This window comes from Burkholderia sp. AU17457, assembly GCF_002223255.1.
Taxonomy (GTDB): Bacteria; Pseudomonadota; Gammaproteobacteria; order Burkholderiales; family Burkholderiaceae; genus Burkholderia; species Burkholderia sola.
This window is the reverse complement of sequence record NZ_NKFB01000005.1, coordinates 1,034,031-1,492,763: the sequence shown is the minus strand read 5'-3', so window position 1 is coordinate 1,492,763 and position 458,733 is coordinate 1,034,031. Positions and strand designations below refer to the sequence as shown.

General features: G+C 67.5%; 388 protein-coding genes, 8 pseudogenes and 1 riboswitch (2 of these 397 running past the window's edge). Of the genes and pseudogenes, 178 read left to right on the top strand and 218 right to left on the bottom strand.

Annotated elements, in window-relative coordinates; genetic code table 11:
* The 4 genes from CFB49_RS23930 to CFB49_RS23915 all read right to left on the bottom strand — a co-directional run.
* Positions 1 to 4,585: the 5' portion of an NAD-glutamate dehydrogenase gene (locus CFB49_RS23930; protein ID WP_089492497.1), read on the bottom strand. It extends 257 nt beyond the left edge of the window; the window shows 4,585 of its 4,842 coding nt (coding positions 1-4,585); it begins with the start codon at positions 4,583 to 4,585; its stop codon lies beyond the left edge, outside the window.
* Positions 4,586 to 4,774: 189 nt separating this feature from the next.
* The gene (locus CFB49_RS23925; RefSeq protein ID WP_069616855.1) at positions 4,775 to 4,963 is read right to left on the bottom strand and encodes a 4-oxalocrotonate tautomerase; all 189 of its coding nucleotides are present in this window, start codon (positions 4,961 to 4,963) and stop codon (positions 4,775 to 4,777) included.
* A 51-nt stretch (positions 4,964 to 5,014) separates the two neighbouring features.
* Positions 5,015 to 5,788 (bottom strand): class II aldolase/adducin family protein, encoded by a 774-nt coding sequence (locus tag CFB49_RS23920; protein ID WP_089492496.1) that lies wholly within the window; start codon positions 5,786 to 5,788, stop codon positions 5,015 to 5,017.
* A complete protein-coding gene (locus CFB49_RS23915; protein WP_089492833.1) occupies positions 5,766 to 6,656 on the bottom strand; it encodes an urea transporter in 891 nt (296 codons plus the stop codon). Before CFB49_RS23915 ends, CFB49_RS23920 begins: the two co-directional genes overlap by 23 nt.
* A 125-nt stretch (positions 6,657 to 6,781) precedes the next feature.
* Here CFB49_RS23915 and CFB49_RS23910 point away from each other — a divergent pair, with 125 nt between their 5' ends.
* Entirely contained in the window at positions 6,782 to 7,336 is a 555-nt protein-coding gene (locus CFB49_RS23910; protein WP_089492832.1) for a putative glycolipid-binding domain-containing protein, read from the top strand.
* Here the strand turns inward: CFB49_RS23910 and CFB49_RS23905 are convergent.
* The 5 genes from CFB49_RS23905 to CFB49_RS23885 form a co-directional block, all read right to left on the bottom strand.
* Positions 7,297 to 8,232 carry an alpha/beta fold hydrolase gene (locus CFB49_RS23905; protein WP_089492495.1) on the bottom strand — a complete coding sequence of 312 codons (936 nt, stop codon included), beginning with the start codon at positions 8,230 to 8,232 and terminating at the stop codon, positions 7,297 to 7,299. The two genes, CFB49_RS23910 and CFB49_RS23905, sit on opposite strands and share 40 nt — an antisense overlap.
* A 4-nt stretch (positions 8,233 to 8,236) precedes the next feature.
* Positions 8,237 to 9,142, bottom strand: coding sequence for a metal-dependent hydrolase (locus CFB49_RS23900; protein ID WP_089492494.1), 906 nt, complete (start codon positions 9,140 to 9,142; stop codon positions 8,237 to 8,239).
* The gene (locus CFB49_RS23895; protein ID WP_089492493.1) at positions 9,139 to 10,068 is read right to left on the bottom strand and encodes an SDR family NAD(P)-dependent oxidoreductase; all 930 of its coding nucleotides are present in this window, start codon (positions 10,066 to 10,068) and stop codon (positions 9,139 to 9,141) included. The genes CFB49_RS23900 and CFB49_RS23895 overlap by 4 nt, the downstream gene beginning before the upstream one ends.
* 21 nt (positions 10,069 to 10,089) lie before the next feature.
* Positions 10,090 to 11,670 (bottom strand): flavin-containing monooxygenase, encoded by a 1,581-nt coding sequence (locus CFB49_RS23890; protein WP_089492492.1) that lies wholly within the window; start codon positions 11,668 to 11,670, stop codon positions 10,090 to 10,092.
* 246 nt (positions 11,671 to 11,916) lie between these two features.
* Positions 11,917 to 12,588 (bottom strand): lysoplasmalogenase, encoded by a 672-nt coding sequence (locus tag CFB49_RS23885; protein ID WP_089492831.1) that lies wholly within the window; start codon positions 12,586 to 12,588, stop codon positions 11,917 to 11,919.
* A 357-nt stretch (positions 12,589 to 12,945) separates the two neighbouring features.
* Here CFB49_RS23885 and speB point away from each other — a divergent pair, with 357 nt between their 5' ends.
* Positions 12,946 to 13,914 (top strand): agmatinase, encoded by a 969-nt coding sequence (gene speB, locus CFB49_RS23880; RefSeq protein ID WP_089492491.1) that lies wholly within the window; start codon positions 12,946 to 12,948, stop codon positions 13,912 to 13,914.
* A 78-nt stretch (positions 13,915 to 13,992) separates the two neighbouring features.
* Here speB and CFB49_RS23875 read toward each other — a convergent pair whose 3' ends face one another.
* From CFB49_RS23875 to CFB49_RS23850, 6 genes are all read right to left on the bottom strand, one after another.
* On the bottom strand, positions 13,993 to 14,973 hold the full coding sequence (locus CFB49_RS23875) for a sulfonate ABC transporter substrate-binding protein (protein WP_069616864.1): 981 nt from the start codon (positions 14,971 to 14,973) through the stop codon (positions 13,993 to 13,995).
* A 208-nt stretch (positions 14,974 to 15,181) separates the two neighbouring features.
* A complete protein-coding gene (locus CFB49_RS23870; protein WP_069616865.1) occupies positions 15,182 to 15,406 on the bottom strand; it encodes a hypothetical protein in 225 nt (74 codons plus the stop codon).
* A 277-nt stretch (positions 15,407 to 15,683) separates the two neighbouring features.
* Complete coding sequence (locus CFB49_RS23865) at positions 15,684 to 15,887, bottom strand: cold-shock protein (RefSeq protein ID WP_006485974.1); 204 nt, start codon at positions 15,885 to 15,887, stop codon at positions 15,684 to 15,686.
* Between the two features lie 380 nt (positions 15,888 to 16,267).
* A complete protein-coding gene (locus tag CFB49_RS23860) occupies positions 16,268 to 17,107 on the bottom strand; it encodes a MerR family transcriptional regulator (protein WP_069616866.1) in 840 nt (279 codons plus the stop codon).
* 9 nt (positions 17,108 to 17,116) lie between these two features.
* Positions 17,117 to 17,680 carry a GNAT family N-acetyltransferase gene (locus CFB49_RS23855; protein WP_089492490.1) on the bottom strand — a complete coding sequence of 188 codons (564 nt, stop codon included), beginning with the start codon at positions 17,678 to 17,680 and terminating at the stop codon, positions 17,117 to 17,119.
* A gap of 95 nt (positions 17,681 to 17,775) precedes the next feature.
* Positions 17,776 to 18,795: an AraC family transcriptional regulator gene (locus CFB49_RS23850; protein WP_089492489.1), complete on the bottom strand. Its 1,020-nt coding sequence runs from the start codon at positions 18,793 to 18,795 to the stop codon at positions 17,776 to 17,778.
* A gap of 397 nt (positions 18,796 to 19,192) precedes the next feature.
* On the opposite strand from CFB49_RS23850, the gene CFB49_RS23845 reads away from it, so the two are divergent.
* Positions 19,193 to 20,557: an MFS transporter gene (locus CFB49_RS23845; RefSeq protein ID WP_089436707.1), complete on the top strand. Its 1,365-nt coding sequence runs from the start codon at positions 19,193 to 19,195 to the stop codon at positions 20,555 to 20,557.
* Positions 20,558 to 20,581: 24 nt separating this feature from the next.
* Here the strand turns inward: CFB49_RS23845 and CFB49_RS23840 are convergent, their stop codons facing one another.
* A complete protein-coding gene (locus CFB49_RS23840) occupies positions 20,582 to 21,544 on the bottom strand; it encodes a LysR family transcriptional regulator (RefSeq protein ID WP_089436706.1) in 963 nt (320 codons plus the stop codon).
* 131 nt (positions 21,545 to 21,675) lie between these two features.
* On the opposite strand from CFB49_RS23840, the gene CFB49_RS23835 reads away from it, so the two are divergent.
* Positions 21,676 to 22,674 (top strand): quinone oxidoreductase family protein, encoded by a 999-nt coding sequence (locus CFB49_RS23835; RefSeq protein WP_089436705.1) that lies wholly within the window; start codon positions 21,676 to 21,678, stop codon positions 22,672 to 22,674.
* A gap of 62 nt (positions 22,675 to 22,736) precedes the next feature.
* Here the strand turns inward: CFB49_RS23835 and CFB49_RS36885 are convergent.
* Positions 22,737 to 23,037, bottom strand: a pseudogene (locus CFB49_RS36885) (EmrB/QacA family drug resistance transporter); the annotation flags it as partial.
* A 135-nt stretch (positions 23,038 to 23,172) separates the two neighbouring features.
* Here CFB49_RS36885 and CFB49_RS23825 point away from each other — a divergent pair.
* The gene (locus CFB49_RS23825) at positions 23,173 to 24,732 is read left to right on the top strand and encodes a methyl-accepting chemotaxis protein (RefSeq protein WP_069616871.1); all 1,560 of its coding nucleotides are present in this window, start codon (positions 23,173 to 23,175) and stop codon (positions 24,730 to 24,732) included.
* Between the two features lie 158 nt (positions 24,733 to 24,890).
* On the opposite strand, the gene CFB49_RS23820 is transcribed toward CFB49_RS23825, so the two are convergent.
* The 3 genes from CFB49_RS23820 to CFB49_RS23810 form a co-directional block, all read right to left on the bottom strand.
* Positions 24,891 to 25,262 carry a hypothetical protein gene (locus CFB49_RS23820; RefSeq protein ID WP_249190198.1) on the bottom strand — a complete coding sequence of 124 codons (372 nt, stop codon included), beginning with the start codon at positions 25,260 to 25,262 and terminating at the stop codon, positions 24,891 to 24,893.
* 257 nt (positions 25,263 to 25,519) lie between these two features.
* Entirely contained in the window at positions 25,520 to 27,193 is a 1,674-nt protein-coding gene (locus tag CFB49_RS23815) for an ATP-binding domain-containing protein (protein WP_089492488.1), read from the bottom strand.
* A 123-nt stretch (positions 27,194 to 27,316) separates the two neighbouring features.
* A complete protein-coding gene (locus tag CFB49_RS23810) occupies positions 27,317 to 28,171 on the bottom strand; it encodes a helix-turn-helix domain-containing protein (RefSeq protein WP_069616873.1) in 855 nt (284 codons plus the stop codon).
* A 486-nt stretch (positions 28,172 to 28,657) separates the two neighbouring features.
* Here CFB49_RS23810 and CFB49_RS23805 point away from each other — a divergent pair, with 486 nt between their 5' ends.
* The gene (locus tag CFB49_RS23805) at positions 28,658 to 28,867 is read left to right on the top strand and encodes a hypothetical protein (RefSeq protein WP_027780901.1); all 210 of its coding nucleotides are present in this window, start codon (positions 28,658 to 28,660) and stop codon (positions 28,865 to 28,867) included.
* Between the two features lie 123 nt (positions 28,868 to 28,990).
* Positions 28,991 to 29,266 (top strand): hypothetical protein, encoded by a 276-nt coding sequence (locus CFB49_RS23800; RefSeq protein WP_069616874.1) that lies wholly within the window; start codon positions 28,991 to 28,993, stop codon positions 29,264 to 29,266.
* 119 nt (positions 29,267 to 29,385) lie between these two features.
* Here the strand turns inward: CFB49_RS23800 and CFB49_RS23795 are convergent, their stop codons facing one another.
* Positions 29,386 to 30,033, bottom strand: a complete 648-nt coding sequence (locus CFB49_RS23795; protein ID WP_089492487.1) for a hypothetical protein — start codon at positions 30,031 to 30,033, stop codon at positions 29,386 to 29,388.
* A 348-nt stretch (positions 30,034 to 30,381) separates the two neighbouring features.
* On the opposite strand from CFB49_RS23795, the gene CFB49_RS36435 reads away from it, so the two are divergent.
* The 5 genes from CFB49_RS36435 (at position 30,382) to CFB49_RS23770 (ending at position 34,830) form a co-directional block, all read left to right on the top strand.
* Complete coding sequence (locus CFB49_RS36435) at positions 30,382 to 30,624, top strand: hypothetical protein (RefSeq protein WP_179234939.1); 243 nt, start codon at positions 30,382 to 30,384, stop codon at positions 30,622 to 30,624.
* An 84-nt stretch (positions 30,625 to 30,708) separates the two neighbouring features.
* A complete protein-coding gene (locus CFB49_RS23785; protein ID WP_089492485.1) occupies positions 30,709 to 32,043 on the top strand; it encodes an NAD(P)/FAD-dependent oxidoreductase in 1,335 nt (444 codons plus the stop codon).
* 60 nt (positions 32,044 to 32,103) lie between these two features.
* Entirely contained in the window at positions 32,104 to 33,198 is a 1,095-nt protein-coding gene (locus tag CFB49_RS23780) for a potassium channel family protein (RefSeq protein ID WP_069616877.1), read from the top strand.
* 70 nt (positions 33,199 to 33,268) lie between these two features.
* Complete coding sequence (locus tag CFB49_RS23775; protein WP_089492484.1) at positions 33,269 to 34,390, top strand: DUF1963 domain-containing protein; 1,122 nt, start codon at positions 33,269 to 33,271, stop codon at positions 34,388 to 34,390.
* Between the two features lie 65 nt (positions 34,391 to 34,455).
* Positions 34,456 to 34,830 carry a Rap1a/Tai family immunity protein gene (locus CFB49_RS23770; protein ID WP_089492483.1) on the top strand — a complete coding sequence of 125 codons (375 nt, stop codon included), beginning with the start codon at positions 34,456 to 34,458 and terminating at the stop codon, positions 34,828 to 34,830.
* Positions 34,831 to 34,981: 151 nt separating this feature from the next.
* On the opposite strand, the gene CFB49_RS23765 is transcribed toward CFB49_RS23770, so the two are convergent.
* The gene (locus CFB49_RS23765; RefSeq protein WP_089492482.1) at positions 34,982 to 35,890 is read right to left on the bottom strand and encodes a LysR family transcriptional regulator; all 909 of its coding nucleotides are present in this window, start codon (positions 35,888 to 35,890) and stop codon (positions 34,982 to 34,984) included.
* A gap of 143 nt (positions 35,891 to 36,033) precedes the next feature.
* On the opposite strand from CFB49_RS23765, the gene CFB49_RS23760 reads away from it, so the two are divergent.
* From CFB49_RS23760 to CFB49_RS23720, 9 genes are all read left to right on the top strand, one after another.
* On the top strand, positions 36,034 to 36,906 hold the full coding sequence (locus tag CFB49_RS23760) for an NAD(P)-dependent oxidoreductase (RefSeq protein ID WP_089492481.1): 873 nt from the start codon (positions 36,034 to 36,036) through the stop codon (positions 36,904 to 36,906).
* A gap of 53 nt (positions 36,907 to 36,959) precedes the next feature.
* Positions 36,960 to 38,474 carry an aldehyde dehydrogenase family protein gene (locus CFB49_RS23755; RefSeq protein ID WP_089492480.1) on the top strand — a complete coding sequence of 505 codons (1,515 nt, stop codon included), beginning with the start codon at positions 36,960 to 36,962 and terminating at the stop codon, positions 38,472 to 38,474.
* Between the two features lie 48 nt (positions 38,475 to 38,522).
* Positions 38,523 to 39,857, top strand: a complete 1,335-nt coding sequence (locus CFB49_RS23750) for a DUF3100 domain-containing protein (protein WP_050011874.1) — start codon at positions 38,523 to 38,525, stop codon at positions 39,855 to 39,857.
* A gap of 83 nt (positions 39,858 to 39,940) precedes the next feature.
* Entirely contained in the window at positions 39,941 to 41,131 is a 1,191-nt protein-coding gene (locus CFB49_RS23745) for a M20 aminoacylase family protein (protein WP_069616883.1), read from the top strand.
* Between the two features lie 424 nt (positions 41,132 to 41,555).
* Positions 41,556 to 45,944 (top strand): beta strand repeat-containing protein, encoded by a 4,389-nt coding sequence (locus CFB49_RS23740; RefSeq protein WP_089492829.1) that lies wholly within the window; start codon positions 41,556 to 41,558, stop codon positions 45,942 to 45,944.
* A 128-nt stretch (positions 45,945 to 46,072) separates the two neighbouring features.
* Entirely contained in the window at positions 46,073 to 46,720 is a 648-nt protein-coding gene (locus CFB49_RS23735; RefSeq protein ID WP_089492479.1) for a hypothetical protein, read from the top strand.
* A gap of 628 nt (positions 46,721 to 47,348) precedes the next feature.
* Complete coding sequence (locus CFB49_RS23730) at positions 47,349 to 49,481, top strand: polysaccharide deacetylase family protein (protein ID WP_069618037.1); 2,133 nt, start codon at positions 47,349 to 47,351, stop codon at positions 49,479 to 49,481.
* A 33-nt stretch (positions 49,482 to 49,514) separates the two neighbouring features.
* Positions 49,515 to 50,750: a S53 family peptidase gene (locus CFB49_RS23725; protein WP_089492478.1), complete on the top strand. Its 1,236-nt coding sequence runs from the start codon at positions 49,515 to 49,517 to the stop codon at positions 50,748 to 50,750.
* A gap of 561 nt (positions 50,751 to 51,311) precedes the next feature.
* Positions 51,312 to 52,460: a porin gene (locus tag CFB49_RS23720; protein ID WP_089492477.1), complete on the top strand. Its 1,149-nt coding sequence runs from the start codon at positions 51,312 to 51,314 to the stop codon at positions 52,458 to 52,460.
* 150 nt (positions 52,461 to 52,610) lie between these two features.
* On the opposite strand, the gene CFB49_RS23715 is transcribed toward CFB49_RS23720, so the two are convergent.
* Positions 52,611 to 53,069, bottom strand: coding sequence for an Lrp/AsnC family transcriptional regulator (locus CFB49_RS23715; protein ID WP_069618052.1), 459 nt, complete (start codon positions 53,067 to 53,069; stop codon positions 52,611 to 52,613).
* A 183-nt stretch (positions 53,070 to 53,252) separates the two neighbouring features.
* Here CFB49_RS23715 and CFB49_RS23710 point away from each other — a divergent pair, with 183 nt between their 5' ends.
* Positions 53,253 to 54,350, top strand: coding sequence for a branched-chain amino acid aminotransferase (locus tag CFB49_RS23710; protein ID WP_089492476.1), 1,098 nt, complete (start codon positions 53,253 to 53,255; stop codon positions 54,348 to 54,350).
* A 91-nt stretch (positions 54,351 to 54,441) separates the two neighbouring features.
* Entirely contained in the window at positions 54,442 to 56,394 is a 1,953-nt protein-coding gene (locus tag CFB49_RS23705) for an FUSC family protein (RefSeq protein ID WP_089492475.1), read from the top strand.
* On the opposite strand, the gene CFB49_RS23700 is transcribed toward CFB49_RS23705, so the two are convergent.
* The 5 genes from CFB49_RS23700 to CFB49_RS23680 all read right to left on the bottom strand — a co-directional run bounded on the left by CFB49_RS23700 (position 56,383) and on the right by CFB49_RS23680 (position 65,216).
* On the bottom strand, positions 56,383 to 57,912 hold the full coding sequence (locus CFB49_RS23700) for a mannitol dehydrogenase family protein (RefSeq protein WP_089492474.1): 1,530 nt from the start codon (positions 57,910 to 57,912) through the stop codon (positions 56,383 to 56,385). The genes CFB49_RS23705 and CFB49_RS23700 overlap by 12 nt on opposite strands.
* Before the next feature lie 30 nt (positions 57,913 to 57,942).
* A complete protein-coding gene (locus tag CFB49_RS23695; protein ID WP_089492473.1) occupies positions 57,943 to 58,671 on the bottom strand; it encodes an HAD family hydrolase in 729 nt (242 codons plus the stop codon).
* Positions 58,672 to 58,728: 57 nt separating this feature from the next.
* The gene (locus CFB49_RS23690; RefSeq protein ID WP_069618030.1) at positions 58,729 to 60,144 is read right to left on the bottom strand and encodes a sugar porter family MFS transporter; all 1,416 of its coding nucleotides are present in this window, start codon (positions 60,142 to 60,144) and stop codon (positions 58,729 to 58,731) included.
* Positions 60,145 to 60,793: 649 nt separating this feature from the next.
* The gene (locus CFB49_RS23685; protein WP_089492828.1) at positions 60,794 to 61,729 is read right to left on the bottom strand and encodes a response regulator; all 936 of its coding nucleotides are present in this window, start codon (positions 61,727 to 61,729) and stop codon (positions 60,794 to 60,796) included.
* A 67-nt stretch (positions 61,730 to 61,796) separates the two neighbouring features.
* The gene (locus tag CFB49_RS23680) at positions 61,797 to 65,216 is read right to left on the bottom strand and encodes a hybrid sensor histidine kinase/response regulator (RefSeq protein WP_089492472.1); all 3,420 of its coding nucleotides are present in this window, start codon (positions 65,214 to 65,216) and stop codon (positions 61,797 to 61,799) included.
* Positions 65,217 to 65,440: 224 nt separating this feature from the next.
* Between CFB49_RS23680 and urtA the strand changes: the two genes are divergently transcribed.
* From urtA to CFB49_RS36880, 9 genes and pseudogenes are all read left to right on the top strand, one after another.
* Entirely contained in the window at positions 65,441 to 66,715 is a 1,275-nt protein-coding gene (gene urtA / locus CFB49_RS23675; protein ID WP_069618028.1) for an urea ABC transporter substrate-binding protein, read from the top strand.
* A 55-nt stretch (positions 66,716 to 66,770) separates the two neighbouring features.
* Positions 66,771 to 67,688, top strand: a complete 918-nt coding sequence (gene urtB, locus CFB49_RS23670; protein ID WP_069618050.1) for an urea ABC transporter permease subunit UrtB — start codon at positions 66,771 to 66,773, stop codon at positions 67,686 to 67,688.
* A 55-nt stretch (positions 67,689 to 67,743) separates the two neighbouring features.
* Positions 67,744 to 68,913: an urea ABC transporter permease subunit UrtC gene (urtC, locus tag CFB49_RS23665; protein WP_069618027.1), complete on the top strand. Its 1,170-nt coding sequence runs from the start codon at positions 67,744 to 67,746 to the stop codon at positions 68,911 to 68,913.
* A 3-nt stretch (positions 68,914 to 68,916) separates the two neighbouring features.
* The gene (urtD, locus tag CFB49_RS23660; protein ID WP_069618026.1) at positions 68,917 to 69,660 is read left to right on the top strand and encodes an urea ABC transporter ATP-binding protein UrtD; all 744 of its coding nucleotides are present in this window, start codon (positions 68,917 to 68,919) and stop codon (positions 69,658 to 69,660) included.
* Between the two features lie 34 nt (positions 69,661 to 69,694).
* Positions 69,695 to 70,384: an urea ABC transporter ATP-binding subunit UrtE gene (gene urtE / locus CFB49_RS23655; protein WP_069618025.1), complete on the top strand. Its 690-nt coding sequence runs from the start codon at positions 69,695 to 69,697 to the stop codon at positions 70,382 to 70,384.
* Positions 70,385 to 70,444: 60 nt separating this feature from the next.
* Positions 70,445 to 71,683 carry a formamidase gene (gene fmdA / locus CFB49_RS23650; RefSeq protein ID WP_069618024.1) on the top strand — a complete coding sequence of 413 codons (1,239 nt, stop codon included), beginning with the start codon at positions 70,445 to 70,447 and terminating at the stop codon, positions 71,681 to 71,683.
* Positions 71,684 to 71,720: 37 nt separating this feature from the next.
* Entirely contained in the window at positions 71,721 to 72,056 is a 336-nt protein-coding gene (locus CFB49_RS23645) for an FmdB family zinc ribbon protein (protein WP_069618023.1), read from the top strand.
* A 77-nt stretch (positions 72,057 to 72,133) separates the two neighbouring features.
* Positions 72,134 to 73,159 carry an aliphatic amidase gene (locus tag CFB49_RS23640; protein ID WP_089492471.1) on the top strand — a complete coding sequence of 342 codons (1,026 nt, stop codon included), beginning with the start codon at positions 72,134 to 72,136 and terminating at the stop codon, positions 73,157 to 73,159.
* Positions 73,160 to 73,218: 59 nt separating this feature from the next.
* Positions 73,219 to 73,390 (top strand): annotated as a pseudogene (locus CFB49_RS36880) (LysR family transcriptional regulator); the annotation flags it as partial.
* Positions 73,391 to 73,429: 39 nt separating this feature from the next.
* On the opposite strand, the gene CFB49_RS23630 reads toward CFB49_RS36880, so the two are convergent.
* Complete coding sequence (locus CFB49_RS23630; protein ID WP_089492470.1) at positions 73,430 to 74,323, bottom strand: LysR family transcriptional regulator; 894 nt, start codon at positions 74,321 to 74,323, stop codon at positions 73,430 to 73,432.
* Between the two features lie 135 nt (positions 74,324 to 74,458).
* Between CFB49_RS23630 and CFB49_RS23625 the strand changes: the two genes are divergently transcribed.
* The gene (locus CFB49_RS23625; RefSeq protein WP_089492469.1) at positions 74,459 to 75,460 is read left to right on the top strand and encodes a zinc-binding dehydrogenase; all 1,002 of its coding nucleotides are present in this window, start codon (positions 74,459 to 74,461) and stop codon (positions 75,458 to 75,460) included.
* A gap of 73 nt (positions 75,461 to 75,533) precedes the next feature.
* On the opposite strand, the gene CFB49_RS23620 is transcribed toward CFB49_RS23625, so the two are convergent.
* A complete protein-coding gene (locus CFB49_RS23620; protein ID WP_089436682.1) occupies positions 75,534 to 75,839 on the bottom strand; it encodes a DUF4148 domain-containing protein in 306 nt (101 codons plus the stop codon).
* Between the two features lie 279 nt (positions 75,840 to 76,118).
* Between CFB49_RS23620 and CFB49_RS23615 the strand changes: the two genes are divergently transcribed.
* Positions 76,119 to 76,328 carry a hypothetical protein gene (locus tag CFB49_RS23615; RefSeq protein ID WP_089436681.1) on the top strand — a complete coding sequence of 70 codons (210 nt, stop codon included), beginning with the start codon at positions 76,119 to 76,121 and terminating at the stop codon, positions 76,326 to 76,328.
* 63 nt (positions 76,329 to 76,391) lie between these two features.
* A complete protein-coding gene (locus CFB49_RS36430) occupies positions 76,392 to 76,667 on the top strand; it encodes a hypothetical protein (RefSeq protein ID WP_176730190.1) in 276 nt (91 codons plus the stop codon).
* A gap of 35 nt (positions 76,668 to 76,702) precedes the next feature.
* Here CFB49_RS36430 and CFB49_RS23610 read toward each other — a convergent pair whose 3' ends face one another.
* From CFB49_RS23610 to CFB49_RS35915, 6 genes are all read right to left on the bottom strand, one after another.
* Positions 76,703 to 76,975 (bottom strand): DUF4148 domain-containing protein, encoded by a 273-nt coding sequence (locus CFB49_RS23610; RefSeq protein WP_089492468.1) that lies wholly within the window; start codon positions 76,973 to 76,975, stop codon positions 76,703 to 76,705.
* Between the two features lie 92 nt (positions 76,976 to 77,067).
* Positions 77,068 to 77,271, bottom strand: a complete 204-nt coding sequence (locus CFB49_RS36425) for a hypothetical protein (RefSeq protein WP_089492467.1) — start codon at positions 77,269 to 77,271, stop codon at positions 77,068 to 77,070.
* Between the two features lie 23 nt (positions 77,272 to 77,294).
* Positions 77,295 to 78,761, bottom strand: coding sequence for an efflux transporter outer membrane subunit (locus CFB49_RS23600; RefSeq protein WP_089492466.1), 1,467 nt, complete (start codon positions 78,759 to 78,761; stop codon positions 77,295 to 77,297).
* Positions 78,754 to 79,959, bottom strand: coding sequence for an efflux RND transporter periplasmic adaptor subunit (locus CFB49_RS23595; RefSeq protein ID WP_089492465.1), 1,206 nt, complete (start codon positions 79,957 to 79,959; stop codon positions 78,754 to 78,756). The genes CFB49_RS23600 and CFB49_RS23595 overlap by 8 nt, the downstream gene beginning before the upstream one ends.
* A complete protein-coding gene (locus CFB49_RS23590; protein WP_069618013.1) occupies positions 79,949 to 83,203 on the bottom strand; it encodes an efflux RND transporter permease subunit in 3,255 nt (1,084 codons plus the stop codon). Before CFB49_RS23590 ends, CFB49_RS23595 begins: the two co-directional genes overlap by 11 nt.
* 103 nt (positions 83,204 to 83,306) lie before the next feature.
* Entirely contained in the window at positions 83,307 to 83,495 is a 189-nt protein-coding gene (locus tag CFB49_RS35915) for a hypothetical protein (RefSeq protein ID WP_143329313.1), read from the bottom strand.
* Between the two features lie 51 nt (positions 83,496 to 83,546).
* On the opposite strand from CFB49_RS35915, the gene CFB49_RS23585 reads away from it, so the two are divergent.
* Positions 83,547 to 83,921, top strand: a complete 375-nt coding sequence (locus tag CFB49_RS23585) for a hypothetical protein (RefSeq protein ID WP_089492464.1) — start codon at positions 83,547 to 83,549, stop codon at positions 83,919 to 83,921.
* Between the two features lie 102 nt (positions 83,922 to 84,023).
* On the opposite strand, the gene CFB49_RS23580 is transcribed toward CFB49_RS23585, so the two are convergent.
* Positions 84,024 to 84,782 carry an SDR family oxidoreductase gene (locus tag CFB49_RS23580; RefSeq protein WP_089492463.1) on the bottom strand — a complete coding sequence of 253 codons (759 nt, stop codon included), beginning with the start codon at positions 84,780 to 84,782 and terminating at the stop codon, positions 84,024 to 84,026.
* A gap of 140 nt (positions 84,783 to 84,922) precedes the next feature.
* Positions 84,923 to 85,867 carry a LysR family transcriptional regulator gene (locus CFB49_RS23575; protein ID WP_089436675.1) on the bottom strand — a complete coding sequence of 315 codons (945 nt, stop codon included), beginning with the start codon at positions 85,865 to 85,867 and terminating at the stop codon, positions 84,923 to 84,925.
* A 166-nt stretch (positions 85,868 to 86,033) separates the two neighbouring features.
* Here CFB49_RS23575 and CFB49_RS23570 point away from each other — a divergent pair, with 166 nt between their 5' ends.
* Positions 86,034 to 87,248: an FAD-dependent monooxygenase gene (locus CFB49_RS23570; RefSeq protein ID WP_089492462.1), complete on the top strand. Its 1,215-nt coding sequence runs from the start codon at positions 86,034 to 86,036 to the stop codon at positions 87,246 to 87,248.
* An 84-nt stretch (positions 87,249 to 87,332) separates the two neighbouring features.
* Here CFB49_RS23570 and CFB49_RS23565 read toward each other — a convergent pair whose 3' ends face one another.
* Positions 87,333 to 88,280, bottom strand: a complete 948-nt coding sequence (locus CFB49_RS23565; protein WP_069618008.1) for an alpha/beta hydrolase — start codon at positions 88,278 to 88,280, stop codon at positions 87,333 to 87,335.
* 61 nt (positions 88,281 to 88,341) lie between these two features.
* Positions 88,342 to 89,439, bottom strand: coding sequence for an OpgC domain-containing protein (locus CFB49_RS23560; protein ID WP_069618007.1), 1,098 nt, complete (start codon positions 89,437 to 89,439; stop codon positions 88,342 to 88,344).
* A 379-nt stretch (positions 89,440 to 89,818) separates the two neighbouring features.
* Here CFB49_RS23560 and CFB49_RS23550 point away from each other — a divergent pair, with 379 nt between their 5' ends.
* Positions 89,819 to 90,973, top strand: a complete 1,155-nt coding sequence (locus CFB49_RS23550) for a porin (RefSeq protein WP_069618006.1) — start codon at positions 89,819 to 89,821, stop codon at positions 90,971 to 90,973.
* A gap of 43 nt (positions 90,974 to 91,016) precedes the next feature.
* Here CFB49_RS23550 and CFB49_RS23545 read toward each other — a convergent pair whose 3' ends face one another.
* Positions 91,017 to 91,928 (bottom strand): LysR family transcriptional regulator, encoded by a 912-nt coding sequence (locus tag CFB49_RS23545; protein ID WP_069618005.1) that lies wholly within the window; start codon positions 91,926 to 91,928, stop codon positions 91,017 to 91,019.
* 142 nt (positions 91,929 to 92,070) lie between these two features.
* On the opposite strand from CFB49_RS23545, the gene CFB49_RS23540 reads away from it, so the two are divergent.
* A complete protein-coding gene (locus CFB49_RS23540; protein WP_089492461.1) occupies positions 92,071 to 93,072 on the top strand; it encodes an aldo/keto reductase in 1,002 nt (333 codons plus the stop codon).
* A 128-nt stretch (positions 93,073 to 93,200) separates the two neighbouring features.
* Positions 93,201 to 93,941 carry a sulfite exporter TauE/SafE family protein gene (locus tag CFB49_RS23535; RefSeq protein WP_089492460.1) on the top strand — a complete coding sequence of 247 codons (741 nt, stop codon included), beginning with the start codon at positions 93,201 to 93,203 and terminating at the stop codon, positions 93,939 to 93,941.
* Between the two features lie 84 nt (positions 93,942 to 94,025).
* Here CFB49_RS23535 and CFB49_RS23530 read toward each other — a convergent pair whose 3' ends face one another.
* The 3 genes from CFB49_RS23530 to CFB49_RS23520 all read right to left on the bottom strand — a co-directional run bounded on the left by CFB49_RS23530 (position 94,026) and on the right by CFB49_RS23520 (position 98,018).
* Positions 94,026 to 96,188, bottom strand: a complete 2,163-nt coding sequence (locus CFB49_RS23530; protein ID WP_089492459.1) for a hypothetical protein — start codon at positions 96,186 to 96,188, stop codon at positions 94,026 to 94,028.
* Positions 96,189 to 96,688: 500 nt separating this feature from the next.
* Complete coding sequence (locus tag CFB49_RS23525; protein ID WP_089492458.1) at positions 96,689 to 97,075, bottom strand: ester cyclase; 387 nt, start codon at positions 97,073 to 97,075, stop codon at positions 96,689 to 96,691.
* Between the two features lie 46 nt (positions 97,076 to 97,121).
* Positions 97,122 to 98,018, bottom strand: coding sequence for a LysR substrate-binding domain-containing protein (locus CFB49_RS23520; protein ID WP_069618000.1), 897 nt, complete (start codon positions 98,016 to 98,018; stop codon positions 97,122 to 97,124).
* A 501-nt stretch (positions 98,019 to 98,519) separates the two neighbouring features.
* Here CFB49_RS23520 and CFB49_RS23515 point away from each other — a divergent pair.
* From CFB49_RS23515 to CFB49_RS23505, 3 genes are all read left to right on the top strand, one after another.
* On the top strand, positions 98,520 to 99,404 hold the full coding sequence (locus CFB49_RS23515) for a peptidoglycan DD-metalloendopeptidase family protein (protein ID WP_089492457.1): 885 nt from the start codon (positions 98,520 to 98,522) through the stop codon (positions 99,402 to 99,404).
* A 208-nt stretch (positions 99,405 to 99,612) separates the two neighbouring features.
* Positions 99,613 to 100,512, top strand: a complete 900-nt coding sequence (bla, locus tag CFB49_RS23510; protein ID WP_089492456.1) for a class A beta-lactamase — start codon at positions 99,613 to 99,615, stop codon at positions 100,510 to 100,512.
* Between the two features lie 112 nt (positions 100,513 to 100,624).
* Positions 100,625 to 101,497, top strand: a complete 873-nt coding sequence (locus CFB49_RS23505; protein WP_089437114.1) for a LysR substrate-binding domain-containing protein — start codon at positions 100,625 to 100,627, stop codon at positions 101,495 to 101,497.
* A gap of 26 nt (positions 101,498 to 101,523) precedes the next feature.
* On the opposite strand, the gene CFB49_RS23500 is transcribed toward CFB49_RS23505, so the two are convergent.
* The 6 genes from CFB49_RS23500 to CFB49_RS23475 form a co-directional block, all read right to left on the bottom strand.
* On the bottom strand, positions 101,524 to 101,859 hold the full coding sequence (locus CFB49_RS23500) for a hypothetical protein (protein WP_069617997.1): 336 nt from the start codon (positions 101,857 to 101,859) through the stop codon (positions 101,524 to 101,526).
* A gap of 363 nt (positions 101,860 to 102,222) precedes the next feature.
* Positions 102,223 to 102,477, bottom strand: a complete 255-nt coding sequence (locus tag CFB49_RS23495; protein ID WP_069617996.1) for a GlsB/YeaQ/YmgE family stress response membrane protein — start codon at positions 102,475 to 102,477, stop codon at positions 102,223 to 102,225.
* A 129-nt stretch (positions 102,478 to 102,606) separates the two neighbouring features.
* Positions 102,607 to 103,383, bottom strand: a complete 777-nt coding sequence (locus tag CFB49_RS23490; protein ID WP_069617995.1) for an ABC transporter ATP-binding protein — start codon at positions 103,381 to 103,383, stop codon at positions 102,607 to 102,609.
* Positions 103,380 to 104,294 carry an ABC transporter ATP-binding protein gene (locus CFB49_RS23485; protein ID WP_089492455.1) on the bottom strand — a complete coding sequence of 305 codons (915 nt, stop codon included), beginning with the start codon at positions 104,292 to 104,294 and terminating at the stop codon, positions 103,380 to 103,382. The genes CFB49_RS23490 and CFB49_RS23485 overlap by 4 nt, the downstream gene beginning before the upstream one ends.
* Before the next feature lies 1 nt (position 104,295).
* On the bottom strand, positions 104,296 to 105,210 hold the full coding sequence (gene nikC / locus CFB49_RS23480; protein ID WP_069617993.1) for a nickel transporter permease: 915 nt from the start codon (positions 105,208 to 105,210) through the stop codon (positions 104,296 to 104,298).
* Between the two features lie 66 nt (positions 105,211 to 105,276).
* Entirely contained in the window at positions 105,277 to 106,347 is a 1,071-nt protein-coding gene (locus CFB49_RS23475) for an ABC transporter permease (RefSeq protein WP_089492454.1), read from the bottom strand.
* A 333-nt stretch (positions 106,348 to 106,680) separates the two neighbouring features.
* Between CFB49_RS23475 and CFB49_RS23470 the strand changes: the two genes are divergently transcribed.
* The 6 genes from CFB49_RS23470 to CFB49_RS23450 all read left to right on the top strand — a co-directional run bounded on the left by CFB49_RS23470 (position 106,681) and on the right by CFB49_RS23450 (position 117,656).
* On the top strand, positions 106,681 to 109,053 hold the full coding sequence (locus CFB49_RS23470) for a type VI secretion system Vgr family protein (RefSeq protein WP_089436664.1): 2,373 nt from the start codon (positions 106,681 to 106,683) through the stop codon (positions 109,051 to 109,053).
* 4 nt (positions 109,054 to 109,057) lie between these two features.
* Positions 109,058 to 111,550 carry a M23 family metallopeptidase gene (locus CFB49_RS23465; RefSeq protein ID WP_089492453.1) on the top strand — a complete coding sequence of 831 codons (2,493 nt, stop codon included), beginning with the start codon at positions 109,058 to 109,060 and terminating at the stop codon, positions 111,548 to 111,550.
* A 2-nt stretch (positions 111,551 to 111,552) separates the two neighbouring features.
* Positions 111,553 to 112,206 (top strand): hypothetical protein, encoded by a 654-nt coding sequence (locus tag CFB49_RS35910; protein WP_143329312.1) that lies wholly within the window; start codon positions 111,553 to 111,555, stop codon positions 112,204 to 112,206.
* Between the two features lie 353 nt (positions 112,207 to 112,559).
* Positions 112,560 to 112,820 carry a PAAR domain-containing protein gene (locus CFB49_RS23460; protein ID WP_089492452.1) on the top strand — a complete coding sequence of 87 codons (261 nt, stop codon included), beginning with the start codon at positions 112,560 to 112,562 and terminating at the stop codon, positions 112,818 to 112,820.
* Positions 112,820 to 114,097 (top strand): hypothetical protein, encoded by a 1,278-nt coding sequence (locus CFB49_RS23455; protein ID WP_089492451.1) that lies wholly within the window; start codon positions 112,820 to 112,822, stop codon positions 114,095 to 114,097. Before CFB49_RS23460 ends, CFB49_RS23455 begins: the two co-directional genes overlap by 1 nt.
* Positions 114,078 to 117,656 carry an ImcF-related family protein gene (locus CFB49_RS23450; protein WP_089492450.1) on the top strand — a complete coding sequence of 1,193 codons (3,579 nt, stop codon included), beginning with the start codon at positions 114,078 to 114,080 and terminating at the stop codon, positions 117,654 to 117,656. Before CFB49_RS23455 ends, CFB49_RS23450 begins: the two co-directional genes overlap by 20 nt.
* Before the next feature lie 159 nt (positions 117,657 to 117,815).
* On the opposite strand, the gene CFB49_RS23445 is transcribed toward CFB49_RS23450, so the two are convergent.
* The 3 genes from CFB49_RS23445 to sapR form a co-directional block, all read right to left on the bottom strand.
* On the bottom strand, positions 117,816 to 119,417 hold the full coding sequence (locus CFB49_RS23445) for an ABC transporter substrate-binding protein (RefSeq protein ID WP_089436659.1): 1,602 nt from the start codon (positions 119,415 to 119,417) through the stop codon (positions 117,816 to 117,818).
* Positions 119,418 to 119,487: 70 nt separating this feature from the next.
* A complete protein-coding gene (ddpX, locus tag CFB49_RS23440; protein ID WP_089492449.1) occupies positions 119,488 to 120,051 on the bottom strand; it encodes a D-alanyl-D-alanine dipeptidase in 564 nt (187 codons plus the stop codon).
* Positions 120,052 to 120,067: 16 nt separating this feature from the next.
* Positions 120,068 to 120,955 (bottom strand): sap1 transcriptional regulator SapR, encoded by an 888-nt coding sequence (sapR, locus tag CFB49_RS23435; RefSeq protein ID WP_089436657.1) that lies wholly within the window; start codon positions 120,953 to 120,955, stop codon positions 120,068 to 120,070.
* A gap of 258 nt (positions 120,956 to 121,213) precedes the next feature.
* Here sapR and CFB49_RS23430 point away from each other — a divergent pair, with 258 nt between their 5' ends.
* From CFB49_RS23430 to CFB49_RS23415, 4 genes are all read left to right on the top strand, one after another.
* Positions 121,214 to 121,462 (top strand): helix-turn-helix domain-containing protein, encoded by a 249-nt coding sequence (locus CFB49_RS23430; RefSeq protein ID WP_011882387.1) that lies wholly within the window; start codon positions 121,214 to 121,216, stop codon positions 121,460 to 121,462.
* Between the two features lie 3 nt (positions 121,463 to 121,465).
* Positions 121,466 to 122,800 (top strand): type II toxin-antitoxin system HipA family toxin, encoded by a 1,335-nt coding sequence (locus CFB49_RS23425; RefSeq protein WP_089492448.1) that lies wholly within the window; start codon positions 121,466 to 121,468, stop codon positions 122,798 to 122,800.
* 315 nt (positions 122,801 to 123,115) lie between these two features.
* On the top strand, positions 123,116 to 124,372 hold the full coding sequence (locus CFB49_RS23420; protein ID WP_069617984.1) for an oxalate decarboxylase family bicupin: 1,257 nt from the start codon (positions 123,116 to 123,118) through the stop codon (positions 124,370 to 124,372).
* 93 nt (positions 124,373 to 124,465) lie between these two features.
* Complete coding sequence (locus tag CFB49_RS23415) at positions 124,466 to 125,773, top strand: Nramp family divalent metal transporter (protein WP_089492447.1); 1,308 nt, start codon at positions 124,466 to 124,468, stop codon at positions 125,771 to 125,773.
* Between the two features lie 204 nt (positions 125,774 to 125,977).
* On the opposite strand, the gene CFB49_RS23410 is transcribed toward CFB49_RS23415, so the two are convergent.
* The 4 genes from CFB49_RS23410 to CFB49_RS23395 form a co-directional block, all read right to left on the bottom strand.
* Positions 125,978 to 127,567 (bottom strand): ABC transporter substrate-binding protein, encoded by a 1,590-nt coding sequence (locus CFB49_RS23410; protein ID WP_089492446.1) that lies wholly within the window; start codon positions 127,565 to 127,567, stop codon positions 125,978 to 125,980.
* A 124-nt stretch (positions 127,568 to 127,691) separates the two neighbouring features.
* On the bottom strand, positions 127,692 to 128,024 hold the full coding sequence (locus CFB49_RS23405) for a sugar ABC transporter ATPase (protein ID WP_050012816.1): 333 nt from the start codon (positions 128,022 to 128,024) through the stop codon (positions 127,692 to 127,694).
* Between the two features lie 405 nt (positions 128,025 to 128,429).
* Positions 128,430 to 129,350, bottom strand: coding sequence for a bestrophin family protein (locus CFB49_RS23400; RefSeq protein ID WP_069617981.1), 921 nt, complete (start codon positions 129,348 to 129,350; stop codon positions 128,430 to 128,432).
* A 12-nt stretch (positions 129,351 to 129,362) separates the two neighbouring features.
* Positions 129,363 to 131,687 carry an FdhF/YdeP family oxidoreductase gene (locus CFB49_RS23395; protein ID WP_089492445.1) on the bottom strand — a complete coding sequence of 775 codons (2,325 nt, stop codon included), beginning with the start codon at positions 131,685 to 131,687 and terminating at the stop codon, positions 129,363 to 129,365.
* A 152-nt stretch (positions 131,688 to 131,839) separates the two neighbouring features.
* On the opposite strand from CFB49_RS23395, the gene CFB49_RS23385 reads away from it, so the two are divergent.
* On the top strand, positions 131,840 to 133,261 hold the full coding sequence (locus tag CFB49_RS23385) for an aminotransferase-like domain-containing protein (protein WP_069617979.1): 1,422 nt from the start codon (positions 131,840 to 131,842) through the stop codon (positions 133,259 to 133,261).
* A 58-nt stretch (positions 133,262 to 133,319) separates the two neighbouring features.
* Here the strand turns inward: CFB49_RS23385 and CFB49_RS23380 are convergent, their stop codons facing one another.
* A complete protein-coding gene (locus tag CFB49_RS23380; RefSeq protein ID WP_089492444.1) occupies positions 133,320 to 134,561 on the bottom strand; it encodes a mechanosensitive ion channel family protein in 1,242 nt (413 codons plus the stop codon).
* A gap of 104 nt (positions 134,562 to 134,665) precedes the next feature.
* Between CFB49_RS23380 and CFB49_RS23375 the strand changes: the two genes are divergently transcribed.
* A complete protein-coding gene (locus CFB49_RS23375) occupies positions 134,666 to 136,732 on the top strand; it encodes a SulP family inorganic anion transporter (RefSeq protein WP_373453189.1) in 2,067 nt (688 codons plus the stop codon).
* Positions 136,733 to 136,875: 143 nt separating this feature from the next.
* Here CFB49_RS23375 and CFB49_RS23370 read toward each other — a convergent pair whose 3' ends face one another.
* The 6 genes from CFB49_RS23370 to CFB49_RS23345 form a co-directional block, all read right to left on the bottom strand.
* A complete protein-coding gene (locus tag CFB49_RS23370; protein ID WP_089492442.1) occupies positions 136,876 to 138,333 on the bottom strand; it encodes a DHA2 family efflux MFS transporter permease subunit in 1,458 nt (485 codons plus the stop codon).
* Positions 138,330 to 138,893: an isochorismatase family protein gene (locus CFB49_RS23365; protein WP_089492441.1), complete on the bottom strand. Its 564-nt coding sequence runs from the start codon at positions 138,891 to 138,893 to the stop codon at positions 138,330 to 138,332. The genes CFB49_RS23370 and CFB49_RS23365 overlap by 4 nt, the downstream gene beginning before the upstream one ends.
* 67 nt (positions 138,894 to 138,960) lie before the next feature.
* Positions 138,961 to 139,404: a MarR family winged helix-turn-helix transcriptional regulator gene (locus tag CFB49_RS23360; protein WP_069617974.1), complete on the bottom strand. Its 444-nt coding sequence runs from the start codon at positions 139,402 to 139,404 to the stop codon at positions 138,961 to 138,963.
* Positions 139,405 to 139,490: 86 nt separating this feature from the next.
* On the bottom strand, positions 139,491 to 139,724 hold the full coding sequence (locus CFB49_RS23355; RefSeq protein WP_089492440.1) for a DUF7661 family protein: 234 nt from the start codon (positions 139,722 to 139,724) through the stop codon (positions 139,491 to 139,493).
* 44 nt (positions 139,725 to 139,768) lie between these two features.
* Positions 139,769 to 140,851: a serine hydrolase gene (locus CFB49_RS23350; protein ID WP_089492439.1), complete on the bottom strand. Its 1,083-nt coding sequence runs from the start codon at positions 140,849 to 140,851 to the stop codon at positions 139,769 to 139,771.
* A gap of 188 nt (positions 140,852 to 141,039) precedes the next feature.
* Entirely contained in the window at positions 141,040 to 141,318 is a 279-nt protein-coding gene (locus CFB49_RS23345) for a hypothetical protein (protein WP_089492438.1), read from the bottom strand.
* A gap of 51 nt (positions 141,319 to 141,369) precedes the next feature.
* On the opposite strand from CFB49_RS23345, the gene CFB49_RS23340 reads away from it, so the two are divergent.
* On the top strand, positions 141,370 to 142,245 hold the full coding sequence (locus CFB49_RS23340; protein WP_069617970.1) for a LysR family transcriptional regulator: 876 nt from the start codon (positions 141,370 to 141,372) through the stop codon (positions 142,243 to 142,245).
* A gap of 71 nt (positions 142,246 to 142,316) precedes the next feature.
* Complete coding sequence (locus tag CFB49_RS23335; protein WP_089492827.1) at positions 142,317 to 142,601, top strand: transcriptional regulator; 285 nt, start codon at positions 142,317 to 142,319, stop codon at positions 142,599 to 142,601.
* Positions 142,602 to 142,715: 114 nt separating this feature from the next.
* Here CFB49_RS23335 and mgtA read toward each other — a convergent pair whose 3' ends face one another.
* Both mgtA and CFB49_RS23315 read right to left on the bottom strand, forming a co-directional pair.
* Positions 142,716 to 145,481, bottom strand: a complete 2,766-nt coding sequence (mgtA, locus tag CFB49_RS23330) for a magnesium-translocating P-type ATPase (protein ID WP_089492437.1) — start codon at positions 145,479 to 145,481, stop codon at positions 142,716 to 142,718.
* A gap of 715 nt (positions 145,482 to 146,196) precedes the next feature.
* Positions 146,197 to 147,861 carry a S8 family peptidase gene (locus CFB49_RS23315; RefSeq protein WP_089492434.1) on the bottom strand — a complete coding sequence of 555 codons (1,665 nt, stop codon included), beginning with the start codon at positions 147,859 to 147,861 and terminating at the stop codon, positions 146,197 to 146,199.
* Positions 147,862 to 148,279: 418 nt separating this feature from the next.
* Between CFB49_RS23315 and CFB49_RS23310 the strand changes: the two genes are divergently transcribed.
* Positions 148,280 to 149,176: a glutamate/aspartate ABC transporter substrate-binding protein gene (locus tag CFB49_RS23310; RefSeq protein ID WP_069617968.1), complete on the top strand. Its 897-nt coding sequence runs from the start codon at positions 148,280 to 148,282 to the stop codon at positions 149,174 to 149,176.
* Positions 149,177 to 149,251: 75 nt separating this feature from the next.
* Here CFB49_RS23310 and CFB49_RS23305 read toward each other — a convergent pair whose 3' ends face one another.
* The gene (locus CFB49_RS23305; protein ID WP_089492433.1) at positions 149,252 to 149,794 is read right to left on the bottom strand and encodes a hypothetical protein; all 543 of its coding nucleotides are present in this window, start codon (positions 149,792 to 149,794) and stop codon (positions 149,252 to 149,254) included.
* Between the two features lie 296 nt (positions 149,795 to 150,090).
* Between CFB49_RS23305 and CFB49_RS23300 the strand changes: the two genes are divergently transcribed.
* Both CFB49_RS23300 and CFB49_RS23295 read left to right on the top strand, forming a co-directional pair.
* Positions 150,091 to 151,338, top strand: a complete 1,248-nt coding sequence (locus tag CFB49_RS23300; protein WP_069617966.1) for a multidrug effflux MFS transporter — start codon at positions 150,091 to 150,093, stop codon at positions 151,336 to 151,338.
* 21 nt (positions 151,339 to 151,359) lie between these two features.
* On the top strand, positions 151,360 to 151,881 hold the full coding sequence (locus tag CFB49_RS23295; RefSeq protein WP_089492432.1) for a GNAT family N-acetyltransferase: 522 nt from the start codon (positions 151,360 to 151,362) through the stop codon (positions 151,879 to 151,881).
* A gap of 29 nt (positions 151,882 to 151,910) precedes the next feature.
* Here the strand turns inward: CFB49_RS23295 and CFB49_RS23290 are convergent, their stop codons facing one another.
* The 3 genes from CFB49_RS23290 to CFB49_RS23280 all read right to left on the bottom strand — a co-directional run bounded on the left by CFB49_RS23290 (position 151,911) and on the right by CFB49_RS23280 (position 161,018).
* Entirely contained in the window at positions 151,911 to 152,600 is a 690-nt protein-coding gene (locus CFB49_RS23290; RefSeq protein ID WP_089492431.1) for a hypothetical protein, read from the bottom strand.
* A 122-nt stretch (positions 152,601 to 152,722) separates the two neighbouring features.
* Positions 152,723 to 154,966 (bottom strand): penicillin-binding protein 1C, encoded by a 2,244-nt coding sequence (pbpC, locus tag CFB49_RS23285; protein WP_089492430.1) that lies wholly within the window; start codon positions 154,964 to 154,966, stop codon positions 152,723 to 152,725.
* A gap of 10 nt (positions 154,967 to 154,976) precedes the next feature.
* Entirely contained in the window at positions 154,977 to 161,018 is a 6,042-nt protein-coding gene (locus CFB49_RS23280) for an MG2 domain-containing protein (protein WP_089492429.1), read from the bottom strand.
* 310 nt (positions 161,019 to 161,328) lie between these two features.
* Between CFB49_RS23280 and CFB49_RS23270 the strand changes: the two genes are divergently transcribed.
* The 8 genes from CFB49_RS23270 (at position 161,329) to CFB49_RS23235 (ending at position 168,811) form a co-directional block, all read left to right on the top strand.
* Positions 161,329 to 161,835: a sugar dehydrogenase complex small subunit gene (locus tag CFB49_RS23270; protein WP_089492428.1), complete on the top strand. Its 507-nt coding sequence runs from the start codon at positions 161,329 to 161,331 to the stop codon at positions 161,833 to 161,835.
* Complete coding sequence (locus CFB49_RS23265; RefSeq protein WP_069617960.1) at positions 161,835 to 163,454, top strand: GMC family oxidoreductase; 1,620 nt, start codon at positions 161,835 to 161,837, stop codon at positions 163,452 to 163,454. The genes CFB49_RS23270 and CFB49_RS23265 overlap by 1 nt, the downstream gene beginning before the upstream one ends.
* A 2-nt stretch (positions 163,455 to 163,456) precedes the next feature.
* Positions 163,457 to 164,734: a cytochrome c gene (locus CFB49_RS23260; protein ID WP_089492427.1), complete on the top strand. Its 1,278-nt coding sequence runs from the start codon at positions 163,457 to 163,459 to the stop codon at positions 164,732 to 164,734.
* Positions 164,735 to 164,909: 175 nt separating this feature from the next.
* Positions 164,910 to 165,329 (top strand): DoxX family protein, encoded by a 420-nt coding sequence (locus CFB49_RS23255; protein WP_069617958.1) that lies wholly within the window; start codon positions 164,910 to 164,912, stop codon positions 165,327 to 165,329.
* 62 nt (positions 165,330 to 165,391) lie between these two features.
* A complete protein-coding gene (locus tag CFB49_RS23250) occupies positions 165,392 to 166,498 on the top strand; it encodes a porin (protein WP_069617957.1) in 1,107 nt (368 codons plus the stop codon).
* 363 nt (positions 166,499 to 166,861) lie between these two features.
* The gene (locus CFB49_RS23245; RefSeq protein ID WP_089492426.1) at positions 166,862 to 167,791 is read left to right on the top strand and encodes an aminoglycoside phosphotransferase family protein; all 930 of its coding nucleotides are present in this window, start codon (positions 166,862 to 166,864) and stop codon (positions 167,789 to 167,791) included.
* 42 nt (positions 167,792 to 167,833) lie between these two features.
* Positions 167,834 to 168,292, top strand: coding sequence for an NUDIX hydrolase (locus CFB49_RS23240; protein ID WP_179234938.1), 459 nt, complete (start codon positions 167,834 to 167,836; stop codon positions 168,290 to 168,292).
* 18 nt (positions 168,293 to 168,310) lie between these two features.
* A complete protein-coding gene (locus CFB49_RS23235) occupies positions 168,311 to 168,811 on the top strand; it encodes an AAA family ATPase (RefSeq protein ID WP_089436634.1) in 501 nt (166 codons plus the stop codon).
* Between the two features lie 51 nt (positions 168,812 to 168,862).
* Here the strand turns inward: CFB49_RS23235 and CFB49_RS23230 are convergent, their stop codons facing one another.
* The 3 genes from CFB49_RS23230 to CFB49_RS23220 all read right to left on the bottom strand — a co-directional run bounded on the left by CFB49_RS23230 (position 168,863) and on the right by CFB49_RS23220 (position 172,199).
* Positions 168,863 to 169,405 carry a cysteine hydrolase family protein gene (locus tag CFB49_RS23230; RefSeq protein WP_089492425.1) on the bottom strand — a complete coding sequence of 181 codons (543 nt, stop codon included), beginning with the start codon at positions 169,403 to 169,405 and terminating at the stop codon, positions 168,863 to 168,865.
* 240 nt (positions 169,406 to 169,645) lie between these two features.
* Complete coding sequence (locus CFB49_RS23225; RefSeq protein WP_089492424.1) at positions 169,646 to 170,971, bottom strand: MFS transporter; 1,326 nt, start codon at positions 170,969 to 170,971, stop codon at positions 169,646 to 169,648.
* A 43-nt stretch (positions 170,972 to 171,014) separates the two neighbouring features.
* On the bottom strand, positions 171,015 to 172,199 hold the full coding sequence (locus tag CFB49_RS23220) for a M20 aminoacylase family protein (protein WP_089492423.1): 1,185 nt from the start codon (positions 172,197 to 172,199) through the stop codon (positions 171,015 to 171,017).
* A 182-nt stretch (positions 172,200 to 172,381) separates the two neighbouring features.
* Here CFB49_RS23220 and CFB49_RS23215 point away from each other — a divergent pair, with 182 nt between their 5' ends.
* Together CFB49_RS23215 and ppnP are read left to right on the top strand one after the other, a co-directional pair.
* On the top strand, positions 172,382 to 173,284 hold the full coding sequence (locus CFB49_RS23215; protein ID WP_050012778.1) for a LysR substrate-binding domain-containing protein: 903 nt from the start codon (positions 172,382 to 172,384) through the stop codon (positions 173,282 to 173,284).
* A gap of 173 nt (positions 173,285 to 173,457) precedes the next feature.
* The gene (gene ppnP / locus CFB49_RS23210; RefSeq protein WP_069617951.1) at positions 173,458 to 173,778 is read left to right on the top strand and encodes a pyrimidine/purine nucleoside phosphorylase; all 321 of its coding nucleotides are present in this window, start codon (positions 173,458 to 173,460) and stop codon (positions 173,776 to 173,778) included.
* A gap of 96 nt (positions 173,779 to 173,874) precedes the next feature.
* Here ppnP and CFB49_RS23205 read toward each other — a convergent pair whose 3' ends face one another.
* From CFB49_RS23205 to CFB49_RS23190, 4 genes are all read right to left on the bottom strand, one after another.
* A complete protein-coding gene (locus CFB49_RS23205) occupies positions 173,875 to 174,207 on the bottom strand; it encodes a hypothetical protein (protein ID WP_006482964.1) in 333 nt (110 codons plus the stop codon).
* A 431-nt stretch (positions 174,208 to 174,638) separates the two neighbouring features.
* Positions 174,639 to 176,426 (bottom strand): chloride channel protein, encoded by a 1,788-nt coding sequence (locus CFB49_RS23200; protein WP_089492422.1) that lies wholly within the window; start codon positions 176,424 to 176,426, stop codon positions 174,639 to 174,641.
* 14 nt (positions 176,427 to 176,440) lie between these two features.
* Positions 176,441 to 176,854, bottom strand: coding sequence for a MarR family winged helix-turn-helix transcriptional regulator (locus CFB49_RS23195; protein ID WP_069618045.1), 414 nt, complete (start codon positions 176,852 to 176,854; stop codon positions 176,441 to 176,443).
* Positions 176,855 to 176,977: 123 nt separating this feature from the next.
* Positions 176,978 to 178,150, bottom strand: a complete 1,173-nt coding sequence (locus tag CFB49_RS23190; protein ID WP_089436629.1) for an HPP family protein — start codon at positions 178,148 to 178,150, stop codon at positions 176,978 to 176,980.
* A 362-nt stretch (positions 178,151 to 178,512) separates the two neighbouring features.
* On the opposite strand from CFB49_RS23190, the gene CFB49_RS23185 reads away from it, so the two are divergent.
* On the top strand, positions 178,513 to 179,481 hold the full coding sequence (locus CFB49_RS23185; protein WP_089492421.1) for a LysR family transcriptional regulator: 969 nt from the start codon (positions 178,513 to 178,515) through the stop codon (positions 179,479 to 179,481).
* Between the two features lie 27 nt (positions 179,482 to 179,508).
* Here the strand turns inward: CFB49_RS23185 and CFB49_RS23180 are convergent, their stop codons facing one another.
* Positions 179,509 to 180,873: an MFS transporter gene (locus tag CFB49_RS23180; protein WP_069617948.1), complete on the bottom strand. Its 1,365-nt coding sequence runs from the start codon at positions 180,871 to 180,873 to the stop codon at positions 179,509 to 179,511.
* Between the two features lie 64 nt (positions 180,874 to 180,937).
* Complete coding sequence (locus tag CFB49_RS23175) at positions 180,938 to 181,876, bottom strand: 2-hydroxyacid dehydrogenase (RefSeq protein ID WP_089492420.1); 939 nt, start codon at positions 181,874 to 181,876, stop codon at positions 180,938 to 180,940.
* Positions 181,877 to 181,989: 113 nt separating this feature from the next.
* Between CFB49_RS23175 and CFB49_RS23170 the strand changes: the two genes are divergently transcribed.
* From CFB49_RS23170 to CFB49_RS23145, 6 genes are all read left to right on the top strand, one after another.
* Positions 181,990 to 182,916 (top strand): LysR substrate-binding domain-containing protein, encoded by a 927-nt coding sequence (locus tag CFB49_RS23170; RefSeq protein ID WP_089492419.1) that lies wholly within the window; start codon positions 181,990 to 181,992, stop codon positions 182,914 to 182,916.
* 261 nt (positions 182,917 to 183,177) lie between these two features.
* Positions 183,178 to 184,209 (top strand): TRAP transporter substrate-binding protein, encoded by a 1,032-nt coding sequence (locus CFB49_RS23165; protein WP_089492418.1) that lies wholly within the window; start codon positions 183,178 to 183,180, stop codon positions 184,207 to 184,209.
* 3 nt (positions 184,210 to 184,212) lie between these two features.
* A complete protein-coding gene (locus CFB49_RS23160) occupies positions 184,213 to 186,099 on the top strand; it encodes a TRAP transporter large permease (RefSeq protein ID WP_089492417.1) in 1,887 nt (628 codons plus the stop codon).
* Between the two features lie 8 nt (positions 186,100 to 186,107).
* Positions 186,108 to 187,190 carry a LacI family DNA-binding transcriptional regulator gene (locus CFB49_RS23155; protein ID WP_089492416.1) on the top strand — a complete coding sequence of 361 codons (1,083 nt, stop codon included), beginning with the start codon at positions 186,108 to 186,110 and terminating at the stop codon, positions 187,188 to 187,190.
* Entirely contained in the window at positions 187,187 to 188,209 is a 1,023-nt protein-coding gene (locus CFB49_RS23150) for a hydroxyacid dehydrogenase (RefSeq protein ID WP_089492415.1), read from the top strand. The genes CFB49_RS23155 and CFB49_RS23150 overlap by 4 nt, the downstream gene beginning before the upstream one ends.
* Positions 188,206 to 189,063, top strand: a complete 858-nt coding sequence (locus CFB49_RS23145; RefSeq protein WP_089492414.1) for an amidohydrolase family protein — start codon at positions 188,206 to 188,208, stop codon at positions 189,061 to 189,063. The genes CFB49_RS23150 and CFB49_RS23145 overlap by 4 nt, the downstream gene beginning before the upstream one ends.
* Positions 189,064 to 189,194: 131 nt before the next feature.
* Here CFB49_RS23145 and CFB49_RS23140 read toward each other — a convergent pair whose 3' ends face one another.
* Positions 189,195 to 190,283, bottom strand: a complete 1,089-nt coding sequence (locus CFB49_RS23140; RefSeq protein WP_069617941.1) for a calcium:proton antiporter — start codon at positions 190,281 to 190,283, stop codon at positions 189,195 to 189,197.
* A gap of 540 nt (positions 190,284 to 190,823) precedes the next feature.
* Between CFB49_RS23140 and CFB49_RS23135 the strand changes: the two genes are divergently transcribed.
* From CFB49_RS23135 to CFB49_RS23115, 5 genes are all read left to right on the top strand, one after another.
* Positions 190,824 to 192,380, top strand: a complete 1,557-nt coding sequence (locus CFB49_RS23135) for a 3-hydroxyacyl-CoA dehydrogenase (RefSeq protein WP_089492413.1) — start codon at positions 190,824 to 190,826, stop codon at positions 192,378 to 192,380.
* A 55-nt stretch (positions 192,381 to 192,435) separates the two neighbouring features.
* Positions 192,436 to 193,758: a phenylacetate--CoA ligase PaaK gene (gene paaK, locus CFB49_RS23130; protein WP_089492412.1), complete on the top strand. Its 1,323-nt coding sequence runs from the start codon at positions 192,436 to 192,438 to the stop codon at positions 193,756 to 193,758.
* A 38-nt stretch (positions 193,759 to 193,796) separates the two neighbouring features.
* Entirely contained in the window at positions 193,797 to 194,597 is an 801-nt protein-coding gene (locus CFB49_RS23125; protein ID WP_069617938.1) for an enoyl-CoA hydratase-related protein, read from the top strand.
* Between the two features lie 137 nt (positions 194,598 to 194,734).
* Positions 194,735 to 195,406 carry a MarC family protein gene (locus CFB49_RS23120; RefSeq protein WP_027780810.1) on the top strand — a complete coding sequence of 224 codons (672 nt, stop codon included), beginning with the start codon at positions 194,735 to 194,737 and terminating at the stop codon, positions 195,404 to 195,406.
* Between the two features lie 160 nt (positions 195,407 to 195,566).
* The gene (locus CFB49_RS23115) at positions 195,567 to 196,547 is read left to right on the top strand and encodes an aldo/keto reductase (protein ID WP_089436618.1); all 981 of its coding nucleotides are present in this window, start codon (positions 195,567 to 195,569) and stop codon (positions 196,545 to 196,547) included.
* Positions 196,548 to 196,583: 36 nt separating this feature from the next.
* Here the strand turns inward: CFB49_RS23115 and CFB49_RS23110 are convergent, their stop codons facing one another.
* From CFB49_RS23110 to CFB49_RS23090, 4 genes are all read right to left on the bottom strand, one after another.
* Complete coding sequence (locus CFB49_RS23110; protein WP_089492826.1) at positions 196,584 to 197,450, bottom strand: CPBP family intramembrane glutamic endopeptidase; 867 nt, start codon at positions 197,448 to 197,450, stop codon at positions 196,584 to 196,586.
* 85 nt (positions 197,451 to 197,535) lie between these two features.
* Positions 197,536 to 198,192: a VC0807 family protein gene (locus CFB49_RS23105; protein ID WP_069617935.1), complete on the bottom strand. Its 657-nt coding sequence runs from the start codon at positions 198,190 to 198,192 to the stop codon at positions 197,536 to 197,538.
* A 311-nt stretch (positions 198,193 to 198,503) separates the two neighbouring features.
* The gene (locus tag CFB49_RS23100) at positions 198,504 to 199,568 is read right to left on the bottom strand and encodes a 2,3-butanediol dehydrogenase (RefSeq protein ID WP_069617934.1); all 1,065 of its coding nucleotides are present in this window, start codon (positions 199,566 to 199,568) and stop codon (positions 198,504 to 198,506) included.
* A gap of 347 nt (positions 199,569 to 199,915) precedes the next feature.
* Complete coding sequence (locus tag CFB49_RS23090) at positions 199,916 to 200,656, bottom strand: GNAT family N-acetyltransferase (protein ID WP_089492411.1); 741 nt, start codon at positions 200,654 to 200,656, stop codon at positions 199,916 to 199,918.
* Positions 200,657 to 200,711: 55 nt separating this feature from the next.
* On the opposite strand from CFB49_RS23090, the gene CFB49_RS35895 reads away from it, so the two are divergent.
* The gene (locus CFB49_RS35895; protein ID WP_143329310.1) at positions 200,712 to 200,984 is read left to right on the top strand and encodes a hypothetical protein; all 273 of its coding nucleotides are present in this window, start codon (positions 200,712 to 200,714) and stop codon (positions 200,982 to 200,984) included.
* A gap of 44 nt (positions 200,985 to 201,028) precedes the next feature.
* The gene (locus CFB49_RS23085) at positions 201,029 to 201,517 is read left to right on the top strand and encodes a DUF3331 domain-containing protein (RefSeq protein ID WP_089436616.1); all 489 of its coding nucleotides are present in this window, start codon (positions 201,029 to 201,031) and stop codon (positions 201,515 to 201,517) included.
* 23 nt (positions 201,518 to 201,540) lie between these two features.
* On the opposite strand, the gene CFB49_RS23080 is transcribed toward CFB49_RS23085, so the two are convergent.
* A complete protein-coding gene (locus tag CFB49_RS23080; protein WP_089436615.1) occupies positions 201,541 to 202,743 on the bottom strand; it encodes a GNAT family N-acetyltransferase in 1,203 nt (400 codons plus the stop codon).
* Between the two features lie 194 nt (positions 202,744 to 202,937).
* On the opposite strand from CFB49_RS23080, the gene pdxR reads away from it, so the two are divergent.
* The 4 genes from pdxR (at position 202,938) to CFB49_RS23060 (ending at position 208,650) form a co-directional block, all read left to right on the top strand.
* A complete protein-coding gene (gene pdxR / locus CFB49_RS23075; protein ID WP_089492410.1) occupies positions 202,938 to 204,416 on the top strand; it encodes a MocR-like pyridoxine biosynthesis transcription factor PdxR in 1,479 nt (492 codons plus the stop codon).
* 517 nt (positions 204,417 to 204,933) lie between these two features.
* Positions 204,934 to 206,547: a trypsin-like peptidase domain-containing protein gene (locus CFB49_RS23070; RefSeq protein ID WP_179234937.1), complete on the top strand. Its 1,614-nt coding sequence runs from the start codon at positions 204,934 to 204,936 to the stop codon at positions 206,545 to 206,547.
* Between the two features lie 228 nt (positions 206,548 to 206,775).
* Positions 206,776 to 207,984, top strand: a complete 1,209-nt coding sequence (locus CFB49_RS23065; RefSeq protein ID WP_089492408.1) for an MFS transporter — start codon at positions 206,776 to 206,778, stop codon at positions 207,982 to 207,984.
* A gap of 126 nt (positions 207,985 to 208,110) precedes the next feature.
* The gene (locus CFB49_RS23060; RefSeq protein ID WP_069617927.1) at positions 208,111 to 208,650 is read left to right on the top strand and encodes a DUF4303 domain-containing protein; all 540 of its coding nucleotides are present in this window, start codon (positions 208,111 to 208,113) and stop codon (positions 208,648 to 208,650) included.
* A gap of 58 nt (positions 208,651 to 208,708) precedes the next feature.
* Here the strand turns inward: CFB49_RS23060 and CFB49_RS23055 are convergent, their stop codons facing one another.
* From CFB49_RS23055 to cobA, 6 genes are all read right to left on the bottom strand, one after another.
* Positions 208,709 to 209,407: a fumarylacetoacetate hydrolase family protein gene (locus CFB49_RS23055; protein WP_089436609.1), complete on the bottom strand. Its 699-nt coding sequence runs from the start codon at positions 209,405 to 209,407 to the stop codon at positions 208,709 to 208,711.
* A 117-nt stretch (positions 209,408 to 209,524) separates the two neighbouring features.
* Positions 209,525 to 210,466, bottom strand: a complete 942-nt coding sequence (locus CFB49_RS23050) for a helix-turn-helix transcriptional regulator (protein ID WP_089492407.1) — start codon at positions 210,464 to 210,466, stop codon at positions 209,525 to 209,527.
* A gap of 90 nt (positions 210,467 to 210,556) precedes the next feature.
* Positions 210,557 to 211,132 carry a uracil-DNA glycosylase family protein gene (locus CFB49_RS23045; protein WP_089492406.1) on the bottom strand — a complete coding sequence of 192 codons (576 nt, stop codon included), beginning with the start codon at positions 211,130 to 211,132 and terminating at the stop codon, positions 210,557 to 210,559.
* Positions 211,133 to 211,256: 124 nt separating this feature from the next.
* Complete coding sequence (locus CFB49_RS23040) at positions 211,257 to 212,309, bottom strand: CmpA/NrtA family ABC transporter substrate-binding protein (RefSeq protein WP_089492405.1); 1,053 nt, start codon at positions 212,307 to 212,309, stop codon at positions 211,257 to 211,259.
* 5 nt (positions 212,310 to 212,314) lie between these two features.
* Positions 212,315 to 212,908, bottom strand: a complete 594-nt coding sequence (locus CFB49_RS23035) for an ANTAR domain-containing response regulator (RefSeq protein WP_069617922.1) — start codon at positions 212,906 to 212,908, stop codon at positions 212,315 to 212,317.
* A gap of 120 nt (positions 212,909 to 213,028) precedes the next feature.
* Positions 213,029 to 213,790: a uroporphyrinogen-III C-methyltransferase gene (cobA, locus tag CFB49_RS23030; protein WP_089492404.1), complete on the bottom strand. Its 762-nt coding sequence runs from the start codon at positions 213,788 to 213,790 to the stop codon at positions 213,029 to 213,031.
* A 654-nt stretch (positions 213,791 to 214,444) separates the two neighbouring features.
* Between cobA and CFB49_RS23020 the strand changes: the two genes are divergently transcribed.
* The 7 genes from CFB49_RS23020 to CFB49_RS22985 all read left to right on the top strand — a co-directional run bounded on the left by CFB49_RS23020 (position 214,445) and on the right by CFB49_RS22985 (position 227,894).
* Positions 214,445 to 215,770 (top strand): MFS transporter, encoded by a 1,326-nt coding sequence (locus CFB49_RS23020; RefSeq protein ID WP_069617920.1) that lies wholly within the window; start codon positions 214,445 to 214,447, stop codon positions 215,768 to 215,770.
* Positions 215,771 to 215,791: 21 nt separating this feature from the next.
* Complete coding sequence (gene nirB, locus CFB49_RS23015) at positions 215,792 to 218,365, top strand: nitrite reductase large subunit NirB (RefSeq protein WP_089492403.1); 2,574 nt, start codon at positions 215,792 to 215,794, stop codon at positions 218,363 to 218,365.
* A gap of 37 nt (positions 218,366 to 218,402) precedes the next feature.
* A complete protein-coding gene (gene nirD / locus CFB49_RS23010) occupies positions 218,403 to 218,750 on the top strand; it encodes a nitrite reductase small subunit NirD (protein WP_069617918.1) in 348 nt (115 codons plus the stop codon).
* Between the two features lie 16 nt (positions 218,751 to 218,766).
* Positions 218,767 to 222,954 (top strand): bifunctional nitrate reductase/sulfite reductase flavoprotein subunit alpha, encoded by a 4,188-nt coding sequence (locus CFB49_RS23005; protein WP_089492402.1) that lies wholly within the window; start codon positions 218,767 to 218,769, stop codon positions 222,952 to 222,954.
* Positions 222,955 to 223,161: 207 nt separating this feature from the next.
* A complete protein-coding gene (locus CFB49_RS23000; RefSeq protein WP_089436601.1) occupies positions 223,162 to 223,596 on the top strand; it encodes a hypothetical protein in 435 nt (144 codons plus the stop codon).
* A gap of 426 nt (positions 223,597 to 224,022) precedes the next feature.
* Entirely contained in the window at positions 224,023 to 226,617 is a 2,595-nt protein-coding gene (gene mprF, locus CFB49_RS22990; RefSeq protein ID WP_089492401.1) for a bifunctional lysylphosphatidylglycerol flippase/synthetase MprF, read from the top strand.
* The gene (locus CFB49_RS22985) at positions 226,614 to 227,894 is read left to right on the top strand and encodes a virulence factor family protein (RefSeq protein WP_089492400.1); all 1,281 of its coding nucleotides are present in this window, start codon (positions 226,614 to 226,616) and stop codon (positions 227,892 to 227,894) included. Before mprF ends, CFB49_RS22985 begins: the two co-directional genes overlap by 4 nt.
* Before the next feature lie 84 nt (positions 227,895 to 227,978).
* Here CFB49_RS22985 and CFB49_RS22980 read toward each other — a convergent pair whose 3' ends face one another.
* The 5 genes from CFB49_RS22980 to CFB49_RS37170 all read right to left on the bottom strand — a co-directional run bounded on the left by CFB49_RS22980 (position 227,979) and on the right by CFB49_RS37170 (position 232,839).
* Positions 227,979 to 228,416, bottom strand: a complete 438-nt coding sequence (locus tag CFB49_RS22980) for a DUF934 domain-containing protein (RefSeq protein ID WP_089492399.1) — start codon at positions 228,414 to 228,416, stop codon at positions 227,979 to 227,981.
* Entirely contained in the window at positions 228,413 to 230,197 is a 1,785-nt protein-coding gene (locus CFB49_RS22975) for a nitrite/sulfite reductase (RefSeq protein WP_089492398.1), read from the bottom strand. The genes CFB49_RS22980 and CFB49_RS22975 overlap by 4 nt, the downstream gene beginning before the upstream one ends.
* Positions 230,198 to 230,391: 194 nt before the next feature.
* The gene (locus tag CFB49_RS22970; protein WP_089492397.1) at positions 230,392 to 230,781 is read right to left on the bottom strand and encodes a hypothetical protein; all 390 of its coding nucleotides are present in this window, start codon (positions 230,779 to 230,781) and stop codon (positions 230,392 to 230,394) included.
* 93 nt (positions 230,782 to 230,874) lie between these two features.
* A complete protein-coding gene (locus tag CFB49_RS22965; RefSeq protein ID WP_069617910.1) occupies positions 230,875 to 232,308 on the bottom strand; it encodes an aminotransferase-like domain-containing protein in 1,434 nt (477 codons plus the stop codon).
* Positions 232,309 to 232,437: 129 nt separating this feature from the next.
* Positions 232,438 to 232,839, bottom strand: a complete 402-nt coding sequence (locus tag CFB49_RS37170; protein WP_373453188.1) for a hypothetical protein — start codon at positions 232,837 to 232,839, stop codon at positions 232,438 to 232,440.
* Here CFB49_RS37170 and CFB49_RS22955 point away from each other — a divergent pair.
* Together CFB49_RS22955 and CFB49_RS22950 are read left to right on the top strand one after the other, a co-directional pair.
* Positions 232,821 to 233,948 carry an ABC transporter substrate-binding protein gene (locus CFB49_RS22955; protein ID WP_089492396.1) on the top strand — a complete coding sequence of 376 codons (1,128 nt, stop codon included), beginning with the start codon at positions 232,821 to 232,823 and terminating at the stop codon, positions 233,946 to 233,948. The two genes, CFB49_RS37170 and CFB49_RS22955, sit on opposite strands and share 19 nt — an antisense overlap.
* Positions 233,945 to 235,717 carry a GGDEF domain-containing protein gene (locus CFB49_RS22950; RefSeq protein ID WP_089492395.1) on the top strand — a complete coding sequence of 591 codons (1,773 nt, stop codon included), beginning with the start codon at positions 233,945 to 233,947 and terminating at the stop codon, positions 235,715 to 235,717. The genes CFB49_RS22955 and CFB49_RS22950 overlap by 4 nt, the downstream gene beginning before the upstream one ends.
* An 84-nt stretch (positions 235,718 to 235,801) precedes the next feature.
* Here CFB49_RS22950 and CFB49_RS22945 read toward each other — a convergent pair whose 3' ends face one another.
* Together CFB49_RS22945 and CFB49_RS22940 are read right to left on the bottom strand one after the other, a co-directional pair.
* Complete coding sequence (locus CFB49_RS22945) at positions 235,802 to 236,101, bottom strand: DUF4148 domain-containing protein (RefSeq protein WP_069617907.1); 300 nt, start codon at positions 236,099 to 236,101, stop codon at positions 235,802 to 235,804.
* A gap of 291 nt (positions 236,102 to 236,392) precedes the next feature.
* Entirely contained in the window at positions 236,393 to 236,650 is a 258-nt protein-coding gene (locus CFB49_RS22940) for a hypothetical protein (protein ID WP_069617906.1), read from the bottom strand.
* A gap of 411 nt (positions 236,651 to 237,061) precedes the next feature.
* Here CFB49_RS22940 and CFB49_RS22935 point away from each other — a divergent pair, with 411 nt between their 5' ends.
* The gene (locus CFB49_RS22935; protein WP_089492394.1) at positions 237,062 to 237,958 is read left to right on the top strand and encodes a LysR family transcriptional regulator; all 897 of its coding nucleotides are present in this window, start codon (positions 237,062 to 237,064) and stop codon (positions 237,956 to 237,958) included.
* A 118-nt stretch (positions 237,959 to 238,076) separates the two neighbouring features.
* Positions 238,077 to 238,709 carry a LysE family translocator gene (locus tag CFB49_RS22930; RefSeq protein ID WP_089492393.1) on the top strand — a complete coding sequence of 211 codons (633 nt, stop codon included), beginning with the start codon at positions 238,077 to 238,079 and terminating at the stop codon, positions 238,707 to 238,709.
* A 70-nt stretch (positions 238,710 to 238,779) separates the two neighbouring features.
* On the opposite strand, the gene yddG is transcribed toward CFB49_RS22930, so the two are convergent.
* Positions 238,780 to 239,745, bottom strand: a complete 966-nt coding sequence (yddG, locus tag CFB49_RS22925; RefSeq protein ID WP_089492392.1) for an aromatic amino acid DMT transporter YddG — start codon at positions 239,743 to 239,745, stop codon at positions 238,780 to 238,782.
* 421 nt (positions 239,746 to 240,166) lie between these two features.
* Positions 240,167 to 241,852 carry a purple acid phosphatase family protein gene (locus CFB49_RS22920; RefSeq protein WP_089492391.1) on the bottom strand — a complete coding sequence of 562 codons (1,686 nt, stop codon included), beginning with the start codon at positions 241,850 to 241,852 and terminating at the stop codon, positions 240,167 to 240,169.
* A 308-nt stretch (positions 241,853 to 242,160) separates the two neighbouring features.
* Between CFB49_RS22920 and CFB49_RS22910 the strand changes: the two genes are divergently transcribed.
* The 7 genes from CFB49_RS22910 (at position 242,161) to CFB49_RS22880 (ending at position 247,468) form a co-directional block, all read left to right on the top strand.
* Positions 242,161 to 242,460 (top strand): YXWGXW repeat-containing protein, encoded by a 300-nt coding sequence (locus CFB49_RS22910; protein WP_089492390.1) that lies wholly within the window; start codon positions 242,161 to 242,163, stop codon positions 242,458 to 242,460.
* A 227-nt stretch (positions 242,461 to 242,687) separates the two neighbouring features.
* Positions 242,688 to 243,482: an RNA polymerase sigma factor gene (locus CFB49_RS22905; protein ID WP_089437107.1), complete on the top strand. Its 795-nt coding sequence runs from the start codon at positions 242,688 to 242,690 to the stop codon at positions 243,480 to 243,482.
* Positions 243,479 to 243,910: a hypothetical protein gene (locus CFB49_RS22900; protein ID WP_069617900.1), complete on the top strand. Its 432-nt coding sequence runs from the start codon at positions 243,479 to 243,481 to the stop codon at positions 243,908 to 243,910. Before CFB49_RS22905 ends, CFB49_RS22900 begins: the two co-directional genes overlap by 4 nt.
* Positions 243,907 to 244,410 carry a periplasmic heavy metal sensor gene (locus CFB49_RS22895; RefSeq protein ID WP_089492389.1) on the top strand — a complete coding sequence of 168 codons (504 nt, stop codon included), beginning with the start codon at positions 243,907 to 243,909 and terminating at the stop codon, positions 244,408 to 244,410. Before CFB49_RS22900 ends, CFB49_RS22895 begins: the two co-directional genes overlap by 4 nt.
* A 227-nt stretch (positions 244,411 to 244,637) precedes the next feature.
* The gene (locus CFB49_RS22890) at positions 244,638 to 246,032 is read left to right on the top strand and encodes a DUF1800 domain-containing protein (protein WP_089492388.1); all 1,395 of its coding nucleotides are present in this window, start codon (positions 244,638 to 244,640) and stop codon (positions 246,030 to 246,032) included.
* A gap of 2 nt (positions 246,033 to 246,034) precedes the next feature.
* Positions 246,035 to 247,192 carry a DUF1501 domain-containing protein gene (locus CFB49_RS22885; protein WP_089492387.1) on the top strand — a complete coding sequence of 386 codons (1,158 nt, stop codon included), beginning with the start codon at positions 246,035 to 246,037 and terminating at the stop codon, positions 247,190 to 247,192.
* A gap of 57 nt (positions 247,193 to 247,249) precedes the next feature.
* Positions 247,250 to 247,468, top strand: coding sequence for a YXWGXW repeat-containing protein (locus CFB49_RS22880; protein WP_089492386.1), 219 nt, complete (start codon positions 247,250 to 247,252; stop codon positions 247,466 to 247,468).
* Between the two features lie 83 nt (positions 247,469 to 247,551).
* Here the strand turns inward: CFB49_RS22880 and CFB49_RS22875 are convergent, their stop codons facing one another.
* Positions 247,552 to 248,748, bottom strand: coding sequence for a tyrosine-type recombinase/integrase (locus tag CFB49_RS22875; protein WP_089492385.1), 1,197 nt, complete (start codon positions 248,746 to 248,748; stop codon positions 247,552 to 247,554).
* Between the two features lie 296 nt (positions 248,749 to 249,044).
* Between CFB49_RS22875 and CFB49_RS22870 the strand changes: the two genes are divergently transcribed.
* The gene (locus CFB49_RS22870; RefSeq protein ID WP_089492384.1) at positions 249,045 to 249,425 is read left to right on the top strand and encodes a DUF4377 domain-containing protein; all 381 of its coding nucleotides are present in this window, start codon (positions 249,045 to 249,047) and stop codon (positions 249,423 to 249,425) included.
* 9 nt (positions 249,426 to 249,434) lie between these two features.
* On the opposite strand, the gene CFB49_RS22865 is transcribed toward CFB49_RS22870, so the two are convergent.
* Together CFB49_RS22865 and CFB49_RS22860 are read right to left on the bottom strand one after the other, a co-directional pair.
* A complete protein-coding gene (locus CFB49_RS22865) occupies positions 249,435 to 250,823 on the bottom strand; it encodes an MFS transporter (protein ID WP_089492383.1) in 1,389 nt (462 codons plus the stop codon).
* A 90-nt stretch (positions 250,824 to 250,913) separates the two neighbouring features.
* On the bottom strand, positions 250,914 to 252,191 hold the full coding sequence (locus CFB49_RS22860; protein ID WP_256979913.1) for an acyltransferase family protein: 1,278 nt from the start codon (positions 252,189 to 252,191) through the stop codon (positions 250,914 to 250,916).
* 513 nt (positions 252,192 to 252,704) lie between these two features.
* Between CFB49_RS22860 and CFB49_RS22855 the strand changes: the two genes are divergently transcribed.
* The 4 genes from CFB49_RS22855 to infA all read left to right on the top strand — a co-directional run bounded on the left by CFB49_RS22855 (position 252,705) and on the right by infA (position 254,812).
* Positions 252,705 to 252,941, top strand: coding sequence for a FitA-like ribbon-helix-helix domain-containing protein (locus CFB49_RS22855; RefSeq protein ID WP_069618041.1), 237 nt, complete (start codon positions 252,705 to 252,707; stop codon positions 252,939 to 252,941).
* The gene (locus CFB49_RS22850; protein ID WP_176730186.1) at positions 252,928 to 253,344 is read left to right on the top strand and encodes a type II toxin-antitoxin system VapC family toxin; all 417 of its coding nucleotides are present in this window, start codon (positions 252,928 to 252,930) and stop codon (positions 253,342 to 253,344) included. The genes CFB49_RS22855 and CFB49_RS22850 overlap by 14 nt, the downstream gene beginning before the upstream one ends.
* Positions 253,345 to 253,879: 535 nt before the next feature.
* Positions 253,880 to 254,083 carry a cold-shock protein gene (locus tag CFB49_RS22845; RefSeq protein ID WP_006483056.1) on the top strand — a complete coding sequence of 68 codons (204 nt, stop codon included), beginning with the start codon at positions 253,880 to 253,882 and terminating at the stop codon, positions 254,081 to 254,083.
* Between the two features lie 465 nt (positions 254,084 to 254,548).
* Complete coding sequence (gene infA / locus CFB49_RS22835) at positions 254,549 to 254,812, top strand: translation initiation factor IF-1 (protein WP_006483034.1); 264 nt, start codon at positions 254,549 to 254,551, stop codon at positions 254,810 to 254,812.
* 361 nt (positions 254,813 to 255,173) lie between these two features.
* Here infA and CFB49_RS37165 read toward each other — a convergent pair whose 3' ends face one another.
* Positions 255,174 to 255,356 carry a hypothetical protein gene (locus CFB49_RS37165; protein WP_069617890.1) on the bottom strand — a complete coding sequence of 61 codons (183 nt, stop codon included), beginning with the start codon at positions 255,354 to 255,356 and terminating at the stop codon, positions 255,174 to 255,176.
* A gap of 7 nt (positions 255,357 to 255,363) precedes the next feature.
* Positions 255,364 to 255,571, bottom strand: a pseudogene (locus tag CFB49_RS36870) (hypothetical protein); the annotation flags it as partial.
* Here CFB49_RS36870 and CFB49_RS37160 point away from each other — a divergent pair.
* The 6 genes from CFB49_RS37160 (at position 255,480) to CFB49_RS22795 (ending at position 259,804) form a co-directional block, all read left to right on the top strand.
* Positions 255,480 to 255,908 (top strand): hypothetical protein, encoded by a 429-nt coding sequence (locus CFB49_RS37160; protein ID WP_373453192.1) that lies wholly within the window; start codon positions 255,480 to 255,482, stop codon positions 255,906 to 255,908. The pseudogene CFB49_RS36870 and the gene CFB49_RS37160 sit on opposite strands and share 92 nt — an antisense overlap.
* A 220-nt stretch (positions 255,909 to 256,128) precedes the next feature.
* Positions 256,129 to 256,428, top strand: coding sequence for a hypothetical protein (locus CFB49_RS22815; RefSeq protein ID WP_089436519.1), 300 nt, complete (start codon positions 256,129 to 256,131; stop codon positions 256,426 to 256,428).
* A gap of 167 nt (positions 256,429 to 256,595) precedes the next feature.
* On the top strand, positions 256,596 to 257,240 hold the full coding sequence (locus CFB49_RS22810; protein ID WP_069617887.1) for a DUF1326 domain-containing protein: 645 nt from the start codon (positions 256,596 to 256,598) through the stop codon (positions 257,238 to 257,240).
* A complete protein-coding gene (locus CFB49_RS22805) occupies positions 257,237 to 258,028 on the top strand; it encodes a DUF2182 domain-containing protein (RefSeq protein ID WP_069617886.1) in 792 nt (263 codons plus the stop codon). Before CFB49_RS22810 ends, CFB49_RS22805 begins: the two co-directional genes overlap by 4 nt.
* 53 nt (positions 258,029 to 258,081) lie before the next feature.
* On the top strand, positions 258,082 to 258,429 hold the full coding sequence (locus CFB49_RS22800; RefSeq protein ID WP_089492825.1) for a copper-binding protein: 348 nt from the start codon (positions 258,082 to 258,084) through the stop codon (positions 258,427 to 258,429).
* A 265-nt stretch (positions 258,430 to 258,694) separates the two neighbouring features.
* Positions 258,695 to 259,804, top strand: a complete 1,110-nt coding sequence (locus tag CFB49_RS22795; protein ID WP_179234935.1) for a collagen-like triple helix repeat-containing protein — start codon at positions 258,695 to 258,697, stop codon at positions 259,802 to 259,804.
* A 112-nt stretch (positions 259,805 to 259,916) separates the two neighbouring features.
* On the opposite strand, the gene CFB49_RS22790 is transcribed toward CFB49_RS22795, so the two are convergent.
* Positions 259,917 to 260,378, bottom strand: a complete 462-nt coding sequence (locus tag CFB49_RS22790; protein ID WP_069617885.1) for an Lrp/AsnC family transcriptional regulator — start codon at positions 260,376 to 260,378, stop codon at positions 259,917 to 259,919.
* A gap of 116 nt (positions 260,379 to 260,494) precedes the next feature.
* Between CFB49_RS22790 and CFB49_RS22785 the strand changes: the two genes are divergently transcribed.
* The gene (locus tag CFB49_RS22785; RefSeq protein WP_089436515.1) at positions 260,495 to 261,127 is read left to right on the top strand and encodes a LysE family translocator; all 633 of its coding nucleotides are present in this window, start codon (positions 260,495 to 260,497) and stop codon (positions 261,125 to 261,127) included.
* Here CFB49_RS22785 and CFB49_RS22780 read toward each other — a convergent pair.
* The 5 genes and pseudogenes from CFB49_RS22780 to CFB49_RS22760 form a co-directional block, all read right to left on the bottom strand.
* Positions 261,124 to 261,447, bottom strand: a pseudogene (locus CFB49_RS22780) (TetR-like C-terminal domain-containing protein); the annotation flags it as partial. The gene CFB49_RS22785 and the pseudogene CFB49_RS22780 overlap by 4 nt on opposite strands.
* A gap of 87 nt (positions 261,448 to 261,534) precedes the next feature.
* The gene (locus tag CFB49_RS22775; protein WP_089492380.1) at positions 261,535 to 263,463 is read right to left on the bottom strand and encodes a TonB-dependent receptor domain-containing protein; all 1,929 of its coding nucleotides are present in this window, start codon (positions 263,461 to 263,463) and stop codon (positions 261,535 to 261,537) included.
* A 217-nt stretch (positions 263,464 to 263,680) separates the two neighbouring features.
* A riboswitch (cobalamin riboswitch) is annotated at positions 263,681 to 263,873 on the bottom strand.
* A 249-nt stretch (positions 263,874 to 264,122) separates the two neighbouring features.
* Complete coding sequence (locus tag CFB49_RS22770) at positions 264,123 to 265,097, bottom strand: threo-3-hydroxy-L-aspartate ammonia-lyase (protein WP_089492379.1); 975 nt, start codon at positions 265,095 to 265,097, stop codon at positions 264,123 to 264,125.
* Between the two features lie 52 nt (positions 265,098 to 265,149).
* Positions 265,150 to 265,788 carry a helix-turn-helix transcriptional regulator gene (locus CFB49_RS22765; protein ID WP_069617881.1) on the bottom strand — a complete coding sequence of 213 codons (639 nt, stop codon included), beginning with the start codon at positions 265,786 to 265,788 and terminating at the stop codon, positions 265,150 to 265,152.
* The gene (locus CFB49_RS22760; protein WP_069617880.1) at positions 265,785 to 266,306 is read right to left on the bottom strand and encodes a YbaK/prolyl-tRNA synthetase associated domain-containing protein; all 522 of its coding nucleotides are present in this window, start codon (positions 266,304 to 266,306) and stop codon (positions 265,785 to 265,787) included. Before CFB49_RS22760 ends, CFB49_RS22765 begins: the two co-directional genes overlap by 4 nt.
* Before the next feature lie 404 nt (positions 266,307 to 266,710).
* Here CFB49_RS22760 and CFB49_RS22755 point away from each other — a divergent pair, with 404 nt between their 5' ends.
* Both CFB49_RS22755 and CFB49_RS22745 read left to right on the top strand, forming a co-directional pair.
* Positions 266,711 to 268,297, top strand: a complete 1,587-nt coding sequence (locus CFB49_RS22755; RefSeq protein WP_069617879.1) for an isocitrate lyase — start codon at positions 266,711 to 266,713, stop codon at positions 268,295 to 268,297.
* Positions 268,298 to 269,036: 739 nt separating this feature from the next.
* Positions 269,037 to 270,902 carry a phosphoenolpyruvate carboxykinase (GTP) gene (locus CFB49_RS22745; protein ID WP_089492378.1) on the top strand — a complete coding sequence of 622 codons (1,866 nt, stop codon included), beginning with the start codon at positions 269,037 to 269,039 and terminating at the stop codon, positions 270,900 to 270,902.
* A 97-nt stretch (positions 270,903 to 270,999) separates the two neighbouring features.
* Here CFB49_RS22745 and CFB49_RS22740 read toward each other — a convergent pair whose 3' ends face one another.
* Positions 271,000 to 272,664 carry an acid phosphatase gene (locus CFB49_RS22740; RefSeq protein WP_089492377.1) on the bottom strand — a complete coding sequence of 555 codons (1,665 nt, stop codon included), beginning with the start codon at positions 272,662 to 272,664 and terminating at the stop codon, positions 271,000 to 271,002.
* Between the two features lie 469 nt (positions 272,665 to 273,133).
* Here CFB49_RS22740 and ftsH point away from each other — a divergent pair, with 469 nt between their 5' ends.
* Positions 273,134 to 275,110, top strand: coding sequence for an ATP-dependent zinc metalloprotease FtsH (gene ftsH / locus CFB49_RS22730; RefSeq protein WP_089492376.1), 1,977 nt, complete (start codon positions 273,134 to 273,136; stop codon positions 275,108 to 275,110).
* Positions 275,111 to 275,273: 163 nt separating this feature from the next.
* Here the strand turns inward: ftsH and otsA are convergent, their stop codons facing one another.
* Positions 275,274 to 276,680, bottom strand: coding sequence for an alpha,alpha-trehalose-phosphate synthase (UDP-forming) (otsA, locus tag CFB49_RS22725; protein ID WP_089436508.1), 1,407 nt, complete (start codon positions 276,678 to 276,680; stop codon positions 275,274 to 275,276).
* 512 nt (positions 276,681 to 277,192) lie between these two features.
* Entirely contained in the window at positions 277,193 to 279,277 is a 2,085-nt protein-coding gene (locus tag CFB49_RS22715; RefSeq protein WP_089492374.1) for a TonB-dependent receptor, read from the bottom strand.
* Positions 279,278 to 279,691: 414 nt separating this feature from the next.
* On the opposite strand from CFB49_RS22715, the gene adhP reads away from it, so the two are divergent.
* A complete protein-coding gene (gene adhP, locus CFB49_RS22710; RefSeq protein ID WP_089492373.1) occupies positions 279,692 to 280,720 on the top strand; it encodes an alcohol dehydrogenase AdhP in 1,029 nt (342 codons plus the stop codon).
* A gap of 67 nt (positions 280,721 to 280,787) precedes the next feature.
* On the opposite strand, the gene CFB49_RS22705 is transcribed toward adhP, so the two are convergent.
* The 3 genes from CFB49_RS22705 to CFB49_RS22690 all read right to left on the bottom strand — a co-directional run bounded on the left by CFB49_RS22705 (position 280,788) and on the right by CFB49_RS22690 (position 284,033).
* Positions 280,788 to 282,233, bottom strand: coding sequence for a sialidase family protein (locus CFB49_RS22705; RefSeq protein ID WP_089436504.1), 1,446 nt, complete (start codon positions 282,231 to 282,233; stop codon positions 280,788 to 280,790).
* A 454-nt stretch (positions 282,234 to 282,687) separates the two neighbouring features.
* On the bottom strand, positions 282,688 to 283,119 hold the full coding sequence (locus tag CFB49_RS22695; RefSeq protein ID WP_089492371.1) for a MarR family winged helix-turn-helix transcriptional regulator: 432 nt from the start codon (positions 283,117 to 283,119) through the stop codon (positions 282,688 to 282,690).
* On the bottom strand, positions 283,116 to 284,033 hold the full coding sequence (locus CFB49_RS22690; protein ID WP_089492370.1) for an alpha/beta hydrolase family protein: 918 nt from the start codon (positions 284,031 to 284,033) through the stop codon (positions 283,116 to 283,118). The genes CFB49_RS22695 and CFB49_RS22690 overlap by 4 nt, the downstream gene beginning before the upstream one ends.
* Positions 284,034 to 284,300: 267 nt before the next feature.
* On the opposite strand from CFB49_RS22690, the gene CFB49_RS22685 reads away from it, so the two are divergent.
* Together CFB49_RS22685 and CFB49_RS22680 are read left to right on the top strand one after the other, a co-directional pair.
* On the top strand, positions 284,301 to 285,269 hold the full coding sequence (locus CFB49_RS22685) for an ABC transporter substrate-binding protein (RefSeq protein ID WP_089492369.1): 969 nt from the start codon (positions 284,301 to 284,303) through the stop codon (positions 285,267 to 285,269).
* Between the two features lie 70 nt (positions 285,270 to 285,339).
* Positions 285,340 to 286,434 carry an LLM class flavin-dependent oxidoreductase gene (locus CFB49_RS22680; protein WP_089492368.1) on the top strand — a complete coding sequence of 365 codons (1,095 nt, stop codon included), beginning with the start codon at positions 285,340 to 285,342 and terminating at the stop codon, positions 286,432 to 286,434.
* Positions 286,435 to 286,509: 75 nt separating this feature from the next.
* Here CFB49_RS22680 and CFB49_RS22675 read toward each other — a convergent pair whose 3' ends face one another.
* From CFB49_RS22675 to CFB49_RS22625, 11 genes and pseudogenes are all read right to left on the bottom strand, one after another.
* Entirely contained in the window at positions 286,510 to 287,442 is a 933-nt protein-coding gene (locus CFB49_RS22675; protein ID WP_089492367.1) for an ABC transporter substrate-binding protein, read from the bottom strand.
* Between the two features lie 34 nt (positions 287,443 to 287,476).
* Complete coding sequence (locus CFB49_RS22670; protein WP_089492366.1) at positions 287,477 to 289,270, bottom strand: amino acid ABC transporter permease/ATP-binding protein; 1,794 nt, start codon at positions 289,268 to 289,270, stop codon at positions 287,477 to 287,479.
* 60 nt (positions 289,271 to 289,330) lie between these two features.
* A complete protein-coding gene (locus CFB49_RS22665; protein WP_089492365.1) occupies positions 289,331 to 290,683 on the bottom strand; it encodes an LLM class flavin-dependent oxidoreductase in 1,353 nt (450 codons plus the stop codon).
* A gap of 10 nt (positions 290,684 to 290,693) precedes the next feature.
* Positions 290,694 to 291,743, bottom strand: a complete 1,050-nt coding sequence (locus CFB49_RS22660; protein WP_089436495.1) for an LLM class flavin-dependent oxidoreductase — start codon at positions 291,741 to 291,743, stop codon at positions 290,694 to 290,696.
* Positions 291,744 to 291,789: 46 nt separating this feature from the next.
* Entirely contained in the window at positions 291,790 to 292,740 is a 951-nt protein-coding gene (locus CFB49_RS22655; protein WP_089492364.1) for an ABC transporter substrate-binding protein, read from the bottom strand.
* Between the two features lie 74 nt (positions 292,741 to 292,814).
* Entirely contained in the window at positions 292,815 to 293,375 is a 561-nt protein-coding gene (locus CFB49_RS22650; protein WP_089492363.1) for a GNAT family N-acetyltransferase, read from the bottom strand.
* 472 nt (positions 293,376 to 293,847) lie between these two features.
* Complete coding sequence (locus CFB49_RS22645; RefSeq protein ID WP_089492362.1) at positions 293,848 to 294,771, bottom strand: recombination-associated protein RdgC; 924 nt, start codon at positions 294,769 to 294,771, stop codon at positions 293,848 to 293,850.
* Positions 294,772 to 295,034: 263 nt separating this feature from the next.
* Positions 295,035 to 296,069 carry a succinylglutamate desuccinylase/aspartoacylase family protein gene (locus tag CFB49_RS22640; protein ID WP_089492361.1) on the bottom strand — a complete coding sequence of 345 codons (1,035 nt, stop codon included), beginning with the start codon at positions 296,067 to 296,069 and terminating at the stop codon, positions 295,035 to 295,037.
* Between the two features lie 248 nt (positions 296,070 to 296,317).
* Entirely contained in the window at positions 296,318 to 296,593 is a 276-nt protein-coding gene (locus CFB49_RS22635; RefSeq protein ID WP_069619252.1) for a hypothetical protein, read from the bottom strand.
* A gap of 253 nt (positions 296,594 to 296,846) precedes the next feature.
* Positions 296,847 to 298,403: a sensor domain-containing diguanylate cyclase gene (locus CFB49_RS22630; protein WP_089436490.1), complete on the bottom strand. Its 1,557-nt coding sequence runs from the start codon at positions 298,401 to 298,403 to the stop codon at positions 296,847 to 296,849.
* Positions 298,379 to 298,744, bottom strand: a pseudogene (locus CFB49_RS22625) (zinc ribbon domain-containing protein); the annotation flags it as partial. The gene CFB49_RS22630 and the pseudogene CFB49_RS22625, both read right to left, overlap by 25 nt.
* Positions 298,745 to 299,026: 282 nt before the next feature.
* Between CFB49_RS22625 and CFB49_RS22615 the strand changes: the two are divergent.
* The 3 genes from CFB49_RS22615 to CFB49_RS22605 are packed head-to-tail and all read left to right on the top strand — an operon-like array spanning position 299,027 to position 303,848.
* Positions 299,027 to 301,903, top strand: coding sequence for a xanthine dehydrogenase family protein molybdopterin-binding subunit (locus CFB49_RS22615; RefSeq protein WP_089492360.1), 2,877 nt, complete (start codon positions 299,027 to 299,029; stop codon positions 301,901 to 301,903).
* Positions 301,900 to 302,589 (top strand): (2Fe-2S)-binding protein, encoded by a 690-nt coding sequence (locus CFB49_RS22610; protein ID WP_089492359.1) that lies wholly within the window; start codon positions 301,900 to 301,902, stop codon positions 302,587 to 302,589. The genes CFB49_RS22615 and CFB49_RS22610 overlap by 4 nt, the downstream gene beginning before the upstream one ends.
* Positions 302,586 to 303,848 carry a cytochrome c gene (locus tag CFB49_RS22605; protein ID WP_089492358.1) on the top strand — a complete coding sequence of 421 codons (1,263 nt, stop codon included), beginning with the start codon at positions 302,586 to 302,588 and terminating at the stop codon, positions 303,846 to 303,848. The genes CFB49_RS22610 and CFB49_RS22605 overlap by 4 nt, the downstream gene beginning before the upstream one ends.
* A 91-nt stretch (positions 303,849 to 303,939) precedes the next feature.
* Here CFB49_RS22605 and CFB49_RS36415 read toward each other — a convergent pair whose 3' ends face one another.
* From CFB49_RS36415 to CFB49_RS22540, 13 genes and pseudogenes are all read right to left on the bottom strand, one after another.
* Complete coding sequence (locus tag CFB49_RS36415) at positions 303,940 to 304,092, bottom strand: hypothetical protein (protein ID WP_179234933.1); 153 nt, start codon at positions 304,090 to 304,092, stop codon at positions 303,940 to 303,942.
* A gap of 131 nt (positions 304,093 to 304,223) precedes the next feature.
* Positions 304,224 to 304,715 (bottom strand): peptidoglycan-associated lipoprotein Pal, encoded by a 492-nt coding sequence (gene pal, locus CFB49_RS22600; protein ID WP_089436486.1) that lies wholly within the window; start codon positions 304,713 to 304,715, stop codon positions 304,224 to 304,226.
* Positions 304,716 to 305,040: 325 nt separating this feature from the next.
* Positions 305,041 to 306,252, bottom strand: coding sequence for a porin (locus CFB49_RS22590; RefSeq protein ID WP_089492357.1), 1,212 nt, complete (start codon positions 306,250 to 306,252; stop codon positions 305,041 to 305,043).
* A 184-nt stretch (positions 306,253 to 306,436) separates the two neighbouring features.
* Positions 306,437 to 306,755 (bottom strand): annotated as a pseudogene (locus CFB49_RS22585) (helix-turn-helix domain-containing protein); the annotation flags it as partial.
* Between the two features lie 368 nt (positions 306,756 to 307,123).
* Positions 307,124 to 308,569, bottom strand: coding sequence for an NAD-dependent succinate-semialdehyde dehydrogenase (locus CFB49_RS22580; protein WP_089492356.1), 1,446 nt, complete (start codon positions 308,567 to 308,569; stop codon positions 307,124 to 307,126).
* 153 nt (positions 308,570 to 308,722) lie between these two features.
* Positions 308,723 to 310,027, bottom strand: a complete 1,305-nt coding sequence (locus CFB49_RS22575; protein WP_089492355.1) for a c-type cytochrome — start codon at positions 310,025 to 310,027, stop codon at positions 308,723 to 308,725.
* Between the two features lie 15 nt (positions 310,028 to 310,042).
* Positions 310,043 to 312,262, bottom strand: a complete 2,220-nt coding sequence (locus CFB49_RS22570) for a xanthine dehydrogenase family protein molybdopterin-binding subunit (RefSeq protein WP_089492354.1) — start codon at positions 312,260 to 312,262, stop codon at positions 310,043 to 310,045.
* 1 nt (position 312,263) lies between these two features.
* Entirely contained in the window at positions 312,264 to 312,719 is a 456-nt protein-coding gene (locus tag CFB49_RS22565; RefSeq protein ID WP_006479019.1) for a (2Fe-2S)-binding protein, read from the bottom strand.
* 144 nt (positions 312,720 to 312,863) lie between these two features.
* Positions 312,864 to 313,163: a putative quinol monooxygenase gene (locus CFB49_RS22560; protein ID WP_069616576.1), complete on the bottom strand. Its 300-nt coding sequence runs from the start codon at positions 313,161 to 313,163 to the stop codon at positions 312,864 to 312,866.
* A 92-nt stretch (positions 313,164 to 313,255) separates the two neighbouring features.
* On the bottom strand, positions 313,256 to 314,314 hold the full coding sequence (locus CFB49_RS22555) for an NADP-dependent oxidoreductase (protein ID WP_069616575.1): 1,059 nt from the start codon (positions 314,312 to 314,314) through the stop codon (positions 313,256 to 313,258).
* A gap of 233 nt (positions 314,315 to 314,547) precedes the next feature.
* The gene (locus CFB49_RS22550) at positions 314,548 to 315,168 is read right to left on the bottom strand and encodes a TetR/AcrR family transcriptional regulator (RefSeq protein ID WP_069616574.1); all 621 of its coding nucleotides are present in this window, start codon (positions 315,166 to 315,168) and stop codon (positions 314,548 to 314,550) included.
* Positions 315,169 to 315,337: 169 nt separating this feature from the next.
* Positions 315,338 to 316,357 (bottom strand): DNA-binding protein, encoded by a 1,020-nt coding sequence (locus CFB49_RS22545; protein ID WP_089492353.1) that lies wholly within the window; start codon positions 316,355 to 316,357, stop codon positions 315,338 to 315,340.
* 356 nt (positions 316,358 to 316,713) lie between these two features.
* The gene (locus CFB49_RS22540; protein WP_256979917.1) at positions 316,714 to 317,496 is read right to left on the bottom strand and encodes an alpha/beta fold hydrolase; all 783 of its coding nucleotides are present in this window, start codon (positions 317,494 to 317,496) and stop codon (positions 316,714 to 316,716) included.
* 577 nt (positions 317,497 to 318,073) lie between these two features.
* On the opposite strand from CFB49_RS22540, the gene CFB49_RS22535 reads away from it, so the two are divergent.
* From CFB49_RS22535 to CFB49_RS22525, 3 genes are all read left to right on the top strand, one after another.
* Positions 318,074 to 318,739, top strand: coding sequence for a cation diffusion facilitator family transporter (locus CFB49_RS22535; protein ID WP_089492351.1), 666 nt, complete (start codon positions 318,074 to 318,076; stop codon positions 318,737 to 318,739).
* Between the two features lie 177 nt (positions 318,740 to 318,916).
* A complete protein-coding gene (locus CFB49_RS22530) occupies positions 318,917 to 319,312 on the top strand; it encodes a helix-turn-helix domain-containing protein (RefSeq protein ID WP_089492350.1) in 396 nt (131 codons plus the stop codon).
* 2 nt (positions 319,313 to 319,314) lie between these two features.
* A complete protein-coding gene (locus tag CFB49_RS22525; protein WP_089492349.1) occupies positions 319,315 to 320,679 on the top strand; it encodes a type II toxin-antitoxin system HipA family toxin in 1,365 nt (454 codons plus the stop codon).
* A 21-nt stretch (positions 320,680 to 320,700) separates the two neighbouring features.
* Here CFB49_RS22525 and CFB49_RS22520 read toward each other — a convergent pair whose 3' ends face one another.
* Entirely contained in the window at positions 320,701 to 321,828 is a 1,128-nt protein-coding gene (locus tag CFB49_RS22520; protein WP_069616568.1) for a 4-hydroxyphenylpyruvate dioxygenase family protein, read from the bottom strand.
* Between the two features lie 359 nt (positions 321,829 to 322,187).
* On the opposite strand from CFB49_RS22520, the gene shiA reads away from it, so the two are divergent.
* The 3 genes from shiA to CFB49_RS22500 all read left to right on the top strand — a co-directional run bounded on the left by shiA (position 322,188) and on the right by CFB49_RS22500 (position 325,739).
* Positions 322,188 to 323,495 (top strand): shikimate transporter, encoded by a 1,308-nt coding sequence (gene shiA / locus CFB49_RS22510; protein WP_089492348.1) that lies wholly within the window; start codon positions 322,188 to 322,190, stop codon positions 323,493 to 323,495.
* 216 nt (positions 323,496 to 323,711) lie between these two features.
* Positions 323,712 to 325,013 (top strand): UDP-N-acetylglucosamine 1-carboxyvinyltransferase, encoded by a 1,302-nt coding sequence (locus CFB49_RS22505; protein WP_012340028.1) that lies wholly within the window; start codon positions 323,712 to 323,714, stop codon positions 325,011 to 325,013.
* A gap of 354 nt (positions 325,014 to 325,367) precedes the next feature.
* A complete protein-coding gene (locus CFB49_RS22500; RefSeq protein WP_069616566.1) occupies positions 325,368 to 325,739 on the top strand; it encodes a DUF4440 domain-containing protein in 372 nt (123 codons plus the stop codon).
* A 203-nt stretch (positions 325,740 to 325,942) separates the two neighbouring features.
* Here the strand turns inward: CFB49_RS22500 and CFB49_RS37155 are convergent.
* Positions 325,943 to 326,017, bottom strand: a pseudogene (locus CFB49_RS37155) (AbrB/MazE/SpoVT family DNA-binding domain-containing protein); the annotation flags it as partial.
* A gap of 150 nt (positions 326,018 to 326,167) precedes the next feature.
* Here CFB49_RS37155 and CFB49_RS22490 point away from each other — a divergent pair.
* Positions 326,168 to 326,941 (top strand): IclR family transcriptional regulator domain-containing protein, encoded by a 774-nt coding sequence (locus CFB49_RS22490; RefSeq protein WP_089436474.1) that lies wholly within the window; start codon positions 326,168 to 326,170, stop codon positions 326,939 to 326,941.
* An 18-nt stretch (positions 326,942 to 326,959) separates the two neighbouring features.
* Here CFB49_RS22490 and CFB49_RS22485 read toward each other — a convergent pair whose 3' ends face one another.
* The 5 genes from CFB49_RS22485 to CFB49_RS22465 all read right to left on the bottom strand — a co-directional run bounded on the left by CFB49_RS22485 (position 326,960) and on the right by CFB49_RS22465 (position 333,049).
* On the bottom strand, positions 326,960 to 329,260 hold the full coding sequence (locus CFB49_RS22485) for an ATP-dependent DNA helicase (protein ID WP_089492347.1): 2,301 nt from the start codon (positions 329,258 to 329,260) through the stop codon (positions 326,960 to 326,962).
* On the bottom strand, positions 329,257 to 330,951 hold the full coding sequence (locus CFB49_RS22480; RefSeq protein ID WP_089492346.1) for a VRR-NUC domain-containing protein: 1,695 nt from the start codon (positions 330,949 to 330,951) through the stop codon (positions 329,257 to 329,259). Before CFB49_RS22480 ends, CFB49_RS22485 begins: the two co-directional genes overlap by 4 nt.
* 96 nt (positions 330,952 to 331,047) lie before the next feature.
* On the bottom strand, positions 331,048 to 331,926 hold the full coding sequence (locus tag CFB49_RS22475; protein ID WP_069616562.1) for a MipA/OmpV family protein: 879 nt from the start codon (positions 331,924 to 331,926) through the stop codon (positions 331,048 to 331,050).
* A gap of 203 nt (positions 331,927 to 332,129) precedes the next feature.
* Positions 332,130 to 332,441, bottom strand: a complete 312-nt coding sequence (locus CFB49_RS22470; protein ID WP_089492824.1) for a hypothetical protein — start codon at positions 332,439 to 332,441, stop codon at positions 332,130 to 332,132.
* A gap of 308 nt (positions 332,442 to 332,749) precedes the next feature.
* Positions 332,750 to 333,049, bottom strand: coding sequence for a hypothetical protein (locus tag CFB49_RS22465; RefSeq protein WP_069616561.1), 300 nt, complete (start codon positions 333,047 to 333,049; stop codon positions 332,750 to 332,752).
* Positions 333,050 to 333,171: 122 nt separating this feature from the next.
* On the opposite strand from CFB49_RS22465, the gene CFB49_RS22460 reads away from it, so the two are divergent.
* From CFB49_RS22460 to CFB49_RS22450, 3 genes are all read left to right on the top strand, one after another.
* Positions 333,172 to 333,420 (top strand): hypothetical protein, encoded by a 249-nt coding sequence (locus CFB49_RS22460; RefSeq protein ID WP_089436470.1) that lies wholly within the window; start codon positions 333,172 to 333,174, stop codon positions 333,418 to 333,420.
* A 367-nt stretch (positions 333,421 to 333,787) separates the two neighbouring features.
* Complete coding sequence (locus CFB49_RS22455) at positions 333,788 to 334,219, top strand: CBS domain-containing protein (protein WP_069616559.1); 432 nt, start codon at positions 333,788 to 333,790, stop codon at positions 334,217 to 334,219.
* A gap of 103 nt (positions 334,220 to 334,322) precedes the next feature.
* Positions 334,323 to 334,826 (top strand): PRC-barrel domain-containing protein, encoded by a 504-nt coding sequence (locus CFB49_RS22450; protein ID WP_089492345.1) that lies wholly within the window; start codon positions 334,323 to 334,325, stop codon positions 334,824 to 334,826.
* A gap of 34 nt (positions 334,827 to 334,860) precedes the next feature.
* On the opposite strand, the gene CFB49_RS22445 is transcribed toward CFB49_RS22450, so the two are convergent.
* The 4 genes from CFB49_RS22445 to CFB49_RS22430 form a co-directional block, all read right to left on the bottom strand.
* Complete coding sequence (locus CFB49_RS22445; RefSeq protein ID WP_089436469.1) at positions 334,861 to 335,481, bottom strand: DUF4142 domain-containing protein; 621 nt, start codon at positions 335,479 to 335,481, stop codon at positions 334,861 to 334,863.
* A 50-nt stretch (positions 335,482 to 335,531) separates the two neighbouring features.
* Positions 335,532 to 336,077, bottom strand: coding sequence for a hypothetical protein (locus CFB49_RS22440; RefSeq protein WP_069616556.1), 546 nt, complete (start codon positions 336,075 to 336,077; stop codon positions 335,532 to 335,534).
* A 78-nt stretch (positions 336,078 to 336,155) separates the two neighbouring features.
* Positions 336,156 to 336,566 (bottom strand): BON domain-containing protein, encoded by a 411-nt coding sequence (locus CFB49_RS22435; protein WP_089492344.1) that lies wholly within the window; start codon positions 336,564 to 336,566, stop codon positions 336,156 to 336,158.
* A gap of 68 nt (positions 336,567 to 336,634) precedes the next feature.
* A complete protein-coding gene (locus tag CFB49_RS22430) occupies positions 336,635 to 338,629 on the bottom strand; it encodes a hybrid sensor histidine kinase/response regulator (RefSeq protein ID WP_089436468.1) in 1,995 nt (664 codons plus the stop codon).
* 392 nt (positions 338,630 to 339,021) lie between these two features.
* Between CFB49_RS22430 and CFB49_RS22425 the strand changes: the two genes are divergently transcribed.
* Positions 339,022 to 340,062: a sigma-54 interaction domain-containing protein gene (locus tag CFB49_RS22425; protein WP_089492343.1), complete on the top strand. Its 1,041-nt coding sequence runs from the start codon at positions 339,022 to 339,024 to the stop codon at positions 340,060 to 340,062.
* 28 nt (positions 340,063 to 340,090) lie between these two features.
* Here CFB49_RS22425 and CFB49_RS22420 read toward each other — a convergent pair whose 3' ends face one another.
* Both CFB49_RS22420 and CFB49_RS22415 read right to left on the bottom strand, forming a co-directional pair.
* Positions 340,091 to 341,890 carry a methyl-accepting chemotaxis protein gene (locus CFB49_RS22420; RefSeq protein WP_089492342.1) on the bottom strand — a complete coding sequence of 600 codons (1,800 nt, stop codon included), beginning with the start codon at positions 341,888 to 341,890 and terminating at the stop codon, positions 340,091 to 340,093.
* Positions 341,891 to 342,093: 203 nt separating this feature from the next.
* Positions 342,094 to 342,348 carry a DUF3562 domain-containing protein gene (locus tag CFB49_RS22415; protein WP_089492341.1) on the bottom strand — a complete coding sequence of 85 codons (255 nt, stop codon included), beginning with the start codon at positions 342,346 to 342,348 and terminating at the stop codon, positions 342,094 to 342,096.
* 537 nt (positions 342,349 to 342,885) lie between these two features.
* Here CFB49_RS22415 and CFB49_RS22410 point away from each other — a divergent pair.
* Positions 342,886 to 343,320, top strand: coding sequence for a hypothetical protein (locus CFB49_RS22410; RefSeq protein ID WP_089492340.1), 435 nt, complete (start codon positions 342,886 to 342,888; stop codon positions 343,318 to 343,320).
* A gap of 494 nt (positions 343,321 to 343,814) precedes the next feature.
* Here the strand turns inward: CFB49_RS22410 and CFB49_RS22405 are convergent, their stop codons facing one another.
* From CFB49_RS22405 to CFB49_RS22380, 5 genes are all read right to left on the bottom strand, one after another.
* Positions 343,815 to 344,750, bottom strand: coding sequence for a universal stress protein (locus tag CFB49_RS22405; protein WP_069616549.1), 936 nt, complete (start codon positions 344,748 to 344,750; stop codon positions 343,815 to 343,817).
* Between the two features lie 208 nt (positions 344,751 to 344,958).
* A complete protein-coding gene (locus CFB49_RS22400; protein WP_089492339.1) occupies positions 344,959 to 346,341 on the bottom strand; it encodes an amino acid permease in 1,383 nt (460 codons plus the stop codon).
* A 458-nt stretch (positions 346,342 to 346,799) separates the two neighbouring features.
* A complete protein-coding gene (locus CFB49_RS22390) occupies positions 346,800 to 347,825 on the bottom strand; it encodes a DedA family protein/thiosulfate sulfurtransferase GlpE (RefSeq protein WP_069616547.1) in 1,026 nt (341 codons plus the stop codon).
* A 185-nt stretch (positions 347,826 to 348,010) separates the two neighbouring features.
* Positions 348,011 to 348,517, bottom strand: a complete 507-nt coding sequence (locus CFB49_RS22385) for a cupin domain-containing protein (protein WP_069616546.1) — start codon at positions 348,515 to 348,517, stop codon at positions 348,011 to 348,013.
* 305 nt (positions 348,518 to 348,822) lie between these two features.
* Positions 348,823 to 349,293 carry a universal stress protein gene (locus CFB49_RS22380; protein ID WP_069616545.1) on the bottom strand — a complete coding sequence of 157 codons (471 nt, stop codon included), beginning with the start codon at positions 349,291 to 349,293 and terminating at the stop codon, positions 348,823 to 348,825.
* A gap of 320 nt (positions 349,294 to 349,613) precedes the next feature.
* On the opposite strand from CFB49_RS22380, the gene CFB49_RS22375 reads away from it, so the two are divergent.
* Together CFB49_RS22375 and CFB49_RS22370 are read left to right on the top strand one after the other, a co-directional pair.
* Complete coding sequence (locus tag CFB49_RS22375; protein WP_089492337.1) at positions 349,614 to 351,716, top strand: PAS domain S-box protein; 2,103 nt, start codon at positions 349,614 to 349,616, stop codon at positions 351,714 to 351,716.
* The gene (locus CFB49_RS22370) at positions 351,713 to 352,360 is read left to right on the top strand and encodes a response regulator (RefSeq protein ID WP_006483707.1); all 648 of its coding nucleotides are present in this window, start codon (positions 351,713 to 351,715) and stop codon (positions 352,358 to 352,360) included. The genes CFB49_RS22375 and CFB49_RS22370 overlap by 4 nt, the downstream gene beginning before the upstream one ends.
* Before the next feature lie 54 nt (positions 352,361 to 352,414).
* On the opposite strand, the gene CFB49_RS22365 is transcribed toward CFB49_RS22370, so the two are convergent.
* The 7 genes from CFB49_RS22365 to CFB49_RS22335 all read right to left on the bottom strand — a co-directional run bounded on the left by CFB49_RS22365 (position 352,415) and on the right by CFB49_RS22335 (position 360,466).
* Positions 352,415 to 352,819 (bottom strand): lysozyme inhibitor LprI family protein, encoded by a 405-nt coding sequence (locus CFB49_RS22365; RefSeq protein WP_069616543.1) that lies wholly within the window; start codon positions 352,817 to 352,819, stop codon positions 352,415 to 352,417.
* A gap of 300 nt (positions 352,820 to 353,119) precedes the next feature.
* Positions 353,120 to 353,449, bottom strand: coding sequence for a DUF4148 domain-containing protein (locus CFB49_RS22360; RefSeq protein ID WP_069616542.1), 330 nt, complete (start codon positions 353,447 to 353,449; stop codon positions 353,120 to 353,122).
* A gap of 223 nt (positions 353,450 to 353,672) precedes the next feature.
* Positions 353,673 to 354,551, bottom strand: coding sequence for a flagellar brake protein (locus CFB49_RS22355; RefSeq protein ID WP_089492336.1), 879 nt, complete (start codon positions 354,549 to 354,551; stop codon positions 353,673 to 353,675).
* A 78-nt stretch (positions 354,552 to 354,629) separates the two neighbouring features.
* On the bottom strand, positions 354,630 to 357,221 hold the full coding sequence (locus CFB49_RS22350) for a penicillin-binding protein 1A (RefSeq protein ID WP_089492335.1): 2,592 nt from the start codon (positions 357,219 to 357,221) through the stop codon (positions 354,630 to 354,632).
* Between the two features lie 184 nt (positions 357,222 to 357,405).
* Complete coding sequence (gene lhpH, locus CFB49_RS22345) at positions 357,406 to 358,413, bottom strand: trans-3-hydroxy-L-proline dehydratase (protein ID WP_089492334.1); 1,008 nt, start codon at positions 358,411 to 358,413, stop codon at positions 357,406 to 357,408.
* Positions 358,414 to 358,480: 67 nt separating this feature from the next.
* Positions 358,481 to 359,602, bottom strand: a complete 1,122-nt coding sequence (locus tag CFB49_RS22340; RefSeq protein WP_089492333.1) for a branched-chain amino acid ABC transporter substrate-binding protein — start codon at positions 359,600 to 359,602, stop codon at positions 358,481 to 358,483.
* Between the two features lie 126 nt (positions 359,603 to 359,728).
* Complete coding sequence (locus CFB49_RS22335; protein WP_089492332.1) at positions 359,729 to 360,466, bottom strand: FadR/GntR family transcriptional regulator; 738 nt, start codon at positions 360,464 to 360,466, stop codon at positions 359,729 to 359,731.
* Between the two features lie 263 nt (positions 360,467 to 360,729).
* Between CFB49_RS22335 and lhpI the strand changes: the two genes are divergently transcribed.
* The 3 genes from lhpI (at position 360,730) to CFB49_RS22320 (ending at position 363,032) form a co-directional block, all read left to right on the top strand.
* Positions 360,730 to 361,665: a bifunctional Delta(1)-pyrroline-2-carboxylate/Delta(1)-piperideine-2-carboxylate reductase gene (lhpI, locus tag CFB49_RS22330; protein ID WP_089492823.1), complete on the top strand. Its 936-nt coding sequence runs from the start codon at positions 360,730 to 360,732 to the stop codon at positions 361,663 to 361,665.
* 169 nt (positions 361,666 to 361,834) lie between these two features.
* Entirely contained in the window at positions 361,835 to 362,239 is a 405-nt protein-coding gene (locus CFB49_RS22325; RefSeq protein WP_069616536.1) for a response regulator transcription factor, read from the top strand.
* 16 nt (positions 362,240 to 362,255) lie between these two features.
* Entirely contained in the window at positions 362,256 to 363,032 is a 777-nt protein-coding gene (locus CFB49_RS22320) for a helix-turn-helix domain-containing protein (protein WP_069616535.1), read from the top strand.
* A gap of 28 nt (positions 363,033 to 363,060) precedes the next feature.
* Here the strand turns inward: CFB49_RS22320 and CFB49_RS22315 are convergent, their stop codons facing one another.
* The 6 genes from CFB49_RS22315 to CFB49_RS22290 form a co-directional block, all read right to left on the bottom strand.
* Entirely contained in the window at positions 363,061 to 363,411 is a 351-nt protein-coding gene (locus CFB49_RS22315; RefSeq protein WP_089436457.1) for a metal ABC transporter ATPase, read from the bottom strand.
* 153 nt (positions 363,412 to 363,564) lie between these two features.
* Positions 363,565 to 363,804 (bottom strand): hypothetical protein, encoded by a 240-nt coding sequence (locus tag CFB49_RS22310; RefSeq protein ID WP_006479066.1) that lies wholly within the window; start codon positions 363,802 to 363,804, stop codon positions 363,565 to 363,567.
* Between the two features lie 16 nt (positions 363,805 to 363,820).
* Positions 363,821 to 364,111, bottom strand: a complete 291-nt coding sequence (locus CFB49_RS22305; protein ID WP_089492822.1) for a DUF1488 domain-containing protein — start codon at positions 364,109 to 364,111, stop codon at positions 363,821 to 363,823.
* A 110-nt stretch (positions 364,112 to 364,221) separates the two neighbouring features.
* Positions 364,222 to 364,620 (bottom strand): DUF488 domain-containing protein, encoded by a 399-nt coding sequence (locus tag CFB49_RS22300; RefSeq protein ID WP_089492331.1) that lies wholly within the window; start codon positions 364,618 to 364,620, stop codon positions 364,222 to 364,224.
* Between the two features lie 159 nt (positions 364,621 to 364,779).
* Positions 364,780 to 365,982 (bottom strand): amino acid aminotransferase, encoded by a 1,203-nt coding sequence (locus CFB49_RS22295; protein WP_069616531.1) that lies wholly within the window; start codon positions 365,980 to 365,982, stop codon positions 364,780 to 364,782.
* A 45-nt stretch (positions 365,983 to 366,027) separates the two neighbouring features.
* Complete coding sequence (locus CFB49_RS22290; protein ID WP_069616530.1) at positions 366,028 to 367,413, bottom strand: amino acid permease; 1,386 nt, start codon at positions 367,411 to 367,413, stop codon at positions 366,028 to 366,030.
* 320 nt (positions 367,414 to 367,733) lie between these two features.
* On the opposite strand from CFB49_RS22290, the gene CFB49_RS22285 reads away from it, so the two are divergent.
* Complete coding sequence (locus tag CFB49_RS22285; protein ID WP_069616529.1) at positions 367,734 to 368,207, top strand: Lrp/AsnC family transcriptional regulator; 474 nt, start codon at positions 367,734 to 367,736, stop codon at positions 368,205 to 368,207.
* 29 nt (positions 368,208 to 368,236) lie between these two features.
* On the opposite strand, the gene CFB49_RS22280 is transcribed toward CFB49_RS22285, so the two are convergent.
* The gene (locus CFB49_RS22280) at positions 368,237 to 369,094 is read right to left on the bottom strand and encodes an EamA family transporter (RefSeq protein ID WP_089436455.1); all 858 of its coding nucleotides are present in this window, start codon (positions 369,092 to 369,094) and stop codon (positions 368,237 to 368,239) included.
* 403 nt (positions 369,095 to 369,497) lie between these two features.
* Here CFB49_RS22280 and CFB49_RS22275 point away from each other — a divergent pair, with 403 nt between their 5' ends.
* Positions 369,498 to 371,171 carry a phospholipase C gene (locus CFB49_RS22275; protein ID WP_089492330.1) on the top strand — a complete coding sequence of 558 codons (1,674 nt, stop codon included), beginning with the start codon at positions 369,498 to 369,500 and terminating at the stop codon, positions 371,169 to 371,171.
* A gap of 95 nt (positions 371,172 to 371,266) precedes the next feature.
* Complete coding sequence (locus tag CFB49_RS22270; protein WP_089492329.1) at positions 371,267 to 372,688, top strand: cytochrome-c peroxidase; 1,422 nt, start codon at positions 371,267 to 371,269, stop codon at positions 372,686 to 372,688.
* A gap of 24 nt (positions 372,689 to 372,712) precedes the next feature.
* Here the strand turns inward: CFB49_RS22270 and CFB49_RS22265 are convergent, their stop codons facing one another.
* The 5 genes from CFB49_RS22265 to CFB49_RS22245 all read right to left on the bottom strand — a co-directional run bounded on the left by CFB49_RS22265 (position 372,713) and on the right by CFB49_RS22245 (position 377,103).
* A complete protein-coding gene (locus tag CFB49_RS22265; RefSeq protein ID WP_089492328.1) occupies positions 372,713 to 373,444 on the bottom strand; it encodes a class I SAM-dependent methyltransferase in 732 nt (243 codons plus the stop codon).
* Between the two features lie 78 nt (positions 373,445 to 373,522).
* Positions 373,523 to 374,833, bottom strand: a complete 1,311-nt coding sequence (locus tag CFB49_RS22260) for an NAD(P)/FAD-dependent oxidoreductase (RefSeq protein ID WP_089492327.1) — start codon at positions 374,831 to 374,833, stop codon at positions 373,523 to 373,525.
* Entirely contained in the window at positions 374,830 to 375,585 is a 756-nt protein-coding gene (locus CFB49_RS22255) for an amino acid ABC transporter ATP-binding protein (RefSeq protein ID WP_089492326.1), read from the bottom strand. The genes CFB49_RS22260 and CFB49_RS22255 overlap by 4 nt, the downstream gene beginning before the upstream one ends.
* Complete coding sequence (locus tag CFB49_RS22250) at positions 375,582 to 376,238, bottom strand: amino acid ABC transporter permease (RefSeq protein ID WP_006482843.1); 657 nt, start codon at positions 376,236 to 376,238, stop codon at positions 375,582 to 375,584. Before CFB49_RS22250 ends, CFB49_RS22255 begins: the two co-directional genes overlap by 4 nt.
* Positions 376,239 to 376,326: 88 nt before the next feature.
* The gene (locus tag CFB49_RS22245; protein ID WP_069616522.1) at positions 376,327 to 377,103 is read right to left on the bottom strand and encodes an ABC transporter substrate-binding protein; all 777 of its coding nucleotides are present in this window, start codon (positions 377,101 to 377,103) and stop codon (positions 376,327 to 376,329) included.
* A 159-nt stretch (positions 377,104 to 377,262) separates the two neighbouring features.
* Between CFB49_RS22245 and CFB49_RS22240 the strand changes: the two genes are divergently transcribed.
* On the top strand, positions 377,263 to 378,054 hold the full coding sequence (locus CFB49_RS22240; RefSeq protein WP_069616521.1) for an IclR family transcriptional regulator: 792 nt from the start codon (positions 377,263 to 377,265) through the stop codon (positions 378,052 to 378,054).
* Between the two features lie 47 nt (positions 378,055 to 378,101).
* On the opposite strand, the gene CFB49_RS22235 is transcribed toward CFB49_RS22240, so the two are convergent.
* On the bottom strand, positions 378,102 to 378,554 hold the full coding sequence (locus CFB49_RS22235; protein WP_089492325.1) for a type VI secretion system amidase immunity protein Tai4: 453 nt from the start codon (positions 378,552 to 378,554) through the stop codon (positions 378,102 to 378,104).
* A gap of 291 nt (positions 378,555 to 378,845) precedes the next feature.
* Between CFB49_RS22235 and CFB49_RS22230 the strand changes: the two genes are divergently transcribed.
* The 4 genes from CFB49_RS22230 (at position 378,846) to CFB49_RS22215 (ending at position 382,956) form a co-directional block, all read left to right on the top strand.
* A complete protein-coding gene (locus CFB49_RS22230; RefSeq protein ID WP_069616519.1) occupies positions 378,846 to 379,556 on the top strand; it encodes a GntR family transcriptional regulator in 711 nt (236 codons plus the stop codon).
* 73 nt (positions 379,557 to 379,629) lie between these two features.
* Complete coding sequence (locus tag CFB49_RS22225) at positions 379,630 to 380,436, top strand: SDR family oxidoreductase (protein ID WP_089492324.1); 807 nt, start codon at positions 379,630 to 379,632, stop codon at positions 380,434 to 380,436.
* Between the two features lie 35 nt (positions 380,437 to 380,471).
* A complete protein-coding gene (locus CFB49_RS22220; protein WP_006482842.1) occupies positions 380,472 to 381,404 on the top strand; it encodes a 3-keto-5-aminohexanoate cleavage protein in 933 nt (310 codons plus the stop codon).
* A gap of 223 nt (positions 381,405 to 381,627) precedes the next feature.
* Positions 381,628 to 382,956 carry an MFS transporter gene (locus CFB49_RS22215; RefSeq protein WP_069616517.1) on the top strand — a complete coding sequence of 443 codons (1,329 nt, stop codon included), beginning with the start codon at positions 381,628 to 381,630 and terminating at the stop codon, positions 382,954 to 382,956.
* 67 nt (positions 382,957 to 383,023) lie between these two features.
* On the opposite strand, the pseudogene CFB49_RS35875 reads toward CFB49_RS22215, so the two are convergent.
* The 3 genes and pseudogenes from CFB49_RS35875 to codA all read right to left on the bottom strand — a co-directional run.
* Positions 383,024 to 383,119, bottom strand: a pseudogene (locus CFB49_RS35875) (TIGR00366 family protein); the annotation flags it as partial.
* Positions 383,120 to 383,421: 302 nt separating this feature from the next.
* Entirely contained in the window at positions 383,422 to 384,756 is a 1,335-nt protein-coding gene (locus tag CFB49_RS22210; protein ID WP_089492323.1) for a chloride channel protein, read from the bottom strand.
* A 163-nt stretch (positions 384,757 to 384,919) separates the two neighbouring features.
* Positions 384,920 to 386,161, bottom strand: a complete 1,242-nt coding sequence (gene codA, locus CFB49_RS22205) for a cytosine deaminase (RefSeq protein ID WP_089436441.1) — start codon at positions 386,159 to 386,161, stop codon at positions 384,920 to 384,922.
* Positions 386,162 to 386,497: 336 nt separating this feature from the next.
* Between codA and CFB49_RS22195 the strand changes: the two genes are divergently transcribed.
* Complete coding sequence (locus CFB49_RS22195; protein ID WP_089492322.1) at positions 386,498 to 387,640, top strand: porin; 1,143 nt, start codon at positions 386,498 to 386,500, stop codon at positions 387,638 to 387,640.
* Positions 387,641 to 387,886: 246 nt separating this feature from the next.
* Positions 387,887 to 388,189, top strand: a complete 303-nt coding sequence (locus CFB49_RS22190; protein WP_069616513.1) for a DUF4148 domain-containing protein — start codon at positions 387,887 to 387,889, stop codon at positions 388,187 to 388,189.
* A gap of 110 nt (positions 388,190 to 388,299) precedes the next feature.
* Here CFB49_RS22190 and CFB49_RS22185 read toward each other — a convergent pair whose 3' ends face one another.
* Positions 388,300 to 389,247, bottom strand: a complete 948-nt coding sequence (locus CFB49_RS22185) for a LysR family transcriptional regulator (RefSeq protein ID WP_089492321.1) — start codon at positions 389,245 to 389,247, stop codon at positions 388,300 to 388,302.
* 199 nt (positions 389,248 to 389,446) lie between these two features.
* Here CFB49_RS22185 and CFB49_RS22180 point away from each other — a divergent pair, with 199 nt between their 5' ends.
* Positions 389,447 to 391,630: an FUSC family protein gene (locus CFB49_RS22180; RefSeq protein WP_089492320.1), complete on the top strand. Its 2,184-nt coding sequence runs from the start codon at positions 389,447 to 389,449 to the stop codon at positions 391,628 to 391,630.
* A gap of 136 nt (positions 391,631 to 391,766) precedes the next feature.
* Entirely contained in the window at positions 391,767 to 391,979 is a 213-nt protein-coding gene (locus CFB49_RS22175) for a hypothetical protein (RefSeq protein WP_069616510.1), read from the top strand.
* A 138-nt stretch (positions 391,980 to 392,117) separates the two neighbouring features.
* On the opposite strand, the gene CFB49_RS22170 is transcribed toward CFB49_RS22175, so the two are convergent.
* Positions 392,118 to 393,227, bottom strand: a complete 1,110-nt coding sequence (locus CFB49_RS22170) for a P1 family peptidase (protein WP_089492319.1) — start codon at positions 393,225 to 393,227, stop codon at positions 392,118 to 392,120.
* A 64-nt stretch (positions 393,228 to 393,291) separates the two neighbouring features.
* Positions 393,292 to 394,698 (bottom strand): APC family permease, encoded by a 1,407-nt coding sequence (locus CFB49_RS22165; protein WP_089492318.1) that lies wholly within the window; start codon positions 394,696 to 394,698, stop codon positions 393,292 to 393,294.
* A 132-nt stretch (positions 394,699 to 394,830) separates the two neighbouring features.
* On the opposite strand from CFB49_RS22165, the gene CFB49_RS22160 reads away from it, so the two are divergent.
* Complete coding sequence (locus CFB49_RS22160; RefSeq protein WP_069616507.1) at positions 394,831 to 395,634, top strand: helix-turn-helix transcriptional regulator; 804 nt, start codon at positions 394,831 to 394,833, stop codon at positions 395,632 to 395,634.
* A 97-nt stretch (positions 395,635 to 395,731) separates the two neighbouring features.
* Here CFB49_RS22160 and CFB49_RS22155 read toward each other — a convergent pair whose 3' ends face one another.
* Positions 395,732 to 396,109 carry a nuclear transport factor 2 family protein gene (locus tag CFB49_RS22155; protein WP_089492821.1) on the bottom strand — a complete coding sequence of 126 codons (378 nt, stop codon included), beginning with the start codon at positions 396,107 to 396,109 and terminating at the stop codon, positions 395,732 to 395,734.
* 76 nt (positions 396,110 to 396,185) lie between these two features.
* Complete coding sequence (locus CFB49_RS35870; protein WP_143329307.1) at positions 396,186 to 396,443, bottom strand: hypothetical protein; 258 nt, start codon at positions 396,441 to 396,443, stop codon at positions 396,186 to 396,188.
* 72 nt (positions 396,444 to 396,515) lie between these two features.
* Here CFB49_RS35870 and CFB49_RS22150 point away from each other — a divergent pair, with 72 nt between their 5' ends.
* Complete coding sequence (locus tag CFB49_RS22150; RefSeq protein WP_069616506.1) at positions 396,516 to 396,890, top strand: COG4315 family predicted lipoprotein; 375 nt, start codon at positions 396,516 to 396,518, stop codon at positions 396,888 to 396,890.
* Between the two features lie 128 nt (positions 396,891 to 397,018).
* Here CFB49_RS22150 and CFB49_RS22145 read toward each other — a convergent pair whose 3' ends face one another.
* Both CFB49_RS22145 and CFB49_RS22140 read right to left on the bottom strand, forming a co-directional pair.
* Positions 397,019 to 398,536, bottom strand: a complete 1,518-nt coding sequence (locus CFB49_RS22145) for a CoA-acylating methylmalonate-semialdehyde dehydrogenase (RefSeq protein ID WP_089492317.1) — start codon at positions 398,534 to 398,536, stop codon at positions 397,019 to 397,021.
* Between the two features lie 49 nt (positions 398,537 to 398,585).
* Complete coding sequence (locus CFB49_RS22140) at positions 398,586 to 399,941, bottom strand: aspartate aminotransferase family protein (RefSeq protein ID WP_069616504.1); 1,356 nt, start codon at positions 399,939 to 399,941, stop codon at positions 398,586 to 398,588.
* A gap of 105 nt (positions 399,942 to 400,046) precedes the next feature.
* Between CFB49_RS22140 and CFB49_RS22135 the strand changes: the two genes are divergently transcribed.
* Positions 400,047 to 400,997, top strand: coding sequence for a LysR family transcriptional regulator (locus CFB49_RS22135; RefSeq protein ID WP_089492316.1), 951 nt, complete (start codon positions 400,047 to 400,049; stop codon positions 400,995 to 400,997).
* A gap of 24 nt (positions 400,998 to 401,021) precedes the next feature.
* On the opposite strand, the gene CFB49_RS22130 is transcribed toward CFB49_RS22135, so the two are convergent.
* From CFB49_RS22130 to CFB49_RS22120, 3 genes are read right to left on the bottom strand one after another with little or no spacing between them, the layout of a single operon-like run.
* Complete coding sequence (locus tag CFB49_RS22130) at positions 401,022 to 402,263, bottom strand: MFS transporter (RefSeq protein WP_089492315.1); 1,242 nt, start codon at positions 402,261 to 402,263, stop codon at positions 401,022 to 401,024.
* Complete coding sequence (locus tag CFB49_RS22125) at positions 402,260 to 402,595, bottom strand: hypothetical protein (protein ID WP_089492314.1); 336 nt, start codon at positions 402,593 to 402,595, stop codon at positions 402,260 to 402,262. The genes CFB49_RS22130 and CFB49_RS22125 overlap by 4 nt, the downstream gene beginning before the upstream one ends.
* 37 nt (positions 402,596 to 402,632) lie before the next feature.
* Entirely contained in the window at positions 402,633 to 403,121 is a 489-nt protein-coding gene (locus CFB49_RS22120; protein ID WP_371090545.1) for a MarR family winged helix-turn-helix transcriptional regulator, read from the bottom strand.
* 149 nt (positions 403,122 to 403,270) lie between these two features.
* Here CFB49_RS22120 and CFB49_RS22115 point away from each other — a divergent pair, with 149 nt between their 5' ends.
* Positions 403,271 to 403,762, top strand: coding sequence for a 2,4'-dihydroxyacetophenone dioxygenase family protein (locus CFB49_RS22115; protein ID WP_089436432.1), 492 nt, complete (start codon positions 403,271 to 403,273; stop codon positions 403,760 to 403,762).
* A gap of 105 nt (positions 403,763 to 403,867) precedes the next feature.
* On the opposite strand, the gene CFB49_RS22110 is transcribed toward CFB49_RS22115, so the two are convergent.
* On the bottom strand, positions 403,868 to 405,016 hold the full coding sequence (locus CFB49_RS22110; RefSeq protein ID WP_089492313.1) for an epoxide hydrolase family protein: 1,149 nt from the start codon (positions 405,014 to 405,016) through the stop codon (positions 403,868 to 403,870).
* Between the two features lie 73 nt (positions 405,017 to 405,089).
* Complete coding sequence (locus CFB49_RS22105) at positions 405,090 to 406,049, bottom strand: GlxA family transcriptional regulator (protein WP_089492312.1); 960 nt, start codon at positions 406,047 to 406,049, stop codon at positions 405,090 to 405,092.
* Positions 406,050 to 406,181: 132 nt separating this feature from the next.
* Between CFB49_RS22105 and CFB49_RS22100 the strand changes: the two genes are divergently transcribed.
* Positions 406,182 to 406,982: an SDR family NAD(P)-dependent oxidoreductase gene (locus tag CFB49_RS22100; protein WP_069616497.1), complete on the top strand. Its 801-nt coding sequence runs from the start codon at positions 406,182 to 406,184 to the stop codon at positions 406,980 to 406,982.
* Here CFB49_RS22100 and CFB49_RS22095 read toward each other — a convergent pair.
* The 3 genes from CFB49_RS22095 to CFB49_RS22085 form a co-directional block, all read right to left on the bottom strand.
* The gene (locus tag CFB49_RS22095) at positions 406,979 to 408,328 is read right to left on the bottom strand and encodes an MFS transporter (protein WP_089492311.1); all 1,350 of its coding nucleotides are present in this window, start codon (positions 408,326 to 408,328) and stop codon (positions 406,979 to 406,981) included. The two genes, CFB49_RS22100 and CFB49_RS22095, sit on opposite strands and share 4 nt — an antisense overlap.
* Before the next feature lie 57 nt (positions 408,329 to 408,385).
* On the bottom strand, positions 408,386 to 409,732 hold the full coding sequence (locus tag CFB49_RS22090; RefSeq protein WP_089492310.1) for an MFS transporter: 1,347 nt from the start codon (positions 409,730 to 409,732) through the stop codon (positions 408,386 to 408,388).
* 186 nt (positions 409,733 to 409,918) lie between these two features.
* Positions 409,919 to 410,878 (bottom strand): MBL fold metallo-hydrolase, encoded by a 960-nt coding sequence (locus CFB49_RS22085; RefSeq protein ID WP_069616494.1) that lies wholly within the window; start codon positions 410,876 to 410,878, stop codon positions 409,919 to 409,921.
* Between the two features lie 178 nt (positions 410,879 to 411,056).
* Here CFB49_RS22085 and CFB49_RS22080 point away from each other — a divergent pair, with 178 nt between their 5' ends.
* Entirely contained in the window at positions 411,057 to 412,706 is a 1,650-nt protein-coding gene (locus CFB49_RS22080) for an IclR family transcriptional regulator (protein ID WP_089492820.1), read from the top strand.
* Positions 412,707 to 413,506: 800 nt separating this feature from the next.
* On the opposite strand, the gene CFB49_RS22070 is transcribed toward CFB49_RS22080, so the two are convergent.
* Positions 413,507 to 413,989 carry an Lrp/AsnC family transcriptional regulator gene (locus CFB49_RS22070; protein WP_006479115.1) on the bottom strand — a complete coding sequence of 161 codons (483 nt, stop codon included), beginning with the start codon at positions 413,987 to 413,989 and terminating at the stop codon, positions 413,507 to 413,509.
* 284 nt (positions 413,990 to 414,273) lie between these two features.
* On the opposite strand from CFB49_RS22070, the gene CFB49_RS22065 reads away from it, so the two are divergent.
* The 3 genes from CFB49_RS22065 to CFB49_RS22055 all read left to right on the top strand — a co-directional run bounded on the left by CFB49_RS22065 (position 414,274) and on the right by CFB49_RS22055 (position 417,552).
* Positions 414,274 to 414,933, top strand: coding sequence for a LysE family translocator (locus CFB49_RS22065; protein WP_069616493.1), 660 nt, complete (start codon positions 414,274 to 414,276; stop codon positions 414,931 to 414,933).
* A 65-nt stretch (positions 414,934 to 414,998) separates the two neighbouring features.
* Positions 414,999 to 415,430 carry a YqaA family protein gene (locus CFB49_RS22060; protein ID WP_089436426.1) on the top strand — a complete coding sequence of 144 codons (432 nt, stop codon included), beginning with the start codon at positions 414,999 to 415,001 and terminating at the stop codon, positions 415,428 to 415,430.
* 139 nt (positions 415,431 to 415,569) lie between these two features.
* Complete coding sequence (locus tag CFB49_RS22055) at positions 415,570 to 417,552, top strand: methyl-accepting chemotaxis protein (protein WP_069616492.1); 1,983 nt, start codon at positions 415,570 to 415,572, stop codon at positions 417,550 to 417,552.
* Between the two features lie 37 nt (positions 417,553 to 417,589).
* Here CFB49_RS22055 and CFB49_RS22050 read toward each other — a convergent pair whose 3' ends face one another.
* Complete coding sequence (locus tag CFB49_RS22050) at positions 417,590 to 419,242, bottom strand: acyl-CoA synthetase (RefSeq protein ID WP_069616491.1); 1,653 nt, start codon at positions 419,240 to 419,242, stop codon at positions 417,590 to 417,592.
* A gap of 168 nt (positions 419,243 to 419,410) precedes the next feature.
* Here CFB49_RS22050 and CFB49_RS22045 point away from each other — a divergent pair, with 168 nt between their 5' ends.
* The 6 genes from CFB49_RS22045 to CFB49_RS22020 all read left to right on the top strand — a co-directional run bounded on the left by CFB49_RS22045 (position 419,411) and on the right by CFB49_RS22020 (position 428,485).
* A complete protein-coding gene (locus tag CFB49_RS22045; RefSeq protein ID WP_179234931.1) occupies positions 419,411 to 420,154 on the top strand; it encodes a Crp/Fnr family transcriptional regulator in 744 nt (247 codons plus the stop codon).
* A 185-nt stretch (positions 420,155 to 420,339) separates the two neighbouring features.
* Positions 420,340 to 423,507 (top strand): efflux RND transporter permease subunit, encoded by a 3,168-nt coding sequence (locus CFB49_RS22040; RefSeq protein ID WP_089492309.1) that lies wholly within the window; start codon positions 420,340 to 420,342, stop codon positions 423,505 to 423,507.
* 36 nt (positions 423,508 to 423,543) lie between these two features.
* Positions 423,544 to 424,773, top strand: coding sequence for an efflux RND transporter periplasmic adaptor subunit (locus CFB49_RS22035; RefSeq protein WP_069616488.1), 1,230 nt, complete (start codon positions 423,544 to 423,546; stop codon positions 424,771 to 424,773).
* Between the two features lie 5 nt (positions 424,774 to 424,778).
* Entirely contained in the window at positions 424,779 to 426,290 is a 1,512-nt protein-coding gene (locus CFB49_RS22030) for an efflux transporter outer membrane subunit (protein WP_089492818.1), read from the top strand.
* A gap of 33 nt (positions 426,291 to 426,323) precedes the next feature.
* Entirely contained in the window at positions 426,324 to 427,019 is a 696-nt protein-coding gene (locus CFB49_RS22025; RefSeq protein WP_089492308.1) for a heavy metal response regulator transcription factor, read from the top strand.
* Positions 427,016 to 428,485, top strand: coding sequence for a heavy metal sensor histidine kinase (locus CFB49_RS22020; RefSeq protein WP_069616486.1), 1,470 nt, complete (start codon positions 427,016 to 427,018; stop codon positions 428,483 to 428,485). The genes CFB49_RS22025 and CFB49_RS22020 overlap by 4 nt, the downstream gene beginning before the upstream one ends.
* 85 nt (positions 428,486 to 428,570) lie before the next feature.
* Here CFB49_RS22020 and CFB49_RS22015 read toward each other — a convergent pair whose 3' ends face one another.
* The 4 genes from CFB49_RS22015 to CFB49_RS22000 form a co-directional block, all read right to left on the bottom strand.
* On the bottom strand, positions 428,571 to 429,614 hold the full coding sequence (locus CFB49_RS22015; RefSeq protein ID WP_089492817.1) for a helix-turn-helix domain-containing protein: 1,044 nt from the start codon (positions 429,612 to 429,614) through the stop codon (positions 428,571 to 428,573).
* 142 nt (positions 429,615 to 429,756) lie between these two features.
* Positions 429,757 to 431,283 carry an amidase gene (locus CFB49_RS22010; RefSeq protein ID WP_069616484.1) on the bottom strand — a complete coding sequence of 509 codons (1,527 nt, stop codon included), beginning with the start codon at positions 431,281 to 431,283 and terminating at the stop codon, positions 429,757 to 429,759.
* A gap of 55 nt (positions 431,284 to 431,338) precedes the next feature.
* Positions 431,339 to 432,397 (bottom strand): aliphatic aldoxime dehydratase, encoded by a 1,059-nt coding sequence (gene oxdA / locus CFB49_RS22005; protein WP_089492307.1) that lies wholly within the window; start codon positions 432,395 to 432,397, stop codon positions 431,339 to 431,341.
* 94 nt (positions 432,398 to 432,491) lie between these two features.
* On the bottom strand, positions 432,492 to 433,388 hold the full coding sequence (locus CFB49_RS22000; RefSeq protein WP_089492306.1) for a transporter: 897 nt from the start codon (positions 433,386 to 433,388) through the stop codon (positions 432,492 to 432,494).
* A 522-nt stretch (positions 433,389 to 433,910) separates the two neighbouring features.
* On the opposite strand from CFB49_RS22000, the gene nthA reads away from it, so the two are divergent.
* From nthA to CFB49_RS21980, 4 genes are all read left to right on the top strand, one after another.
* Entirely contained in the window at positions 433,911 to 434,510 is a 600-nt protein-coding gene (nthA, locus tag CFB49_RS21995; RefSeq protein WP_069616481.1) for a nitrile hydratase subunit alpha, read from the top strand.
* Positions 434,511 to 434,554: 44 nt separating this feature from the next.
* Entirely contained in the window at positions 434,555 to 435,208 is a 654-nt protein-coding gene (gene nthB, locus CFB49_RS21990; protein ID WP_089436420.1) for a nitrile hydratase subunit beta, read from the top strand.
* Positions 435,205 to 436,467: a GTP-binding protein gene (locus CFB49_RS21985; protein WP_089492305.1), complete on the top strand. Its 1,263-nt coding sequence runs from the start codon at positions 435,205 to 435,207 to the stop codon at positions 436,465 to 436,467. The genes nthB and CFB49_RS21985 overlap by 4 nt, the downstream gene beginning before the upstream one ends.
* 186 nt (positions 436,468 to 436,653) lie before the next feature.
* On the top strand, positions 436,654 to 437,241 hold the full coding sequence (locus CFB49_RS21980) for a LysE family translocator (RefSeq protein ID WP_089492304.1): 588 nt from the start codon (positions 436,654 to 436,656) through the stop codon (positions 437,239 to 437,241).
* Between the two features lie 12 nt (positions 437,242 to 437,253).
* Here the strand turns inward: CFB49_RS21980 and CFB49_RS21975 are convergent, their stop codons facing one another.
* On the bottom strand, positions 437,254 to 438,099 hold the full coding sequence (locus CFB49_RS21975) for a helix-turn-helix domain-containing protein (RefSeq protein ID WP_069616477.1): 846 nt from the start codon (positions 438,097 to 438,099) through the stop codon (positions 437,254 to 437,256).
* 160 nt (positions 438,100 to 438,259) lie between these two features.
* Here CFB49_RS21975 and CFB49_RS21970 point away from each other — a divergent pair, with 160 nt between their 5' ends.
* The gene (locus tag CFB49_RS21970; protein WP_089492303.1) at positions 438,260 to 439,054 is read left to right on the top strand and encodes an SDR family NAD(P)-dependent oxidoreductase; all 795 of its coding nucleotides are present in this window, start codon (positions 438,260 to 438,262) and stop codon (positions 439,052 to 439,054) included.
* A gap of 39 nt (positions 439,055 to 439,093) precedes the next feature.
* On the opposite strand, the gene CFB49_RS21965 is transcribed toward CFB49_RS21970, so the two are convergent.
* From CFB49_RS21965 to CFB49_RS21945, 6 genes are all read right to left on the bottom strand, one after another.
* Positions 439,094 to 439,468 (bottom strand): hypothetical protein, encoded by a 375-nt coding sequence (locus tag CFB49_RS21965; RefSeq protein ID WP_069616475.1) that lies wholly within the window; start codon positions 439,466 to 439,468, stop codon positions 439,094 to 439,096.
* A 47-nt stretch (positions 439,469 to 439,515) separates the two neighbouring features.
* A complete protein-coding gene (locus CFB49_RS36615) occupies positions 439,516 to 439,701 on the bottom strand; it encodes a hypothetical protein (RefSeq protein ID WP_124547204.1) in 186 nt (61 codons plus the stop codon).
* Positions 439,689 to 440,759, bottom strand: coding sequence for an AI-2E family transporter (locus CFB49_RS21960; protein WP_089436415.1), 1,071 nt, complete (start codon positions 440,757 to 440,759; stop codon positions 439,689 to 439,691). Before CFB49_RS21960 ends, CFB49_RS36615 begins: the two co-directional genes overlap by 13 nt.
* A 140-nt stretch (positions 440,760 to 440,899) precedes the next feature.
* A complete protein-coding gene (locus CFB49_RS21955; protein ID WP_089492302.1) occupies positions 440,900 to 442,009 on the bottom strand; it encodes an NADH:flavin oxidoreductase/NADH oxidase in 1,110 nt (369 codons plus the stop codon).
* A gap of 139 nt (positions 442,010 to 442,148) precedes the next feature.
* Entirely contained in the window at positions 442,149 to 442,835 is a 687-nt protein-coding gene (locus CFB49_RS21950; RefSeq protein ID WP_089436413.1) for a type 1 glutamine amidotransferase domain-containing protein, read from the bottom strand.
* Between the two features lie 371 nt (positions 442,836 to 443,206).
* A complete protein-coding gene (locus tag CFB49_RS21945) occupies positions 443,207 to 444,235 on the bottom strand; it encodes a substrate-binding domain-containing protein (protein WP_089492301.1) in 1,029 nt (342 codons plus the stop codon).
* Positions 444,236 to 444,422: 187 nt separating this feature from the next.
* Here CFB49_RS21945 and CFB49_RS21940 point away from each other — a divergent pair, with 187 nt between their 5' ends.
* Both CFB49_RS21940 and CFB49_RS21935 read left to right on the top strand, forming a co-directional pair.
* On the top strand, positions 444,423 to 446,006 hold the full coding sequence (locus CFB49_RS21940; protein ID WP_069616470.1) for a glycoside hydrolase family 68 protein: 1,584 nt from the start codon (positions 444,423 to 444,425) through the stop codon (positions 446,004 to 446,006).
* A 180-nt stretch (positions 446,007 to 446,186) separates the two neighbouring features.
* Positions 446,187 to 447,812, top strand: a complete 1,626-nt coding sequence (locus CFB49_RS21935) for a glycoside hydrolase family 32 protein (protein WP_089492300.1) — start codon at positions 446,187 to 446,189, stop codon at positions 447,810 to 447,812.
* Positions 447,813 to 447,967: 155 nt separating this feature from the next.
* Here the strand turns inward: CFB49_RS21935 and tssJ are convergent, their stop codons facing one another.
* The 8 genes from tssJ to CFB49_RS21895 form a co-directional block, all read right to left on the bottom strand.
* Positions 447,968 to 448,705: a type VI secretion system lipoprotein TssJ gene (tssJ, locus tag CFB49_RS21930; RefSeq protein WP_089492299.1), complete on the bottom strand. Its 738-nt coding sequence runs from the start codon at positions 448,703 to 448,705 to the stop codon at positions 447,968 to 447,970.
* A gap of 31 nt (positions 448,706 to 448,736) precedes the next feature.
* A complete protein-coding gene (tssG, locus tag CFB49_RS21925) occupies positions 448,737 to 449,780 on the bottom strand; it encodes a type VI secretion system baseplate subunit TssG (RefSeq protein ID WP_089492816.1) in 1,044 nt (347 codons plus the stop codon).
* 35 nt (positions 449,781 to 449,815) lie between these two features.
* Complete coding sequence (gene tssF, locus CFB49_RS21920) at positions 449,816 to 451,630, bottom strand: type VI secretion system baseplate subunit TssF (protein ID WP_089492298.1); 1,815 nt, start codon at positions 451,628 to 451,630, stop codon at positions 449,816 to 449,818.
* Positions 451,631 to 451,646: 16 nt separating this feature from the next.
* Positions 451,647 to 455,180, bottom strand: a complete 3,534-nt coding sequence (locus CFB49_RS21915) for an ImcF-related family protein (RefSeq protein ID WP_089492297.1) — start codon at positions 455,178 to 455,180, stop codon at positions 451,647 to 451,649.
* Positions 455,177 to 456,445 (bottom strand): hypothetical protein, encoded by a 1,269-nt coding sequence (locus CFB49_RS21910; RefSeq protein WP_249190207.1) that lies wholly within the window; start codon positions 456,443 to 456,445, stop codon positions 455,177 to 455,179. The genes CFB49_RS21915 and CFB49_RS21910 overlap by 4 nt, the downstream gene beginning before the upstream one ends.
* A 10-nt stretch (positions 456,446 to 456,455) precedes the next feature.
* Positions 456,456 to 456,707: a PAAR domain-containing protein gene (locus CFB49_RS21905; RefSeq protein WP_089492296.1), complete on the bottom strand. Its 252-nt coding sequence runs from the start codon at positions 456,705 to 456,707 to the stop codon at positions 456,456 to 456,458.
* 68 nt (positions 456,708 to 456,775) lie between these two features.
* Positions 456,776 to 457,843 carry a DUF6708 domain-containing protein gene (locus CFB49_RS36860; RefSeq protein WP_249190208.1) on the bottom strand — a complete coding sequence of 356 codons (1,068 nt, stop codon included), beginning with the start codon at positions 457,841 to 457,843 and terminating at the stop codon, positions 456,776 to 456,778.
* Positions 457,840 to 458,733, bottom strand: partial view of a hypothetical protein gene (locus CFB49_RS21895; RefSeq protein WP_179234930.1) — the 3' portion only. It continues 117 nt past the right edge of the window; only the last 894 of its 1,011 coding nucleotides appear in the window; its start codon lies off the right edge, out of view — the gene reads right to left on this strand; the stop codon is at positions 457,840 to 457,842. The genes CFB49_RS36860 and CFB49_RS21895 overlap by 4 nt, the downstream gene beginning before the upstream one ends.

Here is a 458,733-nt window from a genome sequence, read left to right as displayed (position 1 = left end):
TCGGCGTCGGCAGGTTCGCCGCGCGTTCGCCGATCCACCCGTAATTGAGCAACGTGCCGAGCGAGAAATAGACCCCCGCGACGAGTTCGAGGCTGCGGTTGCAGGTCGCCGCCACTTCGGCGATGTCGAGCAGCGCGGCCGAGATGTCGCCGCTCGCGACGCGTACCGCGAGCGCGCTGTCGACGCCGGCATCGACCAGCACGCGCTGCCGCTCGGACAGCGCTTCCAGATCGTCGGCCGGCAGCAGCGACGGCAGTTGCGGCGCGATGCGCTGCACCGCGTCGCGGCAGCGCGCGATCAATCCGGCGACGCCGCCGTCGGCCACCGCGCCGGACTGCAGATGCCGCAGGAACCACAGCGCCGCGCGCTCCAGCAGCCGCGCGACGTCGACGAACATGCGCGCCTGCACGTCGTCGGCGACGCGGTTGTCGAGCGCGTCGATATCGCGCCACACCGCATCGAGGTCGAACACGTCGCGCGCCATGATGCACGCACGCACGATGTCGCCGGGCTTCGCGTCGGTTTCCTCCATCAGCCGGTGCACGAACGCGCAGCCGACGCGGTTCACGAGCGCGTTCGTCAGATGCGTCGCGAGAATCTCGCGGCGCAGCGGATGGCGGCGCATCGGCTCGCTGAAGCGCTGTTGCAGCGGCTTCGGGAAGTAGTCGACGAGCATCGCGGCCACCAGCGGATCCTCGGGCACGTCGGATTCGAGCAGCGCGTCGTAGAGCCACATCTTGCTGTACGCGAGCAGCACGGCGCGCTCCGGCGACGTGAGGCCGAGCTTCGCGGCCTGCCGCTCGGCGACTTCGTCGTCGGTCGGCAGGAATTCGATCACGCGGTTCAGGCGGCCCGCGCGCTCGAGCCAGCGCATCAGGCGTGCCTCGGCGTCGAGCAATTCGACCGCATGGCGGCCGGCGATCGACAGCGCCTGCGTCTGGTAGTAGTTGTCGCGCAGCACGAGCAGCCCGACTTCGTCGGTCATTTCGGCGAGCAGCGCGTTGCGCTGCTTCTCGGTCATCTCGCCGTCGGATACGACGAGCCCGAGCAGGATCTTGATGTTGACTTCGTGATCCGAACAATCGACGCCGGCCGAGTTGTCGATCGCGTCGGTGTTGATGCGCCCGCCGCGCTGCGCGAATTCGATGCGGCCGAACTGCGTGCAGCCGAGATTGCCGCCTTCGCCGACGACCTTGCAGCGCAGGTCCGCGCCGTTCACGCGCACCGCGTCGTTCGCGCGGTCGCCGACTTGCGCGTGCGTTTCGCGCGCGGCCTTCACGTAGGTGCCGATGCCGCCGTTGTACAGCAGGTCGACCGGCGCCTGCAGGATCGCGCGGATCAGCTCGGTGGGCGGCAGCGCGTGCGCGTCGACGCCGAGCGCGGACTGCACGGCCGGCGACAGCGGGATCGTCTTCGCGGTGCGCGGATACACGCCGCCGCCGGGCGAGATCACCGACGTGTCGTAGTCGGCCCAGCTCGAGCGTTCGAGCGCGAACATGCGCTGGCGCTCCGCGAAGCTCGTCGCCGGGTCGGGGTTCGGGTCGAGGAACACGTGCCGATGATCGAACGCGGCGACGAGCCGGATATGCGGCGACAGCAGCATCCCGTTGCCGAACACGTCGCCCGACATGTCGCCGACGCCGACCACGGTGAAATCGGTGGCCTGCGTGTCGACGCCCATCTCGCGGAAGTGCCGCTTCACCGATTCCCACGCGCCGCGCGCGGTGATCGCCATTTTCTTGTGGTCGTAGCCGACCGAGCCGCCGGACGCGAACGCGTCGTCGAGCCAGAAGCCGTATTCGTGCGAGATCGCGTTCGCATAGTCGGAGAAGGTCGCCGTGCCCTTGTCGGCGGCGACGACCAGGTACGGATCGTCGGGGTCGTGGCGCACCACGTCGGGCGGCGGCACGATCGCGTTGCCGGCGAGATTGTCGGTGAGGTCGAGCAGCCCGCGCAGGAACGTCTGGTAGCATGCGATGCCTTCGCGCATCCAGGCTTCGCGATCGCTCTGCGGCGGCGGGTTCTTCACGACGAAGCCGCCTTTCGAGCCGACCGGCACGATCACGACGTTCTTCACCATCTGCGCCTTCATCAGCCCGAGCACCTCGGTGCGGAAATCCTCGCGGCGATCCGACCAGCGCAGGCCGCCGCGCGCGACGCGCCCGCCGCGCAGGTGCACGCCCTCGACGCGGGGCGAATACACCCAGATCTCGAACATCGGTTTCGGTTCGGGCAGGCCCGGTACCTTCGCCGGGTTGAACTTGAACGACAGGTACGGCTTCGATTCGCCGTTCGCGTCGGCGAGGAAGTAGTTCGTGCGCTCGGTCGCGTTGATCACGCCGAGGAACTGGCGCAGGATGCGGTCCTCGTCGAGGTTCGGCACCTGGTCGAGCGCGCCTTCGATCGCCTTCAGCAGCCGTTCGGCCTGCACGTCGCGCGTGTCGCCGATGCGCGGGTCGAAGCGCAGCAGGAACAGCTCGACGAGTTGCCGCGCGATCGCCGGATTGCCGGTCAGCGCGCGTTCGATATACGCGTCGCTGAAGGTCGAACCGACCTGCCGCAGATATTTCGCATACGCGCGCAGGATCGTCACCTCGCGCGCGCTCAGGTGCGCGCGCAGCACGAGGCGGTTGAAGTCGTCGTTCTCGATCCGGCCGCTCCAGATCCGGTCGAACGCATCCTCGAACAGGCCTTTCACGCGCTCGATGTCGAACTCGGTATCGTCGGCGAGTTCCAGGCCGAAATCGTGTACCCACGCGTGCGCGGCATCCTGCGTCTGGATCCGGTACGGCCGCTCCTCGTCGACGCGCACGCCGAGATGTTCGAGCATCGGCAGGCTGCGCGACAGCGCGATCGGGTCGCCCGCGCGGTACACCTTGAAGCGGAACGCGCGCGGCTCGGCCTCGATCGGCCGGTACAGGTTCATCGCGAGTTGGCCCGGGTCCTTCACGCGCTCGATCAGCTCGATGTCGCGCACGGCCGTGCGCGCCGGATAGTCGTCGCGATAGCCGGCCGGGAACGACTCGGCATAGCGCTGCAGCAGGCGGTTGCCTTGTTCTTCGCCGAATGCGTCGAGCAGCGCGTCCGCGAGATCGTCCTGCCAGCGGCGCGTGACCTGCACGAGCCGTGTTTCGAGTTCGCGCGTGTCGACGTCGGGCATCGTGCCCGGTTCCGCATGCACGACGAAGTGAATGCGGGCGAGCGCCGATTCCGACAGCAGCGGCGTGAATTCGACGGTTACGCCGTTATAAGCGTCGACCAGCAGCTTCGCGATGCGGCGGCGCAGGTCGGTGTTGTACTTGTCGCGCGGCACGAACACGAGGCACGACACGAAGCGGTCGAACCGGTCGCGCCGCACGAACAGCCGCGTGCGCTGGTGTTCCTGCAGGCGCAGGATGCCGAGCGCGATGTCGTAGAGCTGGTCTTCGTCGGCCTGGAACAGTTCGTCGCGCGGATAGGTTTCGAGCACCGTCACGAGCGACTTGCCGAGATGCCCTTTCGGCAAAAAGCCCGCGCGCCGCACGATGTTCGCGCACTTGCGGCGCACGATCGGAATCTCGGTGTACGAACCGAAATAGGCGGTCGACGTGTAGAGCCCGATGAAGCGGCGCTCGCCGGTGACCTTGCCGTCGGCGCCGACGAGTTTCACGCCGACGTAGTCCAGGTAGCCGGGCCGGTGCACCGTCGCGCGCGAATTCGCCTTGGTCACGAAGATCGGCCATGCGCCGGTGATGATGTCGGCGGCGGCCGGCGGCAGCGGCGTCACGTCGGCGGCGCCGGACGTGCGCAGCGATTCGCGCAGGATGCCGAAGCCCGAGCCCTCGATGCCGCGCAGCCCGAAGCCCGTGCCGTCCGATACGAGCGCGTAGTCGCGCTGACCGAGGAACGTGAAGTGATCGGCGGCCATCCATTCGAGGAACGCGCGCGCCTCGATGTCCTCCGCGGTCGATTCGCGTGCCTTCATCTCCTTGATCGTCGCGCGAGCGATGTCGACGATTTTCGGCCAGTCCTCGACCGACGCGCGCACGTCGCCCAGCACGCGCGCGATGTCCTCGCGCAGCGTGTCGAGCAGCGCGGCGTCGCCGCAGCGGTCGACTTCGAAATGGATGAACGACGCGAGTTGCGACTGGCCGTCGCCGGACGTCGCACCGCCCGCGTCGACGCGCTCGATGCCGCCGCCGGCGCCGCGCCAGATGCGGAACACCGGATGCAGCGCCGAATGCAGCGCGAGCCCGAGACGGTTGATGGCCATCGTCACCGAGTCGACCAGGAACGGCATGTCGTCGTTGACGATCTCGATCACCGTGTGGTCGGAATGCCAGCCGTGCTGCTCGAGGATCGGGTTGTACACGCGCAGGCGTTCGCTGCCGGGCACGAATTTCTGGGCGGTCTGCCAGTGCGCCATCGCGGCGCCGTACAGGTCGGCGATGCTGCGGCTCTGCAGATCGTCGGCATCGACGAAATCGTAGTAATGACGCAGGAAGGGTTCGACGATCCGGAACGTGGCGTCGGGCAGGCGAGCGCGCGCGAATTCGACGACATCGGAGAGCAGGTGTGCGACGACTTCCTCGTTCTTCGCTTCCATGGCGGTCTCCGTCGGGTGGCCATTGGCTGCTGCGTCTGTCCGGCATTATGCGCCGATTGCGTGACAAAGCGATGTGCGGGCGCACAAGGGCGGCGGGCGGAGAAACCCGCATGCAGCGTCTCGTGCGCGCGCCGCGGTGCAGGGTTCAGCGCAGGGCGGGCGGCGCCGACGCGACGCCGCCGTCGGCGTTCAGCGCTCGTCGCTCCACAGCCTCCCGGCCGTCGCCCAGTTCTCCTTCTTCACGTCGGCGAGGATGATGTCGACCGAGCCCGGGTCGCAGCCGAGCGTCTCGCACGTGACACGCGTGATTGCTTCGACGAATGCGCGCTTCTGCTCGAGGGTGCGGCCTTCGAACAGCTGGATATTGAAAGTCGGCATGACACAGGCTCCGGTTGGGATTGAACGATTCGGTCGAGTGCGGATGCGCCGTCAGTCGCGATACGACGGATCGATCCGGTCGAGCCGGCGCAGCAGCGCCGGCCATTCCAGTTCGCCTTCGATCGCGCCGCCGTCGCGCAACTGTTCGGCGGTGCGCTCGGCGACGGCCGGCTCCGGCAGCACGAGCGGCCCGCCGCCCGCCTGCGCGCGCACCTGGATGTCGCATGCCTTGATCAGCGTATCCATCAGCACGTAGGCTTCGGCGACGGTCCGGCCGACCGTGAGCGTGCCGTGATTGCGCAGCAGCATCGCGGATTTCGCGCCGAGGCTCGCGGTCAGCCGCGCGCCTTCGGCCGGCGAGAACGCGAGTGCTTCGTAGTCGTGGTACGCGAGATCGCCATGAAAACGCAGCGCGTGCTGCGACGCCGGCAACAGCCCGTCGCGCTGGATCGACACGGCGATGCCGGCCGTATTGTGCAGGTGCATCACGCAGACGGCATCGGCGCGCGCGGCGTGCACGGCCGCATGCAGTGCGAAGCCGGTCGTGCTGACCGCGTGCTCGCTGTCGCCGATCCGGTTGCCGGCCACGTCGATCTTCACGAGGTTCGATGCGCGAACCTCGTCGAACGTGAGGCCGAACGGGTTGATCAGGAAGTGGCCGGGCTCGCCGGGCACGGTCGCGGACAAATGCGTGTAGATCAGGTCGTCCCAGCCGTTCAGCGCGACGAGCCGGTATGCGGCGGCGAGGTCGACGCGCAGCCGGCGTTCGGCGTCGGAGACCGGACCGCCGGGCTTCACGGCATCAGGACGGTGTGCGAATGACATCGGGTGCTCCGAGCGTGAGGCGGCGCGCGACGGCTACGGTCGCCCATGCCGCGAGCGCGAACGGGGCCGTGAACGTGGGGATGCCCGCGCGCATCGCGAGCCACTGGATCAACGCGGCGAGCGCGGCAGCCGCGAGCGCCGCATGCGGGCCGCGCGACATCAGCGCGAGCGCGGCGAGCGTGCCGTTGAAGCCGAGCAGGCCGTCGGCGAACGACGCGGCGCTTGCGCCGAGCGCGGTCAGCAACACGGTCGACACAATCGCGCCGCCAAGTGCGAATGCGGCCGCGCGGCGCGACGCGACGGCGACGCCGGCGACGACCAGCGCGCCGGCCCAGGCGCCTTGCGCGAAGGTGGCCTGAGCAACGCCCGACAGCAGCGCGTCGGTCGCGGAAGCGAACGTCGGCACCGGGGCGGCGGTCGCGCCGTCCGCATGCTGCACCGCGACAGACGGCAGCCACAGCGCGGTGACGACCAGGCACGGGCTCGAATACGGGCACTGGCGCCAGCGGGCGAGCGACGCGCGCATCGCGCGTTGCACGAGCGCCGCGCCGATCGCGACCAGCGGCACCAGTGCGACGGCGGCGAGTTGATGGGGCGCGAACGAGACGGCGATCAGCGCCGCGAGCGCGCCGTTGAAGCCGTGCAGCCCCTGTTCGACGTCGCGGCGTTCGGCGCCGGTCAGCACGGCCGTCATGCTGGCGGCGGCCGAGCCGACCAGCGCCGCGCATGCGAGCCGCAGGTCGTTCAGCGCGAGCGCGGCGAGCAGCAGCGCGCCGGTGAGCGCATTTGCCTGCAGCACGATCTGCCCGATGCCGCGCAGCAGCATGCGCAGGTCGATCGATGGCGAGGCGGGGCGGGCAATAGGCATGATCGCGGCGGAACAGGATGAGCCGCGAGCATAGAACACGCTGCGATGCACCGGAATAGGGAATTCTGGATAGTCAGGATTTGTGCGACGATGCTCCGCAGGGCGAAAACCGGGAGGGCGGAAAGATGCGTGAGGTGCGCTGGGCGTCGCTCGAGGGCGACGGAATCGAACATCTGACGTTCGATCGGAGTGAATCCGGCATCGTCGTCGAAAGCGCGGTGGTCGGCCAGCGGTACGGCCGTGCGTACGGGCTCGCGTATCGCGTCGAGTGCGATCCGCAGTGGCGGGTGAAGTACGCGGTGCTCAAGGTGATGGGCGGCGGCACGCTCGAACTGCGCGGCGACGGGGCCGGGCACTGGCGCGACGGTTCAGGCCGCGAACTGCGCGAGCTGGACGGCTGCATCGATATCGACATCGCCGCGACGCCGTTCACGAATTCGCTGCCGATCGGCCGCCTGGGGCTCGCGCGCGGCGAGCGGCGGCCGATCGACGTCGCATACATCTCGACGCCGGATCTGAAAGTCACGCCGGTCAAGCAGGCTTATGCGTGCATCGTACCGGGCCGCCGCTACCGCTACGAAGGGATCTTCCGGAATTTCACCGCGGAGATGGACATCGACGACGATGGGCTCGTGATCGACTACGAAACGCTGTTCAAGCGTCTGCCGCCGCTGCGCTGAACTGCGGCTTCCGTTCGCGTGGCCGGCGCCGCCGGCGCCGCGGCGACCGCGGGCCGTTCATGCGCGGCCGCGAACCGGTCGATCCGCGACGCGATCAGGTCCGGATGACGCAGCACGATCCAGTGCGTGCCGTCGATTTCCTCGCGCACGTGCTCGCCGAGCCAGCGGTCGAGGTCGACCGACATTTCGGGCGTCACGTAGCGGTCGCGCACCGGCACCAGGATCTGCACCGGCGCCTGCGCGTACCGCTCACGCGGCTTGCGGGCCCGTGCAAGGAAGTTCGCGCGGTACATCCGCATCCCGTTCAGCGCGTTCTTCAGTTGCGCGGGATCGCGCTCGGCGCGCACGCGTTCGGTGAGCTGCAGCCAGCGCGGCCACAGCGCGGCACCGCCGAGCCGCCATGCCAGCGACGGCACGAGCGGCAGATGGAAGAACGCGATGTACCAGGATTTCAGGCTCTGCCTGAGCCGCATCTTCGCGCGGAACACGTGATCGAGGCACGGCCCGGAGATCGACGTGTACGACGCGATGCGGCCGCGGAACGCGGGGTCGGTCACGGCCTCCCAGCACTGGATCGAGCCCCAGTCGTGGCCGACCAGGTGGAACGGCCGGCCGCCGCAGGTTGCGTCGGCGACCGCCTTCAGGTCGCCGGCGAGCCGTTCGAGCGTGTAGTCGGCGCGGCGGCGCGGCGCATCGGATGCGCCGGCGCCGCGCACGTCGTACGCGATCACGCGGTAGCGCTTCGCGAGCCGCGCGCGGATCGGCGCCCACACGGCCGCCGAGTCCGGGTAGCCATGCACGAGGATCAGCGGCGGCGCGCGACGCGACCCGCTGACGTAGACGGCGAGTTTCACGTCGCCGGACCGGACGGTCAGCATCTCGTGAGCGCGCGCCATCGCGTCATGCCTGCGCAACCGAATGCAGCGGCACGCGGCGCGGGGCGGCTTGCGCCGCATAGCGCGCGTTGGTCGCGTCGATGTTATCGAGCAGCGTGTCGAGCTCCTGCAGATACTGATGGTTGTCGTGATCCCACGGGTGGAAGCCCGGGCGGAAGTAGTCGAGCCATTCGCGCGCGATGCTCGGGAACACGCCGTTCTTCGGGCTGTACAGGTACTTCACGAGGCGCCACATGCCGCCGAACTTGCCGTGTTCGCGACGGTGCGCGCGCATCAGTCGCACGTGGAAGTCGAACACGATGGCCCAGAAGAATACCGTCGTCGTCAGCATCGTGCCGGTGCGCAGCAGGTAGCTGCCGACGCCCGGCTTCATCACGGTGCGCCACACGTCGTAGGACACCGCCTTGTGCTCGGTTTCCTCCATCGCGTGCCACATCCACATCTGCTGGTAGCCCTCGACCGAGCCGTCGATCCGGTGCTCGTGGCCCGACAGCAACTGGTTCGCGAGGATCGCCGTGTAGTGTTCGAGCGCGATCGTGATCGCCAGCTGCATCGAGTGCGGCAGCACCTTCTTGAACCAGCCGAGGATCGTCCACAGGCGCTTGTCGAGCTTGTGCGCGGGCAGGCCGGCGGCCTGCAGCAGGTCGTTGTATTCGATGTGCTCGCGCGTGTGCATCGCTTCCTGACCGATGAAGCCGATCACCTGCTTCTTCAGCTCGGGATCCTCGATCCGGTCACGGTAGTTGCGCACCGAATCCATGAAGAAGCGCTCGCCGGCCGGGAACAGCAGCGACAGCGCATTCATGAAGTGCGTGACCGGCACGCCCTGCACATGCCAGTCCTTCGCGCGTTCGGGTGGCAGCGCGAATCGGATGTCGCGCCGCACGGGCATCATGTTCGGTGTCGTCATGATTGTTCTCCCTGATTGCCTGCATTGTTGTAGGTGGCGTGCGCCGGCGCCGGCGCCGGCGTGCCGCGTGCGGCACGGCGGGCTTTCGCGGCCTCGCGGCGCGTGGCGAGCACGACGAGCGCCTGGTACGCGGCCGGCAGGATGCGCGCCATCCAGTCCGCGCCTTTCGCGTCGCGGCCGATCAGCACGCGGCGCTTGTTCTTGCGCACGCCGGCGAGGATCGTGCGCGCGGCGTCATCGGCGGTCGTGATGAAGAACTTCTCGAAGCTGTCCTTGCCTTGCTGTTCGCTCTCGACGATGAAGCCGACCATGTTCTTCGCGACGCGGCTCGACTGCGCGATGTTGGTGCGGATGCCGCCCGGATGCACACAGGTGGCCGACACGCCGCACTTCATCATGTCGAGTTCCTGGCGCAGCGATTCGGTGAAGCCGCGCACCGCGAACTTGGTCGCGTTGTAGCCGCTCATGCCCGGCTGCGCGAAGATCCCGAAGATGCTCGACGTGTTGATCACGTGGCCGTCGCCCGATGCCTTCAGGTGCGGCAGAAACGCCTTCGTGCCGTGCACGACGCCCCAGAAGTTGATGTTGACGATCCACTCGAGATCGCCGTAGTCCATGCCTTCGATCGTGCTCGACAGCGCGACGCCCGCGTTGTTGAAGATCAGGTTTACCTTGCCGTGCTCTTTCGCGGTGTCGTCGGCCCACGCGAACATCGCGTCGCGATCGCCGACGTCGAGCACGCGTGTCGATACGCGCACGTTCGGCGCGATCGCGCGGACGATCCGTTCGGTTTCGGCGAGGCCGACGCCGTTCTTGTCGGCGAGCGACACGTGGCAGCCGGCCTGCGCGAGCTGGATCGCCAGCGCGCGGCCCATGCCCGAGCCGGCACCCGTGATCGCGGCGACCTTGTTGGCGAAATCTCTCATGTCGATGGCTCCTTGTCTGGCTCAGGCCGCTTCGGCGGACGTGGAAGCGGAAGCGGCCGGCGCGGCGGCGGGCCGCGCGGTCGTGTCGTGCGGCGCGCGATACGCGTGGTAATCGGCGATCGAGAACTGCGCTGTGGCCTGACGGAAGCGCCACGTGAAGCCCGGCCACAGCGTCGTGTTCTTGCCGGTGCGCGGGTCGAGGTACCAGCTCTTGCAGCCGCCCGTCGACCAAATCGCCTTCTTGAGCTTGCCCTGCAGGTCGTCGTTGTACTGCGCCTCGACGAGCGGTCGCACCTCGATCGCCTCCGCGCGTTCGCGGCGCATCGCCTGCAGCGCGCCGAGGATGTATTCGATCTGCGACTCGATCATGAACACCATCGAGTTGTGGCCGAGGCCCGTGTTCGGGCCGACGATCATGAAGAAGTTCGGGTAGCCGGGCAGCGTCGTGCCGAGATACGCGTGCGCGCCGTCGCGCCACGCATCGACGATGTCGAGGCCGCCGCGGCCGATGATCGCGCCGCGCGGATACGGGTCGGCCACCTGGAAGCCGGTGCCGTAGATCAGGCAGTCGACTTCATGACGCTTGCCGTCGGTCGTCACGACCGCGTCGGCTTCGATGCGATCGATGCCGGTCGTGATCACGTCGACGTTCTTGCGCGACAGCGCCGGGTAGTAGTCGTTCGAGATCAGCACGCGCTTGCAGCCGAGCGTGTAGTTCGGTGTGACGGCCTTGCGCAGTTCCGGATCGGGAATCTGCTTGCGGATGTGACGCAGCGCGAGCTTCTGCACGTTCTTCATCAGCGACGGATGGATCGCGAAGCCGAGCACGCGCGATTCGAGCATCCAGTAGATACCGCCGCGCACGGCCTTCTGCGTGACCGGCAGCGTGCGGAACAGCCACTTCTCGAAACGCGTCAGGTTGCGGTCGGGTTTCGGCATGATCCACGGCGGCGTGCGCTGGAACAGCGCGAGCGACTTCACGCGCGGCGCGATCTGCGGCACGAACTGGATCGCGCTCGCGCCGGTGCCGATCACCGCGACGCGCTTGCCGTCGAGCGGGTAGTCGTGATCCCACTGCTGCGAATGGAACGCGCGGCCCTTGAAGGTTTCGACACCGGGAATCGCCGGCAGCGCGGCGCGCGACAGCCCACCCATCCCCGACACCAGCACGCGCGCCGACAGCCGCTTGCCGTTCGCGAACGTGAGGCGCCAGCGTTGCGCGGCTTCGTCGTACTCGGCGCGCTGCAACTCGTGATTCAGTCGCAGGTGCGGGCCGACGTCGAAGCGCTGCACGCAGTCTTCCAGATACGCGCGGATCTCCGGCTGCGGCGCGAACATGCGCGTCCAGCGCGGGTTCGGCGCGAACGAGAACGAATAGACGTGCGATTGCACGTCGCATGCACACCCGGGGTAATGATTGTCGCGCCACGTGCCGCCGACCGACGCCGCCTTCTCGAGGACGACGAAGTCGGTCACGCCGGTTTGTTTCAGGCGGATCGCCATCCCGAGGCCGGCGAAGCCGGTGCCGATGATGGCGATGTCGATGGCTTCGTCCAGGCCGTCATGGCCGGGCGGGCCGAAAGGCAACGTGCGAGCATTCATCCGGGTGTCTCCGATCTGGCTCATTTTTTAATGTTACATTGATTGATGTAACGATAGTGGGTGAACCCGGAAACCGCAAGAGGCTAGAAGCGACGCTCTAAGGGCCGGAAACCAAGCGGGGAAAGGCCGAGCGGGGTTTCGAACGGTCCCGTCTCCGCCATGCGGGATGCGCGGAAAGGGCCGTCGGCACGGCGGGAGAGGGAAGAGGCGGGACCGCCGGCGCGCGACGGCCTGTTTGAAACGGTATCAGGGACGGATCGACCGGGCGGACATCTCATGGAAAACCCCGGCCACGATCGTGACCTGCGCGAGCGCATAGAGGCCCCAGATCAGATAGTCAATGCCCGGAAAACCGCCGAGGAACCGGCCGACGCCGATCAGCGTGTCCGAGCCGACGAAGATCAGGCTGCCGATCGCGACCAGCGGGCCGCGCGTGCGTGCGGCAAGCGCGAAGCTCGCCATCGCGCACAGCACGAGCATGTAGACGGCGACCGGCGCCAGCAGCTCGCCGAGGTGCGGGAAGAACGCGACGTAGAACGCCGGCGCGGCGATCCATAGCACGACGAGCGCAACGATGCGCCAGCCATGCGGCCGCGCGCGCCACCGGAAGAAGATCGCGCAATAACACAGGTGCGTGAGCAGGAACGCGCCGAGGCCGAGCACGAACGACGGCGGCCAGTCGGGCAGCGCGAGCAGCACGTCGCCGAGCACAGCCGTCGCGAGTGCCGCGCACAGCCACGTGCGTTCGCGCGGCGCGCCGCAGGTGCTGCCCGCCGCGAGCAGCAGGATGCCCATCGCGGCCTTCGCGGCGGCCTGGCCCGGATAGGGCGCGGCGGCGAGCGACAGCCCGTACAGCAGCGCCGCGGCGATGGCGAGCGGCCAGAGCCGGCGGTACGTGGCGGGAAGCGTGGCGATCAAGGCGGGTGTCTCCGGTTTGTTGTTGTCTGCGGTGGACGGCGCGCCGTCGACAGCGCGGCTGCCGGCCATTATCCGGAAGAACGGGGGCGCGAAAACCGGCGAATCCTTCTAGGAAACGATCGCGACCGGCGTCGCCGCCGCCGGACTTTTTTCGCGCGTTGCCCCGGCTGAACCGGGGCAACGGTTCCGATTCGGCTTGCTACGATCGCCGCGGTATTAGCGTTGTCGTTGTCGATGTCCCGCCTCGCTTCGCGAACGGATGCGCGAGCCGGTACATGCCCGATGAATCCCGCCGTGCCCGGCCCGCGCGCTCAGTCGAAGCGGGACGGCCCGGCCACCACGAAAACAGGTCCGACCATGACCGAACTTCTCCACGGCGACGGCGCGATCCGTCGCGCGACGCCGTACGGCTCCTCGATCGAAAACACCTATGCGGGCGTGCTGTCGTTCATGCGCCGCAACTACTCGCGCGCACTCGACGGCGTCGACGTCGCGATCTCCGGCGTGCCGCTCGATCTCGCGACGACCTATCGTTCCGGTGCGCGGCTCGGGCCGGCCGCGATCCGCGCGGCGAGCGTGCAGCTCGCGGAGCTCAATCCGTATCCGTGGGGCTTCGATCCGTTCGACGATCTCGCGGCCGTCGACTACGGCGATTGCTGGTTCGATGCGCACAACCCGCTGTCGATCAAGCCGGCGATCGTCGAGCATGCGCGCACGATCCTGCGCTCGGGCGCGAAGATGCTGACGCTCGGCGGCGACCACTACATCACGTATCCGCTGCTGGTCGCGCACGTGGAGCGCTACGGCAAGCCGCTGTCGCTGATCCATTTCGACGCGCACTGCGATACGTGGGCCGACGACGATCCGGACAGCCTCAATCACGGGACGATGTTCTACAAGGCGGTGAAGGAAGGGCTGATCGATCCCGCGACGTCGGTGCAGGTCGGCATCCGCACGTGGAACGACGACTTTCTCGGGATCGAGCGGCTCGATGCCGCGTGGGTGCATGACCATGGTCCGCGGGCGGCGGTCGCGCGGATCGTCGAGATCGTCGGCGCGCGGCCTGCGTATCTGACGTTCGATATCGATTGCCTCGATCCGGCGTTCGCGCCGGGGACGGGGACGCCGGTCGCCGGCGGGTTGTCGTCAGCACAGGCGCTGGCGATCGTGCGGGCGCTCGGAGCGGTGAATCTGGTCGGGGCGGATGTGGTGGAGGTCGCGCCCGCGTACGATCACGCGGACATCACGGCGATCGCGGCCGCACATGTGGCTTGCGATCTGCTGTGCCTGTGGCGGCAGAAGAAGATGGCGGAAGCGTTGCGTTGAGCGCGTGCCGAGCGGGACACGAAAGCGGCCGGTGGGGCAGCGCGCCCGCCGGCCTGCTGACGGATGGGGCCGCGAGCGTTACTTCGCCGCCAGCGCACTCGCCACGCTTTTGTCGACCCAGGCGTTCCCGGCCACGCTCAGCTTCTGCGGAATCAGCTTCGCCGCGTAGAACGCATCGGCAACACCTTGCTGCGCGGCGACGATGCGCTCGTCGATCGGCACCGCACCGAACGGCACCCGCTTGATCCACGTCTCGACGAGCGCCTCGGGCAACCCGACCTTCGGCGCCAGCAGCGCGGCCGTGTCGGCCGGATGCCCGTTGACCCACTGGCCCGTTTCGCGCGCCTGTTTCAGGATCGCGCCGACCACGTCGGGATGCCGTTGCGCGAAACTCCGCGTCGCCTCGTAGAAGTTGTTGGTCGCCGCGAGCCCCGTGTAGTCGGACAGCGTGCGCACCTTCAGCGCGTTTTGCGCGGCCGCGTAGTACGGATCCCACACGGCCCACGCATCGACATTGCCGCTTTCGAACGCGGCGCGCGCATCTGCCGGAGCGAGATACACCGGATGGATTTCGTCGTAGCGCACGCCGGCTTTCTTCAGCGCCTCGAGCAGCAGGTAGTTCGCGCTCGAGCCTTTCTGCAGCGCGACCTTCTTGCCGCGCAGGCCGGCCACCGTCCGGATCGGCGAATCGCTCTTCACGAACACCGCTTCGTTGTGCGGCGCAGGCGGTTCCGCGCCGACATAGACGAACTGCACGCCTGCCGCCTGCGCGAACACGGGCGGCGGCGCACCCGTGTAGCCGAAGTCGATGCTGTTCGCGTTCAGCGCTTCGAGCAGTTGCGGGCCGGCCGGGAATTCGAACCATTGAACGTCATAGCCGAGCGGCTTGAGCCGCGCTTCGAGCGCGCCCTGCGCCTTGACGATCGACAGCAGGCCGGCCTTTTGATAACCGATGCGCACGATCTTGTCGGCGCCGCCTTGCGCGAATGCCGACGCGGCGGACAGGGCAACGAGCGAGACCGCGGTGGCGCGGGTGATCCAGCGGGTGAAACGAATCATCTAATGAACTCCATGCGAGGCATCTTCGGAAAGCGGCCGGCGCCGCTCGGTTGGAAGAATCGTCGCATGGGCGATTGCGCCCGCAAACGAAGCATTGCCGATATGGATATGACGGCGGCGGCCCTATGCTTTGGCGTCGTGGCCTGCCGGGGCGGCCACCCGCCGGTTTTGATGACCGTCTGCGCTGATATCGACAGTAGCGCGGCCTTTAACCGCGCGTATCGACCCAGTTGCGTGCCCAGCGTGCCGAATGCGCGAGCGCTTGCGCTTCGCTCGCGAAGTAGTCGAGCGAATAGAACTGGTAGCGGCCTTCGTCGTGCGCGCTATCGGTGCGTTCGAGCAGCAGGTTGGATGAAAAACTCCCGTCGGGCAGGCGATGCGCCGAGGGGTGGACGGCATAGCCGTTGTACTGTTGAATTCGTTGGTTGTGCATTTTAATTTTAATGATGATCGAGTGCGCGCGTGCCGTGCTGAATGCGCACGGGTATGCCGATTCAACGCCCTTGCGAGCGGAATCTGACGCAGTCGGAAAGCGAAAATAAGGCGTTGCGGCCGGAGGGGGGATGAAGTGCAACGAGACGTGTGGCGCCTGGCAAGCTGCTCATTGAACAGAGGCAGCTCAAGCCGATCGCGCCAACTTTGGGAGACGAAGCTCCGTGGGGATGTCGCTGCGACCCGGCGTCCGTCGCGGACGCCGGGCCCTTCAAACGTTACAGCGGCTTGATGTTGGCCGCTTGCAGACCCTTCGGGCCCTGCTTCGTTTCGAAGCTCACTTTTTGGTTTTCAGCCAGCGTCTTGAAGCCGTCGGCACGAATTTCGGAGAAGTGAGCGAACAGGTCGTCGCCGCCGTTGTCCGGCGTGATGAAGCCAAAGCCTTTGCTGTCGTTGAACCACTTGACGATACCGGTATCCATGAAGATTCCTTGAGAAAAAAATAGAGATTTGCTCTGTTGAAGAGCGCGTGAAGCGTCAAGGAGGGAGAGGACAACGAATACCGCTGGGGAGGAGCGAGCAATTGATGAACAGCAATCGGACTTCTTGGACTTCGACGCATACACTAACCGTCGGACGGGCTCGCGTCAACCGATAACTTGTAACTGTGCCGCGGCCGCGTGGTTGCCGTGCGTGGGGCGATGTGGCGCCGCCTGGCTGAAACGGGGGCCGAGCGGCGCTCCTGGCCATTCGCCGACCCATGCGAGCCGCGGTTGCCGCCGGCAATGGCCGTCGGCGTTGCCGCGAACCGGCTACGCGCGCGTCGTGGCGACATGCCGGCGCATGCATGATGGCCGCGCGCCTATGCGTTGTCGCCGTCGCCTTGCGTATCGCTCGTACCGGACTGCCGCGCTGCTTCGTCGCTGAGCTTCTTGTCGAGAATCGTCGCGACCCGGCCGCCGAGATACGCGCCCGCCGCGGTTTCGAGCGCGCGGTTCGTCTCGCCTTCGACGAACACGGCCGCGAGCGGGCGCAGCCGCCAGATCGCGTCGACCAGTTCGGGGACGTCGGTGGCCGGCGGCAACGTGCCGGCGTCGTAGCGGTCGAGCCGCTTCACGACGAGATCGACGAGCAGCCGCGCGATCGCGTCGAAATGCGGCCGCGCGAGGCTGATCACGTCGAGCAGCTCGCGCGGCGGAATGCCTTCCTTCGTCATCGCGGCCGCCGCCTCGAGCAGCGCGGGGCTTTTCGCGACGAACGACAGGCCGCGCCGTTCGAGCAGCCCGAGCTCGGTCACGCGCGACAGTTGCGTGGTCGCCTGCGGGCCGAACATCTGCGCGAGTTGCGCGAGCGAATAGGTTTTCGGCAGCTCGTGCGACCAGCGGCCGCCGATCGCGTTTTCGAGACCGAGGATCGAGCGCAGGTCGTGGCCTTCGTCGATCGCCTTGATCAGGTCCTGGATGTTCGACAGCGTATAGCCGCGCGCGAGCAGATGGTTGATCAGCTTCAGGCGCGCGACGTGCGTGTCGTCGTAGATGCCGACGCGCCCGCGTTTCTCCGGCGGCGCGAGCAGCCCGCGATCCTGGTACGCGCGGACGTTGCGCACGGTGGTGTCGGACACGCGCGCGAGTTCGTCGACCGTGTACTCGTTGCGGGAATCCGGCGCGGCCTCGTCGGGCGTGGAAGAAGTCTGTTTTGACATGCGGCCATTTTAGCGCGCCGCGGCAGGCTCGGGCGAGGCGGGGCGCGTGTTCGCGCCGTCGCCGAGCGGGCGCTGCATCAGCGCGGTGTCGATCCAGCGGCCGTGCTTGAAACCGACCGCTTTCAGCTGGCCGGCCGGTTCGAAGCCGAATGCGCGATGCAGCGACGTCGAGCCGCCGGTGCCGCCGTCGGCGATTACCGCGATCATCTGCCGCCATGGGCCGCCTTCGCAGCGCGCGATCAGCGCCGCCAGCAACGCGCGGCCGATGCCTCGCCCGCGTTGCGCGTCGTCGATGTAGATCGAATCCTCGATCGTGAAGCGGTACGCGCTGCGCGTGCGATAGGGCGTCGCATACGCGTAGCCGGCGATGCGGCCGTCGCATTGTGCGACGAGATAGGGCAGCCCGTGACGCAGCACCGCGTCGCGGCGGCCGCGCAGTTCGTCGACGTCGGGTGGCGTCTCCTCGAACGACGCGACGCTGTGGCGCACATGGTGTGCGTAGATCGCGTGAATGGCGGCGAGATCGGCATCGGTCGCGTCGCGGACGACGCAGGCGGCTGGCGTGGCGGACATGGCAAGGGGCGTGGATGCGGGCAAACCCTGACTATGCGGGCAATTGCGCGGCGCGTAAAGCGGCGGTGGAGGCCGGGCGTCGCGCATCGTCGCGTTCAGTTCGGCAGCCGCTTGCGCTGCGTGTCGCGCGGCAGCTCGTTGAAGCGGGCGAAGTAGTAGCCCGAAAAACGGCCGAGATGGCCGAAACCGAACGTCAGCGCCGTATCGGTAATGCTGGCCATCGGGTCGGTCAGCAACTGCGCGCGGGCGGCGTCGAGCCGGATGTTGCGCAGCAGTTCCATCGGGGTTGCGCCGTGGTAGCGGCGGCACAGCACGTTCAGCGTCCGGAAGCTGACGCCGGCCGCCCTGGCGAGATCCTTGAGCGAGATGGGCGCGCAGAGTCGCGCATGGATGAATTCGAGGAGCGCGTCCATTTGCCGGATGCCGCCCCCGGATCCGGATGGCCCCGGAAGATCGCACGCTTCCGGGGAAGCGAGGGCATGCGCGGTTGTCGGCGATGGCGGGCAATGTACGAGCAGGAATAGCGCGAGGCTGCGTTCGAAGTGGTCGCGCCACTCGGCCCGGATGCCGCCGTCGCCGGCCACCGCGAGGACGTTGAGCAGCGACTGTGCGATCAGGTCCCATTGCGAGGCCAGTGCGGGCGGCAACAGAAATCCCGGCACGAGGCCGGGCCTTCCGTCGTCGGGCGGGCAGCCGGAAACCGCGTGCAGCAGCGCGTCGGGGACCTTGACGATCAGTTGCAGGGTGCCGGGCCGCCAGCGCAGATGGACGCGCGTCCTGGGCGCGAGCACGGCGGTGCGTCCTTCGAGCACGTCCATCACATGCCCGTCGCACTCGATTTCGGCGCCTCCCGCGAGCGACGTGTGGACGAGCGAAAAACCGTCGAACGGGCGCGGCGCGACCTCGACTTCGGCGCCGTACTGCAGCGCGTAGACGCTCAAACGATTCAGTCGCCCCTTGAAAAGGGCGGCGTCGGCGACGCCGTGCTTCCAGTGCAGCACATGCTCGGCCAGCTCCGCCGAGACCTGCTCGTGCGCATCCGTGCGGGATCCGGATCGGAACAGGCAATTCCGGTACAACGCGGACAGCACGTCCGCATTCGGCGTGAGGGGCATGGGGCGTCTCCTGTGCGGCATTTCCGTACAGCGCATCCGGCTGGCCGCGGATGCGCGTCGTGCCGCATCGGTTTCTCTTGCGTGCGCGAAATCTCCTGGACGGATGATATTGACCTTCGTCAGGCTTGTCCAAAGTATCGCGAGGGTTTGCAAGAATCGGATAGTCCTGTTCCCGCCCAGGAAAAATCCGGATAGCGCGCGGCACGAGAAAAAAACGGATTGAATTCGTGCGCGGCCTGCAAATTCCGGATAGTGGGAATCATTGTGGCTTCCTACACTGCGCCGACGCGTGCTGGAGGGCCGTGCATCTCGCCACGTAACTTCGGACAACTACTAAATATGCAGGCCGAGAGATCGTACTGATTCGAAGCCTCCCCCTGAAAAAAGAAGGAATTCCATGCGTCAAATCAACCTGCAGGCGCTCTCGGACGATGCGCGGCTGGGTCCGCTGCACGGCGTCGTGCTGTTCTGGTGCGCGCTGATCATCGTGTTCGACGGCTACGATCTCGCGGTGGCAGGCATCGCGCTGCCGGCGATCATGAAGGACATGGGCGTCAGCCCCGCGCATGCCGGCTTCATGGTGAGTTCGGCGCTGTTCGGCATGATGTTCGGCAACATCGTGTTCGGAACCGTCGCCGAGCGGATCGGGCGCCGCCGCGCCATCGCGGCCTGCCTGACGCTGTTCAGCGTCTTTACCGCGGCGGCCGGGCTGGCGCCGACGCCCGCGCTGTTCGGCGCCGCCCGCTTCGTGGCGGGCATCGGCATCGGCGGCGTGATGCCGAACGTGATTGCCCACATGACCGAGTACGCGCCGCGCCGCGTGCGCAGCACGCTGGTGACGCTGATGTTCAGCGGCTATTCGGTGGGCGGCATGCTGGCGGCCGTGATGGGCAAGGGAATGATCGAGGCGTACGGATGGCGGTCGGTGTTCGTCGCCGCGGGCGCGCCGGTGCTGCTCGTCCCGCTGTTCGTGAAATGGATGCCGGAATCGATGTCGTTCCTGGTACGGCGCGGCAGGACGGGCGAACTCGCGCGCATCGCGAGCCGGCTCGATCCCGCGTACCGGCCTCTGCCGGACGACCGCCATGTGTTCCCGCGCGAGGACCAGGCTGGCAACGCGCCGGTTCGCCGTCTGTTCGACGACGGTCGCGGGTTCAGCACGATCATGTTCTGGATCGCCTGCTTCATGTGCCTGTTCATGGTGTACGCGCTCAGTTCGTGGCTGACCCGGCTGATGGCGGGGGCGGGCTACAGCCTCGGTTCCGCGTTGACGTTCGTGCTGGTGCTGAACGCCGGCGCGATGGTCGGCGCGATCGGCGGCGGCTGGCTGGCCGATCGCTTTCCGATCAAGACGGTGCTCGTTTCGATGTATCTGCTCGCCGCGGTGTCGATCACGCTGCTCGGCTACAGGATGCCGACCGCGCTGCTGTTCGTGCTGGTCGGGCTGGCTGGCGCGTCGACCATCGGCACGCAGATCGTCAACTGCGCGTATGCGGGGCAGTTCTATCCGGTCGCGATCCGCTCGACCGGCATCGGCTGGACGCTGGGCATCGGCCGCGGCGGCGCGATCCTCGCGCCGATCGTGATCGGCGTGCTGGTGGGCATCGATCTGCCGCTGGAGCAGAACTTCATGGCGATCGGGTTGCCAGCGCTGGCGGCGGCGCTCGCGGTCGGCCTGATCGATCATCGACGCTCGGCTTCGCATCGCGACCGTGCGGGCGGTGCCGGCGAACCGCAGCAGGCACCTGCCCGGCAATCCTGAGCAGCGGTTACGACGGCCGGGGCGTCAGAGCCGCCCGTCGGCCGCGTGCACCGCATCGGCGATCGCATCCGCGACACGCTGCACGCGCGGCGACCGGCGCACGTCCGGGTGGACGACGAGCCAGATTTCGCGCTCGATGTCGCAGCGCGGCGCGGCCGTGAGCTCGACGAGCGCCGTGGCGGCGCGGGCGGTTTTGTCGACGTGGGTGTCGGCCGCGTCTTGCGGTCCGCCGGTGTCGGGTTCGCCGGGCGACCGGGGCGCCGCCGGCAAGGCGTCGAACGCCGGATCGTCGAGCAGGAAGCGCGGCAACAACGCGATGCCCGCGCCGGCGAGGCACGCGCGGTGCAGTGCGGCCAGATCGTTGGCGATAAACGCGAAGCGGCGTCCGGCCGCGAAGCGTTCGAGCCATTGTTGCTGCGGCATCTGCGCGAGCGCGTCGTCGTAGCCGAGAAACGTCCACGTGTCGGGCGGCGCGGCGGCCCAGTCCGGCGCCGAGCACAGCGCGAAGCGCATCGTGCCGAGCCGGCGCGCGGCGAGCCCCGGTTCGCTCGGCCGCGACAGCCGCACCGCGAGATCGGCTTCGCGCGCATACAGGTTCGCTGCGTGCATCTCGCCCATCAGGTCGATCCGCAATGTGGGCCACGCACGTTGCGCGCGGGCCAGGCGTGGCGCGAGGAAGTGGCTCGCGAATACCGGCGACGCCGACACGCGCACCACGCCGTCGAGCGCCGCGGCCCCCTGCGCCGCGCGCGCGAACGCGTGCGCGTCGGCTTCGAGGCGCGCGGCGTGCTCGGCCAAGTGCAGCCCTTCGTCGGTGGGCGGCCAGCCGCGCGGCAGCCGGTCGAACAGCCGGATCCCGAGCGCCCACTCGAGCGCGTCGATGCGCCGCGCGACCGTCGAATGCTGGACCTGCAGCGCTCGCGCCGCGGCTGACAGGCTGCCGCCGCGCAGCACCGCAAGGAAGTAGCGGATATCGTCCCAGCTCATCGGCGGCGCAGGCGGGGCGGCGGAATCGTGATCGGTCGAATTTTGCACAGTAAATGGGCGTTCAGTGTGAATTCCGTTCGATTATGCACAATGGGATGATCGTGTCACTTCATTCGACAGCGAGGAACGTCATGACCCAAACAGCCAACGCCATCCGGATCGGCATCGACCGTTACGGCGACGCCGGCGTGCTACGCCGCGTCGATGCGCCTGTCGCGCCGCCCGGCGCCGGCGAAGTGCGGATTCGACAGACCGCGATCGGCGTGAACTTCGTCGACATCTATTTCAGGACGGGCGCGCACGCGTTGCCCGCGCTGCCGGAGGCGCTCGGCGTCGAGGCAGCCGGCGTGATCGATGCGGTTGGCCCGGGTGTGACGGAGCTCGTGCCCGGCCAGCGCGTCGCGTATGCCGGCATGCCGACCGGCAGCTATGCGAGCCTGCGCACGATGCCGGCCGGGCGCGTGCTGCCGATTCCCGCCGGGCTGAGCGACGAAGCCGCCGCCGCCGGGCTGCTGAAGGGCATCACCGTCTACATGCTGATGCATCGCGTCCGGCAGGTCGGCGCCGGCGATACGGTGCTCGTGCATGCGGCGGCCGGCGGCGTCGGGCTGCTGGCGACGCAATGGGCGCATGCGCTCGGCGCGCGCGTGATCGGCACGGTCGGATCGGCCGCGAAAGCCGCGCTCGTGCGCACGCACGGCGCCGAAGCGGTGATCGATTATCGCGAGGAAGACTTTGTCGCGGCCGCGCGTGCGTTCGGCGGCGGTGCGGGCGTCGACTACGCGATCGACGGGATCGGCGGCGACGTGCTGACCCGCACGCTGGGGGCGATTCGTCCGTTCGGCATGGTCGCGAGTATCGGGCAGGTGGCGGCGGTGGGCGCGCGGCAGACGTTCGACCTCGACGAACTCGGGCCGGCCCGTTCGATCGCGCTGGCGCGGCCGAGCGTGCTCGGTTTCATCGCGCGCGACGTCGGCGCGTATCGGGACGCCGCACGTGCGACGCTCGACCGGCTGGCGGGCGGGATGCACGTCGAGATCGGCGCGCGGCTGCCGCTCGAGCAGGCGGCCGACGCGCACCGGTTGCTGGAGTCGCGCGCGACGACGGGCGGTGTCGTGCTGCTGGCGTGACGGCGGGCGCGGACGGGGCGAGTCGCGGTTCGACGGTCGCACCGCGAGGAGCCGACCGCTCGGTGGTGCTGGCGCTGCGGCGCATCCTCGACGAACCATGCGAGCACGAGCACGAGCACGATCGCGCCCGACCGCCGCGGCCGCCGGATACACGACGTGCGGCGAGCCGGCGAATGCGTCGACGTGCGCGTCGCGCACCGGGTCCGGTAACCGGTGCACGGCGGCCAGGCCGAGCGCAGGGGGCCGCGCCGTGCCGGCCGGCAGCGCGTGCATCATCCGCGACTGCAGCCGGTGCGAGAACAGCGCGCCGAACCCGGCGACGCCGAGCAAGCCGCCGATCGAACGGAACAGCGTCGCGCCCGACGGAGATTGCCGGCCCGAAAAATTGACGACGATCAGCCGCGAGGCAGGAGCGGACTCAAGTTTTTTGCAGGCACACCGTAATACAGAGGGCCGCGGACCGATTGCCGCGGCATTTTTTCTCGCTCACGTGCCGTCATGAACCTGAACGCCCTGTTTTCCCGTTTCTCGATCCGTACGCGGATTTTCTCCACGCTCGGTCTCGTCGCCGCGCTGCTCGTCGTGTCGGGGCTGATCGGCCTTGCGGGCATGCAGAGCTCGAATCGCGCCCTCGACGAGGCCTATACGCGGCAACTGGCGGCGAAGACCGCGCTGTCCGCGGCGAGCCTGAACCTGACGATCGTGCGCACGACGCTCGACCGTGCGCTGCTGCATCCGGAAGCGACGGAGGTGCCCGATCTCGTCAAGAAGGCCGAAGGTTATTTGGCGAAGGCCGACACGGCGTGGCGCAGCTACGCGGCGATGCCGCACGGCGACGACGAAGGCCCGCTCGCGAGCCGCCTCGATGCCGCGCGTCAGGCGCTGATCGGACAGGCACTGAAGCCGATGATCGATGCGATCCGCGACGGGCGGCGCGACGAAGCCGACCGGTTGCTGATGACGGTCGCACCGCCGCTGTCGGTCGCGCTCACGCAGGCGACCGACGCGCTCGATGCGTACCAGGCCGCGCGCGGCAAGGACGTGTACGACACCGCGCAGACCTATTACGGCTGGATGCGCATGGGCGCGCTCGCGGGCATCGCATTTGGGCTGGCCGCGTGTCTTGGTTGCGCGATCGGCCTGCATTTCGCGATCACGCAACCGGTGAATCGCCTGCTGTCGCATTTCCGCCGGCTGTCGGACGGCGATCTCACGTCGGAATTGCACTGGTCGTCGCGCGACGAGATGGCCGAACTGGTCAACGGCGTGACCGGCATGCAGCGCAGCCTCGCGGATACGGTGCGTCAGGTGAGCCAGGGTTCCGAAGCGATCTCGACGGCGACGCACCAGATCGCGGCCGGCAACACCGACCTGTCGCAGCGCACCGAGGAACAGGCGTCGGCGCTGCAGGAGACGGCCGCGAGCATGGAGCAGCTGACGGCAACCGTGAAGCAGAACGCGGACCACGCGCTCGAGGCACAGGCCTGCGCGGACAGCGCGAGCGAGATCGCGACGCGCGGCGCGACGGTCGTCGGCGAGGTGATCGGCACGATGAACGAGATCGACCGGAGCTCGCAGAAGGTCGCCGACATCATCGGCACGATCGAAGGCATCGCGTTCCAGACCAACATCCTCGCGCTGAATGCGGCAGTCGAAGCCGCACGCGCGGGCGAGCAGGGCCGCGGCTTCGCGGTGGTCGCGGGCGAGGTGCGCACGCTGGCACAACGCTCGGCGTCCGCGGCAAAGGAAATCCGCACGCTGATCGGCGAATCGGTCGAACGTGTCGCGACCGGCTCGCGGCTCGTCGGTACGGCCGGCGCGACGATGCAGGACATCCAGCAGGCGATCGGGCGCGTGACGGGCATCATGACGGAGATTGCGGCCGCCTCGAGCGAGCAGCGCGACGGGATCGAGCAGGTGAACCGCGCGGTGTCGCAGATGGATCAGGTGTCGCAGCAGAACGCGGCGCTCGTCGAGCAGGCGGCCGCGGCTGCCGCGTCGCTCGAGGAGCAGGCGGATGGGCTGCGTCGCGCGGTGGGGGCGTTTCGGGTGGGTTGAGCGTGACGAGGTGAATTGCCGCGGATCAGTGGGCCGATGCGACCTGTTTCGTGGTTGGTCGATGCTCTCGTCGGTGATCCGAGCGCGCAGTCTGTCGAGAAACAAAGCCCCGCTGGCGGGGCTTTGTTTCTTATAACTCAAAACTTAGGTTGTAACCCTTAAAACAAAGGCAATCTGGCGCGAAGCCAATCCCACTTGGAGGGGGGGATCATCAGATGTTTTTTTATATTCGATTCATCGGTCAAGTCGATATAGCGAACCAGGTTGCCCTCGTAACGCAGGGGTGGGTGAGAGCTATCTCCGTGATACCAGTTGACGGAGAAATATCGTCTCGCAAGAAGTTCGCCATTTTCACTAAACACGCTTAGTTCGATGTTGTCGTCGGTCGCGTCCTGATCATTCCCGCCAGTGCCACACAGCTTGAATCGATACCAAACGCCATTCATGTTTTTTATGCCGCCATCTAATGTATCCGGGCGATCATAGAAGTCACATCGTCCGTAGGCGGGGCGACTGAAATGAATGATCAAACCTGCGCATATGTAGATGGCAATGGTTAGGCCAATGTATCTGATGGCTCTATTCGGCATATTTCACCAACTATTCCGTTTGCAACGAATGGCCTGGCATCGTAAAAGCCGTCTGCAAACGGACAAACCGTCAGGTATGGCCTAAACTGGTCGAACGAGCGTGGACAAGGGGCCCGGGCATTGAGAAATGTGCCCGATTGTGTCGACAACCGCGATGTCGCGTTCGTCCCCGGGCGGGCAGGCGTCCGCCCGCCGCGTCAACCCGCCGCGTCCGCCAGCTGCGCTGCCGCGCGCGACGACGCGACGATCAGCAGCTTCATCGTCGCGCGCGTCGCGCCGACGAACAGCTTGCGCGCGGCACGCGCGTCAAGCGTGTCGAAGTCGACTTCGGTGAGGATCACGCACGGCGCCGACTGGCCCTTGAAGCGGTAGATCGAATCGAGCAGCACGTCGCCTTCGCGATATTCCGGGTTGCCGAACAGATCGTACTTGCCGGTGAAGCGCTTGATCCGGTGCGGGCCGAGCTGGTCGAGCGGCGCGAGCACCGAACCTTCGCGGCCGCGGTACGACAGCACCGCGATGTCCTGCTTGCGGAAGCCGAGCGACAGCGCCTGCGTGATCGCGCGCTTGGTCGCGTCGATGCAGGCTTGCGCCAGTGCGTCGCCCGACGTGCCGTCTTCCCCGTATGCCGACACCGACGGATCGGAGCCGTCGAACGGGCTGCCCGAGCGCAGTTCGGCCGCGAGCGGCTCGACCCGACCGACGATGTCGCGCACGAATTCGAGCAGGTCGCGCGGGCTGCGGTAATTCGTGAGCGCCTTCAGCGCGACCCAGCCGGGCAGCGCGACGGGTTCGCGCATGTACAGATTCTGCAGCGGATCTTCCAGCCACCACCATGCGGCGTCCGGCGCGAGCAGGCGCTCCAGTGCGGCCGCCCACGGCGCATGGAAATCCTGCCCTTCGTCGACGATCAGTACATCGAAGCGCCAGCGCTCCGGAATCGGCGCCTCGGCGAAGCGCGCCTCGAGCCGTTCGAATTCGCCGGGCGTCTGGAAGTCGGGCGTATAGCCGCCGTCGCGCGCGACCCAGTCGCACAGCTGGTGGTAGTTCGCGATCTTCGCGCCGGGCGGCGCGATGCGCGCGATGTAGTCGGCGAGCGGCCGGTTGAAGCATACGTAGAGCACGCGCTGGCCGGCCGCGACGGCGTCGCGCATCACCTGCACCGCGAGCTGTGTCTTGCCCGACCCGGCGGTGCCGGTCACGCGCAGCCGGAACGGCGTGAAGTCGAGCTGGCGCGCCCATGCGGCGAGCCCCCCCGACAGCCGGGTGACGAGCGTGCCGGCTTGCCCGACGAGCGCACTCGTGTCGGGCGTGAGCGCGAGCTCGTCCGCGAGGAAATGGTGGAGCTTCGGCGCGTTCGGAAAGTGTTCGTCGTCCTCGGGCAGGATCTGCAGGATCACCTGCGCGAGCTGCGCCTTGCGCGACGCATCGACGATGCGGTCGGGCGCGACGCCGGCGATCGATGCGTCGCGGATCGCGTAGTCGGGGCAGTACAGCAGCGCCTCGACGCCGTAGACGCCCGCGCCGAGCGCGGCCGTCAGGCGCCGGTGCAGCGTTTCCTGCGTGCGCGCGAGCTGGATCGGGACATTGCGCTCCTTCTGCAGGTAGACCTTCACGAGCCCTTTCGCGGTTTCGCGCAGGAAGCCGGCCTTCTGCTCGATCAGCAGCACGCGGCCGGCCGGGCTCACGACGACGAACGCGGCTTCGCCGAACACCGAGAACGCCTGGTCGGCGCGCGTCCAGTGGACGCCGTGATACACGGTGTAGCTGTCGGGCAGCGCGTGTTCGAGCGCGGCGAGCGTTTCGCGCTCGCGTTCGGCCGCGCCGGTCGCGGCGAGGCTTTTCCAGTCGTCGGGGATGAGGCGGGCCATGGAGTCGGGCGGCGGATGCCGGCGTGAGCGTGAACGGGTGGGGCTATTGTACTGAGGAACCCGTTCATGCCCGCGGCGCCGCGCGTGCGTGGGCCATTCGACGGGCGGCCGGCCCGGCGGACGTCAGCCGCGCGCGAGCCGCTTCGCGAGATCGGCGCTGAGGATCGCCATGCGCGCGGGTTTTTCGTAGCACACCACGTCGAACGCGCGGATCACTTCGCTGATGTCGGCTTCGCTCGCGCGGCCGGTGAGCAGGTCGCCCGTCAGCACGAAAATCGGCGCGCCCGGGTTGTCGGACGTGCGCACGGCCTTGATTGCGGTGGCGGCCGTGCCGTCGTCGAACAGCCATTCGGTCAGGACTGCGTCGAAGGCCTGACCCTGCAGCGCATCGACGAACGCCGCGAGGCCGTCGAACGCGGCCGTCGCGAAACTTTGCCGTTCGAGATAGCGGCACAGCTCGGTCGCGCTGACGCGATCGGGATCGATCACCGCGATGACGAGCTTGTCGCTCTCCGCGCGGCGCGGGTAGATCTCGATCTTGTGCACGTCGTACGCGTTCTGGTACAGCACGCCGGTATGGCGCAGCACGCGCCAGCGGCCATTCTGTTCGTACGCGACGAACTCGGGGCGCGCGCCGGCTTCGAGCGGCGCGCCGATCCAGGCGGTGCACGGAATCTCGGCGACGCCCGCATACAGGACCGCTTCCTGCGAATAGGCGCCGACCATGCCGGGGTCGAGCGTTTGCGCGCCGAACAACTGGGCGGCGGGCTCGCCGTACGCTTCGGCGACTTTCTTGATCTGCGCGAGCGTCCAGGGGCTGCTGCCGCGCAGTTTGCGGTGGCCTTGCGAGAAACTCAGATCGAGGATGCGGCACAGCTCGGTGGTCTGCTGGCGCTTGCCGATGCCGTTGCGGGTCATCAGCTCGCGCACGCGCTCGGCAACCGCGAGGGAATCCGTGGTGATTGCTTCAGTGGTCATGCTACGGGAACGGATTGTGACGTTCAGAACGACGCCTTGCGGCAGTCTCGGCGGACAGTCTTCATGACGTCCAATGGCGAGCCGACCGGCCACGCACGGAAAAGATAACTTTACCGCAAAATGGTCGGCATTCAGTGTGGTGAAAGGTGCGTTTGTGTGAAAGGTGTGTCATGAAGTTACGTCCGGCCTGTCGCGGCGGGCGTGCGCGAAGGCGCGTTCGCGCCGTCACGGCAGGATTTCACCGGCCCGGACGCGATTCCGCACGAAGCGGTGGGTAATCCCGCGACATGCACCAGCGCGGGGCACGTACGCGCCCGGAACAAGCTATCCGCCCGAGTTTCGGAGGATATCGCGCGAGGGCCGGCGGAAGCCCTGCAAAAGGGGGCGCTCGATGGTTTCCTCTAGTGAAACCAACACGGATACATTTACGGACGCCAGTGCAACTGCGTGCTACGATTTTCGCCGTCTCAAAAAAGTGTTGAACCGATGCAGAAGAAATTCTTGATGCGCGGATACGAAATGAACTGCGAGCCGCGCGTGACGGAGGCCGGCAAATACGCCGCGCAGGTCGAGGTCACGAAGGTGGGCTTCAGCCGTGAGGCTGCGTTCCGCAAGCTGGGTGAATTCGAGACCGAAGCCGAGGCGGTCGCGTACGCGAGACAATTCTCCGAAGAGTGGCTGAGCCGCTATGCGTAGGGCGGCGCCCCGAACGGCCGGAATTCGTGCCTGAATATTGCGAATGCGTTCGGAAATTTGTAGATTGATGACTCCTGTTGTGAGGTATCGATCGTCCGAAGGCAACGCAATTGGAGACTGCGAATGTCCACTTTGTGCATGCAGACCGTCGTTCACGGCAAAACTGTCCAGGTCGTGCTGTCGCCCGAGCGGCGTACCGCCAGGATCGACATCGTCGATGACGAAGCCGGCGGCTATCCGCCCCGCACGATGAGCATCGAGCGATACGTCAATGCCGGCATGGCCGCCGACGAAATCGCGCGGCATGTTCTCGAGGTCGTCGCGATGTCGATCGAGCAGCTTGCGAGGCTGCAGCCGTTCGAACGCACGGCAGGCACCCAAGCGCGCTATTCGCACTGAGGGCGCTTGCGTAGCGGCGGCGCCCGTGCAGACCGCGAAGTCCGGCCTGAATGGCCGCATGGTTGATCGAGCGTCCGCCATGTCGCCGTGGCGCCGATACGAATGGATGCGCGTTCTCGCTACGCCGGCATATACATGAACGGCTCGCCATCTTCCCGCTCGACGGACAGCAGCCGCTGGAGCTGATCCAGCGCGAACAGCCGTTTTCCATCCGCCGCGGCTTCGGCGATCGCCGCGTCGACCAGCTTGCGCGCCCGCGCAAGGATCACGGACCGCTGACGGGCGATCTCGAGCACCATGCGTTGTTCGACGTTCTGCCGATTCGATTTCTTGTCGCTCAGGTGGCGCCAGCGATCGCGAAGCTCGGCCCAGGTGATGCGCTGAAATTCCGGAATCGTGCTCGGCAGCGTGCCTGCCTCGGCCGGCTCGGGTTGGCCGCGCAATGCGCAGCGCAGCGACGCGCGGGCACGCCATTCGTCCGAAAACGGCGCATACACGTCGCGCGTGCGCCCGATCGGGTTGGCACGCTCGATTTCCTTGTCGAGCAGGTAGCCGAGCCGCCGAAGCGCGGACCCATGCGCGAGCATGTCCGGATCGAGCACGCGGATGCGGCGCGAGGCATCCGCGACGTGGGCTTTCAACTCCCACAGTGTCAGACGGAGGTGCTGCACTTCGAGGATCAGGCGCTGTACGTCCGCGTAGGTGCACTTCGTCCACCATTCGGTGAGATCGTTCAGCTTCGGGGGATCGAATGGGGGGAGGATCATTTTTACTGCGGCGATACTGTATAGATATACAGTTTATCTCGCGACGGTCCGGGGGCGTCAAGCCGAAAAAACGGGGCCGGTCGACGTGCGTTTTGTGCAGACGATTGCCCCCTCGTTGTGGGCAAGAGCACGAGCATGAACAGGGTCGATCGCGCCGGATCGATCGCTGTTTCGGCAGCAGGAAGCGATTGGCGCGATCGTTTGTTGACCCGCGCCGGCTGCACACGAAAATCGCCAGATGCCCGGCATGGATCGGGCATGGTCTGTCATTGTATTTGTAGTCCTGATTAAATTAAAAAGTCCGGATGCGTGAGCGGACAACCTGCATCGAGTGTGAAGTTTATTTCGATGCAGCAGCTCGCGTTGCGCTCCGCGATCTCGCATCGTCGAGTATCGTCGAATGGACTTTCCGAGACGGCGTTGGATGTCGGAGAACCGGCGCCGGTCGACGATTTCATCGCTGCCGGTATCGACGCGCAAGCGCCGGCAACCGTCAATGCAACACGCGACTCCGGCGCCGTGGCTTCGGCAGGCCACGTGACTGCGGTCGGCGTCAATGCGATGGTGGGCCTCGACGGGATCGCCGAATGACGGTTTCCCGCAATTTATCGCTTCATGCGACGACGTTGCCGCGATAAGCTTTGCCGGCCATGCATTGACACTCGACAGCAAACGATGACCACCACCTATCCGCTGCACGACGCATTGAGTCATGCCGATACGGCGTTTCCGCCCGAGGCCGACGTCGTGATCGCCGGCGCCGGCATCATGGGCTGCGCGGCGGCTTACTACCTCGGCCTGCGCGGCCTGAAAGCCGTCGTGCTCGACAAGTCGCGCATCGCCGGCCAGCAATCGACGCGCGCGTGGGGCTTCGTGCGACAGCAGGGACGCGAATCCGCCGAAGTGCCGCTGATGATGGCCGGCATGCGGATATGGGAAGGCCTGGAGCACGCGCTCGGTTTCGATCTCGAATGGCGGCAGGGCGGCTGCCTCTACATCGCGGACAACGAAGACGACTGGGCGTCGTTCCAGGCGTGGCTCGCCGTCGCGCGCGAGCACGGGCTCGACACGCGCACGCTGACGCGCTCGCAGATCGACGAACGCGTGAGCGGGCTGTCGACGCACGCGCGTACCCTCGGCGGCTTGTACACGGCGACCGACGGGCAGGCCGAGCCGCGTCGCGTGGCCGCCGCATTCGCGGCGCGCGCGATCGAGGCCGGCGCGCGTTTCTTCGAAGGCTGCGGCGTGACCGCGATCGAGACGGCCGGCGGTGCGGTCGTCGGCGTCGAGACCGAACGCGGCACGATCCGCACGCAGCGCGTGATCTGCGCGGCCGGCGCGACCAGCTTCCGGCTGCTCGACAGCGTCGGCATCCGGCTGCCGCAGCAGGCCGTGCGGGGCACCTGCATGCGCACCAACGTGGTCCCGCCGGTGACGGCGGCGACGGTGTGGGGCCATGGCCTCGGCATCCGGCAGCGCAAGAACGGCGCGATCAATCTCGCCGACGACATGCAGGTCGACGTCGATCTGACGCTCGGCCACTTGCGCGGCTTGAGCCTCTTCTGGCCGCAATTCTGGTCGCAGCGCGACAAATTCCGGCTGCAACTGGGTGCGTCCGCGTGGCGCGACGTGCTCGCCCGCATCAACGGCTCGACCGGGCCGATCGAGCCGCGCGATCCGCAGCCGCAGCCGAATCGCACGCATGCGCCGCGCGCGCTCGCGAAGCTCAAGGCGATCTTTCCCGCGCTGAAGGATGCGCAGGTCGTCGAGGCATGGGCCGGCCTGATCGACGTGTTGCCGGACGGCATCCCGGTGATCGATGCACCCGGCACGCCATCGGGGCTCGCGATCGCGACGGGGTTCTGCGGGCACGGTTTCGCGATGGGGCCGATCGTCGGCCGGCTGCTCGCCGAATGGATCGACACGGGCGCGCCGTCGCTCGACCTGTCGGCGTTTCGCGCTCGGCGTTTCGTCGACGGAACGATGGTGCGGCCGCGCAGCATGCTGTGACGGCCGGGCGCACGCGTTCCCGTCGTAGAATCGAGCCCGCATCCTTCAGGAGATTCCCCGTTGGCCACGCCATCCGATCAGCGCCGCTCGTTGCGCATGCGCCTGCGCCGCGCCCGCAATCCGTGGCAGGCGCCGCGTGCGCGCACGCTGTTCACACGCCCCGCGACGTCGCCGCGGCGCACGCTGCTGTTCCGTCTCGGCGCGGTCGTGCTGTTGTGCACGCTTGCGTTCCTCGTGCTGTATCTCGATCGCGACGGCCTGCGCGATTCGACCAAGAGCACGCCGATGACGGTCGCCGATCTCGTGTACTTCACGATGGTCACGGTCGCGACGGTCGGCTACGGCGATATCGTGCCCGTCACGGCGCGGGCGCGCCTGCTCGATGCGTTCTTCATCGTGCCGATCCGCATCGGCATCTGGTTCATTTTCCTGGGCACGGCGTATCAGTTCGTGATCCAGCGCGTCATCGAGGAATTCCGCATGAAACGCCTGCAGAAGCAACTGTCCGATCATATCGTCGTGTGCGGTTATGGCCTGTCGGGGTCGATCGCGGTGCGCGAGTTGCTGGAAAGCGGCGTCGATCCGGCGACGATCATCGTGATCGATTCGCAGCAGCAGGCCCTCGAGGCGGCGACGTCGCTCGGCGTGACCGGATTGCTCGGCGATCCGGCGCACGAGGATCTGCTGCAGCAGGCGCAGGTGCGCGCGGCGAAGGCCGTGATCATTTCGGTGACCGACGATCCGACCGCGATTCTGCTCACCCTGTCGGTGCGCAGCATCGCGCCCGATACGAAGATCGTCGTGCGGATCCAGGAGAACCTGTACCAGCGGCAACTGCGGCAGGCCGGCGCGGATGTGATCGTGTCGTCGACGAAGATCGGCGCGCTGCTGCTGGCGGATGCTGTCCATAGCCGCTACATCGTGCCGTTCGTGAACGACATGCTGTCGACGCGCGGGCGCGCGACGCTGGTGGAGCGCGAGGCGTTGCCGCATGAGATCGGCTGCCTGACGAACGTCGTGCCGGGCGCGATCGTGGTCGGGCTCGATCGTTGCGGGAAGATCCATTCGTTTTACGAGGATCCGCCGTGCAGGATCGAGGCGGGCGATACGCTGGTGGTGATTCAGTCGGCGCGGATTCCGGATCCGGATGTTTGAGGGCGTTTGGCTTTGGTTAGATTCAAATTGTTCAATTCAACTTCTGGCCGGCTATCGAAAGGATTTTCGGATGAGCACGTTCCGCACCGAACAAGATCTTCGGCACGCATTGAGCGAGGCCGGATTGGACTCGTTGGCGGACCGGATCGTGGCGACGATGCGTCCCGCCATTCAGTTCGTCCGCCGACAGCAGCCCGACGACGCACTGCCGCCTGGCACGAGCAAGATCGGCGGCCTTCCCGATCTGCCTCCGGGCTTCGCTTGGCCACACCGGCGATCGCCCGCGGATGCCGATACGCAGATTCGCGCATTGCGCGAACAGCGCATTCGCGACCGGGAGCGCTCGGCCTCGTCCAGATCGCAACGGCCCAGTGACGATATCCTGGCTTTGCTGTCTGAACATGAGCGGGACGCGTGGCTTCGCTCGATAGAAGCCAGCCGCCCAGACCCGGACACGCTCAGGGCCATCCAGGCTCAAGAGGATCGTTACGACGACCTGATGGCAGTTGCTTTGGGCCGCGAATTTCCGCTGGCTTTTCTTGCACAGATCAACCTCGGCGCTTTGTCGAATGAACCGGGCTTCGACCGTGATTTACCCCGGCGCGGCGTGCTCAGCGTGTTCGAGGATCTGACGGCGCGCGATGGCGACGGCTCGTTCCAGTTGCATTGGTTCGACGTCGCCGCCGAGACACTTGAACGCCAAGCGCCCCCCGCGGCGTTGATCGAATTGTCCGACGCCAGGCAACCGGATTTTCCGTGGCACGAACAGACGATGGCGGAAGTATTGCAGCCACACTCCACGTTGGTGGTGCCTTTTCACTGGATCGAGGCCGTTGGCCCTCAGCGAAACGCGGTATTCGATTTATTGCACAGGCCTGTCGGCGGCTATTCCCCCCAGCCGGATGCCGTCGAAGGCGAGCAGGCCGGCAATTTCGGCGACTTCCTCGGCGGCTGGCCGAAGCCGATCCAGGCAGATCCGGAACGCATGTTCATCGGCGAGGCGCGCAGTTTCCTCGACCCCGGGGACGATCGGATTCGTCACCTCTTTTCGTGGGGTGGCGAATACTACGCAGGCACTCGGCGGATGCACGCGCCCTCCGGTGGAGACGGTACGACCTACCTCATGATTCAACGCGACGATCTGCTGAGTCATCGCTTCGACAAGACCCAATCGCTCTATCAGTGCGACTGACCTCCAATCCGCCTGCTCACCCATAGGGAGATCCAATGCGTTGGTGCACTCGACTATCTGTAGCCATGGTGGCCGCAACGACGTTCAACGGATTCGTTCCGCTTACGCAGGCAAGGGCAGCCACGCCATCCGCAGACGTTTATCGTCCGTTAACGGCAGAGGCTCTGCTCTCCGGAATCGACAATGGCACGCTGGCCGGCCTCGAAGAAGGAGAGGTGAGGCAACGAACGATCTCGACGAACCGGGCCACGAGTTTTATCTACGGCGTGGCCGACACGACTGCCGGAAAGGCGTGGTGCCCGCCGTCCAGGATGGCAACGACCGAGTTGGTTGTCGCGACCTATGGGTATCTGACCAAGCTTTCGTCGCGCGACCTGGACGCCCCGGCCGCGACCATGATTACCCGGGCATTGAAGGCTGCTTACCCCTGCACGCGATAAGAAGCGTGGCCGGTACTCGCCCGGTCACGGGGGCGGCCATCACTTGGATGTCGGGGCCACGAATCCTTAGCAAAATGACGCGTGGGGTTGTTTACTTTCGATCGGTCCTGTTGACCTTCTCGTGCATCGGCACGAGCCAGGCCAGCCCCCGCTAACGAAACGCCCGCATCTGCCCCGTCATCATCTGCAGCATCTTGTTGGCGGCCACCGACAGCTTGCGGCCCACACGCGTGACCATGTGCGCCTCGGCGTTCTCGAGAATCGGATGCGCGATGTCGATCGCGAACAGCTCCCTGGCCTGTAGTTCGGCCGTTACCGCGAAGGCCGGCATCACCGCGACGCCGAGTCCCGATTTCACGAACTCCTTGAGGATCGCGAACGAATTGGTGGTGACGACCGGCGTGAGCCGTACGCGCTCGGCGTATTCCACGGCCTCCATCATCTGCCGCGTGCCGTAGGACGGATGGGTGGCCGCCAGCGGGTAGGTGGCGAGCTGCTGCACCGTCAGCACCTTGTGGCTGCGGCGCGGGAAGTCGGGGCCGACGATCGCCATCATCGGCTGCCGCTTCGACGCGCGCGACACCAGCTTGGGCTCGGCGGGCGGGTTGTACACCAGGCCGATCTCGCCCTCGTCGTTCGAGATTTTGCGGATCACGTCGTTGGTGCTGCCCACGTCGAGGTTGACATGGATCCCGGGGAACTGCCGGCAGAACTGCTGCATGGGTCCGGCCAGCAGGTCCGACACGAAGCCCTCGCCGAGTACCAGGCTGACCTGGCCGGTCTTGAGCCCGCGCAACTCCTGCAGGCGCGAGATCAGGTCGTCGCGGTGCGCGAGCTGCTCGCGGAAATACTCGATCACGCAGTGTCCGGCCTCGGTGGGCGTCACGCCGCGCGCGTGGCGCTCCACCAGGGTGGCGTCGAGCTCCTTCTCCAGCAGCCCGATCTGGCGGCTCACGGCCGAGGGCGCCACGTCGAGCCAGTCGGCCGCGGCGCGGATCGTGCCGCAGCGCACGGCCTCGTAGAAATAGACGATCCGGCTGTCGGTAAGGGTATCGCTCATGATCCGTGTGTTCTAAAAAAGAGAACAATATCAATATTGGCGTTGATTGATTATACGGGTCGCCGGACCGAACATCGTTGCTATGCAAGGCGGGCGCAAGCTGGTGCGCCGGCCTCGAACCAACAGCTATCGGGAGTCGTCGGATGAAAACGGTGGGCGTGATCGGTCTGGGCAACATGGGGCGCGGCATGGCGGGTTCGCTGCGGCGTGGCGGCTACACGGTGCTCGGCTACGACGCGGCGCCCGGCGTGGCGCTCACGCTAGCCGGGCAGGCGGTGCTGTCGGCGCGCGATTCGGTGGCCGAGATCGCGCGCGACGCCGACGTGCTGTTGCTGTCGCTGCCGACCTCGGCGGTGGTCGAAGCGGTGGTGCTGGGCGCGGGCGGCGTGCTCGAGAACGCCAAGCCGGGCAGCATCGTGATCGACACCACCACGGCCGATCCGGACAGCACGCGGCGCGTGGCGGCGGCCCTGGCCGAGCGCGGCATCGGCTTTGTCGACGGCCCGGTGAGCGGCGGCCCGAAGGGCGCGGCCACCGCCACCATGACCATGGTGCTGGGCGGCTCGGACAGCGATATCGCGGCCATCGAGCCGATCCTCGCGGTGATCAGCGCCAAGCGCGTGCATGTGGGCCCCGTGGGCGCCGGCCACGTCACCAAGCTGCTCAACAACCTGCTGACCGGCGTGCATCTGCTGGTCGCCAGCGAGGCGGTGCGCACCGCGCGCGCGGCCGGCGTCGACCCGGAAAAGCTGGTCGACGCGCTCAACGGCGGCTCCGGCCGCAACAGCGCGACGCTGACCAACTACCCGACCTGGATCTTCAACGGCAAGTTCGATTCCGGTTTCACCATGAAGCTGATGCGCAAGGACGTGCGGCTCGCGCTGGGCTTGCTCGACCAGTTCGGCAGCGTCGCGCCGGTGGCGCGCGAGGCCGCGCGCGTGTGGGCCGCCAGCGAGGGTTCCGTCGCCGACGGCGAGGACTTCAACCGCATCGTCGACTTCGTCGACCCTGCATGAGGCCGGCAGCCCGCGCCACGATCCCGCTCGACCCACCTATACGGAAACCTGACATGACCCAGCACGCAGACCAGTTGCTCGCCGCCTTCGCGCATTTCTTCCCCGGCGCCGCCACGATCGGCTCGTATATCGACGGCGAGCTCGTCGCCGGCCAGGGCGACACGATTCAGCTTGACGATGCGGCGACGGGCGAGGCCACGCTCGCCTATCGCGACGCCGGCGCGGCCGTTGTCGACCATGCCGCCGAAAGCGCACGCCGCGCGCAGCGCGAATGGTGGGCGCTCACGCATGCCGCGCGCGGCCGCGTGATGCAGGACGTGGCGCGCGCGATCCGCGCCGAGGCCGAGGCGATCGCGCGGCTGGAGGCGCTGGGCTCGGGCAAGCCGATCCGCGACTGCCGGGGCGAGGTGGCGAAGGTCGCCGAGATGTTCGAGTACTACGCGGGCTGGACCGACAAGTTCTACGGCAGCGTGATCCCGGTGCCGACCTCGCACCTCAACTACACGCGCCGCGAGCCGGCCGGCGTGGTGCTGCAGATCACGCCGTGGAACGCGCCGGTGTTCACCTGCGGCTGGCAGGTGGCGCCCGCGGTAGCGATGGGCAACGGCGTGCTGCTCAAGCCTTCGGAGTTGACGCCCTTCACGTCGCTGGCGGTCGCGAGGCTCGGCGAGCGGGCGGGGCTGCCGCGCGGCCTGGTCAACGTGCTGGCCGGCTTTGGTCACACCGCCGGGCAGGCCGCGATCGCGCATCGCGTGGTGAGCAAGGTGGTGTTCGTCGGCTCGCCGGCCACCGGCGCGCGCATCGCCGAGGCCGCCGCGCGCCGCGTGCTGCCCTGTGTGCTGGAGCTGGGTGGCAAGTCCGCCAATATCGTGTTCGCCGATGCCGACCTGAAGCGCGCCGCGCTGACCGCCCAGGCGGCGATCTTCGCCGGCGCGGGCCAGAGCTGCGTGGCCGGCTCGCGTCTGCTGGTGCAGCGCGCCGTCTACGACGAATTCGTCGCGATGGTGGCGGCCGGCGCGAAGAAGATCCGTGTCGGCGCGCCGCTCGACGAGGCGACCGAGGTGGGCCCGATCAACAATCGCAAGCAGTACGACCACGTGATGTCGATGATCGCGCGCGGCGTGGCGGCAGGCGCCACGCTTGCCAGCGGCTCGGCCGAGCGCGTCGGGGAGGGCGGCGGCTACTTCGTGGCGCCCACCGTGCTGGCCGGCGTGTCGAACGCGATGGACGTGGCGCGCACCGAGATCTTCGGGCCGGTGGTGGCGGCCATCCCGTTCGACACCGAGGAGGAGGCGATCGCGATCGCCAACGACACCGACTTCGGCCTGGCCGGCGCGGCCTGGACCACCGACGTGGCGCGCGCGCATCGCGTGGCCGCGCAGGTGAATGCCGGCACCTTCTGGGTCAACGGCTACAAGACCATCAACGTGGCTTCCCCGTTCGGCGGCTACGGCATGAGCGGCTACGGCCGCTCGAGCGGGGTCGAGGCGCTGTACGAATACACGCAGACCAAAAGTGTGTGGGTCGAGACGGCCGAAGCGCCGCCCACCGCGTTCGGTTATCTGTAATCACCGGCCCGCATTCGTCGGCAGCCGGGCTTCAAGGGGAGACTCGTCATGGAACACGCACTGGGTATCGAGCGCCGCGAGCTGGGCGGCGCGGCCACCGCCAAGGTGCTGCTTTACGCGGCCGGCATCCTGCTGGTGGCGGAATGGATCGGCTCGTTCACGTTCAAGCTTGGACCGGGCAAGGTCGTGCTGCTGCCAATGATCTGGGCGCTGCTGCTCGGCGCCGCGGTGGGGCTGGCCAGCGCGCGCTGGAACAGCAGCGCGCGCCTGAGCGTGCCCGACCAGTTCTTCGCGGCCGCGATCCTGCAGCCGGCGCTGCTGCTGTTCGTCTCCAAGCTCGGGCTGATGGTGGGCAGCGCGCTGCCCAAGCTGGCGTCGGCGGGCTGGGCGCTGGCCTTCCAGGAATTCGGCCACTTCGTCGGCACCATCCTGCTCGGCCTGCCGCTTGCGTTGCTGCTCGGCATCAAGCGCGAGGCGATTGGCGCGACCTTCTCGGTGGGCCGCGAGCCGAGCCTCGCGATCATCGGCGAGAAGTACGGGATGGATTCGGCCGAGGGCCGCGGCGTGCTGGCCGAGTATCTGACCGGCACAGTGTTCGGCGCGGTGTTCATCGCCGTATTCGCGGGTTTCGTGAGCAGCCTCGGCATCTTCGATCCGCTCGCGCTGGCGATGGGCTCGGGCGTCGGCTCGGGCAGCATGATGGCGGCCGCCTCGGGTGCGATCGCCGCGCAGCAGGACCCCGAGACGGCGAAATCGGTGCTCGCGTTCGCCGCGGCCAGCAACCTGATCACCACCACCATCGGCACCTACTTCACGCTGTTCATCTCGCTGCCGCTCGCGGTCTGGGGCTATCGCGTGCTGGAGCCGCTGATCGGCCGCACCACCAAGGCGTCGGCGCAGCCGGAGGCGGCCAGCCCGTCGCTGGGCGACGTGCGGACCGAGGCGCCCGCGCTCGGCTACGGCGGCAAGCTGCTGGCCTGGATCGTGACGGCCGCGATGGCGCTGGTGTGCGACTGGATCGCCCACGGCACCACCCCGCTGGCGGGACTGCCGGGAATCGCGATCATGGTGTGCGCGACGATCGTCGGCGATGCGCTGGCGCGTGTGACGGGGCGGCGGATTCCGGCAGTCTGCTGGGTATCGGTGGTGGCGATGTTCCTGACCTCGCCGTGGTCGCCGTGGGCTTCGCAAATCGCCGCGCTCAGCTCGCACAACGATTTCCTCGGCGTGACCACGCCGATGCTGGTGTTCGCGGGGCTGTCGATCGCCAAGGACATCCCGGCCTTCCGCCGGCTCGGCTGGCGCATCGTGCTGGTGTCTTTCGTGGCCAATGCCGGCACCTTCATCGGCGCGACCCTGGTGGCGCAGCTGTTCCATATCTGATCCGATGCCTCGCGGCGCGGCGGCGGGCGGCATGGCCGGCCCGCCGCCGCGCCGCGACGACCGACAAAAACGCTTCCTTCCGCATGAAACTGATCGACTCCATCGTCGCACACGCCGACGAACTGACGGCGATACGCCGCGACATCCATGCCCATCCCGAGGTGGGCTACGACGTGTTCCGCACCGCCGAACTCGTCGCCGAGCGGCTCGAGCAATGGGGTTACGCCGTCACGCGCGGCGTCGGCCGTACCGGCGTGGTCGGCACCTTGAAGCGCGGCGGCAGCGCGCGTGCGATCGGCCTGCGCGCCGACATGGATGCGCTGCCCGTGCACGAGGCCAACACGTTCGCGCATCGTTCGACGGTGCCCGGCGCGATGCATGCGTGCGGCCACGACGGGCACACCGCGATGCTGCTGGGGGCCGCGCGCCATCTGGCGCGGCATGGCGAGTTCGACGGCACCGTGCAGTTGTTCTTCCAGCCGGCCGAGGAAGCGGGCGGCGGCGCGCGCGCGATGATCGAGGACGGCCTGTTCGAGCGCTTCCCGGTGGATGCCGTGTTCGGGCTGCACAACTGGCCCGGCATCGCGGCCGGCGATTTCGCGGTGAGGCCGGGGGCGCTGATGGCGTCGACCAGCCTGTTCCGGATCGACTTGCGCGGCGCCGGCTGCCACGCGGCCATGCCGCACCTGGGCCGCGATCCGGTGTTCGCGGCGGGACAGGTGCTGAGCGCGCTGCAGGGCATCGTCACGCGCAACCGCAATCCGATCGACGGCGCGGTGCTGTCGGTCACGCAGGTGCATGCGGGCGAGGCGATGAACGTGGTGCCGACCGATGCGTGGCTCGGCGGCACGGTGCGGACCTTCTCCGAGGCGACGCTCGATCTGATCGAGACGCGCATGCGCGCCGTGGCGGCCGCAACGGCCGCGGCCTTCGATTGCGAGAGCGAGGTGGATTTCCAGCGCCAGTATCCGGCCACCGTGAACGACGCCGGGCAGACGGCGGTGGCGGTGGCGGTGATGCGCGAGCTGGTGGGCGACGCGCATGTGAACGCCGCCGTCGATCCGACCATGGCGGCGGAGGATTTCTCGTTCATGCTGCGCGAGAAGCCGGGTTGCTATGCATTCCTCGGGAACGGGGCGGGCGATCATCGCGTGCATGGGCATGGCGGCGGGCCTTGCCTGCTGCATAACGCCAGCTATGACTTCAACGATGCGTTGCTGCCGGTGGGGGCGAGTTATTTCGTGAGGTTGGTGGAGCGGGTTCTGGCGCGCTAAGGAGGCAGTGCCGACTTTTCCGGGCGATCGTGATGAACGAGCGCATTCAGTCATGCGTTCAAGGGCATGTCCGGACATGTGTCGACGACATATCGGCGTGGGTGGCGAGCGCGACGCGAAGGCTGCGACGAAGCGACGATGTAAGTCGAGCATTTGTTGCCAGGCTCGATCGCGAGAGGTAGTCGGCCGTGCCGTATCTTCCCCTCGCACCCGGAAAAGTGGCGGCCCCGCGACAGCCCTGGATGTGTGTTCGGGGCAGGTGTTATATTGCGCGCGCATGCGCCCCGACCGATAAGCCAACACAATCAGTATTCGCGGACCGGCGCGGCATAGAAAGACAACAACGACGGGTCCGTCGCGCCATCGGTACAGCCTCTCCGTGACCAGCGCCAGGCCCATGGGTCTATGCACCGAGGGGATCGACATGAACCGGGTCTATCGGCTGGTCTGGAGCCGTAGCTTGCGTGCTCCGCAAGTGGTATCCGAACGCACGAGGGCGTCACACGGTGGAGTCGACGCCGGCCATGGCGCCACGCCCGCGCGCCGCTGCGCTTCCATCGCTTCCATCGTTTCAATTGGCGTGTCGCTCGGCCTGGCCGGTGCGGCCGTCCCCGGTTGGGCCGTCACGTGCTCTGCCGGCACCATCGCGAATTGCAGCGCCCGCGGCGGCGATGGCATCCCGGACCGAAGCGGCAACGGCGGCAGCGGTAACGGCGGTGGCGGTGGTTCCTCCACGTTGGGCGGAGGCTCCGCCACGGTCCAGGTTCCCGGCGGCGCCACGTCAGGCGGGACAGGCGGCACCGGCGCGACGAACGACAGCGGCCAGGGCGGCCCCGGCGGCGCGCCCGCGGTGGTGCTCGCCGGCGATGTGGTGGTCAACGTGAACGTGCAAGGCGGCGCAGGTCAGGCCTTCGATGGATTCAATTTTGCCGGTGGCGCCGGCGGCGGCGGCGCGGGCGTGTATTCGACCGGCACCAGCGTGACCGTCAACAACGGCGTGACCGTGCAGGGCGGCGCCGGCGGGAACGGCGGGGCCGGCACATCGGGGTTTGCCTCGAACGGCGGCGGTGGCGGAGGCGGTGGCGGTGGGCTGGTCATGGTGATACCGGTGGCCCAGGTGACGAACCAGGGGACGCTCATCGGCGGAAACGGCGGCAACGGGGGCGGCGGCGGAAACCCGGGTGGCGGCGGCGGGGGCGGCGACGGGCTGCTGACCTTGGGGGCCAGTTCGCAGGTGACCAATCTCGGGACCATCGTCGGTGGCGTGGGCGGCGTCAGCGGCGGCGGCGCAAGCACGGCCGGCGCCAGCGGCGCGGGCGTCAACCTGGCTGGCGGCTTCACCGTGCTGAGCAACCTCGGCACGATCACCGGCGGCGCCGGCAACGGCGGGGCCGCCGGAGCCGGCGTCATCGCCAATGGCGGCGATGTCGTCATCAACGGCGGCACGATCGCCGGCGGCTTGTACGCGGACGGCGTGACGCGCGCGGCCGCCATCCGGTTCAACGGCGCGAACAATACGCTGCAGTTGCTCACCGGGTCCGACATCGTCGGTAACCTCGAGGTGACGGCCGGGGCGACGACCACCATCACCGCGGCCTCCGCAGGGCTCTCGCTGTCCAACCAGGTCACGCTCGGCGATGCCGCGTCCCGCGTGACCTTCGATTCCCGCTCGACCGGTCTCGTGGTTTCAGGCGTGGTATCCGGGGCGGGCAACGTGGCCGTGCGCGGCGGCCGAACGGTCACGCTGACGGGAGACAACACCTATACCGGCGACACGACGATCAGCGCCGGCACGCTGCAGATCGGCAGCGGCGGGACCACGGGCTCCGTCGCCGGCAACATCGTCAACAACGGCACGTTGGCGTTCAACCGCAGCGACACGGTGTCGTATGGCGGTACCATCAGCGGGACGGGCAGCCTCGTGCAGGCGGGAAGCGGCACGCTCGCCATATCCGGCGCCGCCGGCTATGCGGGGAGCACCGTCATCAACGCCGGCACGCTCGCGCTGATCGGCGCGGGCAGCATGGCTACATCCAGCGGCGTCGTCGACAACGGCACGTTCGACATCTCGGGGACGACCGCCGGGGCGACGATCAATGCGCTGACCGGCACGGGCACGGTCGTGCTGGGCGGCCGGACGCTGACGCTGGCCAATGCGGCCGGCACGTTCAGCGGCGCGATTGGCGGCAGCGGCGGGCTTACCGTGGCGGGCGGCACGCAGGTCCTTTCGGGCGCCAACGGCTTTACCGGTGCAACGTCGATCAACGCCGGCACGCTGGCATTAAGCGGCTCGGGTAGCGTCGCCGCTTCCAGCGGAATCGCCAACAACGGCACGTTCGACATCTCGGGGACCGCCGCCGGGGCCACGATCAGCTCGCTCACCGGTACGGGCGCCGTTGCGCTCGGCGGCCGCACGCTGACGCTGGCCAATGCGGCCGGTACGTTCGCCGGGACCGTCCATGGCGGCGGCGGGCTGACGGTGGCGGGCGGTACGCAAACGCTGTCGGGGGCGAATGCCTACACGGGCACCACCACGGTCAATGCCGGCACGCTTGCGCTGACCGGGGCGGGCAGCATCGCCGCGTCCAGCAGCGTCGTCGACAACGGTACCTTCGACATCTCAGGGACGACCGCCGGGGCGACGATCAATGCGCTGACCGGCACGGGCACGGTCGCGCTGGGCAGCCGCACGCTGACGCTCGCCGATGCGGCCGGCACGTTCGCCGGGACCATCAATGGCAGTGGCGGGCTGACGGTGGCGGGCGGTACGCAAACGCTGTCGGCGGCGAATGCCTATACGGGCACCACCACGCTCAATGCCGGCACGCTGGCGCTGACCGGCGCCGGCAGCATTTCCGCCTCGAGCGGCGTCGTCAACAACGGCACGCTGGACATCTCGGCAACCCCCTCCGGCGCCACGATCAACGCGCTCACCGGCAGCGGCACGGTCGCGCTGGGCAGCCGCACGCTGACGCTCGCCAATGCGGCCGGCACGTTTGGCGGAACCGTCAGCGGCAGCGGCGGGCTGACGGTTGCGGGCGGTACACAGACGCTGTCCGGCGTGAACACCTATACAGGGGCGACGACGGTCAACGCGGGCACGCTCGCGTTGTCGGGCGCCGGTCGGCTGGCGTCGTCCACGTCGGTCACGCTCGCCGGCCCCGTGGCCGCGCTCGACCTGTCCGCGGCCGGTAGCCAGACGGTCGCGCATCTGTCCGGCGTGGCAGGCAGCCGCGTGGTGCTGGGCGGCGGCGCGCTTACGCTGTCCGACGACTCGTCGCAAACATTCGGCGGCAGTCTCGTCGGCACCGGCGGCCTGGTCAAACAGGGCACGGGCATGCTGACGCTCAACGGTGTCAGCAACGCGTTTTCCGGAACGACGACGGTTGCGGGCGGCACGTTGGCCGTCGGCGACGCGGCGAATGCCGCTGCGGTGCTGGGTGGCAATGTCGTGGTGAATCCGCTCGGCGCGTTGCGCGGCCACGGCACGATATCGGGCGACGTCAGCAGCAGCGGCGTGGTCGCGCCGGGCGGCTCGATCGGAACGCTGTCGGTGGGCGGCAACTATACGCAGACGGCCGGCGGCACGCTGTCGATCGAGGTCAGCCCGACCGAAGCATCGCAACTGCGCGTAGGCGGCGCCGCGACGCTCGGCGGCGCGTTGGCCGTCCTGTTCGATCCCGGCACCTATACCGCCCGCCGCTACACCGTGCTGAGCGCGGCCAACGGCGTGACCGGCCATTTCGCGAACGTCGGCACCACCACGGCCGGCGCGAATCTCGGCGCGTTGCAATCGTCGGTGGACTACGGCGCCAACGCGGTCGACCTGCTGCTCGCCGAGCCGACCGGGCCCAGTACGCCGGCCGGCCCGACGATCATCGCGCCGACCAGGACGTCGATCTACACGGCGCTCGGCACGACAGCCTTGCTGCAGGCGCAGAGCGCCAGTTCGACGCTGCTCGGGCGTCTGGCGGGCCCGGACGATAACGCGGCCGGCTCCGGCAACGTATGGGCCGTTGCCAGCGGTTCCAGCACCAAGGTGGGCGGCACGCGCGGCGCGCCGGGCTTCCTCACGCATGCGTACGGGTTTCTGGCGGGCGCGCAGGGACGGCTCGGCGACGCCACGGTCGGTGCGGCCGGCGGCTACACGCATACCGCGCTGTCCGAAGACACGACAGGCGCATCGGGCGCCATCGATACGCTGCGCGTCGCGCTGTACGGCGCGCAGCCGATCGGCGCGGTCAACCTGTCGGCCGCGCTCGGCTACGGTCTCGATTTCCTGTCGCAGAAGCGGCCATTCGGTAGCGTGGGTACCGCCGAAGGCGACCATCTCGGCCACGAATTCACCGCCGCTACGCAGGCCAGCCTGCCGATGGCGGCCGGCGGCTTCCGGTTCGCGCCGCACGTCGGGCTGCGGTATGCATACGTGCGCGGCAACGGCTTCAGCGAGGACGGCGCCAACGGCCAGAGCCTGCACGTCGGCTCCGACAGCGCGAGGAGCCTCCAGCCGTACGTGGGTGTGTCGCTCGACAAGGCGTTCGGCGACGCGGTGCGTCCGGTCGACGTCCAGCTTCGCGTCGGCTATGCGCACGAGGTCCTGCGCGGCAGCCGCGTCGTCCAGGTGCAGAGCCAGGACGGGACCGTGTTCGCGGCGCCGGGTACAGACCTGCCGCGCTCGTTCCTGACCACGGGCGCGAGCGTCACGCTGCAGGCCGCCAAGACGACCACGGTATCGCTCGGGCTGGATGCGACGATCAATACGGGCCATGTGTCGGCGCAGTCGGCATATGTGCGGGTCAATGCCAGGTTCTGAGCGCGGGGGAACCGTGATTGTGGAACCGGTCGTGATCTGAAGCAAAGGAGCGGGCCAGCAAAACGCCGGCGACGCCGTCGGGTTGTCCATCGTTTTCAGTCGATCGACAAAACCATCGTCAATTTCCTATGACAAAGACAGCAATCAGAAATCGCACGATTTCAGGTGCGCGCGCCGGTCGCCAGCTGTCGGCCTATTTCGCCATCCTGACCGTATTGAGTCTATGCCTGCCATTCGGCAGCGTGCATGGGCAGTCCGCGGACGAAGCGGCATCGGGTTCGCGCGTCGAATCCCGATCCCCGGCGAGCCTGACTGCAACGCAGGCGCTACAACGCATGCTCGAGCTGATTCAGGCCAGCAATCGCGTGACCGACATCACGCCCGAAACGGTGCGCCGCATCTTTGGCGTGCAGACCGAAGTGTCGAGTGAAGATGGATTCGGCTACGGCCAACGCCTGCAGGGTAACTGGGCGTTCAGCCTCCAACGGTGGGCGCGCGATGATACAGGTCCGCGAGTGGATATGATCTTTGACCCGATTCCAGGAACCCAGGCTTCCCCGCTGCCGACGACATGCGAGCCGGATTTCGCGCAGTTCACGCGGGCGCTGGAGTCCATGGGATTCAGCCGTCAATCCCGCTATGGCGAGCACGGTCGCTGGATTTTCGATGCCTTCGAACGGCAGGGCATGTCCGTGGAGGTGTCCCCGCTCAGGGCTTCTGCCGGCAACGGCGAACCACTCGGTCCGACCTGCGTAAAAATGGTGCTGGTGCGATAGGGCCGGCGGTTTGCTTCATGCGGGTGCTTCCAGCGATCACGGCTCCGCAGCCGTGGGAGCAGGTCGGCTGAACTTTGCAGGCAAAACCGCACGCCGTGCAGGCGAGCACGGCACGAGCCACACGCGTGCCGAGCCGGTGTTGCACGGCAGAATCATTTTCCGTTGATTCCCCGCGCGCTTGCCGATGCCCGACAACGCGGGCAGCGATCGGGAGCGCCATCCGACGCAGCACCGAACAGCCTCACATCCATCGCGAGGGTTCCCGCCGGCTTCGCTCCATTACCTGCCACGTGTGCCGTATCGGCGCTGTAACGTTTTTGGCCCGGTTTTCCCGTGCCGGATGCTTGACGTCGCCGCGGGTCGTCCCGACAACGCAGTCGCGAGACTGGCACGTTGTTCGCTTCACCCGGGGGCGGTAGGAACGATAGTCGCCATGCACTCCTGATCGTCCGACAAATCGACGCGTATGCGTCGCGGGGCGTCCGAAACACGGCACGCTCGCTCTGCGCCGCCAGCCGATGGCGCGCCCCGATCCGGACGCGGACCGCTCGATCACGATGAGCGCAACGCGCACGCAGTGACGAGTGAAGCATCGGCTGTCATCCCACCTCCTACGGGGAGAGAAAAAATGTCGGCCAAGTCAATCCGGACCCTACGAGCCTTTCTGATCGTCTTCTCCGTTTGCCTGATGACGTTGGCACCCGGGCGGGCGAGCGCGCTGTCGAACCAGTTGCTGTTGCTGCTGCCGGACAACTTCACGTTGCCGGACCCGCGTGTGTCCGCGTGGCTCGATTCCGCGGCGGAGGAGGGACTGCAGATATCGTTGATCAGCGACACGCAATTCAAGCAGGGCGGCACGTCGCTGCAGCAGTACCAGGGACTCATCCTGCCGGACCAGGTGCATACGGTCGCCGACGATACGCTCGTGACCGCTATCCAGAGCTACGCGTTGAACGGCGGGCGCGTGATGCTCGTCTATGATTTCGGCGTACTGAACGCGACGGGTTTCTATCCGGCCGGGCAGTCGCGCTTCAGCTCGATGGCCGGCGTCAACTACGTGCTCTACGACACGCTCGGTGGAAACATGATCGGCCTCGGCAACGTGACCGGCATGGGCAGCACGTTGCGCGCGCTACAGATTCCGCCGGGGAAGTCGATGCCGTGGCCGGGCTCGACGACGGCCGCGACCGCGCTGACCGCAACCACGTCGACTCCGTCGACCGGCTCGACGACGAACCCGCTGCTCTACCTGCAGCCGAGCACGTCGAACCCCGGCGGGCTTGCCGGTTACAACCATCAGGCGTATTTCACGTACAAGACGGTGAACGGGCGCATGACCGGCGTGCCGCTGAATCTCGGGCGCGTGTCGGCCGGCGCAAAGGTCGGAGCCGGATCGTACTCGCCGACCTCGACGAGGCTGTCGTCGGCATCGACGGCGGTGAATGGCGCGACGTCGCTCGCGAGCGCGTCGCCCGCCGCGGCGACCGACGTGCTCGAAGGCATTTCCGGCTACGTATACGGCTTCCTCACCTATCCGAGCTACGTCACGCAAGGCACGTATACGGGCACGACGTTGCTGACGTCGCCGAACTTCGGGCTCGTGGCCGGCTATCAGGCGTATGGAAACGGCGGCGTGATGTTCGTCAACCTGCCGCTCGCGTATCTCGGCGGGCAAACCGACAGCATGCCGATCCACGGCTTCCTGCATTACTTCACGACGAACATCCTGTCGATGCCGCACCTGTCGCTGCAGCCGCGTGCGCAGGCCGGGATGGTCCTGAACTGGCACTTCTGTGCGCGAGATCAGATTCAGCCCGCGCAGTCCCTGAAGAACTACGGCGTCTGGAACAGCGGCCCGTATTCGATCGTGATGACGGCCGGCCCCGACGACGTGACGATCGGCGACGGTCTCGGCATCAACCTGACGAACAATACGCAGGCGAAGCAACTGGTCGCGTTCCTGCTCAAGCGAGGACACAAGGTCGGCAGCCACGGCGGCTGGGCGCACGACTACTGGGGGGCGAACGCGAGCGAAGCCAACGCGAGCACGTTCACGCAGTATCTGGTGCTGAACCACAATGCGGTCCAGTCGGTGACGGGCAAGCCGGACGTCGAGTGGGCGGCCCCGGAAGGCAATACGCCGACATGGGCGGTGAACTGGCTCGAATCGAACGGCTACTCCGGCTACTACTTCACCGGCCATACCGGCAATGCGCAAACGCGTGCGTATCGCAACGGTTCGCTGCTGAATCCGGGCATCTGGGCGTTCCCGGTGATGCCGTTCGGCAAGTATGCGACGTTCGAGGAGTTCCAGGAGTTCGCGGTGCCGACAACGGACGTCCTGAACTGGTACACGTCGCTGATGGATTTCGTCGTCGCGAACCGCACGAGCCGGCTGATCTACATGCACCCGCTGGGCGCGTCATGGTATCCGAACGTCGTCACGGCGATTCTCGGCTACGCGTCGTCGCTGGCGACGACCGGCCAGTTCAAGTGGTTCACGATGGATCAGCTCACGCAGTTCGACCGGCGCCGTCTGCTCGTGAACTGGACGGCGACCGATACCGGCGCCAGCTGGACGTTCAGCGCGACGCAGCCGACCAGTCTGCAGGACATGACGTGGCTGTTGCCGAAGAGCACGTACCAGTTGCCGAGCGTGAAAAGCGGCAGCGCGACGGTCGTGATCACCGATCCGGTCAACTGGCTGGTCATCGCGGGCGCGGGCAAGTCGCTGTCGTTCACGAGCGCGAAGGTGCACTGACGCGCGCCGGCTCCTTTGCCAACGGGGAACACCATGAAGCGAGCTTCGTTTGCGCGTGCGCTGTGCATGCTGGCCGTATCGGCGAGCATCGCGCTGATGTCCGGCGTGTCGTTCGCACAGTCTGCGCATCGCGCGCCGAGCGGGTTTGCACGGCCGCCGCTCCATCTGCATGGGGCCGCGAAACGGAATCCGGCGGGCCTGTCGCCGCAGCAGATTCGCCGTTTCTACGGGTTCGACCCGTTGCCGGCGCGCGGCTACGGTGGCGACGATCAGATCATCGCGATCGTCGATGCGTACGACAATCCGAACGTCGAGGGCGATCTGCGATTGTTCAGCCGCACGTTCGGCCTGCCGCCGTGCGCGTCGCCGCACTGCTTCACGAAGGTGTACGCGACGGCCGACAAGCGTCCTCCGCCGCCCGATGCCTTGTGGGCGCTCGAGAGTTCGCTCGACGTGCAGTGGGCGCACGCGATCGCACCGAATGCGCGGATCGTGATGGTCGAAGCCGCATCGAGTTCGCTCGATGACCTGATGAGCGCGGTCGCACTCGCGACGCGGCCGGCACCGGGCGGGGTCGGTGCGAAGGTTGTGTCGATCAGCTGGGGGAGCGCCGAGTTCCTGGCCGAAACGCAATTCGACGGGCAGTTCGCCAGCGCGAACGGTGTGTCGTTCGTCGCGGCATCGGGCGACGGCGGCAACGGGATCGACTACCCGGCCGCGTCGCCGTATGTGCTGAGCGTCGGCGGCACGTCGATCGCAACCGATGCGAGCGGCGCATATGCCGACGAAACGGCGTGGGCCGGCAGCGGCGGCGGGCAGAGCGCCGTCGAGACGGTGCCGACGTATCAGTCGAACTTCGGGATGCCGTCGGATAGCCTCGGGCTGCGCGGCCTGCCCGACGTCGCCTATGATGCCGACCCGGCGTCCGGCTTCGCGGTCTACGATTCGTACGGCTATGCGGGGCAGAGCGGGTGGTTCGTCGTCGGCGGCACGAGCGCGGGCGCACCGCAATGGTCCGCGTTGATCGCGATCGCGAACAGCGCGCGCATCGCGCGCGGCAAGACGACGCTGAACGCGGTGAGCGCGATCCAGAGTGTGCTGTACGGGCTCGCGTCGAGCGCCTACGCGACGAACTTCCGCGACATCGTCAGCGGCTCGAACGGCGCATGCGGCACGCTTTGCACGGCGGCAACCGGATACGACTACGTGACCGGCCTCGGGCGCCCGATCGCCGCAAATCTGGTCCAGGCGTTGATCGCCGCGCCGTGACATGGGTAAGGTCGCGGAGGTCGGTGCCCGCACGATCTGCGCGTGCTTCAACTCGCGAGTGCGGAACAAATCGCAAGCGTTTTCGTTGCCAACCGCCATGCGGATCGACGGCGGGTCGATAGCGCCGTTAGCGCGAATCGACGATCCATCTCGCACCTTGTCATAGCCTTCGATCGACACGGACGGATCCCCGGATCTCCGTTCCGGCCATGCTGCTCCAGTCCGCCGCAGCGTCCCGCTGAAATTCAATGCCAGGCCGCGGCGCTGCGTGACGGAAAATCCATGCCGTCGTGCGTCCATGCAGCGATCCGGGCCACGCGCCAAACGGCTCGCGACTGTCGATGGAATGCGGGCCGGTGTGCTTTTCAACCGCCCCTTAGCCGTTTTCCGCGCTGACAAACATCCCCCATTTTGAAGAGCACCTTCCTGCCGCGAGGGGCTAACAGCAGAAAATCGGCTCATTACACTGCGCCCGTCGCATCGCCGAGCAGCCTCGACGCGGCACATACGCAGCGCGGAAGCGTTACGACCGGCAAACGAAAGACTTGGGGGTAAATCGTCATGAACAAGCGTTGGGGGATCGTCGCGCCCGCCGCGTTGCTTGCTGCGGCCGCACATGCGCAGAGCAGCGTGACGCTGTATGGCAAGATCGAGGACGGTATCAACTACACGAGCAACGCACGCGGGCACGGAACCGTGCAACTGCAAAGCGGCTATGACTACGGCAGCCGCTGGGGCATCAAGGGCACGGAAGATCTTGGCGCGGGCTACCAGGCGATTTTCACGCTCGAAAGCGGTTTCGACGTCAACACCGGCAAAATGAACCAGGGTGGTCGGGAGTTCGGCCGCCAGGCCTTCGTCGGCATCGCGTCGGATCGATACGGCACGCTGACGTTCGGTCGCCAGTACGACCCGAGCGTCGATCTCTTCTCGCCGCTCACCGCGAATGGCAACTGGACCGGCTACCTGTTCTCGCATCCGTACGACAACGACAACACCGACTACTCGTTCCGCGTGAATAACGCGGTCAAGTACGTGTCGCCGGTGTGGCACGGCGTGACCGCGGAGGCGATGTACGGGTTCAGCAATCAGGCGGGCGGCTTCGCGAACAACCGCCTGTATGGCGCCGCGCTGCAATACCAGCGGGGCGGGCTGACGGTCGGCGCGTCGTATCTGAAGATCAATCACGCACGCAATGCCGATTCGAGCGGGGCGATCACCGGCGACAACACGTTCGATGCATCGTCGCAGCAGAACATCGGCATCGGCGTGAACTATGCGTTCTCGAATGCGCTCGTGGGATTCACGTATTCGCACGTCGACGTCTACGACCCGACTTCGAACACGTATTTCACCGGTACGACGCAGCCGGCGGGCGGTGCGTGGAAATCGTGGAAATTCGACAACTTCGAGGTGAACGGCCTCTATCACTTCACGACTGCGTTTTACGTCGGCGCGGCATACACGTACACGCAGGCCCGCGTCGCATCGACGGTCGGCGCGTTCAATCCGAAGTGGCATCAACTGAGCACGAAGGTGAATTACGACGTGTCGAAACGTACGTCGGTATTCGTCGAGGGCGTCTATCAGCATGCGATGAACGCGCACACGGGAACCGACTTCGACTACGCGTACATTCCGGGCGCCGCCGATATCTCGTCGGGCCCGAATCAATATGTCGCGCGTATCGCGCTGCTGCATCACTTCTGACGCCAATGCCGTTCGCGGAGGCTGCGTGGCGCCGCGAACGATACGCGCATTCATCCGGTCGCGCGTGAGGGTTCGATACCTGTCCCCCGATCGCTGACGCGAGTCCCGGTTCGACACGACGCGCCGACGTTTCCTGGGCGCCGGGCGCGATCAAAGCGGAAGCACGGAAGTCTGCTTGATCTTCTGCATCGGAATCTCGGTCTTCACGCTCTGCACCCCTTCGATCCGGGTCAGGTGGTCGATCTGGAGTTGCCGATAGGCGTCGATATCGGCGGTGACGACACGCAGCAGGCAATCGCAATCGCCCGCCATCAAGTGGCACTCGAGAACCTGTGGAAGACGTTGAACCGCCTCGGTGAAACGGTCGACGGTTTTCGCGTCCTGGCTCGTCAGCCAGATGCGGACGAAGACGGTCAACCCCGCGCCGATCTTCGATGCGTCGAGCAGCGCCGCGTAGCGCTCGATGACGCCTGCCTGTTCCAGCTGCTTGACGCGACGCAGGCACGGTGACGGCGACAGCCCCACCTTCTGCGCCAGTTCCACGTTCTGGATTCGCCCATCTTCCTGAAGCACTTTCAGAATGCGACGGTCGATTTCGTCCAGTTCGATGACGGCCATGGGTCCGACCTATTCGGTTGAGGCACGCGGTGCCCGGGTTTTCGAGTTTTGCAGCATGGAATTGCCAAACCGCGTCCATCTTAAGGCGAACACGCAACCTGAAATTATTTTTTCTACGATAAATTTTTGCCCGTAGCAGCCGGGACGGTCCCGCTGCCGATCAAGGGGCAAACGATGAGCACCGATTCCGTCCAGCACTTCGAATTCGAACCCAATCCTCAACCCGTCGCGGCGGCCGAGCGCGCCGCGCTGCTCGACAATCCCGGTTTCGGCCGTGTGTTCACGGATCACATGGTGACGATCCGGTACTCGGCAGATGAAGGGTGGCATCACGCGAAAATCGGGCCGCGCGAACCGTTCCGGTTCGATCCGGCGACGCTCGTGCTGCACTACGCGCAGGAAATTTTCGAAGGCTTGAAAGCCTTCCGGCTGCCGGACGGCGGCGCGGCGTTGTTCCGCCCCGATGCGAATGCGCGGCGCTTTCGTCATTCGGCCGAGCGGCTCTCGATGACGCCGTTGCCGGAGGCGATGTTCGTCGAATCGGTACGTGCGCTGGTGCGGGCCGATCGCGATTGGATTCCGGCGTTCGACGGCGCGGCGCTGTATTTGCGGCCGTTCATGATCGCGACGGAGGCCGTGCTCGGCGTGAAGCCGTCGCCGGAATATCTGTACTGCGTGATCGCGACGCCGGTCGGCGCGTACTTCAAGAGCGGAGCGTCGGGGGTGACGTTGTGGGTGTCCGAGCAGTACACGCGGGCGGCGCCGGGCGGCACGGGCGACGCGAAATGCGGCGGCAACTACGCGGCGAGCCTGGCCGCACAGGCGGAGGCGACTCGCGAAGGCTGCGAGCAGGTGGTGTTTCTCGATGCGGTCGAACGTCGCTGGATCGAGGAACTGGGCGGGATGAACGTGTTCTTCGTGTTCGACGACGGGTCGATCCAGACGCCGCCGCTGAACGGGACGATTCTGCCGGGCATCACGCGCGCGTCGTTGATCACGCTGGCCCGGGAACTGAATTACACGGTGCGGGAGGAGGGCTACACGATCGAGCAGTGGCAGGCGGACGCGCGCAGCGGCCGGCTGGTCGAGGCGTTCGCGTGCGGCACGGCGGCGGTCGTGACGGCGATCGGCCGGGTGAAGGGCCGCGCGTACGACTTCACGATCGGCGAAGGCGGCGCGGGGCCGGTCACGTCGCGGCTGAAGGCGGCGCTGCTCGATATCCAGAACGGTCGCGAAGCCGATCGCCACGGCTGGGTGGACCGCGTGTTTTGAGTTCGGCACGGCGGCCGTCACGTCTCGTGACGGTCGCCTCGAAAGCCACGGCCGGCATGCCGGCCGCACCGCCTCCTGGAATGCTCCGATCATGTCCGCTGTTTCGTTGTCACGCGCCATTGACCGCCTGTTTATCGTTGACCCCGGTCTTCATCGGCTGCTGGGCGGGGCGCGCGCCGCACTGGCGAGCGTGCTTGCCGGCGCGCTCGGCATTGCGCCGGCGCTTCATCACGGTCTCGCGATCACCACGGGCGCCGTCGGCATACTGTTCGCGATGATCGCGCCACTCTTCCTGCGCGATGCTCGCCGGCTGGACTGGTATGAATCGCTTGCGTGGCAGTACGGCGTCGCATGCGCGAGCTTCGCCGCGGCCGCCGTCGCGAGCGCGTGGCCGGTCGTCGGCAAGACGGGTTTCGTGATGGTCCTGTTCTGTTCGATGCTGTGCCAGACCCAAGGGCCGCGCACGGTCGGATGTGCGTTCCTGGCGATCGCCATGTACTACCTCGGCCTCTATCTGCATCCGGCCGCGCTACAGGTCGGCCGCATGCTGGCGATGTCGATCGCGGGCCCGGCGGGCGTCGTGCTCGTTTGCCGGATGCTGTTGCCGACGCATGCGGCGCACACGCCCCGGCTCATTGCGCGCTCGGTATCGCTGCAAGCGGCATGCATCGCACGAAGCGACGTACCGGGCGCGGGCGAGTGGGGTGCGATGGCGCATCTGCTCGCGTTGAACGAAGCCGCCATCGCGCTCGAGAATCACGCGTCGACACTCGATGAACGCGACGCGCGTGCATTGCACGCCGCGCTCGTCGCATTGGAGATGGCGGCGGCCCGGCGCGTGCTGAACCACGACCGGACGGACGCCGCCGCCGCGGCGCTACGCGCGGCGATTGCGCGCTTCGAAACCGTCGCCGGCGAAGTGGCGGCGCGCATGGCCGCCGCACGTCCGCCCGCGACGCCGCGGCACGCACGCGCGCTGCCGTGGATCACCGACTGGCGCACGCTTGCATGGTTGCCGGCGATCCGCGCCGCGGCGGCCGCGTGCGCCGCCATGTTGATCGGCCAGACGCTGTCGTCGGAGCGGTGGATGTGGGCGGTGCTCAGCACGTTCGTCGTGTTCTTCGGCACCTATTCGTGCGCCGACACGATCTATCGCGGCGCGCAACGCGTTGCCGGCACGCTGGCCGGCGCGCTCGCGAGCGTACTCGTCGTCAGCGCCGTTCATCATGCGAATGCAGTCGTGGTCGTCGTCATGGGCGTGTGTGTGTTTGCCTGGGCGTATCACATCCTGCATGCCTACGGGCGCGGCGTATTCTTTCTGACGGTGCTGATCGGCGTCGTCTATGCGCAACTGGGGTTCGAGATCGGCGCGCTTGCGGAACTGCGTATCGGCGAGGTGTTGATCGGCTGCGCGGTCTCGCTCGCGGCGGCGATGCTGGTGATGCCGCTGGCGGCGTCGCGCCACATCGCGACGCGCTCGCACGGCCTGTTGGCGGCGCTGCGCGAACTCGTGCATGAACGCGACGACGGCACGCGCCCGGCGGCGCCGCAGACGCGCATGGCCGATCGTCGTTTGCACGACGTGCGGATGGCGATCAGGCCGTTGGCCGCGTGGCGCCTGCTCCGTGCATCCGGCGATGCCCGACGGTTGCTGGACACGCTGCTGGTCTGCTGGCTGTACGGACGAATCGTGGCGACACGCCTGCCTGTTGAATTCGGTGAGTCGGCTGTCGCATTCGAGCGACATGCGCGCGCAGCCATCGTCACGCGAATCGATGCATTGATGAGCGATCTGGATCGCGGCCGTTCGATGCCACTCGAGGCGGCTGCGAGCGTCGGGCACGGAACGCTCGCGATAGCCGGCGATCCTCCGTTGCCGACGCCTCGGGAACTGGCTCGGCTCGACGCGAAGCTGATCGAACTCAACCGCGCATTCGAGGATGCGCTGTTCGGAAAAACGACGGGCGAGGAACGGTCGCATCGCTCCGACAGCAGCGTTCGCGCCACCGATGTTCGGGAAGCGCTACGTTGTTCAGGCATCTGAAGCATCGAGTGCCAGCCGGATGGCATCGCGCGTCCTGCGTGCCGCCACGGCTGCCTGCATCGTGCGGAACAGCGCGACGAATTCCGCGTCGGCATCGAGGCCCAGTGCGGCGAACGGTTTTGAGTCGAGGATCGCGAGCGGATTGCCGCTTCGCACACGATCGAGATCCGCTGCGTCGAACTGTGGTTCACTGACGGCGAAGGGGGCGCCACGATCGTCGACACCCTTCAGGTACTGCTGAAAGCAAGCCAGCAGCAGGGCTTCGCGGCGCAGGTCGCCGTTGCGCGCGACCAGTGCTCCGATGGTCTTTGCATGAAACACCGGGATCTTCGATGCGCCGTCGTGCGCGACGCGCAGCAACTGGTCGCCGAGTGCGGCGTTGCGAAAGCGCGCGAGCGTGCTTTGAGCATAGGCGTGCGCGGACACGCCGTGCGGTAGCGTGAGGATCGGAACGACGTCCCGGGTCAGGAAGGTGTCGAGCAGCGCGGCGAGATCGCGATCAGCCATTGCGTCATGGACGAAACGATGCCCCAACAGAATCGCCGGGTAAGCGAGCAACATGTGAGAAGCGTTCAGCATGCGCCCCTTCATGGCCTCGTACGTATGGACGTCGTCGCGCAATTCGACGCCTGCGGCGTCGAATGCCGGACGTCCGGCGCTGAAACTGTCCTCGATCACCCATTGCGAGAACGATTCGGCAACGACGGGTGCCGTGTCGTCGATGCCTGACGACCGGTTGGCGCGCACGCGGACCGCGTCCGTCACCTGCGGCGCGATTCGATCGACCATGCTGTTCGGGAACGCCACGTAACGCTCGATCCAGGCAGCGAGATCGACGTCGACCGCACGTGCGAAGTCGAGTACGGCGCGTCGCGCGGTATCGCCGTTACTGCGCAGGTTGTCGCAGGACATCACGGTGAAGGGCAGTACGTTGGCGGCTCGGCGCCGTCTGAGCGCTTCGACGATGAACCCGAACGCGGTACGGGGCGGTCCCCCCAGCAGATCGTGCGCGACGTCGGGCGTGTCGAAGCGAAATGCGCCGGTCGTCTCGTCGAGGTTGTAACCGCCTTCCGTGATGGTCAGCGAGACGATCCGGATCGCCGGGTCGGCAAGGCGGGTCAGTACGGCCTCCGGATCGCCCGGTGCGTGCAGATACTCGATCATTGCACCGATGACGCGCACCATCGTCGTGCCGTCGCTCGCGAACTCCGTCAGCGTATAGAGGCAATCCTGTGCGCGGAGCGCGTCGGCCTTTGCGACCGAGGCCGGGCCGTTACCCAGTCCGATTCCGCATATTGCCCATTTTTCGTGACCGGGCAGATGCAGCACGTGATCGATGTAGCGCGCCTGATGGGCGCGATGGAAGTTGCCGACGCCGATATGCGCAATGCCTGCGCTCAGGCGAAGACGGTCGTAGGCGGGAACGGCGACGTGCGGTGCCACGCGTCCGAGCGTCGCATCGGAGAGCGGATGGGGCGCGCCGTCTTCGGGCGCCAGAGGGAAGGCGTTGTCGTTCATGATCGCGGGGTGTGTCGGGTTCGAGGAAGGTCAGGCGCGCATGCGCAAATCGGGCGTCGTGCCGTGCAGGTGTTGCAGCCAGCGCTCGACGAGCGACGGCAGCGCGGCCATGTCGTCGAAGACGACGTACGCACCGGCGGCGCGCAACTTGTCCGCCTGGGTTCGTGCCGCATGCGCGGCGCCCACGAAACCGAGTACGGTCATGCCGGCGGCAATCGCGGCTGCCGTCCCGGTCGCGCTGTCCTCGACGACGATGCACCGTTCGGGCGCGACATGCATGCGACGGGCAGCGGCCAGATAGACATCGGGGCCGGGCTTGGGCGAGGGCACCTGGTCGGCCGTGAACAAGCGTTCGCCGAACATGTCGGCCAGGCCGATCCGGTCGACCACGCTGCGCACGTACGCAAGATCGCTGTTGCTTGCGCATGCCTTGACGAGCGGGATGGCGGCGAACGCGTCGCGCACGCCGTCGATGGCCGGTGCATTGACCGCGTTTGCGTGGACGTCCGCGCGAATCGCCACCAGCGTGTCGTCGGCGAGCGGCCGATCGACGATGGTTGCGACCGTGCGCAGCAGTTGCTCGGCGCGCATGCCGAGCAGGGGGCGCACGACGTCGCGAAGGCCGGCGAGTCCCCAGAGGTGCTCGAGGCGCGTCACGATGATGCGTTCGGCGATGGCCTCGCTGTTGACGAGCACGCCGTCGCAATCGCTGATCAGCGCGAGGTCAGAAAGTCGACGCATGTCGGTGAGTTCGTTCATGTCGGTTTCCGTGACGAGAAGGCGGGATGGACGTAACTGGCTTGACCGGGGGGGCGATCAGGAATGGCGCGGCCCGAAGGTTCCGCGCTTCAATGCGCGTTCGATGTCCTCGAGACTGCGACCGCGCGTTTCCGGCACCATGAAGAAGATGAACACCCAGGCGAGCGCGTTGAGACACGCGTACGCCCACATCGCCCCGCCGACACCGAGCCATTTGGTCACGGTCAGCGCGGTGCCGGTCAGCAGGAGGTTCGAGCCCCACAGCATCGCCGCGTGCGCGCCGGTGGCTTGGTTGCGAATCGCGACGGGGTAGATTTCGGCGCCCGTCAGCCAGCCGATGACCTGGATACCGCCGGCGTTGAACACCATGAATGCGATCAGGCAGATGACGATCCACAGTTGCTGCATGGGCCAAACGAAGTCGCCGCGCAGCAGGCAGCCAAGCAGCACGAGGCTGGCAGCCGCGACGGGCAGCGTCGCCAGGCTGAGCGCACGGCGGCCGACATGGTCGACGATCAGCTTGCCGATGAAGGTCATCACGAGATACGTGATGGCGACGCCGAGTGCGGCCCACAGCGATGCCGACGCGCCGAATCCCGCGTCGCGAAGGAACGTCGGCGTGTAATAGATCATCATCTCGATGCCGCTCAGCTGGGTGAACGCGGCGACGCCGAGGCCGGCAACGAGCGCGGGGCGTACCCAGCGCTCGCGCATCGTGCGCCAGCCCGATGTCGCGCTGTCCTGCTGCCGCTCGACCACGTCCCGAATATCGGCAATCTCGTGCCGGACGGCCGCCTGGGATGCCCGCACCTTCGACAACTCGCCATGCGCGTCGGCGATGCGATCCTGCTCGACGAGCCAGCGCGGGCTGCGCGGCAGTCGGGTCATGCCGACCATCAGGATCACGGACGGGACGACCGCGATGCCGATCATCGCGCGCCAGGAAAACAGGTCGTTACCCGCGACGCCGATCAATGCCGCGAGCAGGATGCCGATGCCGATCGATACGTTGAAGTAGGTGACCAGGCGGCCACGCTTGTCCGGCTCCGCGAGTTCCGCGATGTAGGTCGGCACGATCTGCGTCGAGCCGCCGACCGCGAATCCGAGCACGAGCCGGGAAGCGGCAAGGGACCAGACGTCGGGCGAGAGGGCGGCAGCCAGCACGCCGGCCGCATAGATCGCCGAGACGATCGTAATGGTTTTGCGGCGTCCCAGCGCAGCCGACATGCGGGTGCCGGCCAGCGCGCCGATCACCGCGCCGAGCAGGATCGCGGCGGCGACGAGCTCCTGCGCGCGGTAGTCGAGCGCGAACTCTCGCGCGATGAGGGGCAGCGCGCCCGAAATGATGCCGGTGTCGTATCCGTAGAGTCCGCCGGCGATCGCCGCGATCGATGCGACGGTACGCATGTAGGCGGAGGGAGTGGGCCCGGGGCGGGCCGCGGGTGTGTCGGGAAGGGCGGAGTCAGAAGCCATGACGGTTTTCCTTGTGATGCGGTTCGTCGCACGGGCGAACGAAACGTGACGGCATGCGTCCGCTCCGGTAAAAGGCGCCGCCGCACGTGCGGTAACGCCTCGATCAAGCCGCGGAGCGGGACGGCGCGGACCGGCGCTCAGGCGAGCGCGGGGACGTGGCCGGGCGGCGTGCCGCCGCGTCGGGCAAATGGAACGCGCCGATAGGAGGGACGTCCGGTTGGTACGCGGGTTGATTGCTTCGTCATGTCGGTCACCGAGTAGGGAACTCGCTCACGGCCCGTCCAAACCGGTTTGGATCGAGGGCGCGACGATTCCTCTGGTTGAGCACGATCTGGAGCCGCACTTTGGAGCAAGGCGCCAGTGTCTCCTCTGGCGCTTCACGGCCTGCGTTGCAGGCGAACGATTCCGCCGTTGCCGGGGGAATCGTGACGGTATTTCGGCGGACCGGTTGGTCAGGCGCCGAAACAGGGGATGCCAGCCAAGAGGGGCTGGCGGGCTACGGCCTCGTGGCGCGAGCGACAAGGCACATGGCGCTCAAGGCATGAACAATTATCCAGAATCGGAGCAAAAGATCAAGTTTACGAAATGATGTCCCGGCGAGCGGCCCGATAAGGGCTGCGAAAACGGACCATTCCGCGGCCCGCGCCTTTCACGTGCGCTCGAGCATCTTGATCGCCGCGGCGGCGGCCCCCGCGCGGGTCTCGACATGCAATTTGCGGAACAGGTGCTCGAGATGCTTGTTCACCGTGCGCGAGGCGATGCCGAGAATGTCGCCGATATCGCGGTTGGTCTTGCCGTGCGACACCCAGAGCAACACTTCGGCCTCCCGCATCGTCAGGCCGAAGCGTTCGGCGAGCGCATTGCAATGCACGGTGTCGTCCCGCTCCTTGAGGATGACGATCCATTCGCCCGGCTCCGGACCGAGTGTCGCACTGGCCGAGCGGCGTATCTGGCCCGAGCCGAATTCGTGCACGGCGTCGCCTGGGGCGCCGCGCGCGAGCCAGTCGATGAACCAGGCGCGCAGCAGCGCAGGCAGCTTCGGCGGCGCATCGGTATCGCGTGCGTTCGCGGTTTGCCGGGCATCGGGGGCGTCATGCGCAGTCGCGTATGCAGCGATGCGATGCGCCGCCTGCGGACTTTGCCACCGAATCGTGCCGTCCGCGCCGACGATCAGCGCCGCGCGCGTGTCGAGCGACAGTGCGGCCTCCGCGTACAACTGCGCGCGTGAACGCCGCACGTGGGCGCCGATGCGCGCGCACAACTCCTCCGGCTGCACCGGCTTGGTCACGTAATCGATGCCGCCCACGCGAAAGCCGCGTACGACGTGCTCGCTTTCCGTCAAGGCAGTCATGAAGATGACGGGCAGATGCTCGTGCCGTCCGTCCTGCTTGATGCGCACACATGTTTCGAAGCCGTCCATGCCGGGCATCATTGCGTCGAGCAACACCACGTCGGGCGTCACGCGCGCGAGGCGTTTGAGCGCGTCCTCGCCGGACAGCGCGACGATCACCGCGTAGCCGTTCGCCTGCAGCGTATCGGACAGAAAGGCGAGGTTCTCCGGCGTGTCGTCGACGATCAGGATCATCGGCCGTTCGCGCAGCCACGCGGCCGGGGCGTCGACGATCGGGGAGGCCGCGATCGTGGTGTGCGCGTCACGCGTTTGCGCCGCGCGCGAGTCGGTCAAGCTCATGCTCGAGTTCCCTTAGCTGAAAACGTTCCGCCAACGCGCGCAACGCGTCGATTTGATCCCGCAACGCGGGCCACGCCTCACGGGCGGCGTCGAGCTGTTCGATCACGCCCTGTACGTAGCCGACTTCGAGATGCGCATGCAGATGCTCGATGAGCCCGCGCGGCCACACGGCGGGGGTGAGCGGCGGCGGCGCGGCCGGCGCGCTCGCGCCTGTCTCGGATGCAATCCAGTCGAGTGCAAGCAGTTGGGCAAGCTTGTCGAGCAGCAGATTCACCTGCAGCGGTTTCACCAGATAACCCTTGCATCCGGTCGCGTTCGCGCGATCGCGGTCGTCGGCGAACGCGTTGGCGGAGAGCAGCACGATGGGCGCGCTCGACAACTGATTCTCGGAGATCAGGCGGCTGGTTTCGTAGCCGTCCATCAACGGCATCGAAATGTCCATGATGATCGCGTCCGCCGTGTGCATCGCCAGCCAGCGCAGCGCATCGGTGCCGCTGGCCGCTTCGGCGACGTCGAAGCCGAGCGGCGTGAGCAATTGCACGACGATGTCGCGCTGGTCGTCGAGGTCGTCGACCACGAGAATGGTGCGGCGCGCCCCCGTATAGCCGCGAATCGACGCGAGTTCGGTGGGGGGTTCGGCCGCCGCGTCGACGGCCGGGGCGAACAGGCGCACCACGAAGCGCGTGCCGTGCCCGACTTCGCTGTCCACTTCGAGGCTGCCGCCGAGCGCTTGCGTGAGCAGGCGGCAGATCGTGAGTCCGAGGCCGGCGCCGTGATCGTACGCATGGGCCGCTTCGCCGCGTTCGAACGGCAGGAACAGGCGCTCCATTTCGGCGGGCGGGATGCCGGGGCCGGTATCGATCACCTCGAATTTGAGCGTATCGAGCACGTGACTCACGCGCAGCGTGATCGTGCCGCTCGACGTGAAGCGGATCGCATTGCCGATCAGGTTCGTGAGGATCTGACTCATGCACTTCTGGTCGGTGCGCACGGTGGCGGGCAGCCGGCCGACCGTCCGCACGTCGAAGGCGAGCGCCTTTTCGAGCGCCTGCGGACGGAGCATCGACGTCAGATGCGCGACGAAATCGGCGAGGGATACCTTGGCGATGTTCAACTGAAGCTTGCCCGCCTCGATGCGCGCGATGTCGAGCAGACCGTCGACGAGCGCGAGCAAGTGCTCGCCGCTGCGATGGATCGTGCGCACGGCGTTGTAGCGCGTGGGCGAGAGTTCTTCCTTCGCCTGCAGCAGCAATTGCGTGTAGCCGAGAATGCTGTTCAGCGGCGTGCGCAACTCGTGGCTCAAACCGGACACGTAACGGCTCTTGGCCCGATTGGCCGATTCCGCGGCGGCGGTCGCGCGCTTGAGCGCCGCGTCGGTTTTCTGATGCGCGTCGATTTCGAGCATCAGCAATTCGTTTTGCCGCTGCGACTCTTCCTGCGTGACACGGCGGTTTTCGCGCTCGAGCACGAACCACCAGGCCGCGATGCAGCCCACCAGCGAGAGCGCGAGAAAGATATTCAGGAAACTGCCCGAGAGCGCATGGCCGATCGACGGCCCGGCGGCGCTCATCGACGTCGCGCTCTGCGACCAGATCAGGTAGAGCACGCTGCCCAGCACCGCGAGCATCGCGATCACGAGGCTCGCATAGTGGATCAGGCGTAGCGCGGCGGGACCGAGTCGCGCGCCGGGCAGCACGCGATGCAGCGCGCGGTCGGCCTGCGACGCGAAGCGCGCGTGCGGTTTGCAGCGGTCGTGGCAGCGCGAGTCGAGCGAGCAGCACAGCGAGCAGATCGTGCCGCCATAGGCCGGGCAGTACGCCGTATCGTCGGGTTCGAAGGTGTTTTCGCAGATCGCGCAGCGCAGCGAGGTGGCGTCGCCGGTCGGTTGCGCGGCGCGGGCAATGTAATAGCGACCGCGCGTGAGTACCGCGAGCACCGGCGCGCACGCGAACGCCACGCCGAACGCGATGAACGACGACATCGCCTGGGCGAGCGCGCCGAACAGGCCGCTATGCGCGAGCATCGCGACGGCGGCCGCGATCAGCATCGCGCCGACGCCCACCGGGTTCACATCGTAGAGGTGCGCGCGCTTGAACTCGATATGTCGGGGGCTGTAGCCGAGCGGCTTGTTGATGACGAGATCGGCGAACAGCGCGCCGATCCAAGCGATCGCGATGTTCGCGTAGAGCGACAGCACCTTGGCGATCGCATCGAACACGCCCATTTCCACGAGCAGCAACGCGATCATGACGTTGAACACGAGCCATACCACGCGGCCCGGATGGCTGTGCGTGAGCCGGGCGAAAAAATTGGACCACGCGAGCGAGCCCGCATAGGCGTTGGTCACGTTGATCTTCAACTGAGAAACGATCACGAACAGCGTCATCGCGGGCAGCGCCCAACTCGCGAGCCCCAACGGATCGAGCAGCAGATGATAGGCGACGAGGTACATCTGCGTAGGCTGGGTGGCGTGGCCGGCATCGACTTCGTACTGGAGCGCGATGAAGGCGAGCAATGCGCCGCCCAGCATCTTGAGCGCGCCGGGCACGATCCAGCCCGGCCCCGTCGAGAGCAACGCGAACCACCAGCGCGTGCGGTTCTTCGCGGTGAGCGGCGGCAGGAAGCGCAGATAGTCGACCTGTTCACCCACCTGCACGATCAGCGCGAACACGACCGTCGACGCTTGACCGAAGGCGATCAGGCTGAACGCGCGGCCCTGCGGCGCGAAGCCCGCGAAGGTGGTCCATTGCGCGATCAGGTCGGGATGGCGCCACAGCACGGCGGCGTAGGGCAGTACGAACAAGGCGAGCCACAGCGGCTGCGTCCAGCTTTGCAGGCGGTTGATCAGCGTGATGCCGAACATGACGATCGGGATCACCACGAGCGAACTCACGACGTAGGCGATCGCCAGCGAAATATGGAAATACAGCTGCAGCGCAAGCGACATGATGGCCGCTTCGAGCGCGAAAAAAATGAACGTGAACACCGCGTACAGCAGCGACGTGACCGTCGAGCCGATATAGCCGAAGCCCGCGCCGCGCGTGAGCAGGTCCATGTCGACGCCGTAGCGCGCCGCGTAATAGCTGATGGGCAAACTGGTGAGCCAGATCAGCACGGAGACGGCCGCAATGGCCCAGACCGCGTTCGTGAAGCCGTAGTTGACGACGAGACTGCCGCCGATCGCCTCCAGCACCAGAAACGACACGGCGCCGATCGCCGTATTGGCCACGCGCAGCTCCGACCAGCGCCGGAACGAGCGCGGCGTGAAGCGCAGCGCGTAGTCCTCGAGGGTTTCGTCGCCGACCCAGGCGTTGTAGTCGCGACGCACCTTGACGATGCGTTGCGTACCGGGCGCGCCCACTGACGGGTGACTCTGGGACATGAAGATGATCCGAAATGGTGCGAAAGCGGCACGAGCGGGGCGCGAACGGCACAACGGCGGACCACACCGCTCAGGATCGCCCTGCAATGCAAATTACATTCCAGTACGCACGCCGGGAATACGTCGATTGACGTATTCCGATCCTCAAATTGGCTTTCTACATTGCGTCCAACCTCGACCCAGCCCGCAGCGACCCGCGCCGGGCGCCCGATAAGGAGAACGTGATGTCCGCAGACGATCGACTCGATGACGAAGCCCGGATGCCTTCGCCGCTGCGCCGGAAAATGCTCGGCGGTCTCGCCGCCGCGCCGCTGATGGCGTTGGGCCTGCCGCGCGGCGCATTTGCTCAAACGCCGCCCACGGCGAAGGTCAACACCACGGGCCTCGCGGTCACGGATACGACGGTGACGGTCGGCCAGCTCCACTCGGCCACGGGCACGATGGCGATTTCCGAAACCGGCTCGATCCAGGCCGAGCGCCTCGCGATCGAGCAGATCAACGCGATGGGCGGCGTGCTCGGCCGCAAGGTGCGGATCATTCAGGAAGACGGCGCGTCCGACTGGCCGACCTTCGCCGAAAAATCGAAGAAGCTGCTGGAGAACGACCACGTCGCGGCCGTGTTCGGCTGCTGGACCTCGGCCTCGCGCAAGGCGGTGCTGCCGGTGTTCGAGAAGGACAACGGCCTGCTGTATTACCCGACCTTCTACGAAGGCCTCGAACAATCGAAGAACGTGTTCTACACGGGTCAGGAAGCGACCCAGCAGATTGTCTGGGCGCTCGACTGGGCGTCGAACACGAAGAAGGCCAAGACTTTCTTCCTCATCGGTTCCGACTACATCTGGCCGCGCACGTCCAACAAGATCGCGCGGCGCCATATCGAACAGCATCTGCACGCGAAAGTGGTGGGCGAGGAGTACTACCCGCTCGGCACGACCGAGTTCGCGTCGCTGATGAACAAGATCAAGCTCGCACGCCCGGACTGCATCTTCGCGACCGTGGTGGGCGGCTCGAACGTGGCGTTCTACAAGCAGCTCAAGGCCGCGGGCATCACGCCGCAGAAGCAGTTCCTGCTGACGCTGTCGGTGACCGAGGACGAAGTGCTCGGCATCGGCGGCGACAACTTCGCGGGCTTCTATTCGTCGATGAAGTACTTCCAGTCGCTCGATAACGACAACAACAAGAAGTTCGTCGCGGCATTCAAGGCGCGCTACGGCCAGAAGTCGGTGATCGGCGACGTGACGCAAGCCGCCTATCTCGGCCCGTGGATCTGGAAGGCCGCGTGCGAGCGCGCCGGCAGCTTCGACGTCGACAAGGTGGTCGCGCATTCGGCCGGTATCGAGGTGGCGAACGCGCCGCAAGGCTACGCGAAGGTCGATGCGAACCATCACCTGTGGAGCCGCTCGCTGATCGGGCAGGGCCAGGCAGACGGCCAGTTCAAGGTCGTCGCGCAGTCGGAGCAGCCGATCCAGCCGAATCCGTTCCCGAAGGGCTACATGTAATCCGTCAACCGCAGCGGCGCGGCGGCCGATGACGCCGCCGCGCGAGGAGCGTTCGATGTCCGCTACCGATATTTTCAACATCACGCTGATGCAGGGCTTCGCCGGTCTGAGCCTCTTCAGCGTCCTGCTCCTGATGGGGCTCGGGCTCGCCGTGATCTTCGGCCAGATGGGCGTGATCAACATGGCGCACGGCGAATTCATGACGATCGGCGCGTATACGGTCTACCTGTTTTCGTGGTTGTCGCAGAACGTCTGGCACGCGCTCACGCCCGTGTATTTCTTCTTCGCGATTCTCGCGGCGTTCGCGCTGGCCTTCGCGGCGGGCTGGCTCGCCGAATGGGCGCTGATCCGCCATCTCTACAAGCGCCCGCTCGACACGCTGCTCGCCACGTGGGGTCTGAGCCTCGGCATGCAGCAGGTGTTCCGCTCGACCTTCGGGCCGAAGGAAGTGAGCCCGGCGCTGCCCGACTGGCTGATGGGTTCGTGGGAGCCCACGCCCGGCCTCGACATTCCGGTAAGCGGCATGTTCGTGATGGGCCTCGCGCTGCTGATGACGGGCGGCCTGCTGCTCGCGCTCTATCGGTCGCGCTGGGGCTTGCGCGTGCGCGCCACGGTCGCGAACCGGCCGATGGCGAACGCGGCGGGCATCAACACGCGGCGCACCGACCGCATGACGTTTGCGATCGGCTGCGGGATCGCGGGCGTCGCGGGCGCGGCCTTCACGGCGATCGGCTCGACGGGACCGACGAGCGGCTCGCTCTATATCGTCGATTCGTTTCTCGTCGTGACGTTTGGCGGCGCGGCGAGCCTGCTCGGTACCGTCGCGTCGGCGTTCGGCATCGCGCAGATGCAGTCGATCAGCGAGTTCTTTCTGTCGGGCTCGATTGCGCGCGTGCTCACGCTACTCACCGTCGTGGTGATTCTGATGCTGCGTCCTCAGGGCCTGTTTGCGTCGAAGGTGCGGCGAGTTTAAGCGCGCGTTCATCCCCACGCCTCATTTACAGCTTCATTCGACTGGAGAGACGGACATGGAACCCATCCAATCCGCGGCGGGCGGCGTATCCCCGCGATCCGGCCCGGGCGTGCCGCCGGCCGGCTGGCGCGTGCGCGCGGCGCGACTCGATGCGTCGGGCTACGCGGGCATCGTGCTGCTCGCGCTGCTGATCGTGGTCGTGTTTCCGCTCGCGCTCGACACGTTCCGCCTGAACCTGATGGGCAAGTACCTGACCTACGCGTTCGTGGCGATCGGCCTCGTGATCGCGTGGGGCTACGGCGGCGTGCTCAGTCTCGGCCAGGGCGTGTTCTTCGGCCTCGGCGGTTACGCGATGGCGATGTTTCTCAAGCTCGAGGCGTCCGATCCGGCCGCCACGCGCACGCAGACCACGCCGGGCATTCCCGATTTCATGGACTGGAACCAGCTCACCGCGCTGCCCGCATGGTGGAAGCCGTTTCACTCGTTGCCGTTCTCGATACTCGCGGTGCTCGTCGTGCCGACCGCGCTCGCCTTCGTGATCGGCTACGCGATGTTCAAGCGGCGCGTGGGCGGCGTGTATTTCGCGATCATCACGCAGGCGGTCGCGCTGATTCTCTCGGTGCTGATCATCGGCCAGCAAGGCTATACGGGCGGCGTGAACGGCATCACCGACCTGCGCACGCTGCTCGGCTGGGACATCCGCACCGATCACGCGAAGCTCGTGCTGTATTTCGTGAACGCCGCGTTGCTGATCGGCGCGCTGCTCGCGTGCCGCTGGGTTCAGCGCAGCAAGCTCGGCACGCTGCTGCTCGCGATGCGCGACAAGGAAGACCGCGTGCGCTTCTCGGGCTACGACGTCGCCATGTTCAAGGTGTTCGCGTTCTGTCTCGCGGCGATGCTCGCGGCCATCGGCGGTGCGATGTTCACGCTGCAGGTGGGCTTCATGTCGCCGTCGTTCGTCGGCATCGTGCCGTCGATCGAGATGGTGATCTATGCGGCCGTCGGCGGGCGCATGTCGCTGGTCGGCGCGGTATACGGCGCGATTCTCGTCAATCTCGGCAAGAGCTGGTTTTCGGAGAGCTTTCCGAACCTCTGGCTCTATCTGATGGCGGCGATGTTCATCGGCGTGGTGATGGTGTTTCCGAACGGGCTGGCCGGTCTCTACGACGAGCATGTGCGCCCGCGCGTGCGGCGGCTGCTCGGCGCGGCGAACGAGGAGGCGTGAAGCATGAGCAATACCGACTTTCTGCTCGCAATCGAAGACCTGACTGTGTCGTTCGACGGCTTCAAGGCGATCGATTCGCTGAATCTCTATCTCGAGCGCGGCGAGCTGCGCGTGGTGATCGGCCCGAACGGCGCGGGCAAGACCACGCTGCTCGATCTCATCTGCGGCAAGACGAAGGAAACGGCGGGCAGCATCAAGTTCCGCAACGAGGAAATCACGAATCTCGCGGAATTCCGCCGCGTGCGTAAAGGGATTGGCCGCAAGTTCCAGACGCCGTCGATTTACGAAAACCTGAGCGTGGCGCAGAACCTCGAAGTGTCGTTTCCGCGCGGACGCAGCGTGTTCGGCGCGCTCGCGTACCGCGAGGATGCCGACGTGGCCGATCGCGTGCGCGACGTGGCCGATGAAATCGGCCTCGCCGGCGCGCTCCATCTGGAAGCGGGGCTGCTTTCGCACGGCCAGAAACAGTGGCTCGAGATCGGGATGCTACTGATGCAGGACCCCGAACTGCTGATGCTCGACGAACCGATCGCGGGCATGAGCGTGCGCGAGCGCGAGCTGACCGCCGATCTGCTCGACCGCATCTGCCGCAACCGCTCGATGATCGTGATCGAACACGACATGGCTTTCGTGGAGCGCATCGCGCACAAGGTCACGGTCATGCATCAGGGGAAGATCCTCGCGGAAGGACCGATGGCGCAGGTGCAGGCCGATCCGCGCGTGATCGACGTCTACCTGGGCCACTGAGCCGGCAACCGAACGACAACACGGAGAACACATCATGCTGGAAGTCGACGATCTCGTCGTCAGCTACGGCCAGAGCGAGGTGCTGCACGGCATCGGCTTTTCCGTTGCGCAAGGCGAAAGCGTGGCCGTGATGGGCCGCAACGGCATGGGCAAGACCACGCTGTTCAAGGCGCTGATCGGCATGCTGCCCGCCCATCGCGGCACGGTGCGCGTGGCCGGCGCGGACGTCTCGAAGGACGAGAGCTACCGCCGCGTATCGAAAGGCATCGGCTACGTGCCGCAAGGGCGGCAGATTTTCGCGTCGCTGACCGTCGAGGAAAACATTCGGACGGGCCTCGAAAACGCGCAGAGCCAGCGCGTGCCCGACGAACTTTACGCGTTGTTTCCCGTGCTGTTCGACATGAGAAAGCGCAAGGGCGGCAATCTGTCGGGCGGTCAGCAACAGCAACTCGCGATTGCGCGCGCGCTCGCGACCGACCCGAAAGTGCTGCTGCTCGACGAGCCGACCGAAGGCATCCAGCCGTCCGTCATCAAGGACATCGCCAAGGCGCTCAACCAGATTCGCACGAGCCGCAATATCGCCATCGTCGTGTCGGAGCAGGTGTTGAGCTTCGCGCTCGACGTGGCCGACCGCCTGTTCGTGATCGAGGGCGGGCGCTTCGTGCACCAAAGTACGCGCGATGCGGGCGACACCGACCGCATCCGCGAATATCTGTCCGTCTGAACGCGACGCGGCGTTCGCGCGCCGCGCCGTATGTCAATCCGCGAACCAGGAGTGAACGCCATGCCCGAGACTCTCATCAAGGTCGATCTGAACCAGTCGGCTTACGAAAACGAACAGGTGCACAACCGCTGGCACCCCGACATTCCGATGGCCTGCTGGGTCAAGCCCGGCGACGATTTCATCCTCGAAACCTACGACTGGACCGGCGGCTTCATCAAGAACGACGACAGCGCCGACGACGTGCGCGACATCGACCTGTCGATCGTGCACTTTCTGTCCGGCCCGGTAGGCGTGCACGGCGCGGAGCCCGGCGACCTGCTGGTGGTCGACCTGCTCGACATCGGCGCGAAGGCCGATAGTCAGTGGGGCTTCAACGGCTTTTTTTCGAAGACCAACGGTGGCGGCTTTCTCACCGATCATTTCCCCAGCGCGCAAAAATCGATCTGGGATTTTCACGGCGTCTATACGCGCTCGCGCCATATTCCCGGCGTGAATTTCGCGGGCCTGATTCACCCGGGCCTGATCGGCTGCCTGCCCGACCCGACACTGCTGGAGACCTGGAACGCGCGCGAAACCGGCCTGATCGCCACCGCGCCCGATCGCGTGCCGCCGCTTGCGAATCCGCCGTTCGCGGCCACCGCGCACATGGGCAAGCTCGCGGGCGACGCGCGCGACCAGGCCGCCGCGCAGGGCGCACGCACGGTGCCGCCGCGCGAGCATGGCGGCAATTGCGACATCAAGGATCTGTCGCGCGGCTCGAAGGTTTTTTTCCCGGTCTATGTGGATGGCGCGGGCCTGTCGGTCGGCGACCTGCACTTCAGCCAGGGCGACGGCGAGATCACGTTCTGCGGCGCGATCGAAATGGCCGGCTGGGTGCATATGCGCGTGAATCTGATCAAGGGCGGCATGGCGAAATACGGCATTCGCAATCCCGTCTTTCAGCCGAGCCCGATCACGCCGACCTATAACGATTACCTCATTTTCGAGGGCATTTCCGTCGACGAGCAGGGTGGCCAGCACTATCTCGACGTCACCACCGCGTATCGCCAGGCGTGTCTGAACGCCATCGAGTACCTGAAGAAATTCGGCTATTCGGGCGCGCAAGCGTATTCGCTGCTTGGCTGTGCGCCGGTGCAGGGGCATATCAGCGGCGTGGTGGATATTCCGAACGCGTGTGCGACCTTGTGGCTGCCCACGCAGATCTTCGACTTCGACATTCGCCCGAATGCCGACGGCCCGATCCGGCACATCCAGGGCGGCGTGGATCTGCCGTGTTCGCCGGATCTCGCGAACGCGTGACCGACACACTGAAATAACGCAGGAAAAGGAGGCCGTCATGCCAATCTACGACTTCGAATGCGCGAGCTGCGGGCCGTTCTCCGTCATGCGTCGCATCGCGGACCGCGAGAAACCGTGCCGCTGTCCCGACTGCGGCGCCGAAGGCGGGCGCGTCATCAGCGCGCCGTCACTGGCGCTGATGGGGGGCGCGCGCCGCGCCGCACACGCGACCAACGAGCGTGCCGCGCACGCGCCGCGTCAGTCCGGCGACGGGCCGCCGCTGCGCCATCGCGCGGGTTGCAGTTGCTGCTCGGGCGGCGCGGCGACGCGCGCAGGCACGGCGTCGGACGGCCTCAAGCGGCCGGCGGGACGGCCGTGGATGATCAGCCACTAAGGTGTGCCGCGCGCGAGCCGATGCGCGGAAGCAGCGGCCGTCGCGCGTGGCGTCAACGCGTTCAAGGAGGATGCGTCATGCGACATGGTGATATTTCGAGTAGCCGCGACTGCGTGGGCGTCGCGGTGGTCAACTACAAGATGCCGCGTCTGCACACGAAGGCGGAGGTGCTCGACAACGCGCGCCGTATCGCCGACATGGTGGTCGGCATGAAGCAGGGTTTGCCGGGCATGGATCTCGTGGTGTTTCCCGAGTATTCCACGCACGGCATCATGTACGACCGCCAGGAGATGTTCGACACGGCGTCCGCGATTCCCGGCGAAGAGACGGACATTTTCGCGGCGGCGTGCCGCAAGGCCAACGTGTGGGGCGTGTTCTCGATCACGGGCGAGCGCCATGAAGCGCATCCGCGCAAGGTGCCGTACAACACGCTCGTGCTGATCGACAATCGTGGCGAGATCGTGCAGAAGTATCGCAAGATCATGCCGTGGACGCCGATCGAAGGCTGGTATCCGGGCGACCGCACCTATGTGACGGACGGGCCGAAGGGCCTCAAGATCAGCCTGATCATCTGCGATGACGGCAATTATCCGGAGATCTGGCGCGACTGCGCGATGAATGGCGCGGAGCTGATCGTGCGCTGCCAGGGCTATATGTATCCGGCGAAAGAGCAGCAGGTGATGGTCGCGAAGGCCATGGCGTGGATGAACAACACCTACGTGGCCGTGGCCAACGCCACGGGCTGGGACGGCGTGTATTCGTACTTCGGCCATTCGGCGATCGTCGGGTTCGACGGGCGTACGCTCGGCGAGTGCGGCGAGGAGGAAATGGGCGTGCAGTATGCGGAGCTGTCGCTCGGCATGATTCGCGATGCGCGGCGTAACATGCAGTCGCAGAACCATCTGTACAAGCTGCTGCATCGCGGTTATACCGGCACGATCAATTCCGGTGACGGCGCGAATGGCGTCGCCGAATGTCCGTTCGGCTTCTATCGCGACTGGATTGCGGATCCCGACGCCACGCGTCGCCGTGTCGAATCGCTCACGCGCGCCAGCCCCGGCACGCCGGAGTGTCCGATCGAAGGCATTCCGCACGAAGAGTGAGTATGCGCGCGGCATGGAATACCGCGTAAGCCGCGTGATCTGCTTCATGCACGGCGGCTCGACGTGGCGAGCTCGTCGCGCTACTGCCAAATTACCGAGCAACCGAGTTGACGATACAGGCGGTCTACCCGAGTGCTCGGCGCATCCCGCTCAAAGTTCGACGGTTCGTTGACTACCCTGACTGCAGCGTTCGGCAACGAGACGCCTTGGGATCGAGGTGTGAAGAGGTAGGTAGTGACAAGCCGTTACGCGCGACCGGTTGCGCCCGGTTCAGGTAGAGGGGGTTCCGAGTGCCGACATCAGATAATCGATCACCACCCTGACTCGCGTCGGTACGCGTCGACCGGCGGGATAGACGAGGTGGGTTGCCATGCGTTCAGGCTGAAACTCGGGCAGGAGGACCTCGACTTGTCCGGTATCGATTTCCGCTCCGAAAAGCCATCGTGGCGCCTGGGCAATGCCGAGCCCGTGCAGTACCGCGGCGCGCACCTGCTCTGCATCACCCGTAAAGAAAGACCCTTGAGGAACGCGATGAACGGTTTCGCGCCCGACCTTGAAGCGCCAAGGGCGGCGCTCATGGTTTCGAGCGAAGACGACGCCCGTGTGTGCGTCCAGATCGGCCAGCCGGGTAGGCCTGCCTTTGGCAGCGATATAGCCCGGACTGGCCACGAGCAGCGATTCCATTTCCGATAGTTTTCTCGCTGTCAGCGAGGAATCCACCAGCGGCCCGTGGCGGATTGCCAGATCCACTCCTTCCCCGACCAGGTCGATCTGTCGTTCGGATACGGACAATTCGAGCGCAACGTGCGGATAGTGCCGAAAGAACCCGGGAAGGAGCGGCGTCACGCACAGGCGGCCATAGGCAGGCGCGGTCGTCAATCTCACCAAGCCTTGTGGAGATTGCTGTCGCGTCCCCACCGATGACTCCAGCGAATCGAAGTCGTCCATCCATCGCTTGGCCGACTCATAGAACGCCTGGCCCGCCGCGGTGATCACCACCTGACGCGACGTTCGCAACACCAGCTGAGCGCCGAGATACCGCTCCAGCGCGGCAATCTGCTTGCTTACGGTTGGTTGTCCAATGCCTTCCTCTCGCCCTACGGCGGAAAAACTGCCACATTCGACGAGTCGAACAAACAGGCGAATTGCATCCAGGCGATCCATGAGTATTCGTATCGATCCATTCTGTATTGGAATCGATGGTATGCCGGCAGACTGCGTTTCGGCAACAGGCGGACTTGTTTAAGTTACCGCCTGTGCAGTTACCGTCATCGCTGTTTACCGCTGGAGAAACGCGTCATGAAAGCGATTTGCGTTACCCCTGAACGCTCGTTGGACGTTCGCGATATCCGGCCGCCGAGCCGGCCGGAATCAGGCCATGTGCTGATCGACATGGAGGCATCTGCAATCAACCATGGCGACAAGATATTTTTGCGTATGCGGGCCGAGGATGGCAGAGCGCTGCCCGCAAGCCAGCACGGCGTATGGGGCGCTTCCGGCGCGGGGACGGTGGTGGCGACGGGTGTCGGCGTACCAGAGCGTTATATGGGTAGACGCGTCGCTGTCTACCGCTCGCTGAACCGTAGCGCGTACAACATCGGCCTTTGGTGCGAAAAAGCCCAGGTGCCGTATACGAGTTGCCTGATCTTGCCCGAACACGTCAGCGCACGGGACTATTGCGGATCGCTCGTGAACGTGATCACGGCCTACGCGTTTCTCGACACGATTAGCGAGGCCGGGCACCACGGCGTGATTGTCACGGCGGGGAACTCGGCAACCGGGCTGGCGCTCGCGGCATTCGCTCGTCAGCGAAATATGCCGGTCATCTCCATGGTGAGGAGCCAGGCTGCGCAGGAGGCTCTGCAACGCGATGGTGTCGAGCATATCGTGCGCGCCGATGAAGACTTTACCGACACACTTGGAAAGCTGTCATTGGAGCTTGGAACGACGGCCGTATTCGATGGGGTGGGCGGTGCACTGACCGGCCAGTTGGCAACCTGTCTGCCGATGCGCTCGTCGGTATATTTTTACGGCACGATGGCCGGATCCGTTCCGTTTCCCGTGTCGGCGCCGCTCTTCATGATGAAAGATCTATCGATGCAGCGTTTCAGCAATTTCGAGAGCCGCACGGTGAGAGAACATGAAAGGCTGGTGGCTGCGCTGAATGCGCTCGAGAGCGTGATCGGCGATCCCGTGTTCAGGACGCGTGTCGGTCATGAATTCAGCCTTGATCTGATCGACGACGCCATGGCGTACGAGTCCGTCGACGGACGAAAGGCGATACTGGCGAGCCGGTCGTGAAGCATCAACCCCAAAAACGCGCGCGGCCACATGGCCCGCGCGCAAACTCGCAGAAGGGTTTCCCCGGGACGATTCAGTTGCCGTTCGACGCGACGGTATTGGCCGCGCCGGCACAATCGTGCCGGTACTTCTGCATCAGGCGCGCCTGTGCCGAATCGATATCGTCGGGATAGCTGCTCTCGTCTCCGGACGACGGGTTGTAGCCGACGGATTCCAGCTCATTCAGTTCGTTGACGAGCTGTCGGTGGGAGACCTGGCCGTTCGTGTGAACGAACGGATAGTCATGGCATTGCGCCGACGTAAGCTTCGTCTCGGCATGCGCGGAGACGCTCAATGCGAGCATGGCGGCGCAGACGAGGTAGCGGGCGGGATGATGCATCTTCGGCTCCTGGATAGCGTTGGGTCGAGGCCGTACGGCAGGATGCCTGCGTCGGCCGCAAGATGAAGATTGGGGACAGCGGACTATCCAAACAGCAGCGCGATGATGAAACATGTTTTAGGAAAATCCGCATCCGGTCATGCATTGGCTGCCGCATGCACTGAAAGATAAAGAATCCTTCATGCCAGTGTTCCCGGATGGTCAGGCGCAGCGGCGTATCGTCGAGCGATGGATCATTCGATGCCGCGCACCGTGCGGTGCGCACTGGAGGGTAATGCAATGAAATCGACTTTCATGACGGCTGGACTGATCGCGCTGGCGTGTTCATCGCTGCCGGCGTTCGCGAAGGTGCAGGGAACCGGACTCGCGATCGCCGATGCGACGCTCGCGCACGGAAAAGCCGAACATCGGGATCGTGCGATCGATACCGCACGGAATCTCGCCTCGCATCGCGCGGACAGATCGAGCACGCAACCGCACCAGGGCTGATCTGCCCGACGTCCGAATCGATACCGCGAGCCGCTACGGCTATCCGGTGATGCTGCCGGATGCATGAACGCGCGGTTCCCGCCGCGCAATGAGCATGACGGGCGCCTTGCCGATGGCAGCGCGCTCGTCATGTTCGTTTACGAGCCGAAGAACGGCACGCAGAAGTCGGGCGGGCCGACACAATCGCCGGGGCCGTCGGGCCGCGCGGAGGCGCACCCGGACAACATGACGCTGACAGCCATCGCGACGAGTGCGATACGGGCGGAACGAGCGAGAAACGGACGAAGCTTCATGGAGGGTGAGCAGTTCGGTGGACGGGCGGCGGCGCTGCCGGCGTGAGCCGGGCACCACGCCCGGCCGCACGGTCGCGCGCATCAATGCGAATAGAGCGTCGAGTTCAGGTACTTGAGCTGCCCGTCCTGTTCGGCGTGCACGAGCTCGGCATGGACCTCGGCGCGGGTCTTTTCGTGGATCGGCTGGCCGTAGGGCAGCACCCACTGGCCGGCAGCCTGAGTGCCTGGCACGCCGTCCTTGGTGGCGGCCGGGGAGATCTGCATCGGCCGGCTGCCGGTCAGTGCAAACGCGGGAACGGACAGCATGCCGATTGCGGCGAGCAACGCGGCGGCGATGACGTTGGCGGTTTTCATTTCTGGAGTCCTCATGATGATTGAACGGGGTCATCCACCGGCGCGGCGCGTCGGCGTCGCGCACGGTTGAGGACAAGCATGGGGCATGGACATTAGCGGATCGGCATACGCAACGTGAAAAGAAATTCATGCATCGGCGCGCGGTGCTCGGCCACGCGGGAATCTTCAACCTGGCCGCATTGGGCAATGATCGTCGGGCCGTGATTGCGGCCGGCATCCGTCACAGGTTCCGCGCGGTCGGGCCGACGCAAAAAAACGGCACCCGTCATCGCGACGGGTGCCTTGAAATACGACACGCCTCGTCCGTGTCGCAAGGGAATCAGTTCGCTGAACGGGGCGTCGTCGCAGCCGGTGCTTGCGTACCGGATGCGGCTTCATCGGTCGACCATCCGCCGCCCAGCGCGGCGATCAATTCCACCGCCGCCAGTTGCCGGCGCGTGTTCAACGCCAGCATTGCGATCTTCGTATCGAGTTCGGTGGCCTGCGCCGTCACGACGTCGAGATAGCTGACAACGCCGTCCCGATAGCGCGACATCGATAGCTGCAACGTGCGTTCGGCCGCGTCGAGTGCTTCCTGCTCGCGATCGGCTTCGTCGCCGAGGTGGTGCGTGAGTGCGAGGTTGTCTTCTACCTGCCGGCATGCATCGAGCACCACCGCGCGGTATTTCGCGCCGTTCTCGGCAAGCTGTGCGCGCGCCTGGTCGGTGAGCGCCTGGCGCCGGCCGCCGTCGAACAGCGTCAGCGCGAGGCTGGGCCCGATCGACCAGATCTCGTTCGGCGAGCGGAGCCAGTGGCCGAGGCCCGAGCTCTGGTACCCGCCGACCAGCCCGAGCGTGACGTCGGGGAAGAACGCCGCGCGCACCACGCCGATCTTCGCGTTGGCGGCGGCCATGCGCCGCTCGGCGGCCGCGACGTCAGGACGCCGCTGCAGCAGCGTCGCGGGAATACCGGTCGGGATCGTCGGCAGATACACGGCGTTGACGTCCGGCGTCAGTGAGAACGACGACGCGGGTACACCCGTGAGCGTCGCGATCGCGTGCTCGTCAAGCGCGCGACGCGCCCGTACGTCCTCGGCCGACGCGCGGGCCGAATCGAGCTGCGTCTGCGCGCGCGACACGTCGAGATCGGACGCGATGCCGCCCGCGTGCCGGCTCATCGTCAGGCGCAGCGCGCGCCGGTAGGTATCGATCGTGTCGGCCAGCAGCTGTTGCTGCTGGTCGAGCCCGCGCAGCCTGAAGTACGCGCTGGCGAGGCTGGCCTGCAGGCTCAGCCGCACCGACGCGAGATCGTCGGCGCTGGCCTGTGCGTCGGCGCGCCCGGCCGCGACTTCGTTGCGGACTTTCCCCCACAAGTCGAGGTCGTAGTCGAAGCCGGCGTCGAGTGTGTTGTCGCCATAGACGTTCGGCTGATTCGCGCCGCGCAGCGGCCGCGTGGCCGATTGGCGGTTGCTCGAGACCTGCGCGCCGAGGCCGATGGTCGGGAGCAGCCCCGAGCGCGCCTGATCGAACAGCGCGGCCGCTTCGTCGTGACGGGCCACGGCCGCGGCCACGTCGGGGTTGGCCGCGGCTACCCGTGCTTCGAGCCGGTCGAGCACGGGATCGCGGAACGCCTTCCACCAGCCGTCGCGCGCGATGCGGTCGGCCGGCTTCGCGGCCTGCCAGCCGCCCGTTTCCTTGAAGCTGTTCGGCAGCGCCGTTTGCGGCGCGTGATAGGCGGGCGCGAACGAGCACGCGCAGAGGAACGCGACGCCGGCGAGCATCGCGCCGAGCCGAAGCCGGTTAGCCATGCGCACGCTCCGTATCGCGCGCGGCCGACGCAACGGTGCGGGCCGGCGCCGCGAGCCTGACCGGGTCGCCGTCGGCCAGCGAATCGGGCGGGTTGTCGATCACGCGATCGTCCGGCGCGAGGCCGGTCGCGATCTGCACGTGCGTGCCGAGATCGGTCGCGATCGTCACGGGCTTGAATACCGCGCGATCGTCCTTGCCGACCACGGCGACCTGCAGGCCGGCCTGCCGGAAGATCAACGAGCTGGCCGGAATCGTCAGCACGTGGGTGCTCCCGGCCGGCAGCGCGAAATGTACTTCGGTGTATTCGCCGGGGATCAGCTTGCCGTCGCGGTTGTCGACCATCAACTGGACGAGCAGCGTGCCGGTCGAATCGGCGATCGAATCGTCGGTGTCGGCGAGCGTCGCCCGGAAGGTTTCGCCCGGATGCTCGGGCACGGTCAGCGTGGCCGTCATGCCGGGCCGGATCGTGGCGGCCTCGTTCTGCGGCACGCTCACGTAGACGCGCATCCGGTGGACGTCGGACACCGCAAACAGCTCCGGACCGGCACCGCCGCCGGCCGAGATCAACTGGCCGATGTCGGTCTTGCGCGCGGTGACGACGCCGTCGAACGGCGCGACGATGCGCTTGAACGCCTCCAGCGCGTCGAGGCGCCGCACGTTGGCCTCGTTGGCCGCGACGATCGCCTGCTTGGCCGCGAGGTCGCTGTTCTTCTCGTCGGTTTCCTGCTGCGATACCGAATCCTGCGCGAGCATCCTGGTCCAGCGCGCGGCCGTGGTCGCGGCCAGCTTCTCGTTGGCAAGCGAGCTTTGCAGGTCGGCACGCGCCTGCTGCAGTTGCTGGTCGAGTTCGGGCGTATCGATCAGCGCGAGCAATTGCCCCGACTTCACGTGCGCGCCGATATCGGTGTACCACGCATGCAGGTAGCCCGACACCCGTGCATGGATCGGCGCGCTCTCGAATGCGGACAGATGGCCGGGCAGCACGAGCGTCGCGCCGTCGCCGCCGGCCGACGGCGTATACGCGACCACGGTCGGCACCGCCTGTTCGGCGGACCAGGTCGTCATGTCCTGTTTCGCGTGCGCGCGGCCGACGATGCCGGTCGCCACGATGCCGACCGCGATCAGCGCGGTGAGCGTGGCGACGAGCTTGAGGTTGGGCAGCCGTTTCGGCGACTTGATATCGATCTCAGTGGACATGGGAAGCTCCGGACGCGGAAAGGGAGGAAGCGCGGGAAGCATCGTGCTTCAGCGCGTCGCGCCGATGCACGAGGCTGAACACGACGGGAACGAAGAACAGCGTCGCGATCGTCGCGCACGCGAGGCCGCCGATCACCGCGCGGCCGAGCGGCGCGTTCTGTTCGCCGCCGTCGCCGAGGCCGAGCGCCATCGGCGCCATGCCGATGATCATCGCGAGCGCGGTCATCAGCACCGGGCGGAAACGCGTGAAACCGGCTTCGAGCGCGGACGCCAGCGCGTTACCGGTGTCGGCCAGCCGTTCGCGCGCGAAACTGACGACGAGGATCGAGTTGGCGGTGGCCACGCCCATGCACAGGATCGCACCGGTCAGCGCCGGCACCGACAGCGGCGTATGCGTGGTGAACAGCATCCAGACGATGCCGGCCAGCGCCGCCGGCAGCGCCGAGACGATCACGAATGCGTCGGCCCACGAATGGAAGTTCACGACGATCAGCAGGTAGATCAGCACGATCGCGCCCACGAGGCCGAGCAGCAGGCCGGCGAACGCGCCGTTCATGGTCTGCACCTGGCCGCGCAGCGTGACGGTCGAGCCCTTGGGCAGATCCTTCGCGGTGGCCTTGACGATGCCGTCGATGTCGGCCGCGACCGCGCCGAGGTCGCGGCCCTGGGTGGTCGCGTAGATGTCGAACAGCGGTTCGATGTTGTAGTGCGACACCACCGCGTTGCCGACGCCACGCGTGATCGTGGCCAGACCGCCCAGCAACTGGGACTGGCCGTTCGCGCCCGTGACCGGCAGGTTCTGCAGCGCCGACAGCGTGGTCATCCTGTACTGCGGCGTTTGCGCGACGATCGGATAGGACACGCCGTTGTGCGGGTTGAGCCAGTAGGTCGGGTCGACCTGGCTGGTGCCGGCCAGCGTCGCGACCACCGAGTTCGTCACGTCCTGCTCGGTGATGCCGAGCTGGTCGGCGCGCGTGCGATCGACCGTCACCGTGAACTGCGGATAGGTGCTGGCCTGCTGGATGCGCGGATCGGCGATGCCGGCGATCAGCCGCAGCTTGCGGTACAGCTCGCGCGCATAAGCGAGATTGGCCTGCTGGTTCGGGCCGGCCACCTGCAGGTCGACCGGCGCCGGTGCGCCGAAGTTGAGGATCTGGCTGACGATGTCGGCGGGCAGGAACGAGAACGTGGTGCCCGGATAGGCACGCGGCAGGCGTTCGCGCAGCGTGTGCACGTAGTCGGCGGTCGGCGCGTGATCGTGCGACAGCGAGATCAGGATGTCGCCATCCTGCGGCCCGAGCGTGCCGCTGTTGTTGTAGGTCAGGTTGATCCCGCTGTTCGGCAAGCCGATGTTGTCGATCACTTCGCGCAACTGCGCGGGCGGGATCACGCCGCGAATCGTGTTCTCGATGCGGTCGAGCTCGGCGGCGGTTTCCTCGACCCGCGTGCCGACCGGCGCACGCACGTGCAGCGCGATCTCGCCGGAATCGATGGTCGGGAAGAAATTGCGGCCGAGCCACGGCGCGAGCAGGAAGGACGCCGCCACGATGCCGAGGAAGGCGACGACGAACGGCTTGCGGCGCGTGAGCGCGAGGCCGAGCAGGATCCGGTACGACGCGCGCACGGATTCGAAGCGGCGCTCGAAGGCGCGCTGGAAGCGCACCAGCGGATTGCGCGACGTCGGGACGTCGTGCGCGCCGGCATGGCCCGCGTGCGGATCCATGATCGCGGCCAGTTCGCCCGACGCGTGACCGGCCGATGCGTGCGGCTTGAGCAGGTATTGCGCGAGCATCGGCACGAAGGTGCGCGACAGCACGAACGACGACGCCATCGAGAAGATCACCGCCTTGGCCATCGGCACGAACAGAAAGCGCGAGATGCCGTCGAGCATCAGCATCGGCACGAACACGATGCAGATGCACAGCAGCGAGACGAGCGCGGGCATCACGATCTGCTTCGCGCCGTCGACGATCGCGGTGCGCGTGTCCTTGCCCTGTTCGAGGTGCCAGTTCACGTTCTCGATCGTCACCGTCGCATCGTCGACCAGGATCCCGACCGCGAGCGCGAGGCCGCCGAGCGTCATCACGTTGAGCGTTTCGCCGGTGGCCGCCAGCAGCGCGATTGCCGAGAGCACGGCCAGCGGGATCGACGCGGCGATGATCAGCGTCGAGCGCCACGAGCCGAGGAACAGCAGGATCATCAGCGAGGTCAGCGCGGCGGCGATGATGCCCTCGCGCGCCACGCCGCTGACGGCGCCGTTCACGAAGGTCGACTGGTCGCCCATCGTGACGAGCTTCAGGCCCGGCGGCAGCGTCTGTTCGACCAGCGGCAGCTTCGCCTTCACGCCGGCGATGATGTCGAGCGTCGATGCCGAGCCGTTCTTCAGGATACTCATCAGCACCGCGCGGTGGCCGTCCACGCGCACGATGTTGCCCTGCGGCGGGTAGCCGTCGCGAACGTGCGCGACGTCGCGGATGTAAATCGTCGTGCCGTCGACCGACTTGATCGGCAGGTCGTTCAACGCGTCGAGCGAGAGCGGGCTGTTGTTGAGCTTGATGTTGTATTCGAAGCGGCCGATCTTCTGCGTGCCGGCCGGGATGATCTGGTTCTGCTGCGCGAGCGCGTGCGCGACGTCCTGCGCAGACAACCCCTTCGATTGCAGCGCCTGCGGGTCGAGGTCGATCTGCACTTCGCGCGCCTTGCCGCCGTACGGCGTCGGAATCGCGACACCCGGCACCGACAGCAACTGCGGTCGAATGAAGTTGACCGCGTAATCCTCGAGCTTTTGTTCGTCGAGCGTGTTGCTGGTCAGCGCGATCTGCAGCACGGGCACGGTCGACGCGTTGTAGTTGAGGATCTGCGGCGGCGTGGTGCCGGGCGGCATCTGCTTGAGCACGGTCTGCGAGATCGACGTGACCTGCGCGGTCGCCGTGCGGATATCGACGGTCGGCTGGAAGAAGATCTTGACGATGCCGTAGCCGCGGAACGATTGCGACTCGATATGCTGGACATCGTTGACCGTCGTGCCGAGCGTGCGCTCGTAGTACGTGATCACGCGTCCGGACATGTCGTCCGGCTGCAGGCCCGCGTAGTTCCAGACGACGCTGATTACCGGGATGCGGATGTCCGGGAAGATGTCGATCGGCGTTCGAACGGCCGCGAGCGGGCCCGCGATCAGGATCAGCAGCGCCAGTACGACGAACGTATAGGGCCGGGCGAGCGCGAGCCGGACAATTTTCAGCATGAGGTGCTGCTCCGTTCAATATCGTCGTGAAGAAGAGCCGGATGTGCGCGTCGCCGGGAAAAACCCGATGCGCAACCGATGAGCGCATTCTGCGGAGCGGCTACTAACAGCCGGTCGCAAAAAAGATGAAACAAGTTTTAATAGCCGGCCGGACAAGCTGCGTGGCGGCGGGGCCGGGCATGCGACAGAAGCCGACCACGTAATCGATGAAGTAATCGATGAAGCTGCGCGCTCTTCTAGCGTTTTCTAAAAAAAGATTCATGCGCAGATCACGAATCTTCAGCCGGTTCACGTGTACCGAGATCGATAATTGGATCGCGTAATTCCGGCAAGGACGACAAAAATGACACAACCGTTGAGCATCAAGATGATCGAGGAGCGCGGCAAGCTCGTGGTGCTGATGTCGATCGAACGGGGCGCGGCCGTGCTCGATCCGGAAGATGTGGATGCAGTCATCCAGTACTTGAGCTTGCTGCGCGCGTCGATGCAGCCTGCCGTGCCGGAACGTGCGCCGCACACGCAGCAATTCGTGACGGAAATGGACCCTTGCTGGTACGCCGAGCGCCATCCGATGCAGGGCGGCGTGGTGCTGTTACTGCGTCATAGCGGGCTGGGTTGGGCAAGCTTTGCACTACCGCCGCGCAGCCTCGAACGGTTGCACGCTTCGCTGACGCAACTGCTCGAGGACGAGCGGCAGGCGATCGGCCTGCCGCACTGAATCTGCGTCGTGAATGGGCTTGCATGCGGCGTCGTTGCGACGGAGTGATCGGGTAGCAGCCAGTGTGTGAACGCCGTCTCCCGGCACTGGCTGCCATGCGCGCTATCCGCGCCCGACGAACGGCATCGCAGTCGCCATGATCGTCATGTTGAGGATGTTGGTATCGAGCGGCAGATTCGCCATCTGGACGACCGCATTCGCGACATGCACCACGTCCATCCGCGCCTCGGGCGCCAGGCTGCCGTCCGCTTGCGGGACGCCTTGCGTCATCCGTTCCGTGAGCGACGTTGCGGCGTTGCCGATGTCGATCTGGCCGCACGCGATGTTGTACCGGCGGCCGTCCAGCGCCAGCGACTTCGTGATCCCGGCCACCGCGTGCTTGGTGGCCGTGTACGCGATCGTGCCGGGGCGCGGCGCGTGCGCCGAGATTGAGCCGTTGTTGATGATTCGGCCGCCCTGCGGCGTTTGCGTTTTCATCAGCCGCCACGCAGCCCGCGCGCACAGGAAGACGCCGGTCAGGTTCGTTGCGACGACGCTGTTCCACACGTCGAGTTCGTATTCGTCGAGGGACACGACCGGGGCGTTGCGCCCGGCATTGTTGAACAGCACATCGAGCCGGCCGAACCGTTGCGCGATCCGCGCGAACGCATGGTCGACCGACGCTTCGTCGGTGACGTCGACGGGAAACACGTCGGCGTCGCTGCCGGCGGCGCGGATCGCGTCCTGCGTGTCGCGCAGCGACGCCTCCGTACGCCCGAGCAGCGCGACGGTGAAGCCTGCCTGGGCGAGTGCGATGGCCGCGGCGCGACCGATGCCGGAGCCGGCACCGGTGACGGCGGCGAATTTCTTCGAGACGGACATGGCGTGATTTCCTGCGGGTTGAATGACGGGGGAGGTGGCTGATCGTCGATGCCGTCGCCACTCCGGCAATGTAGTCGAAATGCATGATGCCCGGATTTGGGCGGCATCGTGAAACGCGCTCGCCGCGACCGCGATCTCGACTATTTCTTCCGACCAGGCGCGATTTTCCGGCTTCGCGCGCCGGTGTCCGCGAACAGCGCTACCACCACATCCCGCAGCCAGCGGTTCCCTTCGTCCTGATTGACCCGCGTGTGCCACAGCATATGGATCGGCGCGCCGGGCAGCGTGACGGGCAGCGCACGCCAGCCGAGCGAGAACGGCGCGGCGAGCTGCAGCGCGAGATGCTCAGGCACTGTCGCGATCAGGTCGGTGCGCTGCAGGATGTAGCCCACGCTCATGAAATGCGGCACCGTCAGCCGCACCTGGCGTTTCACGCGGCGCCGCGTCAGCCATTCGTCCACCTGCCCGTGCCCGGTGCCGGCCGACACCACGACCAGATGTTCGGCGTCGCGCCACGCGTCGACCGTCAGCGGCGCTCCCTCGAGCGGGTGCCCGCGCCGGAACAGGCATACGTAGCGCTGATCGAACAGCCGGCGCTGATAGAACCCGCCCTTCAGTTGCGGCAACAGGCCGATCGCGAGATCGACGCGGCCGTCGGCCATTTCGTCGCCGAGGTTGACGCTCGTGTTGCGCACGGTGTTCAGCGCGATGCCCGGCGCCGCATGCGACAGGTGTTCGAGCAGCGCGGGCAGGAACACGACTTCGCCGATATCGGTCATGCCGATCGTCAGCGTACGCGTGGCGCGCAGCGGATCGAAGGCGGTGTCGGGGTTCAGCGCCGCGTGCAGCGTCGCGAGCGCCTGCGACACCGGTTCCGCGAGACGCAGCGCGAACGGCGTCGGCACGACGCCGCCGGGCCCGCGCACGAACAGCGGATCGCCGAGCCGGCGGCGCAGTTTGGCGAGCGCGTTGCTGACGCCCGGCTGGCTCATGTTCATTTGCTCGGCGACGCTCGATACGCGCCGTTCCTGCATCAGCCGCTGGAAAAGCAGCAGCAGGTTGAGGTCGATCTCGCTCAGTTCCATCGGTTGTGCGTGGCCCGGTTCATTGCATTCAGTGATGAAGCAGATTCATTTCATTTTATTGCCGGATAAAAGTCCACTCCTGAAAATACCGATACGGCGCATGCATTCGACATGACCGCCGCGCCCGTCGCACACCTCATATACGCCTATCGGAGACACCTTCATCATGCAGACGAACCTGAAGATTGCGATCGTCGGCGCCGGCATCGGCGGCCTGACCCTCGCGCTCGCCTTGCGCGAGCATGGCATCGACGCGCAACTCTACGAGCAGACCCCTGAATTGCGCGAAGTCGGCGCGGCGGTCGCGCTGTCGGCCAATGCGACGCGCTTCTACGAACGCATGGGCTTGCGCGCGGCCTTCGATGCGGTATGCGCGGATATCCCGGCGCTCGTCTATCGCGACGGGCGCAGCGGCGCGGTGATCGGCCGTCATCGCGGTGCCCCCGACTACCGCCGGCAATTCGGCGGCGCGTACTGGGGCGTGCATCGCGCGGATCTGCAGGCCGTGCTGTCGACGGCGGTCGGCCCCGAGCGCATCCATCTCGGCCATCGTCTGGTCGACCTCGCGCAACACCCCGATCGCGTGACGCTGTCGTTCGACAACGGCACGCAGGTCGACGCCGATCTCGTGATCGGCGCGGACGGCGCGCGTTCGATCACGCGACGCTGGATGCTCGGCTACGACGATGCGCTGTATTCGGGATGTTCGGGTTTTCGCGGCGTGGTGCCGGCCGCGCGCATGGACCTGCTGCCCGATCCCGACACGATCCAGTTCTGGATCGGGCCGCACGGGCATCTGCTGCACTATCCGATCGGCGACGACGGCGACCAGAATTTCCTGCTGGTCGAGCGGCATCCGTCACCGTGGCCGTCGCGCGACTGGGTCGTGCCGGCCGAGGAAGGCGAGCAACTGCGTGCGTTCCGGAATTGGCATCCGGCGGTGGTGCAGATGATCACGGCCGTGCCGATCAGCCAGCGCTGGGGGCTGTTTCACCGTCCGCCGCTCGGCCGATGGAGCCGCGGGCGCGTGACGTTGATCGGTGATGCCGCGCATGCGCTGGTGCCGCATCATGGGCAGGGCGCGAATCAGTCGATCGAGGATGCGGTGGTGTTGGCCGCGCAATTGGCGAAGGCCGGCCCGGGCAATTGGCGCGAAGCGCAGGAAGCCTACGAGCGGCTGCGTCGCGGCCGGACGCGCAAGGTGCAATACGCATCGATCTCGGCAGCCGACGTGCTGCATCTTCCCGACGGGCCGGCCGCGCAGGCACGCAACGCGCGTCTGGCCGACCGCGATCGCGTGCTGCATCACCTGGACTGGATCCACGATTTCGATGCGCTCGATACGGAGCCGAGCGAGCGGCAGGGCGGGACGTGGCTTTGAGCGGCGGGCACGGCGGCCCTCGACGGCGGTCGGCCGATTACCGACCCGCCAGCCCGAAACGGTCGGCGCAACGGCCGCCGGCCGTCACTTCACGCACTCCAGCGCATACTTCAACCCCTGCCCGAGCAACCCGCGCCAGACGTCCCACGTATGCCCGCCGTCGACGATGCGCAGCTCGGCCGGATTCTGCGCGCGGCGCAGGTGCGTATACAGCACGCTCGATTCCGCCTGGATCGTCAGGTCGTCGTCGCCGGCCGCGATGAACATCGGCACGCGCCAGTTGCGCGCGAAATAGCCTCGCAGCAGCGCCGGGTAGTTCAGTTCGTGCCACACGCGCGAATCGAACTGCCGGTCGCCGAACACGCCGACGTAGCGCGCGGCGGAATTGAGCGGCGGCTCGTTCGCATAGATCGCGGGGCTCAGCAGCATCGCGCCGCAGAACAGCCCCGGTTCGAGCAGCGAGAAGCGCAGCGCGCCGAAGCCGCCCATCGACACGCCGCCGATCGCGCGGCCCGCGCGCTGGTTCGACACCGCGAAGTGCGCCTCGACTTCGGGCAGCAGGTCGTTGAGGAACGCGCTCTGCATCTTCTCCTTGCGGTCGACGTACCAGTCGGTGCCGCCCTGCGGCATCACGATCACGACCGGCGGAATGTCGCGGCGCTCGATCAGCGTGTCGGCGGTGGCCTGCAGCCGGCCCTGCGTGACCCAGTCGTTCGCGTTGCCCGCGTTGCCGTGCAGCAGGTACATCACCGGGTAGCGCGCGCCTTCCGGGTTGTAGCCGGGCGGCAGGTAGACCGTGTACGACCAGTCGCGCTTCAGCGACGCCGACCGGAACGTGCGCAGCACGACGCTGCTGCCCGGATTGACGGGCGGCTCCTGCGCGGTCGACGGCGTCGTCGCGGTCTGGACGGCCGGCGGCGCGGGCGATACCCCCGGCGTGGCGGCCGGCGCCGCCGACGGCGGCGTGGCATGGGCGGTGGCGATCGCGCCGGCGATCAGGGCGAGGGCGAACGGGAGGGCGAGTCGGCGCATGGCGAATCGTTTCAGGAGTGGCGCCGGCTATCGTAGCAGCGGCGCATGACGGCGCGGCGCGTCATGGCCGCGAACGGAACGGCAGCCGCGCGACGAGCGGCCCGTAGAGTTTGGCCACGAGATACAGCAGCCCGATCGCGACGGCGTCGGCGGTGAGGCCGAGCGGCACGTCGAGATAGCCTTCGGTCGCCTGATAGAGCAGCGAATCGACCGCGAGCGAAATACCGGTGCCCGCGACGAAGCACAGCAGCCCCTGCCGGCCGATCGTGCCGATCCACGGCATCGCGTGCGCGACCTTCTTCATCCAGCCGAGGTGCACGAGCTTGGCCGCGAGCCACGCGATCGCGAGGAAGTTCACGAGCCGCAGCGCACCGAGGTTCTGCTTGATCGACGGATCGGTCGGGAACGGCTCGATGCGCAGCCGGTAGTACGCGCCGGCGGCGACGATCGCGAGCGCCGCGGCCGTCAGCAGCCAGCCCTGCGGCTTCGGCGCGAGGGTCTGGTAGACGGGCTGGCAGCGCGCGATCACGCCGAGCACGAACAGGAACTGCCAGGCGAACGGGTTGAAATCCCACGGCGCCCCTTCGACGGTCGGCAAGAAGCGTGCGACGTGCGGCGCCGCGTACCACAGCGATCCGCTGAACGCGAGCATCAGCCACGGCTGCGTGCGCGCGAGCGGCAGCGCGAGCGGGACGAGCAGCGCGAAGAACGCGTACATCGGCAGCACCGATGCGAGGTACGGCTGGCGGCGGAACAGCAGGATGTCGCGCAGCGCGGCGAGCGGCTTGTGCAGCAGCCCGTCGAGATCGTTGGTCGGCATGTTCGGGCCGTCGATCGCGAACGCGTTCAGCGCGGCGGTGATCAGCAGCATCAGGCCGGCCGTCACGAGGAACGCGCGGTAGATCTCGAACGCGCGCCGGATGAAACGCTGGCGCGCGGCGGCCTCGTCGTGCCGCTCGGCGAGCGAGTTGTACGCAATGGCGGTCGCGAAGCCGCCGAGAAACACGAACACCTCGGCCGCGTCGCACAGCGCATACGCGTGCAGCGTGACGCGCGACAGGATGCTGCCGCCGATGTGGTCGACGACGATGACGAGCAGCACGAGGCCGCGGAAGAAATCGAGCTCGGCGTAGCGGCCGGCCCGGGCCGGCGCGGTCATCGGAGCGCCTTCCGGCGCGGGCCGCGGGCACGGCCGGCACGCGCCGCGCATGAATCGGGGTGAAGCATGACTTCGTGAAGAAATGGCGAACGGATGCGCATTGTGCCACCGATGCGAAGCCTTCCGGGTTTACGCGGATGGCGGGCCGGCCGGCCGCTGCCGACAAGCCCGGTCGGGCTGTCCGCGCGACGGGGCAGTTGGACGAGCGCAACGCTTTGCGCGCGACCACCCGCACCCGATGGACGGACGATTTGCGTCGTGACACCATTTTGTCCTCACGCGGCCGCACACCGCGTCGTCCGCCCTGCGGGCCACATACAACAGACCAAACATTCGCCGGGCGTTCGGCCAGCCCGGCCCCCGGCTCCGGAGATTCGTCATGAGGAAGCACGTCATTTTTGCCGCCGCGCTCGCTGCCTTCGCCGCGCCGGCCTTTGCCGAGACCAGCGTGACGCTGTACGGCGTGATCGACGAAGGCTTCAATTACACGAACAACGTCAACGTCAATGGGGTCGGAAAGACCAATTACCAGCTCGCGAGCGGCTATGCGCAGGGCAGCCGGTGGGGCCTGAAGGGCAGCGAGGATCTCGGCGGCGGGCTGAAGGCGGTCTTCACGCTGGAAAACGGTTTCGACGTGAACAACGGCCGGCTCGGCCAGGGCGGCCGCATGTTCGGCCGTCAGGCGTTCGTCGGGTTGTCCGAGTCGCGCTTCGGCACGCTGACGTTCGGCCGTCAGTACGATGCCGTCGTCGACTATCTCGCGCCGCTGACCGCGAACGGCAACTGGGGCGGCACGCTGTTCTCGCACCCGTTCGACAACGACAACACGGACAACTCGTTCCGCGTCAACAACACGGTCAAGTACGCGAGCGCCGACTGGAACGGCCTGACGTTCGGCGGCACGTACAGCTTCAGCAACAGCACGGGCTTCTCGAACAACCGCCAGTACAGTATCGGCGCGCAGTATTCGCTGGCCGGGCTGCAGGTCGCGGCCGCGTACCTGCAGGCGAACAACCCGGGCATCGGCAACGCGGGCGCGATCGCGGCCGACGACGCGAACTTCGTCGCCGACCGGCTGCGCATTTTCGGCGGCGGCGTCAACTACACGTTCGGCGCGGCGACGGTCGGCGTCGTCTATACGAAGACCGACGTGAAGAACCCGGTATCGACGGTCTACCTGCCGGCGTCGACGTTCGCCGGCCTCGGGCTGACCGCGACGAAGTTCCAGAACTTCGAGATCAACGGGAAGTACCAGCTCACGCCCGATTTCTACCTGGGCGCGCAGTACGTGTATACGGACGGCAAGTACGATGCCGCGGCCGGCTCGTTCAAGCCGAAGTACCACACGGTCGGCCTGATGGCCGACTACAGCCTGTCGAAGCGCACCGACGTGTACCTGCAGGGCGCGTGGCAGAAGGTGGGCGGCGACAAGACGGGCACGGCGGCCGACGGCGGCTATGTCGTCGGCACGGACGGCCCGTCGGCATCGTCGAACCAGTTCGCGGTGCGCGCCGCGATCCGCCACAAGTTCTGACCGGGCGCCGGCGCCGGGGCGAACGGCCCCGGCACGGCCGTCGTCAGTCCGCCCGGCGCGCGCTGCCGAGCGTTTCCGCGAGCCAGTCGACAAAGATCCGCACGCGCGGCGCGAGATGCCGGCCGGTCGGAAACACCACCGATACGGGCAGCGGCCCCGCGTTCCATTCCGGCAGCACCTCGACCAGCGAGCCGTCGGCGAGCAGCGGCGCGAGCCCGTCGCGCGGCGCCTGGATCAGCCCGAGGCCCGCGAGGCAGCACGCGAGATACGCCTGCGAGCTGTTGACCGACACGACGCTGTGCATCTTCACCGTGTGCATCTCGCCCGAATCCATGTCCGCATATTCCCAGTCCAGCTCGCGGCCCGTGCGGCTCGAGAAATAGCCGACCGCGACGTGGTCCGGCAGGTCGTCCGGCGAGCGCGGCGTGCCGTGGCGCGCGAGATAGGCGGGCGACGCGCAGTTGATCTGGGCCATCTCGCCGACGCGCCGCGCGACGAGCGACGTGTCGGACAGCACGCCGACCCGCACCGCGCAGTCGATGCCGTCGGCCACGAGATCGACGAAGCGGTCGGTCGTGCTGATCACGATGCGCAGGTCGGGGTAGCGCGCGTGGAAATCCGGCAGCGCCGGAATCACCTGGTTCAGCGCGAACCGTTCGGGCAGGTCGACGCGGATCACGCCGCGCGGCGACGCGCCGGCATCCTCGAACAGCGTTTCCGCGTCGTCGAGGTCGGCGAGCAACTGCACGCAGCGCTCGTAGTAGGTCGCGCCCTCGGCGGTCAGCGCGACGCGCCGCGTCGTGCGTTGCAGCAGGCGGATCTTCAGGTGCTTTTCCAGATACTGGACGGCGTTGCTGACCGTCGGGCGCGGCAGCTGGAGCTGCTCCGCCGCTTTCGTGAAGCTGCCGAGATGGGCGACGCGCGCGAAGACGCGCATTGCTTGCAGATGGTCCATGCGGGCGAGAACCTTGGCGGGAACGGGAACAGGCTCCATTGTTAATCAGCGTCGAATGGTTTGGTGGCGCGTTTCGCGTTTATCGCGCGGCGTCGTGCGGCCAGAATCCGTTGCATCTACTCACCCTTTGAAGGAAACGGACATGGACATGCGTCAACTGGGCCGCACGGGCCCGCAGGTTTCGGCGATCGGGCTCGGCTGCATGGGGATGTCGGATTTCTACGGGCCGGCCGACCGCGACGAAAGCATCGCGACGCTGCATGCGGCGCTCGACAACGGCGTCACGCTGCTCGATACGGGCGACTTCTACGGCATGGGCGACAACGAGATGCTGATCCGCGACGCGCTGCGCGGCCGGGCGCGCGACCAAGTGCGCATCAGCGTGAAATTCGGCGCGCTGCGCGATCCGGCCGGCGGGTTCGCCGGCTACGACGCGCGGCCCGCGGCGGTCCGGAACTTCGTCGCGTATTCGTTGAAGCGGCTCGGCACCGACTACCTCGACATCTACCGGCCGGCACGCGTCGATCCGGCGGTGCCGATCGAGGAAACGGTCGGTGCGATCGCCGATCTCGTGAAGGCCGGGTACGTGCGTCATATCGGGCTGTCGGAAGCCGGCGCGGACACGATCCGCCGCGCGGCCGCCGTCGCGCCGATCGCCGATCTGCAGATCGAATATTCGTTGCTGTCACGCGGGATCGAGGCCGAAATCCTCCCCGTCTGCCGCGCGCTCGGCATTGGCGTGACGGCCTACGGCGTGCTGTCGCGCGGGCTGCTGGGCGGGCGCTGGAGCGCGGCGCGGCAGGGCGAGCGCGATTTCCGCGCGGCGAGCCCGCGCTTCCAGGGCGAGAACCTCGCGCACAACCTCGCGCTCGTCGACGCGCTGCGCGCGATCGCCGACGAGAAGGAGAGCAATCCGGCGCAGGTCGCGATCGCGTGGGCGCTGTCGCGCGGCGCCGACATCGTGCCGCTGGTCGGCGCGCGCAAGCGCACCCAACTGCAGGACGGTTTGCTGGCGACAGAATTGCAACTAACGGTCGAAGATCTCGCACGCATCGAAGCGGCGGTTCCCGCCGGGGCGGCTGCCGGCGACCGCTATCCGGCCGCGCAAATGGTGCACCTCGACAGCGAGCAGGGCCGGGGGTGATCCATGGGGCCGGATCAAGGCCGCGAGCGCCGTCCGGCGGGCCCGAGCCAGCCTCAGGCAAAGCCAGATGGCGGGCGGCATGGCGGGCAGGCACCATCGGCGCCGTACTCAACGGACGGAATGCCGCCATGCAAATTCATACGCTGACGATCATCGTGCTGGTTTTCCTGCTGGCCGGCGCGGTCAAGGGCATGATCGGGCTCGGGCTGCCGACGATCGCGATGGGACTGCTGACGCTCGCGATGCCGCCGTCGGCCGCGGCGAGCCTGCTGCTCGTGCCGTCGTTCATCACCAACGTGTGGCAGTTGTGGCTCGGCCCGTCGGTTGGCGCGCTGCTGCGCCGGCTGTGGCCGCTGCTCGCCGGCCTGACGGTCGGTACGCTGACGGGCGGGCTGCCGGCGCTCGCGGCCGGCAGCACGTGGACGCACACGGCGCTCGGCATCGTGCTGGTGCTTTACGGGCTGTGGGGGCTGGCGGCGGCGCGGCTGCCCGCGCCGGGCCGCCATGAAAGATGGCTGTCGGCCGTGGTCGGCTACCTGACGGGCGTCGTGACGGCCGCGACCGGCGTGTTCGTCGTACCGGCCGTGCCGTACCTGCAGGCGCTGCGGCTGTCGAAGGACGATCTGATCCAGGCGCTCGGACTGTCGTTTACCGCATCGACGATCGTGCTCGCGCTGCAGTTGCGCGTCACGGGCGCACTGCAGGCGGTCGATCTCGGCGTGTCGGCGCTCGCGCTCGTGCCCGCGCTGGCAGGGATGGCCGGCGGGCAATATGCGCGGCGCGTGATGAGCGAGAAGACGTTCAAGCGTTGCTTCTTCGTCGGACTGATTGCGCTCGGTGCGTATATGGCGGGATCGGGATGGTGGTGAACGCGTCCCCCGGGCGCTGAATGATCCCGAAGCCGGTTTCGGCAACCGGCTTCGGGAACGGTCGCGGGAGCGCGGTCGTGCCGCTTACGCCGGATCGGCGTACCTCAGCGTCCACCCGACCGTGCGGGTCGCGCCCGCGCCGAGCGCGAACGGTTTCGTCGTGCATGCGAAGTTCGAATGCAGTTGCCCGATCGGCGTCGTCGACAGCGGATTCGTCGCGCCGTTCGCCGTGTCGAAGGCGGACAGCGCGCAGTTGTCGAACCCGGATGCCGCATAGCCGGTCGCGGCGCTGTTCGCGTACGTCACCGACACGCCGTCGCCGTTGGCCTGCGTCGACGCGAAATCCGCGAACGACGTGAAGTCCGTCTCGACCGCGAGGTTGCCCGCGAGCGTGCCAGAACTCAGCGTATCGCTGCGCGAGACCGTGCCGTGCGCGAACGTCAGCACCGTGTGCACCTGCAGGTCGAGATCCGTCGTGTACGCGGCATTCTTCGACGCGAGGCGGAACTTCGTCGTATCGAACGACACGATCACCTGGCCGTTGCTTTGCTGCACGTTCAGGTTCTTGTAGTAAGTGACGGGAATGTAGGTCTTCGCGTTGTACGTCACCTGCGGCAGCAGCAGCGCATAGCCGAGGTCGGTCGTGCCGTAGATCAGCTTGTCGGAGAACGGCACCGGGTAATACGGCGTGTACGCGTTGTAGTCGGGCGCCTGGCTGAGGTTCAGGTTGATCACGCGTCGGCCGTCGCGCACGGTGAGCAGCGCGGCGCTGTACGGATGCGCGGCATCGCCCGGCTCGTTGTACCAGGTGAGCGTGTAGCGCGGCAGCGCGTCGAGCCATGCGCGGTAGTCCGCATCGGCCATCGGCGCCTGGCCGCCGAAGCCGAGCTTGTTCCACCATGCGTTCACGTACAGGTACTGGTGCAGCAGGCTGAAGTTCTCGCCCATCACGCGCGGCTTGCCGCGATACGTGTCGGTGCCGCGGCCCTTGACCCACATGTTCACGGACGGCGTCGGCAGCGACGGGTCGTACCAGTACGTGTCGAAACGACGCGCGGCCTGGTAGATGAATGCATACGCAACCTGTTTCTCGCGATCGGTCAGCACGCCTGCATTGGCCGCGGCCGTCAGCACTTCCATGAACGCGGAATCGCCGTACGGGCCGATCGAGCGGCCGTAGTTGAAGCCCTGGCCGTCGGCGTTCAGCTGCGGCAGGATCAGGTCGACCGACTTGCGCAGATAGCCCTTCAGCTCCGGCGTCAGGTTCGCTTCGTTGCCCATCTCGAACGTGCGCTCGACCACCTCGCCGATCAGCAGCGTGCTGTAGCGGTCGAAGCGCGCCTGGTCGTAGTAGGTCGTGTGCGTGTTCGACGCTTCGTCGGAGAACCCGCCCGACGAATCGTGGCGGATGTGGTTCGTCAGCGTGTACAGCAGCGCGTCGCGTGCGCTCATCGTCGCGACCGCCGGATCGGTCTTCGATGCGAAGGACGGGCTGCCCCAGCCAAGCTTCTGGCGCAGCCCGGCAATGCCGTAGGACACCGCATAGTAGTTCTGCGCGGTGTTCAGCGACGCGATGTCGATCGGCGTGCCGGCGGCCGGACACGTCGTGGTCTTGCCGCTCGCATCGGGGCCGAACATGTCGCAGAACGTGAGCCGCTGCTGCAGCGTCGCGAGCATCGCGTCGCTGAAGACTTCGTTGAGCATCCCGTGCGCCTTCAGGTTGTTCAGCGCGACGAGGTAGTAGTACTCGCCCCACGACGTGTTCGCATACGCATAGTTGCCGCCCGACTGCGCCATCATCGCGGTCGTGATCGTCTGGTACGTCGCGAGGTAGCTCGCGTATTGCGGATCGTTCTTCGACTTCATGTCGATCAGGATGTACGACAGGCCGAGCGCGAGCTTTCCGGGCAGGAATTTGTCGCCGGTGTTCGTGTCGAGCACATGGACGGGCGTGCCGTCGCCGAGATCCATCACGACCTGCGTGAAATCGGGCGATTTGCGGATCAGGTCGAACAGCGCGCGCATCTGGCCCATCATCGTGACCGGGATGTTCGTGCCGGCCGGCACGCTGGTGTCGGGCGCGCCGTAGACGAGCGCCTGCAGCGAGTTCGACGCGAGCGCGGGCGGGGTGGAGGTCGGGGGCGACGACGGCGTGTCGGTCACGTCGTTGCCGCCGCACGCGCTCACGAGCACGACGGAAAGGGCGCTGAGCGCGGCGCCGAGCGTGAATCTGCTGCGCGGATGCATGGTGTCTCCAATTTTGAATAGTGGTGAAGCACGGGCACGTGTCGCCGATGCCGCGCTCGGTGCCCGTACCCGGCGTCCGCCTCGCCAACCCTGATCCCTGAAGACGGACGCCTGAATCGCGAATCGAGCAGGCAAGCGTTCCCCTGCGCGGGCCATGACGGATCCCTCGCTCGCGCGTTGGAAAACGTTTTCCAAATTTAGGCATCGATCCGCGTGATGTCAATGAACTTTCACATCGGATGCGCCGGTAGAAACCCGAATGGGGGAGGTCGGGGCGTACGGGAGAAGAACCGGAATTACGCGTCAATCGCCGGGATTTTTATCTCGATGATCGCATGGTCAGCGCGGGAGCGAAGCTTTGAGGCAACGGGCGGAAGATGGGGCGGGAAACGGGTTCTCGCTGCATGAAGAGAGAAAACGTTATCCACAAGACTCGAACTGCAGCGAACCGCTCACGGCCACCCGCCGCCGCACGCGACGAGCCGCCGTTTCGATGACGTTCAAAGCTGCTTCTCGATCGCCGCCTTGTCGATCACCGACCACACCTGGCGGATCTTGCCTTCGTGAAACTCGTAGAACACGTTCTCGGCGAACGTGACCTTGCGGCCGTCGACGGCGAGCCCCATGAACGTCTCTTTCGGCGAACACGCGAAGCGAAGGCGGCACGCGACCCGCGGCGGCTCGCACACGAGCAGCCGGATGTCGAAGCGCAGGTCGGGAATGTCGCGGAAGTCCTGTTCCAGCATCGCGCGGTAACCGGCGAGGCCGAGCGGCCGGTCGTTGTGGATCACGTCGTCGGACACGTACTCGCCGAGCGCCGTCCAGTCCTGTCGGTTCAGGCAGTCGATATACGCGCGATAGCGGGTGGCGAGATCGATATCGGTCATGGTCAAGTCTCCGTATGTCGATGGGGCGAGTCGGGCGCGGTGCGCGTTACGGCGGCGGTGCGTCGCCCGACAGGAACGCGACGAACTCGCGCGTGTACTTCGGCAGCGCGTCGAACGACCGCGCGCAGAGCGTCAGTTTCCGATGGCTCCACGGATCGGACAACTCGACGAGCCGCACGTCCATCGTCTGCATCGCGCGCTCGGCCGCATGCCGCGACACGATGCCGATGCCCACGCCGCTCGCGATCACGCGGCAGATCGCGTCGAAGCTCTTCAACTGCACGCGATAGCGGATCCGCTTGCCGAGCGCGCGCGCCTGATCGGCGAGATGCACCTGCAGCGCGCTGCCGTCGGTGAGGCCGATGAAGTCTTCGCCGGCGATGTCGTCGAACGCGACCTTGTCGTGCGACGCGAGCGGATGCGCGGCCGGCACGACGACGATCAGCCAGTCTTCGCGGAACGGTTTCTGTTCGAGCCCGCCGAGCCCGACCGAATCGGCGACGATGCCGACTTCGGCCGTCTTGTTGCGGATCGCATGCACGATCTCCTGGCTCGAGCGTTCCTCGACGCTGATCGACAGCTTCGGATGGCGCGGCAGGTAATCGGCCAGTGCATCGGGCAGGTATTCGCTCAGCGACGCGGTGTTGCACAGCAGCCGGATATGGCCGCGCAGCCCCTGGCCGTATTGCTGCAGTTCGCCGCGCATGTGATCGATCTGCTGCAGCACGGTGCGCGCGTGATGTTCGAGCGCGCGGCCCGCGTCGGTTGCCTGCGCGCCCGACTTGGTCCGGTGCAGCAGCGGCACGCCAAGCTCGTCCTCCATCCCGCGAATACGCTCGCTCGCGGCCTGCAGCGTGATGTGCGTGCGTTCGGCGCCGCCCGTGATCGTGCCGGCTTCGCAGATGTTCAGGAAGAGCCGCAGGTCGGTCAGGTCGAAGCGCATGATGGGCGGAGCGATGGGTGGGGAATGGCCGATAAGTTAGCAGGAACCGCGGCGCCGGTCTCAGGGGTAGCCTGAGACCCGGTTCGCCGCTTCCGCATTTTCGGGGCGCGACCGACGGCCGATCATGGACGCACATCAACCGGGGAGCCCGTCATGCAGATCGATTCGTCATGGGGCGTGTCGTTCAAGATCGCGCTGCATCTGCTGTTCCTGTGCATCGGTGTCGCGTGGGCCGGTGCCGAATTCGTCGCATGGTTGCGATGAATATCGTCGCGCCAAGGCTATCAAGGCGAACCGGCCATAGTTTTTTGCGACGAAAATTCTTCCGTTTTTCGGCGCAAGCGCCATCAAGTTTTTCCGAATCGGACCGTATTACCGGTAGCGAATGCCGGCCGGCATCCGGTCCGTGATCGTTTGTCATCATTGTTTGCATCCGGTTACACGTCGGCCGTTCCGTTTTTGAGATGCTTGAAAGATTGTCAAACCGGAGTCGGATCGTCCATGAAAACGCGCGAGATTCACCGCAAGGCGGCGTGGCTGTCGGGCCTGGCCGCCGTGCTCGTCATGGCCGGTTGTGCAAATACGCAGTCCGTTCCGCCCAGCAACACGCTGGCGGCGCAGCCCTCTGATTCGAGCCCGTCCGCCGCGGCGACGCCGGCCGCCACGATGCCGGCCGCGCCGATTCTTGTCGCGCGGAAGTACGTCGTGAAACGCGGCGACACGCTGACAGGCATCGCCTCCGCGAACGATTGCAGCGTGGCCGACTTGCGTACCTGGAACAAGCTGGCCGGGAACGGCAGGCTGCGCACGGGGCAGGTGCTGCGGATCGTCAAGCAGCAGCCGCTGCCGCCCGCGGGCGCGGCCGGCACGCAGGCCGTCGCGGGCAATGGCGCGGCGGGTAATCAGGCCACCGCGCAGGCGACTGCGCAGATAGCGTCGCAAGCTACTTCGCCGGCCAGCGCGTCGACCGCGAGCGACCGTCAGGTCGTCAAGGAAACGAAGCGCCACGCGGGCGGCGTCGCGCTCAAGTGGCCCGCAAACGGCAAGATCGTCGAAGGGTTCCGGCCCGGGCAGAACCGCGGCATCCAGATCGCCGGCCGGCCGGGCGACCCGGTCCGCGCCGCGGCCGACGGGCGCGTGATGTATGCGGGCACCGGCCTGAACGATTACGGCAGCCTGATCATCGTCCAGCACAACGCGGATTTCCTGACCGCCTATGCGCACAACCGCAAGCTGCTCGTGAAGACGGGCGACATCGTGCATCAGGGCGATGCGATCGCCGAGATGGGCGACCTCGACAATTCGCGCGTCGCGCTGCTGTTCGAGGTGCGACGCGACGGCAAGCCGGTGAATCCGATGCCGTACCTGCCTTCGTCGCAAGGGTGAAGTCGGGCCGTTTCGCTGGAACGCGACGGCGGTCGCTGCTACGCTAGGCGTTCATGCGAATCCCGCCAGCGCGCGGGGCCGACGGACGTCTTTCGGGGATGCGCGGCGAATGTCGTCGCGGGCCGGCCGTCGGCGTGAACGGTCGCGCGTCGTCGACGCGCGGCAGTGTCGCTTCGCGCCACCGTTTCCGACAGAACAGACCTCATTCATGGAACACTCTCCGACACGCCGCTCGCTGTTGCTTGCCGCCGTTGCCGCACCGTTCGTCGCCGCGTGCACGTCCGCGCCGGTCGCCGACCAGGGGCGCGCCCATACCGCACAAGCCGAACTCGCCGCGCTCGAAAAAGCCTCGAACGGGCGGCTCGGCGTCGCCGCGCTCGATACGTCGAACGGCGTGCGCATCGCGCACCATGCGCGCGAGCGCTTCCCGCTGTGCGGCACGTACGCAGTCGTGGCCGCCGCCGCGATGCTCGCGCGCGGCGCGCTCGACGCATCGCTGCTGCCGCGCCGCATCCTGTACCGCCGCTATGAAATCGTATCCGGCTCGCCGGTGACGGAGAGCCACGTCGACACCGGCATGACGATCGCGCAGCTGTGCGCGGCGATGTTGCAGTCCGGCGACAAGGGCGCGGGCAACCTGCTGATGAGCGTGCTCGGCGGCCCACAGGCCGTCACGGCGTTCGCGCGCGAAAGCGGCGACACCACCTTCCGCCTCGATCATTGGGAACCCGAACTCAACAAGGCCGCGCCCGGAGACGAGCGCGACACGTCGACGCCGGTCGCGATGGTCGACACGCTGCAGCGGCTGCTGCTCGGCGACGTGCTGCGCGAACCGCAGCGCGCGCAACTGACCGAATGGATGGTCGGCGGCGCACGCGGCGCGACCGGCATCGCGGCGGGCGTGCCGCCCGGCTGGCGCGTGGCCGACAAGGCCGGCACCGGCGGCTTCGGCACGACGACCGACATCGCGGTGCTGTGGCCGCCGTCGCGCGCGCCGATCGTGATGGCCGTGTCGTTCACGCAGCCGGATGCCGCTGCCGCGGCGCGTGCGGACGTCGTCGCATCGGCGGCGCGCATCGCGGCGGGCGCGCTGACCGCGACGGCCTGAACCTGCGGCGTCTCGCGCGAAGCCGGCGTTTGGCTTATCGTGTCGGTCAGTGCGCGCCGGCGTCGGCGCGCGGTCCTTCCGCGTCGTTTTCCGTTCCCGTGTCCCGTTCGCCATGCGCCGACTTCCACCCCTGCACGCGCTGCAGATCTTCTCGACGGTGGCTCGCCACCGCAGCTTCACGCGCGCGGCCGAGCAGCTGTGCATCACGCAGGGCGCGGTGAGCCGGCAGATCCAGACGCTCGAGGCGCACTACGGTTTTCCGCTGTTCAGGCGGCATGCGAAGGGCCTCACGTTGACGGCCGAGGGCGAGCAGTTGTTGCCGGTGGTCGAAGAGAGCTTCGCGCGGATCGAGGACATCTCGATGAAGCTCACGCGGCAGCGCACCGATCTCGCGCTGAAGGTGCCGACCTGCGTGATGCGCTGGATGCTGCCGCGCATCATGCGCTTCCAGGGCGAACATCCCGATCTCCACGTGCAGATCACGACCGCGTGGCAGCACGTCGTCGATTTCTCGAGCGAGCCGTTCGATGCGGCGATCGTCTACGGGACGTCGCCGGGCCCGGGCGTCGTCGCGCTGCCGCTGTTCGACGAGCGGCTCACGCCCGTTTGCGCGCCCGAGCTGCGGCAGGCGTCGCCGCTCGGCGCGGTCGGCGATCTCGCGCGCCATACGCTGCTGCATCCGACGCGCGACCACCGCGACTGGCGCGCATGGCTCGACCATGCGGGCGAGCGCGGCGTCGATCCCGCGCGCGGGCCGACGTTCGACACGCTCGATCTCGCGACGAATGCGGCGATGCAGGGCTTCGGCGTCGCGATCGGCGACGTGACGCTCGTCGATGACGACGTCAGCGCGCGCCGGCTCGAACGGCCGTTCGACATCGTGCTGGAAACGGGCGCACGCTACTTCTTCGTCTATCCGGAGAACCTCGGCAGCCAGCAGAAGATCCGCGCGTTCAGCGACTGGATCGCGCGCCATCGCGACTGACGCGCGACGTTCTCCCGCAGCGAGCGTTACTGGTAGGTGACGACGGCGATCATCGGCGCGTTCGCGTTGCCCGGACGATCAGGTAAAACGATTGCGCGGGAGGCCTGCGTAAAGGTCGTGGTCTTGATCGGGCGCAGGCTGGCCGCGTCGACGAACGCGACTTGCCCGCTCGCCGGGCGTGGGCAGTCGGGACGCACGTGCGCATGCGCGGCGTCGGTCGTGTCGAGCGCGAACGAGCACGGCGGCTCGACGATCATGCCGGTGAAGTGGATGATGCCGGACGCGCCGGCGGCAAATGACGAGGACGAGACCAGAAGCGAGGCAGCCAGGGCAAACGAGGCGGCAAACAGGCGATGCTTCATGACAGGCTCCAGAGAGGAAGCGCGTCGCAGCGAGGCCGCTCGAATGGCAGTCCGTCAACGCTGCGGTGCTGTATGCGTAAACGGCAATTTCATCGAACCTCTTGAGTGAGAAACCGGAAATAGCGACGACGAGCAAACGACGCCGCGTTCCTTCAATCAATTTATCTCAAATTTGTGCGGCCGCAAGTCAGGGTATTGCCGATGACGTAAGCTCGGGTGACACGCGTCAATGGATGCGGGATTCGCAGGTGAATCGTTGAGGGCTCAACGAATCGGCAATCCTGAGGAGGACGATTCACCAAAAGAAAACGGCCGCTCGCGTGAGACGAGCGGCCGTTTGCGTCGGAGCGCGGCGTGCGGTGTTCAGCCCGCGCGCTTGCGGATCGCACCCACGACGACGAGCAGCACGATCGCGCCGATGATCGACGCGATCCAGCCCGCGCCCTGGCCCGGCGCATACCAGCCGGCCGCGCGGCCGACGTAGCCGGCGACCAGCGAGCCGATGACGCCGAGCACGATGGTCATCAGGATGCCCATCTTGTCGTCGCCCGGCTTGAACGCGCGGGCGAGGAGGCCGACGATGAGCCCGACGACCAGGGTTTCGATGAATTGCAGCATGAACGCCTCCCTATGGCTGTTGCGCTGTTGACGAAAGGAAGTTGACCCTTGCAGTGCGCAAGGGTTCCACACGACGGCCGGCCGCCGCGTGGCGTGCCGAGTATCGCATGCCGGCGCGTCGTGCGGATGTCAGGCTGCCGGCACACCGGCTGCCGGATCGAGCCGGCGATACCCTTCGGTCGCATTCAGCAGCGTGCGCGTGTAGTCGCGTGCAACCTGCCCGGCCCGCACGTCCTCGATCCGCAGCTGTTCGACGATCTCGCCGTGCTGCATCACCGCGACGCGCTGGCACAGGAAGCCGATCACCGCGAGGTTGTGGCTGACGAGGATCATCGTCAGGTTGCGTTCGCGATGCAGGCGGCGCAGCAGGTTCAGGATTTCCGCCTGCACCGATACGTCGAGCGCGGAGGTCGGCTCGTCGAGCAGCAGCACGCGCGGCTCGACGATCAGCGCACGCGCGATCGCCACGCGCTGCCGCTGGCCGCCCGACAATTGGTGCGGATAGCGGAAGCGGAACGACGGGCCGAGGCCGACCTCGGACAGCGCGCGGGCGATCCGCGCGTCGGCGTCGCCGATCGCATGGATCGACAGCGGCTCGCGCAGCGTCTGGTCGACCGTGAAGCGCGGATGCAGCGATGCGTACGGATCCTGGAACACCATCTGCACGTGCCGGCGGAATGCGCGATCGGGCGTGCCGCCGACAGGCCGGCCATCGATCGACAGGCTGCCGCCCGCGAGCGGCACGAGGCCGGTCAGCGCGCGCAGCAGCGTCGACTTGCCGGAGCCCGATTCGCCGACGAGCCCGAACACTTCGCCGTCGCGCACCGCGAAGCTCGCGTCGCGCACCGCGTCGACGTGACCCGTGCGGGTCGGGAAACGGATCGATACGTGATCGACGTCGATCATCTCGAGGCCTCCTGGGGACCGGCGAGCGCGGCGGTCGGCGGCATCGCGTCGAGCCATGCCGGGTCACGCCGCAGCACCGGCAGTTCGTCGGGCGGGTTCGCGAGCGGCGGATTCGCCGCGAGCAGCCCGCGCGTATAGGGATGCGACGCGTCGCGCAGATCGCGCGCGGCGCAGGTTTCGACCACGCGGCCCGCATACATCACCGCGACGCGGTCGCAGAACGACATCACGAGCGGCAGGTCGTGGCTGATGAACATCAGGCCCGTGTCGTGCCGCGCGATCATCGCGTCGAGCACCGCGAGCACCTGCATCGACACCGCGACGTCGAGCGCGGACGTCGGCTCGTCGGCGATCAGGAGGCGCGGGCCCGTCGACACCATCATCGCGATCATCACGCGCTGGCCCATGCCGCCCGACAGCTCGTGCGGATACGCATCGGCGACGCGCGCCGGATCGCGGATCTGCACGGCCGCGAGCGCGTCGACGATCCGCTCGCGCAGCGCGCGGCCGCGCAAGCCGGGCTCGTGCCGCCGGAACGCTTCGCCCATCTGCTTCGCGACCGTCATCACCGGGTTCAGCGAATATTTCGGGTCCTGCAGGATCATCCCCATCTGGCTGCCGCACAGGCGCCGGCGTTCGCGCGGCGACATCGCGAGCAGGTCGTGGCCCGCGAAGCGCATCGTGCGCGCCGACCAGCGCGCGGCGTCGGGCAGCAGGCCGAGCAGCGCGCGGCCGGTCAGCGATTTGCCGGAGCCCGATTCGCCGACGATGCCGAGCCGCTCGCCGGGCGCGAGCGTCAGCGACAGGTCGCGCACCGCGTCGGTGACGACGCCGTCGTGCCCGCGAAAACCGATCTTCAGCCCGTCGATCTCGCAGAGCGGTGCCGGGGTGGCGATGGAATTCAATGACATGTCACGCTCCATGACGCGGATCGAAGACGTCGCGCAGCCCGTCGCCGAGCAGGTTGAACGCGAGGCTGACGAGCAGGATCGCGATACCGGGCAGCGTCGCGACCCACCATGCGTCGAGGAGCACGTTGCGGCCCGACGCGACCATGAAGCCCCATTCCGGGCTCGGCGGCTGCGCACCGAGGCCGAGAAAGCCGAGGCCCGCGACGGTCAGGATGATGCCGGCCATGTCGAGCGTCGCGCGCACGATCACCGACGACATGCACAGCGGCATGATGTAGCGCAGCAGGATGCGCGGGCCCGACGCGCCTTGCAGCCGCGCCGCATGAATGTAATCGGCCTGCGCGATGCGGATCGTCTCCGCGCGCGCGAGCCGAGCATACGCGGGCCACGCGGTGATCGAGATCGCGACGACCGCGTTGATCACGCCGGGGCCGAGCGCGGCCGCGAAGGCGAGCGCGAGCACGATCTTCGGGAACGCGAGCGCGATGTCGGTGATGCGCATCAGCACGCTGTCGACGAACCCGCCGCAATAGCCGGCCGTCGTGCCGATCAGCAGGCCGATCGGCACGACGATCACGACGACGAGCAAGGCGATGCCGAGCGTCAGGCGCGATCCGGCGATCAGCCGCGAGAGGATGTCGCGGCCGAGCTGGTCGGTGCCGAACCAGTGCGACGGCGAGCCGGGCGGCAGCAGCCGGTCGGACAGCACCTGGCGCAGCGGATCGTGCGGCATGATCAGCGGGCCGATGATCGCGACGACGATCAGCGCGACCAGGATCGCGAGCCCGAACAGGTTGAGCGGATTCGTGGCGAACCGGCGCCAGCGGCGGTACGCGAGGCCGAACGCGGCCTGCGAGCGCGACGCGGGCGCATCGGACAGCAGCCACGCGCGCAGGGTGAGACGCTCGGCATTCATGATCGAGTGGCCTTCGGCATCGGTGCAACAGGAAGCAGGATGAAAACGGTCATATCGAAGCGGCCCTCAGCGCGCACGCGGATCGAACACGCGGTACAGCGCGTCGGTCAGCAGGTTGACGGTGATGAACATCGCGCCGATCACGAGCGTCGCGCCGAGCACCGCGTTCATGTCGGCGTTCAGCAGCGCGCCGGTCAGGTACGAGCCGAGCCCCGGCCACGCGAACACGATCTCGGTCAGCACCGAGCCTTCGAGCAGGTTGCTGTACGTGAGCGCGATCACGGTGAGCAGCGGCACCGCGATGTTGCCGAACGCATGCCGCCAGATCACGCGGCGCTCCGAGAGGCCCTTCGCGCGCGCGGTGACGATGTATTCCTGGCTCAGTTGGTCGAGCATGAAAGAGCGCGTCATCCGGCTCAGGTATGCGACCGAGTAGTAGCCGAGGATCGCGGCCGGCAGCGCGATGTGCGACATCGCGTTGCGGAACACGTCCCATTCGCCGGCGAGCACCGCGTCGATCAGCAGGCTCCCCGTGCGCGGGTCGACCATTCCGTCGTACACGGGATCGAGCCGGCCGGGCCCGCCGACCCAGTGCAGCCGCGCATAGAACAGCAGCAACCCCATCAGCCCGAGCCAGAACACGGGCACGGAATTGCCGATCAGCCCGACGAAGCGTGCGACGTGATCGATCGGCCGGTTGTGTTTCACCGCGGCCGCGACGCCGAGCGGCACGCCGATCGCGATGCCGATCAGCGTCGCGATCGTCGCGAGTTCGAGCGTGGCCGGAAACACGCGCCTGATGTCGTCGAGCACCGGGTTCGCGGTCAGCAGCGACATGCCGAGATTGCCGTGCAGCACGTCGCGCGCGTAGATCAGGAACTGCGTGGCGAGCGGCTTGTCGAGGCCGAGTGCGATGCGCTCGGCCGCGTACGCGTCGGCCGACGCGCGATCGCCGAGGATCGCGAGCACGGGATCGATCGGTACCTTGCGGCCGATCACGAACGTCAGCGCGAGCAGCCCCGCGAACGTGACGGCGAGCGTGAGCGCCCAGCGCAGCACGCGCAGCGTCCAGCGTACGGCCGGGCGCCGCGCGGGCAGCGTGCGCAGGGCTTCGAGGGAGGAGGCGGGAGTCGACATGCGGTGAATCTTAGCGCTTCTTCGGGAGGCGGCGCCACACAGTATCCATATATTCGAAGCGCGCTGATGCCTTCGACGCAACCCGCAGTCGAAATGGACCGCTCGCCGCCGTTCGAATCAAGAAAACGAAACTGGTGCGGTCGAATCATTCGATATTGATTTTGGGCGGGCCAGAGAATCAAAAGTCACTCTATTTAACAATTTTATTGAAGGCCTCGTATACGTAGTAACGGAAGCTGGATTTTTCGCGTTGCAGCTTCTGCGCCCTTTCGATCAAAGTTGCTGGTGCAACGGTATTACATCGTTTCTTCTTCAATCGGATAGGAATGGCATATGAATGCGGTGACGAAAACCCTTGTGGATGCACTGCGCCATCCGAGCGCACGCCTTAGCCAGCGTCTTGGAATATGGATCGGCACGCTCGACCTCGGGCTCGACGTGCTCGACTTCAAGGTACGCGCCGGGTTTTGCAGGGACTACAAGGTCGATGTCACGGTTACCTCGCCACATCTCGATATCGATGGCAAGCAGTGCGTCGGACGGCGCGCAGGCTTGCAAATTGACGAGCGGGTGGCTGTCCCGTCGGTCAATTACGTCGATCCGGTCGAGCATGCCGCAGCCACCTTCAATGGCATCGTCACGCGCTGGAAGCGTATCCGTACGAGTCGCGACGAGGCGGCTTACCAGTTGCGCATCGAGCCCAGGTTTGCCGCTCTGCTCAAGCGCGTGCATGGCTCGCGGGTATTTCGCGACAAGAGCCTGCAGGAGATCATCACCGAACTGGTTGTCGATCGGCGGAACTTCGACGCGTTCGATATCGAATTCAACCTGGAAGGCGTGAAGGAGAAGCTTGAGCAGGTGGTTATGTACGAGGAGTCCGTCTGGAACTTCATCGCACGTCATTGCCGCCGAAAAGGCATTTTCTGGTTCTACAAACAGGGACGCGGCAAGCAGGGGCAGCTCGACACCGTTGTATTTGCGGACAATCCGCGCGCCTATGTGCGTTCGATCGAAGTGCCGCTGATGCCGGATTCCGGCCTCACGGGTAACTGGCACGAGGCGGTGCTTTCACTGAATGGCGAACGCACGTTGGTGCCGGCCGAGATCGAGGTGTGGGAGCGCAACTATCGCACGCCGGAGGATCCGCTGTGCGCGACGGCGACCGTTTCGGACGAGAGCGGTGACCGCTCGGTGTTCGGCCGGATCAACCGTAGCGCGGAATTTCACCTGACGCAGCAAGGGGGCGAGGCGCTGGTGCAAACGCGACGCGACGAGCAGATCGCCCGTCAGGTCACTCTGTTCGGTACCAGCAACGTGAAGGGCCTCATGCCGGGTGTGGTGGTGAAACTTGGCAACACGAAGATGCGCGGCGCCGAATACGGGTTCGTGATCACATCGATGGAGATGAAGGGCGGGCGCACCAAGCCGGCGCACAATACCTTCAAGGCGATGCCCGGACATCTCGGTTACCGGCCGAAATTCGACTACGAAAAGCATTGGCGTTTTCTGGAAGGGCCAGTCGCCGGCGTTGTAGCGACGTTTGACCGCGCACCCTATGCGTGTATAGACGAGCACGGGCGCTATCCCGTCCTGCCCAAGTTCCTGCAGGGGTCGGACAGCGCCGACAAGCAGTTGCTGAATCTGCGCCTTGTGCGTCCGTCGTCGTCGTATCAGGCCGGCTTCCATTCGCCATTGCTGCCGCAGACGGAGGTGCTGCTGCAGGGGGAACACAACGACGTCGATCGCTTGCTTATATCGGGCGCGCTGCACGACTATTCGAACCCGGACCTGGTGCATGGTGCGCAGGCGATGTTCAGCTACGCAATCTGGCGCTCGCCGCTGCGGGGCGCGGAGATCGTGTTCAACGACCTGCGAGAGAAGGAAAGCGCGCGCATCGCCACGGTCTACGGCCAGTCGGCGGTGAATCTCGGTTATCTGCTCGACAGCAAGAAATTCAAGCGCGGAGAGGGAATCGACGTCACGACTCGTGCGTGGGGCACGATGCGTGCGGAGAAGGGGCTGTATTTTTCCGCGGACTCGACAGGTGGTGCTGACACGCCGCACCTCGACATGCCCGCTGCCATCCAGCAGCTGAAGGCAGCGCTGCAGCACGTAACGGAACTGGCCGATGCTACACGGCAGGCGAAGGTAGAACCGGCCGACCGGGCCACGCAGGCGGCACTGCTGGACGGATTGAACCAGCTTCGTGACGCGGGGCTGCTCGCGAGCGCGCCCGGCGGCATGGCGTTCGTGACGCCTAAATCTGCCCAGCACTCGGCGGGCGAGAACGTGATCGTCACGGCGGGCAAGCACATGGACGTCAGCGTCACCAAGCGGCTGCGGATGATGGCGGGCGAATTGATTTCGCTGTGTGCCCACAAGCTAGGCATCAATCTGACCGCCTCGAAGGGGAAATTGACGGCTATGGCCCTGACGGACGGGATGGATCTGTTCGCGCAGAAACAGTTGCGTGTCGCGAGCGAGAGTGCGGACGTCCAACTGGCGGCAAAGTCGAAAATCACGCTCAACAGCGGCGGGGCGTCGCTGGTCATCGAAAACGGCAACATGACGTTCCACTGTCCCGGTGCGTTCGTTATCAAGGCGGCGTCGTTCACCTTCGAAGGGCCGGACAACGTTGCAGCGCCATTGCCACTCCTGCCAAAAATCGGCCTGAAAATTTCCGACCATTACTCGTCGTCGCATTGAAGCCATGATCATCAGCCCTCCTTTTTTGCCCGCATCGGGTCTGTCGTCCAATGATGCGTCGAGGCCGGACCTCATGATGGACGCCGTCGACCAGTTCGAGATCGGCCATCACGGGGTCTACCCGGTCGCCTTCGACCGGCGTTTTCACGGCGGCATTCATCTGGCGCCGAGCGAGCAGCACGAACCCGTGCGCGCGATTGCCGACGGTGACGTGGTGGCCTATCGGATCTGCAAGAACGCCCTGTCCGATGGCAGGATCGATCCGACGACAGGGCAGCTGGAACGGAACTCGAATGCCGGTTTCGTCCTGCTCAGGCACACGACCGACACGGGAGACGGGCGCACGATCACGTATTACTCGCTCTATATGCACCTGCTGGACATGACCGGGCAGCAAGATGTCGCGCCTCAACCGAACGATCCGCCAGCGACCGGATCGGCGAACGCCCTGCCGAAATGGCTGCTCGATACGGCAGAGGGCAAGGATGGCGTGGTTCAGCCGGGCGGTACGAAAAAGGTGTATCGCAAGGACATACTTGGTTATGTCGGCTGGCATCAGGGTGTTCGGCATCTGCACTTTGAAATCTTCATGGCAGACGATGATTTCACGGCCTGGTTCGAGCAGGACGGCCACAAGGTTCAGCTAGGTGAAAAGAACCCCGTTCAGCCTACGTCGGGCGACTATTGGGGACATACGTATTTTGTCATTCCCGGCCCGATGGATTTCGTGCCTCAGCCGGCGGGTATGAGTGACGCCTGGTTTCCTCCAGTGCAGGGCGGTTCAATTGGTGAAAACGACACGCTCTATGTCGAAGCCTGGTTCAACAAGGGACGGCGCTATACGCAGGCGTGGATCGACCGCGGCAACAGTGGTAGCGTCACCTTGCTCACGCCTGCCCCGGTCGCTGACCCGTACGACAACGACACGAAGCAATACGAGTACGACCTGTATCAGCGTTCGATGGCGCTCTATTCCGATTGCCCGAGCGATGGCTACGAAATGCTTCGGTTTGGGCGCATTCTCTCGGACGATCCGACGCTCTCGGGTGCGGCTTGTGATACTTGGGTCGCGGTGCCAGTCGATGAGAACGGAAGCCAGGGATATATCAACATCGCATCAGACGCGATCGTCAAGCTTTCTGATGCGGATTTCCCGTTCTTCAAGGATTGGCAAAAGGTCGATGACGACAATACGCTATTCAATCACGATGGACTCTGCGGCTACGATGAGCTTTGCCGTCTGACTGGCGTCGCGGATCCGCAAGCCGCGTCCGGCATGATCTCGCCGCTCGAATACGACAGGAACAACGACGATAGCGTCAACCTGCAACTCGCAGGCTACGTGCGGAACGCAGCGGGCGCGCGCGAAAAACTTAGGGGACTGGTGTGCAAGGCGCGCAGCGAGTGGGACCCGTCCGACAACGACGAGCGGTATCAGGGATTGAACGAGCCGGATGGATTCTTCGGTAAGCAGAAAGATACCAATCCGGACGGGTACGAGAAGTTCATTGAATTCTTGAGCAAGTTCCAATTTCTGGATAAGACGCCGCTTGCTGGACAGAAGGTCTGGTTTTTTCATCCCTTGGCGTTTATTCGGCATTTCAGGAAGTGTGCGTGGTTGAGCGCGAGCGAATTCAAACAGTTGTTGCCAATAGAGGTCCTGCGCGAAGCAGGAAACCACCGGTTGTATTACGAAGAAGTGGCCTATTCGAGGCGCCGATCAGATATCTCTAACGCTCATCGGGTTCCGTTGAATTGTGCTTTGCGAAAATACACTGTTTCTTCGCCTGGTCGCATGGCGACGTTCTTTGGAAATTCTTTGCAGGAAACCCAATGGCTTGAAAAATTGCACGAGAACAATCGTAACGAGTGGTACTACCCGTGGGATGGTCGCGGATTTCTGCAGATTACACATTCGTCAAATTACATCGGCTACTGGGATTTTCGTGGACGCAACGCTCTGATCTCGCAAACCACACGCAACGACTTGGCACACGCGCAGGCCCAAGCCGATGGGCATCGAGCACAGGCCCGAACTTATTTAGCGGATCCAGTCAGTGGCGTAACGCCTGTAATGCTAACGTGGCGCGAGCAAGTCGGTGCTGAGGGCCAGCCTGTAACACCCGAAGACACCTTTGCTCCTGCCGATAGTGCCGGGTACTACTGGGCAAAAATGGGTATGGGGCGTTACGCTGATAGGCCAATCATCTTGGAGCGGCGTGCAGTAATTGCTACGCGACCGCCGGACCGTCAACGTCCCCGTCCGAACCCACCAGTCAGCAAGATCTATTATCACAGCATGAATTTTCGGGACGCGTCGGCTGCTGTGAACCTTCCTGCTGCCGTAGGCCGTCTCCATAAACCATTTAATGGCTATATCGCCCGGTGCGTGGCATTCGCGCAAGCGCTAGCGGTGCTGGCGGAAGTCAAATTTCCAGACGAATCAGGCGCTCCCTCACACGAGTTTCCTGAGGGGCGCATTCCCCGGAGAGATTGAGTATGCGTGACAAATTGAGTGCAATTTTGATTGGGATAATTTTCCTATTCGTCCAATTTGGATCGTACGCCAAAGGTGGAACTTTCTTAGGCGATAAACCATCGAGGCTTGTAGTCGATATGGGCGAGCAATGTGTAATTAGTATTGTTGACTATTTCAATGGCCACTTGGTCAGCGGGATGCCATTAAATGCGTCTTACTGGACGGAAAAGCCACCAATTAAAAATGCATTTTCGAAGTTCGGTATTAATTTTGCATGCGTTAATTTTGTCAAAAAATCGAAAAACGAAGTCGCACGCCAATATGGTGCTCTCTATGATGAATATGGAAAAAAGTGGATCCCTTATTTCGAGAGCGCGAGAGATAAAGAGCTTCTGGGTGCATTCACCAATGTGTACAACCTGGAAGCGGTCAACGGGAACGGATTCTATTTGATCCAGGACGATAAGGATGGTGATCCAGGTCAGCGCGAGCGCTACTTGTCATTCTGTATTTTTCACGAAGGTATGGCCGTATGTGGTGGTGAACCTGTCATGTACCTTAGTGATCCGAATGGCAGTCTGCTCTCATATGTTATTGAAGTCCTTCGCAGCGTCGAATTCGTTGATACTTCAGGATCAAAACCCGTGGCAGCAAGTGTCCCTGTCGCGCAATGATCCGATATCACTCCACGATCTTCAGAAAGAAGAACGGCCACTCGCCGTCGACGAAGCTAGTCCGAACGGAACGATGGCGCTAGAAGAAAACCCCAGTTGCGGGCGGCACGATCATGTATTGCCCGGATATTTCCGTCTTCGATCATGGTGCAATTAAGTGTCAACTTTTGACGGTCTCGGATCAATGCAGCGACACCCATCGTTGAATGAATGTCGCGCAACACGTCAAAAGGGAAAATGGATTGCACGGACGGAGCCTGTCCAAGTGTGGGCAATTCAGGGCAATCGACGCGTCGTGACGACAGATGACACAAGTGCGGTCTTTTAAACACCACAGAAATGGCATTCCAAAAATGAAATCTCCCATCCGAAAGGGCGACAAACTCGAACACGGTGGCGAAGTCACCAGCGGCTCCCCGTGGACCGTATTCATGGGCAAGCCACTCGCCCGCAAGGGCGACGACGCAATCTGTGACCAGCACGGACCGACCACCGTTGACGAAGGCTACGAGCGTTTTCCCGATCGCGACGGCAGGTTCATCGCCATGCATCACCATCGATGTGCCTGCGGGTGCCGGCTGATTTCGTCGCTACAGAACGTCAATATTGTCTGATGCCGGTCGACTTTTCTCCCGCCGGACGCCCCAGCGCGTACCCCCATCGAATGCGTTTCTGGCCATGGGCGTGTACGTGGCTCGTCTGCAACGTATTCGGCCCGGCGTTCGTGTTGCTGGCATGGCCCAAAGGCGAGCCAGCAAGCGGCCTCAAGTTCTGGAGCTGGATCGTTGGCGTGCCGAACGGATTGTTCCTGGTGCTGCTCGGTTTCGGCCGCGCCGGCTACGAAGTGCTGTGGTATCGCGCGTACTGGCGCAACCATCATCGTGATCGCTGGCTCGCGGAGAAAATCAGATTCGCACAGCGCCCGCTACACGTACTCGGTGCAGGCTATTGCTTGCCGCTGGCGGGCAAATCCTTGTCCGAAGTTCTGGAAGCGAAAAGGCCGATCCTGAAAATGCAAGCCCCTCGGCACGGTCCAGGCAAGGTTTTATGCAACCGATTTGCGGACGACGCTCCGTTACTTGCTACCGCATTCACGACGAGTGGAGAAGACGACCAGACAGATGATCCACCCGAACCGGTGAAGATCGCACCCGCCGTTCAGATGATTCGTTTGGCGCTTGAACCGTTGATCGAGAGTATCCGCGCGCTGACTCGATACGGAGCGACCTATTGGCCCCAAGTACGCGTACTGGTCGAATCGAAAGTGGCGAACCAGCGTCTCGCCCAGGTTCGCGATGCGATGCGTTTGGCAGGACTTCCCCCGCTGGCGGTTCAGCCAGCGCCAGCTAGCGACGGATTGCTGGTGGCCGATGCGTGGCTCGATGCGCACGAGCGTCGTCCGCTTCTCGTCATTGCGGCAGCGTGGTACGACGATGACATTGACGAAGGCTTCTCCGAGGGATGTGCCGCCGTATTGCTTGATGCCGGCTATTTCAAGTTTCCGTCAGAAGTCAGCCTGAAAGCGAAGCTGTGCAGGCCCATCGCATGTGATGCCGCCGAACCCGAATACGGTTTCGCCGATGCCGCAATCTGCGGCAAGACTGAACCCGGGGCGGTGAAGAGCGCGTGGATCACCCGTCCAATCGAAAGGTGCGACGAGGTTTTGCGTGCCGCCGGATTTCTGGCTGCGGCAAAAGACGCTGCGCAGTGCAGGCTGGATCGGATTGTCGGCGACGCCTGCGCGGGCAATAGCTTGTTGTCGATTGCCGCTGCCATCGAAGCGCCCACCGATGACGGACCTCAACTTGTCGTCGATGGTCTTCAGTCGGCCATTCTCCATGTCATATCCGAAGATCAAATGATTTCCGCGCATGTCGATATCCAAAAATAACCTGCAGCACATCGAGCGCCAAGTTTCCGCCGAGAAGGCGACTCCGAGCCGCGCGGCGATCTGGGGCTTGCCTCTCGCCGCGTTGGTGCTTGCCGTCGTAGCGCTCTGGCTGATCTGGTTTTATGGCGATCATCTCGGCATTGCAGACGGTATGCATCGTATGCAGATAATGACCGGCATTCCGGTGTTACTCGTCGCCGTCGTGACCGCTCATCTGTATTCGATCTCCACGGGTGCCTATGCGAGCGCTGCCCGATTATTTCGTCTTGAAACGGGTGAGACGAGAACAACGTCCACGAGGCTGAAGCCGCCGAAGCGTGACGCCCGGCTGCAATGTCTTTATGAGGAATTACGCGTCGCGCACGGTTGGTTCTGGCGCCGCCGCCTGTGCTGGCTATTGGTGAACGGCACGGATGACCGGATCGATCAGGTCGCGCCCGGCCTCAAGCAGGCCGGCATCATGCACGTGGACGAAACGGTGCTGGTACACGCATCGCCTGACGGGATTGAGTCGACGAAGTGGCTCGGCCAGATCCGGGAGTTGCGTCGCCGCAACCCGGTTGACGGCTTGGTACAGGTGGCCTGCGCGAGCGATGCCGATCCCGAGCTGCCTCGTACGCTCTCGACGATTGCCATCGCTTTGGGCTGGGCCGCTCCGATCACGTTTCTACATCCGGTCGAGGCTAAAGGCGGCAATCTACCCGAACGGTTCGATCCGGTTGGGACATTCATGCCAAGCAGTTCGCGCAAGGAGATGCAAACCGCCGGAGCCTTCCTGCTGGACAGATTGCGTGACCTCGAATACAAGACTGCAGATGCTGGAGTACGCATGGGCGGCCAGCCGCACTGGTACACGTGGCTGCTGGAGATTTCGCAATACATTGGCGACCAACGCGAGCGGATGATCGAAGGCTGGCAAGCGCTCGCTGCATCGAAGTGGCTGCGCGTACCGCTGACGGGGATCATGTTCGTGCCAGTCCTTCCGGGGGCATCCACTGTCCCGGTGCCGATCCCGGAAGTCGCCGATGACGTGCAAGATCCGTCCGCCCCGGCGATACCGGTGGAAGCGGTCACGCGCGAACAACCGGTTGCGCTGCTCCCCGTCTGGCGGAAGATCGCCGCCGGTGTGTGCCACTACCGGGGCCGCCGCACGAAGCTTTACTGGCCGAACGTGTTGGCGGGGTGCGCGCTGTTCGGGGCGATTGCGTGGTTGGTAATGCTGGTGATGTCCGGCATCGGTAACCGTGTACTGGTTCGCGAAGTGCAAGCAGTGGCCGACGTGGCGCTAACCGCTCCGCCCGGCACGCCGCAGGCGTTGCACGCGCAACTCGCGCTGCAGAAGCAGATCAGCCTGCTGGAATACCGCCAACTGCATGGGGTGCCGTGGTACTTGCGCGCGGGCCTGTCGCGCAACGATGAACTGCTCGACGCGCTGTGGTTGCCATATCGGACGATCGCCGCACGCAATTTGCGGCAACCAGTCGTGCAGGCGCTGGAAGGCCAGCTTACCCAGCTCTCTCAGGTTCGTGACGACGAACAGCAGAGCCGCGACGCGCGGGCGCGCGCGTATAACCGCCTCAAGGCCTATCTGATGCTGGCCGAGCCGTCGCGGACCGATGCGCCCTTCCTCAAGACCCAACTGCTCGACGTATGGCCCGCGCCTGCCGGCATGCGTGCGGGCGAATGGCTTGATATCTCGCAGCAACTGGCCGGGTTTTGGGCGACACACCTCCAGGCGCACCCGGTCTGGCGGATCGACGCATCGATGCCGCTTGTCGCACAGATGCGCTCGACGCTCGTCAATCAGATCGGGCTGGCAGGCAGCGACGACATGCTGTATCAGGGCATCCTCGATGCAGCACGCGGCAAGTATGCGGATGCGTCGCTGGCGACGCTGCTCGCCGGTGCGGATGCACATGGTCTTTTTACGACCGCGCAGACGGTGCCGGGGATCTATACCCGTGCTGCGTGGGACGGCATGGTCGCAGCGGCGATCGACAAGGCGTCGAGCGAACGTCGCGTGAGCGGTGATTGGGTGCTGACCGGTGCACAGTCGGCGCAGACTATCGGCAATGTGCTTTCGGTGGGCACCATCAAGACAGTGGCGGCAATCGATGAGAAGCGCGTGGCCGAGGAGTTGAAACAACGCCTGACGGCGCGCTACTTCGCCGAGTATGCGGCCGCGTGGCAGCACATGCTCAACAGCATCCAGTGGCAACCGGCGGCGAATCTGAATGGTGCGATCGACCAGTTGTCCCGACTCGCGGATACGCAGACCTCGCCGCTGATCGCGCTGATGAAGGCGGTGCAAGATCAGGCGCAGGCGGGCCGCCCGTCGCAGGCGTTGAGCGACACGTTGGTACGCAAGGCGCAAAGCCTGATCGGCAGCGACGAGCAGTTGGACGCGCGGGCCGTCCATCCTCTCGACAAGCCATTCGGCCCACTGCTTGCGCTGATGGGCGACGTCGGCGCCGCACCAGCCGGCGGCAACGGCGAGGGCAACATGCCCGCCAATATCGCGCTGAACGGCGTGAGTCTATCGCGCTATCTGACGGCCGTGACGACGATGCGCCTGAAGCTACAGCAGATCGCGGGCAGCGCCGATGCGCAAGCGATGGCCCGCTCGCTCGCGCAGGCGGTATTCCAGGGCAAGCTGTCGGATCTCTCGCAGGCCTGCGACGATGCCGCGCTCACCGCCGCAAGCCTAGGCGCTGCATGGTCGGGCTTCGGCAGTGCTGCATTCGCTCAGCCGCTCGAGGGAGCGTGGCAGACCATCTTGCAGCCGGCCGCCGCGAGCCTGAACGGGGCGTGGCGCTCAAGCGTCGCCATGCCGTTCAACGCGGCCATGAACGGCCGGTATCCGTTCTTCGATACAAACACCGATGCGTCGTTTGCCGAACTCGGGCGCTACGTGCGCCCCGACACCGGCCTGATCGCGCGCTTCGTCTCGACGCAACTGGCTGGCGTGCTGACGATGGAGGGCGACCACTGGGTGCCGAACGAATTGGCGCCCCAGGCACTGCAGTTCGATCCGAAGTTCCTCTCCGGCCTGCGCCAGTTGTCGACCGTGGGTGCCCAGTTGTATCTGCAGGGCGATGCGGGCGAGCGCTTCGAGATGATGGCGCTGCCGACGCCAAACGTGACGCGTTCGGAACTGTCGGTGGACGGCAAGCAGATCGTCTACTTCAACCAACGGGAAAGCTGGACACCGCTCGCATGGCCCGGCAATGGCCTGAACGGGCACGCGGGACTGACGTGGCAGACGGTCGGTGCGGGATTGCGGCAGGCATTCGATGCGACGGGCGACTGGGCATTCCTGCGTTTGTTGGGCAAGGCCGACGTGAAGCCGCTCGACAGCACCCGTTATCAACTCACGTGGAACGCGCCACACGACGAACCGCTGCGCTATGTGCTGCGAGCACAGGTAGGTGCCGGACCGCTGGATCTGCTGAAGCTGCGAGGCTTCCGGATGCCGGAGCGAATTTTTGTCGTCGGCAAGGGCGGCAGCCAGCCGGCATTCCTGCCGCCGCCACCTTTGCCGCCGGAGATGCAACCATGAACGGCCCGTGGAAACGATCCCCCAGAGAACGAGAAGCCGTTCCTCAAGTATTTCGATGCGGAAATGCGCTACCTGCGTGCGGCGGCGGATGAATTTTCCCGCGCCCATCCCGAAGCCGCGTGCCGACGGTGTTCGCCGCGCCGCACATTCTCCCAATGCTTATTGCTTCTTCAGGTTACGGTACGACACGAGATCGTTGATCGGCCCGACTTCGAGCCCGCTCACGCCGGGCCGCGTCGCGACCTGCGCGACCTTCTCGAACATGATCACGAACGGCGAGCGCGCGAGCATCTCCTTCTGCATCGCCTGGTACCGCTGCGCGCGTTGCGCGGCGGTCGGCTCGGCGAGCGCGGCGTCGGTTTCCTTCGTCAGTTGCGGAATGTCCCAGCTGTTGCGCCAGGCCAGCATCTTATAGCTCGATTTGTCGCCGTTGTCCGGATTCCATGCGAAACCCTGCGCGTTGCTGTGCGGGTCGATGTAGTCGGCCGACCATTCGCCGATGTAGATGTCGTGCTGGCGTGCGCGGTATTTCGCGAGCGTCTGCTTGTTGTCGCCGGGGATCAACTGCACCTTGACGCCCGCCTGCGCGAAATTCGCCTGCACGGCCTGTGCGATCTCCGTGTACGGATAATCGTTGCGCACGTCCATCGTCACCGAGAAGCCGTTCGGCACGCCGGCCTTCGCGAGCAGCGCCTTCGCCTTCGCGACGTCGAGCTTGTACGGATTCGAATTCAGCGTGCCCAGGAAACCTTCGGGCAGGAAGGTCTGGTGCACCTTGTAGGTCGTCTTCACGACGTTGGACTGGATGCCCGAATAGTCGACCAGCCACTTCAGCGCTTCCTGCACGTCGGGCTTCGCGAGCGTCGGGTTCTTCGTGTTCAGGCCGAGATACAGCAGCGTCGCCTGCGGCGAGGCCGATACCTTCGCCTTGCCCGATTTCACGACCGACGCGAGATCGTCGGGGCTCAGGTCGCGCGCCGCGTCGACGTCGCCGTTTTCCAGCAGCAGTCGCTGGCTCGCGGCTTCGGGCACGTGGCGCAGCACGATGCGTTTCATCGCGAGCGGCAGCCGGTAGCCGTCGAAGCGTTGCAACACGATGCTGTCGCCGGCCGCCCACTTGACGAGCTTGTAGCCGCCGGAGCCGGCCTCGTTGGTCTTCAGCCACGCGTTGCCGAAGTCGTTGCCCTGCTGGTGCGACAGCAGCAGCTTCTTGTCGAGCACCGACGCGGGCCACGAGCCGAGCACGTTCAGCACGAAGGTCGGCGCGTATTTGCGGTCGGTCGTGATCGACACCGTCTGGTCGTCCAGCTTCTTCACGTTCGCCGCGACGTTGGCCTTCGTGAGCCCGATGCCGGTCAGCACCGCGGCCGGGCCCTTGTCGAGCAGCACCGTGCGCTGGATCGACCACGCAACGTCGTCGGCCGTCAGCGGGTTGCCCGAGTGGAACTTGAGGCCCGCGCGCAGCTTGAACGTATAGGTCAGCCCGTCCGGGCTCACCGTCCACGATTGCGCGACGTCGCCGTTGAATTTCGACGGATCGCGCAGGTCGACGCGCACGAGCCGGTCATAGGTGTTCGCGACGTATTCCTCCGGCACCAGCTCGTAGATCTCGCCCGGGTCGAGCGTCGTGAATTCGTCGAGCAGCGTGGCCATCACGAACATGTCTTTCGGCGTTTCCGCGCGGGCGGCGGAAAACGGAACGGCGGCGAGCAGGGACGCGGCGGCCAGCGCCGCGACGAGCGGGGAGGTCGGGAATTTCATGGGCGCTTCTCCATCTGTCGTTTGAGTCGTTGAACGTGAACGTGCATGAAAAAGGGGGCGTGCGGCGTCGTCACATCAGGCGCCACGGGCCGCTCGCCGCGTTGTCGATCGGCGGCAGCGCGTACGAACCCGGCAACTCGTAGTGCCACCATTCGCTGTCGATGTGCGCGAAGCCGGCCGCATGCATCACGCCGAGCAGCAGCAGCCGGTTGCGTTGCACGGGCTCGGGCAGCCCCGCGTGAAAGTGCCCCGACGCGGCCACCATCTCGTCGAAGCCGGTGCCCATGTCGAGCGGCGCGCCATTCGCGCCGACGAGCGTCAGGTCGATGGCGGTGCCGCGGCTGTGGTTCGACCCGCGGCCGAGATCGGCGACGAAGTTCGGGTCGGGCAGGAAATCCCACAGCACCTGCTGCGCCTGCGGCGGCCGGTACGCGTCGTAGATGCGCAGCGTGAAGCCGGCTTGCGCGGCGACGTCGACCGCGCGGCGCAGCGCGGCTTCGGCCGGCTCGAGCAGCAGACAGTGCGCGTGGCGGTAGATCGGTTTGCCGGTCAGGTTGCGCTCGGTTGCGTAGACGAGATCGATCTCGACGCGATGCGTGGCGGGCGTGATTTCGACGAGGCGGTGAGGGTTCATCGGCGGTCCGGTTCGCTCAGGATTCGAATTGGTCGAACGTGCGCTGCAGTTCGCGGTTGCGCGCGACGCGCCGGTCGATCGCGGGACCGAGGCGGTCGACCACGGCGGTGATCAGCAGGTTGAACAGGCAGGTGAGCGGCGCGAGCGAATCCCAGAACTGGCCGACGTCGGTCTTCACCTGCAGCAGGTCGGCCGGCCACTCGCGCGCCCACGGGCAATACAGATCGGTGACCAGCGCGAACGGCTGGCCGCGCTCGGCGGCGGCCTGGCAATAGCGGCGCGCGCTGCGCGAATAGGCGCGCGTGTCGGTGACGATGCAGTACGGCCGTTCGAACTCGGAATTCAGCGAATCGACGTACGAGCCCGACTGGCCGTCGGAATAGAACACGCGCGGGCGCAGGTATTCGAGGTAGCTGCTGAATGCGTTGCTGATGCCGCGCGTCGACTGGATGCCGAGGATGAAGACGGCATCGGCATGCGCGATCCGGTCCGCGACCTGCGCGAACACCGGTTCTTCGGCGAGCCGGTACACGTGGCGGATCGCGTCGAGTTCGCGGTCGAGCGATGCGGCGAGCGTGCCGCCGCTGCGATCGCCGGCGCGCGCGTGGGCGGTCGTGGGCGTCGTGGTGGCGCGGCGGTATTCGTCGAGCCGGTCGGTGATCATCCACGGGCGGTCGCCGCCGCCGCGCAGTTCGCGTTTCAGGTCGTCGAGATTCCGGTAACCGACGCTGCGCAGGAAACGCCCGACCGAAATGCCGCTGGTGCCGGTCTGCTGCGCGATCTGGTCGGCGGTTTCGAGGCCGAGCCGATCGAGGTTCGCGAGCATGTAGCTGGCGATGCGTTTCGCGGTCGGCGTCAGCTCGGCAAAGCGGGATTCGACGGTATGGGCGAACGCGCAGGTCATCGGGCTGTTAGATCGTTGTCATTTGATGATTCGATGTCATCTATCTGACAAAGCCAAAATCATTGGCGCCAGCGAATAAAAACTATGGGTTGACAGCGGGCGATAGGGCGTGCGCGTGCGCGCAATGCCGGGGGCAGCAACGCCCTGTAGTGTGAAAATATTCCTGGCAGGAATATTTCGAGTTTATTTGTATCAGGGATAATTTGCGTTTATGCCTGTCAGAGATATACTGCATAGATTGCATACAGGACCCGCGCCGTGAATCTCATCGTCAATACCCCTGCTCAACTGGGCGAAATCCTGTCGTCCGCGCGTCAGGCCAAGGGGCTCACGCAAGCCGAGGCGGCGGCACGCATCGGCGTCGGCCAATCGCGCCTGTCGTCGCTGGAAACGATCCGCACCGAAAGCCTGTCGCTCAAGCAGTTGCTCGAACTGACCGCGCTGTACGGTCTCGAGCTCAGCATCCGCACGAAGGACGGGCGCGACGCTGCCGACGTCGAGTGGTGATCGATGGGACGCAAATCGCACAGCCGCGCGCTATCGATCTGGGCCAACGGCGTGCGGGTCGGCATCTGGCGGATTCCCGCGCGCGGCGACATGGAGCTGCTGTACGACATCGGCTGGAAACAGTCGGATGCCGGCCGCCCGCTGTCGCTGTCGCTGCCGTTCGGCATCGGCCCTGCGCCGTTGCGCGGCGAGCGCGTGAACCACTACTTCGATAATCTGCTGCCCGACAGCGACGCGATTCGGCGCCGGCTTGCGTCTCGGTTCGGCACGGCGACGACCGAGCCGTTCGATCTGCTCGCCGCGCTCGGCCGGGACTGCGTCGGCGCGGTGCAGTTGCTCGGCGAGGATGAAGCCCCGACCGGCCATGACCGGATCGACGGTACGCCGTTGTCCGACGATGACGTGGCGCGCGTACTCGATCAGGCGAGCGGGGCGGCGGCCGGTGCGCAGGACGACGACGACTTCCGCCTGTCGCTGGCCGGCGCGCAGGAAAAGACCGCGCTGCTGTTTCACGACGGGCGGTGGATGCGTCCGCATGGCGCGACGCCGACCACGCATATCCTCAAGTTGCCGCTGGGGCTGGTCGGCAACAAGCGTGCGGACCTGACGACATCCGTCGAAAACGAGTGGCTGTGCCTCGCGATCCTGCGCGCGTTCGGCTTGCCGACGGCGGATGCCGACATCCTGCGTTTCGGCGAACACAAGGTGCTGTCGGTCGCGCGCTTCGATCGCGCGCTGCATCGTGATGGCGGATGGCTGTTGCGCTTGCCGCAAGAGGATTTTTGCCAGGCGCTCGGCGTGCCGCCGCATCTGAAATACGAATCGCAGGGTGGCCCCGGTGTGCCCGATCTGGCCGGCATCCTGCGCCGGTCGGAAACGGCGCAGGCCGACCTAGACACGCTGTTCACCGCGTTGGTGGTGTTCTGGATGCTCGCCGCACCGGACGGGCATGCGAAGAACTTCAGCCTGCGCCTGCTGCCGGGCGGTCGCTTCCGCCTGACGCCGCTCTACGACGTGATGTCGATCTGGCCGGTCGAGGGGGATGGCGCGAACCAGTGGTCGTGGCACAAGGCGAAGCTCGCGATGGCCGTGCACGGCAAGCGCAAGCATTACGCGATGCGCGACATCACGCGCCGGCACTTCACTGCGATGGCGGAGTATTGCCTGCTTGGCGATATCGCTACGCCAATCGTCGAACGACTGATTGCGATGACGCCGCACGTGATCGAATCGGTCGGCGCGGCGCTGCCGGCCGGGTTTCCGGTAAGGACCGCCGAACGCATTCTCGGCGGATTGCGCTTCGCCGCGCAACGGCTTGCCGACATGCCGCGGGAGTGACGCGGTCCCGGTCCGGGCGGGTAAAAGCACGCGCATCCGCATTTTCCTGTTCCCGGCGATTGCATTGAGTCGCCATCGCGCGGCGCGCCTATCGATCTCTTCTCTTCTCTTCGCCATTCATCCATTGCTGCATCGCAACAATTACAAAATTAAAGTCGATCAGTTTTGGTCATTAATTCAGGTTAATAATTCATTTAATTTTTAGATGAATATGGATTTAACTTGCGTCACGGGATGTTCGATTTTCGGTAATTCGAAAAACGGCAAGTGTTCCGTAATGGAAATTCTCTCGATTGCAAAAATGAAGAGGAAATCATGACGAATCTTTCTCGACGCAGGATGTTGACGAGTACGGCTGGCGCCATTGCCGCCGCGGGCATTGCGGTAACGGCGAAGGCCGCTTCGTTCGGTAACCCGGACAGCCCGCCGGAAGGCGCGGTGAATGCGCGCAACCGTCAGAGCCTGACCGACCCGGGGCCTAAAAATCCGGCCATCGCCAATCAATTCCCGTCTTTTCAGGATCCGCCGGCCACCGATATCAATGGGATGCCGTTATTCTGGGCGTCTTTCAATAATGCGCATAAACGCATTCAGAATGGCGGATGGGCGCGCGAAGTCACGCAGGACGATTTCGCGATTTCCGAAACCATTTCCGGCGTCAACATGCGGCTGACGCGCGGCGGCATTCGCGAGATGCACTGGCACCAGCAGGCCGAGTGGGCAATCATGCTGGACGGCCGCTGCCGGATCACGGTGCTCGACGAACTCGGGCGGCCGTCGGTGCAGGACGTCAAGACCGGCGATCTCTGGTATTTCCCGCCCGGCCTGCCGCATTCGCTGCAGGGCCTCGGCAGCGACGGCGCGGAATTCCTGCTCGCCTTCGATAACGGTCGCGCGTCGGAATTCAATACGCTGTTGCTGACCGACTGGATCGCGCATACGCCGCCCGACGTGCTCGCGCTGAACTTCGGCGTGCCGGCCGACGCGTTCAGGAACGTGCCGCTCGACAACCTGTGGATATTCCAGGGCGACGAACCGGGCCCGCTCGCGGATGCGCAGCGCGCGTCGGCGGCGTCGGCCGGTGCGCCGCCGCATCCGTTCGTCTTTTCGCTCGGCGACATGAAGCCGGTCAGGAAGACGCGCGGCGGCGAGGTGCGGATCGCGGACAGCACCAACTTCAACGTGTCGACGACCGTCGCGGCGGCGCTCGTCACCGTGCATCCGGGCGGCATGCGCGAGCTCCACTGGCACCCGAACGCCGACGAATGGCAGTACTACCTGCAGGGCGAGGCGCGGATGACCGTGTTCGACACGGGGCCGAAGGCGCAGACGGCCGACTTCCGCGCGGGCGACGTCGGCTATGTGAAGAAGAGCCTCGGCCACTACGTGCAGAACACCGGCCGGACCGACCTCGTGTTCCTCGAGATCTTCAAGACCGACCGCTATGCGGAGGTGTCGTTGTCCGACTGGCTCGCGCACACGCCGCCGAAGCTCGTCGAAGCGCACCTGAACATCGCGCCGGACGTGATCGCGCAGTTTCCGCGCAATCGCCCCGACGTCGTGCCGCTGTAACGCCGCCGGCGTCCTGCCGTGGCCGGCACGCGGCTTGCTGGCCGTGGCGGACGCGATCCGCAATCAGCCGTCTTATTCGAACGGAACACTCACATGATTCCCGTCCCGAGCAAACCTGCCGGCGGCTTCGCGCTGCCGGGCCGGTCCATCGAGCCTACCGACGGCGCGGCGCGCGCCGCGCTGGAAGGGCGCCGCACCGGCGTCGCCGCGCTGCTGCCGTTCGTCGGCCCGGCCGTGATCGCGTCGATTGGCTACATGGATCCCGGCAACTTCGCGACCAACATCCAGGCCGGCGCCGCGTATGGCTACCGGCTGCTGTGGGTCGTGCTGGCCGCGAACGCGATCGCGATGCTGTTCCAGGCGATGTCGGCGAAGCTCGGCATCGTGACCGGCCGCAATCTCGCCGAGCTGTGCCGCGACCGCTTCCCCGCGCCGGTCGTGTGGGGCATGTGGATCGCGTCGGAGATCGCGGCGATGGCAACCGATCTCGCCGAATTCCTCGGCGGCGCGCTTGCGTTCGGGTTGTTGTGCCACCTGTCGCTGTTCGCGGGGATGATCGCGACCGCGTTCGCGACCTGCGCGATCCTCGCGCTCGAAAAACGCGGCTTCCGGCCGCTGGAAGCGGCGATCGCGGCGCTGGTCGGCGTGATCGGCGCGTGCTATCTCGGCGAACTGCTGATCGCGCCGCAGGACTGGCATGCGGCCGCGTTCCATCTGGTAGTCCCGCAGATTCCGGATCATGCGGCGCTGACGATCGCAGTCGGCATCATCGGCGCGACGATCATGCCGCACACGCTGTATCTGCATTCGGGCCTCACGCAGGATCGCACCGCCCCGCGCGACGACGGAGAGCGGCGAAGGCTCGTGCGTTTCTCCAACCGCGAGGTCGTGATCGCGCTGGGGCTCGCCGGGTTCGTGAATCTCGCGATGGTGATGATGGCGTCGTCGGCGTTTCACGCGGCCGCGCCGGGCATGACCGACATCGGCGACGCCTATCACACGCTGATCCCGGTGCTCGGGCCGGCGGCCGGCGCGCTGTTTCTCGTCGCGCTGCTGACCTCCGGCGTGTCGAGCTCGGTGGTCGGCACGATGGCGGGGCAGGTCGTGATGCAGGGCTTCATCCGCCGCCGCATGTCGATCTGGGTGCGGCGCGCGGTGACGATCGCGCCCGCGTTCGTGGTGGTCGCGCTCGGCTGCGACGTCACGCGGGCGATGGTGGCCAGTCAGGTCGTGCTGAGCTTCGTGCTGCCGATGCCGATGATCGCGCTGCTGATGCTGTCGGCGCGCGCGGACGTGATGGGCGCTTACGCGATGCGGATGCCGCTGCGGATCGTCGCCGGTGCGGCGACGGTCGTGATCGTCGGGCTGAATGCGTACCTGGTATGGGCGGCATTCAATTGAACGGGTGCGGGCCTGCCGCTTGCTGCGGCGCGTCCGGCGCTTCGCGGGAACGGCATGCGCATTTCGCACCACGCGCGGTTGCCGTCGCCGATCGCCACGCACACCGCGTGCTCGCTCGAAATGCGTGTGCTCGTCCCGTGACGTGTGCGCGCCGCGAGGCGATTACCCGCGCGGCGGCGTGGCCACGCGCGCGGGCGGCCGCGATTACTTCGCGAGCGTGCGGTACGACACGAGGTCGTTGATCGGCCCGATTTCCGGTCCGGTCGCGCCGGGGCGCGTGGCGACCTGCACGACCTTCTCGAACATGATGATGAACGGCGAGTTCGCGAGCACGGCCTTCTGCAGCGCTTCGTAACGCTGCGCGCGCTTCGCGGGCGACGGCTCGACGAGCGCGGCCTCGGTGTCCTTCGTCAGTTGCGGAATGTCCCAGCTGTTGCGCCACGCGAGCATCTTGGTCGGCGACTGGTCCGAGTTGTCCGGATTCCACGCGAAACCGCGCGCGTTGCTGTTCGGGTCCATGTAGTCGGGCGACCATTCGCCGACGAAGATGTCGTGCTGGCGCGCGCGATACTTGCCGATCGCCTGCTTTGCGTCGCCGGGGATCAGCTTCACGCGGATGCCGCCCTGCGCGAAGTTCGCCTGCAGCGCCTGCGCGATCTCGAGGTACGGATAGTCGTTCGGCATGTCCATCGTCACGTCGAAACCGTTCGGCAAGCCGGCCTTCGCGAGCAGCGCCTTCGCCTTCGCGACGTCCTGCTTGTAGGGCCGTGCGTTCGAGGCGCCGAGGAAGCCTTCGGGCAGGAAGGTCTGATGCACCTTGTAGGTCGTGCTGACGATGTTGCGCTGGATGCCGTCGTAATCGACGAGCCACTTCATCGCCTGCTGCACCTCGGGCTTCGCGAGGTTCGGGTTCTTCGTGTTCAGGCTCAGGTACAGCAGTGCCGACACCGGCCACGACGCGATCTTGATTTTGCCGGCCTTCGACAGCGCGGCGAGGCTGTCGGGGCTCAGGTTGCGCGCGGCGTCGGCGTCGCCGTTCTCCAGCAGCAGCCGTTGCGCGGACGCTTCGGGCACGTGGCGCAGCACCACGCGCTTCATCGGGTACGGCGTGCGGTATTTGTCGAAGCGCTGCAGCACGATGCTCTCGTTGGGCGTCCACTTGACGAGCTGGTACGGGCCGGAGCCCGCGTCGTTGGTGCGCAGCCAGCCGCTGCCGAAATCGTTGCCTTGCTGGTGCGACAGCAGCAGCTTCTTGTCGAAGACGGAGGCCGGGCACGCGCTCAGCACGTTGAGCACGAAGCTCGGCGCGTACTTGCGGTCGGTTTCGAGTACGACGGTCTGCGGATCGACCACGCGCACCTTCTGTGTCACGTTCGCCTTCGTGAGGCCGAGATCGGCGAGCACGCCGGCCGGCCCCTTGTCGAGCAGGATGGTGCGCTGCAGCGACCACGCGACGTCGTCGGCGGTGACCGGGTTGCCGGAGTGGAACGTGAGGCCCGCGCGCAGCTTGAACGTGTAGGTCACGCCGTCGGCGCCGACCGTCCACGATTGCGCGATCTGTCCATCGAAGCGCGTCGGGTCCTTCAGGTCGACGCGCACCAGCCGTTCGTAGGTGTTCGCGACGTATTCGGACGGCACCAGCTCGTAGATCCCGCTCGGGTCGAGGGTCGTGAATTCGCCGAGTTGCGTGGCGACGACGAAGATGCCGGGCGGCGTGGCTGCCTGCGCCGGCAGCGCCGGAACAAGCGCGACGAGCGCGGCGCTGACGAACAGTCGGGACAGCAGGTGCTTCATGCGGGCTCCATCGAAAGGGAATCGTGGTGCGATTCTCTCATCGACGGGTACCCGGATGAAAATATTCGGCAGACGCGCCGGGTGGCGCAGCGGCGGCCGGGCGAACACCCGGCGCGGCAGGACGTCAGATCGCGCAGCGCGCGACCGCGAAGCGCATCGCTTCCTCGGCCGGTTCGTTGCCCGAGCCGCGCACGACCTTGATGACGGAGCCGTTGCCCGATGGCGTCAGCGTGACGAAGTACGAATTCGAGCCGACGGCGATGTCGGTCACGCCGTTGTGCTGCGATTGCTCGGTGCCCGACAGGCGGCTGTCGAGGCAGTTCGCGACCGCGTAGGCCGGACGTTGCGACGACACGTAGATCATCGGCGCGGCGCCCGAGCCGGCCGAATCGGACGAGGGTGCGGAGCCGCAGGCGGCGAGCAGGGCGGCGGGAAGGAGCAGCAGGAATCGTTTCATGGTCGGTCGTCGGGTGTCTCGTATCGAGGCTGGGGCGCGGGGGAGCGAAACGCGAAGCTTCGCGACGAAACCGCCCGGAATCGGGCCGTTTTTGACGGACGACGACACGGCAGGCGGCTGACGACGGAGTATACCCGCAGCATTTGACGCCGTTGGCGCGTTGAAACGATTCGATACAACCGGCGCCCGCTGTCGGACGGGCGCTTGCTTCGGTTGTCGTCGTGACCGGCGGATTGCCCCGGCCGTCGCGCTGCCGGCGCGCATGCGCACCCGCGCGACAGCGCCGCCGCGCATGCATTGCTGAGCGGCGTGGTCCTGCCGCGGCGGATCGCGGACGCGGTCGCCGAGCATCGCGACTTCCTGCGTGGCCGCCGCGATTGAGCGGGGCGAGTCAGTCGAAGCGGATCAGGTGAGGCGGTACGACGGGCCGGGCGTCACCTCGGCCGGCAGCGGCTCGCGGTTCAGTTCGAGCAGCGTGCGCTCGATCTGTCGCGTCATCGCATCGAGCGCGAGATGGTTCGGCCCGTCGCCGAACGGCTCGGCAATCGCATGCGCGATCGCGTCGAGCGCAATCAGCGTATAGGCAACGAATACCGTGACGAAGGGTGTCGCCGCGCCGATCGAATCGACGAGACCGAACGGCAGCAGCACGCAATACGCGTAGATGGTCCGGTGCAGCAGCACATCATAGGAAAACGGAATCGGCGTCGACGCGATGCGTTCGCAGCCGCTCACCGTCGCGACGAGCTCGTCGAGGCGCGCATCGAGCATCCACAGCCGCGTATCGGCGAGCTGGCCGGCGTCGGCGCGGGCGGCGAACGCTTCGCGCAGCGCGTGCACGATGACGACCGGGCGAAACCGCGACGCGGCGACGCGCGCATGGGCGGCGCCGTCGAGCAGCCCGCGCAGGTCCGCGGCCGGATCGGTGCCGCGCAGTTGATGCTTGAGCGCATAGACGAACGCGACGACCGTGCGCACGAACGCGCGGCGCGAGGCGTCGTCACGGTCGACCGCGCCGTAGCAGAGCGCCTGCGACACCAGCGTGCGCGTGGCGGTCAGCACGCCGCCCCACAGTTGTCGGCCCTCGCGATAGCGTTCGTAGCTGGCGTTGTTGCGAAACCCGGCGAAGATCGCGAGCGTCAGGCCGATCAGCGTGAACGGCGTCGGGTTCAGCGGCACCTTTTCGCCGAGCACACGGCCGCCGCCCCACACGGCGACGAGGCTGATCGCAAGCGTCAGCACGAGCTGCGGCAGGATGGTCGGCAGCACCGAGCCGTTCCAGACGAGCAGCATCCGCAGCCAGTGCTCGCGCGGACGAACGATCATCGTCGTGCTCCGTCAGGCGGCGATCGGGGCCGGCGCGGCCGCGCGATGCAGCAGCACGGGCACCGACTTCGACGTCGGCGTGTTGCACACGTCGCCGACGCTGTCGAGCGGCACGAGCGGGTTGGTTTCCGGGTAGTACGCGCCGATGCAGCCGCGCGGGATGTCGTACTCGACGAGCAGGAAGCCTGCCGCGCGCCGCTCGATGCCGTCGTGCCATACGGTTTCCATGTCGACCCATTCGCCGGCCGCGAGGCCCAGCATCGCGAGATCGTCGCGGTTGACGAACACCACGCGGCGCTGGCCGAACACGCCGCGATAGCGGTCGTCGAGCCCGTACACGGTCGTGTTGTACTGGTCGTGCGAGCGCGTCGTCATCAGCGTCATCAGCCGGTCGCCGTGCAGCGCGCGGGCGCGCTGGATCGGCGTGTCGGTCGGTAGCGCGTGCGCGATGAAGTTCGCCTTGCCCGTCGGCGTCAGCCATTCGCGATCGCGCGACGCGACGCGCAGGTGAAAGCCGCCGGGCCGCGCGATGCGCGTGTTGTAGTCGTAGAAGCCGTCGAGCGTCGCCTCGATCGCATCGCGGATCTTCGCGTAGTCGTCCTTGTACGCGAGCCAGTCGATCTTGCCGCTGCCGAACAGCGCATGGCCCATGTGCGCGACGATCGCCGGTTCCGACATCAGGTTCGCGGACGCCGGCTTGTTCATCCCGTACGACACGTGGACCATGCTCATCGAATCCTCGACCGTCACGCCCTGCGCGACGTTGTCCTGCAGGTCGATCTCGGTGCGGCCGAGCGTCGGCAGGATCAGCGCGTCGCGGCCGTGGATCAGGTGGCTGCGGTTCAGTTTCGTCGTGATGTGCACGGAAAGCGCGCAGCGGCGCATCCCTTCCCACGTGCGCGGCGTGTCCGGCGTCGCCATCGCGAAGTTGCCGCCGAGACCGATCAGCACCTTCACGCGGCCGTCGAGCATGCCTTCGATCGTCTCGACGACGTCGTAGCCGTGATCGCGCGGCGGTTCGAAATCGAACACGTGGCCGAGCCGGTCGAGGAACGCCTGCGACGGCTTTTCCTCGATGCCGACCGTGCGGTTGCCCTGCACGTTCGAATGGCCGCGCACCGGGCACAGGCCGGCGCCGGGGCGGCCGATGTTGCCGCGCATCAGCATCAGGTTGGTCAGCATCTGCACCGTGGCAACCGAATGCTTGTGCTGCGTGATGCCCATGCCCCACGTCGCGATCACGCGTTCGCTGCGCGCATAGCGCTCGGCGAGCGCGTCGATCTGCTCGTACGGCACGCCGCTTTCGGCCGTCAGCGCGGACCAGCTTTCGGCGCGCAGATCGTCGGCGAACGCATCGAAGCCCGCCGTGTGCTCGTCGATGAACGCGGTGTCGAGCACACGCGGCGCACCGGCGGCGCGCGCGGCGTCGTCGAGTTCGAGCACGCGCTTGGCCATCCCCTTGATCAGCGCGAAATCGCCGCCGATGGTCGGCTGGATGAACGTCGACGCGATCTTCGTGCCCGACATCGTCAGCATGTCGAGCGGGCTTTGCGGATCGGCGAAGCGTTCGAGGCCGCGCTCCTTCAGCGGGTTGATCGACACGATCGTCGCGCCGCGCTTCGCGCACTCGCGCAGCTCGCCCATCATCCGCGGGTGATTGGTCGCGGGGTTCTGGCCGAAGATCAGCAGCATGTCCGCATGCTCGAAATCGTCGAGCGTGACCGTGCCCTTGCCCACGCCGACCGACGCCGGCAGCCCGCGGCTCGTCGCCTCGTGGCACATGTTCGAGCAATCGGGGAAGTTGTTGGTGCCGTACAGGCGCACGAACAATTGATAGAGGAACGCCGCTTCGTTGCTCGCGCGGCCGGACGTGTAGAACGCGGCCTGGTTCGGGTCGGGCAGCGCGCGCAGATGGCGCGCGATCAGCGCGAAGGCATCGTCCCACGCGATCGGCACGTAGCGGTCGGTCCGCGCGTCGTAGACCATCGGGTCGGTGAGCCGGCCGTGCTGTTCGAGCTCGAAATCCGATTGTTCGAGCAGTTCGGTTACCGTGTGCGCGGCGAAGAATTCGGGCGTCACGCGCTTGCTCGTCGCTTCCGCGGCCACCGCCTTCACGCCGTTCTCGCAGAATTCGAACGTCGACGCGTGCTGTCGGTCCGGCCACGCACAGCCCGGGCAGTCGAAGCCGTCCGGCTGGTTCTGGCGCAACAGCGTGCGGTAGTTGCCGCCGGCGACCTTTTCCTTGATCAGGTTGATCGTGACGGCTTTCAGCGCGCCCCAGCCGGCGGCCGGGTGGGTGTACGGTTCGATGCGCGCGGTCGCGGATTTCTTTTTCATGATGCGGATGTCGGGGTCGATGCGTGCAGAGTACGCGCGGCACCCGTGCGGCTGTGTGTACACCTGTTCACTTCAAAAAAGAGTACAGTTTCGGCCATTCATCCCGTGCGGATCGCAACTGTGTTGATGAAGGGAAGTTGAAAGGGAGGCGCGTGAAGCGTTACGAACAACTGGCCGACGATCTCCAGGCGCAGATCGAGCGCGGCGTGTACCGGCCCGGCGAGCGGATTCCGTCGGTGCGGCACGCGAGCCGGCAACAGCAGCTCAGCGTCACGACCGTGCTGCGCGCATACCTCGTGCTGGAAAGCCGCGGCCTGATCGAAAGCCGGCCGCAGTCGGGCTACTTCGTGCGCGCGCGCGCGGCGGCGCCGGCCGAGGCCGAGCTGCATATTTCCGCACCGGCCGCCGAGCCGTCGGCCGTGGACGTGAGCCGGCTCGTGCTGTCGACGCTGCGCTCGATCGCGCGCGACGACGCGGTGCCGCTCGGCTCCCCGTATCCCGACGCATCGCAGTTTCCGGTGCAGCGCCTCGCGCGCTATGCGCAGGCGATCGGGCGGCGGCGCACGCGCTGGGGCGTGATCGACGACCTGCCGCCCGGCAACCAGGAGCTGATCCGCCAGATCGCGCGGCGCTATGCGGAGCGCGGGGTCGCGGTCGAGCCGGGCGAGATCGTGATGACGATCGGCGCGACCGAGGCGATCAACCTGTGCCTGCAGGCTGTCGCGAAACCGGGCGATACGATCGCGGTGGAGTCGCCGACGTTCTACGCGATGCTGCATGCGATCGAACGCATGGGCATGCGTGCACTGGAAGTCGCGACGCACCCGGGCGACGGCATCGATCTCGATGCGCTCGAGCGGGTTCTCGCGCGCGAGCGCATCGCTGCGTGCATGGTGATGCCGAATTTCCAGAATCCGCTCGGCTTCCAGATGCCCGATGCGCGCAAGCGGGCGCTGGTCGAGCTGCTCGCGAAGCACGGCGTGCCGGCGATCGAGAGCGACGTTTATCACGAGCTGCACTTCGGCGACACGGCGCCGAGCGCGCTGAAGTCGTTCGATCGCGACGGGCTGGTGCTGCATTGCGCGTCGTTCACGAAGAGCCTGTCGCCGCGCTACCGGATCGGCTGGGCGATGCCGGGCCGTTACCGCGACCAGGTCGAGAAGCTGAAATTCCTGAACACGCTCGCGACGCCCGCGATCGAGCAACTCGCGATCGCCGAGTACCTGAAACACGACGGCTACGATTTTCATCTGCGGCGCATGCGCAAGCTGTATGCGCAGCAGGCGAGCCTGATGAGTGCGATGGTGCGGCGTTTCTTCCCGGAAGGCACGCGGCTGTCGCAGCCGCAGGGCGGGTATGTGCTGTGGGTCGAGCTGCCGCCGCGGGTCGATGCGATGAAGCTGTATACGCTCGCGCTCGCGCAGCGGATCACGGTTGGCCCCGGGCATATGTTCTCGGCCGGCACCGATTACCGGCATTTCATCCGGCTCAACTACAGCTACCCGTGGTCGCGGCAGATCGAGGACGCGCTGAAGGTGCTGGGGCGGCTCGCGTCGGAGTGCGCGGCGCGGTGAGTGCTGGCGCCCGACGGCAGGGCAGGCGGCGACCGGCGGCCGGCCGCCGTGGCCGGTATCAAGCCGCGCGCGGCGCGTGCAGCCCGGCTTGCGCGGCGTCGACCATCTGCCGCATGTCGAAGCCCGACGGATGCTGGTACACGCGTAGCCCGAACTCCGGCAGTACCGCGATCAGGTGGTCGAACAGGTCGGCCTGGATGGCCTCATAGTCGACCCACGTCGTCGTATCGGTGAAGCAGTACAGTTCGAGCGGAATGCCTTCGGCCGTGAGCGGCAGTTGTCGCGCCATGTTCGTCATGTCGCGGCGGATGCGCGGATGGCTCTTCAGGTAGTGCGCGACGTACGCGCGGAACGTGCCGAGATTCGTCAACTGGCGGCGGTTCGCCGGGCAGTCGCCGGCCGCGCCGAGCGTGCCGTTCCATTGCTCGATCGCGTCGACCTTATCCTCGAGATAGTCCTTCAGCAGCGTCAGGCGTTCGAGCCGCTCGATCTCGGCATGGGTGAGAAAGCGCACGCTCGTCGCATCGACGAACAGCGCGCGCTTGATGCGGCGGCCGCCCGCTTCGGTCATCCCGCGCCAGTTCTGGTAGCTCTCGGTGATCAGCTTCCACGTCGGCACCGTGATGATCGTGTGATCGAAGTTCGCGACCTTGACGGTGTTCAGCGTGATGTCGATGACCGTGCCGTCCGCGCCGGCCGACGGCATCGTGATCCAGTCGCCGATCCGCAGCATGTCGTTCGACGACAGTTGCACGCCGGCGACGAGGCCGAGCAGCGTGTCCTTGAAGATCAGCATCAGCACCGCCGACATCGCGCCGATGCCGGACAGCAGCAGGCCGATCTGCTTGCCGGTCGCATCGCCGATCACGACGAGCGCGGCCGTGATGAACATCACCAGCTTGACGAGCTGCATCGCGCCTTTCAGCGACAGGCGCGGCTGGTCGCGTTGGGCGGTGCGGTGCGTGTGCTCGAGCGCGGACAGCGTCGCGCTGATGGTCATCGTCACGAGGAACACGATCAGCGCGAACAGCACCTTGTCGGCGACCTGCGCGACCAGGCCGGGCATGCCCGGTACCGCGCCGAGCCCGAGCTTGATCACGACGAACGGGACGATGCGGTTCAACCATTTGAACGCGCCGAATTCGAACAGCGCGTCGTCGACGCGCGTGGCGGACAGCCGCGCGAGCCGCGCGATCACGCGAAACAGCAGGAAATGGACGACGGCGGTGATCGCGCCGGCGGCGGCGAGCAGGACGAGGATGCCGACGAGCGGCGTCAACCAGGATTCGTTCAGGGTCATAGGGCAGACGGGGGCCTTCTCGTGCGTTGAATCGGCGCCGCGACGCGGCGCGCGCCCGGTGAAGGGCGCATGAAAGGGACCGTGATTGTGCCATCGGGTTCCGGATGCGTGCCGTAAACGCGGGTCGATCGGCTCCCGAATCGGCTCACCTTTGTGCAGGTATCCTCTGCATCGAGGTGACGGCAGAGGGGGAATCCGCATCACCGCAAGCCGGCGTGCGAGCCGGTTGCCGGATGCGGCGTCCACAGGAACGCGGTCGGCTCGAAGCCATGACGGCAGGCCCTCGCGTTTCGATGCGCGCGGTCGGCGATCCATGCAATCATGCAGGCGTCGCAGGCGTCGTCGGTGTGCCGCGCGCGTTGGCGTGCGGCTCCTCCGGCGACGGTGAGCGACACGCGACCTCGTCGCGCACCCGTTCGTGGCCCGTCACTTCGACTTCGCGCATTTCACGCATGCAAGATTCCAACGAAAGCCGTCCGTCGCGCGTATGGCTGCTGAAAGGCCTTCTTCCGATTCGTCGCGCGGGCGCCATTCGCGACATCTTCGCGGGCATGTCGCTCGCGTCGATGGACATCCCGCAGGTGCTCGGCTACGCGCGCATCGCCGGCATGCCGGCCGTCACGGGGCTCTACACGGTGTTCCTGCCGCTCGTTGCGTTCGCATGCTTCGGCGCGTCGCGCCATCTCGTGGTCGCCGCCGATTCCGCGACCGCAACGATTTTCGCGAGCCGGCTGTCGTCGATGGCGCCGGCCGGCAGCGCCGACTATGCGGCGCTCGCCGGCATGGTCGCGTTGCTGACCGCCGCGATGCTGCTGCTCGCGCGCATCTTCAAGCTCGGCTTTCTCGCCGATTTCCTGTCGCGCACGGTGCTGGTCGGCTTTCTCGCCGGCGTCGGCGTGCAGGTGTCGATCGCGATGCTCGGCGACATGCTCGGCCTGGCCGTGCCGTACCCGGCGTCGCGCAGCCTCGCGCAACTCGACTACGTCGTCACGCACGTGGTTCACGCGCACCGGCCGACGCTCGCGCTCGCGGCGCTCGTCGTCGTCGCGATTCTCGCGTGCAAGCGGTTCCTGCCGCGCGTGCCGATGCCGATGATCGCGGTCGCGGGCAGCATCGCCGCGAGTGCAGCGTTCGGTTTCGCCGCGCACGGCATCGCGGTGCTCGGTCCCGTGGCGGGCGGGTTGCCGACGCTGCGCTGGCCGTCGGTCACGTGGCAGCAGTTCCTCGATCTCGTGCCGGTCGCCGCTTCGTGCTTCGTGATGATCATCGCGCAGAGCGCGGCCGCCGCGCGCGTGTTCGCGCAGCAGTACGGCGAGGACGTCGACACCAATGCCGACATCCTCGGCCTCGCGGCCGCGAACGCGGCGGCGGCGCTCGGCGGCGCGTTCGTCGTCAACGGTAGCCCGACGCAGACGGCGATGGCCGACGGCGCGGGCGTGCGCAGCCAGATCGGGCATCTCGCGTTCGCCGCGGTCGTCGCCGTCGTGCTGCTGTTCTTCAGCCCGTATCTGCAGTATCTGCCGCATGCGGTGCTGGCCGGCATCGTGTTCACGATCGCGCTCGGGCTGATCAACATGCGTGGTCTCGCGGCGATCCGGCGGGAAAGCCCCGGTGAATTCATGCTCGCGCTGGTCACGGCCGCGGCCGTCGTGGCGGTCGGCGTCGAGCAGGGCATCCTGCTGGCCGTCGCGTTGTCGCTGATGCGGCACGTGCGCCACAGCTACCAGCCGCACACGATGGTGCTCGAACCCGTCGCCGGCAACGGACGGTGGCAGCCGGTGCCTGCCCGGCGCGGCGCGATGACGGCGCCCGGGCTGATCGTCTACCGGTTCGGCGCCGACCTGTTCTTCGCGAACGATCACCTGTTCGCGGCCGAAGTAACCGAACTCGTCGATACGGCACCGCTGCCGCCGCGCTGGTTCGTCGTCGATGCGGGCGCGATCACCGACGTCGACTATTCGGCCGCGCGGACCTTGGTCGATCTCGTCAGGGCGCTGCATGCGCGCGGAATCGGCGTGCTGTTCGGGCGCGTGAACCGCTATCTGCGCGCGGACATGGATCGTCACGGGATCACCGAGGCGGTCGGCGCGTCGTGCATCTTCGCCACGCTGCATCAGGCGCTGGAGGCGGCGGGCGCGACGCCCGCGCCGCAGGAGCCGGGCGCGGTGTAACGCGAAGCGGCGCTACGCGAGCGCGCACGCGCGCGAAACCGTTGCGCAGGCAGCGGGTCAGTGCCGTCCGCTCGCGGCGTCGATCGTGTGGATGTGACTTGCCGTAGCGGGGGGCCGCGCGTGCGGTGCGGCGCGGCCTGTAGTCAGCGCGAGCCGGCCGGCGCGTTGCCGGCCCGTCCGTCGCCGCCTGCACCGGCTGACCGCAACGGTAGCCGCAGCGTCGTCACGAAGCTCGCCGCATGCAGCGCGCATAGCAGGCCGAACGCCCATGCATACGCAACGGCCTGCGTGCCGCCCGCCGACGTCGCTTCGGCCTGCAGCCGCCACGCAAGAAACAGCGTGCATAGCGTCGTGAACGTCGGGCCGCCGAGCCGCTGCACGATATTGAGCGACGTGGTCGCCATCGGCAGGTCGCGGCGCTCGACCGATGCATACGCGGCGGCGATCGACGGCGCGCCGATCGCACTCTGACCCATGCCGCGCAGAAACAGCGCCGGTACGAGCACGAGCGGATCGTAGCCGGTCAGCGCGACGAACACGAACGGCAGCGTGGCGGCGAGTGCGAGCAGCGCGCCGGCGGCGGCCAGCCGGCGTACGCCGAACCGGCTCGTCAGTGCGCCCATCGACGGATAGGTGACGAGCATGCCGAGGCCGAGCGGCGCGAGCAGCCAGCCCATTTCGCCCGGCGAGCGCCCGCACGCCTGGATCAGGAACACGGGAATCAGCATCTGGCCCGCATACAGCGCGCCGTTCGACAGGAATTGCGTGCCGGCTGCCGCGCCGAACACGCGCGAGCGAAACAGCGCGAGATCGATCAGCGCACGTTCGCCCTGGCGGCGCTCGAAGCACAGGAACGCGACGAGCAATAGCGCGGAGCCCGCGACCGCCGCGATGCCGGGCAACGAGCCGATCCGCTCGACGCCGTACAGGAACAGCACGAGGCCCGGCGACAGCAACGCGAGGCCGATCCAGTCGAGTTCGCGCCGCGGCGCATCGTCCCGGTCGCCGGGCAGGAACCGCGCGGCCAGTGCGAGCGCGAGCGCGCCGACGGGCAGGTTCACCAGAAACAGCCAGCGCCACGACGTGTGCTGCAGGATCGCGCCGGCCACGACCGGGCCGAGGATTGGCGCGAGCAGCACCGGTACCGCCGCGTAGCCGATCACGCGCGCCATCTGCTGGCCGGCGACACGCGCGATCATCATCTGCGCCATCGGCGCGAGCAAGCCGCCGCTGACGCCTTGCAACACGCGGAACGCAATCAGCGACGGCGCGGACCACGCGAGCCCGCACAGCGCCGATGTAAGCGTGAACGCCGAGAAGCACCACAGGTATAGCGCCTTCGCGCCAATGCGGTCGACGAGCCAGCCGCTCAGCGGCAGCACCAGCGTCAGCGCGAGCAGGTAGCCGCTCGTCACCCACTGGATCGTCGACAGGCTCGCATGCAGGTCCGTCGCGAGGCTCGACAGCGACACGTTGACGATCGTCGCATCCAGCTGCGACAGCAGCGAGCCGAGCGTCGCGACCGCGCTGACTTTCCAGATCGACGGATCGAGCCGCCCGGCTGCGTGGCCCGGCGCCGGCTGTCTGCGTTCGTCGCTCACGCGCCGCGCCGGTCGAGCAGCGCGACGATGTCCTGCGTCGTGCCCGTCTCGCCGACGCGCGGGAACAGCCGCTCGACGCTGTTGACGTGCGCATCCGCGTTGAGGTCGGTCATCGCGTCGATGGCGAGCGTCACGTTGTAGCCGAGTTCGTGCGCCTGTCGCGCGGTCGATTCGACGCCGATGCTCGTCGCGACGCCGGTCAGCACGATCTGCGTGACGCCGGCTGCCTTCAGATGCGCGTCGAGACCGGTGCCGGTGAACGCGCCCCAGGTCTGCTTCGTCACGACGTGGTCGCCTGGCTGGCGGTTCAGTTCGGGCACGAGTTCGGTCCAGTCGGCGGGAAGCTGCGCCGTGCGCGGCGCCTGCTCGGTGCGGCCCGGCGCGCCGCCCGCGACGTTGACCAGCACGACCGGCAGGCCGCGGCCGCGGAATGCGTCGAGCAGTTCGCGGGCGTGGGCGATCACCGGTGCGACCGGGTGCGCGGTGGGCAGGGCGACGATGCCTTTCTGCAGGTCGATGACGACCAGCGCCGTGTTCGTGTCGAGACGGGTTACGCTCATGATGGGCTCCGGGGGAAAGGGCGAAGAAAGCCGGGCGCGCGCATGCTGCGCGGCGCACCGGCCGGGTTCATTGCTCGCCGATGCGGCGGATCAGCGGGATGGCCGCGGCAAGCGTGTCGATGTCTTCCGGATCGAGTTGTTCGATCGCCGCGCCGAGCCACTTGTGTTTTGCGGCATTGCGCTTGCGCCGCGCGTCGACGCCGGCGGCGGTGAGTTTGAACAGGATCTGGCGGCCGTCGGTCGGATGCGGTTCGCGCTCGACGAGCGCGTCTTCCTCGAGGCTTGCGAGGATCGCCTTCATCGACTGCGGCTTCATCGCTTCGGCGCGCGCGAGATCGGCGGTCGTCATCGGCCCGTGCCGATCGAGCCGCGCGAGCGCGCTCGTCTGGGACATGCCGAGTCCACCGGAATCGATTTCGGAGCGCAGCCGGCGGATGAGTTGGCCGACCGCGAGGGTCAGGTCGGCGGCGACGGTTTCGGCGGAAACGCCGGGTTTGCGTGGCGGGTTCATGCGGCGAATCTTAGAACACGACAGTTAGACTTGCAAGTTTAACTGTCGAATCGACCGCCGGCCCGGCAGCACCGTCCGGCGCGCGACTATGCGCGTCGATGCGCGACCGGTACGACTTCGTTGTATCGCGGGGTTGCGTTTTCGTGCAGCAGATCGCCGAGGTACTGGCCGAGTTCGTCGGCGGTGAGCGCCGCCGGAATCTGCAGATTGGCCGGGCGCCGCTTGCCTTCGGCGCCGAGATCGAACACGGCCCAGCGGCCGTCGGTGCGCACGACGGCGAGCAGCCGGCCGAAGGCGTTGAAGCGGTATTCGTGCTGCATCGCGTCGCTCCCGTGGCGTGAATGCGCCGGCTGCCCGTGTGCGTTTACTGGATCGAGCAGGACAGCCAGCGATGGATTCTGATTGCGTCGCTCGATACGCCGGCACGCGTCGGTGCGCCGAGCAGCACGACCGTTTCGCGGCGGCCTTTCACGCGCATGCGCATCACGACGCCGTGCCCCGATTCGTTGATGAAGCCGGTTTTCTGCAGCCGGATCGGCAGGCGGCGGTAGCGCACGAGCGGGTCGGAATTCACGTATACGAGTTCGCCGTCGCCGGGGCGCACGGTGGTCGACAGATCGGTCGAGAAATAGCGGATCAGCGGATCCTGCGCGGCCGCGCCGACGAGCCGCGCGAGATCTTCCGCCGTCGACACGTTGTGCGGCGACAGGCCGGTCGGCTCGCGAAAGTGCGTATGCCGCATGCCGAGCCGGCGCGCTTCGCGGTTCATCGCCTTCACGAACGCCGCGCGCCCGCCCGGATAGTCGCGGCTCAGCGCGGCGGCCGCGCGGTTCTCCGACGACATCAACGCGATATGGAACATGTCGCGGCGCGACAGTTCCGAGCCGACCTGCAGGCGCGAGCCGGTGAACTTGATCGTGTCGCGATCGCGCGCGGTCACGCGCAGCACGCCGTTCAGCGGACGATCGGCGTCGCGCGCGACGACGGCCGTCATCAGTTTCGAGATCGATGCGATCGGCCGTACGGTGCGTGCGTTGCGCGCGAGCAGCGGGGTGCCGGAATCGACGTCGAGCACATAGGCCGCGCGTGAATGCAGCGACCCGACCGCGCGCGGGGTGTAGCCGCAACGGGCGAGCAATTTCGGTTTCGCGGGCACGCGCGGTCGCACGGCGGTCGTGCGTTTCGCGCGCCGCTGCTGCGATGCGGGTGCCGCGTGGCGTTGGGCCGCTTGATGCGTCACGCGCGAGCGACGACGCTTGACGGCCTTTTTCTTGCGATGGGGTGTCTTCTTGACGGCCTTCGCATGGGCATGCGGTTGCGCATGGGCGGTGCGATGCGGCTGCACGCGTTGCGCGGACGCATTCGCGGCGAATGCGAGCAGCAGGAACGACAGGGCGAGGATCAGGGTGGTCCGGGCGCGAGGCAGGCGCGCGATGAGGCCGGTCAAGCGAAAGTCTCCTTTTCACGCGCGATGCGGCTGCGCGCAATGCGTGGGCGGTCAGCGGGTGCGGGAAATTATACGGTCGATCGCGGGGCGATGACGATTGGATGACGCGCGATACGGGAGGGTTCCGGTCGCTTTTGCGCTGCCGGGCAACCGGTGGGCGTGGCGTGAAAGGCGGGCAGATACGCGGTTCAGCGCGGCCAGTTCCGCCGCGACACGACCGCGAAACTGATCGCGATCGAACCGGTCATCGCACGCGGCGTCGCGTCTTCCAGCGCATCGCCGAAGCGAAAGCGGCGGCTGCGACCGTCCGTGCGTTCGGCACGGCGCTTCGGTGCGCGCGCATCGGCGGCAGCAACGCATTCGCTTGCATCAGGGACATCGGATGACGGCTCGGCCACGCAGTCGGCCGCTGGATCGAGGGACATGAAAGTGCGTTCCGGGAAGGGCATGTCCGTATTGAACGCCATTGCATTCGATCGGTAAAATGAATCTTTCGATCATTATGATTCCGTTAAAGAATGGAACTGAAGCTGCTTCGCACGTTCCTGACGGTGACCGAGCTGTGCCATTTCAGCCGTGCGGCCGACGCGCTGCACATGAGCCAGCCCGCGCTCAGCAAGCAGATCGGCGCGCTCGAGGCGAGCCTCGGCGGCAAGCTGTTCGAACGCGGCCGGCATGGCGCGGAACTGACGCCGTTCGGCGAACGCTTCCTGCCCGACGCGCAGGCGCTCGTGCGCGATGCCGACGAAATCCTGGCGCGTGCGCGGGAAGCGACGAGCGGCCAGCGCGGGCATTTGCGGCTCGGCATCTGCCTGTCCGTGCTCACGCTCGTGCCGAAACTGATCGCCGAATTCCGTCGTCGCAATCCGGGTATCGCGGTGACGCTGAGCGACCTGTCGTCCTCCGAACAGACGCGCCGGCTGCACGCCGGCAAGCTCGACGCCGGTTTCCTGCGTTTGCCTGCCGACGAAGGCTTGTCGTCGTTCAAGGTGACCGACGAAGCGCTCGCGCTCGCGGTGCCGCCGCATCTCGGCTTCAAGCGCGTGCCGGCCAACCTCGATGTGCTCAACGAGATCGGCTTCATCGCGCTGCAGCGTGCGCGCGGCCCGGGGCTGGCCGCGCAGATCGACCGGTGGTGCGTCGAGCGCCGTTTCGTGCCGCACGTGATGCAGCAGGCGGAGGACGTGCAGTCGGTGCTGACGTCGGTCGCGGCCGGCGTCGGCGTCGCGTTCATCCCGTCGAGCGCGCAGTACCTGCTGCGCGACGCGACGGTGCTGCCGCTCGACGGCCGGGACGCGAAGTGGCGCGTGGGGCTCGCATGGCGGGCCGAGCGCGACGATCCCGTCACCACGCGTTTCGTGTCGTTCATGCGCGCCGCACTCAAGGGCGCGTGACGCGGCGTATAGTGCTCGCGATGGTTGTCTCCATGCATGCCGGCCCGACGCCGGCCGACGAACCCGAACCGATGACTTCAGAATCCGACGAATCCCCGCTCGATCCCGCACTCGTCGCCACGCTCGCGACGCTGAACGAAGCCGCGAGCGATCCGGCCGGAAAGCCGTGGTCGCTGCCGAAGATCGCGAAGCGCACGCAATTGCCCATGAGCACGCTGCGGCGCGTGCTGACGCAGCTGGACGCCGCGGGCCTGAGCGCGACGACGCTGAACGAGGACGGTACCGGCAGCGCCGCGCTGACCGACGAAGGGCGCGTGGTGTGCGCGCAGCTGTTCGGCGCGAACGATGCCCAATGATTGAAAAACGGGCCGCTGATGCGGCCCGAGGCATACGGATGGTTCGACGCGGACGTCGCGCCGGCCCGTTCGTCGCTCGCGAGCACGGGCCGGCGCATCGTCATCCGCGCGGCATCAGAACCACTGCTTGTAGCGACGCACGTAGATCGTCTTGACGATCTGCGCGAGCACGATGTAGCCGACCATCGTCGCGGCGAGCCACAGCCAGTAGGTGCTTGGCAGGTGCATGAAGCCGAGCGCTTGCGCGAACGGCGAGAACGGCAGCCAGCAGCCGATCGCGATCGCGGTGAAGGTCGACAGCAGCACCGGCAGCGACGCCGTGCTCTGCAGGAACGGGATCTTCTGCGTGCGCAGCAGATGCACGACGAGCGTCTGCGACACGAGGCTCTCGATGAACCAGCCCGAATTCATCACGATCTGGCCGCTCGCACCGCCGTTCAGGTGATACAGCGCGCCCGCACCGAACACGGTCCACATCAGGACGTACGTCGTGATGTCGAATACCGACGACGTCGGCCCGACCCACAGCATGAAGCGGCCGATGTTGCCGGCCTCCCACTTGCGCGGCTTCTTCAGGAACTCGCGGTCCATCTTGTCCCACGGCAGCAGCATCTGAGACGTGTCGTAGATCAGGTTCAGCACGAGCAGCTGCGTCGCGAGCATCGGCTCCCACGGCAGGAACGCGCTCGCGACGAGCACCGAGAACACGTTGCCGAAGTTCGAGCTGGCGGTCATGTTCAGGTACTTCAGGATGTTGCCGAACGTCTCGCGGCCCTTGATCACGCCTTCCTCGAGCACCATCAGGCTCTTCTCGAGCAGGATGATGTCGGCGGTTTCCTTCGCGATGTCGGCGCCGCTGTCGACCGAGATGCCGACGTCCGCGTCGCGCAGCGCGGGCGCGTCGTTGATGCCGTCACCGAGGAAGCCGACCGTGTGGCCGTTCGCCTGCAGCGCCTTGACGATGCGCGCCTTCTGCAGCGGCGTGAGCTTCGCGAACACGGTCGTGCGTTCGACCACCTGCGCGAGCGTTGCGTCGTCGAGCGTCTCGATTTCGGCACCGAGGATCGGCTTGCCGGGTTCGAGGCCGACCTGGCGGCACACCTTCACCGTGACGGTCGGGTTGTCGCCCGTCAGCACCTTCACCGCGACACCGTTCTCGCGCAGCGCGGCGAGTGCCGGCGCGGCCGATTCCTTCGGCGGATCGAGAAAGGTCAGGAAGCCGCGAACGACGAGATCGTGTTCGTCGGCGGTGCGGTATTGCGCGCGTTCGTCGCCGCGCGGGATCGTGCGCGTGGCGAGCACGAGCACGCGGAAGCCGTCCTCGTTGTACGCGGTGGCCTGTTCGAGCAGCCGCTTGCGGGCCACGAAGTCGAGCGGGCGCACGCCGTCTTCGTCCTGCACGTGCGTGGACACCGCCAGCATTTCCTCGACCGCGCCCTTGCAGATCAGCAGATGCGTGCCGCGCGTATCCTCGACGACGACCGACAGGCGGCGCCGCACGAAGTCGAACGGCAGTTCGTCGATCTTCTTGTAGCCCTGCGGCTTCACGCGTTCGCCGATCTCGTCGGCGCGCGCGACGACCGCGATGTCGATCAGGTTCTTCTGGCCGCTCTGGTGGAAGCTGTTCAGCCAGCCGAGCCGCAGGATGTCCTCGTTCTTGTGGCCGGACAGATCGAGGTGGTGTTCGAGGATGATCTTGTCCTGCGTGAGCGTGCCGGTCTTGTCGGTGCACAGCACGTCCATCGCGCCGAAGTTCTGCACCGAGTTCAGCCGCTTGACGACGACCTTGCGGCGCGCCATCGCGACCGCGCCGCGCGCGAGGTTCGCGCTGACGATCATCGGCAGCATCTCGGGCGTGAGGCCGACGGCCACCGCGAGCGCGAACGTGAGGGCGCTCAGCCAGTCGCCCTTGGTCAGGCCGTTGATCATGAACACGATCGGCACCATCACGAACATGAACTTGATCAGCAGCCAGCTCACGCTCGCGACACCGCGGTCGAAGCTCGTCTCGATGCGCTTGTGGCTCACGACGTTGCGCGCGAGCGAGCCGAAGTACGTGTCTTCGCCGGTCGCGACGACGACGGCCGTCGCCGTGCCGCTGACGACGTTGGTGCCCATGAAGCAGACGTTTTCGAGATCGAGCAGAGACGCCGGTGCGTCGTTCGCCGCGCCGGTCGCATGCGTGCCCGCGGATTTGCCGGCCACCGCGCCGAGCGTGTCGTACTTCTCGACGGGCAGCGCCTCGCCGGTCAGCACGGCCTGGCTGATGAACAGGTCGCGCGATGCGAGCAGGCGCACGTCGGCGGGGATCATGTCGCCGGCGGAAAGATGCACGATGTCGCCGGTCACGACTTCGCGCATCGGCACCTCGCGGCGCGTCGGCTCCGACGTGTCCGTCAGGGCGCGCTGCACGGTGGCCGTCGTGCGGACCATCGCCTTGAGCTTCTCTGCCGCGCGCAGCGAACGGAATTCCTGCACGAAGCGCAGCAGCGCGCTGATCGTGACCATCGTCAGCAGGATCGTCATGCCGACGTAGTCGCGATCGTCGGGCGCCGCGAAATAGACGTCGGTGCAGAAGCTGATGGCGGCCAGCACCAGCAGCACGTAGACGAACGGATTGTGGAACGACAGCAGCAACTGGCGGGTCCAGTGCGGCGGCTTGTCGTGCGCGATTTCGTTCGGGCCGTCGTGCTGCAGGCGGTCGGCGGCCTGGTCGTAGGTAAGGCCGCGCGTGCTGGTGCGCAGCGACTTCAGCGTGTCTTCGAGCGGGCGGGCCGCTTCCTGCGCGGCGCGCATGATGCGCGGTTCGTTCTGCCGGCCGGCGCCGGCCTTGATGAAGCCGCGCTGTTTCTTGTGCGAGGTGTTGTGTCGTGTCGTCATGAGTCGCTCCTTGCGCACGAGGCGGCGGGCGGGGAGCGGCCGTGGCGTTATCGACGCACGCACGCTCCCCGCCGCGTCGCGTCAGGCGCGATCGGCTGTGGGTCGGTAAAGGCGGGAACGCTCGCCGGCGCGCGGGATGCGGACGGCGTGTCGATGCGCAGCGTCGCACCGGCGAGCGGTAATCGACTACTGTCGTCTGAGTTCATCTGCACTCCTGTCGGTTGCGGATTGTCGGCGCGGGCGATCGGCAGCGGCGCGCGCAACGACGCGCGCGGCCGGACGGCACGCGAACGGAGGGCGCACGCGGCTGGCGCCGCGCGCAACGCGAACGCACACGCGCGACGGCGCGTCGCGTGCATTCGACAACATCGAAAATTCGGCGGGAGATCTGGCCGGTAGTCAGGCCGGAAGGACGCCGCATCCTGCTTCCCGGGATGCGGCAGAAGACGAGGCTCTGCGCGTTTTCCTCAGGCAGCAGTCAAGTTGGTGACGCACCAACTACAACTCGCATCGGTGTTCACAGAACACTCCATGTAATGAGACCGGGGCGATGGTAATGGCTCGCTGTGCGAAGCGTCAACCCTTTTGTCAGGCGTTATTTCGAGATACTCGATCGTGCCGGTACGCGTTCGCGGGCGTGTGCGGCAGCCCGTCACGAAACAGCCGCGCGCATGCCGTGTCGGCATGCGCGCGGCCGTGTCGAACGAGGTGCCGGTTACTGGTTCGCGGTCGCGACGGCGGCCCCTGCATCGAGGATGCCCGAGCCCGCCGGCAGCGCGGTGCACGACGTGCCGGCCGCGAGTTTCGCCGCGCGCGTGCCGCCTTGCAGCTTCTGCAGGATCTGCGCGGGCGTGAGGTTGCCGTTGACCGACAGCATCAGCGCGGCGACCCCCGTCACCTGCGGCGCCGCGAGGCTGGTGCCGTTCGCGGGGCCATAGGTGTCCGAGCCCGGCGTCGTCGTGCCGGTGTTCGACGTCGACACGATGTTGACGCCGGGCGCGCTCAGCGCGACGTCGGCGCCGAAGTTGCTGAACGAGGCGCGTCGGCCCGTCGCGTCGGTCGCGGCGACGGTGATCACGCCGCGGCAGTTCGCGGGCTGGTCGAGCCCGGTCGACAGGCCGTCGTTGCCGGCCGCGACGACCACGGTCACGCCCTTCGCGGTCACGTCGTCGATCGCCTGCTGGAACGTCGTGCTGCATGCGCCGACCCCGCCGAGGCTCAGATTGATGATCTTCGCCGGCCGCGGGTTCGTCGGTACGCCGGCCACGGTGATGCCGGCTGCCCAGCGCATGCCGTCCGCGATGTCGCTCGTCACGCCGCCGCACTTGCCGAGTACGCGCACGGGCAGGATCTGGCCGAGCCACGATACGCCGGCGACGCCGGTGCCGTTGTTGGCGGTCGCGCCGATCACGCCCATCACGCGCGTGCCGTGCCAGCTGCTGTTGCTCGGCTGGCTTGCGCAGTGATAGTACGGGCCGTTGACGTTGTCGAGTTCCTGCTGCGTGACCCAGTCGCCCGGATCCGTTGCGTCCGGGCCGCGCGTCAAGCCGTTGTTGCTGGTGTTGACGTTGCTGATGAAGCTGTAGCCGGACAGCAGGTTGCCGACGAGATCGCCGTGCGGCCGATAGCCGGTATCGAGCACGGCGGTGACGACGGTCGGCGAACCCTTGGTCACGTTCCACGCCGGTGGCAGGTCGATGCCGGCGGCCGGGTCGGACAGGTACCACTGCTGGTTGTAGAGCGGATCGCTCGGCGTGTCGCGGATCTGCATCGGGTGATCCGGTTCCGCGTAGTCGACATCGCTGTCGGCCGCGAACGCCTGTGCGAGCGCGGCGGCATCGGCGGCGGCCATGCGCTGGCCGAGCGACAGCACGGTCGCGCCGCTCGAGATCGTTCGTTCGACCTGTACGTTCACCGGCGTTGGCGCAACCGTGCTCGCGTACGCGCGTGCGTTGCCGGTCACGGGCGCCGTCCAGCGCGTCATCGCGCGCTGGATCACCGCATCGAGTCGCGAGCCGTTGTCGATGGTCGCCATCGCGCGGGTGGCCGTCAGCGTTTTGAGCTTGACGATGAGGTGATCGACCGGCGGCTCGACCGGCGCCGTTTGCGCGGCCATCTGTGTGGCGGCCTGCTGCGACGTGCACGTATTGCCGCCGGTCGACGCCGGCGGGGCGGGGGCGGGTGCGGGAGCAGGCGTCGGAGCGGGCGCCGGCGTGGGCGTCGGTGCGGGTGCCGCGTTGGACGAAGACGGGTTGCTGCCGTCGCCGCCGCCTCCGCCGCAACCGGCGAGGGGCAGGAGAGCGGCGGCGGACAGCATACCGGCGAGCATGCGCGCATGGGCCGGACGGGCCAGCGCGAAATTGAAGCGTTTGGCTTTCATATTGAAAGTCGATCCTCGAAGATAACCGTCGTGCCGGCGGTGGTGCCTGGTCCGGCGTAAACCGGACCTTGTTTTTGTTCGGCGCACCCAGGGCTGCTGCGACGCGCCATGCATTGGGTAACGGCTGATGAGGCGGCTTCTTGAATATGTTTTGTGTGAAAAAGGTGCGGGACGCAAACGATTGCGATGCTGTCCTGCAGCATGAACACCCGTTTGGAGCGGATGATCTGTGCATCGGGTGCAAGACTGCGGGCAGACGGCCCGGCCAAACGTGCGGCGCAGGCGCTTTTGCGCGCCGCGGAAACGATTTCTCTCGGTGAGGCCCGAGACAGAGGGCGCTTGACGCTTTCCCCGATGCGGTGCGAATTTTGTTGGGCGTACGATCGCGATTCGATCGAGGTTTCGTCAGGAGAAAAGCATGGATTACCGCTTCCGTTGGCTGGCTGTCGCGTTGTCCTGCGCGCTGGCGGGCACCGCCCACGCGCAGGCCCTCACCGGTACGCTGAAGAAGATCAAGGACACGGGCGTCGTGTCGCTGGGCATCCGCGAGTCGTCGGTGCCGTTCTCGTATTCGGACAACCAGCAGAAGAACATCGGCTATTCGCGGGACATCGCGTCGCGCATCATCGACCAGTTGAAGACGGATCTGAACGTGCCGAACCTCGCGGTGAAGGAGATTCCGATCACGTCGCAGAACCGGATTCCGCTGCTGCAGAACGGGACGATCGACTTCGAATGCGGCTCCACGACGAATACGCTAGAACGGCAAAAGCAGGCCGCGTTCTCGAACAGCATCTTTCTGTATGGCATCCGCTTCAGCACGCGCAAGGATTCGGGCGTGAAGGACTTCGCAGACCTGGCCGGCAAGACGGTCGCGACGACGGCCGGCACGTCGGACGAGCGCCTGCTGCGCAAGCTCAACGAAGAGAAGGCGATGAACATGACGATCATCAGCGCGAAGGATCATGCCGAGGCGTTCATGAACGTCACGACCGGTCGCGCGGTCGCGTTCGTGATGGACGAGCCGCTGCTGTACGGCGAAATCGCGAAGGACCGCAATCCGGGTGCGTATACGGTCGCGGGCACGCCGCTCGTTCACGAAAACTACGCGTGCATGATGCGCAGGGACGATCCGGCGTTCAAGCGTGTCGTCGACGGCGTGATCGCGAAGATGCAAACCTCGGGCGCGGCCGAGAAGCTGTACGACCAGTGGTTCATGCAGCCGATTCCGCCGAAGGGCGTGAGCCTCAACTATCCGCTGTCGGCGGAGATGAAGCAGCTATTCAAGAATCCGACGGATCAGGCGCAGTACTGATTCGGCCGTTGCAATGAAAAACCGCCGGCACGTGCCGGCGGTTCGAGCGCAGAGCGCCGAGCGGCGCCAAGCGCGTCAGGCCTTGATTTCCGGGCCGCGCGCCACGGGGGCGGCGGGTGTGGCCGGCGTTGCCGGCGCCGCCGACGGCATCGGCGGCTGTGCCGGGACGATGACGAGCACCGGTTGGGGAGCGGCCCACGCCGGTATCGCGAACCCGACCGGCTGCGGCACCGACATCGCGAACGCGTTGGCGAGCGCGATGTGCTGCAGCGCCATCATCTGCTGCTGCATCGCGACCATCTGCGCCTGCGCCGCCTGCATCCGGTACTGCGCGGTCTGTATTTGCCGCAACGCCGCCGCGGGCGGCATGCCGCCCGATGACGACGTCTGCATCTCGAAGCTCGCGCCGCCTTGCGGGCTACGCCAGCTCCACGTGCTGACCTTCATCGGGCCGACGGCCGTCTGGACGACGCGCGTTTCGGCTTTCACGGGCACGGCCTGCCCGTCGACATTGACGAACATCGGTTGGGCGGCCGCCGCCGCGCCGGCCTGTCCGGCCAGCGCGAACACGGGCGCCAGCGCCAGCGTGCCCGCCGCCATATACGAACGGAATCGCATCTTCGTATCTCCATCAAACGAGACTGATCGAATCAACAATGACGTACGGCTCACGGAGTGAGCCATCCAGGACAATGCGGCCGTCGGCTTAAATCAACATTAAAATCGCCGCTCGCCGGCCCGATCCGCGCATTTCAGGACGTGCCGCAGTCGGCATTCAACCTCGCCCGCGCCAGGGGGAATCCTGTCGTCGGGTGCAACAACAGGCACAATACGGAATTCGTCACCACCGCACGCATGTTCGACATTCGAACATTGACGGTGCGGCCTGCTGCTCGACCTCCTTCCCAGTCGTCATGAACGCCACGCCCACTCCCGCGCGCGAGTCGAATTCGCCGCGCTTCCTGCTGTTCCTGATCTGCCTGTTCGCGTCCGCCGGCCAGCTCGCGATCGACATCTACGTGCCCGCGCTGCCCGACATGGCCCGTTCGTTCGCGACCACGCCGCAGGCGATCCAGTCGAGCGTGTCCGGCTACATGGCGGCTTATGCGCTCGGCCAGCTGATCTTCGGGCCGATCGCCGACGCCTACGGACGCAAGCGCGTGCTTGCGTTCGGGCTCGTGATCTACACGATCGGCTGTCTGCTGTCGCTCGGCGCGCCGAATCTGGAGACGTTCGTACTCGCGCGCTGCCTGCAGGGCTTCGGGATCGCGACCACCAACCTGCTCGCGAAGGCGATCATCACCGATTCGTTCTCCGGCCAGGCGTTGATGCACGCGTTCACGTATATGTCGATCGCGTGGGGGCTGGCGCCGATCATCGCGCCGGTGATCGGCGCGCACCTGCAGGAATGGTTCGGCTGGCGCGCGTGCCTCGTGTTCCTGCTGGTCTACTCGCTGGCGATGTGGGCGCTGCTGTGGCGCTACCGCGAAACCTTGCCGAAGCCCGTGCATCTCGTACCGCGCACGCTGATGGCGAACACGGGCAAGGTGCTGGCGAGCCCGGTGTTCCAGAGCTGCTTCCTCGCACAGGGGCTGTGCTACAGCATCCTGCTGGTGTTCAACATCGTCGGGCCGTTCATGGTGCAGACCACGCTGCACAAGCCGCCGACGTTCTTCGGGTATCTGGCGCTCGGTATCGGCCTCATGTATTTCCTCGGCGGCCTGTCGAACCGGATTCACGGCCGCGGGCTGCCGAGCGCCGAGCAACGGCTGCGTATCGGCGCGCGCGTGATGGCGGGCGCGTCGATCGCGATGCTGGTGCTGGCGCTGACCATCGGCCTGCGCGTGTGGACGCTTGCGACGCCGGTGCTCGTGATGGGCTTCTGCGCGGGCGCGATGTATCCGACGCTGATGGCGAAGGGCAATTCGCTGTTTCCGCATATCGCCGGCCTGACGAGCGCGATTCTCGGCTGTGCGCTGCTGCTCGTGTCGTCCGCGATGATGGGCCTGGCCGGTTTCGTGTCGATTCACGTGCTGACGCCGCTCGCGGTGTTCTTCGTCGCGTTGTCGTTCATCGTCGTGTGGATGGTGACGAAGCTGCTGCGGTATCTGTCGCAGCAGCAGGCGGCGCCGGTGGTGTGCGGGAGCGGGGAGGCGGCGTAAGCGCCGGCTCGCGATCGACTCATGAACCGTATCCTGCTGAACCGCGTCGCCCGGTCCGACGCCGCCGACCTGATCGTCGCCAACCGCGCGAGCCGGAGTCACCATTTGCCGTGGGTCGATTCGTTCATCGACCAGGCCGGGTTCGATCAATGGTTCGCCCGCTGCCTGACGGGGCCGAACCTCGGATTGGTCGCGCGCGAGCGGGTGTCGGGCGCGGTGGTCGGCGTGGTGAATCTCAACGAGATCGTCGGCGGCGTGTTTCAGAGCGCTTATCTTGCGTACTACGGAATGGCGGATTTCAGTCGCAAGGGGCTAATGACGGACGCGTTGCGCGCGGCGATCGACGTCGCGTTCGGCGAACTCGGGCTGCACCGGCTCGAAGCGAACATCCAGCCGGGCAACCATGCGTCGATCGCGCTGGTTCGACGGCTCGGGTTCAGGCAGGAGGGATTTTCGCCGCGCTATCTGCGCATCGGCGGCGAATGGCGCGACCACGAGCGTTGGGCGTTACTGGCCGACGACGTGCGTGAAGCCGGCGCCTGACGGTCGATTCCCGTCCCGTCTCGCGTCGCTTACAGCGGATGCGCGGTCCCGGCCTGCTGCAACAGCGACACGGCCACCGGATCCGGCAGTCCGTTCGAATCGATCGCCCCGGCCTTGCCCAGCGCAACGAGATCGCTGTCGACACCCGGTTGTCCGACCACGAACGACGTGGTCAGGAACGCCGGCGCCGCGAGCGTGACCGCATAGCGCTGCTGCAGGTTCGTCACCACGGCCGATTGCGCGGCCTGCACGGTGTCCGGGCTGTTCATCGCGCGCTGGTAGCGCAGGGTGCCCTGGAAATTGCCGATCAGCCCGGCCGTGTTCGTCCCCAGTTGCGCCGCGAGATAGACGAGCAGCAGTTCGGTCTCGGGCGTCGTGTTGAAGGTGCCGCCCGCGTAGGCGAGCGAATGCAGGCTTGCGCCGCCCGACGCCACGGTGATCACGCACGGCAGCGCCGCGTTGAGCGTCACATGGTAGTTGCCGCCGCCGTCCGTCAGCGTCGTCGCCGAGCCCGCCGCGCAATTGACCGTGACTTGCGCGCTCGCGAGCGCATCGCCCGTCGCGGCCGTGCCCGACAGCGAGACGGTTTGCGTGTTGTCGTTGAAGCACGCGTCGACGCCGAAGCAGGCCTCGCCGTTGCAGGCCTGGAGGGCGGCGAGCGTTGCAACGCACAAGGCGCCCAGCGCGGGGCGGGTGAACCGCGTAATGCGAATGTTCATGGTCGCGGGCAATCCGAAAGAATGAGGCAATCGGCGCGCGTGGGGGAATGCGGCGCTGTTGTCATTCTATGTCGTGATCCGGGGAAAGCGAATACGGCTGGCCAGCAAGCCGGTTCGCCGGCTCACGGCTTGCGCGCGGCCGGCTTCGCAAATGCGCCGCGCACCTCGAAGCCGATCGCATCGGCGACATTGCCGCGCGCATCGACGAGTTCGAGCCGGTGCCGGCCCGGCCACGGCAGCCACGCGACGCGATCGGCATGGCCGATCACCTTGTCGTCGAGCCGCCACGCGAACTTCGCCGCGTGCCCGGCCGATCGCTCGAACCAGATCCGCTGGTTCTTCGGCGGAATGTCGGGATCGATCGCGAAGATCGTGCCGTCGGTCGGCGCGCCGATCGTCAGCGGCGCCCGTGCGCCGTCCTTGCCCGGTGTGACGGGCGCCGCGAGCCGGATCGTGTCGACCGCCGTGCCCGCGATGAACCATTCGTTGCGGGCCGGCTCGATGTCGCGCTCGAACACGATGCGGCGCGTCTCGACGCCGGCCGGCGCGCGCGGCGCACGGCTCGGCAGGTCGCGGTGCAGGTAGCCGACGACGGCCGACCACACGGGCGACGCGCCCGTGACGCCCGACACGTCCCACATCGGCGAGCCGTCCGCATTGCCGACCCACACGCCGACCGTATAGCGCGACGTGAAACCGATCGTCCAGTTGTCGCGCATGTCCTTGCTCGTGCCGGTCTTGACCGCCGAGAAGAAGCGCGTCGCGAGCGGGTTGTCGAAGCCGAACGTGCGCACGCGCGCGTTGTTGTCGGACAGGATGTCGGTGACGACGAAGCTGGCCGCCTCGCTGAACACGCGCGTGCCGGTGTCCGCCCCCGCGGGCGCCGATGCGCCGGATGCCGGCGTCGGCGCCGTGGCCGGCAGGTCGACCACCTTGCGCGCGACGCCGCCGTTCGCGAGCGCGCGGTATGCATTGGTCAGCGACAGCAGCGTGACGTCCGCACTCCCGAGCGCGAGGCTGAAGCCGTAGTAATCGCCTTCCTGCGCGAGCGGCAGGCCGAGCGCGGTCAGCGTGCGCGCGAAGCGGTGCGGCGTGACGAGCACGAGCGTGCGCACGGCCGGCACGTTCAGCGAGCCGCCGAGCGCGCTGCGCACGCTCACCCAGCCCTTGAAATCCTTGTCGTAATTCTGCGGAATATAGAGGCCGCCGCCGGCCGCGAGGTTGATCGGCGCGTCGTCGAGCAGCGATGCGGCCGTCAGCCGTTTCTCGTCGATCGCCTGCGCATAGAGGAACGGCTTGAGCGTCGAACCGGCCTGGCGCGGCGCGAGCACGGCATCGACGTCGCGCGCGCTCGACAGCGCCCCCGACGAGCCGACCCATGCGCGGATCTCGCCGGTCGCGTTGTCGATCACGACGACCGCGCCGTCCTGCACGTTGCGCCGGTGCGCGGGCGCATTGAGTTCGGTCAGCGCGCGCATCAGCGTGTCCTGCGCGAAGCGCTGTAGTGGCGCATCGAGCGTCGTGCGGACCTGCGCGCCGGCCACCGGCTTGACCTCGGCCGCGATGCGCCGCGCGAAGTGCGGGGCGAGGGCGGCGCCGTCGTCGCGTACCGCGTTGGCCGGGCGCGCGGTGACGAGCTGCACGTAGCCGTCGAGTGACGCGCATGCCTGCGCGGCCTGCATGTCGCGCAGAATCCGGCACGCGCGTTCGGCGATCTTTGCCGGGGCCGCGTTGGGCGCGCGCACGAGTGCGGCGGCGATCGCGGCCTCGCGTGCGTCGAGGCCCGACGGCGCCTTGCCGAACAGCACCTGCGACAGCGCGCCGAGCCCGATCGTTTCGCCGCGGAACGGCACCAGGTTCAGGTACGCCTCGAGGATCTGGTCCTTGCGCCAGCTGCGTTCGAGCCACAGCGCGCTCACAGCCTGCGTGGCCTTCTGCGGCAGCGAGCGCTGGCCCGAACGGCGCGGCGAATCGCTGAGCAGGCCCGCGAGCTGCATCGTGACGGTCGACGCGCCGCGCGTGCGCTCGTTCCACAGGTTGCCCCACGCGGCGCCGGCAATCCCGCGCCAATCGACGCCGCTGTGTTCGTAGAAGCGCTTGTCCTCGGACACGACGATCGCCTCGCGGAACGCGGGCGATACGTCGGCGAGCGATACCCAGTCGCCGCGCCGTTCGGCGAGGTCGATGCGCGTGTGCTGCAGCGGCGTGCCGTCGCGCGCGAGCAGCACCCAGTCGGAGCTGCGCCAGTTGCGTCGCACGTCGTCGTAGCCGGGCAGCGCGTGCGCGACGAGCGGCGCGGCCAGCACGACGGCGACGAATACGCGGCCGGCGAAACGCGCCGGCCGCGGCAAGGCCAGATCGATCATCGCGGTCTCGTCACTTGCCCGCGTCGGCCGGCTTCACGGTCATCGGCGGGTTCGGCCACAGGCCGTACACGGACGGCGCATACAGCGCCTCGACGCGCGTCGGCGGCAGTCCGAACGTGCCGACGTTGTTCAGCCGCACCGTGTACTCGACCGAGAATTTACCCTTCGGCAAATAGTCGAAGTACGCGCGGTAGCCGTCGAAGTCGCGCTCGATGAACGTCGGCCATGCGCCGTCGGGCGTTTTCTCGCCCTGCGTCGCGGCTTCGGAATCGCGGCCGAGGCCCGATCCGAGGATCGTCGCGCCGGACGGGATCGGATCGTTGACGGCGACCCACGTCATGTCGCTCTGCGCGTCGATGTCGAGATGCACGCGCACGACGTCGCCTCGCGTCAGCACGCCCTTGACGGCCGGCGACACGGGCGTGACGGTCTTCGTGATCCGGTAGCCGGCCGCGAACGGCGCGCGCAGCGGCACGGCCGCGAGGCTTTCGACCGTGGCCCACGGGCGGCCCGTGCCGTCTTGCACGACCGACAGCGTGGCCGGTCCCTGCGACGCACGCGGCCACGGCATCAGCACGCTGCGCGCGGCAGCCGCGCGGGTCGCTGGCGTGGCTGAAGCCGGCGCATCGGCGGGCGCGGCCGATGCCGCCTGCGACCACGAGATCGAGCGCTCGTCGCCGCCCAGCGCAACCTTCGTCGCGCCGGTGACCGGCGTGCTCTCGTAGGTCCGCGAGAAGCGCTCGACCGCGAGGAGGCCGAGCGCGTTCGACGTCGTCGTCTGCCACGCGCCCTGACGTTGCAGCGCGAGCAGGCCGGCGGTCACGCGCGGCATTTCGTCCTTCCATGCCGGGTCGCCCGCGAACTCCAGCGCAAGACGCGCGGCGTTGGTCTCGTTGCTCGTCATCAACCACCACAGGTCGTCGTCGCGCGCGGTCGAGAACACGAGCTGCGTGCCCTGGTATGTCAGGCGCGCCCGCAGGATCTGGTCGACCTGCGCGCGTTTCTCGTCGCGTTGCGGGATGTCCTTCACGCGCGTCAGGATCGCGTGATAGTCGATCACCGCCGACGTCGGCCACTGGTTCGGCGCGATCTCGATCGAACCGAGCATGCGGCCCTGCGCGGCGCCGTAGCGCGACAGCGCCTCGATCGCGGCGAGCTTGCGCAGGTCGCGATCCTGGCGCGGCGCCCACGCGTTGCGCTCGAGGCGGCCGTCGACGAAGCGCGCGAGCCCGGCCTCGAGCTGCGTGCGCAGGTCTTCCGGCAGCGCGAAGCGCGGATCGAGGCGGCTGGCTTCGTCGGACACGACGAGCAGGTACGACGACAGCGTCGGGCTGCCGTGGTGCGAATCGTCGGATGACGGCGGGAAGTAGCTCGCCAGCCCGTCGCTGTCGAGATAGACGGGCATGCGCGCGATCAGCGCCTGCCATTGCGCGGGGTCGCGCAGCCCGATCGCACGAGACGTCTGCTGTTCGAGGCAGCGATACGGATAGCGCTCGAACCAGCGCCGCACGCCGGGCAGGCCGTCGGCGAGCTTCGACTGCAGCGACACGGCGATGCCGCCGCGCGGTACGCCTTGTGCGTTGCTCACCGCGCCGGCCGGGGCCGCGACGGGCACCGTCAGCGTGCCGTCGACCTGCGCGAGCGTCGCCTGCTGCACAGTCACCGGCAGCGCGGGCATGACTTTCTGCGCGACGGCCAGCGCGTCGGACGCGCGCTTGCCGCCTTGCTCGGCCGCCTCGATGCGCCAGTTCAGCGCACCGGCCGCATCGAGCGCCTGCTCGGGCACGGTGATCGTCCACGCGACCTCGGTCGCCGCATTCGCGGCCAGCGACACGGTTTGCGGTGCGACGTCGAGGCCCGTCACGCGCGGCGTCACGACGACCTGCATCGCGCGGTCAGTCGTGTTGCGCAGCGTGACCTGCGCACGGAACGCGTCGCCTTCGCGTACGAGTGGCGGCAGGCCGGAGATCAGTTGCAGATCCTGCGTGCTGCGGATCGACGTGCTGCCCGTGCCGAAACGGTCGGGGCCGACCGCCGCGATCGCGACGATCCGGAAGCGCGTGAGCGCGTCGTTCAGCGGCACGTCGACGGTTGCGCTGCCGTTCGCGTCGAGCGTCACGCGCGGGTTCCACAGCAGCAGCGTGTCGAACAGCTCGCGGGTCGGCGCGCTGCCGCCGCCGCCGCCGGCCGGCACGGCCTTGCGGCCGAAGTGGCGGCGGCCGACGATTTCCATCTGCGCGGTGGCCGTCTCGACGCCGTACGCGCGCCGGCGCAGCATTGCGTCGAGCAGGTCCCAGCTGTTGTTCGGCATCAGTTCGAGCAGCGCTTCATCGACGGCCGCGACGGCGATCTGCGTGCCCGCCGGTGCCGGCTGGCCGTTCGGCAGCGTGACCTTCACGTGCGCCTGCGCCTTGCTGCGTACGGTGTAGCGGGTCGCGTCAGTCGTCACGGTCACGCCGAGGCGATGAACGCCCGTGCCGACCTTGATCTCGCCGAGGCCATAGCGGAACGCGGGCTTCGACAGGTCGACGAACGCGGTCGGCGCCTCGTAGTGGCGGCCTTCGCGCCAGAACGCGCGCGCCCATTCGACCGGCGCCTTCCAGCCCCACGTGAAGAACGAATACCACGGCACCTCGCGAATCCGCCCGCGCAGCGCGAGTACCGACACGTAGACGTTGGGCCCCCACGATTCGCCGACCTTCAGGTCGACGGTCGGGTTCTTGCCGTTCAGCTCGACGATGTGCGTTTCCATCACGCCGCCGCGCTCGACCGCGACGAGCGCGGTCGCGTAGCGGAACGGCATGCGCACCTGGAAGCGGGCCGTTTCGCCCGGTTCGTACGATGTTTTCTCGGGGATCACGTCGATCCGGTCGGTATTGTCGCCGCCGAACCAGAGTTCGTCCTCGCGCGTGACCCATACCGACGTCGACGCATTCGACGTGCGGCCGTCGCCGTCCTTCGCGACCGCGATCAGCTGCACGTTGCCGGCCTGCTCGAGCGTCGCGTCGCAGGCCATGCGGCCCTTGTCGTCGGTCTTGCCCGAGCACAGCACGCCGAGGTCGCGCGTATCGCTCTTGTTGTCGTACGCATAGAAGCCGCCGACCATCCGCTTGCGCGACGACGTCGTGATGCGCGCGACGCCCTTGATCTCGATCGGCACCGACGCGCGCGGCTTGCCCTGCAGGTCGACCGCCAGCGCCTGCACCGGCACGCGCTGGCCGACCGACACCCAGCGGCCGGCCTTGATGCCGGCCACCACCGCGGCCGGCCACAGGATCGTGTCGCCGCGGATCGTCTGCACTTCGCCGTTCGGGTCCGCGAACGTCGCCTCCAGCGCGATGCGCTTCGGTGCGTCGACGTCCGGCAGGCCCTTGAGCGTGACCGAGCCCGCGCCGTTGCGGTCGAGCGTCAGCGGCAGCTTGTCGGCGATCAGCTTCGTCGCGTCGGGATCGTTGCTCGACGCCGCCGACGACGCGTTGTCGCCGTCCTGCGCATCGTCGTCGGCATTGCCGTCGCTCGTGTCGGGGCGATACGGTGTGAAGCTGAAATCCTCGAAACGATCCGCGAACGGCGGCGACGCCCATTTCATCAGCGCCGACACCTGCACGGGCAGGTTCGATGCGCCGCCGCCCGACACGTAGTCGATCTGCACCGCGAGCGGCGCTTCCTTGACGGCGACGAGCGGGCTCTTCTGCGCGTCGCGCGCGCCGATCGAGCCTTTCAGCACCGGCAGGCGGAACGCCTCGACGCGGAAGCTGCCGCTGTAGTAGGTGGCGGTCGGCGCATCGTCCGGGCCGCCTGCGAGCTCGACGCTGTATTCGCCGAGCTTCGCGGCGGCCGGCAGCGTGAACTGCGAATCCGCGCTGTGGTCGGCCGCCCACGTGAGGGGCAGCTTGTAGGTCTGGCCCGTGCCGAGATGGCGGATCGTCACGCGCGTCGGGTATTGCGACGGGAACGCGAGGCTCTGCAGCGTTTCGGTGCGGATGAAATGCTTCATCGACACGGTTTCGCCGGCGCGCAGCAGCGTGCGGTCGAACACCGTATGCGCGCGCACGGTCGGTGCGCTGTCGGTGTCGGTCGGCACGTTGAAGCGCCAGGATTCGATCCCGCGGTTCCAGCCCGAGCTGACGAACGCCATGTCGGGGCCCGTCTTCGGATCGTCGACGCGCGCCGACACGAAGTAGTCGTCAAAGCGCTGTTCCGACGAACTGCATGCGCGCTTCGGCTCGAACGGCCCGTCGATCTTCAGCAGGCCCTGCGCGTCGGTCTTGCCGGCCGCGATTTCGTCGCCGTTGCAGTCCGACACGCGGATCTGCGCATTCGGCACCGGCTTGCCCTTGTCGAGCGTCGTGACCCACACGAGGTTGTTCTCGCGGCCCTGTTTCAGATGCACGCCGAGGTTCGTGACGAGCACGGTGGTGCGCACGTACATGCTCGACGGCTTCGCGAGCAGCGAGCGGCCGAGCGCGGGCGATGCGAGTTCGAGCACGTAGAAGCCCGGCTTGTCGATCGGCACGCCGACCACTTCGAACGGGCGCAGCGCTTTCGGATCGGCCTTCGGCAGCGTCAGCACCTGCGCGCCGGGCTCGCCCTTGAGCAGCGACAGCGAACGCACGTCGATGCGGCGGTTTTTCGGCGCGGGCTGCTTTTCACCCGCCTCGAGCGGCACGTAGACCGGGTGTTGCCCCTTGCGTTCCAGCAGGCCGGGAATCTGGCTGTCGATCGAGCCGGCCGTCATCGACCAGTTGTCGAAGCGATCGACGGTGCGCATCCATTGACGGATCGCGGTGTCGTTCTCGACCTTCAGGTTCGCGAATTGCGCGCCGCCCGCATTGAGGCCGGCGATATGCAGGTCGGCCTCGACGTTGCGCAGCGTGACGGGCACGAGCGCGGGCGTATCGGGTTCGGCGAAGCGCTCGACGATCCCGAACGTGCCCGACGAGAATTTCGCGAGCGGCGGCATCGGCGCGGTGCGCGTCGCGAGCGGGAACAGGTCGGCGTTGGACAGCGGCCGGTCGGTCACGTCGCGCAGGCCCGACGGCAGCTCGACGGTCAGGCCGGCCTGCGCCGGCAGCGGCGGGTTGAACGTGACGGTCGTCACTTCCTCGCTGTGATCGTCGGCCGCGAAGGTCGGCGACAGCGAACCGTCGGGACCGCGCAGCTTGATCGCTTCGGCCTGCTTGCGCGAGATCGGCGCGTTGAACGACAGCGTGAGCGGGCGCAGCGGCGTGCACGGCGCCTTCGCGTTCTCGCGTTCGCACGAGAAGCTCGCGGCGAACGGTGCGCGCACGGTGAAATCGAAGCGCCGTTCGGTTTCGTTCGCGATGCCGCTCGGGCTCGCGACGCCCTTGCCGTATACGAGCTGCATCTTCGCGCTCGCCGGCAGCGCCTGCGAGCACGACAGCGTCAGCACCCGCGCGGCCTCCTTTTTCAGCCCGAAATGGTCGAGCAGCGCGTTGCGCGTATCGTCGTCGGCCGCCGTGACGGGAATGCGGTTGCCGATGCCGGCCGCTTCGCACCAGATGTACGCGAGCGCCGAACGCGGCTCGGCCGGCCCGTTCAGCTTCATCACGAAGACCTGCCGCTCCTCGATCTCGCGGGAGCCGGGGCGCACCGACACCGGGAACGGACCGCCCGTCTGGAACGCGAAGCGGCGCGGGCCGCTGGCCGCATTGCCGGCGAGCGAGCGCAGCGTGTCGTTGAGCGCGACCGAGCAGCGTACGCCGGGCGGCAGGTCGCTTTCGAAATCGTAAACCCAGGTCTTGTCGTCGAGCCAGTGGCCCGAGCCGCGCGCGGCGGTCGAATCGTTGCAGGTCACGCGCGCCGGACTCGGCGCGGAGGCCGAGCCGAAGGCGACCATCGGTTCGTCGAACTTGACGACGCTTTGCCGGACTTCGGTGACGGTGCCTTGCGGCGACACGCTCACCGTGCGCGCCGCGCCCGCATGCAGCGACAGCGCCGCGGCGCCGCCGAGCGCCGCGACGGCGCCGATGCGCCAGAGCAGCCGGGTCGTATGGTTGGTTTCTTTGTTGTGCTTGTCGCGCTGCTTCATCGCTCGATTGCCCTCGGAGGGAAGCTTTCTGTTTGATTGCACGGGATTCTAACCGACCGCCGTGCGCGCGCAGCGCGGCATGCAGGTGCAGTGTGTGGTCGGCACGCGACACGGGTATGCGTGCAACGGATCTGTCGCGCCGACGACACAAAATTGCAGCGAAATGTCGATTGTCCCGGATTGCGGAACATTTAATGAACTATAAAAAGATTGTTCGATTCGATTTGTGCGCGTACATTTCAGGTCCGCGCCAATGTTTGAGAAATATCAAGCGTGGTTTTCCCGAATCCGGTGTTCGAGAGAAGGAAACATGCACAACGACAACACCCCCCAATCGCGTCGTGACAACGACGCAGCCGCAACCGGCATCACGCGGCGTCAATGGCTGCAGGGCGCACTGGCGCTGACGGCGGCGGGCCTCACCGGCTCGCTGGCGTTGCGGGCCCTGGCCGACGATCCGGCCACCGCGCCGCTCGATACGTTCATGACGCTTTCCGAAGCATTGACCGGCAAGAAAGGGCTGAGCCGCGTCACCGGCGAGCGCTATCTGCAGGCACTGCAGAAGGGCTCGTTCAAGACGGCCGACAGCCTGTCGCAACTCGCCGGTGCGCTCGCATCCGGCTCGCTGACTCCCGACCAGGAATCGCTCGCATTGACGATTCTCGGCGCGTGGTATCTCGGCATCGTCGACAACGTCGTGATTACCTACGAAGAAGCATTAATGTTCAGCGTGGTGTCCGATACGCTCGTGATTCCTTCGTATTGCCCCAACAAACCCGGCTTCTGGGCCGAAAAACCGATCGAGAGGCAAGCCTGATGGCCGATACCGATACGCAAAAAGCCGACATCGTCGTCGTCGGATCGGGCGTCGCCGGCGCGATCGTTGCACACCAGCTCGCGATGGCGGGCAAGTCCGTGATCCTGCTGGAAGCCGGCCCGCGCATGCCGCGCTGGGAAATCGTCGAGCGTTTTCGCAACCAGCCCGACAAGACCGATTTCATGGCGCCGTACCCGTCGAGCCCGTGGGCGCCGCATCCGGAATACGGCCCGCCGAACGACTACCTGATCCTGAAGGGCGAGCACAAGTTCAACTCGCAGTACATCCGCGCGGTGGGCGGCACGACGTGGCACTGGGCCGCGTCGGCGTGGCGCTTCATCCCGAACGACTTCAAGATGAAGACCGTGTACGGCGTCGGCCGCGACTGGCCGATCCAGTACGACGACCTCGAGCATTACTATCAGCGCGCCGAGGAAGAGCTCGGCGTGTGGGGCCCGGGCCCCGAGGAAGATCTGTATTCGCCGCGCAAGCAGGCATACCCGATGCCGCCGCTGCCGTTGTCGTTCAACGAGCAGACCATCAAGAGCGCGCTGAACGGCTATGACCCGAAGTTCCACGTGGTGACCGAGCCCGTCGCGCGCAACAGCCGCCCGTACGACGGCCGGCCGACCTGTTGCGGGAACAACAACTGCATGCCGATCTGCCCGATCGGTGCGATGTACAACGGCATCGTCCACGTCGAGAAGGCCGAGCAGGCCGGCGCGAAGCTGATCGACAGCGCGGTCGTCTACAAGCTCGAGACCGGGCCGGACAAGCGCATCGTCGCCGCGATCTACAAGGACAAGACCGGCGCCGACCATCGCGTCGAGGGCAAGTACTTCGTGCTCGCCGCGAACGGCATCGAGACGCCGAAGATCCTGCTGATGTCCGCGAACCGCGATTTCCCGAACGGCGTCGCGAACAGCTCCGACATGGTCGGCCGCAACCTGATGGACCATCCGGGCACCGGCGTGTCGTTCTACGCGAACGAGAAGCTGTGGCCGGGCCGCGGCCCGCAGGAGATGACGTCGCTGATCGGTTTCCGCGACGGCCCGTTCCGGGCAACCGAAGCCGCGAAGAAGATCCACCTGTCGAACATGTCGCGCATCAACCAGGAGACGCAGAAGATCTTCAAGGCCGGCAAGCTGATGAAGCACGAGGAGCTCGACGCGCAGATCCGCGACCGTTCCGCGCGCTACGTGCAGTTCGACTGCTTCCACGAAATCCTGCCGCAGCCCGAGAACCGCATCGTGCCGAGCAAGACGGCCACCGACGCGATCGGCATCCCGCGCCCCGAGATCACGTATGCGATCGACGATTACGTGAAGCGCGGCGCGGTGCACACGCGCGAGGTCTACGCGACGGCCGCGAAGGTGCTCGGCGGCACCGACGTCGTCTTCAACGACGAGTTCGCGCCGAACAACCACATCACCGGTGCAACGATCATGGGCGCGGATGCACGCGACTCGGTCGTCGACAAGGACTGCCGCACGTTCGACCATCCGAACCTGTTCATCTCGAGCAGCTCGACGATGCCGACCGTCGGTACGGTGAACGTGACGCTGACGATCGCGGCGCTCGCGCTGCGGATGTCGGACACGCTGAAGAAGGAAGTCTGACCGTGCGGAAATCTACTCTCACCTTCCTCCTCGCCGGCTGCCTCACGCTGCCGGGCCTCGCACGCGCGGCCGATTCGGCCGATCCGGCGCAAGTCAAGCGCGGCGAATACCTCGCGGTCGCGGGCGACTGCATGGCGTGCCACACCGCGAAGGGCGGCAAGCCGTTCGCGGGCGGCCTCGGCATGCCGGTGCCGATGCTCGGCAAGATCTATACGAGCAACATCACGCCCGATCCCGATACCGGCATCGGCAACTGGACGTTCGACGATTTCGAGCGCGCGGTGCGGCACGGCGTGTCGAAGAACGGCGCCAACCTGTACCCGGCGATGCCGTACGTGTCGTACGCGAAGATCACCGACGACGACGTGCAGGCGCTGTACGCGTACTTCATGCACGGCGTCGAACCGGTCAAGCAGGCGCCGCCGAAGAACGAGATCCCTGCGCTGCTGAGCATGCGCTGGCCGCTGAAGATCTGGAACTGGCTGTTCCTGAAGGACGGCGTCTACCAGCCGAAGCCGGCGCAGAGCGCCGAGTGGAACCGCGGCGCGTATCTCGTGCAGGGTCTCGCGCACTGCAGCACGTGCCACACGCCGCGCGGCATCGCGATGCAGGAGAAGTCGCTCGACGAAACGGGCGGCAGCTTCCTGTCGGGCTCGGTGCTCGCGGGCTGGGACGGCTACAACATCACGTCCGACCCGAACGCGGGGATCGGCGGCTGGACGCAGCAGCAGCTCGTCCAGTACCTGCGCACCGGCAGCGTGCCGGGCCTTGCGCAGGCGGCCGGCCCGATGGCCGAGGCGATCGAGCACAGCTTCTCGAAGATGACCGAAGCCGACATCGGCGCGATCTCGACGTACATCCGGACGGTGCCGGCGGTCGCCAACGGCGACGCGAAGCAGTCGCGTTCGTCGTGGGGCAAGCCGGCCGAGGACGGCCTGAAGCTGCGCGGCGTCGCGCTCGCATCGTCGGGCATCGATCCTGCGCGGCTGTATCTCGGCAACTGCGCGACCTGCCACCAGATGCAAGGCAAGGGCACGCCGGACGGTTACTACCCGCCGCTGTTCCACAACTCGACGGTGGGCGCACCGAATCCGACCAATCTCGTGCAGGTGATCCTGAACGGCGTGCAGCGCAAGGCCGGCAGCGAGGACGTCGGGATGCCGGCATTCCGCCACGAGCTGTCGGACGCGCAGATCGCCGCGCTGACGAACTACGTGACCGGGCAGTTCGGCAATCCGGCCGCGAAGGTGACCGAGCAGGACGTCGCGAAGCTGCGTTGACGCGGCACGCGACGAAGCAGGGCGACAACACAAAAGAGGAGGAGCACAGCACATCGGGCGGGCCCGATGCCGGTTGTTGCAGAGCGGGGCGGGCGGCGCAATTGGCCGCCCCGCCCCGGTTCACAGGCAATCCGGTGCGTGCGGTTGCGCGCGCATCGTTTTCGTTGATCACACCATGACACCGAATCAACCGTTTCTCGCGTCCCAGCGCGATGTGCTGCTGCTGCTGTCCCGAATCCTGCTCGTGATCCTGTTCGTGATGTTCGGCTGGAAGAAGATTGTCGACTTCTCCGGTACGATCGCGTTCATGGGCAGCGAGGGCGCGCCGGCCCCGATCATCTCGGCGGCGATCTCCGTCGTGATGGAATTGTTCGCCGGGATCGCGATCCTCGTCGGTTTCCAGACGCGGCCGCTCGCGCTGCTGCTTGCGCTATATACGATCGGCACCGGCATCATCGGCCACCACTACTGGACGATGACGGGCGGCGAGCAGATCAACAACATGATTCATTTCTACAAGAACATCGCGATCTCGGGCGGCTTGCTTGCGCTCTGCGCGGCCGGCCCCGGACGTTTTTCGATCGATCGCGGATAAGCGACCCGAGGCGCGTGCATGGGGCGCGCGACGGACGGTCGAGACTTCGAGGGGGCATCATTTTGCGACTCAAATACTTCGCATGGCTGATTGCGGCCGCCACGCCGGCGGCTGCGTTTGCACAGACGAGCGTCACGCTGTACGGCCGGATCGACGGCGGCATCGAATACCTGAACCATATCGCGAAGCCGAACGGCGGCAGCGGGACGCGCTGGAGCGCGGAAAGCGGCGACTGGGGCACCAGCATGTTCGGGCTGAAAGGCGTCGAGGATCTCGGCGGCGGGATGTCGACGGTGTTCAACCTGGAAACCGCGTTCCAGGTGATGAACGGCCAGACGGGCGGCGGGCGCATGTGGTCGCGGCGCGCGTACGTCGGGTTGAAGAGCGACACGTGGGGCCAATTGCAGGCGGGCCGCAACCTGTTCATCGACAGCGACGGCGTGTGGGAATTCGATCCGTTCGTCCAGCAGGCGTTTTCGTCGGCGTCGCTCGTGCGCGGCCGCAACTGGCAGCAGAGCAGCAACAACATCGAATATCACAGCCCGGTGATTGGCGGCTTCGACGTGCAGGCGCAATACGCGTTCGGCAATCAGTCGCGCGGTTTCAACTACGGCGCGGCCGACGATTTCGGCCGCTCGGACGGGATCATGATCTCGTACCACTCGCCGGTGCTCGACGTGCGCGGCATCTACGACGAACTGCGCGATAACAACGGCAAGTTCAGCAATATCTTCACGGCGTCGCGCGAGTACTTCGTCGGTGCGAACGTGAAGGTGTCGAAGTTCAAGATCCAGGGCGCGTATACGCACTACCAGGCGCCGGACAGCCCGGCTGGTGTCGCCGATCGTGCGGATCACTACTGGCTCGGCGCGACCTATTCGGCTACGCCGCAGTGGGCCGTGACGGGTGGTGGGTATTACGTGAAGGTGGGTGATGGTGGCGGCGATGCGTCGCACGATCCGTCGGGGCACGCGATCATGTACGTGCTCGGTACCACGTACAACCTGTCAAAGCGCACGTTCCTGTATGGGACGGTCGCGTATGCACGCAACGGCGGAAATTCGAACTTCTCGCTGCTCGCGACGCCGCGGGATGCGACGTCGGGGACGAGCCCGATAACGGGCGAGTCGCAGACGGGCGCGTATGTGGGGATGATGCATACGTTCTGAGAAGGGCGGTTTGTGTTGGTGAAAAAGGCACGGGCGGTGATGGTCCGTGCCTTTTTGCGCTTACGGCGCGCGTCGTATCGTCGATTCCCATTGCGTGACGCGATATGGTCTCAAGGAGGGCTCTTCTGCTGCGTCGAGGCCAGTCCTGTTTAAATTTACATTCGCTCAAGTTTTTATCGGACCGCACATTCCAAAGCAAACACCCCAATGGCACAAGGCTAATCAAGGCCGCGTCAGCTCCCCTTTCCCGGATTGGGTCCACGCATTTTTGACCAAGACGAAATCGATCCGTAAGCTTCGCCGACTCATTGATCGTTGAGTCGTTTTGATACGGTCGGGAAACGTGATGCGGAACCTTGCCCTATGAAAAATTTGTCTTCGTTGGAGAAACTCATCCGAGCCGACAACCTTCGTCTGGTAGTCGAGCGGAATGACACATTCGTCGCCGAGGCTCATACCTTGCACGGAAAGGTATTCGTCAAGGCCACGACGAACAGAACGGCTTTCGATCGGCACTGTGAAATCCTCGAAGCACTCGAGGCGAGTTCTTTCGCACCCGGAATATTGGAGAAGACCGCTTGGGGGGAATATGCGGTAGTCGTTTTGAGCGCTATTTCAGGCAAGCGACTCGATCACGTTTTGAAAAATGCGGAGCGGGACACGAAGCTGCGGCTCGCCGCGGCTGCAGGTTCTGCTTTAGCGCAACTTCATCGCACAATCACGCCATCGCGCCTGATGGGTATGACGTTCTGGCAGCAGCGTGACGAGAGGCTGGAGCGTCCTGCCGGATGGTGTGTTCATCTCGACGGGATGGTTTCGAAGTGGCTGTCGAGCCTGAACCGGATGGCTCCTGGTTACCCGGAATACCGCGTTCAGTTGGATAGACTTCGTCATTTCGGCGCTGATCTGCGTGTGCCGTCCGACCTCCGGTTGCTGCATTGCGACTACGTCGGAAGAAATATCCTGGTCGACTCGGACGATCACGTGTCCGGAATCCTGGATTTCGAGGCCGCGCGCATTGGGGACGCGGCCTACGACCTGGCGAAGATCGTCTGGGTGGATATGGACTTCTCCGACGAAGTGCTGCGCAACACCTTTCTTGCGAGCTGGGAGGCGACGTACGGTGAGCCGGTCCCACGAGCGGAATTTCTCTACTATGTCGGCGTGCAATGCTTGGCGGCCATCGCCTGGACGGATAAGAACGCACCGCTCGACACCTCGAATGCATTTCGATCAACGGCGATCCTGACGCTGTACAAGGTGGTCCGCGAGTTGCAATTGACTGTCAGTTGAAGCGTTGTCGGGATTGGGGCGATTCTTGTCGGAACAGTGACCGTGCAAATCAAAAACAAGGTACTCGTTTATCTTACATGGCGGGATAGACTACTCGTTTTCACGCAACCCAAGTTTCCGGAAGCCGGGGTGCAGGTGATTGCCGGCACGATCGCGCAGGACGAAATGCCGGTGGCCGCCGCGCTACGCGAGCTTCGCGAGGAAAGCGGGATCGACAATGCCCAGGTTGTGCGTATTCTCGGCAACTACTTCTATTCGATGCAGAAATTCGGAAGAAGTGAGATTCAGCACCGGCATGTCGTGCATGTCACGGTGAGCGATGCCATTGCAATGAAGGCGCAATGGACGCATTTCGAAAGCGTTCCAGGTTCCGGTGGTGAACCCATTGAATTCAGCTTCCAGTGGTTTCCTCTTTTCGGAGCAGAATTCGCGCTGATTGGTGGGCACGATTTCTTCTTGCCCGTCCTGAAACACTTCATGCGCGAGCTGTCGGGTGCGTGATTGAGCAGAGACTGAAATATGAAGATTTGTATCGTAGGCCCGTCGGGCGCTGGGAAAACAACGATCGCAGCGGAACTAGCGCGCAAGTTCGATATCGCCACGTACGAATTCGACGACGTGTATTGGGACACGAGCGGTACAGAGTATGTGAAGAACTCGGAGCAGTCGATGGGCGAGGCCGTCGAAAAGATCATCGAACAAGGCCGCTGGCTCGTCGAAGGTGCGTACGACAAGCGGATGTATCCGCTGCTCGCAGACTGTTTGCTGATCTTGAGGGTAGAGGTCCCGTTTGGTGTGAGAGCGATACGCCTGATCAAGCGCTTCGTTAGCTCGACGGTAACGGGCAAGTTGCCCAAGGAAACTTTCCGGAACACCGTCGAGCTGATCAGGTTTTCATTGCGCTTCGACAAGCGGCTCAGCGATTTTCTGTCCGCGGACGCAGTGCTTTCGGCGAAGGTCGTTTCAGTCCGCGACACATCATCGAGCATTGAAGCAATACGTATGGCAGGTCTCTGCTGACGCCATTGCAACGCGCGCTCTGGCACATGGCAGTCCGATCGGCGCCGTCCATCAGAGCACGCACGCTTCGGTCGTCGTCAGCGTCGCAAACGGCCCGGCAAGCGTCGCATTATGATGCGCGACGATCCGCTCGGCGGGCAGCGCGAGCGTATCCATACAAGTGTGCGCATCCGCAACGAGCACCGCGCGAAATCCGAGATCGCCGGCCGCACGACACGTCGTATCGACGCAGTACTGCGTCTTCATCCCCGCAATCACGATCTCGCCGATACCAGCCGCATGCAGCCACTCGGCGAGCCGCGTGCCCGCGAAGCAGTTCGGCCGCGTCTTGTCGAACACGATGTCGCGGGCGGTATCGATCGCAAGCTCCGGCAGCAGCGCGGCCAGCGGCGCGTCGGACGCAATCGGCGAGCCGGCTGGGCCGGTGTGACGCGCGGCGAACACGGGGGCACCCGCTTCATGCGCGCGATCGATCAACCGGTTGATATTGGCCAGCACGCGTTCGCCGTCATGCGGACGATCGTCGCCATGAAACAACCCGATCTGCATGTCGATCACGAGCAGCGCTCGTTTCGGGGAAGAGGCTTCGGACATTGCGTTTCTCCTGAGTGGCCGATGCAGACGGAGAAACGAAAAGACCCCGTCCGGAACCGGCGGGGCCTGTGGGAATCGGTGATGCTACGATCTTGCGCGCACTCGCCGCACGGGCCCGCCGAAGGCGGTCGTGCGCGTGGTCGTCGAAAGGGTGATCGTGGCGTTGTGCATTGGTCAATGATGCCCGATGCGCGCGTGCGACGTCAATGGCGCTTCACGTGCCGCACATCGCGCCACCGCTCAGTCCAGCGCCTTTCCTGCCCTCTCGTCCATGCAACGAATCGCAAGCAACGTCAGCACGCCGCAACCGATCGCATACCACGCGGGCGCATTCGGATTCCCGGTTGCCGCGATCAGCCACGTGACGAAGAACTGCGCGAAGCCGCCGAAGATCGCGACGCCGACGCTGTACACGAGCGCACCGCCCGTCGCCCGCACCGCCCGCGGAAACAACTCGCCGAGCATCGCGCCGGTCGCGCCGATGTTGATCGCATGCACGATCGACAGCGCGGCGATGATCGACAGCAGCGACGCGGCGCCCGGCCAGCGGTTCAGTGCAATGAACGCCGGGTAGATCGCGGCCATCAGCACGATGCGCGTCCACCAGACGATCCGGTTGCGCCCGTACACGTCGGACAGGTGGCCGCCGATCGGCGTCACGAGCATCAGGATCGCGCCGGCGACGCAACCGGCCGTCATCGACAGCCACGTCGGCAGGTGCAGCACCTGCACGCCGTAGATCGCCATGTAGAACACGATGATGTAGTGGATCGACGTGCCGCCGATCGTCACGCCGAGCCCGGCGAACACGGCCTTGCCATGATGGCGCAGCACGTCGGCGAGCGGCAGCGACGCAACGGGCTCGTCGTGCGCGGCGGCGGGCGAGGGCGCCGCCGCCGGGACTTCCTCGACGGTACGGCGCAGCCAGTAACCGAGCGGAACGAACAGCGTGCCGATGATGAACGGCACGCGCCAGCCCCAGCTTTCGAGTTGCGCGGCGGTCAGCGTCGACGTCAGCGCAACGCCGGTGAGCGCGCCCGCGAGCGCGGCGAGCCCCTGGCTCGAGAACTGGAACGACGCATAGAAACCGCGGCGATGCTGCGGCGCCTGTTCGAGCAGCAATGTCGTCGATGCGCCGACTTCGCCGCCCGACGCGAACCCCTGCAGCAGCCGTGCGAGCACGAGCAGCAGCGGCGCGGCGATGCCGATCTGCGCGAAGGTCGGTGCGACCGCGATCATCGCGGTGCCGAGCGCCATCAGCAGCAGCGTGAGGATCATCGCCTTCTTGCGGCCGGCGCGATCCGCATACATGCCGATCACGAGCCCGCCGAGCGGACGCGTGACGAAGCCGACACCGAAGCTCGCGACCGCGAGCATCAGTTGTCCGAACGACGAATGGACGGGAAAGAACAGCTTGCCGATCAGGATCGCGAAGAAGCTGTAGACCGTGAAGTCGTAGAACTCGAGCGCATTGCCGACGGCGGCGGCCGCGATCAGACGGCGTTTCTTCGCGGCGGCGCGGGAATCGGCCGGCGTGCCGGCGAACGGAAGGGCGGACGTTTCCATGGGGTTCCCCCGGGTAAGCACGAAGCTGCGTGGTGAAGGGCAGTCAGGCCGCGAGCCAGGCTTCGGCGACGCGGACCCAGTAGCTCGCGCCGATCGCGAGGATGTCGTCGTTGAAGTCGTAGCCCGGGTTGTGCACCATGCAGCCGCCCTTGCTCCCGATTCCGTTGCCGATGAATGCGTAGCAACCGGGGCGCGCCTCGAGCATGAACGCGAAATCCTCGCTGCCCATCAGCGGCGCGGCTTCGGTTTCAACGCGTTCCGCGCCGAGCATCTGGCGAGCGACGTCGGCCGCGAACGCGGTCGGCTCCGCGTGATTGACGAGCACCGGATAGCCGTAGTCGTAGTCGACTTCCGCGGTGACGCCGAAGCTCTCCGCCTGGCCCTTCGCGAGTGCTTCGATGCGGCGCGCGAGCAGCGCGCGCACGTCGGCGTTCAGCGCGCGAACCGACAGTTTCATCACGACGGTTTCGGGAATGATGTTGAAGGTCTCGCCGGCCTGCACGCTGCCGACGGTGATCACCGCCGCATGCTGTGCATCGACCTCGCGTGCGACGATCGTCTGCAGCGCGACCATGATGCTGCCCGCGGCCGACATCGGATCGCGCGCGAAATGCGGCATCGCGCCGTGACCGCCGACGCCGCGCAGCGTGATCGTCACGCGGTCGGCCGACGCCATCGCGGCGCCGGTGCGGAACGCCATGTCGCCGGCCGCGCGGCCCGGCATGTTGTGGATCGCGAAGATCGCGTCGCACGGGAAACGGTCGAACAGGCCGTCGTCCATCATCGCCTTCGCGCCGCCGAAGTTTTCCTCGGCGGGCTGGAAGATCAGGTTCAGCGTGCCGGAGAACCGGCGCGTGGCCGCGAGGTGGCGCGCCGCGCACAGCAGCATCGCGGTGTGGCCGTCATGGCCGCATGCATGCATCTTGTTCGCATGGCGGCTTGCGTACGGCAGGCCCGTGGTTTCCGTGAGCGGCAGCGCGTCCATGTCGGCGCGCAGCCCGACCGTGCGCGCGCCTTGCCTTTCGCGCAGCACGCCGACTACGCCCGTCTTGCCGATGCCGCGATGCACGTCGTAGCCCCAGCCGGTGAGCAGTTCGGCGACGAGATCGCTCGTGCGCGTTTCTTCGAATGCGAGTTCGGGATGGGCGTGGATGCGGCGGCGCACCTCGACGAGTTCGGGGGCGATCGCGGCGATGCCGGGGATGACGGGGTTCACGGCTTGCAGCATGGTCTCTCCAGTGGGGCGGGTGGGTCGTTTGACGCGCATATGACGACCAAGCATATAAATTTCTTTTGCGTACCAGAAGCTGCTAAATTGCTTTGGTGCACACCGTCGGTTGCCGCTCGGGAATACCCTGAACCATTGCGCGGCACGGCGCACGGGGTTTCCACGGATCACGCATTGCCGCCATGAAATACCATCAGCTGAAAGCGTTCGTCACCGCCGCGGAGGAAGGGAGCATTCGCGCGGCCGCGCGGCGGCTGAACGTATCGCCGGCCGCGCTGACGAAGGCGGTCAAGGAACTGGAGATCGCGCTCGGCGTATCGCTCGTCGTGCGCACCGCGCGCGGCGTGCAGCTCACCGCGTTCGGCCAGCAACTGCAGGTGCGCGCGCGGCTGATCGTCGCCGAAATGCAGCGCGCCCGCGACGACATCGAGCAGGCACAGGGCGCGATGACGGGTTCCGTCGCGGCGGCGATCACGCCGGCGGCGGCGGTGACGATCCTGCCCGACGCATTCCGTGCGTTCCGGCGCCGCTTTCCGGTGGCGCGCGTCAATCTGGTCGAAGGGTTTCCGGGCGTTGCGCTGCCGCGCCTGCACGACGGTTCGCTCGATTTCGCGGTGGCCGTCGTCGTGCCGGAGCTGCTGGCGGCCGAGTTCGATCACGCGGAACTCTATGCGAGCCGCTCGCTGATCGTCGCGCGCAAAGGGCATCCGCTCGCGTCGGCCACGTCGCTTGCCGATCTCGTCGAGGCCGACTGGCTGATGAATCCGTCGCCGGAAAGCTCCACGCAGGTGTTGTTCAACTCGTTCGTCGCGTACGGGCTGCCGGTGCCGGCGCGTGTCGTCGAGTGCCCGAGCTTCGGTCTCGCGCACAGCCTGATGACCGGTTGCGACCTGATCGCGTCGATGCCCGAGCAATTGCTGCAAGGCGAGTGGGCGCGCGATCAGCTGGCGGTGCTGCCGATCCGCGAGCGCTTGCCGGGCGTATCGGTGCAGGTCGTCACGCGCCGCGACAGCCCGCTGACGCCGGCCGCGGCGATGCTGCTCGATTGCCTGCGCGATTCCGCGCGGCGCAAGGGATTAAGGTGAGCGCGCGCCCCGCAAGGATCACGTAGTGATCCTGACGATCATGGGGCAGGCATGCGCCGGCCGCGCGCCATTCGAGCGCATCTTGCGCGAGCCGGTATCATAGCGGCCGGCCCGCCGCTCCGGCCGGCCTCCAACCACACCGCCATCCGGCATCCAGCAATCAGAGGCATCCCATGACCAGTGCAACCCAATTCGACAACGTATCGGTCGTCAAGCGCGCGAACGTCTATTTCGACGGCAAGTGCGTGTCGCATACCGTGCTCTTCCCGGACGGCACGCGCAAGACGCTCGGCGTGATCCTGCCGTGCGCGCTCAACTTCGGCACGGATGCGCCCGAATTGATGGAAGTGCAGGCCGGCAAGTGCCGCGTGAAGCTCGACGGCAGCAGCGAATGGCAGGCCTATGGCGCCGGCGAATCGTTCTCGGTGCCGGGCAAGAGCCGCTTCGACATCGAAGTGCTCGAGACGCTCGATTACGTCTGCAGCTATCTGTAACGCGCTTCCCGCGGCAAAGAAAAAGCCCCGCCGAAGCGGGGCTGGTCGCAAGCGGATGGCGCGAGGCCATCCGAAGCGCCTGTTCTCGTTACTGCGTTACAGGCAGGCGTTGATGTCGCCGGCGGACGCTGCGTCGCCGCGCACGCCGACCCACGTTTTCGCACCCGGCTTCCACGACGGACGAACCATCGCGGCGGCGCCGTTCGGCGGCTGCTGGCCCGGTGCGTACACGTCGGTCGCGAGGCCGTTGGCCAGCACGTTCTGCGAGATCACCTGTTGTTGCGACTTGTCGGCCCAGGTCTTGGCGATGCACGCCGACACGTCCGGCGCGTCTTTCTGGCTTTGTCCCACGTTCTGCACGGCAGGTTCGGCAGCATGAGCAGAAATTGCCACGGTCAATGCGATGAGCGGTAAGTATTTCACGTTCACGTTATCTCCCTCGAGTCGTGATTGATTGAGTGGGATGCGCAGCAATGCTGCGTGCAAGTGAGATTCCATCCTGCAAGCACGGTTCCGACCATTCCGAAACAAGTTGTTAACGCGCTTGCCAAATGGCGGCCCGGATGCTGCGCATGTTGCTGCGGCGCGGCATGCGTCGTGCTCGACGTCATGCATGGCGCGGTCCGCGCGCTGTCCGATCGTGGTGTGGTGAGGTGACGGCCGCGGCGGGCGGGATGTCCGTGCATCCCGCGCCGCGACTCTTTATCTGATGACGAAGTGGAATGGCTGATGGATGGCCCCGTCGCATGAGCACCATGATGACAAACTTTCGTCCAGCGAACTGTTAACCAACTTTAAACCGAGGAAGGCAGCGGGGACGCGATGCGCGGGCGGGGCGAACGCCGCGCAGGCGGGCTGTGTCAGCCGGCCTTGCGCGTGCCGACGTCGCGCAGGTTGACCGGGACGACCGGACGGAAGCGCTCGCGCTTCTGTTCGTCGTCGACGTGCTGGAGCGCCGGCTTGATCAGGTCGCTGCGAGACACGATGCCCGTGATGCGCAGCGATTGCTCGTCGGCGACCACCGGCAGGCGTTCGAGGCCGAGCATCGCGAGGCGCGACGCGACGACGCGGCACGTTTCGTGCGCCAGCGCGACGGCCGGTGCGCGGTTGGTGAACACATCCGAGATCGGCGTGTCGGCACCGGCCTGTGCCCGCTGCGCGTCGAGCGTCGCGCGATCGACGAGGCCGAGCAGGCGGCCGTGCTGGACGACCGGATACGCGCGGTGCGTCTGCTTCGCGCCGAAGTATTGCGCTTCGACGGTATCGAGCGTCGCTGCGCCGTCGATCGCGACGAGCCGATCGGCCGACGTCATCACTTCGCCGACGTCATGCCGTTCGAGCGGATCGACGCCGTATTCGCGATAGATGTGGTAACCGCGGCGGGCGATCTTTTCCGTCATGATCGAGCGCTTCATCACGATGGTCGCGAACCCGTGCGCGACGAGCGTCGCCGCAAGCAGCGGCAGCAGCGCATTGGCGTCGTGCGTGAGGCCGAACGCGAACACGATCGCGGTGAGCGGGGCGCCGAGCGTCGCGCCGAGCGTCGCGGCCATGCACACGAGCGGCCACAGCGCCGGATCGCCGCCCGGCAACACCGGCGACAGCACGGTGCCGAGGCCGGCGCCGAGCATCAGCAGCGGGGCGAGCACACCGCCCGAGGTGCCCGAGCCGAGCGCGATCACCCACATCACGGCCTTCACGATCAGCAGCGCGAGCGCGATCTTCAGCGCGATGTGCTGGTGCAGCAGGTCGCCGATCACATCGTAGCCGACGCCGAGCGCGCGCGGTTCGAGCCAGCCGCCGACGCCGATCACGATCGCGCCGAGCGCCGGCCACCACATCCAGTGCACGGGCAGCTTCGCGAATGCGTCTTCGACGCGGTAGAGCGCCGCCGACAGGCCGCACGCGAGCATGCCCGACAGCAGGCCCGCGACGAGGCACGACAGCAGCGCGGCGGAGGTCGGCGCGGCCGTCGTCAGCGGAAACAGCGGATCGACGCCGAAGAACATCGCGCGTGCGAAGCCCGCCACCGCGCATGCGAGCGCGACCGGCAGGAAACTGCGCGGACGCCATTCGAACAGCAGCAGTTCGACCGCGAGCAGCACGGCGGCCACCGGCGTGCCGAACACGGCCGTCATGCCGGCCGCCGCACCGGCGACGAGCAGCGTCTTGCGCTCGGCGGCGGTCACGTGCACGCATTGCGCGATCAGCGAGCCGAGCGCGCCGCCCGTCATGATGATCGGGCCTTCGGCGCCGAACGGGCCGCCGCTGCCGATCACGACGCCGGACGACAACGGCTTGAGGATCGCGACCTTCGGCGACATCCGGCTCTTGCCGAACAGGATCGCCTCGATCGCTTCCGGAATGCCGTGGCCGCGGATCTTCTCCGAACCGAAACGCGCCATCAACCCGACGATCAGCCCGCCGATCACCGGGACCACGATCACCCATGTGCCGAGCGTGTTGTTCGCGGGCGAATGGTCGGCGAACGACAGTTGCTGGAAGAAGAACAGGTTCGTGAACAGGCGGATCAGGCTCAGCAGCACGCACGCGGCGAGCGTGCCGAGCAGGCCGATCACGGCGGCAAGCAATGCGATCCTGGGCAGGCGTTCGTTGGTCGAGAAATCGCGTTTGTGTGGTGCGTTCATCGGAGTGGCGAGGGTCAGTAATCGATCTGGGGAACCTGGAACGTGCCCTTGAGCGACTTCAGTTCGGCACGATGCATGGCCGCGAGACGGGCAAGCAGCGTTTCGCCGGCCGGCTCGAGGTGGACTTCGACCTGGCGGCGGTCGGCTTCGCTCGGCTTGCGCTTCACGAGCCCGAGCGCTTCGCAGCGCGTCACCAGCGCCACGACGCCGTGGTGCTGCGCCTGCAGGCGCTCCGCGAGTTCGCCGATGGTCGCCCATTCGCGATGCGGATAGCCCTTGATGTGCAGCAGCAGCAGGTATTGCAGCGGCGTCACGCCTTCGCTTTGCGCGGCGCGTTCGGAAAAGCGCTCGAAGCGGCGCATCTGGTAGCGGAACTCGGACAGTTGCTGGAAATCGCTTTTCGTCAGTGCGCGTCGGGTATCGGTCATCGAAGTCATTCGGGCAGTCGGTTACGGTGGCGATTAATATATCACAACATGATATAAATGGCCGGAATATGGCGGAATGACTGCATTCTGCGTTCAGCCGGCGGCTACATGGCGTGATGCGCGCTACGCGGCTTCGAGCATTTGGGTCCGCTGATAAAGGCCCGTGACGAGATCCGTCTGCGTAATGATGCCGACGAGCCGGCGTGATGCATCGACGACCGGAATATGGTGGTGGCCCGAATGCGTGAACAGCGGCACGAGCGCCGTGATCGGCATCGTTTCCTGCACCGACGCGACGTCGCGCGTCATCACGGACGCGACGCTCGCGGGCTGGCCGCCGAACGATTGCGGCAGCCGCGCGCACAGGCGCTGCCACAGCGGGGCCGGATGGCGCGACTGGCGCGTGAGGTCGGCGCGCGTGACGATGCCGGCCAGGCGGCCTTCGCCGTCCACCACGGGCAGCGCCTTCACGCGGTGGCGGTCGAGCAGCGTGAGCGCGGCCGTGACCGACGTGGACGGCGCGACCTCGATCGCATGCTTCGTCATCAGGTCGGCGCACTTCAACTGGCCGAACGTGCGCGTATAAGCCTGCATTTCGGTTTCGCGCAGCAGCGTTTCGAGATCGTCCGGATCGACGTCGAGCCATTCGCTGCGGCGCTTCAGTACCGCATCGAGGTCGCCGCGCGTGAAGTCGCCGCGCGCGAGTGCGGCACCCGCCTGCGGTTTCGCTTCGGGACGCACGCCGCCGTGCGGGTAGCGGTGCCCGGTCAGCGCGTGGTAGAGGAGCGCGGCCGACAGCAGGATCGCCGATTGCAGCGCGATCGGCTGCAGCACGAAACCGAAGCCGAGCGAATGAATCGCCGGGCCGCCGACCACGGCGGTGAGCGCGACGGCGCCCGACGGCGGGTGCACGCAGCGCAGTGCGAACATGCCGCCGATCGCACAGGCGATCGCGACCGCGGCGGCCGTGATCGGATCGGCGATCCATTGCGCGCACGCGACGCCGACGGTCGCCGCGACGAGGTTGCCGCCGACGATCGACCAGGGCTGCGCGAGCGGGCTCGCCGGCACCGCGAACAGCAGCACGGCCGACGCACCCATCGGCGCGACGAGCAGCGGCACGAGGCCCGGCACGCCGGGCAGCAGCCGCATCGCGACGCCGACCGTCGCAATCCCCACGAGCGCGCCGGTGCACGCGCGCAGGCGCTCGCGCCAGCCGAGTGTCATCGGATGGGGAATGAAGCTGTGCAGCCATTGCCGCAGCGTGCGGCGCGACGGGGAGGAGCCTGGCGACATGGGTGATGAGCGGTAAAAAGGACGGCGCCTGGCGGCGGCGACAAGCGTTGAATTATATCGTGTTGTGATACAAATTGCCGCGCCGCATCACGCCGGTGTACGCGCACGACGCACGCGACTTGCAAAATCCTTTCATCGAATGAGAGCTTGCGCGCGCATAGCCGCGCAAATTTGTCTGCAGCGGCGTACAATTCGGCGCAGTCAATTCCCCCGTCATGCCAGAACCCCCGACCTCGATGCCCGCTCTCCCGCCTCCTCCCCGGCACGGTGATCGATTCGACGTGGTTCGCGGCCGCGTTCCGTTGCCCCTCTGACGCGAGCACCGCCGACGCCTCCCCACTGACTCTTCCCAAGCCAATTCAATGGACATGCTCGAAAACATGCGCCTGTTCGTGCGCGTTGTCGAAGCCGGCAGTTTTACTGCGGTCGCGAAGGAAATCGACGCGACCACCGCGCAGGTATCGCGCGCGGTCTCGAACCTCGAAGCCCACGTACAGACGCGCCTGCTGCATCGCACGACCCGCCACCTCGGCCTGACCGAAAGCGGCGAGCGCTATTTCGAGCGCGCGAAATCGATCCTCGCGGAACTCGACTACGCGAATGCGGAGGCGCGCAACGCGCTGCTGCGGCCGAGCGGCAAGATGCGCATCCATGCGATGACGGGGCTCGGGCAGAGTCATGTCGTGTCGTCGATCGTGCGCTACCAGGCGGACAACCCCGACGTGTCGGTCGAGCTGACGCTCGCGCAGCGGATGCCGAATCTGGTCGAAGAGGGCTATGACGTGTCGATCGTGACCGCGTCGCAGTTGCCCGATTCCGGCTATGTCGCGCAGACCTGCGGCACGAGTTGCAGCGTGCTGGTCGCGTCGCGCGAATACCTGGCGCGACACGGCACGCCGCAGACGCCGGAGGAGCTGCCGAACCACGTGTGTCTGCGCCTCGACACGCCCGCGTCGCCGGCCGGTGAATGGCGGCTCGAACGCAGCGATGGCGAGGAGACCGTCTACGCGCTGCAGCCGGCGCCGTTCCAGGTCAACGTGCCGGATGCGCTGTGCGTCGCGGTGCGTGCCGGACGCGGGATCGCGTGCGTGGCGCTGTATACGGTGCTGGACGATATCCGCGAAGGGCGGCTGATCCGCGTGCTGCCCGAATACCGGCTGCAGACGGTGAGCGTCTATGCCGTCTACGCGACGCGCCGTTATCTCGATGCGAAGATCCGCACCTTCCTCGATCACCTGCGCACGACGCTCACGCCCGCGCTGGAGAACGATCTGCGCGAACTCGACCGGCTGACGACCGAGCACGCGCCAGCCGGCCGCCAGCGCGCGTAACGGTGCGCCGGCGCACGGCCGCGGCGTTCATGCGGCCGGCGCGATGCGGATCCGCTCGAAGCGGCCCGCGAGCCACGTGTACGCGGCAATGCCGATGAGCCCGTGCGCGGCGACGAACCATAACGCGCCGGCGAACGAACCCGTGCTGGCGACGAAGTAGCCGATCACGAGCGGCGTGACGATCCCGGCGATATTGCCGAGACCGTTGAAGACGCCGCCGCTCAGCCCGACCATGCCTTCCGGCGCCGTGTCGGCGAGCACGGCCCAGCCGACCGCCGCGAGTCCCTTGCCGAAGAACGCGATCGTCATCAGCGCGATCACGACCGCGTTCGACGATGCGCCGTTCGCGAGCACGAGCAGCGTCGCCATCGCCATCCCCGCGACGAACGGCGTCTTGCGCGCCCGTGACGGATGCATGCCGCGCCGGATCAGCCAGTCCGACAGCAGGCCGCCGAGCACGCCGCCCGTGAAGCCGCAGATCGCCGGCAGCGCGGCGACCCAGCCGGCTTCCATGATGGTCATCCCGCGCCCCTTGATCAGATAGATCGGGAACCACGTGATGAAGAAGTAGGTGAGGGCCGTGATGCAGTACTGGCCGATGTAGATCGCCCACAGGTTCCGGTGGCGGAACAGTTGCGACACGTCGCGCCACGACGCGCGCGGCCGTTCGCGCATGCGGTTCGCTTCAAGATCGACGAGTGCGCCGTGGGCGCGCAGGTAGTCGCGCTCCGCGTCGGTCATGCGCGGGTGGCCATGCGGCTCGCGATACCACGCGAACCACAGCGCGGCGAGCGCGATGCCGAGCAGCCCCATCCACAGGAATACGTGTTCCCAGCCGAGCGCATGCGTGAGCCACGCCATCGCCGGCGTGAACAGCACGACGGCCATGTATTGCGCGGAATTGAACAGCGCGGATGCGGTGCCGCGTTCGGCCGTCGGGAACCAGCAGGCGACGATCCGCGAATTGGCCGGAAACGCCGGCGACTCGACGAGACCGAGCATGAAGCGCATCACGAACAGCGCGAGCGTCGCGGCCGCGCCGTGCACGGCGAACCCGCCGACCGTGCCTTGCAACATCGTGAATATCGACCACAGCAGCAGGCTCAGACCGTACACGCGCCGCGCGCCGAAGCGATCGAGCAGCCAGCCGCCCGGAACCTGGCCGATCGCATAGGCCCACGCGAACGCCGAAAAGACGATGCCGAGTTGGACGGGCGTGAGTCCGAGGTCGTGCGCGACGCCGGTGCCGGCGATCGACATCGTCGCGCGGTCCGCATAATTGATGACGGTGACCGCGAAAATCAGCGCGAGGACCGCATAACGGACGCGGCCGATCGTGCGCGACGCGGCGGGCGATGCGGCGAGCGCAGCGCCGCTGGATCGATTGGACATGCGTGTCTCCTGGCCCCCGTCGTGCGGAGGCATCCGGTGTTGTAACGGAAGACTGGCGCCACGCTCAGCGCGTGACGCTGGTCGGCGGGCGCTGGCCCGCGAAGCACGCGGCGAGGTTCGCGAGCACGATGCGCCCCATTTGCTCCCGCGTCTCATGCGTGGCGCTCGCGCGGTGCGGCTGCACGACGACGCGATCGAGTTCGAGCAGCGCGGCCGGCACATGCGGTTCGTTCGCGAACACGTCGAGCCCGGCGCCGGCGATCGTGCCGTCGGACAGCGCGCGCACGAGCGCGGCTTCGTCGATCAGCTTGCCGCGCGCGACATTGATCAGGAATCCTTTCGGGCCGAGCGCGGCGAGCACGTCGGCCGTCACCAGCACATTGCCGTGATCGGCCGACGCCGCGATCATGAGCACGTCGCTGTCGCGCGCGAGCGCGGCGAGGTCGGGCACGAAGCGATAGCCGCTGTCGCGATGCTCGCGCGGGCCGAAGTAACTGACGGGCATCCGGAACGCCTGCGCGCGCCGCGCGATCGCGCGCCCGACGCGGCCGAGTCCGACGATGCCGAGCCGCTTGCCCGTGACCTGCGTCGCGAGCGGCTGGGCCGTCTTGCCCCAGCGGCCGGCGCGCACGATCCGCTCGCCGGCGCCGAGGTCGCGCAGCGTCATCAGGATCAGCCCCAACGCCATGTCGGCGACGTCGTCGGTCAGCACGTCGGGGGTGGTCGTCACGTGGATGCCGCGCGCCCGCGCGCGGTCGAGATCGACCGCGTCGGTGCCGATGCCGCTGATCGCGATGATCTCGAGCGCGGCGAGCCGGTCCATCAGCGCGGCGGACAGGCCGTTCGCGCCGCCGGTCACGACGCCGCGAATGCGCGGCGCCACGCGATCGAGCAGCGCGTCCGGCTCCTCGGCCGCATACAGTCGATGCACGGTGTAACGGGCGGACAGTTCGGCGTCGATGGTGTCGGGGAGCGGCTGCGTCAGCAGGATATCGATGGTCATGAGGGTCTCGGTCGTCGTGCGCGACGTGGGCCGCGCATCCGGAGGAACCGAGTATAGAAATCGCATCGATATCGGTCTAACATCAAAAGACTATCGATTGATTCAAGATTTGAATGATTGAACTGCACCAGCTTCGCTGCTTCGTCGCGGTTGCCGAGGAACTGCATTTCGGCCGAGCGGCCAGGCGGCTCTTCATGACCCAGCCGCCGCTCAGCCGGCAAATCCAGTTGCTCGAGCATGCGCTCGGCATCGCGCTGCTCGAGCGCAACAGCCGGCAGGTCAGCCTGACCGCGGCCGGCGAACGCTTCCTGCGCGACGCGCGGCACATCCTCGAATTCTCCGCGCGTGCCGAGCAGGCCGCGCAGCGCGTCGCGCACGGCGGGGCCGGGCGCATCACGCTCGGTTTCACGGCCGTCAGTGCGTACCGGATGATCCCGGTGCTGCTCGCGCATGCCGCGCATGCGTTGCCGGACGTCGACGTCGAACTGCGCGAAATGGTGTCGACCGTGCAGATCGACGCGCTCGCGTCGCGGATGCTCGACGCGGGTTTCGTCCGCCAGCGCGCCGCGCGCCAGCCGCTCGAATACCGGCTCGTGCAGCGCGAACCGATGCTCGTCGCGGTCGCGGAAGGCGCGCCGCTCGCGGCCTACGCGCAGATCGGCCCCGACGAGCTCGACCGGCAGCCGTTCATCGCGTATTCGCCGAATGAGGGCAAGTATTTCCACGACATGATCTCCGGGATGTTCGCAGGCGCCGGGCGTCTGCCGAACTACCTGCACTACGTCGGCCAGACGCATACGATCCTCGGCCTCGTGCGCGCGGGGCTCGGCGCGGCGCTGGTGCCCGCGTCGGCGCGCGAGCTTCATGTGGACGGCGTGGTGTTCCGGCCGCTGGCGGGTGCGAACGTGGCGGCCGAGTTGTATCTCGCATGGCGCGCGGACAACGACAATCCGGCGCTGCCGGTGTTCAACGCGATGGTCGAGCGGTTTCTGACCGGCAACCCGGACGACGCGGGCGTTGAGCGGCGCTTGCCTGCATGAGCGGAGCGTCCTTGCGCGCCGAAAAGTCTGTCGTCTGATGATTCGGCCCGTCGGTGTCGGTCGTCTCGCCGACGGCTGAAACACGTGAGAAACAGTGATTTTTCATCCGGATTTGGCAAGAAACAAATCCACGTACTCCTCGTCATTTCATCCTGGACAGGGGAAACCCTCATTTTTCTCTCATCGGTCGTCGCATTACTGTATCGATACACTAAATCGATACAGTTGCGTCGCGAGGCGCACTCGCAAAGGAGACGGCTCATGAGTACCTATACCCGGCGGCGCTTTCTGCAGACGCTGTCCGCCGCTACGCTCGCGACCGCTGGCGGCTTGCCGGAAGCCGTGCGCGCGCAGCAGCCGGTCGTCACGCTGCGCTGCTCGTCGTCGATGCCGGCCGACCAGAACGCCGCGCACTACGTGTGGTACCAGCGTCTCGCCGCGAACCTGAAGGCGAGCGTGGGCGATGCGATTCGGGTCGACTACTTTCCGAACAGCCAGCTCGGCAAGGAAAGCGATGTCGTGCAGCAGGTCAAGATCGGCGCGATCGACATGATGATCGCGGGTTCGTCGATCTGGGCCACGATCGCACCGGAGCTCGGGATGCTCGATCTCGGCTACCTGTTCGACAGCTACGCGCATGTCGCGAAGGCGCTCGACGGCCCGGTCGGCACGAGCCTGAACGCGCTGCTGCAAAAGCGCGCGGGATGCTCGGTGCTGACCTGGGGCTCGCATTTCGGCGGGCGCTGCGTGTTTACGAAGCAGCCGGTGACGGCGCTGCCCGGGCTGAAGGGGACGAAGCTGCGCGTGCTGCCGACGCCCGCGTTCATGGATACCTTCAAGGCGATGGGCGCGGTGCCGACGCCGATCCCGTTCGGCGAGCTGTACATGGCCGTGCAGACGGGCGTCGTCGACGGTCTCGAACACGATCCCGCCACGGTGCTCGCGAGTCGCTTCGACGAGATCGTGAAGTCGTGCTGGCAATCGCAACACGTGTTCGCGGCGATGACCGTCGTGATGGGGCGGCGTGCGCTCGACCGGATTCCGGCCAATCTGCGGCCGGCTTTCGACCGCGCGGTGGCCGACGCAACCGTGCAGCAGCGCGCGATTGCCGCGCAGAAGGCCGCGCAGGCGGAGCAGGCGCTGAAGCAGCGCGGCATGTCGTTTCACCCGCTGGCCGATGGCGAGCGCGCGGCGCTGCGGCAGACGATGCACGACCGCCTGTATGTGGCGTTCGCGAAGCAGTATCCGGCCACCGCGCCGCTCTTTCCGGCGATCGCCGCCGCGCGGGGTTGAGCGATGGACATGCATTCCGTCTCGGGCGCCGCGCCGGCGCCCGCCGCAGGCCGGCCGGCGCATCGCGCCGCCCGCGTGCTGGATGCGGTGCTGCGCGGGATCGAGATCCTGTCGGCCGCGGTGCTCGCCGTCGACGTGCTCGTCGTGTTCGTGTCGGTCGTGTTCCGCTATTTCCTGCACGACCCGGTCGACTGGGCCGAGGAAGTGGCGAGCGCGCTGATGATCGTGCTGGTGTTCTTCGGCGCGGCGGCGGTGCTCGGGCGCAGCCAGCATGTCGGCATCGACGTGTTTCGCGGCCTGCTGCCGGCACGCTGGCAGGGCGCGTTGATCCAGGTCGGCCACTGGATCGTGGCGGCCGTTGCGCTGAACCTGCTGGTGTCGTCATGCCAGTTGCTCGCGGATTCGTACGACCAGATGACGACGGGCGGCTTGCCGGGCTGGATCAACGGGTATCCGATGATGTTCGGCGCACTGTTCATGACGGTATTCGCGCTCGCCAATGCGTTGAACGCGCCGCGCCGCCGGGTGATCCGCACGTTCGCGTGCTGTGCGGCGCTCGCGGCCGCCATATACGGCTGGAACGCGCTGTGGCCCGCGCATGCGGTCGCGCCCGGCACGCTGCTCGTCGCGGGCTTCGTCGGCGGGCTGGTGCTCGGCGTGCCGATCGGGTTCGTGCTGGCGTTTTCGGCGCTGCTGTATTTCCTCGCGGATCCGACGCTGCCGCTGCTCGTCTACTCGCAACAGGTGATGGCCGGGGCCGATCACTTCGTCCTGCTCGCGGTGCCGTTCTTCGTGCTGGCGGGGCTGCTGATGGAGTCCAACGGGATGTCGGCGCGGCTCGTCGAACTGCTGCTGCGGATGTTCGGACGCGTGCGGGGCGGGCTCGGCCTGATCGTGATCTTCGCGACGGCCTGCTTTTCCGGCGTGTCGGGCTCGAAACTGGCCGATATCGCGGCGGTGGGCGGCGTCGTGATGCCGGCCGTGCGCCGCGCGCGGCAGGACCCGAACGAAACCGCCGCGCTGCTCGCGTGCAGCGCGGTGATGGCCGAGACGATTCCGCCGTGCGTGAACATGATCATCATGGGCTTCGTCGCGAACATCTCGATCGCCGGGCTGTTCGTCGCGGGGATCGTGCCGGCGGCCGTGCTCGCCGCGTCGCTCGCGGTCGTGACGGTGGTCACCGGGCGCAAGATCGACGTGGCCGAGGTATTCGGCGAGCGTCGCGCGTGGCTGCCGCTCGCGGGCGGCGCGCTCGTCGCGCTGGTCATGGTCGCGATGATCGGCAAGGGCGTGACGTCGGGGATCGCGACGTCGACCGAAGTGTCCGCGTTCGCGGTGGTCTATGCACTCGTCGTGGGCTGGCTCGCGTTCCGCGAACTGACGTGGCGCTCGGTCGGCCGCGTATTCGTGCGCGCCGCGTCGATGGCGAGCGGCATCCTGTTCATCGTGGCCGCGGCGTCGAGCGTGTCGTTCGCGCTGTCGATCGAGCAGATTCCAGCCCTCGTCTCGGGCACAATGACGGCGTTTGCCCATCAGTACGGCGCGACGATGTTCCTGCTGCTGTCGGCGCTGCTGATGATCGTGTTCGGCGCCGTGCTCGAAGGCGCGCCCGCGCTGATCATCTTCGGGCCGCTGCTCGCGCCGATCGCGCTGCAGCTCGGCATCCATCCGCTGCATTTCGGCACGGTCGTGGTGGTGGCGATGGGGTTCGGGCTGTTCGCGCCGCCGGTCGGGCTCGGGCTGTTCACGACGTGCGCGATCACGGGCACCGAGGTCGGGCGCGTGGCCCGGCCGATGGTGAAATATCTGCTGGTGCTGTTCGCTGCCCTCGTGGCGCTGATCTTCGCACCGGCGTTTTCGTTGTGGCTGCCGGCCCATTTCGGCCTGTAGCCCGTTCCATGCAAGACGACATGAGTACGATTCAGGACGTGGCCCGTCATGCGGCCGTTTCGGTCAGCACGGTTTCGAACGTGCTCAACGGACGCACCGACCAGATGAAGCCGGAAACGCTCGAACGCGTGAAGGCGGCGATGGATGCGCTGCAGTACCGGCCGAGCACGCTCGCGCGCCAGCTCAAGACGGGGCAGACGCCGCTCGTCGGGCTGCTGGTGCCGTCGATGGCGAACCCGATGTACGGCTACATCGCACGCGAGGTCGAGGCCTGCGCGCAGGAACGGTATGGTCATCGCGTGCTGATCGGCAACACGTACCGCGATGCGCGAAAGGAGGCGTCGTTCTTCGACGATCTCTGCGCGCATGGCGTGCGGCGCGTGATCGTGATCTCGTCGCTCGCCGACGAAAGCCACCTCGAGCGCGCGGCCGAACGCGGGATGACGGTCGTCAGCTACGACCGTCGCGCGACGCCCGGCGAGCAATCGAAGGTCGATCACGTGACGGCCGACAACGAGGCGGCCGCGCGGCTCGCGACGCGCCGCCTCGTCGATGCGGGCCATACGCGGCTCGCGTTCGCGACCGTGGCCGGCATCACCGTGAGCCGCAGCGACAAGATCCGCGGGTTTCTCGCCGTGGCGAGCGAGGCGGGCGGCGCCACGCAGGCCCGCGTGCTCGACGGCGGCCCCGCGAACGAATACGGCGACTCGGTGATCGTCGACGTCGGGCGTGCGCTCGGCGTCGAGCTCGCGGCCGATCCGGCGCGGCCGACCGGCATCGTCGCGGTCAACGACCTGTTCGCGCTCGGCCTGATGGCCGGGCTGCGCGACGGCGGGCTGCGGGTGCCGGACGATGTGTCCGTCATCGGGATGGACGGTCATTTCCTGGCGGCGATCTCGTGCCCGGCGCTGACCACGGTGCAACTGCCGGTCACTGAAATGGCCGGCGAGATGGTGCGGCGCGTGATGCGGCAGGAGGGCGACGTGCCGTCCGCCCCCGGGCAATGCGTGTTCGCTGACGTGACGCTCGTCGAGCGCGCATCGGTGGCGCCGCCGCCGGATGCGGCCGGTACGAGCGGAGGTCGCGCATGACGCGCGTCTACGTCACGCATCCGACCGGGATGATCGACCACTACTTCGGCGCCAGGGCGTTGCGCGCGCTGGGCGCGCTCGCGGACGTCACCTGCAACCCGCACGATCGCGAACTCGGCACGGACGAACTGATTGCCGCCGCGCAGGGATGCGACGCGATCATCGCGTACCGGCAGACCCCCGCGCCTCGCGAACTGTTCGCGGGGCTGCCCGCACTCGCCGCGTTCCTGCGTTGCGCGGTCGACATCCGCACGATCGACGTCGCCGCGGCGAGCGCGTTCGGCGTACTGGTCACGCAGGCGAGCCCCGGCTTCGGGCCGGCCGTCGCCGAGTGGGTCGTCGGCGCGATGATCGACCTCGCGCGCGGGATCGGCGGTTACGCGGATGCATACCATCGTGGCGCGCCGCCGGTGCCCCGGATGGGACGCGAGCTGCGCGGCAGCACGCTCGGCCTGATCGGCTACGGGCAGATCGCGCGTCATCTCGCACCGATCGCGACGGCGCTCGGGATGCGCGTGCTCGTCAGCGATCCTTACGTGCGGGTCGACTCGCCGCCGCTTGAACAGGTCGATTCCGCAACGTTGCTGCGCGATGCGGATTACGTCGTCTGTCTTGCGCCGGCCACGCCGGCCACCGCGAACCTGATCGATGCGGCGGCATTCGCCGCGATGAAGCCGGGCGCGTATTTCATCAATGCGTCGCGCGGCGAACTCGTCGACGAGCAGGCGCTTGCAGACGCGCTCGACGGCGGCCGGCTCGCCGGCTGCGCGCTCGACGTCGGTCGCGCGGCGGACCAGATGCCGTCCCCCGTGCTTGCCGCGCATCCGCGCGTCATCGCGACCCCGCACATCGGCGGGTTGACGCTGCCGGCGATCGAACATCAGGCGCTGGAGACGGTCGACCAGCTTGCCGCGCTGCTCGACGGACGTGTGCCGAACGGCGCGATCAACGCCGCGCAGGCGACGCGGCTCGCGCGCTGGCGCAGGTCGAGCGCATCCGTCGGCCAGGGCCTGCAATGACGCGCGACGGGGCAGACAGCAGGCGGTTCCCGGATGCGTGCGATTGCCATATCCATATCTACGACGATGCGTATCCGCTCGCGCCGACGGCGACGTTTCGGCCGCCCCATGCGCCGGTGGATGCATATCGGCGCATGCAGCGGGCGCTCGGCCTCACGCGTGTGGTCGTCGTGCAGCCGACCGGCTATGGCTTCGACAACCGCTGCACGCTCGACGCATTGGCCGCGTTCGGCCCGCAGGCGCGTGGCGTCGCGACGTTGCCGATCGACGTGCCGGACGCCGAGCTGGAACGTCTGCATGCCGCCGGCATGCGCGGCGTGCGGTTCATGATGCTGGCGGGCGGCACCGCGCAATGGGGCGATCTGGAGCGGATGGCCGCGCGGATCGCGCCGCTCGACTGGCATATCGACCTGCAGTTCGACGGTCGCACGCTGTGCGATATCGAACCCGCGCTATCGCGGCTGCCGGCGCGCGTGGTGATCGATCACACGGGCAAATTCCTGACGCCCGTCGCACCGGATGCGCCGTCCTTCCTCGCACTGCGACGCCTGCTCGATCGCGGCCACGCATGGGTGAAGCTGTCCGCGCCGTACGAGACGTCGCGATCCGGCGCGCCGGGCTACGACGACGTCGCGCGCCTTGCCGCCGTGCTCGCGCGCGGCCATTCGGCGCGCTGCGTGTGGGGCAGCAACTGGCCGCACCCGAATGCATCGCCGATGCCCGACGATGCGCGCCTGCTCGGCTGGCTGCGCGATTGCGCGGCCGACCATGCGACGGCTCGCGCAATCCTGGTCGACAACGCAGCTGCGCTCTACGGATTCCACACCGATACGCGGCGCGATGACGCGACTTGACGCGCTGTCGATCCGGACGCATTTTGCGATTGCGGCCCGGTGACGGCGGCGCGAAGCGAAGGAGGGGAAGGACTGGAAGACATGCGCGCGGCCCGGCGGAGAACATCCGCCCGGCCGCGTGCATCGGGACGTCAATGCGTGAACGACAGGAACAGATAAGCGGCGAACAGCGCGACGTGCACGACGCCATGCAGCACCGTCGTGCGCCCCTGGCTCAGCGTGAGCGTGCTGACCAGCAGCGTGAGCGCCAGCAGGACCGTTTCCATCGCGCCGATCCCGAGCGTGAGCGGCTGGCCGACCCAGATGAATACGGCGGCGACGGTCGGGATCGTGAGCCCGATGCTCGCGAGCGCCGAACCGAGCGCGAGGTTCATGCTGGTCTGCAGGCGGTTCGCACGCGCGGCGGTGACGGCGGCGAGCCCTTCCGGCAGCAGCACGAGCGCGGCGATCACGATACCGACCGCGGCTTCGGGCGCGCCGAGCTTCAGCACTGCATGCTCGACGGCCGGCGACAGCAGCTTCGCGAGCAGCACGACGGCGACGAGGCTCGCGAACAGCAGCACCATGCTGATGATCGCGGTGCGGTTGCTCGGCGCCGCCGCGTGCACCGCTTCGTCCGCGCTGTCGTGTGCGGCGAGGAAGTAGTCGCGGTGGCGCACGGTCTGCACGAACACGAACGCGCCGTACAGCACGAGCGACGCCACACCGGCGAACGCGAGCTGCGATTTCGAGAAGAACGGGCCCGGTGCGGCGCTCAGGTAGTTCGGCATCACGAGCGACAGCACCGACAGCGACGCAAGCACCGCGAGCGCCTTGCTCGCGCCGCGCCCCTGGAAATCCTGTTCGCCGTGCTTCCATGCGCCGACCAGCAGGCAGATGCCGACGATGCCGTTACAGATAATCATCACGGCGGCGTACACGGTGTCGCGGGCGAGGCCCGACTTCTCGGGGCCCGCGCCGAGCATTACCGACACGATCAGCGCGACCTCGATGACGGTCACGGCGACCGCGAGCACCAGCGTGCCGAACGGTTCGCCGACGCGGTGCGCGACGACTTCCGCATGGTGGACGGCGGCGAACACGGCGCCGGCGAGCGCGGCGGCGAACACCGCGATGGCGAGGCCTTCGGCCGGCACGACGCGCGACAGCGCGAGTACCAGCCACGCGGCAAGCGGGGCCCAGAGGGTCCAGCGCGGGAGCTGGTTGGACGAGAGCGGCATGAGGGATTCCTTATGCGAGTGGCGGCGCGCGACGCGCCGTCACGGGTTGACGAAGCCCGGCCGTACTATCCGCCGAACGAGGACGATGAAACCGATGGGTGGCGACACGCAGCGGTGCCGCCCTGGGTTCGCTGCCGCGAGGCGGCGACGGCGCGGGCGGGCCGAAGCCCGTCGCGGGATGAAACGATTCGATGCGGTTGCCCGCTGACAGCGAGACGAGCAACACGTGGCGACGCGCGGGCCGGGCTCGATTCGCCCCCGAAAAGGGAGCGATGGACGGCGGTGATGGCGCGGCACATGTCTCCCCTGGAATCCGGCAATTTGTCGAATTTTATCAGGCGATCGGGGGTCGCTATCTCATATTCGAATCATTACATTGACCTTTCTGTTTATAAAAAGTGCCCCGACCTGCCGATTTTTTGTCGTTGCAGCTTCCGTAACGGTGTCTTGCACCGCACATTCGGGCTCGCCCTGACATAAACATACCGACCGGTCGGTTTATAATCGCTCGCATTTCCACTTCATGACGGATCGCAAGCGATGGCTGTTTTCTCTGCACATTCGGTGAACTCGGGCGCGCTGGCGCCGTCGGCCGTCGTCGGCGTGATCGGCGCCGGCGCGATGGGGGCGGGCATTGCACAGGTCGCGGCCGCGGCCGGCCATCCGGTGCTGCTGTACGACCTGAACGAAGCGGCCTGCGACAAGGCGCTGGCCGGTATCCGCGCGCAGTTCGCGCGGCTCGCGGAGAAGGGCCGGCTCGAACCGGCGCAGGCCGACGCGGCCGGCAACCGAATTCGCGCGGTGCGCGCGCTGGCCGACTTCGCGGGCGCCGCGCTGATCGTGGAGGCGGCGGCCGAACGGCTCGATGTGAAGCGCGAGATCTTCGCGACCCTCGAACGTCATGTCGACGACGCATGTGTGCTGGCGACCAACACGTCGTCGATCTCGATCACGTCGATCGCGGCCGGGCTGCGCGTGCCGCAACGCGTCGCCGGCCTGCATTTCTTCAACCCGGCGCCGCTGATGGCGCTCGTCGAGGTGGTCAGCGGGCTCGCGACCGCGCCCGAGGTCGCGCAGATGCTGCATGCGACCGCCGCCGCGTGGGGCAAGCAACCGGTGATGGCGAAATCGACGCCGGGCTTCATCGTAAACCGCGTCGCGCGGCCGTATTACGCGGAGGCGCTGCGCGTGCTGAACGAGCAGGGCGGCACGCCGGCCACGATCGACGCGGTGATGCGCGAAGCCGGCGGGTTCCGGATGGGGCCGTTCGAGCTGATGGACTTGATTGGTCACGACGTGAATTTCGCGGTGACCGAGTCGGTGTTCCGCGCGTACTTCAACGATCCGCGCTACACGCCGTCGCTGATCCAGCAGGAGCTCGTGAACGCGGGCTTTCTCGGGCGCAAGTCCGGGCGCGGGTTCTACTCGTATGCGGAGGGCGCGACGCCGCCCGCTCCCGATCTCGAACCTGCGCGCACCGCGCCGGCCGACGTCGTGCTGTTTGCGCAGGACGGCCCGGCCGCCGCGCTGCATGCGCGCTTCGTCGAACGCACCGCGAACGCGCGGCGCCACGACGCGCATGCCGACGAACTGCTCGCCGTGGCCGGCCGCGCGTCGATCGCGCTGACCGACGGCCGTACGGCGACCGCGCGCGCCGCCCAGACGGGCGTGGCGGATCTCGTGCTCGTCGACCTCGCGCGCGATTACGCGCAGGCCGGGCTCGTCGCGCTGACGCGCGCGCTCCAGTGCAGCGACGCCGCTTACGCGGACGCGGTCGGCCTGTTCCAGCAGGCGGGCTTTCGCGTCGTCGGCGTCGCGGATGTGCCCGGGATGGTCGCGATGCGCACCGTCGCGATGCTCGCGAACGAGGCGGCCGACACGGTGAACCAGGGCGTGTGCTCGCCGGCCGATCTCGATCTCGCGATGGAGAAGGGCGTGAACTACCCGTGCGGCCCGCTCGCGTGGGCCGATGCGATCGGGATCGGCCGCGTGCATCGCGTGCTGTCGAATCTGGCGGCCAGCTATGGCGAGGACCGCTATCGCGTGTCGCCGCGCCTCGCCGCGCTGCATGCGGCCGGCCGCACGTTCCGGTCATGACCGCTTCGTCACTTCGAACACGACAACGACATCACTCCATTGGAGGAGCACCCCGATGACTCACCCGACGCATCCCGCCGCCGCCCTCGAGCCGATCGAGACCGCCAGCCGCGACGAACTGCAGGCGCTGCAGCTCGACCGCCTCAAGTGGTCGCTGCGCCACGCGTACGACAACGTCCCGCACTATCGGCGTACGTTCGATGCGGCGGGTGTGCATCCGGACGATCTGAAGTCGCTCGCCGATCTCGCGAAATTCCCGTTCTCGACCAAGAGCGACCTGCGCGACAACTATCCGTTCGGCCTCTTCGCGGTGCCGCGCGAGCAGGTCGTGCGCGTGCACGCGTCGAGCGGCACGACCGGCAAGCCGACCGTGGTCGGCTACACCGCGCGCGACATCGACACGTGGGCGAACGTGACCGCGCGCTCGATCCGCGCGGCCGGCGGCCGCCCGGGCGATACGCTGCACAACGCGTTCGGCTACGGCCTGTTTACCGGCGGTCTCGGGATTCACTACGGCGCGGAGCGGCTCGGCTGCATGGTCGTGCCGATGTCCGGCGGGCAGACCGAGAAGCAGGTGCAGCTGATTCGCGATTTCGAGCCGAAGATCATCCTCGTCACGCCGTCGTACATGCTGAACCTGATCGACGAGATGGTGCGGCAGGGGATGGACCCGGCCGAATCGTCGCTGAAGATCGGCATCTTCGGCGCCGAGCCGTGGACGCAGGCGCTGCGCAACGAAGTCGAGACGCGCGTGGGCATCGACGCGCTCGACATCTACGGGCTGTCGGAAGTGATGGGCCCGGGCGTCGCGTGCGAATGCGTCGAGACGAAGGACGGCCCGGTGATCTGGGAGGACCATTTCTACCCGGAGATCATCGATCCCGTCACCGGCGAAGTGCTGCCCGACGGCAGTGAGGGCGAGCTCGTGTTCACGTCGCTGACGAAGGAGGCGATGCCGGTGATCCGCTACCGCACGCGCGACCTCACCGCGCTGCTGCCGCCGACCGCGCGCGCGATGCGCCGGCTCGCGAAGATCACCGGCCGCTCCGACGACATGCTGATCGTGCGCGGCGTGAACGTGTTCCCGAGCCAGATCGAGGAGATCGTCGTCGCGCTGCCGCAGTTGTCGGGCCAGTTTCAGATCACGCTGTCGCGCGACGGTCACATGGACCGGCTCGACCTCGCGGTCGAGCTGCGCTCCGAGGCGGCGGCGTCCGTCACCGACGGCGATCGCGCGGCACTCGCGCGCGAGCTGCAGCACCGGATCAAGACGATGGTCGGCGTGTCGTCCGGCGTGACGGTGCTGGCGGCCGGCGGTATTCCCGCGAGCGCGACCGGGAAGGCGCGACGCGTGATCGATCGCCGCCAGGCTGCCTGATTTCGATGTATGCAGTTCTACCCGAGGAAACCTGTTCGATGGATGAATTGAAGACCCTGGCCGTCACGGTCGATGCGCGCGGCATCGCGACCGTCGCGCTGCAGCGCGGCGACGTGCTGAACGCGTTCGACGAGACGATGATCGCGGAACTCACCGATGCATTCACGACGCTCGGCCGGCGCGAAGACGTACGCGCGATCGTGCTGCGTTCGGATGGCCGCGCATTCTGCGCGGGCGCCGACCTGCAGTGGATGCAGCGCGCGAGCGCGAACGACGCGGCCGCGAACCTGCGTGACGCCGAGCGGTTCGCCGCGATGATGCGCGCGATCCGGCAATGCCCGAAACCGACGGTCGCACGCGTGCAGGGCCACGCGTTCGGCGGCGGCGTGGGCCTGTGCGCGGCGTGCGACATCGTGATCGCGAGCGACCACGCGCGCTTTTCGGTGAGCGAAGCGCGCTTCGGGATCCTGCCGGCCGTGATCGGCCCGTATCTGGTCGAGGCGGTCGGCCAGCGCCAGGCGCGCCGGCTTGCGTTGACCGCGACGCAGCTCGCGGCCGCCGAAGCCGTCGCGATCGGCCTGATCCATCAGGCCGTGCCGCTCGATGCGCTCGACGACGCGCTCGAGCGGACGCTCGCGGAACTGGGCCGCAACGGCCCGCACGCGCTGATGGAGATCAAGCGCTTTTTCGATGCGATCGGCGAGTACCCGCCGTCGGACGAACGCGCGGCGTTCACCGCGCAGACGATCTCCCGCGTGCGGGCGACGCCGGAAGCGAAGGAGGGTTTCGCGGCCTTCTTCGCGAAGCGGCCGCCGGCGTGGGAGCCGGGCGCCGAATAAGGCTGCGCGACGAACGTCCACGACGATCGACGGCGGAACCGGGCCGGCCGCATTTTGCGTCTCGGGCGCGAGCGCTTGCACTACAATGCGTGACCCCCGGCGCGCTGCCGGCCCCGTCCCGACCGATGCTTCGCACGATGATCGTCAATCGCCTTGTCTCCGAGATCCTGTTCGGCTTTACCGGCCTGATCGGCATCATCAATCCGATCGGCATCGCGTTCCTGTTTCTCGAACGAACCGAGGCGCTCACCGCGCACGAACGGGATTTGCTCGCGCGGAAGGTCGCGTTCAATGCGTTCGTCGTGCTGATGGTCGCGTTCTTCGCCGGCACGCCGGTGCTGCATTTCTTCGGGATCTCGATGGAAGCGCTGCGGATCGGCGGCGGCTTCGCGGTTGCCGTGGCCGGCTGGCAGATGCTGAACGAACCGGACGGGCCGGGCGGCGGCGATACGCCGGTCAAGCCGATCGACGCGAACGCGATCATGACGCGCGCGTTCTTCCCGTTGACGGTGCCGCTGACCGTCGGCCCCGGCTCGATCGCGACCGCGATCGCGCTGAATGCGAACCGCACGCACAAGCTGTCGGAATTCATGCTGTCGAGCATCGTGTCGATCGCCGTGTCCGTGCTCGTCGCGCTCGTGATCTGGCAGGTCTACAGCCGCTCCGCGTTGCTCGCGCGCTACCTCGGCAGCGAAGGGACCAAGGTCGCGAAGCGCGTGTCGGCGTTCCTGCTGCTGTGCATCGGCGTGCAGATCATGCTGACCGGCTTCTCCGCGTTCCTGCAGCCGATCGCCGACCAGGCCAAGTAAGCGAAGCCTTCCGGTTCGTCCTTCGAGGTTCAACCTTTCACGCAGCCTGCACGCGGCGCGCGGTCATACGCGTTCGCGGCGTGCGGGATACCATGCAACGTCTGGCGGATGCGCGGCGCGCATCCGGCCGCAACCCCCAACTTGAGTGGCGAGGCGTGCAATGGAATACGTGAAATTCGGGTCGACCGGGCTGGACGTGTCGAAGCTGGTGCTGGGCTGCATGACGTTCGGCGAGCCGTTGCGCGGCACGCACCCGTGGACGCTGCCGGAAGCAGAAAGCCGCCCGATCATCCAGCGGGCGGTCGAGGCCGGCATCAACTTCTTCGATACCGCGAACATGTATTCGGACGGCACGTCCGAGGAGATCGTCGGTCGCGCGCTGCGCGATTTCGCGAAGCGCGACGACGTCGTGATCGCGACGAAGGTGTTCTACCGGATGCGGCCGGGGCCGAACGGCGCGGGTCTGTCGCGCAAGGCGATCATGACCGACATCGACCAGAGCCTGAAGCGGCTCGGCACCGACTACGTCGATCTCTACCAGATTCACCGCTGGGACTACGGCACGCCGATCGAGGAGACGCTCGAGGCGCTGCACGACGTCGTGAAGGCCGGCAAGGCCCGCTATATCGGCGCGTCGTCGATGTTCGCGTGGCAGTTCGCGAAGGCGCTGCACACGTCGAAGCAGAACGGCTGGACCCGCTTCGTCAGCATGCAGAACCACCTGAACCTGCTGTATCGCGAAGAGGAGCGCGAAATGCTGCCGCTGTGCGAGGATGAACGCATCGCGGTGATCCCGTGGAGCCCGCTCGCACGCGGGCGCCTGACGCGCAACTGGGACGAATCGTCGGAACGGCAGCAGAAGGACGACGTCGGCCAGCGGCTGTACGACGCGACGGCCGACGCCGACAAGGCGGTCGTCGAGGCCGTCGCGGCGATCGCCGCCGCGCGCAACGTGCCGCGGGCGCAGGTCGCGCTGGCGTGGGTCGCGCAAAAGCGCGGCGTGACCGCGCCGATCGTCGGCATTTCGAAGCCGCAGCAACTGGACGATGCGCTCGGCGCGCTCGCGCTGAAGCTGACCGACGACGAGATCGCCACGCTCGAACGCCCGTACGTGCCGCACGCGGTGGCCGGTTTCAACTGAGCGGCCGCGCGGGCGGCGCCGGTGCCGGCGTCGCGATCAGCGCGCGGCGGCGAGCATCGGGTAGGTGAACAGGCCGAAGTGGACGACGTTCAGCCCCGCATGCGCGAGCGCGGCGGCGAGCAGGCCGCCGCGCCGCCACGCGACCCCGTAGCCGACGCCGGCCACCGTGCCGAGCACGATCCATGGCCAGCCGCCGGCCGCGTGCGCGGCGCCGAACAGCACCGCGCCGGCTGCGAGCGCGACCCACGGGCCCCATGAGTAGGCATGGAGCACGCGGGTCAGCCCGCCTTGCACGTAGCCGCGGAACAGCGCTTCCTCGGCGAGCGTCACCAGCAACAGGTTGTTCGCGAGCCACAGCCAGCCGGACGGCGGCCATTTGGGCGCCCAGCCGACCATCCCGAACGCGAGCGCGCCGACCAGGCACGCGGCAGCCGTTGCGACGGCCGCCACGACGCCGGTGCGCAGCGCGCGCGACAGCGCGACGTCGGGGGCGACCCACGGCAGCACCCACAGCAGCCACAGGCCGACGAGCGGCTTGTCGAAATTCAGGTACATCGTGAACGGCACGGCGTCCGGCGTGAAGCGGATCGGCCCGATCACGCGCGGATTGTGGAAGCCGGGAATCAGGTGCAGGCTCAGCGCGATCGCGAGCGCGGCAAAGACGAGGTGCGCGGCGATGCGCACCGCGAGCGGGCGCCCGGGCAACACGCCCCAGCCGGCCGCGATCAGCAGCGCGAACGGTGCCAGCGTGATCGGCGCAAGCTGGCCGAACGCCAGCGCGCCCGCATAGCCGAGCGCGGCGAGGCCGATGCTCAGGCCGTGCAGCGGGCGATGCCACGCGAATGCGGCGGCCGCGAACAGGGCGAGCCAGATCGTGGCACACGGAAGGAGCGAAAGGGTCATGACGGGAAACGGATCGGCGGACGAGACGCCGCGCATCATACAGCAGGCGCCGTGACATGCCGCCGGGCAACGGGCCAGCCGCGTGTCAGCGGCCGGCCGTTTCGGTGACGCCGCTGCGGCCCGGGATGTCGACGCTGTTGCGCACGCGCATCCGCCGCCGGTACCAGAACGTCCACAGCAGCAGGCAGCCGAACACCGTGTAGCCCATGACCGGCGACACGACCAGCACGCGTTCGACCGGCCAGTGGAAGACCATCCACCAGCGCAGCAGCATCTCGGTCGTCATGATGGCGCCCCACACGAACGTCATCAGCCGCAGCATCTGCCGCAGGCCCGGCTGCGCATCCCAGACGGCTTCGAAGTGCGCGGCGCCGCCGTCCATCTCGCGGGCCACGGTGGCGCGGGCCAGATAGTAGATCAGCGGGCGTTCGCGGAACAGCGACAGCAGGAACACGATGCCGATCGTGCCCGACCCGATCGACTCGCGCATCAGCAGCGTGCGCGGGCTGCCGCCGAACGCCATCCCGACGATCGACAGCGTGATGCCGAGCAGCACGATGGCCGCCACCGCGTCGACGCGGCGCGAGCGGATGAATTCGACGATCGACCAGATGATCGGCGGAACCGCCGACGCGTACAGCGCGCCCGTTTCGCCGAAATACGGACGCGCGACCCGATAGGCCACCCAGGGCAGCACGAGGTTGACGAAGAGTTCGAGAATCAGTCCGGCTCGCGGTTTCACGGTGCGCCATTCCACGCAGGTCGGGGCGGACGCGCGAAAGGCGCCGTTGTCCCGGTTGCCCCGAAAAGGGTTCGGTCCAGTATATCGAAGAATCGTGCGGGGTTGCGGTGTCGCCTGCCGCGACAGCGATCCGCCGTACCCGAGTGCAGGGCCGGCGGATCGATCGGCGCACGCGGCGGCAGGGCCGGGGCGCCCTGCGCGATCGCGCCGTCGCGTGGCATCGTGTCGCGGCACGTCGTCGATCGGGATGCGTTGGCGGTACGCGAGCCTGCGCGGCGCGGCGTGAATCGATGCCGCGGCCGCGCGTGCGGTCAGGAGACGGCCGGCTGGACGATGATCTTCACGTTGCGGTCCTTGTGGTTGACCAGTTCCTCGAAGCCGCGCGTGACGATGTCGCCGAGCGCGATGCGGCCGGTGATGAGCGGCTGCACGTCGATGCGGCCGTCCGCGATGAAGCGGATCACGTCCGCGAATTCGCCGTTGTACGCGAGCGAGCCGATCACTTCCTTCTCGGTCGACACGATGTCGAAGAAGTTGAACGGCGCCGGTTCCTCGAAGATGCCGACCATCACCGACTTGCCGGCCTTGCGGATCACGTCGATCGCAAGCTTCGCGGTGGTCGTGTGGCCGATGCACTCGAACGACACGTCGGCGCCGTAGCCGCCCGTCAGTGCCCTGACTTCCGCGATCGCGTCGGACGTCTTCGGATCGATCACGACGCTCGCGCCGACCTCCAGCGCCTTCTGCTTGCGCGCGGCCGACATCTCCAGCGCGATCACGCGCCCGGCGCCCGCGGCCTTCGCGCACATGATCGTGCACAGGCCGATCGTGCCCGCGCCGACCACGACGACGGTCTGCCCGACGATGTTGCCGGCCTTCTTCACCGCATGCAGCCCGACCGCGAGCGGTTCGATCAGCGCGCCGGCCTCGGTCGGGAAATCGTCGGGCAGCTTGTACAGCAGTTCGGCCGGCACGTTCACGTATTCGGCGAACGCACCGTTGTTCATCAGCCCGGTGAACGCGAGGTTCTCGCAGATGTTGTACAGCCCGTGCCGGCAGTACCAGCAGGTGCCGCAATGCTGGCACGCGTCGGCCGTCACGCGGTCGCCGACCGCGAAGCCCGACACGCCCGCGCCGAGTTCGGCGATTTCGCCGCTGAACTCGTGGCCGAGGATGCACTGGCCCTTCAGGCCGGTCAGCGGATGCGGTGCGTCGACCGGGATGAACACCGGCCCGGCGACGTATTCGTGCAGGTCGGAGCCGCAGATGCCGCACCAGTGCACGCGAATCGTGACCCAGCCTGCGGGCGGGCGCTCCGGAACGGGAACCTGTTCGACGCGGATGTCGTGGCGGCCATGCCAGACGGCGGCTTTCATGCTGGGCGGGGTGATCGATACCGGTGTGCTCACGTTGCTGTCTCCGTCAGGTTGTCGTCGGGCGCGCGGCAACGCTGCCGGTGCGCCCGTCGCGCGATTGCGCGATCGACCGGTATGCAGGAACGGGGCCAGCGTGAATCGGGGCTGTGCGTGGCGGTCGGACGGTGCGTGGGACGCGCGCTGCACCATGTCGCTTTCCGCCGTCCCGTAAAGATTCGGAAGAAATGGCGTGTCGAATTTGCTGCGATAGCGAAACGGCGAGTAGAGTGAGACGCCGGGACGTTCGTCTCAGCGCAATGAGACGAATCGCGAGACGAACGGGGCGGGGGACGCGGTTCGATCCGCGTTCAGGCGAGCACTTCGTCCACGGCAACCGTCGCGAGCGGCGTGAATCCGGCGGCGCGGTACAGCGGCTGGCCGGCTTCGGTCGAGATGAGCCACACGCGCTGCGCACCGCGGCGCCGCGCGTGCGCGACGATCGCGGCGAGCAGCTGCGTCGCCAGGCCGCGGCGCCGGTAGGCGTCCGCCGTCCCGAGGCGGTCGACGACGATATCGCGCGGCGACGCGAAGCCGTAGCGCGCGGTGGCCGCGATCTGCCCGTCGACGCGGTGCGCGAACAGGAACGCGGCCGGATTCGGCTGGAACGGCGGAAACGCGCCGCTGGCGTTGAAGGCGGCGATCGCGTCGGGCGTGTCGCAGGCGAGCGTTTGCGCGAGCGCGTCGTCGCCGGACAGCTCATCGATATCGGCGGCCATGAAGTGCTCGTCGGTCAGCCGGCGCGTCCTGCCGTGCAGCGCGGGCGGCAGCGGGGCCGCGCCGTAGCGCGTGATCCACGCGCTGACGGCAAACGGGCCGGCGCCGGCGACGGGCGCACCCTCGATCATGAAATGCTCGAACGGCCGGCCCATCGCGTCGTCGAACTGCACGACATGGCCGTCCGGGCCGTCGTGCAGCGGCGCATCGCGCCGGTCGCGCGCGGCGCAGTATCCGGCGATGAACGCGCGTACGGCCGCCTTGCGGCGCGGGAAGGCGGACCAGGCGTCGTCGAGGGGGAACAGCGTGGCCGGGGCGGGAGAGGCGGTCGGCATGCGTAGGTGCGCAGCGTTGTCAGGGAAGCGACAGCTTAGACCAGGATGTCGTCGCGTGTCGCGCCGGCCATTGCCGCCATCGCCGAAACGGATCGTTGCGCACGCTACCCCTTTACTTGAAGTTAACTTCAATTTGTATCATGTGCGCCAGTCCGATTGCGCGCGCGTGAGACATCCCGTTGCACGCTGCCGCTTCGATGGCGGTGAAGATGACCGAAGCGCCTGCGCGGCCGATGCGGCCATGCTGCCGTCGCGCGGCTACCGGCGCGCCGTCGCTGGCGCGGCGCTCGGTCCGTTCCTGCGGCGCGAACCGATGGGCCGGCGCTGAGGGCGGCGCCTGCGTCGGTCCACCTGCACGGGAGTCCGTCAAGCATGCTCAACACCATGGAAAGCCTGATCTGCGAAGAAGACCGGTCGTGCGACGTGTCCGCATCCGCGCTCGACGAAGAGGACGCGCTGCCGTCGCGCGACGGCATGGTCGCGCATCCGCTCGCGACGATCGGCCGTGCGCCGATTCCGGCGCATGCGACGGCCGCGGCGTCGCCGTTGCGCCCGCAACTGTTCGTCACGGTACTGGAGGCTGGCGACGACGCACTGCTGGTGCGATGGGTCGAGAGCGGACGCTGTCATTACGGCGAGCAGCGCTGGCGCCTGCGCGTCGCGTTGCAGCCTGGTCGCTGCGCGCTCTCGGGGCAGACGATCGAGCCGGGCGAGCCGGTGTTCCGGCCGGTGCGGCGGCCCGTGCCGGCCAACGGTGACGAGATGATCCACCCGGCATCGGTGCCCGGTATGGCCGGTGTGGCGTGCGATCGCGCGCCGGAGGACGACGACGCACGCCATCCGGCCGATGTTCATGGCTGACCATCGGCCGTCCGGCGACGACGTTATTTCTTCAGGTCGTGCCGGTACTGGATGAACCCGGCGTTGTTGGCGAGCTTGTCGTACAACGCGCGCGCGGTCGTGTTGGTCTCGTGCGTGAGCCAGTACACGCGGCTCGCGCCGGCTTCGCGGGCCCGTTCGTACACGGCCTCGATCAGCGCGCCGCCCGCGCCTTGCCCGCGCGCGTCGGGCGCCGTGTACAGGTCCTGCAGGTAGCAGTACGGCCCTTCGGTCCAGCACGAGCGGTGGTAGATCGCATGCACGATCCCGACCAGTGCACCCGACGCGTCGAACGCGCCGAGCACGAACATCGGCTCGTCCGGGTCCATCAGGCGGGCCCAGGTCGTCGCGAACACCGCGTCGCTCAGCGCGGTGTCATAGAACGTCTGGTAACCCTGCCACAGTGGACGCCACGCGGCTTCGTCGGTGGCGACGAGCGGGCGCACCGTCACGCGCGTCGCGTCGTTCGCGCGGCCGGCGGCGTCGCGCGCGGCGGCTTGCGCGTGGCGGATCGCGGTGAGCGACTGGCGCTGGTTGCCTTCGGCGTCGAAGTTCTCCGGCGCGAGCCACGCGTCGAACGCGGCGCGGACGGCCGGCCATTCGCCGTCGATGATCGAGAACCACGCGGTGTCGCGATTGCGGCCGCGGTAGACGATCGCCTGCCGGAACGTGCCTTCGTAGCGGAAGCCGAGGCGCGCAGCCGCCTTGCGCGACGGCGCGTTCAGGTCGTCGCACTTCCATTCGTAGCGCCGGTAGCCGAGCGTGTCGAACGCATACTTCATCAGCAGGAACTGCGCTTCCGTCGACACCGGCGTGCGCTTGAGCAGCGGCGAGAACGTGACGGAGCCGACCTCGATCACACCGTTGGCCGGATCGATGCGCATCAGCGCGAGCGTGCCGACCGCGCGGCCGGTGGCGCGGTCGATCACCGTGTAGTGCAGCGGGTCGGTGCTCGCCTGTGCGCCGCGCGCGTAGTCGCGGTAGCTGGACGCGTCCGCGTACGGGCCGTGCGCGAGATAGGTCCAGTCGCTGCCGTCGGGCGCCTGCGCGTAGGCGGCGTACAGGTCGGCCGCATGGCGTTCGGCGTCGAGCGGTTCGAGCCGGCAGTAGCGGCCTTCGAGCGCGATGCGCTCGGGGCGCGGACGCGCGGACCAGTCGGGAACGGGGTGGCCGATGGGCTGCTGGAAAGCGTTGGTGAGCGTGGGCAAGGTCGATCTCGCTTCGGTTGGCGGCCGGCGACATGCCGGCATGCAGACGATCGTAGTCCCGGCGAGGTACCATGAGAAGCGCCAGAGAATGGAAAATTTATGGTGCCACGCGGGGTGGCCGTCAGCCGTGTGCACGCTTGCCGTGCACCACTGGCCGTCCGTCCCGTTCCCGCCTTTCACGCTGCGATGTTCCAATGACGACTGCCTTTCCTTCCGGCGACGCGCCGTTGCTGCCGCTCGATGCGCCGCTGGCGCGCGCGCCGGGTGCGCCTTCGCTGCAGCGCCAGTTGCTGCGCCGCGTGCGCGACGCGATTCTCGGCGGCGCGATGCCGGCCGGCACGCGGCTGCCCGGCACGCGTGCGCTCGCCGAAATGCTCGGCGTGTCGCGCAATACGACGGCCGCCGTGTACGAGCAGCTCGTCGCCGAAGGCTTCCTGCAGTCGGATCGTCGCGGTACGCGGGTCGTCGGGCTGTCGCGGCCGGCGCCGCCGCGCCGGCGTGCGGCGCCGCCGGCCGTCGCGCAGCGGCTCGGCCGGATTCGCCCGAGCCTCGTCGGCGCCGGCGAATCGGAGGGTTTCCGGCCGGGCGTGCCCGCGCTGGCGCATTTCCCGGTGGACGCGTGGCGGCATGCGATCGACCGCGCGCTGCGCCGTGCCGGCCGCGATCTGCTGGCGTACGGCGATCCGCTCGGCGAGCCTGCGTTGCGCGAATCGATCGCGCGCCATCTGGCCGTCACGCGCGGCGTGCGCTGCGATCCGGAGCAGATCGTGATCACCGAAGGCGCACAGGGCGCGATCGCGCTGTGCGCGCAGTTGCTGACGAATCCGGGCGATACGGTGTGGGTCGAGGAGCCCGGCTATCGCGGCGTACGCACCGCGATGCAGGCGGCGGACCTCGACGTCGTGCCGATGCCGGTCGACGCGGAAGGACTGCGCGCGGAACCGGACGACTGGCGCGAGCGGCCGCCGCGCCTCGTCTACACGACGCCGTCGAACCAGTTCCCGACCGGCGCCGTGCTGTCGATCTCGCGCCGGCTCGCGCTGATCGATGCGGCGCGCCGCCATCGCGCGTGGATCATCGAGGACGACTACGACAGCGAATTCCGTCACACCGGCGAGCCGATCGGCGCGATGCAGGGGCTCGCGCCCGATTCGCCGGTCGTCTATCTCGGCTCGTTCAGCAAGACGATGTTTCCGGCGCTGCGGATCGGGTTTCTCGTGCTGCCCGACGCGTTGCTGGCCGCGGTACGGCCGGCGCTGCCGGAGATGCTGCGCGGCGGGACGCGCCATGTGCAGCTCGCGCTGGCCGATTTCATCGAGACGGGCGAGTACGGCCGGCATCTCGGGCGGATGCGCCGGCTGTATCGCGACCGGCGGCGTTTGCTGCTCGCCGCGCTCGATAGCAGCCTGAGCGTGCCGCATCAGGTCGAGGGCGGCCCGTGCGGGCTGCATCTCGCGCTGCGGCTGCCGGCGCGTTATCGCGATCGCGCGATCGTCGATGCGGCGCGCGCGCATGGCATCGGCCTGTTTCCGCTGTCGGGTTTCGCGATCGATGCGGCGCGGGCCGGCAACGGGCTCGTGCTCGGTTTCGGCAATACGTCGGCCGACGCGTTCGAGCCGATGTTGCGGATGGTGTCGACGATCGCGGAGCGGGTGGGCGCAGGTGACGCGTGATGGTATGGTTTCGCGATTTCAACTGCCTGCTGCCCGATCGTGATGACGCTCCGCCCATCATTCTTGTTCGTTGCCATTGCATGCATGTCGCTGGTCGCCGTCGGTTACACGGCTGCATTGCCGAACACGCAAGGCGTCGGCGGGGTGGCGGTGTTGTCGTGCCACTGAACCGGAGCGGACGCCGGCGTGTCGCCGGATGCGGACCGCTGACCGGCCATCCGCGGTTTGCGTGCTGTCTGTCGATGATGCGCGACAGACTGATGATTGGCCGCAGACCGCCACGATGACGCCGGCACGCGCACCGCTGCGTGGTGGATATTCGGATTGACGAACCGCGCGCTTTGTTCGAAACGAACGCCGTCGCGGCTCTGCCGCCACGGCGCCTCCCGGCATACGGGTTTCGATTCGTATGTTCCAACCGGCGCGTGCGCTATAAATGGTTGGGTGTACCGGTGCTTGTCGGGCGCCTGCGCGTCGCGCGCAGGGGAGCGTCGCGGCTGCCGGGGGAGGTGGCGCCGTGGTTTGCCAGACGCTTGCTCGCGCCGTGCTTCGCACCGCGTTGATCGGGGGCGTGTTTGCCGGATGTTTGCCGCCGCCCGCCGCCGTTGCCGGCACCCTCGCGCCGCACGCCGCCCCGCCGGCGATGAAGGCGCGGCCGCCTGCCGCGCCTTACGCGATGCCGGTCGACTTCCCGGCGATCGTCGAGCGCTACGGCCCGGCGGTCGTGACCATCCTGGCCGCCACGCCCGATCCGCAAACCGGCGGGCCGGCCTTTGCCGCCCTCGATCCCGACGATCCGCTTGCCGCGTTCTTCCGGCACGGCGCGGCGGCGCCTCCACAGGCGGCGCAGACGCCGGCGCCCGATACGCCGCCGCGTGCGGTGTCCGGCAGTGGCTCGGGTTTCATCGTCAGCGCCGACGGCCTGATTCTCACGTCCGCCCATGTGGTCGACGAGGCGACCGACGTGACGGTGCGGCTCACCGACCGCCGCGAATTCAAGGGGACGGTGCTGGCCGTCGATCCGCAAAGCGATGTCGCCGTGCTGCGCGTCGACGCGACGAAGCTGCCGTTCGTGCGCGTCGGCGATTCGTCGAAAGTCCGCGCGGGCGAACCGGTGATGACGATCGGCGCGCCGGACGGATCGGGCAACACGGTCACGGCCGGCATCGTCAGCGCGACGTCGCGCCGCTTGGCGGACGGCAGCGCGTTTCCGTTCTTCGAGACCGACATCGCACCGAACCCCGACAACTCGGGCGGCCCCGTGTTCAATCGCGCAGGCGACGTGATCGGCATCGCGGTGCAGGTCTATACGGGCACCGATCGCTACGCCAGCACGACGTTCGCCATTCCGATCGCATTCGCGGCAAGGATGCGCGCCCAGTTGCGCGCGCAACAGCAGGCGCAGATGCAGACGCAACAGCAGACTCAGGCGCTCGCGCCGGGCGCGCCGTCGGGCAATGCGTTCGGCGCGGAGGTGCAGGACGTCGGTGTCGGGCTGGCCGCGGCGTTCGGGCTGCCGCGCCCGGCAGGCGCACTCGTCAATGGCGTCGCGCCCGGCTCGCCGGCCGCCGCGGCCGGCCTGAAGCCCGGCGACGTGATCGTGAAGATGGGCGACAAGACCATCGGTCGCTCGGCGGAACTGGACGATCTGGCCGCCGCGCTGCCGCCCGGCGCGAAGGCGCCGCTGCGCGTGATCCGCAACCGTGCGCCGATGAAGCTGACGATCGTCGGTGCCGACGACGCGGGCGGGAGCGCGGCCGCCACGGTCGGCTCGGCCGCGCCGAAGGCCGCTGGACGGCCGGGGCTGGGGCGGGCCGCCGGCGAGCCCGGCGATACCGGTGGCAGCGGTGGCAGCGGTGACCGCGGTGACCGCCTCGGCCTGACGATGCACGCGCTGAGCGATGCCGAGCGTCGGTCGACGGGGCTCGCGGTCGGGATGATGGTGGATGCGGTGCACGGCCCGGCCGCGCGCGCAGGCATCCTGCCCGGCGATGTCGTGCTGGAACTCAACGACACGCTGCTCGAGACGCCGGACGACGTGCAGACGCTCGAAGCGAGCGGCGGCAGCGTGATCGCCGTGCTGATCCAGCGCAACAACGCGCGGAAGTTCGTCTCGGTGCGCGTACGGTAGGGCGTTGACGCGGCTGCTGGCGTCCGCCTAACATCGTCCGATATCGCTGGCGGTCCGCCACGCATTCAGGAGCCATTCGGCATGAAAACGGCTTGCTTCATCGTAGTCATTCATAGGCGCAGGGTCCGGTAGCGGCACCGCGCCGGCACCCATGCGCCCCCGACTCGTTCGGGGGCTTTTTTTTGTGTTGCGCACGGCCGTGCGGCCCGTGCGCGGGAGGGCATTCGCTTGTCATCGAACCTGTCGACCGCTTCCGACCCGGCGTCGCCGCGGCATGCAACGTTGATTGTGCTGTGCGCGTTGTCGGTCCTGCCGCTGAGCCTGTTCCTGCCGTCGCTGCCGGCGATCGTGCGCGACCTGCGCACCGACTATGCGCTCGTCGCGCTGTCGCTCGGCGGTTATGCGGCGGTGGCCGCGTCGCTCGAATGCGTGACGGGGCCGCTGTCCGACCGGTTCGGGCGGCGGCCGATCGTGCTGACGAGCGTCGCGATATTCGCGCTCGGTTCGCTCGGCTGCGCGGTGGCGACCGATATTCGCGTGTTTCTCGGCTGCCGGCTGATGCAGGCGGCGATCACGTCGGTCTATCCGGTGTCGATGGCGGCGATCCGCGATACCGGCGGCGGTGCGCGCGCGGCGAGCCGGATCGGCTATGCGGCGATGGCCGCCGCGTTCGCGCCGATGCTCGGCCCGACGCTCGGCGGCGTGCTCGAGCAGACAGTCGGGTGGCGCGCAAGCTTCTGGTTGCTGGCCGCAGTCGGCATCGCGCTGTTCGCCTGGTGCGCGCTCGATCTCGTCGAAACCCATATACGCCGGCCGTCGAGCTTCGCGCAGCAGCTTCGAGCGTATCCGGCGCTGCTGCATGCGCGCCGTTTCTGGGCCTATGCGCTGTGCATGGCGTTTTCGACGGGCGCATTCTATGCGTTCCTGGCCGGCGCGCCGCTCGCCGCGAAAACGCTGTTCGGCATCGCGCCGGCGGAGATCGGCTTCTACATGGGGACGATCACGGCCGGCTTCGTGTGCGGCAGCTTGCTGGCCGCGCGGGCCGCGCACCGCTACGCGCTGGCCACGACGATTCTGTGCGGGCGGGTCGTGGCGTGTGCGGGTCCGCTGATCGGCCTCGCGCTCGCGTTCGGCGGCGCGACGCACGCGCTCGCGTGGTTCGGGCCGTGCGTGCTGGTCGGCATCGGCAACGGGCTGAGCACTCCCGGCGCCCATGCGGGCGCGGTATCGGTGCGCCCGGAGCTGGCAGGCAGCGCGTCGGGGCTGGCGGGCGCGATGACGATCGGCGGCGGCGCCGCGCTGGCGTCGCTGACAGGCGCGCTGCTGACCCCGCGCAACGCAGGCTACCTGCCGCTCGCGATGATGCTGCTGTCGGCGGCGATCGCGCTGGCGGCCGCCGTGTGCGTGCGGGCGTTCGACGCGCAGGACGCCGGGTGAGCGCGGGTGCGCCCCGGTACCGGCGCGCAGCCGAATGACGGACAATCCGCCGCATGCCGGGAGACAACGCATGATCCGCGCGCCGCGCGTCCCGGCGAGCGCGAAGGGCGACTGGACGAGGATGCGATGAGCGACTTTTCTGATTTCCAGCGGGACATTGCCGACGCCGCGAGGGCGACCTTCAGGGCGCTGCGGGCGTTGCACCCGGACGAGCATTTCTATGCGTTTGCGTTGTACACCGACAGCGGCGCGATGACGGTGGTGCCGGCCGCCAATTCGGTCGAAGGGCTGCGCCGGATCCGCGCGCAACAGGCGGTGGCGGACGACGATCCGTGGTTCGTGTGGGGCGTGTCCGAGTGGGCGTATGCGGCGGCCGAGGCGTCGCCGTTCAACGCGATCTGCGGCAGGCTGGCCGACGAAGTGCTGAGCCCGCAGTTCGTCCGGTCGCGATTCGCGGAATTTTCCCGGCAACTGCACGCCGACATGATCGCGGCATTGCGGCTACTCGATCGCGACGGCGTGTTCGGCACGGGCGACGACAGGGCGGCCATCACGCTGTTCGTGTCGATCAGCGACGACGACGCGGCCGAGGCGCTGGAAAACGCGTCGGCGAAAGCGCTGAATCCGCCGGCCGTCGCCGACGCGTTCCTGCGCCGCTACGACTGACCGGCATCGGAATCCCGCCCGCCGCGCGGCCCGGCGGGCGGCCGCCCTGCACACTGCGTTACGGCTTCGCGCCGACCACGAATTCGAACGTCGCGATGCCGTCGACGCCGCCCGTCACGCGATCGCCAGGCTGCAGCGCGCCGACGCCGGCGGGCGTGCCGGTGAAGATCAGGTCGCCGGCCTTCAGCTCGACCGAGCGCGACACGTACGCGATGACGTCGGGCACGGCCCAGATCATGTCGGCGAGGTCGCCTTGCTGGCGCGTGTCGCCGTTGACCGCGAGCCAGATGCGGCCGGTCGCCGGGTGGCCGGTGGCCGTCGCCGCGCGCAGCGCGGTCACCGGGCCCGATGCGTCGAAACCTTTCGCCCAGTCCCACGGCCGGCTCAGCTTCTTCGCTTCGGCCTGCAGGTCGCGGCGTGTGAGGTCGACGCCGACGCCGTAGCCCCACACGTGCGACAGCGCGTCGGCCGGGTCGATCGACCGGCCGTCCTTGCCGATCGCGACCACCAGCTCGATTTCATGATGGAGATCGTTCGTCAGCGGCGGATAGGCGACCGTGCCGCTGGCCGGGACGATCGCGTCGGCCGGCTTCGTGAAGAAGAACGGCGGTTCGCGGTCGGGGTCGGCGCCCATTTCGCGGGCGTGGTCGGCGTAGTTGCGGCCGACGCAGAATACGCGGCGCACCGGAAAGCGCGCGGACGACTGTTCGACTTCGACGGAAGGACGCTCGGCGGCGTCGATGACATAGGCGGACATCGGATTGGCCTCGTTCGGTAGGAAGACGGATGGCCGGCGCGCCGGCCGGCATGCGTGCAACGATACCCGACGCGTGCGCGCGCGGATGCGACGCAACTGCGTTTTACCGGGACAAAACTACGCGTCGGCGGCGGGTTGCGCGTCGTCGGCGGCGGGCAGCGCGGCGTTTGCGTCGCGGTACGCCTTCGGCGACACGCCGACCCGCGCGCGGAAGCGCCGCGCGAAATACCCTTCGTCGCGGAAGCCGACCGAGCGTGCGATGTCCGCGATGCGCCGGCTGGTATGAGCCAGCAGCGACTGCGCGAGCGCGATCCGGCGCTCGGTGACGAGATCGGTGAAGGTGCTGCCGGTTTCCTTGCGCACCAGGTGCGCGAGGTAGTTCGGGGAGAGAAACGCGGCTTCGGCGGTCGCGGCGAGCGTCAGGTCCTCGCGGGTCAGGTTCGCGCGGACGTGGCGCAGCACGCGGGCCAGTGCGTCGCGCCGGCCGGCGCGCTGGGCGCCGCGCTGCGCGAGCTTGTCGAGCGCGCCCGCGTACTGGGTGCAGACGAGCCCGATCAGCTGGAGCAGGTAGCCGCGCAGCAACGTGGTCGAGCCGAACGTGCGCGCGCGATCGGCGTCGAGCATGCACAGTGCGAGGCGGCGCGCTTCGTCGTACGTATCGCCGGTCAGGATGAAATCGAGGTGCTCCTGGAAGCGGAACGGCGTCAGTTCGGGGAAGCGGTGCGCGGGCACGTCCTCGAGATCGAGCGGATCGACGTCGAGATCGGCGCGCAGGAACGCCTGGCTGAAGTTGACCACGACGAAATGCGCGCCTTCCGGATGCGGAATCAGGTGCTCGCGGTGCGGCAGCACGAACGCGAGCGCGCCGCGCGGAAACGGCCGCGTGACGCCGCCGATGCGCTGCTCGGTGTCGCCGCCGAGGTTGAACTGGATCTGGAAATACGCGTGCCGGTGCGGCTCGGTGATCGCCTGGCGCGACGCCTGGTCGCGGATGTAGAAATCGAGCCGGTCGCTGCGTTCGGGCATCCCGTACAGGCGCGGCGGGGCGGTGGAGGGCATGAAGGATTGTGCTGTTCGTGACGCGGTTGAGCCGCGATGGTACAGCGAACCGGGCGCGACGGGGACGGGCGCGGCCCCGCGCCTGCGCGGTCAGCCTGTCGCGAGCGGCGCGACCCGGCGCCGCAGCTCGGGCACGACCTCGGCGCCGAACCACGGATGGCGCTTGAACCATGCCTGGTTGCGCGGCGACGGATGCGGCAGCGGCAGGATCGCGGGACCGTAGTCGCGCCACGCCTGCACGGTGTCGGTCAGCGTCGCCTTGCGCGTGTCGCGCAGGAAATGCCGCTGCGCGTACTGGCCGATCAGCAGCGTGAGCCGGATCGACGGCAGTTCGGCCAGCAGCCGGTCGAGCCACAGCGGCGCGCATTCGGGACGCGGCGGGTTGTCGCCGCTCGCGCCGCGGCCCGGGTAGCAGAAACCCATCGGCACGATCGCGAAGCGCGTGTCGTCGTAGAAGGTCTCGGCGTCGACGCCGAGCCAGTCGCGCAGCCGCTTGCCGCTCGCGTGGACGCGCGCGCCCGGCGCCTGGCCGACGATCAGGATGCGTGCGTGGCGATGCGCACGCACGACCGGGCGCGGGCCGAGCGGCAGGTCGGCTTCGCATGCACGGCACGCGCGGATTTCGGTGAGCAGCACGTCGAGCGGCGTGCGTGTTTGTTTCGGCATGGATACGGAGCGGGGATGGGGTCGCAACGCGGTGCCGCATGCGCGGCACGGGCGGCCGGCGGTCAGCGGCCGGGCCGCCTGCGTGGCGCCGGCTGCATTGCGCGGTGCGCGCTACGGCCACGCGTTATGCCCGCGACAGACCCGCTGCGCCGCCTTCGGCGACCGCGGCATCATACAACGCGGTCTGCGCGATCGCCGCGGCGATGCCCGCGTCGTCGTGCGAACCGTCGAGCATGCCCCAGCGCCGGTATTGCGACAGGAACCACTGGCCCTCGCGCGGGTCGGGCCGGTTCACCGCGCCGCCGTCGTGAAAGCGGATCGGCAGGGGCGGCGTCGCGAACGGCCCCGCGCCGTAGTCGCCGAGCAGGCGCGGCGCGATCAGGCGGGCCGGCACGCCGAGCGCGTCGGGCGACGCGAGCCAGTCGGCCGCCTCGCGGCGGTGCGCGGCGCTGTCGAGCCACGCGCACGCGTCGACGAGCGTGCGGACCAGCGCACGAGCGGTGGCCGGATACAGCGAGACGAAATCGCGTCGGCTCGCGAGCACCTTCTCCGGGTGATCGGGCCAGATCTCGCTCGTGACGGCGACGGTGCGGCCCGCGCCGCACGCTTCGGCCACCGCGTGCCACGGCTCGCCCGCGCAGAAGCCGTCGAGCTCGCCGCCCGCGAGCGCCGCGACCATCTCGGGCGGTGGAATCACGACGCTGCGCACGTCGCGCAGCGGATCGATGCCGTGCGACGCGAGCCACGCGTTCAGCCACATCGCGTGCGTGCCGGTCGGGAAGGTCTGGGCGAGCAGCGGCTTGCGGCCGAGCGTCGCGAACGCGGCGCGCACGCTGCCGGTTTCGCGGTAAGCGTCGGCGAGGCCGCGCGAGAACGTGATCGCCTGGCCGTTGCGGTTCAGCACCATCAGCGCGGCCATGTCGGCCTGCGGGCCGCCGATGCCGAGCTGCAGCCCGCAGACGAGCCCGTACAGCGCATGCGCGGCGTCGAGCTCGCCGCTGAGCAGCTTGTCGCGCACGGCCGCCCACGACGGCTGGCGGCTCAATTCGAGCGTGAGGCCATGACGCGCGCCGAGGTTCAGGCGCTGCGCGACGATCAGCGGGGCCGCGTCGCTGAGCGCGACGAACCCGAGGCGAAGATGCGCGCGTTCCGGCGCGGCGGGGAGAGAGGTATTCATGGCACTCATGACTGGGGTGACGCGTCGAGCAATTGTCGCGCGATGTCGACGATGCGCAGGCCCTGATCCATCGCGCGCTTGCGCAGCGCCGCATAGGCGTCGTGTTCGGACAGCTTGCGCTGGTCCATCAGCACGCGTTTGGCGCGATCGATCAGCTTGCGTTCCTCGAGTTCGCGCTCGACGTCGGCCAGCCGGCGACGCAGCGCATCGTCGTGCGAGAAGCGCGCGAGCGCGACTTCGAGAATCGGCGCGAGGCGCTCGGCCGACAACCCTTCGACGAGATACGCGCTGACGCCCGCGCCGACCGCCGCGCGGATCAGTTCCTGGTCTGCGTCGTGGCTGAACATCAGCACGGGGCGAGGCGCGGTCGCATGCATGACCGCGAGCTGCTCGAGCGTGTCGCGCGACGGCGAATCGGTATCGATGATCACGACGTCGGGGCGTTGCTCCTCGACGGCCGCCGGCAGGCGCGCGGGCGTCGCGACGTCGTTCAGCATCTCGTAGCCGAGGCGCGCGAGCGCGTCGCCGAGCTCGCCGATCGGCTTGTCGGTATCGGTGACGAGCAGCACGCGCAGGCGGACGGGGGCGGACGAACTCATGAGGCGGGCAAGCGGGGCAGGGACGTGTCGGTGCAACCGGCGAACGATGCATGCAGGCCGCGCGCGCGGCCGGGGCGGACGGAGGCGGAGAGCGGCTGAAGCCGCGCGATGCCGCGCATGTCAGGCGGCCCGCGCCAGCGTCGCGTCGGTCGTTGCGTCCGCGTCCTGCGCGGCCGCTTCGCCGATCGCGCCGCCGACGAGGATCACGGCCGGACTGCCGAGCCGCGCGGCTTCGATGCCGCGCGCGAGCGTGCCGAGCGTGCCGGTCCAGCGGCGCTCGTCGGGCGTGCCGGCCCATTGCACGGCCGCCGCCGGCGTCGACGCGGGGAGCGCGGCGAGCAGGCCCGCCGCGATGCGCTCGACGCGGCTCATCCCCATGTAGATTGCGAGCGTGGTGCCGGTCGCCGCAAGCCGTGCCCAGTCGGGTTCGCCATGGTCCTGGCGGTGCGCGGTGACGAACGTGACGCCCTGGCAGTGCTCGCGGTGCGTGAGCGAGATGCCGAGGCTCGCGGCGGCGGCGAATCCCGACGAGATGCCGTTGACGATCTCGACCGGAATCGCGGCCGCGCGCAGCGTCGCGAGTTCTTCGCCGGCGCGCCCGAACAGCAGCGCGTCGCCGCCTTTCACGCGCACCACGTGCGCGCCGCGCAGCGCGTAGCGGCGCATCAGCTTCTCGATGAACGCCTGCGGCGTGGAGCGGCAGCCGCCGCGCTTGCCGACGCGGATCACGCGCGCCTGCGGCGCGAGTTCGACGATGCCGGGCGCGACGAGATCGTCGAGCAGCAGCACGTCGGCGGCGGCCAGTGCCTTGACCGCCTTCAGCGTAAGGAGATCGGGGTCGCCGGGGCCGGCGCCCAGCAGCGTGACTTTACCTGTCGTCATGTCGTGTTCCTGTGCCGCATCGCATTGCTGCGGCGGTCTGATGTCGCGTTGCTGCGCGGCGGCGGCGGGCGGTCGAAACGCACGGGCATCCGGCCGTGCCGCGCACGGGGGGACGCCGTTGTCCTGTCGGGCCCGTCGTGAAGGGCGGGCAAGGTTCTGCGGAGACTGCCCACCGGCGCCGTTGCCGGTGTAATGAAACGTTCAGCAATATCCGGGCCAAGCGGCGCAACGATGCGGCCGTCGCGCGGCGCACCGTGCGACGGCCGCGAGCGTGCATGTGCTCGCCATGCGCGAGCACTCGCCATGCCGCGTCGGCGTGCATCGTGCGCCGCCCGTGCGCACCGCGATGTCGCACGGCGACAGTGCTGCAGCGCACCACATCTGTGCCTCGATGCATCGCGACGGAGAGCGCGCCGCGCATCGCGGTGACGCGCCCGATGCCCGATGCGCCTTGTGCGGTGGGGCTCGCGGCGTGATTGACGCCGACATGGCACGTCGCTTGCGTTAGCTCGTTCGGACGGGTCAATGGCGATCCGTCCGCAGTACCGAATACCGAAGCGCCCGGCAACGGGCTTCATGGGCAACGGCGTCCTACGCATCGGGTCTCGACGAGACCGGGTGCGCAGGACGCCGTTTTTCGTTTGGGCGGACGACATGACCGACAAAGCTACCCGTATCGATCTCTTCAGCCTCCGCACCGCGCCGATGCGCGCGTTCCATCTGACGTGGATGGCGTTCTTCGTATGCTTCTTCGCGTGGTTCGCGTGCGCGCCGCTGATGCCGCTGATCGCGCGCGAATTCCATCTCACGGCGGCGCAAGTCGCGAACATCAACATCGCCGCGGTGGCCGCGACGATTGCCGTGCGGCTGCTGGTCGGCCCGCTGTGCGACCGCTTCGGCCCACGCCGCGTGTATGCCGGGCTGCTGCTGCTCGGCGCGATCCCCGTGTTCGCCGTGTCGTTCACGCACGATTACCTGTGGTTCCTGATCTGCCGGCTCGGCATCGGCGCGATCGGCGCGGGCTTCGTGATCACGCAGTACCACACGTCGGTGATGTTCGCGCCGAACGTGGTCGGCACCGCGAACGCGACGACGGCCGGCTGGGGCAATGCCGGCGCGGGCGCGACGCAGGCGCTGATGCCGCTGCTCGTCGCCGCGGGCCTGATGCTCGGCTTCGGCGAGGATTCGTCGTGGCGCATCGCGCTGGTCGTGCCGGGCGTGGCGATGCTCGTGATGGCGTGGGCGTACTGGCGCTTCACGCAGGACTGCCCGCAAGGCGATTTCGTCGTGCTGCGCAGGCAGGGCGTGACGGTCGACAGTGGCAAGAAGGGCGGCTGGGCGAGCTTCTTCGCGGCCTGCGGCAACTACCGCGTGTGGATGCTGTTCGTCACGTACGGCGCGTGCTTCGGCGTCGAGGTGTTCATCCACAACATCGCCGCGCTGTACTACGTCGATCACTTCAAGCTGTCGCTGAAGGACGCCGGTTTCGCGGTCGGGATGTTCGGGCTGCTCGCGCTGTTCGCCCGCGCGCTCGGCGGCTGGCTGTCCGACAAGATCGCCGCGCGGCGCAGCCTCGACGTGCGCGCGACGCTGCTGTGCGCGCTGATCATCGGCGAAGGGCTCGGGCTGATCTGGTTCTCGCATGCGCAAGGCGTCGGCATCGCCCTCGTCGCGATGCTGACCTTCGGCCTCTTCACGCACATGGCGTGCGGCGCGACGTATGCGCTGGTGCCGTTCATCGACCGGAAGGCGCTCGGCGGCGTCGCGGGGATCGTCGGCGCGGGCGGCAACGTCGGCGCGGTCGCCGCGGCTTTCCTGCTGAAGGGTGTCGGCGACGTGCAGCACACGCTGAGCCTGCTCGGCCTTGCCGTGACCGCAACCGCGTTGTGCGCGATGGCCGTGCGCTTCAGCGAAGAACACAAGGCGCGCGAAGCCGAGCTGCGCGATCGCGCGCTGGCCGCCGCCGGCGCCGCGAACTGATCGACCGAAGGAACCGTCATCATGAAACTCATCGTCATCGGCCACGGCATGGTCGGCCACAAGCTCCTCGAATGCGTCGCGGCGCAAGCCGGTGCGGCCGGCGCGCTGCAGGTCACGGTGCTCGGCGAGGAGCCGCGCCCGGCCTACGATCGCGTGCATCTGTCGGAATTCTTCGCCGGCAAGTCGGCGGACGACCTGTCGCTCGTCGAACCCGGCTTCTTCGAGCGTCATCCGCGGTTCGACCTGCGACTGAACGCGCCGGTCGCATCGATCGACCGCGCCGCGCGTACGGTCACGCTCGCGTCGGGCGAAACACTCGCGTACGACAAGCTGGTGCTCGCGACCGGCTCGCGCCCGTTCGTGCCGCCGGTGCCGGGCCGCGACCGCGCCGGCTGCTTCGTGTACCGGACGATCGAGGATCTCGAAGCGATGCAGGCGTGCGGCGCGCACGCGAAGCGCGGCGTCGTGATCGGCGGCGGGCTGCTCGGCCTCGAATGCGCGAAGGCGCTGCGCGACATGGGGCTCGACACCCACGTGGTCGAATTCGCGCCGCGCCTGATGGCCGTGCAGGTCGACGACGGCGGCGGCCGGATGCTGCGCGCGAAGATCGAGGCGCTCGGCGTGACCGTGCATACCGGCAAGAACACGCTCGAGATCGTCGACGGCGACGAAGGCGCGCACCGGATGGCGTTCGCCGACGGCTCGCATCTCGACACCGACATGATCGTCTTCTCGGCCGGCATCCGGCCCCGGGACGAACTGGCCCGCGCGTGCGGGCTCGAGATCGGCCCGCGCGGCGGCGTCGCGATCGACGGCGCGTGCCGCACGAGCGACGCCGACATCTACGCGATCGGCGAATGCGCGGCCTGGAACGGCATGGTGTACGGCCTCGTCGCGCCCGGCTACGACATGGCGCGCGTGGTCGCGAAACAGCTCGCGGGCGACGCGGACGAAGCGGCGGACGCCGCGTTCGCCGGCGCCGACATGAGCACCAAGCTGAAGCTGATGGGCGTCGACGTCGCGAGCATCGGCGACGCGCACGGCACGACGGCCGGCAGCCGCACCTACCAGTACGCGGACGAGCGCCGCCAGGTCTACAAGAAGCTGGTGGTGTCCGACTGCGGCAAGTTCCTGCACGGCGCGGTGATGGTCGGCGATGCGGCCGAATACGGCACGCTGTTGCAGATGATGCTGAACCGCATCGAGCTGCCTGAGTCGCCGGAATTCCTGATCCTGCCGTCGTCGGACGGCGCGGCGAAGCCGGCGATCGGCGTCGACGCGTTGCCGGACGGCGCGCAGATCTGCTCGTGCAACAACGTGTCGAAGTCGCAGATCTGCGCGGCCGTGGCCGACGGCGCGACGAGCCTGGGCGCGCTGAAGACGTGCACGGGCGCCGGCACGTCGTGCGGCGGCTGCGTGCCGCTCGTCACGCAGATCATGAAGGCCGAGATGAAGAAGCAGGGCCTCGCGGTCAACAACCATCTGTGCGAGCACTTCCCGCATTCGCGCCAGGAGCTGTTCCACCTGATCCGCGTCGAGCGCATCACGACGTTCGACGCACTGCTGCACAAGCACGGCCGCGGGCTCGGCTGCGACGTGTGCAAGCCGGCCGTCGCGGGCATCCTCGCGTCGTGCTTCAACGAATTCGTGCTGAAGAAGGAGCACGCGGGCCTGCAGGATTCGAACGACTACTACCTCGCGAACATCCAGCGCGACGGCACGTATTCGGTCGTGCCGCGCATGCCGGGCGGCGAAGTCACGCCGGAAGGGCTGATCGCGGTCGGCCAGGTCGCGAAAAAATACGGCCTGTACACGAAGATCACCGGCGGCCAGCGCGTCGACCTGTTCGGCGCGCGCGTCGAGCAGCTGCCGTCGATCTGGGAGGAACTGATCGCGGCCGGCTTCGAATCGGGGCACGCATACGGCAAGGCGCTGCGCACCGTGAAGTCGTGCGTCGGGTCGACGTGGTGTCGCTACGGCGTCGACGATTCCGTCGGCCTCGCGATCGACCTGGAAAATCGCTACAAGGGGCTGCGCGCGCCGCACAAGATCAAGTTCGGCGTGTCCGGCTGCACCCGCGAGTGCGCGGAAGCGCAGGGCAAGGACGTCGGCGTCATCGCGACCGAGAAGGGCTGGAACCTGTACGTGTGCGGCAACGGCGGGATGAAGCCGCGCCACGCGGAACTGCTCGCGTCCGACCTTGATCGCGACACGCTGATCCGCACCATCGACCGCTTCCTGATGTTCTACGTGCGCACGGCCGACCGGCTGCAACGCACCAGCGTGTGGCGCGACAACCTCGAAGGCGGCCTCGACTACCTGATCGACGTCGTCGTGCACGACAAGCTCGGGATTGGGGCCGAGCTCGAAGCCGACATGCAGCACGTGGTCGACACCTACGAGTGCGAATGGAAGCGGGCGGTCACCGATCCGGAAACGCGCAAGCGCTTCCGGCATTTCGTGAACAGCGACGCGCCGGACACGACCATCGCGTTCGTCGAGACGCGCGGCCAGATCCGGCCCGCGACGCCCGCCGAGCGCACGGGCGGCAAGCCCGTGGCGATTCCGGTCGTCGCCGAACCCGCAACCGTTTGACCCGGACCGACACCCGCGTCTTTTAAAGGAGCCCGTCATGAACGATCGTCTTCCGCTGTCCTGGACCCGCGTGTGCCCGCTCGACGACATCGTGCCGAACACCGGCGTGTGTGCGCTCGTCAACGGCGAGCAGATCGCGGTGTTTCACGTCGCGCACGCCGAAGAAGGCGGCGTGTTCGCGATCGACAACGTCGATCCCGTGTCGCAGGCCGCCGTGATGTCGCGCGGGCTGATCGGCAGCCTCGGCGAGCGCGTCGTCGTTGCATCGCCGTTGTACAAGCAGCACTTCGACCTGCGCACCGGCGAATGCCTGGAAGCGCCCGAGAAGTCGGTGAGCGCGTATCCGTCGCGGGTCGAGGACGGCTTCGTGTGGGTCGCGGCCTGAGCGCCCCGGAGCACGCATGACCGCCACCCCCGTCAAGAGCGTGTGCCCGTACTGCGGCGTCGGCTGCGGGATGGTGCTGCACGTCGAGGATGGCGAAGTCGTCAAGGTGTCCGGCGACGCCGACCATCCGACCAACTTCGGGCGGCTCTGCACGAAGGGTTCGTCCGCGCACGTCGCGCTGCGCCGTTCGGGGCGGCTCGATCGTGCGTTCGTGCGCCGTGCCCGCGAGGAAGACCTCGTGCCGCTGCCGGCGCGCGACGCGATCGCCGAGACCGCGCGGCGGCTGCGCACGGTGCTCGATACGCACGGGCCCGATGCGCTGTCGTTCTACGTGTCGGGGCAGATGTCGATCGAGGCGCAATATCTCGTCAACAAGCTCGCGAAGGGTTTCGTCGGCACCAACAACATCGAGTCGAATTCGCGCCTGTGCATGGCGAGCGCGAGCACCGGCTACAAGCAGTCGCTCGGCGCGGACGGCCCGCCCGGGTCGTACCAGGATTTCGATCGCGCGAACCTGTTCTTCGTGATCGGCGCGAACATGGCCGACTGTCACCCGATCCTGTTCCTGCGGATGATGGATCGCGTGAAGGCCGGCGCGAAGCTGATCGTCGTCGATCCGCGCCGCACCGGCACCGCCGACAAGGCCGACCTGTTCCTGCAGATCCGGCCGGGCACCGATCTCGCGCTGACGAACGGGCTCTTGCACCTGCTGCATGCGAACGGGCGCACCGACACCGCGTTCATCGATACGTACACCGAAGGCTGGGACGCGATGCCCGCGTTCCTCGCCGACTACACGCCGGAGCGCGTCGCCGAAATCACGGGGCTGGCCGAAACAGATATTCGCACGGCCGCGCAGTGGATCGGCGACGCGCAGGAATGGACGAGCTGCTGGACGATGGGGCTCAACCAGAGCACGCACGGCGTGTGGAACACCAATGCGATCTGCAACCTGCATCTCGCGACCGGCGCAATCTGCCGCCCGGGCAGCGGGCCGTTCTCGCTGACCGGCCAGCCGAACGCGATGGGCGGACGCGAGATGGGCTACATGGGGCCTGGGCTGCCGGGCCAGCGCTCGGTGGCGTCCGACGACGACCGCCGCTTCGTCGAGAACCTGTGGCGCGTGCCGGCCGGCACGCTGTGCAAGGACACCGGCAACGGCACGGTCGACCTGTTCGAACGGATGGCGGCGGGCGACATCAAGGCGTGCTGGATCGTCTGCACGAACCCGGTCGCGACCGTGCCGAACCGGCGCAACGTGATCGCCGGGCTGCAAGCCGCGGAACTCGTGATCGCGCAGGACGCGTTCCTCGACACCGAGACCAACCGCTACGCGGACGTCCTGCTGCCCGGCGCGCTGTGGGCCGAGGGCGACGGCGTGATGATCAATTCCGAGCGCAACATGACGCTGATGCGCGCGGCGGTCGCGCCGCCCGGTGACGCGCTGCCCGACTGGCGCATCATCGCGGAAGTCGCGCGCGCGATGGGTTTCGGCGATGCGTTCGACTATGCGTCGGCGGCCGACGTGTTCGACGAGATCGTCCGCTTCTCGAATCCGGCGACCGGCTACGACCTGCGCGGCGCGAGCCACGCGGCGCTGCGCGACGGGCCCGTGCAGTGGCCGGTCGCGCCGGGCGCCGCGCGCGAGCGGCACCCGGTCCGCTACCTGAACGACGGCGTGAGCCAGCCGCTGCGCACGGCAGCCGACGGCAGCGACGCGCCGCGCATCGCGTTCCCGACGCCGTCGGGCAAGGCGCGCTTTTTCGCGCGGCCGCACGTCGATCCGGCCGAGCTGCCCGACGACACGTTTCCGATCGTGCTGAACACCGGGCGGCTGCAGCATCAGTGGCACACGATGACGAAGACGGGCAAGGTCGCGATGCTGAACAAGCTCAACCCGCGCCCGTTCGTCGAACTGCACCCGGACGATGCGGGCGCGCTCGGCATCGCCGCGAAGGACAGCGTCGAGATCCGTTCGGCACGCGGCCGCGCGGTGCTGCCGGCCGTCGTGACGGACCGCGTGCGGCGCGGCAACTGCTTCGCGCCGATGCACTGGAACGACGTGTACGGCGACGACCTGTGCATCAACGCGGTGACGAACGACGCGATCGACGCGGAATCGCAGCAACCCGAACTGAAATACTGCGCGGTCGCGCTGACGCGCGTCGAAGCCGATGCGTTCACGCACGCCGCCGCCGACACCGCGCAACCCGATGCAGGCGCCGACGACGCGCGCCCCGCGCCGGCGAAGGTGCAGGCCGCAGCTTCACAGGAATCCGACATGGCAGACATCGACACTTTCGCGGCCGCGCTCGGCGTCGCCGATTTCGCGCCGCCGCCGCTGACCGACACCGAGCGGCTGTACGTGGCCGGCCTCGTCAGCGGGTTGAAGGCGAGCGCCGGCCGCCGCGAAGGCAGCGTGCCCGTGCTGCCGGCCGGCGCGCCGTTGACGCCGCCCGTGCGGTTCTGGCTCGACGGCATGCTCGCGGGGCTGTTCAGCCGCTCGCTGCCCGCGCACGCCGCGGAGCGTGCCGCGCCCGCGCTGCCGGCCGACGCCGCCACGGCCGGCGGCGTACGCATCGTGCGCCCGCGCCCGAAGGTCACGTTGTTGTGGGCGTCGCAGACCGGCAACATCGAATCGTTGACCGACGATTACGCGACCAAGCTGATGAACGCGGGCTTCGAGATCCGCACCGCGTGCATGTCCGACTATCCGGTCGCGTCGCTGGCCGGTGCGCAATACGTGTTGCTGATGACGAGCACGTTCGGCGACGGCGATGCGCCCGACAACGGCAGCGAGTTCTGGGACGCATTGCAGGCCGGCAGCGCCGCGCGCCTCGACGGCGTGCATTTCGCGGTGCTCGCGTTCGGCGACCGCAACTACGACCAGTTCTGCGGCCACGGCCGCCGGCTCGACGCGCGGCTCGCCGAACTCGGCGCGGCGCGCCTGTGTGCGCGCGTCGATTGCGACGTCGAATTCCAGCACGATGCCGATCAGTGGCTCGAGCGCGTGGTCGCGCGGATCAAGGAGGCCGATGCCGCGCTGCACGCGGTGCCGTCCGGCGGGATGAGCCCGTCGGGGCTGCTGCCGACGAAAGCGCATCCGGCGCCGTCGAAGCTCGTCGCCAACCTGCGGCTGAACCGGCCGGGCGCCGCGAAAGACACGCGCTACGTGTCGCTGTCGACCCAGGGTGCGAACCTCGAATACGAAACCGGCGACGCGCTCGGCGTGTGGCCGACCAACTGCCCGGAGCTGGTCGACGAGCTGCTGTCCGTCACCGCGCTGAAGGCCGATGCGCCCGTGTCGGTGCCGGGCGTCGGCGAGATCCGGCTCGGCGACGCGCTCGCGCGCCACTTCGACATCACGCGCCCGCATCCGGACACGCTGGCCTTCATCGCGTCGCGCAGCGCGAACGGCGCGCTGAAGTCGCTGCTCGGCGACGATCGCAAGGCCGACCTCAAGCAATGGTTGTGGGGGCAACAACTGGCGGACGTGCTGCACGAATACCCGGTCGAGCTGTCGGGCGCGGAGCTGGTCGGCATGCTCAAGCGCATGCAGCCTCGCCTCTATTCGATCGCGTCGAGCCCGAGCGCGCACGCGGGTGAGATTCACCTGACCGTGTCGGCCGTGCGCTATCACAACGGCCGGCGTGCGCGCAAAGGCGTCGCGTCGACGTTCCTCGCCGATCGCGCGGACGACGGCCGCGTGCCCGTGTTCGTGCAGAAGTCCGCGCATTTCCGGCCGCCGGTGAACGGCGACGTGCCGATCGTGATGGTCGGGCCGGGCACCGGCGTCGCGCCGTTCCGCGGCTTCCTGCACGAGCGGCAGGCGCGCGGCGCGCGCGGGCGCAACTGGCTGTTCTTCGGCGAGCAGCATGCGCAGACCGACTTCTACTACGGCGACGAACTGAATGCGATGCGCGACAGCGGCTTCCTGACGCGGCTCGATCTCGCGTTTTCGCGCGACCAGACCGACAAGGTCTACGTGCAGGACCGGATGCGCGAGCAGGGCGCCGAGCTGTTCGCATGGCTGGAGGAAGGCGCGCACTTCTATGTGTGCGGCGACGCCGCGCGGATGGCGAAGGACGTCGATACGGCGCTGAAGGCGATCGTCGCCCGGCACGGCGGCATGTCGAACGAAGCCGCGAACGACTACGTCGCGCGGCTTTCGAAGGCACGGCGCTACATGCGCGACGTGTATTGAATCGCGCGAGCGGTGGACGGTTGTCCGCCCGGTTCGTTGGCACGTTGACTACTGGCGCTCCCATTCGCGCCTGCTCGGCGCGCACGAACGCTCCGGGCGGGAACGCCGGCCGCTCGGGCGCCGAGTCACCGCATCGGCCGCTCGCTGCAGCAATGGATCGGACGGCGCATGATGGCGGCTCCTCCCACGAAGCCATGGAGTTGCGTGATGACCGTTTTCCCGCATGTTCCGATTCGAACGTTCGTGATTGCCGCCGCGTTGGCGGCCGCCGCGGTTTCCAGCGTGCCGGCCATCGGCCAGACGTCGACGGTGCCGGCAGGTTCGGCCGCTGCGACGCCCGACAACGCGGTGCTGCTGACCGTATTCCTGAAGCACGACCAGTCGCGCCCGCTTGCGGAGCTGAATGCGCAACTCGCGAAGCAGGGGTTCTACAAGGCGTTTCCGCCGCCGGGCGTCGAGGTGGTGAGCTGGACGGTGACGATGGGGATCGGGCAGATCGTCGTGCTGCGGCTGCCGGCGTCGCGGCTGCGCGAGGTCAACCGCGTGCTCGAGGATACGGCCTGGGGCGCGTACCGGACGGAGTTCTATCCGACTTACGACTACAAGGCGATCGGGTTGGGGGAGCATGAGCGGGCGAAGTAACGCGCAGCGGCGTATTTCCGGACCGGCGGTGCGCCGCGGAGGGCGCAGCGAATCGGCCCGCCGCCATTCCGCAACGCGCCGCGCCCTCGCGTTTTCGTCCTCGCCCGCCGGGCTCCGCGCGGTAAATTCCACCCAAATGCATCACAAGTCATTCATCCGATGAAAAAACGACCTCCGTTGCCGGTATGATGCGCACCTCGCGTTCGTGGGGTGCACGGTTTCTTTATGCGTTTCGATGCGCGAGAAACCACAAATCGGCACAAAGGCGACGTGAAAGATTTTGTAATATAAGTTCCGTATACTCGTAAGTTCTGATCCAGGCGCCACCCGCCCGTCTTCGGCCGACCGCCCATGCAGAACAACCAGATAGGTCGCCGCCCGGGCAACCCGCGCCGCGACACGCTATGCAACACCACTGAACACGTTATGTCTTTCCGCCACCCTGGTTCGCCCGGCCGTGCCGAGGCGGTGATCGCCCGTGCCCGGGCGCTGATCCGCCACGAACGCGTGCTGTCGCCGCTGCTCGCGCTCGGCATCGGCCTGCTGCTGATCGTGGTTTTCCAGCATTTGTCGGAATCCGTCGACTACCGGTCGGTGATCCGCCAGTTGCGTCACATGTCCGCCGGCGAATGGGGCGCGTCGCTCGCCGCGACGGCCCTCAGCTATCTCGCGCTCGTCGCCCGCGATGCGGTCGGCCTGCGCTATGTCGCGGCCAGGGTGCCGCGCGTCGCGCTGTGGATTGGCGCGATCGCCGGTTCCGCGCTCGGCAACGCGACGGGCTTCGGTGCGTTGACGGGCGGTGCCGTGCGCGCCCGCGTGTACGGCGTGTCGGGTGTCACGCCCGCCCAGATCGGCCGGATGACGGTGTTCACGAGCGGCACGCTGGCGCTCGCGATGGTGTTGATGACGGCGGTCGGCATGGTCTGCGTGCCGGAGGCGCTCGCCGCGATGCTGCACGTCGCGCCCGGCGTGCTCACGTGGACGGGCGCTGCGTTGCTCGTCGCGCTTGCCGCGCTGGTCATGCTGTGCGGCAAGACGGCGCGCCCGGTCGTCACGCGCTTCAAATGGCTGTCGTTCGACGTGCCGGCGCGGCGCGATCTCGTCGCGCAGGTCGTCTACGCGGTGCTCGACGTCGCTGCCGCGGGCCTGACGCTGTGGGTATTGCTGCCGGCGGCGCCCGTCGGTTTCCCGACCTTCCTCACCGTTTACGCGGCCGCCTTGCTGCTCGGGATGATCGGCCATACGCCGGGCGGGATCGGCGTGTTCGAAGCGGCGATGGTGTTCACGCTCGGTCGCGAAGTGCCCGCGCACGCGATGGTCGCCGCGCTGATCGCGTATCGCGCGATCTACTTCGGCGTGCCGCTCGTGCTGTCGGCCGGCCTGCTGGCCGGTTTCGAGGGCCGCGCGCTGCGGCGCCGGCTCGTGACGCGGCAGGCCGTGCGCGTGTCGCAGCTCGCGCCGGTGTTCCTGAGCCTCGTGACGTTCGCGGTCGGCGGGATGCTGGTGATCTCGAGCGCGACGCCCGCGTTCTGGCACCGGATCGCGATCCTGCGCCACATCGTGCCGCTGTGGGTGCTCGAAGGCTCGCAGGTGATCTGCAGCGTGCTCGGCGTCGCGCTGCTGTTCGTCGCGCGCGGGCTGCTGCGCCGGCTCGACGGCGCCTGGTGGATGACCTTCGCGTTGACGCTCGCGAGCCTCGCGCTGTCGCTGGCGAAGGGCCTCGCGTTCGTCGAGGCCGGCGTGCTCGGCACGCTGCTCGTGCTGCTGCTCGTCAGCCGTCGCCGGTTCAACCGTCATTCGTCGCTGCTCGCCGAGCGCTTCACCGTCAGCTGGTTCGTGTCGGTGGCGATGGTGCTGATGCTGGCCGTTTGGGTGCTGTTCTTCGCGTTCCGCGACGTGCCGTACACGCGCGATCTGTGGTCGCATTTCTCGTTCGATGCGCGCGCGCCGCGGGCGCTGCGCGCGACGCTCGCGTCCGGCGTGTTCGTCGCGCTGTTCGCGCTGTGGCAACTGCTGCGCCCGGCGCCCGGGCGTTTCGTGAAACCCGCGGAGCAGGACCTGATCGACGCGGAGCAGATCATCCGCGCGCAGGAGTGCAGCGACGCGGGCCTCGCGCTGATGGGCGACAAGTCGTTCCTGTTTTCCGAATCGCGCCGCGCGTTCCTGATGTACGCGAAGAACGGCCGCACGTGGGCCGCGCTGCACGACCCGGTCGGGCCGCGTGAAGAGTGGCCGGCGCTGATCAGCAAGTTCATCGCGCTCGCGCACGCGCACAGCGGCCGCGCCGCGTTCTACCAGGTGCGCGCGAACGCGCTGCCGCTGTATCTCGACGCGGGGCTCACGCTGATGAAGCTGGGCGAGGAAGCGCACATCGCGCTCGACCAGTTCGACCTGAAGGGCTCGAACCGGTCGCACCTGCGCTACGCGCTGCGCCGCGGCGACAAGGATGCGCTGACGGTCGAGGTGATCGCGCCGGGCGACGTGCCGGCCGCGCTGCCGGCGCTGCGCGACATCTCGGACGGCTGGCTCGACAGCCGCGATGCGCGCGAGAAGAGCTTCTCGGTGGCCGCGTTCCACGACGGCTATCTGTCGACGCAGTCGGTGATGCTGGTGCGGCAGGCCGACAAGCCGATCGCGTTCGTCACGTTCATGACGACCGACCTCAACACCGAGGCGACGGTCGGCGTGATGCGCCATCTGCCGGACGCATCGCCGTACGCGATGGAGTATTTGTTTACGCAGCTCGCGCTGCATCTGAAGGAAGCGGGGTTCCGCAAGCTGAGCCTGGGCATCGCGCCGTTCTCGGGGATGGGCGCGGCGAAGATGCCGTCGCCGTTCCACCGGCTCGGGCTGATGGTCTGGCGCTTCGGCGGCCGCTTCTACAACTTCCGCGGCTTGCGCGCTTTCAAGAGCAAGTTCGAACCGCACTGGGAGCCGCGTTATCTCGCGGCCTCGGGCTCGGTCGGCGTGTTCGTCACGCTCGCGGATCTGTCATTGCTGGCTGGAGGTCGGCGTTCATGATGTTGAAGAAGGGAATCGCGCGGGCGGCAGCCGCCTGCGCGGGAATGATGCTGGCCGGCGCCGCGTGCGCCGCGCAGCCGGCCGCAGTGAAATCCGAAACCGTGTCCGGCGGCCGCTACGGGCCCGTGACCGTGACCAGGCCGAGCGGGCCGCTGCGCGGTTTCGTCGTGCTGTTCTCGCGCGAGGCCGGCTGGCATGCCGCCGATCAGCAGGCGGCCGACGCGCTCGCGAAAGCCGGCGCGATGACGGTCGGCGTCGATTCCGGGCGTTACGCGGCGAATCTCGCCGCGAAGCAGGAGGCCTGCCACCACCTCGACGGCGACGCCGAGGCGGTCAGCCATCAACTCGAACGGCTCGCGCAGTCGTCGCGCTATTTCACGCCGATCGTCGCGGGCGTGGGTCAGGGCGGCGCGATCGCGAAGCAGATCCTGTCGATGGCGCCGGAGAACACGATCGCCGGCGTCGTCGCGGTCGGTCCGGCCGCGAAGCTCGATCCGCGCTTCAAGCCGTGCCCGCCCGATTCGACGATCGTGCGCCGCGCGATGCCGGGTTTCGTCGAAACGGCTGCCGCGGGCGACACCGCGAAGCTCGTGTCGCTCGTCACGTCGCACCTGCGCGACACCAGCAGCAGCGACGAGCTGGACGTGTCGGATCTGCCGCTCGTCGAGCTGCCGGCCAAGGGCGGCAGCGACCGGCTCGCGATCGTGATCTCGGGCGACGGCGGCTGGCGCGATCTCGACAAGACGATCGCCGAGGCGCTGCAGCGCGACGGCGTGTCGGTGGTCGGCATCGACGCCCTGCGTTACTTCTGGAGCGAGAAGCCGCCCGCGCAGGTGAGTCGCGATCTGGCCCGCGTGATGCGCACTTACATGGCGCGCTGGCATGCGAACCGCGTGGCGCTGGTCGGCTACTCGTTCGGCGCCGACGTGATGCCGTTCGCGTACAACCGGCTGCCGGCCGACCTGCGCGACAGGGTCGCGGTGATGTCGCTGCTCGGCTTCGCGCCGTCGGCCGATTTCCAGATTCGCGTGACGGGCTGGCTCGGCATGCCCGCGAGCGACAAGGCGTTGAAGGTCGCGCCGGAAATCGCGAAGGTGCCGCCCGCGCTCGTGCAGTGCTTCTATGGCGCGGAAGAGACGGACACGATGTGCCCGGCGCTCGCGAACACGGGCGCCGACGTGATCAAGACACAGGGCGATCACCACTTCGGCCGCGATTACATCGCGCTCGAGAAGAAGATCCTCGGCGGGTTCGGCAAGCCGGCGGCGGCGCGCTGAATGCCGGCGGCGCCCGCTTGACGGCGGGCGCGGGCCGATTTTGCTTCCGGGTTCATCGTACGGGCGGCCAGCGAGCCGCCCGTTTCATTTTCCGGGCTGCGCTGCCGCGTCCTGCGGCGGCAGGGTCGTTCTCGCATCGCGCTGATAGAAGCCCGGAAACCGGTCGAGCTGCCGCCGTGCGGCCGCGAGGTCGGTGTCGTCGCCGAGTACCGCGCTCGAAAATCCCGTGCGTTCCATCAGCAGCAACTGGTCGACCAGGACGTCGCCGGTCGCGCGCAGGTCGCCGGCGAAGCCGTAGCGCTTGCGCAGCAGGTAGGCCTGGCTGTATGCGCGGCCGTCGGTGAACGACGGAAACTGCAGGTCGATGCGCTCGGCGTGCGCGATGCGCGCGGCGAGCGGCGGCAGTTCCTCGTCGTTGCCGATCGTCAGCGTCGCTGCGCCGTGCTGCTCGGTTTCGTCGGCATGTTCGGCCGGCGTCAGCAGGCGGATGCGCGCGCTTGCGTTCGCGGTTTCGTGGTTCATGCGGGTTTTTCCTGATGACGCGCGGCGTTCGCGGCGGTCTTGAACGGTTCGGTACCGACGCGGCGCACCGTGTCGATGAATCGTTCGCTGCGGCCGTTCGCGTCGATCCGCGCATCGAGATACGCGTTGACGATCGCGTCGACGACGTCGACGATCTCGTCCGCCGAAAACGACGGGCCGATCACCTTGCCCGGCCGCGCGGGGCCGCTCGCGATCGAGCCGTCCGACCCGCCGAGCGTGACCTGGTACCACTCCGCGCCGTCCTTGTCGACGCCGAGGATGCCGAGATGGCCGCTGTGATGATGGCCGCACGAGTTGATGCAGCCGCTGATGTGCAGGTCGAGGTCGCCGATGTCGTGCAGCAGGTCGAGATCGTCGAAGCGCTCGGCGATCGCGTCGGCAACCGGAATCGAGCGGGCGTTCGCGAGCGCGCAGAAATCGCCGCCCGGGCACGCGATCATGTCGGTCAGCAGCCCGACGTTCGCGCTCGCGAGCCCGATCGCGCGGGCGTTTTCCCACAGCAGGAACAGGTCGTCGACGTGTACCCACGGCAGCACGACGTTCTGCGTGTGCGTGACGCGCGCCTCGCCGGCCGAGAAGCGGTCGGCGAGATCGGCGAGCGCGTCGAGCTGGTCCGGCGACGCGTCGCCGGGCGCCTGCAGGCGGCGCTTGAACGACAGCGTGACGATGCGCAGCGCCGGGTCGCGATGATCGGCGACATTGCGGGCGAGCCAGCGCGCGAACGCCGGATGACGGCTCGCCTGCGCGGACAAGCGCGCGTTCGCGTCCGCGAGGTCGAGCGTGCGCGGCTTCAACCGCGGCGGGACGAACGACGCGGCGACGCGATCGAATTCGGCCTGCGGGATCGTGTGCGGGCCGCCGTCGTGAACGACGATCTGGCGGAACTCTTCCTCGACGTCGTCGATGTAGCGTTGCCCTTCGGTCTTCACGAGGATCTTGATCCGCGCCTTGTACTTGTTGTCGCGCCGCCCGTAGCGGTTGTACACGCGGACGATCGCCTCGATGTAGTTCATCACGTGCTGCCACGGCAGGAACGCGCGCAGCAGCGTCGCGATCGTCGGCGTGCGGCCCATCCCGCCGCCCACGCTTACGCGAAAGCCGAGCGCGCCCGCGTCGTCGCGCACGAGCCTCAGCCCGACGTCGTGCCAGTCGGTCGCCGCGCGGTCTTCGGTCGCGCCCGTGATCGCGATCTTGAACTTGCGTGCCAGGAACGCGAATTCGGGGTGCAGCGTCGTCCACTGGCGCATCACTTCGGCGAACGGGCGCGGATCGGCGATCTCGTCCGGCGCGACGCCCGCGCGTTCGTCGCACGAAATGTTGCGGATGCAATTGCCGCTCGTCTGGATGCCGTGCATGTCGACGGTCGCGAGCAGGTCCATCACGTCGGCCGCCTTCGCCAGCGGAATCCAGTTGAACTGCACGTTGGTGCGCGTCGTGAAGTGCGCGCTGCGGGTCGGCAGGCGCAACGTGCCGAGCAACGCCTGGGCGTCGCACGCGGCGCGGTAGGTGGCGTCGTCGGGTACGTCGTAGTCGCGCGCGATCCGCGCGAGCATGCGAAGCTGCGCACTCGACAGCTCGCCGTACGGCACCGCGACGCGCAGCATCGGCGCGTGGCGCTGCACGTACCAGCCGTTTTGCAGGCGCAGCGGCCTGAACGCGTCCTCGCCGAGCGTGCCTTGCTGCCAGCGTTCGAGCTGGTCGCGGAACTGGGCGGCGCGGCTGTGCACGAGCGCCCGGTCGAAATCGGTATATCGATACATGACTTGATAGCGAGAGGCGCCACGGCGAACGGCGCGCGGCGCGGGAAGGCGTTGCGACGGATGTCAGGCAACGGAAGACAGCGTAGGGAACGCGATGCGGCGGGACAAGCAGCAGATCGAAACGAAAAAGGCGCAGCAGATGGCCGGCGGGGCGCCGGCGCGGGCCGGGCATGCGCGCATGCCCGTGGCCGAGGTCATGCGTCGACGACGAGCGCCGGATCGAGCGCGCGAATGCGCTGGTCGATGAAGTAGCCGCCGCCTTCCTGATAGCGCAGGAACAGGCGGCCGCACGTGCGGCAGCGGCTGACGGTGCAGCGGTTGTACGGGAAATGGCGCGGCGCGATCGGCGCGTCGTCTGACGCGTAGCGCGTGCCGGCCGGATGATATTCCGTGTAGGTCGGCTCGGGTTCGCCCGGTGGGATGAGCGTGGCCACTTCGATCAGTTGGGCGTCCGGCAGCGACAGCGGCAGGGTCGTCCAGCCGGCGAGCGAGGTCTTCGTGCACGTGCACGGCTGCGTGACGTGCGCCGCTTCGGCCGTCAGTTTCAGCAGCGCGTCGTGATCGAGATAAGGCAGTGGGTTCATGAGTCGTCGTGAAGGGCGGCGGGACCTGCAATGTAACCCGCGTACGGATCGGCTGCACGGCCGTGACGTGGCCGCGCAGCGCGCGTTGCGCGATCAGCCTGCCTTGCGGACCGACGGCTGCGCGACCAGTTCGCCGAGCACGCGGATCGCGCGCTCGATGTCGCGGCTCCACGGATGGCCGAAGTTCACGCGTACGCAGCGCTCGAAGCCGTGCGCGGCCGAAAACAGCGGGCCCGGCGCGAAGCTGATGCCGCGTGCGATCGCCTGGCGATGCAGCTCCATCGCGTCGATCGCGTCGGGGAACGCGAGCCACAGGAAATACCCGCCGTCGGGCCGCACCCATTCGACGCCGGCCGGCAGCCAGCGCCGCAGCGCGTCGTCCATCCGGTCGAGCTGCGTGTGCAGCGCGCCGCGCAGCTTGCGCAGGTGCCGGTCGTAGCCGCCGTGTTCGAGATAGTTCGCGATGCCGGCCTGCGCGGGAATGCTGGCCGACAGCGTCGTCATCAGCTTGAGCCGCTGCACCTTCTCCGCGAACCGGCCCGCGGCGGCCCAGCCGATCCGATAGCCGGGCGCGAGCGTTTTCGAGAACGAACTGCAGTGCATCACGAGGCCGTGACGGTCGAACGCGCGCGCGGGCAGCGGATAGTCCGGGCCGAAATGCAGTTCGCCGTACACGTCGTCCTCGATCAGCGGCACGTTGCGCGCCGCGAGCAATTCGACGAGCGCACGCTTTTTTTCGGCGGTCAGCGTAACGCCGGTCGGATTCTGGAAATTGGTCATGAACCAGCATGCGCGGATGTCGTGCCGGTCGAGTGCGTTCGCGAGCGCATCGAGATCGAGGCCCGTGCGCGGATCGACGGGAATCTCGACCGCGCGCAGGTCGAGCCGCTCGATTGCCTGCAGCGCCGCATAGAATCCCGGTGCTTCGACGGCGACGACGTCGCCGGGCCGCGTCACCGCCATCAGACACAGGTTCAGTGCTTCGAGCGCGCCGTTCGTGACGACGATTTCGTCGATCGGCTGCGAAATGCCGGTCGCGAGATAGCGCCGCGCGATCTGCTGGCGCAGCGCCTCGTTGCCGGGCGGCAGGTCGACGACCGTGCTCCACGGGCTCACGAGCCGCGTGGCCTGTGCGAGCGACTTCGCCAGGCGCGGCAGCGGAAACAGCTGCGGCGCCGGGAACGCGGAACCGAGCGGCACGATGCCGGGCTGCGTGGCCGCATCGAGCACGGAGAATACGAGGCTGCTGATGTCGACCTTGCGCGTGGCGCCGGCGCGGCTCGCACGGCGTTTCGTCGCCGGGCTCGCGGCCGGCTGAGCGCCCGGCGCGACGTAGTAGCCGGAGCGTTCGCGCGCACGGATCAGCCCCCACTGTTCGAGCAGGTAATACGCGCGAAACACCGTCGACTGGCTTACGCCATGTTGCGCGATGATTTGCCGCAGCGACGGCAGGCGCGTGCCGACGGCGAGGTTGCCGTTGCGGATGTCGTCGGCGATCGTGTGGGCGAGGGTTTCGTAGCGTTTCATCGGCGTGGGCGGAGCGCGTCGTCGCCGTACGCGGGCCGAAGCGGCGCCGCGCCGACGGGCGGCGCTCATTGTCCGATGCGCGGCCCGAAAAGGAAAGCCGCGGAGTGTCAGCCGCGCCGTCCCGATGCGTCAGGGCGCGTTCGGCTCGACAATCTGGCCGCTGGCGCCGCGCTGCTGCGGTCGCGACGGCCCGACCTTGCGGGCCACGAGCACGCACGGCACGCCGGCCACGGCGAGTGGCACCACGAACGAGCCGGTCGTGATCGACGGCATCACGCCGGTGAAGGTCGTGATGAAGATGCCCGCGAGATGGCGCGCGAAATTCCGGTTCCCGCCGAGCGATGCGCCGTGCGCGGGTATCGGCGTGCCCCCGACGCAGGCCCCTGTAATTGGGGTGCGTTTTGCCGCGAGGCCCGCGAATATCCGCGATGTGCGGCTTGTTCCGATTGCGTGCCCCTGCGTTTTATGGTCTCGTTGCGGGATATCGCATCGACTCAAAAAAGGACAGTCGGATGCAGGCGGGCGATTCACGCGGGGTCCGATTGATCAGGGGAATCGGCGCATGGGCGCGCGCCCGCGGTGCCGTGCGCACGCTGTTCATCATATCGATGCTGGGCTGGCTCGCGCTCGCGCTGCCGGCCTTCGCCGTCTCTCCCGAAGCCGTCAACGACAACGTGCTGCGCGTGCTGGCGTGGCCCGGTTACGCGGACAGCGATATCGTCAGCGCATTCGAGACGCACTTTCATGTGCGCGTCGAAGTGACGCTGGTCGATTCCGACGAGGCGCTGTGGACGCGGATGCACAGCGCGTCACCGCCGCCGTACGACGTGCTGGCCGCGAACACGGCCGAGATCCAGCGCTATGCGCATGAACACCTGCTCGCGCCGATCGACCTGTCGCATATCCCGAACCGGCGGCGGCAATTGCCGAATTTCCAGCAGCTCGCGACGATCGGCGGCCTCGTGCAGGGCGGCGCGTCCTACGCGATCCCGTTCACGTATTCGTCGATGGGGCTGATCTACGACCGCAAGCAGGTGCCGGCCGCGCCGCGCTCGATGCGCGAGCTGTGGAATCCGCGCTATCGCGGCAAGGTGCTCGACTTCAACAGCGCGCAGCACAATTTCTCGTTCACGGCGCTGGCGCTCGGCTATCCCGATCCGTTCCGCCTGTCGCCCGCGCAGACGCTTGCCGTGGCCCGCAAGCTGATCGACCTGCGCCGCAACCTGCTGACGTACTACACGCTGCCCGAGGAAGCGACCGCGCTGTTCGTCCAGCATCGCGCGGCGCTGATGTTCGGCAACTACGGCACGCAGCAGGTCGAGCAGTTGCGTCGCGCCGGCGCGGACGTCGGCTACGTGATCCCGGACGAAGGCGCGCTCGCGTGGCTCGATTGCTGGGCCGTCACGCGCGGCACGCGACGGCCCGAGCTTGCATTCGCGTGGATCAACTACATGCTCGAACCGGCGATCGGCACGTTGCTGACCGAGCGTCAGGGGCTCGCGAACACGCTCGAGCCGCGCGGCCTGGATACCGGGCGCCAGCATCTCGTGTGGCTTCAGCCCGTGGAGGACATCGCGCGCCGCGAATCGCTGTGGAGCCGCATCGTGTCGGGCGATCGACCGGAGCGCTTCGCAAAATGATCCGGCTCGGGCTCACGTCGAAGCTGTCGGTGCTGTTCGCGTGCATCGGCGTGATCGCGTCCGGCACGACCGGCTACTACGCGTATCGCGCCAACCGCGCGATGCTGGTGCAGGAAGCGCAGCACAGTCTGCTGATGTCGACGCAACTGCTCGGGCAGCGCTTCACGACCGCGCTCGCCGACGTTGCGGACGACGCGCTGGTGCTCGCGCAGTTGCCGTCGTCCGCGGCCGTCGCGGGCGGCGACAATCCGGACAACGTGCGACGCATGCGGCTCGAGCAGGTGTATTACAGCTTCATGAGAAATCATGCGGAATACCTGCAGATCCGCCTGATCGCAAGCGGGCATTTCGGGATCGAACGCATTCACGTCGATCGCGATGCGCGCGGCATCGTCGTGCTGCCCGAAAGCGCGTTTCAGGAGAAAGGGCAGTTTTCCTACGTATTCGATACGCTCGCGACGGCGCCCGGCCATATCTACCTATCGCCGATCGTGATCAATCACGAGACGGGATCGCATGCGGCGCAAGGGCTGCCGATCCTGCGCGTCGGGACGCCGGTGGTCGACGCGTCGGGCCAGACGGTCGGCGCGCTCGTCGTCGACGTCGAACTCTCCCGGGTGTTCGACCGGATCGAACGCGATCTGCCGGACGACTATGCGGTCTATCTCGCGAACGAGTGGGGCGATTTTCTCGTGCATCCCGATCCGGAACAGACGTTCGGTTTCGATCGCGGCCGGCGCGTGCTGATGCAGGACCGTTTTGCCGTCACGCGCGCGCTGTTCGACAGCGGGCGCATGAACGTGACGTTCAATGGGCTCGCGCAGCCCGATCAGGCGCCGGGCCAGATGTTCGCGTTCGTGCGCACGCCGTTCGGGCACGACGAGGGCAGCCGCTTCGTCGTGCTCGGGATGGCCCGCCCGCTGGCCGACGTCCTCGCGCCGGACGGCATGCTGGGAGAGCGAATCGTCAGGATGGTGCTCGTGTCGAGCGTGCTGGCGGTGATTCTCGCGATCCTGTTCGCGCGTGCGATCACGCGGCCGTTGCAGGCGCTCGCGCGCGCGGCGACGCACGTGTTCGACGATTCGGCCGCCGAACGGCTGCCGGTCGCGCGCGCCGACGAGATCGGCGTGCTCGCGCGTTGTTTCGACAGCATGCGCGTCGAGATACGCACGCAGATGGCGATGCTGCGCGCGAAGCAGCAGGAGCTCACGCATCTCGCCGGTCACGACCCACTGACCGGCCTGCCGAACCGCCTGCTGTTCATGGAGCATCTCGATGCGGCGATCCGGCACGCGGCCGCGGCGCGCGAGGGGCTGGCGGTGATGTTCGTCGATCTCGACCGCTTCAAGCAGATCAACGACCAGCACGGGCACTCGGCCGGCGATCGCACGCTCGTCGCGGTCGCGAAGCGGTTGAGCCAGGTGCTGCGCGGCGACGACATGGCTGCACGGCTCGGCGGCGACGAATTCATCGTGCTGATTTCGGACGTGCGGTCACCGGCGGTGATCGGCGATGTCGCAACGCGCATCCAGATCGTGATGGCCGAGGAGCTGGAGTTCGACGAAGGGCGCATGGCCGTCGGCGCGAGCATCGGCGTCAGCGAGTTTCCCGCGGACGGCGCATCGGCCGAAGAGTTGCTCGTCAAGGCCGACGCGGCGATGTATGCGGCGAAGGCGTCCGCGCAGAGCGTGTGCGTGCGCTATCAGGACCTCGTCCGCGGCGGCGCACCCGACGGGACCGGCCGCGCCGCGTCGGGCGGCAGCGGCTGACGGCCGGGAAAAACGCGGCGAGCCCGTCGCGGGACGGGCTCGTCGCCGGTGCGGGCTGCACGCGCGAGGCGCGCGGCGGCACGCTTAGTGGCCGAAGTAGACCGAGTCGCGCGGGCTGTGTGTCCGGCCGGCCGGTACGCCGCCCTCGACGGTCGCGGCCGGTTGCGAACCGAAGCCGCTGTTGTCGATGCCGTGCACGCGCGCTTGCGCGGCCTGGATGTCGGCCGGATAGTGCGGGCTCGCCTGGCTGGGCTTGTAGCCGGCGTTTTCGAGCTGGACCAGTTCGTTGCGCACCTGGGCGCGGGTCACGGTGCTTTGTGCGAATGCGCCGAACGACGCGGACAGGGCGACGGCGGCAACGACTGCGGAAACGAGCGATTTCATGATGACCTCCGATGTTTATTGGCTTTCCGCGTTCGACACCATGTCGTCAGCGGTTGATTACATCGTAGGCGCCGGCTCACCTAGGGTAAACGTGACTTTGAGGGAAAGATCGTTGCGTTACAGGTAATAATGCAGCGCAAACGCGATCCGTCCCCATGTTGTATTGCGAGGATGGCGGGCAATCGCGGGAGAGTGTGGAGCAGGATGTCGCGTACGGCGCTGGGGCACGCGTCGCCGGCCAACCACGGCGAATAGCTTGCAGCGGAACCGCAGGGCTACAGCGCGGCCGGATCAGACCCCGTCGTCGTCGATTTCCTTGCGCTCGCGGCGCTCCTCGTTACCGCGGCGCGCGCGCAGGCGCTGGCGCGACAGGACGGCGATCACTTGCTGGGTCGGTGCGCCGGACGGCAACTCGTTGCGAATGCGATCGGGCACCATCGGCAGGCCCGCACGCTGCCGGCGCAGCGCCTTGGCAATTGCGCGGCGGCATTCGTCGCCGTGGCAATCCCATTCATCGCGGACTCTCTGGCAATAACGGCATTGTTCCATCCGAATAGTCTAACGCGTCTTCGGGAATGGAGCAGGGCGTGGCGCCGGACGTCCTTGCGCGCGGACGGGGCCGGTGCACGTCATCGGAGCGACCAGATACCCCAGATCGCGATCAACAGGCCGACGCCCAATCCGCAGCCCAGCAACACATAGGTTTCCATTTCGTGCCTCTGAAGACATGGCGACGCTGACGTCGACATCGGCGTACGCGCGGCAAAGCCGGTCGCGTATCGTCCGCGCTGTCGGTCGGCGCGATACGCCGGGTCTGCGAATACTACGCGTCGCAGCTTTCAGAACCCATGCGCGATCCTGCTCGCGCGCCCGATGCATGACCGTCGAACCGGTTCAATATAATTCAACGGAACTGGCCGCCTCATGCGCGGCGTACATATCTCCGAACGAGGAAATCCGATGACGCTTGCCCAGTTGCAGGCCCTGGCCGCCGTGGTCGAACTCGGCTCGCTGACCGCCGCGGCAGACAGGCTCAGCCGCAGTCAATCCGCGATCAGCCACGCGCTGACGGAGCTGGAGGACATCACGCAGGTCAAGTTGCTCTGGCGCGACCGGCAGCCGGTCGTCCTGACCGCGGCAGGCGAACGCCTGTGGCCGTATGTCCGGAGCGTGGTGCGGGAAGCGCAGATGCTGCGCCAGCAGTTCAGCCTGTCGCGCGGCAAGCTCGAAGGGAGGCTGGTGGTCGCATCGCTGCCGAGCGTGTCGCTGGCGTTCGTCGTTCCCGCGCTCGAGGCGTTGAAGGACATGCACCCGGGCGTATCGGCGGTGCTGCTCGAAGGCACGGACAGCGAAGTCGAAGGGTGGATCGACGACGGGACGGCCGACGTCGGCGTGGTGGCCGGCACGAAGACATTCGCGCACAACCTGCCGCTGCTCGACGAGGATTTCGTCGCGGTCGCGGCGGACGACCTGTTCGCGGGCCGCAAGAGCGTCACCGCCAGGCAACTGGCCGTTGCACCGTTCATTTTCTCGAAGGCGGGGTGCGGGCCGGTGATCGCGGATTACTTCGCGCGCGGCGGCGTGCCGCTTCGAGCCGCGTTCAACGTCGTCGAGATGCGCACGATCCTGTCGATGGCGGAGGCCGGCATGGGCGTATCGATCGTGCCGCGCATCACGCTGACATACACGCCGTTCGGCGGTCGTGTGCTGGCGCTGTCGCCACGGCTGCATCGCTCCGTGCGGCTGGCGTGGAATACCGCAGGAAATGCGGTTGCCGATGAATTCGTGCGGCTTGTCGATGCGCAACGCGCGAAGGCGGAAAAGACGATCCGGACGCGCGCGAAAAAGGGCAAATAGCGACCGGTAGCCATGATGAATGGTCTTCATTAGCCACTTGCAAGTTATTCATGCCGACGATGGTTGAGATGCAATACATTGTTCCGACCTCGTTGTCATTGCCCTGAAGGAGTGTGCCATGCCGGCCTTGCCCACCCTGTTTGCGTTCGGACTTGTGTCGCTCGGCATGGTGCTGACGCCCGGACCGAACATGATCTATCTGGTGTCGCGCTCGATCTGCCAGGGCCGCCGCGCCGGGCTGGTCTCGCTCGGCGGTGTCGCGCTGGGGTTCGTCTTCTACATGGTGTGTGCGGCAGTGGGCATCACCGCGCTGCTGATGACTGTGCCGTATGCGTACGATGCGCTGCGCCTGGCCGGCGCGCTGTATCTGGCCTACCTGGCATGGCAGGCGCTGAAGCCGGGCGGGCGCTCCGCATTCCAGGTCCGGCAGTTGCCGCACGACAGCCGCGCGAGGCTGTTCGCGATGGGTTTCGTCACGAACCTCGCGAACCCGAAGATCGCGGTGATGTATCTATCGTTGCTGCCGCAGTTCATCGTGCCGGGGCACGGCAGCGTGCTCGCGCAATCGCTGGTGCTCGGCTGCGTGCAGATCGCGGTGAGCGTCGGCGTCAATGCGCTGATCGCGTGCGCGGCCGGTTCGATCGCGGGTTTTCTCGCGGGACGGCCGCGCTGGGCGGCGGTTCAGCGCGGGTTGATGGGCACGGTGCTGGCCGGCCTGGCCGTGCGGATCGCGCTGGAATCGCGCAGCTAGCGCACGTCGGTCGACGGTTCCGAAAATCGCCGGCAGCGATCCGGCCTTGTGTCGACGGCACCTGGCATCGTCACCCCTGGCAATTGCCCTTGGCTTCCTTGGCGACCGGCACAGGCCCGGTCTCGTCACGACGCCGTCCGCGCGTCGCGAGCCAGCACAGGATCGAGCCGCCGCACACCATCGACGCGCCTTGCCAGAATTCGGCCGACAGCGGCGCGTGCAGCAGCGCGGCGGCGAGGGCGGCGGCGAGCACCGGCGTGAAGTACGATGCGCCGACGATGACCGTCACGTTGCCGTGCATGATGCCGGTGTTCCAGGCCGCATAGCCGAAGCCGAGTGCCGACGCCGCCAGCACGAGATACACGACCGCGCGCAAACTGAACGTCATGCCGCCGCCGCCTTCGATCGCGAACTTGATCCAGAGCACCGCGGCGACCAGCATGAAGAACGGCGTCACGCCGTTCTTGCCGTCGGCGATGCGCGCGGTCACAGTGCAATAGCCGGCCCAGATCAGCGCGCCGAAGAGCGCCAGCCCGTAGCTCAGCGGATTGTCCGCGACGTTGCGCAGCATGCCCGCCGGATCGAGCCCCTGATCGCCGCCGAGCACCCGGCAGATGCCGAGCATCGACAGCAGGACGCCGGGCACGACCAGCAAGTTCGCGCGCTGCTTGTTGAACACGATGGCGGCGACGAGCGTGAGGCTCGGCCACAGATAGTTGACCATCGCGACTTCGATCGCTTGGCGGGCGTTGCTCGCATAGCCGATCGACAACGACAGGCACACCTCGTAGGACACGAACAGCAACCCGCCCCACAGCAGATAGTTTTTCGGGAACCGGCTCAGGTCGGGGAAGCCGATCGAAAACAGCAGAAGCACGGACGCCACCGTATAGATCATCGCCGCGCCGCCGGTCGCGCCGAGGCTTTCGCTGACCCCGCGAACGAGTGCGACCACCGACGCCCATAACAGCACCGCGCCGAGCCCGGCGAGCGTTGCGTTGTTCTTGCGTTTGATGCTTGCTGCCTGTTTCAACATGTTGATTCGATTTCGGATGATTCGGGTCGGCTCGCGCGTGCCGTCATCGTGAGCAGCGATACAAAGAGAAGATTTCGCCGGAAGCGCGCATTTTACGGGGGCGCAGCCGTCGCGGCGATTCAGCCGGACCGGCGTGTCCGATCGATTCGGTCGCGCGAGCCGATACGCCACGGTGCACCGATTCCCGACAGCGCGTGTCCGATCGAATCGAGCATCGCTTTCCGCGTCGGCCGAGCGTGGTGTGCCGCAGCGCATTCGCGATGGCGTCGAATGCGTCGGCCGTGGGGGGCGTGTGAATGCGGTATTCGAAACGCATCTGCATGGCCGGAGTGCGATGCGGGCACTCCAACCCGCGCCGTGCCTTCCGCCCGTCGACTGCCGCGCATCGGGCGCTCGTCGCAGCGGGCGCCCGATGCGTCGATCACCGCTCGCGCCGCTTCTTGCTCAGCTCGATCGTCTCGAACAGCGCGTATTGCGCGGTCGGATGCTGGTCGGCACCCGGCGCATGGTAGTAGCGCATCGTGATCGTCGTGTGGCCGCCCGGCTTGCCCGGATCGTGATCGAACACCGCGATTCCGTAGCCGGTGCCCGTATCGCGGCGCGCGGACCAGATCGCATCCTCGAGCGCATCGGCCGGCTGGCGCACGAACGTGTTCGGCGCGCCGCCCGGCACCGGCCGGTTCGGTTTCGTGAACACCTTCGCCTGCGCAAAGCCGGTCGACGGATTTTCGCCGTACACGTCGAGCGGCGCGCTGGTGCCGCCGCCGCCGAGGATCAGGTGGATCGTGCCGTGGCTCGTGTCGAACGTCGTGCGGTCGGGGTCGTTCGAGCCGACCGGGCGCGGCTGCAGCGTCTCGACCACTTCGCCGGTCTTCGCATCGACGCCCGCGCGGTGATTGCAGCCGCGCACCGGGTAGCTGCGCTCGTAGTCGTGATCGTGGCCGCACAGCACGAGATCGACGCCGTAACGGTCGAACAGCGGCAGCCACGCTTCGCGAATGCCCTTGTCGGACCCGTTGCCCGTCTTCGACGAACTGAGCGCGTCCTGGTGCATCTGCACGACGATCCAGTCGATGTCGTCGTCGTGCGCGGCATGGCGCAGCGTGCGTTCGAGCCAGCGCGTCTGCTCGCCGTTGCTGTAGCCGCGCACATAGAACGACGTGCCGGGCTCGATCGGCGGGCGGCCGGTGCTCGCGGCCGGCACGAGCGGCGCGGGGCCACCGACGAAAGCGGCGGCATCCTGATACACGACGTCGTCGGCGTCGAGCGACACGAACAGCACGGAGCTCACGCGGAAGCTGTACCAGCGGCCCGGAAAGTGCGTGCCGTTCTCCGGCAGCGTATAGCGTGCAAGGTACGAGTCGAGCCCTTGCGGGCCGTTGTTGAATTCGATCTCGTGATTGCCGGGGCACGGCATCCACGGGCGATTCGCGGCCGACGTCTGGTTGTTGTTGCCGAAATCGCGCCACACCTCGGGCTGGTGCGCGGGGTTCAGGTTCGCGTAGCAGAGGTCGCCGTTCAGCAGGTGAAACAGCGGCTGGAACTGCTCGACGGCCTGCACCGCGAAGCGGCTCTGCGGCGACGACAGCACCCACGCGCCGTTCGGCGTCGCGAGATCGCCGTAGCTCGTGAAACGGAACGGCGCCCGGCCGCGCGGCGCGGTCGAGAAAGTCGCGGAGAACGGCTGTGCGGCGTGGCTGTCGTTGTCGGCCGTGATCTCGTAGCGATAGCGCGTATCGGGCTTCAGCCCGTGCACGCGCGCGTGATACGCGAACACGGTCTCGCCGTTCAGGCCGTCGGTGTACAGGCGCTGGACGCCGTGTACGGTGCGCGGCGGCTCGCCGTCGGCGACGATGCGCGCGCGCGGATTGACGGCCGGGGCGAGCGACGCCCACGAGATCACGACTTCGGACGTCGGGTCGTTGCCCCACGTCAGGTGAACCTGTTCGGGCGTGCCGTCCGGATTCGACGCAGCGGCGCGGGCGGCCGCGAGCCCGCCGGCGGCGGTCGCGAGGCCGGAGACGCCCGCGAGTTTCAGGAAGCCGCGACGCGACACGGAAGCGGCCGGCTCGTTCGGCTGATCGGGGAGAGTGTCCTGGTTCGACATGGTCGGTGTGTTCGTTGATGGGACGCGAGAGGGGAGCCGCACGGCCGTGCGCGAGCACGGCCGGGACATGGGCCGGAAACGAGCGGGATCCCGGTCGCATGCATTGTCGAAGGGCAGTTTTGCCGCGTTGTGACAGTACCGCAACCGTGCGTGCGCGCTGGCCGATACAGGGTCGCGCGCCGCGCGCCTCCAGTCCGCATCGGCCTCCGCGAAAATTATTCGCCGATGTCGCGACGGATTTCTCCCGCCTGCTCCGTTTAACGCATGAACGACCGCTTCCGGTCGATGCCGTTATTTCGGAGTCTTTCATGAAACTTTCTGTTCCATTGCGATGGGCCGCCGGCTGCATGGCGGCGCTCGCGACCTCCGCCGTATTCGCGCAAGCCGTCATCGTCGCGCCTTTTGCGCCGCCGCCGCCGCGCGTCGAAGTGATGCCGGCGCCCCGAGCGGGCTACGTCTGGGATCAGGGGCACTGGCACTGGCGGCACGGCCGTTACGTATGGATTCCGGGCCACTGGCAGGTGGTGCGGGTCGGTTACCACTGGGTGCCCGGGCATTGGGCGGCGCGCGGCCCGGCCTGGCGCTGGGTGCCGGGCCACTGGGCGTGACCTGCACGCCGCCGCGCGTCGAAGGGATGCCCGTGCAGCGGATTCTTCATGCAACATCATGAGCCGAAGCGATGCCTGTCCGAACCATCGTCATACTGGCGGCCGCGGCCATCGTGCTGGCCGGCTGCGTCGTCGTGCCGGCCCGTCCGGTGTATTACCGGCCCGCGCCGGTCGTCGTATATTGAGCGCGCCGGCCGATGGTCGCGCGGCCGGCAGACAGGATCGACATGCGGCGCGAACCGGATGTCGATGAAACCGGCACGGCCGATACCGTGTGCGATGCCGGGCGCGACGCGCGCGGCGTTGACGAACCGGCGGAGCCGTCGGTGCGGCGCCGTCCGGCGATGGTCCGACGCATGCAAGGAGAGCACGACGATGAGCTTCAGCCGGGCGGCGGGTCCCTCTGCCGTGACAGGGCGGCGCCCGCGCGCCGCGCGACGGAGCAGGCGGCGTTGAACGATCGCGGCGACCGCGATCCGGACGCGGAACTCGTCGCGCGCGTCGGTGCGCGCGATGCATCGGCGGTGCGCGTGCTCGTCGCGCGCAAGCTGCCGCGGCTGCTCGCTTTGGCGACGCGCATGCTCGGCGACCGAAACGAAGCCGAGGACGTCGCGCAGGAGACGTTCTTGCGAATCTGGAACCAGGCGCCGCGCTGGCGTGAAGGCGAAGCCCGCTTCGACACGTGGCTGCATCGCGTGGTGCTGAACCTGTGCTACGACCGGTTGCGCGGCCGGCGCGAGGAGCCCGTCGATACGCTGCCCGACGTGCCCGACACGCAGCCGGAGCCGGCCGTGCACGCGGAGCTGCGTTCGCGCGACGCGCGCGTGCGGCAGGCGCTGGCCGCGTTGCCGTCGAGGCAGCGGGAAGCGCTGGTGCTCCAGTACTATCAGGAAATGTCGAATGTGGAAGCGGCCAACCTGATGGGCATCACCGTCGATGCGCTGGAAAGCCTGCTCGCCCGTGCGCGGCGCAACCTGCGCGCGCAACTGGCCGGCGACCCACCTAGCGAGGACAAGCGATGACACCCGAACGATTTCGTACCATCGTCGCCGCGTACGGCTCGGACGCGCGGCGCTGGCCGCAGGCCGAACGCGCGGCGGCCGAAGCGTGGGCGCACGCGCATCCACGCGACGCACTGGAAGCGCTCGACGAGGCCGCCGAGCTCGATGCGTGGCTGATGCAGGACACGGTGGCGCCGCCCGCGCCGGCGCTGGTCGAGCGTATCGTCGCGACCGCGCCGGCGGCGGCGCCGGCGCCGCAACGCGCGCGACGTCGCGGCCGGGTGTGGTGGTCGGGCGCGGCGTTCGCGGGCGTCGGGCTGGCCGGCGCGCTCGCCGGTGCGGTGGCCGTGTCGATGCTGATGCTCGGCAGCGCGCCGATCGCGCAACACGAATCGGGCTACCTGACGACGACGTTCGGCGGCCCGAGCATCGACGGAGCCGACGAATGACCGAACGCGGCTGGAAATTCACGCTTGTCGGCTCGGTCGTGCTGAACGTGTTCATGCTCGGCGCGATCGGCGGCGGCGCATACCAATGGTTCTCGACCCATCGCGACCTGCATGCGGCCGGCGCGCCCCCATCGCGCACCGCGTTGCGTTTCGCGGCGGACGAGTTGCCCGACGGGCGGCAGCGCGAGTTCGCCGCCGCGCTGAAGGCGGCGCGCAAGAGCGGCCGCGATTTCGCGCGGGAAGGGCGCGACGGCCGGATCACCGTGCTCGACCTGCTCGCCGCGCCGCGACTCGATCGCGCGGCGATCGATGCGGCGCTCGACCGCACACGCGCGGCCGACACCGCGATGCGGGCGCAGATCGAGCGCAGCGTCGTCGATTTCGCGGCGACGCTGACGCCCGACGAGCGCGTGAAGTTCGTCGACGGGTTGCAGCACAGCGGGAACTGGCGTTTGCCGCCGAGGCTGCAGAAGAAGCCGGACGCATCGGCGAGCGAGTAAGCCGGATAAACCGCGCGCGGGCGGCACGCAATCTGCGTGTTGCCCGCGCGTCATGCGCGTGCCGGTTCCGATGAATCGCGCGGTCGTTATCCATTGACGATGCGTGCCACCGCGCTGCGGAACTTCCGCCCGGCGTTTCCCCCATCACAAAAAATATTTCTCTTCCCGCGACGGATTTTCCTGTGTGCTTGCGTTGAACGTGAGTACGCACCGCAAGAGAGCCTGTCATGGACCACCCGAACGACGCCACGCCGGCCGCGATCGCGTTGAACCGCTTCGGTCTCGGCGCGCGGCCCGACGAAGCACCGCCCGCCGACCCGAAGGCCGGCTTGCTCGCCCAGTTCGACCGCTACGATGCCCGGCCCGCCGCATGGGCGAGCGAGCCGGACGCGATCACGCTCGCCACGCGCTTCGCGAACACCCGCACCGCGATGACGAGCGACGACCCGGCCGCGAAGCGCGCAACCGCGCAATCGATCCGCCGCGACGGCTACGACGCGTATCGCAGCGCCGTCGCCGCGCGCATGAACAGCGCGCTGACGACGTCCGCGCCGTTCGTCGAGCGTCTCGTGCATTTCTGGGCGAACCATTTCGCGGTATCGGTCGACAAGGGGCAGGTGGCCGCGTACGCGGGCGCGTTCGAGCGCGACGCGATCCGCCCGCACGTACTCGGCCGTTTCGAGGACATGCTCGTCGCCGTCGAGCAGCATCCCGCGATGCAGGTGTTCCTCGATCAGGCGCGCTCGGTCGGCCCCGACAGCCCGGCCGCGCTGCGTGCGCAGGCACGCAATCCGTCGGCAAAGCGCGGGCTCAACGAGAATCTTGCCCGCGAAATCATGGAACTGCATACGCTCGGCGTGCGCACCGGTTATACGCAAACCGACGTGACGGAATTCGCGCGTGCACTGACCGGCTGGAGCGTGGCCGGCGGCCGCGGGCCGCAACCGGGCGATGCGGCGCCCGGCGCATTCGTGTTTCGCCCGAATCTGCACGAACCCGGCACGCGCACGGTGATGGGCCGCGCCTACGATCAACCGGGCGAAGCGCAGGCGCGCGCGGTCCTGCACGACCTCGCGCGATCGGAGGCGACGGGCCGGCACATCGCGTTCCAGCTCGCCCGTCATTTCGTCGCCGATACGCCGCCGCCCGCGCTGACCGACCGGCTCGCGCGCGCATTCGATGCGAGCGGCGGTGACCTGCCGACCGTCTATCGCGCGCTGGTCGACGCGCCCGACGCGTGGTCGCCGGTCAACCGCAAGTTCAAGACGCCGTGGGAGTGGGCCGTATCGTCGCTGCGCGGGCTCGGCTGGCGCGATACCGCTGATCTCAAGGCCGCGCCGCTGCTCGCGCAACTCGGCCAGCCGGTGTGGCGGCCGGGCTCGCCGGCCGGCTACGACGACATCGCCGCGAGCTGGGCGGCGCCCGACGCGCTCGTGCGCCGCGTCGAGATCGCGCAGCGCCTGGCCGCGCGTACGGGCGACCGGCTCCATCCGCGCACGCTCGGCAACACGCTGCTCGCCGGTTCGATGAGCGCGCCGACCGCGACCGCGCTCGCGCGTGCCGAAAGCGCGACGACGTCGCTCGCGCTGCTGCTCGTGTCGCCCGATTTCCAACGGAGATGACCATGGCACTGTCCCGCCGACAATTCCTCCGCGTGGCCGCCGCCGGCGCAGGCGCGATCCTCGTCGCGCCGCGGATCGCGTTCGCGAACGTCGAGACCGACCGGCGCTTCGTGTTCGTGATCCAGCGCGGTGCGGCCGACGGCCTGAACATCGTCGTCCCGTATGCGGAGCCCGCGTATGCGTCGCTGCGCGGCCCGCTCGCGATCGACACGGCGGCCGCGACGCGACTCGACGGCACGTTCGCGCTGCATCCGTCGCTCGTGCGGACTGCGCAGCTGTACCGCGACGGTCAGGCACTGTTCGTCCATGCGATTGCGTCGCCGTATCGAGACCGCTCGCATTTCGACGGCCAGAACGTGCTCGAAACGGGCGGCCGGGCGCCGTACCAGGTGAAGGACGGCTGGCTGAACCGGCTGACCGCGCTGCTGCCGGCGACGCGCGACAACGCAATCGCATTCGCGCCGACCGTGCCGCTCGCGCTACGCGGCACGGTGCAGGCCGCGTCGTATGCGCCGTCCGGTTTGCCGGCCGCGCCGGACGATCTGCTCACGCGCGTGTCGGCGCTCTACGAAGCCGACGCGCAGCTCGGCCCATTGTGGCAATCCGCGATGGAAGCGCGCGGCCTCGCCGGCGACGCGCATGCACGGCAGGACCCGGCCGGCGTCGGCAAGCTCGCCGCGACGTTTCTCGCACGCGACGACGGCCCGCGGATCGCGATGATCGAGACGGGCGGCTGGGACACCCATAGCGCGCAGAACGCGCGGCTCGCCAATCAGTTGAAGGCGCTCGACACGATGCTCGCCGCGCTGCGCGACGGCCTTGGACCCGCGTGGCAGCAGACCACGGTGCTGGTCGCGACCGAGTTCGGCCGCACGGCCGCCGCGAACGGCACGGGCGGCACCGACCACGGGCAGGCGTCGGTCGCGATGCTCGCGGGCGGCGCGGTTGCCGGTGGTCGCGTGATCGCCGACTGGCCGGGACTGCGGCCGGGCGACCTGTACGAAGGGCGCGACCTGAAGCCGACCGCGTCGCTCGACGCGCTGATCGCGGGCGCGGCCGCCGACAGCCTGCGGCTCGATCCGCGCCGCACCGCGTCCGCGTTGTTTGCGGAAAGCGGCGCGACACCGCCGATGAGTGGCCTGATTCGCGGGGGCGCGTGATGCGGTGCATGCCGTGTGCGGCCCGATCAACCCATTACACAACAGGGAGAATCGACAATGAAGATCCAATCCGTTTCGCTGGCCGTGCTGGTGAGTGCGAGTGCCTTACTGATGTCCGGCTGCGTGGTCGAGCCCGTGCGGCCGCCGCAGCCCGCGCCGGTCGTCGAGGTGGCGCCGCCGCCGCCCGCGCCCGGCTATCGCTGGGCGAAGGGGCACTACCGGTGGGCCGGCAATCACTGGGCGTGGGTGCCGGGGCACTGGGTGGCCGTGTACTGACACCGCAAGCGTGTCGACATGCGGTGCGGCGAGATCAACGTGCCGGCGGCAAGCGAGCGTGCGAAGTGCCGCAGCAACGCAGCCTAGTCCCACCCGATCCGGTGCTTCTCCTCCGTCTCGCGATGGCGCCAGTCGTCGTCCGCGTGAAGATACTGGCTCGTCGTCGTGAGCGACACATGGCCGAGGTTGTCGCGCACGAGCCGCAGGTCGACGCGGCCATCGGCCATGTGCGAGCCTGCGCTGTGGCGCAACCAGTGCGCGGATGCCTGTTCGAGCACGCGCGACGCCTGCTCGCCGGCTTCGCCATTCGCGCGCAGCCGGTCGGCCGCGTGCCGGAACACCTGCTTCACGATCCGGTGCAGCGCCGCGCGCGTGAGGGGCTTGCGCGCCTGGCCGATCGGCAGCACGAGCGGCGTCGGCTCGCCGTCGCGCGGCAGCGCGGGCAGGCCGTGCGCACGCCGGTAGCGCGACAGCTCGGCCATCATCTCGTCGGTGGCCGGCACGAGCCGCTGCCGGCCGCCTTTGCCCGTCACGTCGAGCCACCAGCGCTCGTGCCCGTTCGCGTCGCGCCGGCAGAAGAATTGCCCCATCGTCGTATCGGCCGCTTCGGTAATGCGCAGCCCGCCGAGATACAGCAGCGTGAAGAGCCACCGCGCGCGGTCCGCATGGAAGCATGCGCGGGCATCGTCGCGCGGCATCGCGGCGATTGCATCCTTCACCGATTGCCACAGCGGCTGTCCGAGATGGCGCGTGACGCGCGGCGCGGGCCGGCGCTGCCGCCGTCGCGACAACGCGAGCGGGTTGCCGGCCAGATAGCCGGCCTGCACGAGCCACGAGAACATCACGTTCAGGATCACCAGCGCCTGCCGCTGGCTGGCTGCCGACAGCGGACCGTAGAACGGCCGCCAGCGCGGATCGTCGCGCGGATGCTTGCGGCCGCCGTTCGCGCACCATAGCTCGGCCGGCGCGGGTGCGAGCAGGAACTGCCGGTAGACGACGAGATCCTCGTGCGTGAGCGACGACAGCGGCTTGCCGCATGCGATCACGGCCCACAGCAGCAGGCGCTCGGCTTCCTTGCGGTAGTTCTGGAACGTGGTCGGCGTATCGACGAAGCGCGCGAGCCACGCGCGCACGGCGTCGAGGTCGTTGGTCGCGGCGATCTGCGGGTGCGCGCTGCCCGAGCGATTGGTGCCTGAGCGTCCGTCGAGCGCGGCCGGTACGGTCAGCGTATCGATCGGCAGCGGGCGGAGTGCAGTGTCGGGCGAAGCGGATGAGGTCATGCGAACGAAACGCACTGCGCGAATCGCGCGGGCGTGGCCGGGCGGACGCAGGCAGCGCACGAAAGCGTAGCGGGAAGCGCCGATGGTACACGATCACCATATGGTGAAGCCGCCGTCGACGGCGATCGCCGCGCCGGTGACGAAGTGCGAGGCGGAACCGGAACACGGTAACGTATCGGCTCGCACGCGACATCCGATAAACGACGGCAGTCGAGCACGTTCAGTCAGGTGTTTGTGAACCTTCTCACCGGGCGGTTCGTCTAATTGCCCCTCCAACGCTCGCAGAGGCATACCAGATGATTCACACGATCCGAACGCTGCTCGGCGCGGCCGTCATTGCCGGCAGCACGCTCGTCGCCGGATGCCAGACCGACGCCGCTGCCACCGCGTCGAGCGCGGCGCGCCCGGCCGACGGCAAGCCCGTGACGAAGACAGTCTATGTCGCGCCGCAGTCCGCGCGCTGCACGGGCGTCGCGCCGATGGAGTGCCTGCAGGTGCGCAGCAGCCCGAGCGAGCCGTGGAGCCTGTGGTATGCGGGAATCGAAGGGTTCGCGTACCAGCCCGGCTACGTGTACACGCTCGAAGTCGACGAATACCGCGTCGCGCGTCCGCCGGCCGACGGTTCGTCGATCCGCTGGGTGCTCAAGCGCGTCGTCGAGCGCCGCCAGGCGAACTGACGGCCGCGATCACGCGGAAGGCCGCGCCGCCGCACCGGCCGGCGGCGCGGCCGCATCGATCCGCCGGAACACGACCGACGACAGCAGCGTCACCGCGCCCATGCACGCGAACGACAGCATGAACCCGTGCGCCATCGAGCCCCGATCGGCGGCGAACAGATTGACGAGCCCGCCGCCGATCGACACGCCCAGCCCCATCGCCAGCATCTGCATCATCGTGAACAGGCTGTTGCCGCTGCCGGCATCGGCATGGGACAGCCCCTTGAGCGTCACGCCGTTCATCGCGGCGAACTGCATCGAATTCGCCGCGCCGAACACGATCAGCAGCACGCCTTCCAGCATCGGCGCGGGCCGCACCGACACCAGCGCGAACCCCGCGATCGCGCAGCCGACGATCCCGGTATTCACGACCAGAAACGCCGCATAGCCGAAGCGCTTCACGAGCGGCGCGATCCAGCGTTTCGCGACGACGCCCGCGATCGCGGCCGGCAGCATCATCAGCCCCGATCGCAGCGGCGTATAGCCGAGCTGCACCTGCATCAGCAGCGGCAGCATGAACGGCACCGAACTCGTGCCGATCCGGCACAGCAGGTTGCCGAGCAGCCCCGAGCCGAAGTTCGGCTCGCGGAACAGCCCGAGCCGGAACAGCGGCTGCGTGCGGCGTCGCGCGTGAGGCAGGTACGCGAGCGCGCTCGCCAGCCCGAGCCCGGCGAGCCCGGTCGCCCACGCGGCGCGATGCGCAGACATCGGCGGGTCGATCGCGAGCGACAGCGCGATCATCGCGGCGGACAGCAGCGCACAGCCCACGAAGTCGAACGGCGGCGGCTGCGTCGCCTGGTCGTGCGGCAGGTAGTGTTGCACCGCGATGAAGCCGATCATGCCGACCGGCACGTTGACGATGAACACCCAGTGCCACGAAATCGCCTGCGTGAGCCAGCCGCCGAGCGTCGGCCCGACGATCGGGCCCAGCTGGCCGGCGATCGACACGAACGCGATCGCCGCGACGTACTGCTCGCCCGGCACGCGGCGCAGCACGGCGAGCCGCCCGATCGGCAGCAGCATCGAGCCGCCGATGCCCTGCACGGCGCGCGCGACGACGAGCTGGCCGAGCGTGTGCGACGCGGCGCAGCCGATCGACGCGAGCACGAACACGAGGATCGCGACCGAGAATACGCGGCGCGTGCCGAACCGGTCGGCGAGCCAGCCGGAGGCTGGCGTGAGCATCGCCATCGTCAGCGTGTAGACGACCACGACGGGCTGCATCGCGAGCGGCGACGCATGCAGGCTTTGTGCGATCGACGGCAGTGCGGTGTTGACGATCGTCGTATCGAGCGACTGCATGAAGAATGCGGCGGCGACGATCCAGAGCAGCGCGGAATGTGTGGGTTCCCGGGACATGGCGAAATCGGTGGTACGAAAGACGGGCGCCGGCGTACGATGGCGCGGCGCCCGCGGGCCTCAAGCGCTCGATGGTACCGATTCCGCCGGTCATCGGGAAGCGGCCTCGCCGACCGCATCGAAGGCATGTTCGTCGTCGGCGGGACGCTGCTCGACGCGGGACACGCGCGTCGGCTCGGCCGCGCGGCGTGCCGGGCGGGCGTCGTGGCGCTTGGCGATGAACGGATGCTCGACGTAGCGGTAAGTCAGCAGTGAACACAAGACGGCGACCAGCGCGCATGCGAGCGCGAGCGCCCAGATGCCGGAATCGCCGGCCGAATTGATCGGGAAAACGAATTTGTTGAACGCGTGAATGATCAGGTACACGATCACCATGTGGATCATGTAGATGCTGAAACTGGCGGTGCCGAGCAGCGCGAGCGGCCGGGTATCGAGCAGGCCGTAGAACGTGTTCCCGCTGGCGATGCAGAGAAACACCGGAAGTAGCGGCAGCGCGCCTTCGATCGAATAGCGTTCGGCCGGGGACGGCGACATCGCGAGGATCAGCAGCGCGACGGTCGCCGCCGGTTTCGTCGCGAGCCGCGCGCGGATCGCGGGGTGCCGCGACACCTCGTAGGCCACCGCGCCGAGTGCGAACAGCAGCGCCATGCCGCCGGGCGGCCCGAACAGCGCCGCGCAGGCCGTGACGATCGCGAGCGCGAACAGCTTGCGCCACGCGCGCGTGGCGACGAACCATGCGAGAAACGGAACGGCGACGTAGAACCGCCATTCGTAGGCGAGAGTCCACCAGACGCCGCTCAGATACGGCGTCCGCTCCGCTCCGTTGATCGGGAACGCGCCGAACCAGCCGAGCGACACGGTCTTGAGCAGGTCGGCCAGCAGCTGCGTCGGTGCGCCGACGGCGTTGCGGGGAAACCAGTAAAGCGTGCAGATGACGATGACGGCTGCGTAAAACAGATAGAGCGGCGCGAGGCGTCGCACGCGTCCGACGAAGAAGGTCCGTACGTCGAGCGCGCCTCGGCATGCGCGTTCCCAGAACAACAGCCCGGTGACCATGAAGAACATCGCGACGGGAATCGTCCCGAGATTGCGCAGGAAATCGGTGCCGGCACCCCAGACGCCGGTCGACAGCAACGCCTGGTTGCACGCGAAGTGATGGAAGACCACGGAGATGGCCAGCAGGCCGCGGAAACCGTCGAGATTGCGATAGCGCATCGACAGCGACTTGTCGACGGCCGACCGGTAGAACGGCACGTGCCGGGCGACGAGCCACGCGATGATCGCCACGGCCGCAACGCATGCCGGGAAGTAGAGCTTGTCGGGTGTCGGGGAGAACAGGGTTTCCAGAGAGGGCGTAACAAAGTCCACTGAAGAGCGTCTCGTGTCTTGGATCGGGATTTCAGGCACGGATGGTCGGACGGTCCGCGTCGATGCAAGGTCTTCTGCGCGCTTCGCACGGCTTTCGATCGCCGGTCTTGTGATCCGATGGTATCAAACGATTGCGACGGTCGCGGGCGATGCGGCGGCCCGTTGTGCAACACGATGTTTCAGGGCGAACCGATGCAGCGCCCGTATTCGTCATGCTTGTCGCCTGTTGTGCCCGCCTCGCAAATCCTGTTCCTCGCCCGGCCGGACATTCATCGCGGTCGATGGCATTCGACTGGCCATTCGGTCGGCTTCCGCATCGTCCCGCCGGGGCTTACCTTGAGCGACAGCAGTTCGATGCGTCGGGCCAGCGGCGGAAGAGGGGCGGATTCCTGCCGTTCTCTGCCGCTGGTCTACGCCGACCCCCGGGGTCCGTCCGGTCATGAAGGTGATAGCAATGCTTGCAATTTACCCTCATGACGCTATCATTGATAGCAAAACTGGATGGAGGTACTCATGGCAAATCTTCTGGTGCGTAACGTGGATGACACTATCGTTCAAAGCCTGCGCGAGCAGGCCGCGGCCAATGGCAGGAGCGCCGAGGCCGAACATCGAGCCATTCTGGCCGAAGCGCTGGGCCGGCCGAAGCGGCGCACCTTCGCGCAAGTGCTGATGAGCATGCCGGAGGTGGGCGAAGACGCGGATTTCCAACGTGTTCAGGATTCAGGCGAGGTCAGGCGTGTTTTTGATTGATACGAACGTCATCAGCGAAATCAGGAAGGGCAAGCGAACCAACCGCGGCGTGCGGGCGTTCTTCACGCAGGCCGAAGCCGAAGCGAGCCCGCTTTATCTGTCCGTCGTGACGGTGGCCGAGTTGCGGCGCGGTGTCGACCTGATCCGTCATCGCGGCGATCACAGCCAGGCGTCGGCGCTCGAGGCCTGGATGGCGATGATCCTGTCCGGCTATGCGTCGAACATCCTGTCGGTCGATATCGAGACCAGCCAGATGTGGGGGCATTTGCGCGTGCCCGATCCGACGCACGAACTCGACAAGCTGATCGCGGCCACCGCGCTGATCAACGATCTGACGGTCGTCACGCGCAACGTCGACGATTTCGCCCGCACCGGCGTTCGGTTGCTGAATCCGTTCGACTAGCGTGCGAGGGGGCTGCGTCGCGTCGCGAAGTCGGACGGGCGGCACACAGGCTCGCGCGACGCCTGGCCGGGCGCGGGTCGGCTCGACACGACCGCCACGATTCGCGGCCGGTACCGAATCCTGCTCCGGCGCGCGGCGCATCGCCGGTCGATGCCGCGTGCAACGCATTCGGAAAGCCGTTCGTGCCGGTCACCATGCCGCCGTAGACCGACATACCGGGCTTCGTGGAGATGATACGAATGGAAACCGCGTAAAAACGGGCGGTCGGCAAAGAATGGGGGATGCATCCAAACCGACTGTGTCGACTCAAAACCTCCGCCATGGAACGTGTCCAACGCGCTCGTGCTTGTGCGCTGCATCAAAATAACTTGACGAAACGGTCGCTACCGCGTAGTGTCCGAGACCGAAGTCATCAAGAAGTTCGATTGCTCATCATTGGCCGTACACCGTGCGGCAGTCGTTGGTCTCTCCCTCTTTGATTCTTTCTGTGCCCGTCGCGGGCGCATGTTCAATTATTTGTATTAAGGAAGTATTTGTGGATACCGGTACCGTCAAGTGGTTCAACGAAACCAAGGGCTTTGGTTTCATTTCCCCGGACAACGGCGGCGACGATCTGTTCGCCCATTTCTCGGAAATTCGCGGCACGGGCTTCAAGACCCTGGCCGAAGGCCAGAAGGTCAGCTTCGAAGTGAAGCGCGGTCCGAAGGGTCTGCAAGCGTCGAACATCACGCCGCAGTAAGCCGCATCGGCAGCGGTCGCCAGGCGGCGGCCGATGCCGGATGGAGTATCGCGCGGGGCGCCGCATGACGGCGGCCTGTGCGTTCCGATGCGCACGACCGATGCATCGCGACATTCACGATGCATCGGCCGTGACGCCTCCCTCATCGCATGCGCGAACCGCATGCGACGCAACGCCCTCGCGAAGCGCACGCCGTTTCGCGAGCGCATCACCGCTTCAACGCATCAACCCGAGCAGACCGCCGCCATGCCATAGCTGGCGCGGTCCCGACTTGCGCGGCGCCGCTGGCGCCGCAGCCACCGACCGCCCGAACGTCGCAACGCGCCGGGCTCCGATCGCAAGACAGGCCCGAGGCCCGTCTGAACGAACCGATCCCGGCTGCCTGCCGGCCGCCGTTCCGTTTGTGGGAGCGGCGCCGGGCAGTTGCCGCGGCCGCGGTCAATCACCTTGTCTGGAGGAATTGGTTTGGCAAAAGAAGAACTGCTGGAACTGGACGGAATCGTCGACGAAGTGCTGCCGGACAGCAAATACCGTGTCACGCTGGAAAACGGCGTCGTGGTCGGCGCGTACGCGTCGGGCCGCATGCGCAAGAACCACATCCGCATTCTCGCGGGCGATCGCGTGACGCTGGAACTGTCGGTGTACGACCTCACCAAGGGCCGCATCAACTTCCGGCACAAGGACGCGAATTCCCCGCGTCCGCCGCGAAGCGGGCAGCCGCGCCGCTAAGCGGCCACGACCGGTGCGCAGCAACGCTCACCGATCGACACCTGTCCGGCCCCATGGCCGGACGAACCGGATGAACGGCGCACTGTGCCGTTCGTTCGGTCGCCGGCGGCGCCGCCGCGTCGCGGCTTCTTCTACTTCTTCCGCCTTTACCGGCGCCGCGCGTGTTCGACGCTCAGGCAGCCGCGTCCCGCAAGAAAATCCTCGATGCCCTCACGCACGCGTGCGCCCGGGCCGGCACCTTCCGCACCAGCTTGAGTAGCGCGTCCGCGATCATGTCCGGCGGGCCGCCGGCGAGCCGCCGACGGGCCTCGTTCGACGGGAATGTCGCGTGCCGGAATCCCGCACTTCGCTTCCGCGCGTGTCACCAAACGCAGAAACGACGAGCAGGCGCCCGCATGGGGTCGAGCGCCAGCGCATCGCGGTCGAGACGGATCGGCTTATCCTTGATCGGTCCGACGAGATCCGCGGCGGCGTACGGGATCGCGAGCACGTCGACGTCGGTGCTGAACCTTGTCCGGTTGCATGGCGCGACGAACACGTCCATTGACATTGTTATCCGCGTACTTTGGCAGGGAGTCGTCGAGCCCATCGACTTCCACGAATACCGATGCGCGATTGCCGTCGAGCATGCCGGCGTTCTTCAGCGATTTTCTCGACGTTCTTGAGCGTGACCGGGTCGATCGAGCGCGACGACACCGTTGCGACAATTTCGCCGTGCGGCGCGACCGGCTGCATGCACGATGCCGCGTACACCGTCGGTCGATACCGGATCGATTGCGTCGTGCATTGCCATTGGCTTAAGATCGTCGGGAGACCATCCCACGACCATCCCACGCCTTCAGCGTCAATGAAAAAGAGCATAAGCCTGCGGGTCGCCATCATCGCGTCGGCGGTTGCCGTGTACAGCATCTACATGCACATCCAGCAGTTGATCAGCGGCTGCATGTGGGTCAGGGGCCATCAGCGCTGCAGCTTCGAAAACAGCACGAATTTCCAGGGCTGGATGGATCTGGACCTGATGATCACCTGTTGCTGGGTCGCCGCGGCGGTGGTCGGGTGGATTTCCGTTGCGCAGGGCACGAAGAAACCGGGTTAGCAACGTAATGCAGCAGCTGGCCGATTGAACGGGCACGAAATACCGCTCGACCGGATCGAATCCGTCAATCGGTGACAACGCGCATTCGCTGACGGGTGGAGGCGGCGCGCTCGATGCATGCGGGTCCGAAACGAACGCCTGATTTCGCTGCGGGCGGACGAGATCATGCCGATCTCCGGCGACAGGCGTTGCATCGCGCGCTGCGCGAGGGGAGGTTCCCGTGCAATTTCCAACAGGATCGGTGGTCGCGCTCAGCTCGGCCGCGGCGACGATGTTCTCGATCGGCATGCTGTCTCTCGGCTACTGGGGATTGCACGAAGCATTGCCCTGGCGGTTCGGCGACTACGTCGTGATCGTGCCGGCGCTGGCCGGTTTCGCGTGCCTCGCCAGCGTGCCGTTTCTCGCGACGTCGCCGATGAAAACGCCCGACGACGAATCGCGAATGTTCGTCGCGCGACGCGTGTTTCTGTGCGGCGCGGGCGCGGTGTGGTGTGCGATCGTCGTGTCGCTGTTCGTATGAGAGCGGGGTGACTGGACGGTTGCCGGAACAACTGCACGAGCCCATCCTGAAAGGTCTTACGTGAGGCCGGAACCCACGGTTTTCACGCTGTCATTACCGCTTTGCTTTCCCCGATCGCGTGCACTAGATTCGAAGCGTTCGTCCGTTTCAGAGCGCGAGGTGGAGCCATGACGCCGTGGGAGATTCAGGGTACCGAAATGATCAGTTGCAATTGCTCATACGGTTGCCCTTGCCAGTTCAATGCATTGCCGACCAACGGCAACTGCGAAGCGATGGGGGCGATTTCGATCGACCGCGGCCACTACGGCGACGTGGTGCTCGACGGTGTCAGGATCGCGGTGGTGTTTCAGTGGCCGGGCGCGGTTCACGAAGGGAAGGGCAAGTGCCAGCCGATCGTCGACGAGCGCGCGAGTCCGGCACAGCGCGACGCCGTGCTGAAAATCATGACCGGTCAGGATACCGATCCATTTGCGACGATGTTCTCGGTGTATGCGTCGACGCTCGAGCACGCGTTCGATCCGATCTTCACGACGATCGATTTCGACGTCGATGTCGATGCGCGGCGCGGCCGGATCCACGTGGATGGTGTGTTCGACGCCGCCGGCGACCCCATCCGCAATCCGGTGACGGGAGACGAGCACCGTGTGCGGATCGACCTGCCGCACGGTTTCGAATACGAGCTGGCCGAGATCGGTTCGGGAACGGGGCGCTCGCAGGGCAACATCGTGCTGAATCTCGACGGAACCTACGCGCAATTCGCGCGGCTGCATCTGAACAACCACGGGCTGATCCGGCATCGCGCCGCGGCATGACTCCGTTCGACGTCTGGCTCGCGCGCGAGCGCGCCGTCACGCTGCTCGGCATGGCCGCGCTCGTCGGCCTGTGCTGGTTCTATCTGTGGACCGGCGCGGGAACCGGCATGTCGGCACGGGAGATGACGACCGTCGCGCTGTTTCCGCATCGGCTGGCCGACGGCATGGGCAGCATGGATCCGTCTCTGCCGACCGTGATCGCGATGTGGTGGGTGATGATGATCGCGATGATGACGCCCGGCGCCGCGCCGCTCGTGATGCTGTACCGGCGCGTGCTGCGGCAGCACGGCAACGGGGCGGCGGGATCGGCGTTCACGTCGGTGGCGCTGCTGGCCGGCTATCTGACGACGTGGCTCGCGTTCTCGATCGGCGCGGCGTTGCTTCAGGCGCTGCTGCAGCCGGCCGGGCTGATCTCCGCGATGATGCTGTGGTCGAAGAGCGCGCTTCTTTCCGCCATCGTGCTGGCGCTGGCCGGGCTCTATCAATTCTCGCCGCTGAAACGCGCGTGTTTGCGGCAATGCCGTGCGCCGGCGGCGTTCCTGGTCGCGCACTGGCGTCCGGGCGTTGCCGGCAGTTTTCTGCTGGGTGCGCGACACGGCGTGGTTTGCGTGGGCTGCTGCTGGTTGCTGATGGCGCTGCTGTTCGTTGGCGGCGTGATGAATGTCGTGTGGATCGTCGCGTTGTCGCTGTTCGTGTTCGTGGAAAAGGTCCTGCCCGGTGGCGATCGTATCGGCCGAGCGCTCGGCGTCGTGCTGATTGTGTGGGCCGGTGTGACGTTGATCGTGTGATGCGCGGCACCGGCTGGCGGCGGAAACACGCCGGGCGCGAAGGGAGACGCGTGATGAAGATCCGCTTTCACGCTGTCGCCATGTCGTGTGCGATGGCGGTCGTTGCAATGCCGGCGCTCGCGGGCGGCGACATGTCGGGCATGAGTTCAAGCGATGCAAGCATGTCGACGCGGGATACGAAGCTGACCGAGGCCGAAGTCAAGGAAATCGACGCCGGGCGCGGGCGCGTGACGCTGAAGCACGGCGCACTCGACAACATCGGGATGCCGCCGATGACGATGGCATTCAAGGCCGCCGACGCGGCGATGATCCCGTCGCTGCATGTGGGCGACAAGGTCCGGGTTCGGGTGGAGAACGTCAACGGCACACTGACGATCGTGAAGCTGGTGAAGCGGCCGTGACGAGGATGCGGCATGTGCACGGGTGGCCGCCGTCGTTTTTTTCGCTTCTTGTGCTACGTAACGCAGGGTCGGCGTTACGTCAGCATTATCGGAATGCCTGCACGGGCCGAGCCGGGCGGCGCGATCCGCATCTGATGCGCACAGCCCCGCAGCGCGGCCTGGACCGCCATCGCAAGGCGATTGTGAAACTGTGAAGGAGCCCGATGGAAATGGCACGGTAGATGCTTGGTGGAGTGATCGCGCTCAATAGCGAACGGGGGCTACCATGCAAGATCACTTCATCCAGGCGAACGTTGTGCTCGCCGCCATGGCCGCTGCGTGTGCGCTCGCGGCGTGCGGCGGCGGGGACGTCACGGCGCCGATGCCGGCAGGTAACACCATCGGGACGAGTACTAGCGGCGCCAGCGGCACCAGCGGCACCAGCGGCACCAGCGGAACAAGCGGAACAAGCGGAACAAGCGGAACAAGCGGAACAAGCGGCATCGGAGGTACGAGCGGCACCAGCGGAACACCCGGCACCAACGGCATCATCAGTTCCGCCGGCGCAGTCGTGCTGGCCGCGGGTTCGACGCTCGGTGACGTGACGTTGCCCGGCGTCGGCAAGGCCGCGACGGCCGGGCCGGCCGACACGGTCGCCGGCGTCGGCACGATCATCCGCGATACGACGAACGTCGTGAGCAACGGTATCGGCCAGATCGGCTTCACGCCGAACCCGGTCGGCAGGACGGTCATGGGCCTCGGCACCCTCGTCGGCTCGACCGGCAACCCGGTCAACGGGCTCGGCGAAATGGTGAAGGCGCTTGGCTCCGGCCCGCTCTCGCCGCTCGCGCCGATCACGACGCCCGTCGGCGGCCTGCTCGACACGGCGGCCGGCGGCCTGCAGTCAGGCGGCACCATGCTTGGCTCGGCGCTGTCGTCGGGCCCGGTCCAGCAGGCGACGCAAGCGATCAGCACCGCGATCACGCCGGTCGTGACGACGGCGGGCCAACTCACGCAGCAGGTCGGCACCGCAACCGGACTCGGGCAGCCGGTCGCGGGGCTGCTCGGACAGGTCGGCGGCGCGATCACGTCGGCCGGATGGCAGGTGACGTCCACCTCGCCGCAGCCGATCGTCGGTGCTGCCGGCAGTCTCGTCCGGGCGGTCGGCAACACGGTGACCAATGCGGGCGGCTTCGTGAACCCGAGCGGTGCGAATGGCGCGGTGCCGGTCGCCGGCCTGGTGACGAGCGTGGTCGGCGGCATCCCGGCGACCGTGCATAACGGCTCCGCGACCGGTACGAGCAGCGGCGGCTCGCCGCTTGGCGGCCTCTCCAATCCGCTCGCGCCGGTGACGTCGCTGGTGGGCGGCGTGCTCGGCGGCGCGGTCGGCAAATAGCCGGCCCGCACCGATCGTCATGCGGGGACCCGGCCGCATGACCGGGGACGGCGGCCCCCGGCCGTCGCAGGTTCCTGCGGGTCGTTTCGGGCAATCCGGAAACCGCGGCCCGCTACCTGCGCGTGTCGCCGGGCTTCGACGCCGGCCGCGCGAGCCCGCGCGCCGGCAGCGGCGTCGACATCACGATCGACGTGCGCGTTTCGCCGTACAGGTTGATGCGTTCGATCAACTGTTCGAGATGGGCCATGCTGACGGCGACGAATCGCATGACGTACGAATCCGCGCCCGTCACGTGATGGCATTCGACGACTTCGGGAATCGTCTCCAGCAGCTTGAGGAACTTCGCTTTCGCCGGCTGCTGCACCGTGATGCCGATCAGCGCGTTCACCGGATAGCCGGCCGCGGACGGATTGATCCGGGCGGTGTAGCCTTCGACCACGCCGGCTGCTTCAAGACGCTTCACGCGCTCCGTCACCGCCGGCACCGACAGGTGAACCCGGCGCGCGAGCTCCGTATAGCTGAGGCGTCCGTTGTCCTGCAACAGCGCCAGTATCTTCCAGTCCAGATCGTCCATCGCGGCGGGCGTTTTTAAGGTAGAGCCGCCATTTTTCCTTAAAAACCGCATTCAGCGCGGCACGGACTTTCCCTACGATGCCTGTTCGAGCCATTGGATGTCGAAAGGAGCAGGCGATGTTGTTCATCAAATCCGTCGTGATGGGGCTGTCGATCGCGGTGCCGGTCGGCCCGATCGGCATGCTGTGCATTCAGCGCAGCCTGAGCCGCGGCTTCCAGGCGGGATTCGCGACGGGCATCGGCGCCGCGTGCGCCGATGCGATTTACGGCCTGCTCGGCGCGCTGGGCGTCGCGGGCATCGTCACCGCGTTCCCGATGCTGACCGTCGGCCTGAAGATCGGCGGCGGCGCGTTTCTCGTGTGGCTCGCGTGGAGCATCGCGCGCCAGCCGCTGGCCGCCCCGGTGGGACAGCGCGAGGTGCCGGGTACGACCGTCCTGCGCGATTTCCTGACGACGTTCGGACTCACGCTGTCGAACCCGATGACGATCGTGTCGTTCGTCGGGATCTTCGCGGCGCTCGGCCCGTTGCCGGGGGCGCGGGAAGGCGCGATGTGGGCGAGCGTCGCGTGGATGGTCGCCGGCGTGTTCGTCGGCTCGGCCACGTGGTGGCTGTGCCTGAGCAGCGCGACCGCCGCGCTGCGCGCGAAGCTGTCGTTCGCGTTCATGCACGGGCTGTCGCGCATGTCGGCGGCTGTCGTCGCGGTATTCGGCGCGATCCAGCTCGTCGCGGGCGTGCGCGGGCTGATCTAGGCGCGCGGGGTAGCGCGGGTCGACCGGATCGCGTCGACCGTCGTCCGGATATGGGCGAGCAGCTCGAGCATCACCGTTTTCCGGAAGTACGGGTTGATTCGCATGCTGACGACGATATCGGACGGCAGCGCAGCGATCGCGTGCTGAACCGATAGCAGATCGTCGACGAGCCGTGTCAACGCATCGGATTGCCATGTGTCGAGCGCATCGAGGCTGCGCAACCACGACGCGTCGGCATCCGGCGCGCGGTGCGAGAAGCCGCCGGCGCTTTCGAGCGTCACGTAGCCCATGAAGAAGCCGCCAAGCAGGCGGATCGCATGCGCGTGCTCGGCATCCTGTTAGCTTTTGTCGCGATGTCAATGTCGCGCGCGTGCCGGGGCGGCGCGATGCGCCGATGCGTGGGGCGGTCAGAATGTATAGCTGACCTTGCCGAACGCGGTACGCCCGAGCGTGTTGTAACCGTACGCGGTCATGTACTGCCGGTCGAACAGGTTCGACAGCGATGCCGACACCGTCAGGTGCGAATTGATCCGGTACGACGCGCGCAGGCTCACCGTCAGGTACGACGCCAGATACTGCCGGTTGGCCGGATCGTCGAACGTCGAGCCGCCGTACAGCAGCGACGCGCCCGTGCTCAGCGCGTGCAGCTTCAGTTCGTCCCACGTGTGATCGACGTTCAGGCTGACCGTCTGGCGCGGCCGGCGGCTGAGCCACGTCTGGTTCGTTTCGTCCTGCGGATTCAGGATGCCGACCGCGACGCTCACCGGCGTCGAGCGGCCGATCGTTCCCTTGTACGACAGGTCGATGCCGCGAATGTGCGAACGGCCGATGTTCATCGGCGAGAACGTCGCCGGGTTGTACGCGATCAGGTTGTTGACGCGCGTGTCGTAGATCGCCGCGGTGAACGTGCCATACGCCGTATTCGCGTCGAGCGCGGCCTCGACCGACGTGCTGCGTTCCGGGCTGAGGTTCGGGTTGCCGTAGCCGGGGTAGTACAGGTCGTTGAACGTCGGCAGGCGGAACGCATTGCCGTACGACATGCGCGCCGTGTAGACCGGCGTGATCGCCCACGACAGCGCGGCGTTGCCGGTGTTCACCGCTTGTCCGGCGATGATCTCGTGACGGCCGGCGACGAACATCGTCACGCTGCCGAGCGTCGCCGACTGGTGCAGCGAGAACGCGGAATCGTTGCGCGTCGGCACGCCGCCGGGAATGTCGACCGGCAGGAACGCCTGCTCGCGCGTGAAGTCGTACGCGAGCTTCGATTCGCCCGACAGCGGCAGGCCGAACAGGTGAAACCCGTGCTCCTGATGGGTCAGCGACGTCGACGTGCTGATCCGCTGCGAATTGATCTGGTCGGTTGCGAGGGCGGGGTTGTCCGCATAGATGAACTGGCGGTCGTTCGCATAGCCGAACGACTGGTCGAACTGCGTATCGGGCGTGATGTCGAGATGGAACGCAACGCCGGTCGTCAGCTGGTGATCGAGTTCGCGATTCGCGTAACCGCTGTTGTCGAAGGACAGATCGGAGCGGTGATACAGCGCGAACGTCGAGATCGACCAGTTGTCGCGCGCATAGCCGAGCCGCGCGTCGAGATCCTGCGCGTGATACGGATTGCGGCCGTCTTCGTGGCCGTAGAAGAACGGTCGCGTCGCATCGATGCCGGCCGTGTTGTAGTCGTGCAGCCCGAGCGAATAGGTGAGCCCGCCGAGCGCGGCCAGCGGCCCGGTCGACGGCACCGTGCCCGACGTGCGGAACTGCGTGTCGAACGTCTTGTTCGAGCCGCCGCCGAACGACACGGTGGTCTGGTTCGGCTGGTTGGCGGCGCGGCGCGTGAAGAGTTGCACGACGCCGCCCATCGCGTTGTTGCCGAACGACGCGGCGGCCGGGCCGGAGATCACCTCGACGCGCTCGAACGCTTCGGTCGGCAGGTCGGCCCACGGTGCGATGCCGGTGGTCGGCGAGCCGATCCGGATGCCATCGATGAACACGGCGACCTGGCTCGACGACGAACCGCGGATGCTGACCGACGCGGACGAGCCGGGTCCGCCGTTCTGCACGACGGTCACGCCCGGCAGCGTCGCGAGCGCCTGCGTGATGCTCGGGTCGGCGGGCGACAGCCGGTCGAGATCCTCGCGTGTGAGCACCTGGGTCGACGCGTAACGCCGGTCGAACGATTCGGGCAGGCGCCGCGTGTCGGTCACGCTGATCGTCGGCAGATCCGCGCCGGGCGCGGGCGCGGCGGGCTGCGCGAGCGCCGTGTCGCCGGCCGCCTGGGCGAGCGGGGAAAGCAGCGCGGTGGCGGCGGACGTGGCGAGCAGGCGACGAATCTTCATGAGGCGGCGGGACAAGGCGTGTGGCGCGTACGGCGATCGCGGGCGGAGGGCGGACAGGCTGCGCATGCCGACGGCGCGTCGGTGCGACGCTTCCGGCCGGGAAGCGGATTCGGGAACGATGGACATCTGACGGATCCTGAGGTCGGGTCGTCCATGCAACGGGCGACCGCCGGGGGCGGTGCCAGGCGCATCGGGACACCCCGCCCGGTGCGGCTGCGTGGACCTCGGGTCGATGGCAGGTCTCCTGGCTCGCGGGTCGTCATCCGTGCAGGCCTTCCCGGTTTCCCAGTGGCATGCGGTGGCACGGATTCGCCGCTCACAGTTGCGGGGGCAGCCGCAGATTCGGGGCGTTGCCCCTGCTGCGTTCCCTTTTGATCCCATCCCTGGGAACCATCAGCGCGCAAGGGTAATGGCGCGCGGTCAGGGACGTCAATCGTCCAGCCGCGCGCGGATGCGAAAAAACGTCATTGCCCGGCGGCAGCTTTCCGAATCCTTTCGTTCGTGGTGCGCGGGCAGTGTTTCAGGCAGGTCTGAAGAAACAGCCGGGTTCGAACGCGGGCCGTCGCGCGGGAACCGGCGGCCGTCGTTCCGCCGTTCTGAAGGCCGACGGCCGGCGCGGGGCGTTGTCGATGCGTGCCGCCCCGTGCGCGCCGCGACGGTCAGGCCGGTGCCGACACCAGCGCGCAGAAGTTCTCGAGATCGACGTTGCCGCCGCTGATCACCACGCCGACGCGCTTGCCCTGCAGTGCATCCTTCATCCGGCGCACGGCGGCGAACGACAGGCAGCCGGTCGGCTCGACGACGATCTTCATGCGCGTGGCGAAGAAGCGCATGCAGTCGACGAGTTCCGCATCCGTCGCGGTCAGGATGTCGTCGACGTCGCGGCGCAGGATCGGGAACGTGAGGTTGCCGACGTGCTGCGTCTGCGCGCCGTCGGCGATCGTGCGCGGCGTGTCGATGTGCACGATCGTGCCGGACCGGAACGATTGCTGCGCATCGTTGCCGGCTTCGGGCTCGACGCCGTACAGCTTCGCATGCGGCGACAACGCACGCGTGGCGAGCGCGGTGCCCGACAGCAGCCCGCCGCCGCCGAGCGGCGTGAACACGGCGTCGAGCGGGCCGACTTCGTCGAACAGTTCCTTGGCCGCGGTGCCCTGGCCGGCGATCACGTCCGGGTGGTCGTAGGGCGGCACCAGCGTGAGCCCGTGCTTCTCCGCGAGCTGGCGCCCGATCTGCTCGCGATCCTCGGTGTAGCGGTCGTAGGTCACGACGTTGCCGCCGTAGCCGCGCGTCGCGGCCATCTTCGCGGCCGGCGCGTCCTGCGGCATCACGATCGTCGCGGGAATGCCGAGCATGCGCGCCGACAGCGCGATCGCCTGCGCATGGTTGCCCGACGAGAACGCGACGACGCCGTGGCGCCGCTGTTCCGCGTTGAAACGCGACAGCGCGTTGAACGCGCCGCGGAACTTGAAGGCGCCCATGCGCTGCAGGTTCTCGCACTTGAAGAACACCTGCGCGCCGAGCGCGTCGTCGATCGTCCGCGACGTCATCACCGGCGTGCGGTGCGCGTGGCCTTCGAGCCGGGTCGCGGCGGCGGCGACGTCGTCGTACGTGGGGAGAATGGGAGAGTTCATGGTTGTTCGAGGATTGAAAAAGTCAGTCGACTGGAATGCGGGGCGCGCCGCGTCATTTCGCATCGTTGTAGACGGTGGCGCGCGACACGCCGAGATGCTGCGACACGATTTCCATCGCGCGGCGCACCTCGAGAAAGCCGTCGGCCTTCAGCGTCTGCATCAGTTCGCGGCGCTGGTCGGTCTTCAGCTCGCGCGGCGTCGTCGCGAGGCGCGTCGCGAATGCGTCGATGCGTTGCCGGATCGCGTCGGCGCCCGCCGGGTCGAGCGTTTCGACGACGGCTTCGCCGTCCGTGCGGCAGAACTGGTTCAGCATGCCCTGGAAGCCGCGGAACAGCGTGACATCGGCATTCAGGCACAGCGCGGCCACGTAGCGCCCGGTCGAATCCTTGATGCCGATCGACGTGCTTTTCGCGGTGCGGCCGTCGGCGAAGCGGTTCGGGTAGTTCGCGAGCACCTGCGGGAAATCGTCGTCGGCGATGCGGGCGAGGCCGAGTTCGGTCGCCGGATCGCCGACCGCGCGTCCGGACAGGTTGTTGTGGATCGCGAGGATCGCGTGCTCCGGCGTGCGCAGGTCGTGCACGACGACCTCGGTGAACGGCGCGAACATCTCGCCGAGCCCTTCGGCGATGCGCTGCACCTGTTCGATCAGCGATGCCTGCTCCGACAGCAGCGGCTTGCGGTTCGTGCTCATGGGTGGTCCTGGTGTGTCGGGGTGTCCGTCGTTTCCGGCCGCGTGATGTCGGCCAGCAGCGGGCGCGCGATCCGGACGTAGTCGGCCGCGTCGAGCACGACCGACCGATCGAGGCGGCCCGCGTTGAACGCGATCTCGGCGTTGCGCTCGACCAGAGCGGGATCGACGACGAGCGTCACGTTCGTATCGAACACGAACGGCGGCACGGCGCCCATCACGCAGCGCGTGACGGCGGCCGCGACGTCGGGCGACGCGAGCGTCGCCTTGCGCCGGCCGACCGCATCGGCGACCTTGCGGAAGTCGATTTTCAGGTGGCCGGGAATCACCGCGAGCGCGGCGTCGTCGCCGCCGTCCTTGAACGTACAGAGCATCGCCTTCGCGCCCTGTTCGGGGCGGGTGCCGCGCAGCGCGGCGATCGCGTCGGATTTGCCTTCAGCCGGATGCTCGAGCACGCGGAAACGCGCGCCGGATGTCGTCAGCAGTTCGCAAAGCGTGTCGAAAACGGGAGAGTCGTTCATGTCGCTCCGGGCAGGCAGGCCGACGCGTCGAGGCGCGCGGATCAAATAATTGTCCAAGTATAGACGTTTTGTCATGGACGTGACAAAGGGTAGCCGGCGTCGTGCCGCCAGTGTGCTCGAAGCGCGTCGGTTCTTCAGCAGCCGAAAGGAGATTTCATATTATGGGATGTGGGCCGAATTCCTGCCGCCGCGTTTTACCGCCGCTTGAAACCGTGTTTTGCATCGCAAAAACGACTGGCTATCTCATTGAAAATCAAGGGAAATTTATATCTTATGTCTTATATAAGACTTGCGTGAAAGCGCGCGGGACAGGATTACTATTGAGTCCATGCAGTTCGCTTCGTCACACGCGGCGGGCACGCTGAACCCTTTACTCAAATGCGCTTCGTTCCCAGGAGATAGACATGTCCCAATATCAAGACGACATCAAGGCAGTGGCTGGCTTGAAGGAAAACCACGGCAGCGCGTGGAATGCCATCAGCCCCGAATATGCCGCCCGCATGCGTGCCCAGAACAAGTTCAAGACCGGCCTGGACATCGCGAAGTACACCGCGAAGATCATGCGTGCCGACATGGCCGCGTACGATGCCGATCCGTCCAAGTACACGCAGTCGCTGGGTTGCTGGCACGGCTTCATCGGCCAGCAGAAGATGATCTCCATCAAGAAGCACTTCAACAGCACCGAACGCCGTTACCTGTACCTGTCGGGCTGGATGGTCGCCGCGCTGCGCTCGGAGTTCGGCCCGCTGCCGGACCAGTCGATGCACGAAAAGACCTCGGTCAGCGCGCTGATCCGCGAGCTGTACACGTTCCTGCGGCAGGCCGACGCCCGCGAGCTGGGCGGCCTGTTCCGCGAGCTGGATGCCGCGAAGGATCCGGCTGCGAAGGCGGCGATCCAGCAAAAGATCGACAACCACGTCACGCACGTCGTGCCGATCATCGCCGACATCGACGCCGGCTTCGGCAACGCGGAAGCGACCTACCTGCTGGCCAAGCAGTTCATCGAAGCGGGCGCGTGCTGCATCCAGATCGAGAATCAGGTGTCGGACGAGAAGCAGTGCGGCCACCAGGACGGCAAGGTCACGGTGCCGCACGAGGATTTCCTCGCGAAGATCCGCGCGATCCGCTACGCGTTCCTGGAACTGGGCGTTGACGACGGCATCATCGTCGCGCGTACCGATTCGCTGGGCGCCGGCCTGACCAAGCAGATCGCCGTGACGAACACGCCGGGCGACCTGGGCGATCAATACAACGCGTTCCTCGATTGCGAAGAACTGTCGGCCGATCAACTGGGCAACGGTGACGTCGTCATCAAGCGCGACGGCAAGCTGCTGCGTCCGAAGCGCCTGCCCAGCAACCTGTTCCAGTTCCGCGCCGGCACGGGCGAGGCGCGTTGCGTGCTCGACTGCATCACGTCGCTGCAGAATGGCGCCGACCTGCTGTGGATCGAAACCGAAAAACCGCATATCGCGCAGATCGGCGGCATGGTCAGCGAGATTCGCAAGGTGATCCCGAACGCGAAGCTGGTGTACAACAACAGCCCGTCGTTCAACTGGACGCTGAACTTCCGCCAGCAGGCCTACGACGCGATGAAGGCCGAGGGCAAGGACGTGTCGGCTTACGATCGTGCGCAACTGATGAGCGTCGAATACGACGAAACCGAACTGGCCAAGCTCGCCGACGAGAAGATCCGCACGTTCCAGGCCGATGCATCGCGTGAAGCAGGCATCTTCCACCACCTGATCACGCTGCCGACGTACCACACGGCTGCGCTGTCGACCGACAACCTGGCCAAGGAATACTTCGGCGACCAGGGCATGCTCGGCTATGTGGCGGGCGTGCAGCGCAAGGAAATCCGTCAGGGCATCGCGTGCGTGAAGCACCAGAACATGTCGGGTTCGGACATCGGCGACGATCACAAGGAATACTTCAGCGGCGAAGCTGCGCTGAAGGCAGCGGGCAAGGACAACACGATGAACCAGTTCTCGTAATCGTCATATCCGCAGCAGAAAGCCAACCCGTTACGGGTTGGCTTTTTTTATTCGGCGCGGAGCGTGATCCGCGCGAGGCTTTGCGACATATCGGCTGCGTCGCGCGGGGATTTTTTCCTCGTCGCAATCGCCTCGACATGCGCGTGCGGATCGCGCGTCGCCGGCGCGATGGCCGCGTGCGCGTATTACCTGTATTGCCCGGCCTCGCGTTTTGCGCAGTGGCGTGAAGCAGGCATTCGAACGGGATGTTTGTGTATGCAACCTAATTCAGGGTTTGCCTGAGTAGCGAAAACGCGAAGTCGCACGGCGTGCGTTCGCGTGGTTCGCGCCGACGAGCGGGAGGTTGAAATTGCCGTTCGTGCGAAACCCTTGCGGGGCGGTCGTCGCGCTGGTTTCGTCCCCAAAGCGCGCACGCCGCCGCCGTAAAAATAACCTGCCTGCAACGCGCATGCCGGGACGCCCTCACAGTTGTTTCTTGTTGCAACGCAACGCCCCGCCAACAACGGCGATGGTATGCTGGCCGGCATGGAGTTGTCTGGCAGGTTGCTTGCATGGCGAAACTCGTGTTCGCACTTTCTAACGAGACTTCATCTTCTCTCGCCCGCATCGCGGCATCGACGCGCGCTCCGCTCGCGCGTCCCGTCCTGCGCGCCGCATCTTCCTGCGCTCCGCACGCATTCCCCATCTCGCGGGCTCGCCCCGCACCCCCATCCCCGCCCAATAATCTGGAGACATCCTCATGTCGCAAAACACTTTGGCCGAAGCGACACACGGCCCGCTGATCGCTCCGCCGGCCTTCGTCAAACATCGCAAGCTGATCGACTGGGTCTCGCGCATCGCGGCGCTCACGGAGCCCGAGCGTGTCGTGTGGTGTGACGGATCGCAGGAAGAATACGACGCGCTGTGCCAGGCGATGGTCGACCAGGGCACGCTCACGCGCCTGAACCCGGCAAAGCGCCCGAACTCGTATCTCGCGCAATCCGATCCGTCGGACGTCGCGCGCGTCGAGGATCGTACGTTCATCTGCGCGGCGTCGCGCGACGACGTCGGCCCGACCAACAACTGGATCGAGCCGGCCGAAATGCGCGAGACGCTCAACGGACTGTTCCGCGGCTCGATGCGCGGCCGCACGCTGTACGTCGTGCCGTTCTCGATGGGCCCGCTCGGCTCGCCGATCGCGCACGTCGGCGTCGAGTTGTCCGACAGCCCGTACGTCGTGGTGAACATGCGGATCATGACGCGCATGGGGCGCGACGTATACGACGTGCTCGGCGAGGACGGCGAGTTCGTGCCGTGCGTGCACAGCGTCGGTCATCCGCTCGAAGCCGGCCAGCAGGACGTGCGGTGGCCGTGCAATCCGGTCAAGTACATCGTGCACTTTCCGGAAACGCGCGAGATCTGGAGCTTCGGCTCGGGCTACGGCGGCAACGCGCTGCTCGGCAAGAAGTGTTTCGCACTGCGCATCGCGTCGACGATGGGGCGCGATCAGGGCTGGCTCGCGGAACACATGCTGATTCTCGGCGTGACGTCGCCGGCCGGCAAGAAGTATCACGTCGCGGCGGCGTTCCCGTCCGCGTGCGGCAAGACCAACTTCGCGATGCTGATCCCGCCGCAGGGCTTCGACGGCTGGAAGGTCACGACGATCGGCGACGATATCGCGTGGCTGAAGCCCGGCCGCGACGGTCGCCTGTATGCGATCAATCCGGAAGCCGGTTTCTTCGGCGTGGCGCCGGGCACGGGCGTGAAGACCAACCCGAACGCGATCGCCACGCTGAAGGAAAACGTGATCTTCACGAACGTCGCGCTGACGGAAGACGGCGACGTGTGGTGGGAAGGGCTGACCGACACGCCGCCCGCGAAGCTGACCGACTGGCAGGGCAATCCGTGGACGCCGGAAACGGCCAAGGAAACCGGCCGCAAGGCCGCGCATCCGAACTCGCGCTTCACCGCGCCGGCCGCGCAGTGCCCGTCGATCGACGACGACTGGGAAAACCCGGCCGGCGTGCCGATCGACGCGTTCATCTTCGGCGGCCGCCGCTCGACGACGGTGCCGCTCGTGACCGAAGCGCGCGACTGGGTCGAAGGCGTGTACATGGCCGCGACGATGGGCTCCGAGACGACCGCGGCCGCGGTCGGCCAGCAGGGCATCGTGCGTCGCGATCCGTTCGCGATGCTGCCGTTCTGCGGCTACAACGTCAGCGATTATTTCGCGCACTGGCTCAAACTCGGCCAGCAGCTCGAAGCCGCCGGCGCGAAGCTGCCGAAGATCTACTGCGTGAACTGGTTCCGCAAGGACGCGAACGGCAAGTTCGTGTGGCCGGGCTTCGGCGAGAACATGCGCGTGCTGAAGTGGATGCTCGATCGTCTCGAAGGCACGGGCGGTGGCGGCGAGCATGCGTTCGGCGTGTCGCCTGCGTACGAAGACCTGCACTGGGACGGCCTCGACTTCACGCGCGACCAGTTCGATGCGGTGACGTCGATGAACGCCGACGAATGGCGCGAGGAACTGAAGCTGCACGCGGCGCTGTTCGATACGTTGAAGCTGCGCTTGCCGGCCGAAATGACCGACACGATGAAGAAGATCGAGCGGCGTATCGGCGGCTGACGACAGGAATCGACGTCACCACCTGAAAGCGGCATGAACGCCCCGGGCCATCCATCGCATGGCCCGGGGCGTTGTCGTTTCGGCGATCGGCCGGGCGTCAGCCGAGATCGAGCGCGTTCGTCAAATCGCCCGGCGGCGTCGCGCCGCGCGCGGCGAACGCGTTGTTGCGCAGGACCACGCCGTCCAGCGGCGCGAGGCCGTGCACGCGGCTGATGAAGCGCAGGATCGAGTTCGTGTCGTACAGCGTGTGATCGACGAAGCCTTTTTTCGCGAACGGCGAGATCACGAGCGCCGGGATCCGCGAGCCGGGGCCCCAGCGATCGCCGACCGGCGGCGCGACGTGATCCCACCAGCCGCCGTTCTCGTCGTGCGTCATCACGATCACGGTGTTTTCCCATTGCGGCCCGCGCCGGATATGGTCGATCACGGTCGCGATGTGGCGGTCGCCCGATTCGATGTCCGCGTAGCCCGCATGCATGTTCAGGTTGCCTTGCGGCTTGTAGAACGTGACGGCCGGCAGGCGGCCCGCGTCGATGTCGGCGATGAAGTGGTTGGTCGACGGCTCGTCGCCGAGCCCCGCGTCGCGCAGATGCTTGCGGCGCGCTTCGGTGCCCGGCGCGTAGTTCACGAAGTAGTTGAACGGCTGGTGGTGGTACTGGAAATCGGGCACCGTGCCGGTGTCGCGATGCTCGAGCGCGTACTGCCATGCACCGCTGTACCACGCCCAGTCGATGTTCTTTTCCGACAGGCGGTCGCCGATCGTCGCGTAGCCCTGTGGCGGCATCACGCGATGGTCGGCCGGATCCGCATACGCGGCGTTGCCCGGATCGGGCGGCGGCACGTAGCTCGGCTGGTACGGCGGCGCCATCGTGTTCACGCCGTAGCCGTCCGGCGTCAGCGGGCCGTCGACCGCGAACTTCGGCGGGCCGTCGAGCGCGGACGCGGGCGAATCGTCCGCGAGCTTCAGGCGCGTGCCGGCCGGGTCGTCGCCTTCGACCTTCGACAGCAGTTTCGCCGCATGCGGATGCTTGTGCGCGTCCGGATACAGCGGCGGCTGCGCGGAAATCAGGAACATGTGGTTCATCCACGAACCGCCGAAGGCTGCCATGAAGAAGTTGTCGCACAGCGTGTATTGCCGCGCGAGATTCCACAGTCGCAGCGTGTCGGCCGAATTGCGGTAATGGCCCATCACGAGGCCGCCGGAATCGGCCCACGCGGCGAACTGGTTGTTGCGGCCGCCCGCGATCTGCATCTGGTTCTGGTAGAAGCGATGCCAGAGGTCGCGCGTGATCACGCCGTTCGGCAGCGGCTTGCCTTGCGCGTCCGCAATCCGGAACGGCGCGTTCGGCAGCTTGTCGATGTCGCGCTCGGCGATCGCGTAGCGTTTGCCGTCCACTTCCTGCGCCTGCGGCACGAGCCCGCCCCAGATCTTCGGCAGCGCCGGCAGCGGCGTCTTGCCGTCACGATCGAGCTGCTGCGCGTGTTCGGGCCGCACTTCGCTCAGTGGGTAACGCACGCCCGGGAAATCGCCGTACAGGTTCGCGAAGCTGCGGTTCTCCGCATAGATCACGACGATGTGGCGCACACGCTCGCGCAGCGCTTCGTCGATGCGCAGGTCGGCGGCCGAACGCGGCGCGTTGCCCGCCGTGGTTTCGCAGCCGCCGAGCGCGACGCCGGCGCCGAGCGCGGCAAGGCCGCCGAGCACACGGCGGCGGTCGGGATCGGCAGGAAGGTCGTCGGGGCGATCGGGGGTGTCGTTCACGTCGTGGGCTCCTCGGATGGGCGGGTGGGCGTTGTCGTTCGATGCGCGCCGGCGCCGCGCGGGCTGCCGCGACGCGGGACGGGACGCGACGGCCGGCCTCGCGCGCGGCGGCGCGACGCGACTGTCACAAAAATGTCATGCACGCGACTATAACGCGGCAAGGGGGCCGACGAAAGCCGTTCGTCGGACGATTCGACGCTTGCGCGCCGAGCGGCGCGACGCCCGCGCACGAACTAGACTGGAAGCGAGGGCGGTGCGTGACGGTGTGCCGGTGTGCCGCCCGGGCGAGGATCACCCGGCAACGCCGACGACGGTGTTGCCGAGGCGGCATCGATGCGACGAACGACGCGAGACAGCGAGGCGACGATGACGTGGATGCAGGTCGTTTTCGCATGGCGGCCGCGTACCGGTTGCGCGCCGGTGCCGGCGTGAGCGCACGCCGCGCAGCGGATACGGCAGGCCCGATGCCATGGACAGGAAATTCGACTACCCGGGATTGCTGATCGCGGCGGGCTTCTTCGTGCTGTTCGCCGCGCAGTTGCTGATGCTGCACCCGACGTCGACGCCGATCGCGTACAGCGATTTCCACCGGCTCGTCGCCGCGCGGCTCGTCGACGATCTCGAGGTCGGCCCGGCGTCGATCTCGGGCGCGCTGAAGATGCCGCAGGCCGGCACGGTGCTGCCGGCGTCCGACGCGGCGATCGTGCGGCAGGCCGGCGCGCCGTGGCGCTTCACGACCAGCCGCGTGACCGACGAACACCTGATCGACACGCTGACCGCCGCCGGCATCCGCTATCACGGCACGCCAGACACCGGCTGGATCGCGTCGCTCGCGTCGTGGCTGTTGCCGCTGATGCTGCTCGTGTTCGTGTGGAACATGATGCTGCGCAAGCGCGGCGGGCTGCAGGACTTCACCGGGATGGGCAAGAGCCGCGCGCGCGTGTACGTGCAGCAGGAGACCGGCATCACGTTCGACGACATCGCGGGTATCGACGAAGCGAAGGCCGAACTGCAGCAGCTCGTCGCGTTCCTGCGCAATCCCGATCGCTACCAGCGGCTCGGCGGCAAGATTCCGAAAGGCGTGCTCGTCGTCGGCGCGCCGGGCACGGGCAAGACGCTGCTCGCGCGCGCGGTGGCGGGCGAGGCGGCCGTGCCGTTCTTCTCGATCAGCGGCTCGGCGTTCGTCGAGATGTTCGTCGGCGTGGGCGCCGCGCGCGTGCGCGACCTGTTCGAGCAGGCGCAGCAGAAGGCGCCGTGCATCGTGTTCGTCGACGAGCTCGACGCGCTCGGCAAGGTGCGGGGCGTCGGCCCGATGTCGGGCAACGACGAGCGCGAACAGACGCTCAACCAGTTGCTGGTCGAAATGGACGGCTTCCAGGCCGGCTCCGGCGTGATCATCATGGCCGCGACGAACCGGCCCGAGATCCTCGATCCCGCGCTGCTGCGCCCGGGCCGTTTCGATCGTCACATCGCGATCGACCGGCCCGACGTGAACGGCCGCCGCCAGATCCTCGGCGTGCACGTGAAGCGCGTGAAGCTCGCCGCCGATGTCGATCTCGGCGAGCTCGCGTCGCGCACGCCGGGCTTTGTCGGCGCCGATCTCGCGAACGTCGTCAACGAGGCCGCGCTGCATGCGGCCGAACTCGGCAAGCCGGCGGTCGCGATGGCGGACTTCGACGAGGCGATCGACCGCGCGCTGACGGGCCTCGAGCGCAAGAGCCGCGTGATGAACGAGCAGGAGAAGCTGACCATCGCGTATCACGAAGCCGGCCATGCGCTCGTCGCGGAAAGCCGCGCGCATTGCGATCCGGTGAAGAAGGTGTCGATCATTCCGCGCGGCGTCGCCGCACTCGGCTACACGCAGCAGGTGCCGACCGAGGATCGTTACGTTCTGCGCCGCAGCGAGCTGCTCGACCGGATCGATGCGCTGCTGGGCGGGCGCGTGGCGGAAGAACTCGTGTTCGGCGATGTGTCGACGGGCGCGCAGAACGACCTCGAACGGGCGACCGCGATGGCGCGCCACATGGTCATGCAGTACGGGATGAGCGAGAAGATCGGGCTCGCGACGTTCGACGACGGCGACGCGCGCCCAGGCCTGCCCGGCGCATGGCATGCGGGCGACGGCCGCTGCAGCGAGCACACCGCGCGGATGATCGACGACGAGGTGCGCACGCTGCTGACCGATGCGCATGCGCGGGTCGCGGCGACGCTCGGCGAACGCCGCGACGCGCTCGAACGCATCGCGCGCCGGCTGCTGCAATGCGAGGTGCTCGAACGCGACGCGCTGCAGGCGCTGATCGACGGGCGCATCGAACCGTCGCTAGCCACGTCGGCCTCGCCGGGCGACGATTCCGGTGCGCGCGGCGGCGGGATCGAAACGGAGCAGGCTGCCACCGTCGAGCGCGATTTCGTCGCGTACGGACGGTCGCACGAATCCGATCGCTGAAGCCGCTGCGCGGACCAGCGACCGGCGCGCGCCGATATCCCGACGCCGCGCTTTCTTCTCGATCGTTCCCGCCACGGCGTCGCCCCGTGCGACGCGCACGTAGCGGTCGAACGGCATCGGGCTCGAACGCACGACGATGGCGGCGTGAGCGTGCGTCAGCGCGTCAGGATTCGGTCGCGGCCGCGACTTCGGCCGCTTCGGTGAGCGCTTCGAGAAAGCGCGTGCGCCACCAGTGCACGTCGGTCTTGCGCATGATCGCCATCAGCGCCGCGTGACGCTGGCGACGCTCTTCGAGCGGCATCGTGAGCGCGCGCTGGATCGCCTGCGCGGTGCCTTGCGTGTCGTACGGATTGACGAGCAGCGCCGACTTCAATTGCTCGGCGGCGCCCGCGAAACGCGACAGCACGAGCACGCCCGGGTCGGCCGCGTCCTGCGCGGCGAGGAACTCTTTCGCGACGAGGTTCATCCCGTCGCGCAGCGGCGTGACGAGTGCGACCCGGCTCGCGCGGTAGAGGCCCGGCAGGCGCTTGCGCGCGACGGTGCGGTGAATGTAGCGCATCGGCATCCATTCGAGCTCGCCGTAGTCGCCGTTGATCGCGCCGCACAGGCTGTCCATCTCGCGCCGCAAGTCGTCGTACGCGCCGAGATCCTCGCGGCTCGGCGCCGCGATCTGGATCAGCGTCGCACGGTCGCGGTTCTCCGGATACTGTTCGAGCAACTCGCGGAACGCATGCACGCGCTGCGGCAGCCCTTTCGTGTAATCGAGCCGGTCGACGCCGACCAGCAACTGGCGGCGCGAATATTCGTCGCGCATGCGTTCGAACATGTCGAGGCCGTCGCGATCGCGCGCGAGCGACTCGAATTCGTCGACGTTGATGCCGATCGGGAATGCGCCAGCCGACAACGTGCGGCCGAACGCGCGCAGCCGGCCGTCCGGCAGCCGCGCCGCACCGGCTTCCGCTTCGACGTAATGCTCGAAGTGGAGCAGATCCGATTCGGTCTGGAAGCCGACGAGGTCGTACGCGAACAACGAGCGCATCAGCCATTCGTGTTCCGGGATCGCGGCCATGATCGGCGGCGGCGGCATCGGAATGTGCAGGAAGAAGCCGATCGGATTCGTGCAGCCCATCGCGCGCAGCTCGGCCGCGAGCGGAATCAGCTGATAGTCGTGGACCCAGATGACGTCGTCGGGGCGCAGCAGCGTGCGCAGCTTGCGCGCGAACAGCTGGTTCACGCGCCGGTAGCCGTCGGCGAAGCGCCGGTCGAACTGCGCGAGATCGAGCCGGTAGTGAAACACCGGCCACAGCACGTTGTTCGAGTAGCCGAGATAGTAAGCGTCGTAGTCCTGCGGATCGAGATCGACAGTCGCGAGCTGAATGCCGCCGACGTTCTGGATCTGCACGTCGTCGCCATGTGCGGGGCGATCGTCGGCGCCGCGTAGCCTGCCGCTCCAGCCGAACCAGACGCCGCCGGTTTCCTGCAGGCTGTCCTTCACGGCAACGGCGAGGCCGCCGGCCGCGGCTTTACGGGGATCTGCGATGCGATTGGATACGACGACGAGTCGGCTCACCAGCTCTCCTGACGATTGTTGGGGAAGGGTCGTGCGGCCAGGGCGCGAGAGGCATACGCCGCCATCGGTGCGCGGTGCGCGATACGACGGGGCCGCATGGCGATCGGACGGGAGTCAGGGCGCGCGATTCGCCGTCCGGTCGAAAAGTGCTTTTTTAGGATACTCGCCATTCGTGCGTTTTAAAAGTCCGGCTCGACGAACGGCGCGCGCGAACCTGTCGCACGGTAGCCATGACGGCGGTGTGGCAACGGGCGATGCCCGAGCGGGACCGAAATTTGCTGCGCGCTGTGAAGCAGCAGGCATAAGGCCATGCGGCGAGCGGCGCGAATGGCGCCCGATCGGGCCGACGATGCGCATGCGTGCATGACGGCATGCGCATCGTCGCCTCCGTCGCGTTTGCCGTCGCGCGGTCGCCGGTCGCCAGTGGCGCACGTCGGCTTCGTGCGTGTGCACCCGGTTCGGATTCGCGCCGGCAAGCAGCCCGCGGCGGGGCGCCGCGAGCCGTACCGCGCTTAGAACGTGGTGCGCAATCCGGCCATCACGCTGCGGCCGCCTTGCGGTGCGAAGCCGCGCACGACCGACGTCGCGTAGCGGATCTCCTGGTTCGTCAGGTTGTCGCCGCGCAGGTATGCGAGCCAGTGCGTCGGGCCGACGCGGAACTTGTACGTCAGCATCACGCCGAGCGACGTGTAGCCGTCGGTCGAGAAATCGTTGTCGGGCACGCGATGCTGCGACCACGCGTGCGTGACCTGCGCACGCGCACCGAACGGGCCGTAACCATAGTCGGCCGCGAGCGTCGCGCGCAGCGGCGCGATGCGCGGCAGCGGCTGGCCGGTGTCGACGTTGCGCGCATGCGTGTAGTCGGCCGTCAGTTCGAGATCGACCGTGTGGCCACGCCGAGCGAACGCGCGCCACTTGCCGTCCAGCTCGATGCCGTAGAACTCGGCGCGCACGCCGCGATAGATCGCTTCGTTGAGCGAGCCGTCGGTGCCGGGCGCGACGGGCTCGCCGTCGTCGTCCACCACGCGGCCGGTGTTGTACTCGGTCAGGTAGTTCGAGAAGCGGTTGTAGAACACGCCGACGCTGCCGCGGTTCGGTCCGCTCGCATAGCGCAGCGACAGGTCGGTCGATACGGCCTTTTCCTTCGACGCGTTCGGGTTGCCGATCAGGAACTGGCCGGTCGCGTCGTGCGGGCCGTTCGAATAGAGCTCGTAGAAGGTCGGCGCGCGTTCGGTGTACGCGACGTTCGCCGCGACCGACCAAACCGGCGTCAGCGAGAACAGCGCGCCGGCCGACAGGCTGCCCGCGTTGAAGTCGCGCGGCTGCGCGCCAGCGAATTTCTCGATGCCGGCCGGATCGGGATCGACCTTCACGTGCTCGAAGCGGCCGCCGACGCTCAGCTTCAGCGCCGGGGCGACCTGCCATTCCTCGAGGCCGAACAGCGCGACGCTGTTGGTGCGCGTGGACGGCACGAGAATTTCGTGGCCGAGCGCCGAGAACGTGTTCTGGCCGAACTGCACGCCGATCGCGCCTTCGAACGGGCCGATCTTGCGATGGCGTGCCTCGATGCGCGCCTCGTAGCCGCGGTTGCGGAAGGTGGTCGCCGTCTCGCCGTTGTCGACTTCCTTGTGGCGGTAGTCGGTGTACGCGAAATCGAATTTCAGCTTCGTGAACGGCCCGCTCAGGTTGCGCACCTCGGACGCGAACGCGAGGCGTTCCTGGCGCATCCGCAGCCGCACGTCGCTTTCCGCGACGGAGCCGTAGTTCGATTCGTAGCCGTTGTACGAGAGACCGGCGAAGCCGTCCCCCCACGTGTACGACGCGCCGACCGCACCGCCGTGTACGCGCCCGTCGCTGTTCGGCACGCTGCCTTCCGGCTGCGGCGTGTCGGGGCCGTCGATCGCGCGTTGCTGGCTGCTGCGCGCGTAGCCGGGAATCCGCAGCTTGCTCGTTTCTCGGTCGAACGCGTCGACGTGGAACGCGAAGCGGCCGTTGCCGCCTTCGACCTGGGCGGCGCCCGCGCGCACCGAATTCGCGCCGCCATAGCGCGCGTCGAGCGCGCCGGTCACGCCTTCGATCGCTTCGCGCGGAATCCGGTTGTCGATCGTGTTGACCACGCCGCCCACCGCGTTGCCGCCGTACAGCAGCGCGGCCGGGCCGCGCACGATCTCGACGCGCTCGATCGACAGCGGATCCTCCGGCACCGCATGGTCGTACGACAGCGATGATGCGTCGTAGGCCGCGACGCCGTTCTGCAGCAGCCGGATCCGGTCGCCGTCCATCCCGCGGATGATCGGACGGCCGACCATCGGCCCGTAGGTGGTGGTCGACACGCCGGGCAGCCCGTTGAGCGTTTCGCCGAGCGAATCGGCCTGGCGGCGCGTCAGTGCATCGCCGGAAAGCTGGACGGTCGGCGCGATCAGTTCGGTGTCGCCGAGCGGGTTCGCGGTCACGAAGATCGGCGCGAGCGGTGCGGCGGCCGGCGTGTGTGTGCCGGCCGCGGCGGGCGCATCAGTCTGCGCGTGGGCGGCAGCGGCGAACAGGATCAACGACAGGGACGAGAGCGGGCGAAGCGGTAATCGAGGAAGGTCGCGCATGGTCGGTGAATCGGTTGGAATCGGATCGGATAACGAGCGATGCGGGTCATGGCTGGATACGATATATTGTTGCGTCTGTGGCGCGCAATGACCCGTTGGAACATGGCTCGGCGAGGCCCGGCCACCCGGGTTGAAACGGCATCAGGCGGACGAGCACGCGAAATGATATGTTATATCATTTCAAATTCCAAGCCGAATGGCGGGATTCCGTCGGCTTTCCGTCGGATCGGCGAAATGGTCGCGTGAGCGGCGGGGCAGCGTGCACCTGCCGGGTCGGGCTGTCGCGTCGCCCGACGCCGATCGTGGCGAAGCCCTGCCGACCGTCGCATCCGTTCCGATGCGTTGACGCGTATCAACGTGCTCCGATGCCGAAACCGGATACTGGGTCGCTCATCGACCAGACAGGAGCAACGCATGACCCAGACCATGAAAGCGGCCGTGGTACGCGCGTTCGGCGAGCCGTTGCGCATCGAGGAAGTCCCGATCCCCGCACCGGGGCCGGGCCAGATTCTCGTCAACATCAAGGCGTCGGGCGTTTGCCATACCGATCTGCACGCGGCCGACGGCGACTGGCCCGTCAAGCCGTCGCTGCCGTTCATCCCGGGCCACGAAGGCGTCGGGATCGTCGCGGCGGTCGGCGCGGGCGTCACGCACGTGCGCGAGGGCGATCGCGTCGGCGTGCCGTGGCTCTACACGGCCTGCGGCCATTGCGAGTACTGCAGCACGGGTTGGGAAACGCTGTGCCATGGGCAGCAGAACACCGGCTATTCGGTGAACGGCAGCTATGCGGAATACGTGCTGGCCGATCCCGATTACGTCGGCCAGTTGCCCGCGCAGGTCGCGTTCGACGAGATCGCGCCGATCCTGTGCGCGGGCGTCACGGTCTACAAGGGCATTCGCGTCACCGACACGCGACCGGGCCAGTGGCTCGCGATCTCCGGCATCGGCGGTCTCGGGCACGTGGCCGTCCAATACGCGCGAGCGATGGGCCTGCACGTCGCCGCCATCGACATCTCGCCCGACAAGCTCGCGCTGGCGCGACAACTGGGCGCGCAGCTGACGATCGATGCGTCGGTCGACGACCCGGCGAAAGTGATCCAGAAGGAAATCGGCGGCGCGCACGGCGTGCTCGTCACGGCCGTGTCGCGCAGCGCGTTCGCGCAGGCGCTCGGGATGGTCCGCCGCGGCGGCACGGTGGCGCTCAACGGCTTGCCGCCGGGCGATTTCCCGTTGCCGATCTTCTCGACCGTGCTGAACGGTATCACCGTGCGCGGGTCGATCGTCGGCACGCGGCGCGATCTGCAGGAGTCGCTCGATTTCGCGGCGGACGGCCTGGTGCGCGCGCACATCCATCGCGATCGGCTCGCCAACATCAACGACGTATTCGCGAAGCTGCGGGAAGGGAAGGTCGATGGCCGCATCGTGCTGACGGACATGCATTGATGCCATGAACGGGCGCACGCCGCCGCGCGACGCATGGCGTCGCGGCGGCGTGACGGTCATCCTCGCATCACGGCGCGAAGAACACGTCGGTGCGATTCGTCAGGTTGCCTGCGTTGGTCTGGACGAAGAACGGATGGAACGACGATGACGGGCGAACGTCGAGCCCCTGATAGTCGCCGATGAAGAACCCTTCGGCGTTGGGCGCGAGCTTCATGTCGAACGGGCCGCCGACGCGCCGCTCGTCGGCGAACGTGGCGCCGGCGTCGTGCGAGATCTTGCGCCAGAAGCCGGTCGGCAGCGTCGTCGTGTTGCCGGCCTGCAGGTCGCGGAAGTCGTAGTACGTGACCATCACCGCCCCCGTGTTGTCGACGCGCACCGACGGATTGAACGCGGGGCGCCCGGTCGGCGTGTTGACCTGTTGCGGCGCGCTCCATGTCGCGCCGCCATCCTTCGACGTCGATAGCGCGATCTCGTCGTACGTGCCGCCGTTGAAGCGGCTGTCCTGCCACGCGACGTAGAGCTGCCCCGATGCCGGGTCGATCGCCGGCTCCGGGATGATGTCGCCGGTGCGCACGGGTTCGCCGGTGTTCGGGTCCGTGACGCCGGCCGTCTGCAGCCCCGCGATGATCTGCGGCTTGGTCCACGTCGCGCCGTCGTCGGTCGACTTGATGAACGCGACCTTGCCGGCCGCCTTGTTGAACGGCGGCTGGATCAGGTCGAAGAAATCGTAAAGCGTGCCGCTCTTCGGATCGACGACGATCTGGTTGCCGATCGTCTGCTGGCGCGACGGCACGTCGACGATGACCTTCGCGGCGCTCCACGTCTTGCCGCCGTCGGTCGTCTTCGAGAACAGCGTCGGCCCGCGGTACGCCGCCGTGTGCAGGTTCGCGTACGGGTTGCCGTTCGGCAGCTCGAGGCGGTCCCATACCGCATACGCGGTGCCGGCCTTCACCGGGTTGGCGGTGACCGATTCCTTGTCGTTGAAGAACTGCGTCGTCGGTTCGTCGTTCGCGATCAGCACGGCCGGGCTGCTCCACGTCTGCCCGCCGTCGGCCGACACCGACGCGCCGACCGCGTTGGCGTTGTTCGACTGGTTGAACGAGATCGATACCGAATACGCGGTGCCGTCCGGCCCGAACGAGACCCACGGATCGGACGCGCGCTCGTACTTGAGCCCGCCCGGCGCGCAGGCGCTGAACGGCTGCGGCGTGCGCGCCCAGGTTGCGCCCGCATCGAACGTGTAGCCGGCGACGAGCCCGTGGGCGCCGCCGTTCGACCAGCGGTCCTGCTGCCACACGCCGATCATGTTGTTCGGGTTCGCCGGGTTGACCGCGAGCCACGGTTCGACTTCTGCATTCACGTAGTTGGTGCCCGGGCCGCCGATGGTGCAGGCGGCGAACGGGCTCGGGCCGGACACGACGACGGGGTCGGCGTGCGCGGCGGCAGCGGCGGCCAGCGCCATCGCGGCGGACAGGCGGGTGACAAGCGGATGGGACACGATCATGCGTCGCATGGACGACTCCTCGGTGAGGTGCGGAGGCGATGACGGGGCACGACGAGACAACGTGAGCGGGTGCGCGGCCGATCGTGCCGCGCACGTCGTTACGTCCGGTTCAGCGTGTCGCTTCAGCCATCGCAATCCGCGTGCGCTGGATGCCGCCAGCGCTTCGGTCAAGAGTCCTCTTCGTTTTCATTGCTGTCGGGCGTGTCTGCGATGTCGACCCGACGGGAACGCCAGTCCGGGCATGCGACGAATGTGTCGAAGTGGATTGCAATGTAGGCGATTCGAATGTCGCGCGACAGGCGGTTTTTTGTAACAGGACGTAGCCGGAAACCGTTGCCGGAAGCAGGTGGCCGGCCCGCAAGATTTGCCGTTGCGGCGGCATGAAAATCGAATCGAAAACGCGAATCGCAATCGCTTGCGATCGCTGTCGGCGCGAGCCGGTCGTGACCGCGCGATGCGCGGCTCAGCGCTCCGCCGGAAACCGCTCCTGCAATGCGCGCAGCCAGCGCGCGACGACGTCGAGTTCGTCGTCGGAAAACCCGTCGCACAGCTTGCCGTTGAGTTCGCGCAGCAGCACGCGCGCACGCTTGAGTGCCGCGTGGCCTGCGTCGGTCAGGTACAGCCGCGTCGCGCGGCCGTCGTCCGAATCGGCGTGACGCGTGATGAGGCCGGCTTTTGCCATCCGGTCGGCGAGCCCCGTCATCGCGGACGGCGCGAGCTGCAATGCGGCGCCGACTTCGCCGATCAGCGCGCCGTCCTGCTTCGCGAGACAGAACAGCGCGCCGGCCTGCGCGGCGCTCGCGCGCGTGTCGGTTTCGGCCTTGCGGTCGATCCAGCGCTGCACGCGCCGCTGGCCGATGTTCAACATGAAAAACAGTCGTCGGTCTTCGCTCAAGCTGGGTTCCCGGCTGCAATGGAAAGGAAGGGGCGGCACGCGGTGTGCGGCGTGTCGAGCGCCTGCGCGAGCCAGTCGGCGACGTCGGGCCACAGCACGGCGCCGGGCCGGCTGCGAAAGAAGCCCATGTGCCCGACCGGGCCGCTGCCCGCCGCGTGCGGATCGATCTGACGGCGTTCGACCTTCGCGCGGGTCAGATAGCTTACCAGCAGGCCGATCGCGGCCGGGTTCGCCCAGGGATCGTCGTCGAAGCCGAGCGCGAGGATCGGCAACTGCTGTTTCGAGAAGCGCTCGGCCGCGCCGAGCGTCGGATCGTCGAAGAAGTAATGCGGCAGCGTCGTCCAGCGGCTCCATTCCCGGAACACGCCGGCCGGCAGATCCTCGCCGAGCCCGAGCCGCTTGCCGGGCACGTAGCCGAGCAGCGCTGACGTCAGCGGGCCGAGCACACGCAGGATCAGCCGCACCTTCAGGCGTTCGGCCGCCTGCGCGATCAGCCGCGTGCTGCCCGCATGCGCGGCGACCAGCACGGCCGCGTGCAGGTGCGCCGTCGCGGCGGACAGCCCGATTGCGTGTCCGCCGACGCTATGGCCGACCGCCAGCAGCGGCAGCCCTTCATGCGTGTGCCGGGCCCAGGCGGTCGCGGCGCCCACGTCGAACTCCATCCAGTCGCGCATGCGGGCCCGCAGCGCGCCCAGGCGCGCCGGCCGCGACGCGCCGATGCCGCGATAGTCGTAGGTCAGCGCCGAGAAACCGCGCTCGGTCAGGAACCGTGCGAAGCCCGCGTACAGCCGTTCGGGCACGGCCGTCGCCGGATGGATCAGGACCAGCGCGCGCGGCGTCGTGTCCGGCGACCACAGCGTGCCGTGCAGCACATAGCCGTCGGCGGCGGAAAACTCGATGGGTCGGGAGGTCATGGCGGTCCTCGCTCGGGGCAGTTATTTCGTATGCGAAATATAGTTCGGGATTTATTTCGTGCGCGAAATATCTACCGAGGAATCGTTCGAAATTCACGAAGCGGCGGCCGGCAGCCAGCACCGCGCATGGACGAATGCTTCATAAAATATTTGCATCTTTGCAAAGAAGAATATTGCGTTTGTGTCATGACGTGGATCGACGTATCTTCACCGGTTCCATCCGTTGCGCCGGCGGTTTCGCACGGCGGACAAACCTTCCGGGAGATCATGTTGCTGAGCCGAATCGTCACGGCGCTCTTGCTGGCGCTCGCCGCGCAGCCGGGCATCGCCAAAGACACCGTCACGCTGCGCGTCGGTGAACAGAACTACTTCAACATCCAGGCGTCGATGGAGGCGTCCGGCGCGCTGAAGGACCTGCCTTACACGATCGAATGGAAGCACTTCCAGGCCGCCGCGCCGGTGGCCGAAAGCCTGAACGGCAACGCGATCGACATCGGCTTCCTCGGCGATTCCGCGCTGCTCACGCTGGCCGCGCGCGGCGCGCCGGTCAAGGTCGTCGCGGTGTCGCGGCAGAGCCTCGACGGCGTCGCGATCCTCGTGCCGAAGAATTCGCCGGTGCGCACCGTGGCCGACCTGCAGGGCAAGACCATCGCGGTATGGCGCGGTGCATGGAGCCAGCAGCTCGTGCTGCGCGCGCTTGAACACGCGGGCCTGCGCGCCGATTCGGTGAAGTACGCGTACCTGATGCCGATCGACGCGACCAACGCGCTCGCGAACGGCTCGGTCGACGCGGTATCGCTGTGGGAGCCGTTCGTCAGCACGCTCGCGTTGCGACAAGGCGCGCGGCCCGTGACGACCGCACAGGGGCTGATGCCCGCGCTGAGCTTCGTCGCCGCGAACGAGCAGGCCGCGTCGGGCAAGCGCGCCGAGATCACCGATTTCCTGCGGCGCGTGGTGGTCGCGCGCCAGTGGGTCGACACCCATCCGCGCGAGTACGCGGACCTGTGGGCGAAGCGCGCGAATCTCGAACCCGACGTCGCGTATCGCTGGCTCAACAACGCGAAACAGCGCGTGGGCCCGGTCGACGAGACGGCCGCGAAGGATGCGCAGAATACGGCCGACTTCCTGCACAAGTCCGGCGTGATTCCGGCCGCGTACGACACGTCGAAGCTGCTCGACCGCTCGTATGCGGGTGCGTTCGCGGCGCCCGCGCAGAAGACGGCCGCCGCGCAGTAAGCGTGCGGCCCGTTTCACGATTTCCGCGATTTCCGCGCTTCCCGATCGATACATCCAAGGACATCCCGACATGCCAGTCGACATCATCGGCATGATCACCGCGACACCCGGCGCGGAGGTCGACGTACCGGGCGGCGCGGCCGTCCAGCCCGACTACGTGCGCCGCTTCGCGCAGGCGCACGAGGCCGCCGGCTTCGACCAGATCCTGATCGGCCATTTCAGCAACGCGGCGGACGGTTTCATCGTCGCGTCGTTCGCGGCCGCCGCGACCGAACGCATCCGGCTGCTGCTCGCGCACCGGCCGGGCGTGATCGTACCGTCGGCCGCCGCGCGGCAGATAGCGACGCTCGACGTGTTCAGCGGCGGCAGGCTCGCGCTGAACGTGGTGTCCGGCGGTGACGATGCGGATCTGCAGCGCGACGGCGATTTCGTGCCGCACGATGCGCGCTACCGCCGCACCGGCGAATATCTCGACGTGCTGAAACGGATCTGGCGGGCCGATGCGCCGGTCGATCACGACGGCGCGTTCTATCGGCTGCGCGGCGCGTCGCCGGTCGTGAAGGGGGAGCAGCGGCCGCACGTGCCGATCTATTTCGGCGGCTCGTCGCCGGCCGCGCTCGCGGTCGCGGGCGAGCATGCGGATGTCTACATGACGTGGGGCGAGCCGCTCGACGCGGTGCGCGAGCAGATCGCGCGCGTGCGGGCCGCCGCCGCGCCGTTCGGGCGTACGCCGCGCATCAGCGTGTCGTTCCGGCCGATCGTCGCCGATACCGAGGCGGCCGCGTGGGAGAAGGCCGAGGCGATCCGCGAGCGCGTGCGTGCGGCGCGCCTTGCGAACGGCCAGCCGATCGCCGGTCACGCGCCGCAGAACGCGGGCTCGCAGCGGCTGATGGCGGCCGCCGCGCAGGGCGACGTGCTCGACGAGCGGCTGTGGATGGGCGTCGCGAACCTGACCGGCGCGCGCTGGAATTCGACCGCGCTGGTCGGCACGCCCGAGCAGGTCGCGCGGGCGCTGGGCGCGTATTACCGGCTCGGCGTATCGACGTTCCTGATTCGCGGTTTCGATCCGCTCGACGATGCGCTGGCTTACGGGCGCGAGCTGATCCCGGCGATTCATGCGCATGTCGCGGAACTCGACCGGTATCGGGACGCGGTGCCGGCGTAGGCGAACGAGGCGTCGATCGAGTCGCCCCGGCATGTCCGTCACGACATGCCGGGGCGATTGTTTCGAACGAAACGCTCAGAACGACGGCAACCCCGGCGGATTGGTCTCCGCCCGCGCGATCGCCTCGCTCTGCAAACCCCAGCGCGCGAGCGCCTGTCCGTAGCGGCCGTTGCCGATCAGCGCGTTGGTCGCGAGCGTCAACGCGGGCGCGAGCCCGCTGCCGCGGCGCGTCGCGATCGCGACATCCGCATTCGCCGGCCAGCCGGCATTGACGACGCCGACGCGGCGGATCTTGCCGTTGCGCGCGGCCTCGTACGCGAGCGACGCGTTCGGGTTCAACTCCGCATCCGCGCGGCCCGACAGCAGCGCGACGCGCGCCGTCGCATCGTCGTCGAAATAGAGCAGCTCGGCCGGCTTCAGCCCCTGCGCGACGTTGCGCTTGCTCCATTCGAGCAGGATGCGCTCCTGGCTCGTGCCGGCGCCGGTGATGATCCGCAGGCCCGCGATGTCCTTCGGTTCCGCGATTTTCGCGATCGGGCTGCCGGTGCGAACGTAGAAGCCGTGCAGCCCGAGCCGGTAGGTCGTGAAATCGTATTTCTCCTTGCGCTTCTCGGTCACGCCGACGTTCGAGATCACCGCGTCGTACTTGCCGGACGTCAGCCCGAGCGGCCAGTCGGCCCATGCGATCGGCAGCAGCACGAGCGTGCGGCCGAGCGCGTCGGCGACGAGCTGCGCATAGTCGGGATCGGCGCCGACCACGGTGCGCGCGTCGGTCGCATAGGTCGACACGGGCGGCGCGTGCGGCGAAATCGCGACCGTGAACGCGCCGTCGCGCACCCAGTGGTAGCCGCTTGCCGCGCGGATGGCCGCGTCGTCGGGGCCGGCGCGCGGGCGGCCGGCCTGGCGCGGGTCGAGGTCGGCGGTGGCGGCCGCCGCGCGCGCCGCATGCCACGGCAGACCGGATGCCGCGACCAGCGCGGCCGTGATGAACTGGCGTCGATCGGTCATCGCGCGGCACCTCGCGGGTGGGAAGCGGCGCGCATCACAGCATCCGCGACAGGAACGCGCGCGTGCGCGAATGCGACGGCGCGTCGAGCACGACGGCGGGCGGCCCGGCCTCGACGATGCGCCCGCGTTCCATGAACAGCACGTTGTCCGCCACTTCGCGTGCGAAGCCGATCTCGTGCGTGACGATCACGAGCGTCGTGCCCGAGCGCGCGAGCTCCTTGATCACGTCGAGCACTTCGTTGACGAGTTCGGGATCGAGCGCCGACGTCGGTTCATCGAACAGCAGCACCTTCGGCCGCAATGCGAGCGCCCGCGCGATCGCGACGCGTTGCTGCTGGCCGCCGGACAACTGGCGCGGATACGCATCGGCCTTATCCGCCAAGCCGACCCGCGCGAGCAGCGTGCGCGCGGTGTGCTCGGCCGCGTCGCGCGTCACGCCGGCGACGGCGACCGGCGCTTCGATCAGGTTCTCGAGCACCGTCAGGTGCGGGAACAGGTTGAAGTTCTGAAACACCATGCCGACGGCCGTGCGTCGCTTCAGCACGTCGCGTTCGTTCAGTTCATGCAGCACGTCGCCGTCGCGGCGATAGCCGATCAGCTCGCCGTCGATGTCGATGAAGCCGTCGTCGACGCGTTCGAGATGGTTGATCGTGCGCAGCAGCGTCGACTTGCCGGAGCCCGACGGCCCGACGATCACGGTCACGCTGCCGCGCGGCGCGACGAACGACACGTTGTCGAGCACGCGCTGCATGCCGAACTGCTTCGACACGCCATGCACGGCCACTTCGCCGCCGGTGCGCGACACGGCCGCCGCGGTATCGGCGCGGGTGTCGCCGTCGGCCCGCGTGCTCGAGGCCGCGCGGCGCGACGCGACACGCCGCCACAGCCCGCCGATCCGCGCGAGGGCGAACGTGACCACGGACGGCGGCGGATTGCGCAGCGCGCCGCGTGCATAGTGCCGCTCGACCTGTACCTGGATCGCGGACAGCACGGTCAGGATGATCAGGTACCAGACGGTCGCGACCATCAGCAGCGGAATCACTTCGAGGTTGCGGCGGTAGATCACCTGCACCGTGTAGAACAGTTCCGGCATCGCGAGCACGTACACCATCGACGTGCCTTTCGCGAGCGTGATCAGGTCGTTGAACGCGGTCGGCAGGATCGCGCGCATCGCCTGCGGCAGCACGATACGCGACGTCTGGCGGCCGCGCGGCAGCCCGAGCGCGGCGGCGGCTTCGAGCTGCCCCTGGTCGACCGCGAGAATGCCGCCGCGGATCACTTCCGCGGAAAACGCCGCGTGGTTCAGCGTGAGGCCGAGCACGGCCGCGAGGAACGGGCTGATGAGGTCGGTGGTCGGCGTGTCGAACCACACGATGTCGGTGAACGGCACGCCAAGCCGCACATGCTCGTACAGGTAACCGAGGTTGTTCAGGATCAGCAGCAGCACGATCAGCGGAATCGAGCGGAACAGCCATACGAAGGTCCACGCGCTGGCGGACAGCAGTCGCGACCGCGAGAGCCGGGCCAGCGCGACGAACGCGCCGAGCACGAAGCCGAACACCGCGCCGAGCAGCGTCAGCACCAGCGTGCGCGCGAGCCCCGACAGCACCGGCGGCGACAGGAACCATTCGGCGAACACCGGCCAGCCCCATTGCGGGTTGCCGAGGATCGAATGCAGCGTGAGCGCGATCAGCACGAGCGCGAGTACGGTGCCGGCCGTGCGCGACCGGTGGCGCGCGGGCACGATCCGCAAATGCGTGCCGGGCTCGCGTGCGCCGGGGGAAGAGAGCGGCGGCAGCGCGCCGCCGAGGTGGGTCGTGTCGCTCATGTCGTTGTAATCCTGGAATCGGTCGATCGGCGGGCGCGCCGCGCGCGCGGCGCGGCGGCGTCAGGCATGCGCTTCGGCAGCCGTTTCCTGTGCTGCGCCGGGCGTCGCGTAGCGGCTCGCCTTGCGCGGCAGACCGAGGTGGTCGCGCAGCGTGGCGCCGGGCAGGTCGCGGCTGTAGCGGCCGCGCGCCTCGAGCACCGGAATCACGAGCTCGATGAAATCGTCGACGCCCTGCGCCTGTACCGGAAAACCGAGGATGAAGCCGTCGCCGGCGCCCGCGTCGTGCCAGCGGATCAGCTCGTCGGCGACGTGCTCGGCCGTGCCGATGAAGTTCGGGCGCGGCGTCGCGACCGCGAGCGCGGTCTCGCGCAGCGACAGGCCCTTGCGCTTCGCATCGGCCTTGATGCGGTCGGTGGTCGAGCGGAAGCTGTTGCGGCCGAGGTCGCCGAGTTCCGGGAACGGCGCGTCGAGCGCGTACTGCGTGAAATCGTGGTGATCGAAATAGCGGCCGAGGTACGCGAGCGCCTCGTCGATCGTCAGCAGGTCGCGGATCGCCTGGTATTTGTCCTCCGCTTCGGCGGCCGTGCGGCCGACGATCGGCCCGACGCCGGGGAAGATCTTCACGTCGCCGGCCTGTCGCCCGTGCTCGACCGCGCTCTGTTTCACGCGCCGCGTGAACGCGGCCGTTTCGTCGATCGACGGCGAATGCGTGAACACGGCATCCGCGTATTTGCCCGCGAGGCCGATCCCGGTGTCGGACGAGCCGGCCTGGAAGATCACCGGCTGCCCCTGCGGCGAGCGCTGGATGTTCAGCGGGCCCGCGACCTGGAAGAAGCGGCCGTGATGATCGAGCGTATGCAGCTTGTCGCGATCGAAGAAGCGGCCGGTCGCGCGGTCGCGCACGAATGCGTCGTCGTCCCAGCTGTCCCACAGCCCCTGCACGACGTCGAGATATTCGTCGGCGATCTCGTAGCGCAGTTCGTGATCCGGGTGCGCCTTGCCGTAGTTCTTCGCGGTGCCTTCGAGCGGCGTCGTCACGACGTTCCAGCCCGCGCGCCCGCCGCTGATCGCGTCGAGCGACGCGAGCTGCCGCGCGACCGTGAACGGTTCGCTGTACGACGTCGAGATCGTGCCCGCGAGCCCGATCTTCTTCGTCGCGACCGCGAGCGCCGACAGCACGGTCAGCGGCTCGAAGCGGTTCAGGAAGTGCGGGATCGACTTCTCGTTGATGTAGAGGCCGTCCGCGACGAACGCGAACGCGATGCCGGCGGCTTCCGCCTTGCGCGCGACGCCGATCGCGAAGTCGAGGTTGATGCTCGCGTCGGGCGGGTTGCTCGGATGCCGCCACGCGTTCATGTGGCTGCCTGCGCCTTGCAGCATCAGGCCGAAAGGGATCGATCGTCGGGTCGTCATGATGGGAGCGTCATGCGTTCTGGTCAGGGGAAAGGGAGCGGTCGGCCGCGAGGGCCGCCTGCAACGGCGTGGTGGATAGCGCGCCGCCGAGCCATTCGGCCGACGCGAGCCGTGCCGCGTAGTCGGATACCGGCGAATCGATCACGAACGCATCGACGTCGAGCCGCCGGCTCAGTGCGTCGAGCGCACGATGCACGCGCTCGGGCGTATCGGCCAGCACCGTCGGGCGCAGCTCGTCGATCCGGTAGTCGGACGCGCCGCTTTGCCGCGCGAATTCCGCGGCCGCCTGCGCGCTGCCGAGATTGAAGCTCTGGCCGCCCGCGAACTGCAGCTTGAAGATCTTCAGCGGCCCGATCAGGCGCTCGGCCTCGTCGCGCGTCGGCGCGGCGACCGCGTACAGCGCGACGAGCGGCTTCTCGCCGCCCGCGCTGCGGTATGCGTCGAGCGAGCGTTCGAGATTCGCGTCGTCGCCGTTGAAATGGCCCGCGTAGCAGAAGCGCCAGCCGTTGCGCGCGGCGAGCGCGCCGCTGTCCGGCGAGCCGCCGAGCAGGACGCGTTCGGGCAATTGCGGCGGCACCGGCATCGCGACCGCGCCGGCGAGCGGATGATCTTCGGCCACGCCCCAGCCGAGAAACGCGTCGAGCTCCGCGAGCTGCCCCGCGAAATCGGGCTTGCGCGCCTTGTCGTGGAACCACTGCAGCGCGCGCGTGGTCAGCGGCAGCCCGCCGGGCGCCTTGCCGATGCCGAGATCGACGCGGCCCGGCGCGAGCGCGGCCAGCAGCTTGAATGTTTCCGCGACCTTGAACGGGCTGTAGTGCTGCAGCATCACGCCGCCCGAGCCGATGCGGATGCGCGACGTGTGCGCGAGCAGGTGCGCGACGACGATCTCCGGTGCCGAACTGGCGAACCCCGGCGTGCCGTGATGTTCGGCGACCCAGAAGCGCGCGTAGCCGAGCTGTTCGGCGCGGCGCGCGAGCGTGGTGGTGAAGCGCAGTGCGTCGGCGGCGTTCGCGCCGTCGGCGATCGGACTCTTGTCCAGCAACGAAAGCGAATAAGACATGGTGAGCGGCGTTCCTGCGTGAGCGTGGATGGACGGTTGCGGGCGCTCAGCTTTTCGGCAGCCCGGGCGGATTCGTGCGCGACTGGTCGATCGCTTCGGACGCGAGGTTCCAGCGGTCGAGTACCTGCTGGTAGCGGCCGTTCTTGATCAGCCCGTTCAGCGCGACGGTCAGCGGCTCGGCGAGGCCGCTGCCGCGGCGCGTGGCGATCGCGATGTCGGCCGTGCGCGGCCAGCCGCCGCTGATCGCGCCGACGAGCCGCGTCTTGCCTTGTTGCGCGCTTTGGTACGCGAGCACCGAGTTCACGCTGAACACCACGTCGGCCCGGCCGGACTGCACGGCGACGATGCGCATCGCCTGGTCGTCGTAGTACTGGATCTGCACGGGTTTCAGCCCGTGCGCGACGTTGTCGCGGTCCCACGCGAGCAGGATCTTTTCCTGGTTGGTGCCGGCGTCCGTCACGATGCGCAGCCCCGCGACGTCCTTCGGCTCGCGGATCGCCGGGATCTTGCTGTCGTTGCGCACGTAGAAGCCGACCTGATCCTTGCGGTAGGTCGAGAAATCGAACTTCTGCTTGCGCTCCTCGGTGACGGTCACGTTCGAGATCACCGCGTCGACTTTCCCGGATTCGAGCGCAAGCGGCCAGTCGGCCCACGCGAGCGCGACGATCTTCAGCTTGCGACCGAGGCTGTCCGACACGAGCTGGCCGACGTCGGCATCGAAGCCGATCACCGTGCGAGCGTCGGTCGCATAGGAGCTGATCGGCGGCAGGCTCGGCGCGATGCCGATCGTCAGCGTGCCGGGCTCGGCGAACTTGAACGACGCGGGCACCGCGCGCTCGACCGCCGCATCGGCCGTGCCGCGCGGGCGGCCGCGCTGCTCGGGGCTCAGGTCGAAGGTCGCGGCGGCCGCGGCCATCGCGGCGAAGGCGCTCAGGCCGATCAGCGCGGCGGTCAGCGTGCGCACGGCACGGGATGAAAGCGGTACGGCTCGATGCATGAAAACGTCCTGTCGTGGAAGCGTGGAATCGTTGAAAGCGGAATGGGCGACGTGGAATGCGGGGCGCCGTGCGCTCAGCGCGGCAGCGCCGCTTCGGGCACGGGCGCCCACAGGTCGGCCAGCGTCGACGTGCGCGACGGATCGACGAGATCCTTGCCGAAACGGAGGTGGAAATACGCTTCGGGATCGATCGACGAATCGAACAGCCGCGTGTAGCCGGTGCGGTCGTACAGCGCCCACGCTTCGGGTTGGCGAAAGCCGGTCGTCAGGTAGAGACGGCGGTAGCCCTGTTGCGCGGCGCGCAGTTCGAGCGCTTCGACGATGCGCCGCGCGAGGCCCTGGCGGCGGAGGTCGGCGCGGGTCCAGATGCGTTTCAGTTCGGCGGTCTGCGCGTCGTAGCGCTTGAACGCGCCGCCGCCGATCGTCTCGCCGTCGCGCAGCAACAGCACGAACGCGCCTTCGGGCGGCGCGAACAGCTCGGCCGGGTAGCGCGCGAGTTCGTCGCGGGCCGACGCGCGGCTGTCGGGGCGGTATGCGTCGTAACGGGTCGAATACTCGTCGATCAGCGCGTCGATCAGCGGCTGCGCGCGGACGTCGAGCGGCGTCGTGTCGATGATGCGGTCGTTCGTGGCCATGGGCATCGCGAATGGCGCGCGATGCGGACGTTCCTGGCGGGATGCGGGCACGCGGCCCGTCCGGTCTGTTCCGTTATCGCGACGCAGTTGTCGTGATGGCGGCGGCTGTCGTGCTGCGTGCGACGCATCCGGCGTGCCGCCGCCGTTTCGAACACGTTAGCGGCGCGGCCGGCAAAGACGAACGAAGCAATTTCGATAAGGATTTCGCGGAAGGCGGAAGAAGGCTTGCAGGAGGAGTGGGGTGGGGTGAGCGGGCGTGGTGGGGGCCGTGCCCGTTCGAGGTGTGTAGGACGCGGCTGATCGCCGGGAATTGGCGCGGTGTTGTCGTCTCGATGGCCGGCCGGTGATGTCGATTCGGGGCGGGCTTGCCCGCAGCGCGAGCGCACGGCCGAGGCCCGTCGCCAGCGTGGCGACGGGTTCTCCTCGAATTGTCGGGTCAGCGCGGCGCGATGATCGTCGACGACGGCGGCATTCAGGCTGCCGCCGCCTGAGGAATCGCGTCCTGCCGATCGCCGCCCAGGATCTCGACAAGACTGCTCAGCATCCGCGCCAATTCACCCGTCATCAGCGTGAAGTCCGAATCGAAGCGTTCATCGTCATTCTGCGCGGTCGGATCCGCCGCCTCCTTGATCACGTCGAGCGGCGCGACGCGCTTGATCGTCAGCGACGGCGTCAGCACGAACGAGATCCGGTCATCCCAGGTCATCGCGAGGCGCATGCATTGTTTGCCCGATTCGATGTGCCGGCGCATGTCGTTCGCTTCCAGCGCGTGGCCGACGTATCGCACCGTGGCGCCGCCTTCGCCGCTCGAGCGCAATTCGGCGTCCTGATCGACGGTGAATCCGCCCGGCGCGTCGCCGGACAGCAGCCAGTCCGTCATCGCGGCGACCGGCGAGCGCGCCAGCTGAACGCCGGCGAGCGGCAATTGGTCGATCGATTTGACGAGCAGGCTGCGAACGTCGTCGGCAAGCGCCTGGGCCGCCGCATCGATGACGAGCCAGCCGTTCGCCGTGTCGATCCACACGCGGGTATCGCGGCGAATGCTGAACGCGCGCGGCAGCAGTTCGTCGGTCACCTGTTCCTTGAGTTCGCGCAGTTGCTTCCGGCCGACCTTGAAGCCCTGCTGCTCCTCGACTTCGAGCGCGCGCGACTTGGTCACCTGATTGACGACCGACGCCGGGAGCAGCTTCTTTTCGGCACGAAACAGCAGCAGCATCTGCCGGTTGTTCGAATACACGAGCGCGCCGTCGTCACGCGGCGACGCCCATCCGGCGCGCTGCATTTCGACGCTGCTGCCCGGCTGGAACGCGTGAGGCGCCAGCCATTTTTCCATCTGGTCGGGGGTGACGGCCCAAGGGGCCGGAAGACGATGAAGCTGAAGGTTCTTGAACCACATGGGAGAACGGGCAAAGCGCGTCATTCTATATGACGGGGAGAGTTGGCGGGCGGGAGCGGTCGCTCGACGTCGGCACCAGGGGCGGTGACGGTTCCTGCCCGAGTCTGTCAACGGCCGCGCGCCGATGCAGGGAAAGGTACGACGGGGCGGAAATTGACCGATACCGAGCCACGGCGATACAGGCGAGTGCAATACCCAAAGCCGGGTCGCGCCGAAGGACCGCAACGAGTGGCGGATTCAACCGAAAGAGTCGGCCGGCTTCCTCACCCGACGACACGCGGCGGCGTCGACAACTCCGCCAACTGAAACAGACAATCCCCGCGCTGGACCTGCGCGGGTACCCGCTTGCACACCGCTTCGCCATCGCCGTTGAACCGGTGCAGCACCGGTTCACGCAACGGCGTATCGGGAAAATGCACCCACGCGGCCGGCTGCCCGGCTTTCACCTGGTCGCCGAGTTCGACGAGCGGTTCATACAGCCCGCGCTCGTACGCATAGACGAAATGACGATCGCCGTCGACGCGCATGAAGCGCGTGACGGTCGGCGGCGCGTCGGGCACGAGCGCGCCGTGCAGCAGCCCGATATGGCCGAGGTAATGCAGCAGCCCCTGGCGGCCGAGCCGGATCAGCGACGGATCGGCCATGCCGGCGCCGCCGAGTTCGGTGACGATCGAGATCGCGCCTTGCCGACGCGCGGCCGACGCCGAATGCACGGGATTCGGCGCGTGCAGCAGCGCGTTCTGCAACCCGAACGCGACCAGCAGCCCGTGGAGCTTCTCGGCTTCGTCGGCGTCGAGCGGATCGATCGCGAGCATGTTGCCGCCCTGGTACAGCAGCGAGCTGCCGCCCGAATGCAGATCGACCAGGTACTGCGCGCGCGACAGCAGCGCGTGCTCGATGTAGTGGGCGATCATCTGCGTCGGCGTGCCGGTCGGGTCGCCGGGAAAACTGCGGTTCAGGTTGCCTTCGTCGAGCGGCGACACGCGCAGGCCCGCATCCGCCGCCGGGAAATTCGCCATCGGCAGCAGGATCAACTGGCCGCTGACCATGTCGGGTTCGATCTCGCGCATCAGTTGCGACACGATGATCTGGCCTTCGTACTCGTCGCCGTGGTTGCCGGCCATCACGAGCGCGACCGGGCCGTCGCCGTTGCGGATCGACGCGATCGGAATCGGCAGCCAGCCGTAGGCGGAGCGGTGCACGGAGTGCGGCAGCCGCAGGTAGCCCGCGTGCTTGCCTTGCGCGTCGAGATCGATTTCGCAGTGGATGGGGTTTCGGGGGGAGGAAGAGGCGGTCATGGCGGTATCGTTCGATGAACGGAATCTGCCATCTTATAGGGGAAACCGGCAACGCGCGGCGGGCGGGGCGGGATCAATCCGGATACGCGCGGCTGCGGCCGGGCGCAGTGCCTTGCGTAGCCGGCCCGATACGCGCGACCGCGCGATGTTGCAGCGATGAACGCATGCCGGTGCGCCGGCCGGCCGCATTCGCGCGTCGCGTTTCGCGCCGGTCCCTTGTCGCGGCGGGGCCGGCGCGCACAACGGGCTTACCGGCCGGATGTTTCGGCTTCGAGACGTCCTTCTTCCCACAGTGCCCAGAAACGGCTGCCGGCGCGATACGGATTCGCACGCCGCGCGGCGTGATCGGCGACACCCTGGCGAAACGCGCCGTATAGCGTGAGCGGCGGATTGTCGATGCATGCGGCTTCGTACGCGGCCGGCATCCGGCGGTCGGACACGAGCCGGCGAATCAGCGATGCGCCGTCGATCACCGCCTGTTCGTCGATGATGTCGGTTCGTGCGAGGACGTCGACGGTATTCATGTTGGGCTCCCTGGAACGTTCTTTCTCCATCAAGGAGCAATAAGAATGCCAGCCGGTAAATGTCGCTCTCGGCCTCGATCGTGCAGGCTTCTGCCGTCATCGTGCCGCGTGCCGGACGGCGATGTTACGGAACACGTCACGTGACACGCGAACGCGCAGCGCCCCGTGCGAACCCGCAAAGCGTTTCGGAGTTGAATCGTCGGGCGGCGGCGGCAGGCCGGGAAAGGGCGGATGCGCGGCGCGCGTCGGCGGCTCAGGTCGTGGCGGCCGGCGCCATGCGGCGGCTGCCGCTGCCGCTCGAGTAGAAGCAGTAGATGCCCTTGCCGGCCGACTTCGCGTCGTACAGCGCGCTGTCGGCCTGCTGGATCAACTCGTCGGGCGAGCCGTGCCCGTCGTCGAGCGCGATGCCGATGCTGATCCCGATGCAGACGGTCTCGCCGATCGACAGCGCGTACGGCGCCGAAATCTGCCGGATGATCCGCGCGGCGAGGATCGAGCATGCGTGCATCGTCGTGTCGTCGATCGCGACGATGAATTCGTCGCCGCCGATGCGTGCGGCGAGCTCGCCCGGCGGCAGCGTCTTGCCGAGCCGCTCGGCGACCTGCATGAGCACTTCGTCGCCGGCCTGGTGGCCGAAGCGATCGTTGATCGACTTGAAGCCGTCGAGGTCGAGATACATGACGGCGAGCGCGGGGCTCGGCAGCCGCGGCCGGCGCGCGAGCATCCGCTTGAGCGCCGCATGCAGTTCGTGGCGGTTCGGCAATCCCGTCAGCGCGTCGTGCCGCGCGAGGTGCCGGATATGCTGTTCGGTCTGGCGGCGCGCGGTGACGTCCTCGACGATGATCACCGCGTTGCCGTCCGGCACGCGGTGGCGCGTCAGTTCGAGCTGGCGGCCGTCGGCGAGCACGATGTCGAGCGGCGCGGATTCGCCGCGGCTCAGCCACGCATCGCACTGCGCGGCGAGGCCGGCGCCGCCGGGATCGGTCACGGCATGCGCGCCGAGCGCGGCGACCACGGCCGGCAGCGGCGTATCGAGCATGATCTCGCGCGGCGAGCCGAACAGTTGCGCAGTGCGCCGGTTCGCGACGATCACGCGGCTGTCGCCGTCGATCATGCACAGGCCGTGCGGCATGTAGGTGAGGGCCGCGTCGAAGCGTGCGACGAGTTCGGCGTTGCGCTGGCGTGCGGCGATCAGCGCGACGAGCACGCGGTAGTGACGCTGCACGACCGTACGCATCGCCGCCAGATAGATCACGAGCGGCGGTACCAGCAGCCACGCGCCGTTTCGCGGCGCCAGCAGCGCGCCGACGCCGATCGGCAGCACGCCGAGCACGACCTGCGTCATCGCGAGCCGCGGCAGCGCCGAATTGCGCGACGCGATCCCGCCGAACACGCCGCCCGCGACCATCACGGACAGCGTGCCGAGCTCGACGTCGGCGGCCTGCACGCAGCCCATCACGCCCAGGCCGAGCACGAAGCATGCGACGAGCGACACCGGCGCGTAGCGCATCGCCCAGTACTCGGTGCGATCGTCGCCTGCGTCGCGCCGCACCGTGTAGGCTCGTACGATCGACAGGCGCGCAACGAGCAGGCCGACGTCCAGGACGAGCCATGCGAGGCACCACAGCTGCTGCAGCCGCATCAGCGCGACGGCCGCGACGAAGCCGCTCGCGAGCCCGGACAGCGCCATCGGGCGTATGTCCTCGAACAGCGTCACGAGCATCGACGGACGCAGCGCGGCCGTCACGCGGTGGTTGCCGGAGGGGGGAGTGGCGAGAACGGAGTTCAGGAGAGACGCTCTGACTGCCATGATTGTCGACCTCGACACGATGTCTCGATGGCTGGCGGCGCCCGCACGGCACGTGGCGGAAGCCCGGCCGAGCCGGATGCGCACAACATTACCTTGACGTCCTCCTCTCCGCAAAGGGAGAGAATTCCCACACCTGGCGATGCACGTCCGCATCGGAGAATGTTCAGCGCAGCGTTGGTATCTCGATCATGCTCGACACCACAGTCACTGCAGGCCCATTCTCTTACTCGCAGTCCCGCGATACCTTTCGGCCGCGTCGTGCTGTCTTTCGACCCGCACGCCGAACAGGACTGGGTCGAACCGCTTTCGTCGACTTCCTCGAACGTGGCCCCGTGCGCGGTCGTCAGTCCCGGCTGCGAGCGGCTTGCGGATTCGGCGGCGCAAAGGCCGGGGCGTTGTGAACGGCACGATGTACGACGGCATCCGGCCGCACGCAAACGGCCAACGGATCGCCCCGCGACCACCCGTCGCAGCCCGGCTGAAACCCGTTATAAGAATTCCAATAAGTATTTCATGCGGGAAATACTATAGGCGATATATCAAAAACAATGCCAGAATGCGCGCCGCTCCGAACGCCGCGACACCCGATCGCCGTCCGAGCCGCCTCAGGAGGTTTCCCCCCAATGAAAAACCACGGCCTGTCACGGCGGGGTTTTCTGAAAGCCAGCGTGCTGGCGGGCGTCGCGGTGTATGTCGCGCCCATCGGCAGCCGCGCGTTCGCGGCGCTCTTCGAAGAAAAACTCCTCACGCCCGTCAAATGGGATAGCGTCACCGGTATCCCCCAATTCCGCATCGACGGCATCGCGAAGGTCACGGGCTCGAAAGTGTTCGCCCGCGACGTGCGCGCGGCCGACATGCCGCACTGGCCACAGCAGCAATCGCACGCGCTGATCCTGCGCGTCACGCAGGCCGACCGGACGTACGAAGGCTTCGACCTGTCGCTGCTCGGCGACGAGCTGAAACCGGACCGCGTGGTCACGGCCGACGATCTCGCGCGCGACGGCGTCGCGTTCCCGACGTTCTACGGCGACGACATGCTGTTGCCGGCCGGCAAGACGCCCGCGTATCTCGGCCATGCGGTCGCGATCCTGATCTATCACGACTTCGCGCGCTTCCGCTTCGCGAAGAACGCGCTCAAGTTTCGCGACGACGTGATCCGTTACGGCGCGGTCACGGGCCCGCTCGAGCGCGATCCGTGGGGCACCTTCCGCTACGTGCGCGTGGGCGGCAAGACCGCCTATGACGACGACGTCTATTCGAGCCTGAAGGACGCGCCGATCTTCCCGAGCATGATGCGCAAGCACCTGCCGGTATGGCCGGACGGCAAGGAGCACGGCAAGCTCGACGAGCAGGGCATGTTCCTCGCCGGGCAGATCGCCGCCGAACTCGACCATCCGTCGGCCGACTGGCTCGTGTTCGACCGCGAATACAACACGCAGTCGGTCGACACGGCCGCGCTCGAACCCGACAACGCGAACTGCTGGTACGACGCCGCGACGCAATCGCTGCATCTCGTCGTGCCGACCCAGTCGCCGCTGGAAGTGTCGGAGAACGCGGCCGCGATGGTCGCGAAATGCCGCTTCCCGGTGAAGAAGCTGTTCGTGCATCCGTGCTACACGGTCGGCTACGGCTCGAAGGATCACTTCAACGTGCCGTTCTACGGCCTCGTCTGCGCGCTGTACGCGGACGGCCGCCCCGTGCGTTTCGCGAACGATCGCTACGAGCAGTTCCAGACGTCGCTGAAGCGCCACGCGTTCAAGATGCATTACCGGATCGCGGTCGACCGCAACACGGGCCTGCTGCAGTCGTTCAAGGGCGACTTCGAGGCGAACGGCGGCGGTCGCTCGAACTTCTCGCCGTCGGTCGCGATGGTCGGCGCGACGGCCGCGCAATCGATCTACTACTTCCCGAAGAGCGACCTCGCGGCCGTCGCGATCGCGTCGCGCGCGATCGACGCCGGGTCCGCGCGCGGCTACGGCACGCTGCAGAGCATGGCCGCGACCGAGATGGCGGTCGACGAGATCGCCGCGCAACTGAACATCGACCCGATCGACTTCCGGCTGCGCAACGCGCTGCGTTCGGGGATGAAGAACACGCAGGGGGCGATTCCCGCCGGCGCGCTGCGCGTCGACGAAGTGCTCGAGCGCGCGAAGCAGCATCCGCTGTGGACGCGCCGTGCCGCGCGCAAGGCCGAATTCGAGGCCGCGCATCCGGGCAAGCGCTACGGCGTCGGCTTCGCGTGCGTGCAGAAGGATTTCGGCACGGGCGCGGAAGCGTCGTTCGCGAAGGTCGAATTCGACGAGCACGGCAAGGTGTCGCTGCAGCACACGGCGGCCGAGATCGGCACCGGGATGTCGACGTCGCAGGCCGTCGCGGTCGCAAAATGGCTCGGCCGGCCGGCGACCGACGTGCGTGTCGCGCTGACCGAATGGCCGGACCTGCCGGTCGAGACGAGCGGCGACCCGTACCTGATGTCGCAGGCCGATCAGGACCGCCTGAGCGCGAACCCGCGCTGGTCGCCCGGTTATGCGTCGCCGTCGAGCGCGACGAACTCCGCGTACTACTTCACGCACAGCACGCGCGAAGCCGCGCGCGCCGTGTTCCGCTACGGGCTGTGGCCGGCCGCGATGTCGATCTGGACGCGCGGCCTCGGCGGCGGCCAGGCCGCGCCGTACACGATCCGCATCGAGGATGCACGCTGGGTCGACGGCAAGCTGACCGCCGACGGCCTCGAGCCGCTGACGTTCGAGCAGCTCGCGAAGCAGGCGCATGCGCTCGGCCTGCCGACCGGCGCCGTCGTGCACGTGTTCAACCGGTGGCAGTGGACCGACGCCGAATTCGAGATAGGTGGCGCAATCGAGCGTCTGCCGATCGACGGGCTGTCGCTGCGCGTCGGCGCGCCGAAGACCGGCGACGACGGCCCGCTGCCGGGCACCGCCGCACCGGCCGGCGCGACCGCGCTGCGCGGCACATTGCCGCCGACCGCGAACGGCTATCGCGTGCTCGATCGCAAGCGCGTGTTCATCCCGCCGACGAGCCGCAACAACGCGGCCGTCACGTACTACACGGCGGTGGGCACGCTCGTCGAGCTGGCCGTGCACGAAGCGACCGGCAAGGTCGAACTGCTCACGCATCACTCGATCATGGAATGCGGCAACCAGATTTCGCCGCAACTCGTGTCGGGCCAGTTGCAGGGCGGTCTCGCGATGGGCATCGGCCATGCGCTGCACGAGTACCTGCCGCTCTACGAGGACGGCCCCGGCAACGGCACGTGGAATTTCAACCGTTACCCGTTGCCGCGCGCGTCCGACGTCGCCGTATGGACGCAAACGGGCGACGTGCTGCCGCCGCTGTCCGAGACTGATCCGCCGAAGGGCGTCGCCGAAGTGGTGATGATTCCCGTCGTCGGCGCGATCGTGAACGGCATCGCGCACGCGATCGGCCATCGTTTCACCGACCTGCCGGTGACCCCGCAAAAGATTCAGGAGGTGCTCGCATGACGACCGCCCAAACCGCGGCTTCGGCCGCGAGCGCCGGCGCGTCCGCGTCGAATGCGGCTTCGGCCGCTCCGGCATCCATACCCGCTGCACCTGCTGCACCCGCTGCGGCTTCGGCACCCGTCGAGCGTCCGCTCGTCCGGTTCCAGCGGAAGCCGCTGTCGGTCAACATCAACGGCAAGTCGGTCGGCCCGATGCCGGTGCCGGAAGGGCTGATGATGATCGAGTTCCTGCACGAGTACCTGGGCCTCACCGGTTCGCGGCTCGGCTGCGGGCAGGGCGTCTGCCACGCGTGCGTCGTGATCGTCGACAAGCCGGACGGCACGAGCGAGGAGATGCGCACCTGCATCACCGGCGCGCACTTCTTCCACGGCCGTTCGATCCGCACGATCGAAGGCCACGCGAAGCGCAACGAAGCCGGCGAGGTGGTCGAGCTGTCGACGATCCAGCAGAAGTTCCTCGAGCACTTCAGCTTCCAGTGCGGCTACTGCACACCGGGTTTCGTCAACGCGGCGACCGTGCTGATCGAACGCCTGAAGCGCGAGCCGATCGCGAAGGCCGACGTGGAACGCACGATCACCGACGCGCTCGATGCGCACCTCTGCCGCTGCACGGGCTATGTCCGCTACTACGAAGCCGTGAAGGACGTGGTGCTGACGACGCCGGGACTCGTGAAGGAAGCCCCATGAAACGCACACTCGCTCATCGTGCCGCGCGGGCTGCGGGCGTGCCTGCGCTCGCAGCGGCCTGCGCGCTGCTGCTCGCCGCCTGCGGTGGCCACGACGCGCCGGCGTCGAGCGCGGCGTCCGGCGCGCCCGGCGCCGACGTGGTCGCGCGCGGCCGCTATCTCGTCAAGGCCGCCGACTGCGCGGCGTGCCACACCGCGAAGGACGGCGCACCGTTCGCCGGCGGCGCGGCGCTCGAATCGCCGTTCGGCACGTTCTACGGCTCGAACATCACGCCCGACAAGGATCACGGGATCGGCGGCTGGAGCGCGGACGACTTCTACGCCGCGCTGCACGACGGCAAGGCGCCGGGCAAGCGCCTGTATCCGTCGATGCCGTACACGTCGTATCGGCAGCTCACGCGGGCCGACGTCGACGCGATGTACGCGTACCTGATGACGGTCAAACCGGTCGCGCGGGAAAACCGTGCGCACGACCTGACGTTCCCGTACAACCTGCGCTTCGGCATGGTCTTCTGGGACATGCTGTTCCTGAAGGACAGCCTGCCGGATGCGTCGGCCGGCCAATCCGCCGACTGGCAGCGCGGCCGCTATCTCGCGGGCGCGCTCGGCCACTGCGCGGAATGCCACACGCCGCGCGCGTTCACGGGCCAGCTCGACAGCGCGAAGCCGTTTGCGGGCGCCGCGCTCGGCCGCGTGGCCGCGCCCGACATCACGCCGGCCGGCCTCGCCGCGCGCGGCTGGACGGGGAGCGACCTGCAGACGTTCTTCGGCGTCGGCATTGCGCCGCAAGGCTCGGCGTTCGGCGAGATGTATCCGGTCGTACACCTGAGCACGCAGTACCTGACCAAGGACGACCTGCGCGGCCTGTCGACGTACCTGCTCGGCGATACGCCGCCCGCGCCGCAACCGGTGAAGCCGGTGTCGGCCGATGCCGCGCAGCTGGCGGCCGGCCGCTCGGTGTACCTCGCGGTGTGCGCGGGCTGTCACGGCTTCGACGGCGAAGGCAAGCCGCACGTGGCAGTGTCGATGAACGGCAATTCGACGGTGCGTCAGCCCGACTCGCGCAACCTGCTGGTCGCGATGCTCGACGGCATCGACGAGCAGAAGTTCGCCGGCTTCGACAACCTGCAGCCGATGCCGGGTTTCGCGAAAACGCTGAGCGACGACGAACTCGCGCAGCTCGCGAACTACCTGCGCGCGACGTGGGGCGGCCAGCCCGCGAGTGTCACGCCGGCCGACGTGAAGGCGATGCGGCAATAAATCGGGCAACGAAGCAGGGCGTCGCGCGCGACGCGGCCGGGCACCGGCCGCGCTTGTACGTGACGCCCGTTCAAGCCAGTTCGGCGGCGCGTCAGTAGCCGCCGCCTCCGCCACTGCCGCCGGCGCCGCCGTACCGGCTCATGCCCGGTCCTTGCGACACGCCGCCGCCCGACGACGTACAGCCCGCCGACAGCACGAGCACCAGCGCCGCGATCAGCGTCGCAGCCAACGTTGCCGATTTCATGGCAATCTCCTTGCAGCGCGCAGGCCCACAGGAAAGGCGGTTCGCGTGAACCGCGCGTCTGCGCGATGACAAGACGTTTCGGCGGGGCGCTTATTCCATGCTTTTTGCGTATCGCCGCGGCGGCGCCTGGATCAACGATAGACGAGATCGGCGCGGCGGTTCTGCGCCCACGCTTCCTCGTCGTGGCCGGCCGCGACCGGCTTTTCCTTGCCGAGGCTGACGGCCTCGAGTTGCGTCGCCGGCACGCCGAGCGTTTCAAGCGCGCTCGCCACGGCCTGCGAGCGGCGCTGGCCGAGCGCGAGGTTGTATTCGGACGTGCCGCGCTCGTCGGTGTTGCCCTGGATCAGCACGCGCCGCGCGGGATGGCTGCGCAGGTAGTCGGCGTGCGCCTGCAGCAGCGACTGGAATTCGGGCTTCACCGAGTACTGGTCGAAGTCGAAGTAGATGCTGCGCTTGGCGAGCGGGCTGTTCGGATTGTTCAGATCGTCGGCTGTTACCGTCGCGACGGCTTCACTCGAGGGCGTCGGCGCCGCGCCGGCATTCTCGGGCGTTTTCGCCGCGTGGTGGCAACCGGCCAGCAGGACGAAAGTTGCCAGGACCGCAATTCGCTTCATTTTGCTCATCGTTCTTCTCCAGCGGTTGACTGCGTTGAAAGCGGGATGCGTGCCATTCGCACGCAGCCGTCCGGTCGCCATGGCGCGAAAGGTCCGGCTCCGTTGCCGTGATGCAGGTTCGTAAGCCGGTGGTGCGCCAGATGAAAGAATGTCGCGGCCGGAACGCCGGATCGCGGTGTCGCTGCAAACAGATTAGGAAAAATGTCACAACGTGCCCAGTTTCTCCGCATTTTTTGCGCAAACGCGACAGCCGGGAGGCATTCTTGCTTCCGCGCTTGGGGTGCGGTACGCGATGCCCGCCATGGCGCGTGACGGCGCCGCCCACGCCGCATCGTCAGAACTTGTGTCGCAGTCCCAGCGCGACGACGGCCTGGTTGCTGTTCGCGGAAGGCGTCATGGTCCAGACCGTCGCGTTGAACGCCGGATTGCCGTTGCCGCCGCTCACGCTCTGGTACGTGCCTTCGAGATACGCATCCGTGCGCTTCGACAGCGCATAGTCGGCCTGTGCGACGACCTGGTTCCATTTCGGGCGCGTCTGGCCCGTGCGGGTGTCGAAGCGGCCCATCGTGTATGTGTACGCGGCGGCGACGCTCAGCGCGCGCGTGACGAAGTAGCGTCCGTCGATCGAGAAGTTGTCGAACACCAGCGATTCGCCCTTCAGCGGCGCGATGTTGCCGCCCTGGAGTACGCCCGTCACGCCGTCGGTGGTCGAGTGCGACCACGCGGCGCCGACCGAGTGCGGGCCGAACGCGTAACGGCCGGCCATCGCCCAGATCTGCTGGTTGCCGCCCGTGATCGTCGCCGAGCCGTCGACCGTGCTCAGCGCGCCGTCCGGGTTCGGCGCGTTGCGGTCGCGGCTGATCTTCAGGTAGCCGGCGCCGAGCTTCAGCGGCCCGTTCGCGTACGACACGCCCGAGCTCCACACCGCGTTGTTGGAGAACTGGCCGGGCGTGTTCGAGAACCCGATCATCGCGCCGAAGGTCAGCCCGCGAACCGTCGGGCTCGTGTACTTCACCGCATTGTTGATGCGCAGGTTGCGGTTCGAATCGTCGTTGTCGTACGGGTGGACCGCGAGATTGCCGCCCCAGCCGGGGCCGGACGCGCCGAGCGGCGTCACGAAATCGAGGATCAGGTCGTACTGGCGGCCAAACGAGAGCGTGCCGGCCGTCCTGGATTCCACGCCGAGCCACGCCTGACGGCCGAACAGATCGACGCCTTTCTGCGACAGCTTGCCGGTGGTGCCCGAGAAGCCGTTTTCGAGCGCGAAGACCGCGGCCATTCCGCCGCCGAGATCCTCGCGGCCGCGCAGCCCCCAGCGCGACGCATTCAATGCGCCGCTCGTCATCGCGACGCCGCCGCTGCCGGGCGAGCCGGCACCGCGCGTGCGCTGGTTGGTCGAATAGGTGATCGACGTGTCGATCAGGCCGTACAGCGTCACGCTGCTCTGGGCAAGCGCGACGTCGGGCACGAAGCCGGTCAGGCAGGCGGCAATGAGGGTCCCCGCGACGCGTGCGCCGGCATGCTGATTCGTTTGGCAGGAATGCATAGGCGTTTTGTTGTTGTTGGACCGGCCTGGCGGCCGATGGATCGAGCGGTCATTATTGGAGATCGTGCGTCGGTCGATTAAGGCGTTGCACAGGAAAGGTCCTCTGCGGAATCGCTCGAAATCGCGGTGGGGCGACTTGCGGGGAGGCGGTCGGGAAGGGGGGGTGAGGCGAGGTGCAGGGTTCGGCGTCGGTCATCAGCTTCCTGACCGTCTCCTTCGACAACTGCAGCCCGTGGCATTCCCCCAGCTTCTCGCAGGCCAGCGTCGGGCCGAAATCGGCGTAGCGCTCTCGAATAATGGTCAAGGCGCGTAACGCGAGCCCGTCGTCGAGCTTGCGGTTGCCTGGCCGGCCACGACGGCCCGAAGCGACGCCGCCAGGTCCGTGCTCGCGATACCGGATGACCAGCCGTTCTACCTGGCGCACGCTCAGGCCCAGCCGTTCGGCTGCACGCCCGGGCTTCAACCACGGCCTGGATCACCTTGAGTCGATCAAGCTCTCGCATCGTCAGTGTCACCAATCCGGCTGGCTGCACGGTCGGCTCCCGCGCTTGCTCAACGAGCCGTCCAGCATGCCAGCAGTCAAAAACACGACATCTGTAAATAGCCAGAACACGACATTAGGATATGGCTGCCACAAACAAAAATGTCGATAATTCACGTTATGTAAAATAGTGAATCGACACGATCGCCCTCCAAACCGCGGATCCCAGCAATCTCGAACGCATCGAAGACATCGCGCCGATAGCACCGGACGCTGAACGCTGAAGCTTCCCCAGCCTCTTTTTCAGCTATGCAGCGAGCGTCGCGAGAAATCTGTCAGCGCAAATCGGGCGCGCCCCCAAACAGCAGCGCGCCCACCTTCAACCGACCATCAAACCGCCATCACCGTCACCGATTTCGTGACGAGATACGGCTCCAGCGCTTCCGGCCCGCCTTCCGACCCGTAGCCCGAATCCTTCACGCCGCCGAACGGCATTTCCGGCCATGGCGTCGCCGGCTGGTTGATCCACAGCATCCCGACTTCGAGGCGCTGCGTCAGCAGATGCACGTTCGCGAACGACCGCGTGAACGCGTAGCCGGCCAGCCCGAACGGCAGGCGGTTCGCCTCGGCGATCGCATCCTCGAGCTTGTCGAACCCGCGAATCGCAGCAACGGGGCCGAACGGCTCGTTGTTGAACACGTCCGCTTCGAGCGGCACGTTCGCGATCACGGTCGGTGCGAAGAAGTTGCCTTCCGCGCCGATCCGCTCGCCACCGGTTTCGATGCTCGCGCCGACCTTGCGCGCGTTGTCGACGACCGACGCCATCGCGGTCAGGCGTCGCGGGTTCGCGAGCGCGCCGAGCGTCGTGCCTTCGTCGAGACCGTTGCCGACCTTCAGCCCTTGCGCATGCTTGACCAGCGCGCGCGTGAATTCGTCGCGGATGCTGTTGTGCACGAGGAAACGCGTCGGCGAAATGCAGACCTGCCCCGCGTTGCGGAACTTCGCACCGCCGGCGGCCTTCACCGCGAGCGCGACGTCCGCATCCTCGGCGACGATCACCGGCGCGTGCCCGCCCAGTTCCATCGTCGCGCGCTTCATGTGCTGGCCCGCGAGCGCGGCCAGCTGCTTGCCGACCGGCGTCGAACCCGTGAACGTGACCTTGCGGATCACCGGGTGCGGAATCAGGTACGACGAGATTTCAGCGGGATCGCCGTACACGAGACCGATCACGCCCGCCGGCACGCCCGCGTCGACGAACGCGCGCAGCAGCGCCGCCGGCGACGCCGGGGTTTCTTCCGGCGCCTTCACGAGGAACGAACAACCGGTGGCGAGCGCCGCGCTCAGCTTGCGAACGACCTGGTTGACCGGGAAATTCCACGGCGTGAATGCCGCGACCGGGCCGACCGGCTCCTTCACGACCGTCTGCTGTGCGCCGAGGTTGCGCGGCGGCACGATCCGGCCGTACACACGGCGCCCTTCGTCCGCGAACCATTCGATGATGTCGGCCGCCGACAGCACTTCGACGCGCGCTTCGGTAAGCGGCTTGCCCTGCTCCTGCGTCATCAGTTGCGCGATCGTGTCGGCGCGCTCACGCACGAGCGCGGCCGCCTTGCGCATCGTCGCCGCGCGTTCGTGCGCGGGCACCTTGCGCCATGCTTCGAAGCCGCGCTGCGCGGCGGCGAGCGCACGGTCGAGATCGGCGATGCCCGCGTGGGCCACCTTGCCGATCGCCCTGCCGGTCGCCGGGTTCACGACGTCGATCGTCTTGCCGCTCGCGGCGTCGACCCACTCGCCGTCGATCAGCAGTTGCGTATCCGTATAAGTCACGTTAGCCATCCAGACACCCCTACATTGCGTCGATAAAACGCGCGCTGCCGCGAACGGCCGCACGCCGGTTGACAGAAAAAGCCAAGCCGCCGGGGCAGGCACGCACCCGGCGGCGTCGACGGCAGGCACGGCGGCCCGCCCTTGTTGCGCGGCGCGCCGTGCTCAGTGCGCGGCCGCCGTCGCCTTGCGGAGTTTCGCGACGTCCGCCGCCTGCACGGCCGGTGCGCCGTTGTTCCAGCCGGCGCGCATGAACGTCAGCACGTCGGCGATCTGCCGGTCGTTCAACTGGTTCGCGAACGCCGGCATCGGATACGCGGACGGCACGCCGCCGATCACGAGCGTGTCGCTACCGTTCAGCGTCACGTTGATCAGCGACGACGCATCGGTCTCGAGCACGTTCGGATTGCCGGCGAGCGGCGCAAGCAGCGGCGCATAGCCGCGCCCGTCCACACCGTGGCAATGCAGGCAGTAAGCGTTATACACCTTCGCGCCCGGATCCGTTGCCGGTCGGCCCAGCGCGACCTGCGTCGCCTTCGGATCATAGCGGTACGGCGGCGCGCCCGTGCCGCCTGCCGCCGGCAGCGATTTCAGATAGCGCGAGATCGATGCCAGATCGTCGTCGGTCAGTTCCTGCGTGCTGTGGTTGATCACGCTCACCATCGAGCCGAACGCGGTCGCGTGCTGGTTCGCGCCGGTCTTCAGGAACTGCGCGACGTCGGCCTCGTTCCAGCGGCCGAGCCCGGTGTTGTGCTCGCCGGTCAGGTTCGACGCGAACCAGTTGTCGATCGCCGCACCCGACAGGAACGCCGCGCCGCTTTCGTCGAGCGCCTTCTCCTGGAAGCCGACGCCGCGCGGCGTGTGGCACGACCCGCAGTGCCCGAGCCCCTGCACGAGATACGCGCCGCGGTTCCACATCGCGTCTTTCGCCGGCTTGTCCGCGTAAGGCGTCGTGTCGAGGAACACCACGTTCCACAGCGCGAGCGGCCAGCGCATGTTGAGCGGCCACGGAATGTCGGACGGCCGGTTCGCCTGCTTCACCGGTTCGACGCCGTGCATGAAGTACGCATAGAGCGCCTTCACGTCGTCGTCCTTCAGCTTCGCATACGACGGATACGGCATCGCCGGATACAGGTTGTGACCGTCCTTCGCGACACCCTTGCGCAGCGCGCCGGCGAACTCGGCTTCGGTATAGCCGCCGATACCCGTCTCCGGGTCGGGCGTGATGTTGGTCGTGTAGATCGCGCCCATCGGCGTGACCATCTTCAGGCCGCCCGCGAATGGCGTGCCGCGCGGCGCGGTGTGGCACGCGACGCAGTCGCCGGCTTTCGCGAGATACGCGCCGCGCGCGACGAGCGCACTGTCGGCGGGTGTCGTTTGCGCGGCCTGCGCGGCCGTGCCGGCCATCAATGCGGACAGCCCGAGCAGCGACGCGCGGAGCGCAGTCAGGTTCAGGGTGATATGTCGCATGGTCGTCCCCTCCCCTTAGGCCGTTTTCAACTGGTTGCCGACCGGCAGCTTGCGCAGCCGCGTGCCGGTCGCCGCGAAGATCGCATTCGCCAGCGCCGCCGCGGTCGCGGCCGTGCCCGGCTCGCCGATCCCGCCCGGCGCCTCGCCGCTCTTCACCAGATGGACTTCGATCGGGGGTACCTCGTTGATTCGCATCATCCGGTAGTCGGTGAAGTTGCTCTGCACGACGCGGCCGTCCTCGATCGTGATCTCGCCGTACAGCGCGCCCGTGATCCCGAAGATGATGCCGCCCTGCACTTGCGCCTCGATCGTGTTCGGATTGACGAACATCCCGCAATCGACCGCGCACACGACGCGCTTGACCTGCACCTCGCCGCCGTCCACCGCGACGTCGATGACGATCGAGAAGAAGCTGCCGAACGCATGCATCACCGATACGCCGCGTCCTTGCCCCTTCGGCAGCGACGCACCCCAGCCGGCCGCCTTCGTCGCGACGTCGAGCACGTTGCGTGCGCGCGGCGTCTTGTCGAGCAGCGCGCGGCGGTACTGGACCGGGTCGGTCTTGGTTTGCACGGCCAGTTCGTCGATGAAGCTTTCGACGACGAACGTGCTGCGCGTCGGCCCGACACCGCGCCAGAACGCGGTCGGTACGTGCCGCGGCTCCTGGCGCACGTAGTCGACGAGCTGGTTCGGCAGGTCGTAAGGCAGCTCGGCCGCGACCTCGACCGCGTCGGGATCGACGCCGTCCTTGACCGCGGGCGGCGCGAAGCGCGCGAGAATCGACGAGCCGACGATCCGGTGCCGCCATGCGACCGGCTTGCCGTTCGCGTCGAGGCCGGCCGAGATAGTGTCGTAGTAGCACGGCCGGTACATGTCGTGCTGGACGTCTTCCTCGCGCGTCCAGATCACCTTCACCGGTGCATTGACCTGTTTGGCGACCTTCACGGCCTGCCCGATCATGTCGGTCTCGAGCCGCCGGCCGAACCCGCCGCCGAGCAGATGGTTGTGCACGACGATCTTGTCCGGCGACAGGCCGGTGAGCTGCTGTGCGGTATCGCGCGCCCGCGTCGGCACCTGCGTACCGACCCAGATCTCGCAGCCGTCGCCGCGCACGTGGACCGTGCAGTTCACGGGCTCCATCGTCGCGTGCGCGAGCAACGGCTGTTCGTAGACGGCGTCGACGCGCGTCTTCGCGTTCGCGAACGCGTTGCCGACGTCGCCCTCCTTGCGTGCGACCGCGCCCTTGCCGTTCGCCGCCGCCTGCGCGAGATCCGCGAACAGATCCTTCGTCGACACCTTCGCGCCCGCGCCTTCGTTCCACTTCACGACGAGCGCCGAGGCGCCGCGCTTCGCGGCCCACGTGTGATCGCCGACCACCGCGACCGCGTTGTCGACGCGCACGACCTGGCGCACGCCGGGGATCTTCTTCGCGGCCGTGTCGTCGACGCTCGCGACCGTGCCGCCGAACACCGGGCTGTTCACGATCACCGCGTACAGCATGCCGGGCAGGCGCACGTCGAGTCCGAACTGCGCGGTGCCGTCGACCTTCTCCGGCGAATCGAGGCGCTTCGCGGGCGTGCCGATCAGCTTGAAATCCGCCGGCCGCTTCAGCGCGACGTCCTTCGGCACCGGCAGCTTCGCCGCGGCGTCGGCCAACTGGCCGTACGATGCGCGCCGGCCGCTCGGCGGATGTTGCACTTCGCCGTTCGCCGCGCGGCAACTGGCCGGATCGACGTTCCATTGCTTCGCGGCCGCCGAGACCAGCAGCGTGCGCGCCGTGGCGCCCGCGCGGCGCAGCGGTTCCCACGCGTAGCGTACCGACGTCGAGCCGCCGGTGAGCTGGCCGCCGAGCAGCGGGTCGAGGAACAGCTTCTCGTTCGGCGGCGCATGATCGAGCGTCACGCTCGACAGCGGCACCTCGAGCTCTTCCGCGATCAGCATCGGCAGCGCGGTATAGACGCCCTGCCCCATCTCGACCTTCGGCATCACCAGCGTGACCTTGCCGGCGCGGTCGATCTGCACGAATGCGTTCGGGGCGAACACGCCCGACGGTGCGGGCTCGGCCGCGTCGCCGTCGATCACCGAGCGGCGCGCATCGTCACCCGCCGCCGGCAGGCTGAAGCCGAGCAGCAAGCCGCCACCGGCCGCCGCGCCGAGCGACATGCCGAGTTTCAGAAACGACCGGCGCGACACGCCCGCGCCGGCCCGACCTGCTTCGATCAGTCCTCGGGACATGTCATGCCTCCTTAGCGGCTTGTTTGACGGCCGCGCGAATCCGGTGGTACGTGCCGCAGCGGCAGATGTTGCCGGCCATGGCCGCGTCGATGTCGGCATCGCTCGGGTTCGGGTTCGACGCGATCAGCGCGGTGGCGGCCATCACCTGGCCCGACTGGCAGTAGCCGCACTGGACGACATCGAGCTCGCGCCACGCCTGCTGGACCTTGTGGCCGGCCGGCGTCGCGCCGACGGCTTCGATCGTCGTGATCTTGCGGCCCGCGACGGCGGCGACCGGCAGCACGCACGAACGCGCGGCCACGCCGTCGAGATGCACGGTGCACGCGCCGCATTGCGCGATGCCGCAGCCGAATTTGGTGCCGGTCAGGCCGACGACGTCGCGCAGCACCCAGAGCAAGGGCATGTCGTCGGGGGCGTCGACCGAGCGGGTTTCGCCGTTGATGTTGAGGGTGATCATTCAGCCTCCGGGGCCGTTGTATTGGGGAGCGGCGCGAACGATGCGCGCTGCGTCATGGGGGCGTCGCCGTTGCGTCGTGCGCAACGGGTGCCGCGCGGCCCGGGTGCGGGCGAGCCGCGGCGGCGGTGTTGCGGGCTTGCGTCGTTACTCGGCCACGTCGATGGCCGACAGCACCTTGATGACGGGCGGTGCGGTGAACCAGTCGGCCGACTTCGTGCGGAATTCGCCGAAATACGGGCTCGCGAGATGCGCGTCGAACGCCGCCTGGTCGTCGTAGATCTCGTACAGATGCAGGGTTGGCGAGCCGTCCTGCTCGCGGAACAGGTCGTAGCGCCGGTTACCCGGCTCGGTGCGCGTCTTCGCGACCATGCTGCGCAGTTCGGCCTCGGCGGCCTGCGCGTGTTCGGGTTTCAGGAACAGCGAAGCAATCACGTGAAGCGCCATTTTCTACTCCTTTGAAAACGGAAACGAGCATGCCACAAGCCGGCGTCTCGCGACGCCAGCGTGCAGCGGTTGTCTGTCGCCGAGCGGCGGGATCAGGCCAGTTCGTCCGGGCCGACGCGCACGACGACCTTGCCGAAATTCTTGCCGGCGAGCAAGCCGATCAGCGCTTGCGGCGCGTCGGCGAGATCGGGCACGACGTCCTCGAGCGTCTTGACCTTGCCCTGCGCGACCCACTCGCTCATGTCTTTCAGGAACGGCGCATAGCCGGTTGCATAGTGATCGAGGATGATGAAACCCTGCACGCGGATGCGCTTGCGCAGGATCGCGCCCATCAGCGCCGGCACGCGGTCACGGCCGCTCGACACGGCGTTGTCGTCGTATGCCGCGTCGTTGTAGTGCGCAATGATGCCGCAGACGGGCACGCGCGCATGGTCGTTCAGCAGCGGCCACACCGCGTCGAACACCGCGCCGCCGACGTTCTCGAAATACACGTCGATGCCGTTCGGGCACGCGTCCTTCAGCTTCGCGGCAAACGCCGGATCGCGATGGTCAACGCACGCGTCGAAGCCGAGCGTACCGGTCACGTATGCGCACTTGTCGGCGCCGCCGGCGACACCGACCACGCGGCAACCCTTCAGCTTCGCGATCTGGCCGACCACCGCGCCGACCGCGCCGCTCGCGGCCGCGACGACCACGGTTTCGCCGGCCTTCGGTTCGCCGATCTTCAGCAGCCCGGTATATGCGGTGAAGCCCGGCATGCCGAGCACGCCGAGCGCATATGACGGGTGCGCGAAGTCGCGGCCGAGCGGGATCAGGTCGCGTCCGTCGGACAGCGCGTAGTCCTGCCATCCGGCGCCGGCAACGACGAGATCGCCTTCGCGAAACGCGGGCAGATTCGACGACACCACGCGGCTGACCGTGCCGCCGACCATCGGCTGGCCCAGTTCGGCGGGCGGCGCATAGGACGGCGCGTCGCTCATCCGGCCGCGCATGTACGGGTCGAGCGACAACCAGACGGTACGTAGCAGCACCTGACCGGGGCCGGGAACCGGCACGTCGCCGGTTTCGGCGCGGAAGTTGTCCGGCGTCGGTGCGCCGACCGGGCGCGAATTCAGGACGATCTGGCGGTTTGCGGTCTTGCTTTGCGGCATGTGAGCCTCCGTCAACAGGAATGAACGTGCTTCGTGGGCACGATCGGATCAGGGATGGACCAGCGGAAAGTGCACGCCCGCGACGGCATCGGCGGTCGGGCCGGTGCGATCGCCGGCAGGGGTGGAAACGATCGGGACAGCGTAACGCGGCGTGAAGCGTTCGTCATGAATGATTGAGTAGACCAGTCGTCTAGGGTCAACGCAAAAACAAGGCGCGCCCACGCGCGCCCGGGCTACGACTGCGCGCCGCCGGGCGCAGCCGGCGGCAGGTTCAGCATGCGCCGCGTTTCCGCCATCGCCCTTTCGAGCGGCTGGCGGTTGCGGTGAATCTTTTCCAGCAGCGTCGCGCCCAGCCACAGCTCGTACAGGATCGCGGCCGTGTGCGACGGATCGTCGACGCCGCTCAGCGAACCGTCGGCGAGCCCGGCCTCGATGCCGCCCGCGAGGCGCTCGATGATCTGGCTGGTGCCGCGCCGCAGCACCGCGCGCATCGCTTCCGACAGATCCGACACCTCCGCGCCGAGCTTCACCGCGAGGCACTTGCCTTCCGGATCGTCCGCGCATTGCGTGTGCAGCCAGTTGCCCCAGTACGTCATCAGACGCTCGGCGCCCGTGCCGGCCTGCTGCTCGAGCAGATTGTCGAGATGCGCGAGATAGCCTTCGAAATACGATTCGAGCAGCGCTTCGCCGAATGCCTCTTTCGAGCCGAAGTAATGGTAGAACGAGCCCTTCGGGATGCCCGCCGCGGCGAGAATCTCGTTCAGACCGACCGCCGAGAACCCCTTGTGGAGCATGATCGGCTTCGCGATGTTCAGGATGTGCTGGCGGACTTCGGCGCCTGAAGATGCATTCATGATGGCGTATGGTAGCAACGATTAGACCGGTCGTCTAGTAACGTCGAGCCGGCATGTTGAGCGGCACTTTACCCGATCCCCGTCTCCTGCCCAATGCCTGGCCGGCGCGCGCCTCGCCCGCGTGTACCGTCTGCGCGTGACGCGTCATGTCGACGGCTCGGTTTCGCCGTCAGCGCGGCGCTTCGTCTGCGCGTTTTCTCGTGCGCGCCCGCCGCTCGCTCCGCTCGGCGGCCGGGATGGTCTTGATGCCGCGTAATGGCGGCCGGCGCACCAGCGCCGCCAGCTCGCGCCTCAGCGCATCGAGTTCGGTGCTGCGCGCCGCGTCGGCCGCCAGCGCGCCGTCGAGCTGCCCCTGAAGCACGCCGCAGCGATGCAACGCGTCACCGAGTTGTGTCTGTAGCGCGGCCGCTTCCTTCCGCTGCTGCGCGTCGCGCTGTTCGGCGCGCGATGTCGCCGCGTCGAGTTCCTTTTGCAAGCGCGCGGCCGCGAGCCGCTCGCGATCGATTTCCTGAAGCGCCCGCTTCTCCGATGCGCGCAGCCGCTCTTCGGCGCGGCCGGCGTCGTCGCGCAGCCGGTCGAGCTGAATGGTGAAGTCCGCACGAGCCTGCGCGAGTGCACGGTCGCCCTCCGCGTTGTCGGCCTTCAGGCGTTCGATATCGGCTTGCATCGCTCGCCGCGATGCATCGTCCGCGGCTCTCGCCTGCTCCAGTTCCTGAATGCGGACCTGCGCGGCCAGCAGCGCGGCCGTGCGTTGCTCCAGCGCGGTTTCGGTGCGGGCCAGTTCGGCTTGCAGCGTCGCCACTTCCGTCCGCGCCGCTGCCCGCTCGGCCTCGACTTCCGCGCGCAGCGCGTCGAGTGCGGCGGCCGCGTCGGTACTCGACCGGTTCCACAGCGCCGCGACCAGTTCGCCGGCTGCCGCCTGCAGATCGGCCGGCAGGTCCGGATGCTCGATGCGCACACGGCTCTTTTCCCGCAGCTCGGCCCAGAACTCGCCGAGAACCGCTGTCGGCGTGCTCATGCTGCCCTTGCGCACGAGCTGGTACAGGCGGTTGGCCGTCGGCGTGATGCCGAAACGGAAGAACAGCAGTGCGCAGGCTTCGCGGTACAGCTCGCGGGTTTTCGGGAAGTCGGCCTTGAGGCGCTCGATTTCGGCGGTCAGGCGGAGTTCGTCGGCAGCGAGATCGGACATGGTCGGTTTCGGAGAAAATTTCGTCAATAATATAACGTAAACCGTTAAATATCCAATTGAACCGAGATAAGTTTTGACATTATTTATATAATGTTGAGAGTTTGTGGACGGAGATCTGTCCGGCTTGGCTAGTTACGGCGGCGTGGCACGGTGCGGCAACAAAACGCTGGAATCCCCTATCGGGTCATGGGCCGCAGATTCATTGAGTGTCGCGGGGACGCCGCCGGATCGAGACAGCCACCATTTGCGCGGCTGGCGACTCAGCTGCGATGGCGTCACGCGCCACACGCCCCGCAGGGCAACATAGGCATGCGTGCGATGGCCGCTCAGGGCGCGACGCGTTACGGCCGTGGGCCTCAGCGGCCGGGGGCGGCTTCCGTGAAGAAATCGATCAACTGCCATGTCAGGAAGGCCGGATTTTCGTCCGGCAGCCAATGACCCGTGTCCGGCGCAACCGCTCCGCGAACGTCCAGCGCCAGTTCTCTCGCCATGTCGAACTCCTTGGCGCCGTTGCTCTTGTCGCCGGCAAGCGCGAGCACCGGCATCGGGAGCTTGTGCTTCATGAACGCCTTGAACTGCGCCTCGTCCTGCGAGAATGCGCGATAGAGTTCGAACCCCGCGCGTAGCGCGCCCGGCGCGGCATAAGCATCCGCATAGACGGCGATATCGTCGTCCGACAGCGCGACGTGGGTTCGCTTCTTGTAGAAATCGAGAATGTAGGCGTGCTCCCTGCCCGCGATCAGCATCTCGCCGATATCGCGCTGCTGATGCAATCCGAAATGCCAGATCTGCGGATCGGAACGCGCCTTCGCTTCGTCCCAGATGCGCGTCCCCGACACCGGAACGTCGAGCATCGCCAGCTTCAGGGTCTCGGCGGGCCATTGAGCAGCGTACGCGTAGGCGACCATCACGCCGATATCGCGGCCGACCAGGTTGATGCGCGTCGCGCCGAGGTGGCGAACGAGTGCGCGGATGTCGCCTGCCATCGATGCTTTGTCGTAGCCGCCGAGCGGCTTGTCGGATTCGCCCGCGCCACGGTAATCGACCGCGACGACCCGATATCCCTCTTCCGCCAGCGCCGGCATCACGTGACGCCACGTGTACCAGGTTTGCGGCCAGCCATGCAGCAGGATCACCATTTCGCCGTCGTCGGGGCCACCGGTCACGTAGTGGAGGCGAACGTCGTTGACGAGCACGTAGCGTCGGCTGAATCGTCGATCGAAATCGGCCGGCAGGCCGGGCGCGGGCATCCCACGCATCGTGTCGGGCGGGGAAAGGCGTTGGCTGTCGTGCATCGGGTTGCTCAAGCGAGTGGGTAATGCATGTCGTTGCCCGACGGCGCTCGATGGCACTTGATTGTGGCCGAGAAGGATCTTCGATATGCCGTTTGGACGAACACGCCGGGCTGTCGCGCAAGCAACTCACGGTCCCGCTCGCAGGCCGGCCGCGTCACTCATCGCAGGTCGGCGCGCCATCGGACGGCCTGCGTCGATGGCGCCGCAGTCCCACGCGACGCCGCCGAATTCGCCACCACATGAACGTGCGCTGTATTTTTTTCAGCACGATCGAAAGCGTTGAGCGCTACGGGTTATCGGTCAGCGGATCGCCCGCCGTGCGCCGAATCCTCGCCCGGCGCCCGCGTTTCGTCTGTCATTTGCGTGCCACCGTAGGCCGGTAGCGTTCGAAGTCGTCCCCGATTCCGACAAGCGATCCGCCATGCAGCGCCCATCGCGCGCCACGTCCCACGTTTACGCAGCCACGTCCCGAGCCCTCGCCGTCAGCCTCGCGATCAACCTGCTGCTGCTCGCCGTCGAGGCGGCGGCGGCATGGTTCGCGCATTCGTCGGGATTGCTCGCGGACGTCGCGCACGCGGCGATCGATCTCGCGGCCGATGCGCTGATCCTCGTCGCCTGCCGGTTCGACGCACGCCTGCCGCCGGAGCGTCGTCCGACTTACGAGCCGCTCGCGCTCGCGGGCCTCGGCGCATTACTGGCCGTAACCGGCGCGCAGATGATCTGGCATGCGCTGACCCGGTTCAATGCGCCGCCGATCGTGCAGCCGGGCGCGACCGCGCTCGCGCTGGTTGTCGTCACGCTCGCCGGCAAGGCCGTGCTGTCGTACTGGATGCTGCGCAAGGCGCGCGAGACCGGCTCCGCACTGCTCGAGGCGAGCGGCTGGCACGTGCGGACCGATGCGCTGTCGTCGTTGCTCGCGGCGCTCGCGATGGGTGCGGCGCTGGTCGGCTTCGGCCGTCTCGACGACCTCGCCGCGCTGGTGATCGGCACGTTGGTGATACGCACGGGCGCGGGGTTCGTCCGGCGCGGCTGTGGGCAGTGGCCGGCGTTGGCCGACTGGGCGAATCGCTCGACGCGCGGGTCGTGAACGCTGCGGATGTCGCCCAACGTCCGATTCGCGCCCTTCCCTGTACGATCGATCTCCGTGTAACAGGCTAACGTTTGTTTTTTGTTTATACAGGCTATGATTTGTATTTCTTCAATACATGCCATAGACTGTATTTTCCGATTACAAACGATCGCCTGTCATCTCGCGGAGCGCCCGATGGCCTTTCCTGTCCAGACCCTGACCCAGTTGCGCCCGATACTCGTCGGCTTCCGGAAATCCGCGGGGCTCACTCAGGCGCAACTGGCCGCCCGCCTCGGCATCACCCAGCAATCCTATGCCCAGCTCGAAGCCAACCCGTCGGCCGTCAGCATCGAGCGGCTTTTCAAGGTGCTGAACGCGCTCGGCGTTCGGATGATGCTCAGCCTGGACGAACGGGATGCGCCGGCGGAAGCGGCCGATTCGGCTTCCGGCGCCGAGCCGACGGCGCGCCGCAAGCCGGTCGCGAGCAAGCGCGGCACCACGGCCGCCAAAACCCCGATCGGCGCCGCGCGGAAGCGCCCGGCAGCAACGACTCGAGCCAGCCCGCGCGGGTCGAAGCGGGAGGACTGGTGACGATGGCCGCACGCGCCCGCCATGATCGGCTCGATCTATGGATGAACGGCATTCCCGTCGGGTACTGGGAAATCCGCCGCGGCGTCGAACGTCTCGTCTACCTGCCGGACTGGCTCGACGATCCCCAGGGCCGGCCCCTGTCGTTGTCGCTCCCCTTCACGCCCGGCAATCAGCCGCATCAGGGCGCGATCGTGGCCGATTATTTCGACAACCTGCTGCCGGACAGCGAGCCGATCCGCCGCCGCATCGCGCAACGTTACCGGCTCGGGTCGACGGCGCCGTTCGAATTGCTCGCGTCGATCGGCCGCGACTGCGTCGGCGCGATCCAGATGCTGCCGCCGGGTGAGACGCCGGTCGATCTCGAGGCGATCGAAGGCGCGACGCTCGACGACGCAGCCGTCGCCGACGTGCTGCGCCACGCGACCGCCGCGCCGCTGCCTGGCCGTGGGGAGCCGGACGCCGACCTGCGCCTGTCGATTGCCGGCGCGCAGGAAAAGACCGCGCTGCTGCGTCAGCGTGATCGCTGGCTGCGTCCGTCGGGCAGCACACCGACGACGCACATCTTCAAGCTGCCGCTCGGGCGTGTCGGCAACATGCAGGCCGACATGCGCACGTCCGTCGAAAACGAATGGCTGTGCTCGAAACTCGTCGCCGCGTACGGCCTGTCGGTGGCGCCGTGCGAGATCGGCCGGTTCGACGATCAGAAGGCGCTGATCGTCGAGCGTTTCGACCGGCGTCCGTCGCGCGACGGCTCGTGGATCCTGCGGCTGCCGCAGGAGGACATGTGCCAGGCGACCGGCACGCCATCGGGGGCGAAATACGAATCGGACGGCGGCCCCGGCATCGAGACGATCATGAGCATCCTCGCGAATTCGGCTGACGCTTCCCGCGACCGGATGAATTTTTTCGTCGCCCAGATCGTGTTCTGGGTGCTGGCGGCGATCGACGGCCACGCGAAGAACTTCAGCATCGCGCACCTGCCCGGCAATGCGTATCGCAGCACGCCGCTGTACGACGTGCTGTCTGCGCATCCGATCATCGGTACAGGCCGCAACCAGATTCCGCCGCTCCGCGCACGTCTCGCGATGGCTGTCTGCGGGAAGAACCGGCACTACGTGATCGGCGAAATCCAGCCGCGCCACTGGATCGCGCAGGGCCGCCGCGTCGGCCTGACCGAAGACGACGTGCGCGCCGCGATGGCGGCCGTCGCCGCACGGACGGAACCCGCGATTGCCGAAGCCGCCGCGCAGATCCCGACGGATTTTCCGGCGGACGTGGCCGACGCGATCTTCGACGGCATGCGTCGGCACAGCCGCAAGCTCGCGGCGGCCGATCGGGCGTGGCCGAAAGCGTGCGCGGCGGCGTAACGGCCGCCGGCGCCTGATCGTTCAGCCGGCGTCGCGCGCGCGGGCGAGTGCCGCGAGATTGCCCTCGCCGAACCCGTGGTGCCCCTTGCGCTGCACGATCTCGAAGAAGATCTCGCCGGGGCGGCGTTTGACGAAGGTCTGGAAGAACAGCTTCGGCACGCCGTCGCTGCCGATTTCGCCGTCGAGCAGCACCGCGCGGCGGCGCAGCGCATCGAGATCGACGCCATGCGCGGGCAGCCGCGCATCGACGTCGTCGTAATAGCGTGCGGGCGGTTCGATGAACTCGACACCGTTCGCACGCAGCGCATCGACGCACGCCAGGATGTCGTCGGTGGCCAGCGCGACGTGCTGCACGCCCTCGCCCGGATGGTCGGGCAGGTATGCATGCATCAGCTCGGTGCGCCGCGTACCTTCCTCGTACACCGGAATCCGTACCGCGCCGCACGGCGACACCATCACGCGCGATTCCTCCGACACATGCCAGTGCGCGTCGATCTGGTGGATCTCGCGGAAATGCAGCAGGTCATGGTAGAAATCCAGCCACTCCTGCATGCGGCCCGCGCCGACGGTTTGCGTGAAATGGTCGACCTGCTGCAGGCCGACGCCCGCGCAATCGAGATCGGTATGCGCGGTCGCGATGTCGATCGGCCGGAAATCGATGTCGAAGATCGAGATGTCGCCGACGCCGCCGCGCTGGCCGTCCCGCCCGCGCCAGCGGTCGACGAAATACAGGTGCGAATCGCCGATGCCCTGGATCGCCGGAATCTTCAGTTCGCCGACGCCGACCTTCTCGCCCTCGAACGCCCAGGCACCGAGCTGGATCGCCCGCTCGAACGCGCGCCGGGCGTTCGCCACGCGCAATCCGATCGCGCAGACGCCCATCCCGTATTCCTCCGCATAGCGCGCGGCGAACGAATCGGGCTCGGCGTTGATCAGGAAATGCATCTGCCCCTGCCGGTACAGCGTGACGTTCTTGCTGACGTGCCGCGCGATCGCCTTGAACCCGAGCTGCTCGAAGCGCCGCGCAAGCGCGTCCGGCACGGGCGCCGCGAATTCGACGAATTCGAGGCCGGCCATCCCGAGCGGATTGTCGGCCGGATCGGCGACGGGCGGCGTATCGCTGGACAAGGGGTGGGAATTGCCGGGCATTCCAGTCTCCGGGGGCATGCGGTCGATGGGGGAATGGTGCCTGTCGCGTGCGGCATGCGCGGCCGATGTAGCGGCCCCGCTTCCGCCCCGGACGGGCGAGTTGTCGATGCTGCAGATTTTAACCAGATCGTTCACGGCGGCACACCCCGGCCGAACGGGATATCGGTGTGCCGCCTAGTGCAAACCCGAAAATCGTTCGATAATCGCACGGAATTGAACGATCATCGCGCACATTGTCCGATTGGCCAATTGCCGCCGTGCGGCGCGAGCCCTATTCTCCGTTCACCCATCGACTTCAATGCAGCATCGGACGCGGCGCCGCCACGATTCCACGATGCGCCGTGCCAGGAGACATCGCCATGACCCCCACCTTCGACACCCTCGACGCCGCCGCCGGCGCCCGTGCGCGCAGCCAGGCCCGCAAGGCCGCGATCGGCAGCTTCGTCGGCGCCGTTGTCGACTGGTACGACTTCCTGCTGTACGGGATCGTCGCCGCGCTGGTATTCAATTCCGAGTTTTTCCCGAAGGTCAGCCCGACGATGGGCACGCTCGCGGCGTTCGCCACCTTCGGCGTCGGCTTTCTGTTCCGGCCGCTCGGCGGCATCGTGTTCGGCCACTACGGCGACCGGCTCGGCCGCAAGCGGATGCTCGTGCTGACCGTGATGCTGATGGGGCTGTCGACGGTCGCGATCGGCCTGCTGCCGACGTTTTCGACGATCGGCTGGTGGGCGCCCGTGCTGCTGGTGCTGATGCGCGCGATCCAGGGTTTCGCGGTCGGCGGCGAATGGGGCGGCGCGGCGCTGATGGCCGTCGAGAGCGCGCCGAAGCAGAAGAAGGCGTTTTACAGCAGCGGCGTGCAGGTCGGCTACGGCGTCGGGCTCGTGCTGGCCACCGGCATCGTCTCGATCCTGAGCCATACGCTCGGCGAGGCCGCGTTCAAGTCGTGGGGCTGGCGCCTGCCGTTCGTGTTCAGCATCGTGCTGGTGCTGATCGGGCTCTGGGTGCGCAAGAACATGGACGAATCGCAGGAGTTCGTCGAGAAGGTCGAGCACGGCAACCGCAAGCTGCGCCTGCCGGTGCTGGAAGCGCTGACGCGCCACCCGAAGGCGTTCCTGCTGATCGTCGCGCTGCGGCTCGCCGAACTGTTCACGATGTACATCGTCACCGCGTTCGCGCTCAGCTATTCGACGACGAACCTCGGCATGTCGCGCGACCTGTTCCTGAACATTGGCCTGCTGGTCGGCGCGGTGAGCTGCGTGACGATCCCCTGCTTCGCGTGGCTGGCCGACCGCTACGGCCTGCGCCGCATTTATCTGATCGGCGCGCTGATCGGCCTCGCGTCCGCGGTGCCGTTCTTCGTCGCGCTGGAGTCGCGCTCGATCGCGTGGATCGTGATCTTCTCGATCCTGCTGGCGAACGCCGCGCACGACATGGTCGTGAGCGTCCAGCAGCCGCTGTTCACCGAGCTGTTCGGCGCCGAATACCGCTACAGCGGCGCGGGCGTCGGCTACCAGTTCGCGAGCGTCGTCGGTGGCGGTTTCACGCCGTTCATCGCGGTCGGGCTCGTCAGCGTGGCCGGCGGTTCATGGCATCTCGTCGCCGGCTATCTGGCGGTCGGCTGCCTGATCTCGCTGGTGGTCGCCGCGCGGATGCGGGCGGCGCAATGACGCAACGAGCGCGTGGCGGGCCCGATACGCGGGCGGCCACGCGATCGGCCATTGCGCCATGCCGGCCGGTATTCGGCCAGCTACATCGCGGACGCGACGTCAAACACTGTCAGTTACGCGCTCCGATTCCCCTTTTTCCCCTCCGAACATTCCACGCCGCGTGCCGACCAATGGCATCATATGGGCCTACGTCAGTCACCGATACGCCCCCATATCATGTCGAATCTCATCGTCCACGGCGGCACTCCGCTGCGCGGGGACATCAAGCCGTCCGCGAACAAGAACGCCGTCCTGCCGATTCTGTGCGCCACCCTGTTGACCGATCAGCCGCTGCGCCTCGTCGGCGTGCCGGACATCACCGACGTGCGCAAGATTCTCGATATCTTCCGCACGCTCGGCAGCGACGTGTCGGTCGATTTCACGACGGGTCTGCTCGAGCTTCACCATCGAAACACGAAGTTCGATCCGGCCGTTCATCGGCTGCCCGAGGCGATGCGTTCGTCGATCATGCTGATTCCGCCGCTGCTCGCGCGCTTCGGCGTCGCGCGCCTCGAGAACGACGTGAAAGGCTGCACGCTCGGCGTGCGCGAGATCGATCCGCACGTCGAAGTGTTCGAACGTTTCGGCGCGCACATCGAACGCACGCCTGATTCACTGATCGTCCGTACCGACGGCCCGCTGACGGCCAACGATCACTGGCTCGACTACGCGTCGGTAACGACGACCGAGAACTTCGCGCTGTGCGCGACGGCCGCGAACGGCACGTCGACGCTGATGAACGCGGCATCCGAGCCGCACGTGCAGGAGTTCTGCCAGTTCCTCGCGATGATCGGCGTCGCGATCGAGGGCATCGGCACGTCGCGGCTTTGCGTGACGGGCGGCGGCAAGCTCGGCGGCGGCGAGTTCCGCTTCGCCGAGGATTTCCATGAAATCGCGACGTTCCTCGCGCTCGGCGCGATCACCGGCGGCGACATCACGGTGCGCAACTCGTCGCCCGAGCATTTCCCGCTGATCGACCGCACGTTCGCGAAGTTCGGCGTCACCGTCACGCACCGCGACGGCTGGTCGCGCGCGGAACGCGACGGCCCGCTGCGCGTGCGCCGGCCGTTCACGCAGAACATCCTGACCAAGGTCGAGGCTGCGCCGTGGCCGTACCTGCCGGTCGACCTGCTGCCGATCTTCATCGCGCTCGGCGTGCGCGCGGAAGGCAGTGCGATGTTCTGGAACAAGGTCTACGACGGCGCGCTCGGCTGGTCCGGCGAACTGTCGAAGTTCGGCGCGCACGTGCTGTTGTCCGATCCGCACCGGCTGATCACGTTCGGCGGACTGCAACTGACGCCGGCGCGCGTCGAGAGCCCGTACATCATTCGCGTCGCGATCGCGCTGCTGATGGTGGCCGCGAGCATCGAAGGCCGTTCGGAAATCATGAACGCGTTGCCGATTCGCCGCGCGCATCCGCATTTCGTCGAGAACCTGCGTTCGGTCGGCGCGAACGTCGAGTGGACGAGCAGCGAATAAGGTCATGACGGATGCGGCGCGCGTAATGGTCGCGTCGCATCCGGTTCGTTCGCTTTTCATGCCGTATCGGTCGCTTCCATGCGCGGCCGCGTAGCGTTCTGCCACCGGCCGCCATCTGTCCGCGTCCGCACACTGCGTGTTGCTTCACGCCTCTTCCCGCGGTCGGCGCCGGCCCGACGACGCGTCATCGGGACGTTTACTCATGCGCCCCGCCGGCTTTTTCTCGCTCGCGGAAAACGAGATTCGGACCCGTCCAATTGCCGAAATGTGAGCCCGGCCACAGACTGCCTTCCCGACCCGGCGGATACCGCCAAAAACCGCGCATCTGCGCGCCATCAGGAAAATGGACAGCCTATGGAACCCCGAGCCACCCTGGCGCAGATGCGCGACGTCTGGATCGATGCGTATCGTCACGCCGACGTCGAACAACTCGATTTCATCGCCAGCCCGCACTTCGTTGTCCGGCACGAAGCTCACATTCGCACGAAGGCGCAATTTCTTGCGCGAATGCGCGTCGTCGCGGCTGAGCGCGCGGTGGATAGATCGGGTATCGAGTATCGGGACGAAACCATGCAGATCGTCACGCGCGGGCAATGGGCGACGATAACGGGCATCGGGTCGGTATGGATAAGCCAGGCAATCGATTCCCGCTTCGATTTCGTCGAGCAGTGGTGCGTGATCGACGCGAGATGGCGCATTGCTGCGCTCTGCCACGAACACAAGTAAGCTGGGCTGCGCCGCACGTGCGTTCCGGCGCTCGAATGAGTCGACTCAATCCGACTCGTTTGCGTCGTTCCGCCTGAACCTGAAATCGCCCGGCAGCGTGCCTCTGAACGCCTCAACGGCAGCAGAAGCGCTTCGAGGCTCACGTAGGGGCTCGCGACCAAAGCGCTGGCACGGTGAACGACGATCTCGACTTCGTCGCCTTCACGCAGCCCCAGTTCGCCGACCAGATCGGCCCGAAGGCGCACGGCCAGATCATTCCCCCACTTCACAACCCGCATACGACCTCCTTGAATGGATGCCGCCGACTCTATATCTGCCCCCCAATACCACGCGCAAGGATGGCGGATCGGCCGATCTCCCGCTACTCCTCAACCCGCGCGATAATCGCCCACTCCTGCGCGAATACCGCGCGCCACCGCCCACCCGTGATGACGAAAAAGCCGGAACTCGACCGACGCGACTGGATTGCCGGCCTCGAAAAAGGCCTGATGATCCTGGAGGCATTCGACAGCCAGCACGCGCGCATGACGCCCACGCAGGCCGCCGCACGCACCGGCCTCACGCGCACGGCCGCGCGGCGCTACCTGCTGACGCTCGAGTCGCTCGGCTACGTGTACACCGACGGCAAGCTGTACGGCCTCACGCCGCGGGTGCTGCGGGTCGGCTGGTCGTACTTCGATTCGGCGCGGCTGCCGCGTACGGTCCAGCCTTATCTGCAGCAACTGAGCGCGTCGCTGAACGAATCGGCGTACGTCAGCGTGCTCGACGGCTGGGAGCTCGTGTTCATCGCCCGCAACGGCGTGTCGCGCGTGATGACGACGGGCTTCGTGCTTGGCGCGCGCGTGCCGGCGCCGCTGACGTCGCCCGGGGTCGTGCTGCTCGCCCATCATCCCGATCGCGAAGCCGTGCGCGCGTGGCTCGACGAGACCGAGCTGCCGCCGTTCACGCCGCACACGATCACCAACAAGGCCCGGCTGCTCGAACAGGTCGACCGCGCGCGCGACGCCGGCTACGCGGCGATCGAGCAGCAACTGCAGGTCGGCGTACGCGGAATCGCGGTGCCGCTGAAGAATCGTCACGGCGAAGTCGTCGCCGCGCTGAGCACGAACATGCCGATCGGCGCGGAGACGACCGATGCGGCCGTGCGGCGCGTGCTGCCGCATCTGCAGGAAGCCGCGCTCGCGATGCTCAACGTGTTGTAGCGGCCGGCGCCGCCGCCGTCACCCGATCCGCCACCACCGCGGCAGCAGGCTGCGCACTTCGCGCCGTCGGTAACGGTCGTCGATCAGATGCACGACGCCTTCGTCGTGCTCGGTGCGGATCACGCGCCCGGCCGCCTGCACGACCTTCTGCAGCCCCGGATACAGGTACATGTAGTCGTAACCGTTGCCGAAGCGCGCGTCCATCGCGCGCCGCATCTGCTCGTTGATGTCGTTGACCTGCGGCAGCCCGAGCGTCGCGATGAACGCGCCGATCAGCCGCTCGCCGACCAGGTCGACGCCTTCCGAGAACGCCCCGCCCAGCACCGCGAAGCCGACGCCGCGTCCGCCCGCGTCGAAGCGCGCGAGAAACGCGTCGCGCTCGCTTTCGGCCATGCCGGGCGCCTGAGCCCACACGGGGACGTCCGGATGGCGCGTCTGCATCAGCGCGACCACGCGCCCGAGGTAGTCGAAGCTGCTCAGGAAGCCGAGATAGTTGCCGGGTCGCGCAGCGTATTGCGCGGCGATCAGGTCGGCGATCGGCTCGAGCGAGCGGTCGCGGTCGCGCCAGCGCGTCGACACGTGGCTCGCGACGCGCACCGTCAGTTGCTCGGCGCGGAACGGCCCGTCGACGTCGAGCCAGCCCGTATCGCCGGGCAGCCCCAGCGTATCGCGATAGAAATGGAACGGGCTGAGCGTGCCCGAGAACAGCACGGTCGCGCGCGCGGCTTCGTAGCGCGGCGCGAGGAAACCGGCCGGGATCACGTTGCGCACGCACAGCGTCGACTGGACGCGGCGCCGGCGGCCAGCCGTCGCGACGCCGTCGAGTGCGGGCTGCCGCGGCATCGGTTCGCCATGCAGCGTCGCGTCGAAGATCGACGCGCTGTCGAATGCTTCGGCCAGCACGCCGAACTGGATCGCCTCGAAATGGAAACGCAGCAGCGCGTCGCCGTTCGCGCGCGGCGCGTCGGTCAGGTGCTCGCCGATCGCCGCGACGAGGTTTTGCACGGCCGACACGATCGGGCTGGGCACCTCCGGATAAGCCGCATAGCGCTCGGCCTGCGCGCGATTGAGCGTGCCCCACGCGCGGCCGAGCCGATCGAATGCCTTGCGCAACGCCGCCGGCGCGGCTTCGCGCGCGGCCGCGAACGCGAACGGGTCGAGCGACGCGCTGTACATCTTGCGGGCGCGGTCGAGCAGGTTGTGCGCTTCGTCGACGAGCACGCCGACGCGCCACTGGTTCTGCTGCGCGAGCGTATGCAGCATCGCGCTGCCGTCGTAATAGTAGTTGTAGTCGCCGATCGCCATGTCCGACCAGCGCGCGAGCTCCTGCGCCAGATAGTACGGACAGACGTCGTGCGCGAGCGCGGCGGCGCGCACGGTATCGCGATCGAGCAGCCCGGCCTCGATCGCCGCATCGCGCGCGGCCGGCAGCCGGTCGTAGAAGCCTTTCGCGAGCGGGCACGATTCGCCGTGGCACGCGAGGTCCGGATGTTCGCACGCCTTGTCGCGCGCGACGAGTTCCAGCACGCGCAGCGGCAGCGCGGGCGTGCCGGCGCCGAGCGTCGCCGCCGCTTCGAGCGCGAGCGCGCGGCCGGGGGTTTTCGCGGTCAGGAAGAATACATGGTCGAGCTCGCCCTCGCCGCATGCCTTCAGCAGCGGGAACACGGTGCCCAGCGTCTTGCCGATGCCGGTCGGCGCCTGCGCCATCAGGCAGTGTTCGTCGCGCGCCGCGCGATAGACGGCCACCGCCAGCTCGCGCTGGCCGCTGCGGAACTGCCCGTGCGGGAACGCGAGCGCGCGCAGCGCCGCATCGCGCGCGGCGCGATGGGCCGTCTCGCGTTCGGCCCAGCCGACGAAGCACGCGCACTGCTCGGCAAAGAACGTCGCGAGCGTGGCGGCATCCAGCGTTTCCGTCAGCACCGTCTCGCGCTCGGACACGATGTCGAAATACACGAGCGCGACGTCGATTTCCTTGAGGTCGCGCGCGTCGCACATCAGGTGCGCATAGACCTTCGCCTGCGCCCAGTGCAGCGTGCGATGGTTGGCCGGCATCGCGTCGAGGCTGCCGCGATAGGTCTTGATTTCCTCGAGCCGGTTCGCCACGGGATCGTAGCCGTCGGCGCGGCCGCGCACGGTAAGCGTGCCCCACGTGCCCGTCAGCGCGATCTCGGTTTCGTAGCGCGCGCCGCGCTTCGACGTGACCGCGCCGTGGCCGGCGATGCCTTCGAGCGCGGTCGGCGCGGGCGTGAAGCGCAGGTCGAGATCGCCGCGCCGCGCGGTGAACTCGCACATCGCCCGTACCGCGACGACGTAGCTCATGCGGACAACCCCGCCGCCTCGGCATGCGCGACGCCGTCGCCGGCCCACTCGACGTCGACGACGCGCACGGGCATCCGGTGGGCGAGGCAGTAGGCGAGCCAGCGCGTCTGGTTGTCCTGCAGCCGGTCGCCAGGGCCCTTCACCTCGATCAGCTCGTAGCGGCGCTCGTCGGGCCAGAAGCGGACGAGATCCGGCAAGCCGGACCGGTTGCTGCGGATATCCGCGAGCAGGCGCGTGAACCACAGCCGCAGGTGCTCGGGCGGCAGGCAGGCGAGCGCTTCGTCGAGCAGCGCGTCGGTCAGCACGCCCCAGAACACGAACGGCGACTGCAGCCCGGCCTTCGTCGCGAAATGCCGGCGGATCGTGTCGCGGTACGCGCCCGAATCGAGCTGCGCGAAGCAGGCGTCGAAGGCCGCCGCGCGCCGCATGGCGAAATCGGGTGCGTGCAGGTCGGCCGGGCCGCGCTGGAACGGGTGAAAGAATGCGCCGGGCACGGCCGCGAATACGGGTTCCCAGCACAGCAGCCCGAACAGCGAATTGATCAGCGTGTTTTCGACGTAGTGGACCGGCGCAGCCGGCTGAGCGAGATGGTCGCGCACCGCGAATTCGACGCTGACGGACGCGTCGGGACGCGCGAGCACGAGCGTCTCGCGCGGCACGTTCGCGGCAGCGGCCGCGCGCTCGACGCGCTGGCCGGCGCGGCGCTGCAGGCGCGGCAGCATGCGTTCGACGCGCTGACGCTCCTCGTCGCTTTCGAAGCCGCCGCGGGCGTCGAGCGCCAGCGCGAGCGCGTCGTCGTCGCGCCCGCAGCGTTCGAGCACGCGGATGCGCCGGTGGCGGCTGCCGGGCCATGCGCTGCGCGCGTACGCGTCGAGTGCGGCACACCAGTCGGCGCGGCGTTCGCACGCCTGGCCGAGCGCGAACAGCAGCTTCGCGCGGCGCGTCGCGAGCCACGGTTGCGCGCAGTCCACCGCATCCAGCGCGCGAATCAGGTCGTCGAACGGCAGATCGTCGGGCCATGCATCGAGTGCGTCGCGGCACATCTGCAGCGCGAGATACGCGTCGACGTCGCCGCGCTGCTGGAACGCGCGCGACGACGGCGCGATCGGCACGCTTTCGTACTGGAACACGCCGAGATCGGCGAGCACGAATTCGCTCCAGTCCTGATGCAGATTGCCGAAGAACATCAGCCGCAGCCGGTCGCACAGCGCGCCGACCGTCACGCGCAACACCCGATCATCGGGCTGCGCGCACCACGCGTCGAGCGGTTGCGCGACGTCGTGCGCGGGCCGCAGCCGGTCGAGCCAGTCGGCCTTGCGCTCGCCCGCATGCGCGGCGAGCGCCGGAAAGATGCGCAGCAGATCGGCCTTGGTGGACAGCGCGAACAACTCGTCGAGCGTGAGCGCCGGCGCGGGATCGACCCAGCCGAGCGCGACGAGCGGCGCGACGGCGTCGAGCGTGCAGCCGATCTCGTCGTACACGAGCTTGCTCGCGCGGAAATCGGACCCGTTGCGCATCAGCATCCGTACCAGTAGCGCGCGCGACGCCTGCGGCAGCGTCGCGAACTGCCGGACGAACGCGTGCTCGTGCGCGTCGAACAGGTCGTCGTAACGCTCGCCGAGCCAGGCCAGCGCACGTTCGAAATTGGTCAGGTAGTAAAACGCCGGAGGCGTCGGCGAGGCAGGCGTCACGGGGATCGATAACTGTACGTTTGTACAGGTCGCAATCATATCAAATATGACGGGCAATGCCGCACGCGGCGTCGCCCTTCCACTGCCCGGCCCCGGTCAGAACTGGTAATTCACCGACATGTCGAACACGCCGTTGGTCGACTGCTGCGTGATCGGGCTGCGCGCCGCGCGGCCGACGAGCTGCTCGAGCGCGCCGTCCACCGTGACGAACCAGTGCTTGTTCACGAACCACACCATCGTCATGCCCACGCCGGCCGACTTGATCCCGGCCCCCGACGAATAGGCCGGTAGCCCCGAGCGCGCGGCCGCGCCCGGGTTCACGCCGAACCAGCTGTTCATGTAGCGGGAGTCGGCGAACGTCACGGTCGGCCCGGCGAACCAGAAGAAGTGCTCGTTGCTGCCGGGCATCGGCATGTACGCGGAGAAATCGCCGGTCCAGCCGTTCGACCCGCCGATGCTGCGCCGGACGTCCGCGCGCAGCACGAGCGGGAAATCCTTCGAGACCACGTAGTCGGCCGCGAGCTTCATCACGGGCGCGGCGTTGATGTTGTCGAGACCGTTCAGATGACCGAGATCGTCGGCCGACCGGCGCCCGAGGTCATAGCCGACCGACAAGCTCACGCGCCAGTTCGGCCCGCGCAGCACGTTCGCGCCGAGGCCCTCGCCCGTCGACAGGAAGAACAGGTCGCGATAGCGGATGTCGAAGTTCGGGCCGCCCATCACGCGATAGCGGTCGGAGCCCGCGTAGCGTGGCTGCAGCGTCATCGCGGCGCCGACGCTCACCTGCCACGTGGGAATGTTCGGATCGAAGAGTTTCTGGAGCGGTACGCCCGCCGTGTATTGCCATTCGCCGAGCGGCGAAGGCGTCTGGGCCGACGCGTCACGGGCGCCGGCGGCGAGCGCCGCGAGTGCCGACAGGCCGGATACGAACCGGCGTACGCCGGGGGACAGCAACAGGCGAGCAACAGTGGTCAAGGCGGTCTCCGTCGGTTGCACGAAACGAACCTGAAGGAAAGCGCGTCGCGCTTCATCGGCTGCAACGGCAGGCAGCCTGCGGCGCGAACGTAGCATGCGCTGAATTAACGGACATCCTACGCGACGCGCGCGCGGACGCAAAGCGCCCGCTGTATGCGGGCACTTTGCCGGAAGCCGGCACGAGCCGGCGAATGATTGCGGAATCAGAAACGCTCGACGTGATAGTCGCCGGCGAGCGCGGCCGGACTGCGGGTCGACATCATCCGCGAGAAGCCGTCGGCGAGCCGGCCGAGCGCGAGCTGCTTCTGGCTCGCGTCCCAGTGCGTGTAGGTGTCGTAGGCGGCATCGTCGAACGAAACGGTGACGGCGACCGGACGGCCACTCGCGCGAAAGCCGATCTGCAGCACGCCGCCCGGCAATTCCTCGATCTGATAGCGGAGCGAACGCGATTCGAAATAGCGGCCCAGTACCTGAGCGATCGCGCGCTTGTCTGGCGATTGCACGTGAATGTCCATGACGGTCCTCCTTTTCAATGTTCGCGTGGCCGGTCGCCGTGCACGGCTCCCGCCCGGCATCCGCATCGGCGGCGGATTCGACGGCGGGTCGCCCTGCGGCAGCCCGTCGGGCACGGGCGGATCGACCGGGTCGTCGTGCCCGGGCGGCGGCGGATCCGGATCGACGTCGGGTGTCGTCGGTTCGGGGCGGTGCAGCATGGATGGCGTGTTCATGTCACTCCTGCGCGACGGCGCGCGCCTTTCGATGGCAAGGCGAGCCCCCGCAAGCGCCGTGCCTGCTCCGGCGCCGTGACCCTGGGTCGCTCGGCTTACTCGTCGTACGCCGCCATGACGAGCCACATCGTGCGCCCCTCGGCGGCCAGTTGCACGGCGAGCGCGAACGGATCCGACGGTTCGCATTGCGCGACGAGCGCCTGCTGCGCGCGTTCCGGGCCGTCGTAGACGGTGTCGTTCAGTTCGCGTACCTCGTCCTTGCCGTCGAACATGCGCCGCTCCGGTCGATAGAGCCGCGATTCGCGCTTCCACGTATCGAAACGCTCGCGCACATGGCCGAAATCGCCGCCGCATACGTTCGCGTCGTAACGTATCCTTTTCCTGGCTGCATTCATCACGATGCCCTCTCGTTCATCCCGGACGCGTGCCCGGCCGGTTACCGCCGGCTTGCAAGCGCCGTGCCGCGGCTGCCACGGGTACGGCGCTTGCGCGTTCTCATCCACAAGGAGGTTCGACCATGACCGTACACGCCACCGGCCGCCGCGACGCCGTGTCACCGGCCGCCGGACTGCTCCGGCTCGCCCCGTCGCGTCCGCCGTCTGAAGACAAGACGGAGGAGCGCATCGACGAAGGGCTCGAGGAGACGTTTCCGGCCAGCGATCCGCCCGCCGTCGGCGGTGCGACGCGTATCGACCCCACCAAGCCGTCCGGCGAGCACGAACGTCGCGCGCCGCACGTCCCTTCCCCGCCCCGCGATCACGGCTGACGGCGGCACCCGGCGCGCGTTGCGTGGCAGCGCACCCGCGTCGGCCCAATCAGGAGCGATTCGATGAAAGTCCTTGAACGCAGATGGCACGAAATCAGTGGGGCGGCCGGCGTCGCGGCGCTGGCCGCGATCGAAAGCGCCGTGGTGCTGGCGATCGTCACGATGACGGGCATCGGCCACTGACGGCCCGCCGACAGCCCCCGGCTGCCGCCGTGGAAGATGTACAAGGGCGCTGGCAAATTTCTCCGCGCCCGGCACCTCGGTGCAGGTCGGGTGCGGGCGTGAACAGGTCTTGGCCCCGGCGTGCGCGCCGTATGCGTGGCACGCGCGGTGCTCCCGAATCGTCCCGATCACCCAGGAGGCGTTCATGTATCGCGTCAACGAGATCATGTCGCGCGACGTAGTGTGCGTCGCGCCGACCGACACGATTCGCCATGCGGCCGAATTGATGCAGCGCTTCGATATCGGCGTGCTGCCCGTTTGCGACGGCGCCGAGCTCGTCGCGATCGTGACCGATCGCGACCTCGCGGTGCGGGCGCTGGCGCACGGCCATTCGCCCGATACGCCGGTGCAGGCGGTCGCATCCAGGCCCGTGCAATGGTGTGTCGAGGACGACGGCGTCGGCGACGTTCAGCAGCGCATGGCCGACGTGCAGCTGCACCGCCTGCCGGTGCTGGACCGCAGCCTGAAGCTCGTCGGCATGGTGTCGCTCGGCGACATCGCGACGCGCGCGGGCGGCCCGGCGCGCGACGAGCTCGCCAATACGCTCGAGGACGTCTCGTTGCCGCGCCGTCGCTGACCGGTCGGCGTGCCCATCATCCCGCGGCCTGCTGCCCCGGCGCATTATCCGCGCAACGAATTTGCGCGCGGGCCGGGTTGCCGCTTCGACCAGGAGGTTTTCGATGACAACGGACAAACCGTCGCGCGACGCCGCGCGCATCGTCGGCGCGAAGCCGCGCACGGCCGCCGGCGGGCCGGGACCCGACGTCATGGCCGCCCGCACGCTCGAAAGCGATCGCGTGCTGACGATGGACGGCGACGACATCGGCAAGGTCACCCACATCATGCTCGACGTGCGCGCCGGGCGGATCGCGTATGCGGTCGTGTCGTCCGGCGGCTTGCTCGGGATCGGCGACAAGCTGCTCGCGGTGCCGTGGAACGCGCTCGTCCTCGATGCCGAACGCGAATGCTTCGTGCTGCCCGTCGGCACCGCACGTGTGCGCGAGGCGCCCGGCTTCGACAAGAGCCGCTGGCCGACGATGGCCGACCCCGAGTGGGCCGAAGCGCTGCATGCGTATTACGGCCGTTCGCCGTACTGGCTGATCGAGGAAGGCGAAACGGCGCTCGATTCGCCGCCGTACGAGGCGTCGCCGGGCGGCCCCGAAGACGGTACGCGGCAGCACTGAAGAAGCCTGTCCGAACTGCCCGCCCGACAGCGGGTCACTGCGCGGCTGCCACCGCCTTCGCGAGTTGCCGCGCGGCGCCCAGATGCGCGTTCAGCATCGGCAGCGTGCGGGCCGCGAACGCGCGAAGCTGCGGGTCGCGGCCTTCTTTCGCCTCGGTTTCGTAAAGCCGGATCGCCGCTTCGTGCGCGCGTGGTCCGGCCAGCGCCACGTACGCCGTATCGAAGGCGCGCCCGTCCTTCGCCCGCAATGCCGTCACCGCCGGGTCCACGAGCATTCGTGTCTGGACGGGCACGCCCTTTTGCGCGCCGATGTGCCGCAATTCGTCCGTGATACGCGCGTGATCGTCGACCATCCGGCGCGCGAAGGCCTTCACGTCGGCGTTCGACGAGCGGTCGAGCGCCAGTTGGCCGGCTTGCCGTTCCACCTTGCCGATCATGCCGGCCTTGTCGACGAACTCGGCGTCGATGCCGGTCGGCCGCTGCGTCATGCCGGGCTCGTCGGCGGTCGGGCCGGGGAGGATGACGCCCGGGGCGACCTGCGCGGACGAGGCCGGCGTCTGCGCGTGCGAAGACGCGCACGCCAGGACGCCGGCGATGGCAGTCAGCCCGCTGGCCAGCGGCCGACGCGTGCGTTGCATGATCCGGTTTTTTGTCATCCGGGCCTCCGGGTGGGACGACGGAGCGGGGCCGGCCGCGCCGCTTGCCGTCACGCGGGACGATGGTCCGACGTGAAGAAATCGGTCCACGCGCCGTTGTGCCATGCGCCCTCGGTGCGCTCCACCGACAGCGCGCCGGCGGCGAGCATCGTCCGCTCCGCGAACGCGATCGTGCGCCGCGTCACATGCGCGGCCAGCACGACGCCGTTTTCGCATTGCTTCAACGCGCCATGCCCCTCCGGCGCATCGCCGCGCATCCGGCCCAGCGCGCCGCACAACGCACCGACATAGCCGCCCACGAGCGGCACGCCAATCCACGCGAGCGGCGAATGAAGGCCGCCCAGATACAGCAGTGCGGCCCCGGCGAGCCCGACGACCGCGCCGACCGCCACGCCTTCGAGCGCGCCGAGGCCGCCCGGTCGCGCGGCGGAGTCCGCATAGACGTCGCCGCCGAGCCAGAACAGCGCGTGCTGCCCGGGCGGATTGAGAAAGAAGACCTTCACGTCGTCCCGGTGGATGGCGTGGCCGCGCAATTGCTCCGCGCAGCGCTCCGCCTGCTCGAGCCGCGAGAAACGGCCCGCGATGATGGTGTCCATGTCGACCTCCTGCCCGGTGACGCGCAGGGCCGCGGGCGCGCGACGCCCGATCGGCCCGGCGCTGGCCCGCGCATCACGTTACTTCCGGCGAATCTGCAGCTTGTCGCGCACGCCGCTCACGCCGCTCACGTCGTGCGCGACGCGGATCGCGGTCGCGCGTTGCCGCTCGTCGGGTACGTTGCCCGTGAGTTCGACCACGCGGTCGCGAACCTGCACGTCGATGTCGCCGGAGGCCAGGCCGCGTTCGGCGACGAGCGCGGCCCGGACGCGGGACGCGAGCGTCGCATCCCGGATCTGGCCCCCGACGGCAGACGCCTGGCTCGCCAACTTGGCACGGGTGCCGTCGTCGGCCGATGCGTCGCCGGGCGTCGCGATCCATGCACACGACAGCATCAGTATGCTCGCGATCGGCACGACCGGCGTCCTGCGTCGGGTGCGTGCCGGCTTGCTACCCGCGCCGTCGCGCCGCGTGTTGTCCGTTGCGTCCATCGTGCCTCCTTTTTCGTATACGGTCGGCGGCCAGGCAACCAGAGTGTCTGCGCGGTCCGTGTGCGCCGCTACCGCTCGCGCGGCTTCCCGCCGCCCGCGTCGCGCCTGTCGTCCGGTACGACGTCGACGATCACGCTCGCGAGCGTCGGCATGTCGACCGGCTTGCACAGATACGCATCGAATCCGGCGGCCATCACGCGACGCCGGTCGGCCTTGCCGGCGTGCGCGGTCACCGCGACGACCGGCAGATGCCCACCGCCGTCCGGCAGGCGCCGGATCCGGTCCAGCAGCCAGTAACCATCGCCATCCGGCATCGCGAGATCCGACAGCACGACGCTCGGGTGCTGCTGCCGCTCGAGCGCGTCGAGCGCATCGTGCCCCGATCGCGCGGTCGATACCTGCGCGCCCATCGTTTCGAGCGCCACCGCGAGGCTCGTCCGCGACGTCGGATCGTCGTCGACCACCAGCACGCGCTGGCCGTCGAGCGCGACCGTATCGGACCTGCCCTTCGCGCGCGGCGGCCGCTCCACCGGATCGTCGGCGTCCCAGCCGGCCGGCAGCGTCACCGCGACGGTCATGCCGCGTCCGACGCCCGCGCTCGTCGCGACGACTTCGCCGCCGTGCAGCTGCGCGATGTTGCGCACGATCGACAGACCGAGCCCCAGGCCGCGCTTCGGCGACGTGAACGCGCCTTGCGGCCGGCTGAATGTCTCGAACAGGTGCGGCAGGTATTCCGGCGCGATGCCTTGCCCGGTGTCGGAGACCGACAGCCGCACGCGCTCGCCGGCGCGCGTCAGCGACACGTTGACGCGTCCGCCCGGCGGCGTGAACTTGATCGCGTTCGACAGCAGGTTCGACAGGACCTGGCGCAGGCGTTCGCCGTCCGCCGGAATCACGCAGGCCGGCATCGCGTATTCGGTCGACAGCACGAGCCCGTTCGCCTCGGCCGTCGCGTCGAATTCACGCGCGGCGTCGCGCACGATCCGCACGACATCGACCGGCACGCGTTCGAGGCGCAGCCGGCCGGTCGCGAGGGACGACGCGTCGAGCAGGTCGGCGACCATGTGCGACAGCGACCGCGCGCTGCGATCGATCGCATCGACCGCCTGCTGCGTGAAACCCTGCCCGTCGGCGTTGCGCAGCACCTCGACCCAGCCGTAGATCACGTTCAGCGGCGTACGTAGTTCGTGCGACACCGTCGCCAGCAGTTCGTCCTTCAGCCGGTTCGACGCGTCGGCCTGCACGCGTGCGTCGCGCGCGCCGCGCAGCGAGCGAAGGTAATGGCGTTCGTTGCGGCGGCGTTGGCCCGCTTCGCGCAGCGTCAGCGACAGGCCCGCGCAGTGACCTTGCGCGTCGACGATCGGCGACGCGGCGAAGGTCGCGCGGAAACGGCCGCCGTCGCGGCGCACGCACAGTACGTCGAGCGGTCCGACCGGCGCGCACAGGTTCGCGAACGACGCGGGCACCGCATGCCGGCGCAACCAGCGCGGCGCGATCATCGTGACGATGTCGCGTCCGCTCGCCTGCGCCGGATCGACGCCGAAGATACTGGCCGCGGCCGGATTCCAGCTGGTGATCCGGCGCTCGGCGTCGGTCCCGACGATCGCATCGGGCGACGCATCGACCACGTGGCGCAGCAGTTCGTCGTCGGACACGCGTGCGACGGACGACGGCTCGCGATGCGGCGGATACGGATCGCCGTCGTGGTCGCCGGTCCCATGCGGACGATCGTTCGCGAGCAGCGGCTTCACGGCGGCCACCAGCACGCATTCGACGAAACCGATCGCGACGAACGCGCCGGCTTGCGTCAGCAGCGCCGCCAGCGGCGCGTCACGCCACCACCATGCGGCGATCACGCCGGCGCTCGCGGCGGTCGCGACGAGGCCACCGCCGAACGACGTCAGCCATGCGGCCGCCGCCACGCCGGCATAAAAAGGCAGCGGCGCAAAGGGCGCGTGCTGGCCGACAGCCTGAATCGCCCACGCCTGCAGCGCGGACGCCAGCCCGACGGCCAGTACGACCCATGCACCCTGCCGGAACAGCTCGCGGGTCAGAGTCCTCATTGCGTCCTTGCATCGCGCCGGCTCCCGTCGTGCGGGGGGGATGCCGCCTTTCGGCCATCCGGCATACCGTCGAGCGCGCCGGGCGAGCGTGAATGCGTCAGCAAACAGCGTACCCGGCCGCGGCTCCACATCGTATTCGTGGCACCGGATGGCTAGGCCTTGCGCCCGCGCGGGTGGTGGCCTGGGCGGTCGCGGTCGGCATCGTCGCGCCCGCCGCCGCAATGGGGCGTCGGCCGCTTTTTTCATCGGGTTTCTGTAAAAAAGCGCCGATCCGACCGGAACGCGGCGTCATGCCAAGGCGCCCGACAAAATCGATGGCCTGTTTCTTTCGCTCGTGCCGCCCACATTGGAATTTTCTATTCCGCGGCACCTTCACGGTTGTTTCGCTGTCGATGATAAATATTGCAATCAACGGGACGTGTAATGCCGTTTTGCAAAACGGCCCGCGAACGCCTATGGGTGAACCAGCCAACCGGACGAAGCAGCGCGCAGACGGCCGCCGGCTGTCCGGCCGGTCTGCCGCGATGCGCACGCTGCTCGCCCGTATCGACAAAATCGCGCCGACCCGCGCGAGCGTGATGATTGCCGGCGAAAGCGGGGTCGGCAAGGATATCGTCGCGCGCCGGCTGCACGATCTGAGCGCGCGGCGCGACGGCCCGTTCGTGCCGATGAACTGCGGCGCGATTCCGCCCGACCTTGCCGAGGCGCACCTGTTCGGGCACGAGAAAGGCAGTTTTACCGGCGCGATCGCGCAGCGCGAAGGGTTCTTCGAAGCCGCGCGCGGCGGCACGCTGTTGCTCGACGAGGTCGCGGAAATGCCCGCCGCGCTGCAGGTGAAACTGCTGCGGGCGATCGAGTCGAACACGATCGTGCGCGTAGGCGGCACCGAATCGATTCCGCTCGACGTGCGGTTCGTATCGGCCACCCGCCACAATCCGGCCGACGCGGTGCGCGACGGCCGGCTGCGCGAGGACCTGTTCTACCGGCTCGCCGCGTTCGCGATCTACGTGCCGCCGCTGCGCCAGCGCGACGGCGACGTCGAGACGATCGCGCAGGAATTCGTCGACACGCTGAACGCGCGGCATCGCGCGCACAAGCGGCTGACCGACGCGGCGATCGCCGCATTGCGCGCGTATTCGTGGCCCGGCAACGTGCGCGAACTGCACAACACGATCGAGCGCGCGTACATCCTGTCGGACGAAGGCATCGACGTCGCCCTGCCGAAGCAGCCGATGCCGGACGCCGACAGCACCTCGGAAGGCGCGATGGCGCTGCCGGTCGGCGCGACGCTGCACCACGCGCAGCAGCGCTTCATCGCGGCGACGCTGCGTCACTTCGACGGCAACAAGCCGCGCGCGGCGAAGGCGCTCGGCATCAGCCTGAAGACGCTCTACAACCGGCTCGCGCTGATGCGCGATCAGGACGGTTCGTAAGCGGCGCGGGCCGCGGGCCCCTGCTGCGTCAGGCGACCTTGAACTGCCCGACCGTCGTCGCGAGCGCGTTCGCCTGCGACTGCAGCGCGGTGGCTGCGGCGGTCGACTGTTCGACGAGCGCCGCGTTCTGCTGCACCATTTCGTCGAGCTGGCTGACCGCGCGGTTCACTTCCTGGATCCCGCGCGTCTGCTCGTTCGCCGCATGCGTGATCTCGGAGATGATGGTCGTCACGTTCGCCACGTTGGACACGATCTCACGCATCGTGTCGCCGGCCTGGCGCACCTGCCCGGACCCGGCCGACACGCTCGCGACCGTCGATTCGACCAGCACCTTCACTTCGCGCGCGGCCTGTGCGCTGCGTTGCGCGAGGCTGCGCACTTCCTGCGCGACGACCGCGAAGCCGCGGCCCTGTTCGCCTGCCCGCGCCGCTTCGACGGCCGCGTTCAGCGCGAGGATGTTGGTCTGGAACGCGATCCCGTCGATCACGCCGATGATGTCGCCGATCCGGCTCGACGCTTCCTCGATCTTCCCCATCGTCGCGACGACGTCCGACACGACCACGCCGCCGTGCGACGCGATCCGCGACGCGGCCGCCGCGCGCTCGTCGGCCTGGCCGGCCGCCGCCGCCGACTGACCGACGGTCGCGGTGATCTCTTCCATCGACGCGGCGGTTTCCTCGAGGCTCGCCGCCGCCGATTCGGTACGCGACGACAGGTCCTGGTTGCCCGCCGCGATCTCGTTCGCGGCCGTGCGCACCGATTCGCTCGCGTCGCGGATCTGGCGCATCACGTCGTTCAGCTTGTCGACGAAACTGTTGAACGAGCGCGCGATGTCGGCGACTTCGTCCCGGCCGTCGGCCGGCAGCCGCTGCGTCAGGTCGCCGGCGCCCGAACCGATCGCGGCCATCGCCTGGCGCACCTGCGACAGGCGGCGGAACGCGGTCGCGGTGATTGCGCCGATGATCAGCGACGCCACGCCGACGATCACGATCAGCGTGATCAGCGAAGCGGTCAGCAGCGAACGCATCCCGGCCGTCGCCTCGGCCTTGTCGAGCAGCACCAGCGCGTACCAGTCGGTGCCCGGCACCGGTTTCGCGCGCACCAGCTTCGCGTCGCCGCCGACACTGACCTCGACTGGCGCGTTCGCCGCCGCGATCGACGCCACGCCGAGCGAGCCGAGTTCGGGCGACACGTCGGCGACAGGCTTCAGCGTGAGCTTCGCGTCCGGGTGGGCGACGACGTGGCCGCTGCTGTCGATCAGCATCCCGAAGCTCGCCGGCGTCGGGCGGATCGACTTGACGTTCGCGATCACGCTGTCCATCGACAGGTCCGCGGCGACGACGCCCTTCAGCGCGCCGTCGCGCAGGATCGGCACCGCGAACGTGACGACGAGGTTGCCCGTGCCGGCATCGACGTACGGCGGCGTAACGACCGGCTTGCCGGCCTGCGCGGCCTGCTTGTACCACGGGCGGCCCGTCGGGTCGTAGTCGGGCGGGATACCGGTGGGGTCGGAGAAGTGGAACGCCTTGTCTGCGTAGCCCGCATAGACGTTCGTGAAGCCGCCGGCCGCGGCCATCTGCTTGAACACCGGCAGCGGATCGGGCGTCAGCGCGGCATCCTGCAGCGACGCGATCATCCGGCTGCGGGTCGCGACCCAATCCGCGATGCCGACCACGTGGCCGCTGGCGACGGAGGTCAGGTTGCGGTCGATCGCGTCGTCGTTGTACGCGCGTGCGATGAAATAGTTGATCAGGGTCGTGGCGACGAGCGCGAATACGACGATGGCGACGCACGCGGCAAGAATGCGGGCGCGAATGGACGAGAACATGGCAACGACTCGGTAAGAGAACGGGGAGCGCCCGGTTGGACGAATTCACCGGGTAAACGGCAAATCGGGCCACTTACTTGAGGTCGTTGTGACGGTTCGATGAAACGTATGACGACAGGCGTCCGAGACTGTCGGCCGATCGTCAGGATGGCCGGGTTCGACGGATGGGCTGCGCGCGAGCCGCGGCACGCGGCCACCGCACGCTACAGCCGCTGGCCCGGACGCGGATCGGCGTCCGCGGGCGCCGCATCGGCCCGGGTGTCGCGGCTCAAATCGTCCTTCTGGCGCATCCGCTCGCGCAGGTGCCGGATCGCGAATACATGGATGTAGTCGTGCACGCGCGCGCCGGACGACAGCGCGCGCACTTCGTCGTCGAGCATCGCACGCAGCTGATCCGCGCCGATCGCGCGCCGTTCGGCGGCTTCCTTGAGTGAATCGAGCAAATTGTCCTTGGACATCGACAGACTCCTGACGGTCGAGGAACGAAAGATGACGGTACTGGAAGCTTAAAGACTGGACAGACGCGCGGCGTACGATGCGCCGGCGCGGGTTTGCGCGCGATCAATGGCACGTTGCGTGCCGCCCCGTCGATCCGTTTCCGAACCGTTCGCACAGGATCCGCGGCGCACATGGCCCGCGAACGAAACTGGAAGCCTTGCCACGCCACCCCGGGGCGCGGCATGGGCGACGGGCGGCGGGTGGACCGCCGGGCGACGCCGATGCAGTGGGGAACTTAGACCGTCCGAAATCATGCGTCAAGCGCACCCCTGTCATGCATTCATCGGACGAACGCGGCGGTCCCGGCCGATCGGCCGTCGCGCGTGTCAGCGGATTCCGATAGCGTCGCGCAATTTCCTGACAGCGACTTCAGCGCGCGCCGCTTGGCAGCGCGCCGTCGCCACACGATACTGGTCACATGAACCAGGCGTTCATACCGGAACATCGCTCAGTCGGCCATCGAGCCGGCACGCGGGGTCCGGCGCAGGAGACCAACCATGGCACATCGCAACTTCCCGGGCCGGGACGGCCAGCGGCGCGCGTCGGGCAACGCGCGCGCCCTGCCCGCCCGGGCCGCGTCGGCCGGCAGCCGTCCGTCCGACGACCTCGACACCTTGCTCGCGCTCGCACGCGAGGCCGGGCTGCTCGTCACGCTCGATGGGCAGATCGGCCGCGAGAAGTATCAGAGCGTCGCGGGGTCGGTCCTCGCGTTGCAGCGATTCGCCGCGGCGCTGTCCGCGCGCAACGCAGCCGACGCGCCGGCCGCGTCGGAGCCCCGTCGCAAGGCGCGCCCCGGCTGGCCGCATGCGAATCGTTTACGCAGCCGCACATGCGGCGCATGTGCGCCGCTCCATGTCGTGCGTCCGCATGCACGGGTGCGTCGCTGCCCGGGCCGCCGGCACGACCTGCGATCGATTCTTCGCTCCCTCTGATCAGCGCACGTCACCGACGCACGGCACGGAGCCGTGCATCGGTCGCGCGTCACGACACGCCCGCCATGCCGGGCCCATCCTGCATGCGCCCCGTCCGCGACCCGTATCGAGGTGACCGCGCGCGATGACGCGGCGCTCGACGCGCCGCATTCCAAACCATTCGTGCGGGGAAATGAATTCGACGGGGCCAGGCGGAAAGCGGACGGGGTGACTTCCACCCCGCCCGTCCTCCAAGGCAACCGTTGGTTGCCTACCCTCGTGCCAGAGAGTTTCCGGTCGGATGACGCGCCGGACAAACACGCGGCGCGGCTCCCGAACATGATGTGGCGGCGAGTGCGACAGTGATCGCCTTTCACATGCGGGCGCGGCCATGGTCCCGCATGCATGCGAAGGCCAGTCGCGTCGGGGGACGCTTCGCCACTGTCTCACGCGATATGCGCCGCGTTTCTGATGCAGGTCAATCCGCGCCCGCTTCGATCGCGACGACGCGCGATTCATTCCGCACCGCGCACCAGCAGCACCGGCACCTGCGCGAGATGCGCGACCCGCCGCGCGACGCTGCCGATCAGCCAGGCGGCGATGCCGCGACGGCCGTGCGTGCCGACCACCAGCAGCTCCGCCCGCCAGTGCACGGCATCGCGCATCAGTGCATGGGCCACGTCGTCGCTGGTCGGATGCGTCTCGACGATGCCGCGCTTGGTCGGATTGCCGGTCGCATGAAACAGCGGGCCGATCTTCGCGAGCGCGTCCTCGCCCTCCGCGCGGTATGCATCCTCGAGCGCGCGCACCGGCACGACATCGGTCAGACGAACCGCGCGATCGACCACGTACGCCGCATACAGCAACGTCGTCGGCGCCGCGAAGCCGAGCCCGACGCGCACCGCGTGCAGCGACGGCTCGCTGCCGTCGACCGCGAACATCAGCCGCTGCAGCGGGCCGTCCGACGTCCGTGCATAGGCGGACGGCACGATCAGCAGCGCGCAGCGCGCGCGTTTCGTCAGCGTGTCCGACATCGCGCCTTCGACGAGCCGCAACAGCCCGTGATGCGGATTCGCGCCGATCGCCAGCACGTCCGCGTGCCACGTCGACGTATCGTTGACCAGGGCGTCGGCGACCGAGCCGCCCGTGACCGACGTATCGACGACCACCTGTTCGACTTCGATCCCGCTGTCGGCGAACAGCGCGGCGATTCGCGCGCAGGTGGCCTGCGCTTCGCGCATCATGTCCTCGCGTGCCGACGTCAGCAGCGCGTCGATGCGCGGAATGTCGGGCAACACCAGGCGCGGATTGTCGATCGCGCAAATGATGCGCAATCGCATGCCGGGACGCAGCAGCGTGCGCACGTAACGTGCGGCGGTCAGCGATTCGGGCGTCGGATCGACGGCCAGCGCGATCCGCGCGAGCGTCGGGATGGGCTGGGCAGGCTGCATGGCGAAGGTCTCCGTGCGTGCACGTCGTCGCCGGGCGACGACGGGGCGCTTCGCGCGGCGGCGGACAGCCGCTGCGGTCGGGGATCGGCGGGATGCCACGCGAAGCGCGGACAAGCGATGCGTTCGTTCAGCATAGGCCGTCCGGCCCGCGCGCGCATGATCGCGATCAACGATCGCGAACGGTCGCGCGGCACCCCGCCCGCGCGGCTTACGACTTCGTCGGCATCGACGCGGCCGGACGGTTCGCATGGAACAGCGTGTATGCGATGTCGAGCAGTACGATCCACACCGGCCCGATCACGAGCGCGACGCGCGTATCGGGCGTGAACGCCATCAGCACGACGACCAGCGCGAGAAAGCCGAGCGCGACGAACGAACCGAGCGGAAAGAGCGGCACGCGGATCGGCAGGCGCGCGATCTGGTCGGCCGACAGCGTGCGGCGAAAACGCATCTGCGCGATCAGGATCACGCACCACGTCCAGATCGCGCCGAACGTCGACACCGACGTGAGCCACGTGAACACGTGCTGCGGCGCGAGATAGTTGAGCAACACGCCGATCAGCAGCAGCGCGACCGACACGGCCACGCCATACACGGGCACGCCGCTGCGGTTCACGCGACCGAGCGCGGCCGGCGCCTGGCCCTGCTGCGCGAGGTTGTAGAGCATCCGCGCGGTGCTGAACAGCCCGCTGTTGCACGACGACAGCGCCGCGGTCAGCACGACGAAGTTGATGATGCCGGCGGCGGCCGGAATGCCGAGCCGGGAGAACGTCATCACGAACGGGCTGCCCTGCGTGCCGATCTGGTCCCACGGATAGAGCGACATGATCACGAACAGCGCGCCGATGTAGAAAATCAGCACGCGCCAGAACACCGAATTCACGGCCTTCGTCAGCGATTTCTCCGGGTTGCGCGCCTCGCCGGCCGTGAGGCCGAGCATCTCGACGCCGAGATACGCGAACATCACGATCGGCAGCGCGGCGATCACGCCGTTGATCCCGTTCGGCATGAAGCCGCCGTGCGACCACAGGTTCGAGATGCCGGTCGCGATACCGCCGTTGCCGATGCCGAACGCGATCATCAACCCGCCGCCGATGATCATCAGCACGATCGTGACGATCTTGATCAGCGCGAACCAGAATTCGAATTCGCCGTACAGTTTGACCGCGATGAAGTTCACCGAGCCCATCGCCAGCAGCGCCGCGAGCGCCCAGATCCAGTTCGGCACGCCGGGAAACCACATGTGCATGTAGACGCCGACCGCCGTGATTTCCGCCATGCAGGTGACGATCCACACGAACCAGTAGGTCCAGCCGGTCAGGTAACCGGCGAGCGGGCCGAGGTAGTCGCGCGCATAGCGGCTGAAGGCGCCGGCGACCGGGTTGGTGATCGCCATCTCGCCGAGCGCGCGCATGATCAGGAAGATCGCGAGGCCGCCCAGCAGATAGGTCAGCAGAATGGCCGGGCCGGCCGTGCGGATCGCGGTGGCCGAGCCGAGAAACAGGCCGACGCCGATCGTCGCGCCGAGCGCCATCAGATTGATGTGCCGTTCTTCCAGCCCGCGGTGCAACTGGTCTTCTGGTTGTTTCAAATTCGTCTCCTGGCGGCCGCGAGCGGGCCGCCGTCATTGTGTCGATGACAATGCGCGTCCGTTCATGCCGATTTCGGCAGCCGAAAACGAAATAATCCCTGCTGTCGATTTCTGAATGAGAAACGACGTGGATACCGCTTCAATTCGGTTGGAATTGCTGCGGATTATCCGTATTCCCCGGAACAATCTGGAAGTACGGATAGGGCCTTTCACGGAATACACCCGAGCGCCCCGCGTGACAAGGCTGTGCGCGGGGCGAGCGGTAACGGGATCCATCGCTTTCGGCGCGAACGAACGCGCGTCGAATGTGCGCAATCAAACGCACGCAATATGCAGGCGGGATTATAGGGAGGATCGGCGGTTTCGCGCCAGGCGATTTTGGGGAAAATCGCGGCAGGTGAAAGCGGTGTTGGATTGGAATGCGTGCGACGCGGCGGGCGTATTTACGGCGGGCGTATTTATTTCGACAACGTCGCCCGTACCGTATATTCGCCTTCCAGCCCACCATGATCGGGCCGCACGAAATACCGCGACGAATCCAGATCGGCCGGCAGCGGCTCGACCGGATAACCGTGCTTTTCCCACGCATCGAGGCCGCCCTTCAGCGCGCGGATGTTGTGGATCATCTTCTTGCGCTGCATCTTCGCGATGAGCCGCTTCGCGGTCGCCTCGTTCGGGCACACGCAATAGACGACGATCGGCCGCTTCAGCACTTCGGGGGCCAGCAGGTCCGGCGAATCGAGATCGACCGGCACCGCGCCGGCAATCCGGTACGGCTCGCGTTCGCGAATCGCTTTCGGCCGTGCGTCGAAGATCAGCGGCGGTTCGTCGGACGTCATCATCTCGACGAGCTGCGGTGGCGAGATGCGCACCTGCGCGAGATAGCGGCGGAACTGCACGCGGCGCACCCAGCGGTACAGCAGGAACGTGATGAAGATCGCGAGGAACGCGTCGAGGATCGTGCCGCCGCTCGCGCGCACCCACAGCACGAACTGGACGATCTGGTCGTGAATGGCCGCGCCGCCGATCAGCCAGAACGCCGCCCACAGCGATGCGCCGGCCAGATCCCAGAACAGGAACACGCCGATGCCGATCGCGGTCGTGCCGAGCAGCGGCGCCGATACGAGGCCGAGGCCCGGCAGGAATTTCGACAGCACGAGCAGCGGCGCGCCGTACCTTTCGAATACATTACGCGCGAAGCGCAGCGTCGTGTCGAGCGACAGCGAGAAGCGCACGAGGCCGTTCAGCAGGCGCCGGCCGCGCGTGCGGCCCATGAAGAACCACAGCGAATCGGCCAGCATCGTCGCGCCGATCGCCGCCGCGAACATGCTGACCCAGGACGCCTGCCCCATCGCCGCCATCGTGCCGCCGAGGATCAGCATCGGCACGGCCGGCACCGGCACGCCGAGCTGCGTGATCAACACGCTCGCGAACACGGCCCACGGGCCGAGCGACGATGGAATTGCAATGGGAAAGTGCCACACGGCGGCGCTCCTCGAAGACATGCGGGCCGCGCGACAGGGCCGTCGGTACGGCGGCGCAACGGCCGCCGCGGCATGTCCGCGACCGACCGGTGCATCCTGCGCATTCTAAACGGGTTTGGCCTCGACCGCGCGGAACACGGGCCGTCCGCACGGGCTTTGCGCCCGGCGTGACGCGACCGTGACAGTCACGCGTCCGGGCGCTGCGCAAGCTGCGCGACGTGTTCCGCGTAGTCGGGAAACTCGGCCGCCAGCGCGGCCGCATCCGCCAGCTCGAATTCCGCGAATTCGAACCCCGGCGCCACCGTGCAGCCGACGAGCGCGACGTGCTCCGGCGACGCGCAGCGCGCGCCGAACCAGCTTCCGGCCGGCACGACCGCCTGGAACACGGTGCCCGGATGCGTGAGCGGGTTGCCGAGCCGGTGAATCGTCAGCCCGTCACGCGCGTCGAGCACCCACACTTCGATCGGATCGCCTGCGTAGAAATGCCAGACCTCGTCGGAGCGGATGCGATGCCACGACGAATACGCGCCGTCGCACAGCAGGTAGTAGATCGCCGTCGATGCGGCACGTGGCGCGCCGTCGGCCGGACGCACGACCGAATCGGTCGCGCGGTAGGTTTCACGGAAATAGCCGCCTTCGGGATGCGGCTGCAGGTCGAACTGGCGAATCAGGTCGGTCGCGGAAATCGGCATGGCGGATGACGTCGGTAAGGTAGGCAACCGGCATCCGGCGGCTGACCGATCGTCGTTCTTGCGACCGGATGCCGCCGGATGTCCCTGCGTCGATCGCCGCGGCCATACGCGCGGCGAACAAGCGGACACCGGCCGATGCTGCCAGAACTGCGTGCCGGGATGCAACCGCCGACGTGCCATCACGCATCGGCGCGCGTATCGGTGGCACGGCGCACTACGCCATCGCGCCATGTGCGGCCAAGCGTGTGGCGCCCTGCTGCCCGTCAATGCGCGGGGAGGCGGCACCGGGCGCCGTACCGCGTCGCTTACGCGGCCGCCGACGTCCCGGCCTCGTCGTGCCGCACCAGCAGCACGGGCCGGTCGGCCGCGCGCAGCAGCGACTCCGCCACGCTGCCGAGCAACAGCCTGCGCAGACCATGCCGCCCGCTCGTGCCCATCACGACCAGATCGGCGTCGGCTTCGGCCGCCGTGCGCATCAGCACCGTCGCGATGTCCTCGCCGTACGCGTCGAGCGCGCGCACCGTGCCTCGCACATGCTGCTGCGCGAGCGCGGCTTTCGCGTCCTCGAGCACCGGCGTCGCGGCATCGGTCGCGGCGACGTCGCCGTCGCGCTCGGCCGCGAAGCCGGCGTCGACGTCAACGAGCTGCGGCCGATGTTCGACGACGTACGCACACGTCACTTCGCCGCCGGACGCGGTCGCGATCCGGATCGCCTCGTTCAGCGCGAGACGCGCGCTCGGGCTGCCGTCGAGCCCGACGAAAATCCGCTTGTACATAGTCCGTCCCTCCGACCGGCCGTGCGTCGCGCGTTGCGCCACCACGGCCCGTTACCGCGAGCCGGCCCGGCGCCGGCTTGCCTGCCGAACAGTCTGCCCCACGTGCCGACGCGTGCGTTGACGCGCGTCAAGCGTGGCCGGCGCGCCTGCGGCTGCACGCCGTTTGCCGCAATTTCAACTGCCCCCATTACAAAAAATGTGTAAAACGCGCACAATTTCGTCCTGAAAATAGTCGTTGCACGCAGCCGGTGCGAGTTTCCCCCGGTTTTGCCGCGCTGCCCGCGTGCCCCGGGCAGCCCGAACAACAGAATGGCCATCGAATGACCGTCAGTGGAACCCCGACGCGGGACGCCCGAGAGCCCACGCGCCTCGAGATCATGTTACGCCAGCCGTTCGCGGCCGGCGTCGTTGCGCTGTGCGCGGGCGCCGTGCTGTCGCTCGGCGTCGCGCTGCTCGTGCGCGAGCAGTGGCAAACCGCCGTTCATACGCGTTTCGAGCGTCGGACGACGCACGTGACCGCGATGCTGCGGCATGAACTGCAGGCCGGTGTCGCCGTGCTCGAAGGTGCTCGCGGCGCGTTCGGCCTCGTCCCGGACATGACGCCCGGCCAATGGCGCCGGTATGCGGAGACGCTCGATCTCGACAGCGGTCGCTCGCCGGTCCGGCAGATCGGCTATGCACCGCTGACGCCCGCGGCGCGCGGCGCGCTGGCCGGCGCGAAGCCCCTGCCGGCCGATCCGCTCGCGGCAGCGACGCTCAGCGCCCCCGTCTCGAACTCGCCGGTCGTGCGCTTCGGCGCGTCCGACGCGGCGCCGCTCACGCGCGCGCTGCGGACCGGCGATATCGCGCTCGGCGTCCACCCTGCCGACGACGACGCGTCCCGCGACGCCCGCACCCTGACGCTGTTCCTGCCCGTGACGACCTCGCCGGTGGCCGCCGCCACGCCGTCCGGCACGCGCGAAGCCGGCGTCGACGGGATGCTGTTCGCGGCACTGAGCCCGCGGCGTCTGGTCGAGCGCGCGCTCGACGCCGAACGCGGGATCGATCTGTGGATGACCGCCAGCGGCGATTCGCGCGCGATCGTCAGCGTCGAGACGACGACCGACGAAGCGTCGGCGTCGCCCGATCTGATGCGGCGCACCGACGTGCTGAATTTCGGCGGCACCGCGCTGACGCTCGCCTATTCCGCGGACGGCCGGCCGAGCGCGACCGGCGCGCAGCGGGCGGCCGGCACCGTGCTCGCGGCCGGGCTGATCGCGTCGTTCGGGTTCGCGGCGCTCGTCCATGCGCTGCTGCGCGGCCGGGCCGATGCCGGCGCGAGCAGCCGCGGCAGCCTCAACGAGGCGCGGATGATGGGCATCATCCGTTCGTCGATGGAAGCGATCATCACGATCGACGAGAAGCAGACGGTCGTGATCTTCAATCCGATGGCCGAGCAGGTGTTCGGCGTGTCGGCGATGGAGGCGATCGGCGCGCCGCTGTCGCGCTTCATTCCCGAGCGGTTCCGCGCGGCGCACGCGAAACACGTCGACCAGTTCGGCGTGACGGGCGTGTCCGAGCGGCAGATGGGCCGCCAGCGCGTGCTGTTCGGCTTGCGGGCCAACGGCGACGAGTTCCCGATCGAAGCGTCGATCTCGCAGATCCGCGACGCGTCGGGCAAGCTTTATACGGTAATGCTGCGCGACATCACCGAGCGGCTGCGGGCCGAGAACGCGCTGAAGCAATCGCGCGAGGAATTGCGCGAACTGTCGGCGAACCTGCAGAACGTGCGCGAAGAGGAAAAGACCCGCATCGCGCGCGAGTTGCACGACGACCTCGGGCAGCAGCTCACCGCGCTGAAGATGGACCTGTCGGTCGTCGAACAGCAACTGCGCATGCCCGGCCGCGCGCAGCCCGACGCAGGCCTGCAGACGCATCTGCAAGGCATGCGGCGGCTGATCGACGCGACCGTCGCGTCGGTGCGGCGCATCGCGGCCGACCTGCGGCCGGTGATGCTCGACGACCTCGGCCTCGTGCCCGCGATCGAATGGCTCGCGAACGATTTCACGAACCGCTATGGGATCGATGTCGAGCGCCACATCGAAACGGGCGGCCTCACGTTCACCAGCACGGGCGCGACCACGCTGTTCCGGATCGTCCAGGAAGCGCTGACGAACGTCGCGCGCCATGCGGATGCGACGCGCGTGGCGTTGCGGCTCGACATCGAGGAAGGCAATTGCGTGCTGCGCGTCGCGGACAACGGCCGCGGCGCGGCGCCCGGCGGGCCGGCTCACGAGGACAAGTCGTTCGGCCTGATCGGCATTCGCGAACGCGCACACATGCTGGGCGGCACCGTGACCATCGACACCGCGCTCGCGCGCGGTTTCTCGATTACCGTCTCGTTTCCGCTCGGCACCGTTCAACAGGACACGCTCATCACATGATCAAGGTGCTCATCGCCGACGACCATACGCTCGTACGCGACGGTCTGCGGCACATCCTCCAGAACGCCACCGGATTCGAGGTGGCCGGCGAAGCCTGCGACGGCCCGTCGACGATCGCGCTGGTGCGGGCGACGCCCGCGCAGGTACTCGTGCTCGACCTGTCGATGCCGGGCCGCAACGGCGTCGAACTGATCAAGCAGATCAAGGACGAGAAGCCCGCGCTGCGCGTGCTCGTGCTGACGATGCACGCGGAGCAGCAATACGCGGTGCGTGCGTTCCGCGCGGGCGCGTCCGGCTATCTGACGAAGGAAAGCGCGAGCGCGGAGCTGGTCGGCGCGGTCACGAAAGTGGCGTCGGGCGGCGTCTACGTGAGCCTCGCGATGGCCGAGCAGTTCGCGCAGAGCCTGAACGAGCCGGCCGAAACGCTGCCGCACCAGCGGCTGTCCGACCGCGAATTCGACGTGTTCCGGCGGATCGCCGCCGGCCAGACGCTGACCGAGATCGCGAATGCGCTGTGCGTGAGCGCGAAGACGGTCAGCACCTACAAGACCCGGATCCTGGAAAAGATGCAGATGCCGCACGAAGCGGCGCTCGTGCGTTACGCGATGCGGCACAAGCTGCTCGACGAAACGGACGACGTGTAACGGACGACGTGTAACCGACGTGGCGCGGGCCTCGGCAGGCCCGCGCACGACGCGTTACTTCGCGGGCACCGGGCACGCGAGGTCGCCCTCCTCGCAGGACAGATAGCCTTTCAGCGTTTCGGTGCGCGCTTTGGTCAGATCGTCGAGGCAGGTCGATACGACCATCGGGTACGCACTGCCGCCCTCGGCATTCGCGCTCGAGAAATGGCATTCGGCGTCGCGGTACGCGATCCACGCGCGCTGCGCGTCCACGAGCTTGTCGGCAAGCGGCCGCGCGTCGCGCAGGCGCGCGGTGACGGCCTGGTAGATCCGGTTCAGTTCCCCGTCGGATTTCTTGTACGCGCGATCGGCACACGCCGTCATCGTCGCCTGATCCGTCGCGTCCGCACAATTCGCCTGCGCATGGGCGACGCTCGCCGCCAGCGCCAGCGAGCCCAGCAGACCGGTCAAGACACGCATGGATGCTCCTTGTTGTTCGTTGAAGTGTGGAACCCGGTGCCTTGTTGCGCCCCGTGTGCATGGGCCGCGCCACCGCGGCGACATCGACGGCGATGCTAGCGCACGCGCGGCGGATTGTCAGCGGGGTGCCGGGCTGACGCCCGAGACGCGATTTCGCCGGTTGTCGCGTTTTCCTGACGGCGAGCGCATCCGACCGTTGCGCATCCATTGAAAAAGCCCGCACTCGTCACTGAAACGAGTGCGGGCTTTCTCGACATGCTTCCGGCCACGGCCCCCAAGGGCCGCGACACAACAGCCGGCTTAGTGGCCGAAGTACACCGACGAGCGGTCGTTGACGGCCGGCACGACCGCGCGCTGGCCCGACTGCGACGTCGCGACCGGGTTCGAACCGTAGCCGGTTGCGTCGGCTTGCGCGCCAGTGTTCTGCGCGGCGGCGATCTTGGCCTGGGCGGCCTGGATGTTTTCCGGATAGTTGATCCAGTCGTTCGGGTTGTAGCCGGCCTTTTCGAGCTGGACCAGCTCGGCGCGCACTTGTGCGCGCGTCAGCGGCTGCGGGTTCGATTGGGCGAACGAGACGACCGGTGCGGCCACCAGGGCGGCCAGTGCAACTGCCTTGATCAGCGATTTCATGATGCGTTACCTCCAGGATTGTTTTGTCAGGCGCTTCGGACTCGGGGTCGTTGCGCATGAGTAGAAGTCTAGGAGGCGCGACTATCAGGGTAAATACTTAAATCGCAAATTCACTGTTGATCGAAACCGTACAATCGCACGGGAATAACGCAATTCATCAGACGATTATCGACGCTCGCGCACCGAATGCCGCGCTTCGGCATCCAGCCCGCTCGGCAGCGCGTCAGCGCAGGCGATCGGTATTCACCGACGCCATCTGCCTGTCGAACAGCAACGCCTTGAGGCGCACCCGATCGTCGGCATCGATGTCGCCGAACGCCGCATGATGCAGCGTCAGCGTCGGGGCCGCCGGGTCGGCATGCACGGCCCGCACCGTGCCGTCGAGCGCCAGTTGCTCGACGCGGCCGCCGGTTTCGTACGGAAGCAGCACGCGCAACGGCTCGCCGGTGGCGGCGATCGGCCGGTCGACGGCGATCGACAAGCCGCTCAGGCTGATGTCGTGCACCATCCCGATGCTTTCCGCCCCCTGCGTCGCGCCGCTGCAGCAGGCCGCGATGCGCACCGGCACGCGCGGCTCCGCGCGCGCACGCAGCCGCTCGACGAAGCCGGGCGGCGACAGGATCATGAACGGCGCGGCGCCCGATGCGTGCACCGATTCGACCGTCGCGCCGAAACGGAATACCGCGGCAGCGCCGATCGCCACCGCTTCGATGTCGTCGCCGCGTGCAAACTCGAGCGCGGCGGCGGGTTGCGGTTCGACGAACAGCGCGCCCGACGCACCGACGCCGATCAACCGGCAGCGTTGCAGCGCGCGCGCCGTGCCGACCCGGCGGCGAATGCCGATCGCGGCGCCCGCCGACAAGGCCATGCGCGTGGCGGGTGTGCCCACCGTCCCGGGCACGCTCGGCTCGATGTCGGCGTCCTCGCGGCGGCGTGCGGGGTGGAAATGGTCGAACAGGAAAGCATGCTGCGCGGCATCCTGCAGCGTCGTGCCGGCCGGCAGGAGCGCGGCGCCGTCGGCGTCGTAGAGGTCGAAGCCGAGCGGGACGCCGGCGGAAAGATCGTCGCGCGCGAGCGCGACGTAGTCGGTGGAAAGCCGCATCGGAGAAGCGCGGAGCGACCGCGCGAGCTATCGTGACAACTTGATTACGGCAACATCGCGCGGATCTGAACGGCTTCGTTACTGCGAAGCGCCCGTGGTATCGGGCGCGGCCGGCACCGGCACTGGCGGAGCGGGAGCGGGAACCGGAGCCGGCACGGCCGACGGCGCCGCGCCGATCCCGACGCTGCTTCCGCTCGTCATGCTGGCGCCTGCCGGCGGCTGCGCAGGCTGCGATGCACCCGTCGACAGCGCGGCGGCCGACGCGGCCACTTCGGACGCCGGCACCCATTCCTCGACGATGCCGCCGGACGCGGCATCCGGCGCCGATACGGCGGAAGCCGCCGACGCCGCCTCTTCGTCGGTCTCGGCCGGGCGCTCGATACGCTGCGTCCTGACCGGTGCGGGCGCCTTCTTCGGCTCGGGCGGAAACCACGTATCGAACAGGTCGGTCACGCGCTCGCGCAGCGATCCGAACCAGCCCGGCGACGGCTCGGTATCGAATTTCGCTTTCGTATCGACGATCCGGGCGCGCTGCGCGCGCTGGAAGAAATCGCCGACGATCGGCAGCGCGCTGTGCGCGCCCTGCCCCCAGTAATCGCTGCGCAGCGTCACGCGGCCGTCGTCGAATCCGACCCACGCGCCGGCGACGAGGCCCGGCTGCATCAGGATGAACCAGCCGTCCGCGTTGTCCTGCGTCGTGCCGGTCTTGCCGGCCACGTCGCCGCGGATCCCGAAGCGCGTGCGGATGCTGCCGCCCGTGCCGCGCGTCACGACGTCGCGCATCACGTCGAGCAGCGTCTTGTCGGTTTCGGCATCGAGCGCGCGCTCGGGCGGCGCCGGCGCGTATTCGGCGAGCACCTCGCCCTGGCGGTTCTCGATACGCGTCACCATCTGCGGTTCGACGTACAGCCCGCCGTTGGCGATCGTCGCGTACGACACGACCATTTCCTTCAGCGTGACCGGGCTCGTGCCGAGCGCGAGCGACGGCACGCGTTCGAGCGGACTTTCGCGCACGCCCATGTCCCGCGCCAGCCGCGCGACGGCGGCCGGCCCGACCTTCTCCATCACCTGCGCGGTGATCCGGTTGCGTGACAGCGCGACGGCGTCGCGCAGCGTCATCGGCTTGCCGGTCGGCGGCGCATCATCGTTCGGCCGCCAGATCTCCCCGCCCTTCAGCGGGATCTCGACCGGCTGGTCGATGAACGTATCCTCCGGCTTCATCCCGCCCGCGAACGCGGCGCCATAGACGAACGGCTTGAACGTCGAGCCCGGCTGGCGCCGCGCCTGCGCGACGTGGTCGAACGGCTCGCGGGTGAAGTCGCGGCTGCCGACCCACGCGTGGATCTGCCCGTCGCGCGGATCGATCGCGAGGAAGCCGGCCTGCACGTCGGTCTTCGCCTTGCACAGCGCGTGCAGGAAGCCGCGGTCGGCCGCGAGCATCTTCATCGCCGCGGCATCGTCCTTGCCGGCATCCTGCGCGGCCTTGTACTCGGGCGATTCGCGCATGAACGTGCGGAATACCTCGTTGTCGGTGCCGCAGCCGTCGCGGCCGCTCCACGCGTTGTTCGCGATGCCCTGCAGCTGATTGCCCTGCAGCGTGAGCGCCTGCGTCGCCATCTGCTGGAGCCGCGAATCGATCGTCGTGCGCACGATCAGCCCGTCCGAGTAGATGTTGTAGTCGTTGCGGTCGGCCCACGCGATCAGCCACTTGCGCAACTGCTGCGCGAAATGCGGCGCCGGCCCGGGCGGCTCCTTCTGGCGCTCGAAGTCGATGCGCAGCGGCCGGCGCTGCAGCTGCGCGAACTGCGCCGGCGACAGCTTGCCGTACTTCACCATCTGGCCGAGCACCGTGTTGCGCCGCTGCAGCGCGCGCTCGGGGTTCAGCACCGGGTTGTAGTAGCTGTTGCCCTTCAGCATCCCGACGAGCGTCGCGCTGTCGAGCACGTCGAGTTCGTCGGCCGACTTGTCGAAATAGGTGCGCGCGGCCATCTCGACGCCGTACGCGTTGTACAGGAACGGCACCGTGTTCAGGTAGGTCTCGAGAATCTGGTCCTTGCTGTAGACGGCCTCGATCTTCAGCGCGGTGATCGCCTCCTTCACCTTGCGCGTGAGCGTCGGCGCGCGGCCGATCTCGTCCGGATACAGGTTGCGCGCGAGCTGCTGCGTGATCGTCGAGCCGCCCTGGCGGCTGCCCGAGAACGTATGGAGCGCGGCCGACGCGGTGCGCTTCCAGTCGAGGCCGTGGTGTTCGTAGAAGCGGTGATCCTCGGTCGCGATCAGCGCGTCGACCATGTGCGGCGAGATCTGCTTGAGCGACACCCATTCGCGGTTCGACGGCTTGAATTCGGCCAGCAGCTTGCCGTCGGCGGACAGCACCTGCGCGGGCTGGTCGACGCGCGCCTTGCGGATGTCGCCGATGCCCGGCGTGAACGGGATGAGCGCGACCACGTACACCGCGAACAGGGCCGGCACGGCGGCGGCCGCGAGCAGCGCGCCGCGGCGCGTCGGGTGGCGGACATGGCGCCACGCGGTGGCGGCGAGAGGCTTGACCCGCGCGACGGCGGCCGCCGCGACGGGTTGGGCGCGCGCGACCCATCTGGCACACAAGGCACGCACTGACGACACGTTTCGGCGATTCACGCGGGTGGAGCTCGGCTGAAAAGGCTGCATCGTACCAAACTCGCGCGGCCGACCGGCCCGCGGCGGCCCTGGGCCGGCACACGCGGGGCGGGATGACGACGGCGCTCACGCAAAAAAGGCGCGTGTCCGGCAACCGGAGCGACGCGCCAAACCTGGTACGACAACCTGAACGCCGCGCGACGGAGCGCGACAGCGGCGCGAGCCGCGCCGCGGCTCAGCGCACGAGAAATCCGTACGTGAGCGGATCGCGCTCGTCGACGATCCAGTTCGCGAACCCGCAGATATGCGCGCTGCCTTCCACTTCCGGGATCACGGCCGGGATGTCGCCGACCGTCGTTTCGCGCAGCACGCGGCCCTTGAAGACCGTGCCGACGATCGATTCGTTGACGAGCGTATCGTCTGCGGCGAGCAGCCCGCGCTGGTAGAGCTGCGCGACGCGGCCGCCGGTGCCGGAACCGGTCGGCGAGCGGTCGACCTCGCGATCCGCGAACACGCAGCAGTTCGCCTGCGTCGAACCCGCGTGGCGCGGCGCGTTCGCGATGATCGTGCCGTAGATATGGTTGATTTCCGGGATCTCCGGATGCGCGACCGGATATTTCGCGTTCGCGGCGGCCTTCACCTCGGCGCCGAAGCGAATCAGTTTCTCGACCGCCGATTCGCGCACCGGCAGGTCGAACGGCGCGCCGTCGACGTAGAAATAGAACGCGCCGCCATACGCGATGTCGCCGGTCACGGTGCCAAACGACGGCGTGTCGACCGACACGTCGCGCCGCCAGATGAACGACGGCACGTTGACGAAGCGCACGGGCCCCGCATGCTCGCCATCCCACCGGACGAACGCCTCGATGAAGCCGCACGGCGCGTCGATGCCGACCCGCGTTTCCGGCACCGTGCGCTGCACCCAGCCGAGTTCGACGGCCGCGGTCGACAGCGCGATCACGCCATGTCCGCAATGGTCGCTGTAGCCTTCGTTGTGCACGAAGATCACGCCGAAATCGGCGTTCGGCGAGACGGGCTCGGTCAGATAGCCGCCGTACATGTCGGCGTGGCCGCGCGGTTCGAACATCAGCGCACGGCGAATCTCGTCGGCGTGCTCCTTGAGCCACCCGCGGCGCTGGACGATCGTGTCGCCGGGCAGGCGCGGCAACCCGCTCGTGACGATGCGGAACGCCTCGCCGCCGGTGTGCACTTCGACGGTGGACAGGGATCGGGAAATTTTCATGGCGGATCGGATGCGTTGAAACGAAAGACGGCGGCACGGCCGCCGTCCGATGAGAGGCGCGCGGCAATTACTTCGCGTACGGTGCCGGCAGCCCGTTGCGGATCACGTAGACGGTGGTCGGCGCGCCTTTCAGGTCGCCGTTCGCGTCGAACGAATAGGTGCCCGCGACGCCCGCGTAGTTCGACTTCGCGAGCTGCGCGCTCAGCTTCGCCTTGTCGGTGGTCGTGCCGGCCTTGACCATCGCGTCGGCGAGCAGCTTCACGCCGTCGTAGTAGTTGACGCCGTAGACCTGCGTATCGGTGTGATAGGCGTCGTGGTACTTCTTCAGGAATTCGCGCCCGGCCGGCGTCTTCTCGAGCGCGACGCCGCCCTGCGCGCAATAGACGATCGACGCGGCCTCGCCCGCGACCTTGCCCATGTCGGCCGAACAGATACCGTCGCCGCCGAGCAGCTTCGCGCGCAAGCCGCGCTGCTTCATCTGCTTGGCCATCGGCGCGCCCTGCGCCGCATAGCCGCCGAGGAAGATCACGTCGGGGTTGGCGGCCTTGATCTTGGTGAGAATGCCGAGGAAATCGGTGGCCGACGAGTTCGTGTATTCCTGGTCGACGATCTTGATCCCGTTCGCCTTCGCGACGTTCATGAATTGCTCGGCGACGCCCTGCCCGTACGCGGTGCGATCGTCGATCACGGCGGCGGTTTTCGCGTTCAGCGTCTTCGCGGCGAACGTGGCCATCGTGCCGCCGAGCTGCTCGTCGCTCGCGCCGATCCGGAAGATGTTCTTGAAGCCCTGCTTCGTCAGCGCCGGGTTCGACGCAACCGGCAGGATCGGCACGCCGGCAGTCGAATACACGCGCGAAGCCGGGATCGCGACGCCCGAGTTGTACGGCCCGAGCACCGCGACGATGCCTTTGTCGACGAGGTTCTGCGCGACTTGCACGCCTGCCTTCGGATCGGCCTGGTCGTCTTCGGAAACCAGTTTGAAGGTCACGGTCTTCCCGCCGACCTTCACGCCGGCCTTGTTGAGCTCGTCGATCGCGAGCCGCGCGCCGTTTTCGTTGTCCTTGCCGTTGGCGGCCTGCGGGCCCGTGAGCGGCGCCGAGTGGCCGATCATCACGACTTCCTGCGCATGAGCGGAAGTCAGCGCGCCGGCGGCAACCGCCACCGAGAACGCGGTCACGAGGTGTCGCATGATGTCTCCTGATTGGTTTTGTGTGAAACCAATGTAGGACATGCGTGGTCACATCGCAAGCAATTTCAAAATAATTATCGGGATTTTGGTCATATTGAAGACCAGCGCCAACGGCGGCCGGGCGCATCATTTCGGCGCAATGTCGCGCCGCACGCGGCGAATGTGCTGTTCGACATAGAACGCGGCCGCATCGGCATCCCCGGACACGATCGCCTCGTAGATCAGCCGATGCTCGGACACGTAGAGCCGGATCCGGCCCGCGTCGTAGATGCCGTCGTCCTTCAGCCGCTTCCACAGCGGCTGGTCCATCGTCTTCGCGACTTCGTCCGCGATCTTCACGATCAACGCGTCGCCGGTCATCAGCGCGAGCTGCCGGTGGAACAGACGGTCGCTCTCGTTCCACAGCGCGCGCTGATGCGGATCGTCGACGTCGGTGATGGTTTCCATCTGCGCGAGATAGCGCTCGGCGCCGGGGTCGGCGCGGCCATGGGCGGCCGCGAGGCGCGCGATCGCGGGCTCGAGGATCAGCCGCACGTCGAGCGTCGACGTCGGGCTGAAGTCCGCCTCGGATGCCGCGTGCGCGTCGCCGCGCTGGGCGAGCACGTCGAGCGCGGCCGCGACGACGTAGGTGCCCGAATTGCGCTTCGTGAACACGAGCCCTTCGTTCTGCAGCGCGCCGAGCGCTTCGCGCACGGCCGGCCGGCCGACCTGGAACAGCGCCGCGAGCTCGCGCTCGGACGGCAGCCGCGACTCGGCCGCGTAGCGCCCCGCGCGGATCTCGTCGCGGATCTTTTCGGCTACCTGCTCGTAGATCTGCAGCGGCCTGAAACCGCCTTCGAGTGAGTCGGGACGCGCGGACATCATCGTGTGGCTCCTGCCCGTTCGCGGGCGTGGATCTGGAATGGGTTCGCACTATACCGGAGCGGCGGGCGCAGCGCGGCAGCGGCGAGCCTTTTGGCCAGATATTAGAACCAAAATCGATGGGGCGCTTTATTTTCTGGGTTGCAGGCGCGCCAGCAAGTGGTATAAATTCGATCCACACTGCCCTGTGTCACGGTACCCGGCAGACCTGCGGCGGCCGCGGCATGCGTCCGCCGTCCACGCTCACCGACGCCCCGACGTACACGATGACCGCCTTTTCCCCGATTCCCGTTTTCGATGCGGCCGACACGGCCGCACTGCTCGACTACCCGGCGCTGCTCGCCACGCTCGGGCAAGCGGTCGTCGACTATGCGGCAGGCGACATCGTCAGCCCCGAACGCCTGGTCGTGCCGCTGCAAGGCGGCGGCGTGATGCTGTCGATGCCGTCGAGCGCACACGACCTGGCGAGCCACAAGCTCGTGAACGTGTGTCCCGGCAACGGCGCACGCGGGCTGCCGACGATTCTCGGCCAGGTCACCGCGTACGACGCGACGACCGGCGAAATGCGCTTCGCGCTCGACGGCCCGACCGTCACGGGCCGCCGCACGGCGGCGATCACCGCGCTCGGCATCCAGGCGCTGCATGGCGCCGCGCCGCGCGACATCCTGCTGATCGGCACCGGCAAGCAGGCGGTCAATCACGCGGAAGCGTTCGCGGCGATCTTTCCGGACGCGCGCCTTCACGTGCGCGGCACGAGCGCGGACAGCGCGGCCGCCTTCTGCGCCGCCCACCGCGCGCATGCGCGTCGACTCGCGCCGCTCGACGGCGACGCGATTCCCGACGCGATCGACGTGGTCGTCACGCTGACGACGAGCCGCACGCCCGTCTACCGCGAAGCCGCGCGCGAAGGCCGGCTCGTGGTCGGCGTCGGCGCGTTTACCGCGGATGCCGCCGAGATCGACGCGAACACGGTGCGGGGCAGCCGGCTCGTCGTCGACGATCCGGCCGGCGCGCGCCACGAAGCCGGCGACCTGATCGTCGCGCAGGTCGACTGGCAGCACGTCGCATCGCTCGCCGACGTGCTGAACGGCGCCTTCGCCCGCGGCGGCCCGCTGCTGTTCAAGAGCGTCGGCTGCGCCGCGTGGGACCTGGCCGCATGCCGCACCGCGCGCGACGCGCTGGCCGCGCGCCGCGCCGGCTGACCGGGCCGCGCAACCGGTCGCGCCGCTCGCGCGGCATCGCATCGTCGGATTCATACCGGCGATTTCCCGTACGCGGTGTAGGAAACGCCCTACACCGCGTCGAAGCGGCCTACACGAAGTTCCAATTCGGCCGATTTCAATTTCGGCGGCGCACCACGATACTGCCGGCATGAATGTCAGCCTGTCGCCCGCCGCACTCAGGGTGTTTCTCGTCGATCACGCGGTTGCCGTCCGCCAGCGGATCGCGCTGCTCGTCGGCGCGATCCGCGGCGTCGCCGTCGTGGGCGAAGCGGAAGACGGCCAGGACGCGTGGACGCATATCCGCAGCAGCCGTGCGGACGTGGTGATCGTCGACGTGCGGCTCGCGGACGGCAGCGGTCTCGACCTGATCGGGATGCTGTCGAAGGCCGCGCCGCGCATCGTCACGATCGTGCTGACGAACCACTCGGCGCCGGCATTCAGAGAGGCATGCGCGACGGCGGGAGCCGACTACTTCTTCGACAAGACCGTCGAATTCGACGCCGCATGCCGTGTCATCGAATCCCTGGTGCACGCGCGCGTGCGCCGCCCTTGACGAGCCGGAGCGCCTCATGTCCACCGCCACCGCCTTCGCCGACGTGTCCTTCGTACCCCGGCCAACGATTCCGCTGCGCCCGGCCGCGCGCGCCGACGCCGCCAAGCATCCGGCCGCACGCTGCTCGGCCTGCGCGATGCGCTCGATGTGCCTGCCGCCGCACCTGACGCCCGCCGAATACGGCCGCCTCGACGCGATCATATGCACGACGCGGCAGGTTCGCCAGGGCGACGCGCTGTTCCGCACCGACGATCCGTTCCAGAGCATCTATGCGGTGCGCGCGGGTTCGTTCAAGACGGTGATGATGCATCGCGACGGCCGCGAGCACGTGACGGGCTTCCAGATCGCCGGCGAAACGCTCGGGATGGACGGCATCGGCAGCGGCCAGCACTGCTGCGACGCGATCGCGCTGGAGGACAGCGTGGTGTGCATCATCCCGTTCGGCGCGCTCGAAGCCGCGTGCCGCGAGATCAAGCCGATGCAGCACTTCCTCTACCAGATGCTGAGCGGCGAAATCGTCCGCGAATCGAGCCAGATGTTGTTGCTCGGCACGATGTCGGCCGAACAGCGCGTCGCGCATTTTCTGCTGAACCTGTCGTCGCGATTCGAGGCGCGCGGCTATTCGGCGACCGAATTCAACCTGCGGATGACGCGCGAGGAAATCGGCTGCTATCTCGGGATGAAGCTCGAAACCGTCAGCCGGATGTTCTCGCGGTTCCATCGCGACGCGCTCGTCGAAACGCGCGGCAAGCGCGTGCGCATCATCGACGCGCAAGCGCTCGCGCGGGTCTGACACGCGGCGCCTGAGGACGGGCGCCGCGTCACTGCATCGCGTCGCCTGTCGCCGCGTCGCGCAGCGCGACCGTTGCGGCGCCTGCCTGCCACGTGAGCAGCGCCCGTTCGGCCTGCGCGAACGCGCGACGCAACGCGTCGTCCACGTCGGCTCCGACGCACGGCGGCAGCGGCCGGCGCGTCGCGTCGCGCATCACCAGGTCCAGCCGTACGTCGTACCGGCGCGCGCCATCGGTCGCCGTGCGCGATTCGATCGCGAGATGGCAGCCTTCGATCCACGCGCGAAACCGCTCAAGTCGCACCAGTTGCGCGCCGGCTTCGGCCTCGACCGCAGCCGAACCCGTGAATCCGAGGCAGGCGATCTGCATGCCCACGCCCATGTCGTCTCTCCTGACGGGGCCGCCCGCTCGTCGACCGCCTTGCATGTACCGGCCGCCTCACGATGTGGCGGCCCGTGTTTCCCGTGGCGCGGCGCGCATTTTTCGATCGCTGCCGGCCGATAGTCTGCCCGCGCCCGACAGGCGCGGGACCGTTCAGACGTTGAAGGTCTGCGATGCCTTCATCTCGATCCACGTCATGCCGGCCCGCAGCCCTTCGATCATCGCCTCGCGCTCCGTCGGATACGCGTGGCTGTGCTCGAACGTATGATGAAACCGCGCGGCGCCGGCGCCGTGCTCGACCGACACGCGGCAGCGGAATTCGCCCGATTCGCACGGGCGCGTCTCCACTTCGACCGACCAGTCGCGTTCGTGAATGTTGCCCTGCAGTGTCATGCGCCCTCCTGCGGTATCAGCCTTCGAGCCGGAAGTGCCCGCTATGCAGCAGCACCGGCCGGCCGCCGATTTCCTCGAGCATTCGTCGTGCCATCGCCTCGATGGCCGACCGGTGCGCGTCGAATGCGCCCAGCAGATCGCGTTCGAGCAGCGACCGCGCACCGAAATGGTCTTCCAGCGCCTCGGCCGTGACCGCGCACTGAACGCAACGCCCGTCGACCAGCGCCGAAAACGCGACGACCAGATCGCGCGCGCAGTATTCCGGCGGTTCGGACGGGAAAACGATGTGCAGCGGTCGGTTCGTCATCGTCGTGAGGCTCCATGACGAGAGCATAGTGGCGCGCGCGGCCGCGCGCTTGACCCACGTCAACGGGCTCGCTGCACCGCACGATCGCGGTGCCGCCGCGCGCCCCCGCTTCAGCCGGCGTCGGGCTCGATCGCCGCGCCGCGCTGCGCGAGCAGCTCGCGCAGCACGCTGCGGTGACAATGGTTTTCGTCGTCGCAGTAGCAGCCGATCGAGAACGCGGTCGTCGCCGACAGCGCGGCCAGCAGGTCCAGCACCTTGGCCGGATCGCCGTGCGCCATCTCCGCGCGGAAGCGGCGCTTGAACGCGTTCCATTCGGCGTCGGTTTCGGCGGCCTGCGCCTGCGCGACGAGCTCGGGGCTTGGCGACAGCGTCGGCAACCATACATCATAGTAGTCGCGCGACGCGAATTCCGCCTTCGGTACGCCGCGCGGCGGCCGCCGCACCGTGCCGATCCTCGGGCCCTCGCCGGCCGCGCGCGGCGTGCCGAGCTGGATGATCCGGATGCCCATGTCGCTCCTCTGCATGGCGTACGATCCCGTGATCGTACCGCCGCGCCTGCCCGTGCGTCAGCCGCGCATCGCACATGACGGCCGCCCAACAAAAAACCGGCTGTTCCCGCGACGGGAAACAGCCGGTTCTTCACCGTTGCGCGCCGGGGCGCGCCGCGTTCAGACGCCGCTCTTCAGCACCTTGCCGATCGCGTCCGCGACGATGCCGACGTTCGAGTCGTTCAGGCCCGCCACGCACATCCGGCCCGAGCGCAGGATGTATACGCCGTGCACCTCGCGCAGCGCGTCGACCTGCGATTCGGTCAGGCCCGTGTACGTGAACATCCCGCGCTGCTTCACGTAGCGCGTGAGCGCTTCGCCGCTCACGTGGTCGCGCAGGCCGTCGTGGATCGACTGGCGCATCCGTGCGATGCGGCGGCACATCGCCGACAGTTCCTCTTCCCACTGCTTGCGCAGCGCCGGCGTGCCGAGCACGGCCGCGACGACCTTCGCGCCGTAAGTCTGCGGGTTGCTGTAGTTCGAGCGCACGGCGCCGGCCAGCTGGCCGAGCACGCGCTCGGCCGCGGCCGCGTCCTCGCAGACGACGCTCAGGCCGCCCACGCGCTCGCCGTACAGCGAAAAGTTCTTCGAGAACGAGTTCGCGACGAGCGTCGGCACGCCGCGGCGGGCCAGTTCGCGCACCGCGAACGCGTCCGCGTCGAGACCCGCGCCGAAGCCCTGGTACGCCATGTCGACGAACGGCAGCAGCCCGCGCGCCTCGATCACGTCGATCAGCTTCTCCCACTGGCCTTCGTCGAGATCGACGCCGGTCGGGTTATGGCAGCACGCGTGCAGCAGCACGATGCTGCGCGCCGGCAGCGCGTCGATCGCCGCGAGCATCGCGTCGAACTTCAGGCCGCCCGTGGCCTCGTCGTAGTACGGATACGTGTTCACCGTGAAGCCGGCGCGCTCGAAGATGAAGCGATGGTTTTCCCAGCTCGGATCGCTGAGCCACACCTGCGAATCCGGGAAATAGCGCTTCAGGAAATCGGCGCCGACCTTCAGCGCGCCCGAGCCGCCGAGCGTCTGCAGCGTCGCGATGCGGCCGGCCGCGCGGGCCGGATGATCGGCGCCGAACACCAGCGATTGCACAGCGTCGCGGTACGCGGCCAGGCCAACCATCGGCAGGTACGGCTTCGGGCCGCTGTCGCGCTGCAGCGCGGTTTCGGCTTCGCGCACGGCGCCCAGCACCGGAATCCGGCCTTCGGCGTCGAAATAGATCCCGATGCTCAGGTTGACCTTCTGGTCGCGCGGATCTTTCTGGAAGTTCTCGTTGAGCGTCAGGATCGGGTCGCCCGGGTACGCGTCGATGTGTTCGAACATGGCTTGAGTCGGTCTCGTTTGAAGAATGGTCGGTCGTGTCCTGCGTCAGCGTGCGGACGCGCCGTCGTGTACCGCAAAGCCGGCATTCTTCTGACGGAAGCGATACCCGATCGCGAGCACCGCGAGCCATACCGGGATCAGGTACACCGACAGACGGAGATCCGGCGTCAGGTACATCACGACGAGAATGCCGGCCATGAACGCCAGGCACAGGTAATTCGTGAAAGGATAGCCCAGACTGCGGAAGGAAGTCTGCTCCCCGGCAGCACGCTTGGCCTGGCGGAACTTCAGGTGGATCACCGTGATCATCGCCCAGTTGATGATCAGCGCCGATACGACGAGGCCCATCAGCACTTCGAACGCCTTGCCCGGCATGAAGTAGTTGACCAGCACGCACACGCCGGTCGCGAGCGCCGACGCGCCGAGCGCGGCGAGCGGAATGCCGCGCTTGTTGACCGAGCACAGCACCTTCGGCGCGTTGCCCTGTTGCGCGAGGCCGAACAGCATCCGGCTGTTGCTGTACACGCCGCTGTTGTAGACCGACAGCGCGGCCGTCAGCACGACGACGTTCAGCACGTTCGCGACCAGGTTGCTGCTCAGCGCGTGGAAGATCAGCACGAACGGGCTGCCGCCGGTGACGACCTTCTCCCACGGATACAGCGACAGCAGCACGGCCAGCGCGCCGATGTAGAAAATCAGGATGCGGTAGATGACCTGGTTGGTCGCGCGCGGAATGCTGCGCTTCGGATCGTCGGCCTCGGCCGCGGTGATGCCGATCAGCTCGAGCCCGCCGAACGAGAACATGATCGCGGCCATCGACATCACGAGCCCCGACACGCCGTTCGGGAAGAACCCGCCGTGCTGCCACAGGTTCGCGACACTCGCTTCCGGCCCGGCGTGGCCGCTCACGAGCAGCCAGCCGCCGAAGCCGATCATCCCGATGATCGCGGCGACCTTGATGATCGAGAACCAGAATTCCGTCTCGCCGTACGACTTCACGCTGGCCAGGTTCAGCAGGTTGATCGCGACGAAGAACACCAGCGCCGACACCCAGGTCGGCACGCCGGGCCACCAGTACTGGACGTAGATCCCCACGGCCGACAGTTCGGCCATGCTGACGAGGATGTACAGCACCCAGTAATTCCAGCCGGACAGGAAGCCGGTGAAGTGGCCGACGTATTTGTTCGCGAAGTAGCTGAACGAGCCGGCGACGGGCTCGTCGACGACCATCTCGCCGAGCTGGCGCATGATGAAGAACGCAACGATGCCGGCCACCGCATAGCCGAGCAGCACGGACGGGCCGGCCATCTTGATCGTCTGCGCGATGCCGAGGAACAGCCCGGTGCCGAGCGCGCCGCCGAGCGCAATCAGCTGGATGTGCCGGTTCTTCAGCCCGCGCTTCAGGCCGTCGCTCTCGTTTCCAGAAACCATGTCTTCTCCATTCTGCCCGCCTCCGCCGGAAGCGGTGCGGCGCGCCTCGGTGTGCCGGGCGCTGTTTTGCTGTGCCGGCGGCCGTTCGTGGAGCCGCCGGGTTGGGGACTGCAATTTTCGCGTGGCGAGCAGCCGATTCGCGTCGGTGTGCGGCCTGGCTGGCCGCCGACTCGTCCGCCCGCGCCGCACTGCTGCGGTCGTACACGAAAATCCGGCGTCAGTTTAGCGTCGCGACCGCGAAATCGGGTTGCGTAACCCGCTCATGCAAACCCTACATTATGAGATAAGATTGCATCCGGGAGACGAATGAGGAAACAAAAATGCCTGACCCGGTTCTCGATCGTATCGATCGTCAGTTGCTGTCGGTGCTGCAGGAGAACGGCCGCGCGTCGAACCTCGATCTGGCGAAGGCCGTGGGACTGTCACCCGCGCAAACGCTGCGACGTCACCGGCGGCTGGAGGAAATCGGCGCGATCCGCCGCTACGAAACCCGGCTCTGCCCCGACACGCTGGGCTTCGGCGTCACCGCGTTCGTGCACGTGACGATGGAACGCGGGCATATCCGCGATTTGTCGAAATTCCAGAAACTCGTGTCGGATCTCGCGCAGATCCAGGAATGTTTCTCGGTGACGGGCGACATCGATTACGTGCTGAAAGTCGTCGCGCACGATCTGAAGGGGCTGTCGCGATTCCTGCTCGAGACGCTGATGCGCATTCCCGGCGTGAGCGGCGTGCATTCGAGCGTGTGCCTCGACGAGATCAAGTGTACGAGTGCGATGCCGGTGGAAAGCTGACCCGCCCGGCGCGCATCAGGCGGATGCGCTCACCGCACCGCCTCGAACGCACTGATCAACAACGCTCCGCAAGCAATCACCAGACACCCTGCCGCCCGGCGCGGCGTCAGCCGCTCGCCGAGATACACGCGCGCAATCAGCGCCGCGAATACCACGCTCGTCTCCCGCAGCGCCGACACCGGCCCCATCGGCGCGCGATCCATCGCCCAGATCACGATGCCGTACGCGAGCGCCGCGAACACGCCGCCGCAGGCGGCCTTCGCCGTCTCGCCGACCTCCTGCGTCAGCCGCAGCGGCCCCGCCCGCAGCCGGTAGTACGCGGCCATCATCGCGCCCGTCAGCACGAACATCCACGCGGTATAGCCGACCGTGCTGCCGCTCTCGCGCACACCGATCCCGTCCACCACGCTATAGGCCGCGATCGACACGCCGGTCGCGAACGCCGTCGGCAGCACCTGCATCATCCGGTGTTTCGCGCCGCGCCCGCGTTCCAGCCCGATCGCCATGATGCCCGCGCAGATCAGCACGAGCCCGCCTTGCGCGCCGAGGTTCAGGCGCTCGCCCGCGAACGCCGCCGCGCCGAGCGTGACGAGCAGCGGCGCGGTGCCACGCGCGACCGGGTATGCGACGCTCAGGTCGCCGTGCTCGTACGCGCGGACGAGCAGCAGCGTATAGACGATGTGGATCACGGCCGACGCGACGACGCAGAGCCAGCTCGCCGGCGCGATCGGCGCGGCAGCCGGCAGGAACAGCAGCGCGAACAGCCCGATCGCGATCTGCAGCACCGTGGCCGAGCGCAGCCGGTCGCCGCTGCTGCGCACCAGCGCATTCCATGACGCATGCAGGAACGCCGCGCACAGAACGGCAAACAGGACGGGAATCGGCACGCTGAAACCTCGCTGACGGGTCGGAGGCCGCGCGGTGCGCGGCAGGCGTCCATCGTAGTATGAATGCGTCACCAGATTGTCAAAAAAGCGACGCACGGCGCACCCTAAACGATCCGGCCGCGGCCCCCCATCGCCCCGCCCGGCGCTGCTTGCGCCGCAAGCAGCGCCACGCCCCGGCATGCGACGTGGACGTTGCTGGCGGTCCGCCCCTTTCCGTTCTCTTTCGCCTCGCGCTGCGCCGTAATGAAACCGATACCGCAGCGCAACCGTCGCGAAAACACTCCGTCCCCATATCTTCATACGCGGCTGTTCCAATGCGCGTGCTCCCTCACGAGCTTCGCGCCGAACCGACACGGCGACGGGGCCGTTCTCCACCATCGAAGACCTTACCTGGAGTTTCCCGATGTTCCGTCAAGCCTTGCTCGTCACCGCCTGCGCAGCCGCAGCGCTTGCGCTGTTCGCCTGCGGCGGCAGCGACGATTCCACGCCGACGTCCGCCGTGTCGTCGCAGGATGCGCTGCAGACCGCCACGCCGATCAAGCACGTCGTCGTGATCTACGGCGAAAACATCTCGTTCGACCACTACTTCGGCACCTACCCGAACGCGACGAACCCGTCGGGCGAACCGGCGTTCACCGCGAAGTCCGGCACGCCGACGCCGAACGGCCTGACCGGCACGCTGCTCACCGCGAACCCGAACTTCACGAACACGGCCAACGGCACCGACGCCGCGAACCCGTTCCGTCTCGACCGCACGCAGGCCGCGACCGCCGACCAGAACCACGCGTACACGGCCGAACAGCAGGCCGAGGACAACGGCCTGGCGGACCTGTTCCCGAAATACACGGGCAAGGGCTCGTCCGGCGGCGCCGGCGCATTCGGCACGAAGGGCCAGGTGATGGGTTACTTCGACGGCAACACGGTGACCGCGCTGTGGAACTATGCACAGCGCTTCGCGATGAGCGACAACACGTTCACGACGGTCTACGGGCCGTCGACGCCGGGCGCGCTGAACATCGTCGCGGGGCAGACCAACGGCATGCAGATCGTCAAGACGTCGAAGCAGCCGTCGACGCTCGCCGCGACCTCGTACTACATCAATGACGGCCAGGGCGGCCTCACGATGATCAACGACGTCGACCCGGGCTTCGACGTGTGTTCGAGCACGACCGACCAGGCGATGATGACGGGCAAGAATATCGGCGACCTGCTGAACGCCGCGAAGATCACGTGGGGCGGCTTCATGGGCGGCTTCAACCTGTCGACGACGAACGGCAACGGCACGACGGGCTGCGCGCGCAGCACGGTCGCGACCGCCGTGAACGCCGCGACGGCCGACTACATCCCGCACCACAACTGGTTCCAGTACTACGCGTCGACCGCGAACCCGCAGCACACGCGCCCGAGCTCGATCGCGGCGATCGGCTCGAGCGTCGAGACCGACGGCAAGACGGCCGAACCCGCGAACCACCAGTACGACACGGACGACTTCTTCGCCGCCGTGAAGGCCGGCAACTTCCCGTCGGTCAGCTACCTGAAGGCGCCGGCCGCGCAGGACGGGCACGCGGGTTATTCGGATCCGCTCGACGAGCAGGCGTTCGTGACGAAGGTCGTCAACTTCCTGCAGCAGCAGCCGGACTGGCAGAACACGGCCGTGATCGTCACCTATGACGACTCGGACGGATGGTACGACCACGTGTACACGCCGCCGACGCACGCGTCGTCGGACCCGGTCGACCAGCTCAACGGCGCCGGCAAGTGCGGCACGGGCGGCACCACCGGCGTGAACGGCGCGACCGTGAACGGCCGCTGCGGCCCGGGCGTGCGCATTCCGCTCGTCGTGATCTCGCCGTATGCGAAGCAGAACTACGTCGATCACACGATGCTCGACCAGGCGTCCGTCGTGCGCTTCATCGAGGACAACTGGCTCGGCGGCCAGCGTATCGGCGGCGGTTCGTTCGATGCGACGGCCGGCGACCTGCGCAACCTGTTCGACTTCACGTCGAAGCCGAACACGACGCCGCTGTATCTCGACCCGACGCTCGGCACCGCATTGAGCGCGGCCCCGGCGATCTGACCGGCACTGCCTGACCGCATGGCCGGCGCATCATGCGCCGGCCGTTTCCATTTCAACGCGTCGCCTCGTGCGACGCCCGATTTTCGATCGACAGCATGACAGCTCGCCCTGCGTTTCCGTCTCCCGATGCCGCCGGCACGCCCGTGCCGCGCGCCCCTTCCCGCCTGCTGCGCCGCGCGGCGGTCGCGCTCGGCGCGGCCGTGCTCGGCTATGGCGCATTCGCGATCGCGTTTCCCGCGCGGGTGCCGGCGGCGATCGGCACCGTGGTCGCCGACTGGACCGGCGCGAACCCGCATCCGGTCGTGCTGCAGCGGCCCGCCGCGCAGCCGCTGTCGGCGGTCGCGCAGCTCGGGCGCGCGTTGTTCAACGATCCGTCGCTATCGGCGTCGGGCAAGCAGTCGTGCGCGTCGTGCCACAGCCCCGATCACGCGTACGGCCCGCCGAATGCGCTGGACGTGCAGCCGGGCGGCCTCGCGATGACGCAGCAGGGCTATCGTCCGCCGCCGTCGCTGATGTACCTGTACCGCCAGCCGAATTTCAGCATCGGCCCCGATGCCGGCGAAAACGACGCCGCGCCGAGCGTCGCGCAGCAGGCCACGGCGGCGGCCGGCGTCGTCAAGGCGCAGAAGGTGGCCGGCACGTCGGCCGCGCCGCAGCTCGTGCCGCAGGGCGGCATGTTCTGGGACGGCCGCGCCGATACATTGCAGCAGCAGGCGTTCGGCCCGCTGTTGAATCCGGTCGAGATGGCGAATGCGAGCGTCGACGATGTCGCCCGCAAGCTCGCGCAGTCGTCGCATCGCGCGCAGTTCGAGCAGTTGTTCGGGCCGCGCGTGTTCTCCACCCCGCAGCTCGCGGTATCGGAGGCGATGTTCGCGATCGCGCGCTATCAGGTCGAGGATCCGTCGTTCCATCCGTACGACAGCAAGTACGACCGCTGGCTCGAAGGCCGTGCGCGCCTCACGCAGGCGGAGTTGCGCGGGCTGCGCCTGTTCAACGATCCGGACAAGGCGAATTGCGCGGGCTGCCACCTGTCGAAACCCGGCAAGGACGGGCTGCCGCCGATGTTTACCGATTACCAGTACGAGGCGCTCGGCGCGCCGCGCAACCGGGCGCTCGTGCAGAACCGCGACCCGGCGTTCTACGATCTCGGCGTGTGCGGGCCGTTCCGCGACGACCTGAAGGACCAGACGCAGTATTGCGGGATGTTCCTGACGCCGACGCTGCGCAATTCGGCGACGCGCCACGTGTTTTTCCACAACGGCGTGTTCCACACGCTCGATCAGGTGATGGCGTTCTACAACGAGCGCAGCATTTCGCCGCAGAAGTTCTATTCGCGCGGCGCGGACGGCAAGATCGACGAATACGACGACATCCCGCCGAAATATCGCGCGAACGTCGACGTGACCGACGCGCCGTTCGATCGCAAGCCGGGCGACAAACCCGCGATGACGGCGCAGGACATCAAGGATATCGAAGCGTTTCTCGGCACGCTGACGGACGCCCCGGCGCAGCACTGAGCGCCGGCCGGGCGCCGTGCCGCATCAGCAGCACGCGCGAATGCACAGGAAGGCGGGCGCCAGCGTCAACTCCGCATGGAGCCGTTCGGATACGACCTTCATCTCCGGCAGCGGCGTCGGTTCGACAAAGCGGTCGAGCCGCCAGCCGCCGTCGGCGACCGCGTTCAGGATGTCGGCGAGCGGCCGCCGCCACGCTTCGACGTAGGGCCTCGGTTCGCCGAACCCCGACCAGTGGAAACCGAAACGCGAAGTATCGAAGTACGTGCCGTCGCCGCGCGTGCGTTCGTCCATCCAGTCGCGCATCGGATGCGCCATCGAGAACACGAGCGTTGCCCCCGGACGCGCGACGCGGCGGAATTCGCGCAGCGTCGGCGCGAGATCGCGCACGTAGTCGAGCGCGAGCGAGCACAGCACCTTGTCGACCGATGCGTCGGGCAGCCACGCGAGCGGCGCCTCGAGATCGCCCTCCGTGACGTCGACCGCCAGTCCCGCGCACCGCGTTCGTGCGAGCGCAACCATTTCCGGCGTCACGTCGAACGCATGCACGGTCGCGCCGTGCGCGGCGAGATGCGCGCTGCAGATGCCGGGCCCGCAGCCGGCGTCGAGCACCGTCAGGCCGTCGACGTCGCCGAGCAGCGCCATCGTTGCCGGACGTTCGTAAAGCGCGTTGTGCGCCTTCGTCGGCGCGAGGTCCGCATAGCGTTGCGCGAAGCTCGCGTACGCGCGGCGGCCGGGTGATTCGTTCGGTTCGGTCATGCGGCATCCGTCGGTCGAAACAGGGCAGGCCGATTCTGCCCGATCGGACGACGAATGGCGACTACCGTCGCGCCTGCATCAGGACAGGCTGTCGAGCAAGCGATACCAGGCGACGCCGGCCGCGATATAGAAGCGCTGCAGCCCGTGCAACGGGATCGGCCGGATCGGCGTGACCCGGAACGGCAGCGGCAGTTGCGCATCGCCCGCCAGATGCGCGGCCAGATGCTTGCCGAGCGTCGTCGCCATCGCGATGCCGCGGCCGTTGTAGCCGAGCGCGATCGTCACGCCCGGCGCCGGCTCGTGCACGTGCGGCAGGAAATCCGCGGTGATCGCGACGCGCCCCGCCCAACGGTATTCGAACCGGACGCCTTTCAGTTGCGGATACAACAGCGTCGTCGCGCGTTCGAGATGTCGCCAGTCGCTCGGCGCGCGCGGGTCGGCAAACGGGCCGCGGCCGCCCATCAACAGACGCCCGGCCGCGTCACGGCGGAAGTACAGCAGCAGACGCCGCGCATCCGATGCGACCTCGCCACCGGCGAGGATGTCGCGGCCAAGCGCCGGCGCGAGCGGCTGCGTCGCGACGATGAAGCTGTTCGCGGCGATCACCGACTGGCGCAAGCCGGGCCATAGTCCGTCCGTGTAGCCGTTGGTCGCGATCACCACGCGCTCGGCCGATAGCGTCGCGCCGCCGGACGTCGCGATCCGCCAGCGGCCGTCGGCACGTGTCAACCCGACGGCGCGGGTCGAGCCGTGCACGACCGCCCCGCTCGCCTGCACGGCGCGCACGAGGCCGCGCGTATAGCTGAGCGGCTGCACGCTGCCCGCCCGGCGATCAATCCAGCCGCCCGCATACGCCGGCGTGCCGAGCCGCCGCGCGACGTCGTCACGGCTCAGCACGTCGACCGGCGCGCCGCGCGCGGCCCATTGCTGCGCGCGGCGCGCGACCGTGTCGAGCATCGCGGCGGTCGGCGCCGGCTGGATCCAGCCGTGGCGACGCGCATCGCAGTCGATTCCGTGCCGTGCGATCAGGTCGAACACGGTATCGGCCGCGCCGCCGACAATGCCGGCAAGCTGCTCGCCCGTCTCGTCGCCGAACCGGCGCACCAGTTCGTCGGGGTCGTATTTCAGCCCGGGAATCACCTGCCCGCCGTTACGGCCCGATGCGCCCCAGCCCGGCTGCGCGCCGTCGATCACGCGAACGTTCACGCCGCGTTCGGCCAGGTGAAGTGCGGTCGACAGGCCCGTGAAGCCGGCGCCGACGATCGCCACGTCGCACGACACGGCCGCGTCGAGCGCCGGTGTATCGGGCGCCGGCGCGGCGGTCGCCGCCCACAGCGAATCCGGCCACGGCGAGTCGGGCCATCCGGGTGCCGCGTTCGTTGCGCTCATGTTCGATCCGGGTGGTCGGCGCCGTCCGACGCCAGCAGGCGACGCAGGAATTCCTGCGTGCGGGGATGGGCCGGCTGCGTGAGCACGTCGCGCGCCGGCCCGCTTTCGCAGATGGTGCCGTCGTGCAGGAAGCACACGCGGTCGGCCACTTCGCGCGCGAATGCCATTTCGTGCGTGACGACCACCATGGTCATCCCGTCGCGAGCGAGCCCGCGCATCACGCCGAGCACTTCGCCGACGAGCTCGGGGTCGAGCGCCGACGTCGGCTCGTCGAACAGGATCGCCTGCGGCGTCATCGCGAGCGCGCGGGCGATCGCGACGCGCTGCTGCTGCCCGCCCGACAGCTCCGACGGATACGCATTCATCCGGTGCGAAAGCCCGACCTTGTCGAGGAGCGCGCGGGCCTGTTCGCGCGCCTGCGCGACCGGCATGCGTCGGACGTGCACCGGCCCTTCCATCACGTTCTCGAGCGCCGTGCGGTGCGCGAACAGGTTGAAACGCTGGAATACCATGCCGACCCGCATCCGCAGTTCGTGAATCCGCTTCGAATGCGCGTCGACCTTCACGCCGTCGATCGTGATCGACCCTTCGTCGTAGGTCTCGAAACCGTTGATACAGCGCAGCACGGTCGACTTGCCGGACCCGGACGGTCCGATCAGGCACACGACTTCGCCCGGCTGCACGTCGAGGCTCACGCCTTTCAGCACCGCGTGCTGCTGAAACCGTTTATGGATGGAATCGATCCGGATCATGCGCCTCTCCTCAGTGCGAGCCGCTTGCCGAGCCGGTTCACGCCGAACATCAGCGGCAGGCCGAGCGCGAGATACAGCAGCGCGACGAGCGTGTAGACGCTCATGTTCTGGAACGTCGACGACGCGATCAGCTGGCCGGCGCGCGTGATTTCCGCGACCGTGATCGTCGACGCGACCGACGAATCCTTCAGCAGCATCACCAGCGTGTTGCCGTACGGCGGCAGCGCGATGCGGAACGCCTGCGGCAGCACCACGCGCCGCATGATCATCGGGCCGCGCATGCCGATCGCGTGCGCGGCTTCTATCTGGCCGCGGTCGATCGCCTCGATGCCCGCGCGGAAATTCTCGGCCTGATACGCCGAATATGCGATGCCGAGCCCGAGCACGCCGGCCTGGAACGCCGACAGTTGCACACCGAGATCGGGCAGCACGAAGTACATGTAGAACAGCTGCACGATGATCGGCAGCCCGCGGATCACGTTGACGATCGTGCTGCCGGCCGTCGAGACGGCACGATTGCGCGACACCTTCAGCAGCGCGAGGATCAGCCCGAGCACCGAACTGAGCACGAACGCGCATGCGGTGATCTCGATCGTGACCACCGCGCCCTTCAGCAGGATCGGCAGGAAATCGATCGCGTTCTGAAAAAACATGAGGCCTCCTGTGCGACGGCCGGACGGCCCGCCGCTGGGGATACCCGCGACGCGCGGGCGATGCCGGTCGGGAATCGAATGCCGACGCTCAGCTCATGTGCCACTTCTGCAGGATCTGCTGCAGCGTGCCGTCGCTCTTCATCTTGCGGATCGCGCCGTTGAGCTGTTCGAGCGTCGCGGTGTCACCCTTGCGCACGATGAAGCACACCTGCCCCTTCACGACGCTCTGGTATTCCGGCACGAGCCGCACCTGTCGATTGACGCCGTGTTCGATCTGGTACGCGACGATCGGCTGGTCGGCGAAGCCGGCCTTGATGCGCCCGAGCGCGACGTCGCGCATGATGTCGGCGATCGAATCGTAGGTCCGGACTTCCTTGAAGATGCCCTTCTTGTTGAGCGCATCGACGAATGCCGTGCCCACCTGCGCGCCGACCACCTGGTCCTTGAAATCGTCCATCGATGTATAGCGGCCGGGGTCGTCGGCCTTCACGATCAGACCTTCGCCGAACGAGTAGACGGTGTCGGAGAAATCGACGACCTGCTGGCGCGCCGGCGTCTTCAGCATCGCGGCCGAGATGATGTCGATCTTCTGCGTGGTGAGCGACGGGATCAGCGCCGAGAACACGGTCTGCTGCACGTCGACGCGAAACCCGGCCGACTTCCCGGCCGCGGTGATCGCATCGACCATCATCCCCTGGATCGAATTGCTCTTGACGTCGAGGAACGTGAACGGCACGCCGGTGGCCGTCGCGCCGACCTTCAGCGTGGGCTCGGCCGCCCCGGCGCTCGGCGACGCCGTGGAGAGTGCGATACAGGTGGCGAAACCGGCGGCCAGTGCGCCGAACCGCTTGATGAACGGAACCATGGTGACTCCTTCTCGAATAATCCGGGCGCCGGCCGGTCGCTGATCGACACTGCGACGATGACTTGATCTTAAAACGAATCAAAAACATCGCAAATAGATTTTTGCGTATCGATATTCGATACGATATGATGCGATATCGAATCGATTCCGCCCTTCGCCATGGAAACGTCACCCGACCAAGCAAACGATCTGCTGTTCAACCAGTCGCTGGAAAAAGGGCTGAACGTGCTGCGCGCGTTCAGCGCGAAACGGCGCACGATGACGCTGGCGGAAGTGGCCGACGCGGCGGGGATGACGAAAAGCTCCGCGCAGCGGATGGTCTATACGCTCGAGAAGCTCGGCTACATCCGCAAGCATCCGGTCACGCGGCGTTACCAACTCACGCCGCACGTGATGCGGATCGGCTTCAACTATCTCGCGGCCGATACGTTGATCGACGTCGCGAATCCGTTCCTGTCCGAACTCACGAACCTGACCGGCGAAACCACCAACCTCACCGAGCCGGACGAGGATGAAATGGTGTATGTCGCGCGTTTCGTGTCGACGAAGTTCGTGCCGATCCACATGCCGATCGGCAGCCGTATCCCGATGTACTGCACCGGCTCCGGCCGCGCGTTCCTGAGCGCGTTGCCGCCGGAAGAAGCGCGTGTGCGGCTCGACGGCATGGCGCGCACGCCGCATACGCCGCGCACGGTCACGGCGCTCGACGATCTCGTCGCGCTGCTCGAGGGCGCGCGGCGCGAAGGCTACGCGACCAACCAGGAAGAACTGTTCATCGGCGACATGTCGATCGCGGCGCCCGTGCTCGGCAGCCAGGGGCAGCCGGTCGCGGCCGTGCACGTGGTCGCGCCGACGAGCCGCTGGACGTTCGACGACGCGCGCCGCAAGCTCGCGCCGGCGGTGATCGACTGTGCGCGCGGGATCAGCAATTCGATCCGGACGCTTGAATAGCGGCGGCGAAGCGGCATGCAGCGCGCCGTTGCAACGGCGTTCGATCGCTACTGCGGCTTCGGCGAATGCTCGGTCCGGTAGGTACGGTTCGGGCGCGATACGAATTGCTTCGCCGCAGCGTCCAGTTCCTTGCCGTGATACAGGTCGATGCACTTCAGGAAGTCGAACTTCACATCCGCGACTTCCGATTCGACAACCGGATTCCGATAGTCACGAGCCAGATACTTCGCGACCAGCGCGTGAATGACGTCCGGCGCACGTTCCATGTCGTAGTAGGTCCAGTCGCGCAACGCGCTGATGCTGCTGCCGATGTCCTTGCTCGTGCCGGGCGCCGGCTTGTACGCGGTAGCCAGGCACTCCGCGAGCACCATGTCCTTGAAGTTCTGCAGATAAGTACGTGAGCCGGCCTCGGGCGAGGGTTGTGCGACGTCCTTCGCCACGACCATCGCCGGTTGAAACGCGATGCACGCCAACGCGGCCGCGATCCGGACTCCCCTCATGACAGGCTCCAAAAGTTTGCGCGACCGGAACGATACCGCGCGCCCGGTTCGTTGAAGTAACCATGGTCGCGCCCCCGCATGCTCGCCTCCGTCGCCCTCCGACGCCGGGCCTCGAGGATCGGATCAAACCCCGACGGGAAAAGTATTGCCGACTGTCGCCGACAGCCTCTTCGTCCACCCACCCCCTCGTTTTCCCCGATCCCGTTCGCCTTGACTCCGCCGCCCCGATCGACAAAACTTCGCACATCCACAGTGTGATCACAGATCGCAGATCAAACCCAGGAGCGCCCCTTGCCGCCTCGTATCGTCCCGCCCGCACTGAAAGCCATCGAACAGGAAACGATGGCAGACAAGGTCTACCAGCAACTGCGCGAAGCGCTGATGAGCGGCCGGTTCGCGCCCGGCCAGGCGCTGAGCCTGCGCAGCGTCGCCGAAGCCGTCGGCTCGTCGACGATGCCCGTGCGTGCCGCGCTCACGCGGCTGCGCGCCGAACGCGCGCTCGTCGATGGCCCGAATCGCGCGCTCGTCGTCCCGCCGATGACGCTCGACATGCTCGACGAACTGCGCGACGTGCGGATCGCGCTCGAAGGCTGCATCGCCGAGCGCGCGTGCGAGCGGATGACCGACGCGCAGATCGCCGCCGTGCGCAAGACCTGCGAGACGATGCAGGCACACGTCGAGGCCGGCCGCTCGCGCGCCTACCTGCAAAGCAATTTCGCGTTCCACAGCGCGATCTACGCGCACGGCGCGAGCGAAAACACGCTCGCGATCGTCGAGAACCTGTGGATGCGCGTCGGCCCGTTCCTCAACATGGTCGCGCTCGACATCCCGCACATGCGGCGCTCGATGGACGCGCACCGCGCGATCGTCGATGCGCTCGAACGGCGCGACGGCGCGGGCGTGCGGGCCGGCATCGCGCTCGACATCGGCGGCGCCGCGCACGATCTCGCCGAGACGCTGCGGGCCGAACGGACGCCGCGGACCGTGAACGCGAAGCCGTAGCGGCCGCTTGCGGCGGCCGCCCGACACGCGCGCGACCGCCATCCCACTACATCAACGATGGAGACAACCCGGCATGACAGCTTCCGACCTGCTGAAACCCTATGACGGCCTGCGCGTCCTCGTGACGGGCGGCGCGTCGGGCATCGGTCTCGAAATCGCCGACGCGTTCGCCGAATGCGGCGCGCGCGTGCACGTGTGCGACGCGTCGCAAGCCGCGATCGCGGCGCTCGCCGACCGGCCGCCGCGCGCCGCGGCCGGCGCGATCAGCGCGACGCTGGCCGACGTATCCGACCCGGCCGCCGTGGAGCGCGTGTTCGCCGACGTGTCGACGCGGCTCGGCGGCCTCGACGTGCTGGTCAACAACGCCGGTATCGCCGGCCCGACCGGCGGCATCGACGAAATCGACCCCGTGCAGTGGGAACAGACCGTCGCGATCAACCTGAACGCGCAATTCCAGTTCGCGCGCCGCGCGGTGCCGCTGCTGCGCGAGTCGAAACACGGCGGCGCGATCATCGCGTTGTCGTCGGTGGCCGGCCGGCTCGGCTATGCGTTCCGCACGCCGTATGCGGCCACCAAATGGGCGGTGGTCGGCCTCGTGAAGAGCCTCGCGATCGAGCTCGGGCCACTCGGCATCCGCGTGAACGCGATCCAGCCCGGCATCGTGCGCGGTCCGCGGATGCGCCGCGTGATCGAGGCGCGCGCGCAGCAGCTCGGCATCGGCTACGACGAAATGGAGCGACGCTATCTCGAGAAGATCTCGCTGCGGCGCATGACCGACCCGGCCGAAATCGCCGCGACCGCGCTGTTCCTGTGCTCGCCGGGCGGGCACGGCATCACCGGGCAGGCGATCTCCGTCTGCGGCAACGTCGAAGTGCTCTGACGCGTCCTGCATCGTTCATCGAAAGGAATCCATCCGTGGCAAACGCTCGCAAAGTCATCATCACCTGTGCGCCGACCGGCGCGATCCATACGCCGTCGATGTCGCCGTACCTGCCCGTGACGCCGCACGAAATCGAAACGGCCGCGGTCGCGGCCGCGCAGGCCGGCGCGGCGATCCTGCATCTGCACGCGCGCAATCCGTCCGACGGCAAACCGACGCAGGATCCGGCCGTGTTCGCCGAATTCCTGCCGCGCATCAAGGCGCAGACCGACGCGGTGATCAACCTCACGTCGGGCGGCAGCCCGCACATGACGGTCGACGAACGGCTGCAGCCGGCGCTGCATTTCCAGCCCGAGGTCGCGTCGCTGAACATGGGCTCGATGAACTTCGGGCTGTATCCGATGCTCGAGCGCTTCCGCGAGCTGAAGCATCCGTGGGAGCGCGAACATCTCGAGAAAAGCCGCGATCTCGTGTTCAAGAACACGTTCGCGGACATCGAGACGATCCTCACGCGCTGCGGCGCGAACGGCACGCGGTTCGAATTCGAGTGCTACGACATCTCGCATCTGTACAACCTCGCGCACTTCGTCGACCGCGGGCTCGCGAAGCCGCCGTTCTTCGTGCAAAGCGTGTTCGGCCTGCTCGGCGGAATCGGCGCGCATCCGGAGGACCTGATGCACATGCGCCGCACGGCCGACCGCCTGTTCGGCAGCGATTACGTGTGGTCGATCCTCGGCGCCGGGCGCAACCAGATTCCGCTCGCGACGATCGGCGCCGCGCAAGGCGCGAACGTGCGCGTCGGGCTCGAGGATTCGCTGTGGATCGCGCCCGGCAAGCTCGCGGAATCGAGCGCCGCGCAAGTCCTGAAAATGCGGCAGGTGCTCGAAGGCCTGTCGCTCGAGATCGCGACGCCGGCCGAGGCGCGCGCGATGCTCGCGCTCAAGGGCGGCGACGCGGTGAACTTCTGATCGCCGGGGTGCGCCCCCAACACGAGAATCCGCAAGCGCAGTGACAAGGCGCCGGCCCGAGCCGGCCGGCGCCAGGACGCCCTCGATCGCCCCGCTCCGTTCGAGCGCCGCCGGCGCGGCTCCGTCGACTGCCCATCCGCTGCCTGCATCGCAGCGGCATTTGCCGAACATGGCGCGCCGTGCTTGCCGTGCGCGCCGGTTCGCCCCTACCGGAGTCGTCCGCATGTCCACTCATCACGCTCAGGCCTTGTCGTCCGCCGCGACCGACGCGAATGCGTCGCTGAACCGGCTGCTGTTCCGCAAACTCATGCCACTGCTGATCGCCGCGTATGTGATCAGTTTTCTCGACCGCACCAACATCGCGTTCGCCAAACATTCGATGGGCGTCGATCTCGGCATTTCATCGGCCGCGTACGGACTCGGCGCGGGGCTGTTCTTTCTCACCTACGCGCTCTTCGAGATCCCGAGCAACCTGATCATGCATCGCGTCGGCGCGCGCTTCTGGATCACGCGGATCATGATCACGTGGGGTGCGCTGTCGGTCGCGATGGCGTTCGTCCGCGGCGAGACGTCGTTCTACGTGATGCGCCTGCTGCTCGGCGTGGCCGAAGCCGGCCTGTTTCCCGGCGTGATGCTGTATCTGACGTACTGGTTCGGCCGCGAGGAGCGGGCACGCGCGACCGGCTATTTCCTGCTCGGCGTGTGCATCGCGAATATCGTCGGCGGGCCGCTGGCCGGCGCGCTGATCGAGCTCGACGGCACGCTCGGTTTCCACGGCTGGCAATGGCTGTTCGTCGTCGAAGGCATTCCGGCGATCCTGCTCGCGTTCGTCGTGTGGACGCGATTGCCGGATCGGCCGAGCGCCGCGCCATGGCTCTCCGCGGAAACCGGCCGCGCGCTCGAGCGCAAGCTGGCCGCCGAACAGGACGCGGGCGTCGCCGCGCACGACGGCCATGCGTTCGGCGCCGCGCTGCGCGATCCGCAGATCTGGCTCGCGATCTTCGTGTACTTCTGCCACCAGCTGACCATCTACACGGTGATCTTCTTCCTGCCGGGCATCATCGGCGCGTCGGGGCGCCTGTCGCCGGTCGCGGTCGGGTTGCTGACGTCGCTGCCCTGGCTCGCCGCCGCGCTCGGGGCCGGGACGCTGCCGCGCTTCGCGCGCGAATCGCGTCATTCGCGGCGGATGCTGTGTGCGGGGCTGGTGGTCATGGCGGCCGGGATGGTCGGCGCCGCGCATGCGTCGCCGTTGGCGGGGCTGCTCTGCGTGTGCGTGGCCGCGTCGATGTTTTTCGTCGTGCAGTCGATCGTGTTCACGTTTCCGGCGTCGCGGCTCGCCGGCAGCGCGCTGGCCGGCGGGCTCGGGCTCGTGAATACCTGCGGTTTGCTCGGCGGCTTCGTCGGGCCGACCGTCGTCGGCGCGATCGAACAGGCGACCGGCAATGCGAAGAACGGGCTGACGCTGCTGGCGGCGGCACTCGTCGTCGCGGCATTCGCGAGCCTCGCGTTGCGTCACGGGCACGAGCGCGCCGACGTTCGGTCGCGCGGCTGAAGACAGCGAGATTCGGGCTGGCGAGATGCGGGTTTCGCCCCGACCTCATCTCGCCTCCGCTCCGTCCAAACAGATACATCCCCGCGACGAACACGACGCCCGAGAACAGCAGCGTCGTCACGCAATATCCGATGATGTCGCGCACGCCGAGCCCCGCGATGGCGCCCCGCTCCCAAGCGCCGGTCCCATCATGCATGTGCGATACCGTGAGCCGACGAACGCCCGTCTCGCCGATTCTCTTTCGGCAACCCCTGCCCCTAGCGCATGTTCACGCCCTAGCGCAGTAGCGCAACGTTCTCGTCGATTCGACGCTGAATGTCCGTCAGGGTGTCTTCTGTGATGATCCGCTCGTAGCGGCGCTTCGCGCATGATCTTCCCGTACGCACCAGTCGCCCTCCAGCTACGCCACGTCGTGGATGGATCGCCGCGCTCATCGATGCGTATACGCGCCCTGGCGTGAGCCCGCTAGCGAGCAACCGCCTCCGGCGTGCCGACGGCTGCGATCGCTGTCGCGCGCCGCTCCGCCAGCTTCTGCGCAAGCCGATACGCCACAAGCGACCCCGCCACGGCCAGCAGCATCGGCACGAGGCTGTCGTGATTCGCACGCGTGAATTCGAGCATCAACACGACGGCCGTGATCGGCATCTGCATCGACGCGGCGAGAAACGCGGTCGCGCCGATCAACGCGCATCCGCCGAGCGATGCACCCGGCCACACCACGCTCCACAGCCCACCGAGCACGACACCGAGCAGCGCGCCGTTCGCGAGACCCGGCGTGAGCAGCCCGCCTTCCGCGCCGGCCCGCAGGCTGCCGGCCTCGATCAGCACCTTCAGCACGAGCAGCGTCGCCGCGAGGCCGATCGTCAGCGTGCCGTCGAAACCCAGCGCCGCCGGGCCCTTGCCGTTGCCGAGCAGTTGCGGAAACCCCATCGCGAGCACGCCGATCACCGCGAAGTTCAGCAGCGCGAACACCGGGAGCCGCCAGTCCTTCGGCGCGTTCGCGCGCGCGCGGCTCGTGAGCCGCACGAAACCGTACGCGGCGAAGCCGAACAGCGGCCCGCAGACGATCGACCATGCGACGAGCGGCGTGCTCAGCACGAACGCCGGCACCGTGTACTGATGCTCGTTGCCGAGGCCGACCCACGCGACGACCGCCGCGATCGCGGACGTCACGACCGCCACGATCAGCGCCCGCGGTTCGAACGTGCCGAGCAGCACCTCGAGCACGAAGATCGCGCCGCCGAGCGGCACGTTGTAGACGGCCGCGAGCCCGGCGCCGGCGCCGCACGCGACCATCAGCCGGCAGTCGTCGGGCGTGAGCCGCGCCGCGTGGGCAAACCGCCCGGCGAGCAGCGAACCGATCTCGCGCGGCGCGACTTCGCGGCCGAGCGGCGAGCCGAGCGCGACGGTGACGATCTGCAGCAGCGCGTGAACCGTCGTGCTGACGAACGGCATCCGCGGATCGGCCGCGCGCACCGCGCGACGGATGCTGACGAGCGGCCGGCCATATCGGTAAAGCGCCCACCAGCCGCCGCCGGCGACGATCCCGCAGACGGCCAGCACCGCCAACCGGCGCAGCGGCTCGGCGCCGCTCACGCCACCGAGGAAGCTCTCGGCCCCGATCACGTGCGCGATGCTGTAGCCGTATGCGACGTGCTGGATCGCATGCAGCAGCAGCGCGAGCAGCATGCCGCCGAAACCCGCGCCGATGCCGGTCAGGACCGTGACGACGGCCATGCGCGCGAACGGGCTGGCGGTCGGTGAAGAAGCAGCGGGGGCGGACGGAAGATCGAGGCGCATGGGGTCGGCGAACGAAGAGGGAAAGGACGGTGCGCACGTTGCACGCCGTCGTCAGGACCGAATCGTAGGCCCGCGCCTCTCATGACACAAACGTATTTTTCGAATCGACTGATGCATTCAGTGAATACTCAAGGCCGGCGGGCGGCGAGCGCCCGCCTTCCCGTCAATCCGGATACGTCACGCGCTCCGGTTCGCGCCGCATGATGACCTTCCCGTCGCGCATCGACAGCGTGGCCTTCGCCTGCCGGCGTACGGCTTCGTAGTCGCTGTCCGCGTCGAGCACGACGAGATTGGCCGGCCGCCCGACCGCGATGCCGTAGCCATCGCCGAGATGCATCGTCGTCGCGCTGTGGTCGGTCACGAAGTCGAGGCAGCGCTGCAGGTCCTGGTAACCCATCATGTGGCAGATATGGAGGCCCGCGTCGAGCACGCGCAGGATGTTGCCGTTGCCGAGCGGATACCACGGGTCCTTGATCGAATCCTGCCCGAAGCACACGTTGATCCCGGCACGGTCGAGCTCCGCGACGCGCGTGACGCCGCGCCGCTTCGGAAACGTGTCGAAGCGCCCTTGCAGATGGATGCTTTCGGTCGGGCACGAGATGAAGTTCAGCCCCGCCCGCTTCAGCAGCCGGAACAGCTTCGAGCAGTACGCGTTGTCGTACGAACCCATCGCGGTCGTGTGGCTCGCGGTGACGCGCGCGCCCATGCCGCGCACGCGCGCTTCTTCCGCGAGTACTTCGAGAAAGCGCGAATGCGGGTCGTCGGTCTCGTCGCAGTGCACGTCGACGAGGCAACCCGTGCGTTCCGCGAGATCCATCAGGAAGCGGATCGAGCTGACGCCCTGCTCCCGGGTGTTCTCGAAATGCGGAATCCCGCCGACGACGTCCGCGCCGAGCTCGATCGCCTGCTCCATCAGCACGCGGCCGCCATCGAACGATTCGATGCCCTCCTGCGGGAACGCGACGATCTGCAGGTCGATCAGCCCGCGCGCCTCGTCCTTCACTTCCAGCATCGCCTTCAGCGCGGCGAGCGTCGGATCGGTCACGTCGACGTGCGTGCGCACGTGCTGTATCCCGTGATCGCGCAGCATGCCGATCGCGGCATGCGCGCGTGCTTTCGTGTCCTCGTGCGTGATCGTCGCCTTGCGCTCGGCCCAGCGCTCGATGCCCTCGAACAGCGTGCCGCTCATGTTCCACGCGGGTTCGCCGGCCGTCAGCACCGCATCGAGGTGGATATGCGGCTCGACGAGCGGCGGAATCGCAAGACGGCCGCCGCCATCGATATGGTCGGGATTCGTCGACGCGATCGGTCCGGTTTGCGCATCGATCCGCGCGATCTTGCCGGCATCGACGCCGATCGTGAACAGGCCGTCGCGGCCGCGCAGGCGTACGTTGAACAGGTTCATGGGGGCCTCTTGTCGTATGCGTTGACACGGCCGCGCGATCTGCGCCGGCGGCCGTGCGGTCCGGGTGACCAGTATGGAGTAAAAGCGGCGATGCGCGCACGTACCGCGCATGTTGCATCGACACGACAGCCGGGCCGCGCCGGACGGAAGCCGCGGGCCGGCCGTCACGCAAGAATCGCCTGCCCGGCGCGCGCGCGACACGTCGTGTCGGTTTTGTGAACGACTCTTGCAGGATCTGGAACAGTGCGCTCGCGGCCGCCCGGCCCTTGCGCGCGACGCGCATTTCTATACTTGCGCCGAACTTTGATTTCCCGTCCCACACGCAGGAGCTTCACCATGAAAAAAACCCTGATCGCCGGCGCGTGCGCCGCCGCCCTGTTCGCGCCGCTCGCCCACGCGCAAAGCTCGGTCACGCTGTACGGCCTGATCGATGCCGGCATCGCCTATACCAACAACGTGAACGGCGCGTCGCAGTGGCGCATGGCGAGCGGCACGATCAACGGCAGCCGCTTCGGCCTGCGCGGCACCGAGGATCTCGGCGGCGGCCTGAAGGCGCTGTTCGTGCTCGAGAACGGCTTCAACGCGAACAACGGCGGGCTCGGCCAGGACGGCAAGCTGTTCGGCCGGCACGCGTATGTCGGCCTCAGCCAGGCCGGCTACGGCACGCTGACGCTCGGCCGCCAGTACGACACGATGGTCGACTTTGTCGCGCCGTTGTCGGCGACGTCCGGCGATTTCGGCGATGCGGGCTTCGCGCATCCGTTCGACAACGACAACCTGAACCACTCGCTGCGCATCAACAACGCGGTCAAGTACACGAGCGATACGATCGCGGGCTTCAAGGTCGGCGCGCTGTACGCGTTCTCCAACTCGGCGAACTTCAGCGCGAACCGCGCGTACAGCGTGGCCGCGAGCTACACGAACGGCCCGCTGAAGCTGGCCGGCGCCTACCTGCAGATGAACGGCACGAAGGGCTCGACGAGCACGAGCCCCGGCGCGACCGATTCGGCCGAAGCGAAGAGCCTGAACCAGGGCGGCTGGTCGATCGGCTCGGACCGCATGCGCACGTACGGCGGCGGCGTCAGCTACGTGTTCGGCCCGGCGACCGTCGGCTTCGTCTACACGCGTTCGCAGTACGACAACACGGGCGCGTTCGGCTCCAGCGGCCAGATCGCGTTCAACAACTACGACGTGAACGTGCGCTATGCGGTGACGCCGGCCGTCAGCGTCGGCGCGGCGTATGTATACACGGACGCCAGCGTGTCGAATCCCGACCGCAAGCACGGCAGCGATCCGAAGTGGCATCAGGCCAACCTGCAGGCCGTGTACAAGCTGTCGCGCCGCACCGACCTGTACGCGGAAGCGATGTTCCAGCATGCGTCGGGCCGCGGCTACCAGGCGTTCATCAACACGTCGGGCGGCGCATCGAGCACGGCGAACCAGGTGGTCGGCACGATCGGCATGCGCACGCGGTTCTGATCCGCATTGCGCGACGTCGTCCGCCTGCCGGGGGGCCGTGTGCACGGCCCCCGTGTGCGCGGCGCCCGTGTTCCCCCACGGGTTCGGTGGCCCGCGGGCGACGCCGCCAATGTTGTTCCTTCTGGAACGCAGCCCTCCTGGAATCGGGGTGTTTGCACGCGGACTCGCTACGTAGACTGACGTCGAAGGTCGGCGCCGCGCGTCGCGTGTCGATCCGGCCACCCACCCCCTATTCAGGAGAACCTCGTGAAATCGCTCGTCGTTACCGCCGCCGCTGCCGTCATGCTTGCCGCACCGGCCTTGTCGTTCGCCCAGCAGGCGAAGTCGCCCGTCACGCGCGCGCAGGTGCTGCAGGAGCTGGTCGATCTCGAATCGGTCGGCTACAACCCGGCGCGCGGTGAAGTCGGCAACTATCCGGACGACATCCTCGCGGCGCAGGAACGACTGCAGGCGAAGCGTCTCGCCGAGCGGAAAGCGGCGCGGGCCGCCTATGGCCCGGCCGGCGAGCCGGCAACCGAATCAGGCGCGGCGGCCAAGCCCGCGCTGTGACGGCGCGCGTCGCTCGCATCCGGCATGTGTGGCGAGCGACGCCGTTTCGGCATGGGCATGAAGCAACCCGCCGCGCGCCGATGCGCGCGCCGGGTCCAGGCGGCCTGCGTTCAGGCGGCCTGCGGTTCGCGGTCGATCGCGTTCAGCATTTCGACGTCGCGCGCGATCATCGTCGGCACCTGCGCGCGCAGCATCTCGACCCAGGTCCGCACCTTCGCATCGACGAAGCGGCGTGACGGGTACAGCGCATACACGTTCATCTTCTGCAGGATATGCGCGGGCAGCACACGGACGAGCGTGCCGTCGCGCAGCGCGTCGATCGCCGAATACAGCGGCAGCATGCCGATCCCGATGCCGTCGCGGATCGCGAGCGCGAGCGATTCGGCGGTATTGGTCTGCACCGGCCCGGCGACGTGGATCTGCTCGACGCCCTCGGGCCCTTCGAGCACCCATTCGTGCGTCGGAAACGCCGGCGTACACAGCGTCAGGCACGCATGCGCGGCGAGATCCTGCGGGTGGGCCGGCGCGCCGTGCCGTTTCACGTAGTCGGGCGATGCACACAGAATGCTGAACGTCGAGCCGAGCAGGTGCGACACGAGTTCCGAATCGGGCAGCGACGACGCGGTGACGACGGCCGTGTCGCTCGTGCCGTCGAACAGGTCGGGCATGCGCTGCGACAGCGACAGCTCGATCGACACGTCCGGAAACTGCGCGTGATAGCGCGTCAGCGTGGGCAATACATAGTGATGCCCCACGCTCGCGAAGCTGTGCATGCGCAGCACGCCGGCCGGGCGCTCGTGCGCGCAGCTCGCCTCTTCTTCCGCGCGATCGACGTCGGCGAGGATCTGGCGGCAGCGCCGGAGATAGCTTTCGCCGGCCGACGTGAGCGCGAGGCGGCGCGTCGAGCGATTCATCAGACGGGTGCGCAGGCGCGCCTCCAGCTCGGACACCGCGCGCGACATCGCGCCCGTCGTCGAATTCAGCGATTGCGCGGCGGCGGTGAAACTGCCCGTCTCGACGACGCGCGAAAACACCCGCATGTTTTGTAGGGTATCCATTCCTGTGAGCGACCTGTAGCGGAGCCGCCATTTTCCTCCACTGGATGCGACAGATTGTTACTCCGGCTGCAACTATCGTTTCCCCGCAGCTGCGTTAATGCGCGAGCGCCGCACTCCTACAATCGGCGCCTCACCAGTCGAACGGACCCGTTCGGACGCGCCGCGGCACCTCGCGCGGTCGGCCTTGGGCCCTCTTTCCATGAAGCCACAACCTGCGATCGCGCGACCTTCCATCGAACCGGCACGATGGAGGCGATGGCTCGATCCGCTCGGCAACGCGGCGCGCGACTGGGCCATGACCGACGGGCTGATCTGGCTGCATCTCGCGAAAACCGTGCTCGCGGCGCTGCTGGCGATGGGTATCGCGATGCGTCTCGAGATGTCGCAGCCGCGCACCGCGATGACGACGGTGTTCGTGCTGATGCAGCCGCTGTCGGGGATGGTGTTCGCGAAGAGCTTCTATCGCGTGCTCGGCACGGCGGCCGGCCTCGTCGGCGCGCTCGCGCTCGGCGGGTTGTTCGCGCAGCAGCCCGAGCTGTACATGGCCGGCATCACGCTGTGGATCGGCGGCTGCATCGCGCTCGCGGTGCGCAACCGCCACTTCCGCTGGTACGGCTTCGTGCTCGCCGGCTACACGGCCGCGCTGATCGGCCTGCCGGCCGTGATGACGCCGCAGACGCTGTTCCAGTCCGCACTCACGCGCGCCGCGGAAGTCGCCCTCGGCATCGCGTGCTCGGGCGCGGTCAGCGCGCTGATCCTGCCGTTGAGCTCCGCGAAGGCGCTGATGCGCTCGTTGAGCGCGCGCCACGCGACGTTCGCGGCGTTCACGGCCGGCGCGCTCTCGGGCGACGTCGCGCGCGGCGATTTCGAGCGGCGCTTCGCCGATTTCGTCGACGACATCGTCGGTTTCGAAGCGAACCGCGCATTCGCGTCGTTCGAGGATCCGCACATTCGCGCGCGCAGCCGCCGGCTTGCGCGGCTGAACAGCGAGTTCATGAACGCATGCACGCGGCTGCATGCGCTGCACCAGCTCGTCAAACGGCTGCGAGCGAATCAGTCGGACGCGGTACTCGATGCGCTGGCGCCGCACGTCGACGCGCTCGCCCTGCGCTTCGCCGCGTTGCGCGACGAACGCCAGCGCGGCATCGCGCCGGCCACCGGCGCGCTGCTCGAACTGCGCCGCTTTCACACTGCGTTGCCGAAGGCCGCGCGCGCGTCGCGGCGAGCCATCGAGGACCATGCGGCCGGCGGCCTGCTCGACTTCGATACCGCGATCGAGCTGCTGTACCGGTTCATCGGCGAATATCTCGGCTACGTCGACACCTACGCGTCGCTCGACCAGGATGATCATGCGTTCGAGCGCTCGGTCACGCATTACGCGGTGAAAACCAATGCGTTCTTCGTCGGCTTCGCGTTCCTGCGCACGGTGGTCGCCGTCGGCGCGATGAGCGCGTTCTGGATCGCATCCGAATGGCCGAGCGGCTCGCTCGCGGTGATCGCCACCGCGATCGCGTGCGCGCTCAGCTCGACGTCGCCGCGCGCGCCGAAGTTCGTCGCGCAGATGGGCGTCGGCGCGGCGTTCGCGACGGCCGTGGGCTACCTGTTCCTGTGCTACGTCTATCCGAACATCGACGGCTTTCCGCTGCTGTGCGCGGCGCTCGCCCCCGTCCTCGGCCTCGGCGCGTTTCTCGCGATGCGGCCCGGCCTGTCCGGCTACGGGATCGGCTTCGCGGTGTTCTTCTGCCTGCTCGCGGGCCCCGACAACACGATCGCGTATACGCCCGAAGTGCTGATCAACAACGGGCTGGCTGTCGTCGTCGCAATGCTTGCGTGCTCGCTCGTGTTCGCCGTCGTGTTCCCGACCCACATGCCCTGGCTCACCGGCCGGATCGCGCACGACTTGCGCCGCCAGGTGACGCTGGCATGCGAAGGCGCGCCGGAGGGCCTCGCGCAGCGCTTCCAGTCGAGCACGCACGACCTGATGGCGCAACTGCGTACGCTGCTGGTGCGCCGCACGCGGCAGCATCGCGATGCACTGCGCTGGATGCTGTCGACGCTCGAGATCGGCCACGCGGTCATCGACCTGCGCGACGAGCTGCACGCGTTCCGCGCGGCGAAACCGCCGCAGACGCTGCGCTGGACCGGTTCGATCGATGCGGTGCTGCTCGAACTGCCGCGCTTCTTCGACGATCCGACGCCCGCCCGCCATGCGCGCACGCTGAAATCCGTGAATCTCGCGATCCGCGCGGCGCAGCACGCGCTGCAGGCGTGGTACGCGGTGCCCGACGCGCGTCGCAACATGCAGCGGATCGTCGGCTGCCTGCACTTCATGCGCAGCGCGCTGCTCGACAAGGACGCGCCGTTCAACCGGCATCGCCATTGAAGATCGATGCGCGCGCAACGGGATCGTTGTTCCCGATGGAAATAAGCTCTACAGGCGCGGCGATTAATCTTTAAGCAGTGCGAGCCTATAGTTTCCTCACTGCCAGCGAGACTGGCACTCACCCAGGAGAAACAAAATGAAGCCGCTGCACCTCGCCCTCGTTGCCCTGTCGCTCACCGCTGCCGTCGCTCACGCGCAGCCGGCGCCGGCAGACGCCGCACCGCAACAGGCGAACCGCGCCGAGGCCGTCAAGGCCGCAGGCCGCGTCGATCGTGCGCAATCGAAGCAGGAAGACCCGAACGCATGCGTCGGCCCCGTCAGCTTCTGCAACATCTACTTCGGCAGCTGAGCATGACGCCGCGTCGTCACGGCCAGGCCCGCATCGCCCGCACCGCATGCATGACATGCGCGGGCGGACGGCGGTCCGGCCGATCGCCGCATCGCCGTCCCGCACCACGCCGCTTCGATTGAAGCGGCGCTTGCCGTTTCAGGCGCCGCGCCCCGGCCGCCAGCCCACTTCGCGTAACGCATCCAGCAAGCGCGCCCGCCCGAGCCCTTCGACCCGTGCCCCGCGCGACTCGACGTCGCCGCCCGCAACCAGCGCATTCACGATCGCTTCCTCGACCGCTTCCGCCGCCGCGACGAACAGCGCGGAAATGTGGTCGTTGTTGACCATCCGCACGTCGGTGCTCGGCGTGCCCTTGCTGCCGTAGTTCACCGCCGGCAAGCCGGCGTTGCCGGTCGCGAACGCGAGGAAGATGTCGCCGCTCGAATCCTCGGTGCCGCCGCCGACGCGGGCGAGCCCGACACTCGCGCGCTGCGCGAGACGCGTGCATTGATGCGGCAGCAACGGTGCGTCGGTCGCGATCGTGACGACGATCGACCCCATGCCGGCCTCGCCTTTCGCTTCGGCTTCGCGGAACGGCGAATGCACGTGCCGCAGCACCTCGCCGACCGGGTAGCCGGCCACGCGCAGCATCTCGCGCACGCCGTAGTTCGCCTGCACGAGCGCACCGACGGTCCAGCCGCCCGCATCGGCCGCCAGCACGCGCGACGCGGTGCCGATGCCGCCCTTGAACTCGTGGCAGATCATGCCCGTCCCGCCGCCCACGCCGCCTTCGGCGACCGGCCCCGGCTGGGCGGCGGCCAGCGCGCGCTGCACGTGCGCGGCGTTCACGTGCTGCCCCCAGATGTCGTTCAGCAGCCCGTCGTAGGTCTCCATCACGACCGGCATGCACCAGTACACGCGGCCGGCCGCCGCTTCCCGTTCGTTCGCGATCAGCGCGTCGCGCACCACGCCGACGCTGTGCGTGTTCGTATAGGCGATCGGCGTGGTCAGCAGGCCGGCTTCGCGGATCCATTCGAGCCCGGTCGCGTCGCCATTGCCGTTCAGCACGTGCACGCCCGCGAAGCACGGCGAATCGTGCGCGGCGCCCGCGCGCGGCTCGATCACGGTGACGCCGGTACGGATCGATGCGTCGCCGTTCTCGACGTTCAGCGTGCAATGCCCGACCCGCACGCCCGGTACGTCCGTGATCGCGTTGAAGCGGCCCGGCGTGCCGAGTCCGATGCGGATGCCGAGATCCCTCGTGCGCATGATGCAATTCCTCCTGTCTTTCGATGGTTCGGTGTATCGGTGCTGCCCGGTGTCGATCCGATGCTCAGAGCGCGCGGAATGCCGCGCTGTGGCGCGCCCACACCACGTACATCACGAGCGCCGCGGCCAGCAGCCCGGCGATGATGATCAGGTCGGTCGGCTTCGTCGCCGTCGCGAGCGTCGTGTAGAGCGTGTACGCGGCGCCCGCCACCGCGACGAGCGGCGTCACGGGCCACAGCGGCATCCGGTAATGATGCTCGACGTCGCGACGCACGAACCGGCTCGCCAGCGCGGCCAGCCCGACGACGAGGTAGATCAGCAGCAACAGGTCGACCGTGAACGCGGTCAGCTCGTCGAGGCTCGACACGAACACGAGCCCGGCCGACGGTATCGCGAGCGCGATCGTCGCGAGCCACGGCGATTCGAGGCGCGGATGGATCGTCGAGAACGCGCGGTTGCAGGTGCGCGACCAGAGCGCATGCCGGCCGCTGCTGTACAGCAGGCGGCCCATCGCGATCACGATCGCGATGATCGCGTTGAACACCGACAGGAAGATCCCGCCGCTGACCACGCGCGACACGGCCGGATTGCTCAGCGAGCGCACGACATAGCCGATCGGATCGCCGCTCTTCGTCAGTTCCGTCAGCGACGGTGCGCCCAGCACGATCGCGGTGAGCGGCACCAGCTCGACGACGAGGATCACGAGCAGCGAATAGATCACCGCCTTCGCGACGTTGCGGTTGCCGCCGCGCAAGTCTTCCGCGAGATAGGCGGCCGAGCCGAAGCCGTTGTAGCAGAAGATCGCGGTGCCGATCGCGGGCACGATGGCCGCGAGCGTTGCCGGCACCAGCGCGTTGCCGCTCGCGACGACCGGTGCGATCAGGACGTCGGCGCCGCGATGCGGCGATCCGAAGCCGAGCCCCGCGATCAGCATCAGCACGCCGATTTCGACGACCAGGAACGCACCGGTGATCCACGCATTCGTCTTGATGTTCAGCATGCCGAGCAGATAGCTGAGCAGCACGATCGTCAGCGCGACCGACTGGTTGCCGAAGTGCGTGCCGAGCGCGCTGTTCAGGTACGGCGCGGCGCCGCTCGCGAGCACGGCCGGGATGAACACGCTGACGGACAGCACCGTGATGAAGGTCAGGTAGCCGGGCAGCGTGCCGAACACGCGCTTGGCCATCACGTATTCGCCGCCCGCGCTGCGATGGGCGGCGCTGAGTTCCGCATAGCAGAGCGCGAACGCCAGCGCGAGCACGCCGCCGAGCACGAACGACAGCACCGCGCCACTGCCGGCCTGCTGGATCGCGAACGGCGCGATCACGAAGATCGAGCTGGCCGGGGTCACGCCCGATACGGTGATCATCACTGCGTCGCGCACGCTGAGCGTCTGCGACAGCGCGCACGGCACATCTTCCGTTGCAGAGGCCGCTTGCAGCGTGCCCGTCGATTCCGACATCATCGCCATTTCGTGCTCCTTTGTTCCTTTGCCGCCTTTTTTTGAACACCCATACTCGGGCCCGATTGATTGCGTGGCAGTCTAGGAAGCCAATTTCAGGACCGCTATTCCCCCTTCGTGTTACGCCCTTCCGGTGGTGGTATGGATCGTCTCTTTTCCGAAATCGCGATGCACCAGGCGCTCGGCCGCGCGATCGATCATCTCGGCCAACCGCGTTTCTGGCGGTTCCTCGTGCTGTTGCTCAACGAAATGGCGCCGTTCGACAACGCGCTCGCGACCGCGATCGGCCGCGACGGCGTGCCGCTCGTGCTCGACGAATACGACACGGGCGGCGCCGACACCGCGTCGCCGGTGCCGCTTTACCTGAACGGGTTATATCTGCTCGATCCGTTTCTGCAGGCCGCGCACGACGGGCTCGCCGACGGCTGCTACCGGCTCGAGGAAGTCGCGCCCGACCTGTTCCGGCAGAGCGAATATTTCCTCAGCTACTTTCGCGATGCGGTCGGCGACGACGAGATCCAGATTCTCGTGCGGCCGAACGCCGACACGCTGCTGTCGCTGTCGCTCGGTGCGTCGACGCGCTTCGACGTCGAGCCGCTCGGCAAGCTGACGGCCGCGATGCCGTGGGTGCTCGCCGTTATCCGCCAGCATTGGCGGCTGGTGGGCGATGCCGCGCGCGCCACGCCCGACGCGGACCTCGGCGCGCGCGTCGAGCAGGCGCTCGCGCGCTTCGGCGCGGGTGTGCTGACCGATCGCGAGATGGCGATCGCACGCATGGTGCTGCGCGGCAATTCGTCGAAGGCGATCGCGGAACGGCTCGCGATATCACCCGAAACGGTGAAGGTGCATCGGCGGCACCTTTACGCGAAGCTCGGAATCTCGTCGCAGCCGGAGCTGTTTTCGCGGTTCATTCAGGCGCTGGGGGAAAACGACGCAGCCGGTTGAGCGGCGCGCGCGCCGTCGACCGGCGACGCCCCGGCAGGCAGCCCTTCGCGGGCGGCTCGCGACGGCGAAACGTCAGCTTCGCGCCGCGCGATCGCGTTCACGTGCCCGATTCGATGAACCCGCCATCCGGCGCCGGGTGCGGCACGTACCAGCCGAAATACACCTCGGCCTCGACGATCCGGCCATCGCGCACGCGCAACCGTTCGGCATTGCGGAACCGCCTGCCGGCGGTCGTGACGGCTTCGTATACGACGTACACGTATTCGCCGTGCACAGCGACGTCGACGAATTCGAAACTGGCGAGCATCGCGCTGTTCGGCCAGCAGCGCGCCAGATACGCGTCGCGATCGAGCCGGTTGTCGAGCGGGCTCGTGAAATGGAAGTCCGGCGCGATCAGCGCTTCGATCGCGTCGCGGTCCTTGTCGACATACGCGCGATAGCTGGCGCGCGCTACATCGCCTGGATCCTCAAGCATCGTCATCACCTCCCGGAAGGATCGGCGCGAGCCGGGCTCGCGCTGACGGAAATATTCCGGCGGAATCCGCGCGATGTCATCCACGCAAACCCGTATCGGGGTCGTTGCCGCCGCAACGCATGCGCGGCGTACGTTCGGGGACGGATGCGGAATACCCGGGCACGACGACGATCGTCGCGCCGTTGCGCGCGGCGTGCAGGCCGCCGATATGCCCCCGATCTTCTCGCAGCCCCGCCAAAAACCGCCTATCGTGAATAAGGCGCTCCATTTGCCGCCAGTCGCCCGGGCGTCGCTCACGCGGGCGGGCGGCGACGGCGCCGTGCTCCGGCACCATTCATCGCGATTCCGGCGCACGCTCGCCCGTGCACGCGATCGCGGCCGCCCACCGGATTATCAGGAGGCACTCATGAAAGCCGCGCTGCTCGTCAGCTCCGCCCTGCTCGCCATTGCGTCAGCTTCGGCCACGGCCCAGGGTTCCATCACGAAGGAAGAAAACGGCGCACTCGTCGCCGCGAACGGGATGACCGTCTACACGTTCGACAAGGACAAGCCCAACGCCGGCACCAGCGCCTGTTCGGGCCCATGCGAAACCCTCTGGCCGCCGTACAAGGCCAGCGCGACCGACGTACCGGTCGGCCCCTACACGATCGTCAAGCGCGACGACGGCAGCCCGCAATGGGCATACAAGGGCAAGCCGCTGTACTTCTACTCGAAGGACATGAAACAGGGCGAACGCAACGGCGACAACTTCAAGAACGTGTGGCACGTGGTCGCGCCTTGAGCCTGCTTTCGCCGCGTTCCGCGCGTTTTGCGGGGACGTAAAAAAGCCCGCCTCCGATCGTCGATCGGGGCGGGCCGCGGCGGCGCCTCACGTCGCGCCGGCTGCATGCAGCCGGCGCGCACGTCGACTCAGCGGTTCGACGGGAAGCTGAACACCGTCCCTTCGCGCACGCCGGCCGACGGCCAGCGCTGCGTGATCGTCTTGCGCTTCGTGTAGAACCGCACCGCATCCGGGCCGTAGGCGTGCAGATCGCCGAACAGCGAACGCTTCCAGCCGCCGAACGAGTGGTACGCGACCGGCACCGGCAGCGGCACGTTGATGCCGACCATGCCGATCTGGATGTTGTCGCTGAAGTAGCGCGCCGCCTCGCCGTCGCGCGTGAACAGGCACGTGCCGTTGCCGTATTCGTGCGCGTCGATCAGCGCCATCGCGTCGTCGAGCGACTTCAGGCGGATCACGCCGAGCACCGGCCCGAAGATCTCGTGCTGATAGATCGGCATGCCGGGCTTCACGTTGTCGAACAGGCACGGGCCGAGGTAGTAGCCGCCGTCGTGACCGTCGACCTTCACGCCGCGACCGTCGACGACGAGCGTCGCGCCCGCTGCCACGCCCGCTTCGACGAAACCCGTCACCTTCTCGAAATGCTGCTGCGTGACGAGCGGGCCCATGTCGACGCCCGCGCCGTTGCCCGGGCCGACCTTCATCTTCTCGATCTCGGCCTTCAGCCCCGCGACGACCTGGTCGCCCGTTTCGTCGCCGATCGCGACGACGAGCGGAATCGCCATGCAGCGCTCGCCGCACGAGCCGTACGCGGCGCCCATCAGCGCGTTCACCGCGTTGGGGATATCGGCATCCGGCATCACGACCGCGAAGTTCTTCGCGCCGCCGAGCGCCTGCACCCGCTTGCCGTGCGCGCAGCCGGTCGCGTAGATATATTCGGCGATCGGCGTCGAGCCGACGAAGCTCACCGCCTTCACGCGCGGATCGGCCAGGATCGTGTCGACCGCTTCCTTGTCGCCGTTCACGACGTTCAGCACGCCCGGCGGCAGGCCGGCTTCGAGCGCGAGCTCGGCCATGCGCAGCGTCGACGACGGCGTGCGCTCCGACGGCTTCAGCACGAACGTGTTGCCGCATGCGACGGCCATCGGCCACATCCACAGCGGCACCATCACCGGGAAGTTGAACGGCGTGATGCCGGCGGCAACGCCGAGCGCCTGGAACTCGCTCCACGAATCGATCGCGGGACCGACGTTCTTGCTGTGCTCGCCCTTCAGCAGTTCGGGCACATAGGACGCGTATTCGACGTTCTCGATCCCGCGCTGCAGTTCGCCCATCGCATCGGCGAGCACCTTGCCGTGCTCGGCCGTGATCAGCGCGCACAATTCTTCCGCGTGCTCCTCGAGCAGCGTCTTGAAGCGGCTCATCACGCGGGCACGCTTCAGCGGCGGCGTGTTGCGCCATGCCGGGAACGCGGCCTGCGCGGACGCGATCGCGGCTTCGACGGTCAGCTTGTCGGCGAGCGCGACGCTCTTGTGCGACTCGCCGGTGGCCGGGTCGAACACCGGCTGGACCCGGCTGCCGCCGTCGACGCGCTTGCCGTCGATCAGGTGGCCGACGGTGGAGGTCACATTGCTGTCGTGTTTCATGTCTGGAGCTCTTTCGTGAATTCGGTTGTCGCTGCGGGCGAGCAGTGGCTCAATCCACTTCGTTCAGCGCGTCGGACAGCGCGTTGACCAGGTTGTCGATCTCGCGCTTCTCGGCGATGAACGGCGGCGCGAGCTGGATCGTGTCGCCGCCGTAGCGCACGTAGAAGCCCTTCGCCCAGCAGCGCATCGCGATCTCGTACGGGCGCCGTGCCGGCTCGCCCGGCAGCGCGGCGATCGTCAGGCCGGCGGCCAGCCCGTAGTTGCGGATGTCCGCGACGTGACGCTGGCCCTTCAGCCCGTGCACGGCCGCCTCGAAATGCGGCGCGAGATCGCGCACGCGGGCCACCGCGTCTTCCTTCACCAGCAGGTCGAGCGCCGCGACGCCGGCCGCGCACGCGACCGGGTGCGCCGAATACGTGTAGCCGTGCGGGAACTCGAGCATGTACTCGGGGCCGCCCGCGGCCATGAACGTGTCGTAGATTTCCTTCGTCGCGATCACGCCGCCGAGCGGCTGCACGCCGTTCGTCACCTGCTTCGCGAAGTTCATGATGTCCGGCACCACGCCGAAGGCGTCGGCGCCCGTCATCGCGCCGGCCCGGCCGAAGCCCGTGATGACCTCGTCGAAGATCAGCAGGATGTCGTGCGCGGTACAGATGTCGCGCAGGCGCTTCAGATAGCCCTTCGGCGGCACGACCACGCCCGCCGAACCGGAGAACGGTTCGACGATCACGGCCGCGATGTTCGACGCGTCGTGCAGCGCGATCAGCTCGAGCAGGCGGTCGGCCAGCTCCGCGCCGTGTTCCGGCATGCCGCGCGAGAACTTGTTCTCGGCCAGTTGCGTATGCGGCAGGAAATCGGCGTCGAGGCCCTGGCCGAACAGCTTGCGGTTCGGCCCGATCCCGCCGACCGAGATGCCGCCGAAGTTCACGCCGTGGTACCCCTTCTCCCGGCCGATCAGGCGCGTCTTCGTGCCCTTGCCCTTCGCACGCCAGTACGCGCGGGCCAGCTTCAGCGACGTGTCGGCCGCTTCCGAGCCCGAGCCCGTGAAGAACACGTAGTCGAGCCCGGCCGGCGTCAGTTCCTTGATCTTGTTGGCGAGCTCGAACGATTTCGGATGGCCGAACTGGAAGGCCGGCGCGTAGTCGAGCTGCGCGACCTGACGGCTCACGGCTTCGACGATTTCCGTGCGGCCGTGACCGAGGCCCGTGCACCAGAGGCCCGACAGGCCGTCGAAGATCTTGCGGCCTTCGCCGTCGGTGTAATACGCGCCCTTGCCGGACACGATCAGGCGCGGATCGGCCTTGAACTGGCGATTGGCCGTGAACGGCATCCAGTGCGCGTCGAGCCATGCGGCGTCGGTGCGGAGGTTCGTGTCGTCGTGCTGCGCGGTGGTGATGTCGGTCATGTCGGTCGGCGCGGCGCGCCCCTCCTTCTCGTATTGATATTGCGCATTGTCGGGACGCCAATTAGTCTTTTGAATATCGCAATATCAATGTTCACTTGCGCAACTATGCAAGCAAAGAAACCGAAGAGCCGCGCGTTGCTCGGGCAGCTCAGCGACATGGATCTCCGCCTGCTGCGGGTCTTCAAGGGCGTCGTGCAGTGCGGCGGGATGGCCGCCGCCGAACTGGAACTGAATATCGGCATCTCGACGATCAGCCGGCACGTGAAGGATCTGGAGACGCGGCTCGGCCTCGTGCTGTGCCGGCGCGGCCGCGCAGGCTTCACGCTGACGCCCGAAGGACAGACGGTGTACGAGGAAACGCTGCGACTGCTCGCGTCGATGGAGGCATTTCGCAGCAGAATCGATGGTATTCACGACAAGATGGGCGGAGAACTGCACATCGCGGTGTTCGACAAGACGGCGACCAACCCGCATGCGCGCCTGGGCGACGCGATTCGCCAGTTCGCGGACGAAGCGCCGGACGTCGCGCTGAACCTGCACGTCGCGTCGATCAACGAGGTCGAGCGCGGGGTCATCGACGGCAGCTACCACGTCGGGATCATTCCCGCGCACCGCAACTCGGGCAGCCTCGTGTATTCGGCGCTGTTCGACGAACGGATGCTGCTCTACTGCGGCCGCCAGCATCCGCTGTTCGACGCGCCGCACGGCAAGCTCACGTGGACGACGATCCGCCACCACGCGTTCGCGGGGCTCGGCTTCCATTCGCCGAACATGGAACTCAGCCATCGCGCGAAGCTCACGCGCAGCGCGACCGCGTCGGACCAGGAATCGATTGCAACGCTGATCCTGTCGGGCCGCTATCTCGGCTTCCTGCCCGATCACTACGCGGAGAGTTTCGAAAACAAGGGGCTGATGCAGCCGATCGCGCCGCACCGGTTCAATTACCGGTGCCGGTTCGTAAGCCTGCTGCGACGCTCGCCGCGGCCGTCGCGGGCGGCGCTGCTGTTCCAGTCGTGCCTCGAAGTCGCGCATGCGGCGGTGTTGCCGGCCGCGTAACGGCGGCTTCGGCTCCGGTTTCGTTCAGGCCCCGTCGTCGGCCGCGCGCGGCTGCGCACGCTTGCGCGTGACGAAATGGGTCGCGACGAGCGCCGCGGCAAAGCCCGACGCCGCGCCGACGCCGAGCGCCCAGCGCGGGCCGAGGTGGTTCGCGACCCAGCCCGCCACCGGCGCGCCGATCGGCGTGCCGCCCAATGCAACCGCGAGGCGCAGCGCCATCACGCGGCCGCGCATCGCCGGCTCGGTGGAGAGCTGCATCAGGCTGTTGGTGGAGTTCATGAAGGTGATCGCGGCGATCCCGGTCAGCACCAGCGCGGCGGCGAACGACCAGTAGCCGGGCGCCAGCGCGGCGAACGCGCAGCCGAGCCCGAACAGCGTCGCGCCGATCCACAGATGGCGAAACCGCGGTTGCTCGCGGCGCGCGGCGAGCAGCGCGCCCGAGATCGTGCCGACCGCCATCATCGACGACAGGAAGCCGAACCCGCGCGCATCGACGTGAAACACGCTGGCGGCCATCGTCGAAATGAACAACTGGAAATTGAGCCCGAACGTGCCGATCAGGAACAGCATCACGAGGATCGCCGTCAGGTCCGGGCGGTGCCATACGTAGCGGAATCCGTCGAGCAGGCTGCCGCGCGAGCGGCCTGCCCGTACGTTCGTGCGCAATTCGTCTTCCCGAAGCCGCGACAGCGACGCCAGCACCGCGAAGAAGCTGAGCCCGTTCGCGAGAAACGCCCAGCCGGTGCCGACCGATGCGATCAGGAAGCCGGCCGCCGCCGGGCCGACCATCCGCGCGGCGTTGAACGACGTCGAATTGAGCGCGACCGCGTTCGCGAGCTCGCGGTCGCCGACGAGTTCCGCGACGAAGGTCTGCCGCACCGGCGCGTCGAACGCCGACGCGCAGCCGAACAGGAACGCGAACACATACACGTGCTCGAGCCGCACGGCGCCGGTGACCGTCAGCACGCCGAGCACGAGCGCCAGCGCACCCATCAGCGCCTGCGTGGCCATCAGCAGCTTGCGCTGGTCGAAGCGGTCGGCCGCATAGCCGGTCCACGGCAACAGCAGCAATTGCGGGCCGAACTGCAGCGCCATCACCGTGCCGACCGCCGATGCGTCGTGATGCGTGAGCTGCGTGAGGACGAGCCAGTCCTGCGCGGTGCGCTGGATCCATGTGCCGATGTTCGACACCAGCGAGCCGATCGCCCACACGCGATAGTTGAAGCTGCGAAGCGAGCGAAATACGCCCGCGGCCGGCACGCTCATCGCCGCACCCGGCCGGGCGCGTTGCCGCCGTGCAGTTCGCCGAAATGCCGCGCGAGGAACAGGCCGAGCACGAGGATGCCGAGCCCGAACGCCGCCGCGTCGGCGGTGATCTTCAGGTCGAAATCGCCGACCCGGCGCACGAGCGCATAAGCAATGACGAGGTTCACGACGCCCCACACCACGTTCACGGTGGACGACGACAGCCCGCGCCCGGGCGGATGCGCGAACGGCGTCTGGAACGGCTCGCCGCGCAGCCCGCTGACGAGATGCGGCACGGCGTTCGCGAGACACGCGCCGCCGAAGAAGTACGACACGAGATGCAGGAAGTTCATGAGCGGGCCATCCTTTCGGCGAGCGGGTCGATACGGTTTACGGACGCGCCGGGTCCCGGAATTCGGCGAGCCGCTGCAGCAGCTTCACGGCCGCCGCGAGCTCCGCCTGTTCCGCCGCCGACAATTGCGCGTGCAGCGCACGGAACAGCCAGTCGTCCTTGGCCGCGCGGTTCGCTTGCAGCACCTTGCGGAAACCGGGCGTGAGCGCGATCAGCGTCTGCCGGCCATCGGTCGGATCGGGCGCGCCGGCGACCGCGCCGAGCGCCTCCAGCGTCGCGACCGTCACGCGCATCGACTGCGGGCGCACGCTTTCGGCCCGTGCAAGCGCCGATACGGTCGCCGGGCCGTCGCGATCGAGCCGCAGCAGCACCGATTTCTGCGACGACGTGAGGTCGTTCGGATGGGTCTGCTCCCGCATCCGCCGCATCAGCTTGCCAACCGAGATGCGAAGTTCGCCGGCGAGACCGGCCAGTGGGAGCGTGTCGGCGGGAGGCGATGGCGAGTTCATGAATTCAAGATAGCACATCGACAGTCAAACTGTGCAGTTTGACTGTATATTCCGTCGCGCAAGAATCGGCCTGCCGCGCACGCTTTCGGCGCGACGCCGCGCCCCGTTCGGCCGCGCGATTCGCCTCTGCGATAATGCGGGCTTCCCGTTTCCGCCCGACTTCCGCCATGACGCAGCCGTCCGCCCCGCCCTCCACCGACCTGCCGCCGATCTCGTGCCTGCCCGGGGACGCGCTGCCGTGGCTGCCGATGAGCGCCGACCTGCCGGGGCTCGCGATCAAGTACCTGCACATCAACGCGGCCGAGGACACGCTGACCGCGCTGCTCAAGATGCCGGCAGGCGGCACGCTGCCGCGCCACCGTCACGACGGCGAGGTGTTCGTCCATACGCTGCAGGGTGCGTGGCGCTACCGCGAATACGACTGGGTCGCGCACGCCGGTTCGACGGTGCTCGAACCGGCCGGCTCCGTGCATACGCCGGAAACGCTCGGCGCGCCGGGCGAGGACGTGATCACGCTGAACGTGATGCGTGGCGACCTCGTGCTGCTCGACGACGACGGCCGCGAAACGGCGCGCGAGAACTGCCGCGTCGCGCTGCTGCGCCAGCGCAAGCATGCGCGTACGGCGCCGGAGGCGGCCACGGCGTTCGTGACGCGGTAAGACTCGAGACGGGCGTCGGCGCGGCGCGATCCGCGCAATGCGGCGCACCCGGTCGCCGGGATGGCCACCGGCGTACTTCGCACGCGTCGCTGGCCGCCCCGCTCGTTATCGAAAACGCCTGAAAAACCGCCGAATATCGTCGGCGAGCAAATCCGGCTCTTCCATCGCCGCGAAATGGCCGCCGCTCGGCATGTCGGTCCACTGCGCCACGTCGAATACGCGTTCGAGCCAGCTGCGCGGCGGACGGCTGATCTCCTTCGGAAAGCGCGCGAACGCGACAGGCACCGCCATGCGTTGTCCGGCCGCGAAGCGCATCGGCTGCAGCCGGTTTTCCCAATACATCTGCATCGACGAGCCAATGCAGCCGGTGAACCAGTAGAGCGAGATGCCGGTCAGCAGCGTGTCGTGCGAAAACCGCCGCGCGACGTCGCCGTCGCAATCGCTCCACGCACGGAATTTCTCGGCGATCCACGCCGCCAGCCCGAGCGGCGAATCGTTGAGCGCGACGGCCAGCGTCCGAGGCTTCGTCATGTGGACATACGCGTACCCGCCTTCCAGCGCCGCCCAATCGCCACGCTGCTTCAGGAATGCCTGCTCGTCGTCGGTCAGCGGCCGCGCGGCGTCCATCGGCGGTTCGTAGCTGCCGGGCAGATAGTTCAGATGGACGCCGTCGACCACGCCCTCGTGCCGCGCGCCGAGCGCGACCGACACGCCCGCGCCCAGGTCGCCGCCCTGCGCACCGAAGCGTCGATAGCCGAGGCCGGCCATCAATTCCGCCCAGCAGTCGGCGACCTGCAGCGCCGACGTGCCGGGTGCCGCCGGTGCCGGAGAAAACAGGAAGCCGGGCAGCGACGGCGCGACGATGTCGAATGCGTCGTCCGGATCGCCGCCGAACGCGGCCGGATCGCACAGGCGATCGATCAGCGCATGGAATTCGAATGCGGAGCCGGGCCAGCCGTGCGTGACGACGAGTGGATAGGGTTTCGGCCCCGTGCCTCGCCGATGCACGAAATGCACGCGCCGGCCGCCGACGTCCGCGACGAACTGCGGCAGCCGGTTCAGCGCGCGTTCCGCCGCACGCCAGTCGAACCCGTCGGCCCAGTACGCGGCCAGCTCACGCAGCCACGTGCCGTCGACGCCCTGCTGCCACGGCTCGGCGGGCGTCAGGTTCGGCGGGCGGGTGTCGCGCAGGCGTCGACGCAGGTCGTCAAGTGCCTGGTCGGGTATTGCAACGTCGAACGGTTCGGCATACATCGTGTTTCCTCGCGAAACATATCGACGAGATTCTGCGCGATTTTCCCGACCCGCGCAGGCGTGCGGCTGCGCGTCAGCCCGTTTCCCGCTGGCCCGCACGCGCATCGCGCCGCAGCGCCTGCGGCGGCACGCCGAACCCGCGCACGAACGCGTCGCGCATGTGCCGGCGGTCGCGAAAACCGTTCTCCTTCGCGATCACGTCGAGCGGATGGCGGCTCTGTTCGATCATCAGCCGCGCCGATTCGAGCCGCAGCCGCTCGATCGCCTTCGCCGGCGACTGCCCGGTTTCGAGCGTAAACACGCGGCTGAACTGGCGCGGGCTCAGGTGCACGGCCTCGGCCAGCGCCTCGACGGTCAGCGCGCGGCCGAGATTCCGCCGCGCGTAGTCGAGCGCGTTCTGGATCCGGTCGGATTTCGGCGCAAGCTCGAGCATTTCCGAATGCTGCGACTGGCCGCCGGCGCGGCGCTGATGCATCACCAGCTTGTGCGCGACCGACCGCGCGGCGTCGGCGCCGAGGTCCTTTTCCACCATCGCGAGCGCGAGATCGAGGCCGGCCGTCATCCCGGCCGACGTCCAGATCGGACCGTCGACGATGAAGATCCGGTCGTCCTCGACGCGAATCTCCGGGTAGTGCCGCTGCATGTCCCGGCCGAACGCCCAGTGGGTGGTCGCGCGGCGCTGCGCGAGCAGCCCGGCCTCGGCCAGCACGAACGCGCCCGTGCAGATGCCGGCGATCCGCCGCGCCTGCCCGTTCGCGCGGCGCAGGTAAGCAACGACACCGGCCGGCGCCGGCGCGGCGAGCGGATCGTTGACGCCCGCGACGATCCACGTATCGACGCCGAGCCGCCCGCGCAGCGCGCGCGTGGCGACCGTCAGCCCGAGCGACGAGCGCACGTCGCCGCCGTCGACCGAATAGCTGTCCATCGCGTAGAACGGCGCGTCCATCCCCATGTTCGCGTACTCGAACACCGACTGCGCGGCGAGCGCCATGATCTGAAAGCCGTCGCTGATCAGAAAGCCGATTCGGTGCATCTGCGTTCTCCGGTTTCGTGCCCAATGGCCCGATGTCCGAAATCATACCCATCTACGTCATTTGTGTCGCCGCGCTTCGAGGCCAGAATGCCTTCACGCCATCCGGCCATCCTCATTGAAACGGAGTACATCATGACGCAAGCACATCGCGGTACCGCTGTCATTACCGGCGCGTCGTCGGGCATCGGCGCCGTCTACGCGGACCGCCTCGCGCGCCGCGGCTACGACCTGATCCTGGTCGCGCGCAGCCGCGACCGGCTGAGCGCCCTCGCCGACCGCATCACGAACGACACGCAGCGCGGCGTCGAGATCGTCGACGCGGACCTCAACGACCGCGCGGCGCTCGCCGCCGTCGAAGCGAAGCTGAAACAGGACGCGAGCATCACGCTGCTCGTGAACAACGCGGGCATCGGCACGCATGCGCCGCTGCTCGACAGCGACGTCGACGCGATGACGCGGATGATCGACCTGAACGTGACCGCGCTCACGCGGCTGACCTATGCGGCCGTGCCCGGCTTCGTCGCGCGCGGCCGCGGCGCGGTGATCAACATTTCGTCGATCGTCGCGATCTCGCCGGAAACGCTGAATGGCGTGTACGGCGGCAGCAAGGCGTTCGTGCTCGCGTTCAGCCAGTCGCTGCATCACGAGCTCGCCGACAAGGGCGTGCAGGTGCAGGCCGTGCTGCCCGGCGCGACGGCCACCGATTTCTGGCAGACGGGCGGCCTGCCGCTCGAGCATCTGCCGAAGGAAATCGTGATGACGGCGCCGGACATGGTCGATGCGGCGCTGGTCGGGTTCGATCGCGGCGAGCTCGTGACGATCCCGTCGCTGCACGCGGGCGACGAATGGGACGCGTACGAGGCCGCGCGCCGCACGATGGCGCCGCACCTGTCGGCCGATACGCCGGCCCCGCGCTACACCGCGGCGCGCTAGCTGCCGGCGGGGCCTGCGCCGCGCGGTGCGGCGCGCACGCCCAGCAGCATCGCGACCGCGCACGCGGCCAGCAAACCGGCGATCATCAGCATCGCCGAATCCATGCTGCCCGTGCGCGTGCGGATCACGCCGACGATCCACGGCGTGATCATTCCGCTCGACACGCCGATGCTGCTGATCAGCGCGATCCCGCCGGCCGCGCCGGCCCCCGCGAAATACGCGGACGGCACGGCCCAGAACACCGGATGCGCGGCGAAGATCAGCATCGCCGCGATCGACAGCAACGCCATCATCGCGACGATGCTCGGCAGGTGCAGCGTCAGCAACGCGAGCGCCAGCGCACCGCCGAACGCGCATGCGGCGAAATGCCGGCGCCGTTCGCGCTTGCGGTCGGAGCGCCGCGCGATCGCGATCAGGCCGGCCGCGCCGATCGCGTTCGGCACGATCGACAGCAGGCTGATGTGCACGACGTCGTGAATGCCGAATTCGCGAATCATCAGCGGCATCCAGAACAGCAGCATCAGCAGCGCGGTCGTCAGCGAGAAATAGATGAACGCGAACAGATAGGTGCGCGGCTCGGCCAGCACCTGCCGCAGCGAAGCAGCCGCGTGCGCGGGCGCATCGGCGCGATCGGCGGCGAGGTCGGCCGCGAGCCGCTGCCGGTCGTCGTCGGACAGCCAGCGCGCGTGTTCGGGGCGGTCGCACAGCCAGAACCATGCGATCGCGCCGAGCAGGACCGCGGGCGCGCCCTCGATCGCGAACATCCATTGCCAGCCGTGCAGCCCGAGCACGCCGGCCATCCCGCGCATCAGCCAGCCCGACAGCAGCCCGCCGACCATCCCGGCCGCCGCGACGCCCGCATAGAAGATCGACAGCACCGATGCGCGCCGGCGCGCCGGATACCAGTACGTCAGATAGAACACCACCCCGGGGAAGAAGCCGGCTTCGAACAGCCCGAGCAGGAACCGCAGCACGTAGAACTGCTTCGCGCTGTCGACGGTGATCATCGCGACCGACACCGCGCCCCACAGGACCATGATCCGCGCGAACGTGCGGCGCGCGCCGAAGCGGCGCAGCAGCGCGTTGCTCGGCACCTCGAACAGCACGTAGCCGACGAAGAACAGCACCGCGCCGAGGCTGTACATCGCGTCGGTCAGCCCGAGATCCTGCCGCATCTGCAACTGCGCGAAGCCGATGTTGCTGCGATCGAGAATCGACACGATGTAACAGACGAACAGGAACGGCACGATCCGGATGCCGATGCGGCGGTACAGCGCGTCGTTGCCGGACGCGGCGGAACCGGACGCGGCCGCGTGCGCGGCGTCCGCTTGCAGGGGGATGGACATCGATCGTCTCCTCGATGGATGCGAATACGGGCCGGACGGGAAACGCGACGCCGACGTTCAGCCGCGCCGGGCGGATTCGCCCTTCACGCCGACCATCAGCGCCACGCCGCTCGCGACCAGCAGCGCGGCCAGCAGATACACGGCGAGATCCATGCTGCCCGTGCGCGTGCGGATCATCCCGATCACCCACGGGCTGACGATGCCGCTCGTGATCCCGATGCTGCTGATCAACGCGATCCCGGCCGCGGCCGCGTTGCCGGACAGGTAGCGGGTCGGCACGGCCCAGAAGATCGGCAGCGCGGCGAAGATCAGCGTCGCCGCGATCGACAGGCACGCGAGCATCGCCGCGAAGCTGTGCAGGTGCAGCGTCAGCGCCGCGAGCGCGAGGCCGCCGCCGATCGTGCAGCACGCGAAGTGCTTGCGGCGCTCGCCGGTGCGGTCCGAGCGGCGCGCGATCAGCACCAGCCCCACCGCGCCCACCGCATTCGGCACGACCGTGTAGAGGCTCACGGCCACGACGTCGGTCACGCCGAAGTCGCGGATCATCAGCGGCATCCAGAAGTTGAGCGTCAGCGATGCGCAGGTCAGCGAGAAATAGATGAACGCGAACAGGTACACGCGCGGATTCGCGAGCGCGGCCAGCACGCTGCGCCCGTCGTGTGCATTGCCGTGTGTGCGGCCTTCGGCGCACAGCGCGGCGACGCGCGCCTTTTCGTCGGCCGTGAGCCACGTCGCGTCCCGCGGCCGGTCGACGAGGAGCGTGAACGCGGCGAATGCGAGCAGGATCGCCGGCGCACCTTCGATCGCGAACATCCACTGCCAGCCGTGCAGCCCGAGCACGCCACTCATGTCGCGCATGATCCAGCCGGACAGCAGCCCGCCGAGCACGCCGGCCACCGCGACGCCCGCGAAGAACACGGAGATCGCGGCCGCACGCCGGTTCGCGGGGAACCAGTAGGTCAGGTACAGCACGATGCCGGGGAAGAAGCCGGCCTCGAACACGCCGAGCAGGAAGCGCAGCACGTAGAAATGCGACGGCTGCGACACGAACATCATCCCGGTCGACGCGAGGCCCCACAGCAGCATGATCCGCGTGAACGTGCGGCGCGCGCCGAACCGCGCGAGCAGCATGTTGCTCGGCACTTCGCAGAACACGTAGCCGACGTAGAACACCGCGGCGCCGAGGCCGTACATCGCATCGCTGAAGCCGAGATCGTGCTTCATCTGCAACTGCGCGAAGCCGATGTTGATGCGGTCGAGAAACGACACGACGTAGCAGAGGAACAGGAACGGAACGATCCGCCACGCGATCTTGCGGAACAGCAGCGCATCGCCGGATGCGGAAGTCGGCGCCGAAGCGCTCGCGTGCGCGAGCGTCGCTTCGGCGGGAAGCGATTGGGGCATGTCTCTCTCCAAACGGGCCGCGCGATATCGAGCGCGCGGCAGTCTCCGAGGGCGTGCGTGCGCCCTGCTTTCTTGTGAGACCGGATACGGCTGCCGGCGCCGCGGCGCGATGCCGCCGCGGATGCCGCAACCCTCAGTGAAACGGCGGGACGATCATGCGAACGCCGCCCCGCCGCCGCGTGCCATTCACTCCTGCAGCGCGGCCCACATGTCCTTGTCGCGCTGCGCGGTCCAGATGCGCGGATGCGCGATGCCGCTCGCTTCGTCGAACGCGCGCGACACGTCGAACGGCAAACAGTGCTCGTAGATGAACACGTGGCCGAACTTCGGGTCCATCGCCTCGCGCGTGAGCGCCATCGCCGCCTTCAGGTCGAGATTGCGCTCGACGGCCTTGCGGCCCTGCGCGAGCAGCGTCGTGACGAAATCCTTCGTGTAGTCGAGGCCCTTGTTCACGTCGGCCGGATTCAGCAGCGCGGGGCCGCGGCCCGGCACGAGCTTCTCGGCGCCAAGCGCGCGCAGCGCCTCGAGCGTGGCCGGCCACTGTTCGAGCTGCGCGTCGCCGCAATAGCAGGCCGCGTCGTATTCGACGAGGTCGCCCGAGAACAGCACCTTCTGCGACGGCAGCCACACGATCGTGTCGCCCTTCGTGTGGCCCGAGCCGACGTGCATGATCTTCACTTCGAGCTTGCCGAGGAACAGCGTGATCTCGCGCTCGAACACGAGCGTCGGCCAGGTCAGGCCCGGCACCGTCTCGACGCCGGCGAACAGGCGCGGGAAGCGCTCGATCTCCGACTTCATGTCCGCCTCGCCGCGCTCGACGATCATCTCGTACGTGCCGCGGCTCGCGATCACGTGCTGCGCGCCTTCGTCGAAGTACGCGGACGCGCCGAGCACGCGCACCGCATGGTAGTGCGACAGCACGACGTGCTTGATCGGCTTGTCGGTCACGCTGCGGATCTTCGCGATCAGGTCCTGCGCCATCGCGGGCGTCGCGGTCGTGTCGACGATCAGCACGCTGTCGTCGCCGATGATCACGCCCGAGTTCGGGTCGCCTTCGGCTGTGTATGCGTACGCGTTCTCGGACAGCTTCGTCCAGGTGACTTTCTTCTCTTCCAGATCGGCTTGGGAGGCGAATGCTTTGGCCATTGTGCGTTCCGTGGCTGCGAGCCATGTGTTGAGGGGAATGGGCTGATCATCTGCCTGCACCCAATATTTGTCAATGGCAAATACACTTGTTATTGTCTAATGCGGGTAAACCTCCGGGCTGGCGCTGAAAACGGCGTCGGATACCATGCGGGGTTTCGTCAAACGGAAGAATCATCGCGTGCAGAACCACGAAGTCAGCGCGGACGACGCGCCGCCCAAGGCGCAACGCGGCATCCAGAGTGTCGAGGTCGGCGGCCGGCTGCTCGACGCGTTCGCGCGCCGGCGCAAGCCGCTCGGGCTGTCGGAGCTGGCCGCGGCGGCCGACCTCTCCACCGCGCAGGCGCACACCTATCTCGTGAGCCTGACGCGGCTCGCGCTGGTGAAGCGCGATGCGATCACCGGCGACTACGAGCCGGGCCCGCTGTCGCTGCGGCTCGGGCTGATGTCGATCGAGCGCCAGCCGGCCTACCGCGCGACGCTGCCGCATGCGGCGCGGCTCGCGGAAACGGTCGGCCTGAGCGTCGCGCTGTCGGTGCCGGGCGTGCTCGGCCCGACGATCGTGCGCATCGAGCACGGCGGCTATCCGCTGCACGTGAACCTGCACGTCGGTTCGGTGATGTCGCTCGACACCACGGCGACCGGCCGGGTGTTCCGCGCGTTCGGCGACGCCGCGCAAATCAACGCGATGGCGGCCAGCCAGGCCGGCGCGGGCGAGACGCTCGCCGGCGCCGAACGCGCGCCACGCGCGCCGGGCCCCGACGCGCAACACGTCGACCTCGACGCGATCCGCGCGCGCGGCATCGAACGCAGCATCGACCGGCCGAGCCCGGGCGTCAGCGGGATGTGCGTGCCCGTCCTCGATGCGCACGGGCGCCTGCAGCTCGCGTTGACGGTCATCGGGTCGACGGGCTCGATCGATGTCGACTGGAACGGCCCGATCGCCGCGGCGTTGCGCGACGCGGCGCGGCAGGCCACCGCGTCGCTCGGCGCGGTGCGTGCGGAACCGGCGCCCGCACCGGCGTCGGGTCCCGCGCGCGTACCGCCGGCGCTGGCCGACGACGCGAAGGCGCAGCGCGGAATCAATGCGCTCGACAGCACCGGCGACCTGCTACTCGCGCTGGTGTCGGCGGGCCGCGCGCTGCCGCTGCGCGATCTCGCGACGGCGGCCGGCATGCCTGCGGCGAAGGCGTTTCCGCATCTGGTCAGCCTGCAGAAGATCGGCCTGCTGAGCCGCGACGAAGCCGGTTGCTTCGACGGCGGCCCGCTCGCGCAGGCGCTCGGCCTGATTGCGATGCAGCGCGTGTCGCCGACGCGCGACGCGGAAGCCGAGATCGTCGCGCTCGCCGGCGCGACCGACATGAGCGTGGCCGCCGCGACGCTCGGGCCGCTCGGGCCGACCGTGATCCGGCTGGAAGAATCGGCGCGGCCGCAGCACGTGAGCCTGCAGGTCGGCACCGTGATGTCGCTCGTCAATACGGCGATCGGGCGGATTTTCGCGTCCGGCATGTCCGACGACGTGCTGGCCGACCTGCTGGCCAACGAGCCCGTGCGCCTCGCTGGCGCGCCTGCCGTGCCGGACGACGCGGCCTTCCGCGCGCGGCTCGCGGCGATTCGCGCGGACGAACTCGATTTCGCGTTCGACGCGCCGGTGCCGGGCATCGGGACGATCGCCGCGCCGGTGTTCGATCACACCGGCAGCATCCGCCTCGTGATCGCGATCATCGGTTCGTCGCGCGGCTTCCCGCGCGAGCCGGAGAGCGAACTGGCGCAAGCGCTGCGCGCCGCGACGCGGCGACTGTCCTGGCGCTTCGGGTGGATCGGCCGGTAGCCACGCCCTTCTCCCCACGTACCTTCGACTCCCTTTCTTTCTGCCCGCGAGGCCGCGCGGGCTGCCTCGTCACGCGTGCCCGACGAGCGCGGACTGCCAATATTCATGTTGCGCAGCAGCAACATCAATTGTCAGTAATTCTCATATAACGAAATCGCATTTCACAAAGCGGGGCCGTTTCGCTATGATTAGGGTTATCCCTAACTCGCCACCTATATGGGGCTTCGTCATGCAAACGTCTAATGTCTCCGATCGTTCCACCCAATCCACTGGCTGGCTCGCACGTGTTGGCGAGCTGCTGGCAGAAGCCTGGGCACTGCACCTCGAGAACTGCGAAGTCATCGCTGAAGCACACGCGCGCCTGCCGCGCTGAGCGAATCGCCGGTCGCCTGATGCGCCGGCGCTGACGCGCGCCGCGAGCAGCTGTTGCGCCGGGCACGCGACGGGTGCGCCGGTCGGATAGCAAGAGGCCGGGGCCCGGCCGAATGCGCTCGGCGCGTGGCGAGCGTTTCAAGATCGTATCGAGGCCGTGTTTCAGGCCGATGCCGGCGCGGATGCGTACGTATCGGCGCGGATCACTTGCTGCAAGCCGGTTGCCTCGGTGAGAAGCCATTCCCCTCCGACGGGCGATTAACACCCGGCCATCCCGAACGGAAGATTCATCCGTTTTTGTGGCTCTGCGGGCAGCCCCGCCGGTGAGCCTTTCCTTTCGGCCGTTCGCCGGTCACGTCCGCGTCGGCGCCTCGTCGCATGCACCGCCGTTTCGTTTCAACGCCGGTCGCGCTCGCATTTCCCTTGCGTCACACCTGAATCGAAGGCACGTCCTTCATGCATCGCAGCGCGAACATCGAGCGGCTGTGGCGAATACTCGAGATCCGGTACAGCTTTTCGCGCAGGAAGCGCTCGTAGCCGGCCGTGCCGTCCACCGCGACCTTGATCCAGTAGTCGTACTCGCCCGACACCAGATACGCCTCGAGCACCTCGGGCAGCGCCGCCAGTTCGGCGCCGAAGCGCGCCAGCGCGTCGTCTTCATGGCGATCGAGCGTGACTTCGAGAATCACGATATCCGCATAGCCGAGCTTGCGCTGGTTGACCAGCGCGACATAGCCGTCGATGTACCCGTCGAGTTCGAGTTGCCGCGTGCGGTTCCAGCAGGCGGTGGTCGACATGCCGATCTGTTCGGCCAGTTCGGCGTTCGACAGACGCGCATTTTTCTGCAATGCGCCGAGGATCTTGCGGTCCTGATTGTCGAGCGTTTTCGGCGTGCGTTCGCGGGTAGCCATGATGAGAAGAATCTTCTACTGAAAAACGTGATTCTATCTGAACGACATTCCGGTTTCAGATCCGTTTTGCTGGAAAACAGGAAGCCTTTTAACCGGCCTGCTTGATACATTTTCTTCATGCCTGCTGCCCGGCACGCTCCCCGCGATCACCCGTCGCAGCGGGACGCACGACCGCAATCACGAGTTGCGGGGCCGGCCGGCAGGCATGCGATTCCCCGCCGCCCGCACGCCTATCCGACCGCGTGCGGGGCCGGTGCCTGCTTCCTCGTTCCTGCCCGTCCGTCATGTCGTTCAAGCTTTATCTGTCGTTCCTCGCTGCTTCCGTCGTCCTCATCTACGCCCCCGGCCCCGTCAACCTGCTCACGATGAACCAGGCGCTGCGCACCGGCTGGCGCCGTGCGCTGCCGTGCGTCTGGGGCGGCACGCTCGCCGTGCTGCTGCAACTCGCATTGACCGCGCTGTGCCTGAACTCGCTGGTCCACCTCGACGAACACGCGCTGACCGTGCTGCGCTGGGCCGGCGCCGCGTATCTCGTCTGGCTCGGCGGCAAGCAATGGCTGAGCCGCGCGCCGGCCGGCGCAGCCGCGGCGCCGGCCGATACCGGCACCGACACCGCGGCAAGCGCCGCGCCGGACACCGACACCCGGCGCGCATTGTTCTGGCGCGGCGTCGCGACTTCCGGTCTGAATCCGAAGACGCTGCTGTTCTTTCCGTCGTTCTTTCCACAGTTCATCAGCCCGACTGCCGACTGGAGCCTGAACCTTCAATATCTGCTGCTCGCCGCGACGTTCGCCCTGCTGTTCGCGGGCGGCGTCGCATCGATGGCGCTGTTCTCGCACCGGCTGAGCCGCGCGTTGCAGCGGCCCGCGCGGATGCGTGCGATGAACCGCGTGACGGGCGGGCTGCTCGTCGGGATGGGCGCGATCATGGTCGGCTGGAACTGAGAACCGCCGACGCGTTCCTTTCCGCACGACCGCACCGGCGGCGACGTCGCCAGTACAATCGCGCGATGCCCGAATTGCTCACTTACGGCGGCCTGTTCGCCGTGTCGATGGTCGCCGCGACCCTGTTTCCGCTCCAGTCCGAGGCCGTGCTCGCCGGCCTGCTGCTCGCCGGCCGCGAACCCGTGTGGGCGCTGGTGCTCGTCGCGAGCGTCGGCAATGTCGCCGGCTCGGCGATCAACTGGGCGCTCGGACGCGGCATCGAGCACTTTCGCGAGCGCCGCTGGTTTCCGGTCAAGCCGTCGGCGCTGGCGCGCGCCGAGGGCTGGTATGCGCGCTACGGCCGCTGGTCGCTGCTGCTGAGCTGGGCGCCGGTGATCGGCGATCCGCTGACGATGATCGCCGGCGTGCTGCGCGAACCGCTGCCGACCTTTCTCGTCATCGTGACGATCGCCAAGGTCGGCCGCTATCTGGCCGTCGCGTGGCTCGTCACCCACTGACCGCCGCTTTCCCTTCGCCCGCCTGCCGGTTCGCGATTCGCGACAGCCGCTAAAGATTTCGCGAAAGTTGCCGTATTAACGGGTCCACGAGCGGTGACGCGTGCGTTCCGCCCCCTCTCACTCCCACTCAGGATGTTCCATGAGACTGACCCAATTGGGCCGGGTGAGCGTCGGCGCGCGTCTGGCCGCGCTCGCGTGCACGCTCGTCGCCCTGCTGTTTACCGTGTTCGCGTGGACGCTCGCCCATTTCGCCGGCCAGCAGCTCGCCGAAGAAGCGCATCTGCGGATCGACGACAGGGAGCAGTCGATCCGCGCGATGGTCGACCTGTTCGACAAGGCGCTGACCGCCGAAGCCAACCGCTCGATGTCGCTGTTCGCGAGCTTCCTGCCGGCCGATTTCTCGCTCGACCCGGCACGCACCGTCGATATCGGCGGCGTCGCCGCGCCGACCCTCTTCGCGGGCGGCCAGCCGCTCGACCTCGATTACTCGATTCCCGATCAGTTCCTGAAGAAAAGCGGCGCGATCGCGACGATCTTCGCGCGCGACGGCGACGATTTCGTGCGCATCACGACGTCGCTGAAGAAGCAGGACGGCGCGCGCGCCGTCGGCACGAAGCTCGACCGGGCGGGCCCCGCGTATGCGCCGCTGGTCGCGGGGCGCAGCTACACGGGCCTCGCGAAGCTGTTCGGCCGAACGTACATCACGCAGTACAAGCCGGTGACCGACGCGACCGGCCGCGTGATCGGCGCGCTGTTCGTCGGCCTCGACATCGGCGCCGAGCTCAAGCTCGTCCAAGACGGCATCCGCTCGCTGAAGATCGGCGACAACGGCTACTACTTCGTGCTCGATGCGTCGCAAGGCCCGTCGCGCGGTACCTTCGTCGTGCATCCCGACGCGGCGGGCCAGCCGGCCGACAACACGCGCGCGCCCTACGCGCAGATGCTCGCGACGGCCCAAGGCCGGCTCGCGTACACGTCGACCGACCCGGCCGCGCACGACCGCGGGCCGACCGCGAAAGTCGTGTCCTTCACGACGATTCCGCAGTGGCAATGGCTCGTCGGCGGCATCGCGCTCGACGACGAACTGCTCGCCACGATGCGCGCCACCCGCAACCGCTTCCTGATGATCGGCGCCGTGCTCGTCGCGGCGTTCGCGACGCTGTTCGTAATCGTCGTGCGTCGCGTCGTGAGCCGGCCGCTGGAAGCCGCCGCCCGCGCGTCGGAGCGCTATGCGGCGGGCGATCTCAGCGTGCGGATCCGCGACGGCGCGAACGTGCCCGACCGCGCGGGCAACGACGAGATCGGCCGTCTCGTGCAGGCGGTCGACGGAATCGGCGACGGCCTTGCGCGCATCGTCGCGCAGGTGCGCAACAGCGCGGCCGACATCGCGCACGGCACGGTCGGCATCGCGGCCGGCAGCGGCGACATCGCCGCGCGGATCGCGACGCAGGCGAGCAGCGTCGAACAGACGGCCGCGAGCATGGAACAGATCACCGCCGCCGTGCAGCAGAGCGCCGAGCATGCGGCACAAGCCAACGCGCTGGTCGCGGACGCATCGGCCGCCGCGACGAACGGCGACGCCGCGGTGCAGCGCGTGGTCGCGACGATGGACGACATCGGCCGCGCGACGCGTCGGATCGCCGAGATCACGGGTGCGATCGAAGGCATCGCGTTCCAGACCAACATCCTCGCGCTGAACGCGGCGGTCGAGGCCGCCCGCGCCGGCGAGCACGGCAAGGGCTTCGCGGTGGTCGCGGCCGAGGTGCGCGCGCTGGCGCAGCGCAGCGCGGCCGCGGTCAAGGAGATCGACGCGCTGAGCGCCGAATCGTCGACGACCGTCGAACAGGGTTACCGGATCGCGGACGCCGCACGCGGCACGATGCGCGACATCGTCGCGCGGGTCGACCAGGTCCGCACGCTGATCGGCGAGATCAGCGCCGCGTCGCGCGAACAATCGACCGGGATCGAGCAGGTGAACCTGGCCGTCACGCAGATCGGCGAAGCGACGCAGCAGAATGCGACGCTGATCTCCGATGCCGAGCGCGCGGCCGTCGCGTTGCGCGACCAGGCCGCTCAGCTGTCGGACGCCGTCAGCGTGTTCCGGCTCGAACGCAGCGCGTGACGCACGACCGATGATCAACCTGGGCCGGGCGGCTCGCTTACTTCTTGTCGCCCGCCAGGTCGATCGCCTTGTCCGAGCCGACCGCATGGCGCAACTGGAACTTCTGGATCTTGCCGGTCGACGTCTTCGGCAGCTCGCCGAAGCGCACGACCTTCGGCACCTTGAAGCCCGCGAGCAGTTGCCGGCAGTGCGCGACGATCTCCGCCTCGGTCGCGCTCGCGCCTTCGCGCAGCTCGACGAACGCGCACGGCACCTCGCCCCACTTCGGGTCGGGCATCGCGACGACGGCCGCGACCGCCACCGCCGGATGCCGGTACAGCGCGTCCTCGACCTCGATGCTCGAGATGTTCTCGCCGCCGGAGATGATGATGTCCTTCTTGCGATCCTTGATCCGGATATAGCCGTCCGGCATCAGCACCGCGAGATCGCCCGTATGGAACCAGCCGCCGTGGAACGCTTCGTCGGTCGCCTTCGGATTCTTCAGGTAGCCCTTCATGCAGATGTTGCCGCGGAACATGATCTCGCCGAGCGTCTCGCCGTCGGCCGGCACCTGCGTCATCGTGTCGGGATCGAGCACCGTCGCGCCCGCTTCGAGGTGGTAGCGCACGCCCTGGCGCGCATTGAGCCGCGCGCGTTCCTCGTCGGACGCGGTTTCCCAGTGCGCCTGCTTCGCGCAGACGGTCGCCGGGCCGTAGACCTCGGTCAGCCCGTACACGTGCAGCAGGTCGAAGCCGATCTCCTTCATCTTCGCGATCACGGCCGGCGCGGGCGCCGCGCCCGCGACCATCGCGTGCACCGTATGGTCGATCCCCGCGCGCAACTCGGCCGGCGCGTTCGCGATCGCGCTCTGCACGATCGGCGCGCCGCAGTAATGCGTGACGCGCTCGCGGCGGATCAGGTCGAACACGGTCTTCGCGTCGAACTTGCGCAGGCACACGTTCACGCCCCCGCGCGCCGCGACGGCCCACGGGAAACACCAGCCGTTGCAGTGGAACATCGGCAGCGTCCACAGATACACCGCGTGCTTCGGCATGTCCCATTCGAGGATGTTGCTGATCGCCGCGAGATACGCGCCGCGATGATGGTAGACGACGCCCTTCGGGTCGCCGGTCGTGCCCGACGTGTAGTTCAGCGCGATCGCCTCCCATTCGTCGGCGGGCGGCGTCCATGCGTAGTCGGGGTCGCCGCCGGCCACGAATGTCTCGTAGTCGGTCGCGTCCGCGAAACGGTCGGGGTCGGCCGGCATCGCGTCGGCCACGCTGACGATCTTCAGGCCCGGCACCTCGAGCGCCGCGCGATGCGCGACCTCCGCGTATTCGGTGTCGACGATCAGCACCTTCGCCTCGCCGTGACGCAGCATGAACAGCACCGACGACACGTCGAGCCGCGTGTTGATCGTGTTCAGCACGGCGCCGGCCATCGGCACGCCGAAGTGCGCCTCGACCATCGCCGGGATGTTCGGCAGCAGTACCGCGACCGTGTCGCCGCGGCCGACGCCGGCCTGCGCGAGCGCGCTCGCCAGCTGCTTCGCGCGCGTGCAGGTCTCGCCCCACGTGCGCCGCACGTCGCCGTGCACGATCGCGAGGCGCTCGCCGTAGACTTCGGCCGCGCGGATCAGGAAATCGATCGGGGTGAGCGGTACGTAATTGGCATCGCGGCGGCCGAGCCCGGCCTCGAACATCTGCGTCATGATCCTGTCTCCCGTGTTCTGTCCACCGGGATGCGTGCACCCCGGATCGTCTTGATGTGGTTCAATTGCCGACAGCCTAACGGGCGCTATTGTGAGCCGTCTGTCATCGAAACGACAGAGTGCCGCTCGAGCGCTGCGCGTTATCCCTATCCTCGCAAACCCGCACCCATGCACGACCATCCCGACGCGGCCGCCCAGCCGGCCGACACGCTCCCCGAACCGGGCCCGGTGCCGCCGCTCGCGACGCTGTTCGGCCAGTGCGCGTGGTTCCGCACGCTGGCGCCCGAACACCAGGCGCTCGTGCTCGCCCAGTCGCACGTCGAACAGTGCGACGCCGGCGACGTGATCGCGCACCGGCTCGCGCCGTCCGAATACTGGATCGGCGTCCATCAAGGGCTGCTGAAGCTCGCGATCTTCAACGTGTCCGGACGCGGCTGCACGTTTTCCGGCGTGCCGTCGGGCGGCTGGTTCGGCGAAGGCAGCGTGATCAAGCGCGAGCTGCGCAAGTACGAGGTCGTCGCGATCCAGCGCTCGACCGTGCTGTTCGTGCCGGTCGACACGTTCCATGCGCTGCTCGACACGAGCCTGCCGTTCACGCGCTTCGTGATTCATCAGCTGAACAACCGGATGGGCGAATTCATCGCGTCGATCCAGAACAGCCGGCTGCTCGACGTCGACGCGCGCGTCGCGCAGGCGCTCGCGCAGCTCTTCAACCCCGCGCTGTATCCGGATACCGGCCCGTCGCTGTCGATCTCGCAGGAGGAACTGGGGATGCTCGTCGGCGTGTCGCGCCAGCGGATCAACCAGGCGCTGCAGCAGCTCGAGAAGCTCGGCGCGCTGCGGCTCGCGTACAACCAGATCGAGGTCGTCGATCTCGACGCGCTCGCGCGCTTCGGCATGGAGCAGCTGTGAGCGCCGCCCGATGCGCGAAACCGTCGCCATCTCGCCCGCGCATTCCGTCTGCGGAATCGGCCGACGGCCGGCGCGCCCCAACCTGACGATTCCGCCAGTTTCGCGACAGTAACCCGTTGCGGGCCGACGCCTATCATTCGGGTTCCCTTCACCGCCGCCCGATCACCGCCTGCCCCGCTGCCTCCATGTGGATCGTCAATCTCGCGCTCAGGCGCCCCTACACGTTCATCGTGATGGCCATCATGATCGTGCTGGCCACCCCGCTTGCGCTGATGCGCACACCGGTCGACGTGCTGCCCGCGATCAACATCCCCGTGATCAGCGTGATCTGGAATTACAGCGGCTTCTCCGCGACGGAGATGACCAACCGCATCACGTCCGTCCATGAACGGATCCTGACGACGACCGTCAACAACATCCAGCACGTCGAATCGACGTCGCTGCCCGGCATCGCGGTCGTGAAGGTGTTCCTGCAACCGGGCGCGAACGTGCAGACGGCGATCGCGCAGACGGTGTCGTCCGCGCAGGCGATCGTGCGGCAGATGCCGCAGGGCGCGACGCCGCCGCTCGTGATCACCTATTCCGCGTCGAGCATTCCGGTGATCCAGCTCGGGCTGTCGAGCAAGACGCTCAGCGAACAGTCGCTCGCCGACATCGCGCTCAACTTCCTGCGCCCGCAGCTGATCACGGTGCCGGGCGTGCAGATTCCGTTTCCGTACGGCGGTCGTACGCGCGTGGTCGCGATCGACCTCGATCCGCGGGCGCTGCAAGCGAAGGGGCTCACGCCGGCCGACATCGTCAACGCGGTCAACGCGCAGAACCTCGTGCTGCCCACCGGCACCGCGAAGATGGGCCAGACCGAATACCGGATCGACACGAACGCGTCGGCCGATACGGTCGCCGACATCAGCAACCTGCCGGTCCAGACGATCAACGGCGCGACGACCTACCTGCGCGAGGTCGCGGCGGTGCGCGACGGCTTCGCGCCGCAGACCAACGTCGTGCGCCAGAACGGCCAGCGCGGCGTGCTGATCTCGATCCTGAAAAGCGGCGACGCGTCGACGCTCAAGGTCGTGTCGGACCTGAAGGCGCTGCTGCCGAAGGTGATCCCGACGCTGCCCGAAGGGCTCACGATCACGCCGCTGTTCGACCAGTCGGTGTTCGTGAACGCGGCCGTCCAGGGCGTGATCCACGAGGCGCTGATCGCCGCCGTGCTGACCGCGATGATGATCCTGCTGTTCCTCGGCAACTGGCGCAGCACGCTGATCATCGCGATCTCGATCCCGCTGTCGATCTTCACGTCGCTGATCGCGCTGTCCGCGCTCGGCAAGACCATCAACATCATGACGCTCGGCGGGCTCGCGCTCGCGGTCGGCATTCTCGTCGACGATGCGACCGTCACGATCGAGAACATCGAGCGGCACTTGCACCTCGGTACCGACCTGCACGAAGCGATTCTCGAAGGCGCCGGCGAGATCGCGGTGCCCGCGCTCGTGTCGACGCTGTGCATCTGCATCGTGTTCGTGCCGATGTTCTTCCTGACGGGCGTCGCGCGCTTCCTGTTCGTGCCGCTCGCGGAAGCCGTCGTGTTCGCGATGCTCGCGTCGTACGTGCTGTCGCGCACGCTCGTGCCGACGCTCGCGATGCTGCTGTTCCGCCCGCAGCAGGCGAGCACCGGCCCCGCCGCTTCGACGTCGCGCTTCGCGCGCATCCATCACGCGTTCAACCACGCGTTCGAACGGCTGCGCGCGTGGTACATCGTGCTGCTCAGCATCCTGCTCGTGCGCCGCCGCTTCTACGCGCTGTGCTTCCTCGCCTTCTGCGTGCTGTCGACGGGCCTCGTGTTCGCGCTCGGCCGCGACTTCTTCCCGAACGCCGATTCCGGCAACCTCCGGCTGCACGTGCGTGCGCCGACCGGCTACCGGATCGAGGAAACCGCGCGGCTCGCCGACCAGGTCGAGCGCGTGATCCGCGAAACCGTGCCGCCCGACGAGCTCGGCGCGATCGTCGACAACCTCGGCTTGCCGGTGAGCGGCATCAACCTGTCGTACAGCAACGCCGGCACGATCGGCACGCTCGACGGCGAGCTGCTGATCGCGCTGAAGCCGGGCCATCGCGCAACCGCGCATTACGTAGAGACGTTGCGCACGCTGCTGCCGCAGCGCTTCCCGGGCGTCGAGTTCTTCTTCCAGCCGTCGGACATCATCACGCAGATTCTCAACTTCGGGCAGCCGGCCGCGATCGACGTGCAGGTGCTCGGCAACGATCTCGCGAGTAACATGACGATTGCGAGCAGCCTGATGAAAAAGATCAGGCAAATCCCCGGCGCCGTCGACGTGCACGTGCTGCAACGTAACGACGAACCGACCCTGCTGGCCGACATGGACCGTACGCGCATGCAGCAGCTCAATCTCTCCGCGCAGAACGTCGCGCAGAACATGCTGATCTCGCTGTCGGGGAGTTCGCAGACGACGCCGTCGTTCTGGATCAACCCGCGCACCGGCGTGCAATACCCGCTGCAGATCCAGACCCCGCAATACAACCTGTCGTCGGTCGACGACCTGCTCGGCACGCCGATCTCCGCCAGCGGCCGCACGGGCATGCCGCTGCAACTGCTCGGCAACCTGGTGCAGGTGCGCAGCACCGTGAACCCGGCCGTGATCACGCACTACAACATCCGCCCGGCGATCGACGTGTACGTGAGCGTCGAGGGCCGCGATCTCGGCGCGGTCGCGGGCGAGATCGACCGCATCGTGGCCGACGCGCGCGCGACGCTGCCGCGCGGCACCGACCTCACGATGCGCGGCCAGATCGAGACGATGCGCACGTCGTATGTCGGCCTCGGCGCGGGCGTCGCGATGGCGATCGTGCTCGTCTACCTGCTGATCGTCGTCAATTTCCAGTCGTGGCTCGATCCGCTGATCATCATCAGCGCGATGCCGGCCGCGCTCGCCGGCATCGCGTGGATGCTGTTCATCACCGGCACGCACCTGAGCGTGCCCGCGCTGACGGGCGCGATCATGACGGTCGGCGTCGCGACCGCGAACAGCATTCTCGTCGTCTCGTTCGCGCGGCAACGCCTCGCGGCCGGCGCGCCGCCGCTCACGGCCGCGCTCGAAGCCGGCGCGACACGGATCCGCCCGGTGCTGATGACGGCGCTCGCGATGATCATCGGGATGGTGCCGATGGCGCTCGGTCTCGGCGAAGGCGCCGAGCAGAACGCGCCGCTCGGCCGCGCGGTGATCGGCGGGCTGCTGTTCGCGACCGTTTCGACGTTGCTGTTCGTGCCGCTCGTGTTCGGCGGCGTGCATGCGCGGCTGGCCCGGCGGCGCGCGCGCCAGGCCGGTCACTGACTTTCGCCCCACTACCCGGTTGAATTGGTTGAATTCATGGAAGAGAAACATCACAGCGCCGTCGGCATCCAGGTGGACGAACACGGCATGCACCTGCCGGCGCGCGCGTCGGTGTCGCGACGCGGGCGGATCGTCGCGATCGTGATCGGCGTGCTGCTCGTTGCGGGCGCCGCGCGCACCATCGTCGTCAACGTGCTGAACCGGCACCACCTCGACGCGGTCGCCGAGCAGAACACGCGCCAGTACGTAACCGTCGTGCATCCGGTCGACGCGGCCACCGGCGGCAAGCTGACGCTGCCGGGCACGCTGCGCGGCTTCGTCGAGGCGCCGATCTATGCGCGCGCCAGCGGCTACGTGCTGCGCTGGCAGGCCGACATCGGCGCGCACGTGAAGCAGGGGCAAACGCTCGCCGAACTCGACACGCCCGAGCTGAACCAGGAACTCGCGCAGGCCACCGCGCAGCGCCAGCAGGCGCAAGCGGCGCTCGCGCTCGCGAAGACGTCGTTCGACCGCGCGCAGCAGTTGCGCCAGCGCGATGCCGTGTCGCAGCAGGAACTCGACGACCGCCAAGGCGCGTTCAGCCAGGGCGCCGCGAACCTCGCCGCGGCCGACGCGAACATGCGCCGCCTCACCGAGCTGAAGGGTTTCCAGCGGATCGTCGCGCCGATCGACGGGATCGTCACGCAGCGCAACGTCGACGTCGGCGATCTCGTCAATTCGGGCAACGCCGGCCGCGCGCTGTTCACGGTCGTGCAGGCCGACCGGCTGCGCCTGTACGTGCAGGTGCCGCAGGCGTATGCGCAGCAGGTGAAGGTCGGCCAGCACGTGAGCGTTGCGCAGGCCGAGCTGCCGGGGCGGACCTTCGACGGGACGATCACGCGCACGTCGCAGGCAATCGACGTCGCCACGCGCTCGCTGCAGATCGAGATCACGCTGCCGAACCCGGACGGGCGGCTGCTGCCCGGCGCATACGTGCAGGCGACGCTGCCGATGACGCCGGTCGGCCGCCTGCAGGTGCCGGCCAATACGCTGCTGTTCCGCGCCGAAGGCCCGACGGTCGCGACCGTCGATGCGAACGGCAAGGTCCGGCTGAAACAGGTGACGGTCGTGCGCACGATCGGGCAGACGCTCGAAGTGGACGGGCCGATCACGCCGAACGATCGCCTCGTCGCGAACCCGAGCGACGCGCTCGCGACCGGCGACGCGGTCGTCGAGCAGGCGCCGGCGGCGCAGCCGGCCTCGGCCGTCGCGGGAGCGAAGTCGTGAGTGCGATACGCACCCGCGTGCACCCGGCCGCGGTCGGCGCCGTCGCGATCGTCGCGGCGGCCGCCCTCGCCGGCTGCACGCTCGGCCCGGATTACCGTCGCCCGACCGTCGACACGCCGGCCGCGTGGCGGCTCGACCCGGCCGACGGATACTGGCAACCGGCCGCGCCGGCCCGCGCGCCGCTCGATCCGGCCTGGTGGACCGCGTTCGGCGACGCCCAGCTCGACGCGCTGGAAGCCGATGCGCTGCGCAACAACCAGAACCTGAAGGCGGTCGCCGCGCGCTACGACCAGGCGAAGGCGACGCTCGCGTCGGTCGCGTCCGCGCAGTATCCGGCCGTCGGGCTGAACGCGAGCGGCCAGCGCTTCAGGATCTCCGCCGACCGGCCGCAGACCAACTACGCGACGAAGAGCATGTCGACCGTGCAGAACGAGATCCAGGTCGGCGCGGCGGTCAGCTACGAACTCGACCTGTTCGGCCGCGTGCGGCGCAACGTCGAAGCCGCGCAGGCCAGCTCCGAGCAGGCGCGCGACGATTTCGCGAATGCGCGCCTCGTGCTGAGCGCCGATCTCGCATCGAGCTATTTCGCGCTGCGCGAGCTCGATACCGAGATCGACGTCGTCAGGCGCTCGATCGAACTGCAACAAAAGGCGCTCGATTACGTGAGCGCGCGCCACGACCTCGGCGCGGTATCGGGCCTCGACCTGTTGCAGCAGCGCGCGCAGCTCGACGCGACGCGCACGCAGGCGCAGTTGCTGATCCAGCAGCGCGCGCAGGTCGAAACCGCGATCGCGACGCTGGTCGGCACGCCGGCCCCCGCGTTCTCGCTGCCGCCGCGCGTGGTGCCGATCAACGCGCCCGCGCTGCCGACCGGCATGCCGAGCGACCTGCTGCAGCGGCGCCCCGACGTCGCGTCGGCCGAGCGCGCGATGGCCGCCGCGAACGCGCAGATCGGCGTCGCGCGCGCCGCGTATTTCCCGCGCATCACGCTGTCGCCGGACATCGGCTGGGACGCGACGCGCTTCGCCGGCCTGTTCACCGTGCCGGCGCTGCTGTGGTCGGTCGGCGGGTCGCTCAGCCAGCCGCTGTTCGAGGGCGGCAAGCTGAAGGCCGGCGTCGATTTCGCGCAGGCCGGCTACGTCGCCGCGCAGGCCAGCTACCGGCAGACCGTGCTCACCGCGTTCCAGGAGGTGCAAAATGCGGTGACCGGCCTGTCGGTGCTCGCGCAGGCGGCGCAGCAGGCGTCGGCGGCCGTCGACGACGCGCGCAAGCTCGTGTCGCTCGCGCAGGACCGCTACGCGGGCGGCCTGACGCCGTTCATCGACGTGCTGACGGCCCAGCAGCAGTTGCTGACGAGCGAGCGCCAGGCCGTGCAGATCCAGGGCCAGCGCGCGGCGCTCGTCGTGTTTCTCGCGAAGGCGCTCGGCGGCGGCTGGGACGGCGCTGCGTCGAACGGCCCCGCGCCGTCCGACGTCGCGTCGGCGGCCCCGCCGCGCGGCGCGAGCGTCGGCCCTTGACCCGCCCTTAACCTGGTTACGCGGACAACCACCATGAAAGTGCTGATCGTCGAAGACGAACCGAAAGTCGTCGAATACCTGAAGAGCGGCCTGACCGAGGAAGGCTGGGTCGTCGACACCGCGCTCGACGGCGAGGACGGCGCGTGGAAAGCCGTCGAATTCGACTACGACGTGGTCGTGCTCGACGTGATGCTGCCGAAGCTGGACGGCTTCGGCGTGCTGCGCGTGTTGCGCGCGCAGAAACAAACGCCGGTGATCATGCTGACCGCGCGCGACCGTGTCGACGATCGCGTGCGGGGCTTGCGCGGCGGCGCCGACGACTACCTGACCAAGCCGTTCTCGTTCCTCGAACTGATCGAACGGCTGCGTGCGCTGACGCGCCGCGCGCGTGTGCAGGAATCGACGCTGATCTCGATCGGCGACCTGCGCGTGGACCTGATCGGCCGCCGCGCGACCCGCGACGGCGCGCGGCTCGACCTGACCGCGCAGGAATTCCAGTTGCTCGGCGTGCTCGCGCGACGCAGCGGCGAGGTGCTGTCGAAAACGACCATCGCCGAACTCGTGTGGGACGTGAACTTCGACAGCAACGCGAATGTGGTCGAGACGGCGATCAAGCGCCTGCGCGTGAAACTCGACGGCCCGTTCGCGGACAAGCTGCTGCACACGATCCGCGGGATGGGCTACGTGCTCGAGGCGCGCGACGACGGCGACACGGAGCGGCGCGCATGAAACGCTCGATCATCCTGCGGCTCTCGGCGATGTTCGGCATCGTGTCGCTGCTCGTGTTCACGCTGGTCGGCTGCGGGCTGTTCGTGATGATGGAGCGCCAGTTGTTCGCCGAATTGCGCGCGACGCTCGACACGCGCGCCAAGGTCGCCGCGATGATCGTGTCGCACGCGACCACCGCCACGCGCGGCCGCCTGATGCAGGAAAAACTCGCCGATCTCGAACCGCCCGACGGCTCGACGCACTATCAGGTGATCAGCACCGACCCCGCGTTCCGCTTCGGCAGCCCCGTCAACGGCGTGCCGCTCGATCCGCCGTTCGGCGCGTTCCAGCGCTACCAGCTCAACGACAGCAGCTACGCGGTGATGACGAAAACCGTCACGCTGGCCGGCGCCGGCGAGCGGCCGACGCTGCAGCTGGTCGTCGCGACGTCGTGCGAGCGTACGCAGCGGATGCTGCGCCGCTTCGGCTGGACGCTGGCCGCACTGATCGCGACGGCCACCGTCATCACGCTGCTGCTGAGCCGCGCGGTCGCGCGCTTCGGGCTCGCGCCGCTCGACCGGCTGTCGCAGGACGCGGCGAGCGTGAGCGCGACGAACCGCCGCCAGCGGCTGCACACCGACGCGCTGCCGACCGAGCTGCGCGATCTCGCGACGTCGTTCAACGGCGCGCTCGAACGCATCCAGCAAACCTACGCGCGGCTCGAAGCGTTCAACGCGGACGTCGCGCACGAGTTGCGCACGCCGATCAGCATCCTGATCGGCCAGACCCAGGTCGCGCTGACGAGCCGCGACCGCTCGGTCGACCGGATGCGCCAGACGCTGCAGTCGAACCTCGAGGAATTCGAGCGGCTGCGCGTGATCATCAACGACATGCTGTTCCTGTCGCGCAGCGACCGCGGCGAACGCGCGACCGACCTGAAGGACGTGTCGCTCGCCGACGAGGTGCGGCGCATGCTCGACTTCCTCGAAATCCCGCTCGACGAGGCGCGGTTGCGCGCCGAACTGCACGGCGATGCGCGCGCGGCCGTCGATCCGTCGCTGTTCCGCCGCGCGATGACGAACCTGCTGATCAACGCGATCCAGCATTCGGCGCCGGGCGCGACGCTGAACGTGACGATCGCGCGCCGCGACACGCTCGTCGAGATGGCCGTGTCGAACCCCGGCGAGCCGATCGATCCGGTGCAGCGCTCGCACGTGTTCGAGCGCTTCTACCGGCTCGAGGAAGCGCGCGCGAACAGCAAGGAAAACCACGGGCTCGGGCTGTCGATCGTCAAGGCCGTGGCCGAGATGCACGGCGGCGGCGTGTTCGTCGCGTGTTCCGGCGGCGTCAATACGTTCGGCTTCTCGGTGTCGACGCAGCCGTGGTCGGGCGGGCCGCTGCGCGCGGCCGACGCCCCGGCCGATTCCAGCGATTCCGCTGATCCGCACGGCGCTCGCCCGGCGCACGTGCCGCGCGCGTTGCATTGACGGCGGCCGCGGCGGCCACGCCTGTCGACGTCCAGCCGCTTCCGATCGGCGCTTGCCTGCCGCGAACGCGGCCCAGGACGACGCGTTACGCGCGCGGCTTGCCGCCCTGCTCGCGCCACGCCCGCGGCGACATCGCGAACCGCTCGCGAAACACGCGACTGAAATGCGACATGTCGTTGAATCCCCAGCGCAACGCGATGTCGGACACGCGCAGCACCGCGCATTGCGGATTCGCGAGATCCTGCGCGCACCGCTCGAGTCGCAGGTTCAATACGTAACGCATCAGCGACGTGTTTTCGGCCTCGAACAGCTTGTTGATGTACCGCGACGAAATCCCGATCGACCGCTCGATCATCATCGGGCTCAGCTCCGGATCGTGCAGGTGCTCGAGCAGATGCCGCTTCACCCGCGTCAGCGTCAACGTCTTCATCCTCGATTGCGCGAGGTCGTTGCGCTGCATGCCTCCGAGCGTCATCGCGATCAGCGAGATCGCGGTATCCGACAACTGCCGCATCTCGTCCTCGGTCACGCTGCCGATCTGCGACGACATCTGCTCGAGAAACGCACGCATGACGCTGCCGACGCCCTGCCCGGTATGCGTCGGGCAGGCCGTGCGGTGCTCCATCCCGACGACGAGCTGGTTCAGCGTCGCGCGCGGAATGCTGACGACGATCTCGCGCCACGACTGGCCGAACTGCAGGTGGTGAGGCCGGGTCGCGTCGTAGATCGCGAAATCCCCGGGGTGCAGCGTGACGATCTTGCCGTCCTGCTCGACCGATTGGCTGCCCTCGAGCATCAATACGCCGAAATACTTGTCCTCATACTCGCTGCGCGCCTGGCGATAGCGCCGGATCACGGCCTGCTCGCTGGCGTAGATTTCCGAGATCCGCATCTTTTCGCATTTGCGCTGCCGCACTTGGCCGAAGAAATCGGCTTTCTGCACGGCCGCGATCTGCACGTCCGCGAACAAACGCAGAATCGTCTCGCGCCAAAACTCGATACGCTGGCTGACCGAGCCGTCGGTCGCCACCTCGATCGCCGAATTCGTCCATTCGTCCGGCGGCCTGTCGTCGGCCGCCGGGCCGGGCGCGTCGCCGCTCGCGGCGCGCGGAAAAGGACGCATCGTCATGGTCGTGCCCCACATCGGTTAGCCAACACGCAGCCGGTAGCGTGCCCGTTCAAAAGCGCCTTGTCCAATCGGCAACCGTGCAAGCCGCGTTGCCGGTCGGACCGACATGCGGCGCGGCGGCGATGCGCTGCCGCGCCGCATGTCACGCGAACGTCGTCTGACGCCAGTCGGAAGACTGTTCATACGCATAGGCGCAGCGGTAGAGCGTCGCCTCGTCGAAGCGGCGCCCGACCAGTTGCAGCCCGATCGGCAGATCGTCGGCCACCCCGCACGGCAGCGACATGGCCGGATGCCCGGACACGTCGAACGGCGCGGTATTCGCGAGCATCTCGAACGCCCGCGTCAACGACTCGGACATCGCACAGCCGGGCTTCGGCAGTTCCGACGCGCGCATCGGGACGGTCGGCATCAGCAATACGTCATACGATTGCAGCGCCGCGTCGTAATCCGCTCGCAAGCGTCGCGCGAGGTTCTGGCACTTCGCGTAGTAGCGCCCGCGATACCGGCTCGTGAAATATTCGCCGAGCAGCATCGTCACCTTCACGGTATCCGGCAGCTCGTCGGCGCGCTCGCGCCAGCCCGCGTGATGATCGATCATGCCGGTCACGTACAGGCCGCCCCAGTTGAAGCCGTGGCTGTTGCCCTTCATCATCTGCTGCGTCGCACCCTCGGCCGCAATCGGCAGCCAGATCGCGGTGCCGGCCGCATGCAGCGGCACCGACACTTCGTCGACGCTCGCGCCCAGCTTGCGCAACCGGAGCGCGGCGACCCGCACGGCCTCGTCGACCACGCTCTCCGAATTCGCGAGTCCGAACGCCTCGCGCAGAATGCCGATCCGCAGGCCCGCGATGCCGTCGCGGATCGCGCCGAGATAATCGGCGCGCGGCGGCAACATCCGTTGGCGCGGATCGAGCCCGTCGTCGCCCGCGATGACGTCGAGCAGCAGCGCGTTGTCGAGCACGCTGCCCGTCATCGGCCCGAGATGATCGACGGTCGCCTCGATCGGCATCGCGCCGGTGTACGGCACGAGCCCATGCGTCGGCTTCATCCCGTAGATGCCGCAATAGGCGGACGGGATTCTCACCGAGCCGCCCTGGTCGCCGCCGAGCGCCATGTCGACCTCGCCGCTCGCGACCAGCGCGCCGCTGCCGGACGACGAGCCGCCTGACGAATATCCGGCCTTACGCGGATTGTGCACCGGCCCCGACGCGCTCGTGTGCGAGCCGCCGGAAAAACAGTAGTACTCGCAGGTCGCCTTGCCGGCGATCGTCGCGCCGGCGTCGAGCACCCGCGTGACGACGGTCGCGTCGATATCGGGCACGTAGCCCTCGAACGTGCTCGCGCCATTGCGCATCGGCACACCGGCGACGCAGATGTTGTCTTTCACGGCCACCGTCTTGCCGCGCAGCTTGCCGTCGGCGGCGCCATGGATCGTGCTCTTGCGCGCCCATGCGCCGTAACGGTTCTCGTCGCCTTCCGGGCGGTAGCCGGGCGTGCGCGGATACGCGACGACGGGCAGATGGTCGGGCAGCGCGTCGATCGCGTCGTACGCGTCGAAGTTCGCCTGCAGCGCATCGTCGTATTCGGCGAGTTGGCGGGAATCGACATGAAAGCCGAAGCCGGCTGCAATGTCGGACAGTTGTTCGCGGGTCGGGCGTTTGATGGCCATCGACGTTCTCCAGTTCGGTAAGCGGCGCCGCGAGCCTGGGCGGCGCCGGCGGGATTCATCGCGCGACGGCGACGGCGTCGCGCATCAGCCCGGTGCGCGGATGACAGTTCACGTATTCGTAGACCTGATGCTTTGCGTCGAAGACGGAAACCTCGTGATACAGCCGCAGTTTCGACAGCCCGGTGACGACGCGGAAGAACGTGACGAAGATCCGCAGGTGCGTCGGGTGAGATTCGGCCCACCGCTCGAGGCGGTCGAGCGAGCGCCAGTGGCCGATGTTGTAACTCTCGTCGAGCTCGTTGCCGTCGAGATCGATCGAGCGCACGTAGCGGTTGCTGTAGCAGCCGACGTCCTTGCCGTTGTCGCGCAGGAACTCCATTCCGCTGCGCAGCGTCGGCTCGATCTCCTCCAGATACAGTCGGCGCTCGTCAGTCTCCGCGGCGCGCCAGTCCTGACCGGACCGAATCAGCGCGATGTTGTCGTGTGCCAGTACGACCACGCGGCCGCCGCGAGCCGGATCGCCGTCGACGATGCGCAACTCGCCGTTCGCGTTCATCCAGTCCGTCTGCGAGATCGGGAACCGGTCGCGCATCGATCCCCAGTAGCCGTGCTCCTCGATCTCGCCGCTGACGCCGTCCATGATCGCGCCGACGCCGGGGAAATCGCTCGTAAATGCGTAAAGCGTCTCGAACTGCTCGGCGCGCGGCGCGACGATTTCCCGGAAGTAGCCGATCCCGTCCGCGAGGCGTGCGTCGGAGGCCCACCATTCGACGAGCGCCGGCGACGCAATCCAGCGCGCATACGCGGCCGGATCGCGCCAGTAGCCGACGGCAATCAGGTTCTCGTAGTCCTCGTCGTCGGTGTGCTGCGTCAGGTCGAAATTGTTCGGGCCGTCCGGCCCGCCGAAATCGGCGACGATCCGGCGCAACGCGGCCAGCGCCGCCGCGCGCTTGTCGGCGCCGCGATACTGCACGCCGAAATAGCCCATCACGACCTGGCTCAGGTCTTCGGCGGCACGGGCGACGTACATCGGGAACGGCGGCTGGTAATCGTCGGCGACGCGGCGTGACAACTTCCGCGGGCAGATCAGGTGTTTGTCGATGGCGGATTCCATGCATGACCTCTCTGGAAAGGGAATCGGGTGTCGAGGGTTCGACGTGGGCGCAACGAACGACATGCACCGGCCATATCCCGGCGCATGCGGACAGTCAGAAGATGTGCGCGTAACGCAGGCCGGCGAGCACGCTGTTCTTCGGGCCGTTGCGCACGCTCAGGTCGGTGCCGAGCTGGATTTGCACCTGGTCGGCCTTCGTCACGAACTTCGCCGCGGTGATCCGCAGGCGCGTCGTGCGCAGCGCGTCGTTGTTGCCCGCGCCGTCGACGCTGGTTTCGCCGCCCCAGAGCTGGGTGATGCCGACACCGAGCGACGTGCCCGGATCGGGCATGTAACGCACCATCGCCTGGGCGCTGTAGCTCATCCGCTGATGCAGCGTCGCACCGCTCGCGCCGTACGACGTGTTGTTGCCGTACCAGATCGCGTCGCCGACGAGATCGAGTGCCCACTGCGGCGAAAAGTGCTTGACGTAGGCTGCCTGGAAATCGAGCGACCAGCGGTTGGCGCCGAGATTGAGCCCACGGTTCTGGTCGTAACTTCCGGTCGGCGCGTAAACGTAGACCGTCGCGGCGACGACGTCCTTCGCTTCGTTCAGGCGGAATTTCAACGGCGCGGTCAGGATCACGTCGCCGACACCGTTCGTACTGCCAAGCGCGCCAGCGCTGCCGAAGCTGCTGATGTGACCGAACGGCAGCAACACCTGCGGATCGATCGTGAGCCTGTCGGTGAGCTGGAACACATGCAGCAGGCGGGCGATGCCGACATTGGACTGCAGGTCGAAATCCGACGTCCGGTGGCCATTCGCGTAGTACGCGTTCGTCGCGGAATAGTTGTAGTACAGCACGCCGATCGTCGCGCCGACCGGATACTGCTCGTAGTCGCCGGGATCGACCTCGACCGCGCCCGCGTAATGCGATGCGACGACCATCAGCGACAGGCCGATCCACCGCGCGATTCGCTTCAGTTTCATTCTGTTGACGTTGTCCATCATGCTCCTCACCTGGATGCGCAGACACCGCCACGCTCGACGTACGACCAATGGAGACCGTTGCCGGAGCTTGGAATCGCGGGGTGCTGGCTGACTGTTGTTCCGCCGGTACTCGAGGGAGTGCCGACGATTCGCGACATCGAACGGCCGTCGCTTGAGGGTGAGAATAGAAAGGCAAAATCCGCATTTCTGTTTTCCGGCGGAACAAGAAATTGGCTGTGGCGGGCCTCCTCCGCCAGCGTCCTGCAGCGGGCGCAAAACGTGCGCCGGCGGCCGCCGTTTCGTGCCGGGCGCGCGGTCGATGCCGCGAATCGTTGCGAATCGCCGCGTATCCGTTGCGCATCGGCGCCTGCCGCGCAACGGGGCCGTCTCGGCATAGTTTCCGATCCGTGCCGGCAAAGAACCGCGTTTTTTCTCTTCTTACCCTGCTCGTCGAGCGTGACCGACATGACGCGCCCATCCCCCGCCACGGCAGTCGCAACGTCGTGGCGGCGGTCGCCCCGAACTACGACAAGGAGCCCCACGATGAACACGATTCCTTCCGAGGAAACAGCCTCGACGCCCGGCGAACGCGCCTGGGCGCTGTTTCGCGTGATGAAAGAGAAGAACCTGATTCCCGACGGCTATATCGAAGGTCTGACCGAGCTGATGTCCACCACCTGGGATCCGGCCAACGGCGCGCGCATCGTCGCGCGCGCGTGGGTCGATCCGGCATTTCGCGAACTTCTGCTGAAGGACGGCACGGCCGCGTGCGCGCAGTTCGGCTACACCGGCCCGCAGGGCGAATACATCGTCGCGCTCGAAGACACGCCGACGCTGAAGAACGTGATCGTCTGCAGCCTGTGCTCATGCACGAACTGGCCGGTGCTCGGGCTGCCGCCCGAGTGGTACAAGGGCTTCGAATATCGTGCGCGGCTCGTCCGCGAAGGACGCACGGTGCTGCGGGAGCTCGGCACCGACCTGCCCGACGACGTCGTCGTGAAGGTCTGGGATACGACCGCCGAAAGCCGCTATCTCGTGCTGCCCGTGCGGCCGGCCGGCAGCGAGCACATGACCGAGGAACAACTGCGCACGCTCGTCACGAAGGACGTGCTGATCGGCGTGGCGCTGCCGCGCGCGCACTGACGCGCACCACGTTTCGCTCTCGACCTTCAATTCGGAGATCTTATATGGACGGCTTTCACGACCTCGGCGGATTCCAGGGTTTCGGCCCGGTGCCGCATACGATCAACAGTCTCGGCTACAAACCGGTCTTCAAGGAAGACTGGGAGCATCTCGCATACAGCCTGATGTTCGTCGGCGTGGATCAACTGAAAAAATTCAGCGTCGACGAGGTACGTCACGCAGTCGAACGCATCGACGTGCGCCAGCACGCCGGCACGCGCTACTACGAGCGCTACGTGATCGCGACCGCGACATTGCTCGTCGAAACCGGCGTGCTCACGCAGGACGAACTCGACCGCGCGCTCGGTTCGCACTTCCGGCTCGCGAACCCGCCGCGATCCGGCGGCCGGGCGGCCCCGCCCGACTCGACGCGGTTCGAGGTCGGCGATCGCGTCGTGGTTCGCGACGAACACGTCAGCGGGCACATCCGCGCGCCCGGCTACGTTCGCGGCAAGGAAGGTGTCGTGCTGCACCGGACGACCGAATCGTGGCCGTTCCCGGACGCGATCGGCCACGGCGACACCAGCGCCGCGCATCAGCCGACCTATCACGTCGAGTTCCGCGTGAAGGATCTGTGGGGCGATGCCGCCGACGACGGCTATGTCGTGGTCGACCTGTTCGAAGGCTACCTGGATCGCGCGTCCGCGCAGAGCGCATGACGACGCCGGCGAATCGACACGTGCCGGCCGCCCCGCCGCCGAGGATTCCGGTCACCGTGCTGTCCGGCTTCCTCGGCGCGGGGAAGACGACGTTGCTGAACCATATCCTGCGCAATCGCGCCGGCCTGAAGGTCGCCGTGATCGTCAACGACATGAGCGAGGTGAACGTCGACGCCGACGACGTGCGGCGCAACGTCGAGCTGCATCGAGGCGAGGACGAACTCGTCGAAATGAGCAACGGCTGCATCTGCTGCACGCTGCGCGCCGATCTGCTCGAGCAGATCAGCACGCTTGCGCGGCAGCATCGCTTCGATTACCTGCTGATCGAGTCGACCGGCATTTCGGAGCCGATGCCGGTGGCGGAGACGTTCGCGTTTCTCGACCGGGACGGTTTCAGCCTCAGCGAACTCGCGCGGCTGGACACGCTCGTCACGGTGGTCAACGGCGAGACGTTCGAGGACATGATCGCGTCGACCGAACCGGTCACGCGCGACGCCCCGCTCGCGAACGACAACGATGCCGATCCGCCGCGCAAGCTGTCGGACCTGCTGATCGAACAAGTCGAATATGCGAACGTGATCCTCGTGAGCCGACTCGACCGGATCGGCCACGCGGGTTTCGAGCGGCTGCGCGCAATTCTGGCGTCACTGAATCCATCGGCGCGAATCCTGCCGATGCAGCACGGCAAGGTCGATCCGTCGGACGTGCTGGATACGCGGCGCTTCGATCTACCGGCGCTCGCCGAATCGCCGGGATGGATGCAACGCATGCAGGCCGACGAACGCCCGTCGGAATCGGATGCGTACGGGATTGCGTCGTGGGTCTATCGCGAACGTGCGCCGTTTCATCCGGCGCGGCTGCTCGCATGGCTGCGTCGCCCCTGGACGAACGGCCGACTGCTTCGCTGCAAGGGCTATGTGTGGGCTGCGCACCGATATGCCGAAACCGCCCTGCTCGTGCAGGCCGGCGACACGTTCCAGTGGGGTTACGTCGGCCGATGGTGGCGGTTTACGCCACCGTCGGACTGGCCGCACGACGACTATCGTCGCGAGGGTGTGCTGAAGAAATGGGAAGAGCCGACAGGCGATTGCCGACAGGAAATCGTGTTCATCGGGCAGTCGATCGATCACGTCCGGTTGCGCCGCGATCTCGATGCGTGTCTGCTGACGGTCGAAGAAATCGACGCCGGCCCGGAGTCGTGGCGCCGGCTTCCGGAAGCCGACGCGTTCGATGCACTGGCGACGCCCGCCCATCCGTGAAGTGGGACTCGATGGCGTCGGCGGGAGCGCCTGCGTCGTGTCGCTTTCGGTCGGCCCGTGAGCGCCTCGCGCGGTTCAGCGTGACGTAATACCGACCGCACCGCCGACGGCAGTTTTCTTCAATACGGGCCGACGCGGTGCCCGTAGTCTCGATGCGACTTTCAACATGTCGCATGGAGACACCTGATGAGCATGCTGGTTTCGATGGCCGCGTTCGCGCTCGCCTCGTCGATCACCCCCGGTCCCGTCAACATCGTCGCGCTCAGCGCGGGCGCGCGCCACGGCCTTGGCGCCAGCTTGCGCTACGCGGCCGGCGCGACGCTCGGCTTCGTCGCGCTGTTCCTGCTGATCGGCCTCGGCCTGCACGCGGCGCTCGCGCGCTGGCCCGTGCTGACGACGGCCACGCAGTGGTCGGGAATCGCGTTCCTGCTATACATGGCGCTGCGGCTCGCGCTCGACGACGGCCGGCTGGCGGCCGATCCGGACGTGGCCGGCCCGTCGGCGGCGGCCGGCGCGGCGATGCAGTGGCTCAATCCGAAGGCGTGGCTCGCGTGCGTGGCCGCGATGGGCGCGTATGCATCCGACGGCGACCGCGCGCAGGTCTGGCAGTTCGCCGCGCTGTATCTGGTGATCTGCTTCGCGTCGATCGCATCCTGGGGTTATGCGGGCGCGTCGCTGCGGCACCGGCTCGCGAACGCGCGGCGCATGCGCGTGTTCAACCGGCTGATGGCGCTGCTGCTCGCGGGGAGCGCGCTGTTTCTGCTCGACGTGTAGCCGCCGTCGCGTTCAGCGCCTCGCGCTGCGGTACTGCCCCGGCGTCGCGGCCGCGATTCGCCGGAATGCACGCTGGAAATGCGCCTGGTCCGCAAAGCCTGCGTCGAGCGCGACTTCGGCGATCGGCCGGCCGCGGCGCAACTCGGTGCGGCCGTATTGCACGCGCCGATCGATCAGGAACGCATGCGGCGTCATCCCGTAACGCGCATTGAACGCGCGGATCAGGTACGACGGCGACAGGTCGGCCGCCGCGCAGATCGCATCGAGCGTGACGGCCTCGCGGCAATGGGCGGCGATGTAGTCGGCCGCGCGCGCGAGCTTCACGTTGTCGTCTCCCGGCCGCGGCTCGGGCAGTTCGCGATCGAGCGCGCCATGCAGCGCCGCGAAGAATTCGACCGCCGCGCTCTCCTTGCCGAGCGCATCGATGCCGGGCGACACCAGCGTGCGGTAGAAGCCGTCAAATTGCGCGAACAGATCGCCGCGCTCGGTCAACTTCGGCGAAAACCCGTGAAAATCGCGATTCGGATCGCGACCGAGCGAATGTTGCAGCCGCGCGAGCCATGGCACGTCGACATAGACCATCCGGTACGCCCACGCATCGGGACCGTACGGATTGCATGCGTGGACCTGCTCCGGATCGATGATCACGAGCACGCCGCGCCCGACGTGCGCGTGCGTCGCGCCGTTCACGTACGTGCTCGTGCCGCCGACGATCGCGCCCACCGAAAACGTGTCGTGCGTGTGCTTCGCATAGCAGATCGCGCGCCCGTCGTCGACGGTACGCGCCTCGATGAACGGCAGCGCGGTATCGCGCCAGAATGGCGACGGTACGGCGGATCGGTTGGCGGTACGGCTCACGCGGCGGGCTCCCGGTTCGAACAGCGAACGCTCACCGTACAAGACTGTGCGGCGCCGCGCAACAGCGAGCCGACGCTTCGCGGCTGGATCGCCTAAGCTTTGAATTCGGCCGCCGCGGCACACGCGGCGGGTTCCGCTTCCTCTTCCAACCGGTACACTCATGCAGATCGATCTGAAAGGCAAGACCGCGGTCGTCACCGCTTCCACCGCCGGCATCGGCTTCGCGATCGCCGAAGGGCTCGCGCGCGCCGGCGCGCACGTCGTCGTCAACGGCCGCAGCGACGCGTCGGTGCAGTCCGCGCTCGGGAAACTGCGCGACGCCGTGCCCGGCGCAAGCTTCGACGGCGTCGCCGCCGACCTGTCCGACGCGGCCGGCGTCGCGCGCGTCACGCAGCACACGCCGAACGCCGACATTCTCGTCAACAATGCGGGCATCTACGGCCTGAAGGCGTTCTTCGACATCGACGACGCCGAATGGGAACATTTTTTCCAGATCAACGTGATGTCCGGCGTGCGGCTCGCGCGGCATTACCTGAAAGGGATGATCGAACGCAATGCCGGGCGCATCGTGTTCATTTCGTCGGAATCGGGCCTGAACATCCCCGTCGACATGATTCATTACGGGTTCACGAAAACCGCGCAGCTGTCGATCGCGCGCGGCCTCGCGAAGCTCGCGGCCGGCACCCGCGTGACCGTCAATTCGGTGCTGCCGGGGCCGACGATGTCGGAAGGCGTGCGCGAGATGCTGAAGGCGCAGGCCGACGAAACGGGCCGCAGCATCGACGACATTGCCGTGGAGTTCGTGCGCAGCGAGCGCGCGAGTTCGATCATCCAGCGGCCGGCGACGACGGAGGAAGTCGCGAACCTGGTCGTGTACGTATGCTCGCCGCAGGCCTCGGCCACGACCGGCGCGGCGTTGCGCGTCGACGGCGGCGTGGTCGACACGATAGCGTGACGGCCATATGACGGGCTCGCGCCGCGCGTGGCCGCCGCACTAGCGCGACGCGCGCTTGCCAGACTGAAGCGTGCCCTTGCGATCGGCGTCCATGCAGGTATCGAAGCCGGACTGCGTGACGACGCCGGCCTTGTCGAACACGACGAAGTACGCGCGGTGATCGTTGCCGTGCTCGATGAAGTAGTTGTAGCAGACGCCGCCGCCGTTACGGACCATCCAGACGCTGCGCGGGTTGCCGGCTGCACGGACGACGTCGGCGCGCGTCGCGCCGTGCCGCGACGCGGCCCGTGCAAGCGGCGTGCGCGAATACGAGAACGGCAGCCACGAGTCGAACCACGCACAGCCATGCAACATCAGGCAGCTGGCGGCCAGGGACAGCGTCGCTGCGGGACGGGCCATCGGAATCAATCGCATGCTCGGGAAATCTGCTGCGCCATACCGGCGTGATCGAAAGCCCCATGCTACTCGACCTTTGGGTCCGGATCGAAAAGAAATGTAGAGATCTTTATCCGGATCCCTGCGTTTGCGGGCCTTCGCGCCGGCTGAATCGTCATCAATCGTTGCAGCCGGCGTGCGCGCACGCGCATCCGCACCACCGCACCGTTGTATCGAACCGGTGCAACGGCATGCGCGATCAGGCGATCCATTCGGCCCACAGCATCGTCAGCACCGTCATCAGCGCGGGGCCGACGAACAGCCCGATCAGGCCGAACGTCTCGGCGCCGCCGAGGATGCCGAACAGCACGAGCAGGAACGGCAGCCGTGTCGAACCGCCGATCAGCACCGGCCGCACGAAGTGCTCGGCGACGAACACGACGATGAACCCGAGCACCGCGATCACGACGGCCCACATGGTCGCGCCCTGCACGAACAGCCAGAGCGCCGCGCCGCAGAACACGACCGGCGCGCAGAACGGCAGCATCGCGGCGACCGCCGTGACGAGCCCGAGCAGCGCCGCGTGCGGCACGCCCGCGAGCGCGTAGGCGATGCCGAGCAGCGCGCCCTCGCCGAGCCCGACGACGACGAGTCCCGTCACAGTGCCGTACACGGCCGCGACCATGCGCTCGATCAGTTCCGCGCCGTTACGGCCGAACGCGCGCCGCGCGCCCTGCAGCAACGCGCCCGACAGCTTGTGGCCGGCGCGCAGGATCACGAACAGCGTGACGAGCATGAAACCGAATTCGAGCAGCACGTGCGCGAGCTTCGTGCCGAATTGCCGGCCGAACGCGATGAATTTCTCGCCGTTGACGCCGTGCATCGCGGTGGCCGCATGCAGCGGATGGCCGAGATTGGCCTGCCACCATTCGGTAATCTGCGTCGCGCCGTACGGCAACCGGCCGATCACGTCCGGCAACGGGATGCCGTTGTCCTGGATCGTGTGCAGCCACTCGCGCAGGTCGTGCGCCTGCGCGATCGCCTGGGTCGTCGCGACCGCCACCGGCAGCACGACGAGCAGCGAGATCGCCGCCGTGATGACGGTCGCGATCAGCGTCGGCCGATTGCGGAACAGCCGGTGCGATTCGAAGCACTTCAGCAGCGGCCACATCGCGATGGCGATCACGCACGCCCATGCGATGGCGGGAAGGAAGTCGCGGATCACCCACAGCGCGAGCACCAGCAGCGCCGCATACAGCGCGACGCGGGCGACCTGCTGGGCGCGCGGCCGCGCGGCGGAATCGGGAGACGACGGGACATGTGCGCCCATGGCACCTCTGTCGAAATGAAAAAATGGCGGCTCGCCCAGGCAATCGGCCCGGACGAACCGCCATTCTATCCATCGGCGCCGGATCGGCGGCACGCGCAATCGATGCGCGGACCGCCCGCCGCCGCGTCGCCGCGCGCCGGTCAGGCCACCTTGTCGGCGATCCCGTAGCGCTCGAGCCAGTGCGCGTACGGCGCGGGCAGCGTCCACGACGGACGCTCGACACCGAGCTGCTTGGCCGCGTAGTACGGCCAGTGCGGGTCGGCGAGGTGTGCGCGGCCGACCATCACGAGATCGAGCTGCTCCTCCGCCACCACGCGGTTCGCCAGTTGCGGCGTATCGATTCCCCACGCGGACGACACCGGCAAGCCGGCCTCGCGGCGCACGCGCTCGGCGACCGGCGCGAGGAACGCCGGGCCCCACGGAATCTGTGCGTCGGGCGTCGAGAAGCCGACCGACACGCTCAGCATGTCGAGCCCTTCCCGCTTCATCCGCTGCGTGAGCGCGATCGACTCGGCGAGCGTCTCTTCGTCTCGGCCGTCGTATTCGATCACGCCGAGGCGTGCGGTCAGTGGCAAGTGCTCGGGCCAGACCTTGCGAACGGCCGCGAGCGTGTCGACGAGGAAGCGGCCGCGGTTTTCCGCCGAACCGCCGTATTCGTCGGTGCGCTGGTTCGAATGCACCGAGAAGAAGCTCTGGCCGAGATAGCCATGCGCGAAGTGCAGTTCGAGCCATTCGAAGCCGAGGTCGCGCGCACGCCGCGCGGAGGCCACGAAGTCGGCTTGCACGCGGGCGATGTCGTCGTGCGTCATTTCGCGCGGCACCTTCGGCAGGTGCGCGCCGAACGGCACGGCCGACGGCGCGATGGTCTGCCAGCCGCGCGGATCGCCGTCGGCGATATGGTCGTCGCCTTCCCACGGGCGGTTCGCGCTCGCCTTGCGGCCCGCGTGCGCGATCTGGATGCCGGGCACCGCGCCGGCCGCCTTGATCGCCGCGACCGACGGCGCGAAGGCTTCGGCCTGCGCGTCGTTCCACAACCCCGCGCAGCCCGGCGTGATGCGGCCTTCCGGCGACACGGCCGTCGCCTCCGCGATCACGAGGCCCGCGCCGCCGCGCGCGATGCCGGCCAGATGCACGTGATGCCAGTCGTTGACGACGCCGTCTTCGGCGACGTACTGGCACATCGGCGGCACCGCGATGCGGTTGCGCAGCGTGACATCCTTGAGTTTGAACGGTTCGAACAGGGCAGACATCCACGACTCCTTTGTTGGGTTCTGCAAAACGGCTGGGAATGCGCCGTGCGCGACGCACGGCGCAACGATGCGAGCCGTCGGCGGGCCGGGTGCGCCCGGCGACGGCAAGGACGAGACGCCGGCCGAGCCGGCGCCGTGTTCAGCGGTGGCCGAGCTTCGCGAGCAGCGCCTCGGCCGCGGGCGCCGACGACGCCGGGTTCTGCCCGGTGATCAGCAGCCCGTCGGTGACGACATGCGGCGCCCAGTCGGCGCTGCGCTCGAATTCCGCGCCATTGGTTTTCAGCATGTCCTCGACGAGGAACGGCACGACTTCGGTCAGCTCGACGGCCGCTTCCTCGCTATTGGTGAAACCCGTCGCGCGCTTGCCGCGCACGACCGACTCGCCGGTCTGCGGGTGCTTCACGTGGCGCAGCACGCCCGGCGCGTGGCAGACCGCGGCGACCGGCTTGCCGGCCGCCAGCATGCGCTCGATCAGGCCGATCGAATGCAGGTCCTCGGCAAGATCCCACAGCGGGCCGTGGCCGCCCGGGTAGAACACCGCGTCGTAGTCGTCCGCCGACACATCGGCCAGCTTGCGCGTCGACGCGAGTTCGGCCTGGGCCGCCGCATCGGCGTCGAAGCGGCGCGTCGCGTCGGTCTGGGCCGTCGGATCGCTGCTCTTCGGGTCGAGCGGCGGCTGGCCGCCCTTCGGCGACGCGAGCGTCAACTCGACGCCCGCATCCTTGAACGTGTAGTACGGCGCGGCCAGTTCCTCGAGCCAGAAGCCGGTTTTCTTGCCGGTGTCGCCGAGCGTGTCGTGCGAGGTCAGGACAACCAGAATCTTCATGATCGGACACTCCTTCGAAAATGAACGGGGAACGGGGCCGCACGTCGACGCGGCGCACCTGTCGGTTAGTCCGCCCGTGCGCGGCAACGTGCGATTCATTCACCCGCATGCGATATACGCCTATTAGACCAGTCGTCTAGAAGCGACCGAAATAAAACGACGGCGTCTCGCGGCATGAAGCTGCCGGGGACGTCGCCGCATTCACCGGACCGATGATATCCCTGAATTAGACCGGTCGTCTAGAAGAACGCGTATTCGCCCCTGCCATCGACGTGGCCTTTGCGACGGGGGGCGCAGTCCGGCATCGCCGTCCCGCCCTCCACCGTTTGCCCGCGGCAGCCGGCCGCTGCCGTCGCGCCGGCTCCCGACGATTACCCGCGCAAAGGCCCGTCCGTGTCCCCCGCTTCGATGACTGGCGCTTCGAGCCGGTGATCGCACACGCCGTCGTCCAGCAGCCGCAGCATCAGCTCCGCCAGCGCGCGGCCCGATGCGTGCCCGGTCGGCTGCACGACCGCCGTGACACGATACGGGTGCGCGATATCGGGCGGCACGCCGTCATAGACGATCAGCGACATGTCCGCGCCCAGGCGCAGCCCGCTGTCGACCAGCGCGCGAAACGCGCCGCCGCCCGCGATGTTGTTGTCGACCAGCAGCGCGGTCGGCGGCTCGGCGCGCGCGAGCAGCGCCCGCGCCGCCTGCTGGCCGCCGTCGTGCGTAAACGCGCACTCGACGAGCAGCGCCGGATCGGCCTCGATACCGGCTTCGCGCAATGCCGACAGATAGCCGGCGCGCCGCTGCGCGGCGAAATTCAGCCCCAGCGGCGCGCTGATCATCGCGATGCGCCGATGCCCGAAGCCGATCAGCCGGCGCGCCGCGTCGCGCGCGCCCGCCTCGTTGTCGAAGTCGAACCACGCATACGGGCCGGCCGCCTGCGTGCGGCCGTACGCGACATACGGAAACGCGCTCGCTTGCAGGTACGCGAGACGCGGATCGTCGACCCGCGTGCGCGCGACGATCAGCCCGTCGACGAGCTTGCCGTCGACGATGCGCCGATAGGTGTCCAGTTCCGCGTTCGGTCGCGCGGACGCGATGATGAAATCGAGATTTCGCTCGGCGAGCCGCTCGGTGATGCCCGCGACGACCTCGCCGAACCGCGGATCGCCGAGATCGCCGGCGCCGAACGGATAGACGATGCCGATCATGTCGGCCCGGCCGGTCGCCAGCCGGCGCGCGGTCGGATCGGCCACGTAGCCCATTTCGCGCGCGGCCTTCGCCACGCGCTCGCGCGTCGCCTCGCTGACGTCGTCGTAACCGTTCAACGCGCGGCTGACCGTCGTCCGCGACAGACCCAGCGCATCCGACAGCGCCTTCAGATTCACCTTCACCGTCATTCCTCGCATTCGCCGCCCCGCCCGGTCGCCCGATGCCCGGGACGCGCCGACCGGGTAATTATTTCCATTGAGTAATCATTACCGTCAAATAAATATCTTTTGCGTTCCAAACCGGTTTGAAATAGCATCCAAACCGGTTTGGACATCGATGCCCACTCAGCCGTTCATTTTCACCTGCCAAGGAAACAACGACGAGATGACATACTTTCCCCTTTTCCGCCCGATCACGACCAAACGTTTGCTGCTCGCTGGCGGCGCACTCGCCGCCTTCGCGTCCGTCGCGCACGCGCAGTCCAGCGGCACGGGCGCGCCCGTGCCCACGCCCCATACGCAGCAAGCCTACGATCCCGAAGGCAACTTCACGATGCGCTGGACGCGCGCGGACATCCGCCAGATCGTCGCGCAATCGCACACCGCCGGCGCCGACAAGAACTCGCTGCCGCAAGCGCTGACGATGCCGGACATCCCGCAGGATTTCCCGCTGATCAACTCGAACGTGTGGGTGTGGGACACCTGGCCGCTGGCCGACCTGCGCGCGAACCAGCTCAGCTACAAGGGCTGGGAGGTGATCTTCTCGCTCACCGCCGATCCGCACGCGGGCTACACGTTCGACGACCGTCACGTCCACGCCCGCATCGGCTTCTTCTATCGCCGCGCCGGCATCCCCGCGTCGCAGCGCCCGGCGAACGGCGGCTGGACCTGGGGCGGCCACCTGTTCCCGGACGGCGCGAGCGCCAGGGTGTTCGGCACCGCGCCGATGACCAACAACGCTGAATGGTCGGGCTCCGCGCGCCTCACGAACGGCAGCAACGTCAGCCTCTACTACACCGCGACGTCGTTCAACCGCTCGGCCCCCGGCGGCGCCGACATCACGCCGCCGCAGGCGATCATCACGCGCGCCGACGGCAACATCCACGCCGACGACAAGCACGTGTGGTTCACCGGCTTCGGCGATCACAAGGCGCTGCTGCAGCCGGACGGCAACTACTACCAGACCGGCCAGCAGAACACCTACTTCTCGTTCCGCGATCCGTTCGTGTTCACCGACCCCGCGCATCCGGGCAAGACCTACATGGTGTTCGAAGGCAATACCGGCGGCCCGCGCGGCGCACGCACCTGCACCGAGGCCGATCTCGGCTATGCACCGAACGATCCGAACCGCGAAGATCTCAACGCGGTGATGAATTCGGGCGCAGTGTATCAAAAGGCCAACGTCGGCCTCGCGGTCGCGACGAACCCGCAACTGACCGAGTGGAAGTTCCTGCCGCCGATCCTGTCGGCGAACTGCGTCGACGACCAGACCGAGCGCCCGCAGATCTACCTGAAGGACGGCAAGTACTACCTGTTCACGATCAGCCACCGCACGACGATGGCGGCCGGCGTCGACGGCCCGGACGGCGTGTACGGCTTCGTCGGCAACGGCATCCGCAGCGATTACCTGCCGCTGAACGGCGGCAGCGGCCTCGTGCTCGGCAACCCGACCGACTTCTCCGCACCCGCCGGCGCACCGTATGCGCAGGACCCGAACCAGAACCCGCGGGAATTCCAGTCGTATTCGCACTACGTGATGCCGGGCGGGCTCGTCGAGTCGTTCATCGACGCGATCGGCCCGCGCCGCGGCGGCACGCTCGCGCCGACGGTGAAGGTGAACATCAACGGCACGTCGACGGCGGTCGACCGCACGTATGGACGCGGCGGCCTCGGCGGCTACGGCGACATCCCGTCGAACCTGCCGGCGACGGGGGCCGGCCACAACGACGGCAACGGCCAGGCCAATTGAGCAACCGAAAATAACCATCGTCGATAAAGGCACGAGGTTCAGGAGGCGCGTATCGCGCGTGCCGCGTGCGCGCCTCCGCTTTTTCCCTTCGACTTTCTTTTGACCGTTGTGCATGCCGTCGTTGCAGGCGGCCTGCGCCCTCCTTTCCCGCTTCGTCCGACGAAGCGCCTCCGGCACCGCATGAAATCGACGTCTTTCCGCTTTTCCGTCCGCATCGTCCGGCTGCTGCTCGTCTGCATGGCCTTCACGCAGGCCGTCGCCGCGCCCTGCCACACGCAGGCCGACAACGGCACGCCGCAATGGCGGCCCGCCCTCCACTACACGCCGCAGCGCAACTGGATGAACGACCCGAACGGGCTCGTCTACGCGAACGGCCGCTATCACCTGTTCTATCAGTACAACCCGCTCGGCAACGACTGGGGCAACATGTCGTGGGGCCACGCGACCAGCACCGACCTCGTCCACTGGCGCGAGCAGCCGGTCGCGATGCGCGCGAACGCCACCGAGGAAATCTTCTCCGGCTCGATCGTCGCCGATACGCTGAACACGTCCGGCCTCGGCACACCGGGCCACACGCCGCTCGTCGCGCTCTATACGAGCGTCTACAAGCCCGGCTCGGGCCACGCACCGGGCATACAGGCGCAGTCGCTCGCGTACAGCCTCGACCAGGGCACGACCTGGCAGCCGTATGCGCACAACCCGGTGCTGACGCTCGATCCGGAATCGAAGGAATTTCGCGACCCGAAAGTGTCGTGGTATGCGGCGGGCGGCTACTGGTTGATGACGACGGTCGTCGCCGATGCGCACGTCGTGAAGCTCTATCGTTCCGACGACCTGATCCACTGGTCGTTCCTCAGCGATTTCACGCTGCCGGACGTGCCGCATGCGGGCGCGCTGTGGGAAATGCCGGACCTCATACCGCTGCCGCTCGACGGCGATCCGAAGCGAATCAAGTGGGTTATGATCGTCAACGTGAATCCGTGGTCGATCGCGGGGGGTTCCGGGGCCATGTATTTCGTCGGCGATTTCGACGGCCGCACGTTCACGCCCGACCGCGTCGCGCCCGCCGGCTCCGATCCCGCGCAATTCCGCTGGGTCGATCACGGCGCCGACTTCTACGCGGCCGGCACGTTCTCCGGCGCACCGGGCGCCCGGCCGGTCGCGATCGCGTGGATGAGCAACTGGGATTACGCGGCAAAAGTGCCGACCACCCCGTGGCGCGGCGCGACCACGCTGCCGCGCGAACTGTCGCTGAGGGCGATCGACGGCGAGCCGACCCTCGTCGTCGCGCCCGCCGCCGCGTTCGACGCATGGGCCGACGGCCGGCCGGTCGTACATGAAGGCGACGTCACGGTCGACTCCGCTACCCGACCGCTGTCGGCCGCCACACGCGGCGTCGTCCAGCGCATCACGGTGACGCTCTCGCCGCAGCGTGCCGCGCGCGCGGGGCTGATCGTGCGGCGCTCGGCCGACGGGTCGGTCGGCACCCGGATCGTGTACGACACCGCGAAGCGCACGCTGACGCTCGACCGCTCGCGATCCGGCGAAGCGAATTTCGCCGGCACGTTCAGCCGCGAGCACATCGTCGATCTGCCGCTCGAACGCGGACAACTGCGACTCGAAATCGTCGTCGATCGCGGCTCGGTCGAAGTGTTCGCGAACGGCGGCCGCGTCGCGCTGACGGACCTGGTCTTTCCGCCGCTCGATGCGGATCGCGTGGCCGTGTTTGCCGAACAGGGCCGCGCGACGTTTTCGGGGTTGACGGTGACGCAACTCGATGCGCGGGGAGCCTGCGCGTCGCAATAGACGCATGCGTCAATGCGAATTTTTTCGTCCGATCGAGACGTGCCCGCATGCAGCCCGAATCGAGCCCCAATGCATCGTACGGCGAGACCCCGGAACGGCTCCGATTATCGGATACGCGACATCGAGGATTAAGGCGACTTGGCGGTGAGCGGCATTCACGCATGCGACTCTGCTCTCGCTCGCGTGTGCGCACGGTCGTCGGAATAAACTCGATTCCCTAATTCGGAGATGTCACGACCGCTCCGGCCTTCATCCAGTGTGTCCGGTCGCGCTGACGGCCTTCTGCTTGGGCGCGGCGGGATCGGCGTACTCTGCCGAGGAGCGGATCGAGTAACCGGCTGCCCTGTGGCATCGGTGAGGATCAATGTATTGTTGCGCACCTCGATCTTCACGGGGTCGGTCTTCTTCCATTGTTTCTTGGGCACGATCAGCTTCCAGACCGCGCCGCCGCCAGGCTCTCGGAAAAACGCGACGACGCCGACCATCTCGGCTCCCGGATCCATCGGCTCGCTCACGCTGACGCTCGCGCCGGGTCGCAGCACGACGTCCTTGGTGGCGAGCAGGTCCGCTTTCAGCGCGTCCAGGTCATCCGTCTGCAGTCGGGTGTAGTCGAGTTGCCCGAAGGTCCGTGCATCCTTCAATTGGTAGAACCTCACGACCGTCGACAACGGCTGCTCGGCCGCATTCTCGTTCAATGACGATCGGGCGACGAGGTCCACGTTCATCGTCTTTACCTGCGTCGTGAAAACCCATTTCGCCGCATTCACGGTGCTGTCCTTGACAGCTTGTCCGACGCCGCAACCGGCGGTTGCGAGCGCGCCTATGACGACCGCTGTCGCAATCAGGCTTCGCCGCGGCGCAGCCGCGCGGAAGGTGTTCTGCTGCATGTCCATGTTCCGTGTCCTGCTGAATGGTGTATCGAGCTTACGCGGCGAACGCTGCACCGTCCCAACGGCCCAGTTGCACCCATGTCGCGCGCGTGCGTTCATGTTGTCCGTTCGGCGGAGAGCCGAGTTGCGTGGTCAGTCCCAACCTTGCCTGACCGCGCGCCAGCACAGGCTCGGGCATCAGGTCTGGGTGCACCTGCATCTCCAGCAGCGCTTCGCTCTCATAGCCCAGGTAGAAGCGCAGCAGCGCCGAAATCCGGTGGTATGCCGGCTGTCCCGGCATGAGCGCCGCCACCGCGCCACGTGTATGCGGAGTGATGACGATTCTCAGCGTGTTCGCCCGATCGTAGAATCCGCGCCCGAGTACACAGTGTTCGCCAAGCGCGGCCGGTTCGAAATCGTCGATGGCACGCCACACCGGATAAAACTCATCGACCGCAACCGTCGCATCCGTAACGGCATGGTTCAGCACGCCGACGAGTCCTTCCGCGGTGCGCGTCTTCTGGGCTGCCAGCCCGAGCATCGACAGCAGCGTGCGGGCATCGATACCGGCCGGCAGCCCGGCAGCCGGCGAACCTGTGTGCGGAGACCGGAACCCGAAGCCGACGAAACTGAGCACGCCCCGCGATACCGTATCGAAACCATCCGGCCGAAAGCCTGTCGGATACCGGTATTTGCGCCAAATGCGATAGAACTGCGTGGCAATCCGATGATGAAACAGATCCAGAAACGCGGACAACGACTCGGCACCGTCGCGATTCTGTGCAATCTCGTCGACGAAATACGCCGGCATGCGGGCATCGACCCCGTACAGGCCGAGAAACGTCGTGCGTACGGTTGGCAGTCCGACCGAATCGGCGATATCGAATTCCACCGTATCGATCTCGCGTGCCGGGAATCCCAATTGGGCACGGGACCGGAAACGGATGGGATCCGTCGCAGGCGAATCGGTCGTCCCCAGCGGCGCAGCATCCGGTGCCGCCAGCTCGATCAACGCGCAGAAGCGATGGAAGTTCATGCGGTGCGCATGTTCGAACAGCACCGGCAACAGCGTCCGATCGGCCGGATGCGGCGGCAGCATCGTCAGGCTGCGCTCGGACAGTTTCGCGGAGCGGCTCAAAACGGCGCTCCTTCGCCCTTGGTATCCGGCCATTCGAGGCGCTTGCCGGTCGGCTGAGCCACGATCACGAGCCTGGTGTAGAGATTCACCGTGGCATACAAGCCGAGAAAACGATTGAGCACGGCGCCGAACAATTCGAGATCGCCGTCGCCGGCAAAGTGCGAACTGTCGATCGTCACGGCGATTTCGACACCGCGCATCAAGCCTCCCTTCACGAGCTTTTGCAGCGGCCGGTGCCGCACGTCGGCGATTGCCTCGATGCGGCGGCGATTCAGTTCACCGTCGGTCCAGTCGTACAGGGCAAGCGAGCCGCGCAGAATCTCCGCGTCGAGCAGCGACAGGTAGTTCGGCGCCAGATGCGACAGTACGCGCCACTGGAAACGGTCTCCCGTCGGCGGGTACACCGGTAACGTCGGCGCAGTCAGATTGCGCACGGAAGCAACGTTCATGAAACCCGCCCGCATGCGCGTGATGCTGGCGTCCCGCAACGCCTTGCGCGGCAGCATCCCGTTGGTGCCGGTCACCGAAAGCGACAACGTCTCGCGAGGCAATGTTCTCTCGGTGTCCCATGCATGGCCGCCGAGCACCACGCAGGTATCGAAACGTCCGGACGGCGCGCGCCGCACGTGCGCGTGGAAATAACGTTCCGGCATCGTGTGGCGGAGCATCCCGCCGCGGTGACGGAAGGCTGCGAACGGCACATATTCGAAGCGCCGGCCGCGCTCGATGCCGTGCACCGCATCGACCGAGTAGATGTCCACCAGCGGCCCGTGCTGCTCGCGTGCGCGGACCCGATATTCGGTCTCGAACTGCGTGACCTTGATTGGATCGGCCTCAACGGGAAACAGGTTGATGATCGGCGTGCAGTACAACCGCACGTTTTCCGCGGTGAAGCGCATGTTGTCCTGCCATGGCTTCGCCAGCACGATCTCGACGTCGACGTATGGAGCAGAATCGGGAATTGCCTGGAAGTCGAGCCCGAGCAGGTCGACGAACATGAACTTCTCGGGGAACGTGAAATATTCGAGGAGCAACTGATAGCCGCCGAATGCGTTGTCTGCTTTCGGCCATAGGCGTTCGTCGCCCGCGAAACCCGCCGCCTCCATCCGGAGCCCCGGCATCTCCAGCGGCGCACCGGGGCGAATCGCCGGGAATCCGGGGATCCGGACATGCATCGCAAGCGGTTTCCGCGTGAGGGCCGCGTGCAGCGCAAGGGCAACGGGACGATCGGCGTCGATATACATGCGCAGACGCGGCACACGCAAGCGATCGCGTTGCGCCTGCTGCTGAATGGCAAGCCGAAACCGGATGACGGAGCGACCGTCCTCGCGCGCCCATGCCCCTGCCTCGGTGAGCGCCAACGGATACAGGTCGACCGGTTGCGTAGTGCGATAGACGCATTCGACATGGGTAGGCGCTCCGTCGCTCACGCCCGTCGCGATCGGTCCGGATGTCGCCTCGAGGCCGGCCGGAAGCGTCTCGTGCTTTTGCAGCACGCCCGTATCCGGCGTGAGTTCGAGAATCGACAAAGACGGAATCATTCGCAAATAGTGCGGCCAGAGCAGGCTGACGAGCCCCTCGGTCAGTTCGGGCAGTTCGTCGTCGAGCTTGTGGCGCAGTCGCCCCATCAGGAACGCAAACCCCTCGAGCAACCGCTCGACGTGAGGATCTCGGTCTCCGCCACGATCGATGCCCAACTCGCGGGCCCGGTCGGGGAACGCGTGGGCGAATTCGCGCCCAGCCTCGCGCAGATAGCGCATCTCGGCCTCGTAATAGCGCAGGATCTCGTTGTCCTTGATGGGATTCGTCATTCTGTGTCCTGTTGTGTCATTCCGGTATCGGCCCGCCCGGGATGGGCACCGACGCATGGCGAGCTGCCGCGACCGCACCGGGTGGCAGGGGCGACGGCTGCGAGGCAGCCCCACCCGCGCGAGGGGTGGACGGTCGAGACGCGAAAATGCGCGACGGCAAGGCGAACCCGCGAAGCGACAGCAACTCGAGCGGCCCCTTGCCTACATCCATACGCATCAGATAGGTCAGCGGATATGTGAGCGATGACGGCGCCGGCGTCAACGGCCCGTGCGTCGTCAACGCGTCGTCATCGCCCGCCTGCACGCCGGCTGCCCTGGTTTCCGGCGTCAACGGCACGGCAGCCTGCCAGGTAAGTTGATAAGTGGCGGTATCGACCGGCGTTACCTGCGCCCGTTCCAGCATGCGCACCAGCGCCCAACGTCCGTTGAATTCCAGATTCAGGTTCGTACCGGAGCGCTCGGTTTGCCACTCGAGCCGGGTACCCGCTTTCTGCGGCTCGCTCGACGGCCACGTGAACGTCTGCCATGTTTCCTGCTGGTTGTAGTAGTGAAGAACCTGGCCATCGATGGTCAGGCGCGTATCGATCACGCCGGACACGGGAACGGGCTTCAGATCGAACGCATACCGGGGCTCCCCCTGCGCGAGCAGGTGAGCGGCGATCCGCTGCAACCGGTTGATGGCGTCGAGGAAACCGGGATCGATCGTGCGGGCCGCGCTGCTCGCGCCCGAGCCGGTCGATGCCGGCACCCACTGATCGCCTTGCAGCGTCAGCACGCCGGCGAGCTGGGTCGCGAGGAATGAACCGATGAGTCCGCCTTGCGGACGCAGGAAGCGCGCCAGCTCGGGCAGCGACGCGTCGTTGATGGTGTTCGCGAACGGATAGCGGCCGGCAAACGACCGGTTCCAGGTCGCGACGATCGTCTGTCGCCAGACGTCGTTCAGGCTCGCCTGCGCCGGTTCGAGAACCGCTTGTGCGGCTTGCGCGGCTGGCCGCACGAACAGCGCCTGGCCCATCCCGGCCCACTGCTCGCCAAGGCTCGCGGCAATGAGTTGAGCGTAGGCGAGCGTATCGGCAAGTTCCGAGCTCCTGCCTTGAAAGAGCGCGTGTGCGACCTGCCGGGCTTCGCCGTCGGCATCGGGGCTGTCCGCAATCTGCTGCAGTTTCAGGCGCAGCATCGTGAGGCGCTCGGTAAAGCGCTGCAGGCTCAGATCTCCGATCGCGCCGGCGCCCGCGGCGCCGCCGGCAGCGACCAAGCGCAGTACCGGCCCGAACGATGCCCCCAACGGGCCGGCCGGATCGGGGCTTGCCACCTGCGGCGCGTCGTCCTTGCTGGCGAGGATGCTCTGCGCCTTGGTCACCAGCGTGTCGGACAGCGACGTCCGCACGGCACCGGCGCCTCCGTGGTATTCGAGCGATTTCATCAGTGCGATCACCGGCGACTGCCGGGCATCCGCGATCACCTTCAACTGAGCGATGGCCGCCGGCAGCGTCCGTGCCGGCTCGCACACGATGCCGTTCATGAAGGTCTGCCAATGTTCCGCGTAGTCCGCGAAGTAGCGTGCGCGCAGCGCGGCTCGCAACGCGTCGGGCGTCGTCGCCAGCGCGTCGGAATGAGCCCCGCCCGTTCCGAGCACCCAGTCCGCCGTCACGCCGTTGCGCTTGGCCATCGCGTCGATCGATGCCTCGATCGTGCCGTCCCATGCCTGGCGCGTAAACGCGCCGGGCACGCTCGCCGACGTCCGCAGCAATCCACGGGTATCGGTTCCCGCCGTCAGCGAAGCGAGTGTCTGGTCGGGGTATTTGTGCCCGACCGAGCCGAGAATCTCCTGGTAGATCGTATCGTCCGAGTTCCGAACGCCGATCACGGCGAGCAATGTCTGGCGGGCACCACCGACGAGGTCGTCGCGCGGCGCGATACGCCAATCAGGATGCGCGCTCAAGTGCTGCGCATAGAACGACAGCAGCCGCTGCGACAGATCGAGTTTTTCGCCTGCGGAAAGTCCTGCGCCGCCGCTCCAGTATCGGGCGAGCTGCGGCGTCAGGAAAGCGGCATCCGCCCGCGTCGGCTCGACCATCATCAAGTACGCCTTGAGTGCGGCATGGCCGGCGCGCGCAAGATGGCCGGCCTGATCGTCGAGCGCCGTGGCGGGCATCTGGGCCAGATCGACCAGTTGGGCTTCGATGTTCTGCTGCACGGGCGCGATGAGCTGGGGACGCGCTTCGCGCGGGTAGCGTGTCCATAGTGCGGCGAGCACGTCCTGATCGTGATTCAGGCCGAAGCGGGAAAAAAGCCTCGGATGTTCTATCCGCGCCTCGTAAAACTCAATGCGTTGCTGCAATGCGAGCAGCGCTCGCAGGCGAGCGGACGCGTCGGCGGCACGCTCGAGCGTACGTAGCGCATCGTTCGTGAGCGCGAGCTCACGCGCGTTCGTCAAGCCGGACATCAGCATCCCCGCGCCCCACAAACCAACGATCGCCATTGCATGCGTCGACAGTATCGCAATCGGATGCGCTCCGGTGCGGCGCCCCGGCCGACGCGCGGCGGCATCGCGAAGATAGCGCCACAGCGGCAATCCGGCGCCTTCGGTGCCGGGAGCCGGCCAAGGCGCGAAAAACGCCCCGACTACCGGCTGCGGGCGACGTTGCCAGTCCGACAGGTTCACGATCCAGCGCGCCAGCGGCCCGCTACGCATATCGAGCCGGGCCGACAGGTCCGACAAGTGGCGATCGTCGCCATGGCGCGCCAGTTGTCCGACGCTGATATCGGCGAGCCGATCGCGCAACTCGAGCAGCGCGGCCTCGATGGCGGATGCATCCGTCGAATTGGCGAATTCGCAGCCGGTGACGGGCGTATCGGCGTGGTGAACGGAATCTTCGCCGGCGAGATCGAGCACGTAGACCGGCGCCGACCAGCGCAGAAGCCGAGTGACGCGTGCGAGGTGAACCGCCCAGTCATTCCCGCCGCGTGCGCCCTCCTGCGACAAGGTCGTGTCGTTCACCGCCAGCACGATTGCATCGACGGGGCGACGGCAGCGCATGCGGCGGATTCGACGCAACCACACGTCGTCCTGCCGGCCGTCCGACCCTTGTCGCCCCCACAACAACACCGCGTCGCTCGTGATCATCCACCCGCGCGCAGCCAGTTCCGGCGACAACCGGCCAATCGTCGAATCGGTTGCCGCTAGCAACAACCAGGGCAAGCGGTAACGCCAGCGCCAGCCGTATCGATGCCGCAGCGCCACCTTCAGATCCGTCGCCCAGTTTCCGGTTACCGGACCGACCGCGGCTTCCGGCGCGCCGACACGGGCCGCCGGATCGCGCTCATACCGGCTTCGCTGTTTCGTGCCTGCGGTCCGTGCCGTCCACCGCCATGCGCCGCGAACCAGCCCTTCCATCGCGAGCAGGAGCGCACCCACGAGCGCAACCGCCAGCATACGCACCAAGGGTGACGGATGGACCGTCTCTCCCATGTAGTACGCCACGATGCCCGCGATCGCGGTGAGCGCACCGATCACGATCCAGTACCCCGACATCTTCTTGCTGCTCATGCGTCAATACCTTCGTTCTCGTTTTCCGTCGGTGCCTGCGTGTGCCCGTCTCCGCGGACGGGTGGGGGCTGAACGACCGCGACACGGAGCTCGCGGCCGCGTGTCGCGATGGCCTGCGCCGTTCCCGACTGAACGGCATGCTCCGCTGCCAGTGCGATGGCGAGCCACGCAGCGGCAACCCCTGCGTGCCCGATCGCCAGATCGATATCGTGAAACCCGGACAGATCGTCGGTATTGGACGCGCCGAGCTCGAGTTCGGACGCCGCCATGAGCAACGCCGGCTTGTCGGCCGATGAGAGCCCGGTTTGCCACACATCCTTCACCTGTTCGGGCTTCGCGTGCCCCCACTCGACGCCTGTGCGCAATACATCGAGCACTGCATCACTCGATCTTTCCACCGGCCGATGCATCAACGCGTGTATTGGCGCCCCGTTGCGTCGTGCCATCTGCGTCCAGCCGAACAGCAACGCGACCGCCGTTTCCGCGCTACCCGCATGCGGCTTGTCGTATAGCTGGGCGGCCACAAACAGCGTGTATTTCTCGAGTGCCGGCCCGCCATAAGCATCGAGCCATGCATCGACCGCCATCACGCCTTCATCATGTGCAAGCACGAACGCGTCGGCGGCCCGATGTCCCGCCTGCGCCCAGCATCGTTGCCAGATGTCGCGGAATGCGTCAGCTTCGATATTCGTCGGGCAGTCCAGTAAGATCTCGAACCGCAATGCCCGTGGCAGCCCATCGAGTGCATCGTCGATCATGGCCAGCAACTCGCGGAAGCAGGATGCGTAGCGATCGGCAAGCGCGGCATCGTCGATCAGACGCAATGCCGTATGGCGGAGCGCCTCTCCGCCGGCTGCCAGCACGGCCGACTCAAGTGGCCGGACGCCGTTGGCCATGGCGCCCGCGACATCGACGCTGCCGAGCGAGCACAGATAGCCCGACGCAAGCAACGCGACCGGCTCCTGAGCGAATCGGGTTGCTTCTGCGCAATCCTCCCGCCACTGTTCGTGTTCGGCATCTTGACGCTCTCTTTCGCGCTCGAAATACAGCAACCGAAAACCATACGCAATCGCGCAAGCAAGCACGGGAAAGCCCAGTACGCGGATCCAGAACCAGACGGTGCCGGCGGGAACGCCCTTCGGCCACGTAGCGAGCGTGTACGCGGCGGCGCCCGCGATAACGCACGCGCACACCACCAGCCAGACAGCGACTCGGGGAGGCGTGGGTAGCGGACGCTGCGGCCGTGGCGGGAGGATCACCGGCATCGCGCGGCCGTCAACGCAGGCTCGATATCAGACGACAACCACATGTCGCCCGATAGCCATGACGGGCGACCGGCACGCCATTGTTCGTCCCCTGCTCGAATCCGTCGACGATCAAATTGGGGCTGACGTCGGGATGCTTGGGACAGATCACCCTGTCGCCCTTTCGTGCAACGCGACGACCGTCGATCCGCATGTTCGACGACGCGCTGACGACCTTGCCGCCGTGGTCCGTCGCGTCGCCAAGACGAATTGCATCGAACATCGTTTTTCCCCTTCTTTGAACAAGTTATTTAGTTACGCGAATGATGGTGCATGTGCGCTGAAAAAAGCTTAGTGATAGCCCGGCTGCGACAGCCAGTCGACGAACCACCAAATCAACACGGCATCGAGTGCGAGCACACCGGCGGTCACGAAGAAGGCAAGGTCCAGAGATACGTCCAACGACTTGGCGGGCTTGTGCGCGTATTTGTCGTCGGGAGAAATCGGACAGGCGTCGACGATGTGCTGCGGCCAGCGCGGCAGGCGACGCGTGACGTTCATGATGAACCAGCGCAACAGGCTGCCGGGGACGGTCAGCGGCGCTAGAAAGATCGCCGGGCCGAGCATTGGGCCGGCCAGGAACCAGCACAGCTGCGCGCCCATACGGAACGATTCGCGCTTGTTTTCGATCGGCAGCAGGATTTCAGGCTCGGGCAACGAGTCTGGGCCTTCTTCCATATAGCGGCGGAAGTATTCCCATTGCCCGCGCATCCCCTCTTCGGTCGGCCACATCACGCCTAGGCGGAAGTAGTCGTAGCTGCCGTCAGAACGTCGCACATAGCCAGCCGTTACTCCCTTGACAAAACCCCGCTGCAGTGCGCCTCCGCCGATCATTCCGAACGTAATGTCGCGCCAGCGGTAGCTGCTCACGCCGCCCTCTCCGTTGTGACGAAATACATGAACCATCCGATTTTTTCGGTCCAGACGAACGGGATAGTGAGTACAGCCAGTAAATGTGTTGTACAGGATACGACCGAACCATAAGAGAAATGGTATAGACATAATGTTCACCATCACCACTGCAAACAGTCCGATCAAAAAATTCTCGGAACCCCACGGATGCAATACAAAGTCCCAAGCCAACCAGACAGAAAACGCCGGGCAAAAAAGCATCACAAAAGAGAAAATTACTTCGAGTGGTCCAATTTTTTGATATGCCCAATCAACCACATCCATATAGCCTTCGTTTATTTCCACAACACTGCCGAGCGTACACGGCACAACTTCAGATTGCCGAAATTTTTCAAGTATGAACTCGTCGAATTGCTTACTAGGCGTCCACGCCGGCTCACGAAGATATCGTCCCGACATTACCAGGCTGTTACTTCTCACCAGCAACCATGATATCAAATGGCTCATCCGATCAACGCCTTGTTAAAGTTGCTCATCTCTTCGCTCATAGTTCGGTAGTTGGTTTCACTCCCCCACAAACATTGACGCAACCAGTCCATTGCAGGGGGATCCTTCTTAACCTCAACAACAACGCCTATGATAAGAATGGCAACCGAAATACCCAAAACAATCGGATTAAATTCAACAAAAACCAGCCCCATTCTAAAAATTAGGTTAACTCCTGAAGCAATATAATAAGTGCCGGCTGCAATTTCAAATACCGCATTTGTAGCGTATAAGACCACCATACCGCCTTTTTCTCGCCTCCACGCTTCGGCCGCATTTTGAATATCAATCACACCCAAAATAATCGTCCCCACCCCACCGGCAACACCCCCCAGCCCTTCCCAGATCAAAAAACCCTTCTGCCCCAACCGCGCCCCTAGCCACGAACTGAGCATCGGAATCCTTCTCCCCACCGCCGCCCGCGCTCCTACCCGCACCAGTTCCAGCAAACTCCCCGCCCCTGCGCTATACAGCGCCGCGATCTTCAGCGTCGCTCGCGTCCGCAGGTGCTTCATCGACGCATCCGCGCTCGCCGCCTGCGTCAGCCCCACCAGCGCCAGCGTCAGTCCCACACCCGCCAGTGCGCCGGGATGCGCGGCCGACTCGATCACTTTCCCGATCGTTCCCGCCGTGAACTTGTCGACGCCAATCACCTTCACCGTCTTGCCCAGCGCGTCGCCACGCTGCCCCGCCGGCACACGCCCTTTTGCCAGACCGGCTTGCGCGTCCTCGTCGAATACCACGCTCCAGAACCGGACCTTTTCGTCCAGCGGCACCCCTTCGATCTCGAACGTGCGCAACTGATCGGCCAGCGAATACTGCAGGTGACCCAGCGAAATCGCGCGCCCCGC

What these genes read in the sequence shown, in the direction of transcription:
- CFB49_RS36615 (WP_124547204.1), bottom strand. Translation starts at nt 439,701, where the DNA reads ATGGATCGCCTGATCGCGCATGCCGTTGCACCGGTTCGATACAACGGT.
- CFB49_RS23785 (WP_089492485.1), top strand. Translation starts at nt 30,709, where the DNA reads ATGACCACCACCTATCCGCTGCACGACGCATTGAGTCATGCCGATACG.
- CFB49_RS23680 (WP_089492472.1), bottom strand. Translation starts at nt 65,216, where the DNA reads ATGTCCCAGAGTCACCCGTCAGTGGGCGCGCCCGGTACGCAACGCATC.
- CFB49_RS23915 (WP_089492833.1), bottom strand. Translation starts at nt 6,656, where the DNA reads ATGCCTATTGCCCGCCCCGCCTCGCCATCGATCGACCTGCGCATGCTG.
- CFB49_RS23835 (WP_089436705.1), top strand. Translation starts at nt 21,676, where the DNA reads ATGACCCAAACAGCCAACGCCATCCGGATCGGCATCGACCGTTACGGC.
- CFB49_RS23620 (WP_089436682.1), bottom strand. Translation starts at nt 75,839, where the DNA reads ATGCATCATCCCGCCCGCTACCTCGTCTGCGCCGCCATGCTCGCATTG.
- CFB49_RS21980 (WP_089492304.1), top strand. Translation starts at nt 436,654, where the DNA reads ATGAGCATGCTGGTTTCGATGGCCGCGTTCGCGCTCGCCTCGTCGATC.
- CFB49_RS23760 (WP_089492481.1), top strand. Translation starts at nt 36,034, where the DNA reads ATGAAAACGGTGGGCGTGATCGGTCTGGGCAACATGGGGCGCGGCATG.
- CFB49_RS23425 (WP_089492448.1), top strand. Translation starts at nt 121,466, where the DNA reads ATGGGACGCAAATCGCACAGCCGCGCGCTATCGATCTGGGCCAACGGC.
- CFB49_RS21970 (WP_089492303.1), top strand. Translation starts at nt 438,260, where the DNA reads ATGCAGATCGATCTGAAAGGCAAGACCGCGGTCGTCACCGCTTCCACC.
- CFB49_RS23050 (WP_089492407.1), bottom strand. Translation starts at nt 210,466, where the DNA reads ATGCCCTCCACCGCCCCGCCGCGCCTGTACGGGATGCCCGAACGCAGC.
- CFB49_RS22370 (WP_006483707.1), top strand. Translation starts at nt 351,713, where the DNA reads ATGATCAAGGTGCTCATCGCCGACGACCATACGCTCGTACGCGACGGT.
- CFB49_RS23460 (WP_089492452.1), top strand. Translation starts at nt 112,560, where the DNA reads ATGAAATCTCCCATCCGAAAGGGCGACAAACTCGAACACGGTGGCGAA.
- CFB49_RS22905 (WP_089437107.1), top strand. Translation starts at nt 242,688, where the DNA reads ATGCGGCGCGAACCGGATGTCGATGAAACCGGCACGGCCGATACCGTG.
- CFB49_RS23225 (WP_089492424.1), bottom strand. Translation starts at nt 170,971, where the DNA reads ATGGAAACGTCCGCCCTTCCGTTCGCCGGCACGCCGGCCGATTCCCGC.
- CFB49_RS23515 (WP_089492457.1), top strand. Translation starts at nt 98,520, where the DNA reads ATGAAAACGCGCGAGATTCACCGCAAGGCGGCGTGGCTGTCGGGCCTG.
- CFB49_RS22645 (WP_089492362.1), bottom strand. Translation starts at nt 294,771, where the DNA reads ATGTGGTTCAAGAACCTTCAGCTTCATCGTCTTCCGGCCCCTTGGGCC.
- CFB49_RS22240 (WP_069616521.1), top strand. Translation starts at nt 377,263, where the DNA reads ATGGAAACGTCACCCGACCAAGCAAACGATCTGCTGTTCAACCAGTCG.
- CFB49_RS23755 (WP_089492480.1), top strand. Translation starts at nt 36,960, where the DNA reads ATGACCCAGCACGCAGACCAGTTGCTCGCCGCCTTCGCGCATTTCTTC.
- CFB49_RS22405 (WP_069616549.1), bottom strand. Translation starts at nt 344,750, where the DNA reads ATGCAGCCTGCCCAGCCCATCCCGACGCTCGCGCGGATCGCGCTGGCC.
- CFB49_RS22745 (WP_089492378.1), top strand. Translation starts at nt 269,037, where the DNA reads ATGTCGCAAAACACTTTGGCCGAAGCGACACACGGCCCGCTGATCGCT.
- CFB49_RS23235 (WP_089436634.1), top strand. Translation starts at nt 168,311, where the DNA reads ATGAAGATTTGTATCGTAGGCCCGTCGGGCGCTGGGAAAACAACGATC.
- CFB49_RS22945 (WP_069617907.1), bottom strand. Translation starts at nt 236,101, where the DNA reads ATGAAATCGCTCGTTTCCGCAGTCGTTGCCGCCGTCGCCCTGTCCGCG.
- CFB49_RS22275 (WP_089492330.1), top strand. Translation starts at nt 369,498, where the DNA reads ATGTTCCGTCAAGCCTTGCTCGTCACCGCCTGCGCAGCCGCAGCGCTT.
- CFB49_RS23525 (WP_089492458.1), bottom strand. Translation starts at nt 97,075, where the DNA reads ATGACCGATATCGATCTCGCCACCCGCTATCGCGCGTATATCGACTGC.
- CFB49_RS22610 (WP_089492359.1), top strand. Translation starts at nt 301,900, where the DNA reads ATGACGACCGCCCAAACCGCGGCTTCGGCCGCGAGCGCCGGCGCGTCC.
- CFB49_RS23410 (WP_089492446.1), bottom strand. Translation starts at nt 127,567, where the DNA reads ATGAAGCACCTGCTGTCCCGACTGTTCGTCAGCGCCGCGCTCGTCGCG.
- CFB49_RS22365 (WP_069616543.1), bottom strand. Translation starts at nt 352,819, where the DNA reads ATGCGTGTCTTGACCGGTCTGCTGGGCTCGCTGGCGCTGGCGGCGAGC.
- CFB49_RS22070 (WP_006479115.1), bottom strand. Translation starts at nt 413,989, where the DNA reads ATGGCTACCCGCGAACGCACGCCGAAAACGCTCGACAATCAGGACCGC.
- CFB49_RS23475 (WP_089492454.1), bottom strand. Translation starts at nt 106,347, where the DNA reads ATGTCGACTCCCGCCTCCTCCCTCGAAGCCCTGCGCACGCTGCCCGCG.
- CFB49_RS22435 (WP_089492344.1), bottom strand. Translation starts at nt 336,566, where the DNA reads ATGGACGCAACGGACAACACGCGGCGCGACGGCGCGGGTAGCAAGCCG.
- CFB49_RS23690 (WP_069618030.1), bottom strand. Translation starts at nt 60,144, where the DNA reads ATGGCTTCTGACTCCGCCCTTCCCGACACACCCGCGGCCCGCCCCGGG.
- CFB49_RS23695 (WP_089492473.1), bottom strand. Translation starts at nt 58,671, where the DNA reads ATGAACGAACTCACCGACATGCGTCGACTTTCTGACCTCGCGCTGATC.
- CFB49_RS22065 (WP_069616493.1), top strand. Translation starts at nt 414,274, where the DNA reads ATGTCGTTCAAGCTTTATCTGTCGTTCCTCGCTGCTTCCGTCGTCCTC.
- CFB49_RS22650 (WP_089492363.1), bottom strand. Translation starts at nt 293,375, where the DNA reads ATGGCCACGAACGACCGCATCATCGACACGACGCCGCTCGACGTCCGC.
- CFB49_RS23895 (WP_089492493.1), bottom strand. Translation starts at nt 10,068, where the DNA reads ATGAGAGATTTCGCCAACAAGGTCGCCGCGATCACGGGTGCCGGCTCG.
- CFB49_RS23765 (WP_089492482.1), bottom strand. Translation starts at nt 35,890, where the DNA reads ATGAGCGATACCCTTACCGACAGCCGGATCGTCTATTTCTACGAGGCC.
- CFB49_RS22120 (WP_371090545.1), bottom strand. Translation starts at nt 403,121, where the DNA reads ATGTGCTATCTTGAATTCATGAACTCGCCATCGCCTCCCGCCGACACG.
- CFB49_RS23485 (WP_089492455.1), bottom strand. Translation starts at nt 104,294, where the DNA reads ATGTCATTGAATTCCATCGCCACCCCGGCACCGCTCTGCGAGATCGAC.
- CFB49_RS23000 (WP_089436601.1), top strand. Translation starts at nt 223,162, where the DNA reads ATGACCGTTTTCCCGCATGTTCCGATTCGAACGTTCGTGATTGCCGCC.
- CFB49_RS23170 (WP_089492419.1), top strand. Translation starts at nt 181,990, where the DNA reads ATGATTGAACTGCACCAGCTTCGCTGCTTCGTCGCGGTTGCCGAGGAA.
- CFB49_RS23395 (WP_089492445.1), bottom strand. Translation starts at nt 131,687, where the DNA reads ATGAAAAAGAAATCCGCGACCGCGCGCATCGAACCGTACACCCACCCG.
- CFB49_RS23200 (WP_089492422.1), bottom strand. Translation starts at nt 176,426, where the DNA reads ATGAACGCACCACACAAACGCGATTTCTCGACCAACGAACGCCTGCCC.
- CFB49_RS23740 (WP_089492829.1), top strand. Translation starts at nt 41,556, where the DNA reads ATGAACCGGGTCTATCGGCTGGTCTGGAGCCGTAGCTTGCGTGCTCCG.
- CFB49_RS23295 (WP_089492432.1), top strand. Translation starts at nt 151,360, where the DNA reads ATGAACCGTATCCTGCTGAACCGCGTCGCCCGGTCCGACGCCGCCGAC.
- nirB (WP_089492403.1), top strand. Translation starts at nt 215,792, where the DNA reads ATGAAACTCATCGTCATCGGCCACGGCATGGTCGGCCACAAGCTCCTC.
- CFB49_RS22910 (WP_089492390.1), top strand. Translation starts at nt 242,161, where the DNA reads ATGAAACTTTCTGTTCCATTGCGATGGGCCGCCGGCTGCATGGCGGCG.
- CFB49_RS23035 (WP_069617922.1), bottom strand. Translation starts at nt 212,908, where the DNA reads ATGAGTTCGTCCGCCCCCGTCCGCCTGCGCGTGCTGCTCGTCACCGAT.
- CFB49_RS22315 (WP_089436457.1), bottom strand. Translation starts at nt 363,411, where the DNA reads ATGGGCGTGGGCATGCAGATCGCCTGCCTCGGATTCACGGGTTCGGCT.
- CFB49_RS23645 (WP_069618023.1), top strand. Translation starts at nt 71,721, where the DNA reads ATGCCAATCTACGACTTCGAATGCGCGAGCTGCGGGCCGTTCTCCGTC.
- CFB49_RS23420 (WP_069617984.1), top strand. Translation starts at nt 123,116, where the DNA reads ATGACGAATCTTTCTCGACGCAGGATGTTGACGAGTACGGCTGGCGCC.
- CFB49_RS22115 (WP_089436432.1), top strand. Translation starts at nt 403,271, where the DNA reads ATGACGCAGCCGTCCGCCCCGCCCTCCACCGACCTGCCGCCGATCTCG.
- CFB49_RS23625 (WP_089492469.1), top strand. Translation starts at nt 74,459, where the DNA reads ATGAAAGCGATTTGCGTTACCCCTGAACGCTCGTTGGACGTTCGCGAT.
- CFB49_RS22760 (WP_069617880.1), bottom strand. Translation starts at nt 266,306, where the DNA reads ATGAACGACTCTCCCGTTTTCGACACGCTTTGCGAACTGCTGACGACA.
- CFB49_RS21905 (WP_089492296.1), bottom strand. Translation starts at nt 456,707, where the DNA reads ATGTTCGATGCAATTCGTCTTGGCGACGCGACGGACCACGGCGGCAAG.
- CFB49_RS23560 (WP_069618007.1), bottom strand. Translation starts at nt 89,439, where the DNA reads ATGACCGCGCCGGCCCGGGCCGGCCGCTACGCCGAGCTCGATTTCTTC.
- lhpI (WP_089492823.1), top strand. Translation starts at nt 360,730, where the DNA reads ATGACCGCCTTTTCCCCGATTCCCGTTTTCGATGCGGCCGACACGGCC.
- CFB49_RS23305 (WP_089492433.1), bottom strand. Translation starts at nt 149,794, where the DNA reads ATGCGATTCCGTTCGTATATGGCGGCGGGCACGCTGGCGCTGGCGCCC.
- CFB49_RS23535 (WP_089492460.1), top strand. Translation starts at nt 93,201, where the DNA reads ATGCAAATTCATACGCTGACGATCATCGTGCTGGTTTTCCTGCTGGCC.
- CFB49_RS21940 (WP_069616470.1), top strand. Translation starts at nt 444,423, where the DNA reads ATGACATACTTTCCCCTTTTCCGCCCGATCACGACCAAACGTTTGCTG.
- CFB49_RS23795 (WP_089492487.1), bottom strand. Translation starts at nt 30,033, where the DNA reads ATGATCCTCCCCCCATTCGATCCCCCGAAGCTGAACGATCTCACCGAA.
- CFB49_RS22690 (WP_089492370.1), bottom strand. Translation starts at nt 284,033, where the DNA reads ATGACCTCCCGACCCATCGAGTTTTCCGCCGCCGACGGCTATGTGCTG.
- CFB49_RS23445 (WP_089436659.1), bottom strand. Translation starts at nt 119,417, where the DNA reads ATGAAATTCCCGACCTCCCCGCTCGTCGCGGCGCTGGCCGCCGCGTCC.
- nirD (WP_069617918.1), top strand. Translation starts at nt 218,403, where the DNA reads ATGAACGATCGTCTTCCGCTGTCCTGGACCCGCGTGTGCCCGCTCGAC.
- CFB49_RS22505 (WP_012340028.1), top strand. Translation starts at nt 323,712, where the DNA reads ATGTCGAATCTCATCGTCCACGGCGGCACTCCGCTGCGCGGGGACATC.
- CFB49_RS23860 (WP_069616866.1), bottom strand. Translation starts at nt 17,107, where the DNA reads ATGTCAAAACAGACTTCTTCCACGCCCGACGAGGCCGCGCCGGATTCC.
- CFB49_RS23405 (WP_050012816.1), bottom strand. Translation starts at nt 128,024, where the DNA reads ATGAAACGATTCCTGCTGCTCCTTCCCGCCGCCCTGCTCGCCGCCTGC.
- CFB49_RS22900 (WP_069617900.1), top strand. Translation starts at nt 243,479, where the DNA reads ATGACACCCGAACGATTTCGTACCATCGTCGCCGCGTACGGCTCGGAC.
- CFB49_RS23585 (WP_089492464.1), top strand. Translation starts at nt 83,547, where the DNA reads ATGACACAACCGTTGAGCATCAAGATGATCGAGGAGCGCGGCAAGCTC.
- CFB49_RS22150 (WP_069616506.1), top strand. Translation starts at nt 396,516, where the DNA reads ATGAAAGCCGCGCTGCTCGTCAGCTCCGCCCTGCTCGCCATTGCGTCA.
- CFB49_RS22870 (WP_089492384.1), top strand. Translation starts at nt 249,045, where the DNA reads ATGATTCACACGATCCGAACGCTGCTCGGCGCGGCCGTCATTGCCGGC.
- yddG (WP_089492392.1), bottom strand. Translation starts at nt 239,745, where the DNA reads ATGTTGAAACAGGCAGCAAGCATCAAACGCAAGAACAACGCAACGCTC.
- CFB49_RS22125 (WP_089492314.1), bottom strand. Translation starts at nt 402,595, where the DNA reads ATGAACTTCCTGCATCTCGTGTCGTACTTCTTCGGCGGCGCGTGTCTC.
- lhpH (WP_089492334.1), bottom strand. Translation starts at nt 358,413, where the DNA reads ATGAAAATTTCCCGATCCCTGTCCACCGTCGAAGTGCACACCGGCGGC.
- CFB49_RS22635 (WP_069619252.1), bottom strand. Translation starts at nt 296,593, where the DNA reads ATGAATACCGTCGACGTCCTCGCACGAACCGACATCATCGACGAACAG.
- CFB49_RS22790 (WP_069617885.1), bottom strand. Translation starts at nt 260,378, where the DNA reads ATGGACGATCTGGACTGGAAGATACTGGCGCTGTTGCAGGACAACGGA.
- CFB49_RS23455 (WP_089492451.1), top strand. Translation starts at nt 112,820, where the DNA reads ATGCCGGTCGACTTTTCTCCCGCCGGACGCCCCAGCGCGTACCCCCAT.
- bla (WP_089492456.1), top strand. Translation starts at nt 99,613, where the DNA reads ATGGAACACTCTCCGACACGCCGCTCGCTGTTGCTTGCCGCCGTTGCC.
- CFB49_RS22525 (WP_089492349.1), top strand. Translation starts at nt 319,315, where the DNA reads ATGGCCGCACGCGCCCGCCATGATCGGCTCGATCTATGGATGAACGGC.
- CFB49_RS22055 (WP_069616492.1), top strand. Translation starts at nt 415,570, where the DNA reads ATGAGACTGACCCAATTGGGCCGGGTGAGCGTCGGCGCGCGTCTGGCC.
- CFB49_RS23810 (WP_069616873.1), bottom strand. Translation starts at nt 28,171, where the DNA reads ATGACCACTGAAGCAATCACCACGGATTCCCTCGCGGTTGCCGAGCGC.
- CFB49_RS23870 (WP_069616865.1), bottom strand. Translation starts at nt 15,406, where the DNA reads ATGCACAACCAACGAATTCAACAGTACAACGGCTATGCCGTCCACCCC.
- CFB49_RS22550 (WP_069616574.1), bottom strand. Translation starts at nt 315,168, where the DNA reads ATGAATGCATCTTCAGGCGCCGAAGTCCGCCAGCACATCCTGAACATC.
- CFB49_RS22025 (WP_089492308.1), top strand. Translation starts at nt 426,324, where the DNA reads ATGAAAGTGCTGATCGTCGAAGACGAACCGAAAGTCGTCGAATACCTG.
- CFB49_RS23280 (WP_089492429.1), bottom strand. Translation starts at nt 161,018, where the DNA reads ATGAAGCAGCGCGACAAGCACAACAAAGAAACCAACCATACGACCCGG.
- CFB49_RS22560 (WP_069616576.1), bottom strand. Translation starts at nt 313,163, where the DNA reads ATGGCGCTTCACGTGATTGCTTCGCTGTTCCTGAAACCCGAACACGCG.
- CFB49_RS23920 (WP_089492496.1), bottom strand. Translation starts at nt 5,788, where the DNA reads ATGTCATTCGCACACCGTCCTGATGCCGTGAAGCCCGGCGGTCCGGTC.
- CFB49_RS23470 (WP_089436664.1), top strand. Translation starts at nt 106,681, where the DNA reads ATGAATGCGGTGACGAAAACCCTTGTGGATGCACTGCGCCATCCGAGC.
- CFB49_RS23160 (WP_089492417.1), top strand. Translation starts at nt 184,213, where the DNA reads ATGGACATGCATTCCGTCTCGGGCGCCGCGCCGGCGCCCGCCGCAGGC.
- CFB49_RS23725 (WP_089492478.1), top strand. Translation starts at nt 49,515, where the DNA reads ATGAAGCGAGCTTCGTTTGCGCGTGCGCTGTGCATGCTGGCCGTATCG.
- CFB49_RS22285 (WP_069616529.1), top strand. Translation starts at nt 367,734, where the DNA reads ATGCCTGACCCGGTTCTCGATCGTATCGATCGTCAGTTGCTGTCGGTG.
- CFB49_RS23090 (WP_089492411.1), bottom strand. Translation starts at nt 200,656, where the DNA reads ATGCCGACCGCCTCTCCCGCCCCGGCCACGCTGTTCCCCCTCGACGAC.
- CFB49_RS22705 (WP_089436504.1), bottom strand. Translation starts at nt 282,233, where the DNA reads ATGCGACGCATGATCGTGTCCCATCCGCTTGTCACCCGCCTGTCCGCC.
- CFB49_RS23530 (WP_089492459.1), bottom strand. Translation starts at nt 96,188, where the DNA reads ATGCATCCGCGCAGCAGATTCACGCTCGGCGCCGCGCTCAGCGCCCTT.
- CFB49_RS23490 (WP_069617995.1), bottom strand. Translation starts at nt 103,383, where the DNA reads ATGATCGACGTCGATCACGTATCGATCCGTTTCCCGACCCGCACGGGT.
- CFB49_RS22340 (WP_089492333.1), bottom strand. Translation starts at nt 359,602, where the DNA reads ATGCGACACCTCGTGACCGCGTTCTCGGTGGCGGTTGCCGCCGGCGCG.
- CFB49_RS21985 (WP_089492305.1), top strand. Translation starts at nt 435,205, where the DNA reads ATGACGACGCCGGCGAATCGACACGTGCCGGCCGCCCCGCCGCCGAGG.
- CFB49_RS23800 (WP_069616874.1), top strand. Translation starts at nt 28,991, where the DNA reads ATGTCCACTTTGTGCATGCAGACCGTCGTTCACGGCAAAACTGTCCAG.
- CFB49_RS22575 (WP_089492355.1), bottom strand. Translation starts at nt 310,027, where the DNA reads ATGCGACATATCACCCTGAACCTGACTGCGCTCCGCGCGTCGCTGCTC.
- CFB49_RS22420 (WP_089492342.1), bottom strand. Translation starts at nt 341,890, where the DNA reads ATGTTCTCGTCCATTCGCGCCCGCATTCTTGCCGCGTGCGTCGCCATC.
- adhP (WP_089492373.1), top strand. Translation starts at nt 279,692, where the DNA reads ATGACCCAGACCATGAAAGCGGCCGTGGTACGCGCGTTCGGCGAGCCG.
- CFB49_RS23840 (WP_089436706.1), bottom strand. Translation starts at nt 21,544, where the DNA reads ATGAGCTGGGACGATATCCGCTACTTCCTTGCGGTGCTGCGCGGCGGC.
- CFB49_RS23380 (WP_089492444.1), bottom strand. Translation starts at nt 134,561, where the DNA reads ATGACCCTGAACGAATCCTGGTTGACGCCGCTCGTCGGCATCCTCGTC.
- mgtA (WP_089492437.1), bottom strand. Translation starts at nt 145,481, where the DNA reads ATGACGACACGACACAACACCTCGCACAAGAAACAGCGCGGCTTCATC.
- CFB49_RS22130 (WP_089492315.1), bottom strand. Translation starts at nt 402,263, where the DNA reads ATGAGCGTGCCGGCCGCGGGCGTATTTCGCTCGCTTCGCAGCTTCAAC.
- cobA (WP_089492404.1), bottom strand. Translation starts at nt 213,790, where the DNA reads ATGACGACAGGTAAAGTCACGCTGCTGGGCGCCGGCCCCGGCGACCCC.
- CFB49_RS23185 (WP_089492421.1), top strand. Translation starts at nt 178,513, where the DNA reads ATGGACATGCTCGAAAACATGCGCCTGTTCGTGCGCGTTGTCGAAGCC.
- ppnP (WP_069617951.1), top strand. Translation starts at nt 173,458, where the DNA reads ATGACCAGTGCAACCCAATTCGACAACGTATCGGTCGTCAAGCGCGCG.
- CFB49_RS22555 (WP_069616575.1), bottom strand. Translation starts at nt 314,314, where the DNA reads ATGCCGCAAAGCAAGACCGCAAACCGCCAGATCGTCCTGAATTCGCGC.
- CFB49_RS23400 (WP_069617981.1), bottom strand. Translation starts at nt 129,350, where the DNA reads ATGATCGTTCGTCCGCGCGAGCACTGGCTGCGGATGCTGCTCGTCTGG.
- CFB49_RS23770 (WP_089492483.1), top strand. Translation starts at nt 34,456, where the DNA reads ATGGTGGCCGCAACGACGTTCAACGGATTCGTTCCGCTTACGCAGGCA.
- CFB49_RS23595 (WP_089492465.1), bottom strand. Translation starts at nt 79,959, where the DNA reads ATGTCCACTGAGATCGATATCAAGTCGCCGAAACGGCTGCCCAACCTC.
- CFB49_RS22530 (WP_089492350.1), top strand. Translation starts at nt 318,917, where the DNA reads ATGGCCTTTCCTGTCCAGACCCTGACCCAGTTGCGCCCGATACTCGTC.
- CFB49_RS22950 (WP_089492395.1), top strand. Translation starts at nt 233,945, where the DNA reads ATGATCCGGCTCGGGCTCACGTCGAAGCTGTCGGTGCTGTTCGCGTGC.
- CFB49_RS23230 (WP_089492425.1), bottom strand. Translation starts at nt 169,405, where the DNA reads ATGTCCGAAGCCTCTTCCCCGAAACGAGCGCTGCTCGTGATCGACATG.
- CFB49_RS22675 (WP_089492367.1), bottom strand. Translation starts at nt 287,442, where the DNA reads ATGACCGATCGACGCCAGTTCATCACGGCCGCGCTGGTCGCGGCATCC.
- CFB49_RS22155 (WP_089492821.1), bottom strand. Translation starts at nt 396,109, where the DNA reads ATGCTTGAGGATCCAGGCGATGTAGCGCGCGCCAGCTATCGCGCGTAT.
- CFB49_RS36435 (WP_179234939.1), top strand. Translation starts at nt 30,382, where the DNA reads ATGCAGCAGCTCGCGTTGCGCTCCGCGATCTCGCATCGTCGAGTATCG.
- CFB49_RS22965 (WP_069617910.1), bottom strand. Translation starts at nt 232,308, where the DNA reads ATGAAACGCTACGAAACCCTCGCCCACACGATCGCCGACGACATCCGC.
- CFB49_RS22320 (WP_069616535.1), top strand. Translation starts at nt 362,256, where the DNA reads ATGTCCACCGCCACCGCCTTCGCCGACGTGTCCTTCGTACCCCGGCCA.
- CFB49_RS23730 (WP_069618037.1), top strand. Translation starts at nt 47,349, where the DNA reads ATGTCGGCCAAGTCAATCCGGACCCTACGAGCCTTTCTGATCGTCTTC.
- CFB49_RS23195 (WP_069618045.1), bottom strand. Translation starts at nt 176,854, where the DNA reads ATGACCGATACCCGACGCGCACTGACGAAAAGCGATTTCCAGCAACTG.
- CFB49_RS22090 (WP_089492310.1), bottom strand. Translation starts at nt 409,732, where the DNA reads ATGCCCCAATCGCTTCCCGCCGAAGCGACGCTCGCGCACGCGAGCGCT.
- CFB49_RS22880 (WP_089492386.1), top strand. Translation starts at nt 247,250, where the DNA reads ATGAAGATCCAATCCGTTTCGCTGGCCGTGCTGGTGAGTGCGAGTGCC.
- CFB49_RS23415 (WP_089492447.1), top strand. Translation starts at nt 124,466, where the DNA reads ATGATTCCCGTCCCGAGCAAACCTGCCGGCGGCTTCGCGCTGCCGGGC.
- CFB49_RS23215 (WP_050012778.1), top strand. Translation starts at nt 172,382, where the DNA reads ATGAAATACCATCAGCTGAAAGCGTTCGTCACCGCCGCGGAGGAAGGG.
- tssF (WP_089492298.1), bottom strand. Translation starts at nt 451,630, where the DNA reads ATGACGAATCCCATCAAGGACAACGAGATCCTGCGCTATTACGAGGCC.
- CFB49_RS22165 (WP_089492318.1), bottom strand. Translation starts at nt 394,698, where the DNA reads ATGGCGATGATGTCGGAATCGACGGGCACGCTGCAAGCGGCCTCTGCA.
- CFB49_RS23575 (WP_089436675.1), bottom strand. Translation starts at nt 85,867, where the DNA reads ATGGAACTGAGCGAGATCGACCTCAACCTGCTGCTGCTTTTCCAGCGG.
- CFB49_RS23110 (WP_089492826.1), bottom strand. Translation starts at nt 197,450, where the DNA reads ATGACCCTTTCGCTCCTTCCGTGTGCCACGATCTGGCTCGCCCTGTTC.
- CFB49_RS22810 (WP_069617887.1), top strand. Translation starts at nt 256,596, where the DNA reads ATGACGCCGTGGGAGATTCAGGGTACCGAAATGATCAGTTGCAATTGC.
- CFB49_RS22020 (WP_069616486.1), top strand. Translation starts at nt 427,016, where the DNA reads ATGAAACGCTCGATCATCCTGCGGCTCTCGGCGATGTTCGGCATCGTG.
- CFB49_RS22170 (WP_089492319.1), bottom strand. Translation starts at nt 393,227, where the DNA reads ATGCGCACGAGGGATCTCGGCATCCGCATCGGACTCGGCACGCCGGGC.
- CFB49_RS22485 (WP_089492347.1), bottom strand. Translation starts at nt 329,260, where the DNA reads ATGAGCTACGTCGTCGCGGTACGGGCGATGTGCGAGTTCACCGCGCGG.
- shiA (WP_089492348.1), top strand. Translation starts at nt 322,188, where the DNA reads ATGACCCCCACCTTCGACACCCTCGACGCCGCCGCCGGCGCCCGTGCG.
- CFB49_RS36860 (WP_249190208.1), bottom strand. Translation starts at nt 457,843, where the DNA reads ATGAGCCATTTGATATCATGGTTGCTGGTGAGAAGTAACAGCCTGGTA.
- CFB49_RS22660 (WP_089436495.1), bottom strand. Translation starts at nt 291,743, where the DNA reads ATGTCTTATTCGCTTTCGTTGCTGGACAAGAGTCCGATCGCCGACGGC.
- CFB49_RS22040 (WP_089492309.1), top strand. Translation starts at nt 420,340, where the DNA reads ATGTGGATCGTCAATCTCGCGCTCAGGCGCCCCTACACGTTCATCGTG.
- CFB49_RS23290 (WP_089492431.1), bottom strand. Translation starts at nt 152,600, where the DNA reads ATGAACATTCGCATTACGCGGTTCACCCGCCCCGCGCTGGGCGCCTTG.
- pdxR (WP_089492410.1), top strand. Translation starts at nt 202,938, where the DNA reads ATGACGACTGCCTTTCCTTCCGGCGACGCGCCGTTGCTGCCGCTCGAT.
- mprF (WP_089492401.1), top strand. Translation starts at nt 224,023, where the DNA reads ATGTCTTTCCGCCACCCTGGTTCGCCCGGCCGTGCCGAGGCGGTGATC.
- CFB49_RS23335 (WP_089492827.1), top strand. Translation starts at nt 142,317, where the DNA reads ATGACTTCAGAATCCGACGAATCCCCGCTCGATCCCGCACTCGTCGCC.
- CFB49_RS22590 (WP_089492357.1), bottom strand. Translation starts at nt 306,252, where the DNA reads ATGCATTCCTGCCAAACGAATCAGCATGCCGGCGCACGCGTCGCGGGG.
- CFB49_RS23900 (WP_089492494.1), bottom strand. Translation starts at nt 9,142, where the DNA reads ATGACGACACCGAACATGATGCCCGTGCGGCGCGACATCCGATTCGCG.
- CFB49_RS22110 (WP_089492313.1), bottom strand. Translation starts at nt 405,016, where the DNA reads ATGTATGCCGAACCGTTCGACGTTGCAATACCCGACCAGGCACTTGAC.
- CFB49_RS22430 (WP_089436468.1), bottom strand. Translation starts at nt 338,629, where the DNA reads ATGAGGACTCTGACCCGCGAGCTGTTCCGGCAGGGTGCATGGGTCGTA.
- CFB49_RS23245 (WP_089492426.1), top strand. Translation starts at nt 166,862, where the DNA reads ATGAAAAATTTGTCTTCGTTGGAGAAACTCATCCGAGCCGACAACCTT.
- CFB49_RS22540 (WP_256979917.1), bottom strand. Translation starts at nt 317,496, where the DNA reads ATGGTGATCCTGCTGCATGGCTGGCCGCAAACCTGGTACACGTGGCGT.
- CFB49_RS22615 (WP_089492360.1), top strand. Translation starts at nt 299,027, where the DNA reads ATGAAAAACCACGGCCTGTCACGGCGGGGTTTTCTGAAAGCCAGCGTG.
- CFB49_RS23545 (WP_069618005.1), bottom strand. Translation starts at nt 91,928, where the DNA reads ATGGACCATCTGCAAGCAATGCGCGTCTTCGCGCGCGTCGCCCATCTC.
- CFB49_RS23145 (WP_089492414.1), top strand. Translation starts at nt 188,206, where the DNA reads ATGACGCGCGACGGGGCAGACAGCAGGCGGTTCCCGGATGCGTGCGAT.
- CFB49_RS23060 (WP_069617927.1), top strand. Translation starts at nt 208,111, where the DNA reads ATGAGCGACTTTTCTGATTTCCAGCGGGACATTGCCGACGCCGCGAGG.
- CFB49_RS23815 (WP_089492488.1), bottom strand. Translation starts at nt 27,193, where the DNA reads ATGGCCCGCCTCATCCCCGACGACTGGAAAAGCCTCGCCGCGACCGGC.
- CFB49_RS21955 (WP_089492302.1), bottom strand. Translation starts at nt 442,009, where the DNA reads ATGTCTGCCCTGTTCGAACCGTTCAAACTCAAGGATGTCACGCTGCGC.
- CFB49_RS22290 (WP_069616530.1), bottom strand. Translation starts at nt 367,413, where the DNA reads ATGGTTTCTGGAAACGAGAGCGACGGCCTGAAGCGCGGGCTGAAGAAC.
- pal (WP_089436486.1), bottom strand. Translation starts at nt 304,715, where the DNA reads ATGAGCAAAATGAAGCGAATTGCGGTCCTGGCAACTTTCGTCCTGCTG.
- CFB49_RS22195 (WP_089492322.1), top strand. Translation starts at nt 386,498, where the DNA reads ATGAAAAAAACCCTGATCGCCGGCGCGTGCGCCGCCGCCCTGTTCGCG.
- CFB49_RS22265 (WP_089492328.1), bottom strand. Translation starts at nt 373,444, where the DNA reads ATGACCGAACCGAACGAATCACCCGGCCGCCGCGCGTACGCGAGCTTC.
- tssG (WP_089492816.1), bottom strand. Translation starts at nt 449,780, where the DNA reads ATGCTGCCGCCGCATCCGGCCGATCGGACGCTGTTGCCGGTGCTGTTC.
- CFB49_RS22235 (WP_089492325.1), bottom strand. Translation starts at nt 378,554, where the DNA reads ATGAGGGGAGTCCGGATCGCGGCCGCGTTGGCGTGCATCGCGTTTCAA.
- sapR (WP_089436657.1), bottom strand. Translation starts at nt 120,955, where the DNA reads ATGACCTGCGCGTTCGCCCATACCGTCGAATCCCGCTTTGCCGAGCTG.
- CFB49_RS22445 (WP_089436469.1), bottom strand. Translation starts at nt 335,481, where the DNA reads ATGACAAAAAACCGGATCATGCAACGCACGCGTCGGCCGCTGGCCAGC.
- CFB49_RS22245 (WP_069616522.1), bottom strand. Translation starts at nt 377,103, where the DNA reads ATGGTTCCGTTCATCAAGCGGTTCGGCGCACTGGCCGCCGGTTTCGCC.
- CFB49_RS36430 (WP_176730190.1), top strand. Translation starts at nt 76,392, where the DNA reads ATGAACGCGCGGTTCCCGCCGCGCAATGAGCATGACGGGCGCCTTGCC.
- CFB49_RS23610 (WP_089492468.1), bottom strand. Translation starts at nt 76,975, where the DNA reads ATGAAAACCGCCAACGTCATCGCCGCCGCGTTGCTCGCCGCAATCGGC.
- CFB49_RS23020 (WP_069617920.1), top strand. Translation starts at nt 214,445, where the DNA reads ATGACCGACAAAGCTACCCGTATCGATCTCTTCAGCCTCCGCACCGCG.
- CFB49_RS21960 (WP_089436415.1), bottom strand. Translation starts at nt 440,759, where the DNA reads ATGGGCGCACATGTCCCGTCGTCTCCCGATTCCGCCGCGCGGCCGCGC.
- CFB49_RS22100 (WP_069616497.1), top strand. Translation starts at nt 406,182, where the DNA reads ATGACGCAAGCACATCGCGGTACCGCTGTCATTACCGGCGCGTCGTCG.
- CFB49_RS22160 (WP_069616507.1), top strand. Translation starts at nt 394,831, where the DNA reads ATGGATCGTCTCTTTTCCGAAATCGCGATGCACCAGGCGCTCGGCCGC.
- CFB49_RS22685 (WP_089492369.1), top strand. Translation starts at nt 284,301, where the DNA reads ATGTTGCTGAGCCGAATCGTCACGGCGCTCTTGCTGGCGCTCGCCGCG.
- CFB49_RS22570 (WP_089492354.1), bottom strand. Translation starts at nt 312,262, where the DNA reads ATGTCCCGAGGACTGATCGAAGCAGGTCGGGCCGGCGCGGGCGTGTCG.
- CFB49_RS22715 (WP_089492374.1), bottom strand. Translation starts at nt 279,277, where the DNA reads ATGCGCGACCTTCCTCGATTACCGCTTCGCCCGCTCTCGTCCCTGTCG.
- CFB49_RS23890 (WP_089492492.1), bottom strand. Translation starts at nt 11,670, where the DNA reads ATGAATGCTCGCACGTTGCCTTTCGGCCCGCCCGGCCATGACGGCCTG.
- CFB49_RS22425 (WP_089492343.1), top strand. Translation starts at nt 339,022, where the DNA reads ATGATAAATATTGCAATCAACGGGACGTGTAATGCCGTTTTGCAAAAC.
- CFB49_RS22795 (WP_179234935.1), top strand. Translation starts at nt 258,695, where the DNA reads ATGCAAGATCACTTCATCCAGGCGAACGTTGTGCTCGCCGCCATGGCC.
- CFB49_RS22295 (WP_069616531.1), bottom strand. Translation starts at nt 365,982, where the DNA reads ATGTTCGAACACATCGACGCGTACCCGGGCGACCCGATCCTGACGCTC.
- CFB49_RS22640 (WP_089492361.1), bottom strand. Translation starts at nt 296,069, where the DNA reads ATGACCGCCTCTTCCTCCCCCCGAAACCCCATCCACTGCGAAATCGAT.
- urtA (WP_069618028.1), top strand. Translation starts at nt 65,441, where the DNA reads ATGTCCGCAGACGATCGACTCGATGACGAAGCCCGGATGCCTTCGCCG.
- CFB49_RS23710 (WP_089492476.1), top strand. Translation starts at nt 53,253, where the DNA reads ATGAGCACCGATTCCGTCCAGCACTTCGAATTCGAACCCAATCCTCAA.
- CFB49_RS23100 (WP_069617934.1), bottom strand. Translation starts at nt 199,568, where the DNA reads ATGAAAGCCGCCGTCTGGCATGGCCGCCACGACATCCGCGTCGAACAG.
- CFB49_RS23845 (WP_089436707.1), top strand. Translation starts at nt 19,193, where the DNA reads ATGCGTCAAATCAACCTGCAGGCGCTCTCGGACGATGCGCGGCTGGGT.
- CFB49_RS35910 (WP_143329312.1), top strand. Translation starts at nt 111,553, where the DNA reads ATGCGTGACAAATTGAGTGCAATTTTGATTGGGATAATTTTCCTATTC.
- CFB49_RS22140 (WP_069616504.1), bottom strand. Translation starts at nt 399,941, where the DNA reads ATGACCGACATCACCACCGCGCAGCACGACGACACGAACCTCCGCACC.
- CFB49_RS23140 (WP_069617941.1), bottom strand. Translation starts at nt 190,283, where the DNA reads ATGCCGCTCTCGTCCAACCAGCTCCCGCGCTGGACCCTCTGGGCCCCG.
- CFB49_RS23155 (WP_089492416.1), top strand. Translation starts at nt 186,108, where the DNA reads ATGCAAGACGACATGAGTACGATTCAGGACGTGGCCCGTCATGCGGCC.
- paaK (WP_089492412.1), top strand. Translation starts at nt 192,436, where the DNA reads ATGACTCACCCGACGCATCCCGCCGCCGCCCTCGAGCCGATCGAGACC.
- CFB49_RS23805 (WP_027780901.1), top strand. Translation starts at nt 28,658, where the DNA reads ATGCAGAAGAAATTCTTGATGCGCGGATACGAAATGAACTGCGAGCCG.
- urtE (WP_069618025.1), top strand. Translation starts at nt 69,695, where the DNA reads ATGCTGGAAGTCGACGATCTCGTCGTCAGCTACGGCCAGAGCGAGGTG.
- CFB49_RS22185 (WP_089492321.1), bottom strand. Translation starts at nt 389,247, where the DNA reads ATGGATACCCTACAAAACATGCGGGTGTTTTCGCGCGTCGTCGAGACG.
- CFB49_RS22215 (WP_069616517.1), top strand. Translation starts at nt 381,628, where the DNA reads ATGTCCACTCATCACGCTCAGGCCTTGTCGTCCGCCGCGACCGACGCG.
- CFB49_RS22770 (WP_089492379.1), bottom strand. Translation starts at nt 265,097, where the DNA reads ATGAACTCTCCCATTCTCCCCACGTACGACGACGTCGCCGCCGCCGCG.
- CFB49_RS36415 (WP_179234933.1), bottom strand. Translation starts at nt 304,092, where the DNA reads ATGAAATCGGCAACGTTGGCTGCGACGCTGATCGCGGCGCTGGTGCTC.
- CFB49_RS22630 (WP_089436490.1), bottom strand. Translation starts at nt 298,403, where the DNA reads ATGGCAGTCAGAGCGTCTCTCCTGAACTCCGTTCTCGCCACTCCCCCC.
- CFB49_RS22035 (WP_069616488.1), top strand. Translation starts at nt 423,544, where the DNA reads ATGGAAGAGAAACATCACAGCGCCGTCGGCATCCAGGTGGACGAACAC.
- CFB49_RS21910 (WP_249190207.1), bottom strand. Translation starts at nt 456,445, where the DNA reads ATGCCGGTGATCCTCCCGCCACGGCCGCAGCGTCCGCTACCCACGCCT.
- CFB49_RS23115 (WP_089436618.1), top strand. Translation starts at nt 195,567, where the DNA reads ATGGAATACGTGAAATTCGGGTCGACCGGGCTGGACGTGTCGAAGCTG.
- CFB49_RS22955 (WP_089492396.1), top strand. Translation starts at nt 232,821, where the DNA reads ATGCAGGCGGGCGATTCACGCGGGGTCCGATTGATCAGGGGAATCGGC.
- CFB49_RS22085 (WP_069616494.1), bottom strand. Translation starts at nt 410,878, where the DNA reads ATGGCCAAAGCATTCGCCTCCCAAGCCGATCTGGAAGAGAAGAAAGTC.
- CFB49_RS22380 (WP_069616545.1), bottom strand. Translation starts at nt 349,293, where the DNA reads ATGTACAAGCGGATTTTCGTCGGGCTCGACGGCAGCCCGAGCGCGCGT.
- CFB49_RS22875 (WP_089492385.1), bottom strand. Translation starts at nt 248,748, where the DNA reads ATGACCTCATCCGCTTCGCCCGACACTGCACTCCGCCCGCTGCCGATC.
- CFB49_RS21935 (WP_089492300.1), top strand. Translation starts at nt 446,187, where the DNA reads ATGAAATCGACGTCTTTCCGCTTTTCCGTCCGCATCGTCCGGCTGCTG.
- CFB49_RS22045 (WP_179234931.1), top strand. Translation starts at nt 419,411, where the DNA reads ATGCACGACCATCCCGACGCGGCCGCCCAGCCGGCCGACACGCTCCCC.
- CFB49_RS23180 (WP_069617948.1), bottom strand. Translation starts at nt 180,873, where the DNA reads ATGTCCAATCGATCCAGCGGCGCTGCGCTCGCCGCATCGCCCGCCGCG.
- CFB49_RS23310 (WP_069617968.1), top strand. Translation starts at nt 148,280, where the DNA reads ATGGATTACCGCTTCCGTTGGCTGGCTGTCGCGTTGTCCTGCGCGCTG.
- CFB49_RS23255 (WP_069617958.1), top strand. Translation starts at nt 164,910, where the DNA reads ATGACACCGAATCAACCGTTTCTCGCGTCCCAGCGCGATGTGCTGCTG.
- urtB (WP_069618050.1), top strand. Translation starts at nt 66,771, where the DNA reads ATGTCCGCTACCGATATTTTCAACATCACGCTGATGCAGGGCTTCGCC.
- CFB49_RS22885 (WP_089492387.1), top strand. Translation starts at nt 246,035, where the DNA reads ATGGCACTGTCCCGCCGACAATTCCTCCGCGTGGCCGCCGCCGGCGCA.
- tssJ (WP_089492299.1), bottom strand. Translation starts at nt 448,705, where the DNA reads ATGGACATGCAGCAGAACACCTTCCGCGCGGCTGCGCCGCGGCGAAGC.
- CFB49_RS23570 (WP_089492462.1), top strand. Translation starts at nt 86,034, where the DNA reads ATGCAGACGAACCTGAAGATTGCGATCGTCGGCGCCGGCATCGGCGGC.
- CFB49_RS22375 (WP_089492337.1), top strand. Translation starts at nt 349,614, where the DNA reads ATGACCGTCAGTGGAACCCCGACGCGGGACGCCCGAGAGCCCACGCGC.
- urtC (WP_069618027.1), top strand. Translation starts at nt 67,744, where the DNA reads ATGGAACCCATCCAATCCGCGGCGGGCGGCGTATCCCCGCGATCCGGC.
- fmdA (WP_069618024.1), top strand. Translation starts at nt 70,445, where the DNA reads ATGCCCGAGACTCTCATCAAGGTCGATCTGAACCAGTCGGCTTACGAA.
- CFB49_RS23630 (WP_089492470.1), bottom strand. Translation starts at nt 74,323, where the DNA reads ATGGATCGCCTGGATGCAATTCGCCTGTTTGTTCGACTCGTCGAATGT.
- CFB49_RS22680 (WP_089492368.1), top strand. Translation starts at nt 285,340, where the DNA reads ATGCCAGTCGACATCATCGGCATGATCACCGCGACACCCGGCGCGGAG.
- CFB49_RS22270 (WP_089492329.1), top strand. Translation starts at nt 371,267, where the DNA reads ATGACAGCTCGCCCTGCGTTTCCGTCTCCCGATGCCGCCGGCACGCCC.
- CFB49_RS22800 (WP_089492825.1), top strand. Translation starts at nt 258,082, where the DNA reads ATGAAGATCCGCTTTCACGCTGTCGCCATGTCGTGTGCGATGGCGGTC.
- CFB49_RS22470 (WP_089492824.1), bottom strand. Translation starts at nt 332,441, where the DNA reads ATGGACATTCACGTGCAATCGCCAGACAAGCGCGCGATCGCTCAGGTA.
- CFB49_RS22135 (WP_089492316.1), top strand. Translation starts at nt 400,047, where the DNA reads ATGCAAGCAAAGAAACCGAAGAGCCGCGCGTTGCTCGGGCAGCTCAGC.
- CFB49_RS23085 (WP_089436616.1), top strand. Translation starts at nt 201,029, where the DNA reads ATGCTCAACACCATGGAAAGCCTGATCTGCGAAGAAGACCGGTCGTGC.
- CFB49_RS23540 (WP_089492461.1), top strand. Translation starts at nt 92,071, where the DNA reads ATGGACATGCGTCAACTGGGCCGCACGGGCCCGCAGGTTTCGGCGATC.
- CFB49_RS23465 (WP_089492453.1), top strand. Translation starts at nt 109,058, where the DNA reads ATGATCATCAGCCCTCCTTTTTTGCCCGCATCGGGTCTGTCGTCCAAT.
- CFB49_RS23720 (WP_089492477.1), top strand. Translation starts at nt 51,312, where the DNA reads ATGAACAAGCGTTGGGGGATCGTCGCGCCCGCCGCGTTGCTTGCTGCG.
- pbpC (WP_089492430.1), bottom strand. Translation starts at nt 154,966, where the DNA reads ATGATCGATCTGGCCTTGCCGCGGCCGGCGCGTTTCGCCGGCCGCGTA.
- CFB49_RS22975 (WP_089492398.1), bottom strand. Translation starts at nt 230,197, where the DNA reads ATGTATCGATATACCGATTTCGACCGGGCGCTCGTGCACAGCCGCGCC.
- ddpX (WP_089492449.1), bottom strand. Translation starts at nt 120,051, where the DNA reads ATGAACCCTCACCGCCTCGTCGAAATCACGCCCGCCACGCATCGCGTC.
- CFB49_RS22490 (WP_089436474.1), top strand. Translation starts at nt 326,168, where the DNA reads ATGACGAAAAAGCCGGAACTCGACCGACGCGACTGGATTGCCGGCCTC.
- CFB49_RS22255 (WP_089492326.1), bottom strand. Translation starts at nt 375,585, where the DNA reads ATGATCCGGATCGATTCCATCCATAAACGGTTTCAGCAGCACGCGGTG.
- CFB49_RS23005 (WP_089492402.1), top strand. Translation starts at nt 218,767, where the DNA reads ATGACCGCCACCCCCGTCAAGAGCGTGTGCCCGTACTGCGGCGTCGGC.
- CFB49_RS22095 (WP_089492311.1), bottom strand. Translation starts at nt 408,328, where the DNA reads ATGTCCATCCCCCTGCAAGCGGACGCCGCGCACGCGGCCGCGTCCGGT.
- CFB49_RS22895 (WP_089492389.1), top strand. Translation starts at nt 243,907, where the DNA reads ATGACCGAACGCGGCTGGAAATTCACGCTTGTCGGCTCGGTCGTGCTG.
- CFB49_RS22015 (WP_089492817.1), bottom strand. Translation starts at nt 429,614, where the DNA reads ATGACGATGCGTCCTTTTCCGCGCGCCGCGAGCGGCGACGCGCCCGGC.
- CFB49_RS22010 (WP_069616484.1), bottom strand. Translation starts at nt 431,283, where the DNA reads ATGGCCATCAAACGCCCGACCCGCGAACAACTGTCCGACATTGCAGCC.
- CFB49_RS22060 (WP_089436426.1), top strand. Translation starts at nt 414,999, where the DNA reads ATGCCCGAATTGCTCACTTACGGCGGCCTGTTCGCCGTGTCGATGGTC.
- CFB49_RS22450 (WP_089492345.1), top strand. Translation starts at nt 334,323, where the DNA reads ATGACAACGGACAAACCGTCGCGCGACGCCGCGCGCATCGTCGGCGCG.
- CFB49_RS22805 (WP_069617886.1), top strand. Translation starts at nt 257,237, where the DNA reads ATGACTCCGTTCGACGTCTGGCTCGCGCGCGAGCGCGCCGTCACGCTG.
- CFB49_RS23055 (WP_089436609.1), bottom strand. Translation starts at nt 209,407, where the DNA reads ATGTCCGCCTATGTCATCGACGCCGCCGAGCGTCCTTCCGTCGAAGTC.
- CFB49_RS22855 (WP_069618041.1), top strand. Translation starts at nt 252,705, where the DNA reads ATGGCAAATCTTCTGGTGCGTAACGTGGATGACACTATCGTTCAAAGC.
- CFB49_RS22175 (WP_069616510.1), top strand. Translation starts at nt 391,767, where the DNA reads ATGAAGCCGCTGCACCTCGCCCTCGTTGCCCTGTCGCTCACCGCTGCC.
- CFB49_RS23590 (WP_069618013.1), bottom strand. Translation starts at nt 83,203, where the DNA reads ATGCTGAAAATTGTCCGGCTCGCGCTCGCCCGGCCCTATACGTTCGTC.
- CFB49_RS22920 (WP_089492391.1), bottom strand. Translation starts at nt 241,852, where the DNA reads ATGTCGAACCAGGACACTCTCCCCGATCAGCCGAACGAGCCGGCCGCT.
- codA (WP_089436441.1), bottom strand. Translation starts at nt 386,161, where the DNA reads ATGAACCTGTTCAACGTACGCCTGCGCGGCCGCGACGGCCTGTTCACG.
- CFB49_RS23685 (WP_089492828.1), bottom strand. Translation starts at nt 61,729, where the DNA reads ATGATCCTGATCGTCGACGACACGCCGGAGAACCTCGCCTTTCTGTCC.
- CFB49_RS22145 (WP_089492317.1), bottom strand. Translation starts at nt 398,536, where the DNA reads ATGAAACACGACAGCAATGTGACCTCCACCGTCGGCCACCTGATCGAC.
- CFB49_RS22415 (WP_089492341.1), bottom strand. Translation starts at nt 342,348, where the DNA reads ATGTCCAAGGACAATTTGCTCGATTCACTCAAGGAAGCCGCCGAACGG.
- CFB49_RS22665 (WP_089492365.1), bottom strand. Translation starts at nt 290,683, where the DNA reads ATGACGACCCGACGATCGATCCCTTTCGGCCTGATGCTGCAAGGCGCA.
- CFB49_RS23270 (WP_089492428.1), top strand. Translation starts at nt 161,329, where the DNA reads ATGCACAACGACAACACCCCCCAATCGCGTCGTGACAACGACGCAGCC.
- CFB49_RS23125 (WP_069617938.1), top strand. Translation starts at nt 193,797, where the DNA reads ATGGATGAATTGAAGACCCTGGCCGTCACGGTCGATGCGCGCGGCATC.
- speB (WP_089492491.1), top strand. Translation starts at nt 12,946, where the DNA reads ATGACCGAACTTCTCCACGGCGACGGCGCGATCCGTCGCGCGACGCCG.
- CFB49_RS22535 (WP_089492351.1), top strand. Translation starts at nt 318,074, where the DNA reads ATGCAGCGCCCATCGCGCGCCACGTCCCACGTTTACGCAGCCACGTCC.
- CFB49_RS23775 (WP_089492484.1), top strand. Translation starts at nt 33,269, where the DNA reads ATGAGCACGTTCCGCACCGAACAAGATCTTCGGCACGCATTGAGCGAG.
- CFB49_RS22455 (WP_069616559.1), top strand. Translation starts at nt 333,788, where the DNA reads ATGTATCGCGTCAACGAGATCATGTCGCGCGACGTAGTGTGCGTCGCG.
- CFB49_RS23520 (WP_069618000.1), bottom strand. Translation starts at nt 98,018, where the DNA reads ATGCGCTTCGACCTGACCGACCTGCGGCTCTTCCTGAACATCTGCGAA.
- CFB49_RS22765 (WP_069617881.1), bottom strand. Translation starts at nt 265,788, where the DNA reads ATGAGCACGAACCGCAAGCCGCTGCTGTCGGAGCAGGCATCGCTGATC.
- CFB49_RS22360 (WP_069616542.1), bottom strand. Translation starts at nt 353,449, where the DNA reads ATGAAATCGCTGATCAAGGCAGTTGCACTGGCCGCCCTGGTGGCCGCA.
- CFB49_RS22105 (WP_089492312.1), bottom strand. Translation starts at nt 406,049, where the DNA reads ATGCACCGAATCGGCTTTCTGATCAGCGACGGCTTTCAGATCATGGCG.
- CFB49_RS23865 (WP_006485974.1), bottom strand. Translation starts at nt 15,887, where the DNA reads ATGGATACCGGTATCGTCAAGTGGTTCAACGACAGCAAAGGCTTTGGC.
- CFB49_RS22350 (WP_089492335.1), bottom strand. Translation starts at nt 357,221, where the DNA reads ATGCAGCCTTTTCAGCCGAGCTCCACCCGCGTGAATCGCCGAAACGTG.
- CFB49_RS23045 (WP_089492406.1), bottom strand. Translation starts at nt 211,132, where the DNA reads ATGCCGAAACAAACACGCACGCCGCTCGACGTGCTGCTCACCGAAATC.
- CFB49_RS23700 (WP_089492474.1), bottom strand. Translation starts at nt 57,912, where the DNA reads ATGAACGACAACGCCTTCCCTCTGGCGCCCGAAGACGGCGCGCCCCAT.
- CFB49_RS21945 (WP_089492301.1), bottom strand. Translation starts at nt 444,235, where the DNA reads ATGCGAGGAATGACGGTGAAGGTGAATCTGAAGGCGCTGTCGGATGCG.
- CFB49_RS23040 (WP_089492405.1), bottom strand. Translation starts at nt 212,309, where the DNA reads ATGAATACCTCTCTCCCCGCCGCGCCGGAACGCGCGCATCTTCGCCTC.
- CFB49_RS23120 (WP_027780810.1), top strand. Translation starts at nt 194,735, where the DNA reads ATGATCGTCAATCGCCTTGTCTCCGAGATCCTGTTCGGCTTTACCGGC.
- CFB49_RS22655 (WP_089492364.1), bottom strand. Translation starts at nt 292,740, where the DNA reads ATGCATCGAGCCGTACCGCTTTCATCCCGTGCCGTGCGCACGCTGACC.
- CFB49_RS22225 (WP_089492324.1), top strand. Translation starts at nt 379,630, where the DNA reads ATGACAGCTTCCGACCTGCTGAAACCCTATGACGGCCTGCGCGTCCTC.
- CFB49_RS23750 (WP_050011874.1), top strand. Translation starts at nt 38,523, where the DNA reads ATGGAACACGCACTGGGTATCGAGCGCCGCGAGCTGGGCGGCGCGGCC.
- CFB49_RS23150 (WP_089492415.1), top strand. Translation starts at nt 187,187, where the DNA reads ATGACGCGCGTCTACGTCACGCATCCGACCGGGATGATCGACCACTAC.
- CFB49_RS23315 (WP_089492434.1), bottom strand. Translation starts at nt 147,861, where the DNA reads ATGAAAGCCAAACGCTTCAATTTCGCGCTGGCCCGTCCGGCCCATGCG.
- CFB49_RS23735 (WP_089492479.1), top strand. Translation starts at nt 46,073, where the DNA reads ATGACAAAGACAGCAATCAGAAATCGCACGATTTCAGGTGCGCGCGCC.
- CFB49_RS23190 (WP_089436629.1), bottom strand. Translation starts at nt 178,150, where the DNA reads ATGTCGCCAGGCTCCTCCCCGTCGCGCCGCACGCTGCGGCAATGGCTG.
- CFB49_RS22050 (WP_069616491.1), bottom strand. Translation starts at nt 419,242, where the DNA reads ATGACGCAGATGTTCGAGGCCGGGCTCGGCCGCCGCGATGCCAATTAC.
- CFB49_RS22985 (WP_089492400.1), top strand. Translation starts at nt 226,614, where the DNA reads ATGATGTTGAAGAAGGGAATCGCGCGGGCGGCAGCCGCCTGCGCGGGA.
- CFB49_RS37165 (WP_069617890.1), bottom strand. Translation starts at nt 255,356, where the DNA reads ATGGACGTGTTCGTCGCGCCATGCAACCGGACAAGGTTCAGCACCGAC.
- CFB49_RS21950 (WP_089436413.1), bottom strand. Translation starts at nt 442,835, where the DNA reads ATGAAGATTCTGGTTGTCCTGACCTCGCACGACACGCTCGGCGACACC.
- CFB49_RS21965 (WP_069616475.1), bottom strand. Translation starts at nt 439,468, where the DNA reads ATGCGATTGATTCCGATGGCCCGTCCCGCAGCGACGCTGTCCCTGGCC.
- CFB49_RS23265 (WP_069617960.1), top strand. Translation starts at nt 161,835, where the DNA reads ATGGCCGATACCGATACGCAAAAAGCCGACATCGTCGTCGTCGGATCG.
- CFB49_RS23450 (WP_089492450.1), top strand. Translation starts at nt 114,078, where the DNA reads ATGTCGATATCCAAAAATAACCTGCAGCACATCGAGCGCCAAGTTTCC.
- CFB49_RS22250 (WP_006482843.1), bottom strand. Translation starts at nt 376,238, where the DNA reads ATGTTTTTTCAGAACGCGATCGATTTCCTGCCGATCCTGCTGAAGGGC.
- CFB49_RS22460 (WP_089436470.1), top strand. Translation starts at nt 333,172, where the DNA reads ATGACCGTACACGCCACCGGCCGCCGCGACGCCGTGTCACCGGCCGCC.
- CFB49_RS23825 (WP_069616871.1), top strand. Translation starts at nt 23,173, where the DNA reads ATGAACCTGAACGCCCTGTTTTCCCGTTTCTCGATCCGTACGCGGATT.
- CFB49_RS23360 (WP_069617974.1), bottom strand. Translation starts at nt 139,404, where the DNA reads ATGAACCCGCCACGCAAACCCGGCGTTTCCGCCGAAACCGTCGCCGCC.
- CFB49_RS22935 (WP_089492394.1), top strand. Translation starts at nt 237,062, where the DNA reads ATGACGCTTGCCCAGTTGCAGGCCCTGGCCGCCGTGGTCGAACTCGGC.
- CFB49_RS23875 (WP_069616864.1), bottom strand. Translation starts at nt 14,973, where the DNA reads ATGATTCGTTTCACCCGCTGGATCACCCGCGCCACCGCGGTCTCGCTC.
- CFB49_RS23925 (WP_069616855.1), bottom strand. Translation starts at nt 4,963, where the DNA reads ATGCCGACTTTCAATATCCAGCTGTTCGAAGGCCGCACCCTCGAGCAG.
- nthA (WP_069616481.1), top strand. Translation starts at nt 433,911, where the DNA reads ATGAACACGATTCCTTCCGAGGAAACAGCCTCGACGCCCGGCGAACGC.
- CFB49_RS22545 (WP_089492353.1), bottom strand. Translation starts at nt 316,357, where the DNA reads ATGTCCGATCTCGCTGCCGACGAACTCCGCCTGACCGCCGAAATCGAG.
- CFB49_RS22520 (WP_069616568.1), bottom strand. Translation starts at nt 321,828, where the DNA reads ATGCCCGGCAATTCCCACCCCTTGTCCAGCGATACGCCGCCCGTCGCC.
- CFB49_RS22210 (WP_089492323.1), bottom strand. Translation starts at nt 384,756, where the DNA reads ATGCGCCTCGATCTTCCGTCCGCCCCCGCTGCTTCTTCACCGACCGCC.
- CFB49_RS22565 (WP_006479019.1), bottom strand. Translation starts at nt 312,719, where the DNA reads ATGATCACCCTCAACATCAACGGCGAAACCCGCTCGGTCGACGCCCCC.
- CFB49_RS23365 (WP_089492441.1), bottom strand. Translation starts at nt 138,893, where the DNA reads ATGAGCGTAACCCGTCTCGACACGAACACGGCGCTGGTCGTCATCGAC.
- CFB49_RS23165 (WP_089492418.1), top strand. Translation starts at nt 183,178, where the DNA reads ATGAGTACCTATACCCGGCGGCGCTTTCTGCAGACGCTGTCCGCCGCT.
- CFB49_RS23855 (WP_089492490.1), bottom strand. Translation starts at nt 17,680, where the DNA reads ATGTCCGCCACGCCAGCCGCCTGCGTCGTCCGCGACGCGACCGATGCC.
- CFB49_RS22440 (WP_069616556.1), bottom strand. Translation starts at nt 336,077, where the DNA reads ATGGACACCATCATCGCGGGCCGTTTCTCGCGGCTCGAGCAGGCGGAG.
- CFB49_RS23500 (WP_069617997.1), bottom strand. Translation starts at nt 101,859, where the DNA reads ATGAAGCATCGCCTGTTTGCCGCCTCGTTTGCCCTGGCTGCCTCGCTT.
- CFB49_RS23565 (WP_069618008.1), bottom strand. Translation starts at nt 88,280, where the DNA reads ATGCGCCGACTCGCCCTCCCGTTCGCCCTCGCCCTGATCGCCGGCGCG.
- CFB49_RS22865 (WP_089492383.1), bottom strand. Translation starts at nt 250,823, where the DNA reads ATGTCCCGGGAACCCACACATTCCGCGCTGCTCTGGATCGTCGCCGCC.
- CFB49_RS22670 (WP_089492366.1), bottom strand. Translation starts at nt 289,270, where the DNA reads ATGAGCGACACGACCCACCTCGGCGGCGCGCTGCCGCCGCTCTCTTCC.
- ftsH (WP_089492376.1), top strand. Translation starts at nt 273,134, where the DNA reads ATGGACAGGAAATTCGACTACCCGGGATTGCTGATCGCGGCGGGCTTC.
- CFB49_RS23345 (WP_089492438.1), bottom strand. Translation starts at nt 141,318, where the DNA reads ATGGCGTTCAATACGGACATGCCCTTCCCGGAACGCACTTTCATGTCC.
- CFB49_RS22000 (WP_089492306.1), bottom strand. Translation starts at nt 433,388, where the DNA reads ATGATGGACAACGTCAACAGAATGAAACTGAAGCGAATCGCGCGGTGG.
- CFB49_RS23355 (WP_089492440.1), bottom strand. Translation starts at nt 139,724, where the DNA reads ATGCAGCACGAATACCGCTTCAACGCCTTCGGCCGGCTGCTCGCCGTC.
- CFB49_RS22335 (WP_089492332.1), bottom strand. Translation starts at nt 360,466, where the DNA reads ATGATGTCCGCGCGTCCCGACTCACTCGAAGGCGGTTTCAGGCCGCTG.
- CFB49_RS22180 (WP_089492320.1), top strand. Translation starts at nt 389,447, where the DNA reads ATGAAGCCACAACCTGCGATCGCGCGACCTTCCATCGAACCGGCACGA.
- CFB49_RS22930 (WP_089492393.1), top strand. Translation starts at nt 238,077, where the DNA reads ATGCCGGCCTTGCCCACCCTGTTTGCGTTCGGACTTGTGTCGCTCGGC.
- CFB49_RS22310 (WP_006479066.1), bottom strand. Translation starts at nt 363,804, where the DNA reads ATGACACTGCAGGGCAACATTCACGAACGCGACTGGTCGGTCGAAGTG.
- nikC (WP_069617993.1), bottom strand. Translation starts at nt 105,210, where the DNA reads ATGAATGCCGAGCGTCTCACCCTGCGCGCGTGGCTGCTGTCCGATGCG.
- CFB49_RS22775 (WP_089492380.1), bottom strand. Translation starts at nt 263,463, where the DNA reads ATGAAGATTCGTCGCCTGCTCGCCACGTCCGCCGCCACCGCGCTGCTT.
- CFB49_RS22305 (WP_089492822.1), bottom strand. Translation starts at nt 364,111, where the DNA reads ATGACGAACCGACCGCTGCACATCGTTTTCCCGTCCGAACCGCCGGAA.
- CFB49_RS22465 (WP_069616561.1), bottom strand. Translation starts at nt 333,049, where the DNA reads ATGAATGCAGCCAGGAAAAGGATACGTTACGACGCGAACGTATGCGGC.
- CFB49_RS22325 (WP_069616536.1), top strand. Translation starts at nt 361,835, where the DNA reads ATGAATGTCAGCCTGTCGCCCGCCGCACTCAGGGTGTTTCTCGTCGAT.
- CFB49_RS22500 (WP_069616566.1), top strand. Translation starts at nt 325,368, where the DNA reads ATGGAACCCCGAGCCACCCTGGCGCAGATGCGCGACGTCTGGATCGAT.
- CFB49_RS22755 (WP_069617879.1), top strand. Translation starts at nt 266,711, where the DNA reads ATGTCCCAATATCAAGACGACATCAAGGCAGTGGCTGGCTTGAAGGAA.
- CFB49_RS23905 (WP_089492495.1), bottom strand. Translation starts at nt 8,232, where the DNA reads ATGGCGCGCGCTCACGAGATGCTGACCGTCCGGTCCGGCGACGTGAAA.
- oxdA (WP_089492307.1), bottom strand. Translation starts at nt 432,397, where the DNA reads ATGGAATCCGCCATCGACAAACACCTGATCTGCCCGCGGAAGTTGTCA.
- CFB49_RS22260 (WP_089492327.1), bottom strand. Translation starts at nt 374,833, where the DNA reads ATGAGCGCAACGAACGCGGCACCCGGATGGCCCGACTCGCCGTGGCCG.
- CFB49_RS22410 (WP_089492340.1), top strand. Translation starts at nt 342,886, where the DNA reads ATGGCACATCGCAACTTCCCGGGCCGGGACGGCCAGCGGCGCGCGTCG.
- CFB49_RS23220 (WP_089492423.1), bottom strand. Translation starts at nt 172,199, where the DNA reads ATGCTGCAAGCCGTGAACCCCGTCATCCCCGGCATCGCCGCGATCGCC.
- urtD (WP_069618026.1), top strand. Translation starts at nt 68,917, where the DNA reads ATGAGCAATACCGACTTTCTGCTCGCAATCGAAGACCTGACTGTGTCG.
- CFB49_RS22385 (WP_069616546.1), bottom strand. Translation starts at nt 348,517, where the DNA reads ATGCCGATTTCCGCGACCGACCTGATTCGCCAGTTCGACCTGCAGCCG.
- CFB49_RS35870 (WP_143329307.1), bottom strand. Translation starts at nt 396,443, where the DNA reads ATGGTGCCGGAGCACGGCGCCGTCGCCGCCCGCCCGCGTGAGCGACGC.
- CFB49_RS22785 (WP_089436515.1), top strand. Translation starts at nt 260,495, where the DNA reads ATGTTGTTCATCAAATCCGTCGTGATGGGGCTGTCGATCGCGGTGCCG.
- CFB49_RS23495 (WP_069617996.1), bottom strand. Translation starts at nt 102,477, where the DNA reads ATGCTGCAATTCATCGAAACCCTGGTCGTCGGGCTCATCGTCGGCCTC.
- CFB49_RS23135 (WP_089492413.1), top strand. Translation starts at nt 190,824, where the DNA reads ATGGCTGTTTTCTCTGCACATTCGGTGAACTCGGGCGCGCTGGCGCCG.
- nthB (WP_089436420.1), top strand. Translation starts at nt 434,555, where the DNA reads ATGGACGGCTTTCACGACCTCGGCGGATTCCAGGGTTTCGGCCCGGTG.
- CFB49_RS22355 (WP_089492336.1), bottom strand. Translation starts at nt 354,551, where the DNA reads ATGCGGCTTTCCACCGACTACGTCGCGCTCGCGCGCGACGATCTTTCC.
- CFB49_RS23175 (WP_089492420.1), bottom strand. Translation starts at nt 181,876, where the DNA reads ATGACCATCGATATCCTGCTGACGCAGCCGCTCCCCGACACCATCGAC.
- CFB49_RS22580 (WP_089492356.1), bottom strand. Translation starts at nt 308,569, where the DNA reads ATGGCTAACGTGACTTATACGGATACGCAACTGCTGATCGACGGCGAG.
- CFB49_RS23505 (WP_089437114.1), top strand. Translation starts at nt 100,625, where the DNA reads ATGCGCCGACTTCCACCCCTGCACGCGCTGCAGATCTTCTCGACGGTG.
- CFB49_RS22605 (WP_089492358.1), top strand. Translation starts at nt 302,586, where the DNA reads ATGAAACGCACACTCGCTCATCGTGCCGCGCGGGCTGCGGGCGTGCCT.
- CFB49_RS22890 (WP_089492388.1), top strand. Translation starts at nt 244,638, where the DNA reads ATGGACCACCCGAACGACGCCACGCCGGCCGCGATCGCGTTGAACCGC.
- CFB49_RS22970 (WP_089492397.1), bottom strand. Translation starts at nt 230,781, where the DNA reads ATGAACCCACTGCCTTATCTCGATCACGACGCGCTGCTGAAACTGACG.
- CFB49_RS23640 (WP_089492471.1), top strand. Translation starts at nt 72,134, where the DNA reads ATGCGACATGGTGATATTTCGAGTAGCCGCGACTGCGTGGGCGTCGCG.
- CFB49_RS23340 (WP_069617970.1), top strand. Translation starts at nt 141,370, where the DNA reads ATGGAACTGAAGCTGCTTCGCACGTTCCTGACGGTGACCGAGCTGTGC.
- CFB49_RS23910 (WP_089492832.1), top strand. Translation starts at nt 6,782, where the DNA reads ATGCGTGAGGTGCGCTGGGCGTCGCTCGAGGGCGACGGAATCGAACAT.
- CFB49_RS22980 (WP_089492399.1), bottom strand. Translation starts at nt 228,416, where the DNA reads ATGAACCACGAAACCGCGAACGCAAGCGCGCGCATCCGCCTGCTGACG.
- CFB49_RS23615 (WP_089436681.1), top strand. Translation starts at nt 76,119, where the DNA reads ATGAAATCGACTTTCATGACGGCTGGACTGATCGCGCTGGCGTGTTCA.
- CFB49_RS22300 (WP_089492331.1), bottom strand. Translation starts at nt 364,620, where the DNA reads ATGGGCATCCGGATCATCCAGCTCGGCACGCCGCGCGCGGCCGGCGAG.
- CFB49_RS23850 (WP_089492489.1), bottom strand. Translation starts at nt 18,795, where the DNA reads ATGCCCCTCACGCCGAATGCGGACGTGCTGTCCGCGTTGTACCGGAAT.
- CFB49_RS23580 (WP_089492463.1), bottom strand. Translation starts at nt 84,782, where the DNA reads ATGTCCGTCTCGAAGAAATTCGCCGCCGTCACCGGTGCCGGCTCCGGC.
- CFB49_RS22940 (WP_069617906.1), bottom strand. Translation starts at nt 236,650, where the DNA reads ATGGAACAATGCCGTTATTGCCAGAGAGTCCGCGATGAATGGGATTGC.
- CFB49_RS23550 (WP_069618006.1), top strand. Translation starts at nt 89,819, where the DNA reads ATGAGGAAGCACGTCATTTTTGCCGCCGCGCTCGCTGCCTTCGCCGCG.
- CFB49_RS21915 (WP_089492297.1), bottom strand. Translation starts at nt 455,180, where the DNA reads ATGAGCAGCAAGAAGATGTCGGGGTACTGGATCGTGATCGGTGCGCTC.
- CFB49_RS23375 (WP_373453189.1), top strand. Translation starts at nt 134,666, where the DNA reads ATGCGTGCCGTAAACGCGGGTCGATCGGCTCCCGAATCGGCTCACCTT.
- CFB49_RS23705 (WP_089492475.1), top strand. Translation starts at nt 54,442, where the DNA reads ATGTCCGCTGTTTCGTTGTCACGCGCCATTGACCGCCTGTTTATCGTT.
- CFB49_RS23600 (WP_089492466.1), bottom strand. Translation starts at nt 78,761, where the DNA reads ATGGCTAACCGGCTTCGGCTCGGCGCGATGCTCGCCGGCGTCGCGTTC.
- CFB49_RS23300 (WP_069617966.1), top strand. Translation starts at nt 150,091, where the DNA reads ATGAACGCCACGCCCACTCCCGCGCGCGAGTCGAATTCGCCGCGCTTC.
- CFB49_RS23745 (WP_069616883.1), top strand. Translation starts at nt 39,941, where the DNA reads ATGAAACTGATCGACTCCATCGTCGCACACGCCGACGAACTGACGGCG.